This window comes from Sulfurovum sp. TSL1, assembly GCF_019972135.1.
Classification (GTDB): Bacteria; Campylobacterota; Campylobacteria; order Campylobacterales; family Sulfurovaceae; genus Sulfurovum.
Window position 1 is genome coordinate 518474 of record NZ_BPFI01000001.1, and the last position, 461373, is coordinate 979846.

The 461373-nt window shown below is 40.4% G+C and carries 431 protein-coding genes, 2 tRNA genes and 6 riboswitches (2 of these 439 only partly in view); of the genes, 181 read left to right on the plus strand and 252 right to left on the minus strand.

Annotation, left to right across the window (positions count from 1 at the left end):
• Both katG and LDM98_RS02635 read right to left on the minus strand, forming a co-directional pair.
• On the minus strand, nucleotides 1-1839 hold the 5' portion of the coding sequence (gene katG / locus LDM98_RS02630) for a catalase/peroxidase HPI (RefSeq protein ID WP_223897787.1). The gene continues 339 nt to the left of window position 1, outside the view; only the first 1839 of its 2178 coding nucleotides appear in the window; the start codon lies at nucleotides 1837-1839; its stop codon lies off the left edge, out of view.
• Between the two features lie 313 nt (nucleotides 1840-2152).
• Nucleotides 2153-2926 carry a hypothetical protein gene (locus LDM98_RS02635; protein ID WP_223897788.1) on the minus strand — a complete coding sequence of 258 codons (774 nt, stop codon included), beginning with the start codon at nucleotides 2924-2926 and terminating at the stop codon, nucleotides 2153-2155.
• Nucleotides 2927-3155: 229 nt separating this feature from the next.
• Between LDM98_RS02635 and LDM98_RS02640 the strand changes: the two genes are divergently transcribed.
• A complete protein-coding gene (locus LDM98_RS02640) occupies nucleotides 3156-4556 on the plus strand; it encodes a hypothetical protein (protein WP_223897789.1) in 1401 nt (466 codons plus the stop codon).
• Nucleotides 4557-4784: 228 nt separating this feature from the next.
• On the plus strand, nucleotides 4785-5609 hold the full coding sequence (locus LDM98_RS02645; protein ID WP_223897790.1) for a thiosulfate oxidation carrier complex protein SoxZ: 825 nt from the start codon (nucleotides 4785-4787) through the stop codon (nucleotides 5607-5609).
• A 188-nt stretch (nucleotides 5610-5797) separates the two neighbouring features.
• On the opposite strand, the gene LDM98_RS02650 is transcribed toward LDM98_RS02645, so the two are convergent.
• The gene (locus LDM98_RS02650; RefSeq protein WP_223897791.1) at nucleotides 5798-6376 is read right to left on the minus strand and encodes a ComF family protein; all 579 of its coding nucleotides are present in this window, start codon (nucleotides 6374-6376) and stop codon (nucleotides 5798-5800) included.
• Nucleotides 6377-6531: 155 nt separating this feature from the next.
• Between LDM98_RS02650 and LDM98_RS02655 the strand changes: the two genes are divergently transcribed.
• Nucleotides 6532-7341, plus strand: coding sequence for a hypothetical protein (locus tag LDM98_RS02655; RefSeq protein ID WP_223897792.1), 810 nt, complete (start codon nucleotides 6532-6534; stop codon nucleotides 7339-7341).
• A 23-nt stretch (nucleotides 7342-7364) separates the two neighbouring features.
• Here the strand turns inward: LDM98_RS02655 and LDM98_RS02660 are convergent, their stop codons facing one another.
• Entirely contained in the window at nucleotides 7365-8183 is an 819-nt protein-coding gene (locus LDM98_RS02660) for a Sir2 family NAD-dependent protein deacetylase (RefSeq protein ID WP_223897793.1), read from the minus strand.
• Between the two features lie 326 nt (nucleotides 8184-8509).
• On the opposite strand from LDM98_RS02660, the gene LDM98_RS02665 reads away from it, so the two are divergent.
• From LDM98_RS02665 to LDM98_RS02690, 6 genes are all read left to right on the plus strand, one after another.
• The gene (locus LDM98_RS02665; RefSeq protein WP_223897794.1) at nucleotides 8510-8797 is read left to right on the plus strand and encodes a hypothetical protein; all 288 of its coding nucleotides are present in this window, start codon (nucleotides 8510-8512) and stop codon (nucleotides 8795-8797) included.
• A 37-nt stretch (nucleotides 8798-8834) separates the two neighbouring features.
• A complete protein-coding gene (locus LDM98_RS02670) occupies nucleotides 8835-9290 on the plus strand; it encodes a hypothetical protein (RefSeq protein WP_223897795.1) in 456 nt (151 codons plus the stop codon).
• 175 nt (nucleotides 9291-9465) lie between these two features.
• Complete coding sequence (locus LDM98_RS02675; RefSeq protein WP_223897796.1) at nucleotides 9466-9642, plus strand: hypothetical protein; 177 nt, start codon at nucleotides 9466-9468, stop codon at nucleotides 9640-9642.
• A 26-nt stretch (nucleotides 9643-9668) separates the two neighbouring features.
• Nucleotides 9669-10046, plus strand: coding sequence for a hypothetical protein (locus LDM98_RS02680; RefSeq protein WP_223897797.1), 378 nt, complete (start codon nucleotides 9669-9671; stop codon nucleotides 10044-10046).
• Between the two features lie 27 nt (nucleotides 10047-10073).
• Nucleotides 10074-11399, plus strand: a complete 1326-nt coding sequence (locus tag LDM98_RS02685) for an APC family permease (RefSeq protein ID WP_223897798.1) — start codon at nucleotides 10074-10076, stop codon at nucleotides 11397-11399.
• 271 nt (nucleotides 11400-11670) lie between these two features.
• Entirely contained in the window at nucleotides 11671-12132 is a 462-nt protein-coding gene (locus LDM98_RS02690; protein WP_223897799.1) for a bacterioferritin, read from the plus strand.
• Nucleotides 12133-12304: 172 nt separating this feature from the next.
• Here the strand turns inward: LDM98_RS02690 and LDM98_RS02695 are convergent, their stop codons facing one another.
• From LDM98_RS02695 to amrS, 3 genes are read right to left on the minus strand one after another with little or no spacing between them, the layout of a single operon-like run.
• Nucleotides 12305-12919, minus strand: a complete 615-nt coding sequence (locus tag LDM98_RS02695; protein ID WP_223897800.1) for a protein-L-isoaspartate O-methyltransferase — start codon at nucleotides 12917-12919, stop codon at nucleotides 12305-12307.
• A complete protein-coding gene (gene amrB, locus LDM98_RS02700; RefSeq protein WP_223897801.1) occupies nucleotides 12920-13726 on the minus strand; it encodes an AmmeMemoRadiSam system protein B in 807 nt (268 codons plus the stop codon).
• Nucleotides 13723-14733: an AmmeMemoRadiSam system radical SAM enzyme gene (amrS, locus tag LDM98_RS02705; RefSeq protein ID WP_223897802.1), complete on the minus strand. Its 1011-nt coding sequence runs from the start codon at nucleotides 14731-14733 to the stop codon at nucleotides 13723-13725. The genes amrB and amrS overlap by 4 nt, the downstream gene beginning before the upstream one ends.
• A gap of 236 nt (nucleotides 14734-14969) precedes the next feature.
• Between amrS and LDM98_RS02710 the strand changes: the two genes are divergently transcribed.
• The gene (locus tag LDM98_RS02710) at nucleotides 14970-16154 is read left to right on the plus strand and encodes a YbfB/YjiJ family MFS transporter (protein WP_223897803.1); all 1185 of its coding nucleotides are present in this window, start codon (nucleotides 14970-14972) and stop codon (nucleotides 16152-16154) included.
• Here the strand turns inward: LDM98_RS02710 and LDM98_RS02715 are convergent.
• Complete coding sequence (locus LDM98_RS02715) at nucleotides 16151-17239, minus strand: sorbosone dehydrogenase family protein (protein ID WP_223897804.1); 1089 nt, start codon at nucleotides 17237-17239, stop codon at nucleotides 16151-16153. The genes LDM98_RS02710 and LDM98_RS02715 overlap by 4 nt on opposite strands.
• 125 nt (nucleotides 17240-17364) lie before the next feature.
• On the opposite strand from LDM98_RS02715, the gene LDM98_RS02720 reads away from it, so the two are divergent.
• Genes LDM98_RS02720 through LDM98_RS02740 form a run of 5 tightly spaced genes read left to right on the plus strand, consistent with a single transcriptional unit; the run spans nucleotide 17365 to nucleotide 22327 of the window.
• Entirely contained in the window at nucleotides 17365-18096 is a 732-nt protein-coding gene (locus LDM98_RS02720) for an outer membrane lipoprotein-sorting protein (RefSeq protein ID WP_223897805.1), read from the plus strand.
• A 6-nt stretch (nucleotides 18097-18102) separates the two neighbouring features.
• Nucleotides 18103-19323 carry an ABC transporter permease gene (locus LDM98_RS02725; RefSeq protein ID WP_223897806.1) on the plus strand — a complete coding sequence of 407 codons (1221 nt, stop codon included), beginning with the start codon at nucleotides 18103-18105 and terminating at the stop codon, nucleotides 19321-19323.
• A complete protein-coding gene (locus tag LDM98_RS02730; RefSeq protein WP_223897807.1) occupies nucleotides 19316-20545 on the plus strand; it encodes an ABC transporter permease in 1230 nt (409 codons plus the stop codon). The genes LDM98_RS02725 and LDM98_RS02730 overlap by 8 nt, the downstream gene beginning before the upstream one ends.
• Nucleotides 20542-21213 carry an ABC transporter ATP-binding protein gene (locus tag LDM98_RS02735; RefSeq protein ID WP_223897808.1) on the plus strand — a complete coding sequence of 224 codons (672 nt, stop codon included), beginning with the start codon at nucleotides 20542-20544 and terminating at the stop codon, nucleotides 21211-21213. The genes LDM98_RS02730 and LDM98_RS02735 overlap by 4 nt, the downstream gene beginning before the upstream one ends.
• A complete protein-coding gene (locus LDM98_RS02740) occupies nucleotides 21185-22327 on the plus strand; it encodes a hypothetical protein (protein ID WP_223897809.1) in 1143 nt (380 codons plus the stop codon). Before LDM98_RS02735 ends, LDM98_RS02740 begins: the two co-directional genes overlap by 29 nt.
• A gap of 141 nt (nucleotides 22328-22468) precedes the next feature.
• Here LDM98_RS02740 and trxA read toward each other — a convergent pair whose 3' ends face one another.
• From trxA to LDM98_RS02770, 6 genes are all read right to left on the minus strand, one after another.
• Entirely contained in the window at nucleotides 22469-22840 is a 372-nt protein-coding gene (trxA, locus tag LDM98_RS02745) for a thioredoxin (protein WP_008242488.1), read from the minus strand.
• A gap of 212 nt (nucleotides 22841-23052) precedes the next feature.
• Complete coding sequence (locus LDM98_RS02750) at nucleotides 23053-25779, minus strand: cation-transporting P-type ATPase (protein ID WP_223897810.1); 2727 nt, start codon at nucleotides 25777-25779, stop codon at nucleotides 23053-23055.
• 23 nt (nucleotides 25780-25802) lie between these two features.
• Nucleotides 25803-26273 carry a phosphate-starvation-inducible PsiE family protein gene (locus LDM98_RS02755; protein ID WP_223897811.1) on the minus strand — a complete coding sequence of 157 codons (471 nt, stop codon included), beginning with the start codon at nucleotides 26271-26273 and terminating at the stop codon, nucleotides 25803-25805.
• Nucleotides 26274-26450: 177 nt separating this feature from the next.
• Nucleotides 26451-27701: an MgtC/SapB family protein gene (locus tag LDM98_RS02760; RefSeq protein ID WP_223897812.1), complete on the minus strand. Its 1251-nt coding sequence runs from the start codon at nucleotides 27699-27701 to the stop codon at nucleotides 26451-26453.
• On the minus strand, nucleotides 27692-30370 hold the full coding sequence (locus tag LDM98_RS02765) for a cation-transporting P-type ATPase (RefSeq protein ID WP_223897813.1): 2679 nt from the start codon (nucleotides 30368-30370) through the stop codon (nucleotides 27692-27694). The genes LDM98_RS02760 and LDM98_RS02765 overlap by 10 nt, the downstream gene beginning before the upstream one ends.
• Complete coding sequence (locus LDM98_RS02770; RefSeq protein ID WP_223897814.1) at nucleotides 30360-31571, minus strand: cation:proton antiporter; 1212 nt, start codon at nucleotides 31569-31571, stop codon at nucleotides 30360-30362. The genes LDM98_RS02765 and LDM98_RS02770 overlap by 11 nt, the downstream gene beginning before the upstream one ends.
• 174 nt (nucleotides 31572-31745) lie before the next feature.
• Between LDM98_RS02770 and LDM98_RS02775 the strand changes: the two genes are divergently transcribed.
• From LDM98_RS02775 to LDM98_RS02795, 5 genes are all read left to right on the plus strand, one after another.
• On the plus strand, nucleotides 31746-32726 hold the full coding sequence (locus LDM98_RS02775; RefSeq protein ID WP_223897815.1) for an HlyD family efflux transporter periplasmic adaptor subunit: 981 nt from the start codon (nucleotides 31746-31748) through the stop codon (nucleotides 32724-32726).
• Between the two features lie 5 nt (nucleotides 32727-32731).
• Entirely contained in the window at nucleotides 32732-34432 is a 1701-nt protein-coding gene (locus LDM98_RS02780) for an ATP-binding cassette domain-containing protein (protein WP_223897816.1), read from the plus strand.
• Nucleotides 34419-35531 carry an ABC transporter permease gene (locus LDM98_RS02785; RefSeq protein WP_223897817.1) on the plus strand — a complete coding sequence of 371 codons (1113 nt, stop codon included), beginning with the start codon at nucleotides 34419-34421 and terminating at the stop codon, nucleotides 35529-35531. Before LDM98_RS02780 ends, LDM98_RS02785 begins: the two co-directional genes overlap by 14 nt.
• A complete protein-coding gene (locus LDM98_RS02790) occupies nucleotides 35531-36607 on the plus strand; it encodes an ABC transporter permease (protein WP_223897818.1) in 1077 nt (358 codons plus the stop codon). The genes LDM98_RS02785 and LDM98_RS02790 overlap by 1 nt, the downstream gene beginning before the upstream one ends.
• A 329-nt stretch (nucleotides 36608-36936) precedes the next feature.
• On the plus strand, nucleotides 36937-37488 hold the full coding sequence (locus LDM98_RS02795) for a manganese efflux pump (protein ID WP_223897819.1): 552 nt from the start codon (nucleotides 36937-36939) through the stop codon (nucleotides 37486-37488).
• Between the two features lie 58 nt (nucleotides 37489-37546).
• On the opposite strand, the gene LDM98_RS02800 is transcribed toward LDM98_RS02795, so the two are convergent.
• On the minus strand, nucleotides 37547-37942 hold the full coding sequence (locus tag LDM98_RS02800) for a hypothetical protein (RefSeq protein WP_223897820.1): 396 nt from the start codon (nucleotides 37940-37942) through the stop codon (nucleotides 37547-37549).
• Between the two features lie 185 nt (nucleotides 37943-38127).
• Between LDM98_RS02800 and LDM98_RS02805 the strand changes: the two genes are divergently transcribed.
• Nucleotides 38128-38475, plus strand: coding sequence for a DUF488 domain-containing protein (locus tag LDM98_RS02805; protein ID WP_223897821.1), 348 nt, complete (start codon nucleotides 38128-38130; stop codon nucleotides 38473-38475).
• Between the two features lie 36 nt (nucleotides 38476-38511).
• On the opposite strand, the gene LDM98_RS02810 is transcribed toward LDM98_RS02805, so the two are convergent.
• Nucleotides 38512-39477, minus strand: a complete 966-nt coding sequence (locus LDM98_RS02810; protein WP_223897822.1) for a hypothetical protein — start codon at nucleotides 39475-39477, stop codon at nucleotides 38512-38514.
• Nucleotides 39478-39614: 137 nt separating this feature from the next.
• On the opposite strand from LDM98_RS02810, the gene LDM98_RS02815 reads away from it, so the two are divergent.
• Nucleotides 39615-40634: a cytochrome-c peroxidase gene (locus LDM98_RS02815; protein WP_223897823.1), complete on the plus strand. Its 1020-nt coding sequence runs from the start codon at nucleotides 39615-39617 to the stop codon at nucleotides 40632-40634.
• 45 nt (nucleotides 40635-40679) lie between these two features.
• Here LDM98_RS02815 and ftsH read toward each other — a convergent pair whose 3' ends face one another.
• The gene (gene ftsH, locus LDM98_RS02820; protein WP_223897824.1) at nucleotides 40680-42521 is read right to left on the minus strand and encodes an ATP-dependent zinc metalloprotease FtsH; all 1842 of its coding nucleotides are present in this window, start codon (nucleotides 42519-42521) and stop codon (nucleotides 40680-40682) included.
• A 178-nt stretch (nucleotides 42522-42699) separates the two neighbouring features.
• Here ftsH and LDM98_RS02825 point away from each other — a divergent pair, with 178 nt between their 5' ends.
• Both LDM98_RS02825 and LDM98_RS02830 read left to right on the plus strand, forming a co-directional pair.
• Nucleotides 42700-44445, plus strand: a complete 1746-nt coding sequence (locus LDM98_RS02825; RefSeq protein ID WP_223899059.1) for a YgiQ family radical SAM protein — start codon at nucleotides 42700-42702, stop codon at nucleotides 44443-44445.
• Nucleotides 44445-45269: an HAD hydrolase family protein gene (locus tag LDM98_RS02830; RefSeq protein ID WP_223897825.1), complete on the plus strand. Its 825-nt coding sequence runs from the start codon at nucleotides 44445-44447 to the stop codon at nucleotides 45267-45269. Before LDM98_RS02825 ends, LDM98_RS02830 begins: the two co-directional genes overlap by 1 nt.
• 132 nt (nucleotides 45270-45401) lie before the next feature.
• Here LDM98_RS02830 and LDM98_RS02835 read toward each other — a convergent pair whose 3' ends face one another.
• From LDM98_RS02835 to hemL, 13 genes are all read right to left on the minus strand, one after another.
• Nucleotides 45402-45608 (minus strand): hypothetical protein, encoded by a 207-nt coding sequence (locus LDM98_RS02835; RefSeq protein WP_223897826.1) that lies wholly within the window; start codon nucleotides 45606-45608, stop codon nucleotides 45402-45404.
• Between the two features lie 54 nt (nucleotides 45609-45662).
• Nucleotides 45663-45824: a DUF1328 domain-containing protein gene (locus LDM98_RS02840; protein WP_223897827.1), complete on the minus strand. Its 162-nt coding sequence runs from the start codon at nucleotides 45822-45824 to the stop codon at nucleotides 45663-45665.
• 503 nt (nucleotides 45825-46327) lie between these two features.
• Complete coding sequence (locus tag LDM98_RS02845) at nucleotides 46328-47983, minus strand: mechanosensitive ion channel family protein (protein ID WP_223897828.1); 1656 nt, start codon at nucleotides 47981-47983, stop codon at nucleotides 46328-46330.
• Between the two features lie 20 nt (nucleotides 47984-48003).
• On the minus strand, nucleotides 48004-49539 hold the full coding sequence (locus LDM98_RS02850; RefSeq protein WP_223897829.1) for a DUF2254 family protein: 1536 nt from the start codon (nucleotides 49537-49539) through the stop codon (nucleotides 48004-48006).
• A 682-nt stretch (nucleotides 49540-50221) separates the two neighbouring features.
• Nucleotides 50222-50890, minus strand: a complete 669-nt coding sequence (murU, locus tag LDM98_RS02855) for an N-acetylmuramate alpha-1-phosphate uridylyltransferase MurU (RefSeq protein WP_223897830.1) — start codon at nucleotides 50888-50890, stop codon at nucleotides 50222-50224.
• A 49-nt stretch (nucleotides 50891-50939) separates the two neighbouring features.
• Nucleotides 50940-51920 carry an aminoglycoside phosphotransferase family protein gene (locus tag LDM98_RS02860; protein WP_223897831.1) on the minus strand — a complete coding sequence of 327 codons (981 nt, stop codon included), beginning with the start codon at nucleotides 51918-51920 and terminating at the stop codon, nucleotides 50940-50942.
• Entirely contained in the window at nucleotides 51913-52986 is a 1074-nt protein-coding gene (locus tag LDM98_RS02865) for an anhydro-N-acetylmuramic acid kinase (protein WP_223897832.1), read from the minus strand. Before LDM98_RS02865 ends, LDM98_RS02860 begins: the two co-directional genes overlap by 8 nt.
• Nucleotides 52979-54505: a sodium:solute symporter gene (locus LDM98_RS02870; RefSeq protein WP_223897833.1), complete on the minus strand. Its 1527-nt coding sequence runs from the start codon at nucleotides 54503-54505 to the stop codon at nucleotides 52979-52981. Before LDM98_RS02870 ends, LDM98_RS02865 begins: the two co-directional genes overlap by 8 nt.
• Nucleotides 54505-55218, minus strand: a complete 714-nt coding sequence (locus LDM98_RS02875; RefSeq protein ID WP_223897834.1) for an N-acetylmuramoyl-L-alanine amidase — start codon at nucleotides 55216-55218, stop codon at nucleotides 54505-54507. Before LDM98_RS02875 ends, LDM98_RS02870 begins: the two co-directional genes overlap by 1 nt.
• A gap of 27 nt (nucleotides 55219-55245) precedes the next feature.
• The gene (locus tag LDM98_RS02880; RefSeq protein WP_223897835.1) at nucleotides 55246-55794 is read right to left on the minus strand and encodes a hypothetical protein; all 549 of its coding nucleotides are present in this window, start codon (nucleotides 55792-55794) and stop codon (nucleotides 55246-55248) included.
• Nucleotides 55787-56095, minus strand: coding sequence for an AtpZ/AtpI family protein (locus LDM98_RS02885; protein WP_223897836.1), 309 nt, complete (start codon nucleotides 56093-56095; stop codon nucleotides 55787-55789). Before LDM98_RS02885 ends, LDM98_RS02880 begins: the two co-directional genes overlap by 8 nt.
• 104 nt (nucleotides 56096-56199) lie before the next feature.
• A complete protein-coding gene (locus tag LDM98_RS02890) occupies nucleotides 56200-56937 on the minus strand; it encodes a S9 family peptidase (RefSeq protein WP_223897837.1) in 738 nt (245 codons plus the stop codon).
• A 64-nt stretch (nucleotides 56938-57001) separates the two neighbouring features.
• Nucleotides 57002-58291: a glutamate-1-semialdehyde 2,1-aminomutase gene (hemL, locus tag LDM98_RS02895; protein WP_223897838.1), complete on the minus strand. Its 1290-nt coding sequence runs from the start codon at nucleotides 58289-58291 to the stop codon at nucleotides 57002-57004.
• Between the two features lie 109 nt (nucleotides 58292-58400).
• Between hemL and LDM98_RS02900 the strand changes: the two genes are divergently transcribed.
• From LDM98_RS02900 to LDM98_RS02920, 5 genes are all read left to right on the plus strand, one after another.
• Nucleotides 58401-59246, plus strand: a complete 846-nt coding sequence (locus LDM98_RS02900) for an energy transducer TonB (RefSeq protein WP_223897839.1) — start codon at nucleotides 58401-58403, stop codon at nucleotides 59244-59246.
• Between the two features lie 164 nt (nucleotides 59247-59410).
• Nucleotides 59411-59698, plus strand: a complete 288-nt coding sequence (locus LDM98_RS02905; protein WP_223897840.1) for an encapsulin-associated ferritin-like protein — start codon at nucleotides 59411-59413, stop codon at nucleotides 59696-59698.
• 28 nt (nucleotides 59699-59726) lie between these two features.
• Nucleotides 59727-60062, plus strand: coding sequence for a hypothetical protein (locus tag LDM98_RS02910; RefSeq protein ID WP_223897841.1), 336 nt, complete (start codon nucleotides 59727-59729; stop codon nucleotides 60060-60062).
• Between the two features lie 98 nt (nucleotides 60063-60160).
• Complete coding sequence (locus tag LDM98_RS02915) at nucleotides 60161-60448, plus strand: hypothetical protein (protein WP_223897842.1); 288 nt, start codon at nucleotides 60161-60163, stop codon at nucleotides 60446-60448.
• Nucleotides 60449-60489: 41 nt separating this feature from the next.
• On the plus strand, nucleotides 60490-60960 hold the full coding sequence (locus tag LDM98_RS02920) for a hypothetical protein (RefSeq protein ID WP_223897843.1): 471 nt from the start codon (nucleotides 60490-60492) through the stop codon (nucleotides 60958-60960).
• Nucleotides 60961-61030: 70 nt separating this feature from the next.
• Here LDM98_RS02920 and LDM98_RS02925 read toward each other — a convergent pair whose 3' ends face one another.
• A complete protein-coding gene (locus LDM98_RS02925) occupies nucleotides 61031-61711 on the minus strand; it encodes a L,D-transpeptidase (protein WP_223897844.1) in 681 nt (226 codons plus the stop codon).
• Between the two features lie 16 nt (nucleotides 61712-61727).
• Between LDM98_RS02925 and LDM98_RS02930 the strand changes: the two genes are divergently transcribed.
• The 11 genes from LDM98_RS02930 (at nucleotide 61728) to LDM98_RS02980 (ending at nucleotide 74054) form a co-directional block, all read left to right on the plus strand.
• Nucleotides 61728-63107, plus strand: a complete 1380-nt coding sequence (locus LDM98_RS02930; RefSeq protein WP_223897845.1) for a Na+/H+ antiporter NhaC family protein — start codon at nucleotides 61728-61730, stop codon at nucleotides 63105-63107.
• A 48-nt stretch (nucleotides 63108-63155) separates the two neighbouring features.
• Entirely contained in the window at nucleotides 63156-64208 is a 1053-nt protein-coding gene (gene lpxB, locus LDM98_RS02935; RefSeq protein WP_223897846.1) for a lipid-A-disaccharide synthase, read from the plus strand.
• Nucleotides 64209-64218: 10 nt separating this feature from the next.
• On the plus strand, nucleotides 64219-65298 hold the full coding sequence (locus tag LDM98_RS02940) for an epoxyqueuosine reductase QueH (protein WP_223897847.1): 1080 nt from the start codon (nucleotides 64219-64221) through the stop codon (nucleotides 65296-65298).
• 57 nt (nucleotides 65299-65355) lie between these two features.
• Complete coding sequence (gene fabZ, locus LDM98_RS02945) at nucleotides 65356-65805, plus strand: 3-hydroxyacyl-ACP dehydratase FabZ (RefSeq protein ID WP_223897848.1); 450 nt, start codon at nucleotides 65356-65358, stop codon at nucleotides 65803-65805.
• A gap of 8 nt (nucleotides 65806-65813) precedes the next feature.
• On the plus strand, nucleotides 65814-66611 hold the full coding sequence (gene lpxA / locus LDM98_RS02950) for an acyl-ACP--UDP-N-acetylglucosamine O-acyltransferase (protein ID WP_223897849.1): 798 nt from the start codon (nucleotides 65814-65816) through the stop codon (nucleotides 66609-66611).
• On the plus strand, nucleotides 66611-67831 hold the full coding sequence (gene clpX, locus LDM98_RS02955; protein ID WP_223897850.1) for an ATP-dependent Clp protease ATP-binding subunit ClpX: 1221 nt from the start codon (nucleotides 66611-66613) through the stop codon (nucleotides 67829-67831). Before lpxA ends, clpX begins: the two co-directional genes overlap by 1 nt.
• Before the next feature lie 24 nt (nucleotides 67832-67855).
• The gene (locus LDM98_RS02960; protein ID WP_223897851.1) at nucleotides 67856-68890 is read left to right on the plus strand and encodes a rod shape-determining protein; all 1035 of its coding nucleotides are present in this window, start codon (nucleotides 67856-67858) and stop codon (nucleotides 68888-68890) included.
• Nucleotides 68880-69914, plus strand: coding sequence for a rod shape-determining protein MreC (mreC, locus tag LDM98_RS02965; protein WP_223897852.1), 1035 nt, complete (start codon nucleotides 68880-68882; stop codon nucleotides 69912-69914). The genes LDM98_RS02960 and mreC overlap by 11 nt, the downstream gene beginning before the upstream one ends.
• Nucleotides 69915-69995: 81 nt before the next feature.
• Nucleotides 69996-73256 (plus strand): carbamoyl-phosphate synthase large subunit, encoded by a 3261-nt coding sequence (gene carB, locus LDM98_RS02970; RefSeq protein WP_223897853.1) that lies wholly within the window; start codon nucleotides 69996-69998, stop codon nucleotides 73254-73256.
• 1 nt (nucleotide 73257) lies between these two features.
• A complete protein-coding gene (locus LDM98_RS02975) occupies nucleotides 73258-73689 on the plus strand; it encodes a Sua5/YciO/YrdC/YwlC family protein (protein WP_223897854.1) in 432 nt (143 codons plus the stop codon).
• Nucleotides 73689-74054, plus strand: a complete 366-nt coding sequence (locus LDM98_RS02980; RefSeq protein WP_223897855.1) for an HIT family protein — start codon at nucleotides 73689-73691, stop codon at nucleotides 74052-74054. Before LDM98_RS02975 ends, LDM98_RS02980 begins: the two co-directional genes overlap by 1 nt.
• A 52-nt stretch (nucleotides 74055-74106) precedes the next feature.
• On the opposite strand, the gene LDM98_RS02985 is transcribed toward LDM98_RS02980, so the two are convergent.
• On the minus strand, nucleotides 74107-74247 hold the full coding sequence (locus tag LDM98_RS02985; protein ID WP_223897856.1) for a hypothetical protein: 141 nt from the start codon (nucleotides 74245-74247) through the stop codon (nucleotides 74107-74109).
• Nucleotides 74248-74416: 169 nt separating this feature from the next.
• Here LDM98_RS02985 and LDM98_RS02990 point away from each other — a divergent pair, with 169 nt between their 5' ends.
• On the plus strand, nucleotides 74417-76057 hold the full coding sequence (locus LDM98_RS02990) for an inorganic phosphate transporter (RefSeq protein WP_223897857.1): 1641 nt from the start codon (nucleotides 74417-74419) through the stop codon (nucleotides 76055-76057).
• 51 nt (nucleotides 76058-76108) lie between these two features.
• Here LDM98_RS02990 and LDM98_RS02995 read toward each other — a convergent pair whose 3' ends face one another.
• Nucleotides 76109-77308, minus strand: coding sequence for a cation:proton antiporter (locus LDM98_RS02995; protein WP_223897858.1), 1200 nt, complete (start codon nucleotides 77306-77308; stop codon nucleotides 76109-76111).
• Between the two features lie 118 nt (nucleotides 77309-77426).
• On the opposite strand from LDM98_RS02995, the gene LDM98_RS03000 reads away from it, so the two are divergent.
• Nucleotides 77427-78086 carry a DUF2459 domain-containing protein gene (locus tag LDM98_RS03000; RefSeq protein WP_223897859.1) on the plus strand — a complete coding sequence of 220 codons (660 nt, stop codon included), beginning with the start codon at nucleotides 77427-77429 and terminating at the stop codon, nucleotides 78084-78086.
• 31 nt (nucleotides 78087-78117) lie between these two features.
• Here the strand turns inward: LDM98_RS03000 and LDM98_RS03005 are convergent, their stop codons facing one another.
• Together LDM98_RS03005 and LDM98_RS03010 are read right to left on the minus strand one after the other, a co-directional pair.
• A complete protein-coding gene (locus LDM98_RS03005) occupies nucleotides 78118-79086 on the minus strand; it encodes a TIGR00341 family protein (RefSeq protein ID WP_223897860.1) in 969 nt (322 codons plus the stop codon).
• A gap of 148 nt (nucleotides 79087-79234) precedes the next feature.
• The gene (locus LDM98_RS03010; protein WP_223897861.1) at nucleotides 79235-80581 is read right to left on the minus strand and encodes an AAA family ATPase; all 1347 of its coding nucleotides are present in this window, start codon (nucleotides 80579-80581) and stop codon (nucleotides 79235-79237) included.
• Between the two features lie 137 nt (nucleotides 80582-80718).
• Here LDM98_RS03010 and upp point away from each other — a divergent pair, with 137 nt between their 5' ends.
• The 3 genes from upp (at nucleotide 80719) to LDM98_RS03025 (ending at nucleotide 83073) form a co-directional block, all read left to right on the plus strand.
• A complete protein-coding gene (gene upp, locus LDM98_RS03015) occupies nucleotides 80719-81342 on the plus strand; it encodes a uracil phosphoribosyltransferase (RefSeq protein ID WP_223897862.1) in 624 nt (207 codons plus the stop codon).
• 206 nt (nucleotides 81343-81548) lie between these two features.
• A complete protein-coding gene (locus LDM98_RS03020) occupies nucleotides 81549-82754 on the plus strand; it encodes a molybdopterin-dependent oxidoreductase (RefSeq protein ID WP_223897863.1) in 1206 nt (401 codons plus the stop codon).
• A gap of 10 nt (nucleotides 82755-82764) precedes the next feature.
• Entirely contained in the window at nucleotides 82765-83073 is a 309-nt protein-coding gene (locus LDM98_RS03025) for a sulfite:cytochrome C oxidoreductase subunit B (protein WP_223897864.1), read from the plus strand.
• A gap of 63 nt (nucleotides 83074-83136) precedes the next feature.
• On the opposite strand, the gene LDM98_RS03030 is transcribed toward LDM98_RS03025, so the two are convergent.
• Nucleotides 83137-83877 (minus strand): hypothetical protein, encoded by a 741-nt coding sequence (locus tag LDM98_RS03030; protein ID WP_223897865.1) that lies wholly within the window; start codon nucleotides 83875-83877, stop codon nucleotides 83137-83139.
• Between the two features lie 340 nt (nucleotides 83878-84217).
• Here LDM98_RS03030 and LDM98_RS03035 point away from each other — a divergent pair, with 340 nt between their 5' ends.
• Genes LDM98_RS03035 through LDM98_RS03045 form a run of 3 tightly spaced genes read left to right on the plus strand, consistent with a single transcriptional unit; the run spans nucleotide 84218 to nucleotide 85356 of the window.
• Nucleotides 84218-84715 (plus strand): hypothetical protein, encoded by a 498-nt coding sequence (locus tag LDM98_RS03035; protein ID WP_223897866.1) that lies wholly within the window; start codon nucleotides 84218-84220, stop codon nucleotides 84713-84715.
• Between the two features lie 3 nt (nucleotides 84716-84718).
• Nucleotides 84719-84913 carry a YwbE family protein gene (locus LDM98_RS03040; RefSeq protein ID WP_223897867.1) on the plus strand — a complete coding sequence of 65 codons (195 nt, stop codon included), beginning with the start codon at nucleotides 84719-84721 and terminating at the stop codon, nucleotides 84911-84913.
• Nucleotides 84910-85356 (plus strand): YaiI/YqxD family protein, encoded by a 447-nt coding sequence (locus tag LDM98_RS03045; protein WP_223897868.1) that lies wholly within the window; start codon nucleotides 84910-84912, stop codon nucleotides 85354-85356. Before LDM98_RS03040 ends, LDM98_RS03045 begins: the two co-directional genes overlap by 4 nt.
• Before the next feature lie 11 nt (nucleotides 85357-85367).
• Here the strand turns inward: LDM98_RS03045 and LDM98_RS03050 are convergent, their stop codons facing one another.
• Complete coding sequence (locus tag LDM98_RS03050; RefSeq protein ID WP_223897869.1) at nucleotides 85368-85946, minus strand: class I SAM-dependent methyltransferase; 579 nt, start codon at nucleotides 85944-85946, stop codon at nucleotides 85368-85370.
• Nucleotides 85947-86084: 138 nt separating this feature from the next.
• Between LDM98_RS03050 and mltG the strand changes: the two genes are divergently transcribed.
• Complete coding sequence (mltG, locus tag LDM98_RS03055; RefSeq protein WP_223897870.1) at nucleotides 86085-87098, plus strand: endolytic transglycosylase MltG; 1014 nt, start codon at nucleotides 86085-86087, stop codon at nucleotides 87096-87098.
• An 80-nt stretch (nucleotides 87099-87178) separates the two neighbouring features.
• Here the strand turns inward: mltG and LDM98_RS03060 are convergent, their stop codons facing one another.
• Entirely contained in the window at nucleotides 87179-89752 is a 2574-nt protein-coding gene (locus LDM98_RS03060; RefSeq protein WP_223897871.1) for an ATP-dependent Clp protease ATP-binding subunit, read from the minus strand.
• 234 nt (nucleotides 89753-89986) lie between these two features.
• Here LDM98_RS03060 and LDM98_RS03065 point away from each other — a divergent pair, with 234 nt between their 5' ends.
• From LDM98_RS03065 to LDM98_RS03115, 11 genes are all read left to right on the plus strand, one after another.
• Nucleotides 89987-90910, plus strand: coding sequence for a MoxR family ATPase (locus LDM98_RS03065; RefSeq protein WP_223897872.1), 924 nt, complete (start codon nucleotides 89987-89989; stop codon nucleotides 90908-90910).
• Complete coding sequence (locus tag LDM98_RS03070) at nucleotides 90876-91745, plus strand: DUF58 domain-containing protein (RefSeq protein ID WP_223897873.1); 870 nt, start codon at nucleotides 90876-90878, stop codon at nucleotides 91743-91745. The genes LDM98_RS03065 and LDM98_RS03070 overlap by 35 nt, the downstream gene beginning before the upstream one ends.
• Nucleotides 91714-93654 (plus strand): DUF3488 and transglutaminase-like domain-containing protein, encoded by a 1941-nt coding sequence (locus tag LDM98_RS03075; RefSeq protein WP_223897874.1) that lies wholly within the window; start codon nucleotides 91714-91716, stop codon nucleotides 93652-93654. Before LDM98_RS03070 ends, LDM98_RS03075 begins: the two co-directional genes overlap by 32 nt.
• Before the next feature lie 126 nt (nucleotides 93655-93780).
• Complete coding sequence (locus LDM98_RS03080) at nucleotides 93781-95139, plus strand: S41 family peptidase (protein ID WP_223897875.1); 1359 nt, start codon at nucleotides 93781-93783, stop codon at nucleotides 95137-95139.
• Entirely contained in the window at nucleotides 95139-95852 is a 714-nt protein-coding gene (purC, locus tag LDM98_RS03085; protein ID WP_223897876.1) for a phosphoribosylaminoimidazolesuccinocarboxamide synthase, read from the plus strand. The genes LDM98_RS03080 and purC overlap by 1 nt, the downstream gene beginning before the upstream one ends.
• Nucleotides 95853-95861: 9 nt before the next feature.
• Nucleotides 95862-96101 (plus strand): phosphoribosylformylglycinamidine synthase subunit PurS, encoded by a 240-nt coding sequence (gene purS / locus LDM98_RS03090; protein ID WP_223897877.1) that lies wholly within the window; start codon nucleotides 95862-95864, stop codon nucleotides 96099-96101.
• Nucleotide 96102: 1 nt separating this feature from the next.
• On the plus strand, nucleotides 96103-96774 hold the full coding sequence (purQ, locus tag LDM98_RS03095; protein WP_223897878.1) for a phosphoribosylformylglycinamidine synthase subunit PurQ: 672 nt from the start codon (nucleotides 96103-96105) through the stop codon (nucleotides 96772-96774).
• On the plus strand, nucleotides 96774-97817 hold the full coding sequence (locus LDM98_RS03100) for a hypothetical protein (RefSeq protein WP_223897879.1): 1044 nt from the start codon (nucleotides 96774-96776) through the stop codon (nucleotides 97815-97817). Before purQ ends, LDM98_RS03100 begins: the two co-directional genes overlap by 1 nt.
• Nucleotides 97795-98505, plus strand: a complete 711-nt coding sequence (locus LDM98_RS03105; protein ID WP_223897880.1) for a 1-acyl-sn-glycerol-3-phosphate acyltransferase — start codon at nucleotides 97795-97797, stop codon at nucleotides 98503-98505. Before LDM98_RS03100 ends, LDM98_RS03105 begins: the two co-directional genes overlap by 23 nt.
• Nucleotides 98471-98860 carry a fluoride efflux transporter CrcB gene (gene crcB, locus LDM98_RS03110; protein ID WP_223897881.1) on the plus strand — a complete coding sequence of 130 codons (390 nt, stop codon included), beginning with the start codon at nucleotides 98471-98473 and terminating at the stop codon, nucleotides 98858-98860. The genes LDM98_RS03105 and crcB overlap by 35 nt, the downstream gene beginning before the upstream one ends.
• 8 nt (nucleotides 98861-98868) lie before the next feature.
• On the plus strand, nucleotides 98869-99129 hold the full coding sequence (locus LDM98_RS03115; protein WP_223897882.1) for a hypothetical protein: 261 nt from the start codon (nucleotides 98869-98871) through the stop codon (nucleotides 99127-99129).
• Between the two features lies 1 nt (nucleotide 99130).
• On the opposite strand, the gene mrtJ is transcribed toward LDM98_RS03115, so the two are convergent.
• From mrtJ to LDM98_RS03130, 3 genes are all read right to left on the minus strand, one after another.
• Entirely contained in the window at nucleotides 99131-99559 is a 429-nt protein-coding gene (mrtJ, locus tag LDM98_RS03120; protein ID WP_223897883.1) for a JDVT-CTERM system glutamic-type intramembrane protease, read from the minus strand.
• A gap of 8 nt (nucleotides 99560-99567) precedes the next feature.
• Complete coding sequence (locus LDM98_RS03125; RefSeq protein ID WP_223897884.1) at nucleotides 99568-101082, minus strand: choice-of-anchor F family protein; 1515 nt, start codon at nucleotides 101080-101082, stop codon at nucleotides 99568-99570.
• 94 nt (nucleotides 101083-101176) lie between these two features.
• Nucleotides 101177-102475 (minus strand): hypothetical protein, encoded by a 1299-nt coding sequence (locus LDM98_RS03130; protein WP_223897885.1) that lies wholly within the window; start codon nucleotides 102473-102475, stop codon nucleotides 101177-101179.
• Nucleotides 102476-102621: 146 nt separating this feature from the next.
• Here LDM98_RS03130 and LDM98_RS03135 point away from each other — a divergent pair, with 146 nt between their 5' ends.
• Nucleotides 102622-102924 (plus strand): c-type cytochrome, encoded by a 303-nt coding sequence (locus LDM98_RS03135; protein ID WP_223897886.1) that lies wholly within the window; start codon nucleotides 102622-102624, stop codon nucleotides 102922-102924.
• An 82-nt stretch (nucleotides 102925-103006) separates the two neighbouring features.
• Nucleotides 103007-103807: a helix-turn-helix transcriptional regulator gene (locus tag LDM98_RS03140; RefSeq protein WP_223897887.1), complete on the plus strand. Its 801-nt coding sequence runs from the start codon at nucleotides 103007-103009 to the stop codon at nucleotides 103805-103807.
• Between the two features lie 62 nt (nucleotides 103808-103869).
• Here LDM98_RS03140 and LDM98_RS03145 read toward each other — a convergent pair whose 3' ends face one another.
• Entirely contained in the window at nucleotides 103870-104136 is a 267-nt protein-coding gene (locus LDM98_RS03145) for a hypothetical protein (protein WP_223897888.1), read from the minus strand.
• A gap of 82 nt (nucleotides 104137-104218) precedes the next feature.
• Nucleotides 104219-104617, minus strand: a complete 399-nt coding sequence (locus LDM98_RS03150) for a hypothetical protein (RefSeq protein WP_223897889.1) — start codon at nucleotides 104615-104617, stop codon at nucleotides 104219-104221.
• Nucleotides 104618-104727: 110 nt separating this feature from the next.
• Here LDM98_RS03150 and LDM98_RS03155 point away from each other — a divergent pair, with 110 nt between their 5' ends.
• On the plus strand, nucleotides 104728-105402 hold the full coding sequence (locus tag LDM98_RS03155) for a response regulator transcription factor (RefSeq protein WP_223897890.1): 675 nt from the start codon (nucleotides 104728-104730) through the stop codon (nucleotides 105400-105402).
• Nucleotides 105402-106568, plus strand: coding sequence for a HAMP domain-containing sensor histidine kinase (locus tag LDM98_RS03160; protein WP_223897891.1), 1167 nt, complete (start codon nucleotides 105402-105404; stop codon nucleotides 106566-106568). The genes LDM98_RS03155 and LDM98_RS03160 overlap by 1 nt, the downstream gene beginning before the upstream one ends.
• Before the next feature lie 216 nt (nucleotides 106569-106784).
• Here LDM98_RS03160 and LDM98_RS03165 read toward each other — a convergent pair.
• The 8 genes from LDM98_RS03165 to LDM98_RS03200 all read right to left on the minus strand — a co-directional run bounded on the left by LDM98_RS03165 (nucleotide 106785) and on the right by LDM98_RS03200 (nucleotide 111136).
• Nucleotides 106785-106861: transfer RNA gene (locus tag LDM98_RS03165), tRNA-Met, on the minus strand.
• A gap of 97 nt (nucleotides 106862-106958) precedes the next feature.
• Nucleotides 106959-107177, minus strand: coding sequence for a cold-shock protein (locus LDM98_RS03170; RefSeq protein ID WP_223897892.1), 219 nt, complete (start codon nucleotides 107175-107177; stop codon nucleotides 106959-106961).
• A gap of 229 nt (nucleotides 107178-107406) precedes the next feature.
• Nucleotides 107407-107799 carry a hypothetical protein gene (locus tag LDM98_RS03175; protein ID WP_223897893.1) on the minus strand — a complete coding sequence of 131 codons (393 nt, stop codon included), beginning with the start codon at nucleotides 107797-107799 and terminating at the stop codon, nucleotides 107407-107409.
• A gap of 36 nt (nucleotides 107800-107835) precedes the next feature.
• The gene (locus LDM98_RS03180) at nucleotides 107836-108405 is read right to left on the minus strand and encodes a DUF2202 domain-containing protein (protein WP_223897894.1); all 570 of its coding nucleotides are present in this window, start codon (nucleotides 108403-108405) and stop codon (nucleotides 107836-107838) included.
• Between the two features lie 103 nt (nucleotides 108406-108508).
• Nucleotides 108509-110239 (minus strand): FMN-binding glutamate synthase family protein, encoded by a 1731-nt coding sequence (locus LDM98_RS03185; protein WP_223897895.1) that lies wholly within the window; start codon nucleotides 110237-110239, stop codon nucleotides 108509-108511.
• A complete protein-coding gene (locus LDM98_RS03190; protein WP_223897896.1) occupies nucleotides 110232-110672 on the minus strand; it encodes a DoxX family protein in 441 nt (146 codons plus the stop codon). Before LDM98_RS03190 ends, LDM98_RS03185 begins: the two co-directional genes overlap by 8 nt.
• A 73-nt stretch (nucleotides 110673-110745) precedes the next feature.
• Nucleotides 110746-110940, minus strand: a complete 195-nt coding sequence (locus LDM98_RS03195; protein ID WP_223897897.1) for a hypothetical protein — start codon at nucleotides 110938-110940, stop codon at nucleotides 110746-110748.
• 1 nt (nucleotide 110941) lies between these two features.
• Nucleotides 110942-111136: a hypothetical protein gene (locus LDM98_RS03200; protein ID WP_223897898.1), complete on the minus strand. Its 195-nt coding sequence runs from the start codon at nucleotides 111134-111136 to the stop codon at nucleotides 110942-110944.
• Nucleotides 111137-111258: 122 nt separating this feature from the next.
• On the opposite strand from LDM98_RS03200, the gene nhaA reads away from it, so the two are divergent.
• Nucleotides 111259-112467 carry a Na+/H+ antiporter NhaA gene (nhaA, locus tag LDM98_RS03205; protein WP_223897899.1) on the plus strand — a complete coding sequence of 403 codons (1209 nt, stop codon included), beginning with the start codon at nucleotides 111259-111261 and terminating at the stop codon, nucleotides 112465-112467.
• Nucleotides 112468-112539: 72 nt separating this feature from the next.
• Nucleotides 112540-112692, plus strand: a complete 153-nt coding sequence (locus LDM98_RS03210; RefSeq protein ID WP_223897900.1) for a hypothetical protein — start codon at nucleotides 112540-112542, stop codon at nucleotides 112690-112692.
• A gap of 123 nt (nucleotides 112693-112815) precedes the next feature.
• Here the strand turns inward: LDM98_RS03210 and polX are convergent, their stop codons facing one another.
• The 4 genes from polX to LDM98_RS03230 form a co-directional block, all read right to left on the minus strand.
• Nucleotides 112816-114537 carry a DNA polymerase/3'-5' exonuclease PolX gene (polX, locus tag LDM98_RS03215; RefSeq protein WP_223897901.1) on the minus strand — a complete coding sequence of 574 codons (1722 nt, stop codon included), beginning with the start codon at nucleotides 114535-114537 and terminating at the stop codon, nucleotides 112816-112818.
• Nucleotides 114538-114721: 184 nt separating this feature from the next.
• Nucleotides 114722-114946, minus strand: a complete 225-nt coding sequence (locus LDM98_RS03220; RefSeq protein WP_223897902.1) for a ChaB family protein — start codon at nucleotides 114944-114946, stop codon at nucleotides 114722-114724.
• Between the two features lie 28 nt (nucleotides 114947-114974).
• On the minus strand, nucleotides 114975-115265 hold the full coding sequence (locus LDM98_RS03225) for a hypothetical protein (protein WP_223897903.1): 291 nt from the start codon (nucleotides 115263-115265) through the stop codon (nucleotides 114975-114977).
• 461 nt (nucleotides 115266-115726) lie between these two features.
• Nucleotides 115727-117130: an MBL fold metallo-hydrolase RNA specificity domain-containing protein gene (locus tag LDM98_RS03230; protein WP_223897904.1), complete on the minus strand. Its 1404-nt coding sequence runs from the start codon at nucleotides 117128-117130 to the stop codon at nucleotides 115727-115729.
• A gap of 321 nt (nucleotides 117131-117451) precedes the next feature.
• Here LDM98_RS03230 and mgtE point away from each other — a divergent pair, with 321 nt between their 5' ends.
• On the plus strand, nucleotides 117452-118813 hold the full coding sequence (gene mgtE, locus LDM98_RS03235; protein WP_223897905.1) for a magnesium transporter: 1362 nt from the start codon (nucleotides 117452-117454) through the stop codon (nucleotides 118811-118813).
• A gap of 12 nt (nucleotides 118814-118825) precedes the next feature.
• A complete protein-coding gene (locus LDM98_RS03240) occupies nucleotides 118826-119977 on the plus strand; it encodes a calcium:proton antiporter (protein WP_223897906.1) in 1152 nt (383 codons plus the stop codon).
• A gap of 12 nt (nucleotides 119978-119989) precedes the next feature.
• On the opposite strand, the gene ppsA is transcribed toward LDM98_RS03240, so the two are convergent.
• Nucleotides 119990-122401 (minus strand): phosphoenolpyruvate synthase, encoded by a 2412-nt coding sequence (gene ppsA / locus LDM98_RS03245; protein WP_223897907.1) that lies wholly within the window; start codon nucleotides 122399-122401, stop codon nucleotides 119990-119992.
• 203 nt (nucleotides 122402-122604) lie between these two features.
• Here ppsA and LDM98_RS03250 point away from each other — a divergent pair, with 203 nt between their 5' ends.
• Both LDM98_RS03250 and LDM98_RS03255 read left to right on the plus strand, forming a co-directional pair.
• Nucleotides 122605-123462: a TIGR01777 family oxidoreductase gene (locus LDM98_RS03250; protein ID WP_223897908.1), complete on the plus strand. Its 858-nt coding sequence runs from the start codon at nucleotides 122605-122607 to the stop codon at nucleotides 123460-123462.
• Between the two features lie 104 nt (nucleotides 123463-123566).
• Nucleotides 123567-124334, plus strand: a complete 768-nt coding sequence (locus tag LDM98_RS03255) for an endonuclease/exonuclease/phosphatase family protein (protein ID WP_223897909.1) — start codon at nucleotides 123567-123569, stop codon at nucleotides 124332-124334.
• 38 nt (nucleotides 124335-124372) lie between these two features.
• On the opposite strand, the gene LDM98_RS03260 is transcribed toward LDM98_RS03255, so the two are convergent.
• Together LDM98_RS03260 and LDM98_RS03265 are read right to left on the minus strand one after the other, a co-directional pair.
• The gene (locus tag LDM98_RS03260) at nucleotides 124373-125290 is read right to left on the minus strand and encodes a carbon-nitrogen hydrolase family protein (RefSeq protein WP_223897910.1); all 918 of its coding nucleotides are present in this window, start codon (nucleotides 125288-125290) and stop codon (nucleotides 124373-124375) included.
• Between the two features lie 153 nt (nucleotides 125291-125443).
• Nucleotides 125444-126121 (minus strand): MerR family transcriptional regulator, encoded by a 678-nt coding sequence (locus tag LDM98_RS03265; RefSeq protein WP_223897911.1) that lies wholly within the window; start codon nucleotides 126119-126121, stop codon nucleotides 125444-125446.
• Between the two features lie 107 nt (nucleotides 126122-126228).
• Between LDM98_RS03265 and LDM98_RS03270 the strand changes: the two genes are divergently transcribed.
• The 4 genes from LDM98_RS03270 to LDM98_RS03285 all read left to right on the plus strand — a co-directional run bounded on the left by LDM98_RS03270 (nucleotide 126229) and on the right by LDM98_RS03285 (nucleotide 128623).
• Nucleotides 126229-126762: a carboxymuconolactone decarboxylase family protein gene (locus LDM98_RS03270; protein WP_223897912.1), complete on the plus strand. Its 534-nt coding sequence runs from the start codon at nucleotides 126229-126231 to the stop codon at nucleotides 126760-126762.
• On the plus strand, nucleotides 126759-126956 hold the full coding sequence (locus LDM98_RS03275) for a hypothetical protein (protein ID WP_223897913.1): 198 nt from the start codon (nucleotides 126759-126761) through the stop codon (nucleotides 126954-126956). Before LDM98_RS03270 ends, LDM98_RS03275 begins: the two co-directional genes overlap by 4 nt.
• Nucleotides 126953-127786, plus strand: coding sequence for a thioredoxin fold domain-containing protein (locus LDM98_RS03280; RefSeq protein WP_223897914.1), 834 nt, complete (start codon nucleotides 126953-126955; stop codon nucleotides 127784-127786). The genes LDM98_RS03275 and LDM98_RS03280 overlap by 4 nt, the downstream gene beginning before the upstream one ends.
• Before the next feature lie 72 nt (nucleotides 127787-127858).
• Nucleotides 127859-128623, plus strand: a complete 765-nt coding sequence (locus LDM98_RS03285; protein ID WP_223897915.1) for an RMD1 family protein — start codon at nucleotides 127859-127861, stop codon at nucleotides 128621-128623.
• A gap of 12 nt (nucleotides 128624-128635) precedes the next feature.
• On the opposite strand, the gene LDM98_RS03290 is transcribed toward LDM98_RS03285, so the two are convergent.
• From LDM98_RS03290 to LDM98_RS03300, 3 genes are all read right to left on the minus strand, one after another.
• Nucleotides 128636-129586, minus strand: a complete 951-nt coding sequence (locus LDM98_RS03290) for an MBL fold metallo-hydrolase (RefSeq protein WP_223897916.1) — start codon at nucleotides 129584-129586, stop codon at nucleotides 128636-128638.
• A 15-nt stretch (nucleotides 129587-129601) separates the two neighbouring features.
• Nucleotides 129602-130162 (minus strand): CDP-alcohol phosphatidyltransferase family protein, encoded by a 561-nt coding sequence (locus tag LDM98_RS03295; protein WP_223897917.1) that lies wholly within the window; start codon nucleotides 130160-130162, stop codon nucleotides 129602-129604.
• A 125-nt stretch (nucleotides 130163-130287) separates the two neighbouring features.
• Nucleotides 130288-130725, minus strand: a complete 438-nt coding sequence (locus LDM98_RS03300; RefSeq protein ID WP_223897918.1) for an Hsp20/alpha crystallin family protein — start codon at nucleotides 130723-130725, stop codon at nucleotides 130288-130290.
• A gap of 139 nt (nucleotides 130726-130864) precedes the next feature.
• Here LDM98_RS03300 and LDM98_RS03305 point away from each other — a divergent pair, with 139 nt between their 5' ends.
• Genes LDM98_RS03305 through LDM98_RS03315 form a run of 3 tightly spaced genes read left to right on the plus strand, consistent with a single transcriptional unit; the run spans nucleotide 130865 to nucleotide 134014 of the window.
• Nucleotides 130865-131380 (plus strand): type 1 glutamine amidotransferase domain-containing protein, encoded by a 516-nt coding sequence (locus tag LDM98_RS03305; protein ID WP_223897919.1) that lies wholly within the window; start codon nucleotides 130865-130867, stop codon nucleotides 131378-131380.
• A complete protein-coding gene (locus tag LDM98_RS03310) occupies nucleotides 131364-133349 on the plus strand; it encodes a fused protease/ribonucleoside-triphosphate reductase (RefSeq protein ID WP_223897920.1) in 1986 nt (661 codons plus the stop codon). The genes LDM98_RS03305 and LDM98_RS03310 overlap by 17 nt, the downstream gene beginning before the upstream one ends.
• A gap of 35 nt (nucleotides 133350-133384) precedes the next feature.
• Nucleotides 133385-134014: a phosphoribosyltransferase gene (locus LDM98_RS03315; protein WP_223897921.1), complete on the plus strand. Its 630-nt coding sequence runs from the start codon at nucleotides 133385-133387 to the stop codon at nucleotides 134012-134014.
• Between the two features lie 41 nt (nucleotides 134015-134055).
• Here LDM98_RS03315 and LDM98_RS03320 read toward each other — a convergent pair whose 3' ends face one another.
• The 3 genes from LDM98_RS03320 to LDM98_RS03330 are packed head-to-tail and all read right to left on the minus strand — an operon-like array spanning nucleotide 134056 to nucleotide 136980.
• Nucleotides 134056-134865: an alpha/beta hydrolase gene (locus LDM98_RS03320; RefSeq protein ID WP_223897922.1), complete on the minus strand. Its 810-nt coding sequence runs from the start codon at nucleotides 134863-134865 to the stop codon at nucleotides 134056-134058.
• 54 nt (nucleotides 134866-134919) lie between these two features.
• Nucleotides 134920-135681, minus strand: a complete 762-nt coding sequence (locus tag LDM98_RS03325; protein ID WP_223897923.1) for a slipin family protein — start codon at nucleotides 135679-135681, stop codon at nucleotides 134920-134922.
• A 3-nt stretch (nucleotides 135682-135684) separates the two neighbouring features.
• Nucleotides 135685-136980 (minus strand): nodulation protein NfeD, encoded by a 1296-nt coding sequence (locus LDM98_RS03330; protein WP_223897924.1) that lies wholly within the window; start codon nucleotides 136978-136980, stop codon nucleotides 135685-135687.
• Nucleotides 136981-137144: 164 nt separating this feature from the next.
• Here LDM98_RS03330 and LDM98_RS03335 point away from each other — a divergent pair, with 164 nt between their 5' ends.
• The 3 genes from LDM98_RS03335 to LDM98_RS03345 are packed head-to-tail and all read left to right on the plus strand — an operon-like array spanning nucleotide 137145 to nucleotide 138546.
• Complete coding sequence (locus LDM98_RS03335) at nucleotides 137145-137393, plus strand: hypothetical protein (RefSeq protein WP_223897925.1); 249 nt, start codon at nucleotides 137145-137147, stop codon at nucleotides 137391-137393.
• Nucleotides 137393-137881, plus strand: coding sequence for a Mut7-C RNAse domain-containing protein (locus LDM98_RS03340; RefSeq protein ID WP_223897926.1), 489 nt, complete (start codon nucleotides 137393-137395; stop codon nucleotides 137879-137881). The genes LDM98_RS03335 and LDM98_RS03340 overlap by 1 nt, the downstream gene beginning before the upstream one ends.
• A gap of 17 nt (nucleotides 137882-137898) precedes the next feature.
• Complete coding sequence (locus LDM98_RS03345; RefSeq protein WP_223897927.1) at nucleotides 137899-138546, plus strand: hypothetical protein; 648 nt, start codon at nucleotides 137899-137901, stop codon at nucleotides 138544-138546.
• A gap of 12 nt (nucleotides 138547-138558) precedes the next feature.
• Here the strand turns inward: LDM98_RS03345 and LDM98_RS03350 are convergent, their stop codons facing one another.
• The 9 genes from LDM98_RS03350 to atpD form a co-directional block, all read right to left on the minus strand.
• Nucleotides 138559-138873 carry a DUF503 family protein gene (locus LDM98_RS03350; protein WP_223897928.1) on the minus strand — a complete coding sequence of 105 codons (315 nt, stop codon included), beginning with the start codon at nucleotides 138871-138873 and terminating at the stop codon, nucleotides 138559-138561.
• Complete coding sequence (locus LDM98_RS03355; RefSeq protein WP_223897929.1) at nucleotides 138842-141229, minus strand: Lon protease family protein; 2388 nt, start codon at nucleotides 141227-141229, stop codon at nucleotides 138842-138844. The genes LDM98_RS03350 and LDM98_RS03355 overlap by 32 nt, the downstream gene beginning before the upstream one ends.
• Complete coding sequence (gene ald / locus LDM98_RS03360; protein WP_223897930.1) at nucleotides 141226-142365, minus strand: alanine dehydrogenase; 1140 nt, start codon at nucleotides 142363-142365, stop codon at nucleotides 141226-141228. The genes LDM98_RS03355 and ald overlap by 4 nt, the downstream gene beginning before the upstream one ends.
• Nucleotides 142366-142465: 100 nt before the next feature.
• A complete protein-coding gene (locus tag LDM98_RS03365; RefSeq protein WP_223897931.1) occupies nucleotides 142466-142798 on the minus strand; it encodes a TraR/DksA C4-type zinc finger protein in 333 nt (110 codons plus the stop codon).
• Nucleotides 142799-142844: 46 nt separating this feature from the next.
• Nucleotides 142845-143705 carry a universal stress protein gene (locus LDM98_RS03370; protein ID WP_223897932.1) on the minus strand — a complete coding sequence of 287 codons (861 nt, stop codon included), beginning with the start codon at nucleotides 143703-143705 and terminating at the stop codon, nucleotides 142845-142847.
• Nucleotides 143706-143931: 226 nt separating this feature from the next.
• Nucleotides 143932-144177 carry an ATP synthase subunit I gene (locus LDM98_RS11810; RefSeq protein WP_223897933.1) on the minus strand — a complete coding sequence of 82 codons (246 nt, stop codon included), beginning with the start codon at nucleotides 144175-144177 and terminating at the stop codon, nucleotides 143932-143934.
• On the minus strand, nucleotides 144174-144461 hold the full coding sequence (locus LDM98_RS03380) for an AtpZ/AtpI family protein (protein WP_223897934.1): 288 nt from the start codon (nucleotides 144459-144461) through the stop codon (nucleotides 144174-144176). The genes LDM98_RS11810 and LDM98_RS03380 overlap by 4 nt, the downstream gene beginning before the upstream one ends.
• Entirely contained in the window at nucleotides 144454-144855 is a 402-nt protein-coding gene (locus tag LDM98_RS03385; protein ID WP_223897935.1) for a hypothetical protein, read from the minus strand. Before LDM98_RS03385 ends, LDM98_RS03380 begins: the two co-directional genes overlap by 8 nt.
• Nucleotides 144839-146200 (minus strand): F0F1 ATP synthase subunit beta, encoded by a 1362-nt coding sequence (gene atpD / locus LDM98_RS03390; RefSeq protein WP_223897936.1) that lies wholly within the window; start codon nucleotides 146198-146200, stop codon nucleotides 144839-144841. The genes LDM98_RS03385 and atpD overlap by 17 nt, the downstream gene beginning before the upstream one ends.
• Nucleotides 146201-146320: 120 nt before the next feature.
• Between atpD and LDM98_RS03395 the strand changes: the two genes are divergently transcribed.
• Genes LDM98_RS03395 through LDM98_RS03415 form a run of 5 tightly spaced genes read left to right on the plus strand, consistent with a single transcriptional unit; the run spans nucleotide 146321 to nucleotide 150397 of the window.
• Complete coding sequence (locus LDM98_RS03395; protein WP_223897937.1) at nucleotides 146321-147028, plus strand: F0F1 ATP synthase subunit A; 708 nt, start codon at nucleotides 146321-146323, stop codon at nucleotides 147026-147028.
• Nucleotides 147021-147287, plus strand: coding sequence for an ATP synthase F0 subunit C (gene atpE / locus LDM98_RS03400; RefSeq protein ID WP_223897938.1), 267 nt, complete (start codon nucleotides 147021-147023; stop codon nucleotides 147285-147287). Before LDM98_RS03395 ends, atpE begins: the two co-directional genes overlap by 8 nt.
• A 5-nt stretch (nucleotides 147288-147292) precedes the next feature.
• Nucleotides 147293-148042, plus strand: a complete 750-nt coding sequence (locus tag LDM98_RS03405; RefSeq protein WP_223897939.1) for a F0F1 ATP synthase subunit delta — start codon at nucleotides 147293-147295, stop codon at nucleotides 148040-148042.
• A gap of 1 nt (nucleotide 148043) precedes the next feature.
• A complete protein-coding gene (locus LDM98_RS03410) occupies nucleotides 148044-149558 on the plus strand; it encodes a F0F1 ATP synthase subunit alpha (RefSeq protein ID WP_223897940.1) in 1515 nt (504 codons plus the stop codon).
• The gene (locus tag LDM98_RS03415) at nucleotides 149555-150397 is read left to right on the plus strand and encodes a F0F1 ATP synthase subunit gamma (protein ID WP_223897941.1); all 843 of its coding nucleotides are present in this window, start codon (nucleotides 149555-149557) and stop codon (nucleotides 150395-150397) included. The genes LDM98_RS03410 and LDM98_RS03415 overlap by 4 nt, the downstream gene beginning before the upstream one ends.
• A gap of 32 nt (nucleotides 150398-150429) precedes the next feature.
• Here LDM98_RS03415 and LDM98_RS03420 read toward each other — a convergent pair whose 3' ends face one another.
• Entirely contained in the window at nucleotides 150430-152937 is a 2508-nt protein-coding gene (locus LDM98_RS03420; RefSeq protein WP_223897942.1) for a cation-transporting P-type ATPase, read from the minus strand.
• Nucleotides 152938-153041: 104 nt separating this feature from the next.
• Here LDM98_RS03420 and LDM98_RS03425 point away from each other — a divergent pair, with 104 nt between their 5' ends.
• A complete protein-coding gene (locus LDM98_RS03425) occupies nucleotides 153042-155510 on the plus strand; it encodes a hydrogenase small subunit (protein WP_223897943.1) in 2469 nt (822 codons plus the stop codon).
• A complete protein-coding gene (locus tag LDM98_RS03430; RefSeq protein ID WP_223897944.1) occupies nucleotides 155497-157191 on the plus strand; it encodes a nickel-dependent hydrogenase large subunit in 1695 nt (564 codons plus the stop codon). Before LDM98_RS03425 ends, LDM98_RS03430 begins: the two co-directional genes overlap by 14 nt.
• A gap of 10 nt (nucleotides 157192-157201) precedes the next feature.
• Here the strand turns inward: LDM98_RS03430 and metK are convergent, their stop codons facing one another.
• A complete protein-coding gene (metK, locus tag LDM98_RS03435) occupies nucleotides 157202-158404 on the minus strand; it encodes a methionine adenosyltransferase (RefSeq protein ID WP_223897945.1) in 1203 nt (400 codons plus the stop codon).
• A 65-nt stretch (nucleotides 158405-158469) separates the two neighbouring features.
• The gene (locus LDM98_RS03440; RefSeq protein WP_223897946.1) at nucleotides 158470-158997 is read right to left on the minus strand and encodes an O-acetyl-ADP-ribose deacetylase; all 528 of its coding nucleotides are present in this window, start codon (nucleotides 158995-158997) and stop codon (nucleotides 158470-158472) included.
• A gap of 59 nt (nucleotides 158998-159056) precedes the next feature.
• Between LDM98_RS03440 and LDM98_RS03445 the strand changes: the two genes are divergently transcribed.
• A complete protein-coding gene (locus LDM98_RS03445) occupies nucleotides 159057-159281 on the plus strand; it encodes a DUF2905 domain-containing protein (protein WP_223897947.1) in 225 nt (74 codons plus the stop codon).
• 47 nt (nucleotides 159282-159328) lie between these two features.
• Nucleotides 159329-159937 (plus strand): DUF2238 domain-containing protein, encoded by a 609-nt coding sequence (locus LDM98_RS03450; RefSeq protein WP_223897948.1) that lies wholly within the window; start codon nucleotides 159329-159331, stop codon nucleotides 159935-159937.
• Nucleotides 159938-159953: 16 nt separating this feature from the next.
• Here the strand turns inward: LDM98_RS03450 and LDM98_RS03455 are convergent, their stop codons facing one another.
• The gene (locus LDM98_RS03455; protein WP_223897949.1) at nucleotides 159954-160679 is read right to left on the minus strand and encodes an SdiA-regulated domain-containing protein; all 726 of its coding nucleotides are present in this window, start codon (nucleotides 160677-160679) and stop codon (nucleotides 159954-159956) included.
• A 5-nt stretch (nucleotides 160680-160684) separates the two neighbouring features.
• Nucleotides 160685-161647, minus strand: coding sequence for a 6-phosphofructokinase (locus LDM98_RS03460; protein ID WP_223897950.1), 963 nt, complete (start codon nucleotides 161645-161647; stop codon nucleotides 160685-160687).
• Nucleotides 161648-161745: 98 nt separating this feature from the next.
• On the opposite strand from LDM98_RS03460, the gene LDM98_RS03465 reads away from it, so the two are divergent.
• The 3 genes from LDM98_RS03465 to LDM98_RS03475 all read left to right on the plus strand — a co-directional run bounded on the left by LDM98_RS03465 (nucleotide 161746) and on the right by LDM98_RS03475 (nucleotide 165902).
• Complete coding sequence (locus tag LDM98_RS03465) at nucleotides 161746-162618, plus strand: LOG family protein (protein ID WP_223897951.1); 873 nt, start codon at nucleotides 161746-161748, stop codon at nucleotides 162616-162618.
• A gap of 69 nt (nucleotides 162619-162687) precedes the next feature.
• Nucleotides 162688-165318: a valine--tRNA ligase gene (locus tag LDM98_RS03470; RefSeq protein WP_223897952.1), complete on the plus strand. Its 2631-nt coding sequence runs from the start codon at nucleotides 162688-162690 to the stop codon at nucleotides 165316-165318.
• The gene (locus LDM98_RS03475; protein ID WP_223897953.1) at nucleotides 165318-165902 is read left to right on the plus strand and encodes a tetratricopeptide repeat protein; all 585 of its coding nucleotides are present in this window, start codon (nucleotides 165318-165320) and stop codon (nucleotides 165900-165902) included. The genes LDM98_RS03470 and LDM98_RS03475 overlap by 1 nt, the downstream gene beginning before the upstream one ends.
• 112 nt (nucleotides 165903-166014) lie before the next feature.
• Here the strand turns inward: LDM98_RS03475 and LDM98_RS03480 are convergent, their stop codons facing one another.
• From LDM98_RS03480 to LDM98_RS03490, 3 genes are all read right to left on the minus strand, one after another.
• Nucleotides 166015-166926: a DUF4382 domain-containing protein gene (locus LDM98_RS03480; protein WP_223897954.1), complete on the minus strand. Its 912-nt coding sequence runs from the start codon at nucleotides 166924-166926 to the stop codon at nucleotides 166015-166017.
• A 52-nt stretch (nucleotides 166927-166978) separates the two neighbouring features.
• Nucleotides 166979-167057: riboswitch (cyclic di-GMP riboswitch) on the minus strand.
• Nucleotides 167058-167251: 194 nt separating this feature from the next.
• Nucleotides 167252-169513 (minus strand): EAL domain-containing protein, encoded by a 2262-nt coding sequence (locus tag LDM98_RS03485; protein ID WP_223897955.1) that lies wholly within the window; start codon nucleotides 169511-169513, stop codon nucleotides 167252-167254.
• 50 nt (nucleotides 169514-169563) lie between these two features.
• A complete protein-coding gene (locus LDM98_RS03490; protein WP_223897956.1) occupies nucleotides 169564-170832 on the minus strand; it encodes a DNA polymerase IV in 1269 nt (422 codons plus the stop codon).
• A gap of 293 nt (nucleotides 170833-171125) precedes the next feature.
• Between LDM98_RS03490 and LDM98_RS03495 the strand changes: the two genes are divergently transcribed.
• Nucleotides 171126-173453, plus strand: coding sequence for a cytochrome c family protein (locus LDM98_RS03495; protein WP_223897957.1), 2328 nt, complete (start codon nucleotides 171126-171128; stop codon nucleotides 173451-173453).
• A gap of 258 nt (nucleotides 173454-173711) precedes the next feature.
• On the opposite strand, the gene LDM98_RS03500 is transcribed toward LDM98_RS03495, so the two are convergent.
• The gene (locus LDM98_RS03500) at nucleotides 173712-174146 is read right to left on the minus strand and encodes a hypothetical protein (RefSeq protein ID WP_223897958.1); all 435 of its coding nucleotides are present in this window, start codon (nucleotides 174144-174146) and stop codon (nucleotides 173712-173714) included.
• A 128-nt stretch (nucleotides 174147-174274) separates the two neighbouring features.
• A riboswitch (cyclic di-GMP riboswitch) is annotated at nucleotides 174275-174353 on the minus strand.
• 264 nt (nucleotides 174354-174617) lie between these two features.
• On the opposite strand from LDM98_RS03500, the gene LDM98_RS03505 reads away from it, so the two are divergent.
• Nucleotides 174618-175085 carry a hypothetical protein gene (locus tag LDM98_RS03505; protein WP_223897959.1) on the plus strand — a complete coding sequence of 156 codons (468 nt, stop codon included), beginning with the start codon at nucleotides 174618-174620 and terminating at the stop codon, nucleotides 175083-175085.
• A 186-nt stretch (nucleotides 175086-175271) separates the two neighbouring features.
• A complete protein-coding gene (locus tag LDM98_RS03510) occupies nucleotides 175272-177920 on the plus strand; it encodes an EAL domain-containing protein (RefSeq protein WP_223897960.1) in 2649 nt (882 codons plus the stop codon).
• Nucleotides 177921-177948: 28 nt separating this feature from the next.
• Here the strand turns inward: LDM98_RS03510 and galU are convergent, their stop codons facing one another.
• The 13 genes from galU to glgP all read right to left on the minus strand — a co-directional run bounded on the left by galU (nucleotide 177949) and on the right by glgP (nucleotide 195870).
• Nucleotides 177949-178782: a UTP--glucose-1-phosphate uridylyltransferase GalU gene (gene galU / locus LDM98_RS03515; RefSeq protein ID WP_223897961.1), complete on the minus strand. Its 834-nt coding sequence runs from the start codon at nucleotides 178780-178782 to the stop codon at nucleotides 177949-177951.
• Nucleotides 178775-180517: a sugar phosphorylase gene (locus tag LDM98_RS03520; RefSeq protein WP_223897962.1), complete on the minus strand. Its 1743-nt coding sequence runs from the start codon at nucleotides 180515-180517 to the stop codon at nucleotides 178775-178777. The genes galU and LDM98_RS03520 overlap by 8 nt, the downstream gene beginning before the upstream one ends.
• Nucleotides 180511-181740, minus strand: coding sequence for a glycosyl transferase (locus LDM98_RS03525; protein ID WP_223897963.1), 1230 nt, complete (start codon nucleotides 181738-181740; stop codon nucleotides 180511-180513). Before LDM98_RS03525 ends, LDM98_RS03520 begins: the two co-directional genes overlap by 7 nt.
• A 10-nt stretch (nucleotides 181741-181750) precedes the next feature.
• Nucleotides 181751-182908: a glycerate kinase gene (locus tag LDM98_RS03530; RefSeq protein WP_223897964.1), complete on the minus strand. Its 1158-nt coding sequence runs from the start codon at nucleotides 182906-182908 to the stop codon at nucleotides 181751-181753.
• A complete protein-coding gene (locus LDM98_RS03535; RefSeq protein WP_223897965.1) occupies nucleotides 182901-183695 on the minus strand; it encodes a mannosyl-3-phosphoglycerate phosphatase in 795 nt (264 codons plus the stop codon). The genes LDM98_RS03530 and LDM98_RS03535 overlap by 8 nt, the downstream gene beginning before the upstream one ends.
• A 163-nt stretch (nucleotides 183696-183858) precedes the next feature.
• A complete protein-coding gene (locus LDM98_RS03540) occupies nucleotides 183859-185079 on the minus strand; it encodes a glucose-6-phosphate isomerase (RefSeq protein ID WP_374706913.1) in 1221 nt (406 codons plus the stop codon).
• Entirely contained in the window at nucleotides 185066-185713 is a 648-nt protein-coding gene (eda, locus tag LDM98_RS03545) for a bifunctional 4-hydroxy-2-oxoglutarate aldolase/2-dehydro-3-deoxy-phosphogluconate aldolase (RefSeq protein WP_223897966.1), read from the minus strand. Before eda ends, LDM98_RS03540 begins: the two co-directional genes overlap by 14 nt.
• Entirely contained in the window at nucleotides 185710-187539 is a 1830-nt protein-coding gene (gene edd, locus LDM98_RS03550) for a phosphogluconate dehydratase (protein WP_223897967.1), read from the minus strand. The genes eda and edd overlap by 4 nt, the downstream gene beginning before the upstream one ends.
• On the minus strand, nucleotides 187536-188234 hold the full coding sequence (pgl, locus tag LDM98_RS03555; protein ID WP_223897968.1) for a 6-phosphogluconolactonase: 699 nt from the start codon (nucleotides 188232-188234) through the stop codon (nucleotides 187536-187538). Before pgl ends, edd begins: the two co-directional genes overlap by 4 nt.
• Complete coding sequence (gene zwf, locus LDM98_RS03560; protein WP_223897969.1) at nucleotides 188224-189687, minus strand: glucose-6-phosphate dehydrogenase; 1464 nt, start codon at nucleotides 189685-189687, stop codon at nucleotides 188224-188226. The genes pgl and zwf overlap by 11 nt, the downstream gene beginning before the upstream one ends.
• A gap of 178 nt (nucleotides 189688-189865) precedes the next feature.
• Nucleotides 189866-190849 (minus strand): glucokinase, encoded by a 984-nt coding sequence (glk, locus tag LDM98_RS03565; protein WP_223897970.1) that lies wholly within the window; start codon nucleotides 190847-190849, stop codon nucleotides 189866-189868.
• Nucleotides 190850-190866: 17 nt separating this feature from the next.
• Nucleotides 190867-194061 (minus strand): glycoside hydrolase family 15 protein, encoded by a 3195-nt coding sequence (locus LDM98_RS03570; RefSeq protein WP_223897971.1) that lies wholly within the window; start codon nucleotides 194059-194061, stop codon nucleotides 190867-190869.
• Nucleotides 194062-194187: 126 nt separating this feature from the next.
• Nucleotides 194188-195870, minus strand: a complete 1683-nt coding sequence (gene glgP / locus LDM98_RS03575) for an alpha-glucan family phosphorylase (RefSeq protein ID WP_223897972.1) — start codon at nucleotides 195868-195870, stop codon at nucleotides 194188-194190.
• Nucleotides 195871-196034: 164 nt separating this feature from the next.
• Between glgP and pgm the strand changes: the two genes are divergently transcribed.
• Nucleotides 196035-197669 (plus strand): phosphoglucomutase (alpha-D-glucose-1,6-bisphosphate-dependent), encoded by a 1635-nt coding sequence (gene pgm / locus LDM98_RS03580; protein ID WP_223897973.1) that lies wholly within the window; start codon nucleotides 196035-196037, stop codon nucleotides 197667-197669.
• A 28-nt stretch (nucleotides 197670-197697) separates the two neighbouring features.
• Here the strand turns inward: pgm and glgB are convergent, their stop codons facing one another.
• From glgB to LDM98_RS03620, 8 genes are read right to left on the minus strand one after another with little or no spacing between them, the layout of a single operon-like run.
• Nucleotides 197698-199617, minus strand: coding sequence for a 1,4-alpha-glucan branching protein GlgB (gene glgB, locus LDM98_RS03585; protein WP_223897974.1), 1920 nt, complete (start codon nucleotides 199615-199617; stop codon nucleotides 197698-197700).
• Nucleotides 199614-201104: a glycogen synthase GlgA gene (gene glgA / locus LDM98_RS03590; protein ID WP_223897975.1), complete on the minus strand. Its 1491-nt coding sequence runs from the start codon at nucleotides 201102-201104 to the stop codon at nucleotides 199614-199616. Before glgA ends, glgB begins: the two co-directional genes overlap by 4 nt.
• On the minus strand, nucleotides 201097-202539 hold the full coding sequence (locus tag LDM98_RS03595; protein ID WP_223897976.1) for a glycogen synthase: 1443 nt from the start codon (nucleotides 202537-202539) through the stop codon (nucleotides 201097-201099). Before LDM98_RS03595 ends, glgA begins: the two co-directional genes overlap by 8 nt.
• Complete coding sequence (locus LDM98_RS03600; RefSeq protein ID WP_223897977.1) at nucleotides 202529-203557, minus strand: DUF4931 domain-containing protein; 1029 nt, start codon at nucleotides 203555-203557, stop codon at nucleotides 202529-202531. The genes LDM98_RS03595 and LDM98_RS03600 overlap by 11 nt, the downstream gene beginning before the upstream one ends.
• Complete coding sequence (locus tag LDM98_RS03605) at nucleotides 203550-205592, minus strand: alpha-amylase/4-alpha-glucanotransferase domain-containing protein (RefSeq protein WP_223897978.1); 2043 nt, start codon at nucleotides 205590-205592, stop codon at nucleotides 203550-203552. The genes LDM98_RS03600 and LDM98_RS03605 overlap by 8 nt, the downstream gene beginning before the upstream one ends.
• Nucleotides 205593-205638: 46 nt before the next feature.
• Nucleotides 205639-207675 carry a glycoside hydrolase family 57 protein gene (locus tag LDM98_RS03610; RefSeq protein WP_223897979.1) on the minus strand — a complete coding sequence of 679 codons (2037 nt, stop codon included), beginning with the start codon at nucleotides 207673-207675 and terminating at the stop codon, nucleotides 205639-205641.
• Nucleotides 207676-207677: 2 nt separating this feature from the next.
• Nucleotides 207678-210185 carry a sugar phosphate nucleotidyltransferase gene (locus LDM98_RS03615; RefSeq protein ID WP_223897980.1) on the minus strand — a complete coding sequence of 836 codons (2508 nt, stop codon included), beginning with the start codon at nucleotides 210183-210185 and terminating at the stop codon, nucleotides 207678-207680.
• A 52-nt stretch (nucleotides 210186-210237) separates the two neighbouring features.
• Nucleotides 210238-210519, minus strand: a complete 282-nt coding sequence (locus LDM98_RS03620) for a hypothetical protein (RefSeq protein WP_223897981.1) — start codon at nucleotides 210517-210519, stop codon at nucleotides 210238-210240.
• Nucleotides 210520-211038: 519 nt separating this feature from the next.
• Here LDM98_RS03620 and LDM98_RS03625 point away from each other — a divergent pair.
• The 6 genes from LDM98_RS03625 (at nucleotide 211039) to LDM98_RS03650 (ending at nucleotide 217976) form a co-directional block, all read left to right on the plus strand.
• On the plus strand, nucleotides 211039-213222 hold the full coding sequence (locus LDM98_RS03625) for an HAD-IIB family hydrolase (protein ID WP_223897982.1): 2184 nt from the start codon (nucleotides 211039-211041) through the stop codon (nucleotides 213220-213222).
• Nucleotides 213215-214069, plus strand: a complete 855-nt coding sequence (locus tag LDM98_RS03630) for an HAD-IIB family hydrolase (protein WP_223897983.1) — start codon at nucleotides 213215-213217, stop codon at nucleotides 214067-214069. Before LDM98_RS03625 ends, LDM98_RS03630 begins: the two co-directional genes overlap by 8 nt.
• Nucleotides 214066-214962, plus strand: coding sequence for a carbohydrate kinase (locus LDM98_RS03635; RefSeq protein ID WP_223897984.1), 897 nt, complete (start codon nucleotides 214066-214068; stop codon nucleotides 214960-214962). The genes LDM98_RS03630 and LDM98_RS03635 overlap by 4 nt, the downstream gene beginning before the upstream one ends.
• A gap of 34 nt (nucleotides 214963-214996) precedes the next feature.
• Nucleotides 214997-216952, plus strand: a complete 1956-nt coding sequence (locus tag LDM98_RS03640) for an amylosucrase (RefSeq protein WP_223897985.1) — start codon at nucleotides 214997-214999, stop codon at nucleotides 216950-216952.
• Between the two features lie 502 nt (nucleotides 216953-217454).
• Nucleotides 217455-217673, plus strand: coding sequence for a cold-shock protein (locus LDM98_RS03645; RefSeq protein WP_008244343.1), 219 nt, complete (start codon nucleotides 217455-217457; stop codon nucleotides 217671-217673).
• A 93-nt stretch (nucleotides 217674-217766) separates the two neighbouring features.
• Nucleotides 217767-217976, plus strand: coding sequence for a hypothetical protein (locus LDM98_RS03650; protein ID WP_223897986.1), 210 nt, complete (start codon nucleotides 217767-217769; stop codon nucleotides 217974-217976).
• 147 nt (nucleotides 217977-218123) lie between these two features.
• On the opposite strand, the gene LDM98_RS03655 is transcribed toward LDM98_RS03650, so the two are convergent.
• A complete protein-coding gene (locus LDM98_RS03655; protein ID WP_223897987.1) occupies nucleotides 218124-219341 on the minus strand; it encodes an aminotransferase class I/II-fold pyridoxal phosphate-dependent enzyme in 1218 nt (405 codons plus the stop codon).
• Nucleotides 219331-220290: an L-threonine 3-dehydrogenase gene (locus tag LDM98_RS03660; RefSeq protein ID WP_223897988.1), complete on the minus strand. Its 960-nt coding sequence runs from the start codon at nucleotides 220288-220290 to the stop codon at nucleotides 219331-219333. The genes LDM98_RS03655 and LDM98_RS03660 overlap by 11 nt, the downstream gene beginning before the upstream one ends.
• 138 nt (nucleotides 220291-220428) lie before the next feature.
• Between LDM98_RS03660 and LDM98_RS03665 the strand changes: the two genes are divergently transcribed.
• Entirely contained in the window at nucleotides 220429-221577 is a 1149-nt protein-coding gene (locus tag LDM98_RS03665) for an iron-containing alcohol dehydrogenase (RefSeq protein ID WP_223897989.1), read from the plus strand.
• A gap of 68 nt (nucleotides 221578-221645) precedes the next feature.
• Here LDM98_RS03665 and LDM98_RS03670 read toward each other — a convergent pair whose 3' ends face one another.
• The gene (locus LDM98_RS03670) at nucleotides 221646-221927 is read right to left on the minus strand and encodes a hypothetical protein (protein WP_223897990.1); all 282 of its coding nucleotides are present in this window, start codon (nucleotides 221925-221927) and stop codon (nucleotides 221646-221648) included.
• 511 nt (nucleotides 221928-222438) lie between these two features.
• Here LDM98_RS03670 and LDM98_RS03675 point away from each other — a divergent pair.
• From LDM98_RS03675 to LDM98_RS03685, 3 genes are read left to right on the plus strand one after another with little or no spacing between them, the layout of a single operon-like run.
• Complete coding sequence (locus LDM98_RS03675; RefSeq protein WP_223897991.1) at nucleotides 222439-222789, plus strand: GerW family sporulation protein; 351 nt, start codon at nucleotides 222439-222441, stop codon at nucleotides 222787-222789.
• 26 nt (nucleotides 222790-222815) lie between these two features.
• Nucleotides 222816-223370, plus strand: coding sequence for a DUF2953 domain-containing protein (locus LDM98_RS03680; protein WP_223897992.1), 555 nt, complete (start codon nucleotides 222816-222818; stop codon nucleotides 223368-223370).
• A gap of 37 nt (nucleotides 223371-223407) precedes the next feature.
• Nucleotides 223408-223689 (plus strand): helix-hairpin-helix domain-containing protein, encoded by a 282-nt coding sequence (locus LDM98_RS03685; RefSeq protein WP_223897993.1) that lies wholly within the window; start codon nucleotides 223408-223410, stop codon nucleotides 223687-223689.
• A 354-nt stretch (nucleotides 223690-224043) separates the two neighbouring features.
• Here the strand turns inward: LDM98_RS03685 and LDM98_RS03690 are convergent, their stop codons facing one another.
• The 8 genes from LDM98_RS03690 to LDM98_RS03725 form a co-directional block, all read right to left on the minus strand.
• Nucleotides 224044-228312, minus strand: coding sequence for an SAV_2336 N-terminal domain-related protein (locus LDM98_RS03690; protein ID WP_223897994.1), 4269 nt, complete (start codon nucleotides 228310-228312; stop codon nucleotides 224044-224046).
• Nucleotides 228313-228321: 9 nt separating this feature from the next.
• A complete protein-coding gene (locus LDM98_RS03695) occupies nucleotides 228322-229305 on the minus strand; it encodes a MoxR family ATPase (protein WP_223897995.1) in 984 nt (327 codons plus the stop codon).
• Nucleotides 229306-229315: 10 nt separating this feature from the next.
• Nucleotides 229316-230905 carry a serine protease gene (locus LDM98_RS03700; RefSeq protein ID WP_223899061.1) on the minus strand — a complete coding sequence of 530 codons (1590 nt, stop codon included), beginning with the start codon at nucleotides 230903-230905 and terminating at the stop codon, nucleotides 229316-229318.
• On the minus strand, nucleotides 230905-232083 hold the full coding sequence (locus tag LDM98_RS03705) for a ComEC/Rec2 family competence protein (protein WP_223897996.1): 1179 nt from the start codon (nucleotides 232081-232083) through the stop codon (nucleotides 230905-230907). The genes LDM98_RS03700 and LDM98_RS03705 overlap by 1 nt, the downstream gene beginning before the upstream one ends.
• Before the next feature lie 964 nt (nucleotides 232084-233047).
• Entirely contained in the window at nucleotides 233048-233926 is an 879-nt protein-coding gene (locus LDM98_RS03710; RefSeq protein ID WP_223897997.1) for a hypothetical protein, read from the minus strand.
• Nucleotides 233927-234083: 157 nt separating this feature from the next.
• Nucleotides 234084-234569: a hypothetical protein gene (locus tag LDM98_RS03715; RefSeq protein WP_223897998.1), complete on the minus strand. Its 486-nt coding sequence runs from the start codon at nucleotides 234567-234569 to the stop codon at nucleotides 234084-234086.
• Between the two features lie 10 nt (nucleotides 234570-234579).
• Nucleotides 234580-235440 (minus strand): RHS repeat-associated core domain-containing protein, encoded by an 861-nt coding sequence (locus tag LDM98_RS03720; RefSeq protein WP_223897999.1) that lies wholly within the window; start codon nucleotides 235438-235440, stop codon nucleotides 234580-234582.
• Between the two features lie 72 nt (nucleotides 235441-235512).
• On the minus strand, nucleotides 235513-236673 hold the full coding sequence (locus LDM98_RS03725) for a tyrosine-type recombinase/integrase (RefSeq protein WP_223898000.1): 1161 nt from the start codon (nucleotides 236671-236673) through the stop codon (nucleotides 235513-235515).
• Between the two features lie 136 nt (nucleotides 236674-236809).
• Here LDM98_RS03725 and LDM98_RS03730 point away from each other — a divergent pair, with 136 nt between their 5' ends.
• Both LDM98_RS03730 and LDM98_RS03735 read left to right on the plus strand, forming a co-directional pair.
• Nucleotides 236810-237145, plus strand: coding sequence for a type II toxin-antitoxin system RelE/ParE family toxin (locus LDM98_RS03730; protein WP_223898001.1), 336 nt, complete (start codon nucleotides 236810-236812; stop codon nucleotides 237143-237145).
• Nucleotides 237142-237426, plus strand: coding sequence for an XRE family transcriptional regulator (locus LDM98_RS03735; RefSeq protein WP_223898002.1), 285 nt, complete (start codon nucleotides 237142-237144; stop codon nucleotides 237424-237426). Before LDM98_RS03730 ends, LDM98_RS03735 begins: the two co-directional genes overlap by 4 nt.
• Before the next feature lie 2 nt (nucleotides 237427-237428).
• Here the strand turns inward: LDM98_RS03735 and LDM98_RS03740 are convergent, their stop codons facing one another.
• The 6 genes from LDM98_RS03740 to LDM98_RS03765 all read right to left on the minus strand — a co-directional run bounded on the left by LDM98_RS03740 (nucleotide 237429) and on the right by LDM98_RS03765 (nucleotide 252688).
• Nucleotides 237429-238304: a hypothetical protein gene (locus tag LDM98_RS03740; RefSeq protein WP_223898003.1), complete on the minus strand. Its 876-nt coding sequence runs from the start codon at nucleotides 238302-238304 to the stop codon at nucleotides 237429-237431.
• A 98-nt stretch (nucleotides 238305-238402) separates the two neighbouring features.
• Complete coding sequence (locus LDM98_RS03745) at nucleotides 238403-239380, minus strand: SMI1/KNR4 family protein (protein WP_223898004.1); 978 nt, start codon at nucleotides 239378-239380, stop codon at nucleotides 238403-238405.
• 4 nt (nucleotides 239381-239384) lie between these two features.
• Complete coding sequence (locus LDM98_RS03750; RefSeq protein WP_223898005.1) at nucleotides 239385-240236, minus strand: HNH endonuclease; 852 nt, start codon at nucleotides 240234-240236, stop codon at nucleotides 239385-239387.
• A 27-nt stretch (nucleotides 240237-240263) separates the two neighbouring features.
• Entirely contained in the window at nucleotides 240264-240563 is a 300-nt protein-coding gene (locus LDM98_RS03755; protein ID WP_223898006.1) for a hypothetical protein, read from the minus strand.
• A gap of 4 nt (nucleotides 240564-240567) precedes the next feature.
• Nucleotides 240568-252111 carry a SpvB/TcaC N-terminal domain-containing protein gene (locus LDM98_RS03760; RefSeq protein WP_223898007.1) on the minus strand — a complete coding sequence of 3848 codons (11544 nt, stop codon included), beginning with the start codon at nucleotides 252109-252111 and terminating at the stop codon, nucleotides 240568-240570.
• Between the two features lie 188 nt (nucleotides 252112-252299).
• A riboswitch (cyclic di-GMP riboswitch) is annotated at nucleotides 252300-252375 on the minus strand.
• A gap of 222 nt (nucleotides 252376-252597) precedes the next feature.
• Nucleotides 252598-252688 (minus strand) — tRNA-Ser (locus tag LDM98_RS03765).
• A gap of 168 nt (nucleotides 252689-252856) precedes the next feature.
• Between LDM98_RS03765 and LDM98_RS11755 the strand changes: the two genes are divergently transcribed.
• The gene (locus LDM98_RS11755; RefSeq protein ID WP_255593222.1) at nucleotides 252857-252979 is read left to right on the plus strand and encodes a hypothetical protein; all 123 of its coding nucleotides are present in this window, start codon (nucleotides 252857-252859) and stop codon (nucleotides 252977-252979) included.
• Here the strand turns inward: LDM98_RS11755 and pyrF are convergent.
• The gene (gene pyrF / locus LDM98_RS03770) at nucleotides 252969-253661 is read right to left on the minus strand and encodes an orotidine-5'-phosphate decarboxylase (RefSeq protein ID WP_223898008.1); all 693 of its coding nucleotides are present in this window, start codon (nucleotides 253659-253661) and stop codon (nucleotides 252969-252971) included. The two genes, LDM98_RS11755 and pyrF, sit on opposite strands and share 11 nt — an antisense overlap.
• Before the next feature lie 68 nt (nucleotides 253662-253729).
• Between pyrF and LDM98_RS03775 the strand changes: the two genes are divergently transcribed.
• The 5 genes from LDM98_RS03775 to LDM98_RS03795 all read left to right on the plus strand — a co-directional run bounded on the left by LDM98_RS03775 (nucleotide 253730) and on the right by LDM98_RS03795 (nucleotide 257943).
• Nucleotides 253730-254251 (plus strand): peptidylprolyl isomerase, encoded by a 522-nt coding sequence (locus LDM98_RS03775; protein WP_223898009.1) that lies wholly within the window; start codon nucleotides 253730-253732, stop codon nucleotides 254249-254251.
• A 54-nt stretch (nucleotides 254252-254305) separates the two neighbouring features.
• Nucleotides 254306-256204: an NAD(+) synthase gene (locus LDM98_RS03780; protein WP_223898010.1), complete on the plus strand. Its 1899-nt coding sequence runs from the start codon at nucleotides 254306-254308 to the stop codon at nucleotides 256202-256204.
• A complete protein-coding gene (locus LDM98_RS03785) occupies nucleotides 256201-256860 on the plus strand; it encodes a DUF502 domain-containing protein (protein WP_223898011.1) in 660 nt (219 codons plus the stop codon). Before LDM98_RS03780 ends, LDM98_RS03785 begins: the two co-directional genes overlap by 4 nt.
• 107 nt (nucleotides 256861-256967) lie before the next feature.
• A complete protein-coding gene (locus LDM98_RS03790) occupies nucleotides 256968-257444 on the plus strand; it encodes a hypothetical protein (RefSeq protein ID WP_223898012.1) in 477 nt (158 codons plus the stop codon).
• A 280-nt stretch (nucleotides 257445-257724) separates the two neighbouring features.
• The gene (locus tag LDM98_RS03795; RefSeq protein ID WP_223898013.1) at nucleotides 257725-257943 is read left to right on the plus strand and encodes a cold-shock protein; all 219 of its coding nucleotides are present in this window, start codon (nucleotides 257725-257727) and stop codon (nucleotides 257941-257943) included.
• 40 nt (nucleotides 257944-257983) lie between these two features.
• On the opposite strand, the gene LDM98_RS03800 is transcribed toward LDM98_RS03795, so the two are convergent.
• Both LDM98_RS03800 and LDM98_RS03805 read right to left on the minus strand, forming a co-directional pair.
• Entirely contained in the window at nucleotides 257984-259399 is a 1416-nt protein-coding gene (locus tag LDM98_RS03800) for a DUF4139 domain-containing protein (protein WP_223898014.1), read from the minus strand.
• 37 nt (nucleotides 259400-259436) lie between these two features.
• Nucleotides 259437-259802, minus strand: a complete 366-nt coding sequence (locus LDM98_RS03805) for a cytochrome c (protein ID WP_223898015.1) — start codon at nucleotides 259800-259802, stop codon at nucleotides 259437-259439.
• 89 nt (nucleotides 259803-259891) lie between these two features.
• Here LDM98_RS03805 and folD point away from each other — a divergent pair, with 89 nt between their 5' ends.
• From folD to rpiB, 3 genes are read left to right on the plus strand one after another with little or no spacing between them, the layout of a single operon-like run.
• Nucleotides 259892-260737 carry a bifunctional methylenetetrahydrofolate dehydrogenase/methenyltetrahydrofolate cyclohydrolase FolD gene (folD, locus tag LDM98_RS03810; RefSeq protein ID WP_223898016.1) on the plus strand — a complete coding sequence of 282 codons (846 nt, stop codon included), beginning with the start codon at nucleotides 259892-259894 and terminating at the stop codon, nucleotides 260735-260737.
• A complete protein-coding gene (lepB, locus tag LDM98_RS03815) occupies nucleotides 260737-261708 on the plus strand; it encodes a signal peptidase I (RefSeq protein ID WP_223898017.1) in 972 nt (323 codons plus the stop codon). The genes folD and lepB overlap by 1 nt, the downstream gene beginning before the upstream one ends.
• A 10-nt stretch (nucleotides 261709-261718) precedes the next feature.
• On the plus strand, nucleotides 261719-262174 hold the full coding sequence (gene rpiB / locus LDM98_RS03820; protein WP_223898018.1) for a ribose 5-phosphate isomerase B: 456 nt from the start codon (nucleotides 261719-261721) through the stop codon (nucleotides 262172-262174).
• A 191-nt stretch (nucleotides 262175-262365) separates the two neighbouring features.
• Here rpiB and LDM98_RS03825 read toward each other — a convergent pair whose 3' ends face one another.
• Nucleotides 262366-263829: an ABC transporter substrate-binding protein gene (locus LDM98_RS03825; RefSeq protein ID WP_223898019.1), complete on the minus strand. Its 1464-nt coding sequence runs from the start codon at nucleotides 263827-263829 to the stop codon at nucleotides 262366-262368.
• Nucleotides 263830-264188: 359 nt separating this feature from the next.
• Complete coding sequence (locus tag LDM98_RS03830; protein WP_223898020.1) at nucleotides 264189-264488, minus strand: heavy metal-binding domain-containing protein; 300 nt, start codon at nucleotides 264486-264488, stop codon at nucleotides 264189-264191.
• A gap of 250 nt (nucleotides 264489-264738) precedes the next feature.
• Between LDM98_RS03830 and LDM98_RS03835 the strand changes: the two genes are divergently transcribed.
• From LDM98_RS03835 to trpB, 4 genes are all read left to right on the plus strand, one after another.
• Nucleotides 264739-264990 (plus strand): GlsB/YeaQ/YmgE family stress response membrane protein, encoded by a 252-nt coding sequence (locus tag LDM98_RS03835; RefSeq protein WP_223898021.1) that lies wholly within the window; start codon nucleotides 264739-264741, stop codon nucleotides 264988-264990.
• A gap of 204 nt (nucleotides 264991-265194) precedes the next feature.
• Nucleotides 265195-265737 (plus strand): adenine phosphoribosyltransferase, encoded by a 543-nt coding sequence (locus LDM98_RS03840; protein WP_223898022.1) that lies wholly within the window; start codon nucleotides 265195-265197, stop codon nucleotides 265735-265737.
• A 124-nt stretch (nucleotides 265738-265861) separates the two neighbouring features.
• Nucleotides 265862-266962: a metallophosphoesterase gene (locus LDM98_RS03845; protein WP_223898023.1), complete on the plus strand. Its 1101-nt coding sequence runs from the start codon at nucleotides 265862-265864 to the stop codon at nucleotides 266960-266962.
• Nucleotides 266963-267048: 86 nt separating this feature from the next.
• Complete coding sequence (gene trpB / locus LDM98_RS03850) at nucleotides 267049-268296, plus strand: tryptophan synthase subunit beta (RefSeq protein ID WP_223898024.1); 1248 nt, start codon at nucleotides 267049-267051, stop codon at nucleotides 268294-268296.
• Between the two features lie 10 nt (nucleotides 268297-268306).
• Here trpB and LDM98_RS03855 read toward each other — a convergent pair whose 3' ends face one another.
• Nucleotides 268307-269248 (minus strand): hypothetical protein, encoded by a 942-nt coding sequence (locus LDM98_RS03855; protein WP_223898025.1) that lies wholly within the window; start codon nucleotides 269246-269248, stop codon nucleotides 268307-268309.
• Nucleotides 269249-269393: 145 nt separating this feature from the next.
• On the opposite strand from LDM98_RS03855, the gene LDM98_RS03860 reads away from it, so the two are divergent.
• Complete coding sequence (locus tag LDM98_RS03860; RefSeq protein WP_223898026.1) at nucleotides 269394-270857, plus strand: leucyl aminopeptidase; 1464 nt, start codon at nucleotides 269394-269396, stop codon at nucleotides 270855-270857.
• Nucleotides 270858-270894: 37 nt separating this feature from the next.
• On the opposite strand, the gene LDM98_RS03865 is transcribed toward LDM98_RS03860, so the two are convergent.
• The gene (locus LDM98_RS03865; RefSeq protein ID WP_223898027.1) at nucleotides 270895-272523 is read right to left on the minus strand and encodes a cation:proton antiporter; all 1629 of its coding nucleotides are present in this window, start codon (nucleotides 272521-272523) and stop codon (nucleotides 270895-270897) included.
• Nucleotides 272524-272723: 200 nt separating this feature from the next.
• On the opposite strand from LDM98_RS03865, the gene ychF reads away from it, so the two are divergent.
• From ychF to LDM98_RS03885, 4 genes are read left to right on the plus strand one after another with little or no spacing between them, the layout of a single operon-like run.
• A complete protein-coding gene (ychF, locus tag LDM98_RS03870; RefSeq protein WP_223898028.1) occupies nucleotides 272724-273827 on the plus strand; it encodes a redox-regulated ATPase YchF in 1104 nt (367 codons plus the stop codon).
• Nucleotides 273828-273839: 12 nt separating this feature from the next.
• Entirely contained in the window at nucleotides 273840-274301 is a 462-nt protein-coding gene (locus LDM98_RS03875) for a DUF302 domain-containing protein (RefSeq protein ID WP_223898029.1), read from the plus strand.
• On the plus strand, nucleotides 274301-274780 hold the full coding sequence (locus tag LDM98_RS03880; protein WP_223898030.1) for a DUF1456 family protein: 480 nt from the start codon (nucleotides 274301-274303) through the stop codon (nucleotides 274778-274780). Before LDM98_RS03875 ends, LDM98_RS03880 begins: the two co-directional genes overlap by 1 nt.
• 60 nt (nucleotides 274781-274840) lie before the next feature.
• The gene (locus LDM98_RS03885; RefSeq protein WP_223898031.1) at nucleotides 274841-275179 is read left to right on the plus strand and encodes a hypothetical protein; all 339 of its coding nucleotides are present in this window, start codon (nucleotides 274841-274843) and stop codon (nucleotides 275177-275179) included.
• Nucleotides 275180-275181: 2 nt separating this feature from the next.
• On the opposite strand, the gene LDM98_RS03890 is transcribed toward LDM98_RS03885, so the two are convergent.
• The gene (locus tag LDM98_RS03890) at nucleotides 275182-275961 is read right to left on the minus strand and encodes an exodeoxyribonuclease III (RefSeq protein WP_223898032.1); all 780 of its coding nucleotides are present in this window, start codon (nucleotides 275959-275961) and stop codon (nucleotides 275182-275184) included.
• A gap of 97 nt (nucleotides 275962-276058) precedes the next feature.
• Here LDM98_RS03890 and LDM98_RS03895 point away from each other — a divergent pair, with 97 nt between their 5' ends.
• The gene (locus LDM98_RS03895) at nucleotides 276059-276631 is read left to right on the plus strand and encodes a bifunctional 2-polyprenyl-6-hydroxyphenol methylase/3-demethylubiquinol 3-O-methyltransferase UbiG (protein ID WP_223898033.1); all 573 of its coding nucleotides are present in this window, start codon (nucleotides 276059-276061) and stop codon (nucleotides 276629-276631) included.
• Nucleotides 276632-276701: 70 nt separating this feature from the next.
• On the opposite strand, the gene LDM98_RS03900 is transcribed toward LDM98_RS03895, so the two are convergent.
• Nucleotides 276702-277406: a DUF445 domain-containing protein gene (locus tag LDM98_RS03900; protein WP_223898034.1), complete on the minus strand. Its 705-nt coding sequence runs from the start codon at nucleotides 277404-277406 to the stop codon at nucleotides 276702-276704.
• Nucleotides 277407-277536: 130 nt separating this feature from the next.
• Between LDM98_RS03900 and LDM98_RS03905 the strand changes: the two genes are divergently transcribed.
• Nucleotides 277537-278679: an MFS transporter gene (locus LDM98_RS03905; RefSeq protein ID WP_223898035.1), complete on the plus strand. Its 1143-nt coding sequence runs from the start codon at nucleotides 277537-277539 to the stop codon at nucleotides 278677-278679.
• Between the two features lie 28 nt (nucleotides 278680-278707).
• Here LDM98_RS03905 and LDM98_RS03910 read toward each other — a convergent pair whose 3' ends face one another.
• Genes LDM98_RS03910 through LDM98_RS03920 form a run of 3 tightly spaced genes read right to left on the minus strand, consistent with a single transcriptional unit; the run spans nucleotide 278708 to nucleotide 281094 of the window.
• Nucleotides 278708-279328: an HAD family hydrolase gene (locus LDM98_RS03910; protein ID WP_223898036.1), complete on the minus strand. Its 621-nt coding sequence runs from the start codon at nucleotides 279326-279328 to the stop codon at nucleotides 278708-278710.
• Nucleotides 279328-280251, minus strand: coding sequence for a PDC sensor domain-containing protein (locus tag LDM98_RS03915; protein ID WP_223898037.1), 924 nt, complete (start codon nucleotides 280249-280251; stop codon nucleotides 279328-279330). Before LDM98_RS03915 ends, LDM98_RS03910 begins: the two co-directional genes overlap by 1 nt.
• A 27-nt stretch (nucleotides 280252-280278) precedes the next feature.
• Complete coding sequence (locus LDM98_RS03920) at nucleotides 280279-281094, minus strand: phosphatidylserine decarboxylase (protein ID WP_223898038.1); 816 nt, start codon at nucleotides 281092-281094, stop codon at nucleotides 280279-280281.
• A gap of 130 nt (nucleotides 281095-281224) precedes the next feature.
• Between LDM98_RS03920 and LDM98_RS03925 the strand changes: the two genes are divergently transcribed.
• Nucleotides 281225-281965: a 3'-5' exonuclease gene (locus LDM98_RS03925; RefSeq protein ID WP_223898039.1), complete on the plus strand. Its 741-nt coding sequence runs from the start codon at nucleotides 281225-281227 to the stop codon at nucleotides 281963-281965.
• A gap of 34 nt (nucleotides 281966-281999) precedes the next feature.
• Here the strand turns inward: LDM98_RS03925 and LDM98_RS03930 are convergent, their stop codons facing one another.
• The 3 genes from LDM98_RS03930 to LDM98_RS03940 form a co-directional block, all read right to left on the minus strand.
• On the minus strand, nucleotides 282000-283703 hold the full coding sequence (locus LDM98_RS03930) for a diguanylate cyclase (RefSeq protein WP_223898040.1): 1704 nt from the start codon (nucleotides 283701-283703) through the stop codon (nucleotides 282000-282002).
• A gap of 125 nt (nucleotides 283704-283828) precedes the next feature.
• Nucleotides 283829-285028, minus strand: coding sequence for a class I SAM-dependent rRNA methyltransferase (locus LDM98_RS03935; protein ID WP_223898041.1), 1200 nt, complete (start codon nucleotides 285026-285028; stop codon nucleotides 283829-283831).
• A gap of 88 nt (nucleotides 285029-285116) precedes the next feature.
• Entirely contained in the window at nucleotides 285117-287378 is a 2262-nt protein-coding gene (locus LDM98_RS03940; protein WP_223898042.1) for a glutamine--tRNA ligase/YqeY domain fusion protein, read from the minus strand.
• A gap of 218 nt (nucleotides 287379-287596) precedes the next feature.
• Between LDM98_RS03940 and gltX the strand changes: the two genes are divergently transcribed.
• From gltX to LDM98_RS03955, 3 genes are read left to right on the plus strand one after another with little or no spacing between them, the layout of a single operon-like run.
• Nucleotides 287597-288904: a glutamate--tRNA ligase gene (gene gltX, locus LDM98_RS03945; protein WP_223898043.1), complete on the plus strand. Its 1308-nt coding sequence runs from the start codon at nucleotides 287597-287599 to the stop codon at nucleotides 288902-288904.
• The gene (locus tag LDM98_RS03950; RefSeq protein WP_223898044.1) at nucleotides 288901-289176 is read left to right on the plus strand and encodes a YggT family protein; all 276 of its coding nucleotides are present in this window, start codon (nucleotides 288901-288903) and stop codon (nucleotides 289174-289176) included. The genes gltX and LDM98_RS03950 overlap by 4 nt, the downstream gene beginning before the upstream one ends.
• Nucleotides 289177-289179: 3 nt before the next feature.
• Nucleotides 289180-290457 (plus strand): transglycosylase SLT domain-containing protein, encoded by a 1278-nt coding sequence (locus tag LDM98_RS03955; protein WP_223898045.1) that lies wholly within the window; start codon nucleotides 289180-289182, stop codon nucleotides 290455-290457.
• Between the two features lie 18 nt (nucleotides 290458-290475).
• Here LDM98_RS03955 and LDM98_RS03960 read toward each other — a convergent pair whose 3' ends face one another.
• On the minus strand, nucleotides 290476-290994 hold the full coding sequence (locus LDM98_RS03960; protein WP_223898046.1) for a hypothetical protein: 519 nt from the start codon (nucleotides 290992-290994) through the stop codon (nucleotides 290476-290478).
• 91 nt (nucleotides 290995-291085) lie between these two features.
• On the opposite strand from LDM98_RS03960, the gene mobB reads away from it, so the two are divergent.
• The 3 genes from mobB to LDM98_RS03975 are packed head-to-tail and all read left to right on the plus strand — an operon-like array spanning nucleotide 291086 to nucleotide 292650.
• Nucleotides 291086-291583 carry a molybdopterin-guanine dinucleotide biosynthesis protein B gene (mobB, locus tag LDM98_RS03965; protein WP_223898047.1) on the plus strand — a complete coding sequence of 166 codons (498 nt, stop codon included), beginning with the start codon at nucleotides 291086-291088 and terminating at the stop codon, nucleotides 291581-291583.
• Nucleotides 291584-291601: 18 nt separating this feature from the next.
• A complete protein-coding gene (locus LDM98_RS03970; RefSeq protein WP_223898048.1) occupies nucleotides 291602-292453 on the plus strand; it encodes a class 1 fructose-bisphosphatase in 852 nt (283 codons plus the stop codon).
• Nucleotides 292453-292650 (plus strand): hypothetical protein, encoded by a 198-nt coding sequence (locus LDM98_RS03975; RefSeq protein ID WP_223898049.1) that lies wholly within the window; start codon nucleotides 292453-292455, stop codon nucleotides 292648-292650. Before LDM98_RS03970 ends, LDM98_RS03975 begins: the two co-directional genes overlap by 1 nt.
• Here the strand turns inward: LDM98_RS03975 and LDM98_RS03980 are convergent.
• Both LDM98_RS03980 and LDM98_RS03985 read right to left on the minus strand, forming a co-directional pair.
• The gene (locus LDM98_RS03980) at nucleotides 292647-292895 is read right to left on the minus strand and encodes a GIY-YIG nuclease family protein (RefSeq protein WP_223898050.1); all 249 of its coding nucleotides are present in this window, start codon (nucleotides 292893-292895) and stop codon (nucleotides 292647-292649) included. The genes LDM98_RS03975 and LDM98_RS03980 overlap by 4 nt on opposite strands.
• 9 nt (nucleotides 292896-292904) lie before the next feature.
• Complete coding sequence (locus LDM98_RS03985; RefSeq protein WP_223898051.1) at nucleotides 292905-293420, minus strand: hypothetical protein; 516 nt, start codon at nucleotides 293418-293420, stop codon at nucleotides 292905-292907.
• A gap of 140 nt (nucleotides 293421-293560) precedes the next feature.
• Here LDM98_RS03985 and metG point away from each other — a divergent pair, with 140 nt between their 5' ends.
• Together metG and LDM98_RS03995 are read left to right on the plus strand one after the other, a co-directional pair.
• Entirely contained in the window at nucleotides 293561-295540 is a 1980-nt protein-coding gene (metG, locus tag LDM98_RS03990) for a methionine--tRNA ligase (protein ID WP_223898052.1), read from the plus strand.
• A 2-nt stretch (nucleotides 295541-295542) separates the two neighbouring features.
• Entirely contained in the window at nucleotides 295543-296523 is a 981-nt protein-coding gene (locus tag LDM98_RS03995; protein ID WP_223898053.1) for a hypothetical protein, read from the plus strand.
• A 13-nt stretch (nucleotides 296524-296536) separates the two neighbouring features.
• Here the strand turns inward: LDM98_RS03995 and LDM98_RS04000 are convergent, their stop codons facing one another.
• Nucleotides 296537-297193 (minus strand): class I SAM-dependent methyltransferase, encoded by a 657-nt coding sequence (locus LDM98_RS04000; RefSeq protein WP_223898054.1) that lies wholly within the window; start codon nucleotides 297191-297193, stop codon nucleotides 296537-296539.
• Nucleotides 297194-297419: 226 nt separating this feature from the next.
• On the opposite strand from LDM98_RS04000, the gene LDM98_RS04005 reads away from it, so the two are divergent.
• Nucleotides 297420-298517: a TRAP transporter substrate-binding protein gene (locus LDM98_RS04005; RefSeq protein WP_223898055.1), complete on the plus strand. Its 1098-nt coding sequence runs from the start codon at nucleotides 297420-297422 to the stop codon at nucleotides 298515-298517.
• Nucleotides 298518-298530: 13 nt separating this feature from the next.
• Here LDM98_RS04005 and LDM98_RS04010 read toward each other — a convergent pair whose 3' ends face one another.
• Nucleotides 298531-299457: a DUF234 domain-containing protein gene (locus LDM98_RS04010; RefSeq protein ID WP_223898056.1), complete on the minus strand. Its 927-nt coding sequence runs from the start codon at nucleotides 299455-299457 to the stop codon at nucleotides 298531-298533.
• Between the two features lie 153 nt (nucleotides 299458-299610).
• On the opposite strand from LDM98_RS04010, the gene LDM98_RS04015 reads away from it, so the two are divergent.
• Together LDM98_RS04015 and LDM98_RS04020 are read left to right on the plus strand one after the other, a co-directional pair.
• Nucleotides 299611-301041, plus strand: coding sequence for a YdiU family protein (locus LDM98_RS04015; RefSeq protein WP_223898057.1), 1431 nt, complete (start codon nucleotides 299611-299613; stop codon nucleotides 301039-301041).
• A 75-nt stretch (nucleotides 301042-301116) separates the two neighbouring features.
• Entirely contained in the window at nucleotides 301117-301260 is a 144-nt protein-coding gene (locus tag LDM98_RS04020) for a hypothetical protein (RefSeq protein ID WP_223898058.1), read from the plus strand.
• Between the two features lie 65 nt (nucleotides 301261-301325).
• On the opposite strand, the gene LDM98_RS04025 is transcribed toward LDM98_RS04020, so the two are convergent.
• On the minus strand, nucleotides 301326-301994 hold the full coding sequence (locus tag LDM98_RS04025) for a glycerophosphodiester phosphodiesterase (protein WP_223898059.1): 669 nt from the start codon (nucleotides 301992-301994) through the stop codon (nucleotides 301326-301328).
• A 29-nt stretch (nucleotides 301995-302023) separates the two neighbouring features.
• On the opposite strand from LDM98_RS04025, the gene LDM98_RS04030 reads away from it, so the two are divergent.
• Together LDM98_RS04030 and LDM98_RS04035 are read left to right on the plus strand one after the other, a co-directional pair.
• On the plus strand, nucleotides 302024-303124 hold the full coding sequence (locus tag LDM98_RS04030; RefSeq protein ID WP_223898060.1) for a glycerol-3-phosphate dehydrogenase/oxidase: 1101 nt from the start codon (nucleotides 302024-302026) through the stop codon (nucleotides 303122-303124).
• A gap of 102 nt (nucleotides 303125-303226) precedes the next feature.
• The gene (locus LDM98_RS04035) at nucleotides 303227-303700 is read left to right on the plus strand and encodes a YhcH/YjgK/YiaL family protein (RefSeq protein ID WP_223898061.1); all 474 of its coding nucleotides are present in this window, start codon (nucleotides 303227-303229) and stop codon (nucleotides 303698-303700) included.
• On the opposite strand, the gene LDM98_RS04040 is transcribed toward LDM98_RS04035, so the two are convergent.
• Together LDM98_RS04040 and LDM98_RS04045 are read right to left on the minus strand one after the other, a co-directional pair.
• Nucleotides 303697-303999, minus strand: a complete 303-nt coding sequence (locus LDM98_RS04040) for a hypothetical protein (RefSeq protein WP_223898062.1) — start codon at nucleotides 303997-303999, stop codon at nucleotides 303697-303699. The genes LDM98_RS04035 and LDM98_RS04040 overlap by 4 nt on opposite strands.
• 10 nt (nucleotides 304000-304009) lie before the next feature.
• Nucleotides 304010-304936, minus strand: a complete 927-nt coding sequence (locus tag LDM98_RS04045) for a DUF234 domain-containing protein (RefSeq protein WP_223898063.1) — start codon at nucleotides 304934-304936, stop codon at nucleotides 304010-304012.
• A 408-nt stretch (nucleotides 304937-305344) separates the two neighbouring features.
• On the opposite strand from LDM98_RS04045, the gene LDM98_RS04050 reads away from it, so the two are divergent.
• Nucleotides 305345-306331: a hypothetical protein gene (locus LDM98_RS04050; protein WP_223898064.1), complete on the plus strand. Its 987-nt coding sequence runs from the start codon at nucleotides 305345-305347 to the stop codon at nucleotides 306329-306331.
• Between the two features lie 55 nt (nucleotides 306332-306386).
• Here LDM98_RS04050 and LDM98_RS11760 read toward each other — a convergent pair whose 3' ends face one another.
• Both LDM98_RS11760 and arfB read right to left on the minus strand, forming a co-directional pair.
• Entirely contained in the window at nucleotides 306387-306722 is a 336-nt protein-coding gene (locus tag LDM98_RS11760; protein ID WP_223898065.1) for a co-chaperone YbbN, read from the minus strand.
• A gap of 14 nt (nucleotides 306723-306736) precedes the next feature.
• Nucleotides 306737-307153, minus strand: a complete 417-nt coding sequence (arfB, locus tag LDM98_RS04060; protein WP_238480214.1) for an alternative ribosome rescue aminoacyl-tRNA hydrolase ArfB — start codon at nucleotides 307151-307153, stop codon at nucleotides 306737-306739.
• 450 nt (nucleotides 307154-307603) lie between these two features.
• On the opposite strand from arfB, the gene LDM98_RS04065 reads away from it, so the two are divergent.
• On the plus strand, nucleotides 307604-308461 hold the full coding sequence (locus tag LDM98_RS04065) for a zinc-dependent peptidase (protein WP_223898067.1): 858 nt from the start codon (nucleotides 307604-307606) through the stop codon (nucleotides 308459-308461).
• A 132-nt stretch (nucleotides 308462-308593) separates the two neighbouring features.
• Here LDM98_RS04065 and LDM98_RS04070 read toward each other — a convergent pair whose 3' ends face one another.
• The gene (locus tag LDM98_RS04070; protein ID WP_223898068.1) at nucleotides 308594-309022 is read right to left on the minus strand and encodes a thioredoxin domain-containing protein; all 429 of its coding nucleotides are present in this window, start codon (nucleotides 309020-309022) and stop codon (nucleotides 308594-308596) included.
• 22 nt (nucleotides 309023-309044) lie between these two features.
• Nucleotides 309045-309431, minus strand: coding sequence for a group III truncated hemoglobin (locus LDM98_RS04075; protein WP_223898069.1), 387 nt, complete (start codon nucleotides 309429-309431; stop codon nucleotides 309045-309047).
• A 336-nt stretch (nucleotides 309432-309767) separates the two neighbouring features.
• Between LDM98_RS04075 and LDM98_RS04080 the strand changes: the two genes are divergently transcribed.
• Nucleotides 309768-310199: a bacteriohemerythrin gene (locus LDM98_RS04080; RefSeq protein WP_223898070.1), complete on the plus strand. Its 432-nt coding sequence runs from the start codon at nucleotides 309768-309770 to the stop codon at nucleotides 310197-310199.
• 11 nt (nucleotides 310200-310210) lie between these two features.
• Here LDM98_RS04080 and LDM98_RS04085 read toward each other — a convergent pair whose 3' ends face one another.
• From LDM98_RS04085 to fabI, 10 genes are all read right to left on the minus strand, one after another.
• On the minus strand, nucleotides 310211-311686 hold the full coding sequence (locus tag LDM98_RS04085) for a DUF2779 domain-containing protein (protein ID WP_223898071.1): 1476 nt from the start codon (nucleotides 311684-311686) through the stop codon (nucleotides 310211-310213).
• Nucleotides 311683-314706, minus strand: a complete 3024-nt coding sequence (locus LDM98_RS04090) for a hypothetical protein (protein WP_223898072.1) — start codon at nucleotides 314704-314706, stop codon at nucleotides 311683-311685. The genes LDM98_RS04085 and LDM98_RS04090 overlap by 4 nt, the downstream gene beginning before the upstream one ends.
• Complete coding sequence (locus LDM98_RS04095; RefSeq protein ID WP_223898073.1) at nucleotides 314696-315217, minus strand: ABC-three component system middle component 1; 522 nt, start codon at nucleotides 315215-315217, stop codon at nucleotides 314696-314698. The genes LDM98_RS04090 and LDM98_RS04095 overlap by 11 nt, the downstream gene beginning before the upstream one ends.
• Nucleotides 315204-316490 carry an ABC-three component system protein gene (locus LDM98_RS04100; protein WP_223898074.1) on the minus strand — a complete coding sequence of 429 codons (1287 nt, stop codon included), beginning with the start codon at nucleotides 316488-316490 and terminating at the stop codon, nucleotides 315204-315206. The genes LDM98_RS04095 and LDM98_RS04100 overlap by 14 nt, the downstream gene beginning before the upstream one ends.
• Complete coding sequence (locus LDM98_RS04105) at nucleotides 316487-317542, minus strand: ComEC/Rec2 family competence protein (RefSeq protein ID WP_223898075.1); 1056 nt, start codon at nucleotides 317540-317542, stop codon at nucleotides 316487-316489. Before LDM98_RS04105 ends, LDM98_RS04100 begins: the two co-directional genes overlap by 4 nt.
• Before the next feature lie 16 nt (nucleotides 317543-317558).
• Nucleotides 317559-319925, minus strand: a complete 2367-nt coding sequence (locus tag LDM98_RS04110; RefSeq protein WP_223898076.1) for an AAA family ATPase — start codon at nucleotides 319923-319925, stop codon at nucleotides 317559-317561.
• On the minus strand, nucleotides 319912-321033 hold the full coding sequence (locus LDM98_RS04115) for a DNA repair exonuclease (RefSeq protein ID WP_223898077.1): 1122 nt from the start codon (nucleotides 321031-321033) through the stop codon (nucleotides 319912-319914). Before LDM98_RS04115 ends, LDM98_RS04110 begins: the two co-directional genes overlap by 14 nt.
• 59 nt (nucleotides 321034-321092) lie before the next feature.
• Nucleotides 321093-323189 (minus strand): helix-hairpin-helix domain-containing protein, encoded by a 2097-nt coding sequence (locus tag LDM98_RS04120; protein ID WP_223898078.1) that lies wholly within the window; start codon nucleotides 323187-323189, stop codon nucleotides 321093-321095.
• 115 nt (nucleotides 323190-323304) lie between these two features.
• Complete coding sequence (rlmB, locus tag LDM98_RS04125; RefSeq protein WP_223898079.1) at nucleotides 323305-324066, minus strand: 23S rRNA (guanosine(2251)-2'-O)-methyltransferase RlmB; 762 nt, start codon at nucleotides 324064-324066, stop codon at nucleotides 323305-323307.
• Nucleotides 324067-324891: an enoyl-ACP reductase FabI gene (fabI, locus tag LDM98_RS04130; RefSeq protein ID WP_223898080.1), complete on the minus strand. Its 825-nt coding sequence runs from the start codon at nucleotides 324889-324891 to the stop codon at nucleotides 324067-324069.
• Nucleotides 324892-324977: 86 nt separating this feature from the next.
• Here fabI and LDM98_RS04135 point away from each other — a divergent pair, with 86 nt between their 5' ends.
• Nucleotides 324978-325469 (plus strand): asparaginase domain-containing protein, encoded by a 492-nt coding sequence (locus LDM98_RS04135; RefSeq protein WP_223898081.1) that lies wholly within the window; start codon nucleotides 324978-324980, stop codon nucleotides 325467-325469.
• 72 nt (nucleotides 325470-325541) lie between these two features.
• Nucleotides 325542-326666 (plus strand): S1C family serine protease, encoded by a 1125-nt coding sequence (locus LDM98_RS04140; protein WP_223898082.1) that lies wholly within the window; start codon nucleotides 325542-325544, stop codon nucleotides 326664-326666.
• Between the two features lie 8 nt (nucleotides 326667-326674).
• On the opposite strand, the gene LDM98_RS04145 is transcribed toward LDM98_RS04140, so the two are convergent.
• Nucleotides 326675-327715 carry a coproporphyrinogen III oxidase gene (locus tag LDM98_RS04145; RefSeq protein ID WP_223898083.1) on the minus strand — a complete coding sequence of 347 codons (1041 nt, stop codon included), beginning with the start codon at nucleotides 327713-327715 and terminating at the stop codon, nucleotides 326675-326677.
• Nucleotides 327716-327810: 95 nt separating this feature from the next.
• On the opposite strand from LDM98_RS04145, the gene LDM98_RS04150 reads away from it, so the two are divergent.
• On the plus strand, nucleotides 327811-328215 hold the full coding sequence (locus LDM98_RS04150) for a hypothetical protein (protein WP_223898084.1): 405 nt from the start codon (nucleotides 327811-327813) through the stop codon (nucleotides 328213-328215).
• 7 nt (nucleotides 328216-328222) lie between these two features.
• Here the strand turns inward: LDM98_RS04150 and queC are convergent, their stop codons facing one another.
• Nucleotides 328223-328885 (minus strand): 7-cyano-7-deazaguanine synthase QueC, encoded by a 663-nt coding sequence (queC, locus tag LDM98_RS04155; RefSeq protein WP_223898085.1) that lies wholly within the window; start codon nucleotides 328883-328885, stop codon nucleotides 328223-328225.
• A 155-nt stretch (nucleotides 328886-329040) separates the two neighbouring features.
• On the opposite strand from queC, the gene ybeY reads away from it, so the two are divergent.
• Together ybeY and LDM98_RS04165 are read left to right on the plus strand one after the other, a co-directional pair.
• Nucleotides 329041-329481: an rRNA maturation RNase YbeY gene (ybeY, locus tag LDM98_RS04160; RefSeq protein WP_223898086.1), complete on the plus strand. Its 441-nt coding sequence runs from the start codon at nucleotides 329041-329043 to the stop codon at nucleotides 329479-329481.
• Between the two features lies 1 nt (nucleotide 329482).
• Nucleotides 329483-330415, plus strand: coding sequence for a calcium/sodium antiporter (locus LDM98_RS04165; protein ID WP_223898087.1), 933 nt, complete (start codon nucleotides 329483-329485; stop codon nucleotides 330413-330415).
• Between the two features lie 4 nt (nucleotides 330416-330419).
• Here the strand turns inward: LDM98_RS04165 and mrdA are convergent, their stop codons facing one another.
• From mrdA to LDM98_RS04225, 12 genes are all read right to left on the minus strand, one after another.
• Nucleotides 330420-332246 carry a penicillin-binding protein 2 gene (gene mrdA / locus LDM98_RS04170; protein WP_223898088.1) on the minus strand — a complete coding sequence of 609 codons (1827 nt, stop codon included), beginning with the start codon at nucleotides 332244-332246 and terminating at the stop codon, nucleotides 330420-330422.
• Nucleotides 332243-332698, minus strand: coding sequence for a hypothetical protein (locus LDM98_RS04175; RefSeq protein ID WP_223898089.1), 456 nt, complete (start codon nucleotides 332696-332698; stop codon nucleotides 332243-332245). Before LDM98_RS04175 ends, mrdA begins: the two co-directional genes overlap by 4 nt.
• 12 nt (nucleotides 332699-332710) lie before the next feature.
• On the minus strand, nucleotides 332711-333175 hold the full coding sequence (locus LDM98_RS04180; protein ID WP_008243422.1) for an N-acetyltransferase: 465 nt from the start codon (nucleotides 333173-333175) through the stop codon (nucleotides 332711-332713).
• On the minus strand, nucleotides 333172-333828 hold the full coding sequence (gene yihA, locus LDM98_RS04185; RefSeq protein WP_223898090.1) for a ribosome biogenesis GTP-binding protein YihA/YsxC: 657 nt from the start codon (nucleotides 333826-333828) through the stop codon (nucleotides 333172-333174). The genes LDM98_RS04180 and yihA overlap by 4 nt, the downstream gene beginning before the upstream one ends.
• The gene (lptA, locus tag LDM98_RS04190; RefSeq protein WP_223898091.1) at nucleotides 333828-334289 is read right to left on the minus strand and encodes a lipopolysaccharide transport periplasmic protein LptA; all 462 of its coding nucleotides are present in this window, start codon (nucleotides 334287-334289) and stop codon (nucleotides 333828-333830) included. The genes yihA and lptA overlap by 1 nt, the downstream gene beginning before the upstream one ends.
• A 40-nt stretch (nucleotides 334290-334329) precedes the next feature.
• A complete protein-coding gene (lptC, locus tag LDM98_RS04195) occupies nucleotides 334330-334842 on the minus strand; it encodes an LPS export ABC transporter periplasmic protein LptC (protein WP_223898092.1) in 513 nt (170 codons plus the stop codon).
• A complete protein-coding gene (locus LDM98_RS04200; protein WP_223898093.1) occupies nucleotides 334833-335330 on the minus strand; it encodes an HAD family hydrolase in 498 nt (165 codons plus the stop codon). Before LDM98_RS04200 ends, lptC begins: the two co-directional genes overlap by 10 nt.
• Nucleotides 335327-335899, minus strand: a complete 573-nt coding sequence (hisB, locus tag LDM98_RS04205) for an imidazoleglycerol-phosphate dehydratase HisB (RefSeq protein WP_223898094.1) — start codon at nucleotides 335897-335899, stop codon at nucleotides 335327-335329. Before hisB ends, LDM98_RS04200 begins: the two co-directional genes overlap by 4 nt.
• Before the next feature lie 17 nt (nucleotides 335900-335916).
• Complete coding sequence (locus tag LDM98_RS04210) at nucleotides 335917-336699, minus strand: septal ring lytic transglycosylase RlpA family protein (RefSeq protein ID WP_223898095.1); 783 nt, start codon at nucleotides 336697-336699, stop codon at nucleotides 335917-335919.
• 71 nt (nucleotides 336700-336770) lie between these two features.
• Nucleotides 336771-338642 carry an ATP-binding protein gene (locus tag LDM98_RS04215; RefSeq protein ID WP_223898096.1) on the minus strand — a complete coding sequence of 624 codons (1872 nt, stop codon included), beginning with the start codon at nucleotides 338640-338642 and terminating at the stop codon, nucleotides 336771-336773.
• 41 nt (nucleotides 338643-338683) lie between these two features.
• Nucleotides 338684-339709 carry a lytic transglycosylase domain-containing protein gene (locus LDM98_RS04220; RefSeq protein ID WP_223898097.1) on the minus strand — a complete coding sequence of 342 codons (1026 nt, stop codon included), beginning with the start codon at nucleotides 339707-339709 and terminating at the stop codon, nucleotides 338684-338686.
• 83 nt (nucleotides 339710-339792) lie between these two features.
• Complete coding sequence (locus LDM98_RS04225; protein ID WP_223898098.1) at nucleotides 339793-340563, minus strand: TatD family hydrolase; 771 nt, start codon at nucleotides 340561-340563, stop codon at nucleotides 339793-339795.
• A gap of 121 nt (nucleotides 340564-340684) precedes the next feature.
• Between LDM98_RS04225 and LDM98_RS04230 the strand changes: the two genes are divergently transcribed.
• Nucleotides 340685-341329: an Hpt domain-containing protein gene (locus LDM98_RS04230; RefSeq protein WP_223898099.1), complete on the plus strand. Its 645-nt coding sequence runs from the start codon at nucleotides 340685-340687 to the stop codon at nucleotides 341327-341329.
• Here the strand turns inward: LDM98_RS04230 and LDM98_RS04235 are convergent.
• Complete coding sequence (locus LDM98_RS04235; RefSeq protein ID WP_223898100.1) at nucleotides 341326-342855, minus strand: DNA recombination protein RecN; 1530 nt, start codon at nucleotides 342853-342855, stop codon at nucleotides 341326-341328. The two genes, LDM98_RS04230 and LDM98_RS04235, sit on opposite strands and share 4 nt — an antisense overlap.
• Entirely contained in the window at nucleotides 342852-343724 is an 873-nt protein-coding gene (locus LDM98_RS04240; protein ID WP_223898101.1) for an NAD(+)/NADH kinase, read from the minus strand. The genes LDM98_RS04235 and LDM98_RS04240 overlap by 4 nt, the downstream gene beginning before the upstream one ends.
• A gap of 152 nt (nucleotides 343725-343876) precedes the next feature.
• On the opposite strand from LDM98_RS04240, the gene aspS reads away from it, so the two are divergent.
• The 3 genes from aspS to LDM98_RS04255 all read left to right on the plus strand — a co-directional run bounded on the left by aspS (nucleotide 343877) and on the right by LDM98_RS04255 (nucleotide 347811).
• Nucleotides 343877-345625, plus strand: a complete 1749-nt coding sequence (aspS, locus tag LDM98_RS04245; protein WP_223898102.1) for an aspartate--tRNA ligase — start codon at nucleotides 343877-343879, stop codon at nucleotides 345623-345625.
• Nucleotides 345626-345725: 100 nt separating this feature from the next.
• A complete protein-coding gene (locus LDM98_RS04250) occupies nucleotides 345726-346319 on the plus strand; it encodes an adenylate kinase (protein ID WP_223898103.1) in 594 nt (197 codons plus the stop codon).
• Between the two features lie 229 nt (nucleotides 346320-346548).
• Entirely contained in the window at nucleotides 346549-347811 is a 1263-nt protein-coding gene (locus LDM98_RS04255; RefSeq protein WP_223898104.1) for an OmpP1/FadL family transporter, read from the plus strand.
• A gap of 15 nt (nucleotides 347812-347826) precedes the next feature.
• On the opposite strand, the gene LDM98_RS04260 is transcribed toward LDM98_RS04255, so the two are convergent.
• Together LDM98_RS04260 and LDM98_RS04265 are read right to left on the minus strand one after the other, a co-directional pair.
• On the minus strand, nucleotides 347827-348750 hold the full coding sequence (locus LDM98_RS04260; protein ID WP_223898105.1) for a histone deacetylase: 924 nt from the start codon (nucleotides 348748-348750) through the stop codon (nucleotides 347827-347829).
• 7 nt (nucleotides 348751-348757) lie between these two features.
• Entirely contained in the window at nucleotides 348758-349042 is a 285-nt protein-coding gene (locus LDM98_RS04265; protein ID WP_223898106.1) for a hypothetical protein, read from the minus strand.
• Nucleotides 349043-349108: 66 nt separating this feature from the next.
• Between LDM98_RS04265 and LDM98_RS04270 the strand changes: the two genes are divergently transcribed.
• On the plus strand, nucleotides 349109-349660 hold the full coding sequence (locus tag LDM98_RS04270; protein WP_223898107.1) for a YSC84-related protein: 552 nt from the start codon (nucleotides 349109-349111) through the stop codon (nucleotides 349658-349660).
• Here LDM98_RS04270 and LDM98_RS04275 read toward each other — a convergent pair.
• The 13 genes from LDM98_RS04275 to LDM98_RS04335 all read right to left on the minus strand — a co-directional run bounded on the left by LDM98_RS04275 (nucleotide 349657) and on the right by LDM98_RS04335 (nucleotide 364048).
• Nucleotides 349657-350526, minus strand: coding sequence for a radical SAM/SPASM domain-containing protein (locus LDM98_RS04275; RefSeq protein WP_223898108.1), 870 nt, complete (start codon nucleotides 350524-350526; stop codon nucleotides 349657-349659). The genes LDM98_RS04270 and LDM98_RS04275 overlap by 4 nt on opposite strands.
• A gap of 6 nt (nucleotides 350527-350532) precedes the next feature.
• On the minus strand, nucleotides 350533-351597 hold the full coding sequence (locus LDM98_RS04280) for a hypothetical protein (protein WP_223898109.1): 1065 nt from the start codon (nucleotides 351595-351597) through the stop codon (nucleotides 350533-350535).
• Between the two features lie 135 nt (nucleotides 351598-351732).
• Nucleotides 351733-352998, minus strand: coding sequence for a phospholipase A (locus LDM98_RS04285; protein ID WP_223898110.1), 1266 nt, complete (start codon nucleotides 352996-352998; stop codon nucleotides 351733-351735).
• Nucleotides 352998-356024 (minus strand): efflux RND transporter permease subunit, encoded by a 3027-nt coding sequence (locus LDM98_RS04290; RefSeq protein ID WP_223898111.1) that lies wholly within the window; start codon nucleotides 356022-356024, stop codon nucleotides 352998-353000. Before LDM98_RS04290 ends, LDM98_RS04285 begins: the two co-directional genes overlap by 1 nt.
• A gap of 6 nt (nucleotides 356025-356030) precedes the next feature.
• The gene (locus LDM98_RS04295) at nucleotides 356031-356738 is read right to left on the minus strand and encodes an efflux RND transporter periplasmic adaptor subunit (protein WP_223898112.1); all 708 of its coding nucleotides are present in this window, start codon (nucleotides 356736-356738) and stop codon (nucleotides 356031-356033) included.
• A 33-nt stretch (nucleotides 356739-356771) separates the two neighbouring features.
• The gene (locus LDM98_RS04300) at nucleotides 356772-358019 is read right to left on the minus strand and encodes a TolC family protein (RefSeq protein ID WP_223898113.1); all 1248 of its coding nucleotides are present in this window, start codon (nucleotides 358017-358019) and stop codon (nucleotides 356772-356774) included.
• Nucleotides 358016-358615: a TetR/AcrR family transcriptional regulator gene (locus LDM98_RS04305; RefSeq protein WP_223898114.1), complete on the minus strand. Its 600-nt coding sequence runs from the start codon at nucleotides 358613-358615 to the stop codon at nucleotides 358016-358018. Before LDM98_RS04305 ends, LDM98_RS04300 begins: the two co-directional genes overlap by 4 nt.
• Before the next feature lie 148 nt (nucleotides 358616-358763).
• Nucleotides 358764-359405, minus strand: a complete 642-nt coding sequence (locus tag LDM98_RS04310; protein WP_223898115.1) for a phosphatase PAP2 family protein — start codon at nucleotides 359403-359405, stop codon at nucleotides 358764-358766.
• Nucleotides 359395-360552, minus strand: coding sequence for an MFS transporter (locus LDM98_RS04315; RefSeq protein ID WP_223898116.1), 1158 nt, complete (start codon nucleotides 360550-360552; stop codon nucleotides 359395-359397). Before LDM98_RS04315 ends, LDM98_RS04310 begins: the two co-directional genes overlap by 11 nt.
• Before the next feature lie 99 nt (nucleotides 360553-360651).
• Entirely contained in the window at nucleotides 360652-361215 is a 564-nt protein-coding gene (locus tag LDM98_RS04320; protein ID WP_223898117.1) for a membrane integrity-associated transporter subunit PqiC, read from the minus strand.
• Nucleotides 361215-362807 carry an intermembrane transport protein PqiB gene (locus LDM98_RS04325; protein ID WP_223898118.1) on the minus strand — a complete coding sequence of 531 codons (1593 nt, stop codon included), beginning with the start codon at nucleotides 362805-362807 and terminating at the stop codon, nucleotides 361215-361217. Before LDM98_RS04325 ends, LDM98_RS04320 begins: the two co-directional genes overlap by 1 nt.
• Nucleotides 362808-363407: a paraquat-inducible protein A gene (locus LDM98_RS04330; RefSeq protein WP_223898119.1), complete on the minus strand. Its 600-nt coding sequence runs from the start codon at nucleotides 363405-363407 to the stop codon at nucleotides 362808-362810.
• Nucleotides 363404-364048, minus strand: coding sequence for a paraquat-inducible protein A (locus LDM98_RS04335; protein WP_223898120.1), 645 nt, complete (start codon nucleotides 364046-364048; stop codon nucleotides 363404-363406). Before LDM98_RS04335 ends, LDM98_RS04330 begins: the two co-directional genes overlap by 4 nt.
• Nucleotides 364049-364083: 35 nt before the next feature.
• On the opposite strand from LDM98_RS04335, the gene LDM98_RS04340 reads away from it, so the two are divergent.
• The 9 genes from LDM98_RS04340 (at nucleotide 364084) to tsaA (ending at nucleotide 369366) form a co-directional block, all read left to right on the plus strand.
• Nucleotides 364084-364764, plus strand: a complete 681-nt coding sequence (locus LDM98_RS04340) for a diacylglycerol kinase family protein (protein WP_223898121.1) — start codon at nucleotides 364084-364086, stop codon at nucleotides 364762-364764.
• Between the two features lie 143 nt (nucleotides 364765-364907).
• Nucleotides 364908-365189 carry a DUF134 domain-containing protein gene (locus LDM98_RS04345; RefSeq protein WP_223898122.1) on the plus strand — a complete coding sequence of 94 codons (282 nt, stop codon included), beginning with the start codon at nucleotides 364908-364910 and terminating at the stop codon, nucleotides 365187-365189.
• 24 nt (nucleotides 365190-365213) lie between these two features.
• On the plus strand, nucleotides 365214-365378 hold the full coding sequence (locus tag LDM98_RS04350; RefSeq protein WP_223898123.1) for a hypothetical protein: 165 nt from the start codon (nucleotides 365214-365216) through the stop codon (nucleotides 365376-365378).
• On the plus strand, nucleotides 365379-365711 hold the full coding sequence (locus tag LDM98_RS04355; RefSeq protein WP_223898124.1) for a NifB/NifX family molybdenum-iron cluster-binding protein: 333 nt from the start codon (nucleotides 365379-365381) through the stop codon (nucleotides 365709-365711).
• A gap of 16 nt (nucleotides 365712-365727) precedes the next feature.
• The gene (locus LDM98_RS04360; protein WP_223898125.1) at nucleotides 365728-365988 is read left to right on the plus strand and encodes a DUF4492 domain-containing protein; all 261 of its coding nucleotides are present in this window, start codon (nucleotides 365728-365730) and stop codon (nucleotides 365986-365988) included.
• On the plus strand, nucleotides 365985-367514 hold the full coding sequence (locus LDM98_RS04365) for a cytochrome ubiquinol oxidase subunit I (RefSeq protein ID WP_374706919.1): 1530 nt from the start codon (nucleotides 365985-365987) through the stop codon (nucleotides 367512-367514). The genes LDM98_RS04360 and LDM98_RS04365 overlap by 4 nt, the downstream gene beginning before the upstream one ends.
• A gap of 1 nt (nucleotide 367515) precedes the next feature.
• The gene (cydB, locus tag LDM98_RS04370; RefSeq protein ID WP_223898127.1) at nucleotides 367516-368640 is read left to right on the plus strand and encodes a cytochrome d ubiquinol oxidase subunit II; all 1125 of its coding nucleotides are present in this window, start codon (nucleotides 367516-367518) and stop codon (nucleotides 368638-368640) included.
• Between the two features lie 9 nt (nucleotides 368641-368649).
• Complete coding sequence (locus LDM98_RS04375; RefSeq protein ID WP_223898128.1) at nucleotides 368650-368802, plus strand: hypothetical protein; 153 nt, start codon at nucleotides 368650-368652, stop codon at nucleotides 368800-368802.
• Between the two features lie 45 nt (nucleotides 368803-368847).
• Nucleotides 368848-369366, plus strand: coding sequence for a tRNA (N6-threonylcarbamoyladenosine(37)-N6)-methyltransferase TrmO (gene tsaA / locus LDM98_RS04380; RefSeq protein WP_223898129.1), 519 nt, complete (start codon nucleotides 368848-368850; stop codon nucleotides 369364-369366).
• A gap of 131 nt (nucleotides 369367-369497) precedes the next feature.
• On the opposite strand, the gene LDM98_RS04385 is transcribed toward tsaA, so the two are convergent.
• From LDM98_RS04385 to LDM98_RS04400, 4 genes are all read right to left on the minus strand, one after another.
• Nucleotides 369498-370778 carry an ATP-dependent RecD-like DNA helicase gene (locus tag LDM98_RS04385; RefSeq protein ID WP_223898130.1) on the minus strand — a complete coding sequence of 427 codons (1281 nt, stop codon included), beginning with the start codon at nucleotides 370776-370778 and terminating at the stop codon, nucleotides 369498-369500.
• A gap of 350 nt (nucleotides 370779-371128) precedes the next feature.
• Nucleotides 371129-371614 (minus strand): host attachment protein, encoded by a 486-nt coding sequence (locus LDM98_RS04390; protein WP_223898131.1) that lies wholly within the window; start codon nucleotides 371612-371614, stop codon nucleotides 371129-371131.
• Between the two features lie 134 nt (nucleotides 371615-371748).
• On the minus strand, nucleotides 371749-372768 hold the full coding sequence (locus tag LDM98_RS04395; protein ID WP_223898132.1) for a hypothetical protein: 1020 nt from the start codon (nucleotides 372766-372768) through the stop codon (nucleotides 371749-371751).
• 88 nt (nucleotides 372769-372856) lie between these two features.
• Nucleotides 372857-373357, minus strand: a complete 501-nt coding sequence (locus tag LDM98_RS04400) for a M48 family metallopeptidase (RefSeq protein WP_223898133.1) — start codon at nucleotides 373355-373357, stop codon at nucleotides 372857-372859.
• A gap of 45 nt (nucleotides 373358-373402) precedes the next feature.
• On the opposite strand from LDM98_RS04400, the gene LDM98_RS04405 reads away from it, so the two are divergent.
• Together LDM98_RS04405 and LDM98_RS04410 are read left to right on the plus strand one after the other, a co-directional pair.
• Complete coding sequence (locus LDM98_RS04405) at nucleotides 373403-374299, plus strand: CoA ester lyase (protein ID WP_223898134.1); 897 nt, start codon at nucleotides 373403-373405, stop codon at nucleotides 374297-374299.
• Nucleotides 374300-374309: 10 nt separating this feature from the next.
• A complete protein-coding gene (locus tag LDM98_RS04410) occupies nucleotides 374310-375296 on the plus strand; it encodes a lytic transglycosylase domain-containing protein (protein WP_223898135.1) in 987 nt (328 codons plus the stop codon).
• Here the strand turns inward: LDM98_RS04410 and LDM98_RS04415 are convergent.
• The 4 genes from LDM98_RS04415 to LDM98_RS04430 all read right to left on the minus strand — a co-directional run bounded on the left by LDM98_RS04415 (nucleotide 375289) and on the right by LDM98_RS04430 (nucleotide 378909).
• Nucleotides 375289-377142, minus strand: coding sequence for a bifunctional diguanylate cyclase/phosphodiesterase (locus LDM98_RS04415; protein ID WP_223898136.1), 1854 nt, complete (start codon nucleotides 377140-377142; stop codon nucleotides 375289-375291). The two genes, LDM98_RS04410 and LDM98_RS04415, sit on opposite strands and share 8 nt — an antisense overlap.
• Before the next feature lie 53 nt (nucleotides 377143-377195).
• Nucleotides 377196-377567: a heat shock protein transcriptional repressor HspR gene (locus tag LDM98_RS04420; RefSeq protein WP_223898137.1), complete on the minus strand. Its 372-nt coding sequence runs from the start codon at nucleotides 377565-377567 to the stop codon at nucleotides 377196-377198.
• Nucleotides 377568-377577: 10 nt separating this feature from the next.
• Entirely contained in the window at nucleotides 377578-378432 is an 855-nt protein-coding gene (locus tag LDM98_RS04425) for a DnaJ C-terminal domain-containing protein (protein ID WP_223898138.1), read from the minus strand.
• Between the two features lie 81 nt (nucleotides 378433-378513).
• Nucleotides 378514-378909, minus strand: a complete 396-nt coding sequence (locus tag LDM98_RS04430; RefSeq protein ID WP_223898139.1) for a rhodanese-like domain-containing protein — start codon at nucleotides 378907-378909, stop codon at nucleotides 378514-378516.
• Between the two features lie 102 nt (nucleotides 378910-379011).
• Here LDM98_RS04430 and LDM98_RS04435 point away from each other — a divergent pair, with 102 nt between their 5' ends.
• The 3 genes from LDM98_RS04435 (at nucleotide 379012) to LDM98_RS04445 (ending at nucleotide 383211) form a co-directional block, all read left to right on the plus strand.
• Nucleotides 379012-379791 carry an RNA methyltransferase gene (locus LDM98_RS04435; RefSeq protein WP_223898140.1) on the plus strand — a complete coding sequence of 260 codons (780 nt, stop codon included), beginning with the start codon at nucleotides 379012-379014 and terminating at the stop codon, nucleotides 379789-379791.
• Nucleotides 379792-380035: 244 nt separating this feature from the next.
• Entirely contained in the window at nucleotides 380036-380653 is a 618-nt protein-coding gene (locus tag LDM98_RS04440) for a polysaccharide biosynthesis/export family protein (protein WP_223898141.1), read from the plus strand.
• A gap of 176 nt (nucleotides 380654-380829) precedes the next feature.
• Entirely contained in the window at nucleotides 380830-383211 is a 2382-nt protein-coding gene (locus LDM98_RS04445) for a polysaccharide biosynthesis tyrosine autokinase (RefSeq protein ID WP_223898142.1), read from the plus strand.
• Between the two features lie 161 nt (nucleotides 383212-383372).
• On the opposite strand, the gene LDM98_RS04450 is transcribed toward LDM98_RS04445, so the two are convergent.
• Entirely contained in the window at nucleotides 383373-384368 is a 996-nt protein-coding gene (locus LDM98_RS04450; RefSeq protein WP_223898143.1) for an MraY family glycosyltransferase, read from the minus strand.
• Between the two features lie 260 nt (nucleotides 384369-384628).
• On the opposite strand from LDM98_RS04450, the gene LDM98_RS04455 reads away from it, so the two are divergent.
• The 4 genes from LDM98_RS04455 to LDM98_RS04470 all read left to right on the plus strand — a co-directional run bounded on the left by LDM98_RS04455 (nucleotide 384629) and on the right by LDM98_RS04470 (nucleotide 390743).
• Nucleotides 384629-386341, plus strand: a complete 1713-nt coding sequence (locus LDM98_RS04455; protein ID WP_223898144.1) for a LamG-like jellyroll fold domain-containing protein — start codon at nucleotides 384629-384631, stop codon at nucleotides 386339-386341.
• 243 nt (nucleotides 386342-386584) lie between these two features.
• A riboswitch (cyclic di-GMP riboswitch) is annotated at nucleotides 386585-386664 on the plus strand.
• 141 nt (nucleotides 386665-386805) lie between these two features.
• Nucleotides 386806-386888, plus strand: a riboswitch (cyclic di-GMP riboswitch).
• A gap of 131 nt (nucleotides 386889-387019) precedes the next feature.
• Nucleotides 387020-388591, plus strand: a complete 1572-nt coding sequence (locus LDM98_RS04460) for a carboxypeptidase regulatory-like domain-containing protein (protein ID WP_223898145.1) — start codon at nucleotides 387020-387022, stop codon at nucleotides 388589-388591.
• A gap of 53 nt (nucleotides 388592-388644) precedes the next feature.
• Nucleotides 388645-388723: riboswitch (cyclic di-GMP riboswitch) on the plus strand.
• Nucleotides 388724-388818: 95 nt separating this feature from the next.
• Nucleotides 388819-389181, plus strand: a complete 363-nt coding sequence (locus LDM98_RS04465; protein ID WP_223898146.1) for a hypothetical protein — start codon at nucleotides 388819-388821, stop codon at nucleotides 389179-389181.
• A gap of 26 nt (nucleotides 389182-389207) precedes the next feature.
• Nucleotides 389208-390743, plus strand: coding sequence for a right-handed parallel beta-helix repeat-containing protein (locus LDM98_RS04470; protein ID WP_223898147.1), 1536 nt, complete (start codon nucleotides 389208-389210; stop codon nucleotides 390741-390743).
• A gap of 99 nt (nucleotides 390744-390842) precedes the next feature.
• Here the strand turns inward: LDM98_RS04470 and LDM98_RS04475 are convergent, their stop codons facing one another.
• The 11 genes from LDM98_RS04475 to LDM98_RS04525 all read right to left on the minus strand — a co-directional run bounded on the left by LDM98_RS04475 (nucleotide 390843) and on the right by LDM98_RS04525 (nucleotide 403674).
• Nucleotides 390843-392051 (minus strand): glycosyltransferase family 4 protein, encoded by a 1209-nt coding sequence (locus tag LDM98_RS04475; protein WP_223898148.1) that lies wholly within the window; start codon nucleotides 392049-392051, stop codon nucleotides 390843-390845.
• A complete protein-coding gene (locus LDM98_RS04480) occupies nucleotides 392048-393397 on the minus strand; it encodes an alginate lyase family protein (protein ID WP_223898149.1) in 1350 nt (449 codons plus the stop codon). Before LDM98_RS04480 ends, LDM98_RS04475 begins: the two co-directional genes overlap by 4 nt.
• A 193-nt stretch (nucleotides 393398-393590) precedes the next feature.
• Complete coding sequence (locus LDM98_RS04485) at nucleotides 393591-394613, minus strand: glycosyltransferase (RefSeq protein WP_223898150.1); 1023 nt, start codon at nucleotides 394611-394613, stop codon at nucleotides 393591-393593.
• A complete protein-coding gene (locus LDM98_RS04490) occupies nucleotides 394610-395722 on the minus strand; it encodes a glycosyltransferase (RefSeq protein WP_223898151.1) in 1113 nt (370 codons plus the stop codon). The genes LDM98_RS04485 and LDM98_RS04490 overlap by 4 nt, the downstream gene beginning before the upstream one ends.
• The gene (locus tag LDM98_RS04495) at nucleotides 395719-396921 is read right to left on the minus strand and encodes an O-antigen ligase (protein ID WP_223898152.1); all 1203 of its coding nucleotides are present in this window, start codon (nucleotides 396919-396921) and stop codon (nucleotides 395719-395721) included. The genes LDM98_RS04490 and LDM98_RS04495 overlap by 4 nt, the downstream gene beginning before the upstream one ends.
• A gap of 42 nt (nucleotides 396922-396963) precedes the next feature.
• Nucleotides 396964-397983 carry a glycosyltransferase gene (locus tag LDM98_RS04500; RefSeq protein WP_223898153.1) on the minus strand — a complete coding sequence of 340 codons (1020 nt, stop codon included), beginning with the start codon at nucleotides 397981-397983 and terminating at the stop codon, nucleotides 396964-396966.
• A gap of 7 nt (nucleotides 397984-397990) precedes the next feature.
• Nucleotides 397991-399475, minus strand: a complete 1485-nt coding sequence (locus LDM98_RS04505) for a lipopolysaccharide biosynthesis protein (RefSeq protein ID WP_223898154.1) — start codon at nucleotides 399473-399475, stop codon at nucleotides 397991-397993.
• A gap of 103 nt (nucleotides 399476-399578) precedes the next feature.
• A complete protein-coding gene (locus LDM98_RS04510; RefSeq protein WP_223898155.1) occupies nucleotides 399579-400268 on the minus strand; it encodes a WbqC family protein in 690 nt (229 codons plus the stop codon).
• Nucleotides 400269-400313: 45 nt separating this feature from the next.
• Nucleotides 400314-401402, minus strand: a complete 1089-nt coding sequence (locus LDM98_RS04515; protein ID WP_223898156.1) for a DegT/DnrJ/EryC1/StrS aminotransferase family protein — start codon at nucleotides 401400-401402, stop codon at nucleotides 400314-400316.
• Between the two features lie 142 nt (nucleotides 401403-401544).
• Nucleotides 401545-402519: an ATP-grasp domain-containing protein gene (locus LDM98_RS04520; RefSeq protein WP_223898157.1), complete on the minus strand. Its 975-nt coding sequence runs from the start codon at nucleotides 402517-402519 to the stop codon at nucleotides 401545-401547.
• Nucleotides 402520-402594: 75 nt separating this feature from the next.
• On the minus strand, nucleotides 402595-403674 hold the full coding sequence (locus LDM98_RS04525; RefSeq protein WP_223898158.1) for a DegT/DnrJ/EryC1/StrS aminotransferase family protein: 1080 nt from the start codon (nucleotides 403672-403674) through the stop codon (nucleotides 402595-402597).
• A gap of 369 nt (nucleotides 403675-404043) precedes the next feature.
• On the opposite strand from LDM98_RS04525, the gene LDM98_RS04530 reads away from it, so the two are divergent.
• Nucleotides 404044-404403 (plus strand): hypothetical protein, encoded by a 360-nt coding sequence (locus LDM98_RS04530; protein WP_223898159.1) that lies wholly within the window; start codon nucleotides 404044-404046, stop codon nucleotides 404401-404403.
• Between the two features lie 39 nt (nucleotides 404404-404442).
• On the opposite strand, the gene LDM98_RS04535 is transcribed toward LDM98_RS04530, so the two are convergent.
• From LDM98_RS04535 to purL, 10 genes are all read right to left on the minus strand, one after another.
• A complete protein-coding gene (locus LDM98_RS04535) occupies nucleotides 404443-406212 on the minus strand; it encodes a thiamine pyrophosphate-binding protein (RefSeq protein ID WP_223898160.1) in 1770 nt (589 codons plus the stop codon).
• Nucleotides 406213-406247: 35 nt separating this feature from the next.
• Complete coding sequence (locus tag LDM98_RS04540) at nucleotides 406248-407366, minus strand: hypothetical protein (RefSeq protein WP_223898161.1); 1119 nt, start codon at nucleotides 407364-407366, stop codon at nucleotides 406248-406250.
• Nucleotides 407367-407379: 13 nt separating this feature from the next.
• Nucleotides 407380-408828 carry an MBOAT family protein gene (locus LDM98_RS04545; RefSeq protein ID WP_223898162.1) on the minus strand — a complete coding sequence of 483 codons (1449 nt, stop codon included), beginning with the start codon at nucleotides 408826-408828 and terminating at the stop codon, nucleotides 407380-407382.
• A 21-nt stretch (nucleotides 408829-408849) separates the two neighbouring features.
• A complete protein-coding gene (gene rfbB, locus LDM98_RS04550) occupies nucleotides 408850-409857 on the minus strand; it encodes a dTDP-glucose 4,6-dehydratase (protein WP_223898163.1) in 1008 nt (335 codons plus the stop codon).
• Nucleotides 409854-410723 (minus strand): glucose-1-phosphate thymidylyltransferase RfbA, encoded by an 870-nt coding sequence (gene rfbA, locus LDM98_RS04555; protein WP_223898164.1) that lies wholly within the window; start codon nucleotides 410721-410723, stop codon nucleotides 409854-409856. Before rfbA ends, rfbB begins: the two co-directional genes overlap by 4 nt.
• Before the next feature lie 18 nt (nucleotides 410724-410741).
• On the minus strand, nucleotides 410742-411944 hold the full coding sequence (gene wecC / locus LDM98_RS04560) for a UDP-N-acetyl-D-mannosamine dehydrogenase (RefSeq protein ID WP_223898165.1): 1203 nt from the start codon (nucleotides 411942-411944) through the stop codon (nucleotides 410742-410744).
• Entirely contained in the window at nucleotides 411934-413079 is a 1146-nt protein-coding gene (gene wecB / locus LDM98_RS04565; RefSeq protein WP_223898166.1) for a non-hydrolyzing UDP-N-acetylglucosamine 2-epimerase, read from the minus strand. Before wecB ends, wecC begins: the two co-directional genes overlap by 11 nt.
• A 182-nt stretch (nucleotides 413080-413261) precedes the next feature.
• Nucleotides 413262-413597: a DsrE family protein gene (locus LDM98_RS04570; RefSeq protein ID WP_223898167.1), complete on the minus strand. Its 336-nt coding sequence runs from the start codon at nucleotides 413595-413597 to the stop codon at nucleotides 413262-413264.
• Between the two features lie 109 nt (nucleotides 413598-413706).
• Nucleotides 413707-415239: a bifunctional phosphoribosylaminoimidazolecarboxamide formyltransferase/IMP cyclohydrolase gene (gene purH, locus LDM98_RS04575; protein ID WP_223899062.1), complete on the minus strand. Its 1533-nt coding sequence runs from the start codon at nucleotides 415237-415239 to the stop codon at nucleotides 413707-413709.
• Nucleotides 415240-415503: 264 nt separating this feature from the next.
• Nucleotides 415504-417726 carry a phosphoribosylformylglycinamidine synthase subunit PurL gene (purL, locus tag LDM98_RS04580; protein ID WP_223898168.1) on the minus strand — a complete coding sequence of 741 codons (2223 nt, stop codon included), beginning with the start codon at nucleotides 417724-417726 and terminating at the stop codon, nucleotides 415504-415506.
• A gap of 241 nt (nucleotides 417727-417967) precedes the next feature.
• Here purL and LDM98_RS04585 point away from each other — a divergent pair, with 241 nt between their 5' ends.
• Complete coding sequence (locus tag LDM98_RS04585; RefSeq protein WP_223898169.1) at nucleotides 417968-418648, plus strand: dUTP diphosphatase; 681 nt, start codon at nucleotides 417968-417970, stop codon at nucleotides 418646-418648.
• Between the two features lie 12 nt (nucleotides 418649-418660).
• Here LDM98_RS04585 and LDM98_RS04590 read toward each other — a convergent pair whose 3' ends face one another.
• From LDM98_RS04590 to LDM98_RS04625, 8 genes are all read right to left on the minus strand, one after another.
• Nucleotides 418661-419248, minus strand: a complete 588-nt coding sequence (locus LDM98_RS04590; protein ID WP_223898170.1) for a carboxypeptidase regulatory-like domain-containing protein — start codon at nucleotides 419246-419248, stop codon at nucleotides 418661-418663.
• Between the two features lie 92 nt (nucleotides 419249-419340).
• A complete protein-coding gene (locus LDM98_RS04595; RefSeq protein ID WP_223898171.1) occupies nucleotides 419341-419661 on the minus strand; it encodes an SEL1-like repeat protein in 321 nt (106 codons plus the stop codon).
• Between the two features lies 1 nt (nucleotide 419662).
• Entirely contained in the window at nucleotides 419663-421003 is a 1341-nt protein-coding gene (gene mnmE, locus LDM98_RS04600; protein WP_223898172.1) for a tRNA uridine-5-carboxymethylaminomethyl(34) synthesis GTPase MnmE, read from the minus strand.
• Complete coding sequence (locus LDM98_RS04605; RefSeq protein ID WP_223898173.1) at nucleotides 420996-421850, minus strand: Jag N-terminal domain-containing protein; 855 nt, start codon at nucleotides 421848-421850, stop codon at nucleotides 420996-420998. The genes mnmE and LDM98_RS04605 overlap by 8 nt, the downstream gene beginning before the upstream one ends.
• A 3-nt stretch (nucleotides 421851-421853) precedes the next feature.
• Nucleotides 421854-423461, minus strand: coding sequence for a membrane protein insertase YidC (gene yidC / locus LDM98_RS04610; RefSeq protein WP_223898174.1), 1608 nt, complete (start codon nucleotides 423459-423461; stop codon nucleotides 421854-421856).
• 73 nt (nucleotides 423462-423534) lie between these two features.
• Nucleotides 423535-423870: a ribonuclease P protein component gene (rnpA, locus tag LDM98_RS04615; protein WP_308443046.1), complete on the minus strand. Its 336-nt coding sequence runs from the start codon at nucleotides 423868-423870 to the stop codon at nucleotides 423535-423537.
• Between the two features lie 18 nt (nucleotides 423871-423888).
• Entirely contained in the window at nucleotides 423889-424023 is a 135-nt protein-coding gene (gene rpmH, locus LDM98_RS04620; RefSeq protein ID WP_008243576.1) for a 50S ribosomal protein L34, read from the minus strand.
• A gap of 91 nt (nucleotides 424024-424114) precedes the next feature.
• Nucleotides 424115-424594, minus strand: a complete 480-nt coding sequence (locus tag LDM98_RS04625) for a hypothetical protein (RefSeq protein WP_223898175.1) — start codon at nucleotides 424592-424594, stop codon at nucleotides 424115-424117.
• Between the two features lie 80 nt (nucleotides 424595-424674).
• Between LDM98_RS04625 and nspC the strand changes: the two genes are divergently transcribed.
• The gene (gene nspC / locus LDM98_RS04630) at nucleotides 424675-425811 is read left to right on the plus strand and encodes a carboxynorspermidine decarboxylase (RefSeq protein ID WP_223898176.1); all 1137 of its coding nucleotides are present in this window, start codon (nucleotides 424675-424677) and stop codon (nucleotides 425809-425811) included.
• Nucleotides 425812-425821: 10 nt separating this feature from the next.
• On the opposite strand, the gene LDM98_RS04635 is transcribed toward nspC, so the two are convergent.
• From LDM98_RS04635 to LDM98_RS04675, 9 genes are all read right to left on the minus strand, one after another.
• Nucleotides 425822-429016 (minus strand): translocation/assembly module TamB domain-containing protein, encoded by a 3195-nt coding sequence (locus tag LDM98_RS04635; RefSeq protein ID WP_223898177.1) that lies wholly within the window; start codon nucleotides 429014-429016, stop codon nucleotides 425822-425824.
• Nucleotides 429013-430770, minus strand: a complete 1758-nt coding sequence (locus LDM98_RS04640) for an autotransporter assembly complex family protein (RefSeq protein ID WP_223898178.1) — start codon at nucleotides 430768-430770, stop codon at nucleotides 429013-429015. The genes LDM98_RS04635 and LDM98_RS04640 overlap by 4 nt, the downstream gene beginning before the upstream one ends.
• 36 nt (nucleotides 430771-430806) lie before the next feature.
• Nucleotides 430807-431694, minus strand: coding sequence for an NAD(P)H-dependent glycerol-3-phosphate dehydrogenase (locus LDM98_RS04645; protein ID WP_223898179.1), 888 nt, complete (start codon nucleotides 431692-431694; stop codon nucleotides 430807-430809).
• A complete protein-coding gene (locus LDM98_RS04650; protein WP_223898180.1) occupies nucleotides 431691-433331 on the minus strand; it encodes an NAD-binding protein in 1641 nt (546 codons plus the stop codon). Before LDM98_RS04650 ends, LDM98_RS04645 begins: the two co-directional genes overlap by 4 nt.
• Before the next feature lie 59 nt (nucleotides 433332-433390).
• Entirely contained in the window at nucleotides 433391-434821 is a 1431-nt protein-coding gene (gene gatB, locus LDM98_RS04655; RefSeq protein ID WP_223898181.1) for an Asp-tRNA(Asn)/Glu-tRNA(Gln) amidotransferase subunit GatB, read from the minus strand.
• Nucleotides 434822-434902: 81 nt separating this feature from the next.
• A complete protein-coding gene (locus tag LDM98_RS04660; RefSeq protein WP_223898182.1) occupies nucleotides 434903-435655 on the minus strand; it encodes a hypothetical protein in 753 nt (250 codons plus the stop codon).
• Between the two features lie 2 nt (nucleotides 435656-435657).
• Nucleotides 435658-436194 carry a thiamine phosphate synthase gene (locus LDM98_RS04665; protein WP_223898183.1) on the minus strand — a complete coding sequence of 179 codons (537 nt, stop codon included), beginning with the start codon at nucleotides 436192-436194 and terminating at the stop codon, nucleotides 435658-435660.
• Nucleotides 436191-436472 carry a hypothetical protein gene (locus tag LDM98_RS04670; protein ID WP_223898184.1) on the minus strand — a complete coding sequence of 94 codons (282 nt, stop codon included), beginning with the start codon at nucleotides 436470-436472 and terminating at the stop codon, nucleotides 436191-436193. Before LDM98_RS04670 ends, LDM98_RS04665 begins: the two co-directional genes overlap by 4 nt.
• 6 nt (nucleotides 436473-436478) lie before the next feature.
• The gene (locus LDM98_RS04675; protein WP_223898185.1) at nucleotides 436479-437198 is read right to left on the minus strand and encodes a F0F1 ATP synthase subunit A; all 720 of its coding nucleotides are present in this window, start codon (nucleotides 437196-437198) and stop codon (nucleotides 436479-436481) included.
• A gap of 201 nt (nucleotides 437199-437399) precedes the next feature.
• On the opposite strand from LDM98_RS04675, the gene LDM98_RS04680 reads away from it, so the two are divergent.
• Together LDM98_RS04680 and LDM98_RS04685 are read left to right on the plus strand one after the other, a co-directional pair.
• Complete coding sequence (locus tag LDM98_RS04680; RefSeq protein ID WP_223898186.1) at nucleotides 437400-438218, plus strand: universal stress protein; 819 nt, start codon at nucleotides 437400-437402, stop codon at nucleotides 438216-438218.
• 2 nt (nucleotides 438219-438220) lie between these two features.
• On the plus strand, nucleotides 438221-440905 hold the full coding sequence (locus tag LDM98_RS04685; protein WP_223898187.1) for a cation-transporting P-type ATPase: 2685 nt from the start codon (nucleotides 438221-438223) through the stop codon (nucleotides 440903-440905).
• 37 nt (nucleotides 440906-440942) lie between these two features.
• Here the strand turns inward: LDM98_RS04685 and LDM98_RS04690 are convergent, their stop codons facing one another.
• The 7 genes from LDM98_RS04690 to LDM98_RS04720 all read right to left on the minus strand — a co-directional run bounded on the left by LDM98_RS04690 (nucleotide 440943) and on the right by LDM98_RS04720 (nucleotide 445966).
• Nucleotides 440943-441695 carry a TIGR02757 family protein gene (locus LDM98_RS04690; protein ID WP_223898188.1) on the minus strand — a complete coding sequence of 251 codons (753 nt, stop codon included), beginning with the start codon at nucleotides 441693-441695 and terminating at the stop codon, nucleotides 440943-440945.
• 52 nt (nucleotides 441696-441747) lie between these two features.
• On the minus strand, nucleotides 441748-442470 hold the full coding sequence (gene lptB / locus LDM98_RS04695; protein ID WP_223898189.1) for an LPS export ABC transporter ATP-binding protein: 723 nt from the start codon (nucleotides 442468-442470) through the stop codon (nucleotides 441748-441750).
• Nucleotides 442471-442472: 2 nt separating this feature from the next.
• Nucleotides 442473-442895, minus strand: coding sequence for a tRNA (adenosine(37)-N6)-threonylcarbamoyltransferase complex ATPase subunit type 1 TsaE (gene tsaE / locus LDM98_RS04700; RefSeq protein WP_223898190.1), 423 nt, complete (start codon nucleotides 442893-442895; stop codon nucleotides 442473-442475).
• Complete coding sequence (trpD, locus tag LDM98_RS04705; protein ID WP_223898191.1) at nucleotides 442895-443884, minus strand: anthranilate phosphoribosyltransferase; 990 nt, start codon at nucleotides 443882-443884, stop codon at nucleotides 442895-442897. Before trpD ends, tsaE begins: the two co-directional genes overlap by 1 nt.
• Nucleotides 443885-443897: 13 nt before the next feature.
• Nucleotides 443898-444149 carry an RNA-binding S4 domain-containing protein gene (locus tag LDM98_RS04710; protein ID WP_223898192.1) on the minus strand — a complete coding sequence of 84 codons (252 nt, stop codon included), beginning with the start codon at nucleotides 444147-444149 and terminating at the stop codon, nucleotides 443898-443900.
• A gap of 156 nt (nucleotides 444150-444305) precedes the next feature.
• Complete coding sequence (locus LDM98_RS04715; RefSeq protein ID WP_223898193.1) at nucleotides 444306-445499, minus strand: tetrahydrodipicolinate N-succinyltransferase N-terminal domain-containing protein; 1194 nt, start codon at nucleotides 445497-445499, stop codon at nucleotides 444306-444308.
• A 38-nt stretch (nucleotides 445500-445537) separates the two neighbouring features.
• Nucleotides 445538-445966 (minus strand): hypothetical protein, encoded by a 429-nt coding sequence (locus tag LDM98_RS04720; protein ID WP_223898194.1) that lies wholly within the window; start codon nucleotides 445964-445966, stop codon nucleotides 445538-445540.
• Between the two features lie 521 nt (nucleotides 445967-446487).
• On the opposite strand from LDM98_RS04720, the gene LDM98_RS04725 reads away from it, so the two are divergent.
• The gene (locus tag LDM98_RS04725) at nucleotides 446488-448350 is read left to right on the plus strand and encodes a TonB-dependent siderophore receptor (RefSeq protein WP_223898195.1); all 1863 of its coding nucleotides are present in this window, start codon (nucleotides 446488-446490) and stop codon (nucleotides 448348-448350) included.
• Nucleotides 448351-448514: 164 nt separating this feature from the next.
• Nucleotides 448515-449081 carry a hypothetical protein gene (locus tag LDM98_RS04730; protein WP_223898196.1) on the plus strand — a complete coding sequence of 189 codons (567 nt, stop codon included), beginning with the start codon at nucleotides 448515-448517 and terminating at the stop codon, nucleotides 449079-449081.
• Between the two features lie 59 nt (nucleotides 449082-449140).
• Here LDM98_RS04730 and LDM98_RS04735 read toward each other — a convergent pair whose 3' ends face one another.
• From LDM98_RS04735 to LDM98_RS04750, 4 genes are all read right to left on the minus strand, one after another.
• A complete protein-coding gene (locus tag LDM98_RS04735; RefSeq protein ID WP_223898197.1) occupies nucleotides 449141-450145 on the minus strand; it encodes a glycosyltransferase family 4 protein in 1005 nt (334 codons plus the stop codon).
• A gap of 8 nt (nucleotides 450146-450153) precedes the next feature.
• A complete protein-coding gene (locus LDM98_RS04740) occupies nucleotides 450154-450894 on the minus strand; it encodes a tyrosine-protein phosphatase (RefSeq protein WP_223898198.1) in 741 nt (246 codons plus the stop codon).
• On the minus strand, nucleotides 450891-453194 hold the full coding sequence (locus LDM98_RS04745; protein ID WP_223898199.1) for a polysaccharide biosynthesis tyrosine autokinase: 2304 nt from the start codon (nucleotides 453192-453194) through the stop codon (nucleotides 450891-450893). Before LDM98_RS04745 ends, LDM98_RS04740 begins: the two co-directional genes overlap by 4 nt.
• Before the next feature lie 103 nt (nucleotides 453195-453297).
• Nucleotides 453298-453909: an outer membrane protein gene (locus tag LDM98_RS04750; protein ID WP_223898200.1), complete on the minus strand. Its 612-nt coding sequence runs from the start codon at nucleotides 453907-453909 to the stop codon at nucleotides 453298-453300.
• 131 nt (nucleotides 453910-454040) lie between these two features.
• Here LDM98_RS04750 and LDM98_RS04755 point away from each other — a divergent pair, with 131 nt between their 5' ends.
• Nucleotides 454041-455372 carry a nucleotidyltransferase family protein gene (locus LDM98_RS04755; protein WP_223898201.1) on the plus strand — a complete coding sequence of 444 codons (1332 nt, stop codon included), beginning with the start codon at nucleotides 454041-454043 and terminating at the stop codon, nucleotides 455370-455372.
• On the opposite strand, the gene LDM98_RS04760 is transcribed toward LDM98_RS04755, so the two are convergent.
• The 6 genes from LDM98_RS04760 to LDM98_RS04785 form a co-directional block, all read right to left on the minus strand.
• A complete protein-coding gene (locus LDM98_RS04760; protein ID WP_223898202.1) occupies nucleotides 455373-456509 on the minus strand; it encodes a glycosyltransferase family 4 protein in 1137 nt (378 codons plus the stop codon).
• A gap of 113 nt (nucleotides 456510-456622) precedes the next feature.
• Nucleotides 456623-457684, minus strand: a complete 1062-nt coding sequence (locus LDM98_RS04765) for a glycosyltransferase (protein WP_223898203.1) — start codon at nucleotides 457682-457684, stop codon at nucleotides 456623-456625.
• Between the two features lie 195 nt (nucleotides 457685-457879).
• Nucleotides 457880-458683 (minus strand): glycosyltransferase family 2 protein, encoded by an 804-nt coding sequence (locus LDM98_RS04770; RefSeq protein ID WP_223898204.1) that lies wholly within the window; start codon nucleotides 458681-458683, stop codon nucleotides 457880-457882.
• On the minus strand, nucleotides 458683-459780 hold the full coding sequence (locus LDM98_RS04775) for an EpsG family protein (RefSeq protein WP_223898205.1): 1098 nt from the start codon (nucleotides 459778-459780) through the stop codon (nucleotides 458683-458685). The genes LDM98_RS04770 and LDM98_RS04775 overlap by 1 nt, the downstream gene beginning before the upstream one ends.
• A 3-nt stretch (nucleotides 459781-459783) precedes the next feature.
• Nucleotides 459784-460692, minus strand: a complete 909-nt coding sequence (locus LDM98_RS04780; RefSeq protein WP_223898206.1) for a glycosyltransferase family 2 protein — start codon at nucleotides 460690-460692, stop codon at nucleotides 459784-459786.
• Nucleotides 460689-461373: the 3' portion of a glycosyltransferase family 4 protein gene (locus LDM98_RS04785; protein WP_223898207.1), read on the minus strand. It continues 449 nt past the right edge of the window; the window shows 685 of its 1134 coding nt (coding positions 450-1134); its start codon lies beyond the right edge, outside the window; its stop codon occupies nucleotides 460689-460691. The genes LDM98_RS04780 and LDM98_RS04785 overlap by 4 nt, the downstream gene beginning before the upstream one ends.

The window sequence follows — 461373 nt, forward strand, 5'->3', positions numbered from 1 at the left end:
ACCACCTATAAGTACTGTCATCTCTGGCGCGCTGAGCGTTAGCAGTTGCGCCCGATCTACGAGCAGCTCTTCAGCGGAGACGGAGAATTTTGTCTTCAGATAGTTACGAAAACCATCAGCGAGCGGTTCAAGTACATCAAATGCGTTCACATCGGTTTGTTCCTGTGATGCATCCATACGGCCCGGTATAAAGGGTACCGTGACATCATGACCGGCACGCTTCGCCGCCTCTTCAACACCTGCACAACCTGCCAGTATGATAAGATCTGCAAGTGAAACCTTCTTGTTTCCAGACTGTGTGTTGTTGAACTCGTTCTGAATGCTTTCGAGTATGGCAAGCACTTTTGAAAGTTGATCCGGCCGGTTCACTTCCCAATCTTTCTGCGGTGCCAGACGGATACGCGCCCCGTTCCCACCGCCGCGTTTGTCAGAACCACGGAAGGTCGAAGCAGATGCCCAGGCTGTTGAGACCAGTTCTGAGACAGAAAGACCGGAATCAAGCATTTTGGCTTTAAGCGTAGCAATGTCTGTATCATCGATCAGTGCATGATCCACAGCAGGAATCGGATCTTGCCAGATGAGATCCTCATCTGGCACTTCAGGACCAAGATAGCGTGACTTCGGCCCCATATCACGATGGGTCAGCTTGAACCATGCCCGGGCATAGGCATCTTGAAACTCCGCAGGATTTTCCAGGAAATGTCTTGAGATCTTTTCGTACACAGGATCAAAGCGGAGAGAGAGGTCTGTGGTCAGCATGGTTGGTGTATGACGTTTTGTTTTATCCTGCGCATCAGGTATCGTATCGGCTGCGTTTATGGCTCTCCACTGATAGGCCCCAGCAGGGCTTTTCGTCAATTCCCATTCATAATGGAAAAGGTTTTTCAGGAAATTACTGCCCCATTTCGTCGGTGTGGAACTCCAGGTCACTTCCAGACCACTGCCGATCGTATCTGCACCTTTTCCTGTGCCGTAACTGCTTCTCCAGCCCAGTCCCTGCTCTTCGATCCCGGCTGCTTCAGGTTCAGGACCGACATGCGCCGCATCTCCTGCACCATGGCATTTCCCGAACGTATGACCTCCTGCGATCAGGGCTACTGTCTCCTCATCGTTCATGGCCATTCGCCCAAAGGTGTCTCTGATATCTTTGGCTGCCGCAATAGGATCCGGGTTGCCGTTGGGACCTTCAGGGTTGACATAGATCAACCCCATTTGAACTGCGGCAAGAGGGTTTTCGAGTTCCTCATGATCACCGGAATAACGCTTGTCATCCAACCAGGTATCTTCCATACCCCAGTAAATGTCCTTTTCAGGTTCCCAGATATCTTCACGCCCACCTCCGAAACCGAAGGTCTTGAAGCCCATCGATTCCATCGCAACGTTTCCTGCGAGTATTATCAGGTCAGCCCAGGAGATCTTTTCTCCATACTTTTGCTTCACAGGCCAGATCAGTCTACGGGCTTTATCTAAATGGATGTTATCAGGCCAGCTGTTAAGGGGTGCAAAACGCTGGTTTCCACTTCCTCCGCCGCCTCTACCGTCACCACTACGGTAAGTACCGGCACTGTGCCATGCCATACGGATGAACAGTGGACCATAATGACCGAAATCAGCCGGCCACCACTCCTGTGAGTCGGTCATAACCGCCAACAGATCTTTTTTTACGGCTTGAAGATCAAGGCTGTTGAATGCTTCAGCATAGTTAAAATCATCGCCAAGAGGATTGGAGAGTAAAGAGTGTTGGTGCAAGATATCGAGCTTCAACTGGTTAGGCCACCACTCCTGGTTGGACTTACCGCCACCCGAAGTGTGTTGTATAAATTTTTTGTTATCAAACATGGCATGATCCTTTAAAAGATTAAAGTGTATTGAAAGATGCCATGAGAGACATCTAAACCGTTGTAGAATGGGTAAAAATATTCACGTTTAAAGTGCTTCTGTATGTATATTTAACAATTATATTAAAATTATTTAAAAGTATAATAAAAACTTAAGCCATCTGATGTATTATCTCACGGTTCAATTGTATCTGGATTATATGCTTTTCAAGTACTTGATTTATAATACTAAGTAGTCGATTTAAAACCTTATAAAATTATGTATTTTATAAGGTTTTGGAAACAAGACACTTTCGATATAAATCGTGCACAATTTAATAGTGGCAATTTATATTTCCATTGTCTACTTCTTTGACAAATCGTATATGATGAGAAACTTGATACAATTCCCCATCTATGCCTTTTCCAACTATGATAATTTTTCCATCTTTTTTCATACTAATACTAATATAATCAGGGATAGTCTTATTAAAAAAATTCATGGTAGCAATAGTTGCATAAGTATTATTATTTATAAAAATTGCCAGTGATTCAAATTGAACATCCGATTTAATTTTCAAAGTAACACCATTAGTACTTTCTTCCATTGGATCTGGAATACAAAGCAAGATTTTCCCCAATATTGGTTCTCTTGAACCATATAAGAATGTTTTAGCAGTTTCGCTATCTTTTATTTTCCATACCTTTTGATCTGTGTATTCATTTTTAATTAAATCTTGTGAACTAACTTGCCGAACTTTCACATTTTCATTATGCATACTTTTAATTCTTTGATCAGTATGCCCAAGACTATCAATATAAGATAACTTAATATTTTTAGCATTTGGCCTTTTATTTACAAAAAAGCTGACTCCTAGTATTCCTCCACTTAATGGATTTGACGAAGCATCGTATACTTTATGGCCATCTAGTTCAAGCGAAAAATATGTTACCTTAACAAAATCTTTTACTTTCTTCGGGTATTTAAACTTTACATTTGTAAGTATGTCATGTGTAAAATCATGAATAATAAACCCAACTTTATACTTATTGTCTTGTCCAAATAACTGTAAAGACATAATTAATAAAATTAAAATAATTTTTCTCATTTAATTCTTCCACTTCTTGAATAAAGGATTATAACAAAAGTCAAAACATTATAATCTAATATAGAATATGGAAAGAATGAAGACCTCATAGAGTTATATATTTTATAAGGTTTGAAAACAAGACGTTTTAGATATACTCTGAAGATTGAAATATCGTCATAGAAGGACAAAGTGTTTGGCTAATAAATAGTTATGCGTCACTTACAGATAAATTCAACAAAGGCACTAGATGAATCGTTTCATATATTTATTACTTTTAATATCTATAAACCTTTTTGCTTTAGAAGAAATAGATCAACTATTACAAAAGGGTATGATCCGTACAGCAACAGCACAAGATTTTGATAGGTGGGAAAGGCAAAAGCAAAAAGAACTAAAGGTTTTTATGAAAGAGCTTCCTTCTATTATCAAATGGGAAAAACAAGCAGATATACTAAAGGCTGTAAATATAGAACCACCTTCTCTTAAGGATGTAAAAGAATATGTTTCATCTAGATTACCTATAGAGAGTAGCGGATATATCATTCTAAAAAAAATTACAATTCCAACAAGTTTTTATCAAAAAGATTCAGCAACGTTCTTTTTAGAAAAAGGTGTTCCTTATCCTGATGGTAAACTTGGGCATTCAAAACTTTACGATTTCAATACAATGTCATGTCAGGGCTTTGGATGTAGAAATACTAAAAGTGACAAAATCAAAAAACTGTATTCGCAATGTGAATTCAATAAATTTGAATTACCAGATGACATTCAGATCTATGCAAGTGATGCTCCCAATGGGCAAGTTACAGGACACACTATTGATGATAGCAACAAAGGTGCATTTTTAGTGAAAGTTGTGGTCAACTCACCGAATAAACCCGTTGCCCTGCTTCTTTCATCATATAGTCCGTGTATTTGGGATATCAAGTGGACAGAAGGGACTAAAATTGAAGCTGTTTTTACAACTGGATATTATGGGCAAGAGGTAAGCGGTTTACCGAAAGACATACCTATAGGAAGTAGTAAGCGTTCTAACGGTGAGCATCCATGTTATTTAGCCAGTGTTTCTCATAAAATAAGAGACCTGGTAAGAATAAATACTTTTTCTAATAAAGTATACGGGAAAAATACTACTGTACTTTATACGGACAATTATAAAAATGACACTTTAATAATTGGAAATGAAATCTCAAAATCGACTAAGCGATATTCTTCAAATGACAATTCTATTGAATCGTTTTTTACTACAACAGAACCAAATGCTGGAAATGCTGGAATGGAATATTTGCTCAAGAACAATATGATTCGAAGAGCAACAGAAGATGACTTGAATACGTGGGCACAAGAAAGATATAAACTGTACTTAAAGCAGTTAAAAACATCTAGTATCAAAGCTACAGCAATGAATGTAAATATGAATTCATTCAAACCTATTTGTAGTTATGATAATGGCTATATTATCTTAAAAAAGATCAGAATACCCGCTGGATTATATGGAGGCAATTCGGCTGTCTTCTTCTTGAAGAAAGGTGTTCCTTATCCAGATGGTGACCTTGCACATTCCACTCTTTTTGATTTCAATTCACTACAATGTAAAGGTATTAGTTGCGGTGTATGCAGTGATCAAAGTCAAGTGTCAAACAATTAATGACTTATGGCTATTTTAAGTATAACACCATAACAAGCACGGGGAAACTATTACTCTCCTTAAACATTATGAATGTTTTATCCCATAAGAATCAAAACCTTATAATCTAACATAGATTATGAGGGGCAAGAAAACCTCATAAAGTTATATATTTTATAAGGTTTTGCAAACAATACATTTTAGATATACTTCTAATACATAATTTTATAATGAAAGAGAAAATGATAAATGAAAAGAATAAAATTGAATTATTTTTTTATCATATTACTTTTATTGACACTAAACATAAATGCATATTCAAATGACTTTCGAATAATACGTGCTCAAGCAGTCCTGGATGGGAATATAGTCAAAATAAAAGTACAAATAAAAAGTAATATGATTGATAAAGATACTGCATTAAGGAAAAGAATTAGACCGGAGTACATTTCACATGTTACTGCAAAAGTTAACAATAAAACTATTTATGATATCGCAACTAGTGCATATTTAAATAAGACTCCATTATTAAGTTTTCAATATAAATCTCATGCAAAAAATGACATTATTGAGTTTTTTATTACAGACAATAATGGAAAACAGATAAAACAATCTATTCAAGTGGATCATAGCAAAAGAAAGCAAACTATTACAAAACCAGAAAACATATATTTTTTAACTGATAGTAATCTCACTAAACCAAAATTATGGGAAGCAACAACAACAAAAGAGGCTATCAATGAACTATATGGTTCAATCACTCCTATAAATGGGCATATTAAACTCACTGTGCCATCTCTTGTTGCTAACCATCGTGATGTTCCCATACATATTCAATCGAATGAAAACCTAGAATCATTTGCAATTTTTATAGATAAAAATCCACGTCCTACTATTGCAGTAGTTACCAATCCACTAGATGGTATTATTGATTATAAATTTCTACTAAGAATGGTGACCACTCTAGATGACGTCTATTATCCTATAACAATAATAGGTAAAGGTAGAGATGGAAAGTTTTATCAAGTTAAAGATGTGTTGAATCTACCGTGTTCCATGGATGAAAAAATTTGATGAGGAAAGACTAAAAAAAGAAGCATTTGAGAAACCTTATAATCTAACATATTTTATAAGGTTATTCGCTGTAGCGACGTTTGCAGGCTATAAATTCTCCTCTATCAACAGAAAACCTTATAAAATGTTCTATATAGGAGGTTTTATAATGAAATTGGATTTAATGAAAATCTTTTTATCTAATTAAATCAAGATTCTTCAACATCTGCCAATGTCAAAGCAAAAAGTACGTTGACCCCGTGAGAGATCAGTACTTTTTGTGCCTCTTGCAGTGTGATACCCGTTGTAATGATGTCATCTACGAGTATCACATCCATATCTGATTTGCCTTTATAGAGAAAATCCCTGGGGTTTTCCAGACGAAACTGTAGATTTTTACCCGAATAGTTCACTCTGTTTCGTGCCATGAGTACACTGTGTTGTATGATGGAGTTCTTTGTCTTCATCGCTCTTGTCAGAAGTGACACATGAGAGTAGCCGCTTTTAACATATTCATCTATGCCTACGATGTAGACATCTCTGTCATCAGACTCAACAAATTCTTCCATGAAGGGTTTCATGGTCATGTTGGCCAACGCTTTGTAGATACGGTATCCTTCGGGTTTGTGTTTAGTGTGCAGCAGTGTTTCAAGGGTAGAGTACTTAAAAAAGCTAATGACATCCAGTGTTCCTACTTTTCGTGTACTGATCGTAGGTATAAACAGTTGTTCCACACATTGCTTACAAATGATCTTAATACTTAATTTTGAACATGAAAAACAACGCATAGTAACCCTTTTTTATTGGCTATATCAAGCCAAAATATTCGGCCATTGTTATTGAAGATGATCCTAATCATAAATAGAAAATAATAGATAGTATATCTAAGTATTTATTGTAGCGAAATGGTATAATATCACATTAATTACAAGAGAGTGTATGTATGATAAAAAATAAGATCCATTATATGATAGTAACAGGCATTCTATTACTTATAAGTGGATGTGGTTCCGATACGGTAGAACCGGATAAAAAAAAGCATAAAGCAGCCGGTTTTCATACCAATACATCGATGTTTATCGCTACCATTGATAAAGAATCACCTACGAAAGAAGATCGTAATGCTATGATAGATGAATTTATCATGAAATCGAACCTTCAGTGTCAACACTACTTGGACAATCCGCTCAATAAATCATCATCCAACCCTAAAAAACAAGGGCTCTATATGGATATTTTTGATGGGGTAAGCCAGGCATTTGGCGTGAAAAATATCACGGATGGTGCCAAGAAACTTTATAAAAAAAGTAATGACAGTGGCAGCAATAAAGCAAAAATAGCCTATGAAAATGCACTTTCTCCCGAAATTAAACGGGGTGTAGAAATTGCAAGAGAAACATATGCCCAAAAGATGATGCTTCGAAAAACCAGAATGATAGAAAGTTACACGATAGCCATGCTGGAACGGGATATGGAAAATTATGATAAATTATGCAGTTATGAAACGGGTTTGATTGAGATACATAAAGCATTAAAAAAGGCTCAAAGACAACCCAAGATAAAACCTTTTTCTCCCAAAATAGATCCTACCACCATCAAAAATAAAGTAGAAGCTGTTACAAGAGAGGCTGAAGCGAATGAAGCATCCAACGTAAAAATAGATGTAAAGGTTATAAAGGCTAAAGAATCAGAAGAAGAGAGTCAAAGCCAAACGATCAATGACTCAGAAGAGCTCAATGGTACTGCATTTTAAAGATCAACAAAATAATCTATCCGCTAGATAAGCTTATTCAATGCCTCAACTGCACCCAAAGGAAGCCCGATCTCTGCGCCAAAGCTCTCTCTTGGATTGATACGGATCAAAGGAACATCAAACCTTCTGGCTATCTGTTCAGATGTATTTCTGACCGTTGGTACAGCGGTGCCTGCTCCCAGTTCAACGATGGCAAGATTGGCACCCTCTTCTTCTAAAGTATCCATCCAGCGGCTCAGTCTCTCTCTTTGTCCATCGGTACGGGCATACTCCCACCCGAAGTCTCCGAACATTAAAATATTGGGGCGTGCCATAGCCCCGCAGAAAGGACAGGAAGGCAAAGGCTCTTTGGCTTTAAACCCCTCTTCTATCTCTATAAAAGTATCATCCGCACTCCAGAGCATTCCCTGACAATTGTCGATACACTGCATGTGGTGAATGGAGCCGTGACACTCCATGATCTGCTCTTCTTTGAAGCCGGCTTTCTGAAACTGACCATCGACATTTGATGTAAAGATACGGGAACCATATTTTTTAGTATTAGATAGTTCCAGAAGTAATTTAAAACCTTTATGAGGCACGGTGTCACGGTAAAGGTGCAGCCTGTGCCCATAAAATGCCCAGGCCAACCGGGCGTCGGACTCAAACCACTCCGGATTTGCCATCTCTTCAAAATGAAGCCCCAACTCCTTGGCCTTTGGATAGGCATTCCAAAACCCCTCTACCCCTCTAAAGTCAGGCAATCCGCTGTCCACTCCCATCCCTGCTCCTGCAGTGATGAATATAGCATCCGCTTCTTCCAAAAGTTGTTTGGCTTTATCTACGTTTTCTTGTATATTCATAGAAAAGATTATAGCATATCCAAAAAGGATTGCTACACTATTCTACTACATTTGAGCATCATGATCTGTTTGCTCAAATCAACATATATTGGCAGACTTTCTCAAAATAATAATGCATATAGAGTTATAAAAAATAACAAATACTTATGCATATATTATCTTTATACAAAATCTTATACATTATATTTAATTTTATAATTTTGAAAAAACAGGTATTTTATGTATACTAAATAGTTGGCATAAAAATGAAATGAGGTGCGAGAGAAATATCCGAAGCATTGGCAGAGAAAATTGTTATTAACCATTTAATCGAACAGGAGAAAATCATGAGCATGAAAGAGTCATACGAGCAAAAACTACAGGCACAGCTAGACGAATGGGGTGCCCAGATCGATAAGCTTAAAGCGAAAGCAGACGGTGCGGAAGCTGACATACAGCTTGAATATTACAAACAAATTGAAGAATTACGGTCTATGCAGAAATCGGCTACCGATAAACTTTCTGAGTTAAAGGATGCTGGTGACAACGCATGGGAAGATCTCAAAGCAGGCATTGACAATGCGTGGGACTCTCTAGGCAATGCAGTGAAATCAGCTGCTTCAAAATTCAAGTAAATATCATACTTGATCTCAATCATTAAGGAGGTTACAAATGAAATTACATATCCGGACATTGATGTTGATCGGCATACTTGGTGCTACGCCAGTTTGCTATGCGCAAACTTCAGACGCTAACACTTCTATAGAAGAAGTTAAGAAAGAAACGCAAGACCTGCTCCAAACTATCGGTGCATATACTGCCGATAAAAGGGATGAAGCAGTTCAAAAAGCAAAAGATGGCCTGAATAAAGTAGATAAACGTATTGACGCGTTAGAGGCGAGAATCGATAAAAACTGGGACAATATGAACGAAGCTGCGCGAGAAGAAGCTCGTGAAAACCTTAAGGCCCTTCGCAAACAGCGTAATAAAGTGGCAGAGTGGTATGGCAGCATGAAGACCAGTTCAGCCAATGCGTGGGAGCACATGAAAAAAGGATTCTCTGACGCGTATAAGGCCCTTGAAGATGCCTGGGAAAAGTCTGAAAAGGAATTTAACTCAAGTAAATAGATTTGCCTAACAATCTCGCCAACTCGTACTACCCAAAGCTACACACTTTATTGTGCCGCTTTGGGTAGAAAATTACACGAACATTATATTTACAAATGATTTAAAGTAGACAGCATACAAATGCAATACAGCCTTGCATTCAAATTCTACACCCATCAAAAGTTAAGGGAAAAACATGCATAGAAGAAAAGCACCAAAAACCGTCAGTATCACTGCTGCAGCTGCAACCTTGACTCTTGAGCAGTCAAGGGCCAATGAATCCATCTACTGTATGGAGATGAAATCTAAAGATCCCAATAATTTGGGAAATTCAGAACTAAAGCATACCACAAATGACGATCAAAGATCATGACATTCCCTCTTTTTCTTAAGACAAGTATGATTTGGTTTGTTATAGTCATCTTAGCTATAGCAAATGCTATCTTCAGAGAAACTGTTTTAGTATCACTGCTTGGTCAAAACATTGCAATGCCGCTCAGTGGAATACTTCTCTCACTTATTGTGTTTATCGTTACGTATCTCTTTTTTCCCCTCTTTGGTAAAAACAATATACTGATTTACTTTCTTATAGGACTTCAATGGGTTGTAATGACACTGTTGTTTGAATTTTTATTTGGACACTATGTGATTGGTAAATCATGGTCCAGTTTATTACAAGTGTTCAATATCATGAAAGGCGATCTCATGATTTTGGTCTTGCTTGTAAGTTTAGTTTCACCTATTTTAGTCGCAAAGATAAAGAATAATATTTTATAATATGTAATAAAAGATGAGGAATAGACAATGCGTATGAATCACAGAGACAACCATATTCACAGGAGAAGGAATAAGGCACTTGGAGTTCCCGAACTCATTGCAATCGCACTTGGCGGTATGGTCGGTGGTGGTATATTTACCATTTTAGGTATCTCTGTATCAATGGTCGGAGTCTTTACGCCGCTGGTGATCATTCTTGGCGGGTTGATAGCCTCTCTTGCGGCTTATTCCTATATCAAACTGGGTGTTTATTATAAAGATGAAGGTGCCACTTACTCATTTTGTAAAAAGACTTTTCCCAAGTCTCCCTTTGTTGCATCTTTTATCGGCTGGTGGGTTATATTTGGATATATAAGCACACTGGCGCTCTATGCCTATACCTTTGCTTCATATGCCATCAGCGGTTTCACATTTTCCGATAGTGATCTGGCACGAAAGGTAGTTGCCGGAATCGTCATTCTCTTTTTTACACTGGTGAATATGTGGAGTGTAAAGGGCATGGGGAAGATCGAAGATATTATGGTCTATACCAAACTGGTGATCCTTGTTGTCATCTCATTCGTACTGATGAACAACTCTCAAACCACCCTGCCCGCGTTATATCAGAATCATCAAGAGGTAACTCTCTTATCGGTTTTGATCGTCGCTTCGATTACTTTCGTGGCATACGAAGGCTTTCAGCTTGTCATCAATGCTGTCAATGAAATGGAAAACCCTGAAAAGAATATTCCAAAAGCCATCTATTCTGCCATTTTTCTTGCGGTTGTGATCTATGTTGTTATTTCATTGGGGGCCATATTGGCAATTCCCTTTGATGATATTATAAAAAACAAAGAATACGCCCTTGCATCGGGTACGGGAAATGTACTGGGGCATTGGGGCACAGAACTTGTGATCCTTGGTGCGCTTTTGGCTACGAGCAGTGCGATCAGCGGGACGGTATTTGGTGCATCAAGACAAATGGCCGTCATAGCGAAAGACGGTTATTTTCCTTCTGTGCTTAGCAGGAGAACGAACCATATTCCTGTGTTTGCCATTATCTGTATGGCACTTTTCGCATTCTTGCTTGTACTTACAGGCAGTCTGGAAGTCATTCTTGAATTCGGAAGCATTACATTTCTATTGGTCTCATTTCTCATGGCCTATGCCAATTTTAAAATTCGCAACTTAACCAACTCATCGTTATGGATCACTACACTTTCTATTGTCGGTCTACTCTTTGGTATTGTATTTATTTTATATTATGAGTTTAACAACAAGCCTCAACAACTGTTATTTATTGTGGGTCTCTATGTTCTATTGACCTTATGTTCATGGCTCTATTCAAGAAATAAACTACCCCCTCACCTATAGGGAATTCACCGATCAATAGATCAACGGTACGAACATAAATCCGTAAAAATCTTCTTTTTCGATCTCTCTCTTTGAGACCTTTAAAAATTTAAAAATAGACTCTCTTACCAGTATTTTACTTGCCATTACACAATCATTGCATGATAGTATTGTATTGTATATTTATTCTATATGTGGAACTAGAGAATAAACTAAAGAAGTGTGTGCTCTGGTCAATGGTGACGTTGTCCTAATACAAGAAAAAACAACATCTGAAGGAAAGGATAGAGAAATGAATGATACAGTTACAAAAAGTGCTATTGATATCTTAAACAGAATCATGGAGGTCGAATTGGCAGGTGTTGTACGTTACACCCATTATTCCTTAATGATCTATGGCTACAATAGGTTACCCATAGTTGATTGGATGAAAAGTAACGCTCAAGAAGGGTTAGATCATGCACATAAGGCTGGTGAGCTTGTAACGCTTTTGGGTGGTCACCCTTCACTTAACATCGGGAAGCTGCTTGAAACAGCGAAGCATGACATTGGTGATATCCTTCGAGAAAGTCTAGATCATGAAAAAACAGCACTTGAATCCTATTACGAGTTATTGAAACTAACAGAAGGTGGTACATCAGTGCTTTTGGAAGAATATGCTAGAGAAATGATAGTGGCAGAGGAAATGCATCTTGATGATGTGAACAAAATGTTAAGACACCCTGGTGATGTTGAAGTATTTAAATCCAAATGAAGCACTGCCTTATCCATTTTTATGGGATGTTTTTGTATTACCATGTACTAGGCAGATAATGAAAAAGAACTTATTTTAAAATCTGAAATCAGATGTCCAAAATCTGGTCACAAAAAAATGGAAACCATGCCAACAGATGCTTGTCGTCAATCATAGATAGAGCCTATAGCAGTCAATAGATCAACGGCACGAACACAAATCCGTAGAATTCTTCTTTTTTAATCTCTGTTTCAGAGATCTTTGTAAATTTAAAAATAGACTCTCCTATGGGTATCACCAGAATACCGCCTGTTTTCAATTGTACAAAAAGTTCTTCGGGAATTTCATCCGCTGAGGCAGAAACAAGTATCCTGTCAAACTGTTCACCAGGCAGGCCAAGCTTATCTCCTGCCCTTTCAATGTGGCAATGACTGTTAAAACGAAATTTAGACAGATTTTCGCTTCCCTGTTCTACCAGTGTCTCTACCCTTTCAAGCCCGATCACACTGCCTTTATCTCCCACCATATAACAAAGAAGTGCTGTAGTCCACCCTGACCCCGAACCAATGTCCAATACCGTGTTTCCATCTTTAGGGTCCAGACGTTCCAGCATAAAAGCAACCGTTGAAGGCTGGGAGATGGTTTGGTAATTGCCTATGGGCAAGGGCATATCTGCATAGGCCTCATCTGCATACTCATCAGGTACAAAATATTTTCTGTCGATCGTTCTAAAAGCATCAATGATCAGTGGACTTTTCAACATACCGGATGAGATCATAGCATCCACAAGTCTATCCATGGTTTTCATCTACTGCTCCACGAATGCTGCGCTCATATACCCTACGACTTGTGATTCGTCACCACTGGCATCCGCGCTCGTACGATAATCCAACAGAACAGATCTTAAGCCGTTCTTTTTTGCTGCAAGCAGCATCGCTTCCACACCGATCTTACCACAGGCTTCACACCCTTGATGCAGTTGGGCGGTGCTCAGTTTTTTTACCGCATCCAAACAGATACTGTCAAGTGCATTGGCCTTTTTGATATCATAATAGTGGCTCAGGTCCGTACTGATAACGACGGCCGTCTCACGGTCAGCAAGAAGATACTCGATCACTTCTGCCAGTTTTTCGGGTGACTCATCACCATAGACCAACTCGACTACGGATACATCCGGTGTGTAGGTTTTGACAAAAGGGATCTGCACCTCTGTACTGTGCTCATGGTGGGCTTCAGGAACAAACGCTAACTCAAAACGCTCTTTCAGATCTATGACCAACGGTTTGTCGATGAGCAATGCACCAAGAGGAGTATGATAGGTATCAAATTCAGAGATACTGGTCCCGGTGAGATAGACCCTGTGGCTAGGGCCTATGATCACCACACGTGTGATAGCTGAATTAGATAACAGTCTTAATGCGATGTTCGCAGTAAAACCACTGTAGACATATCCTGCATGCGGTACAATGACCGACCTGGGTTTAAGGTGCAATACACTACCTTTTTCTTTGAGATGTGCATCAAGGATCTGATTGTAATGTTCCAGCATGGCGTGTATCTCATCCGGACTGGATGGATAGAACTGTCCGGCAACGGCTGCTTCTCTTGTACTCATGACCATACTCCTTCTATCTCTCTGTGACACTTCGGACAGTGACCATCTTCTAACTTGTTCACCGTCACATCATATCCGCTGCGGTCGATCACCAGCGTTCCGCACTGAGGGCAATGTGTATCAGCATGCACCGGCACATTCCCCAGATAGATATAGTACAGCCCGGCTTTTTCCCCTATCTTTTTGGCACGCATGAGCGTATCGAGTTTTGTTCTCTCATGGTCCATCATCTTATAATCAGGATGGAACGCACTTAGGTGCCATGGGACATGTTTACCAAGGTCATTGGCAATAAACGCTGCCATCTCTTCAAGGTCTTTATCGCTGTCGTTCTCACCCTCGATAAGCAGTGTGGTGATCTCGACCCATATCCCTGCTTTTACCATTCTCCTCAGCGTGTCTTTGACCTCTTCCAGTCCGCCTTTGAGCACTTTCTTATAATAGCTGTCATTCCAGCTTTTAAGATCGATATTTGCAGCATCTACCCAGCTTGCCATATCAGCGATAACCTCTGGTGTTTCAAAACCGTTAGAGACAAAAAGGTTTTTAAGCCCTTTTGCTTTGGCGATCACTCCTATATCTTTGGCATAAGGATAGAAAATGGTCGGTTCATTGTAGGTGTATGCAATGGATTCTGCGCCATGTGAAATGGCCAGTTCCACCATCTCTTCAGGGCTTACCTTGATGGATTCATTGACTTTTTTCTCTTGGGAGATATCCCAGTTTTGACAGAACGGACATTTAAAGTTACATCCGACTGTACCAAAGGAGAGTGCTGTACTTCCGGGAAGTACATGGTTCAACGGTTTTTTTTCTACAGGATCTACATGGACTGCAACAGGATGGCCGTATACCAGTGTTTCAAGCTCTCCGCCCACATTTTTATTGATACCGCAGAAACCTACCTGCCCCTCTTTGAGTTTGCAAGAGTGGCGGCAGAGCAGACAGATGATCCTGTCTTTACCTTCTTCTTTGGTATAATATTTCATATCTTTATTAGTTGTCATCTTGACTCCTTTCATGAGCCAGCCTAGCAACAACAGTTGACTCAACTATTCTTAATCATATCACACACCATTATAAATGTCAATAAATTTTTTAGGGGCTAGACTAGTTTATAAGGTATAAATGCAAAACCTGTCATCTTTGGTTTAAACAGATGAAACAACTTCCTGTCATACAGTACATTTTTTGCTGCTCAGTATTAAGTCTACTATGACTATAATGCGAAAAAAAGACCACTATGATAAAGACACTTTTCGATAAGAACAATAACACTGCTATACTCCTGGCCGGTATACTTGCTATTGTCGTAGGTATAGGTGTAGCAAGATTTGCCTTTACTTCACTTCTTCCATCTATGCTTGAAGAGTTCTTGTCACTCACCTATGCCGGTGTACTGGCATCGTGTAACTTTGCAGGCTATCTGGCCGGTGCCGTTTTTTCTATATTTATCAAAGATATCAACACAAAAGTAAAGTATTTTCGTATCGGTATGATACTGAGTATCGTGACAACACTGGTGCTGGCGACTACCAGCAATGAGGCATTGTGGCTGATCTCAAGGATCATCGCCGGTTTTGGTTCCGCTATGGTCCTTATCGTGGGTGGTGCCATCGTAATGGTCAAACTGAACTTTGAGAGTAAGACAAAGGCGATGGGCATACACTTCAGCGGTATTGGTTTTGCTATCGTGATATCGGAGCTTATCAGCCAGTATGTTCTACAAAGCGGTACATGGACCGATGCTTGGCTCACTTTATCCCTGTTTGGTTTGATCGTCACTTTTTATACACTTTATATTTTATCTTTTGATAAAATCATCAAAAAAGATGCGGTCAAACACCCTCTCTCAAAGTCTATATTTTCTCCCTATGTAATACTGCTGATCCTGGCTTATTTCACCGAAGGTGTCGGCTTTGTTGTGCAGGGTACTTTTTTACCCGACATCATTAATTCACTTCAAGGTTTGGATGGGTATGGAAATCTCGGTTGGCTGATCGTGGGTATTGCAGGCATCCCCTCTTCCATACTCTGGATGAGACTCGCGCATACCTATGGAAGTGTTAATGTCATTATCATCGCGATGGCTCTACAGATCATAGGTATCCTGATACCGACATTGAGTACCAGTATATACTTAAACCTGCTGAGCGGTGCACTCTATGGCAGTACCTTCATAGGCCTTGTGGCACTCTTTCTCAATCTTGGCGGTCAATTGGCGGGGAAAAACCCGGTAGTGCTTATGGGAGCTATGACTGCTTCCTACGGTATAGGCCAGGTCGGTGCACCGCTTTACAGTATTGCCCTGATCGATCATTTTGGGAACTATAACGCTACACTGTATGTGACAGCATTGATCGTCTTTTTGGGCATACTTTTTTTACTCTATGCAAAGAGAATTGAAAACAGATATAGCATCTGTTAATCTTTTCCACTATACCATATCCGGTATACTGCATCTGCCTTGTCGTCTGAAACCAGCATCGAACCGTCAGATATGATCTCAATATCCACAGGTCGTCCCCATGCTTTTATACCTCTCAGCCACCCCTCGGCAAACACATCATAGGAAACAGGCTTCCCGGATGAAAAACGGACCATGGTGATTCGGTACCCACTAGGCGGGAACCTGTTCCAAGATCCATGCTCAGCTATAAATACCTGATCATAGTACTCCTGGGGAAACTGCTTACCGGTATAAAAGCGCATTCCCAGTGCAGCCACATGCGCTCCCAGTTCCATCACAGGAGGCGTGGATTCGGTACATCCCTCTTTTTTTCCGAACTCGGGATCACGTATCTTTTTTCCATGACAGTATGGATATCCAAAATGCATCCCTTTTTTAAAAGCCATGTTCAACTCATCAGGCGGTTGGTTGTTCCCCATCCAGTCACGTCCATTGTCAGTAAAAAATAAACTCTTGCGCTTTGGATGCCAATCAAAACCTACTGTATTTCTCACACCCTTTGCAAAGATCTCAAGTCCACCCCCATCTGCTTGCATACGCATAATAGAGGCATATCTCGGATCAGTGGACTCACATATATTACATGGTGCGCCCACCGGTACATAGAGATATCCGTCCGGACCGAACCGTATGAACTTCCAGCCATGATGGGTATCACGGGGGAACGAATCATTGATGACCACCGGAATAGGCGGAGACTTGAGATTATTTTCAATGTGATCATAGCGCAAGATACGATTGATCTCAGCGACATAGAGGGCACCCTTTCGGAATGCTACACCGTTGGGATTATTGAGCCCGCGCGCAATGATAAACCGCTGATCAGCACGAAAATCACCATCTGTATCAACCACTGCATATACAGTGCCCTCTGAGCGTGAACCTATAAAAAGTGTGCCGCGTTCTCCACGTGCAAGAGAACGTGCACCCTCTATCTCTTTCGCATAGACAGAGATATGGAATCCAGGCGGAAGTTTGATATCACTCAGACTCTCTTCCAGTTCATCGGCGTGGAGAGGAACAGAAAAGACAGTATGTAGCATAAAAATGCATAGCCACAGAAACAATATAGGTATATAGCGTAATGTTCCCATTATCAATTCCTTTTTTTCATTATAACATAAAAGAGAAATCCATATTTTTGCTATAATCAACAAAAGGAAATCTCATGAAATGGTTACTCTCTTTACTTTTTCTTTCTAATATTCTCTTGGCCAACGAGGCACAAGAGATCATCAAAAAACTTGAAAATAACCTCCGTGGTGACTACATGTACTCCACGATGAGCATGATAGTCACTTCCAAACGAGGTAAACGTACCGTAAAAATAGAAAGCTGGTCTGAGGGGAATGACAAAAGCTTTATTAAGATCCTCTACCCTAAAAAAGACAAAGGGATCACCTTCTTAAAGATCGACAATCAAATGTGGCAGTATATTCCCAAGATAGAACGTACCATCAAAATACCACCCTCCATGATGCTTCAAAGCTGGATGGGGAGTGACTTTACCAATGATGATATGGTCAAAGAGAGCTCTTTGGAAGAGGACTACAGTGCCTCTCTCCTCTCAAAAAAAGGTGACTCTGCGACGCTGGAGCTGATACCAAAACCCAACGCTGCCGTGGTTTGGGGGAAGATCGTCATTGATGTCGATCTCAAAGATGCTGTACCGATCAGAGAGGTCTTTTATGATGACATGATGCAAAAAGTCAGAGTCATGACATTCTCCAAAATAGAAGAGCATGGTTCACACACGATCCCTATGGTCATGGAACTTCAGCCTCTGGATCCGGACAAAAAGAAAAACCGTACGAAGGTGATCTTTGAGAAGGTCAATTTTGATACCAAAATAGATCCTTCTTATTTTACAAAACAGGCTTTAAAACGCTATTCAAGGTAAGGATGAATGCTTTTTTCACTCGCTTTTAGAAACATTGTAAGATCCAAAGGCAGAAGTATCACCACACTGCTTTTAAGCACTTTTAGTACGATTCTCTTCATCAGCTATGTTGCACTGATGGATGGTTCCCATCATCAGATCATCAAAAGTTCGGTGGAGATCTATACGGGGTATGCCCATGTGAACCTTGAGGGGTATAGAGATGAAGGTGGCTATGATCATCTCATTGAAGATGCAGATCACATTGATACTCTTCTCAAAAATGATCCTTCCATTAAACGCTACAGCCCAAGGTTTGAAACCTATGCACTGCTCTCCGGAGAAGTAAAGACCATAGGAAGTTTGATCGGAGGGATCATTCCTTCCCGTGAAAAAATGCTGAGTAAACTGCATGATTCTCTCATCAAAGGTGCCTATCTTGATGATAATGACACCAATGCCATCTACATCGGCTCTTCACTTGCCAAACGATTAAATGCAGAGGTAGGCAGCCAGATCGCCATGGTAGGCTCTTCCGTCGACTACTCCATCGCTGCGGATCTTTTTACCGTCAAAGGGATCTTCAAAACCGGTCTTTTCGAATTTGATTCCCAGTCGGCCTTTGTCAATAAATCGTATCTGGACACGGTAATGATGAGTGACAATATAGCCAGTTATTTTACCCTCTACTTCCATGACAATGATAAGATAGATAAAATGACCACAAAGCTGCAAAATGTACTCCCCTCAGGGGTTGAAGCGGTCAACTGGAAAACACTTCTTACAGCGCTCGTGCAGGCGATGCTGGTGGATTCCATTTTTGGGTATATCTCCATCTCCATCTTTTTTATCGTGATCTTTTTTGTGATCATGATCTTTTCTTATGTCAATATCTATACACGTGCCCGGGAAATAGGACTGTTGCGTGCTTTAGGTCTGACCTCTAAAAATATCTTTGGCATGCTTTTTATTGAGATCCTGATACTCGCTACCATCAGTATACTCCTGGGTACCCTCATCGGTGCATCGATTGCCTACTATTTTGAAATCCATCCTATCGTCATATCGGGGATCGCAGAAACCTATAAAGAGTATGGTGTGGTCAGCGATGAAATACCTATGAAGTTCGATCCTTTCACCATCACATGGAATGCACTGACGATCTTCATACTCAATCTTACAGCCATACTCTACCCGATCTTCAAGGTCAATAAACTGACCGCAATGGAGGCAATGAGGTATGTATAAAATAGCCCAACATCTTGCATGGTTAAGTATCTGGAGGCGTAAAACCCGCTCTTTGATGGTCATCATGATGATCGCACTGAGTCTCAGCGGTCTGCTTGGACTTCAGGGACTCTATGATGGAATGATCCTCCATTTGATCAACACGACCATCCGCAGTGACTCTGGAGAGATATCTCTCTACAATAAAGCCTATAGACTGAACAAAACACTGGAGTACAGACTTACTCATGTTTCAAACTATATAGAGGCTTTTTCCGAGATAGAAGCTATTGAGGCTTACTCCGTCCGTTTGGAAAAAGAGGGTCTCATTGCTACGGCACACAAATCTCTCGGGGCGGTCCTCAAAGGTATCTCTTTGGAAAATGAACAGCATTTTGGAGGACTTGATGCCTTCATCACTCAAGGAGAGTACAGCTTTGGGGAAAAGGATCAAAAGGCATTGATCGGTGCAGCACTGGCTAAAAAACTCAACCTGAACATAGGCAGCCGTGTGATCTTCACAGCACAAGATGCGACAGGTGAGATCAATGCTATCTCTTTTCGCATCAGCGGTATTCTCAAAACCGGTAACCCTACGATCGACGACCATGCTGTATTTGTCTCTATGGAAAAGATGTCAAAGTTTCTCAATGTGTATCAGAGTGCAACCCAGATAGCGTTGCGTGTGAAAGATACCCAGAGTCTCCCTACTGTACAAAAAGAGCTGCAAAAACGTTTTCCTGATATCGATGTGCTTCGCTGGGATGAGCTCTATCCACTTCTCATACAGATGCAGGAGTGGATGACTATCTTCAATCTGGCCTCTTATGCCATTGTCTTTGTCGTCGCTGCGCTGGGCATTTTTGGTGTGATGCTTGTCTCTGTTCTGGAAAGGATGCGCGAGTTCAGCATCATGCTTGCCATAGGAACTCCCTACAAAACCGTCAGAAACCAGATCATCATGGAAGCCTCTTTTCTAGGGTTTATCGGTTATATGGCAGGTGCTTTGGGAGGATGGATATTTCTGCTGTATATGTCGACGGCAGGTGTGGATATGCGTGCTTTTGAAGCAGGTCTTGAACTCTATGGCTACAGTGCTGTCATGTATGCCAATATGCATATCTACTATTTCTTTCAAGCTTTTTTTGCTGTATTTTTTGCTACCCTGCTCTCAGTGATATGGCCCCTGCGTAAACTGAAGAAAATCAAACCTATACAAGTCATACAAGGAAAAATGTTATGAAACTAAACCATGTCTACAAAACATTCTACCCTGATACTCCCAAAGAGGTCAAAGCCCTTACCGATATCAATCTTATTTTTGAAAAAGGGGAATTCACGACCCTCAGCGGTGAGTCAGGTTCAGGAAAGACCACCCTTCTGAACATTATAGGCGGACTCGACTCTGTGACCAGCGGAGAGATATTTTTTGAGGGAGAAGAGATATCGGCTTACAGTGAGGAGAAGATGGCTAAGCTCAGACTGCATGATATAGGGTTCATCTTCCAGGCCTACAATCTCATCCATGTACTCAATGTCAGAGAAAATATAGGATTCATCATGAAACTGCTCAAATTCGATCAAAAAGAGATCGATGCACGTATCATGGAACTGGCATCGATATTGCAGATAGAGGATCTTCTCGATAAACTGCCCGGTGAGATCAGCGGTGGCCAGCAGCAGCGTGTGGCTGTAGCGCGTGCGGTCGCCTCACGCCCAAAACTGATACTCGCGGATGAACCTACGGCAAACCTGGATTCAAAGAACAGTGCGCGTCTGATGAATATGCTGCGAACACTCAATGAAAAAGAGCATGTGACGGTCATCTTTGCTTCCCATGACAAATATGTACTGGAACAGTCCAAACGTATCATAGTGCTGGATGACGGAGTTGTCGTTGAAGACCGTTAATTCTATAGCCCTGCTCTGTTTGGCCGTGCCGATCATGGCCATAGAGCATGACATCACCGTAGAGAACACCAACTACACGATCTCAAAGATACCCTATACCCAACAGGAGAGAACACTCTATAACTATAACAGACTGAGACTGACCGATAAGATCAAAGAAGGGAACTGGTTTGCCAATATCATTGCAGATATAGACAACTATTATGGGGAAACCTATATCAATAGCTTCGAGTATCAGTTTTTTCGCTCTATCAATGCAGATACTCCCTTTGATATAGAAACGAATGCCAAAAACTATGGAAAAGGCGAAGTGTTTGGACGGCTGCACCGTTTTTCTGTGGGGTATGCAGATGAAAAACATAATGTGATCTTCGGTTTGCAAAAGATCACGATGGGTGTGGGACGGATATGGACACCCACCGATCTCTTTAACCCCAGAAACCCCCTTGCCCTGGAACCTGACCAGATCTATGGTAACTTTTCTCTCTCCTATACCTATGCACTTGGTACACTTAGCCAAGCAATGGGGGTGGTGGCCAAGCGTCATGACGGCAGTTACAAATATGCAGGAAGGGTCAAAGGGAATACAAAGATCGGGGATATCGCACTGGACCTCTTTTCAAGCAATGATGCCCAAATGATCGCCTATGAGATAGAAGGCAATCTTTTTGATACCGGCATAGAGTGGCGAAGCGAAGGTGGGTACTATAAAGACAAACTTTTAGATAAAAGCTTTTATCAAACCATACTGGGTGTAGACTATGGTTTTGTCAATGGACTGACCGCCATGGCCGAATGGCTGCACTCTTCCAAAATCTATACGGTTGATGAGATACTCAACTTCCAGGAAAGCAGCCTGGGTTATAACCGTCACCTCTCTTCAGACTATGTAGGAGCCTCTGCCTATTATGACTTCAACCTGCTCTACAGCGGTACACTGAGTGTGATCCACAGCCCGGAAGACCAAAGCAGTTTTATCTCACCACTCCTCAACTACAGCATCAGTGACGATGCCTCCGTAGCCATAGGTGCGATGCTTTATACCGGAGATGAAGAGAGTGAATTTGGAAGTGTGGAAAACAGCTATTATCTGCGTTTCAGAGTGACCTATTGATCTTTTGCCACGTTCTTCTAAAACACTTTTCACTCTTTTTGTCTAACCTTCAGACTTTTTGTGTCTCTCAGTAAATATAGAGTTTTCTAAACGCTCTAAAACCAAAAGCTAAAGTATACCTACACTATATCCGCTATGATGTTACTCGTCATCCTCTTCATCTTTGGCTATCTCTGCGCGTATTTGATCCATATCAAGCCCCTTCACATGGGTGATGAGCTTATCAAAAGCTTCTTCAGGCAGCATACCTGCTTGATTAAGCAGGATGATACCATCCCTGCTGACCATCAGTGTCGGGATCGAACGGATACCGTACTGGGCTGATATAGCGGGTTGTTCTTCCGTATTGACCTTGGCAAAGGTGATATCAGGATACTTTTCTGCTACCCTTTCAAAAATAGGGGCAAACTGTTTACAGGGGCCACACCATTCTGCCCAAAAATCGATAATGACTATTTCGTTATTATCCAGTGTTTCGTTAAAGTTTTGTGTTGTTAAATCTATATATGCCATAGTCTTTCCTTTATATGAGGATGGAGTATAGCATAGCGATCATATCTGTTCTCTTAATATTATAACTTGGATAATGAATGTTTATTTCATCTATCCCTCTTCCCAATGTCCTCATCATTTGCCTATTAAAATCTGCTTTTAATGAACATTGCTTGATATTTTTAGAAGAGGATGAAGATAAATAGATACAGTTGAAATATCTATCCCTCCATCTACACATTCTTTTTATTTGTATCCCTATAGCGTACAATATACTTTTCAAGCTCTACAAGAAAGAGTACAGAAGAGGCAACCAACACTATACGCAACCAGATGGTAAAGTCGATCGCTGTGCTGCCGAACAGCGACTGCATGGGGTTAAGATAGGTAAAGCCAAGCTGGAGTATGATCAGTATAGCAATAGCGATCAATACATAACGGTTTCCAAACAGTCCTTCCCAACTAAAGATCGATCCTGTGATATAGCGGGAGTTGAACAGATAAAAGATCTCGAACATGATCAGCGTGTTCACCGCTACAGTTTGTGCATGCGCAATACCGGCACCCTGTGCCATTTCCCAAAGAAAAAGCCCGAATGTCCCACCCATCAAGATCATTGAAACATAGGCAATACGCCAAATGAGATACCCTGTCAGTATAGCCTCATCAGCATTACGTGGGGGTCTTTGCATGACATTGTGTTCAGGTGGCTCAAATGCCAATGATAGAGCCAATGTCACAGCTGTCACCATATTGACCCAAAGGATCTGCACCGGTATGAGTGGCATTTGATGAAAGCCGAATGCAATAGCAGCAAGAATGATCAACGCCTCACCACCATTGGTCGGAAGAATAAAGAGTATGGCCTTTTTGAGGTTATCATAAACGGTACGCCCCTCTTCTACCGCATGCATTATGGAAGCAAAATTATCATCTGCAAGTACCATTTCAGATGCTTCTTTTGCAGCTTCTGTACCATTGTGCCCCATCGCAGTACCGACATCAGCACGTTTAAGTGCCGGTGCATCGTTCACACCATCACCTGTCATCGCAACGATCAGACCATGCTCTTGTAATGATCTTACTAAACGAAGTTTATGTTCAGGATTCACACGTGCATAGATATCAACCTCCAGCACACGTTGACGCAACTCCTCTTCACTCATAGATTCAAGTTCTGTTCCTGTCAGAACATCATTGGTATTCACGAGTTGCAGTTGTTGGGCGATAGCACGTGCAGTGGCACCATGATCACCTGTGATCATTTTCACTCTGATACCTGCTCTGTGACAGACCTGCACCGCTTCAATCGCTTCTTCACGAGGTGGATCGATCAAGCCAAGCATACCCAGCATGATCAGGCCATCCTCCAGATCACTGAATGCAAGTTCCTCCTGTTTATGCTTTGCCGGCTTGGAAGCAAGGGCCAATACGCGCTGTCCATGCCCCGCCAGCTCTTCAATACGCTCCAGCCAGTAATGCTTATCCAAAGGTTGGTCACCATTGAGACTTCTCTGATAGGTGCACATCTCCAAAATACGCTCCGGAGCACCCTTGAGAAAGATAAAAGTATCACATGAATGGTCATGGTGGAGTGTCGCCATAAAACGGTGTTCTGATTCAAAAGGGATAAGATCGGTACGGGGATACTGTTTGGCCTCCATCTCCATATCCAGTCCTGCTTTTAAGCCGGCTACCAGAAGGGCTCCTTCCATCGGATCACCATGTACAAACCATTCACCGTTCTTTTGTTCCAATGATGCATCATTGCAAAGCATTGCAACCCGGGCCACTTCCTGTAAAAGCGGTCTCTCTTCAGTAAAAACAGCTCTGTCTGACAAAGATATCTCTCCATGGGGATCATAGCCTGTTCCACTGAGTTCGAACACATCTTTTGATGTTGCAATAGTAGATACAGTCATTTCATTGCGTGTCAGGGTACCTGTTTTATCCGAACAGATCACTGTAACTGCTCCCAATGTTTCGACAGCCGGCAATTTACGGATGATCGCATGACGATTTGCCATTCTCTGTACACCAATGGCAAGCGTGATCGTCATGATAGCAGGCAGTCCTTCCGGAATAGCAGCTACTGCGAGACTTACCGAAGCAAGAAACATTTCAACAGCAGCGTAATCCCTTACCAATAAACCAAAAGCGAAAGAGATCATAGAAACAGACAAAATAGCTATCGTAAGCCATCTAGCAAACTGGTCCATTTGCCGGATCAAAGGGGTTGTCGCTGATTCCACTTCCGATACCAGGCTGCTGATACGGCCTATTTGGGTATCTGCACCCGTGCCTATAACGATACCGCTGCCTTGACCGTGTGTCACAATTGTACCTGAGTAAGCCATGCAGCGCCGATCGCCTATCACACTCTCCTTGTCCACTGTATCTGTCGTTTTTTCTACTGCTATCGATTCACCTGTCAATGCCGACTCCTGGATCTGAAGCCCCTTTACCCGAAAAAGTCTCAGGTCAGCCGGTACCTTATCACCAGACTGCAAAGTTACGATATCACCAGGTACCAGATCTTCTGCCTGGATCGTTATCTGACGGCCGTTACGTATCACTATGGCATGGGGAGACAGCATCTGTTGTATCGATCTCAAAGCATTTTCAGCTTTCCCCTCTTGCAAGAATCCGATCACTGCGTTAAGAAGCACTACAGCAAAGATCACCCCTGCATCGACCCAATGCTCCAATATAGCGGTCACACCACCGGCAATAAGCAATACATAGATCAATATATTATGAAATTGATAGATAAAGCGTAGAAATGCACTGCGTGTCCGTACTTCAGGAAGCTGATTTGGCCCATACTTTTCAAATCGATTCCTGACTTCATCCTGATCAAGACCATTTTTGGATGTTTCAAGTAGTGTGAAGACCGATCCTGTGCTTTTACTATGCCAATCTTCTGATATCAAAACTGACGCATCTACCTGATTCTTCATCGTTGCACCTTTCCAGAAAGTTATTAGGTTTCCTTAGTGATAAGCCAGTAGGTGACCCCCAGAGCCAAGACAACGGCTGCTGTGCTAAATACGAAAAGAGGGGTGATCGTACCGAAATCAAAAATAATCACTTTACGTGAGATCGCCATTAATGCAGTGGCAACAACCAGTCTGACAGGTATCACATTGCTTTTGAGATAGAGTGTAATGTTTATGAATATCTCTATAGCGATCAGTACGGCAAGGAAGGCACCAAAGGTGGCCAGTATGTCATTGATATTCAAGAGCATAAATGGCGGAGATACCAGACGCTTATACAATACATAGATGACATCACCAATACCCCAAACAATAACCAAAACCATTAAAACTGCCAACACTTTTACTGCCATACGTATGATCTTGTGAAGAAAATCTATAAAGGGATCTTCAACCTTGTCTGTCAATTCATGACCGATCTCTATAAAAGGATTCTTTTTGTTTTCATTATCCATCTGCTTACCCTATATTTCATCATGATAATGCTATCTGCCTTGTACTTTATTGAAAGAACAATGCTCCTCTTAAATATTATAACACAAATATATATGATAGAATAATCTCATGTTAAATATAGGCTCTATATTGTTTTTTGAAGTAGGAAACTATCAAAAATACCTTCTATGAAAACCTTATATATGCATCATACCAAAAGTGATCACCATCACCCCTATACTCAAAAGATAAAAAAGGGCCAGAACCATGCCTATTTTTCTTCCTCCCAAAGCAAAAACAATACCAAGTTTTACGATGGAATTTACAACCGTTGCGATCATGATCCCATACATCGCTGTACGTTCGGATATCTTCACTGTTGCAAGCTGTGATAGTGAAAGTGTGATGGCATCAACATCCGTTATTCCAGATAGAAAGGAGATGATATAGACACCTGAATCTCCAAATTCTGACTGAAAGATATAGATAGAACCGAAGATCATTCCAAACAGCAAACCTAACTTCAGTGCCTGTGAGAGTTCAAGCGGATTGTTGGTCATAGCTGTCTGTTCTACCTTATAGACCTCTTCATTTTTATACATAAATCCAACAAAAACCAATCCCACTATGGTGCCTGAAATATAGGGGAGTGCCAGCGAGCCGGCGAGATCAGAATTGAAAACAGCCGTTTCAGCAAGCACCCTCATATACATGATCGTAGAAGCAATGGCCATACCCCCGGCAAAGTTCTTCAGATAGGTTCTCTCCAATGCATAGAGTTTGGAAAGACTGATGGAAACAGCGGTTGAAGATACAAGACCTCCAAATATTCCGGTCATATATACCCCTCTTTTATTCCCAAGTATCTTTATGGCTATGTAACCGATAAAAGAGATACCCGCTATCAGAACGACCATGAGCCATGTTTTGTAGGGGTTGAACACACCAAAAGGATCGACCATTTCATTGGGGAGCAGAGGCAGTACAACAAAGGTCATCACCAAAAAGAGCGTAGCGGATCTGATATCGGTCTGCGTGATCTCCTGTTCTACCTTAGCAAGCGTACTTTTGATCTCCAGTATAAGCAGCATGATCACTGCGATGAACACAGCATAATCTTCCAAAGAGAGATACATCATCATCCCCAGAATATACGTGACAAATGCTGCGATCTCGGTCGTTGTACCATGTGAATCGCTTTTGACCGTTTTATAGATATAGGTCGCTAAGATCAATGATCCAAATAAAAAAAGTGACACATGCAGAAAGTATGGTATAGATGTCTGCATCCATGCGCTCAGATACCCTAAAAGAGAGATAAGTGTAAATGTTCTTGTACCCGCAGACCTAATGTGTTCTTTACTATGTTCACGCATTTCACGCTGTAAACCTATCATAAAACCTATGATGAGGGTAATGATGATTTTTTTTATGATATCTATTTCCATTTGGTCCACCTGATCCATTTATAAAGCTCTGTCAACATAAATATGGGTAATGCTACCAATACGATGAGACCCCAATCTTTCCATCCCAATGCAGTAGTATGAAGTGCCACCTGCAAGAACGGTACATAGACTGCACATGCCTGCAGTCCAATGGTGAATGCAATGGCCAGTAAAAGCCACTTGTTCGTGAAAAAACCTATGTTGCTTACAGGCTCATCAAGCGAGCGGAAATTGAGTACATTCATCTTCTCAAGGATGATAATGCCTGTAAATGCAACGGTCTGTGCAAGCACCATACCGTTTTGGGGATCTCTTGAAAGATAGTAATGAAAGATCCAAAGTGTTGCCAGTCCTATATAGCTCCCCAACACAGCGATCATAATGATGCCGCGACGATCAAGGATCGGTTCATGGACTGCCCTAGGCGGATGATTCATGATCTCTTTGTCAGCAGGTTCAACCCCCAGAGCAATGGCTGTCATACTGTCTGTGACCAGATTCATCCAAAGGATCTGTACCGGAATGAAGATCAACGGCCCACCCAACAGAACATTGAGAAAGATAACGATGACCTCACCGCTATTGGATGCTAGCAAATACTGTACAAACTTTTGGATATTGTTATATTCCCGCCGCCCCTCTTTTACGGCATTGATAATGGAGGCAAAATTATCATCCGTTAAAATGATGTCAGAAGCACTTTTAGCCACATCCGTGCCTTTTTTCCCCATGGCTATACCGATATCTGCCTCTTTGAGTGCCGGTGCATCATTCACCCCATCACCCGTCATCCCTACCACTTCATCTTTATCTTTAAGGATCTTTACAATTCTCAGTTTATCTTCCGGCCTTGCTCTGGCAAACAGGATTTTTTCATGGAGTACCCTACCCAGAGTTTCATCATCCATTTGTGAAAGCTCACCGGACGTTATCGCTCTGTCTGCATCCAACCCGATATTGTGAGCAATGGAGAGAGCCGTATCCGGGTTATCCCCAGTGATCATAATAATATCAATACCGGCACTCTTAGCCATATGAATAGCTTCAGGGACCTCTTCATGTGGCGGATCGATAATACCCACAATGCCAAGTAGAACCAGTGAGCTTTCGACATTCTCTTCTGAAAGTGTTGTATCAACAGGAAGTGTTCTAAAAGCAATGGCTAGTGTCCTCAGTCCACTTTGGGCCATTGCTTTATAGGCTGATTCGATCTCTTTTTTATACACTTCATCCAATGAAAGTATCGTGCCCTCTTTGAAGATCTGTGTACTTCTTTCAAGGATCACTTCAGGAGCCCCTTTGACATAGGCTGTCAACCCATCTTTTTCATGCACGATAATGCTCATCCGTTTACGGCTGGAATTAAAAGAAAATTCACTGACTGTCACATCACTATCATCGGCATGTAGCCATCCTTTATAGGCCGCAACGACCAAGGCTGCTTCTGTAGGTTCACCGATCACTTCCCAGTCTGCATTCGTTTTTTGCACCTTGGCATGATTGCATATGAGAGCACTCTTTAAAAGCATCATCAGATCTTTGTCATGTTTATAATCGACCCTTTCCCCATTTGCTTCAAAATGACCTGCCGGATCATAACCGCTCCCCGTGACTTCGATCTCTCTGGAGGGAAGCCATATCTTTTTTACCGTCATCTGATTTTGGGTCAACGTTCCGGTTTTATCTGTACATATCGTTGTTGCTGCACCAAGTGTTTCTGCCGCCTGGAGACGTCTTAGAAGTGCCTTTTGCTTTGCCATAGCCTTGATACCCAGTGCCAGGGTAATGGTCACAACCGCAGGAAGCCCTTCAGGTACCACAGCAACAGCCAAAGCAACACCCGTCAGGAACATTTCAAACATATCTTTTCCGAACATCCATCCGATCAGGGCAACAAGTACAGAAATAGCGATCGAATAGATACCCAGTTTTTTACTTAAAACAGCAAGTTTTTTTTGCAAAGGTGTCGCTTCTCTCTTGACACTCTGTGTCATGAAAGCGATCTTTCCAAATTGGGTGTTCATCCCTGTCTGAACGACTATACCGCTACCTCTTCCGTTCACAACAGCCGTACCCATCCAAGCCATGTCCGACTGCTCTTGAAGAGGGGCTTCATTTTCTACACGGTCACTGTTTTTATACACGGATGCTGATTCCCCGGTCAGAGAAGATTCATCGGTCTTCAGATTAAAGCCATGAAGCAGCCTCAGATCAGCGGGAACCCTATCACCGATCTCAAGTAACACGATATCTCCTGGAACCAGCAGTTTCGTATCGATACTCTGCTCTTTGGAGTCACGAAGTACTTTGCATGTGGGATGGAGCATCTCACGCAGAGCCTCAATGGCATTTTCTGCCTTGAACTCCTGTATGAATCCAAGAATGCCATTAAGCACAATGATCACCAAAATGGTCACTGCATCACCTATCTCACCCACAGCTAAAGAGATAGCCGCTGCAGCAAAAAGGATAAGGATCAGTACATTGGTGAACTGCCTTAGAAATACTTTATACCAGTGAGCTTTTGCAATACGGACAAGTTCATTCAGTCCGTATTCCTCAATTCTCTTTTTCGCTTCTTCTTCATCCAATCCGTTTTTTGCATCAGTGCCGAATGCCCGTATCACTTCCTTAGCATCTTTCGTCTGCCATGAAGTACTATTTTGCATGATAGACCTCTTCTCCCCAAAAACGAATCAACAGTGAGAAAAGCAGCGGAACGGTAATAGCGGTAAATGAGGATGCAGCAACCAGTGCCGTAAAAAGTTTCAGGTCGATGATACCGGCACTGTAAAGGAGTTGGGAAACGATAATCTCTGTTGTGAGTCTGGCATTCAGACCTACACCGACGATCAGTGCCTCTCGGAGATGCATTTTTTTCATAGGTACCATCAACAGAACGCCAAAGAGCTTTCCGAATGTGCCTGCCACAAAGAGTACAATAGCCAACAACGGCTCTTCAAGAAAACCTGCTATATCGGTATTAAAACCGACCCAGAAGAAAAAGAGTACGCCAAAAAAACCGTAGCTGAGGGTCTGTGTTGTTTGAGAAAGTATCTCTCCCTTTTGCTCCTCCTGTACAAACATGGGACGCATAATGACCCCTGCCATGATGGCACCGACCACCATACCGAGTTCTACATACTCGCCAAAACCGCCAAACCCAAAAAGAACCACCAGTGAGAATATCATCAAGGTATTGAGGTTTTCAGGTTCCCATTTCTTCATCACACGCGGCATCCAGCGGTAAAAGAGCCAGACGATCAGCATAAAGGCAATGATACCGGCAAAAAGGCCGGCAACACCCCCGTGGCTTTCACCGGTCTTAGCCCCGATCCAGACGGAAACAATACCGACCATAACCACTTCGATAATATCATCGAGTACACCCGCACCGATGATAAAGGTCCCGATGCGTGTCTTGATCATTTTGAACTCATCGAGTATCGGTACGATCACCGCTTCAGCTGTTGGCATTTGTGTCATTCCTATCACTAACGCCACTGCCCAGCCATAGCCGTACACCAGCATGGCAACCGTACCGAATAAGAACGGAAAAAGTGTGTTTAGGACCGTCAACCAGATAATGTCCGGACCTGATCTTTTCATCTCTCTGAGTTCGATCTGCAGCCCAATATAAAAAAGCAGAAACAAAACACCCAGATCAGCAAGAAATTCATAAGTACTTTCAAAGGCAGGAACAAGGTGTATAGATCTAAAAAGTGGTAGGTAACTCAATCCTATCCCAACGAATAACGCTGCTAAAATACTAGGTATACGGAACTTTGAAAGCAGATAGCCAAGCGCATAGGTTAAAGCAAAAACAACAGATAATGATAAAAGCAATTGGCCCAGTTCAATTTCATTCATTGCTGCCCTCAACTTTGATATGTTTAATGTTTCAAATATCGGATAGTTACATCATAACATAAAAAAGGTATCATGACTATAGCCTTTAAGAATAAGTTTAGAATAGCGTACAGATGGTACAATAAAAACAGTAGAGTCAAAGAAGACTTTTAGGGTTTAAAAGAGGAAAAGCCTATGTATACAAAATTATTGATCGTGAGCAGCATTTTTGTTACACTGATGACCGGATGTTTGGAACAAAAAAGTGATGAGAGTAAATTTTATGGCAATGTCGATGTACGTACCGTCTCTTTAGGTTTTAGGGTTTCAGGGAAGATCAAAGATATCTATTTCGAAGAGGGAGAGAGGATCAAGCAAGGGGATGTGATAGCCTCTCTTGATGACAGTCTCTATGAGGAGTATGTCAAACAGGTCAATGCGCAAATAGAAGTTCAAAAGGCAGAACTACAAAAACTTGAAAAAGGCTACAGAAAAGAGGAGATAGAAAAAGCAAAAGCACTGCTGCTTGAAAAAGAGGTCGCTCTCAAAAAAGCCCAAAGTGACTTAAAGCGGCAGGAAGATCTCTTGGCCACGCACTCTATCTCGCAACAAACCTACGATGACCTGAAGGCTGCCTATGAAAACGCCAATGCACTTTACCTGTATGCAAAGAACAGTCTGGAGCTTTTACAGAACGGGTATGAAAAAGAAGATATTCTTGCTGCAAAAGCGCAGCTTGATTATTTGATCGCACAAAAGAACGAGCAGGAGATCAATCTACAGGACACAAAGATCTATGCACCATCAAACGGTACACTTCTTACAAGGGTCTATGAACCAGGATCGATCGTCAACAGTTCCCAAGTGGTCATAGAGATGGCAAAAGATGATCAATACTGGGTGAGAAGCTATATGTCTGAAAGATATCTAGGCATCATCAAACAGGGAATGAAAGCCCTCGTCTATACAGACAGCAGGAAAGGAAAAGCCTATGAGGGCGTGGTGAGTTTCATTTCACCCTTGGCTGAATTTACCCCTAAAAATGTGCAGACCGAAGAGTTAAGAACAGATTTGGTCTATAGGTTCAGGATCATTTTAAAAGAGCATGATGACATGATAAGACAAGGCATGCCCGTAACCATTACATTTCCTAATCTGAGTAGTGAGACAGAGTAGTCCTTATGTCACTGGTTTATGCTCAGAACCTGATAAAATCGTTTCATAGCAAAAAAGCTATAGAGCGTATCGACCTGAATATTTCTGAAAACAAGATCACCGGTCTGGTCGGCTGCGATGGATCAGGTAAAACTACTTTAATGCGTCTTTTAAGTGGATTAATGGTTCCCGATGATGGAACACTTGAAGTGTTAGGTTTATCTATGCCCCAAGATGCACTGAAGGTTCAAACACTCATAGGCTACATGCCACAGAAATTCGGTCTGTATGAAGATCTCACTGTAGAAGAGAATCTTCATCTCTATGCACAATTGCAATCTCTCGATAGACAGCGGCAACAGCAAAGGATCAATGAACTTCTACATTTTACTTCTCTCACTGATTTTAGATCCTTTATGGCTGGTCAACTCTCCGGTGGTATGAAACAAAAGCTGGGACTTGCCTGTGCTTTGATCAAAAAACCCAAACTTCTGCTTCTTGATGAACCGGGTGTCGGCGTTGACCCTATTTCAAGAAGAGAACTCTGGTCTATGATCAAAGCATTGGTGAAAGATGGGGTAGGTATTGTCTATAGTACTTCTTATTTGGATGAAGCAGAAAAATGTGATGAAGTGATACTGCTCAATGAAGGCCAAGTGCTCTATAGCGGTAAGCCTCAGAGCTTATCTGATTCGATGCAAGGCAAAGTCTTTAAACTTGTAGGCGATATAAAAGATAAACGGAAAACACTACAGCTGGCTTTGGGGTTTGAGAGTATAAAAGACGGGGTCATTTTAGGCAATGCGATCAAATTGATCTGTGAGCATAAAAATGATCTGCCTGAACTAAAGGTTATAGAGGCAGAGGGGTGTCAATACCAGGAAGCATCACCGAATTTTGAAGATGGTTTTATCCATATATTGAACGGGAGTTTCAACGGCAGGTCCTTGTTGGCCGAACAGATGCACATGAGTGCGACCAAAGAGGGTGCTCTCATCGAAGCGACCGATCTTACCAAAAAGTTTGGCTCTTTTACAGCGGCATCCCATGTGAACTTCAAGATAGAAAAAGGAGAGATTTTTGGTTTTTTGGGACCAAATGGAGCCGGAAAATCTACGATCTTCAAAATGCTCTGCGGCCTTTTACCTCCGACAAGCGGCGAAGCCAAAGTTTTGGATATAAGCCTTGAAAAGTCCTCTGCAAAAGCTCGAAGCAAGATCGGCTATATGTCACAGAAATTTTCTTTATACGGAGATATCTCAGTACTCGAAAATTTAAGATTCTTTGCCGGAGCCTATGGTCTGAAAGGGGCCCAAAAAGAGAAAAAAATACAAGATATGATCGACATTTTTGGATTAGAAACCTATCAGAAGGTACAATCCAAAACATTGCCACTTGGAATAAAACAAAGGCTCTCCTTGGCATGTGCTGTGATGCATGATCCGGTTGTCCTGTTCCTGGATGAACCGACTTCAGGCGTTGACCCGCTTACCAGACGAGAATTCTGGAATCATATCTATGCCATGGTCCAAAAAGGGATGACCATTATGGTGACCACTCATTTTATGGACGAAGCAGAATTTTGCGATCGCATTGCCTTGATCTACAAGGGACAGACGATTGCTTTGGGGACACCGCATCAACTGATTTCAAAAGTCTCCGAAGATGCGACCATGGAAGATACTTTTATAGCATTGATCAAAAGAAGTGCCGATGCAGAAGTTTAGACGTCTCAAGGCACTGTTTATCAAAGAGAGTATTCAGATCATACGGGATCCCAGTGCTATTCTCATCGCTGTTATACTGCCACTGATACTTCTTTTTCTGATGGGCTATGCCATCTCTTTGGATTCTAAAAATATCCCCGTAGGCATCGTGGTAGAGAAATCATCCAAACACACACAAAGTTTGGTCCATGCCTTTGAGATCTCAAACAGCTTTGATGTCAAACTTGATACGAATACGATAAAGTTCAAGGAACTGATCCAAGAGGGAAAGATCAGGGCTATCATCGTTATACCCGAAACGTTTGAGAAAGATCTGTTGAGAAACAGTGTCAAGATACAGATCATTTCAGACGGTACTGAACCGAATATTGCCGGATATGTACAAAAGTACAGTATGGGTGTCTGGCAAAATTGGGTCTTGCAGGAAGGGCTCGATAAGAAACAAAAGCAAGCAGCTATCACCATTGATACAAGATACTGGTTTAACTCTCCCCTTCTTAGCAGTTATTTTTTACTTCCGGGTTCCATCGCGATCATTTTAACCCTGATAGGCATACTGCTTACCGCATTGGTGGTTGCAAGAGAATGGGAAAGGGGAACCATGGAAGCGATCATGTCCACACCGATCAGCATCTTTGAGTTGCTTCTGGGTAAACTGCTGCCTTATTTTGTCATGGGTATGCTCTCCATGGTGATCTGTGTGACCATCACCTTAACGTGGTTTGAGATACCCTTTAGAGGTTCCTTTTGGCTTCTGGCCATCACTTCTGCAGTCTATCTTTTCCCCGCACTGAGTATCGGTCTGCTCATTTCAACTTTGGCAAAAAGTCAGTTTGTCGCAGCACAGGCAGCGCTGATCATAGGCTTTTTACCGGCATTTTTGTTATCGGGTTTTATTTTTCAGATCAGCAGTATGCCTTGGTGGTTACAATACATTACCAACATTATCCCTGCGAAATATTTTATTGCCATACTGCAAACACTTTTTTTGAGCGGCAACATCTATGAAGTGATCTTGCCAAACCTCATGGCAATGCTTCTTTTGGGAAGTATCGTATTTGCCGTCATAATGAAGATCACACGAAAAAGGCTTGACTGATGTACCAGCTCTTAGCCCTGATCAAAAAAGAATTCTTAGCCATATGGAGTGATAAAAAGTCCAGGGCGATCATTATCATACCTCCTTTAGTTCAGTTATTATTGTTTTCATTCGCTGTGACGTTAGAGGTGAAGAATATAAGTTTGGGTATCCTGGATAGAGACAACAGCGTACAAAGTCAGGAACTTGTCAGAAAATTATCCTACAGCAACACCTTTACACAGATATACAGGCTTCAAAGTGAAAAAGAGTTGACACACTACATAGATACACAAAAGGTCCTGGCCACACTCTATATACCGCAAAACTTTTCAAAAAAGTTAGATTCGGGAGAGCCGACTTCCCTCCAGATCATAGCAGACGGGAGAAAATCAAATACTGCACAGATTGCACAAGCCTATATCCAACGTACCTTCCTTTCCCTCTATCCATCGAACGACATCATGGTGAACAGAAACTGGTACAACCCCAATTTGGATAATTTCTGGTGGATCGTCCCAAATCTCATGGGAACCTTATCGATGATCATAGCTTTGATGCTTACTTCACTTTCCGTTGCCAGGGAAAGAGAGCTAGGAACGTTTGAACAGATCTTGGTCTCACCTATCTCCCCTACTGTATTGATCTTGGGTAAAACCATTCCTCCATTGATCATCAGTATGATCGAAGCAAGTGTGATATTTTTCGCAGCAACCACCTTTTTTGGTGTACCGTTTATGGGGTCTTTCGCTCTCTTGTATCTGGGATTGTTCGCTTTTTTATTATCGATCATAGGACTTGGCTTGTTTATATCGTCCATATCCTCTACTCAACAGCAAGGAATCCTTGGGGCCTTTGTCCTGGTCGTACCTTATATTTTGATGTCAGGTTTTGCGACCCCTGTGGAAAATATGCCATCCTGGCTCATACCTGTAACAGATTTCATCTCTTTAAAATATTTCTTACTGCTTTTAAAAGGCGTGTTTTTAAAAGATATCTCTTTTGAGATAGCCATAACGCTGATACTCCCCATGTTCGCTTTGGGTATCGTATCGCTCCTGTTCGCTTCATGGATGTTCAGAAAAAAGGTTACCTAAGATCTATCTCTGAAAAGAGCCTAAAAAATTTAAAGATCTTTACTTCTGCCTCGTTTCCATCATCCTTTGTTTATATTGTGCTTCAATAGTTTATCTCATTTCTCAAACTATCAAATCTCGCGTATTTGGATTATACGATACATATACCACTCCAAACATATATAAAAGTCTAAAATAGCTACAATATCTGATGGCAGAAACATATATAAGACATATAACCAACAGCTACTTAACATATATGGCAAGTGGATATGCAGCCCAAACTTATACGAATGGGGAAAACATATGATGTCACAGATCAGACGGTATTTCGTGCTACAGGATAAGCAGTGACATTTATCGACTTACTTATCCTGGGTTCCGTCATCGGCTCCAACAATCTTGCCGTGGCGCTGTCGCTCGGCGCTATGGGGCAAGCTGCACGCCGCTTTCGTGTGATGTTGGTGTTCGGTATATTCGAATTCGTGATGCCGTTACTGGGCATCGGACTGGGTGCCGCGACTGCGCGTGTGGTTGGACTGCACACGAATGTTATCGGTGCCGTGCTGCTGATCGCCTTGGGTCTCCTGACAGTGCTCAGCGGCATCCGAAACCGCCGTCAGGACGAGAAACTGGCAAAGCAAATCACGCAGTGGAGCGGGTTGGTTTTTCTCGCCCTGGGTTTAAGTATTGATAACGTCGTCGTCGGTTTCAGTCTCGGCCTCGACCGTGCAGAGCCGCTGGCAGTGGCGACAACCATCGCTTGTTTCTCAGTGCTGTTCACCTGGATCGGCATGAGACTAGGTCACGAGTCCCGCCGAGGCTGGGAACAGATATCGAAGATCGGTGCCGGCATACTCCTTGTAGGCTTTGGTGCAGCAAATGGTATGGGGTGGATATAATACCCCGGACAATACGGATCTTTATTCTTGACCATACACCGTGGGAATAAAAAAAATATCATAACTCAAAAGAGAGGTTTGCAAATACCCCTTCGACACTTTGTGCCGTTTTATAGCGAGTCTGTAGTACTCTTACCTTTTTGGTCTTCATATCGCATATGGCTATACGGAAGCTCATACCCATTTGCGGCTCAACGATGCAGATGATCTTCCCTTCATACTCACGTGTAGCGTGGATGATACCCTGCAGTTTTGGGAAAAAGTATTTTGGATAGCTCAGCGGTGTGATCTCTACGATCTTTAGATTATCGCGTTGCTTAAGGGTATCTACTATAAGCTGAGCATCTTCCAGGCTCTCGAACTGTACACACCAGTCATCAAAAACCTTATTGAAATGCTTTAGATCTTCATCTAAAAAACCTCCGGCAAGTGATTGTATAGCAAAAATTCCCATTCGTTCTATCCTAATTATTAAGGCCGGAATTTTAACATAAATAGTTGGAGATCTTGTTACAAAGGATCAATAAAAAAGAGATCAAGCAATGGGTATAAATACAGTTCTTTATCCCTCATGCATAAAATTTTCTGTCTTTATACTATAATGTTTTACATTATTAAAGATCAAAAGGAGACACAAAAATGAATATTAAGATACATCGTATTTATGATGATGACGTGCCGCAGGGATATCACGTTCTTGTGGATCGATTGTGGCCACGAGGCGTGTCAAAGGATGAAGCTGATCTTGACGGTCACTGGAAAGATTTGGCTCCAAGTAACGATCTGCGGAAATGGTTTGATCATGATCCCGATAAATGGGATGATTTCAGAAAAAAATATCTGAAAGAACTGAGCAAGCATAAAAAACAGGCAAAAGGACATCTGGAAGAGGTAAGTCAGGAAACTCTCATTCTTTTATATGGTGCAAAAGACAAAAAACACACCCACGCTCATGTCTTGAAAGAGTATTTAGAAAAGCTGAAATAAGAAATTGTGACTAAAAAGACACAATATTATCTTATTTTACTTTTTTTGCTTTTCCCGTGTCATATCTTTGACACCATCGACATTGATCGGTGTAGACCATTTTGCATCAAATACCGTTTCCATAGACTCTACCTCCCCTCTGATATCAGCTACCCTCTGTCTAAGCTGCGCATGCAGCTGTTTATAGCGTTTGTCACTGGCTAACAGCTCTTCTTCCTTTTGCATTTTCCATCGGTGTCGGCTTAACGCTTCCACAACTTCAGGTGCAACAGATTTCAATATGGCTGATTCTAGGAGTTCAGCTTTGTTTTCTACAACGTTGAGCTCTACTCCCAGGGTCTGTCCTTGATTGATCCAGGCCTGGTTTAGTTTGTTTTGTTTATTGGTACTGAGGGTATAGGTGGGATAATGGGAGACGATATCCTCATAACCGCTTCCAAAAAGCACCGGGATGGCAGTAAACTCGATATCAGGATTGATGAGGCCCAGATCATTCTTGACCTTTACGGCAAGGGAGTGAAAGATGGATTCTCCGGATGGATCATAATCAGTAATGGCTATAAGATAGGCCCTGTTATGTTTTGCCGTTCGGTTAAGATATTCGGCTATATTCACCGACTCGAAAGAAGGGATCTGTCCTGTACTGCTGTATACACCACACAGTAAAGCTTCAGACAATACCTCGGTACTTCGCGTCGGCTTTTCGGTAAAGAGCACGATGGGAGTATTGTAAGTATGGGTGTCGTTTCCAAGTCCCTTGGTGATCACATTGAGCCGACTGTAGATCGTTACATCACCATCCAAAAAAAGTTCATAGAGATACTCACCGATCAGGTGGTTGACATAGATATCCCACTTATCATCGGGCATGTTTTTGAGATGTTCGATATCACCCTTGAACTTATACCAGATGTCTCTGATATTCTCTACGGTTTCGCCTGTCTCAAGAAACCTATCAACATAGGTGGTAAGTTTTTTTCGGATACCTCTGTAGTGTTTCATAGCTTGACCTTTACCCATACGAAGTTAGCATTATTATACCAGTTATTAGGTATTCAACAATACAAATGATAATTTTTATTATTTAGATGTAAGTTTAACAAATATATAATGACTTATATAATTTATAAGGAGAATATATGAATATGTCTAAAATCATTGCTGCTTCCATCGTAGCATCATCTGTGTTATTTGCCGGATCATTAGCTGAAAAAGCAAAATCAATGGGGCTTGAGGCGATCCCTACAGACAAAACTGAACTGTCTAAACTGACCGATCCAAACGGTACGATCACAGCTGAGAGAGTTGAACTTGGGAAAAAACTATACTTTGAGCCAAGACTTTCAAAAAGTGGACTGATCTCCTGTAATACCTGCCACAACCTTGGACTTGGCGGAGCTGACGGAGCACCTGCGGCCATAGGTCACATGTGGGTAGCAAATCCGCACCACCTTAACTCTCCGACAGTTTACAATGCAGTGTTCTATGAATCTCAGTTCTGGGATGGTAGAAGTCCTCATCTTGAAGATCAGGCACAAGGACCTATGCAGGCAGCACCGGAGATGGCTTCACCGGCTTCATTGGTCGTAGAGAGAATCAACTCTATTCCTGAGTATGTCGAAGAGTTTAAAAAAGCATACGGTGCGGATGTAAAAGTTGATTTCCCAACGATCACATCAACGATCGGTATCTTTGAGAGAACCCTGGTCACACCATCAAGATACGATGACTTCCTCAATGGCAAGGAAGATGCATTGAACGATGCTGAAAAAGAAGGTCTGCAAGTATTTATGGACCAAGGGTGTACATCATGCCATAGCGGTGTAGCACTAGGTGGGAAAATGATGCCATTCCCAATGATCAAACCATATAAATTTGCCAATGTAGGTGACTTCAAAGGTGACAAGAACGGTATGGTAAAAGTACCGACGCTTAGAAATGTGACTGAGACAGCGCCATACTTCCATAACGGACAGATCTGGAGCCTTGCTGAAGCGGTTCAAGAGATGGGACGTACACAGCTTGGTAAAAATATCTCTGATGAAGATGCTGCGAAGATCGTAACATTCCTGAAAGCATTGAAAGGGGAAAAACCTGAGATCGTTTATCCACAGCTTCCGGAGAGCACGGCAACTACGCCTAAACCTGAGTTTAACTAATTAAACATGTTGTTACAGAGCAAGAAGTTCTTTCTTGTTCTGCAGCTATACATTGATAATACTCTTGATCTCATCAAGATATAACAGTTCTTTTTCTGCCAGTTTATCAGACAGCGCAGAGATCTCTTTCTTATGGGTTTGAAAAAGTTTCAACACCTCTTCCTCTTTTTCTGTAATGATCTTCCTTACTTCATCATCTATGAGTTTGGCAGTCGCCTCACTGAAGTCTTTTGGCATTGCCATTTCACGTCCGAGGAAAACATGATCTTCACCTTTCTGATAGTAGACAGGTCCAAGCAATTCACTCATACCCCATTGACTGACCATATGGGTTGCCAAACTTGTAGCCTCTTTGAGGTCATTGGCTGCACCTGAAGAGAGGTCACCAAGCAGGGTTTGCTCCGCTGCCCTTCCACCGAGCATCACTCCGATCTTATCGAGCAGATAGGCTTGAGGAAAGTTTTTTATATCTTTAAGAGGCAGCTGTTCTGTCATCCCCAGTGCCTGCCCTCGAGGTACGATAGTGACCTTTTCTATAGGGTCTGCGTGTTCAAGCAGCAGTGCAGCCAACACATGACCGCTCTCATGTATGGCGACTCTCTGTTTATCCTTTTCATCCAGAACAAACTCCTGTTCTACCCCCATTATGATACGGTCTCGCGCATACATGAAGTCATCCTGTGTGACATACTTTTGTCCTTCTCTGGCTGCATGCATAGCTGCTTCATTGACAAGATTGGCGAGGTCGGCACCGGAGAAACCGATGGATAGTTTTGCTATCTTTTCCAGGTCTATAGAGTGGTCTATCTGAACATTTCGTATATGAATGTTCAGTATCTTTTCACGTGCTTTGACATCCGGCAGGCTCAGTGTGATCTTACGGTCAAATCTGCCCGGTCTCAACAATGCATAATCCAGGACATCAGGACGGTTGGTCGCTGCAATGACCACGACCTGCTCCTCTGACTCAAAACCGTCCATCTCTGCTAAGATTTGATTGAGTGTCTGTTCTTTTTCATCATGTCCCCCGCCTACACCTGCACCTCTGGCACGCCCGACAGAATCGATCTCGTCGATGAAAATGATCGCAGGAGCTTCTTGTTTGGCTTTTTTAAATAAGTCACGTACCCTCGATGCCCCTACCCCTACGAACATTTCGACAAACTCGGAACCGCTGATTGAAAAGAAGGGTACCTCCGCCTCCCCTGCTACGGCTTTGGCCAATAGGGTCTTTCCTGTACCCGGTGATCCCATCAGCAAAATCCCTCTGGGAATTTTGGCACCTATTCTTTCATACTTCTCAGGGTTTTTAAGAAAGTCCACCACTTCATAGAGTTCGATCTTTGCGTTTTCAACACCTGCAACGTCATCAAAGGTCACAGATACCTTTTGTTTCTCATATTTTTTGGCCGTGGACTTCATAAAGTCAAATACACCTCCACCCATACCGCTACCGCCTAACTGTTCTTTTATACGTCGTGAACTGTAAAATATAAACCCTAAAAAGATGAAAAGTGGCAGCAACATGAAAAAAGAGAGCCAAAAACTTGACTCTTTTTGTGACTTCACATACATCTCAACCTGGTTTTTTTCCAACAGATCTAAAAAAGTTTTATCTTCAAACGGGGGAAGTGTTGTTCTCAGATAACCTGGTTTCCTCCCTATATCGCCTTTTAGGGTAGCCAGAACCTGATCTCCATCGATCCGTATCTCTTTGATAACATTTTCTGCAATTTTCTTTTTAAAAGCATCGTAGGAAACCGTTTGACTCTGTTTCTGTGCGGACATATAATTGTACAATTGAAATCCCAGCATGAGCATGATAAGTATGACCCATATATTGGTAAATGGATTGAATCCAGGAACGTCTGTCGGCTCTTTTTTCATCTCAACTCCCATCAGAAAATTATCTACTATACACTTATTGTACCAAAATTCATAGAGAGTCATATTGTACCGATCATAGGTCTCATACGGAGAATTCACACTTATTGGCTATAATACGAAAATAATCACTATGAAAGAAGGCATTCATGCACGTTTGATGCATGAAAAAGGTACCCTTATGAGCAAACTTGACCTTAGAGAAGCAAAACGTTTTTTACCCACGACCAGAGAAGAGATGGATGCTCTTGGATGGAAACAGTGTGATGTGATACTGATCTCTGGAGATGCCTATATAGACTCCCCTTTTATTGGTGTGGCTACGGTTGGACGTATGCTTGAAAAACTGGGGTATAAAGTCGGCATCATCGGTCAGCCAGATGTCAACAGTGACACAGATATCAAACGTTTGGGTGAACCGAGACTCTTCTGGGGTGTAAGCGGAGGGAGCATTGACTCTATGGTGGCGAACTATACCGCCACCAAGAAGTTCAGAAACTCTGATGACTACACACCGGGAGGCAAGAATACCCAACGTCCGGACCGTGCAGTACTTGTCTATACAAATCTCATACGAAAGCATTTTAAAAATACGGTTCCTATCGTACTGGGCGGTATAGAAGCTTCTCTTAGACGTGTTACCCATTATGACTACTGGAGCAACAAGCTGAGAAAACCTATACTCTTTGACTCTAAGGCAGACATACTCATCTATGGAATGGGAGAGCAGGCTATCCGTGAGCTTACATATGCTTTGGATAAAGGCGTGGACTGGAAAGATATACGCGGTGTCTGTTACATCAACAAAGAACCTGTGGAGAGTTACCACCAGCTTCCCTCGCATCAGGAGTGTCTGGATGATAAAGAGAAGTATATAGACCTTTTTGATCTTTTTTATGACAACAATGATCCCATCGCAGCCAAAGGTCTTTGCCAAAAGGTAGATACCCGCTACTCCATACAAAATCCGCCATGTGATTATCTGAATGAACCGGAGATGGATGAAGTCTCTGCCCTGCCGTTTACCAGGGAACTGCATCCGTACCACAGACCCGAAGGAAAAGTAAAGTGTCTGGAGACCATCAAGTTCTCCATTATGACGCATCAGGGGTGCTGGGGAGAGTGTAACTTCTGTGCCATCGGTGTACACCAGGGACGTACGATCCGTACACGTTCAGAACAGTCCATCGTTAAAGAAGCCAACCAGTTCAAAGAGTATAAAGACTTTAAAGGGATCATCTCTGATCTTGGCGGCCCTACGGCAAATATGTACGGGTATGAGTGTAACAAAAAGCTCAAACTGGGTACCTGTGACCATCAGAGATGCGTCGATTCACGCCATTTGTGTTCATCCATGAAACCGGACCACACCCGTGTGATAGGCATGATGAAACAGGTACGTAACATCGAGGGGATCAAAAAAGCATTTGTAGCTTCAGGGATACGTTATGACCTTATCAATGAAGACAAACGTAAGGGGTATTCTTATCTCAAAGAGCTGGTTGAGCACCATATCTCTGGACAGATGAAAGTCGCGCCTGAACATACCCAACAGCATGTGCTTGATCTTATGGGAAAACCAGGCAAACAGACACTCATAGACTTTAAAAGACTCTACGACAAACTCAACAAAGATATGGGGAAAAAGCAGTACCTGACCTACTATCTTATCGCCGCACACCCGGGTTGTGAAGAGAAAGATATGCATGAACTGAAACGTTTTACCACCGATGAACTTAAAATGAACCCTGAACAGGCACAGGTCTTTACCCCGACTCCCGGAACCTACTCCGCTGTGATGTACTACACAGAGATGGACCCGGTCACGCGCAAAAAGATCTTTGTAGAGAAAGATATGCACAGAAAAGAGAAACAAAAAGCCATCGTTCAGGCAAAAACAGACTTTAAATCGGGGTTTGCAAGTTAATGCCTAAAAGACCCATCTTCATCACTGACCTCGACCATACATTTTTACGTACAGATCTGAGTATCAGTGATTTCAGTACAGAGATTTGGAATACCAAAAGTAAAGATGCCATTCTCTCGGTAGCCACAGCAAGAAGCTTTCAAAAAACCCGTGACTTTTTGGAGAAACTCCATCTACATGCGCCTATGATACTTTTGGATGGTACGATGATAGTCTCCCCGGACAAGAAACTGATAGATCTGAAAACCATCAACAAAGCACTGGGTGATGCCATCGTTGAAGTAGGTTTGCAGTTTGGTATAGACCCTTTCATTATAGGGCTGAAAGATATGCAGCTCAATGAAGCATTTTTATACCCGAGAAAACTCAACGAATATCAGAAATTTGTCCTTAAGGGTTACAAAAATGATCCCCGTCTGCAGTTCAACCCCGAAAACAAGACCATGGAATTGAACCTGAAGATCGTTTACTTTGGCGACAAAGAAACCTTGGAACCGCTTACTGTAAGGCTGAAAGAGGTCTTCAAAGATGCCATAGAGTGCAAACTCTCTCCTGAAAAATATTCAGACGGCTACTTCCTTACGATACTCCACCCTGAAGGTGACAAAGCGCATGCCTTGAAAAAAGTCATGGATTATATGGAACGTGACCCTTTGGATGTGACCGTATTTGGTGACTCGCTCAATGACATAGGAATGTTTAAACTTGCCGGCACCTCTGTAGCCGTCTCCAATGCCCTGGACGAAGTAAAAGCCCTAGCGGATGTGATACTGCCACATACGAATGATGAGGATGCAGTGGCTCAATATTTGAAGGGTAACTGATAGACAGTTAATTCTCTATCCCAATTCAAAAGTAGATCAAAACCTTATAAAGTTATATATTGAGCCACTTGCAGATTCAACATCACAAAGTGGCTCTATTTTATAAGGTTTTCAGAAGTATCCTTGCACTCATCAATCTGTTTTGTTCTCTATTTTGTCACCGGCATCTTCTATCGCGTCATCTGCTTCGTCTAAAGCATCTTCAGTATTATCTTTTATGTCGCTTGCTACATTGTCAATTTTTTCTCCAGCCTTTTCTGCTGGTCCTTTTTCTTCACATCCTGTTATCATAAGTACTAATGCAACGAGTAATGACCCTATTAATATTTTACTTTTCATAATTTTCTCCTTTTAAATTGTTTTTAATATCCGATGCAGAACAATCCACTTCGTTTATAATCTTCGACGTCCTGTAATCCAAAAAATTACCGCCATTATCAATCCTACTACAAATAGTATCCACGCAATATTTGTTGCAGTACCTGCGATTCCTGAAAAACCTAACACTCCTGCAATGATTGCAATAATCAAAAACGTCACTGCCCAACTAAGCATCAATAACTCCTTTAATTTTATTGTATTTATCTAAACTAAATTTATTTTAATTTAGAAACAGCTGAATCTATTGCGTCACCCATAGTGTCTCAATACCTGCCTTCAGCTTATCAATCTCTGTACTCCACTGATCCAGTTGTGACTGAACTTATCTTCATAACTATCTTTCATACTCATAATTAATTTTCTTTTCAAGATTTACTTTATACTCAGATTCTAATAATTCTATAAAAAATAAAATTATCTTATTTCTAATTATAAGTCTGACAGTATTTAATATATAACTATTAGGCTAAAATTTTCCTGAAAGCTAAAAACATGGGATATTATTTCTTAATGATTAGTGGAGTCTTGGTACAATATGGTTGTTTAAAACGATATCAGCGCATACTATAAAACCATGTATTTACTAACTTTGGTTTTCAGTATTTCGGCTCTATAAAAACACCTATAATGATGTTGTATTCATCAGGGACACTAGGTAATCCTTCTCATGTCTTTTTTTATGAATTTAGTTCTTTCATCTGTTTCACGGCAACGGTTTCGGAAGCATCTGGCAAGAGATTCTCACCTTCCTTCATCGGTTGTGCCTGCCGTGCCTGTTCCTCGATGACAGTAGCCTCGCTGGATAATCCGGCTTCCGCTTTCGTGGACACCACATCGAGTTCTTCATGCCGCGCTTCAGCTGAGAACCGTTTCCCCTGTGCAGCAGTATGCGCCTCTTCCGGTTTACCCTCAAGCATGGTGACGGGGATACCTTGAGGGAAGACAACCTCTCTAGCCTCGTCTGGCATTGAGATGCCATGTTTCTGAAAGGCACGTTTCACCAACCGGATCACCGAAGAACGTACTTTCAACCAACTGTGTTCACGTCCGTTGATCCAAAAGTAGACCCGCAGGTTGGCTGTAGATGTCCCCAGACTGTCTGCCAACACTGCGGGTTCAGGATCGTTCAGAACAGACGGGTGGTCCAAGAGGACCCCTAGTGCAATCTCCTGAGCCTCGTTGATCGCATCGTCATAGCCGATGCCGACAACAAAGTCCTCGCGCCGGTTGGCATTGGTAGTGAAGTTGTAGATGGTGCTCTTGTAAACGCTGGTGTTCGGTATCTGCACGAGATTTCCATCGAGGGTCATCAAGATCGTGGTGCGCATATTCAACTGCTGTACGTAGCCGGTCACGCCGGAAATCTCGACCAAGTCGCCGGTCTCAAACGGTGACTGCATACTGAGGAAGATGCTCGCCAGGAAATTCTCAGTGATATCCCGGAATGCGATACCAACGATCAAACCGATCAAACCGGTCCCGCCGACCAGCGTCAAAGCCAATTGTGTCAGGCCGGAGACTCTCAGAATGAGATAGAGGCCGCAGAGAACAACGAATCCACCTGCCGCACGTGCGATCACTTTTTGCAGGAGTTGGGTCCGAATCCGTGGGCGCAGCAGCGTTTGGACACCATGCGTTGTTAGCAGGGAAATGCCCAGTGTCAGAGCCAGAATGAGCAGTGCAAGCACAAGGAAAGGCAGTGCGTGAAAGAAGTCGCGCCATAATAGCATTACATCGCTCCACGGTTGGCTGAAATCCCATATCGACTGCGGGGTCACCTGTAACCGGTTGACCACAGCGACAACATCCTGCGTATTATGGGCCAAATCGCCAGCCCATTTCTTCAGCTCATCGGACTCCACTTTGCCATTAAGAAAGACGATGCCTTCCTCTACCCGGACTTGTGGCTCGGTAAACCAGTCGGTGGCAGCCAGAACGCGTTGAAGTCTCTTGCGGATCTCTTCATCGTGCGCGACGGGTTTTACGTCCACCTTTGCTGGTGCCAAGGAGAGCTCTTCTTTGGCAGGTGGTGTCAGCTGCTGCGTTTCGACGGCCTTACTGACTGGTTCCTGCGCCATGACAGTCAATGACTGCACGCATAATACAGAACCAAGCAAGACTGCCCTCAGAAATAGGTTATAAAAACCACGAGACAATCGTTTCTTGGAAACACTCTTGATATAAGCGCCGAACTTGGAGTACATCGTAGGCAACCACTGACTCGTACATTTCGCACCTCCACAAAAAAACGGTACCTTCCTGCCATGAACTGTAACTACCATACCGAAATTCTCTAAACGGGTTTTACCTGGTATTTTCCTTTTCACTTTCACAACACTATTCCTTTTCTTTCTCAACGTGCCAAAAAGGCGGCTTTGAGTGCTTCTCTCACCTCAGACAGCCGCTTTTCTAACTGATCTTGATCATGTTCGGATTCGATGCTTCGATCGACCAGGTCAGAAATATACTGCACTTGTTCATCAAGTGCGTGTAAATGGCTCGGGCTGACCGTGATATTGGCGATCGTACCGATGGCGCCGAGCATACGCGCCATGATGGCAAAGTTGCCTGCGGAGCTACCCCTAATCTGATCGAATGACTCGGCCAACATGCCCTCAAAGGTCGGAACGATGGCAATCACGCGCAGCGTTTCTTCCTCGTAACGGTGCGATGATGGAAGTTGCCGACATGCCAGCCGGGTCAGAATCGCTGTCAAATAATCCACACACATGACCGCTGTCGAGGTATCATTGACACCGGGCGATAGTGCCTTCAAGGCCATATCCACGATCTGCCTGATACCGAAAGCAGGGTCTTGTTCAGCCGTACGATGGCGACCAATACTGTAAGCCTCATTCAAGGCAACAATTGTCTCCTGATCTGGGTGGTACGTCAGGGCGAGTGATACCAGTGCAGTATCTTGCACAACGAACGAGCCGATACCGTACTCCATCCGCACGAGGATTCTCTTGTCCTGCGCGAGACTCAGAATGGCATCATGATCTATACTCACTATGTAGCCGCTCTTCTGCGCAGGCACCGCGTACCATGTCCTCTCATCCAAAGATGCAAGCTGCTCGTTTCCTTTATCCTCAGCTTTATTGGCGTTGGATTCCTCTTTTTCCGGGAACAACCGATCAATGGATGCGTTGGTTTCCTCTACAACTGAGGGGAGGATGCTGGAAACCTGGATCGACAAGGCGATGTGATGAATGAAAAAAATGAGGATGGCAATACCGGCAAACACCAGAATAAATGCGAGAAAGACAGACAGGATGGGCACAAATGGCGCATCCCCAGTACGAATAGCGTGCATCACGATCAAACAATAGACGAAAATTCCGGAAAAGGTCCCCAACGTGACCTGCGTGACATGACTACTCATGAAGTTTCGCAGAATACGAGAGGTATATTGGCTCGAAGCCAACGTCAATGCCAGCAGGGTCATAGAGAACGTGATGCCCATAACGGACATCATTGAACCGGCAAGCGTCGACAACATATCCCGCGCGCCATCCGCCCCGACCCCAAATATCCGTGGCCACTGGGCCAGCCATCTGTCACCCCCAGCGTAGTCTACTTGAATCAACACTACTGCGTAGACAACGCTGCTTAGAACGATCAGAAAAGGTAAAAACCAGAAGCTTGATCGAAGATTAGACCAAAACAGTATTAACGTCCTGCTGATAAGGTATATTCCAAGAAGAAAACTGACAGCACCAGTAATGTAGAATGTCATTGCTTTCTCTGTATCTGAACCTGTCACAGCTTGTGGTATTTGTAAACCGATAGAACCGGATAATTGATACCCCCATAATGCAAGGCCAAGACCTATAACCATTAGGCCAATACCAATCATTTTCATTGTAGTTCCTGAACCCATTGCCATGCTAACCCCTTATAGTTGAAAGAGACTAAATAGTTTGTATCGCAGCTAACAGTTTAATTCATGAGACCCGTTGTTTTATAATACATTTTTATACCTATAATGTACCTAAAAAATGACTTGTTTTAAGATTACATCTCTTGTCTTTTGTTTTGAAAATGAAAACCCAATATTCACCTTTGTTACACGGTAATCATAATCGATCAAACCTTCTCACCATAACCATTAAAAAATTTAACATACCAAAATGTATGATCTGAATAAAAAAAAGAGCCGCATAGTCAAGCTGAACAGCCCCCTGCGTTCTCATTGAAATCTAAATTATTTCGTACCACTTTTCCTTTTTAATATCATTTTCTAAGCCATATAAATATTAGATACATGAGTAGGGGCATCAAAAAGGTTTAGTTGATCATTCTCATATGAGACCTCTAATGTGAGAATTTTAACAGAAATTATCAAGTTATTATTGGTCTAGTTTATCGGGAGGGGTACACAACCACTCAACGGTGGTCTATCTGGCCAAGACAGGCATTGCATAAATCAGTGGTTTACATCAATCATTATTCTATGAAAATCAAAACCTTATAATCTAACATTTTTTACAAGGTTTTCTGTCATATCTTTTATCTATAAAATTTGTAGTATATTTTATTGGGTATTAATATTTTTAATGGAATTAATATCAATACCGATTCATCAACTGCGCATTTAGAAGCTCCAGTCTCTCCGGTGTCCCTATATCAAGCCATTCGCCTTCATAGAGTTCTCCTGTCACTTTTCCCTCTTTCATTGCCGCTCTCAGTAAAGGAGCTAATGCAGATTTGCCATAGGGCACGCCCTCAAAGAGTTTTGGTGAGTAGTAGCCTATACCTGAAAAGGTATAGGCTTTTGCATCCACCACTTTGTTGTTGACCAAAGCAAAATCTCCTTCAGGGTTATGTTCCGGGTTGGGCACAAGGACTAAATGTGCCAGAATACCTTCTGCGAGCTTTCTATGGTCTTGAAAATCATAATCGGTCCATATGTCTCCATTGACAACTAAAAATGGTTCATCCCCCAGTAATGGCAGCGCTTTGACTATACCCCCTGCACTCTCAAGTCCACCCTCTTCCTGTTCGTCCGAGTATGTGATATTCACTCCCCACTCTGACCCGTCACCAAGTGCTTCAGGGATTTGATATCCCAAGTGTGCAATGTTAATGACTATATCGGTATATCCATCATGTGCAAGACGTTCTATGTGCCATACTATAAGAGGTATACCACCTACTTTAAGTAAGGGTTTGGGTGTGGTGTCAGTCAGTGGTCTCATTCTTGTTCCTGACCCTGCGGCAAGTATCATACATTTCATGGTAGAGTATCCTTTTTTGTGGTATATCAGCTATTAACTAGTACGTTTATTAAAATATCCTCATCGTAACAGGTGCATCTTTAAACTCACCATATTGTGATTTCAACAGTGCGATCAATCCGTCCAATTCCGGGTACTTTTGACCCACTTCCAAGATATACTTCAAGGTCAAAGGAATATCCTGCAAGTAATTCTTTTTCCCGTCTCTTATGGCCAGTCTGGCAAAGATACCGAGTATCTTGATGTGACGCTGCAGGCCCGTAAAATCAAACCAGCGTATAAATGTCTCATCCTCTACATCTAACCCCTTTAACTCTTTAAAGAGCAAGATGAGTCTACGTAGCTCTCTTCTATCCAGTTTCACATAGGCATCACGGAGCAATGAGACCAGGTCATAGGTTAAAGCCCCTTCTCTTGCATCTTGAAAGTCTATGACCACGATCTCGTCATGACTGTCCAACATCAGGTTGCGTGCGTGGTAGTCCCGATGCACAAAAATACCTTGCGGTTGGCTCAATACCTCTTTGGCTATCAGAGAGAAACTCCCCAGAAGCATACGCCCCTCCAGACATTCAAGTGTCGTATCCAAATATGCTTTGAGGTACCACTCTGTCATAAGATTCATCTCTTGGAGCAAAAAACTTTCATCATACGGTTCTAAACCTTCTGATGAAGTGGTTTGCAGCTGAACCAACGTTTCTATGGCTTTGTCATAATAAGGTCTTGCATCCACACCTTCCACACATTTGTCCAGCAGATGGGTAGAGCCTATATCCTCTAAAAAAACAAAACCTTTTTCAAGATCATATGACCTTATGGTCGGTATACGTACGTTAGCATCCGTGAGTCTTTTGCCCACATCCATAAAGCTGGGTAGACTCTCTTTTGCCGCAGAAGCATCCATCACGATGCCTCCGTCACTGTTTGTTAGACGATAGTAGCTTCTAGCACTTGCATCGCCATGTAGGCTTTGAAGCTCCGGCTCCTCTATACCCAGTGACGCTAGCCACTCTTTTAAAACATTATGCATATATACCTCCCAGAACTGCATTGTCACTTGCACCCGTGACGTCCTTTAAATTGACCTTTTCATGATGCACACGTTTGTATGCAAGCCATGCAAAGGTCATCGCCTCCATCTCATCTGCATTCGTTGCCAGTGTGACTTCAATGTTTGGTATAAGCGCTTTGATACGCTCTACCAGGAAGTTGTTTTTAGCCCCGCCGCCACAGAGTATGACCATATCTCTGTTAAAACGCAGAACTTCGTTACTTATACTCAATGCCGTAAATTCAAGCAGTGTACGCTGGACATCTTCCGGATTATGTGTCGCGCCTGCAAGGTGACCTTGCAACCATGCTTTGTTAAACTTCTCTCTGCCGGTACTTTTGGGGTATGACGCTTCGAAGTAGTTGTCTGACATCATACGGTCTAAAAGTCCATAATCGACTCTGCCTGTCTTTGCCCAGGCACCGTCTTTGTCGTATGCGGCAGCCTGATGCTCAGCGATCCACAGGTCAAGTAATGCATTGCCACAGCCTGTATCATACCCTATAAGCTTGTCACCCAGAACGGTGATATTTGCCATGCCCCCGATATTCACAATGGCGATACTGTTTTTAATATTATTGAATATAAATTCATGGAATGCCGGTGCAAAAGGGGCACCCTGACCCCCCAATGCGACATCTTTACGTCTGAAGTCTGCTACCACAGGTATACCTGTTCTTGCCGTCAGAATATTGGGGTCACCCAGCTGCATAGAGAAAGGATACTCACCTGTTGGGGCATGCCACAAAGTCTGTCCGTGTGAACCGATGGCTTTGATACTGCTTGCATCGATGTTCTCTCGTATCAACAATGCACCTACCGCCTGCGTAAAGAGTAAACCCAAACGATGGTCTAATTCACCTAAAGTTTCCAAGGTACTTTTACTCTCTATCATCGTTAAGATATCTGATTTGAGTTCTAATGGGATCGGATACTCCAAAGCGCTCACAAGGGTACATTCAGAAGCATCTATCTCACACAGTACCACATCCACACCATCCAAGGATGTCCCGGACATAATGCCGATATAACGTTCTTTAGCCATGTTCTTTTTCCTTTGTTATCATCATCATACCAAAAGAAACCACAGTTCCTATAAGGATCTGCCATGAAAATCCAAGTTTGAGATCAAGCATTGTTGCTAGCGTATCTCCCAAGACATAGGGCTGAAGTAAAAGCACGGTCATAAATCCGCCCAGCAGTGCCAGTGGAACAGTCGTCGCACTCCCTCGTTTTGTGAAGATCGCTGCACCATAGACACCTAAAAGGCCTGTATAGGCAAATGCCATCACACCCAGTGCGAAACTAAGCAACGGCAGTTCTGTATACCGCTGCCAATAGTAAGAGACCATAGCCATGGCTGAGAGGGCTGCAGCAAAGAAAAGTACAGCATTACGCCCTGCTTTGACAAAGTGCATCTCATCTACGTTGCTCCTTTTTTGTTTCCAAGGTTTATAGAGATCTTCTATGGCTACAGAGGACATGGCACCCAGGACAGAGTTGGAACTGGACAAGGCAGCTGCTACAGCTCCTACGGTCACCAGTCCTCTCATGCCCTCTGGCATCTCATGTAAAATGTAGTACATAAAGATCGTGATCTTTTCTCCATCAAACTTTTGTACTACTTCTGTACTCAGACCTGAAAGTTCAGGATGCTGGTAAAAAAGGTAAAGAAGCAGACCGATCATTAAAAAAAGCAATGCAACAGGGATCGTCAGGTAGATACTCATCATGAGTGAATTTTGGGCTTCTTTCGTACTTTTACAGGTGAGCGCTCTTTGCGTCATGTCCTGATCCAGGCCATAGGCAGCGATATTCAGTAGCAGCCAGCCGCCAAGCAGGGCCCAGACAGAAAAACCGCCGGAGATCGACCAGTCAAGCAATCTGAGTTTGTTATCACTCTGCAGGGTCGATACCATGATGGAAAAATCTGTATGCATACTCATATAAAGGTAGATGAGTATCGCGATCCCTGCTCCAATATAGGTCACAGCTTGAATAATGTCAGAGAAGATGATCGATTTCACTCCGCCAAAGTATGCATAGGCCAATGCACCCAGCATCAATAGTGAGATAGATATAGCCACATGTGTCGGCGTAATGTCCAGGAAGAGTATCATAGAGATAGCCAATGCACCTATGTAGAGCCTTGCACCAGAAGCAAACAGACGTCCAATAAGGAACATCATACCCGCTTGCTTTTTTGCATTTTCACCGTAACGCTTTTCAAGCAGTTCATAGACCGTCACTGCTCTGATCGCATAAAAACGGGGGATCAGTACTTTAGCGACAAAAAGGACAGCAAAAAAAGCAGAAATGTAGAATCCTATGAAAGTAAGATCTTTCCCGTATGAGTACTCAGGGCCGCCAAGAAAGGTAGCAGCTGACTGTGAGGTAGCCAGTACAGACATCGCTGCAGCAAACATAGGAACAGAGTTTCCACCTACAAAATAGTCACGAGTGGACTTGACCTTTACTCGACTTAAAAGTACGGACGTCACGGTTAATACTAAAAAATATGCAAAAAAGATCCCCCAGTCAAGGGTGCTGAATGCTGAATTCATCATTCCCCTTTAGGCGGCGCTTTGAGATCGAGGCATTTGACAGCCTTTCTGATATCGGACATAAACTTTTCTCCCGGGTCAGACTTCACTGTTCTGTACCCTTTGTCTTTTTCCAGCCATAAGGATGTACGCTCCATCTGCTTATACTCATGATGTCCTATAAGATACTCGATCGTAGGATATTTGGCTTTGAGGTATAAGACGAGGTCAATGTTCGCCTGTCGCTGTGCCGGGGTCAGGTCATCTATCTTGTTCCCCTTTCCTCCGATATTCTCTATGCCGATACTTGAGTAGTTCAGTCCTATTACGTGACGGGCCATCCAATTTTCCGGCATTAAACGGTAAATGGTCCCGTCTCGTGCCACCATGAATTGTGAAGATACATTCAAAGCTGATGCTTTCATGATGTCTTTTCGGTCAGAAAGGAGTTTCTCAGGCTGCAAGCGTTTAAACGATTTGTCAAAATTCATCTCCGCTGTCCAGTGCAATACGATGATCTTTGGTGTGATCTCGATGTCTTCAACATTCATGCCGTAATGAGACTTGATATACGCTTTCGTCATAGCGATACGGTCAGGTCCGAAATCTATGGTTTTATCGATGATCCGGAGTGGTTGTATAGGTTTTGTGGTGCAGACTGCAGGTTTTGCTTCTTCTTTTCCGCATGCAGTCAAAGAGAGAAGTGCAAGAGAGAGTAATAGTGTTCTTATCATGAAATAAATCCTCACTTCCAAGTAGCGTTATTCTATCGGATCTTGGCTAATGTTTTCTTTTTCTTTTAGAAGGACCCAAACAAGGATCACAAAAGGAAGTCCCAAAGAGAGTATATAACTGGGAATATGCAACAATCCGTGTCTATTGAGATATAAAAAACCCAAGATAAGCAGTGCATAGGCACCTAATCTATAGAAAGAGAGTGCCGCTTTGGTGTCTTTCATGGTTTGGAAGACAGTTCGTCTGTTCTCTTTGCCTTTCTTCTTCTCTTCTTTGATCGTTTGGGCCAAACTCTTCTCATCGACCTCTTCATCTTCACTGTAAAGGTCATAGGGATCTTCAAGCTTATCGATCACATCTTGAGTGTCATCCATGGTGACAATATTGTGTTTCACACGGGCACTGACCATACGTCTATAGCTCACAATCGAAGCTATCATGACAAGTGAGGCAGTGATATACCCTATTTGTGTATTGTAAAGGACTTTCATATCAAAAAATATAACAGAAATAAATAGCAGTAAAATATCGACAGTAACGAGTACCGTAAAGATCTTACGGTTCATACTATGCATCATCATCCTCAGCATCATATTTGTCTTGCTGTTCTTTTTTATAGGTATATCTTGGATCATTGGCCAGTTCATCCAACGACTTTTTCTGCTTCGCATACGCTTTGTAGACATTGGAGATAGCTGCACCGATACCGATGAATACACCGATCCAGAGTGTCCATCCTACACCCGTAAGATTACGTAACCCCAGTCCTATTCCTACACCGATAATGACAGCAACAACCATGGAAATGCCCAGACTGAGTCCGTCTGCAGCATCCACCACTTTTTTGAATTTTGGTTCTTCCTTATTGTTTTGCATTTTTAGTCCTCATGATTTAAAAGTGTAGTATAGCCAATTGGTACATAGAGCATGGTTTATAGTAAAGTTTTTCTTGCTCTATGCTGCACCTGCAACTCTTTGCCTTAGTATGACAAATCAATAAACAGAAAGATGTACTCTTCTACTTTAGGTAGAAGCACGGTTCCGTGACCATCACCAGAGAGTATGAGTGTAGTACCTGCTATCGCTTTTTTACCGTATTCAAGCGCATTCACGTTCGCACCCAATGGATCATTTTTAGTAGCCACGAAGTAGGTTTTTGTCAGAGAACTCGAAAGGGCCATATCACTTTCAGTGTTTGTTGATCTCCCTGCAGAAAGCGTGATAAGTGCTTTTGCATCATAGTCATTCAGCACAGGGATCAACGATGCACCACCCAGTGATGCACCAATAAGGTAGAGTTGTTGCATATCCAGGCTTTTATCCTCTTCTATCATCTCCAGCCAGGCTATGAGGTCCTGTGGTATCTTGGAGAATCCCACTTTGGGTGCACTTGCATCAAAGGCTGCTCTCACTTCACTTGTGTTTTTAGGCAGTTGTACGCTGTTCTCTACACCCTTTTGCATGGTTGACTTTCCATGACCACGGAGATCCACACTGAGTGTCGCCATACCTTTCGCATGTAATCTCATCGTGAGCATATCCCATGATGTATGGTCCGAACCGAACTGGTGTGCCAAAAGTATAATGGGCGTAGGTTTCGTAGTATTTTGAGGTTTTTCCAGCCATCCGTGGAGTTCAAATCCATCTTCGGTAGTCAGTGTGAGTTCAGTAGCAAAAAGAGGTAGTATAAGAACCAAAGAGAGTAGAAACTTTTTCATGATATTTCCTTTACAAAGATCATAATTTTGTTGGCTGTTTGATCAAAGTGATATGAAGTGTGATCTAGGCTATTTCAGCCATCACTTCATAAGCCGCCTTGATCGTCTCATCTATCATTTCATCTGTTGTAGCTGCACAGATAAATCCTGCTTCAAATGATGAACATGCAAGATAGATACCTCTGTCCAACATACCTTTATGGAATTTTGCGAACCTTGCCGTGTCATTTTCCAATGCATCATCGAAGTTTCTCACTGGCTTATCGGAGAAGAAGAAACCGAACATACTGCCTCTTACATCGGTCACTAAAGGTATATTTGCTGCATCTGCAGCTTTTTTGAAACCATCCATAAGTTTTTTAGCCCTATTTCCAAGAGATACATATAATGAAGGATTGGATTTGAGTTTTCTGAGACTGGTAAGACCTGCTGCCATCGCCACAGGATTACCTGAAAGTGTTCCTGCCTGGTAGACCGGACCTTCAGGAGACAGGTGTGCCATGATCTGCGCCGATGCTCCAAATGCACCCACAGGCATACCTGCACCGATGACCTTACCCAGGGTCACCATGTCCGGTTTCACACTTGAAATACCTTGAGCCCCTCTCAGTGAAGCTCTGAATCCACTCATCACTTCATCAAAGATAAGCAGAGCACCATGGTTCGTACAGAGACATCTGAGTTCTTCCAAAAATGCTTCATCCGCAGGTACAAGTCCCATATTCCCCGCTATTGGCTCGATGATCACACAGGCAATTCCGTCCGGAGACTCTTCAAAACATGCCAGTACGGATTCAATATCATTATAGGTTGCCAACAGTGTATGTTTGGTGAGGTCAGCAGGCACACCCGGGCTTGATGGAGAACCGAATGTAGCCAGACCAGAACCTGCCTGTACAAGCAAAGAGTCCGAGTGACCATGATAACATCCAGTAAATTTGACAATATTTTCTCTGCCTGTAACACCACGGGCCAGACGGATAGCAGACATCACGGCTTCCGTTCCCGAACTGACGAAACGTACCTTGTCAATGCTGTCAAAAAGCGTCACGATCTCGCTGGCAAGTTCTGTCTCTATGGTCGTAGGTGCACCAAAACTCAATCCTCTTTTGACTGCTTCTATGACTGATGTTTCGATCTCGGCATCTGCATGACCAAAGATCAGCGGCCCCCAACTTTGTACATAGTCGATATATCTGTTCCCGTCAATATCAAAAAGATATGCACCCTCACCTCTTTCTATGAACGGTGGTGTACCTTCAACTCCTGAAAATGCACGTACCGGAGAGTCAACACCTCCGGGTATCACTTTATATGCTTCTTCAAATGCCGCTATACTTTTGTCATATGCCATGTTATTAATCCTCATAATGTATAATTGCAAAGATTATACACTAAGGGCACTTAGGGCTTTATACAAGGAGAGTATCATCAGAACGCTGAAAGGATTATTGCTCTCTTTATTGTTACATTTACTCATCTTGCTGCTTTTTATTACAAACTGGAAAGAGATCATCTCCTTGCCATCTAAGGGAGAAGAGAAGAAAATAAGCCTGAATCTACAACAAATGGTCATACCTCCTGCACCTAAACCAAAACCCGTACCTAAACCCGTAGTCACTCGGCCTATCCCTGAACCTATCATTCAAAAACCAAAAGAGGCAGCAGCGGAACCTGTAAAGAGAAAAAATTTAGATGAGAGTAAAAAGATCTTTACACAGCAGAGTACAGAAGAGAACAATGTCACTAAAAATGTGCCAAAACCTGTTCAAAAGATCGTGAAGAAAGAAGAGAAGAAGAAAGTCGTTAAAAAGGTACCTAAAAAACGTGTAGTGAAAAAGACACAACAATACAGAAAACCTAAACGTTCGAGTGATCCTCTTGCCAATGCACTCATGGGTTCTGGTACATCGATGTATCCTTCACAGCCAAGCCGACCATCCTCCTCAGGCAGTTATAGTGCAAGAATGATCAATCAACTTTATGGTGAAGAGTTCAATACCTACAGTGAAACGCAAAAAAAGTTCATCAAAAACAACCTGGGAACCATTCACTCTATCACGCAGCGTACACTCACCCGAAACGGCTATCCGGAGGTTGCAGTGCGTACAAGGCAGCAGGGGACCAACGTCGTCTCTTTTTATCTTCATCCAAACGGTGATATCTCAGATCTTAAATTAAAGACACATATAGGCCATCAAGCCTTGGATCAAAATACTTTAGACGTGATACGTATCGCCTATAAAGACTACCCTTTACCCAACAAAAAAACGAAGATCGTTTTTTATGTAAGGTATAGCATCTATTAAAATTGCTTAAAATGAAATTCTTCATTTGAAAATAGTGATAAAAAAGTGATACGCATACGCACAACATCACAAATTCATCTCCATCTTCTTCATTTATTATAATATTTGAAAATTCAAATAAATAATGATATACTGAAAAATAAACTAATTGGAGAGAAGATATTATGTCAAATGAAGGCTATCATGAACCAATAGATGAACTTACAAATGAAACAAGAGATATGCATAGAGCAATCATATCACTAATGGAAGAGCTTGAAGCAGTGGATTGGTACAACCAAAGAGTTGATGCATGTCAAGATGAAGAGTTAAAAGCAATACTTGCACACAACAGAGATGAAGAAAAAGAACATGCTGCTATGGTGCTTGAATGGATTAGAAGAAAAGATCCAGGATTTGACAAAGAGCTTAAAGATTACCTTTTCACGGACAACCCAATTTCTCATACATAAAATACATCATAAGTAAGAGGTGAAAAACATGAAAAATATATTTAATATTATATTCTCTGGAGTTCATCTCTTTGCATCTATAATTCTTATAGTCCTCTCTCTAGTCATTATGGAATGGTCTGTTTATGAGGTTATTTCCAGCACAGAAGATCAAGCTGGATTTATTCCTTTGATGCTTCGTTCCGTAAGTGCAATAATAATATCTGCAGCTATCCTTGATGTTGCACAGTATATGATGGAAGAAGAGGTAATTAAGGATAAAGAGCTTCGCTACCCTACAGACTTTACTGATCATGGTATCATCAATTTTGATTGTGGCTCTTGGTATCTATCAAAAACTAAACGCGTCAAAGATACGACGTAACTTTAATCCAAATAAATGGAAAGGAGGTGAAAGCGATAAGTCCGAAACATTAGGAGTGTAAGATTTACATTAATCACTTTATTAATAGGAGAAAAGTCATGAGCATGAAAAAAGAATATGAACAGAAGCTACAGGCACAATTGGACGAGTGGAGTGCAGAGATCGACAAACTCAAGGCAAAAGCAGACAGTGCAAAAGCCGATGCACAACTTGAATACTATAAACAAATTGATGAGCTGCGGTCTATGCAGGATACTGCCGCCAGTAAACTTACTGAGCTTAAAGACTCTAGTGACGATGCTTGGAAAGACCTTAAAGCAGGCATTGAAAGTGCGTGGGACTCTCTCGGTAATGCAGTGAAGTCAGCTACTTCGAAATTCAAGTAAAAATCATACTTGATCATAACTAACAATTAAGGAGATTACAAATGAAATCATATATCCATACATTGATGTTAGTCGGCATACTTGGTGTTACTTCATCCTGCTATGCCCAAACGGAAAACGCTAACACTTCAGACACTAACACTTCAATAGAAGAAGTTAAGAAAGAAAGTCAGGATTTGCTTCACGCAATCAGCTCATATACTGCTGATAAAAAAGATGAGGCAGTTCAAAAAGCAAAAGATGGTCTGGATAACCTGGATGAACGTATCGATACACTGGAGTCTAAGATTGATAAAAACTGGGATGAAATGAGCGAGACAGCGCGCCAAGAAACTCGTGAGAGCATGAGAAACCTGCGTAAACAGAGAAATAAAGTTGCCGAATGGTATGGTAGTATGAAAACCAGTTCAGCCGATGCTTGGGAGCATATGAAAAAAGGCTTCTCTGATGCCTATAAGGTCCTTGAAGATGCCTGGGAAAAGTCTGAAAAAGAATTTGAGTCCAAAGAATAAACTGGCCTAATAACAGTTTCAGATCGGAGGGATTCAACCCGCCGACCTGTTAATAAGTTTATTCAATGCGTTAAATTCTTTTCCAAAAACTTGTTACTAGTTCTTCCGTCCCTTGAAGTAAAAGAGGATTCTTATCTGCATCTAACCATTTTATGATCTCTTGAATCTCACTTTCTTTCATCACCGTACAGCCGGCTGTAGGTACATCCTTAATATGAATAAAAATGCATGATCCAGCACCCTTTACAGCCCCCTTTTCATCTATATGGTTATGATCTACGACAATACCATACTTGTAGTAGTCTTTGGGGAACTTCATATGTTCTTTGCTTTTGTAGTCAACATTTACTTTGGTACTGTCTACTATTTTGTTGTAATACTTAGAATTGACATCATCCACACAATGGTCTGTCTTTTTGTAGACTTCATAAGGGTATTCTGTATCAAAAGGTGCATACCCGAAGGCTTGTTTGAGTTTGAAGATACCTGCCGGTGCTTTTCCATCACCCTCTTTTTTAATGATCTGTGCATCTTTAGGTACTTCATGCAGTCCTATGCCCCATCCTAAACCGTTCCTGCCCAGTTTGATATCTATCTTATTGCCTACTTTTTGCCAACTTGTATCATGCAGTTCATAACGTTGTAAAGTCCCTGTAGATGCAGACCAGTTTTTTGTTGTAACGACCAAAAGTTGTTTTGTCTGAGCCTGTAGCGTGATCAGTGTGACACATAGTGCAAGTACAATCTTCATGTGGTATAATCCTTCTATGGAATATGGAATAGTATCAATAGCAATCCCGTTGCTGACAATCATTTTAGCTATTATAACCAAAGATGTGATCGTTTCACTCATGGGCGGTATCTTTGCAGGTTTCCTGGTTCTGCATGCCTATAACCCTATCGATGCGTTCATTGCTCTTTTTGATGGTATTATCCAACTTTTCGGAGAAGCGTGGATCACAAAAACCCTTCTCTTTATCGTGATGGTCGGTTCCATTATCAGACTACTCACCCTGAGCGGAGCGGTAGATAGTTTCGTAGTGTATCTGAGCCAAAGATCCAAGAAAATAGACTCACCCACAGGAGCGATGCTGCTTGCCTATATTATCGGTGTCATTATCTTTATAGAGTCCTCTATCACTGCACTGGTTGCAGGTACTGTGGCTAAGCCTCTGTGTGACAAGAATGGCGTCAGCAGAGAAAAACTTGCCTACATTTGTGATTCCACCTCTGCACCGATCTGTTCTCTCATCCCACTCAATGCATGGGGTGCCCTGCTGTTAGGGCTTATCGTAACGGCCATCGACTCTCAGGTGATATCAGGAGATGGTGTCTCTTTACTGATCGCCTCGATACCTTATAACTTTTATTCGCTCTTTACTCTGGCCATTGTTCTTGCAGTTATATTTTTAAATATTAATATCGGTCCGATCAAGAATTCAACGCCTGTTCCCTACGTGGTTCAGCATGATGAGACAAAGATCGAAGCTACACCCTATAAGATGCTTTTGCCTATTTTGGTGATGGTATTGATGGTTCCGGCTGGCCTTTTTCTCACAGGAGAAGGTGACATTTTTAAGGGTTCTGGTTCCACTTCTGTCTACTACGCTGTGATCATCACTTTGCTGTTTATCTATCTCTATTTTGTACCGACTAAAACACTGACGCACAAGAACTATTTCATAGGGTTGTATGAAGGTATAGGGGACATGATACCCGTAGGATTGATCATGGTCTTTGCCCTGCTTATAGGAAACGTGATCGGTGATCTTGGCACGGCCAAATATTTGGCTCATTTGCTTACAGGGAACATCTCACCTGTACTCATACCGCTGCTTATCTTTTTAGTGGCAAGTATCACGGCATTTTCGACCGGAACCAGCTGGGGTACGTTTTCCATTATGATGCCTATTGCTTTGGCATTGGGGGCGACGATGGACCTGCACATTCCTTTGGTCATAGCCGCTGTCATCTCGGGAGGTATCTTCGGTGACCACTCCTCGCCTATCTCTGATACGACCATTATTTCATCCATGGCGGCGGGGTGTGACCATGTAGAACATGTAAGAACACAACTGCCTTATGCGCTTCTGGGTGGTCTGTTGGCATCAGGGGCATTTTTAATAGCAGGATGGCTTACCGTATGAATCTATTAAAAAAAGGCAAATCATGAGCACTATACAAGGAAACATTCAATGAAACTTCTCGTCTCAGCCCTCGAACCCTCATCAAACCTGCATTTAAAAGAGGTACTGAAGCATACACACGATGTTGAACTGCTGGGTATCTTCGATAAAAACATCAAAGAGGGTACACCGCTTTATGACATCAGTGAAATGGCCATCATGGGTGTGGTGGATGCCATCAAAAAGCTCCGCTGGTTTTTTAAAGTGGCTGATGAGATGGTCGAACTCGCCAAAGAAGCAGATAAAGTACTTTTAATGGACTCTTCAGGTTTTAACCTTCCTTTGGCTAAAAAACTAAAAGAGAAGAACCCGGATAAAGAGATCATTTACTACATCCTTCCCCAAGTGTGGGCCAGCCGTCCCAAACGTGTAAAGAAGTTGGAGCAGTATTGTGACAGACTGCTTGGCATACTCCCTTTTGAGATAGCCTATTACAGTCCGGGTAAAGCAGAGTATGTAGGACATCCGCTACTGGACGAGATTGATGTACACAGGATTGAAGCTGAGACAAAAGGGTGCATCGCATTCATGCCCGGAAGCCGTAAAAGTGAGATAAGCCGTCTTATGCCTATCTTTCTTGAACTGCGTAGAAAATTCCCGGAGATCCGTCCTCTGCTTGTCATCCCCCCTTCATTTTCGAGGAACAAGATAGCCAAACTCTACAAAGGCAATCGTGAGTTTGAGATCGTGCGTGATACACATGAAGCCCTTAGACGTGCAGAGTTCGCCTTCATATGTTCTGGGACCGCCACACTCGAAGCAGCACTCATCGGTACACCTTTTACACTGGCCTACATCGCAAAGAAGGTAGACTTTTTCATAGGGACAAAACTTCTGGGCATCACACAGGTAGGCTTGGCCAACATCATACTCACCCATTACAATCATACGACCTTGCATAACGAGATACTCCAGGAAGAAGTCACAGTTGACAACTTGCTAAAAGAGTACTACAATACCGACCGTAAGATCTTCGCGCAAAAAGCTGAAGAATTAAAAACATATCTTTCTCACGGCAGTTCCAGGAACGTCGCGGAAATAATCATGTCGCAAAAATCATAATGGAGTCATCATGCTAGTACACATCTGCTGTTCCGTCGACAGTCACTACTTTTTGCAAAAACTCCAAACAGAGTACCCGGAAGAAAAATTGACAGGGTTCTTTTATGATCCCAATATTCATCCCTACTCTGAGTACTACTTACGACTCCTCGATGTCAAACGCAGCTGTAACATGCTTGGTATTGATCTCATAGAGGGGGAGTATGATGTGGAGAACTGGCTTGAGGCGGTACGCGGCTTGGAACATGAACCCGAAAAAGGCTCTCGCTGCTCTGTCTGTTTTGACAGACGTTTTGAGGTTTCCGCACAAAAGGCCAGTGAAATAGGTGAAACAAGCTTCACCTCTACCCTGCTGACTAGCCCTAAAAAATCACTCAAACAACTACAGGCTGCAGGTGATGCATTGGCCCAGAGGGAAGGTATAGCTTTCGTCGCGCCTGACTACAGAAAAGCTTCGGGGACCCAGGAGCAGAACATTTTGGCCAAAGAGGATGCACTCTACCGTCAAGACTACTGCGGATGTATGTTCGGTCTGACTATCCAGCGTGACCAGCAGGATAAACTGGCAGATGAACTCTTTGTACCGCTCTCGAAACAGATACAGCCTGAATCCATTGAAGAACGCATTGAAATGTATGAAAAACGTTGGGAAATGGAAGAAGCCAAACTTCCCCACAAGATCGTCAAACAACGCTTTTTGAACTGGCGTTTGATGATGGGCCTTATGCGTGTACGCAAAGAGGTCGTTCCTGCACACTTTCTGCCCTACTCTACACTCAAAGGTGAATACACAAGAGGAAAGATAGAGTACCAGATCGGTGAAGTACACCATATGAACCGTGATGAGGTACGTTTCATCACACTCAGTCACTACAATGAACTCGCAGGTACCGACTACCAGACCGTCACCGAACTCATCTATGCTCCTCCGGTTTTCAGTAAAGAACTGGAAGTGCGTGCAAAACTTGCTGTCACACCTTATGATCTCTCTATTGTCATGGTCGTTGAAGAGATACCCAGCAACAAGATAGAGATCATTTGTCAAAGTAAGACCTACAATGACGTTAAAGAAGTATTGATAGAACTATAAACCGATTTTTACCAACTTTTCGATAAAATAATCCAATTTTAAAATAAAGGTTTATACATGCTTTATAACGTCGTGGACATTCAAAATATATTACCACATAGATACCCGTTCTTACTAGTAGACAGAATTACTGAACTTACTGCGGGTGAATATATCGAAGGTCTTAAAAATATCTCTATCTCTGAACCTGTATTTCAAGGACACTTTCCTGGTCATCCTATCTATCCTGGTGTGATGATCATTGAAGGTATGGCACAGGCTGGTGGTGTATTGGCGTTTAAAAGTATGGATCTGGCAAGCCAGGAAGAGATAGAGAATAAAGTGGTATACTTTATGAGTATCGACAATGCAAAGTTCCGTGCGCCTGTTACACCGGGGGATCAACTGGTCTACAAGATCAGTGTGATCAAGAATAAAGGTGCCGTATGGCAGCTTGATGCAAAAGCATATGTGGATGACAAAGTGGTTGCGCAAGCTGAACTTAAAGCTATGATCGTAGATAAATAGGTCGTTTGATGTCTTTAATACACGCTTCTGCAGTCATAGAAGATGGGGCCATCCTCGGGGAGAATGTCTCTGTAGGTCCTTTTGCATACATCGGCCCGAATGTCAAAATAGGTGATAATACCACAGTGGCTACACATGCTGTGATAGAAGGCCATACGACCATAGGTAAAAACAACCGTATTTTTCCACATGCTGCCGTGGGTACGATACCGCAGGATCTGAAATTTGCCGGTGAACACGTAGAACTCATCATAGGTGACAACAATACCATCAGAGAGTTCACACTGCTCAACCCGGGGACCCAAGGCGGAGGTTCTGTCACCAGGATAGGTAACGGGAACCTGCTTATGGGATACGTACATTTAGGGCATGATGTGATCCTTGGAGACAACTGTATCCTTGCAAATGGTGCAACACTTGCAGGTCACGTTGAGTTAGGCAATCATGTGGTGATCGGTGGACTGACCCCTGTGCATCAGTTCGTACATATCGGTGACTATGCGATGATAGGAGGAGCCAGTGCTTTATCGCAGGATATTCCTCCTTTCTGTCTGGCTGAAGGTAACCGTGCGAGCCTGAGAGGACTCAACCTTACCGGCTTACGAAGAGCGATGGACAGGGAAGAGATCAATGCCCTCAAATCAGCCTATAGGGAACTTTTTGAAGTGGGTAAACCACTGCAGGAAGTCGCACAAAGACTTTTTGAAAGTACAAGCTCTGAAAATGTAAAACAACTTTGTGAATTTATTATGACCTCTAAAAGAGGTATTCCGTTTACACGGACAAAAACGAATGAGGATAAATAATGACAAGAAAAACTTGCAGCTTTTGTGAAGCCCAGGAGAGTGAAGAGAATCCACTCATCGCCGGTGAAAGCGCCTATATCTGTTCAAACTGTGTCGTCTCTGCCTATAAAATTCTCTTTGGAGAAGAAGAACAGGAAGACGCGCAAGCAGATTTCGGAGCACATACGCTCTATACGCCAAAAGAGTTGAACGCACTACTTGATGATTATGTCATTGGTCAAGAAAAAGCGAAAAAAACACTTTCAGTTGCTGTCTATAACCACTATAAACGTATTTTCAAAGATGATGTGCAGGATGATACACAGATCGCAAAATCAAATGTACTTCTCATTGGACCGACCGGTTCAGGGAAAACACTTTTGGCACAAACGATCGCCAGATTTTTGAATGTGCCTATTGCGATAGCAGATGCAACCAACCTCACAGAAGCTGGGTATGTAGGTGAAGATGTGGAAAACATTCTTACCAAACTTCTTATGGCTGCTGATGGTGACCCGCAACGTGCCGAGCAAGGGATCGTCTTCATCGATGAGATCGATAAGATCGCCAGAATGGGCGAGAACCGTTCTATCACACGTGATGTTTCCGGAGAAGGTGTACAACAGGCCCTCCTTAAACTCATCGAAGGTTCAGTCGTGAATATTCCGCCAAAAGGCGGACGTAAACACCCTAACCAGGACTTTATTCAGATCGACACGTCAAATATACTCTTTATCTGCGGAGGTGCATTTGATGGGCTTAATGACATTCTTAAAAGAAGACTTGGAGCAAATATACTTGGTTTTGGTCAGGAAAAACGTTCCAAGAGGGAGGAAGAGAATCTTCTTCCTATGGTAGAGGCAGATGATCTTGTCTCATACGGGATCATTCCTGAACTTATAGGCCGTTTACATGTATTGGCTACACTGGGCGAGATCAGTAAAGAAGATATGGTCCGTATCTTGGTAGAACCTAAGAACTCTCTTGTCAAACAGTATCAGAAACTCTTTGAGATAGATGATGTAAAGCTTACCTTTGAAGAGGATGCGCTTTCACGTATTGCCCAAAAAGCACTGGAAAGAAAAACAGGTGCAAGAGGGTTGCGTTCTATACTTGAAGAGATACTTCTTGATATCATGTATGAGTTGCCTGAACTTAAAGGGTATGAAGTAGTGATCACCGATGAAGTCGTTGAATCAGGTGCAAAACCTTTGTACATAAAAGATAAAAAAACAGCATAATAGCAGCATTAAAAGGATAGATGGATGTTTAAAAGATTATTAGGAATGTTCTCAAACGATCTAGCGATCGACCTCGGAACAGCAAACACACTTGTACTGGTAAAGGGACAAGGTATCAGCATTAATGAACCTTCCGTCGTTGCTATCCAATATGATAAGCATGGTAGAGAGAAAATTCTTGCTGTGGGTCAGGAAGCAAAAGACATGGTAGGTAAAACACCGGGAAATATTAAAGCTATTCGTCCTATGAAAGACGGTGTGATCGCTGATTTTGAAGTGACTGAAATGATGATACGTTATTTTATTGAAAAAGCACATAAGAGAAAAGGGTTCTTCTCTCCACGTATTATTATCTGTGTACCTTATGGCCTTACCCAGGTTGAAAGACGTGCCGTAAAGGACTCTGCTGAAAATGCCGGTGCAAGATACGTTTACCTGATAGAAGAGCCTATGGCAGCTGCTATCGGTGCAGGGATACCTGTAAAAGACCCGAATGGGAACCTTGTCGTAGATATCGGTGGGGGTACCACAGAAATCGGTGTGACTTCACTGGGTGGTCTTGTGATCTCCAAGTCTATTCGTGTGGCCGGGGATAATCTTGATCAAGCGATCATTGACTACATTAAAAAGAACTTTAACCTTCTCATCGGTGAGCGTGTGGCTGAAGAACTCAAGATCAAGATCGGAACAGCGATTCCATTGAAAGAAGAAATGACCACGACCGTACGTGGTAGAGATCAGGTTGAAGGAAGCCTAGCTTCCATGGAGATCACTTCTGAACATATCAGAGCCGCGATGAAAGATTCCCTGGAAGAGATCGCAGAAGCACTGAAAGATGTACTGGAGCAAACACCGCCGGAACTTGCCGGTGATATCGTTGAAAACGGTATTGTACTGACAGGAGGTGGTGCACTGATCAGAGGTTTGGACAAATATCTTTCAGATATCGTAAAACTTCCTGTCTATATCGCTGAAGACCCTCTGCTTGCTGTTGCAAAAGGTACAGGTATTGCATTGGATGAAATAGATATCCTACAACAAATGGCATATGAAGACTAGACTTGTCATCATAGCCATACTGTTACTCATACTAACAGTACTGCTGTCACGAAATGATGAACGTATCTCGGATACGTTTCTCAATATCATCAACCCTATCAAACAAAAATATAAAAATCTTACTCAGAATTTAGAAGATAAAAGCCAAAGCTATATTTTTCAAAAAGAGTCTATCGAAAAACTGAGTAAAGAGAACCGTATTTTACGCCAACGTCTTCTTGAACAGATCCACTATATCGAGCAGGTAAAAGATATTTATGAGGTACTTCCGACCTTAAGCCACATACCTGTAAAAAATATCTCTATTACCGATACCATATCTTATGTAAAACTGAACAGTTTTTCCCAGATCATACTGACCAAACCCAAGGGACTGTTAGAAGATAAACTCTATGGTCTGATACAGGGTAGTGTCGTTGCAGGTACGGCAATGGTGCATAACAATCAACTCTATGGCTATCTTACATCAGATAAAAAATGCCGCTTTTCTGTGTTCATCGGCGAAACCAAGGCACCTGGTATCGCTTTGGGTCTAAAAGAGAATGAAATGATCGTCAAGTTCATACCAAAATGGCATAAGATCAAAGAGGGTGATGCTGTCCTTACGTCAGGTCTGGATGGTATATTTTTTGCTGATATTCCCGTAGGCTTTGTCACAAAAGTAGAAGTACAGAGTTCATATACGGTTGCACATATCAAAACCTACAGTGATATTTTTCATCCCAAAACATTTTTTCTGATCAATGATGCCAAAGCCACCCTTGCAGAAAATTATGACTCCAACCGTACCAACTTGGCAACAAGATACAGTACCCCGGATATCCATATTGAGCAGAACCGTTCGATGGAACTACTCAAAGATGCCAACATAAGCACACCTGTAGTATCCAGTATTCCAAGACGTATCGATCAGACACAAGAAGATGTGATTGAGCCGGCTGAAGTTCCAGAAATCGTTGAAGCCCCTAGAAAAGTCAATAAGAAGAAGCCTGAAATCGGATCTAGCAGTTTAGACCTTTTTTAAAAGCGTATTTTGCCCTTTTTTAAGGGCTTTTTCTATCTAAATCATGTATAATAACCAACTAAAAATTAAGGGTATTTCTCCATGCCAAAACGCAATGACATCAACACTATCTTACTTATTGGTTCTGGGCCTATCGTTATCGGTCAAGCTTGTGAATTTGACTATTCTGGAACTCAAGCAGCTAAAACACTCAAAGAACTAGGCTATAAAGTCGTCCTTATCAACTCTAACCCCGCTACGATCATGACAGACCCCGAGTTTGCAGACCGTACCTATGTTGAACCTATTACCCCGGAAGTCATTGATAGAATTATCCAAAAAGAGAATGTTGATGCGATCTTACCCACAATGGGTGGACAAACAGCACTGAATGTTGCTATGGAAATGTACGAAGCCGGCATGCTTAAAGATGTAAAGTTCCTTGGAGCGCATCCGGACGCTATCAAAAAAGGGGAAGATAGACAACTCTTTAACGAAGCGATGATCAAGATCGGTATGGATCTGCCTAAAAGTGCCAATGCCTACAGTGTGGACGAAGCAATAAAGGTGGCAAAAGAGATCGGTTTCCCTGTCATCAGTAGAGCTTCATTTACACTTGCAGGCGGCGGTTCAGGTGTAGCCTACAACATGGAAGAGTTCAAAAAACTTGCGGCAGAAGGTATTGATGCCAGTCCGATCAATGAGATCGAGATCATGGAATCGATGCTTGGCTGGAAAGAATACGAAATGGAAGTGATCAGGGACAGTGAGGATAACTGTATTATCGTATGTTCTATTGAGAACTTTGATCCTATGGGCGTACATACGGGAGATTCGATCACCATTGCCCCTGCTCTGACGCTTACAGACAAAGAGTTCCAGAACATGAGAGATGCCTCTTTCAAGATCTTGCGTGAAGTAGGCGTCGATACAGGCGGATCCAATGTACAGTTCTCTATCAATCCAGATACAGGACGTATGATCGTCATCGAAATGAACCCAAGGGTGAGCCGTTCTTCTGCACTTGCATCCAAAGCTACAGGGTATCCTATCGCTAAAGTAGCAACACTTTTGGCTGTTGGATTTACACTGGATGAAATTACCAATGACATCACAGGAACACCGGCAAGCTTCGAGCCGGTCATCGACTATGTGGTGACAAAAATTCCTAGATTTACGTTTGAAAAATTTCCGCTTGCTGACTCTACCCTCACGACTTCAATGAAGTCAGTAGGTGAAGTCATGAGTATAGGTAGAACATTCAAAGAGTCTTTCCAAAAAGCACTCTGTTCACTTGAAACCGGACTGATCGGTTTTAACCCTATCAAATGTGATGAAGAAGAGCTTGTCAGAGAGATCAGACGCCCAAATGAAAACCGTATGCTTTATGTATTTGAGGGACTCAGACGCGGGATGAGCGTCGATGCTATCTTTGATCTTTGTAAGATCGACAGATGGTACCTTTACCAGCTTGAAGAACTTGCACAGCGTGAAAAAGAGATGGAGATCACCCTGCTCTCTGATGCGACACGTCTCAGACAAGTGAAAAGTGAAGGTTTCTCTGACCCAATGATCGCAGAGGTCATTAACAAAAAAGAAGGTCTGAACCTTACAGAGAATGATATCTACAATGCGAGAGAAAAGGCCGGTGTCGTACTGGAGTATAATGAAGTAGATACCTGTGCTGCGGAATTTAAAGCACTGACCCCTTACCTCTACTCTACAACGAATATCACCAAGCTTCCTCAGCAAGAAATGCCTCAATCTGCAGAAAAAAAGGTACTTGTGATCGGTGGTGGTCCTAACCGTATCGGCCAGGGTATAGAGTTTGACTACTGTTGTGTACATGCATCTTTTGCTATCGAAGACATGGGAATGAAGTCCATCATGTACAACTGTAACCCAGAGACTGTCTCAACGGACTATGACACTTCCGATGTCCTTTACTTTGAGCCTATCGATTTTGAACATGTCAGAAGTGTCATAGAGCTTGAAAAGCCCGATGGTGTGATCGTGCACTTTGGTGGACAGACACCGCTTAAACTGGCTAAGAACCTTACAGCGATCGGCGCGAACATTTCCGGGACGACTGCAAAAGTGATCGATCTTGCCGAAGATAGAGAACAGTTCTCTACTTTCATCAATGATCTCGGGCTAATGCAGCCTGACAACGGTACGGCATTTGCCAAAGATGAAGCGATGACGATCGCAAACCGTATCGGTTATCCTGTGCTTGTACGCCCTAGTTTCGTACTTGGGGGACGTGGTATGCGTACGGTCTACTCTGATGCAGAACTGAGAGAATATATGGATGAAGCTGTGAGTGTATCGAACGATGCACCCGTACTTATCGATAAGTTCCTAGACAGTGCTATCGAACTTGATGTCGATGCGATCTGTGATGGGAAAGAGGTCTACATCGGATCGATCATGCAGCACATTGAAGAGGCTGGTATCCACTCGGGCGACTCGGCATGTTCTCTTCCTCCGGTATCTATCTCTGATGCGCTTCAAGAGAAAGTGAAGGAACAGACTGCACAGATCGCACTTGGCCTTGGCGTAGTCGGGCTTATGAATATCCAGTATGCCATCCATAAAGGTGAGATCTACCTGATCGAAGTAAACCCAAGAGCCTCAAGAACCGTGCCATTTGTATCAAAGGCTACAGGTGTGCCATTGGCAAAAGTAGCAACGAGGGTTATGCTTCAGGGAGACCTTAGAGAGGCACTCAAGTTCTATGATACTTTTGACGTAGTGAATTTTGACAAGAAGATCATGGAACCAAACCTTAAAGGCCACGTTGCGGTTAAAGAAGCAGTATTCCCGTTCAATAAACTCCCAGGTTCGGACCTTATCCTCGGACCTGAAATGAAATCAACCGGCGAGGTCATCGGGATCAGTGACAATTTCGGCATGTCATTTGCCAAAAGTCAGTTTGCGAGTAAGAACAATATCCCTCTGGAAGGTACACTTTTCATCTCTCTTACCAAAACAGATAAACCTCAGGCAGGGGAGATCGGTAAAATGTTCATTGATCTTGGATTTGAGATCGTTGCCACATCGGGAACACATGCAGCACTGGAAGCGGCAGGAGTGCCTTCTACTAAAGTTCTCAAAATCTCTGAAGGTCGTCCGAATATTGATGATATGATCAAAAATGAAGAGATCGCATTGGCTATCAATACTTCAGACAACAAAGCAAGTAAAAATGATGCCAAAACCATTAGGCAATCCGTGCTTGCCAACCATGTAGCCTATTTCACTACCTTAGCTGCAGCAAGAGCAACAGCAGCAGCTATTAAAGAACTTAGGGCGACAAGCGGAGAACTTGAACCAAAAGCTTTGCAAGATTATCTCAGCTAAAATGGAAAATAAAGTTTTTTTGACACAAACCGATACCACGATCGGTTTTGTCTCGCAAAACGCAGACAAACTCACAGAGATCAAACAACGCCCTCCTCACAAGCATTATATTAAAGCAGTCAACTCCCTCCATACACTCAAAACGTTCACCCGTGTACCTCAAAAGCATAAAAACAGAGTGCGAAGAGCAAAAAAAACAACGTTTATCATGCCAAATGGACACTCGTACCGTGTGATAAAAGACAGACATCACCTATTGCTCTTGGACCGTCTCAAATGGGCGTATACGACTTCTGCCAATCTAAGTAATGAAGCATATGATGAATCTTTTGCCAGAGAGATGGCCGAGGTCATCATAGAACCCATTAAAGAAACCAAACAAGCCTCAACTATTTACAGACTTGGGAAAACCACACTAAGAAAGGTACGTTAATGTCAGTGATCTATGAAAATGAAAATATCAGAATTGTAATAGAAGAGAGTGAGATCCCTTGGCTAAAAATATTTACCCAGCACACCTACAAGGAGATGAGTGAAGTACCCGCTCTGATAAAACATGAAATCTATGATCTTTTAGATCGCATAGAAAAAGAGATGCTCTCCTACTACAAACCTAAAAAAATAAACATTGCCAGCTTTGGTAACTATGTGCCTCATGTTCATTGGCATATCATGGCACGTTTTGAAGAAGACAGTTTTTTCCCTGAGCCTATGTGGGGAACAAAACAGCGTGAAAGTAATTTGAAGTTACCGGACTTTGAAAGTTTTTGTAAAAGAGTGATCAAGGCTATAGCATAACCTGTGGTCTACTCGTCCTAAAACACGTTTGGGACGAGAATTTTCAGGTTTTTTACTTTCCTTCGTTCTCCGGGCTGTGATCATCAAATTTAACTTCTTCATCCGCAGCTTTCTTTGAAAACATATCCACATCAAGAAAAACTCCAACTGCTACACCAATAATAATTCCGATCACTATACTAAAAATATCCATAACAATACCTCTCTTTTTATTGTGTTAAACCTTTACGGTTATAGTAAAGTATAACATAAAATTTATTTTAACTATTTATAGATCAAAAGAATTGAAGAGAATATAATGATGTATAATCACTGCTAAGATTAGTAAGAGTATACTATATGAATGCACTTATGATAAAAGGATGAATACATATATGATACGTATGGCCAAGAAAATAGAAAAAGCGGCAATGAAGAGTAGCGGCATAGATTTTATAAGACTTGGATTTGCACTCTTTTTCCTCGTTGCGGTTTTGACCTATAGTTTTTTAAGCTCTGGACATATACCCAATAATATGTTTTTAGCTATCGCAGCGCTATTTGGTGCCTATATGGCTATGAACATTGGTGCAAATGATGTTGCGAACAATGTAGGGCCTTCAGTCGGTTCGAAAGCACTTACCATGGGAGGTGCGATCGTTATTGCAGCCATTTTTGAGGCCGGCGGTGCATTTATAGCCGGTGGTGATGTTGTTACAACCATTAAAAAAGGTATTATTGATATCAATGCATTCGGTACGAATGTCGATCCATTTATTTGGGCGATGATAGCATCACTTTTGGCAGCTGCACTATGGCTGAATTTTGCAACAATGATGAAAGCTCCGGTATCAACCACCCATTCGATCGTTGGAGGTGTTATGGGTTCAGGTATTGCAGCAGCAGGGTTTACAATTGTATCATGGAGTACTATGGGTCAAATTGCTGCTTCTTGGGTTATATCACCGATTCTTGGAGGCGTGATTGCCGCACTCTTTTTATATACTATTAAAAGAACGATCATATTTCAGAATGACAAGGTGGCTGCAGCAAGGAAATGGGTACCTATTTATGTGGCCATTATGACTTGGGCATTTGTGACCTATTTAACACTTAAAGGCCTCAAAAATATCTGGCCTTCGATCGTAGACATTTTACTGTTTCTTCCTGATGAGAAAAAACCTTCTTTCCTTACAGCATCTATTTTTGGATTCATTGTGGCCGGAATCGTCTATATTGTATTGAGAAAAACGGTTGCGACCAGAGCAACCAATCTTCACAACACTAGAGATTCTATTAATCTACTCTTTACCGTACCGCTCATTTTTGCTGCAGCGCTTTTAAGTTTTGCCCATGGTGCAAACGATGTGGCAAATGCTATCGGTCCATTGGCAGCGATCAATGATGCCGTGATAACCGGCGGCATTTCGGCTAAGGCAGGTATACCTTTATGGGTGATGGCTGTTGGAGCACTGGGTATTGCTCTAGGGCTTGCACTCTATGGACCAAAACTGATCAGAACAGTGGGCAGTGAAATAACAGAACTGGATCAAATGAGGGCATTCTCAGTAGCCATAGCCGCAGCGATCACAGTGATCATTGCATCTCAATTAGGTCTGCCTGTCTCTTCAACACATATTGCGGTCGGAGGTATATTCGGGGTAGGTTTTTTAAGGGAATATCTCGAATCTACCGGACAAGTAGAACGTGTTGAAAAACAGCAGATCAATATTGTAGATGAAAAAAAAGTTTTAAAGGCATACAGCAGTGAACTCAAGACATTAGAAGATAAAGTAGATAAGACAAAAGTAGATTATGAAAGGATCGTTGATCTCTATAAGGCAATTGACAAAGAAGAAGATCGCATCAAAGCAGCCAAAAAGCATATCAAAAGCATTGAAAAAGTCAAATATGTCAAAAGAGATGCCGTCAAAAAGATTATTACTGCCTGGCTGATAACTGTACCCGCTTCTGCTGTACTGTCAGCAGCCATATTTTTTATGATCAAAGGCATTGTACTTTAAGTGCACTTTTTAATTTAGTCCACATCAATCACCCATATCATGCTGGTTGAATTACCCCTCTTCGTACTTAAAAAGCCATTTGAGTAAAAATGGCGGTGCAATGGTTGTCACGATAATGACAAAGATCAGAACCGCATAGATCTGATCATCCAGTATGCCATTCACACGCCCTACTTCTGCAAATATGAGCCCTACTTCGCCACGCGGGATCATAGAGATACCGATCAATGCTTTCTTCAATGCACTCGTTTTTCTTAGTAAAAAAGCGCCAAAATATTTTCCAATCACTGCAATAGATAAAAAAGTAAGTGCCAAACTCCAAAAAAACATAGAAGTAAAATCTATCACTTTTAAGTTCATCGATAACCCTACCATCACAAAAAAGATAGGCGTAAACATCTGTGCAATCGGAGTAATTGCGTTCTTCACTTTCTCTAAAAATACTTCATCATGTTGTAAACCCATTCCAAAAGGAAGTATGAAACGTCGTGAAAGCGCTATACCCGCAGCAAATGAACCCAAAATTTCAGGTGCACCAAAAAGATGTGACATATACGCAAAAAGTGCTATAAGCGCTATAATCAACGTCGGTATAAACCCAGGCACTTTTTTATGTTCATCAAATTTTTTCATAAAATGGGAAGTAAAATGTGCAACAGCAGGAGCCAGCAGAAAAAATAATAAGATAAATACCGTTGTATTCAAGGTATTTGTTAGACTTAATGTTTGTGTGATTGCATAGTCATAGATAAAAACAAGCACTATCACACCTAATATATCATCCAGTACTGCCGCACCAATGACGATCTGGGCAACTTCCGAATGTTCTTTTTGAAGATCTTTTAAGACTCTCATCGTTATACCGATGCTCGTTGCAGTCAGAGTACCTCCGATAAAAAGAGAGACAAGAAGTGTCAGACCAAATAGATAGTAGGCAAGAAAGGCGGAAATGACAAAGGGAAACACTGCACCAAACAGTGCAACAATAATCGCTTTGCCTCCTGCTTGTCTCAGACGCTCGATATCAGTATCCAACCCGATTTCAAAAAGCAAAAGAAGGATACCGATCTCCGCAAGTATTTTGAGTACATCGTTCACTTCTACAAGACCAAAGCCCGAGACACCCAGCAGTATACCTGCACACAACTCACCCAGTACAGAGGGGATGCCCAAACGGGCGAACAATTCACCCAAGATCCTTGCAGAGATCAAAATTAAAAAAAGTATCAGAAAAAAATTATGTACATCCATGCTTTATTGTACAGAAAATAATATAAAATCGATACCATTAATAGTGTATGTTCCACTGAAATGCAAATATCAATAGGCTATAATAGAGTTATGAATTAAAGGTTAAAAAAGGTCTCTTATGGAGTATAACTGCTACCTACAAAACATACTGCTAGGCTTAATGGTTTTTTCTGTTACTCTATTGACCGGTTGTACAAAACCTATCAGTGAATTTTATCCACCGGGCCCAGGACGAACTGATAACAAAACAGTCTATGTTGTCAATCACGGATTGCACACTGGCATTGTATTACCCAAAAAAGATGCAGCCTCATATATGCATGCTTTTAATGATTTTAAAAGTGCTCGATATTTAGAGATAGGCTGGGGAGATGAGATCTATTATCAAACAGATCCAAATACACTTTGGATGGGGATAAGAGCACTGTTTTGGCCTACGGATTCAGTACTTCATGTGGCTGCGCTCCAGACAGATCCAATAGCCTATTTTAACAACAATAAAGTCCTTAGGTTAAAACTCTCCAAAACGGGTTTTATTAGATTGGTAGAGTATATCGATAGCAGTTTTACTTTGAATAAGAATAGACAGGTCATCAGACTGGGAAACGGTCTCTATGGAACAAGTAGATTCTATCGTGCAGAGGGGAAGTTTCACCTCTTTAATAACTGTAATACCTGGAGTGCAAGGGCGATAAGCCACTCAGGCTTCCCTATAAATACATGTTGTATATTTACTGCAGACGATCTGATCACCCAGTTAGAGCGTAGGAAGAAATGAGAATGACTAAATTAAAGCCTTATGGCATCTCTCAAAGATAAATTAAAAGCATCAGGACTATCAGTGTAATGATCCATGTCGAAATATACCACTTCATGGCATGTTTTGCTTTCTCTTTTTCAAACCATGTTCTTGGAGAGATACCTTTAAACATAAAAATGATTTTACTGGAGAGATTGATACTGACGATGTTGATGGCAAGAAGTATTCCAGCATTGAAAGCCAACTCAAAACGTCCGTCTCCAAGCATGAGTCCAAATACGGTAGCAGGTGGAAGAAGAGCAACGGCTACCATCACACCTACCAAGACGCTTGACAAACCGGTTGTAATTGACAACGCTGCTGCTGCACCAGAAGCCAAAGCCAAAATGACAGAATCAAAACCTACATGCGTTCGCATCAGTACTTCATGACCAGTCAAAGGCATAGGGAGAAACTCTGCTATGAGATATGGTAGTAATACAGCAATACCGACACCAAGTAAAATAGCCTTGACTGAAGCGAACATTAGTTTTGTATCTCCAAGGGCTGTAGCTAAACTGAATGCGATATTCGGACCGAGCAGCGGAGCGATCACCATCGCCCCTATGACAACAGCAACATTATTTTCAATCAATCCGATAGTAGCAACAATCGTTGATAAGGTTACCAATATGATAAAATCCATGTTGATATGTGCATTTTTATCAACTTTTTCATAAATGGACTCCCTTGCAGCAGTTACTTTCTTATCTTCCTCTTTTTCTTCCTCTTTTTCTTCTTTAGGCAAGTGTGCTTCAACCGACATGACTATCAGCTTTGCAGCCGGCTGTTTATCTATGATCTCGGAAAAACTGTCAAGTGCTTTTTGAATATCCTCATCACCAACAAGCATACGAAATAGCTGCATATTATCTTCGTCTTTGGGATGCGAACGCAAATCTTTTGCATCAACTTTTTCTGCTATCTTGTGCACTGTTTCTAAACTTTCGGAACTGACGATCACCTCAAGATATTTCATCTGTTTTACCTTTTAAATTCTATTAGGTACTTGTTTGAAATAATAGAACATGATAGTAACTTCGAGCTCTCTGTAGCATATTTGTAGCACACCAATAACCTTCACTTGCTAAAGTATATCACAAAATAAGACCATTTTATTATAACGCCTACAGACTATCAGGAATTTTATGTATGAGCTCCTCATCACCTATGATGGAAGAGAGTTCATCGCTCTCAACTATCTCCTGTTCTATCAGTTTCAGTGCCAACGTTTCTATCTTCTCCCAGTGTGTATGGACTAACTTTTCAGCATTTTGTTTTGCTACATGCATCCAGTGCAAAAATCGTTTTTCAATGTGCTGTTCCAGAAAATAATTATCCAAACTATTGATCGCATTGAGATTGATATAGCCCAGTTCCTTATCCATTCCCAAGGTTGTAATGGCAGCATAGGCCTGCAAAGAGGCTTGAGCAAGATCATTTTGTGCTCCGCTGTCCATCTGATCATCTCCCATTTTTTTCACTTTTGCCACACGTCCGGAGAGAAGGACACAAATATCATGAAAGAGGTCGATCTTTGAGATATTGGACAGTGGGTCTTCCTCATTGTAAGAGACAAAACCAAGCACTTTACTTCTTGGTGAAATGGTCACCTGCTCAATTTTAACATGAGGTAGTAAAAGCACTGAAAGCACTGCATGTGCCGCTTCATGATAGGCTGTCATTTTAAGTTCTTTTTCAAGCGTTTCCACCATTTGCTTTTCAACTTTATGCCCGTACTTGATAATATTGATCTGTTCAATGAGTATCTCTTCAGTGATAAGTTCTTTATCCTGTTCCACTACACTCAGTGCTGCCATACGCCCTATTCTTTCCAGTTCCAAGGCACTCATTCCGGTGATATAACGAACGATACGTTCGACATTTATATTGGGATCATGAGGTTTTTCCATGATCTTTTCTATAAAAAATCTTCTCGCATCCTTGTCCAGTTCCAGAACCTCCAACAAAAAATCAAGCTTTTGCGATGAAGTGAGTATAGGATCGATCTCATCAAGGCTCTCAGCGGTAGCAAATGTAAAGACCCGCTCATCTGAGCTCTCCATTACTTTGGCAATATCAGAGAAGGGAACATTGGTAATGGCTCCTTGCATAATGCCTTTGATATCAATATCTTCCAATATCACGCTACAGGGGGCCTTTTTAGAGGCAATGTCGTATACTTCCTTGATATACTCCAGCTCAAAAAGTTTCGAACCTGATATCTCCAGGTAAGAGAGTCCTGCCTCTTTTGCAAATGCTTTTGCAAGCATACTCTTACCAACGCTTACTGGACCATAGAGTAGCAGACCTTTAGGAATGGGGGTATCAAATCGTTCAAGCATTTTTGGATTTTTAATGATCTTGATAATACCCTTCAGACGTTCTTTAATATGCTTATGCCCTACAATATCATCAAATCCGATTTTGGACTGCTGTATTTTCGGTGTATCTTTTGTTTTTTTTGTTGCCATCTCAAACCTTTGTACACTCTATATCATCTAATTCTATCATAACTCTTTCTTAAACCCTATTGAATAGGTCGTACTAATACTATTATCAACCGTATAGAGTTTGGCTATAATAAAGTATTTAAAATGAAAGGTACATTATGATCTATGAACTCTCCAATCCTGTTGCCAAAACCTTATTGAACCATTTACGAGAAAAAAAAGCAGATGCATTGCGTTTTCGACATATCGTTCAAGAGTTGTCCAGACTTCTTGTCTACGAAGCACTGAAAAATGAAACACTCTATGATCAGACCATTACGACATGGCAAGGTGAGGAAGCGTTTGGATTTATTAAAGAAGAAGATATCATATTTGTCACTATTTTGCGTGCAGGTCTTCCTATGATAGAATCTGTCACAGCACTTTTCCCAAAAGCATCTTCGGGATTTCTAGCCATGAAACGCGATGAAAATACCCACCAGAGCATTCTCTACTATGACCGTATACCTGAGTGTGCAGGTAAAACTGTTATTATCGTTGATCCCATGGTAGCCACTGCAGGGTCACTCTGTGATGCGATCTCTGTGATTGAAGGAAAATCACCTAAAAAGATCCTATCACTCAATATCATCGGTTCACCGGAAGGCATGGCTGTTTTAAAACAAAAACATCCAAACATAGATGTATTTATTGCACAAATTGATAAGGGTCTGAATCAATATAAGTTTATTATTCCCGGTCTGGGAGATGCCGGTGACCGATCCTATAATACTATGGAGTAAGATATTTGTCTAAATCACATTTATCAATATATTCTTATTCATAAGTAAATATGATTGATAATAAAATGTGAGATAATAGGTATAACTACGTAAAAAGATACATTTAGCCCGCTTAAAGCCCTGTTTTCAGTATCTATTAAGAGAGAATCTCCCATAATCAGGATAATAATAAATCTGATTTATTATCTTAAACTGAAAGGTATGTTATGGAAAGAAGAGACTTCTTTAAAAAAGCTATAGTCACTGCTGGTGCAGCAGCTGTAGGAACGAGTACGCTAGAAGCCGGGGAAACAACTCAACCTATTGATAATAGACAAGTATCAAAGGTTGTTTTTCCTGAAAAAAGACCACTGATCATGTATTCTGACAGACCTCCTTTGTTAGAAACACCTAGAGAGGTATTTACCTCTGTACTGACACCAAACGATCAGTTCTTTGTGCGTTGGCATATGCCGGATATCCCGACACATATAGATCCTGATACCTACACCATCCATATCAACGGACTTGTAGAGAAAGAACTTCATATCTCACTCAATGACCTTAAAACAAAATTTGAACAGGTAGAAGTAACAGCTGTGCTTCAATGTGGTGGTAACAGCCGCTCCGCATTTAAACCTATTGCCGGTGGTATCCAGTGGGGTTCAGGTGCTATGGGATGTGCAACATGGAAAGGTGTTCGTTTACGTGACATTCTTGATCAGGCAGGACTCAAAAAAGAAGCAAAGTGGATAGGATTTAATGGCTCAGAAAGAGCTGCTTACTATGAAACACCTGAGTTTGTACGTGAACTTGAGTTAAGTGAACTTGATGACCATGTTATCTTGGCATATGAAATGAACGGTGAAGATCTACCATACCTCAATGGTTACCCTCTTAGACTTGTATTACCAGGATACTACTCTGATTCATGGGTAAAAATGCTTTCTAACATCACAGTGACCAATGAATACAAGAAACTCTTCTTCATGGATGTTGCTTATCGTGTTCCAGACAATGAGACTGAGTCAGAAACACCAGAGAAAAGATTCCCTAAAACAAAACCTATTAAAAAGATGAATGTTAAATCTCTCATTGGTTATCCAACTACAGACTCTATTTTATCTCACAACTCTCATGTTGTAGTGCGTGGTGTAGCATGGGACGATGGACATGGTATACAAGATGTACTTATTTCAACTGATGGTGGAAAAACATGGGATAAAGCTATTCTTGATGATGGTAAACTTGGACGTTATGCATATAGAGCATTTAGATTCGCATATAAACCAACCACATTTGGAAAAGTGACGTTCATGGCCAAAGCGATCAACAAGATAGGTGAGGAACAGCCATTTGCAAAGGATATCAAATGGAATCATGGCGGATATAAATATAATGGTATCGATGAAGTTACCGTAGAAGTAGTATAAGGAATTGGACATGAAAAAATTATTATTAATAGCAATGCTTATTGCTACACCACTTTTTGCTCAAGTGAAAGAAAAAGTAGAGGTTCCTTATGTACCTTTTCCTATAAAAATGGGTAAAGGTTTTGACGCGGTACAAGCTAATTGTCTTACTTGTCACTCTTTTGGATACATGATCAATAGCGGAATACAGTCTAAAGCATTCTGGCGTGGGAAAGTGGATAAAATGATCGTGCACTTTAAAGCACCGATCACCGATAAAGATGCAGAAATCATTACGAACTACTTTTTCGAACACTACGGGAACGGAAAACTAAAATAAGTTTATTTCTCCACCTCGCTAAGAGGTGGAACACCTTAACATACTGAATTATCTCTAAGTACGCTACTCTCTTCTAGACCTATTTTCCGACTCATTAGTTTTTGTTCTGTTTTTTGTTCTGACACGTTCTCCATCCTGGTTCACTCTTGTCTTAACCCTGACGCGTTCACCATCCTGTTTGACTCTGGTTTTTACCTTCACACGTTCACCATTTTGGTTTACCCTGGTTTTCACTCTAACGCGTTCGCCATCCTGATTGACTCTGGTTTTTACCCTCATACGTTCGCCATTCTGGTTTACCCTGGTTTTCACTCTAACGCGCTCCCCATTTTGATTGACTCTGGTCGTTGTTCTTATAGTATCTCTGTCATTGATTCTTCTATTTGTATACTCTCTATTAGTGTTGCGGTTACGGTCACGGTTTCTATAGTGACTTGACCTTTGGTAGGCAGCTTTACTTCTATAATATCCATACTTACCCTCTACTGCACGATAACGGCGTCCATTGTAGAAACGATACTTATTGCGATAATAGTGTCCATGACGGAATTTTCTATTTCCATAATAGTAATACCCATCTTTGTAATATCCACCGTAATAGTAGATACCATTGAAATAGTAGTATGGTACACCATAATAATATGGATAACTATAGCTAGAAAGAGACACTCTAACACTAGAGTAGGGAACCGGGTCGTAATAGCCGGTATCATAGTAACCTGAGTTATAGGTTGTACATCCGGAGAAGAACAATGTTGAAGACGCTACCGTAACTAGCCCTAAATATTGTGTTTTACTTAACATGGTAATCCTTTCATTTTATTGTATCATAGAATATAAAAGTGTAACTATTGTGTAGATGAAAAATCTAAAATCTCTTCATTAAATTCTGAAGGAATCCGGCCTTTGCTCTTTCGTCCGATGAAAGCCCTGCATCTTTTTTTCTTTTCTAACTGCTGACCATGCATGTAGCAACGGTGTGTCCATCTATGTACATCCTGTGTGATAGTTTTATGGAATACGAAGACTCGCATCTTCCATTGTAGTGCAGTAAATGTCAAGGGCACCCACCGCATCTGCGGAACGTATAATATAGTGAAACGCTAAATTCGGGTATAATTGCATAAAAATAGAAGGTAATGCTATGTGTGACTTCAACGCTTTAACAGATGATGAAAAAAAACTTTATCATGAACAGCTTTTACAGTGTGCGAAAAACTTTGGAGGAAAGAACTTTTTTCTTCATCTCCTGGAAGCCATACGTGAGACAAAACCCCATCCCCTTACGGCAGGCAACAGCCAATTTGATATGGAGCTGGGGACGATAAAATGGAACAAGGTCATCTTTAATGACAAGCTTCAACTCTTGCTTAAAGCACGTGTAAATGAGAGTGCCCAAGACAATTTTCTGCCAGCTCCTGATGAGAAGAACTATAAAAAAATACTGAATGTCGTACGTACTTTAAAACCTATTGTTTTTCATGTAACACCTGCCCATAAAGAAGATGGACCGGGTTTTTTCTTTCAGCCTTTTGATACGATAGATGAGAATAAAACAAAATTAAACCCACTGTTTGATGCACTCTTCTTTTGTTCAGTAGAGACAGTCAAAAAAATACTAAACTACGAACCAAAGGGTTAACAAATGACAGGCGGTCAAAAAAGGGCAAATATCAAATATGGTTTGGATGTCGCTGTGGTACTAAAAGAGGATCAGGGAACAGGAAAACTCACCTATGGAAAAGTACAGAAGATCCTCACCAATTCCCCTACCCATCCCCATGGTATCAAAGTACGTTTAAATACCGGTGAAGTCGGTAGAGTCAAAGAGATCCTATGACCCTCTTCATCGATGGTGATGCTTTTCCAAATCTTCTTAAACCCATCGTCCTACGGAGTATAGAACGTCTGGCCCTAACCACCAAGGTCATAGCCAATAAAAAGATCCATATCGGTCAATCAAAACACATCGAAACCATCATCGTAGATCAGGGTGCCGATGAGGCGGATCATCATATCGTAGCGTTATGCGAGGCGGGTGATCTTGTCATCACTGCAGACATACCGCTCGCAGACAGGATCATAAGTAAAGATGCCCATGCTATAGACCATAGAGGTGAACTCTACAGTGTAGATAACATTAAACAATACCTGGCCATGAGAAACCTCATGGAAAGCATTAGAGAGAGCGGCGAGATGACAGGGGGACCCAAGGCATTTGGACCAAAAGACGCCCATGCCTTTGCAAATCAGCTCAATGCCTTTTTAGCCAAATATGTATAGGCTCTATACTTTTATGATGGTTTCAATTGTGCATCAATAGTATAACGCCAGCCGTACTGAGATATAGCTACTGAGAAACCATGACTTTTAAGTATCTCTTCTAATACACCGGGTGTGAAAAAGTTTCCGGGTTCACCCAGTATTTTTTCTACCCTGCAGATCAGTTTGCCCATAAAGGTACTGGAATCAAAATCATAGATAAAGAGTTTTCCCTCTTTCTTAAGTACACGTACGATCTCTTCTATCGATGTTTCAATATCACTGAAATGATGCAGTGCTTCACCGATGAGTATCGCTTCAAAACTATTTTCTTCAAAAGGCAGTGTTTCTGCATGGCCTTGATGTGTTTGTATATATTCAGCAGTATATTTCAACATACCCTCGGCAGGATCAACCGCTGTAAATTGAAGATCCTTTCTACATGCATAGGCAAACTCACTCATGATGCCGGTGCCTGCACCAAGGTCCAACACCGATGCAGATTCTGAAAGCGGTATTAAAAAACTGCAAAGAGACTCTCGTACTTTAGGTGGATAAATAGCTGGTCCGATGAATTTAAATATCCAACCCAAATGATTAAACGGAATCATGGATATCTCTCCTTTTTAGGTACTTTTCATCTCTATAAAACTCATATCTATGACAATTTGACATATATCCATACCAAATTATACAACTTTGTTATAATGGTCAAATAAAAACAACTATAAAGTCATAGGTATTCATTTATGAAAAAGATACTTTCAGATCTATACAGAAATTTTGTTCTTTATTTTAAACTTTACATGCTGCTATTACTGGTTCCTCTTACCTATAATTTCATTCCGGTCAATGAAGGGACCAAAACGTTCTATATCTCCTCGTCAAACATAGATGACGTAGTCAACACACTTAAAACCAACGGGTATGAAGTCACCTGGATAGATAAACTGATGTTAAAGCTCAGAAAAACACCCGAGGTTGGATGGTACAGTGTTGCACCTGCTGAACAGGGGCGACTTTTATTTTTTCAACATCTTTATCAACAAAAAACAGATGAACTGATGGATGTGGTGGTCTATGCAGGTGATACGAAGGAGGAACTTATTGCACGTCTTGCCAATGATATGAAACTGGATCAGGAAAAACTTTTAAACACCTACCATAGACTTGCCCGTTTTAAAGAAGCAGATATACTGGCTCAACGTTACACCCTTGCACGTCAAGCAGATGAAAATACAACGATGCAATATATTTTCTATAAATCCAGACAAAAATTAAACACCTTTGTAGAAGAATATTTTACAACAACACCAGAACTGATGGAACTGAGAATTGTCCATATCATCGCGTCTATCATACAAAAAGAGAGCAATTCCATAGAAGAGATGCCACTGATCTCTTCAGTGATCTATAACCGTCTTGCAAGAGGTATGAGGTTACAAATGGATGGTACGCTTAACTATGGCCCTTATGCACATACTATCGTTACCCCAGAACGCATCAAAAGTGATGAGAGTGCCTATAATACATACAAACATAAAGGCTTACCGCCATACCCCCTCAGCACGGTCACTTTAGACGCACTGAAAGCTTCGATGAAACCAAAAGAAAGTGACTATATTTTCTTTATGTTAAATGAAGATGGCTCACATAACTTTACGGTGACCTACGACGAGCATTTAGAAAATATCAGGGCCTTTAGAAAGTATCAAAAAGAGAGGGAAAAGGAGAAAGAAACAGAGTTTAAAGCCAGGCTCTGAATATAGTATGATGGCTGCCGATCATCAGAAGGGCCATACCTATGCAAAGGTATAACCCAAAAAATCTTTCTTGAAGTGGATTAAGAGATATGAACGACTATCTCACCATCGGCAACATCAAAGCTTACAGATGAACCTTCAACCACTTTATCTTCAAGTATCAGTTCTGCAAGTCTGTCCTCTACCACTTCATAGAGCGCTCTTTTTAACGGACGGGCACCATAGACAGGGTCAAAACCGGCTTCGGCAATATATGCTTTGGCATTATCTGTCAGTGTGATGGTTATATCACGTTCTGCAAGTTTACTTTGGATACCTTTAAATAAAATATCCACAATGCTCGTGATCGCATCAAGATCCAATGGATTAAAGATCACCTGATCATCCAGACGGTTAAGGAACTCCGGCTTGAAGTTTCTTTTCAGTTCATCATTTACCGCTGCCCTTCTCTCTTCCTTATCTGTGATCGTCATGATCTTGTCAGATGCAATGTTAGATGTCATAATGATGATCGTATTCTTGAAGTCGACTGTAACACCTTTGTTGTCTGTCAAACGTCCGTCATCGAGTACCTGCAAGAGTGTATTGAAGACATCCGGATGCGCCTTTTCTATCTCATCAAAGAGGACTACCGAGTAAGGTTTTCTTCTGACTGCTTCGGTCAGCTGTCCACCCTCTTCATAACCCACATATCCTGGAGGTGCACCCACAAGTCTGCTGGCAGCATGCTTCTCCATATATTCACTCATATCGATACGGATCAATGACTTCTCTGAGTCAAACAGGAATTTTGCAAGCGTTTTAGCGACCTGCGTTTTACCTACACCTGTTGGTCCAAGGAACATGAAACTACCGATAGGTCGGTTAATATCACTCAGCCCTGCTTTATTACGTTTAATGGCACGTGCGACAGCTTTGAGTGCCTCTTCCTGCCCTACCACCTCTTCTTTGAGAATACTTTCTATCGCAAGGATCTTCTCTTTTTCACCCTGCAGCATCTTGCTGACCGAGATACCTGTCCAACGGCTTACAATGCTGGCGATCATCTCTTCATCCACAGAGTTTTTAAGCAGTGTACCTTCAGACATCATCTGCGTCCACTTCTCTTCAAGACCTTTTAACTTCTCTTTTTGTGCAGGGATCTGACCATATTCGATTTCTGCAGCTTTGTTGAAGTCACCTTCTCTTTTTACATGTTCTGCCTGCGTTTTAAGCGAATCGATATTTGATTTTATCTCAGCGATCTCATTGAAGACATTTTTTTCATTGTCAAATTGATTCTGGAGCGATACACGTTTCTCTTCCAGATCTGCCAACTCTTTTTCTATCTCTTGCAGACGGGCAGTGTTTTTATCGCTCTCCTCCATTTTAAGCGCTTCTTTTTCAACCTGAAGCGTCGATATCTCACGTTTGGACTTTGAAAGGTCTGTAGGTTCCGATTCGATCTGCATCTTGAGTTCAGCTGCTGCTTCATCTATCAGGTCTATCGCTTTATCCGGCAAGAACCTATCTGTAATGTAACGGTCACTCAGTTTTGCTGAGGCAACCAAAGCAGCGTCTGTGATATTGACATTATGGTGTGCTTCCAGCTTGTCTTTGATACCTCTAAGGATCTGTAATGCTTCATTGATGCTAGGTTCATCGACTTTTACCGGCTGGAAACGTCTTTGCAGTGCCGTATCTTTTTCAAAATACTTTCTATACTCTTTAAGTGTGGTTGCACCGATCGTATGAAGCTCACCACGTGCAAGGGCCGGTTTGAGGATGTTTGCAGCATCCATACTTCCTTCACTTGCTCCCGCACCAACGATCGTATGGATCTCATCGATGAACAAGATGACATTGGCTGCCTCTTTGACTTCATCCACAATGGCTTTGAGCCTGTCCTCGAACTCACCTCTATACTTTGCTCCCGCTATGAGTCTACTCATGTCTAATGAAATGACACGCATATTTTGAAGACTAAGCGGTACTTCTTTATTGACGATCCTTTGTGCCAATCCTTCTACGATAGCCGTTTTACCTGTACCCGGTTCCCCTATAAGAATAGGGTTATTTTTCGTTTTACGTATGAGTATCTGCATCATGCGCTGTACTTCTTCATCTCTACCAATCACAGGATCAAGTTGACCATCCAGTGCCTTTTGGTTCAGATCTATACCATACTGAGCAAGTGCTTCAAGGGTTTCATCGCCACTTTGAGAGTCTATCTGTTTACCCCCTCTTATACTTTCTAAAGTCTTTTCAAATTCAGAGATATCAAGATATTTTGACATGGTATCACGGATAAAACTCTCTCCTACATTTGCCATAAGCCATGCATCTACAGCAAGATACTGGTCACCGTTCGCAGTCATTACACCTTCTGCATTTTGTAAAGTACGTACCAGGTTTTGTGAAAGTTTAATGTTCTCTTTGGTCACTGAAGAGACTGTTGGCAATTTGTTGGCTATGCTTTTTGTCTCTAATTCAATGGCTGCCTTATCAACATTCATTTTATTAAGCGCCTGGTGTAAAATAGACCCTGAATTCGTAAGCAGTGCCCATAACAAATGTATAGGTTGAACTTCCTGGTTTTTATTATGTAGTGCTAATGATACTCCCGATTCTATTGTACCTTGCATTTGGTTGGTTAATTTTTCCAGTATACTCATAGAATAACTCCTTAAAATGATTTAAATTTGAATTATTATACAACCTTTAGTCACTTCTTGTCAAGTTTATTTAATAAAATGATTTATATAGTGTTATCTATAGGATTTATCATTATAAGATACATGTTTCCCGTGTAGTGTATGTGCAAACATGTTGCAACAATTTGAGATCGATCTATAGGAATTCTGATATTTCAGAAATTTTTTCAAAGTAAATTACGTTATGATATCCCTATGAATTACACAATTGCTTCAGAATTTACCGTTCTCATTGATGCTATAGAATCCCACTTAGTGGGTAAAAAAGAGACGATCGCTTTATCCTTGGCGACTTTTTTTGCAGGCGGGCATCTCCTTTTGGAAGATATCCCCGGTGTGGGTAAAACCACGTTGGCAAAACATCTATCCCAGGTCCTGGGACTTGACTTTGGACGTATACAGTTCACCTCTGATATGCTCCCTTCGGACATACTCGGGGTCAACTACTACAACCAGAAAGAAGGTGCTTTTATCTTTAAAAAAGGGCCTATCTTTACCTCTTTTCTTTTGGCTGATGAGATCAACCGTTCCATGCCTAAAACACAGTCTGCCCTGCTTCAGGCTATGGAAGAAGGGTCCATCAGTATAGACGGAACACTTCATGCACTGCCCATGCCTTTCTTTGTTATTGGCACTCAAAATCCTCATGAGGAGGCAGGTACTTTTCCTTTACCGACCTCCCAACTGGATCGTTTTATGTGCTCATTCGGCATTGGCTATCCTGACAGAGACTCAGAAAGAGAGATCCTTAAAGGTGAAAGAGGACACAGTTCCACTCTATCAGATTCCCTATTGACACCCCAGAAGATAGAAGGTTACATGAAACAGGCTTCGGAGGTCACACTGAGTGAAACCCTGCTTGATTTTCTTCAGGAGATCATCGCTTATACGAGAGAGAGTGGACTGTTCGAGTATGGACTTTCTACACGTGGGGCATTGTCTTTGACCGCCATGGCCAAATCCTGGGCCATGCTGCAGGGCCGTACTTACGCAACAGCTGATGACCTTCAGGCGGTCACTTCTGTCGTCTGCTCACACCGCCTGCAGTTTAAAGAAGGTCCCACCACAGCCAAACGTATCCATCATGAAATCTTTACGCACGTTCGCTCAGATATATAAACGCATAGACCAGCATGCTACACGATACAGTATCGTTGTAGTGGTTTTGCTTTTCGGGCTTTTTTTAGAAGCCTATATGCATGATTTCAATCTCGTATATATTACGCTTTTCTTTGTATTTTCTCTTGCATTTTCCGCAGGACCCATAGGCATTTTAAATCTTGGGCACCTTGAAGCCTCTTATATACGTTCAGGACGTCTGTTTGCACATCAGGAAGGTCATCTTTCTATGCAGATACAGAATAATTCAGCGAACACATCATGGTCTGTCATCCTCCGCCATGAAAATACTTCTATACCATTGGGGCCGCTTAAGGGTGACACATCAACGATCGTGCAGCTGCCCGTACTACCCGATAAACGCGGCACTTTCACCCATAAAGGCTGTTACCTGGAAAGTAAGTATCCTCTCTCTACAGTACGTTTGGTCATGAAAATAAAGGATGCGTATAACGCCATAGTCTATCCTGAGCCCAAAGGCATCTCCCTGCATTCCTTTTTACAACAGGAAGAGAACTTTTACGGGGAAGAGAAGGAGTTTGACGGATTGCGTGTCTATGATGGGTCACAGAAACTTTCCCATATCCACTGGGCATCGGTGGCAAAAGGCGAGATATCGGTCAAGGTCTTCAGTAAAGAGACACAGACACCCAAACTGGTTTTCAATTTTTACACAGCTGCAGTCAATGATGAATCGCGTTTATCACAGCTCTGTTTATGGGTACTCGAGTGTGAAAAACAGAACCTGCCTTTCATGATACAGATGCCAAACAGAGTCTTACATTCAACAAAGGAGCGTACAGATGTTATCCTTGAAACACTTGCAAGATACTAAACTCTCCTCTTTAGCGCTTTTAGACACTGCCTACATCATCGTGCTGTTGCCGTTGATGCTTATACTCAAAATACCGATGTTGCTCTTCTCTTTCATGGTGCTGTTGTTGCTCTTCTTCAAGAAAACACCTGCAGATAAATATCTAATACTTTTTGTCTTTTTGATGGGAGTTTTAGCACTCTACCTGTCATTGTATGGTCTCTTCTCATTCAGGGGCCTTTCACGGTTAAAACTTTTTCTCGAGTTACTCGTTTATGTCTTGATCATCGTGGTTTCCATGCAAAGACTGACAAGAGAGATCAACTTTTACCTGCTCCTCTCCCCTATGTTGTTCCTGGCTTTGTCCTTGTTTTTCTTTCATAGCATTCTCATGCTCTCCTATGTCATCGTTGAAATCTTCTTTCTACTTTGGCTGCTGCTGGCACAACGAATGGATGGCGATATGATAGAGAGCTTCCGTGCAGGCATGGTCATGTTCATGTATTCTCTACCCTGGGTGGTTGTACTTTTTATCTTCTTTCCTCGTATCTCATTTGATCATGCAGACTATGGATTTAAAGGTGAAAATATACAGCGTATGGGACATGACGGCACCATGTTCCTGGATTCCAAGGCTCTGCTGGTCCCTTCAGACCGTATCGTCATGGAAGTGGGTTTTGATAAAGAGATCCCCTCGTCTGACAAACTCTATTTCAGAGGAAGTATGCTTTATGTGGATAAAAAAGACCATTGGGAACCACTTCCCTCCTATATCAAAAGGGAAAACAGAACCGATGATCCTATAGAGGGAGAAACAGTAGACTATAAAGTGACTTTATATCCTACACAAAAACACTGGATCTATCTGTTAGATATGCCAGTACGTGCAGTCAACGATTCGGAGATGGACAGAGATCTCATAAGTACCGTTGAAAAGCCTATCAAATCCCCACTGCATTATGCTGCACGTTCTGCATTAAGTCCTACATTGCATGATAATTTAGATCAAGTTACGCTTGATGCCTCAACACATTTTGATCCAACACGCAATCCCAGAACGTACCAGGAAGCACAAAAAATAAAAAAACGATTTGAAGATCCTGAAAAACGAGCTTCTGCTCTTGTAAAGTTTTTTCAAAAACAGTCATTGACCTACAGTTTAAAACCCAAGGCACTTGATATCAATAACACAGCAGACAGTTTTTTATTTGACCAGCGTTTGGGCTACTGTGTACATTTTGCATCTTCTTTCGTAACCATGGCCCGTATGTCAGGCATACCTTCCCGGATCGTTACAGGATATAGAGCAGACAAAGCCAACAGCCTGAAGAACTATCTTCCTGTCAAAGAACGTGATGCTCATGCCTGGGCTGAACTTTATCTCGATGGGCACTGGGTGAGATTTGAAACGACCAGTACCGCATCATCGATAGATGTGGAATCAGCCCAACTATTAGGTACGAATACCCGTGAAAAAAATAAGACATTCATGGAAAGTGCGAATCTCTATCTCATGTATGTCAAATATCAGGTAGAGACATGGATACTCTACTACAGTCATATCCGTCAACTTCAACTGATCCAATACGCCAAAGATAATCCAAGATTTGTCTTACTTTTTGTACTCTCTTTGCTGGCCCTGGTTTTGATCACTTTCAGCATCACTGTGTATTTCCGCCGTCCCCGCTGTACACATAAAATACTTTGTATCATTGAACCACTTGTAAAGAAGCTCAAAAAAGAAGGGTATATCAGAGAAAAAAATGAAACCATGCACCAATACTTCTTGAGATATATGAAAGATCATCCGGACAATAGTGCACTAAAAGAGGTGGATAGATATTATGAAGCCATCTCTTATGGAGGTGACACTTCAGCCGCTGCACTGAAACAATTGAAACGTGTGGTCAAGAAGAGTGTATCTCCTTAGTTGGTCATACCACTTTTAAAAATGGTTAACCTTCCTTATGTATAGTAATACAGAGCGTTCAAAGCAACCTCTTAGATGTTTTTAAATAAAATTATAAACCAATTCTCATAGGGAGACACGACCTTAATGATTAAGAAAAGCAAAAAAGTTATTGTTGCGGGACTTGTAACCACTTTAAGTGTGGCATACATGTTCGGATCATTTGCTCAAGCCAAAGATACTGCTGCAAAAACACATGCACCCTCTACAGCAAAAGAAAAGCTCGAGGCCTACATCAAGTTTACACAAATTCTTAATGTCATTGAGAGTCAATATGTAGATGATGTCAATACAACAGACCTTGTAGATAAAGCACTCAAAGGACTGATGGTCAATCTCGATTCCCACTCTTCTTTCATGGATACCAAAGAGTTCAAAGACCTCTCCGTACAGACAAAAGGTGAATTTGGTGGTCTAGGGATCTCCATAGGTATGAAAGACGGTGCACTGACCGTGATCGCCCCTATCAGTGACACACCTGCAGATAAAGCGGGGATCAAAGCCGGTGATATTATTTTGAAGATCAATGACACAGCAACTATCGGCATGAGTATCGATGAGTCTGTAAAACTGATGAGAGGGAAGCCTAAAACCTCTTTGGTCTTAACGATCATCCGTAAAGGGGAAACCAAACCTCTCGAAGTGAAGATCACCAGAGATATCATTAAAATTCAGTCTGTTTATGCAAAGACCATAGAAGATAATATACTCTATCTTCATGTCACTTCTTTTGATCAGAAAGTGGTTGAGGGTGTGAAAGACGCTATCAATACACACAAAAATACCAAGGGTATCATCCTGGATCTAAGAAATAATCCCGGTGGTCTTCTTGACCAGGCTGTCGGACTTGCAGACCTTTTTGTTGATGAGGGCGTTATCGTCAGTCAAAAAGGAAAAGTGACCAGCGAAAATATAGAGTATAAAGCAACCAAACAAGGTACAGATAAAGAGACACCACTGGTCATTCTTATCAATGGAGGATCTGCATCTGCTTCCGAGATCGTATCTGGGGCACTTCAGGATCTTAACCGTTCTGTGCTTGTGGGAGAAAAGACATTTGGAAAAGGCTCTGTACAAGTAGTTATGCCTGTAGGTGAGGATGAGGCTTTAAAGCTTACTGTTGCACGTTACTATCTTCCAAGCGGACGTACCATACAAGCAGTGGGTGTTACCCCTGACATTACTGTACCGCTTGGGAAAATTGATTTCATAGAAGATGCTGTCATGCTGAAAGAAAAAGATCTCAAAAAGCACTTACAGAACGAGCTCGCCAAGATAGACCATGACACGACCAAGTCATCGACAGACAAGGAAAATACAGAAAACAATGCAACCGAGATAGATGATACGATCATCACTGAAGATCAGGTCTATAATGATCTGCAACTTAAAAGTGCTGTAGACATCTTGAAAGCTTTGATTATCACAAATAAAGGAAAAATATAATGCCAAAGACTGAACTTTTGTATGAAGGTAAGGCAAAGAAAATCTGGAAAACAGAAGATGACAATCTTCTTATCTCTGAGTTTAAAGATAGCCTGACTGCATTTAATGGTGAAAAAAAATCATCAGAAGAAGGCAAAGGTGCCCTTAACAACCAAATATCAACAGAACTCTTCAAATATCTGGATGAAAAAGGTATCCCTACCCACTATGTAGATACGATCGATGAGAATAACATGCTGCATAAGGCTGCCGAAGTGATCAAGATCGAAGTGATCGTAAGAAATATTGCTACAGGAAGTCTCAGTAAGAACCTTGGCATTAAAGACAAAACAGTACTTCCTTTCACGCTGGTTGAATTTGACTATAAGAATGATGCTCTTGGAGATCCTAAATTAAACGACCAACACTGTCTTATTTTGAATTTGGTCAATGATGCGTCCGAACTTGATTATATCCGTTTCATGGCAAGAAGGATCAATACACTGCTTGTTGAATTCTATGCGGGTCTTGACATTAAAGTGGTAGACTTCAAGATCGAATTCGGTAGAGATAAAAATGGCAATATCATCCTTATCGATGAGCTCAGCCCGGACAACTTTAGACTATGGGATACCCATACTGACGAAAAACTCGACAAAGACAGATTTAGACAAGGTTTAGGCGGACTCACTGAAGCCTACAGACAAGTATTAGACAGAATTAAAAACAGATAAGGAATAGTAATGACAGCAGTAGTAAATGTATTTTTAAAAGAGGGTGTTTTAGATCCACAAGGTAAAGCAGCGCACCATGCGCTTGACTCTTTAGGTTTTGCCGGAGTATCTGATGTGCGTATCGGTAAACAGATCATCATCCAACTTGACACTGAAGATAGAGCGGCAGCTGAAACTGAAGTAAAAGAGATGTGTGAGACACTTCTTGCCAATACTGTCATTGAAGACTATACAATAGAGATAAACTAATATGAAAGTAGCAGTATTAAGATTTCCGGGAACAAACTGCGAGTTTGATACGCAGTATGCTTTTGAAAAGCTAGGACATGCCACAGAGCTGGTATGGCATGAAAGTGAACAACTTCCAGAAGAGATCGATCTTGTAGTTGTACCTGGTGGATTCTCTTACGGTGATTATCTGCGTTCAGGGTCTATCGCCAGATTTTCACCTGTGATGAAAGCCGTGTCAGCGTATGCAGAGGCCGGTGGTAAAGTACTTGGTATCTGTAATGGTTTCCAGATCCTTACAGAAGCGGGACTGCTTCCTGGTGCATTGAAACGCAACAACAATCTTCACTTCATCTCCAAACACCAATCGCTTTGTGTCATCAACAATGACAATGCATTTTTAAATAAATGTGAGAAAGGTGAAGTGTTGAACATCCCTATCGCTCATGCCGACGGAAACTATTATATTGATGAGGAAGGATTTAAAAAGCTTGAAAGCAACGGACAGATACTTCTTCGTTATTCAGATGAAAAAGGTAATCCTGTAGTGGTCAACGGTTCTGTGACCTCTATTGCCGGTGTATGTAACGAAGCCAAAAATGTATTTGGTCTTATGCCTCACCCTGAGCGTGCTTTAGAAGCGATACTTGGAAGTGAAGACGGTATACGTATGCTTCAAGGTTTTGAAGCATAATGCAACACTTTCGTTCTGTATGGCTCGTTGTAGCACTGCTATTCACCTATACTGCCCAACTCAGCGCACAGAACGAATTTAAATATAGTTATATGCCCAAAAAGGTATATGAAAACCAACTCTTCCCGGTAACCATTATCGCACCCGGTGAAGAAACTGAAAGTAAACGTCAATTCATTTTTGACAGATCAAGTAAAATACAGCCTCTTTTCAACGAACCGCTTACCATTCACAATGGTCCCGATAGTTTCTATACTTTCTATTTTAAAGCTTCAAATGCAGATATACGTATTCCCAGACTCTTCATCTCTTCTGAAAGCGGTGAGCACTCACTTGGACCCAATACGGTCCGTATAGAGTCTCTTGAACCACATGAAGGGTTCTGTCACGTACTTGCAGCCGATATGAAGGTAAAAAATTCGCAAGTCTCAAACTATGATGAGAAAAGCCATATAGTCACTCTCTCCATAGAAGCCTTTGAAGCCAACCTTGAAGATATGAAACTGGACAATGTGAAGGAGTCCGGCATAGAGAATGTCAAACGTGATTTTGCAAAAGTAGAGGCTGAATTTTACGTGGTGCTTCCTGTAGAAGAAAAACTGCTTAAATTTACCTATTTTAACACGATCAAAAGACAGTATGAATTTTTGGAAGTTCCTGTGGAAGTGGTGGATGCTTCGGTGACGACTCAGTCTGACCTGAATCCTAAGGAAGACAGCTTTGAAAAACTGAAAAAGTATACATTCATGTCTTTGGTCGGTTTCTTTTTTATCATGTTTTTATTTAGAAGAGATTTCTTCTATCTTGTTTTTGGTGTTGTTTCTCTTATCACCCTTCTGACGTTTTATATTCCCCATAAAAAAATATGTGTAAAACAGGGTGCCTCTCTTTATATTTTACCGACACAGACCAGTACTGTCAGTACGAAGATAGACCAGGAGCTTGACACTATGCTGTTGAGTGAACGCGAAGGCTTTAAAAAAGTGGAATACAAAGAAGGTATCATAGGATGGGTCAAAAATGAAGATCTTTGCGACCATTAGGTTTTACTGGGGTGCGTTTGTCATCTCTTTTAATACCGCTGTTTTTATGATACCTGCATTAATGTTGTTCGGTAAGTACAAAAGTACCATTGTACATCACATCAACCGTTTGACGCTTTTTATGATGGGTGGCAGACTGGCCCAGGAAGGCACGATGGACGCCAGTGCAGATATGTATGTCATGAACCACCAGGGGATCGTCGATATCATCGGTCTTGAAGCTTTACAGAACAACCATCTGCGCTGGGTTGCGAAGAAAGAGCTTTTTGAGACACCCTGGTTCGGCAATCTTTTACGTCACGGAGAGATGATCTCTCTTGACCGTCAAAATAAAGCCGGTTTGATAAAACTCATCAAAGATGTACAAGAGTCCAAAGAGGTCTATCATCGTCCTGTAGCGATATTCCCTGAAGGTACAAGAACCGACAAACAGCCTTTACTTCCTTTTAAACAAGGCACAAAGCTCATAGCCGAGAAGCTGGGGTTACGTATACAGCCCATCGTTATTACAGGCAGCAAATGGGTCTTGAATGAACATATCCGAACAGCCCACAGCGGCACCGTAAAATATACTTTTTTACCTAGTTTTACTGTAGAGAGTAATGACAAAGAGTGGTTTGATACACTCAGAGAGAACATGCAAAAGGTTATTGATGATGAGTATAGCAACAATCATTGCAGTCGCTAGCGGCGGTGCCATAGGGGCAACACTGAGACTCCTTATCAACGGAGCGGTCAATAAACATTTTATACATGCCCTTCCCTTAGGGACATTGGCAGTGAATTTCATAGGAAGTATGATCATAGGTATGCTTTTTGCTTATTTCCATATGAACACTTCACTGTCACCTCATGTAAAAACGTTTTTAGTGACAGGTATACTCGGTGCATTGACCACCTACTCTACCTTCGCTATAGAGAGCTTCTTTTTACTTGAAGCAGGACATTACCTACATGCCTTTGCCAACATGGCGCTTAACCTTTTTGGTACCATACTGCTTGCAGGTATCGGGTACCTTCTCATACTACAAATTTCAAAATAGGAAAAACATTGTCTACACTAAACGAAGAGATAGAAAAACACATTAAAAAGCTTGTACACCCGCTTAAAGATCCAGAAGAGCTGCTAGAAGTACTCAAGGTCAAACTGACCAAAAAAGAGTTCAAACTCCTAAGATCATGGGCAGAAGAAGTACCACAAAAAGAGATAATGACTGAGCTCAATCTTGATGAAGAGCGTTACGGTGAACTTTCCACAAAGCTCATCAAAAAGCTCAATCAGGAAAAGATCAAACAGGCAATGTGCCTCTAATCTACAAGATCAAAAACAAAGAGCACGCATTATAGAACATGTGAAGAAAGATACTGGCACCTATGTGTCCGTACTGCTCTTTGAAATACCCAAAGACCAAAGACGGTATAAATACCAGCATTGCCCATAACGGTGCATGGTGTACAAAGTGCATCGCAACAAAGAGCAGTGATGTCACAATGTTCGCTACCGATAGATACAAGAAAGATGGATACTGTTTTGTCTTCGCAGCGATAAACTCCTGGATCACCCCACGAAAAGCCAACTCCTCCACTACCGGATAAAATACGATCAAAAAGAACAGAGATGTAACATCGAAGTGCAAGAGATCAACATTAAAGATTTGGTGTTGAAATAGACTATTATGAAGAAGGACAAATAGCGGAGCAGCCAGGACAGCCGCTCCCAATTGTATATGTGTTTTATTCACAGGGAAGATTATTTGATAAATCTTCTTCTGAACGGATAGAGAAGTCCAAGTGCCATCATCACAAGGAACATCATATCGAAGTTTTTGCTGTCAGGGTTGTAAGTACAACCACCACCGCCACCGCTGCTAACAACCGTTGTAGTTGGTGCTGGAACTAGCTCCGGAGGCAATATAGGATCACCATTTGCATCAATATAGCTTGGAGCTGTCTGATCAGCTGCTACACGAGGTGTAATACGGATAGTAAACTTTCCATCGATATCTTGATTATTTCCAACATTCACTATATAATTCAATCCCAAGTTAAGGGTATCTTCGATCACACCGATTGAATATTGGGAACCTTCTTCATTTATATTCATAGCATCTAACTCTTCTGCTGTAGGTTCAGCCCAGTTATCAGCCTGTCCTTTATGCCATGCAGGAGCTGTACCTTCAGCTGCATCTGGTGCAGTACCCCAAAATGCTACAAGGTCAGCATCTGTTAACGGATCAGAGTCATGATCATAGAAGATACCGTACGGTGCCCATTTTGATGGCAACCACATGCCAAAGAGAGCTTCATAATTACTTCCCAGAGTTGTAGGGCCTCCTACAAGCGTTGGTGTATTATGTCCTGCTCTATCTACGACAAAACCTGCTCTTTTACTGTCAAAAAATCCATCAGTTGGGAAATGTTTATCTTTTGGACCCCATAAACCATGAGAAAAGTTTGCCATGTCTGGTTCATCCCAAATATCTTCCGGAGTTCCTGTAGTATTATTTTCAAGAAGGCCTATAGAAAGTGTAAGATTATCATCTGCAGTTCCATCAGCTTTTATGACTTCTATCTTGTATCCATCCAGCCTCATACCCGTATAGTTGTTTATCTTGGAGAATACCTGGTATCTAGTATTTACATTGCTAAGATCTTCAGTATCAAGATTAAAAACCAGGTCGATAGGCTGACCATAACGAGTGGTCGTATTGTAATTTGCGACCGAAGTTGACTGCATATTGACCTTGAAACGTTTGTGCGTCTGGAATGGACTTGAACAAATTACAGGTAACGGATCAGTATCATTAAGAAAATGACTCGCGCTATCATTTAAATCTTCTCCAATATATGATGTATTTATTATACAGTTTTCAGGTTTTCCATTACTAACGTTCACATCACCATTGATGACCTTTATACCTGCCGGTTCACCCACTGGCCAATCTTTACCGTGCAGTAGACCTCTTATTTCCCCACCTGTACTGATTTCAGATTCAAAAGACATACCAATTGACATCTCTGAATATTCACCCGTTGTTTTATTAAAATCGGTACCATCAAGAGCAGTACTAAAGTCATCTATACTTACAATTTTGACATTAACGTTATCCAAATTCCATCCGCCAAAACCAAATTGTGTACTTGGTACGATCACAGTATTCTTATAATCACTTATGTCTGCATCAGTTTTTATCAAACCGGCATACGCACTCGAGCCCAACAGCATTGCTGCGATCAAACTTGTTTTTACCATATTTGTTTTCATTTCCACTTCCTTTTGATTTTATGATCTAATAAATCATACCTATAATATAACATAAATCATATTAGTTGTGCATCACCCCAAAGGGTGATATTTCCTAAAACAGCATATTGAAACTGATGAGTAAGTCCCTGTAGTCCTCGATGCCCGCTTTGGACGGCTTCGCCCAGCTGTGTTCTACGGAAAGCTTCATAGGCAGGTAGTACTTGAACGAGTAGTCCATACCCACCGTGATGGCGTTGTCTATATCTTTTACATCGACCTTCTTCAGCTCTCCCTTCCCGCCATCCGCATAATCATAATGATCATCCAAAGTAAGATAAGCGAGTTTCACCCCGAAATCCGGAGTAAGATTCACTTGACCGCCTACGGAAAAGGCTTCATTGTCCAGATTGTCAAGCTCTCTGGATGTCCCCGCGCCTATACCTGTGTAGGACACTTCGTTCTTAAAGACCTTGCTCATTGTCAACGTCACTTCTTTGTCTCCAATGTACCCTTCGACCATAAGATCCATCCCGTACGTTTCACGTTCGACGCGAAGCGCACTCAGATCAGATGTTGTCTCTCCCCCCGCGATCGCAAATCCGCCCAGGATAAGATTGTACGCGCCTACAGGATACTCGTATGCCAGTCTGAATATAGGAAGCAGGTTGCTCGTGAGTTCGAGTTGGTTGTTGTCCTGCCCCTGCGCATACATACCCACTGTCGCGAATACATGGTCACCGTCCGCCAATGCACCGTCTTTGTCAAAGTAGGCTTGAAGCCCTGTTGCAGCTCCGCTGCCTATCTCCGTCGCCTGAATGGCATTTGAAAGTCTTCTGATGTCGAACGTTCTGAACGGTTTGTAGAGACCGGAGTTGTAGATCTCCATACCCGAGAAGGGACCGAAGTCTGCCGTAGAGTAGGCAGACAGACCTATGTAGCCGTCTTCGATCTCATCTGCATACACCGCTTTTCCCGAAATGGCATTGTCCCTCTGGGATTTATAGGAGAGGTTAAGAAGCGCACCGAAATCTTCTGTTACCCTTCCCCCCACAAACAATGAAGCCGTTCTGGGAACAGACAAAATACCGTCATTGGTTTCAGTGTTGTCACTCACATTCCCTGATGCACCCGGCTTTTTATCTGTTTTTTCATAGATGGACTTGAACATCACTGACGGATTGATGTCCGAACCGCTGCTGTTCTCATCTGTGAACTTTTGGCTGATGGTCATCCCTGACGCCATGAACTTTCTACCGAACTTGTTAAGTCTTTCTATATGTTGCATGTGACAGGCCTTACAGTCCATGCCCGTCTGCGTAGCAAATGCAGGCAAAGCCTTCACTTCACTGGTCAGACCTACAAGTGCCAGCAGCCCGACTGCTACAGTACTCTTTGCATTCATTTTCATCATCTTTTATCCTCCCTTTCAAATAAAACGGTTATAAAGCCATAATGTTTTATTGTAGCGTGCAATCAATATTTTTTGAATGAATAACCATCTGATTTAGCATAATAACACTATAATTAAGTAAGAAGTTAGAAAATAAGGAACCTACAATGTTAAGAAAAACAGGATTATTACTTTTTACAGCAAGCTTTCTTTCTGCCTCACCCATACAAACGATCTATGTGCAGAAATGTGCAAGCTGCCACGGTACCAGCGGGGATATAAAGACGATGGGCAGATCCAAAGCGATCAATGGCATGTCGGTTGAAAGCATAGAAAAAGCGATGATTGAGATCGCATCTGGAGAAAGGAAGTCCATTGGTTTTGTTAAAAGTACAAAAGAAGCGTTTATCAAAAAACACAGCAAAGAGGAACTTGATGAACTAGCCGCCTATATCCATAGCCTACAATAGGGAAATGAACTGTATGGTTTCCAACAAGCTGTAATATTTGTATGGTAGAATAACCTATAAAAAATTTTGAAAGTGCTAGCAAATGTACACCATAGACGACCATGAGATCCTGCACAGGATCATAGAACTCCAGTCATGTATCATCCACGGCAGGAACATCAAACCGCTGCTGCATCAGCATACTGATTTTTATCTTGAAAAATCGGGTGCGGATATCATCACCGTATATATGCATCATAATGAACAGGTTCAGGTAGATTACGTACTTGAAAGACACAGACACTTTGCGCATCTCCTGAAGAAATACGCTTTCGATAAAAAGCACTTTAAGTGGAAAAAATTTGCAGCCACTTTCAGGAAACATTTTTCTTCCAAAATACATTACTATAAAATCACCGAACTTTGTAAGGTCTTCAATGCTTTTTTATCTGAAAAGAAAGCGGCTGACTTTAGGGATGAGCTCAAGATGAAACAGGCCATTATGATGCCGGTATTTGCCTATGACAACAAAGAGACCATCGGATATATCTGTTTTTTCTTCCAGTCTGATGTTGAAGCAAACATCAAAAAGCTCCAAGCGGTCAAAACTGCATTTCAGATCATACTGCAACCGCTTTATAACAGTGAAAACCATACATTTTTTACCAAATGTGTGCGTATAGATGAAAAGCTGGAACAGCTTACACCGAAGGAAAAGAAGATCATATATTATGTACGGGAAGGTGCATCGTATCCTGAAGCCGCTGCAGCAGTGCAGATATCTGTCAATACCCTTAAGACACATATGAAGAACATCTTCAGTAAGTATAATGTCAATTCAAAGATCGAGCTCTATCACAAGTTGAACGGGAATAATAGCAGATACGGTAAAACAAGAGAGTGATCTGGAGGACGGGTATTTATACAAATACCCGCGGGTAGAATATTGTTTAAATGGCCGTTGTTTTAGCGACGACCGCTACCACCACCTCTTTGTCCACCCAAGGATCCTGTATTTGATCTATTTGGATTTGCACCTTTGTACTCATACTGTTTTTGATAGTTATATTTGTATTGGTTTTTTTCACCACTGCCGTCTTTTACTCTTTTTTGATACTCTTTCTGAAGTTTCTGTTCCATTCTAAGATGTTGCTGTAAACTCTCTTCTGCAGCAAATAAAGAAGGTGTGGCCAAAAGTGCTACAGCACCCAGTGTCAATAAAGTTTTTTTCATGGAAGATCCTTTGAATGTAATATTATGTGTTACATGCAAAGTATAAAATAAGAGTGTGAAGCATCTATGAAGGAAAAGAGGTCTATCTTCGACCTCCTCCGCCACCGTTACCTGAACCGCCGCCCATGGATCCAGCACCCAAAGAGCCACCCATGCCTGCATTTCCATATCCGCTCATGAGGTTACCCTGTGCCGAACCGTCATTGAATTTGAATTTGAATCTTGATCTGTTGTCATAGTCATAACTTTCTGATCTGTTCTTGTCCTCAGCTTTATTTCCTGATCCTATACCATTCGATTTATATTCATCTTTAAAAACAAAGCGTGTCTTCTTTTTAGACGCTTCTTTCTGAGGCTCAGGTTTGCTCAGTGCTTTCTTCTGCCCTGCTTCTTGAAGGATATTACCTAATCCTTTCTGCTCTGCATGAAGTGACATGGTGCCAAATATACAAAGTGTAGGAAGTATATATTTACATCTCATCATTAGCACCTTTCTTGATTTTTATTTAATTATAGTAGAAAAGTATGAAAAGAGTATGAACTACACGTTTCCTGAGTATGCTATAATCATAGTAAATATCAGGAGTATCGATGAAAATTTTATTATTGGAAGATGATATAGGTTTGGCAGATATCATGTCAGAGTACCTTGAAGACAATGATTTTGAACTGGATCTTGTCTATGATGGAGAAGAAGCACTCGATAAAGCCTATGAGACACAGTATGACCTCTATATCTTCGATGTCAATGTACCTGCGATCAAAGGTTTTGATCTATTGAAAATACTGCGGGACAATGGTGATGCGACCCCTACCATATTTGTGACATCTCTCAATGACATAGAGGATGTGTCCAAAGGCTTTGAAAGCGGTGCAGATGATTATCTCAAGAAGCCTTTTGAACTTGCCGAACTTCTTTTGCGTATTAAAAATATCCAGAAGCGTTCTTTTGCTCAAAAACGTTCTAACATGATCCAGATAGATAAGGATATCACTTTTGATATAGATACAGAATTACTTCATACAGAGGGAGAGAGTGTTTCCCTGCCGCAAAAAGAACTGAAACTGCTCAAACACTTTTTGAAGCATCCCAATGAGGTCGTCACCTTTGAAAGTCTGTATGATGTACTATGGGACTACGATGAAACCGCCTCAGCTGAATCTTTAAGAGCGCATATAAAAAACCTCAGAAAACACCTGACCAAAGATATGATACAGAACCTTAGAGGTCTGGGTTACAGGTTTGAAATGGAAACTTCAGACTGATGAAGGCCAGTACCAAAAGTGTCATTATTTTCATGGTGGTCTACCTGGGATCTCTCAGTATTTTAGCCACATGGGTGGGATACCTTTATTATATGGATCAAAAGAATGCTTTGATCGATAAGATGCATTTGGAAATGCGATACAAAGCAAGAAGTATCAATGCACAATTGGAATACTACCACATGAACAAAAGTGAGCAGTTCACGTTTTATGAAGAGGGGTATGGTATCGCACTCTATGATAACAAAAGCGAACTCATCGCTTCCACATTCATGGATGACATTGATTTTTCCAAACTATTTTATGCGGACAACGATGAATACTATCTTATAGAGACACTCAATAAGGAATACCTTGACGTAAAATACATAGTGATCAAAAAGCCTCTTGATACAGATCAATTAAATGAGATCATTGAACAGATCGGTCTCATAGCTTTTTATGGGTTTGTTTTTATACTTTTTGTTGCACTGCTATTGGCAAAGATCATGTTGTCCCCTATCAAAAGATCCATAGCCTCTCTCACAAAATTCATGAAAGATGCCACCCATGAGATGAATACGCCCATCAGTACGATACTCATGAGCTACGAACATATGGACAAACACAATCTCGACAAGAAACAGCTTCGTTCACTGGATCGTATAGATATAGCAACCAAAACCCTCTCCGGTCTTTACCGGGACCTCTCTTTTGCTTCTTTCCATGACTATATAGAGTATGAAGACACACCCATAGATGTCAAAGAGGTGATCCTTGAAAGAATCAAATATATGGATACACTGATACAGTTCAAAGGCTTAAAGGTCAATACTGCATTAAAATCCAAGACGATCCATATGGATAAACGCAAGCTCATATTGCTTATAGACAACCTTCTGTCAAATGCGATAAAGTTCTCCAGAAAAAACGGTGAGATCCAAGTGAATTTGACCGAGCAGTACTTTTCTGTAAAAGACAATGGTATCGGTATTTCAAAAGAAGATCAGAAAAGTATCTTTGATCGTTTTAAATCCACGAACAGTTTACATGGCGGATTTGGTGTGGGGCTTGATATAGTGAATCAGATCTGTAAAGAGTACCATATAAAGATCGAACTGGAATCAGAGCCTTCTAAAGGAAGTACATTTAGATTAGTGTGGTCAGAACAGAAATCTAAATCATAAGATGTAAGTAGTTGTTGTTATAAGTGTAAATGTTGTTTAATCAGGTTGCTTTTATCCAAAAGGTATGTGGCATTACTTGTTGATAACCCTGATTTTGAACAGGCAACATCAAATAGTTCATTATTATTTAAAAGTCTGATCAATACGTTTAGTTTAATCATTTTAGATATATTTATTGTGTCTATTGACATATTTTCTCCTTGTATTTTATTTCATTGGTTGCGGAAGATGGATTTGAACCAACGACCTTTGGGTTATGAGCCCAACGAGCTACCAGACTGCTCTATTCCGCGCTAAAATAGGTATGTGTAAATGGGATAAATCTAAAAAAAGAAGGTGATTTCGAAGATTCTCTAAACTATGGACAGATCAATCTGTCCATCGATGGTCTTAAAGACCAGTCACGTTTTCTGCCTGCGGGCCTTTTTGACCTTCACCGATCTCAAAAGTCACTTTTTGACCTTCATTAAGAGAAACACGGTCGTAACCATTGCTATTGATTTGACGATAGTGTACAAATACATCTTTACCACCATTTTCCTGTTCGATAAAACCGAAACCTTTTTCACTGTTGAACCATTTTACGGTTCCGTTTACTTGAGTTGCCATTGCAATTCCTTTAGTTGTTAATACATATCATTACTGAAATGTTCAAAATATAATGTGGAGTGTTCTATTGGGAGGATAATACTGTAAACTGTAAGTAAGCAATAAAAATCATGCCTAAGATGAAACTCTAAATCATCTTTGATATATTCATTATAGCTGAATCATTTAATAATAGCAAGGCTTTTTCTTTACATCAGCTACCCTGTCTCACCGAGGCCTACTGGCATACTTACTCTACTTTACGTCCTGCATAGTAGTTGATCTTCCATCCGTCCTTTTCTTTTGAAAAGTACAGTTTCTTCATTTTTCCATCTTCTGTATAGTCGATGGTCTGTCTATTTTCACCATTCCAAGATACAGACTTTATATCTATTTTAGGGGAGTTTCTTCTGTCGATCAGATCATAAGAGAGCTTGTTTTCAACCTCTGCCAATGCATCTTCATCGTGTTCTATCTTTTTAAGTTGTGACTTGAACTCCTGGTCACGCAGTGCCAACCTTAAACCGAATGTTTCCAGAGTCATAATATATGACCCCTCTGTCATCAACTCTTTGACCGTACCAAGATCCCCACTATACAATGATGTATAGTAGAGAGCCAGTACATCACTGGGCTCTAACAATGAAAAAGTCCTGCTACTGTTTATGGGCATAATGGATTATGCTCTTTCGATCGCTGTTTGAAATGCATCAAGGTGACTTAAACTACCCTCTTTAAGGCTTTCAAATACAGCTACAACATCTTCCGGCATACCTTCAGCCGCATGTTCCAGATCTTCTATGTCCGTGTATTCGATCATTTCACCGATCTTAAGTGCATCAAGAAGTGATTTTTCACCTTCACCCACACAGGTATCATAGAGCTCTTGCAGTACAGGCAATACAAAGCTTCCCACAGCATCTTCATCTACCCCAGAAGTATCTACAGCATATTTTTCACACAGCTCTTTTGCAGAGTCCATATGTCTCTGTTCTGATAACTGAATAGAAGCAAAGGTATTTTCATCTGTATAAATATTACCTAGTGTCATATATACATCTCTGGCTACTTTTTCTTCCTGGTATATATAGAAAAGCATATCTTTTTGATCTTCAGTAAGCACCACAGTAGTATCTATAGTCTCTTTCTTTGCATAGGCTGAAGATGAAAGCAATGTGACTCCACTTGCACCTGCAACCAGCATTTTAGTTAAAAAACTTCTTCTGTCTTTAATATTATTTGTATTCATGTTAATCCTTTTAGAATATGTATTAATTACGAATGAAGTATAAAATAGAAGTATGAAGGAAGTGTGAAGCATAACATCACACTTATAGAGTGGTATAGTTTTATTATGATTTACTTGAACAGAGAGGTTGTTTCTCTTCTCTTTTTTTAGAACGCAGTATGACATCATCCATACTGAGCTCATTGATGTGTCTCTTACCCATCACGGCAAGCAGTGTACGGACACCATGAAGAAGTTGATGATGATAGAATGCGATGTGTTTTGATTTTTCTATGACAAGATATTTGCTTCTTTTTGCTTCATTCATGGTATTAAGACCTACCGGACAGTCCCTTCCGTTCGCACCGCTGCACTCCCTCGCACGTATACAGCCTGCCGCGATCATGAAGCCTCTGGCTATATTGATAAAATCAGCACCATGACAAAGCAGTTCGACCACATCATCAGGCGTGAGTACTTTCTCGCTTGCAATGATCTTTATATGCTCTCTTAGTTCATACTCGTTGAGCACTTCATTGACTATAAGGAGTGCTTCACGTATCGGTAAACCGATTTTACTCATCATCTCCAAGGGTGCAGTTGCAGAACCGCCGTCACCTCCGTCTATCGTGATAAAATCTGCAATATCCTTCCCCTCTGACACTCTTTGTTTCAACGCTTGGGCATATGTCTCAAAGTACTCTCGTGATGAAATAACGATCTTAAACCCGACCGGTTTATCTGATAGCTTCTGTAAGCGTTCAATAAAGTCAAAGAAAGTCTCCATATCGGTAGCATAAGGAAAACGGTTAGGGCTTACAAGGTCCTTATGTGCAGGAACCCCTCGATAATATGCAATATCATCACTCACTTTCGTGGCAAGAAGTTTACCTCCGGTCTGTTTTGCACCCTGTGCAAGTTTCACTTCGGTCATGCGACAGAAACGCATCACTTTTTGGTAAAGATCGTCACTAAAATTTCCTTCTTCATCTCTTACACCAAACAGTCCGCTTCCCATCTGGAACGTTATGTCCGGTATACCTTCAGCCACAGTTTCAGGAAATGTCTCTAGCGGACTCTGCCAATTTATACGGAAATAGACCAAACTGCTTCTATCAAAAATGAAAGAACCCCTATCTATTTGTCGTACGACCATACGTCGGTAAAGGCGTTGGGAAACTTCTCTATTGGTAAAGAACCTCATGAACCTATAGACAGACTTGGCAAACCATGTTCCCTCTTTCATCTCAAGATAAGAACTTTCACAATCTTTGAAGTTGAGTGTGGCAAGGAAGTTAGAGGTCAGACCGCCCTCACCTGTATTGATAGGAAATTGTCCATTAAAAGCACCACGCGCATAAGCTCTTGTTCCCTCCGGTGAGACCGCCCCGTCACTCATAGCTGACCTGCCTATGATACTTTTACTTTCATAGGGTATTTTTCTGTTTTCACCAAATCGTACAGAAAAATCTGCTTGTACTTCATGCAGTTCATTGACAAAGTTGGCGTGTCTAAAAAGTGTTTTTTGATTACCGTAAGGATTTGAAGGTGAAAAAGACAAATAAGGACTTTCACCATGTGACACTTTATTGATCCAATCGATTTTTTCAAAAGAATCATAAAATGTCTCATCACCGAAATATTGACGCATTGGATTTCGTAACATATAAAAAATATATCTCATACGCCCTATAAGCGGGAAATTAATAAGAAGCTGGTTTTTTCTTTGTATAAATCTGTCATAAATAGCGATATTGATAAGTATCACTATCAATATGATCAGGAAAAGTTTAACGAACACACCCCAGTCTGCAGAAAAAAGAGGAAAATAGGAGAACAGATCTTCTTTAGTCATTGAGACCATCCTTGAACAATACTTTATCTAAACTGTATTTTCCTGCACCAACACTGGCAAGGAACAGTAGAAACAGTAGATAGTAAAGTGGAATCTCGAATCCATTGTCTGCAACAGAAAATCCATTTTCTATATGAACGAAAAATATGGCACCGATCATTACACATGAAAGCAATATAGATATATAACGGGTAAAGAGTCCCAAGAACAGAAGGATGATTCCCATGGTTTCAATGCTTGAAACGAGATAGGTTGATAGCATAGGTAAAGGTATAGCCATGCTGTCAAACCACGTTACCGTATCTTCCAGATTATTGATCTTTAGTAAAGCCGGTGTAGCAAATCCATAGGCCAAGATCAATCTAATGGCTAATATTATGAGATTTTTAGGATAAGAAAAAAGAACAGCAACCTCACTCATAAAATCTTTCATAATCCCTCCTTTAAGGTATAGCGTATCTTCTATATACAAAATACATAGAGATATTCACTCTAAGAATCAAGTATTACATCTCTTTGGAACTGAACCGGCACTCACCCAGTGTAATGATCTTTCCTTTTTCTATCTGAGAGAGGATATACTTCAGCGTCGACTGGGCATCTGTTTCAGGCATCTCTTCTGCAATCATACGCAGTGCATCTTTTTCACTGGTTTTCTGCCATCTTTTTTCATAGATATACTGTGTATATAGTTCTGCCAACTTATATCCAACCCAGTTCAGCAAAGATAGGTTCCATCTCCATCCACCACTTTTCAAACCGCACAGAGACCTCTGCAATGGCATCGTCTTCTTCTTTCCACTCTTTGAGTTTCTCCAGGATCAACGGTTTATTCTCTTCAGATACCTTACTTGAACTCTGCACATGTTCTATGACTTCTTCTATCTTTTTTTTCATACGATAACTCCTTTGTTCTTATTCTAGTTCATTCTTATATAATTGTCAATATTGATCTGTTATTTATATTGATTAGTAAATTTTCGTTAAAATAATGAAATTTATCACAGAGGGTTAAAATCATGTTCACACAATTTCTTCAGGATTTCATTAAAAAAGAATCAGCAGCAGGTATTTTACTGATCATTGCCACGGTATTGGCACTGCTCCTGGAAAATTCTTTTATGTCCACATTCTATACAAGTTTTCTACATACGCCTGTTGAGATACGTTTTGGAGATCTCCAGATAGCCAAACCTCTTCTTTTATGGGTCAATGACGGACTTATGGCAGTATTCTTTCTTGTGATAGGACTTGAGATCAAGCGTGAAGTGATAGAAGGACATCTCTCTTCTCTTTCACAAATCGCTTTACCTGGTATCGCTGCATTAGGGGGTATGATCGTACCTGCTTTGATCTTTATGGCATTCAATAGAGGTGAAGATTTTTCTATGAACGGATGGGCGATCCCTACGGCTACAGATATAGCATTTGCTTTAGGTATTTTATCTCTTTTGGGGAAGCGAGTACCTGTCTCTTTAAAAGTATTTTTGATGGCACTGGCTATTATTGATGACCTGGGAGCTATTTTGATCATTGCATTTTTTTATACCAGTGAACTTTCAACCCTTTCCATTACTATTGCCGCGATCTCACTTTTGATACTTTTCATTATGAACCGTATGCATGTCGCCATTAAATCAGCCTATATCGTCGTAGGGATCATTCTATGGGTTTCCGTACTCAAATCAGGTGTACATGCCACACTTGCAGGTGTTGCACTTGCGTTTATGATCCCTCTTTCTTCCAAAAACAAGGAAGGCAATCACTTCTCCATGGCAAAAGAGATGGAGTATGACCTCCATAACTGGGTTGCCTATATGATCCTGCCGCTCTTTGCATTTGTGAATGCCGGTGTTGATCTCAAAGGTATCTCCATAGAAGAGATGGCCGGTCCTGTACCGCTAGGGATCATGCTTGGTCTTTTTATCGGTAAACAAGCAGGCGTGTTCGGTTTCTCCTGGTTGGCCATAAAAATGGGACTTGCCTCTTTACCCAAAGGGAGTGACTGGGTCTTAATGTACGGGGTCAGTGTCTTGACAGGTATAGGGTTTACCATGAGTCTCTTTGTAGATACCCTGGCCTATAATGATACACAGATCTATCACTATGCAGACAAATTGGCCATCCTGCTCGGGTCGTTTTTCTCTGCTATAGTCGGGTATCTCATTTTATATCTAAGAACAGGCCGATCATCATTATCTGATACAGAAGAGGTTTTAGAGAAATAAAAGTCTTTTTGTCCTATCATAGTAATAAGGCTATAAAGTATTAAATCGCCTAAAATAGAAAAAGGATGAAGTATGATTGAAAAGAAACAAGTTAAAAAGTACATTAAGAAACAGATGGACAGCATGCTCAAAAAAGAGCTGAAACAAGAAATTAAAAAGCATATTAAAGACTATAAGAAAAAAGAAAACGCCGAAAAAAAAGCTAAAAAAGAAAAGAAAAAATAGGATCTTCTATTTTTTAGATGTTGATGAAGATTTCGTGTCACAGATAGCTAGTGTATCACTATCATATCTTAGCATTGTTGTTGTCTGTCTTCATTTTTCATTACAAAGTCAGGGAAAAACTATTTAGCTTTTTTTCAAAAGTTTTCTGAAGTTTTCAAGACTTTTTGTATTGATCACATCTTCAGCCTCCAGCCAGCCCCGTCTTGCCTGCTGTATACCAAATGTCATGTTATATAAACCATCTATAGAGTGTGCATCGCTGTTTATCACCACTTTCAAATTCATCTCTTTAGCCATCTTGCAGTAGTGATCGTTTATGTCTAGTCGGAGAGGATAACTGTTAAGTTCTAAAAAACAGTTGTTTTCTTTAGCTGCTTTCATGATCGTTTTCATATTGATATCATAAGGCTCACGTTCGCCAATCAATCTTCCTGTAGGATGTGCCAAGATATTGGTATACGGGTTTTCCATCGCCTTGATAATACGTCGAGTCTGCTTTTCTTTGGAAAGATCAAATCGATAATGTACAGCACAAATGACGACATCAAGCTTTTTCAATATCTCATTTGGAAGATCTAGTGATCCATCTTCCAAAATATCCACCTCTATCCCTTTCAGAATCTCTATCCCGTCTATCCTGGCATTGACCAGATCAATTTTATTCATTTGTTTTTCCAGCTCTTTTACGTCTATTCCTCTGGCTATCCTGACATGCTGGGAATGTTCAGTAATGGCGATATACTCATAACCTTTTTTCATGGCCGCTTGTGCCATCTCTACTATAGAGTGGTGACCATCACTCTTTTTAGTATGCATATGCAGGTCTCCACGTATATCATCAAGGGTGATAAGTTCGGGAAGTGTACCTTCAGCAGAAGCTTTGATCTCGCCTCTGTTCTCCCTCAATTCAGGAACGATATAGGGCAGACCTACCTGAGCATACATCTCATCTTCACTTTTTCCTGCAATACGCACATCATTCTTAAATACACCATACTCATTGATTTTCAAATCTCTTTTCATCGCCAGCTTCCTGACAGCGATATTATGGGCTTTTGAACCGGTAAAATAAAACAGACCTGCTCCCCAGCTGACTTCAGGTATTACCCTCAGATCAACCTGAATTCCTGACTTAAGTATCACTGTCGATTTGGTTTTTCCCTGTGATATAACATCTTCCACATCCTCATAGTTTACAAAATGAGTAATAAAATCCGTTCCACTTTCGCAGCTTAGCAAGATATCCAGATCTCCCACTGTCTCTTTGCCACGTCTATAGCTTCCTGCAATTTTAATATCTTTGAGACCCTTTTTCACCTTTAGGTATGATATCAACGGTTCGGCAATCTGTCGGGCAATGTGGTAAGGGGTTCTTAGACTTCGCTCTTTAAAGCGTTTGATCTCTTTTAGGATATTTGCTTCACTTTTTGCTCCAAACCCTTTGAGTTTTTGTACTGTACCTTTTTTTGCAGCTTCTTTCAGATCCATGATAGATTCAATATCAAGTGCTTTGTGGAGTATTTTAACCTTTTGGGGACCAAGCCCAGGTATTTTCAACAGTTCATGTAAATAGCCTTCTTCCCCGTTTTCAAGTTTTTTAAGTAATTTCAAACTACCTGTTTTGCAGATCTCTTTGATCTTGTCGGAAAGATCATCTCCAATGCCGGGGAGTTCGGTTAGGTTTTTATCGTTATCTACCAACTCTGTAATGCTATATGGAAGTGAGCCTATGGTTCTTGCAGCATTTCTGTACGCACGTACTCTGAAAGGATTGGCGTCCTGCAGTTCAAGCAGGTCTGCCACTTCCTTGAAGATAGCTTCGATATCAGAGTTGTGCAAAGGCATAACATGCTCCTTATAAAATACCGTGAATATAATAGCCAGTACAAGTACTATGAGAAATCCGGGTCATTTCCATAGAACTCATCAGAATGGTGAAGAGATACAGCAAAATGAATCCGTGCTGAAGTATGCCGAAAATTCCTCTTTTCATTTTTTACCCTTTAAATAAAAATAAAAATCGAAGAATCTATTTCTTAATCCATTCGCCTTCTTTTTTTTCATAACTTTGCTTTACTGCCGCCCAGGCCACTTTGTGGGCTGTCTCTTCACGGCTATCATTATTATACCTATCCTCAGCGTCAGCATACTCATCCCATGCACTGTTATAAGCTTTTTTGTAGATTTCTTGTGCATGTTTTGGGAGGTTTTCTTTTACCGAATCAGGTAGATCATTTAGTGTATCGTACGGCATAGCTTCTCCTTATAAAAATATGATGCATTTATGATTGGAATTTAGAGATCACTGATCTGAGAGTACTTTCTACCGTACTGCTCAGTTTTTCCATCTCTGACTTCATCTCATACCAACTGCTGCTTCCAGCTTCTTTGAGTGCTTCAAGCTTTTTACTAAAGTCATCTTTTAGTATACTCAGTTTTTCTATCTCTTTTTTATATTTGATCTTCGCATCCGCCTCTGCACCTTGTGCTTTGGCCTGTAATTTTTCTATCTCTGCTTTTAGCTCGTTCAGTTTTGCTTGCGCCTTTTGTTCATACTCTTCTTGTAAATTCATATGTCATCCTTTTTCTTCGTCTCTCTTCCAGAAAAGCAAATCACTATTATTTAATCATAATAATGATTCAGCTACAGCAGTTTTAAGGCTATTGGATGAATTCAATTTAGACACATCCGTATCAAACCCTCTTAATATGATCTGTGCAATACTAAACTATAATAAGAAATAATAGATGGAAGCTTAATCTATAAAGACAAAAAAACTAAATTACCAATCCCTGTAATATCTGACATACCAAAACAATAGAGCATTTCATTGATATGATCATTTCTTCCTTCATTACAAGTCAATACTCAATGTATTCATGATAGCATTGTCCTATTTTAGATCAATTCTTATTAAACAATAACACCTATTAATTCAGATATCATGAACAATATCAATCGTTATAACGTTATCAACGCCATACTTTTAGACACTTTATATCTGTCTTAAAATATCATGAATCAGATTTTGGTTCATCCAAGATAGATCACTTCCTCATTCTCTACGATATGTGCTTTTTTATCCAGTGCATTTTCGATCACACTTCGCAAAATAGTCTGTTTGTCCTCTTCTCCATGTATAAGATAAATACGATAGAGATCTTCCATCTGTGATATCCATTTGATGATCCCCTCCTGGTCTGCGTGGGCTGAAAAACCGTTGATCGTATGCACACTTGCTTTGATCAGTATATCCTCATTAAATATCTTGACCCAGCGTGCACCGTCAACGATATGGCGTCCCAAAGTTCCAATCGCCTGATACCCGACAAATATGACGGCATTTTTAGGATTCCAGAGTCTGTTTTTAAAATGATGAATGATCCTTCCTCCCGTACACATACCACTACCTGCAATGATAATGGCACGGGTATCTACTTCATTGATGGCTCTTGATCCTTTTACATCGGGTGTATAGACAAGACTTTCAAAATCAAAGACGGTTCCATCTCTTTCTTTATACTCCTGACACTGCTTGCTGAGAAGATGGCTGTAGTTATTGTAGACTTCAGTCGCACGTGTGGCCATAGGACTGTCTAAAAAGATCTTACAATGGGGCAGTTCTTTTCTCTCATACATCTCTTTTAAAATGATCAAAATCTCTTGTGTACGTTCCACAGCAAACGAAGGGATCAGTACATTACCCCAATCACGCAGGGTATCGATGATCACACGTTTAAACTCTACGATACTCGCATCAAGGTCTTTGTGATTACGGTCCCCATAGGTAGATTCTACATAGAGATAATTGGCATAAGGACACTTTGCCAGATTCTTCATGACCAAATTCTTATCATTGCCTATATCACCGGAAAATACAATGGTCTGCTCTACACTGTCTTCTTTATAGGTGATCTCAATGAAGGCGGCACCAAGTATATGTCCGGCATCGCGATAGGTCACTTTAAGAATATCTTCAATAATGATCATAGTGTTGCCATACTCCGGATATTTCCAGGTAAGATCAAAGGCTGCTTCGACATCATCCTCGTCATATAAAGGTGCCTTGACATCGTCTTCTTTACCTTTTCGCTGTGCTTTGCGGTAATTGGTCTCAAAATCCTCTTTCATGATCTTGGCACTGTCAAGGAGTATAATTTCAGCTATGTCACGTGTGGCTTCCGTTGCATAGATCACCCCGCTAAACCCTTCTTTGACCAGTTTGGGTATACGTCCGACATGGTCAAGGTGTGCATGGGTAATAAGAAGATAATCGATCTCGGAAGGTTCAAACCCGAAATTACAATAATTTCGCTCTTCTTCAGGACCTTGAAACATCCCGCAATCAATAAGTATACGCGGTCCGTGCTCGATCGCAAGCAAATGACAGGAGCCGGTTACCACTTTAGCCGCTCCGTGTGAAGTTACTGTTGCCATACTAATTCCTTTATGTTATCTATCTTTATTTTACTTTTTAATGTATTGATTTGAGCTTAGATTCTTACAGGTGATTTTTTTTAGTATAAAGCACAATTTTATAGGCTTTTATCTATTTGAGAGAGTTAAAAAAAATGCTTAAATAGTTGATATATCTCTTTTTTATACAGTGATAATAAGCAAAAATATAACCGATACTAAGATATAATCTTATATCTTACAGGACAGTAAAATGTTAAAAAAGTAAATAGATCAAGACCTACAGTGAGAGTAGATCAAGGTTTAAAAATGCACGCCACTTACAGCAGAGAGAAAATATCAATGAATGAAGATTTTTTACAAAAATTATATACGTTAGAACAACATATACAGCACTATAATGAGGGAATAGACATTGGGGTACACCCTTTTGATATCGCTGATCTGCTCATAGAGATCAGAGAAATCAATGAAGATACCTATATGGCATCTTTAAATAAACTTCCAAGTACACTTTTAGCCGAAGTACTTGTCGAATTGCCAAAATCCTTCCAGGAAGAGCTCTATACACATTACGGTCCTAAAAAACTTGCAAAACTGACTGAATCGCTCGATACGGATGATGCAGCGGTTTTGATACAACACATTGAAGAAGTGGATGAAGAAAAAGCAGATGCTATCATGTCCAATCTTTCAGATGAGGACAGGGATACGATAGAAGAACTGATCTCATACCAAGACCATGAAGCCGGCTCTTACATGCAGACAGAAGTTTTTGAAGCACATGTGGATGAAACCATTGGTGCTTCCATACATCGTCTCAAAAAGATGAAAGCGAACAGAGAGATAGACAATGTCCATCATGTATTTGTTGTTTCAGATAAGAGAAAGTTTGTCGGTATGATACCTCTGGAAGATCTTATTCTTCATGGACCGAAAGAACTCTACAGGGATGTCATCGAAGAAGGAATGATCACCATTTCTGTAGATCCGCATGATGAGATAAAAAATGTGATCGAAACGGTAGTCAACTATGACCTCAGTGTGATCGCCGTAGTGAATCAAAGGGGAATCCTCATGGGTCGTATCACTGCGGATGACATCTATGATATCATCGAGGAAGGTGCAACAGAACAGATCTATAACCTTGCAGGTGTTAATGATACAGCGGAACAAGAAGAGAGCATATGGAAGATCGGACGGGCAAGAGGAGTCTGGCTGGGGGTAAACCTTTTAACGGCGATTGCCGCATCCCTGGTCATCGGACTTTTTGATGCGACACTTCAATCCCTGGTCGCACTTGCCATTTTAATGCCGATCGTTGCTTCCATGGGAGGCAATGCCGGAACACAGACACTGACGGTAACAGTAAGACAGATGGCACTGGGAGATATAGAAGCAGATGAGGCAAAAAAGACCATTTTTAAAGAGGTCTTCATCTCCCTGATGAATGGCGTTGTGTATGCTGTGACCATGGGCCTGATCGCTTATATCTGGTTCCAAATTCCTATGCTTGGTATCGTCATAGGTATGGCTATGATAGTGAATCTTTTGTCTGCCGGATTTTTCGGTGCAGTCATTCCCCTGACCCTCAAAAAATTCGGTGTAGACCCGGCCATAGGCTCTACTGTGCTTTTAACAACAGTAACCGATGTAGTAGGGTTTTTCAGCTTTCTTGGGCTTGCAACGATCATATTATTATAAAAGAGAGAATGTATGGACACAACTGACACACGCTTAGAAGAATTTATAGAAGACTATTGGGATATTATCGTAGGAATGATCGCTATAGTGGCAGCGATCATTTTTCATCAACTTGGGAACGGTTATCTGGCTACTGCGTTTGCAGCATTGGGTATTGCCACACTTTCACTCACCGTTTCAGAAGTTGCAGAAATACTTTCACAAAGACTTGAAGAACCCTATGCAAGTTTTGTCCTGACCTTCAGCGCAGTCATCGTTGAGATCATTCTTCTGTATATCATTCTCCTCCAAGCCTTACATGATCCAAAAGTCATAGAGACTGTCAAAGGCGGTATTATTTCCGCTGTGATCGTCGACATGAATGTACTTTTGGGGCTTGCCGTATTTATCGGTGGATTGAAATTCATAGAGCAGGAACACAACAAAGAGACTTCCAGTACCTACACCACTATATTGTTGGTGACAGCCCTTGCACTGCTTGTGCCGAGCCTGCTTAATCAGACTGAGCATAAGGAATCCGTGCTGAAAGAGGTGAGTATCATCATTGCTGTTGCTTTGATGTTTTTTTATATCATTATTTTTATTTTTCAGACAAGAACCCATACACACTTCTTCAAGGCGACTGCAAGAAGCAGAATGTTCAGACTCAGAAAACGGCAGGAAGAAGGGAAAGAGGAAGAGGAAGTGACCAGCGTTTATATTTTTGAAAGATTTAATAATATAGGAAATTTCATTACTATCTTTCTCCTTATCGCTATCATCTCTGTCGGCGCAGAAGTGTTTGCAACGGATGGTATCAAGATGGCAAAAGATTTTGGTATATCAGCCGGACTGGCCGGATTGATCATTGCGATCATTGCCGTTGCCCCCGAAATAGCTACAGCTGTTAAAGCAGCCAAAAATGACCAGATACAAAGGGTGGTCAATATTGCCATGGGTGCCTCTGTCGTCTCGATCTTACTCACGGTACCCATTTTGCTCGGACTGGCACACATCAGTGGGATCGATCTTTTCCTTGATTTTAACCCTCTGCAGATCGGTGCATTGATCATGACCATTATTCTGGCATGGAAAAGTACAGAAGAGGGACAGACCAACTACTTCGAAGGATTGTCCCACCTGATGTTCTTTGTCTGTTATGCGATCATCGCAGCCTATTACTGATCTGCAAAGTGGCTAGTGATGCTTTGATTCGAGTTCGCTGATATGAGAGATCGTCTGTAACACTGTATCGGGATTCAAACTTATAGAGTCTATGCCCAGTTTTACCAAAGCTTCTGCCATCTCAGGGTAGTCCGAAGGTCCTTGTCCGCAGATGCTGCTGTGTCGTTGATTACGTTTTGCACCCTCCACTGCCATTTCTATCATCTTCATGACGCCAGGATCACGTTCATCATAGTCAAATGCAACGATCTCGGAATCCCGATCAACCCCAAGTGTCAATTGGGTCAAATCATTAGAACCTATGCTGATACCATCAAACAATTTACAAAATGCATCGATCTGTATCACATTGTTCGGTATCTCACACATAACATAGATCTTCAATCCGCTCTCTCCCCTCTTAAGACCGTATTTCTCCATGGCTTCCAATACCCTCTGTCCCTCTTCTACTCTACGGCAAAAAGGGATCATTAAAATGACATTGTCAAAACCCATCTCCTCTCTCACATGTTTCATCGCTACACACTCCAGTGCAAACCCCTCTTCGTAATTCGGATGTGTATATCGTGAGGCACCACGAAAACCGATCATAGGATTAGCTTCATCCATTTCAAAGAATTCCCCTCCTAGCAATGAAGCATACTCATTGGATTTAAAGTCGCTCATTCTCACCACACAGGGATCAGGATAGACCGAAGATGCAATACTCGCTACTCCTTCAGAAAGTATTTTTACAAAGAAAGATGTAGGACTTTCATACGCAGCAGTGAGTTGCATGATCTTTTCTCGTGTCTGTTCATCCACTTTTTCAGGATGTATCAGTGCCATCGGATGCACTTGAATAGAAGTATTGATGATAAATTCCGTTCTTGCCAGACCGATACCATCTACAGGGAGAGAGGCGAGTGAAAATGCCAACTCTGGATTACCTAGATTCATCATGATCTGTGTCTTGATCTTTGGTAACGTACTAAGATCCGTTTTAATGATCTCAAAATCCAAAATACCTTCATACACAAACCCAGTTTCACCCTCCGCACAACTTACGGTGATCTCTTGACCATCCTCTAACATTGCTATCGCATTTTCAGCCCCTACTATCGCTGGAATACCCAACTCTCTTGAGACAATAGCCGCATGGCATGTTCTTCCTCCGCTGTTGGTTACTATAGCAGAAGCAATTTTCATCACAGGCTCCCAGTCAGGGCTGGTCGTTTCTGCAACCAGTACATCACCCGCTTTAAAATTATTCAGTTTACTTGCATCAACGATCTTACATACTTTTCCAGAACCGATCTTTGTACCTACGGCTTGACCTTTAAGCAATACTTCACTACGTTCTTTAAGATGATACATTTCAAGATGTCTACCTTCTTTTCTTGACTCAACAGTTTCAGGACGTGCCTGCACGATATAAATATGTCCATCCACACCGTCTTTTGCCCACTCCATATCCATCGGTTTTTGATATCCTGCCTGTTTTGAATAGTGATCTTCTATTTTAATCGCATACTCTGCAAGAAGCAGTACATCCTCATCATTAATGCAGAACTTCTCTCTTTCTTCTTCAGTGGTATCAATATTCTTCGTGTACGCAACGGAAAGATTATCCTGACTGATACCCTCTGAGAAGATCATTTTGAGTACTTTATCACCAAGTCTTCTTTTGAGTACTGTACGATACCCTTTTTTAAATGTAGGTTTATGCACATAAAAACTGTCCGGAGCGATACTCCCCTGGACAATATTTTCACCCAAGCCGTACGCTGCGTTGATGAAAACAACATCTTTAAATCCTGTCTCCGAATCAATGGAGAACATGACACCGCTCTCACCAATGTCACTTCTTACCATTTTCATCACAACCACACTCAAATAGACTTTCATGTTGTCAAACCCATGGTCAAACTTGTAATGTATGGAACGGTCTGTAAAATTAGATGCCAAACAACGCCTATAAGCATCCAAAAGTGCATCTAAGCCATGAATGTTCAGATAACTCTCATTCTGTCCTGCAAAAGACGCCTTAGGGGAGTCTTCGGCAGTTGCCGAACTTCTTACGGCCAGTGTTACCTCTTCACCATATTCCACTTTGAGTGCTTCGTAAGCATCACTTATCTGTGCTACTATATCATCAGGCAGTTTACACGCATGGATTATCTCTCGACAACGCTTTCCACATTCTTGCAGTTGGACGACATCATCAGGATTTAAATCCTCAAACTGGGCATGCAATTTCTCCCAGGCATTATTGGTATCGAGTATAGTTCGATACGCCTCTGCAGTAACCGCAAAACCATTAGGGATACGTATCCCTTCTTGAGTCAGATTTCGATACATTTCACCCAGAGAAGCATTTTTACCGCCGACCTGGTCAACATCCTCCATACCAAGTTCCTTAAACCATTTAATATACTGAGACATAAGCTATCCTTTTTATCATTCTACACCTAAATAGTTAATAGAATAATATATTTGATCATAATATCTATTTATTTAAAATACACAAGTATTACATAAAACATCTTTAAAATAATAAAGTCATGGGTCTGATAAAAAGTGTATACATGTTGTCAAACATGCTTTCTTTACACTCAAAACACTCAAAAATAAAAGAGGTTATTGTAATGAAAAAAATAGTGATTACTGGGGGCAGCGGTTTCATAGGGACGTATATGCAATCATATTTCAAAGCAGAAGGCTTTGATGTGCTCCCTTTAGGCAGAAAAGATACCCAAAAAGATATCACAGAGATCACCAAAGTCCTCGAAGGCGTAGACATCATCATCAATCTCGCCGGTGCACCGATCATCCATAGGTGGAATGATGCCTATAAGAAAGTCCTCTATGACAGTAGGATCATCACGACAAAGAAGATCGTAACGGCTATGTCAAACATGAAAAAGAAACCGGAACTTTTTGTCTCTACCTCTGCTATCGGTATTTATGCCACCGATGGTCCGATGAGTGAATCAGACTATACCTACTCAGATAATTTTTTAGCGAAGATCTGTAAAGACTGGGAAGCTGAAGCACGACGTGCGGATGATTTTACCAGGGTCGTCATTTATCGTTTCGGCGTAGTACTGGGCAAAGGTGGAGGCGCACTCTCTAAAATGCTGCCCTCTTTCAAATTGGGTATCGCAGGGACCATAGGAGATGGGAGTGAACCATTCAGCTGGGTACATATATCTGACCTTCTGAATGCCTATTTGTTCGTATTCGATCACAATGACCTGAAAGGTACTTTCAATCTCTGCTCGCCAAATCCTGTGACAAACAAAGTGCTCACCAAAACACTGGGTAAAATACTGCATAGACCCACAGTGATACCTTTACCGAAATTTGTCCTGAGATTGCTCTTTTCAGAAGGTGCAACAGTACTGACCGAAGGGCAACGTGTGATCCCTGAACGATTATTGAAACATCACTTCATCTTCAAATACCCGACCATAGAAGAGGCACTTAGAGAAGTATTGGATTAAATATTTCATCCTGTACTAATGAATTTTTTACCTACCCGCCCGTAATGATGCATTCTTGAATCTTAAAATTCAATGGTAAACGAAAAAAATGCTATAATTATTTTATGTTAAACGAATTAAAATCCCTGATCATTAAGCCATCGCTGCATCATCACAGTTATTCTCATACCGTATGCGATGATACTGTGCCAGATGAATTCAGTGTGCTTTGCTGGAATGTGCATAAGAACAATGATACTTTTTCCTTCAGTAACTATATTGAAGAATTTTCCAAAAAGAAACCTGTTGACTTCTACTTATTTCAGGAAGCTGATTTTAAACACAATACCGAACTCAATCTTCCAAGTCTCACATTCAATGCTGCGGCAAATTTGGAAAAAGGTTCAACTTTTTATGGTGTCTTAACAGCAAGTAAGTGTAGAACAGAGTACAGTAAGCCTTTCCTGTCACATGGTAAAGAGCTCATATTCGGTCCACGTAAAAGTCTACTTTTGACCAAGCACGCTTTTGCAGATGGTTCTCCTTTATGGATCTTAAATCTTCATGCGATCAATTTTAGAGAAAGCAGACACTACTACAAAGAGATAGACAACATGATTCAGATCATCGATGATTATGATGGAGCCATGATCATTGCCGGTGATTTTAATTCATGGAATAAAAACAGAATGAAATTCCTTCACAATAAAATGAAAGAACTACATTTTGCCCCTGTGCCATTTTCAAAAAGTGATAGGGTCAAGTCTTTTATGCGAAATCATTTGGATTTTATTTTTTACAGAGGCATTGAACTGGTTGAACAGAGTATAGAAAGAAACCATAAGCTTTCTGATCACCATCCCCTATTCGCCAAATTCAACAAAATTTACTAGTTGATCTTTGCATGAATCTTTTCTTTCACAGAAGCTTTTCATTTTTTTACAGTTAATTCAAAGGCATCCGGTCGGGCATAATGACCGGCAACATCAAGATTCCATTTTGATCCAAGTAATATATGTAGATCTACTTCAGAAAGGAGTATCCCTTCTTTGGCATGTAGTGGACCTGCAATGACTTCACCATTTGGATCTGCTATGACACTATTGCCCTTGTTTATAAACTCTCCCACGGACTTATAATATGGCTTCAGTTGAGGAAGTTTTTTAAGAACCTCCTCTTTTTTAAGCACCATACAACAACCGGAAACGAAACATCGGCCTTCTTTTGCGATATGTCTCATAGATGCATTCCAGGTCTGGCCTTCATCATAGGTAGGAGCAAGATACAATTCTATACCCTCTGCATAGAGTGCATAACGTACCAAAGGCATATAATTTTCCCAACAGATCAAGCCACCCACTTTACAGATGTCTGTTTCATACACCTTCACAGTACTTGCATTCCCATAGGCCCAAATAGTACGTTCCGGCGCTGTGGGAACAAGTTTTTGATGATGCCCGAATATATTTCCTTTTGGATCGATAAAGAGCAGTGAATTATAGATACTTCCACTGCTGGCTTGCGAATTTTTTTCATTGATACCTATCACGACATAAACACCGGCTTGTTTTGCAGCCTCACATAAACGGTCAGTCTCAATGCTGCCGATGGTCACAGACTGCTCCAGTAACTTGGCATAAAGATCTTGGTTCAGTTTTATTTCGCCTGGCGGGACCTGCCATATCCAATCAGGATAACCTGGTACAAATGCTTCAGGAAAAACAACTATATCGGCTCCTTTTTTAGCCGATCTACGAATAAGGTTACAAGCTTTTTCTATCGTTGCATCTAAATCCATAAATACTGGAGATGCTTGTACAGCTGCTACGGTGAATGTACCTTTTTTCATTTTAGACCTCCACACATTACTCATCTATCCAAGGTATCCAAATTGTGTGTAATATATATGTAGAGTCGTTGATACTAAAAAAGATGTATACTTATTTAAATTGTAGAAGCATCACTCCACTCTGCATCCACCACAGAAAAGTGTGTCTAAGGATCATGGTTTCACCTCACTCTTCACTGCATTGAGTAAAACATGATAGGTATTACGGTTAAAAAGATAGGGTTTTGCATTAAATAATGTTTCAAACATGATCTTCCATAGTATTGAAAAGTTGTCTTCATCACGTACACTGCAAAGCTTGGCTTGCATTTGATACTCCAGTTCACTGAGTGCCTTGGCATGATCTACATATGCCTTTAGAACACTGTAGTCCACACCCACTTCTTTAAAATACGTTACCAGCTTGATCATACTTGCCTCTCTGTCTGTATAATCATCTTCATGTATAGGTAACACTATACCATCGTCTAAAAGCGTTTCTAAAAGCGTAGCATCGACATTGTAATGCGCAATAAACTCTTTTTTGGTAAAATGTTTCGCATCTGAAGGGATATCACTGAGTGTATTCATCAATGGCTGCAACATGGTTGCTGAAGTGGAGAGAGACTGATTTTGATTCTGCAGTGCAAACCTGATCTGTTCATTACTGCTGCCTATCTCTTCTTGCATGTATTTAATGTACCGAATAAGTTCTATGTGTTGATCACTATATCGATGTACATTGGATTTGATCTTATTTGCTTCTGGAAGTAAGCCCTCTCTAATGTAATACAAAATGGTTGATTTAGGGACCCCTGTCTTTGCAACAAGTTCAGATATTTTATATTCCATCTTTTCACCTTTTACGATTAACTTTCATTTAAAGAATGATAGCATATAATTCAAAACGTTAAGTTAAACTTTACGTTTATAGACCACTCATTACATCAAGGAAAAAAATGGCACACATACAATTACCCGAATTTGAGGATATGTCTCCGGAGATTCAAAAAAGAGCACAACCCATACTGGAAAAGACCGGACAACTAGGTGATATATTTAAGCTTTTGGCTTTGGATGAAAAGATCTATTTTGCAACTGATGGAATGATACAGAAATACCTTCTGGATGAGACAACTCTCTCTTATGATACGAAAGAATCCATTGCCCTGCTTATCTCTTTAGAGAATGGCTGTAAAATGTGTGTAGATGTCCATAAAGGCATTGCAAAAATGCTTGGTATGTCTGAAGAGCGTATAGAAGAGGTGCTTCATGGAGTAGATGCCATGAATGTTCCAGAGAGTGAGAAAGCTTTATTGAACTTTTGTATCAAAGCCTCAGGCAAAGAAAACTATAAAATTCTTAAATCAGAAATAGATGCACTGAAAGCGTATGGATACAGTGACATCCAGATCCTTGAAGCTGTTTCTATTACAGGCTATTTTAACTATATTAATACCCTTTCAAATGTATTTGGGCTAGGAGAGTCATGAAAAATGTATTCGGGCTTATAAAGAAATTTTTCATTGGAATATGGGATTTCATTTTTTATCTCATTGGGGCCCCGTATGAAGAACAGGCAAAAAAATTGAACTGGGATGAGAAGGATACAACATTTAGAGGTCCGGAAAATCCAAAAACAAAAACAATACATTACAGAGCCAATAAAGTGAGTAAACCCCAATGAAATTAAATAAAATCCTTCTTTTGGTATTTTTTACCAATATCCTATTGAACGCATCCACAATATTTACCTTGTCGGGTGTCAACAAAGTCTATTTGGTGGTTGAAATATCCGGTAAGACCATTCCAAAATCATATAAAAGTATGATCATGGAAAACCTACAGACAATGACCGATGATCTTAAGATCGACTCCAAAGGTTATGACCCAAGATCCTTAGCTGTACTGGTCAATGAAACACCGATCAATGGAAGTACCATGATCAATATTCAACTGCTCATAGGAGAAGAGGTAAAACGTTTGGACAACCATGAGAAAACATTTGCACTGACCTATCAGGATATGGGACACTTTGTATTGAAAGAGGGTGATGACCCGGAAGATGCATTTGAAGATACTTTTGATACGATGCTTTTAAAGTTCTCGGAACAATATCTGGAAGAGAATAAAAAGATCTCAAAAGTAGTGATCAATGAAGAGAATTTTGCTTCTGAAATGCATTATGAAACAAATTATGATGAAGCGGTCAAAAAATCAAAAAAACTACAAAAAAACATCATGCTTGTTCTGGTATCGAATTTCTGTCCCTGGTGTCGCAAATTTGAGCAAAGAGTCCTGCTTAAAAATGAGATCAATGAGATCGTACAAAAAAATTATATCCCTCTCATTCTCAATAAAGAGAAAGATCCGTTTCCAAAAGAATTTGATACAGGATTTACACCTATCATACATTTCATAGACCATCAAACGCTAAAAAGCTATAAGCATGTGATCGGTTACAACAATAAGGATGAATTCACCTACATACTAAGATCGGACAATGTAGCAAAATAAAATATGTGTACTTTAGTGATATCAGGCATTTTTATTCTATAATATACTTTATAAACTGTAAAGGACCGATATATGGGGACCATAAAAGCATATAAATTTACCGATGGTTTTGATTTTGACCTGATCAGAAAAGAAGTGCTTGGTACATTTCGTGCAAAACTTTTAAAAGATGTGCTCATTATTGAAAAAGACAACGATCTCTGTTTTTTGTTTAACTATGGTGTGATCATATTCTGGGATTTTGACGATGAAGAGTACTTTCTGAAAACGATCAGTTCTTCAATCGGTGCGATCAAGATCTTAGAAGACTACCAGTATCACATTTCTCCGATCCAGCCTGTTAAAATTGAATTAGACACTATCTATATCGATTCTGATGATGAATTGAAAAAGCTTTCCATCTCCTATGCCATTGAGCAATCTATCATGCTGGGGAACTTTGAAGATTCGATTAAAAAAGCCCTGGAACTCACTGAGCATATTCCTTTGGAACTTGCTGAAAATGGTCGTGTCAATATGAGCAGACGTGAAATAGCCAAAGAGAGAGGCCGTCTTTTCATTACAAAATCGAACATCTATTTACATTTTGAATTTTTAGATACACCGGAATTTTTCTGGGAGTATCCTGAACTGGATATTTACTATCAGAGTATGAGAAAGTATCTTGAGCTGCAGCCACGTATCGAAATTCTTAATAGAAAATTGAATGTCATGCAGGAGGTATTGGCCATTCTTGCGGACGAGCAGAACCATAAACACAGCAGTATTTTAGAATGGATCATCATTATTCTGATCGCATTTGAAATTCTACTATTTATCTTAAATGATTTTACATGATCATTCATATAGCTACAGTTTTTCAACCATGCCATCTTTACTGAGACGATAGACATCCAGATCGTTGGCTATAAATACTCTGCCTTTATAATACTGTTTTATTTCACCATAGATCGAATCTACGCCGTCCGCACCATGGTTACTATACCTCGGATTAATGTGTGTAGCGATCACATTTTTGACATGCCTTTCCTGAACTGCTTTTCCGAGGTCTTTTGCGGTCGTGTGTAACACTTTGACCTGAAGATGATCATAGTCTTTTTGCGTGTACGTACACTCATGTATCAAGAGATCGATCTCTTCAAGGTATCTGCCCAGTATTTCCGGCCTGCTGTTATCTCCTGCTATGATCAATGTTCTTCCCCTTACAGGTGGAAGCATATACTCCTTGGGTTCAATCTTTTTACCCTGAAATGTAATGCAATTTCCCCTTTGTAATTCACCATACAGTGGCGATGGCTCCAGACCGATGGATCTCAATTTTTCTTCATTGAGTTTGTTGGTGATATCGTTCTCTTTAATATAAAACGCAAAACTTTCTATAGAGTGTTCAAGTGCCAGGATCTTTAATGAAAATTTCTCAAACGTAAACGTCTCCTCTGCTTTGAACTCTATGATCTCCAGCGTATATCCAAGATTTTCAAAAGAAACATCTATCACACACTCAAGAAATTTTTTGATGCCTGTCGGACCGTATATCGTAAGAGGTCTAAAAGCGGTATCCAGTTTTTTTGAGCTCAACAGACCGGGAAGACCATAATAATGATCACCGTGCATATGGGTAATGAAGATCGTATCCAATTTTCCGATCGAAAGCCTGCTTTTCAATATCTGATGCTGTGTGGCTTCACCGCAGTCAAATAGATACCACTTATTGTCTTGTTCAAATTCCAATGCAAGTGCAGAGATATTTCTTTCTTTGGTCGGTTTTCCAGCACTTGTCCCCAAGAATGTCAGTTGCACCATTTTCTCCTTTCCCTATGATCTCTCTTTCCATGCATGCCAAACAGAATAGATATCACTTTTCTGTTTCGGGAGTATGAAGGTGATCGCGATATTTTCAACCATGACAAGCACCAAAAAATAAACTGCTGAGTGAAATAAAAGATGATTATCAAATCCAAGCAGCATCACCACACCTACACTCATAAGTACTGCAGCGATCTTAGTGATCCATGTATGATAACTGGCAAGTTGTCCAAATTTCAAAAAAGAAAAAATGGCAGGCACTATATAGATAACGATCGCTGCAATGATATAATAAAGTTCTTCTTTCACGATATCCGGCCAAAGCCACCAGACTGCCAAAGGAGTACTCAGATAGGTCAGTATATCTCCATAACTATCCAGTCTTGATCCCCGTTCAGTGGTATGGTCTATCCTACGTGCAATGATACCGTCAAGCAGATCTGAAAGCAGCATCATTCCCAAAAGTATAAAAAAGAGTATGGGTAGATCATACCAGCCTGAAAGCAGTAAAAATGGTGCTGCGAAGATACGAAACAGACTTAATATGTTAGGGATATAATGCAGTACCATAAAAGCTCCTATCGATCATATGATACCGATAATCTTGGAGAAAGTGCATAGTCGCATACGATATATACAAATAGTATCATACATCTCTCATGAAGAGGAGTATACTCCTCTTCATTGGGAAAAGGCTATTTTATCTTGATCTTTTTCGTCTCTTTTTTACTTCTCTCTATCTTCGGTATCACGACTTCCAGTACACCGTCTTTACAATTTGCCTCGATATTTTCAGCATCTGTATTATCCGGCAATGTAAAACTTCTTTGAAATCTACCATAAGAGCTCTCTTTCTTATAGTAATCTTTCTCTTTGACCTCTTTCTTGTTTTTTCTCTCGCCCGAGATAGTCAGAACATTGTCTTTGAGATCCACATGGATATCATCTTTCTTTACACCAGGAAGATCTACTTCTACATGATAGGCATAGTCTCCTTCTCTTGTATTAACAGATGGCGAAAAACCGGAAACATTGGAAAGTTCGCTACCGATCTCCGGCAAATTTAATGCACTTGCCATTCTCTCTTCTAAATCTCTAAAATCTCTCATCGGGTCAAATTTCGTTAATAACATTTTTGCTCCTTTGTGTATTAGATGTTATTTAATTAGTATATAACTTTTTAATATGCTTGTCAATGAATAATAATCATTTAGACACAGTAATATGTTATACTTCCTTTAACCTGTCACTTTATTTTGTGAGGAGGAATATATGAAAGCTTTGATCATCAGTGCAGATCTTTTTGAAGATTCTGAGTTAAAAATCCCCTATCAATCTCTTAGGGAATTAGGGATACATGTAGATATCGCCTCTATCAAAAAGGGTGCTATCATAGGAAAAAACGGGTTTAATGTCTATGCAACCATAACCCTTAATGAAGTGGACCCAAAGCAGTATGACATACTGATACTTCCTGGAGGTAAAAGTCCCTCTTTAATACGTCAAGAAGAAAAAGCATTAGCGATCGTCCGATATTTTTTTGATCATAATAAGCTGGTTGCAGCTATCTGCCATGGTCCCCAGATTCTCATTTCAGCCGGTTTAATGGAAGGAAGAGTCGCAACAGGATACAAGGGCATTGCACAAGAACTTAAAGATGCTGGTGCAACCTATAAAGATGAGGAAGTGGTCATCGATAAAAACTTGATCACTTCCAGGCAGCCGTCAGACTTGAACGCATTTATGGATGCGATCAAAGAGTATTTGTATTATGAGTCGAAAAAATAAAGAGAATATCCACTCAAAAAAAGTTGTCAAAGAACGTTTTTTGCTAGAAAAAGAGTTTTGTAATGAACTCTTTGCTAAAAAAGAAAAGTTCGGTTTCGGTGGCTTTGGCGAGGCAGTCTACTACCGTACCTACAGCCGTATCAAAGCGGATGGATCACAGGAACATTGGGCAGATACGGTCATTCGTGTGATCAATGGTGTGCTGTCAATCCGTAAAGATCATTACCTTTCGAACGCGCTTGTCTGGGATGAAGTAAAATGGCAGGATTATGCTCAAAAACTTGCTTTATCCATGTTCGATATGCAGTGGCTTCCTCCAGGAAGAGGTCTTTGGATCATGGGCACAGAGTATATTTATGAACGAGGAAGTGCGGCATTGAACAATTGCGGTGCTGTGGATACAACGGATCTTTCGCTTGCAGCAGAATGGACCATGGATATGCTGATGTGCGGGGTTGGCGTTGGTTTTAATACTGCATGGCAGGGTGACAGTGTTGCTATACCGAATAAAACAGATCCAGTGAGCTATATCATTCCGGACACTAGAGAGGGTTGGGCAGAATCCGTCAAACTCTTGATCGAGAGCTATACAAAAAAAGCACCATGGTTTTCATTTGATTACAGCCTGATCCGACCTGAGGGTTCACCGATCCATGGTTTTGGAGGCACTGCATCCGGCCCTGCTCCGTTACAAGCGTTACATCATCGTATTGAAAACTATTTGGATGACTATTGTCATGGAAATATCGATAGTACCCGCTGTGTGGCTGATATAATGAATGCGATCGGTGTCTGTGTTGTGGCTGGGAATGTACGAAGAAGTGCGGAAATAGCACTGGGATCGGTCGATGATACAAGTTTTCTGGAATTGAAGGATTATAGAAAAAACCCGGAACGTGCTGAGATCGGATGGGTCTCGAACAATACGGTCATACTCACTAAAACAGAGGATCTTGAAAAACTCCCGGTGATCGCTGCACATATTCGAGAGAATGGGGAACCGGGCATCATGAACCTGATCAATGTTCAAAAATATGCACGTTACAGTGAGGAGTCCAAAGACTATGCATCGCTGGCAAACCCCTGCTCTGAAATTGCTTTAGAGAGTTTTGAACTCTGTAACCTGGCCGAAGTCTTTCCATCGCGCTGCGTGAACGAAGATGATTTTTATCAAGCATTGGAGTATGCAACGTTTTACGCTTCAACAGTCTCGTTGCTTATGACACATCGCCCTGAAACCAATGCGGTCATTTCACGAAACCGTCGGATCGGTGTCAGTATATCCGGTATTGCAGAGATGATTGATAGAGATGGCACAGCCGATCTAACCTCTAGACTGAAAAGGGGCTACAGCCTTGTACGTTCTGTCAATCAGGCATTGGCAGAAGAAGCAGATATTCCTGTGTCCATCAGAGTGACAACAGTGAAACCCTCAGGAACAATCAGTCAATTGGTCGGCTGTAGTTCAGGGATGCACTTCCCGACATTTCAGTATGCCATACGCCGTATACGTGTAGGTAACACTTCACCTATCTGTCACATACTCAAAGCGGCAGGGGTACCGTATGAAGAGGATCACTACAGTACCCATACAACGGTATTTGAGTTTCCGATCTATCAGGGGCAAACAAGAGAAGCCAGAGATGTTCCAGCAGAGGAGCAGTTCTCTCTTTTAGCCCTGTTACAGCGTGAATGGAGCGATAATATGGTCAGTTGTACGATCTATTTTGATCCTCCCAAAGAGGGTATGCAGATCGAACATATGCTCTCAAAGTTCGTACCTGTCATCAAATCGGTCTCCATGTTGCCGCATTCTGATACGGGTGCTTATATACAAATGCCCTATGAAGGTATCAGCAAAGAACAATATGAAGTACGAATATCCAGCATTTCCAATATCGACTGGAGCCATTTTAGCGGCAGTGACGGTATAGAAAGTCGTTTTTGTACCAATGAATCATGTGACTAGTTACTCTTGTTCACTATCACAGTAAAGGAGCATACATGTTTAAAGATCGTAAAGAGGCCGGTCAAAAACTGGCTGAAGCTCTACAGACATATAAAAAAGAATCCCCCTTGGTATTTGCAATTCCAAGGGGTGGTGTGGAGCTGGGCTATGAGATTTCCCAGGCACTTTATACAGACTTTTCGCTACTGATCTCCAGGAAACTCCCTTTCCCTCACAATACAGAGAGCGGCTTTGGCGCAATGGCAGAAGATGGTTCACTCTATATCAATGAACGGGCTGCTTCTTCCGTATCTGATAAAGAGATCGAAAAGATCATCGCAGAACAAGACCTTGAAATAAAAAGACGTATCCAAACACTAAGAGCAGGGAAAGCGCTTCCTGTGATAAAAGGACGAACAGTGATATTGGTCGATGACGGTATTGCAATGGGGTCGACCATGCATGTTGCAGTAGAACTGTGTAAAAAAGCAAACGCTAAAAAGATCATCATCGCTGTGCCTGTTGCAGGACGTCAAACGATAGAAAAATTTTCTAAAATGGTTGACGCAGTGATCGTATTGGAATCTCCTGTACCTTTTTATGCGGTTGCCCAAGTCTATGAGAACTGGTATGATGTAAGTGATGAAGAGGTATTACGTTTCTTTAAAACCCAGGACAATACTTAATACAATAAAATATCAAAATACTGGATGTTAAATTTTAAAACCTATCTCATAAACGAAGTAATGATCTTTTTGTAATCGGGATGACGATGTACAGTGTTGTGCCCGGTATTTTCAAGTGTTACAGCCTCTACCCGTGTTTTGCGAAAAGCCTTAATAAAATCGTGGGTAGACCTATGAGGAATAATCCTGTCATTGGCCGCTGTTATGATAAGTGTATCAGCAGTGATATTAGCAGCCCTTCCAGCAGTATCCAACCGTTCCTTCAAAATAAGATCGATCGGGAAAAACCAGTAGTGTTTTTTAGCAACATTCACGGGACTATCAAAAGGTGTCACAAGTATAAGCTTTTCTACATCACGTTTGGAAGCTAAATATGTTGCAACAGCCGCCCCGATACTGCGTCCCATGGTCGAGATCGTACTATGGAGTTTAATAAAATGATCGTAAGCGGCTAAGGCATCACTGTACAGCCCCTCTTCATGAGGTGATCCGCTGCTTCCACCGTAACCTCGGTAGTTGACAAGGTAGACTGTACGGTCTGAAAAAAGTGTTTGAAAATCATTGATGTTGTATGCAACGTTCTCAGCATTGCCTCCAAAGTAGATAAGTGCTTTCTTTTTTCCTGGGTTAAGTGTCCACACCTTGATACGTACTTCACCTGTATCCAGTATGGTATATTTTACACCCGGAACACTTACTTCAGAGGTGGGTAAGTAAATCATCTGGCGCTGAAAAATAAAAAGTAAAAGACACAGTACTATGTAAGAGATACTAAATACAGCTATCAATGAAACCATGCTTCTACCCTTTAATGAACGCTCCATAATGCTACCATTTCCAATTCTGTTCAAGAATAATAACCTTTAATAAAAAACAAAAGTATCTATTAATAAACTATGCTTTAGTTACTCTTTTACCATCCCTTTCATGAACTGATGTAAATCTGCGGGAAAAGGGAATACCACCGTATTGGTCTTGTCATTGGATATATCACTTAAAGTCTGAAGATAACGCAATTGGATGCCATGAGGATTTTCACTGAGAATTTTAGCCGCTTCGACCAGATTCTTACTTGCTTCGAGTTCCCCTTTTGCATTGATCACTTTCGCACGTCGTTCACGTTCTGCTTCCGCCTGTTTGGCAATGGCCCGTACCATGCTTTCATTAAGGTCTACATGCTTGATCTCTACATTGGAGATCTTGATTCCCCAGGTATCGGTCTGTTTATCAAGTATCTCCTGTATATCGTAATTCAACTGTTCCCGTTCTGCCAGCATTTCATCCAGTTCATGCCGGCCAAGTACGGAACGCAGGGTCGTCTGGGCAAGCTGGCTGGTCGCAGCATAGAAATTCTCTACCTGTATGATCGCTTTTTCAGGATCAACCACGCGAAAATAGACGACCGCATTGACATTCACAGAAACATTATCATGAGAAATAACATCCTGCTCTGGTACATCCAGAACAATGATACGCAGATCCACCCGTTCCATTCTCTGTATAAAAGGTATCAATATGATAAGTCCTGGGCCTTTGACCCCGGTAAAGCGTCCAAGTGTAAACACCACTGCACGTTCGTACTCACGTAAGATTCGAATGGCTGAAGCCAAAAAAATGATCAGTATCACGACGATATAGACAGTCGTCATTGGTAATATAGGTAACATTATTTACTCCTTTATTGGATTGACGTGCAGCACAAGTCCTGATAGACTCTCTACACGCACTTTTTGACCGATCTCGAGCACACTGTCAGATTCAGCAAACCATACTTCACCATGGCAACGGACACGGTATCCTTTTTCAGAGGTTTCAAGGACTTCAGCAGTGGAACCTATCATCTCATCCACGCCGGTGACTATTTTGACAGACCTTGATTTAATAAGAAAACGTATCACAAAGATAAAAAAAGCCAGACTCACCAAGGTGAAGGCAATAATAAGTGGAATGGAGACCCCGCTTCCCAGTGTATCGGTATCAAAAAGAAGCAGTGAACCAAAGGCAAAAGCGACCACTCCGCCGATCCCCAGTATACCAAACCCTACGATCAACACTTCGGCAACCATAAAAGCAATACCCAAGAGTATCAGCAGCAATCCCGCATAATTAAAAGGAAGCATATTTAAGGCATACAAGGAGATCACACCCGATATTCCCCCTATCACTCCGGGGAATATGGCGCCAGGATTGACCAATTCGAAAAATATCCCGTATATGGCTATGAGTAAGAGCATATAGGCGATATTGGGGTCGGTGATGGTCATTAAGAGTTGTGTTTTCCAGTCAGGTTCAAAGGGATGTATGACAGCATTCTTTGTACTGAGTATGAGCTCTTTTCCGGAGACTCTAAGGCGTGTTCCATCCAGTTTGTTCAAGAGTTCAAAGCTATTCTCAGCCATCATATCGATCACATGATAACGCAGTGCATCTTTGGCCGAGATACTTTTAGCCTCTTTTACCGCCTCCATTGCCCATGTGATATTGCGATCATTGAGTTCAGCCAGACTTTTAATGTATGCTATAGCATCATTGATGACCTTTTTCTCAAGTGATGAAGGTGTGCTTGCATTTACATCTGTCATTTTTGGTACGGGCATCAAACTGACCGGTGTGGCTGCACCAAGGTTGGTTCCGGGTGCCATGGCAGCCACATGAGATGCATAGAGAAGATAGGTTCCCGCACTTGCAGCCCGTGCACCTTTGGGAGAGACATAAGTGATCACCGGCAATGTACTGTTCGTGATCTCCTGTATCATTTCCCTCATAGAAGTAGAAAGGCCTCCAGGCGTATCAAGTTCAATCAATATCATTTGGGCATTGCCTTGTACTGCAGCTTCCATGCCTTCTTTAAGATAGTTACTGCTAGCAGGCCCCACTGCACCCTTTATCTCTAATTTTATGACCGTAGAAGTGCTGGCGATAATCGGAAAGAATATAATAAGTAGTAAAAAAAGTAAGCGCTTCATCGTATTCACCTCTCAATCAATATCAAGGACAACTAATACTTATACTAACAAATAAATAAAAGAAATGTCAATCTCTTTGTGCTAAAATATATGTGATATGCCAAAGATCTTAATTATCTTAGTGGCTGTAAAAATCTCATTTAACTACATTATGGAGGTCTGAGATGAAAAACTATATATACAATACGAACATTGGAACCTTTGAAATACGGCAGATAAGCCATATGCTTTATCAACTCTGGATGAAAGAGGAACTGCTTGGTGAGTATGCCAGTGCAGAACTGGCTGCAGAAGATGTAGCGGCTTTTGATACTGACTATGCAGCATGGGATCAACTGAAAAATGAACTTGATGATATTCCAAGAAACCTTTCAGAATGGACAGCAAGAAAAGAAGAAACACCTCGTAAGTAATGCGAAATTTTCATCATTCTGCTGAACATAACAGCCTAAAGTTCATTGCAGATTGCCATCTTGGAAAGCTGGCAAAATATCTTCGACTGCTGGGTATTGACACGCTTTACTTTCAACATATAGAAGATGATGAGCTGCTGCAAATAGCAAATGATGAGGATCGTACGATTCTTACCAGAGACCGTTCTCTTTCACAACGTAAAAAAGCTCCTGTATTTTTTTTAGAGGCAAAAGAGACGCAAGCACAATTAAAAACAGTGATAGACCACTATAAACTAAAAGTGCACCCCTTTCCCTTCAGCCGATGTATCGTCTGCAATACTCCACTGCAAGTGATTGAAAAAGAGAAGGTGCTGGATCGGCTGCCTGAAAAGGTCAAAAAGTATTTTGATTATTTTGAATACTGTCCTACCTGTGACCGTATCTATTGGAGGGGTGACCATTACCGACATATGAAGGCCTATTTGGACCAGGTATTGGAATCTTAACCAAAGAAAGGATGATGATGTTAAAACAGCTATTATGGTTGATCATATGGGGTGTTGTCTTTGGATATATGGAGGCGGCCGTGGTTGTTTATCTGCGTGAGATCTACTATCCTGAAGGTTTTGCATTTCCTTTGGTCATCATAGAGGATCGTATTCTGTTGACCGAACTGCTCCGTGAAGCTGCAACACTGCTCCTGATCTGGACGACCGTATCGCTAGCATACAAAAGAGTGCAAAGCCGGTTTGCAGCTTTTTTCGTACTCTTTGGCTTCTGGGATATCTTCTACTATATTTCTTTGAAACTGCTTCTTGCCTGGCCTGAAAATCTGAACACGTGGGATATACTCTTTCTTATCCCTGCACCTTGGGTTGGACCCGTCTGGGCACCGGTTCTAGTATCCTTAGGATTCATATATGCCGGGACAACCGTTCTTTTTCATAATCATCAAAACAGCTTTTTAACTTTTGACAGAGGGTTTATCATGATGGAGATCTTTTCAGCACTGCTCATTATTGTTTCTTTTATGATACCCGGTTCATCTGTACTTGATCAGAATACGCCTACAGACTTTCCATGGATACTTTTTCTCGCAGGGTTTTTGATAGGGATAGGCATTTTTCTTTATACTGTCTACCGGCATGGTCACACAGATAGGCAATGGTAGTATTGTGCAGATTCAGATCTCTTCATACTCCAGTTCAAAATGGTATTCTGAAAAATTCCTCTCAAGCATTTGTTCGATCTTTTCACGGTACTGTGTGGCTTTAAGCGCATTTGGAGAGAGAAAAACAAAAGCAATATCAGCCTCTTTGGCATATTCACCACTGATGTCCATCACAGAGACATTAAATGCTTTCAGTTTCTCTTTCATACTGTTTGTGACGCTTCTGCGACCTTTGAGTGATTGGACATAAGGCAGTTCAAGATGCAGGATACAGCTACAGATGATCATCAGTTTCTCATATCTTTTTTTGTTTGCTCTTATTGGCAAAAAGTTTCAACTTCTCTTCTACAAGGTAATTGATACTCTCTTTTGGGAAATAACCGTTCGCATCTTTTATACCGCTTTTCTTACCTGTCAGTATCTCCAGGCCTTCATTCACACTCTCAATCGCATAGATCTTGAATCTCTTCTCTTTTACAGCTTCCAGCACTTCTTCCTTCAACATCAGATGTTTGACATTGGATGCCGGTATGATGATCCCATGGTGTTTTTTGCGCTTGACCAAGTTGCAGACATCAAAAAAGCCTTCGATTTTTTCATTGATCCCACCGACTGCCTGAACCTGACCGTTTTGATTGACTGAGCCGGTCACTGCAATGGACTGATCAAGCCCTACTTCACTCAATGATGAGAGTAGCGTAAGAAGCTCTGCACATGATGCACTGTCACCATCGATCTTTCCATAGGATTGTTCAAAGACCAGTGTTGCAGTCATACTCAAAGGGAAATCTTTTGCATAGGTAGCAGCCAGATAGGCTGATAGTATCATGATACCCTTGTCATGGGTCGGTCCACTGAGCTTCGCTTCTCTTTCTATATTGATCACACCGCCTTTACCCAGCCGCGTCAATGCTGTGATCTTTGACGGATGGCCAAAGGAAAAATTTCCAAAATCAAGTACCGCAACCCCATTGATCTGACCTATAGCAGATCCTTCGGTCTCTATGAGGATCGTTCCTCTCTGGATCGCTTCATACATCCTGTCTTTGATCCTGTCTGATCTTTCAATCTTCTCCAAAATGGCCTGATCTATCTGTACTTTTGAAATATGGTCCATCTGTTCTTGTGAAGCGATAAAATCAGCCTCATGCAACAGATCGCTCAAACCTGCCAGATGTGTGGTAAGTTTTTCGCTGTCCTCTGCCATACGGGAACTGTATTCTATGACCTTACCGACCGCCTGTGTATCCAGTGGCAAAAGGCCGTTATCTCTTGCGATCATACCTATCATTCTGGCATAAAGCTGAGTATTTTCATCATTTCTCTCTGTCTCATTTTCAAAATCGGCATTGATCTTAAAGAGTTCCCTGAACTCGGGATCATAATTATATAAAATATAATAGAGTAATCTATCACCTATCAGTACGATCTTGATATCCAGTTCAATGGTCTCAGGTTCCAAAGAAAGTGTACTGATCAAACTCAATGAACGTGCAAGCGGTTCTATTCGGATCTCAGAAGATCTCAACATCCTTTTCAGTCCTTCCCAGACAAAAGGCTGCAGTAAAACCTTTGAAGCATCCAATATCAGATATCCCCCATTGGCCTTATGTAGTGCTCCGGCTTTGATCAGGTTGAAATCGGTCAAAAGGGTTCCCATTTGAGCAATGTGTTCTATCTCACCAAATAGATTTGTATAGGTTGGATTATCTTCATAAACAATAGGTGCACCCTCTTCATCTTTATGCGCTACGATGACATTGACATGGTATCGGTTAAAGATGCCGCTCTGTTTGGAATAGTTCATTCCCATCGTTGCAAGATTGTTTTGCGCAGAGATTAAAAAATCCTGTGAATTATCTATAATATCTTCTTCTACACTTTCTAGATACGCTACGACCTTTTCATAAGATCGATACTTCTTTTTTAATTCGTTGATACTTGTATCCACGGCCTTTTTGGTCATTTTTCTTTCAAGTTCCCGGATCTCTTTTTGCTGTATTTTACTCTCTATCACAATATCTTGAACGATATTTTCAAGTTCATTCCTGAATGTAAGTATTTTCTCCTGTATATGCTCTTTCTCTTGCGTACTGAGTGCCTGATATTCTTCTTTTCCAAGTACTTCTCCATCATCGCTCATAGGTGAAAGTGTATAGCCTGCTGGAGTGTAGTTGATATAAATATCATTCTTTTTGGCTCTTTCTTTCAATTCCAGGAGAGATTTCTCTTTAGCCTCGGTCAGTTTATCTATAATGGCCTGTTTTTGTATACGGTACTCTTCACTTTCAAAGATAGAGGGGATGACCGTTTCTAACTCTTCTATCAGCTCTTCCATATCCTTTTTAAGCTCTACTCCCATAGAAGATTCAAGCTTGAGATAGATCGGTTTTCTGGGGTCCTCAAAGTTATTGACATAACACCAGTCACCCGGTCTCTTTTCATCTTTTGCCTGGCTCTGGATAAACTTTTTTACCACTTTATGTTTTCCGCTGCCAACCCTTCCCATAGCATAAAGGTTGTACCCTTCTTTCTTGATACCTATCCCAAAACTGATCGCTTTGAGTGCCCTGTCCTGTCCTATGATCTCATTGGGATTTTTCAGTTCTGCAGTCGTGTCAAAATCAAATAACGCCAGGTCACAATGGTTATACAGTTTGTCAGTAGTAAGTGGTTTTATCATAATGTATCTCCAAATTCTGCACAATCGTACATGATCTCTTTTAGTTTGTGATGCTCCATATGGTGTGCATCGGCTACGGCTTCATCCGTTACAAATCCGCCTGCTACATTGACACCGCTGTAGATGGCTGCATCGTCCAAACATGCTTTTTTCCACCCCTTATCTGCGATCTTCTTTACATAGGGAATCGTTGCATTTGCCAATGCCTGTGTCGCAGTGAGAGGATAATCTCCTGGTATATTTGCAACACAGTAGTGCAGTACACCATCCACCTCAAACACAGGGTCGTCATGGGTTGTAGGTCTTGAAGTCTCTATGCATCCTCCCTGATCTATGGCAACATCAACCAACACTGCTCCTTTTTTACAGTAAGAAAGCATCTTCCTGGTAATGAGTTGCGGTGTCTTTTCACCGGTAACATAGACTGCACCGATCACGATATCCACTATAGGCAGGATCTTTTCCATATTATAGGCATTGGAGTAGAGTGTAGAGACATTCGCACCCATAGACGTTTCTATGGATCTCAAACTCTGTGGATTTCTTCCCATCACTATCACATCAGCACCCATTCCTGAAGCGACTTGAGCCGCATTTTTAGCTACATTTCCACTGCCGATGATCAGGACTTTAGAGGGGAGTATACCGGTTGAACCGCTTATCAATACACCCATCCCACTGTTATGCATTCCAAGAAAATAACTAGCGACCATGGGGGCCACTCTGCCCGCTATTTGACTCATGGGTGAAAGCAGAGGTAATCTTCCGTTATCCTGAACTGTTTCATAGCCTATGGCCGTCACTTTTTTTTCAAGAAGTATCTCTGTCAGTTTTTGATTGGGGGCAAGATGTAGATAAGTAAAGAGTATCTGTCCGGATTTTAGACTATCATACTCTTCTGGCTGAGGCTCTTTCACTTTAACGATCATTTCGCAGATTGCGAATATCTCTTTGGGATCATCAAAAATGACCCCGCCTGCCTGCTGATAGTCACTGTCGGGAAACCCGCTTTTCTCTCCGGCATCCTTTTGTATATAGACCTGATGTCCTGCATCAACAAGCGATCTCACTCCAGAAGGGATCATTCCTACCCTGTACTCCTTACTCTTTATCTCTTTAGGAATACCAATTTTCATCTGAAGATCTCCCTTCTCTCTAAAGTACATTTACGTAAGCATGACAGGCGAGCAAACAAACAATCATCATTGTTTATCGTATGCTCTTTTTTATGGTCTGCTACACCTTGGTTCTGGCAATGGGGTTCACCCTTAATCGTTCCTCAGGTATCGGTTTTGCACTCTCTTCACATATACCGTAGGTTCCGTTTTTTATTTTTGCAAGGGCATGCAGCGTCTCGTTTCGCTCATTTTCCTGCTGCTCTAAGATCATGTTGTCTTTACTGCTGAGACTTTGAAGTGATGCAAGATCTTCCATATCATTGATCCCATCGTCACTTCCGACACTGTCAAGTTCTGATCGAAGCTGTTCAATATTACTTTCGATATGTGCCAATTTTTCTTTTAGTATTTTCTCAAATTCATTGAAGTCCAGATCATCTCTCTTTTTCATACTTTACCCCTTTGTTTCAATATGTGTGTCTATGTATAGTATGTATCTACGGTACATAGACCAGGACATCTTTAGATGTTTCTCTTAAAATATAATTTGCCACACTTCCCAACAGCGCATTCAAGCCTACTGTACCGCGAGATCCTATAACCACAAGGTCATATTGTCCCTCCTTTATATACGTGACCAGTGTCTCTTTCGTATAAAGTTCACCATCGATCACTTTACCCTTCTTGACAGAGACTTCCTGCATAAAATGTTTTAGATCACTTTTGGCACAGGATTTGGCTACATCATTGTATTGTGACAGATCACGACCTACTACAGCGTAAGGTCCTTCCATATAGATAGTATCAAAGGCATTGACCACATTGATCTTTGCATTGCGAAAGATCTCTTTTGCAAATAAGATACTTTGCTTTGATTGCATTCCAAAATCTGTTGGTGCAATGATGTTCTTATAGGGATTTTTTGCACTGTTTTTAACGATCAGAACAGGTAAATGACTTAAATGAGCTACTTTTTGTGCAGTCGTACCCAAGAAACCTTTTCGCCCTTTTGCCTTACTGTGCGCACCTATGATGATCATATCTGTTTGATTTAATTTTGATTCATAGAGTATGATATCCTGGGGATTACCCTCTCTAACGAAGACAAAACAGTTGACCTTAAACTCTCGGTTCAATAGTTTGATCTTTTTTTCTATACTTTTGGTGATGTTCTCTTTATCGATTTCAATATCTTTACCACCAAAATAGCTTGGTACACCAAGCCAAGGTGTCTGTACTGCATGAACAATAAACAGATCAGCTTTGTGTTCATTGGCTACACTTAATGCTCTTTTGAGAACATGATTTGATTTCTCAATGACATCCAAACCTACTAATATCCTTTTTAATTCTTTCATGATTACACCTCTTTCAAAAATTTTAACACAAAGGTACTATGCAACTATTTATATTCTACTATTATAAAACTTAATAGCACAACTTAAGAACATCAATAAAAATGTCAAACCAAAGAGAGGAAAATAAATGAGTTGTGAAATAAATCATATTGCAGGATATTGAAGACTTCTACAGACCAAATACCCTTATGGATATTCATTTTTTATTGCAATATGACTGCATGCTTTATTGACGTATCCATACATAGTAATATCTGCTGATAATGAACCCAAAAAATGCATAAATAGCTAAATAGCTAAAGTGATAAAAAAGCATACCTAATATGATACTCAACAATAAAAAACGAACAAGAAACGTAAAAAAAAACGGGATCTTATGCTTTTTTTTCAAATGTTGCAGTTGAAGATACAGATGTCCAAAATAGAAAGTCCCTATAAGCATCCCTGTAAAAAGTAGAAGTAGTGCTTTCATTTTTTATAGAAAAAAACTTTCCAGACAGAGTATATCGCAACAAAAAGTCCTAAAATAATAAAAGTGAGCGTCCAGGAGAAAGTGCTGTTTGCTACTTCATAATGCTTATCCAGATAGGTACCCAGATAACCGCCAAGAACCATAGGCAGGGCGATCATCCAGCCTATTGCACCGACGATCATGACCTTTTCCCAGAAAATACCTTTTTTTCGCCATTTCTTCAGCCAGGAAGCTTGTTTGTCAATATTGTCCTGAAACATCTCTTTTTGGGTTTTTTTATCCAATATCTCTCTCCATTTCAATCAATTTTTTGATAAATGCCTTTTGCAGATTTTCTATGTTGTCACTAAATAGACGCTCCTTCTCTTCCTGCACCTTGAAAGAGTATGTGATACTATCCAAAAGCCTGTTTAGATCATCACTTTCTACAAACTCTTGTGTCATGATCTTCAAATGGTTATTTTTAAAAGAGAGAATTCCGCCGTTATAGGCATAATAATGCTCTTTATTGTCTATCACTGCTATTGCGATGGCGGACTCCAGGACGGTTAGAAATGCTGTATGTCTAGGCAGGATACCAAATGAACCGCTTTTATCTTCTGCTCTGAAAAAGGAGATATTTTCTACGGTTTTTATAGCTTGCGGGGTGATGATCGTGGCATCAAAGGTTGATTTCATCAATGGCTCCGATCATATAAAAAAGAGACTCATCTATCTCATCCATCTCACCTGAGATGATCTTTTTGCATCCCTTGATCGTATCTTTAAGGGAAACATTTTTGCCCTCTCTCCCACTTAAAGCTTCCGTGACAAAAAACGGCTGGGTTAAAAATTTTTCCAGTTTCCTGGCCCTCATCACAGTCAAACGATCTTCATGTCCCAGCTGAGCCATACCCAGCATCGCGATGACATCCTGTAGTTCATTATATTTTGTCAGGATGCTTTTTACCTCTTTTGCAACCGCATAATGCTCTTCTCCTATAATGGAGGGATCAAAAAGTTTTGAATGCGATGCAAGAGGATCTATCGTGGGATAGAGACCCTTTGAAGCACGAGAACGAGAGAGTATGATAGAGGTGTCCAAATGGGCAAAAACAGAAGCAACACCGGGATCAGTAATATCATCAGCAGGTACATAGATCGCCTGTATCGATGTGATAGAGCCCTCCTTGCTGGAAGCAATACGCTCTTCAAGTTCGGCGATCTCACTGGAAAGGGTTGGCTGGTATCCGACGCGAGAAGGAATTCTTCCAAGCAGTGTAGAGATCTCCTGTCCTGCCTGAATAAAACGGTAAATATTATCGATAAGCAGCAGTACATCCTTATGCTCTTCATCTCTGAAATACTCTCCCATGGTGAGTGCTGTCAGAGGTGTTATATAGCGAATTCCCGGGGATTCGTTCATCTGTCCGAAAACCATAATGGTATTATCCATCACACCGGACTCTTTCATCTCTTCATAGAGTTCATGCCCCTCTCTGATCCTCTCCCCTACTCCAGCAAACAAAGAGATTCCCTGATGCAAAGAGATAGATTTATAGATAAACTCCATCAGTAAAACGGTTTTTCCTACACCTGCTCCGCCAAAAAGTCCAACTTTACCCCCTTTGATGAACGGAGAGAGCAGATCGATGATCTTAATACCCGTTTCATAGACCTCAATTCCGCCACTCTGCTTAGCTATCTGCAAAGAAGGTCTGTGGATAGTATGACGTTTTGAAAATTTGCTCTTTCCTCCATCGATCTCTAAACCAAGTGCATCAAAGACCTTGCCCAATGTCTCTTTTCCTACCGGAACTTTTATTTGTTCATAGGTACGTTTTACTTCTGCTCCCTTTTTTACACCCTGCATATACCCCAAAGCTATGGCGCGAACGGTATGTTCATCTATCTGTTTTTGGGTCTCAAAATAAAGCGTTTTGTCTTTGTCTTTCAACACAAGTGCTTCATAAATAAAAGGCAGTTCCTTTTCAAAGTAGATATCGCATATGGTTGAACTTAAAGCTATTATTTTACCGGTCATGATGCGTCTTTATATCTTTTTTATCCCATTATAACCAAATGAGTCGCCTTCTTTTCTTTTAAGCAATTCTAAAACGCATTTATCTTATCATCAATTTAAATAAAGTGATAAGAGATTATTATGATTGAAAATATATTTCCTGAGATCGTATCTGAATTTAAAATCGCTTCTCTTGTAATTCCCATAACTGATACCTTAGTTACCACTTGGATAATTATACTTATACTGACGGCTATCTCTTATTTCACGACTAGAAAATTGTCCATTTCACATCCACCAAAAATACAGATCTTTGCAGAAAGAATTGTTATCGCCATAGAGCAGACTCTGGAGAATTCTGTCAATATCTCTGCATGGGTACTGGTGCCATTTATCGGTACAATATGGATCTATGTGGGCTTTATGAATTTGATATCGCTCATTCCCTATTTTCATAATCCTACAAGAGATTTGAGTACAACAGCCGCACTTTCGGTCATAGTCTTTTTTTCAATACATTATTATGGGATCAAATTTAGCGGTTTTAGCGGCTATCTCAAAAAATACATCGAACCTTCGATCTTTCTGCTTCCGTTTAACTTGTTTGCAGATATTTCAAGAATTTTTGCGATGGCCATACGGCTTTTTGGAAACATGTTAAGCTGGGAAATGATCGTTGCGATCCTTATCGCATTGGTAGGTTTTTTAGTGCCGGTACCTATGATACTGCTTAGTATTGTGGGAGATGTATTGCATGCTTTTCTGTTCGGGCTGTTGACCTATATCTTCATTATTGCCGGCATCCAGGTGGAAGAACTCAAATCAACTAAGGAGAAAAAAAATGGATAGTATGACTATAATCGTTGCAGTATCGATCATCACTGCAGGTTTAACGATCGCAATAGGAGGATACGGACCTTCACGAGGTGAAGCAGAAGCCCTCACTAAAGCCATAGAGACCATAGGAAGACAGCCTGAATCGGCTAACGAGATCACCCGTCTGCTGTTTGTTGGTATGGCGATGGTTGAATCAGTGGCGATCTATTCACTGGTTATAGCCTTGATCATCTTATTTGCCAACCCTCTGCTAGATTTAGTCGGGAAATAAGTCTTATGTTCAACTGGTGGACTTTTGCTTTTCAGATCATCAACTTTTTTGTCGTTTTGTATATTTTATACAAACTCTTTTTCAATCCTTTGAAAAAAGTAATTCAAAAGAGAGATGAGCTTCTCAGTAAACGTTTAGAGGAGATAGAAGCCGGTGAGAACAACCTAGAAGAGAAGGAACAGGCGTATCAGGAAAAATTAAAAGAGATAGATATCTTAAAAGACAGAGAGCTCAGTGTTGCAAGAAAAGAGGCGCAAGAGGAGAAAAAGCGTCTCTTGGAACAAGCAGACAAAGAGATCGAGAAAGAGAGGCTCAAACAAGAAAGTATTCTGGAGCTTGAGAGGGAAGAAGTAGAAAGTACTATCAAAGAGCGAAGTGTCTATTTTGGCATGGACTATATTAAAAGATTTGCAGAGGAATTGATAGATGAGGAGATGCATCAAAAACTGATCGAAAAATTTCTTGATGAACTCAAGCGTGCAGATACAGACGAGATAGAGATAGTTAAAAAAGAGATAAAAACCAGAGAGTGCAAGATCAAACTGACTACGGCACTAAACATAGAAGAAAAAACGATACATCAAATTAAAGAGACGCTTGAGCATACCCTGGATATAAAAATAGCCTCTCTAGAGACTTTTGTAGATAGTGCACTTATAGGCGGCATAAAACTTGAGATAGAAAACAAAATACTTGATGGTTCGATCCGGCAAACTTTGGAACAGTTAAAAGACGAAGCTGTGAAGGAGTTATAATATGGAAACACAAGAGCATATCGATAAAACATTTAAAAAACTCTACCGTGTCTCTCAACGGTTTACTTCAACATTTACCACCAAAGAAGAAGGGTATATCTCCAGTATTAGCGATGGTATTATAGAGGTCAGAGATCTCTCCACTGTCTCTTACTTTGAACTTCTGAAGCTTCCACACAATCTTTTTGCTTTGACACTCAATATCAAAAAAGACTCTGTACAGGCTGTTGTTTTGGGTGATTACACCTCTCTTGATGTCGAAGATCGGGTAAGCTGCACCGACCAAAGCATCTCCATCCCTGTAGGCTTCGAACTTCTTGGAAAGGTGATCGATCCTCTCTCCAAACTGGTCGATGCTGATCAAGAGGTAAAAACAAAAGAACGCTACCCCATAGAAAAAGAGGCCGTTCAAATGATAAAGCGTGATTTTGTCAAAGAACCCCTATATACCGGGATCAAGATCATTGATGCAATGATACCCATTGGAAAAGGGCAAAGGGAACTTATCATATCGGATGCATCTCTGGGAAAGAGTTCGATTGCCGTAGATACTATCATCAACCAAAAAGATAAAAATGTCTATTGTATCTATGTCGCTATTGGGCAGAAGAAAGCGCAGATCGCCAGAGTGATCAATGACTTGAAAAAAAACGATGCACTTTCACATACGGTCATCGTTGCCGCACCCGCAGATACGTCGCCGGGTATGAAGTTCATAGCACCCTACTCCGGCGCTGCGATTGCCGAATATTTTGCCGATCAGGGGAAAGATGTATTGATCGTGTATGATGACCTGACCAAACATGCAGATGCCTACAGAAGCATCTCTTTGCTTCTTGAAATTCCGCCCGGGCGTGAAGCATATCCCGGAGATATATTTTTCATACACTCAAAACTTCTAGAGAGAGCAGGTAAAAGAGCAGAGAAATACACGGGCGGCTCCATTACGGCTTTGCCTATTATAGAGACCCAATCAGGCAGGATCTCTGACTACATCCCTACAAATCTTATCTCCATAACAGACGGACAGATCTATCTTGACAGGGAACTGTTCAACAAAGGCCTTTTACCTGCTATCGATATAGCTAAATCTGTATCAAGGATCGGGGGTAAAGCACAGGCAGAGGTGCTTAAAAAAATAGCGGTTAAACTCAAGCTTGATTACTCCCAGTTTCTGGAGGTTGAAGTATTTACAAAATTTGGTGCAAAAGTCGAAAAAGAGACACAAAAACTGATAGACAGAGGAAAAGCACTGAGGGTAGCCCTGAAACAGGATCGGTCCAAACATATCAGTATGCCCATGCAGGTAGCGATATTTTTTCTGCATAATGAAGGCTATCTTGAAAAGTTGCCATTGGGAGAGGTAGAGCTGTTTATAGATAAATTCCGTCTACATTTGGAAACGGAGCATCAAGATATTTTACAAGCCATAAGTACAGCAGATCATATGGACAAGTACTTAATAAGCCTATTGAAAACGGTTGCAGATGCCTATGCAAAAGAGTGGCAGTCATGATCCCCTCTTTTGCGCTAAAAAGAAAACTCCAAAGTGCAAAAGAGATAGAAGAGATCGTCTCATCCATGAAGGCATTTGCCAATTTTAATGTACAAACAGCTAAAAAAGGCCTCTCAAATTTACGTATTTACCAAAACAGTATCGAAGATTCCTTTGGAGAGATCATCACTCTTTTTCCATATCTGATCAAAGAAAAGTTAAGTGAAACAAAAAAAACTATTTTTGTAGTCTTCATGTCTCAGGAGGGACTTTGCGGTTTTTTTAATGAAGATATTTTAAATTTTTTTGAAAAAATCCCCCAAGGCAACTCTATTACGATCATCATAGGCACCAAAGGTGCCGAGGTGGCAAGATCAAGAAAGATATCATGCAGTCGCTATCTAAACGGCGCTTCAAATGTTGAAGCTATCGAAATCAATGCCATAGAACTCTCTTCCTACCTGATTGAAATATTTGAAAAAGAACACTTTAGTAACCTCAATCTCATATATGCAGAGCTGGAAGCCGGAAGCTACAATATCGTTGAAAAAAAAGTGTTGCCTCCCGATTTCTCAAAGTTTCATAAACAACCTATACAAGAAAAGCCGCTCCTGTATCTACAAGCAGAGGATATCCTACACGCTCTCATCAAAGAGTATCTGCATACCTCGATCTACAGAGCATTTATTGAGTCAGTTGCCAGCGAAAACCAGGCAAGGCTTAACGCCATGGTACAAGCAAGCAATGCGATCAAGGAAAGAGAAAAACTTTTGATGCAAGAGTTAAATGTACATCGTCAGCAAGAGATCACAGATGAGCTTTTAGATATTGTAAATGCTTATCGCTCGATAATAAAGTAAGATGTAAAGGAACAAACCTCCTCAAATTCTAGTTACTTTTTCCACAGATACTCAACCCATTTACGAATTTCAATCATACCAAATACCCATAGTGCCAAGAAACCGATCATCAAAAGTGACTCATCATTTAAGGGAAGTGTATGAAAGAGGTCGGAGAGTACATAAATAGCAAATGTCTGCAGTACAAGTCCTATGCCTATTCCATAAAATATATAGGGGTTTATTTGTAATGATTTTTTAATATTTTTTAAAAAAGGTTCATGCTCTTTAAGAGATTGTAATCCGTTGATCCATGTAGAAATGACAAATGCCGTGAAAAGTGTGGAGATTGCACTCTCTTTACCGTAGTGATCCAACATCCATATATACATCAAGAGTGCACCTGAACTGATGATCAATGCTGCATAAAGTACACGTATGAGTTGTATTTTATCTAAAAATTGCTCGCGTAGCTTGGTGGGTGGCCCATTCATTACATCGACTTCATCCTTCATAAAGGGGAAGGTTTTGTCTAATGCACTGTCTGCAACAAGATTGATCCACAATATTTGTACGGGATAAAGCGGTAACGGTAGTGCCATTAAGATCGCACCGGTGATAAGGATCACTTCATCCAAACTCGTAGAGACAAGAAAATAGATCGCTTTACGAATATTACTGGCAATGGTGCGACCTTGTTTGATCGCATCAACAATAACAGAGAGATTATTGTCAGCAAGTACCATTTTTGCGGTAGATTTTGCTGCATCTGTTCCGCCGCCCATAGCAATGCCCAGATCAGCTGTTTTAAGGGCAGGAACATCATTCGCACCATCTCCTGTAACAGCAACAACCTCTCCTTGTTTTTGCAGTATCTTCACGATACGATACTTATGTTCAGGAAGGACTCTTGCCCAAACAGTGACCTTTGGCAACATGTTTTCTAATGTCTCATCATTCATACTGTTAAGTTCTTTGCCGCTAACAACCAGATCACCTTCTTTATATATATTGACTGATCTTGCAACAGCTGCAGCTGTAAGCGGGTTATCCCCAGTGATCATCATCACTTTAACCCCAGCCTTTTGTGCCGTTTGTACAGCTTCTAAAACACCCTCTTTTGGAGGATCCAAAAAGCCTACCAACCCTACAATTTCAATTTGCCATTTTTCAATATCATCCGTTGTATGCTCTCCTGTTCCCAATGCAATGACTCTTAATCCATTGGAAGCCAAGCTGTCATGTTCTTTCTCCAGAGTATCAAAATCATCCCGATTGGTAGCAAACTGCTTAAGTGATTCAAACGCCCCTTTAACAAATATTTTGTGCTCTTTTTGGATCATATTAGAACTGGCCATCAATCTGTATTTCGTATCAAAAGGATAAAGATTGACTCGGGGATATTTTGCTCTGATGCTTTGGTACTCTTGACCCAGCCAAAGTGCAAGGGCAGTATCTAAAGGATCTCCTTTACCTTCTATGGATTCATTTGCAAGTGCTGAAACGGTTTGAGAGAATGTTTCATTGAGTGAAAAAACCTCTTCTACTTTGAGTTTTCCCTGTGTGATAGTACCGGTTTTATCAGATGCAATAACCGTAGTGCTACCTAAAGTCTCGACAGAAGGCAAGTGGCGAATATAGACTTTTCTTAGACTAAGTGTCATTGCTCCAATCGTAAGCACCAGTGTGACTACGATAGGCAAGCCTTCAGGTACAGCAGAGACCAATTCGGCAATGATGAGATAAATGATCTCAATATTTTCTCTTCCTTGTCTATATGCGAGGAAAGCAGTTAACACGATCAATACAAGCAGGATAAGCATATGTTTTTTTATAAAAACTTCCAGTGCTTTTGTTAAAGGGGTGTCTGGAGACTCTTCTTCTGCTTTCCCTGCAATAGATGCGAGATAAGTCTTTTGTGCTGTAAATACGACAAAACCTTCTGCATTTCCTTTTGTTACTGTAGTGCCTGATAGTGCCATATTGTCTAATTCATAGGGTAGAGTCTCTTTTGGTAGAGTAAGATTTGAATCTTTTTCTACCGGTACAGATTCTCCCGTAAGAATCGATTCATCGATGACCAGTCCATTGGTATCAAAAAGACGTATATCGGCAGGAACAATATCACCTTCAGACAATAGAATGACATCACCAGGCACAAGCTGTGAAGATGGGATAGAAAATATCTGATTGTCACGTTTAACCTGTGTTTTGCTTTCAGTGAGTTTTTTGAGTGATTTAATAGAACTAAGCGCTTTAAGTTCCTGCCAAAATCCTATGAATGCATTGAACAGGAGTATGATCAGTATCAGTACCCCTTCATGTATATTTCCTAAAAAAAAAGAAAGTATCACTGCAACTACCAACACATAGACCAAAGGACTTTTAAATTGTGAAAGAAAGAGTATAAAAATATTATGCTTTTTTTCTGTTATCTCATTCAAACCATACATTGAAAGATTCTTTTCTGCCCTCTCTTTGGTTAACCCTTCTTTCGAAATTTCCATATTTTGGGCTAAGGAGTCTATCGTTTCAGCATGGGGATACTCTGGAATAGTCATGGGTTTTTCCTCTATTTCATCTATATTAGTGTAACATATTTTATTTGTTATAATTATCTAAGAAAGTTACTGTAAACTATATCATATGCTTAACGGAGAATATTATGCGAATCGTGATCATAGGCGGTGGGATCGCTGCCGCTTACATGGCCAACTCTATTTTAGAGAAGGCGCCCAAGCATGAAATATTGATCGTATCCAAAGAATCAAATCCTCCCTATGATCGGATCCATCTGTGCTCCTTGATCAATGGTACTTCAGATATTAAAGACATTGCCTTGCCCCTTCCTCCTGGCGTCAGACTTGAGCTTGATTCAGAAGTCATCCAAATAGACAAGGAAGCTAAACGGATCTACACAAAGAATTCGAGTTTTAGCTATGATACCCTCATCATTGCGACCGGTTCTCATCCCAGAACTCTCTTTGACATTGAGGGAATCAAAAATGCCAGAACCTTTAGAAGTGCTGCCGACAGTGAATGTATAGCTAAATGCAGCAAGGGCAAAAATGTTGTCATGATGGGTGTGGGCCCTATTGGGCTGGAGCTTCTGGACACGCTTTGCGGATTGGACGGGCCTGAGAAGATCTATCTTGTCTCACGCGGTATGCATCTTTATGATAAAGCACTCACACCTGTAGCAGTAGAGATGATGAAGCGGATCTATGAAGAGAGTGATTCCCGCGTTCAGATATTACTGGAAGAAGAGATCATCGATAAGAAGATCGAAGGCGATGAGATCACACAGGTCATTATGAAGTCACACACGATAGATCATCCTTTTGTTATTTTTGGAGTGGGGATTTCGCCGAGTACTGAGTGTGCGAAAGGGACCCTTGATATCGACAAAGGCATCCTTGTGGATGAACATATGCGTACCTCAGATCCGGACATATATGCCGTTGGCGAAGTCGCACAGATGCCGGATGGTTATATCGCCGGTAGGGTCAGGGAGTGTACCCTTCAGGCAGATGCCGCTATAGCTTCTATCTTAGGGATCGAAGATGAAGGATTTAAAGAGTTTGTGACAGTTGACGGACTCAAAGTCGGTTCTTTTTTGCTTGCTGATGTCACCTCCACACTGTATGATCCCAAAGATAAAGATAATGAAGATATTGTGATCTCATCCAAGCAGGAAGAACGTATCGATCAGTATATTATGAATAAGGACAGGCTGGTCCGTTTTATCGGTATCAATACGAACGTTGATGTGATAGAGTTGAGAAGAATGATGGAAGAGGATAAAAAGATCGATACCTCTTCTTTTTATTCCAATCGTCTTGTCAGTAAGCGTGGCAGACTTATCTGCAGCTGTGTAGGCAGCTATAAGAACGACCTTGTCGATATCATTAAGACACACTGTGTTGAGAGTTTTTCAGAACTTAAGCCCTTTAGTGAAGCCGGAAGGGTCTGCGGACGCTGCAAGAAAGACGTGGAGCAGTTGATCATAGATACTCCGGTCGATCCCGAAGAGGCACGACGTATCAAAGCGGAACGGGAAGAAAAGAAAAAGACAGAAGAACTGGAAAAAGTCCAGCGTCGTATTGACAAATATAATGCCTTGCATCCAAAGAACCAGATAGAAGATGAGAACCTTCAAGAAGCGATCAAAGCCTTTGATCTGAAGAAGGAATACAACAGCTGGGTCTCCATGATCACTGCAAATATGCGTCTGGGCCCGGAATATGAAGAGCTTGTCGGTCAAGGTCTTGAACAGTTGAACAAAATACCGATCATCTGGCTGGAACTGGCTGATTGTACGGGAAATTCGGAAGGCTTTATCAAGTCCGCTCACCCCAATGTAGAAGACCTTATTTTGAAATATATCTCTTTGGATTATCATGAACTTCTTATGGCGGCATCGGGAGATAAGTCAGAATCGGTACTTCAGAGTATTATTGAAAATGATGCCGGAAGATATATCCTGATGGTAGAAGGTGCCGTTCCTTTAGGAATGGAAGGAAAATTTCTGAGGATCGGACCAAAGGGTGAAACAGGACATACCTTGCTCAAGCGTGTGGCACAAAATGCAGCAGCCGTGCTTGCTGTAGGCTCTTGTGCTTTTGACGGAGGAGTTGTAGCGGCAAAGCCCAACCCGACCGGTGCGGTAGGCGTTGCAGAAGCCCTGGGTAGAGATGATATCATCAATCTTCCGGGCTGTCCGGTCAATCCAATCAATATCGTAGGAACTTTACTGCACTACATCATGTTCGGTGAACTTCCGAAGCTTGATGAAAAAAACCGTCCTGAATGGGCCTATGGTTTCAGGATCCATGACAATTGTGAAAGACGCGGCCATTATGAGCTTGGTGAATTTGTTGAGGAATGGGGTGATGAAGGAGCAAAAAAAGGCTGGTGTCTGTTCAAGATGGGGTGCAAGGGTCCTTATGCCCATCTGAACTGCTCTTTGGTGAAGTTCAATGAGGGAACAAGCTGGCCGGTTCAGGCAGGACACGGATGTTTCGGCTGTGCACTCGGAAAGATCGCATTTGACCACTTGGCAAACCACAGAGAAGTGGACGATGAAACGAAAAAAATCTTAGAAGATGCAGGAACAAATCATGGCAAGTCGTAAAATTGTGATAGATCCGATCACAAGGATCGAAGGGCATTTGCGTATCGAGGTCGAAGTCGATGAGAACAATGTGGTTACTGAAGCCTGGGCTTCCGGACAGTTGTTTCGCGGTATTGAGATCATTTTGAAAGGGCGAGATCCACGTGATGTCGGACTGATCGCCCAGCGTATTTGCGGGGTCTGTACGAATGTGCATTACCGTGCTTCCATCAGTGCGGTAGAAAATGCGTACAATATCGCCTTACCGAAAAATGCAGAGATCATTAGAGATCTGGTAACACTGGCACTTTTTGTTCAGGATCATATTATCCATTATTACCATCTGCATTCTCTTGATTATGTGGATGTGGTCTCTGCCCTTGAAGCCGACCCGGAAAAAGCATCACAGGTTGCAAAAGCATACCATGAACACCCCTATCTAAGTTCAGCTGCACATTTGAAAAGTGTGCAACAAAAATTGGATTCATTTGTCAAAGCAGGACGGCTTGGTCTTTTTGCCAACGGTTACTGGGGGCATTCGGCCTATAGGTTCACACCGGAAGAGAACCTGGTACATATGAGCCATTACCTCGATGCTTTGAATATCCAGCGTGAGATGAGCAAGGCTATCGCGATATTTACAGGCAAGACACCACACCCTCAAAACCTTGTGGTCGGTGGAGTGACAAGCGTGGCAGACATGCTTAACCCTCAACGTCTGAATGACTTTATGTTCATCCTCAAAGAAACACGTGACTTTATTGAGCGCGCTTATATCCCTGATATGAAAATGGCAGTCAAGGCTTATAAGCATGAGATAAAATCCGGTTTTGGACGGGGAAGCGGTAATTTTATGGCGGTCGGTGGTTACCGTTTCGGAAAGTCAGAACAGCTGTTTGAAGGAGGCGTGATCTATGCTCATGATTTTAAAACTATAGATGTGTTTGATGAAGCGTACATCACAGAAGAAGCATCACGTTCTTGGTACGAACAGGATGCACCCCTATCGCCGTATGATGGAGAGACCACGCCTTTTTATACGGACTTGAATGATGATGGAAGCTTAAAAACAGAGGGTAAATACAGCTGGGTCAAGGCGCCTCGCTATAAAGGCAGACCGATGGAAGTCGGACCTGTTGCACGTATGATCATGGGCTACAGCAAAGGATCTAAGACCATAAAACCCTACATGCAGAACTTTATGGATGCAACGGGTCTCGAGCTTATAGATTTTTCTACCACATTGGGACGCAATGCGGCACGTGCAGTAGAGTCTCAGGTCTGTTGTGACCATATCTTTGATTTTTGCAGCGAGCTTATCGAAAATATCAAATACTATGATGAAGAGACGTGGACAAAGTATGTATTCGAAGCACTTGCTCCACAGGCAAAAGGACATGGTATCTTTGAAGTTCCTCGAGGAGTACTGTCACATTTTGTCAGTATAGAAGATGCCAAGATATCCAATTATCAGGCCGTTGTTCCGACCACATGGAACGCTTCCCCCAAGGATGCCTCAGGTATCCGAGGTCCTTATGAAGAGTCGCTTATCGGTATCACACTTGCCGATCCCTCCAATCCTTTGGAAGTGTTGCGGGTCGTACATTCCTTTGATCCCTGTCTGGCATGTGCAGTGCATGTCATGGATATAAAAGGCAATGACATCGGCCAGTATAAGATCAATGCCTCTTGTGCCATTTAAAAGCGTGTAGCTACGCTTTTAAAGAGCTAAACCAATCCAGTTCATCCAACACTTCCCATGGATACGCTGCATAGCCTATCTGGCCTTTTGCCGCGATATCGGCGTATAAAAATCGTTCTTTGCCTGGACGATCCAGACCAAATTTCTGAGTGATCCATCTAGGCGTAAGCGGGAATTTGTCTGCGATGATCTGAGAGAGTGTTTCGTCTTTGAGCTCTGTTAACCCCGTATGCAGGGTATCGACAGTGACTGAAGAAGGCCTGGTCTCCGCGATCACATAGGAGAGCTGTACCAATGCCTTCTTGGCAAGCCCCGAAGCAACGATATGTTTAGCCAGCCATCTTGCCGCATAAAGCGCTGTACGATCCACTTTCGTATAGTCTTTGGAACTTTGTGAGCCCCCACCGATAGGCGCATATCCCCCATACGTATCACACACTACTTTCCTGCCTGTCAAACCGGAATCTGCGATAGGTGAATGCTGCACAAATCTGCCCGTATTGTTGATATAAAACTCTATATCTTCTTCATTAAAATGCCCTGCTGTAAACTTTACGTTCTCTGTGATGATCTTTTTGACCAAACGCTTTACTTCTTCCTGTGTTACTGCTTTGTTATGTGCAATAGCCACGATGATCTTTGCAATACGCTGAGGCCTGCAATGATCAAAGTTCTCTTTGGTTTCATAGTCCATGACCACTTGTGTTTTCATATCCACACCGAACGTCTCGGGATGTTTGAGCGCATAGGCATAGAGTACATCTCTGATCTCTCTGGCATAGGAAAAGGCACTGGGCATATAATCCTCTCTTTCAATACTGGCATAGCCGAACATCATTCCCTGATCCCCAGCGCCTATCTCATGATCTGCTTTCTCTACCCCCATCGTGATATCCGGTGACTGAGTACTGACATGGACATGCACCTCTGCCTCATCAGGGAAAAAGGTTTCCCCTCTCTCAAAGCCTGCTTCAGGATACCCGATCTTTTTGAGTGCTTTGATGGCAATCTCTTCATAAAATGCAGGATCAACAGGAACTTTGGTCCTCACTTCACCGCCTATGATGATATGATTTCCAGTGATAAATACTTCTGTGGCTACTTTAGCATCTGGATCACGTTGCAGCAACGTATCCACGATACTGTCAGCAATGATATCTGCGCACTTGTCAGGATGTCCTGCCGAAACAGACTCTGAAGCAAAAAGATACATCATAGTTCCTTTTTTTTATTCTTTATATTTTCTTATCATAACAAACAATACATTAGCAGGTACTTTCAGTGCTCACCTTCTATCGTTTTAATAAATAATGCTCTGTCCTTCTCATTGTGAAATACAAAATGCACATGTATATCCTTGTTTGCCTCCAAAAAGTGACTTACCGATTCATAAGCAATCATTGCTGCTTTATCTTTAGGATAACCGTATACTCCTGTAGAAATGGCCGGAAAAGAAACATCCTTACACCCTAGTCTATGAGCCACTTCAAGTGATTTTCTATAGCAGGAAGCCAACAGCTCTGCACAAAGCTCACCGCACTGATGATAGATCGGCCCTACTGTATGGATGACATAGGTTGAAGGTAAATTGCCCGCACTGGTGACTACGGCTTCTCCCGTAGGCAGTCCTTCAGGGTATCTCTCCTGGCGTATCTTTTGGCATGCTTCCAGGATTTCAGCTCCCCCTGCTCTGTGGATGGCACCATCTACACCGCCACCGCCCATAAGAGAAATGTTCGCTGCATTAACGATCGCACAGACATTCTCTTTTGTTATATCACCTGTTTTTATAATGATCCTATCCATCCTTTTGCCTTTAAAAAAGATTTATCCTATAATATCATAAAATAAGGAGCAGAGTTATCATGAGTGATATTGGAAAAAGTCTTATCTTTATGGGTATGGTGATCATCATAGTAGGTATGGTTTTACTCTTTAGTGACAGACTTCCCTTCAATCTTGGCAAACTTCCCGGTGATATCTCCATCAAAAAAGAGAATTTTTCTTTTTATTTTCCGATCACAACATCTATCTTGATCAGTATCATTGTATCGCTGTTGTTCTATCTCTTCAACAGATTCTTTAAATAAGAATTTCTAATCTGATGATATAATACTAAAGAGAGAAGGAGAGTACTATGCCAAAATCACATAAACTCGCATTTGCAATCTATATTATTGTTTGGACCATCATGGCGATCGATCCAAAGTATCCACAGGATTGGCTGATTGAAAATGTGCTGGTATTCATTTTCTTTCCTTTTATCTTATGGATGGATAAAAAACATCAATACACACTGACAAGTCTTGTCTTTCTTCTGATATTTGCGAGTTTACACTCTCTGGGATCACACTATACCTATGCGGAAATGGAACACTTCAATGCGATTACACATTTTTTTGGATTTGAGAGGAACCATTTTGACCGTTTGGTACATTTTCTCTTCGGACTTCTGGTTTTCAGGATCCTGTTCGAAATGATCCTTGAGGTGACAACCACCGCTAAAACTGCGCTGCTCTTTACTTTTACGGTGATCCTTTCGATCTCATCACTTTACGAAATGCTTGAATGGTTGGCAGCAGTTATCCTTCATCCCGAACTCGGTATGGCTTTTCTCGGCACCCAGGGAGATGTATGGGATGCACACAAAGACACGGCTTTGGCCATGGTAGGTGCTTTGATCAATATACTTTTTTATCCAAGATACAAACATCTGTGGCACGTAAGAAAAGAAAAAAGCAGATAAAAGAGGTTTGACCGGGTTACAGTCCCAACTTCTTTTTCTTGTATTTCACTACCCTGCCGTTATCATCGGCAAGATACACATTTCCTTTGCTATCAAAAGCGATGCCTTCCCAGGCACCCTTTTCCAATTTCACTTTTTGTACTATTTTCTTTTTTTGAAGATCATATTTGATCAAAAGATCCTCTTTGTCACTCACCATGTAAAGATACCCATCATGATAGGTAAGTCCTGCTGTATCAGCGATATGATGTTCAAGTACATCAACGATCCTTGCAGGATAAGGCATCAATCTCACTACAGCGATAAAAGATCTCTTTTTCTTTTTGGATTGTTTGGCAAGATAGACACTGTTGCCTACTTTCGTAATGCCCTCTACCCCTGATCTTTTATTAAACAGAGAGATATTCCTTCCATGATAGATGGTATCCAAAGGAATCTCCTTCTTTTCACCTGACTGTGTCTCAACAGCCATCATTCCTTTATTTTCAAGCGCAAAGATCATCTGTGCCTCTTCACATACGACACCTTCAAGATCATACTTTCCCAACTTTCTTTTTTGAAGTATCTTTCCTTTTCGATCGATCTTATAGTACGTTCCTTCATCATTCGCGACAATAAGTGTATCATCACTGCTACAGTAACTTATCCCAGAAGCTTCCGGGATCTTTACGATCACCTTCCCCTTTGAGCCAGCACAGGCACTGACACATAGTACGAGAGGAAGCCATACATAATATTTCATATATCTCACCCGAATTCCGATCCAAGTTTCAACAACTCTGGACTGATCTCGTATTTTTTATAAGCAACATCTTCTATCTTTTTATGGTTGAATCCTCCATTATCATAGCAGATAACAGAGCTTTTATTTCCGTCAAGCAAACCATCTATGGCCTGTGTGACAAAATGAAAGGCCATAAGACGGTCATACACGGTAGGATTCCCGCCGCGTTGTATGTGACCCAGTACTGTAATACGGGATTCTATACCTATCTCTTTTTCAAACCACTGCGCGATCTGTTCTGAATTATTCAACGCTTCAGAGACCACAGCGATAAAATACTTTCTGCCCCCTATCCTCTGTCTTTGAAAACATAATTTATAATCGTCCAGATCATAGGGAATTTCAGGTATCAAGCACATCTCTGCCCCTGAGGTCAGAGCTGAGACAAGTGCCAGGTATCCACACTCCCTTCCCATCGCTTCTATGACAAATGCACGGCTGAATGAAGAGGCCGTATCTCTGATAGAGTCTATGGCAGATTTAATGACATTGAGCGCGGTATCGACCCCAAGACAGTACTCTGTTCCGGCAATATCATTGTCGATCGTAGCTGGAATACCGGCAAAGCTCACTCCTTCACTCTCATCACTCAATGCCTGCATCCCTTTGAAAGAACCATCACCACCCAAAACGATCAAATATCCTATATTATGTGATTTGAGGTTATCCATTGCCTGTTTACGATACGCTTTTTCCATAAAACGTTTTGAACGTGAAGTGCGTATCTTGGTACCTCCTCTGGAAATGATACCTGCAACATCATCGTAACATGCCTCATAGATGCTGTTATCTATCAACCCTTCAAAACCATTATCAACGAAATAGGGTCTAAGTCCTTTTCGGATGCTGTATTCAACAAAACGCTTTAATGCAGCATTCATCCCTGAAACATCACCACCTGAACAGAGTATGGCTATATTTTTCATACTAAACCTTTTATTCATAAGTATAAAAATTATACCATGAAAAAGTATTCAAAGGAATTCATTCAAAAAGTATGTATAATATTCCTAGAGGTATCAGTATGAAAAAAAAGTCCAATAAGTATTCTGAAACATTACAACAGATCAGAGCCATCGTGAATGATCCCTCCTATGAAATTGCAGAAGAAGATAAAAATTTTATCTATACCAATGAAGCCAGAGGCGTGAGACTTCAGCTTGACTATCTCAAAGCAGAGGTCAAGATGCAAAAACAGGGTGTGGACCATGCGATCGTTGTCTTTGGCAGTGCCCGTATCGTAGAATTTGATGTGGCTATAAAGGCATTGAAAAAGATCGAAAAAGAGTTGGAGAATTCACCTCATTCCGAAGCACTTCTCATTGCACTTAAAAAAGCGGAAAGTAGAGTAAGGAAGAGTCATTACTATGATGAAGCGCGTAAATTCGGCCAACTGGTGGGACAAAGCGGTAAAACCCCAGAGGATACCCATGTCACCGTAATGACAGGAGGGGGTCCGGGTATCATGGAAGCTGCAAACCGGGGAGCATCCGATGTAGGTGCCAAATCTATAGGCCTCAATATCGAACTGTCACATGAACAGTTTCCCAACCCCTATATTACACCCGAACTCTGTTTCCAGTTTCGATATTTTGCCATGCGTAAACTTCACTTCATGCAGCGTGCTAAAGCACTGGTTGTCTTTCCCGGAGGATTTGGCACCTTGGATGAACTCTTTGAAGTCTTGACCCTGATACAGACGAAAAAAACGCCCCCTATTCCCGTTATTCTACTTGGTAAAGAGTACTGGAACCGCATGATTGATTTTGAATTTTTACAGGAAGAGGATGCCATTGCGCCTCATGATCTGGATATCGTAATGTATGTTGATAATGCAGAAGAAGCATGGCATGCCATTATCCAATGGCACAAAAAAAATAAAACCCCCCTCTTTTAAACACGCCCATAAAACAAAAAGCACCATTACGCTATAATCGCGGCTATACTATTTTATGATGGACAAAAAATGAGCGAAACGACGAAAAAAGGCTACGATCCTAAAGCCACTGAAGACACATACTACAAGATCTGGGAAGAGCGCGGATACTTTGAAATAGACGGTAACAAAGAGATCCAGGAAGAAGGTAAGAACTTTGCGATCATGATGCCTCCTCCAAATGTCACAGGAAGTCTGCACATCGGTCATGCACTTACATTTACACTACAAGACATCATCACACGTTACAAGCGCATGGATGGATATAAAACTCTCTGGCAACCGGGAACCGACCACGCGGGTATCGCTACACAAAACGTGGTAGAAAAACAACTTTTGGCTGAGGGTACGACCAAAGAAGCACTAGGCAGAGAAGCTTTCCTTGAGAGAGTATGGAAATGGAAAGAGTACTCTGGCGGTACGATCGTACACCAGATGAGAAAGCTTGGTGTCTCCCCGGCATGGTCAAGAGAACGTTTTACGATGGATGAAGGACTGAAAGAAGCAGTGAAAGAGGCATTTGTCCATCTTTATAATGAGGGGATGATCGTTCAGAACAACTATATGGTCAACTGGTGTACGCATGACGGTGCACTCTCTGACATCGAAGTGGAACATGACGAAGTCAACGGTAAGTTCTACCATATGAACTACCATTTTGCTGATGGAAGCGGTCATGTGACAGTAGCGACAACAAGACCTGAAACCTATTTTGGGGATACTGCAATCATGGTTCACCCTGATGATGAGAGATACAAAGATATCATCGGCAAAGAGGTAATACTTCCCCTGACCGACAGAAAGATCACGATCATTGCTGACGATCATGTCGATATGACATTTGGTACAGGTATCGTAAAGGTAACCCCTGCACATGACCAGAACGACTACGAAGTCGGTAAACGTCACGATCTTGAATTTATTACTGTATTTGATGAAAAAGGTATCCTCAACGAATACTGCGGTGAGTTTGCCGGGATGGAGAGACTTGAAGCAAGAAAACCGATCGTGGAAAAACTGCAAGCAGAAGGTTACATCGTCAAGATCGAAGATCACGTTCACCAGGTTGGCCACTGTTACAGATGTAAGAATATCGTAGAACCGTATATTTCAAAACAGTGGTTCGTACGCAGTGAGGTAGCGAAAAAGTCTATTGAAAAGACCTATGCAGGTGAAGCACAGTTCCACCCTCCTCATTGGCTTAACTCCTACAGAGCATGGATGGACGAACTGAGAGACTGGTGTATCTCAAGACAGCTCTGGTGGGGGCATCGTATCCCTGTCTTCTACTGTGATACATGTGATCATCAATGGGCTGACAAACATGAGAACCCTGAAGCGTGTCCTCACTGTGCGAGTAAGGAGATACACCAGGATCCTGATGTACTCGATACCTGGTTCTCTTCTGCACTTTGGGCATTCTCACCACTAGGCTGGGGGAACAACGGTAAAATGGAAGGAACATACAACGACAGTGACCTGGCTGACTTCTACCCGAATTCACTGCTGATCACAGGATTTGACATCATGTTCTTCTGGGTTGCACGTATGATGATGATGGGTGAACATTTCAGAGGCGAGTTACCGTTCAAAGATATCTATATGCATGCGCTTGTTCGTGATGAACATGGTGCTAAGATGAGTAAGTCCAAGGGTAATGTTATTGACCCGCTTGATATGGTCGAAGAACACTCTGCCGATATCATCAGATTTACACTGGCATTCCTTGCTGTTCAGGGACGTGACATCAAACTTGGTGCAAAGAACCTCGAACAGTTTAGAAACTTTACCAATAAGCTCTACAATGCATCTAACTTCCTTCAGATGAATGTAGATACATTTGCTGACCTCAAAGATATAGAGATCAAGACACCGCTTGGTAAATACATGCAAACCCGTCTGGCAAAAGCTGTTGAGGAAGTACGTGAAACGCTTGAAGCCTATAAGTTCAATGAAGCTGCAACTGCACTCTACCGCTTTGTATGGAACGAGTTTTGTGACTGGGGTATCGAATACTCCAAAGCAAGCAAAGAGTCTATCGCAGAACTTGGTGCGGTCTTCAAAGAGACACTGAAAATGGTTTCTCCATTTATGCCATTTATCTCTGAACATCTCTACCATAAACTCTCAGGTACCCAACTGGAAAGCGGGAACTCGGTCATGGTAATGAACTTCCCTAAAGAAGTTAAACAGGATGCTGATTCTGAAGCAACCTTTGCCATTATCGAAGAAGCCATCACCGCGATAAGAAGAGCCAAGGTCATCATAGATATGGGTAACTCTAAGATCGCAAAGGCATACGTCAAACTTGGTACAAATATCGATACGGATGTAGCAAAACCGTTTATACAGAAACTGGCAAAAGTAGAAGAGATCGAATTTGTAGATGCAAAAGTAGAAAACGCCGTTACAGATGTATCTGACAACCTTGAAGTCTATATCCCGACTGAAGAGATTGACCTAAGTGCGATCATCGGTAAACTTAGCAAACAAAAAGAGAAGCTGGAAAAAGAGATACAAAAACTCAGTGGTATGCTGAACAACGAAAAGTTCGTTGCCAATGCACCTGAACATGTCATTACAGAAAACAAAAAAGCTTTGGAAGATGCAGAAGTCAAAATGGAAAAAGTTCAAACTGAACTTGAAGGGTTCGGTGTATAATGACCCCTCTAGCACAAGAAGCATACAACGCATTACTCGCAAAAGAATACGACAAAGCTCTTGAACTCTACACTGCTCTGGAAAAACAAAAGGACCCCGTTTCCTACTATTATCTGGGTTATCTCTGCTTCAGGGGACTTGGAGTGAATCAGGATACGAAAAAAGCTTTTGACTACTATCTGGAATCTGCAACCAGAGAAGTGCCATTGGCACAGTTTGAAGTGGCATTGATGCTGGAAAATGGTGAAGGTTGTGAGAAAAATGAATCAGAAGCAGCCTTCTGGTACGAAGAAGCAGCAAAAAGAGGCAACATAGACGCCTTTAACAATTTGGGTGCCATGTTCAAAGAAGGCCGTGGTGTACACCAGGACTACAAAAAAGCATTTATACTCTTCTCTAAAGCAGCGCAGGCAGGTAATGCAAAAGCCCAGTTTAACCTAGGCGCACTTTATGATATGGGATTGGGCTGTGAAGAAGACAAAGAAAAAGCCATAGAATGGTGTAGAAAAGCAGCGTATCAAGGCCATCAGATGGCACAAGGTATTATCAAACGTATGCAGCAAGACGGACAGATCGTTTTTTAAAATACATTTTGAGAATTCTTTTAAGTAGCACCAACGATAGAGATCCATAATGGAACCTCTATCTGCAAAGCCACATACACTGTATGTATCTTTGCATATTTAACTAATGATTTTAGTTTGACGTATTGATATCAACAAGTGTTGATTGTCCATTAAGTACTTCAACATTGTCTTCTTGATCAACAACAGAAGCAAATACATCACCTACAAAAAGTGCCGTAATAAGGCTATAGTTACCTTCACCAAGGTATGACAACGTAAAGTTACCATCACTCATATTGACATCGCTGCTGCTTACAGAATTCTGGAAATTGATTCCATCTGCATTTCCATCTTCTTCACTGACATCATACTCGCCAGATCTGTAACTGTAAACCACTAAAGAATCTGAAGTCGTATTATAGTCAGCTATATCTACTACAGTCCCATTGATCATACCTGAAAGTTCAGTTACCACTAATCTGATAACAGGTTTTAAAATATAATCTCCGTTTCCTTGCACAACGATTGATTTATGAATATTGAAATCTGCAGTTACTGCAATTTTTGCATCAGCAGTGATATCAAATGCACCTTTTCCTTTATATCCACTTTGTGCTCCGCTTGGAACAAATAATGGTACTGAGGTACCATCTGCATAGGTTACATTACAATCCGGATTAGCTTTAACTTCTGATATTTTTGAAGGTGCAGCCAGTTTGAAACGAATTTCAGAATAATGTCCTGCTGGTAGTATCATATCCCCTAGGTGAAGTGATTTACCATTTTGAAGATCAAGTAGGTTGAATGTTTGAGGTACAAAATCATCAGCAGTAATCCAGTTTCCATCATGATTATATTCAATACCGATAACGGCAATATTGACTTCCGTCACATCAGGACCTAATTGAGGTGGTGCATCTGTCATACTGAGTGATAGAGTACCAGTTGGAGTAGAAGATGTAGTATCTCCACCACATCCAGAGATGAGTGTCATAAGTGTGAACGATACGATAATACCGATCAGCGTGTGAAATCTTTTCATAAATATCCTTGTGTAATTGGATGTTGCAGTTGCACAAAAGAAGTAAATTCATTTTGGCAGCCTGGCGATCTTCCCATTGAAGACCCATGGCTTTCCGTCCTTGCTTCACAACAAGTTTGGCACAACAAAATAAGTTTGAATTAAATAATATTTGGAGCTAAGACCCATGGCTTTCCGTCCTTGCTTCACAACAAGTTTGGCACAACAAACAATATTTAAAAAATCTCTTTACTATAAACAGAAGTATTATATAGAATCAAAAATTAGATACATCTTTAATGATCCAATATATGAAAGGGAGATAAAAATCTAAGAACTTACATCACTATTTTAAAAAACGTTCAGTAAACTCTTCTATATCAATGGCTTTGCAAAAATGATATCCCTGATACCTGAGTTTTGGATCTAACTCTCTAAGAAGCTCTTGCTGCTGTACATTTTCAATACCTTCGATAACGATGTTGTAGTCAAATTGTCTTCCTATGTCCAAAATACTTGAAATAAGATGTACCTCTTTAGGAATGGATTCTATATTTTTTATAAATTCCTTATCTATTTTCAATGTATGGAAAGAAAGCTTCTTCAGATAAGATAGAGAAGAGTAGCCTATACCAAAATCATCAATGGCACATCTCACTCCCTGTCTGCGTAATTCATTAATTACATCTTCTGTATTATCAAAATTATCGATGAGTGACCGTTCTGTGATCTCTATCATGATATCTTGAGTCTCTAGACCATACTCTCTTAACTTTTTAAGGAATTCACTAGCAAAATCAGTTTCTACAAATTGCTGTGCATTCACATTGATCGAAATATACTCAAGCTTCCACCTATTCTCTTTTTTCCACTGAGAGATATGTTGACATACATTGTCAAGAACCCACCATGTAATGTGTGAAAGCAAACCTGCTTTAATGGCCAATGGTATAAAATCCTGTGGTGACAGGAACCCTCTATCCGGATGTTCCCAACGTATAAGTGCCTCAGCAGAACTCACTACATCTCCATCTATGGAAACTACAGGTTGATACATAAGACCCAACTGATCTTTTTTGACTGCATAGGCCAGATCATGCTGAAGTATAAATAGCTCTTTTTGTTGTTTATCTAACGATGGATCATAATATGCAACATGTCCATTATCATTCTTTGCCTGATACATAGAGAGATCAGCATGTCTAATGATCTCGTTGATATTTGTATAAGCCGGTTCCATAAGAACGATACCTATACTTGATTTAATATGTAAATGCATTTCTTGTATGATAAATGGTTCCAAGAACAGATCCTGTATCTCTCTGGAAAACGCTTCAGCTTCTTTATATGCCATATGTTTGTCTTCTGATACATGTGGAATGATAATGATAAATTCATCTCCCCCCAGTCTGCTTACCATACGATCTTCTCCTAAAAGATCTGTCAAACGTTTTGAAACAACAAGCAGCACATCATCTCCAACTTGATGTCCCAAAGAATCATTAATACTTTTAAACTGATTCAGGTCAAGATAAAAAAGTATGGAAAAATATGTTTGATGTTTTGCACTCGTTACAAGCTTCTCCATATAGTTTCGAAAACCTCTACGATTAAACAAACCGGTCAGCACATCATGCTGTACCATATATTCAAGCTCTGTTAAGGCGGCATGTTCGTTCGTTTTATCCTCTATGATGCCTACACCGCCCAAAATATTATTATCCAGGTCAGTAAAAGAGAACACTTTAGCATCGATCCAAAACGACTTATTCTTGAGAGATACATAAGGACCTTCATAAGACTCTGTACCCTCTATAATGGCATTTTCTAATACTTTTACTATATCCTTGTCCGGAAGTATATGAAGATCCATTCCTATCATCTCATCTTTTTCATACTCTAATAGTTTATTTAACTGTTCATTGCACTCCAGGACCTTTAGATCTTTATTATAGGTAAAGATACCTAGCGGTGCATTTTTAAATAGACTGTTTAAAAGCATATGTTCTGACTGCAACATATTAAAAGCATTCTTCTGTCGATACATATTATAGATATTGGTCACTTGTGCAATAAAATACAAGATCAATGAAATGGTAAGTATGATATGCAAAGGTGTATCATAAAGAAATGCCATGGTATAAATAAGAGGTAATAAAAGAATAGCTGAATATATGATGTTGAGCCGTGCATCTACCGCTAAAGAGAGTGTAGAACACAAAGAGAGGCCTACAAGTACCGCAACGATATAAAGTTGATAGTAGTGATCCACTTGATGGATAAAAACAAAACCTAATGTTGAGAAAATAAGTGCGGTCAATATAGTAGTAAAGGCAAACTTTTTATACCAGAATGCCATGGAGTATTTTTTAGGGTTTTTTCTAAACATATAGGCAGAATAAAGCCTATATCCTGTTAGGAGCATCAAACCCAGTGCCCACACTAAAATACTGCCACTAAGTTCCGGATATAAGGCCACAGTGACTAAAATAGCTAACAGAACAACAACCAGGAGTGCCCTGGTTGAAAGTGTATAAAGTGCAATGACCAAAGAGTCATCCACCGTTTGAAGCTCTTTTATTTTCGAGAATAATCTTTGTAAATTCATATAGAATTGTAGCATGAAACACTAACAACTTGAATAGTTTTTATACTATTTTAAAATTCATTCCCTGTTTTAATAATATCCAGCCCAAAACGTGCCCTTAACGCATGTATATTTTGATGTAATGTTTTTTCTTTGCTGTCCTCATGAAAATCTATCAGTGAAAGTGTTTTTAGGTTAAGTGATGCAAAGTTTGAAACGTTCAGTGTCAGTTTGACAGCCCCTTTATTGGCCAGGGCTATCTCTTTATACATCTCTGAAAGCATGGACTTAAAAAGTGTTTCAGAAAATACTCTGTCCACGGTCATAGTCTTTTTTACTCTGGTACCATACTCATATCCTATTCTCAGATAATAGCTTGTAGGATTCACCTCCATGGCCATAACCATATAGATGATATGCCTTGCCATGATCATAATACGTCTCTTTATCTCATCACTCTCATGTATCGCATCAAACGTACGGCTGATGCCTATGGATTTCCTCTCCCCTCTGCTGCTGATACCTTCCTGATCTGTTCCTGTGACACGTCTATAAAGTTGAACACCGGGTTTTTTCCATGATTCAAAAAGTCTTTTATGCCGTTTTATATCACCCAGTGTAGAAATGTAATGTGCCTCCAGCCTCTTTTGAAACCCCTTACCTATACCCGGAAACTCTTTGATAGGGATATTTTCTATATAGCTATCTATGTCTTTCACTTCATAGACGCCGTAAGGCTTGGCAGACTCTGTTGCCAGTTTAGCGATCCATTTGGATTTTGAAATGCCTATAGAAACAGGAATGTCAAAATGTTCCAGTATCTTTGCCTGCAGCTCTTTTGCAAAAGCATACACCTCTTCATCTTTTTTCCATCCGCTGACATCTCCGAAAAACTCATCTATGCTGTACTGTTCCACCTGTGGTATATGTGCAGATATAAATGCATGTATTTGATGAGAAAGCTTATGATAAAGTGGATAGTTCGAAGGTACAACCGTTAACTTGGGGCAAAGCTGTAAGGCCTGGGCGATAGGCATGGCTGTCTTCACTCCGTATACCCTGGCTTCATAACTTGCAGTGGTCACGATACCCCTTATCTTTTTTCTTCCTTCTATCTCATCCACAAAGTAAGACTCGAATGTCTTCTTTTTATCACTATAGAACACAGGAGCCACAAAAGCACCGGAATTGTCATTCATAAGCCTGATATGGGTACGTTTTTTGTTAAAGATCTCAAGGTTACTGCGGGATCCGACACACATAGGTATACCTTTGAGCCTATGGCACACACTCCGTTCGGCAGAAGCAAAAAAACTGTCTATATCGATATGCAAAAACAAAGGTTTCCCCTCCATAAAATATATATCTCAATTATATCGATCATTAAGATCTATTCTCAAATATATGACATATTGTCATACTTGATCTTGTACGGATCAAAAGCAGTTTAACAATATTAGTTCTTCAAAATAATTTATCATAAGATAAAGTTTTACTTAACACTTAATTAACACTTATAGTTTAAAATTAAAATGGATTGTTTTTTAACGATCCATAGGGGGAGATATTAGTATTCTAATATCTAATGGTGGACACTCAGTGTCTTAACAACATTAGACTAAAAGGAAGAAGAATGAAGTTAAATGTTAAATCATTAACGCTCTTACTGAGTATGGGCGTTATTTTATCATTAAGCGGATGTGGTGGTGGTAGTGACCCCGCAACTGAAATAACGTACACCGACTACAAAGGTGATACACGTACAGCAGCACTAACACCGGGTGATGCAGAGTACCATACAGGAACAGGTTTTGACCATACCTTGCTTGATAGTGCCGATAAAAAGTGTCAACACTGTCACAATGAACTCTATGATACGTGGAAAGGTTCAATGCATGGTAAATCATGGGCTGACCCGATCTTCCAAAGTAAATTTCAAGATTTCTTACGTACGCATTTGGCAAAAATTGGTTCAATCGGTTCAGGAGATACTGGTATAGAATATGAACAGGTAGAAGTTGGAGTTGGAACAAAAAATATGTTTAGTGGTGCAGCACAAACCTGTATTAAGTGTCATGCTCCAGGTGCTTACTATGCAGGTGATGTACAAGTGCATGTAACAGAAGTACAAGATGCAACAGCTATTAACACTACAGAATTAGATGCATTGAAATTGGCACATGAAGTGAATGATCCAAATGGAGAAATAGCAGTTATTGCTGCAAATAGTTTTCAAAATAAGGTCTATAAAGCAACATTCCAAATCGGACATGAAGCAAACCGTGAAGGTATCAACTGTGCATTCTGCCATAGTATAGAGACACCACGTTTGATGCAGTCAGGAGATACATATACCTTGGCAAATACTATGAGAGTAGGACCACATGGATCGATTAAAGCTGACATTGGTGATATACTCACTTATAGTCCTGATGCAACCGATCAAGACATGAACAAGTTCTTTAGACTCTGGGGGCCTGAGAAACCAAAAAATTACGCTGCTCTTGGAAGTGCTACAGATATAACGAACAGAGCGAAAGACGGACGTTATTCTATGGCCAGAAAAGATCTTAATGGTACTGATGGGAAAGTTCATTATACTGGTGGACCGTTCTATGGACCGTTCGGTGTAACAGGTATCACAAATGAAAATGAAACCGATGAGTCGAACAGATCGGCATATATCAATCCACACTTTGCTGATGCACACCTAAATCCTGCATTCAATGGTGATGGGTCAGAGTTTAACCACTTTGCAGATCATGGAAAAGCATTATGTCTCTCTTGCCACCAAAGAAGTGCAGGTGCAGCAGATCCAGTAACTGGTGACTTTATGGAACTATGTTCTACCTGGAATGCCGTCACAACAGGCGATGATAACAATATGGACGACACAATGACTTCTCCAAAATGTCAAAAGTGTCATATGGAGAAGATCGAAGGTACGGTACTTCACCAGTGGGCACGTCCGGACAAATTGTTTACTCTTGCAGATAATCCTGCACTCACACCACACTTTGACCCGGCAGATCCCGAAAACCTTGGTGATGAAAGTCCAGTGGTTGGTAAATGGTTGAACTCACACGGATTCCTGGGTGCCTCAAAAACAGGAGGAGACAAAGTTGCAGCAGTTGCAAAAATCAAAAGTGGTTTTGAAGGTAGCGTCAGTACAAGTATCGATGGTGATATCTTAACCGTTACCACAACACTTTCAAATAAAACCGGTCACATGTTCCCAGGTGCGCACCCTATGAGAAGAGTGCTTACACGTCTCATTGTTACAGATGGAGAAGGAAATAAATTCACCCCAACACCTACAAGTAGTATATCGACATTCACTGATGCGACCAATACCTTGGCGACACTGACTGGTAAAACACTGGATGATACACAAGCTACAACAGTAACAGTAATGGAGAATGGAAGTAAAAATCTTGACTTCCCAGGAAAAGTAGCTGATCTTAACGGTAGTGCTGTTCTTTCACAAAACTTCGCGAGTGCTGAGACAGGTCCAGTGACTATTTCAGCTACAGATGCGACTGTAAAGAACCAAACAGTCACTGATGGTAAAACTACAGGAACAATATTTAATGCGGCGATCGTAGATGCTTCAGACACAACAAACTTTACACGAATCTACGGACATGAAACGGGTAAAAAGTATGATCTTGATAACAATGAATCAACACCTAAAGTCTTTGTAGTGCGTCCTGGATTTGACTCAAATGTAGTGGATAAAGACACACGTCTAAGTCCTAATGAGACGGAGACTTATACCTTTACCTATAATATCTCTGGTAAAACAGGGGTAAGTGCGACGTATAAGGTCTACTATATGCAAAAAGGTGCCAATGGTCAATTCATCGTTGATCCGGCGACTGGCTTCTTGGACCAGGCAGCAAGCGATGCTGCAAAACACTTGGTGACAGAAGTAGGAAGCTATACTGCACCTGTCAATTAAACCTCTTTGTTCCACCCTCATTTGGGTGGAATACACTCATATAAAGCCAACATTCTTAAATACCATTTATCTTACCTGTACACAAAACAAATAGCGATCATACTTATTTTAAACCTACATCTGGAACTGGCACAAAAATAGAAAAAATGATTGTATAAAAAATAAGGTTAATAAATAAATTTTGAAAGGTATATAGTAGATAATTGTAGTTCATAGCATCATACGAGCAGCATAATGCTATGATTGATCGATCTCAAACTACGGAATAAAAAAAGCCAGAACAGTGCCAACAGTTACAACCAAGTATGCGCCGATGGACCATAGTTCAATGGTCGTAGGTACCTGCTCTAGAGTGAGAAAGTTATTGATCGACATACCACCATAGAAGTAAAATAAGAAATAACTAATAACAAACCCCAACATATAAGGAATAACAACAATACCCAAAAGTAACGAGATCTCTGCATTTTGTTTGAGAAGATCAGACAATTCATTTTTAAAGGTGAACTTAGGACCCGTATTGATGCTGTTGTCAGGGTCTTTCAAAAATATTTTCTTTTTCTCAGGGAGAGGATCCTGAGCAATTTCCTCTTTCGTATCCTCTATAAGTTTATCTTGATTCTCTTTTGATACTTTTGTAAGCTGATCCCAGTCTAAATTTTCTTCTTCTATCGTCTCTTCTCTTATGTACATGATGATCCTCTACTGTGGCATTGTATCTTTAAAAACTCTGCTAAAGTGTAATACGTTATTTGATATGGTACGTTTTGTCAGAATAAAAAAGGAAAGAAAATTTTATACATAACAGATAAGTACCTGTATGTAGCAACCTGGCAATCTTGATCTGCAAGACCCATAGCTTTCCGTCCCTGTTTCACAACAAGTTTGGCTCAATCAATGATATTTAAAAATAACTTTTCGTCATTAATTATATTGGATATTTAATTAAATAAATCTTACATACGATTCAATCACCAAGCGCATTCGTAAAGCAGATTTTAATAGGTATCATCTATTGTTTTAGAACTATTGATCGCACTGTGACCTGGATACAAAACCAATATATTCCATATCTACACTTGCTAGTATTATTTTTCAAAAAAATAGACATCTATTCTTATTCTTTATAATATATTGTATAATATTAATAATGGAGGGAGTTGTATGATAGAGCTGTTTAAAAAACTATTTGGCAAAAAAAAGGAACAACCTGATGTTTCAAATTCCCCTGGAAGAACGTTCAATAGGGTTCTAACAGGGAGATATTTTGGCTTGGAAGATGTAAACGCAGATGAAGATGCCATTGCCAGAGCAAAACAGGAAATGATAGACCAGATCAAAGAACTGGAACTCGTACCAATGTTTATGAGGTACGATTACGACCGTAAAAAGAAAAAAGCGTTTAATGCTGAAGAAGATCATCCAACGTCTGTTCACGTTGCATTCCAAAAAGAGGTGTTTGCCGAAAAGTGGAACATGGTGCATGTTACAGAAATTTCATTCACCGTCTTATCTGCTGATTTTGAGGAGTTTGAAAAAATGGCAGGGGTGAGTCTGAATGACGACTTTAGAGATCTAACCTCTACTACTTTCAATGAAGAAGAGAGAAGAAGAGAGTCAAGAGAAGCATAACAAATTCTTGAAAATATATACCTTTCTTTCAGAACATCTCTTATACTATAACGCTTCTATAGGCAATGGCTAAAGATCTCTTCACACTTCAGTTCCTACACATTAAAGTTAAAAATAAACTATTATAACCTATAATAATTATTTTAGAGGCTTTTATTAACCAATTCATATACATAGCTGGACAACATGTTTAGAGAAATCTTCATCGTATTACTTTTATCTGCAGTGACATCCTATGCCACGGTCACACTTTCCAATAAAACAGATACATATGACCACTTTACACTCCGCTATTTTTATGATGAAAGCAGTACACTGGGTATTCATGACATTGAAAAAATACATTTTACAAAGGTCATACCTAATCAATTTTCTCAAGGATATTATTCGGGAACAGCATGGTTCAAACTCAATATGACCAATCATAGCGACAGTGAAGAGTATGTCCTTTATTTTACAGAACCTTTTTGGTCAACGTTGGATCTGTATACCAAAATGAATGATACATGGAATATACAGAAAAACGGTCTCAAGGCAAGCCTTCAAGAGAGAAGTATTCAAAACTATAATCCCGCCTATAAACTCCATATCTTACCGGGTGAAAGTGCGACATATTATATAAGAGGTCAGACACTTTCCGGACATATCGGTGAATTTAAGATCTTCACAGAAGACGAGTTCTTTAGACCCAACCGTATTGACATTACTGACATCTACATCATCTATACTTCCATCTTATTCATTATAGTCCTGTTCAGTGTGTATAATCTGATCATCATTAAAAATCGTATCTTCGCTTATTACATCGCATATATACTCTCTTTCATTGTCTTTATCGCTATGAAAAGTGGGTTTTACTTAGAGTTCGGTTTTCCCGGTTGGAGTCAAGGTCTGCATGTCGTAGGTACGATCGTGGTATTCTTTCTGGTACTGTTCTCAGGCCGTTTTTTGGAGTTAAGCACACGTATGCCAATGATCGATAAGCTCTTTAAAGTATCAGCAGCCATTTTTTTACTGTTTGCACTGCTGATATCACAGGATACACCTTTTGCCTGTTTAGCATTTAACATCTACGCATCAATGTTCTTTACCCTACTCCTTGTGGTTGCCATCAAAGCCTTGTACCAAGGTCTTATCGGTGCCAAATACTATCTCATTGCACTGATCATCTATATGCCTGCTATGGGTATGATGACTTTGACCTTTAATGGTGTCATGGACAATACAGACATACACAGATACGCTTTTCTTGCAGGTTCCTTTATTGAGATCCTCTTCTTTACACTCATATTGACCAGCAAGTACAATGAACTGAATCTCAAGAAAATACACAGACAAAAGCAACTTTTAAAAGCAAGAAAGAGCAATGAAAAATTTTTAGAATCCAAGATACAGGAAAAAACAAGTGATCTTATGAAGATCAATCAACAATTGTTAAAGAAAACAGAAGAACTTGAGATCACTAAAGAGCAGTTAACCAGAGATATTCTTGAACGCGCAGAAGCAGAAAAAGAAGTAGAAAAACAAAAAAATGTTCTACATCACCAGGCCAATCACGATTCATTGACAGGATTGCCAAACCGTGCACTATTCAGTTCTCGATTGAAGCAAGGGATCAAAAAAGCAAAAAGTAAAGAGAAAGGGTTGGCACTGTTTTTTATCGACTTGGACAAATTCAAAGAGATCAATGATTCATTGGGGCATGACGTTGGAGACAGGGTTTTAAAGATCATTACAAATATATTGAAACATTCGATCCGTAAAGAAGATACACTTTCCCGTTTGGCCGGAGATGAATTCACTATTATTATGGAAGATGTGACCTATGCGGAAGATGTCTCTAACTTAGGACATGCTATTCTCAATATGTTTGCAGAACCTATACGTATTGACGAGCATGTATTATATATTACCTGCAGTATCGGTATCAGTCTTTATCCCCAAGATGCAGACAATGAAAAAGACCTTCTGAAGTATGCTGATACAGCGATGTACAGGGCAAAAGAAAGCGGACGTAACAATTTTCAGTTCTATCGTCCGGAAATGACAAAACATGCACTGGAGCAAATGCAATTAAAAACCAGTCTACGTCAAGCGATTGACAATGAAGAGTTTATGATCCACTATCAACCGCAGATCGACATCTCCACCAATACGTTGGTAGGCATCGAGGCTCTGTTGCGATGGCGACATCCAACCAAAGGTCTGCTTATACCTAAAAAATTTATTGCTTTGGCAGAAGAGACCGGGATGATACTTGAAATTGACGACTGGGTGATGTATACTACGATGAAACAGGTTTCCAAATGGCATAATGATGGACTGGATCCTGGCATACTCGCATTGAATATTTCGATGACACAGTTGGAGTCTCCCAACTTCATCTATAGAATTCAAAATACGATGGATATTTATGGTTTTAAACCAGAATGGCTTGAATTGGAGATCACAGAAGGCCATATGATGAAAAATGCTATGGAGATCATTAATAAACTCAAACAGGTCAGTCAGCTGGGCATCAATATTTCTATCGATGACTTCGGGACAGGATACTCTTCATTGTCTCTTTTAAAACGTCTCCCTATCAACAGACTTAAAATCGATAAATCATTCATCGAAGATATCCCTGAAGATGAAGAGGATCTTACTATTATTAAATCGATCATAGCGCTTGCAAAGAGTCTCAATCTTAAGGTCATTGCAGAAGGTGTGGAAACCATAGAACAGATCAATTTTTTAAAAAGTAAAAATTGTAAGTACGTCCAGGGACACTACTATTTTTATCCTATGGATGCAGATGAACTGAAGGAAATACTTTTAAAGAAAAATGCATAAATTCTGTGAAAACCTATACCGAAAATGATCATTTAGATTCTTTTTTCAGCTTATCATAAAAATAGTTGGTTGCTTGAACAAAACCGTCAACGCTTCCGCAGTCAAAACGTTTTCCTTTGAACTTGTAGGCTAAGACCATCCCTTTTTTCGTATGATTCATCAAAGCATCGGTAATTTGAAGTTCTCCATTTTTTCCAGGTTTGGTCTCTTCTATGGTTCTGAAAATATCAGGGGTAAGTATATATCGTCCAATGATCGCCAGATTCGAAGGGGCATCTTCCGGGTCCGGTTTTTCTACCATATCAGAGATGATAAAAACATCATCTTCGATCTCTTTACCCTCGATCACTCCGTATTTGTATGTCTCTTCTTTAGGCACTTCCTGGATGGCAACCACACAACATTTATATTTCTCATAGATCTTTACCAACTGCGCCAGCACATTTTCCCCATCCTCATTCACACACAGATCATCTGCCAAGATCACGCCAAAAGGCTCATTACCGATCAAAGGTTCACCTTTTAAAATAGCATGGCCAAGTCCTAACATCTCTTTTTGTCTGGTAAAAGTAAAGGTACATTTATCCATCATCTCCCGAGTACTCTTCAGTAGATCTTCTTTGGAACTTCCTTTGATCTGATGCTCCAGCTCATAAGAGATATCAAAGTGCTCTACCAAGGCCCTTTTACCGCGGCCTGTAATGATCGCCATGACATCCATACCCGCATCGCTTGCCTCTTCTACTCCATACTGTATCAGTGGTTTGGTCAAGATGGGAAGCATCTCTTTTGGTGTTGCCTTGGTTGCCGGCAAAAATCGTGTACCGTATCCGGCAGCCGGGAATAAACATTTTTTAATCATTTTTCTTTTCTCCTTCTTTTAATGGTTTCAACCACAATATCTCATACGGCTGCATAATAAATATTCCTTCTTGTAGCTGTCTATGAGAAATAATATCCATAAAAACACCTTCTTTATAGGGTGACAGATCGACTTCAACTTCTGTTTTTTGGAAATTGTGCAGAGCAATAATAAATTCATTACTCTCTTTACCGTAATGTTTTATCGCAAAAACCTCTTTATCCAGTGATAAAAATTCAAACCTGGTAAAAGGGTCAAAACAGGGTTCATGAATACGAATCGAAATAAGTTGTTTATAACGTTTAAACAGATTATTACGTAGACTTCCCTCTTCACTCAGCTCCTCTTTGATGTTGTCAAAATTTAATTTCTCACGATTGATAGCCCGGTTTCGTCTTGTTTTTCTCACTGCTTCATGGTAATTTCTCGACCCGACCAGTGAATGAAAATAGATACCCGGGACCCCGGGCATTGCCAGGACAACAGCTTGGGAAAGTATCATACGTTTAAGCCGTAACGTATCATCCTCATCAGGATGGGTTAAGATATCTATATAGCTGCAGTTCAACTCATAGGGAGATTGTTCCTCTCCTTCTACACTCCGATATGAGACCAAACCGCCATGTGCTTTGCAAGAGTTGACCATGAAGTTTAGCTCATCCTTATCAAGAATGTTACTTACTGCCCGTACACCGATACCATCATGACTGGCTGTAAAGTTAAAGAAACACACCTTGTCACTCGGAAGCTTTAAGGTCTTGGCCCAGGCTGTCAACTTGGTGGTGTCTCCCGATAAAATAGAAAATGCCAAGAGCGGAGGCAGAGCAAAGTTGTACACCATATGTGCTTCATCTGATCCATTGCCAAAATAGGAGATGTTCTCATCGTGTGGTACATTGGTCTCTGTAATGATAATGATCTCAGGAGCCACGGCATGGATCACCTCACGCATCAGTTGTATCAGTTCATGGGTCTGTGGAAGATGTACACAGTTTGTGCCTATCTCTTTCCAGATAAAGGCAATGGCATCAAGCCTTATAAGCGATGCACCCTTTTCTATATACAGAAGTAATACATCCAGCACTTTGAGCAATACCTTATAGTTCGCATAATTCAAGTCCACTTGATCTGCACTGAACGTGGTCCAAACATGGCGAATACCTCCATCATCATCAATGAATTCAGTGAGCAGAGGAGTGGTTCGAGGTCGTATTACCGCCGTTAAATCGATGGATGGATCAAGTTCGGTGAAAAAGTTATAATATTCAGGATCATTGGCCAAGAACTTCTCAAACCAATGACTCAGTTGGCTCATGTGGTTGATCACACCATCAAACATAAGGCGGTGATCCTGGTTCAAGGCTTTAATGTTCTTCCATGAACCTTTTAAAGGGCAGACGCCTTTATAATCAACAATGGAAAAACCATCATCACTTGAATATGGATAAAATGGCAAAATATGTACACTGTTGATGCACTCCTGCACATACTCGTTTAAAAACCGGTGAAGTGTGGCTAACGCCGTTTCTCCTTCATGAAAGATCTGATCCCCATAGGTAATGAGTATCACATCTTTTTCAGTCATCACATAGGGTTTGCTTTCGACTTTCTCTTGGTACTCCTTGATCAGTACAGCTATAGCATCATATGCCATAGCTGCATCTTCTTTGTTGTAGATACTTTCAAGAGAATATTTAATGAAATCCAATCTTTCTTTACTGTCTCTTTCTAACATGATGCATTATCCTTATTGACAGCTTCTTTAAATTGATCTGATATCTCTGGCAGTACGGAACGCAGGCTTATCCAAGCTGAAAGGGACGGAACCCCGAGTGGATCGGCAAGAAAACTTTCACACGCTTCTTTGAGTGCGTTATCAAAAGTTTCAACCGCATCTATCTCTTTTTTTCTATCGAAATTCAAAGCATTGAATTTCGCTACTGCATCATAGCGGGCAATGGCTTTTCGACTCTCATTAAAAAATGAGCTTCGCAGTGTGCTAAGAGACTCTTCAGAAAATGTCACCCCACGCTGCGACATGACCCTGAAAATGGTTTGGGCAATATCGATAACCATCTTTGCCACACCGCCTTCAAGCCCTTGGGCAGTATTTTCTCCTGTGAGTTCCTGGTGTTTATGTTCATAACTCTCCATGATCTCTGTTTGACAAATGCGCCCTACCGAGCTCTTATCATAGACTTCACTCAATGTTGAGACCTCCAATCCCCAAGTAGGTGAAATACGGATCCCCCTCGCAAGTGTACGGATAAAAGCAAATTCTCCTGAGAGTGCATACCTGAAGCTGTCCATATAGTTTAAATAGTCACTCTCCCCATAGGTATTTTTCAGTGCTTTGATGAGCGGCGTGTAAAAGAGCCTTGTTGCACGTCCATGCAGTTTGTCTGTGACCCGTGAGTAGTAACCTTTGTTAAATTCAAAATCCAATGCCGGGTGAATAATCGGATAAAAAAGCCGTGCAGGAACATCACGGGTGTAGTTCACGATATCACAATCATGCAAGGCAAAGGCATAAGCGTTTTTATCAGCGAGGGCGTAGCCCAGCATCGTCCAGACATTTCGACCTTTTCCTTTGATGTCGATACTGTTAAACCCCAGATCTTTAAACTCCTGGTAAAGGTTTTGAACGCATGGCCCGTCATTCCAAAGTACATCTACCCTCACATCAAGAGTGGACATGATCGCTTTCACATTTTCAAACTGCTCTTTCGTTGCACTGTCCAAGCCCAGAATAATCTTGTAAAGATATTTCACCCCTTTAAGTTCTTTGAGGATCTGCTTCATGGCAGGCGTTTCAAACTCAGAGTATAGTGCAGGCAGAAGCAGTACCATATTGTGTCTATCTGAGAATTGTTCTAACTCAGCCTCCATATCTGCCAGTGTTCTCTTTGAGAGGTTTTGGAGAGTAGTAATCAGTCCGTTTTGAAAAAAATCTGCCATTGTTTCTCCTTTAATTTTTTAAGATGATCATAAGATCCATTACATTGGTCCCTGTTGGGCCCACAGTAAAGTCAGAATCCAGTGCTTTAAAAAAAGTGTAACTGTCACTGTTTTTTAAATATTTTTTGGGATCTAAGCCTTTTGTTTTCATTTTTTTATAGATTTCTTGTTCCACAAAGGCTCCCGTAGCAGGTGAATTTCCATCGATTCCGTCACTCCCTGCGATCAGGATAGAGATCTTGTCAGACACCAATGCATTATCTAATAACAGCCTTAACGCCAACTCCTGGTTCCTGCCTCCTTTACCCGTATCCTTCACTTCTGTGGTCGTCTCTCCACCAAAAAGCAGACAGAAAGAGTCATATTTTTTCTCGTACGCTTTGATCTTTTCAGCAAGATATCTGGCAGCCTCTTTCGAAGGTTCGCTGAGTCTATTCGTCACTATTTTTACCTTATCCACTTCGGATCTGATGTATTTTTTTGCCTCTTTTAAAGCAATGCTATTGTTCCCGACAATATGATGGGGTATTTTTCCATTCATCATCGGAGCCGAACCGATCGTGTTAAGATCATCACCGATCACATCACTCAGTACCAGAACCACTCCTTTGGCCTTCGTGTAGTCAGCCAGTTTGCCGCCTTTGATCCGGGAGATGGCTTTTCGTACACTGTTGAGTGTTTGGATATCGATACCAGAGCCCAGCAGTGCGGAGGATATTTTTTGAAAATCCTCTAAACTTATGCCATCAATGGGCTTCTCTATCATGGCTGACGCCCCACCTGAAAGGCAGAAGATGAAAAAGTCATCTTTCCGCATGGTTTGCATCGCTTCGATCAGCTTATCTGCACCTTCGATACTCTTTTGTGAAACCAAAGGATGGGTTGAAGTATGGTGTTCAATGAAGCTGCATTGACCTTTTTGATGTGAAATGGCAAGCCCTCCCTTGATAAGAGAGCCCAAGATCTCTTCTACCGCCTTTGCCATACCTAAGCCGGCTTTCCCCACTGAAAAGAGGTACAGTTTATTGATCTTTTTCAAAGTGTAGGCTGTGTTGCAAATGGTGAGATCTTTCTCATCCAGAGTGATATTGTTTCTAATGATCGTATTGGCTTTTACCGCCTCAATAGCATGGTTATAGATCTGTGCCAGTATTTTTTTATTAGACATTTTTCAATACCATTTCATTCCACCCTTTACTGCCTTGATAGCTTGACTTTTGTATATGGGGTACATTGGTCTCAAGGTAGCTTCCGTCATATTTTTGAATCACAATAGGTATATCCACATGTTCAAACATAGCAGTATCATTTTGGCTGTCACCTAAGGCAATGGAACTGACTCTCTCTTGATATAGCATTTCAAACAGTTCTATGGTCTTGATCACAGCAATGCCCTTATCTTGTGATTCGCTCATGATGTGATAAAATCGTCCACCCTGTATGATCTTTAACCCATAACGGTGAGCCGATTTTTTTAATGCTTCTAATTTTGTCTCATCTTTAAGGATGAAGGGTTCCGTGAAATCACGCTGTTTGGCAAGAATCACATCTCTCTGGGACAATCCGGTTAAATGTCCAATTTCAGTATCCGTCATATCACTCATACCAACGATATTAAATGTATCTTTGTGGCTTCTATAGAATTCCAATATTTTTGCATAGGCTTCACCAAAGACCATGACCTTTAGATGATCATCATCTTTTAAAGATGAGAGATCAAATCCTTTATACCCATCAGGTATAAAAAGTGCTGCTCCATTCTCGACAATGAAAGGCTCTGATATTCCGACTTTTGCTTGTAGATATTCAACTTCAGCTTTCGTTTTACTGGTAGTGAATATAAGAGGAACGCCTGCTTCTTTGATCTTTTGCAGTGCCTCGAGAGACTCTTCAAAGGAGTAATTATGATGATTTAAAAAAGTACCGTCCAGATCAGTGAATATTAAACGTTTCATGTACATACTATAGCACATTAGTGACATATCATTCAAGAATATCTGTATAATAACTATACAATTGAAAATTATTTTCATTATCTATCATTATTTATTAAATAATACGCCAGCCTGGGGACATACATCCGTACGTACCGGCTATTTACTACGTATCGCTGTCAGATCACAGTGCTTGCAGTTTACTCTTCAAAATAATTTTCCCTGCCTCAACGCCCGGTTGGTCATAGGTATTTACATCTATCAGTTCTCCCACCAAAGATGTAAGCAGTTCATAATAGAACATCAGAGAACCGATATTGGATTCTGTTACACTTTGGATGGTGATCGTATCCAAAGGGATATTATTTTGATCCAATAACGCTTCTATCACAGAATCACATTGCATATTGATCAGTTTTGAAAAAGGAAGATTATTTAAACTGTCAAGCATTTCCAAATGCGGAAGGGTAATATCAGGGATCATGGTATTGTCATGAAAATCTTCGATCTTTATAAAGGTGACCGATTTGTCTCTGGTACCTTCCATGATCAGTTGTAAGAAAGAGTGCTGGTCCTTTGGCCCGATCAGACCGATAGGTGTCAGCCCTACATGAAAGGCACTGTGACGCTGGTGTTTTCCCAAACTCTCCCCCCAGAGTTGCACATACCATTGACAAAAATATGTCAGTGTTTCTGAATAGGCAAAGATACAGTTAATACTGTACTGTGCATGATTTTCCGCATAATAGACAGCTTTTTCCAGAAGCATGTCATAAACATACCCTCTGTCAAAGAACCTCTCTTTGATCATTTGTGCACCCGTCAAAAGATCTTTGATATCGATACCACACAGGGCCAAAGGCAACAATCCTACCGTTGAAAGAACAGAGAACCTTCCTCCAACATTATCTGGGAGATAGAGCACAGAAGCTTCTATCTCTTTGGCATATTTTTCAAGTGGAGAACCGGGATCTGTAATAAAGGTATAAAATGAGGGATCCATTTGTAAAGAGTAGATATATTTATAGATAGAAAAGGTCTCTACCGTACTTCCTGACTTGGAAATGACCAAAAAATGTGTTTTATTGATATCGCATTTGGAGAGCAGTTCATTGATATTGATAGGGTCGGTACTTTCAAAAAAATAGAGTTTTCTGGAGAGCTCTTTGACCGGTTTCATAAATTCATAGACTGCTTTGGCACCTAAAGAACTTCCTCCGATCCCGATCACCGCGATCGTTTCTATGGTTTCAGGAATACTGCTGCAATACTCATGTATAGGACCAATGTCCTGATCGGGTAACGCATAATATCCAATCGTTTTTTGTTCTTCAACGATCGCATCGAACGCCTTTTCTTCTGCTCTTTTACTGATCGAACTAAAATAGAGTTTATTTTTTATCATGTTGTATTTCTCCTTTGATAACCTGCATCGCTTCTGAGCAAAGCTTTGTGATCTCTTTAAAGTTTTTTTCTTTTAGTGCCTGCTTGGGAACGATCCAGCTTCCCCCTGTACAGAGTACATTTTCAAGTGAGAGAAATTCATTGATATTCTCAAGATTAACGCCTCCTGTAGGGCAGAATCTCATACTTGAAAACGGTCCGCTAAAGGCCTTAAGTATCTCAATACCTCCTGCAAGTGTTGCAGGGAAGAGTTTACAATGTTCAAAACCGTTATTTTTCGCAAACATCACTTCAGAAGCCGTTGCTACACCTGGGATCAATACAACATTCAGTGCTTTTGAGGTCTCCATCAAATCATGACTGATACCCGGACTAAAGACAAACTGTGCACCATGAGCCACTGCTTGTTGAAAATCACTGCCATTGAGTACGGTTCCCGCACCGACATGCATCTGCGGCAGTGCTTTTGAGATAGCTTCTATAGACCCAAGCCCTGCATCCGTACGCAGTGTGATCTCCATGATATTGATACCACCCTCAAGCAAAGCTTCTGCCAATGGCACAGCATCATCCATATTTTCCAATGCGATCACCGGAACGATCGGTGAGATCTGCATCACTTCTCTGGCTGTCATGCGCGCTCCTTACCGGAAATATCAAACAGACTTGCGCCCTCCTCTGCCATACCTACACTCTGACGGACAGCGACAAAAAGCTCTCTACCGAACCCATGGGTATTGGCACTAAGATCAGGCACATCAAGAGTACGTTCTTGTAACTCCGTATCCTCGACCAAAAGCATGATCTCCCCTTTTTTTGCATCAAAACGGATCCTGTCGCCTGTTCTGACCTTTGCCAGCAACCCTCCATCCAGTGCTTCGGGAGAAAAGTGAATGGCTGAAGGCACTTTACCCGATGCACCGGACATCCGTCCATCTGTGATGATGGCAACTTTATACCCCTTGTCCTGAAGTGCACCAAGCGGCGGCATGAGTCCGTGTAACTCAGGCATTCCGTTGGCCTTTGGACCCTGATAACGCACTACAGCGATAAAGTCTCTTTCCAGTTCCCCCTTATGAAATGCCTCCTTTAAAGCCTCCTGAGATTCAAAAACGACCGCCGGTGCCTCTATAAAGAACTGTTCAGGTTTCAGTGCCGAGGTCTTGATGACACTTCGCCCAAGGTTTCCATTGAGCAGTTTCAGCCCTCCCTCTTCACTAAATGGTCTCTGCGTACTTGAGATCACCTCAATGTTGCGTGAGACCCGAGGACCTGGTTCAAAGCTCAAAGTGTTTTCGCGCATAGCAGGTTCAACGATATAAGCATCCAGACCTCTGCCTACGATCGTCTCCACATCGTTATGTACAAGTCCGGCATCCAGAAGTTGTGAGATCACGACGCTCATACCGCCTGCATCTCTAAAATGGTTCACATCTGCCTGCCCGTTTGGATACATTTTACAGAGCAGAGGCGTGACTTTGGATATCGCATCAAAATCATCCCAGTTCAGTATGATCCCTGCAGCTCTTGCCATCGCAATAAGATGGATCGTGTGATTCGTAGATCCCCCTGTGGCCATCAGCCCTACGATGGCATTGACAAAACTTTTTTCATCAACGATCTCTGCGACAGGTTTGTAGGTTCCCCTTAACTCTGTCATCGTTACAACCGTTTTTGCCGCATGTGCGGTCAATGCTTCCCGCAAAGGCGTGTTTGTATTGACAAAAGAGCTGTTTGGAAGCTGTAGCCCCATCATCTCAAGTAACATCTGGTTGGAGTTTGCCGTACCGTAAAAAGTACAGGTTCCGCTACTGTGATACGAAGCAGACTCGACTTTCAGCAGTGCATCTTCACTCACCTTTCCTTGAGCAAATTCTTGACGTACTTTTGCTTTTTGCGCATTGGAAATACCCGAAGGCATAGGACCTGCAGGAACAAATACCCCCGGAAGATGACCAAAGGCCAATGCACCGATCACAAGTCCCGGAACGATCTTATCGCACACACCAAGATAGAGTGCACCATCATAGACATTATGTGAAAGCGCTATCGCAGTGCCCATGGCAATATTGTCACGGCTGAAAAGACTCAACTCCATACCAGGCTGTGACTGGGTGACACCATCACACATTGCAGGTACCCCGCCTGCGACCTGTGCAGTGGCACCCAGATCCATCAAGGTACGTTTGATCAATGGCGGATAGAGTTTATACGGCTCATGTGCAGAGAGCATATCGTTATAGGCTGTGACGATAGCGATATTGGGACTTTCCAAACCTGCAAGCGATGCTTTTTCACGCTCTTCCATCGGTGCCATAGCATGTGCTAAATTACTGCAACCCAATGCATTACGGTTGACACCGTGTCCTTTGGCTGATGCAATGCGATCCAGGTAAATCGCTCTACTCTCCAGAGAACGTTCACGAATTCTGTCTGTCACTTTTTGTATAACTTCATTCATCGGTAAAATACCTCTATCTCTTTAATCTCTTGGTTCAATACGCTGCGTATAGGCATCGCATAAATATCTTCTCCTGTGATCGCTTCTTCAAACACAGCAATTTTCTCTTTGCCTTCAAAATGGATATAGATATGTTTGGCACTCAAGATCGCATGCAGGGTTAAACTCATCCGTATATAAGGTGCGCTTTTCGGTTCGATCGAGATGCAAAAATTTGGATTTTTAAGATCAAAAGCCTCTTCAAGTTTGATATTCTCAGGGAAAAGAGATGCCGTGTGTGCATCGGTCCCCATACCCAAAATGAGTACATCAAAAGGATAAAGCATCTCTTTCATCTTTTTTGAACATCTCTTTTGAGCCGTATAGATATCTGTATCTGCACAATACATCCCTACAAAGTGAGCCTTCGCTGCTTCTTCTTGGAGCAGATATTTTTTGACAAAATGTTCATTGCTCTCTTCTTTGGAAACATCGATCCATCGTTCGTCACAAAGACCTACCCATACTTTATCCCACTCCAATGCTGCTTTTCTGAGTGTTTCAAAAAGAGGTTTGGGTGTACTTCCTCCTGAAACGATCAAAGAGGCCTTTCCTTTTTCCTCAATCGCTTTTTGAAGATTGTCCACTATGTTTTGACTTAGTGCTTCTATAAGTGCTTCTTGTTCGCTAAAAGCATGTACAGTTCTACTCATCATGCCAGCTCCTGCCGCTTCTTGCGATCAGCTGTACCGCGGCACTGGGTCCATCCGTTCCCGCATTGTAGCTTTTCATAGGTACCATATCTTCAGCCCAGCCGTCCAGTATCACATCGGCCCATTTCCACGCTGCTTCCACTTCATCCAAACGCATAAAGAGTGTCGGATTCGCACGGATCACATCCAGAAGCAACCGTTCATAGGCGTCCGGTTTATGCGCTACCTTTAAAGGCGTATTGAGCTCGAGCTCCACAGGTTTTAACATCATCTGTTCACTGAGACCGGGGACTTTATTCATCAGTTGCAGATGGATACTCTCTTTGGGCTGCAGTGCAATGACCAGTTTGTTCTCTGAAATAGATTTACCCTGGTTGGCAAAAATAGAATGCGGTACCCCTTTAAAATGGATCACGATCTCAGAATTCCGGCGTCTCATGCGTTTACCGCTTCTCAGATAAAAAGGTACACCGTTCCATCGCCAGTTATCTATATCTACACGAAGTGCGGCAAAGGTTTCAGTGGTACTGTTTTCCACGCCCTCACCCTCAAGGTAACCCGGTACAGGCATGCCTTCACTTGAACCTTTTGCATACTGTGCACGTACTGTTTTCTGTTCGATATCCGCAGGGGTCATCTTACGAAGTGAACGGAGTACCTTCACCTTCTCATCACGTACACTGTCCGCATCAAGGGAACAGGGAGGCTCCATCGCTACAAGACAAAGCAGCTGCATCAGGTGATTTTGTACCATATCACGCATCGCACCATAATCATCATAATATCCCCACCGTCCTTCAACACCGACACTCTCGGCCACAGTGATCTGTACATGATCAATATGATTTGAATTCCACAACGGCATAAAAAATCTGTTTGAAAAACGCAGTGCCATAATATTTTGCACGGTATCTTTACCCAGATAATGATCGATACGGTAGATCTGTGACTCCTCAAAATATTTAAGTACTTCCACATTGATCACACGTGACGATTCAAGATCTCTCCCTATAGGTTTTTCAAGTACGACCCTGCTTTGCGGAGTGACCAGATCCAGTTTGCTCATAGACCTGCAGATCGTACCAAAAAAATCCGGTGCGGTGGAGAGATAGTTCACTCTTTCTCTTTCCGGATACGCATCCAATAACGCTTTGAGCCCTGTATAGCTCTCTAAGATATCAAACTCAATGGTGACCACATGAAGTTGTGCTCTAAAGTATTCAAATTTTTCCTCTTCAAACGCATTATCGGATAAAAATTCTTTCAGTTTGGACTTTACCAGATCACAATGTTCATCATTGCTCATGGGTACTCTGGTCGCGGTGATAATACGACACTTCTCATCCAGATAGCCACTGTTGCTCAGATGATACAGTGCAGGCATCAATTTCCTGAATGCCAGGTCTCCATGCCCGCCAAAAATAGTAATATCACATAAACTTACCATTGCATCCATTTGATCCACCTTCCTTTCACGCGCTTCGTAAAATCATTGTTCTATCAAATTCCAGTTGTTCACCCATACTTTTATTATAACACTTTACTCTCTATTAATGATTATAACCCAATATAATTATATATTATCATTTTTTTGCCTATATTTTATGCAATAGCCATTTCAAAACACACTGCCCCTAAAGTCTGTCGAGTGCATAATGGGCGGCTCCCAGTAACGCAGTTTCAGGATTTAAAGAGACCTTTACCTGCATTCCCTGTAGCATCTCATTAAAGCGGCCTTTACTCAAAAATCCGTTCATAAAATGGTTATTGGCAAGTACAGGGAGGATCTTTGGGGCGATACCACCACCGATATACACACCGCCCAGTGACATACTTTTTAAGGCAAGATTCCCGGCTTCAGCACCATAGATCTCTGAAAAAAGTCTCAGTGCCTCCATACAAAGCGGGTTGCGTTCTTTTAACGCGCATTCGCTTACCATGACACTAGGGTCTTTTCCTTCGGGTATGTTTAACATAGATGTCGGTTGTGCAGCAAAATCGCTTTCCGCTAAAAACTCATACAGTATATAGACCCCCGGACCTGACAGTATCCTTTCAAAACTGACATGCCCCGGATAACGATTACGCATCCATTTCAACAGTGCATCCTGCTGCGGTGTCAAAGGTGCAAAATCACAATGTCCTCCTTCCGAACCGATAGGATGATATGCGCTGCCGTCATAATAGAGCATCGCTTCTCCAAGTCCTGTACCTGCAGCGATGACAGCGCGATTTCCATGCATACTGCGACCTTTGGGATTGAGATCCGCAAATTCATCTTCAGGAAGATACAGCATACCATAGGCTGTGGCTTCAAGATCGTTCAGGAGACGTACCTTTGAAATGCCCAAATGTCCCTGCAGATCCGATGTCACAATATCCCAGGGCAAATTCGTCGTACGGCAGCGTCCTTCAATGACCGGTCCAGCGATACCAAAACATGCTGCATCTATAGATAGCAGTGAAGTCTTTTCCTTAAATAACGTGATCACCTCATTGAGACTGCCAAATTCTCTACTGGGAAACTGATGCTGTGCAACGACATGCAACGTGTTATCTCTGAGTTCAAAAAGTGCGAGATCCGTTTTTGTACCGCCAATATCTCCTGCCAATATCATGCTAACCCCCTGTACTTCTATACTGTAAGATCATGCAAAGCATCCTGCGGTGACAACAGAAACATAAACGCTTCCAGGAATGCTTTATCTGTTTCTACAGGTGAACGTTTATAAAATGCTTTCCAAGCTTCTGAACGATGTTCATTATAATGCAGTGAAGCACTCTCCTTTTCCCAGGATATGCGCACCGCATGACCTATGAGTACATCCATAATGAGGTCATTTTCAAGATGCAGGTCAGGGTTTTCCCTAAAAAGTCTTGCCAGGCTCTCGATCAGTTCAATATTCAACTGACGGTAATCAGGGGCATCGATACTTTGCAAAAGTGCATCGATCTTCAAGGCAAAACTTTGTTCACCTGCGGTTGATTCCAATGTCAATTCTGAACCGATCCTGTTTTGCACATTGTATTTATCTCCGATGACCAAGCCGCTGCATTGATGTAACAAATACCATATATCCTTATAGAAAACAGGGGAAAGCGGACCTACCATACCCCTTTCATATCTCCATTGCGACCAGTCAGTGACTTTGCCAAACTCCCTAACGGTCGGACCTTCTTTCATCGATTCAAAGGAAGGTGTACCCGATGCATGTAAATTTTCATGAACAAGAAACAGTGAGACCTCTCTTTTAAATGATTTTAATACCCTATGCAAACGGTCATAAATTGCGTGAGGCGCTAAACTGAGCAACGTTTCATAAGCATCAGCCATATGCAGGTTCTCCTCCCTGCTTATCTGTCCTACAAGCAACTGAATAAAGTACCAGGTGCGAATCGTTAGCATATTTTCAAAAAGTTCAGGTTCATTTCTGATCATATATCCAAGATGTAAAATGATCTCCTGAGTCAAAACACTTTCTGCTGTATTATTACCACAATATAGTATGATTGTTTTAACGATATCACTACTTTCATACGGTTTTGAAAATGTCGCTTTTCCACTGTATGACCGTCCTACTGCAAGACGCTTTTGCCGTATCACTATATCAAGCAATACATCTTCAATACGATCATCATATTTTTCGGTAAGATCAGCGATACGCCGTACCAGATTCCACTCATGACACACGGTAGCTAATTCATAAAGATTTTGGGCGAACTGTGACAATGTGACATGTTCCTGTTCCACGTAAAATACAAAATCTGCACCCTTACGTTGCCACATTTCTTCAAGTACATAGGTTTTATATAAACGATTTTTTTCACCCAAAAGTATCTCTATCAATACAGAGTCATCCTGATCTCTGAGATACTGTATTTCCTCCTGGTTCAAGCATTTATGGATCTCCGTTTCCTTCAAACAGATGCCCAATCTATTATTTGTCACAATTTCTGCAGCTTGCAAGGTAAAACCGTGAATCTCTTGTATATGTTCTATACACGCCAGACCCAATAATGTTTTCAATGGACCTGTCTGAAGAGTGATCATACCGCTCTGCTCTTTTTGTATATCATCCAATAGTCCAACCAGTGCACCGCGTTCACCATCAGAAAACATCGATTCACGAACAAAAAACGGTATGATAGGATTGCCTCTTGCATCCCACTGCATGGCAAGGAACTTTAATGATGCACGAAAATGTTCAACTAACAATTGATTGTCAGCTGAGAAATAAAATCCATGCGGATTAAAATAATAAGGAAGAAAAACGATCTCTTCACCTCCATAGAAGTGCACCCTTGCAGTCGTCACGGTTCTTGCAACCATCAATCTCCTACCGCTTAAAGAAAGTTTTTCATTTTGACCCAAAAACGTATGAAGCATGGAGAGCTGATCAGCATGTAAGATCCGTACAGGCTTGATCTCTTCGATCGTTTCACTTTCAAAACCAAGCGCTGTCAATTTTTCTTTCACCGAAGCATTTTCAGCGATCACCGGGACCAGAGGTTTTGTACTGAAACTGTGTCCGATACGTTTGTGACGTTTGAGCGGATCTATATCTTCCGGAGTCAAAAGACCGTCAAGCATCATATCACAGAGCATATAAAGACTTTGTGCCCATACCAGAGGTATATTTTCATTGGCAACACGTATTTGACTTCCCGGATCTTCTTTTTCTGCAGAGATGCTCTCTTTGGGAACGATATAGAGTTCAGGTAAAAGTTTTGTCCCTTCCTGTTCAACAAAAAGCGGCTGCAGTTTTTTCTTCCAATGCTCGATCTCTTCTTTCTCATCACGCATCAATGCATCAAGCAGTAAATAGGTGAAAAACAGAGGCCATTCTGATTCTATGTGTTCAAATTCGCGCAACTCTGAAGGTTCATAGTGCAAGCGGTTCGGATCTTCAATACTGCTTTGATGACCATCAAGTAAAAAACGTTTACACCCGTAATTGCCAGCAAGTTTTTTGATGATCTTGTCACGCGTACGTTTGACCAACTTTGTATCTTCAACCGCATAGGCTGGATAACCTATGATACTCAGCAGTGCTGCATCCGTCTCTTTGGAATTGGATTCTCTAGGCAGTAATCCCTGCAGTGTAAAACGGGAACGGGCGATATCACTGGGGACCACATGGATCACAGCTTCATGGTTTGGCAGATCGGCAAAAAGATTAAAACCGTCCAGGGCCTCAAGTGCTGCTTTTGCCATACCCACTGAACTGCCGTTGACTTCTGTATTTCCATGATTGATCTTATTTCCGCGCTCCCAGATACCAAAATCAGGTGTACAGTAGGTGTGGCTGATATAGTGCACCATATTTTGTACAAAATCAACCTCGTCCATCGTATAGATGATATGCAGTCCAGAAGCGGTCATTTGTGCGATCATCAATAAAAAAAGAGAGCTTGCATCAAGTTGCAAATGCCCCCATTCCTCATCTCCGACCACTGCCAAACCTGTGTGTGTACCGTACTTCGCATGCAGTGCATCTATGGGATCGTGTGTTTTTTTAAATGCTTCGATCCTGTCTGACTGTCTCATCATGGCAGTGAGCAGTCCCCGCATCAGTTTCACCACACTTTGGCTCAAGAGATAGGTACGATGATGGTCAGGATCACATTTTCTATAGGCAAGTGCGAGTCCCCAGACACTCAAAATGCTGTACACATTATCTCTTACCCAGGCATCGGTATAATCCCCATGGGCATTTACCGCCGTACTTGCAGGTAACAGCCCGGTGATAGGGTCTTGCCGTGAGAGGATGATCTTGTCAACAACCAGAAAATGTCGATCAAGTGTAGCCTGAAGTGTATCTTGATTCATATATCTCACCTTTTACAGCATACTATGCATGAGTTCAGCTTATGTAACTATAGTACATTTTTATTACTTAAGCTAATTATAATCCAATTTTGGAAGAAAAGCATAATAGTATTGTTTCAATTTTAATCAGGAGATAGTACACTCTTCCTCATCATCATACATCCTCTTATAGTATTGGTGTGCCATACGGGTTGAATTAAATTCTCGCACTACATCATTCATAGCATATTTCATAATTTTTACCCATGCCTTCATGTTATTATAATGCAAGGGTAAAATAACGTTTTCAAGTTTATCCATCATCGCTTTATGATCATGATAATCTTGCTCATGGGTAGGTAAAGAAGCATCTGCTGTTTCTATAGAAAATGCATTTACTCCGTCTTTGGCAAATTCTGGATGCCATCCGTCATTGATAGAAAAATGGATCGAAGCATTCATACTTGCGGACATACCACTTGTACCACTGGCTTCACGTGTTCGACGTGGTGTATTAAGCCATATATCACTTCCTTGTTTAAGCATTTTAGAAAGGTTTAACTCATAACCGGTCAGCACAGCCATATTTTTATAGCCATGGCTCAACTCAATAAGTTCATTAAACATATTGATGGCACCCGCATCATTAGGATAAGGTTTTCCTGCCCATATAACCTGTACAGGATATGTTGTGTTATGCATTAGATTATGAAAGCGTTCAAAATCATAAATGAGTAATTCTGGACGTTTGTAGTCAACAAAACGACGTGCCCAGACTATGGTTATGATATCAGCAGAAAACACTTTTCCTGTTTGATTGGATACCTCCTCAAAAAGAATTTTTTTAAGGTGTTTTTTACGTGCAATAATTCCGTAGTCTTCATGCTCTTCCAGTGCTCTTAGTAATGGTTTATCCACCCAGAATCTACGATTTTGTGCATTGGTAATCCCAATTATCTTACATCGTCCATCAACATTTTTCCACATTTCGTTTGCGACTTTTTCATGTATTTTAGATACAGCATTGGCACGTTTAGATGTTTTCAATGCACCGATTGTTAAACTGAAATTTTCATCATAATAATGAAGTTCAGCTTGGATCTTTTTTAGAGAATGTCCGTTAAAAAATCCCATTTGGGCTAAAAAATAGACATTGTGTTCTTCATTTCCTGCCTTTTCGGGAGTATGTGTCGTAAATACCACATGTTCACGCACTGCATCAAACGTTTTATATGTATTTAACAACTCAAATACCAATGGTAATGCATGTCCCTCATTCATATGATAAACATCGACTTCCTGATTGAGTGATTCGAGTGCTTTCACACCACCGATCCCCAAAACAATTTCTTGTGCTACACGTGTTTCTTCATTTGGATCATAAAGTCTATGTGTGATAGTACGGGAAAGAAAATCATTTTCAGGAATATCTGTTGTGAGTAAAATAAGCGGTGCAGAACCGAACACACTGCTAGGCATGACTAGTACCTTCACTTGGACAGGTTGACCATGGACGTTTACGGTTACTCTCACTTCAGGATCTTCAAGAAAAGAATAGAATTTACGGGTATATTTTATATCTAAAGTGCGATCTTTATGCCGATCCTGGTCATAATAACCATAACTCCAAAGTATACCCACACCAACCATATGCTGTTCAAGGTCATATGCACTACGCATATGAGATCCTGCCAAAAATCCCAATCCGCCAGAATAAATTTTCAGCGATTGATCTATCGCAAATTCCATTGAGAAATAAGCTACTTTTGTTGCATATTGGCTGTTAATTTCATAATGCACCAAATCTTTCATTCTATTTTTTCCTAACATTAATTATTCTCGACAAACAGACACCTATCAACAAGGCGAGAACTGTATCCCCATTCATTATCATACCATGCAACTACTTTAACCGTAGTGCCGTTAACTACACTCTATTGAATCTATCTAAAAAACGCTAAAATAACATAATTAATTCTTCTTAAAGGTAAACAATGCGTCTTCATCCCTATGCTGGAAAACTGGCACCGAAATCAATGCTTGTAAATGTGCCTGAACTCATCAGTGATTACTATACTAAGATTCCCGATACACAAGACAGAGCCCAGTGTATCAGCTTCGGAACCTCTGGGCACCGTGGTTCTTCACTGCATAAAAGCTTTAACGAGATGCATATTTTTGCTGTGACACAGGCTGTCTGTGACTACCGTAAACAAGCAGGCATTGGGGGGAAACTCTTTATGGGTATGGATACCCATGCACTCTCCTATCCGGCACAACTCACTGCCATTGAAGTCCTGGCAGCCAATGGTGTCGATCTCTATATCGCCGAAGAGTTTGGCTATACACCCACACCTGTCATATCGCATGCTATTTTGACACACAATGCAAAAGGCGGACCGCTCTGTGACGGTATCGTGATCACACCCTCACATAACCCACCGGCATACGGAGGATTTAAATACAATCCTCCGCATGGCGGACCCGCAGATACAGATGTAACGGATTGGATCGAAGCCCGTGCCAATGAAATTTTAGAAAATGACCTGCATGATGTCAAAAGAACACCCCTTGAAGAGGCCTTAAATGCAAAGAATGTCACCCAGTATGACTATGTGACGCCTTATGTAGATGATCTTGAGAATGTGATAGATATGGATGCCATTGCTGCATCAGGAATTCTCATCGGTGCAGATGCCATGGGTGGATCGGGTATGGCATATTATGCTGCGATCAAAGCACGTTATGGACTCAATATGGAAATATTTCACGACACATTGGACGCTACCTTCTCTTTTATGCACTGTGACAAGGATGGTAAGATCCGTATGGATTGTTCTTCCCCTTATGCGATGGCAGGGCTGATAGCTCTCAAAGAAAAGTATGACATTGCGTTTGGAAACGATACGGATTTTGACCGTCACGGCATTGTCACCCAAAGTGTCGGTCTTATGAACCCCAACCATTACCTCAGTGTCGCCATCAGCTATCTGGCACAGAACCGTCCTGAATGGAAAAGTGACCTGGGTATAGGCAAAACACTCGTAAGCAGCTCTATGATAGACCGTGTCGCCAATGACTTAGACAAAAAAGTGATCGAAGTACCCGTCGGTTTTAAATGGTTCGTTGATGGTCTTACCACCGGCACTCTCTTCTTCGGAGGAGAAGAGAGTGCCGGTGCAAGCTTTTTACGTAAAAACGGTTCGGTGTGGAGCACCGACAAGGACGGTATCATCATGACACTTCTGGCTGCTGAGATACTGGCCGTGACAGGAAAAGATCCCGGTGTGCATTATCAGGAACTGACCCAAAAGTTCGGAGCGCCTATCTACGCACGTATCGATGCACCTGCGGATGCCCGGCAGAGAAGCATCCTTAAAAAACTCTCCCCGGATGATGTAAAGGAAAAAGTACTTGCAGGTGAGCCTATTGAAGCGATACTGACCAATGCCCCGGGTAACGGCGCTGCCATAGGCGGACTGAAAGTGGTAGCAAAGAACGGATGGTTTGCACTCCGCCCCTCAGGAACGGAACCGATCTACAAGATCTATGCCGAGAGTTTCATCGATGAAGCGCATCTCAAACAGATACAGCAAGAAGCACAGGCCATGGTCAGTAAGCTTTTTTAGGTTCTTATATCAGGTACAAACCTCTTCTTTATACTTTTTTCAAGTAGATCACACCCAAAGGCGGCAGTGTCAGAGTGATCGCATATTCACGTCCGTGCATCGGTTCTTTGACCGCTGTAAGCGGTCCAACATTGCCGATATTCCACCCCTCATAAACACTGGACTGAGAGTTAAATATCTCCACATACTCACCTTCATAAGGCACACCGATCCTATAGTTCTCCCACGTCTCATCTGCAAAGTTGCACACGACATAGACTGTCTCATCAGGGAGATCACTTTTACGCATAAAGCTGATACAGTTATGCTGATAATCCCCGTCATCTATCCACTCAAAACCGGCATGCTTTTCATCGTGCTGGTAGAAAGCACGTTCATTGCGATAGAGCAGGTTAAGGTCACTGAGCATCTTTTGCAGTTTGGCATGGTAGGGATCTTCAAGAAGATGCCAATCAATACTTTCCTCAAAATTCCACTCACTGTACTGGGCGATATCTCCTCCCATAAAAAGAAGTTTTTTGCCCGGATGAGCCATCATATACGCATACATGGTTCTCAGATTGGCAAACTTCTGATTGGTGTCTCCGGGCATCTTGTTGATCAGAGAACCTTTCATATGTACCACTTCATCGTGACTGAGAGGCAGCATAAAATGCTCATCAAACGCATACCATAGGCTGAACGTGAGCTGATGGTGATGATGCTGACGATGAATCGGATCATAACTCATGTACTTAAGCGTATCATGCATCCACCCCATATTCCATTTAAACCCAAACCCCAGACCACCGATACTTGTAGGTCGTGTGACCATCGGCCATGCTGTGGATTCTTCAGCGATCATCATAATATCAGAGAATTGGGCATAAACGCTTTCATTGAGTTTACGTAAAAATGCCACCGCTTCAAGGTTTTCATTTCCCCCGTTGACATTGGGTGTCCACTCCCCCTCTTTTCTGGCATAGTTCAGATACAACATGGAAGCCACAGCATCCACACGAATCCCGTCAATGTGGTATTTGTCAAGCCAGAACATGGCTGAGGAGATAAGAAATGATTTGACTTCGTTACGCCCATAGTTAAAGATATAACTTCCCCATTCAGGATGAAAACCCTTTTGCAGGTCTTCGTGTTCATAGAGTGCCGTACCGTCAAAGTTGACAAGTCCATGCATATCTACGGCAAAATGGGAAGGCACCCAGTCCATAATGACACCAAATCCGTTCTCATGCAAGACATCAATGAGATACATGAGATCTTGAGGCTCACCAAAACGCGCCGTAGCGGAAAAATACCCTGTGACCTGATACCCCCATGAACCAAAATACGGATACTCCGTTAAAGGCATGAACTCCACATGGGTATAATGCATTTGTTTGAGGTACGCCAGAAGTTCTACGGCCAATTCTCTGTAGCTGAGATAACGATTCTCTTCTTCTACCTTTCGCTTCCATGAACCAAGGTGCATTTCATACACGCTGACCGGAGCATCATGAGCATTGACCTTATGGCGTGTTTTCATCCACGTGTCATCCTGCCAGTCATACCCGTCGATGTTCCAGATACGGGAGGCTGACTTGGAAGGTTTTTCTGAGAAAAAAGCAAAAGGGTCGCTCTTGTCATGGACAATATGATGGAACTTTGAGACGATATGGTACTTATAGGTCAGCCCCTGCTCCACACCTTCAATAAAACCTTCCCAGATACCAGAGTCATCTTCCCGTAATTTAAGAGGGTGACTATCGGTTGCATAGGCATTAAAATCACCGCGTACGCTCACACTCTGTGCATTGGGTGCCCACACAGCAAAGTGCACTCCGTCCAGGCCTTCATGCTGCATGGTATGCGCACCGAATTTTTCATAGAGTTTCGTATGATTTCCTTCTTTGAACAGATAGATATCAAGATCACTCAATGTTGATACATTGTAATGCATAGCATATGTCATTTGTGCTCCTTGCTTTTAAGACGGCCCTGAATAATATGACGATAGAGGTCTTCATAACCGTGTGCAGCTTCTTCCCAGTTAAAACGCTTTGACATCGCATGATGCTGGAGTTGTTTGAAAGCGGATCTCTCATGATACCAGGTATCGACTGCCCATTGTACCGTTCCTATCAATGCCTCAGGGGTTGCGTTGTAAAACTTGAACCCTGTTCCGCTTTGATCTGCACTGTTATAATTTTCTATGGTATCATCCAATCCGCCCGTCGCATGTACGATTGGCAGGGTGCCGTAACGCAGACTGTAGATCTGATTGAGTCCGCAGGGTTCAAAAAGCGAAGGCATAAGGAACATATCACTGCCTGCTTCGATCTTATGGGCAAGGTCATTGCGGTATCCGATATAACAGGCGAATTTTTCAGGATATTTGGATGCACATTCTGAGAAAAAGTGCTCTGCCCACTTCTCTCCTGTACCCAACAGTACGATCTGAATATCCATTTTCATCAATGCTTCCATCGCAGCTGAGAACAGGGTAATACCTTTTTGTTCCACAAGACGGCCGACCAGGCCTATGAGCGGTATTTCGTTTTGCTGTGGGAGATCGAACTCTTTTTGCAAAGCTGTTTTACAGAGTGCCTTGCCCGAAAGCTCATCCAGATCATAGGTCGCAGGAATGAAAGTGTCTACGGCAGGGCTCCACTCTTCATAATCTATCCCGTTGAGGATACCGTAGAGCTTATATGCCTTTGCATCGATAAGCCTGTCCAGCCCACACCCAAACTCCGGTGTACGTATCTCCTGGGCATATTTCTGACTCACTGCATTGATGGCATCCGCATGTACGATACCGCCTTTAAGCAGATTGATACTGTCAAACTCTTCGAGTTCATCTGCGTTAAAGTGCTCCCATCCTACACCCAGCACATCCATTGCACCTTTGTAAAATTTACCTTGGTACTGCAAATTATGGATGGTCAAAAGTGATCCGGTGTATTTAAAGTCAGGATCAAATGCATAGGTCGTATTGAGCAAGACCGGTATGGCTGCTGTATGCCAGTCATTGGCATGGATCACGTCGGGTCTGAAATGCAGCTTTTTGGCTAACTGCATCACCGCTTTGGAGAAAAAGATAAAGCGATTGTCATTGTCCTCATAGCCCTTTCCCTCTTCATCATATAACCCTTTTCGTCCAAAAAAACCTTCATGCTCTATGAAGTAGACAGGAACATCACTCCCGGGCAGCGTACTTTCATACACACCTGCCCACACTTCCCCCATACTGCCCATGGGAACACCCAGGGAACCTTTAAGTGCTTTCAATCCATACTTTTCTTTATCTACAATATAATAACGGGGCATCACCACACGCACATCATGCCCCAAAGCCCGAAGTGCTTTGGGAAGTGCGCCGGCAACATCTGCCAAACCGCCGCTCTTTGCAAAAGGAACCACTTCTGAGGCTGCCAGTAAGATATGTAACTTATCCACGTAGACCCTTTTCTCTCAATTTTTCATATTCTTTAATATATAGTTTGCCGCTCTCTCTCCATGAAAAATCACACTGCATATTATGGTTCACTATTTTGCTATATGTTGTTTTCGTGCCATACAGCAGTAAAGCTTGTTTCACAGCATCCAACAATGCATCGTGATCTGGTTTGGTAAAGACGATCCCGTACCCTTTTTGACTTTTGCTATCAAAGGCTGCATGATCATATACCGTATCTGCCAACCCTCCCACACTATGTACGATAGGTATCGATCCATAATGCATGGCGATCATTTGTGCCAATCCGCAGGGTTCGAACAGTGACGGCATCAAAAAGAAATCAGAAGCTGCGTACATACGGTGTGAGAGTGCTTCATCATAGCCTGACTCCAGGTAGATATTGTCATGTTTCTGTGCTATCGCTTTGATCGCATCATAGTATTGGGGCTCTCCGTCTCCCAGGACGACAATATTGCATGCCATTTGAGCCATATCAGGCAAAGCATCAATAAAGATCTCCAAGCCTTTTTGCCAGGTAAAACGTCCTATAAAAATGATCAGAGGTCTTTGCTCTTCTTTCATCTTTATCTCTTCAAAAAAAGCGCTTTTATTGACTGCTTTTCCTCTTAGATCTGTATAGGGTTTTAGAAGCATCTTGTCATTGTATGGTGAAAAATGTTCGGTATCAATGCCGTTCACGATGCCTGTGAGTTTGTCACTGTGGTATTGCAGGAATCCTTCAAGACCACATCCGAACTCTGGGGTCAATATCTCTTTGGCATAGGTAGGACTGACCGTTGTGATCTTGTCAGCAAAGGCGATCCCTGCTTTCATAAAATTCATCTTCCCGTAAAATTCCAGACAATCCATATGAAAATATTTTTCATCGATGCCCAGTCTGGCAAGTGCTTTTTTTTCAAAAATACCCTGGTAGGCAAGGTTATGAATAGTAAAAAGACTTTTTGTTTCTATCTCAGGTTTGTTCTTCAGCAACAAAGGCAGCAGAGCAGTTTGCCAGTCATTGAGGTGTACGATCGCATAAGTGTCCCGTTTCACCATTTCCAGAATGGCATAATTAAACAGTGCAAAGCGGATGTCATTATCTTCATAACCGCCTTGAGGCGGTCCATAGAGAAACTCCCTGTCACATAGGAGCGGAGTATAGACAAAAAGACAGCGCATCTCTTCATATTTGCAAATATAAACCCTAACAGGATAGATTTTCTTTCCCATAATGATATCGAAGGTTTCCCCCATTTCCTGTATACCAAATGCTTCACGGTCAATAAACTGATACAGGGGCATGATGACATCAACGTCATACGTTTCATTTAATGTTTTGGGCAAACTGTATGCGACATCAGCAAGTCCGCCGCTTTTAGCAAAAGGATACACCTCACTTGCTGCAAACAGTACCCGTGCATTACCCATCATTACTCTCCCGTAAAAGCTTTGCCGCATATTCAGGTGCAACAGGATTTATATTGATGCCTGTAGTCACTTCGAACCCGGCCAAATGATAGAGACGCGGCATAATGCGGATCGCAAAACGGCATATCTCATCTGTATGTGTGAGTATATCATATTCAAATGCTCTCGACTGTAAAGGCGGAGTGCTGATGGAAAGATTAAAAGTAAAACAACCCAACTGCTTTCCCATATTTTTTAGTATAAGAAGTAGAAGCGGTGCGACCTCTGCTATCGTCTCATCATGAAGGGTATCTATCTGTCCCAAAGCTTTTTTGGAACTGATGATCACTTCAAAAGGATAGGCACTTGCATAAGGACAATAGGCTGTAAATGCACCATGTGTGGCTACAATGCGTTCACTGGATGCTTCCTCCTGCTCGATCTCTGACTCCAACAAAGCACACGCATTCTGTTTATAGTAAGTAAAGCTGCGCTGATACCTCTCTTTGAGTAGCTTTGGGACAATGGGCAGTCCTATGAGCTGTGTATGACAATGCTGCTGTGAAGCACCCGCCTCACTTCCCTCATTTTTAAAGAGTGAAATGTAGGCAATACGTTCATCTTTTCGCAGGTCAGCAACCCTTGCCCGCAATGTTTGCAACCACTGCACCACATCACTCTCACTCCATTGTGTGATGGAAGTATGATGTTCAGGCGTATCGATGATCAGTTCATGTGCACCAAAGCCTTCCCAACGCTCAAAAAATCCATAATGATGTTCATACGGTGCTTCGATCTGAACCGCTTTATAAAGATTTGGCACCACCCGTGTCTTCCAACCTTTTTTATTTGGAAGTGAACCTTGTTCTCTGATAGCAAAGATCTCAGGAGGCGTCATAGACTCATTTCCTTCACAAAATGGACAATGCTCTTTGGCTGTCTCTTCCTTCGCTTCGACACCGTAACAATGGGGCCGGTGTAAACGTTCGGGTGCGATGATCACATGTGTGCCATGTACTCGGTCATGTCTAATATCAGACATCTTCTACCTCCAGGGTGCCCGTGATGGATATATACTTACTGAACGGTATCACCATAGCGAAACTGATACCCTGTACACTAAGATCAAATCCGTCTTCACTTTGAGAAAGGGTTTTGAGTTGGAAATAATGGATATCACAGGTCTGATCGAGAGTGATCACGATATTCTGGTTGAGTTCTGCATCATAGATCTCAAGCCTATCGGTACCCAAAAGCGTTCCCTGATCCAATAAGGGAACTGTGTTTATGGTGATGGATTCATAGTCACAAAAGTGAAAATTATGCTCAAGTATATAGTTGAAATCTCCTTCTGCATGTGTAGACAGGCTGATCTCAAAATCAAATCCGTGTTTATGCGGGATATAACACTTCTCAATCTTAGACGGTACTTTTTGCGGGAAATACAAACCCCCTTCCCTGGAGAAGCGTACGCTCTTGTTATCTACAAACACATCGAAAGGCTGGTTGGAAAAATCCCCAAATTCGTGAAAATCACAATGTTTGAAACTCTCCGTGCAGAAATGCTCATCCGAGATATGATCGATAAAAGAGTTTTTAAGATACCAGTCATAAATGATCTCATTACGCAAGGTATCATCGATCTTGACAGCAGCATGGTGGATCGTATCGATCCCCTCTTCTGCCATAGGCACTTTCTCCTTAGGTGTATTTTCGAACAAACGCTGATGATAGGCTTCTTTACGACGGGTTAAACTGTTCTGCCAGTTAAAGCAGGCTTCCCGATTGTCAAATTCGACCAACTGCCCCCCATGTGCCGCATCAAATCGAAAGATATATTGTGGTGTCACAGCTTTCACTTTGTCATAGCCGTCCAATTCATTTTGATCGGTCACCAACACACTTTTTTTCTTATAACGTATATTCTCTGCCTCGATGATATAGTGATAGGCATTGTCTCTGAGGTTTGGCAGATACAGCCCTCCAAACACCCCATGCCATAAAGCATCATTCGTTTGTGCTTTATAGAGTGCTGTATCAAAAGCAGGTTTTTTTACCTCTTTACGCACTTTTGCAAGCTCCATCATACGTTTATGGATACGGTTGCTCTCTTCATACTTCACAAAGAAATTTTTCCAGATGCCGCCTTGAAGGAACTTCACGCCCTCTTTTTCATAACGGTCATGTCCCATCTCTTCTTTAAAGGCTTCGAGTTTCAGTGTATCATCAGCACGAAGGCTCCACTCACCCATCTCATAGTAGGAGACATTGGGCAGATAGGCAATACCGCGTGTACACGCCTCTTCATAATAGGTACCATAATGCATCGTCTCTATCTCATCATCGGCCAAAACAGTCTGCACAAATTTTTCGAGCCACCCTTTTTCATACACCCATTCATAGGTACCCGGCCACATACCGAACTTCTCTGCATCATCGAAGATGATCGCTGCAGCATTCTCTTCCCGTTTGTATGATTTGATCGCTTTAACGGCGGCATCCACATTCAAAAAAGGGATCGCATAACGCAGCTTCTTACTGATAGGGAAAAGACCGATCTCATCTCCTCCCTCTTCACTCATATAATACCCATCCAAGACCTCTTCATCAAAACCGGCACACTGAAAATGGTAATCATCCATGACCGTATATTGGATACCTGCACGCTTCAGATCAGGGATGAGAGAAGACTCCCAAACACGTTCTGTCAGCCAAAGTCCCTTTGGTGTCTGTTTAAACGCTGAGGCAATGGAGTCACTGAGCATGTTGATCTGTGTCACACGGTCTTCTGAAGGTATCACGCTTAAGATCGGTTCATAATACCCTGCAGAAAAGAACTCTATACTTCCCTTCTCGGCCAATGTTCTGATCTGTTTATAGAGCTTGGGATGAAATGTTTCTATCTGTTCCATGAGCCATCCGCTGCAATGGACCGCAAAACGAAACTCCGGATACTTGCTCATCACTTCAAAAAAAGGACCATAACAGACAGCCACACCATGTTTGATCACCCATTCGAAATTATCGACGGGTTGATGCATATGAATGCCAAAAAGCAGTTTTGTATTATTTACCATCTTTTTTCCCTTCTTCAAGTGATTGCTTTTGCGTATACCTGTTCATTTATACAAACCAGTTATGGACATAGGTTTCATCCATATCAATAAAAAGTGCGCCATAACCCGGCATCGTCTGTATGATCTCACTCCCCTTGAGTATTTCCAAACGAAGATGCACGGTACTGTACTCTTTAAAGTGTGCTTTTGAAATGGAGAGTTCTATACGCTCATCCATAGCAAAACGTATACCTCCCTTTTCATAAGGGGTGTCCAAGGGAAAATTGAAATTAAAATGTTCTCCGGTCTCTTCTATAATGATCTCCAGTTTCATATGCGACATTTTCAAAGATGCGATATCCCCTTCCAGAGCCAGAAAAATATGTTGGTCATCATGACCGTAGTAGATCATATCTATAGGTCCGCGTACCCTATCCATCGTTGAGTAGAGCTTGGTTTCATCAACAATGCCGCAGCCGATCCATTCAAAAAAAGTACTGTGTTTTCCATCGATCACCGGTGAAATGTGTGCGTGCGGTTTGACCAAAAAGGAGCCTGTACTTTTTTGTGAAATGATCGGCATGAAAAGATCTGAAGGCGGCTGCATATGCATCAGGCGGTAAATAGTGATCAGATGTTCTCTAAAGAGTTTATCAAATTCCAACCCGAATTCTGTAACATGGTCATCACCGTACCACCAGAACCAGTCACTGCACTCCGAAGCCAGGAAGTGAAATTTTACTTTTTCTTTCACCTCATCGGAGACCTCTCCCTTATGGTTATTCACATCACGCCGTGTCTGATAGATCATTTCCCATGCACGATTCTTTTCGCTGTGTCCCGACCAGGTATCAAAGTTGCCATGTATCCAGCTGCCTGGTGCAAGCTTCTCCAGTTTTCCCGGATCTAATAAGCGTGACACTTCATCCATCGTGACCGTTCTGCACCATGACGTTTGCAAAATGCGTCCATAGAGTGCCGTAAAAAAATCATAGGCATTATTTTCAAAGAACTCCCAGGCATTTTCACCGTCTAAAATAACGAACACGGTAGCATTCTTTTGTGTATGCCTAATATGTTCCATTGCATGTATAAAATGCTCACTTGCGTCATGTCCGGATTTAAAACGATAGTTAAATCCTATCAGGTCACTGAGCCCATGGTCACGAAATCCTATCGTCACATCATTATACACATAGGGTTTATAGAGGTTCGCACGCGTATCGTCCCCAAGCGATCGAAACAGGATCGCCTCATCCGTGGCTATCCAGGAGATCCCACGTTCCTTATAAATGGCTACACTCTCTTCATCGACTGCACCCTCTGCGGGCCAAAATCCTTTGGGCGTAGTCCCAAAGGTCTTTTTATAGAGTGCAATAGAACGTTCAACCTGTTCAACGGCATCTTCTCTAAGGGACATCGGATTGTCAGGCAGCGTGGTATGTGCATTGGCACGCTTTGCATTTTCCATATCAAGCAGCAGCGGCAATATAGGATGGTTGTAGGGTGTAGTGGAAAGTGAGATCACACCCTCCTCCTGCAACTGTGCATAAAAAGGAAGAATGGTTGCCACAAAGTCGCACAAACCCTGAAGCAGGTGCGCTTTATCTGCCTGGGTAAAGGCTTTGCCTTTTTGGAACAGTGTTTTTACCAGTGCATTTTCCTGACGCAGGTAATTGCCGCACCAGGCGAGCATGAAAAGCATCTCAAAGTCGATCAGCTCTGCATCACTGAGCTCTTCCTTATGATAAAGCTGACTCAAATACGCTATAGGTCTGATCATCGTCTCATACTGTGTCGATTTACACGTTTTAATGAGCCACGCTCTTTCGTCATGCGCTAGTGTTGAGGGTTCTTTTTCCCACAATGAGAGAAAATAATCATTTTTCAGAGGATCTCCGTAAAGATGCAACTGTTCAATCAATGGTGGGGTAATATTGAAAGTCGCCTTTAGGCCTTTATATTGACTTAACAGCCATGGCATCTCATAATAGTCTTTTATCGCATGGAGAAATACCCACGGCATACTCATCACTCCATCACTGTCCCTGTAATCGGGTTGGTGCATATGCCAGAAAAAACAGAGATTCAGTGATGGTTTCATTGTCACTCCTTAGACCATTGTTCAATTTTAGCAGAATATTCAGCCAAGATCGCTTCCCCTTTTTCCTCATTTTCAGACTGGATATACAAGTTAAGGTAATCTCTGTACTGATCGGGGATCATAAGGATCCAATCATTTTTGTCCAACCATATCTTGACACCATCCAGTGTGGATGACTCTTTTCCTTTGGCATCTGCAAGGAACATACGCATCATCTTTCCTTTCAGTGCCTGTCGACATTCAATCTTCGTTGTTTTATAATAAAAACTCGGTAAAGATGCGATCATTTCAGAAAGTTTTACCCCATGATGCAATATCATTTCAAGTATTTTCAAAGTTGCAAACATTGAATCCCGATGCGTCGCAAATTCGGTAAAAGCAAAATTACCTTCACCCGTAGCCACAAGGTCATACGCTCTCATCTTTTCTGCTTTAAAGTTTGCATATTGACCCCGTTCTATTTCAAGATTTTCAAACTGGTCGATATCTGCTGCCCATGTTGGCAGGAAAACGCGTTTTTTAGTTCCTGTTTCTTTCGCTTCCATATTTAAAAGTAAAAGAACCACATTTAAGGCGTCTTGTTTGCCAAGCACAATACCTTTATCACTTACGATATCCAAACGCTGACCATAAGGGTAAAGAATAAATCCTGCATTCAGTTTCAGTGCATTGATCACAGCATGCATATCTTGTTTTGATTGTTTGATCAAAGCATTGATATTGGCAAGACGGTGTTCATCCCTGTGTGCATTAAACATAATATTCTCTACGCCAAGATCATTTAAAATATCCGGGAAAACATCTGAAGCCATTCCATGCATCATATCCACTGCAACACGACAATCTAAACATTTAAATATATGTGGGTTCACTAATTGAATCATTCCCTCTTTATAGACTCTATATTCTTTTTCATGACTGGACTCACGAATCTCGCCGATCAGAGAATACTCTACACGTCGGAATGTTTCTTTGAAAAAGGCTTTTTCTATTTTTTTAGACATTTCATTATTGATACGTAGCGCTTCACAGTCAAAAAAGGTCATTACCGTACTGGTGGGATCATCAGTTTTTTGACGGAAATGGACACCTGCAATGAACTGATCATGCGAAGATAAATTACAACGTAACACAGCAGAAGGAATATCACGGTAGTCGATCGCGTTTATACCTGCAGAAAGAAGTCCTCCCAGAAAAGCACGTTTGAGCATACGTGAACTTTTATGATAATCTCTAGAAACGACTACACATGATCCCACAGGAAGTTGTGCACCGAAAGCTTCAGCAAGTTTCGTCGCCATTTCACAAGAGAGTTCAACATTGGACTGTCCGAACACCGTCCCATTGACAAAAATAGAATTTTTGTATTTATTTCCAAGGATCAAACTGTGGTTAACGATAGAAGCATCTTCAATTTTTTTATCAGGCCAGATGGTAACATCTTGTTCGACCTTGGTTAACTGACCGATCTCGCATCCCTCTGCCAGGATCATCCCTGCATTTGCTGTAACATTATTACCGATCACACTATCATTACAGATCACACAACCATCCAGCTTGACTTTAGCATGAATCTCCACATCATTCCAGATCACAGTGTTTCTGATCTTACTCTCTTTGCCGATGGTAACATTATCGCCGATCACGACATTATTGAGCTTCACGCCCTTCTCCAGCGTAACATTCTTTCCCAGTACCACCGTACCGATAAATTCAATACTTTGATCAAAACTGTACGTTTCATCGCTGTAAAGCACCCCATCAGGAAATTGTGTTATTTCCCCATCAATGTTGAACTTGACCTTACCTGTCAATATATCATCATAAACGTCCCGGTAGCTTTCAGGGTTTCCCACATCACGCCAATACCCCTCAGAATATCCGGCCATCAGATCAATGCCCTTACGCATCAGTTTAGGAAAAAGGTCTTTACTAAAATCATAATTTTCATTTTTAGGAATATACGCCAGGATCTCCGGCTCTATGATATAGATACCCGTATTGATCGTGTCACTGAAGACTTCACCCCAGCTTGGTTTTTCAAGGAACTTTTCTATTTTCCCCTCTTCATTGGCGATCACGACACCAAATTCCAAAGGATTATCGACCGATGTCAAAGTAATGGTCAATTTGGACTTTTTCTCTATATGATAGTCAAAGATCTTCTGGAAATCAAAATCCGTCACAAGGTCGCCACTGATGATAATAAAGTTCTCATCTCCTATGTATTCCTGTGCCAGCTTCACTGCACCTGCCGTACCATAATCTTCATCTGGAACTACATACGTGATCTTGATACCAAACTCACTTCCGTCCCCAAAATAGGCTTGAATGATCTCGGGCTTGAAATAAAGCAGCACGATAAACTCTGTGATCCCCAGCTCTTTCAGGGTCATCATTGTATGTTCCATCATCGGTTTGTTCATGATCGGGAGCATCGGTTTGGGACGTGAGTTTGTAAGTGGCTGGATCCTGGTTCCAAAACCACCTGCCATGACAACAGCTTTCATTTACACTCCTGGTTTATAATATATCTGACACGCTTACCTATGAAATGACTATTTACAATTCAAGTAAAGAATTTTGACTTCCAAAGGGAGAAGGCACAGAAGAACACATATCTTCTGTTAGCCATTGCTCACCATTGACCATATATCCAAACTCGAAACTTTTACCTCTATTTAGCACTTTTGTTAGATAATAATCACCGTTTTTTTTCTTTTTCATCGGTTCACCTTTCCAAGTGTTCCACTCTCCTAAAAGCGTTATGCCTTCTATGAGATCCATTGAAGAAACTGTAAATGTAACCCACACTTTTGCACCGTTCTTTTTAATCACAAGCATATTTCATCCTTTTTCAAAGTATTTTTAATTATATACTAAAAGTTATCCAACTAATTTTTATAAAGTGATTGATAATTAAGCAATAATAAAACTTCATGCTTAATGCAAAAAATATATCTATTATTAAAAGTAAATATGATATTAAAAAATTATACTGATTAATTATTAACTAATAATAAAATTTCATACTTAATATAAAAAAATATATATTATTAAAAGTAAATATTTAAAATAATTTCTAATACCCGTATCTGCTCCATTGATACTCCCATTCGGATATTTATAAAGCGATAGTCAAATACTACAAGAAAAAAGATACATTTTAGTATCAGGGTGTATCAAAGCATATAAGCTTAATGCAACCCGATCTATACTCATTTGAGGAGCTCGCTCCATCGAAACAAAGGATATGAATACTTCTCATTTAATCATAAGTTTAACTTAGTATTATGAATAACGTACCTTATATATAAAGATGCCAAATAAGCGTTAACCATACTGATCTTTTTTGAGGTCAATATGCAAAAAGGATTTGATATCAAAAACACAAAGAGTGAAGGTTTATATATTGTTTTAATCAGTATTCATGGTCTGATCCGAGGGAAGGATCTGGAACTTGGTCGTGATGCCGATACGGGTGGGCAAACCCTTTATGTAGTTCAACTGGCTAAGGCCTTAAATAATCATCCCGATGTAGCACGCGTAGACTTGGTTACCCGGCGGGTCATAGACAGTTCCGTTTCAAATGATTACGCCACTCCCGTAGAGATCCTTTCGGATACTCTGAGAATTGTTCGCATTGAAGCAGGTCCGGAGGAGTATATTCCAAAAGAACAATTGTGGGATCATCTCGATAACTTCTCAGATAATCTTGCCACAGCACTCAAAGCAGAAGATATCTTGCCAGACATACTTCACAGTCATTATGCAGATGCCGGTTATGTCGGTGCCCATATATCCAATCAATTCGGTATACCCCTCATTCATACGGGTCATTCCCTTGGCCGTGTTAAACGGAGTCGTTTATTGGCCAGTGGCTTGACAAGTGCTGATATAGAAGAACGATACAATATCATACGACGTATCGAGGCAGAAGAGTTTACCCTGGCAGTCGCTGAACGTGTGATCACAAGTACACACCAGGAGATCCAGGAGCAGTATGAGCTTTACGATCACTACCAGCCTGAACAGATGCGTGTCATTCCTCCCGGTACAAATTTGAAAAAATTTATGCCGCCGACCGGGCAAGAACTGGATGATCCCCTTTTTGATGAGATCGTTAAACCACTGAAAGAGCCTGACAAACCTATGATTCTAGCGCTCTCCCGACCTGATAAACGAAAAAATATTGTAGCACTCATCGAAGCCTACGGAGAATCTCCAGAACTGCAAACATCAGCGAATTTGGTCATTATCGCAGGTAACCGTGATGATATCGATGACCTTGATGAAGGAGCGCAAGAGGTATTTCATGAGCTCTTGGTAACCATAGACCGGTATGACCTCTATGGCAAAGTATCCATGCCCAAACACCATCAGCGTGATCAAGTGCCGATGTTCTATCGTATTGCTGCAGCTACAAGTGGTGTGTTCGTAAACCCGGCACTGACCGAACCTTTTGGTCTGACTCTGATCGAAGCGGCGGCTTCCGGTTTACCCATTGTTGCGACGGAAGACGGCGGGCCGCAGGATATCATCGGCAATTGCGAAAATGGGTTTTTGATCAACCCTCTAGAGCCATCGACGATCGCTGACGCATTGAGAAGAGTGCTTGATGACAAGACACTATGGCATCGTCTTATGAAGAAGGGGATAGAAGGGGTTCGTGAATACTACTCCTGGGACGCACATGTCAAGCACTATATCAAGGTCGTAAAACCTATAGTCCAACATGCTGAAATACTGATCCGTAAACCTCTTCAGCGCCGTTCAGAACTTTACCGTGACAGAATTATCGTCAGTGATCTTGATCAGAACCTCATAGGTGATAATGGGTCATTGAAGCGTCTCTCATTAGTATTACGACAACACCGTAAGAGTACTGGGTTTGTTATCGCAACAGGACGGCGTCTTGATTCAGCTTTGAAGCTGATCAAAAAACTTGCGATTCAAGAGCCCGATATCCTCATTACCAGTGGGGGTACAGAGATCTATTATGCCCCCAAGCTTACCACAGATGTTCACTGGACCAAGCATATCGATCATCATTGGATGCCACACAGGATCAGAGAATTGTTAAAAGATATTCCGGGTCTGAAAAAACAACCAAAATCAGAACAAAGCCGTTTTAAAATAAGTTACTACATCGACCCGGAGTTGGTAGATATAGAAGAGATCCATCGTCTGCTGCATCAGGAAGAACACTCTGTGCATGTCCAGGTAGCTTTTGGTCAGTACCTCGACATTTTGCCACAACGTGCTTCCAAGGGTATGGCCTTACGTTATATAGCAGAACAGTGGCAGATACCGCTGGAAAACGTTTTTGTGGCAGGAGGCTCAGGTGCTGACGAAGATATGATGCGCGGTAATACACTTGCAGCGGTCATTGCCAACCGACATCATGAAGAGTTGTCCCACCTGGAGGATATTGAACATATCTATTTCGCCACTAAACCCTATGCGAACGGCATACTTGAATCACTTGATCACTATGATTTCTTCAACCTCCACAAAGATGTCAATGGAGAAACCTCCCATGCCTAGATTACTCGTATGCACAGATATGGACAGAACCGTCATTCCCAATGGAGCACAGCCTGAAGATCCTCAAGCACATAGAAGCTTCAAGGCGTTTTGTGCAAATGAGGCTGTCACACTTGTCTATGTCACGGGTCGACATCAAGCATTGGTCAAAGAGGCGATCACAGAGTATGGATTACCGGAACCCGATTTTGTCATTACAGACGTAGGTACCAAGATCTATAACGTGAACGGTCATGACTGGCAAGTCCTTGAGAGCTGGGAAGCAGAGATAGATAAAGACTGGCATGGCAAAGACCATACACAGATCAGACAGCTATTGAGCACTCTATGCGAACTCAAGTTACAGGAGCCTGAAAAACAGAATACCCATAAACTGAGTTATTATCTTCCATTGCACAGGGACCATACACTTGTGATGGACCGTATGAATGATCTTCTGAATGCGGAAGGTATCGATGCGAGTCTGATCTGGAGCGTCGATGAGCCTGAAAACATAGGGCTGCTTGATGTCTTGCCGCGCAATGCTACCAAAGTGCATGCGATTGAGTTTTTACGTGACCTGTTAGGGTACACACTCGAAGAGATGGTATTTGCCGGTGACAGCGGTAACGATCTGCCCGTACTTACCAGCCGTATACATTCAGTGTTGGTCGCCAATGCAAGCAATGATGTCAAAGAAACAGCACAGCAGATCGTTGCGCATAACGGGTATGCCAATGCGCTGTATCTTGCAGATCAGGATGTCTTAGGCATGAATGGCAACTATTCGGCGGGTATCTTGCAGGGTATCTGGCATTTTGCTCCTGCATTTAGAAATTTGCTGGAACAGACGGGAGTGAGCCCATGAGTGATCCTACAAAGCTTCTTATATTTGGCGAAGTACTGTTCGACTGTTTTCCCACTGGCGAGCGGATTCTCGGTGGTGCCCCCTTCAATGTCGCCTGGCATCTACAGGCTTTTGGCGATACACCCCGATTGATATCTCGGGTTGGAGATGATGCACTGGGGAAAAAGATCCTTTCTACCATGGAAACCTGGGGCTTGAGCCTTTCGGGTATACAGATCGATCCTATCCACCAAACGGGACGTGTTGACGTCAAATTTGTACATGATGAACCGCACTACACCATTACGCCCGATAGTGCCTATGATTTTATCGATGCCCATACGATCGACCGGGAATTTGATAGTGGCATACTCTATCACGGAACACTGGGACTACGCAATGAAGTTTCCAGGAATGCTCTATCCGGTTTGACCCAGGACTCAGGACTATCCATATTTCTCGATGTCAACCTGCGTACACCATGGTGGAAAAAAGAAGAAGTGTATCAGTGGATCAAAAAAGCACACTGGGTCAAGCTAAATGAAGAGGAACTGAGATTACTGGACTTTACTTCATCAGACATTGACAAGGCAATGGCTGATCTACAAATGAAGTTTGGTATCGAACAGCTCATTCTTACCCGTGGCAAAGAGGGAGCAACAGTCCGTACCAGAGATGGACAGCTTTACCATAAGACCCCTGAGAGTGTTGAACATATTACGGATACAGTAGGAGCCGGTGACGCTTTTAGTGCCATGTATATCCACGGATTGATGTCCGGATGGTCCATACCCGATACGCTCTCCATCGCACAGCGCTTTGCCGGAAAGGTACTTGGTCTTAGAGGTGCAACAACAACCGACCGTGCATTTTACCAGGATACGTTGGATGACTTAATGCCTCCAAAGAGATAATACACCCAAAGAAAAAGAGAATCAAGGAGAAAGCATGTACGAACAGATATCACATTCCCTTTTAAATGATATTCTTAATCAAATAAGACCGGAGATATCCAAACAGGACTTACGTCATTTCTATACCAGACTTGGGGGTAATTTCTATGTCATACACTCCCTTTTTGAACGACTCTATGGCAATCGACCTGATTTCCACCATCAGTTGCAGCGTCTGGTCGAGATCATGGCACGAAACTACATCAATCGGCCTGAGGAACTTAAACAACTCGATCTTGACAGAGAGAAAGATTATAATTGGTTTCTCAGCCAGCAATGGGTGGGAATGGCCCTCTATTGCGACCGATTTGCCAATGACCTGCAAGGATTGCGTAAGCACTTGAATTATCTACAGGAGTTAGGTATCAACCTGGTACATATCATGCCTATCATGCGCTGTCCTGAGGGAAGCAGTGATGGGGGTTATGCAGTCAGTGACTTTCGGGATATCGACCCCCATGTGGGCACATTGGATGTTCTGCACGAACTGGCCAACGAGATGCGTAAAAATGACTCCCTTTTGGTACTGGACATTGTACTGAACCACACGTCAAACGAACATAAATGGGCACAGTTGGCACGTTCTGGAGATCCGTTCTATCAAGACTATTATTACACATTCGAAACACGCAATATGCCTGATACTTTTGAGCAAAACATGCCAGAGATCTTTCCAGAGACAGCACCGGGAAACTTTACCTGGGATGAAGAGATGGGACGCTGGGTGATGACCGTGTTCCATGACTATCAATGGGATCTTAACTATACGAATCCATCCGTATTCATCGAGATGCTGGACATTATCCTCTATTGGGCGAACCAGGGTGCAGATATCCTGCGCTTGGATGCCGTGGCATTTTTATGGAAAAAAATAGGCAGTTCCTGTCAGAATGAGGAAGAAGCCCATATTATTCTGCAACTTTTAAAAGATTGTGGTCAGGTGACTGCACCTGGTGTATTGTTCATTGCAGAAGCCATTGTAGCACCTATGGAAATGGTCAAATACTTTGGAGAAGACACGATCATCGCCAAAGAGTGCGAGATAGCGTATAATGCCACTTTTATGGCTCTCATGTGGGATGCCGTTGCGACAAAGAGCGCCAAACTTCTCAACCAAGGGATAAAGAGCCTTCCAGCCAAGCTAGATCGTGCCACTTGGCTGAATTATATTCGCTGTCATGATGATATCGGTCTGGGATTTGATGATGCAGATATAGTTATGGCTGGCTACGAGCCTTCCAGTCATCGCAAATTCCTCATTGATTATTTTCTTGGTAAGTATAATGACTCTCATGCACGTGGCATACCATTTGGAATCAACGAAGAAACAGGCGATGCCAGAATATCAGGTACGCTTGCTTCACTCGTCGGCCTCCAATATGCACAAGAGACCGGAGATGAGCAAGCAAGTGATGATGCGATCAAAATCATATTGCTGCTCCATAGCCTGATCCTCTCCTTCGGCGGCATACCCCTTTTGTATTATGGTGACGAGATAGGCACGATCAATGATCTCAGCTACCTGAAAGACCCCCATAAAGCTGATGATTCCCGCTGGGCACACAGACCTAAGATAGACTGGGGAAAAGCCGAACGAAGGCATACTGAGGGAACTGTAGAGTATGCCATATTCAATGCCCTTAAAAGAATGATCGCCGTCTCCAAGGAGATCGATGTCTTTGCTGATTACAATAACCGTAGACTTTTTGAAGTGAACAATTTCCATCTCTTCGTCTATGCTCGTTATGATCTTAAAGATCGTGATAAGATGGTACTCGTCGTAGCAAATCTTGACGGAAAACCACAATCTCTCAACCTGAAAGATGTTGCGCTTTGGCCTGATTCACAATACCATAGGCTTATCGACCTCTATACCGGACAAAAGCCCGATATTTTCAAAGACACTCTTGTAGTGCCAGGTTTTGGTTATTATTGGTTAAGTCTGATATGAGACACATTCACGTCTTAAGTATGCTATCAAGTATCATCGAATGAAGATTATTTTGCATATTTGTATATGGAAATCAAGTAGATACTATGCAGCAAAAGAATGGTCACAAAAAAAGTACTTACAATGTATAAATAGTTAGCTGTCAGCGGACAATGAACGTCCAATTTTAGAAGACTCTGACAAAGCAAGAAAGCTTATACAAACGTATCTTTACAATGATGACAAAATCTATTATCAGTCAACACTCTTTATCTTTCCAACCATTCATTAGATCATATTTTCAATACTTAAAAGGGTCATAAAAAATATTTATTGTATATTATTTGCTATTATTAAAATATTCAGCTATAATTATATATTGAAAGATGATTTAGGGTTTCATCTTTGGCTAGACTTTTATTGCTTACCTTTAGTTTACAGTATTATCCACCCGAAAGAACACTCCACTTTATATTTTCAGCACATCAGAAATGACGTGTATCAACAACTAAAAGGAATTGCAATGGCAACTCAAGTAAACGGAACTGTAAAATGGTTCAACAGTGAAAAAGGTTTCGGTTTTATCGAACAGGAAAATGGCGGAAATGATGTATTTGTACACTATCGTCAAATCAATAGCAATGGTTACGACCGTGTTTCCCTTAATGAAGGTCAAAAAGTGACTTTTGAGATCGGCGAAGGTCAAAAAGGCCCACAGGCTGAAAACGTTACCGGTCTTTAAGACCATCTAATGGGCAGAGAGATCTGTCCATATTTTAAACACTTCTATAAAGAGACTCATAGGTCTTTTTATGAATTGTTTAAAGGAAAACGTATGAAAAGTAAGGAAGCTGTTTTTGAAGCGTTAAAAGAAGGTAAAAACCTTATTAGTTGCATCACAGGGATACAATATAGTCTAATTAAAGGGATCTTACATACTCGTCATAGTGAAAGAAATGACTGGGAGGAAAGTGAACTTAATTTTTACAATCCGCCATCTTGGCTCAACCTCAAAATAATGGAAGAAAAATCTGCCAATATATAAGATTTAACAGAGTCTGATCGACTCTGCTGTTTGCCTTGTTCCCGTATATAACGTGAGCACGAGGCAAAAATGTGATTGAAACCTCTTATACTTCATATGCTATGAATCCTGTCAATACTCTTCTTTTCCTCTGTATCTCTTCGGTTTCTAAAAATGCTTCAAAACTTCCAACAAGTAATCAATATCTTTGTCTGTATGATTGGCTGAAACCTGAAACCTGATCTCCTCATCACCTTTTGGAACCACAGGAAAGTTAAGGCCTGTGGCAAGAATACCATGCTCAAAAAGATGCTTCACCAGTCTGGAAGTTTTTTCGGTGTCCCTTATCATAAGAGGGACAATGGGATGCTCTCCGGGGATGGTTTCATAACCAAGATCCTTTAAGCCCTCTTCAAGCCGCCTGGTGAGTCTACGAAGCTTGTCGAGTAACTTCTGACCCCGGTGGCTGTCGAGGATATCAAGAGACTTGATGGCCGCTGCCGCTTCAGAGGGAGTAATGGGATTGGAAAAGATGTAAAAGGGGGCTGTCTCTCTCAGGTAATCAATGACGGTTTCACTGGAAGCCACATAGCCGCCATTGACGCCGAGGGCCTTTCCGAGAGTTCCGATGTGGATATCGACTTTTGTACCGGTAACCTCCTCTGTTCCACGACCGGTTTTACCGAAGGCTCCGACACCGTGCGAATCATCAACAACCGTAATGATCCCTTCTTCAAACCTTTCTTCATATTTTTCGCAGACCCCAACGATCTCATTGAGGGGTGCATGGTCTCCCCGCATACTGAAGATACCGTCGGTAATAACGATCATCCGGCTGCATTGACCGATGTATCGCTTGATGGCAGCTTCAAGATCTTCCATATCAAGGTGCCTGTATACTGCTTTTTCAGCAGGGTGTGCCAGCCGGATGGCATTGATGATACAGTTATGGTTCAATGCATCACTGATGACCACCGTTTCTTCTGTAATAAGCTGTGGGAGGATGCCCATAACAGCAGCATAGGCAGCGCTGAAGATCATGGCCGATTCTCTGCCGCAGAAAGTGGCCAGTTTCTTTTCCAGTGTCACATGCGGCTCAAAGGTACCGCTGATAAAACGGACGGCACCCGGCCCGGTACCAAATTGGCGTGATGCCTCCTCCTCTGCTTGAATGACATCTTTATCTGTTGACAGGCCCAGGTAACTGTTGGAATTCATTTGCAAGAAGAGCTTATCACACTCCCCCGCAAGGGTAACCCTCGGTCCGAAACCGCCTTTGGCTCCCCTGATCCCGGTAATGATCTTTTCATGCCGTTTGCTGACACCCTTCGAATCTATGGCTTCCAGCTGCTGCTTTAAAGGAATTTCAAGCTTTTCAAGTGACATGGGGTGCCTCCTTTCTCAACTGTTCGATCATATCTTTCGTCATCGATTCCATAGTATATTCCGGCTGCCAGCCCCATTCGGCTCTTGCTGCGCTGTCATCCATTTTATGAGGCCAGCTCTCAGCGATCTCCTGCCTTATGGGGTCGACTTCGTAGGTCATACTGAAATGGGGCAGCTCTTTTTTGATGGAAGCATATAATTGCTCCGGTGCAAAACTCATCGCCGTTATATTGTAAGCATTGCGGTGGCGCAGACTCCTCGCATCCGCCTCCATCAGCTCCACGACGGCCCGAACGGCATCGGGCATGTACATCATGTCCAGACGCGTTCCTTCTTTCAGAAAGCATCGGTAGGGTTCATGTTTGACGGCAGCATAGAAGATCTCGACGGCATAATCGGTTGTTCCTCCGCCTGGCAGCGTTTTATAGGAGATCAAGCCTGGGAAGCGAACCCCGCGGATATCCATATCATACTTTTTAACGTAATAGTCGCAAAGCAGTTCACCCGCCAGTTTTGTAATGCCATAAAGTGTATTGGGACGCTGGATGGTCACCTGTGGGGTGTTGTCTTTCGGTGTGGATGGCCCGAAGACCCCGATGGAGCTGGGAAAAAAGAGTGTGCAGTGGTGGTAACGGGCCACTTCAAGCACCGTCTGGAGCCCATTCATATTGATATTCCATGCAAGCTGGGGATCCTCTTCCGCTTTTGCCGAAAGAAGCGCTGCAAGATGATAGATGGTATCAATGCGATATTTTTTTACAAGCGCTGAGATGGATTTTGCATCTGTCGTCTCAATGCTCTCATAGGGACCGGAATCCACAAATGCATCTTCCGGCTTTCGGCGGTGTCCCGCAGCCACTACATTGTCTCTCCCATATTTATCTCTAAGAACAGGGACGAGCTCAGAGCCGATCTGTCCTGTTGCACCGGTGACCAATATTCTTTTCATCTTTTATCCCATTACATAATCATATTTTGTTACTGCACCTTTACCTCAGTTATTCTAACATTATTTGGGGCATCATGCCATAGAGTTTTGAGGATGATGAGCTATAATAGGTCCATACTAAAAACAAGGAGATGAGAAATGGTCAATTTCACTTATAAAAATCCTACAAAAATAGAGTTTGGAAAAGACAAAGAAAAAGAGATCGGTGGGTATATCGCTGAAGAGAATATCAAAAAAGTGCTTCTTGCGTATGGGAGTGACCGTATCAAAAAAGACGGTCTGTTCGACATTGTTGTAGCCAGCCTTGAAGCAAATGGTATTGCATTTGTTGAGCTGGGAGGCATCGTCAGTAACCCTGTACTCTCAACAGTATATAAGGCTGTAGATCTGGCAAAAGAACACAATGTGGATGCCATACTGAGTGTCGGCGGCGGTTCTGTACTGGACAGTGCAAAGGCCATAGCGGCCGGTAGTCTTTATGATGGCGATGTGTGGGACTTCTTCATCGGGAAAAGTGTGATAGAAAAGGCACTGCCTGTCTTTGACATTATCACCCTTGCAGCGACCGGAAGCGAAATGAACACTTACGCTGTGGTGACGAATGAAGCAACGAAGCAAAAATTCTCTATCGCTTCCCCACACCTCTATCCAAGAGTATCCGTTATCAACCCGGAACTTCAAAAGTCGGTCTCTAAAGAGTACCTGGTCTACTCTGCTTCGGACATTATCGCCCACTCCATCGAAGGGTACTTTACTGCTTCATCACATCCGGATATCATCGCTGCCTATATCGAAGCGAACATTGCCACGGTCATGAAAACCACTGAAACGCTGCTGGCAGACAATGATGACTATGAGGCACGCGGAGAGTTTGCATGGGCAGCAACTCAAGCGCTGAATGGTACGACCTATCTGGGAGTAGAAGGGTACAGTTTCCCCAACCATATGATCGAGCATACGCTTTCTGCACTTTTCAATGTACCACACGGTGCGGGGCTTTCGGTCGTGATGCCGGCATGGATGAAATGGTACGTTTCACATAACGAAGCACAGTTCAAACGTTTTGCGCAAAAACTCTTTGGACTCTCAAGTGCCATGGAAGGGATAGAGGCACTGGAGTCATGGTTCAACAAGGTCGGTACACCGACCAGGCTTTCACAACTCTCGATCAAAGAGAGTGATCTCGATACGATCGTGGAGAATGCTCGCGAGCATGCAGAAGCTTTCGGCTTAGCAGAAACGTATACCAAAGAAGTGCTCAAAGAGATCCTGCAAAAAGCATTGTAGGGTTCCGAATTGCTCGTACCCATCGGTATGATGCGGTATGACGGGAACAAGGAAAACTGCTGATAAGACTATAGGTCGTCCTCATCCTCATCATCGAGATCAAACTCCATTTTTACGGGTTCCTCTACCACTTCCTTTAACTCACTGATATCTTCAGGAAAGATATTCAGGGTTAGTGCAACCATCGGGACTAGAGCATTATCATCTATGATCTCTTGGCACTCTTTAGATGTATTGTAAATGGTAAGTATTTCATCTTTTAAAAGTACATCTCTAGTGCCAATACCTAATTCTGCTGCCAAGATATGCAGATCCGGACGATTAAGATGGACCGCACCTTCAATTTTCATTGAGAAACCTTTTCTTAACTTAGATCCTGGGAACATTTTTCCTCCTATGCTTCATATATTTTTTTGAATTAATGATTTTGATTATAACTAAAAAGTGAAAAAGATAGTCTAGTTATGCTTGATGTTTTGGTTTTAGGGAATTAAAGTGGCTGTAATACGAGGAAAACCTACTGCATCAATGTTTACTTACCGTTAGTGTAACTTGTGTAAACTACTTCTTACATAGCAACCAAACACATGAAATTGATTTTCATGTGAACTCCTCCCTTTTTAAACTTCCTTTTAATTTGGTTGCTATCTTCACATAAAATAATAACTTCACCTCGATCAATCTACATCATCCGACTCTTACAATTTTATTATACAAACTAGGAAAAGTAACTATTTGAGTTATTATTGGTTTATTATTTGTTAAGCCGTGTTCACTATAATTTATAAAGGTCCATGAAAAATCAAAGGGGTCTGGAATAATATCAGGCAAAGTACACGAAACCACACAAAGGATACCATTATGGAGCATGTGAAGGATGTATTAAAAACCTCGTTGGAGGAATTGGAAAGAGTACTGGATACTAAAACAGTCGTAGGGGAGCCTATTGTCATAGAAGGCAATACACTTATTCCACTCATCAGTATCGGATTTGGTTTTGGTGCCGGAGGAGGTACCGGAAAGTGTAAAAAAAGTGACGATGAGGGAATTGGCGCCGGTACCGGTGGTGGTGGCGGCATTAAACCGGTTGCCCTTGTGATCATCAACAAAGACGGTGATGTAAGGGTTGAACCCATCAAAAGCGGTATGGCTTCAGCGTTCGAACATATAGGCGAAACTCTCGGTAAAGCGTTACGGGAGAAAGACAAATAACATAAAAATCATGGATCGGAAACACTATGGAAATCGTAACCATTTTGATCGGGTTCCTGCTCTTTTGCCTGGTTCTGCTTAGTCTTCCCGTTGATCTGAGTTTCTATCTGGAAAAAGATGAAACATTGGAATATCAGGCAAAACTTTGTTTGCTGTTCGGTTTTGTCACCATAGATATGAACAGAGATCATGGGAAAGCAGAAAAAAGCGTTTTCCCAAAGAAGCAGAAAAGCGGGAAAACACATCTTATGCCACTGTTCAGACGCAAAGCATTTATCAAACGACTCATTCGATTGATGTTGGATCTATTGTACAGCTGTCGAATAAAAGAGCTAAATCTGCATTGCCGTATCGGACTGGGCGATCCTTCCGATACAGGAAGGCTTGTAGGTATATTGTGGCCACTTCTGCTACCTTGGAAAAATATAATACTCAAAACAGATTTCCAAGAAGCAGTCTTTGAAGGGTATTGCAAAGCGAATATCCGTATTTTTCCGATCCTAATCATCGGCACTCTTCTTGCCTTTATCTTTTCTCCTGTAACAGTGCGCGCCATGATATCCTCTCGATTGAAACAATGATAACTCGAGCATATGAACCATTTATGGAAGAAATATTATGAAAAATCCGAATCGTGAAACAGTATCAAAATTGGAACAACTTCCCAATATCGGTAAAAAAATGGCTAACTACTTGGAAATTGCCGATATTAAAACCCCTCAATCTTTAATAGGAAAAAATGCTTTTGACCTATACAATAAATTATGCGATAAAACCGGTAAGCAATTTGATCCCTGTGTGATTGATGTATTCATATCAGTGATTGATTTTATGGAAGGAGGAGAAGCTAGTCCATGGTGGAAGTTTACAGACGAACGTAAAAAATATTTAAAAAAATAAGGAGGTAAAGACTGATGTTCATAGGACACGACACAGCATGTCTTGTTTTGAAAAAAGCATCATTGGGAATATGTCCCTAAGTAGGCGAATAGTACTTTAACTTTAGAAAAAATATGTGGATTCTTGGCAGAGTTGAAATCTGGATAGTAATAAATAACGCTATTTAAGAGATAAAAATGGCGGACAGTGAGGGATTCGAACACTAGGTCAAATCCCTTAAATGCCCTATTTTAGGGTAATTATAAATTAAACAGTTGGCTGTTGGCATACAATTAACATACGTTTTTGGCAGAGTCTGTCCAAATATAAAAATTTATATATTATAAGGTCTTTAATCGTTTTAACAAACAGTAGTTACTTCTTTTTATTTTTTTTACCTCGAAGCATATCTATGTTTTTATTTTTCTTTTTAATCCACTCATCATGTTTTTCCTTATTCTTTTCTATTCGTGCAACATCATTAACCATCTTTTTTATATGTGTTTTAAATTTTGTAACATCAAGAGCTTCGATTTTTCCATTTCTTTTAATGACATTTAAAAAATCATTATCTGATTTATTAGAAATATCCTTGTTCTCATCCAATTCTTTATCATCCCTATCATCTAATGATTCATCAAAATCTTCTTGATCATTTGGAATTGGACTCCACTCCATCAAACCATGTTCTTTATCTATGCGATATATAGCTTCATATATAGCATCATCTGAAATAACACCTGAAAATTCATTAATTATTGCATCTTCAGCAGTCATCAGACTGCCATAAATAGGTATATACCCACCTTCTTTAGAGTCATACGGCAATAAATTTGCTGGATCCTCATAATTTTGGAAGAACCATTCTTCAATCTTTTCTAAACCTGTTTCATGAATATCTTCTTCTATTCCATCTTCTAACAATGGATACACATATAAAAGTTGTTCATTGTCATCAGGATATACATTACAATCTTTATCTATGCCATATGATTCTGATATACCATTGTATGGTATTCTAAATTGCTTCTTCAATAATAAAGAACCTATATGTATTGGATTACTATCTTCACTTAATAGAGCATGTTGTGCTTCATCGATCTCATCTTGAATATCATTTATCAATTTATCTAAATATTGACTATCAAATTCTTCGGAGATTAGATAAGTAGGCTCGGGATATTCATCTTCATCTGAATAATCTTCTCTGTCATACTCACTTGTATATTCAAGGTTAGCATATGGAATTAAGTTATTTTTGAATGTTTCTAATTCTTCAATTTTATCTTCGAGGCTTAGATAAGAGTTATTGTCATCTGACATACGGGACTGTTCATCTTCATTCGATTCATTAGAATAATCTTCATTATTCATTAATTCTTTCTCATTATCATGAAAATCTCGACAACAATCTCCTCTTAAATTAATTACTCCTTGACTAGATACATCTCTAAAATTTTCCATTCCAACAGGATATTCCCAGCAAGAAAAAGTAATACTCATATCATTATTACATCTACCGCAAGTGTTATAGTACTCTGCCTCATGTTCTAGTTCAGCACCCATATTACGTTCACTTCCCCCAACTTGTTCCCATTCAAGTTCATTACAATCTAAAAAATATTCTGTTTCACATTCCTCACATTGAAATGATATATCTTTTTTAGTCTCATGATAAGCATCATTCCTTATTTTTAAAAATTCATCAGGAGAAGGAAAACGATCGACCTCTTCAGTAATATTATTAACAAAATTATATTGAAATATCTTTTTACCATCAGAGATATATGTAATTGGAACATTTAGTTCTTTTGCATATAAGACAACCTGATTAAATCCTTGCTTTATGGATCTATAATTGAGTTTTGCCTTTAATTCTATTGCTGCCACTGGTTGACCATTTTCAAGTAAGACAATATCTGCGAAACGCTTATTAGGTAGTGAATATTCAGATAATATATCTTTATCATTCCAGTCCTGATTTTTTAATTTTTGTAAAACTAGTGACCTAATATCATCTTCACTATAAACTATATTATTTTTCCACCATTGCTGTAATAATGGAGATATAAATCTAGAACTTTCATTAATATAATAGTGAGATCGCAATTTATTTAATACTTTTTCTCTTGATAAAGTTCCATCTCGTCGAATAAATTCATTTGAGTTATTAACACTATCCATATCCATCATAGAAATATAATTTAAAATTGACAATGCAGAAGTTAATTCATTATTCCGCATTAGATGATCAAGGTTCTCTTTCCAAAAAGAAAAATGCAATAGGTCTTTTTGGATAACCTCATCTAAATATTGATCAATAATCTTTTTACTGATATTTTGATGATCATATCTATCTATTAAACCCTTAATAACAAACTGTATATAAAATGGGATAAGTAAACCAATCTTCTCTAATATATAGTGCTTCAAAGATCGATCAATATTAATCTTAGAAGCTAGTAATAACCTATTCATTAAGTCTTCTGCATCAACAAAAGTTAAGGGTGGAATGTTAATTTGATACAAATTTCTCATGAATGCACTATTGGTAGCTTGATATGCATAAGGAGTTGCAAAAATAAATTGTATATCATATACACTAAGCTCATCTAACTGCTGCATAAAATTATTTTTATAATCTTGAGATTGGATATCAATCATAAATTCATCAACAATAAAAACTATTTTTTTATTATGTAGTGCTGTGTTCTTCAAAAGTCCTTTAATTTCCAAAGACATGGAACTATTGTTAAGTAGTATGGAAGCATCAATATCTGAACGTCCGATTAGATCTAGTAAAGCTCTATATATTGTAGTAAAAAAAGCATCAGAATTATCTAAACTCTCCATATCTAAATATTTAATTAAATAATTATTTTGGGGCTCATTTACAATATGTTTTATTATTGATGTTTTTCCAAACCTTCTAGGTGCAGACAACAATATATTGTAATTTTTATCAAGAACACTCCATATTTGATCAATAATATCTTTTCTTGGGAAAAAAGCATCTTGATGAAATACAGGCTGATATACTTCATTTTTCAGTGGAGAGACATTCTCAGTCTGAATTTTTTGGTTAATCGCTCCAATATTTTTTGCCATCTCAGCATATTTGCCTCCCATACTTTTTAATATTCTAAAAGGCATAGTGGCAAACTTTTTATCAATTTCAGTAAGTTTATTATCTTTTAGATTGATTCGACCAGTTAAGTATGCTTTAAATCCATACTCTGCTCCTAAATTTTCTTGAATATAGTCCGAATTATTATAAGCTATCTCTAGGGCTTTTTTCCTACCAAGCAGTTGAAACAATACATCACATACATCATTATCGAATTCTAATAAATTATCGTTATTCTTAACTAAACCACTATTTATCACTTCTGCAATATAAGTATTGCTTGACTCATTTAAAGTTTTATCTTGTATCATCCTCATAATAGGTAGATTAAAAAATTGAACTGACGAAAGAGACTTAGCTAGTTCCTGTGCTTCAGGCGATGCATTAGCAAAAAAATACTTAACTTTTTCATCTGGCGTTAATGTTTTATTTTCTAATGTAGATTTATTTTCTTGAATACTGTCTAAATTAAAAATAGCACCATCAATTTTATTCTCACTTTGAGCTTTGAGAGTCTTACCAATAGTCTTTAAATAAGCTAATTCAAAACTTACAATCGGAAGCTTTAGAGTTTTTGAACTATTTTCATCTAAGGATCTTAAAAGATAGTCTATTTCAGTATTATAACTATCTCTGGTAGGGTAATAATGAGATGAATGAAAAGTTGTAATACTTGCTTTTTTAAGTGCTGTTGTTCTCCAAAGTCTATAAGGTAACATTTGCACTACATACAAAGGAATATTATCATAAAGTTTTGCAAAGACTTCTAATGTATCTCCATATTGCCAACCACTAGATAACATATCTGTTAATACAAAAATAAGTTTATTATTCTGAAAATTAGTTATCTCTTTAGGGTTAAAGATCCTATTCAACTTTGTATCTTTATAAAATACAGTTTCATCCTTATCACTATTGAAATATATAAGCTTTGAAGCTTTGAATATACCACTATTAACAAGTAGTTTACTATACTCATCTATCACTCCTTTCCATACCTTCATAGACGAACTAGAATCAATAAAAATATAAAGTGTATATAGTTTTTTCTTTTTAGGCTTAAAGAATGGATTTAGAACACCTGTCTTAGCTTTATAATCAATTGTTTTAATCTCATTAAGAACATTTTTTCTTTTTGATGAAAATTTATCTTTAAAATCTATAAGATATTTCGAAATTTGTTGTGTATCATTAAAATAACCCCTATGCGATATATTAATTTCTAGGCTTGTTTCTATGGTACTTTTGTCCAGAGAAAGTGAGATGTTATCATTCTTATTTTCTGTTATAGTCTCACTCTTTTTTTCTTTAGAAGGCTGATCTTTTATCTCTTCTTTGGGTTTACTTTCTTTATTCTTTATAACACTCTCTTCAGATACTTCTTTTTCTTTTCTAATATAGTAACTTTTATCTGTTTTCATATATTTTGCTAACCACAAAATGTCAGATAGTTCTGTAGTATCTAAATTTGATGACTCTAGCAAGTCAATATAAGATGCTATATCTAAGTTGTTCAAAACAATCCTTTAATCAGTAAGTGGTCTAAATATTTTTTCTAATAAAGTGTTCTGACTTAGTGCTTCAAAATCAGCATCACTTACTACACCTTTTGAACGCAAATAAATAGCATTAAGTAACTGGTCTGTTGCGATATTTTCATCAGATGCAGTTCTTTTATCAATAAATAGCTCCAAAAGTGGATCTTTGTCCTCTATATCTATATCAAGATTTGATTTTATAATTTTAATTAATTCATCTTTTTGAGGAGTATGTAGTTCTATATGTAAACAACGTCTTTTAAATGCTGGTGAAAAATCACGATCTCCATTACTAGTCATAATAACAATAGGAAAATGTGTACAAGACACCTTTCCATTTGTTATCTCCACCGTTTCACCATCACAAGTGTCTATCGATACTTGTGTCTCATTCTTTAATCTTTTAAGTTCAGATATTTCAAAATAACCTTCCTCAAAAATATGTAGTAAACTATTTGGTAAGTCTACATCACTTTTATCTAATTCATCTATAAGTAATACCTTAGGCTTATCTTTAGAAGCAAAAGCCGTACCTAATGGTTGAAGTTTTAAAAACGACTCTATTTCAATAGATGTTTTTGGATCTTTTTCTGCTAACTGGATAGCCTGTAATCTTCCTACTGCATCATAACTATATAATGCATCTTCAAGTGTAGTTTCTGTTGTTATTTGCCAATGCAATAACTCCCCTAAATCTAATGCAACAGCTAAATCTTTCGCTAAAGCAGTTTTACCAAGACCTGGCTTCCCAGTAACAAGTAAAGGACGTCTTAAATATATAGCTGCTTTAATAATCTCTAATTCATCAGATGTTGGAATATATTTAACTTTTTTTATTTTATCAGTTTCACTATCTATATTATCATAAGCTCTCCATGGTGGTGAAGGTATATTAGAAAGTAAATCATTTATATCTTTATATTCTTTATCACCATTTGTTAATAAAACTTTCTTAATATCAATTTGATTCATTTGCTTCTCCTTATATTTCATCTGGGTAATAGTATGTTGTTGGATCGTCCCACATTAAGTTAATTGGGTTCTCGTTCAGTTTATAGTATTCATTTTGCAGATTAAGAATATTTGGACTATATAATTCAAGTAAATCTTTGGTACACTCTTTAGTATACCAAAGCATAATAAATTTCATTTCCGATTTAAGTATAAATTCTAAATGCTCTTTTTGTAAAATATATTTAGAAGCTATACCAACTTCATTCATATTATTACCAATATTTCTCATTGATTGTTCATTCTCTACATATAATAAGCTTTGATTGGTAGCAATTTTACTCAAAATATTATTCCATTCCTTTATAAGAAGATCTTTTAGAGTACCACGTATGTTATAGCGCTCTATATATCTAATATTCAACCTAGTTAATCGACTCAATGTTTCATTAAACTTCACTTCCCATAGATTAATATTTTCTAACATCAATTCTTGAGGTAAAATCAAATCTACTATTGGATTATCACTTTGAATATAACTCATTATTTTCATTATCAACTTATCTTTAGATACATCATCATCTAAATCATATTTCTCATTACAAATACCATCAGAAATACCAGGTAAATTTCTGGAAATGAATGTCACATCATACTTTTTACCATCAGAATTTAAACCAAAAATGATAACTACCAATGGTGTAATACTTATACTCTCAACTTCTCGACAAATCATGAACTTTTGATCATCTAACCAAGATTTTAATTCTTCATCATTATCTTGATACAACTCATTTATAATACAAGGAAATTGACTATGATTGGATATATGATCAATAATGGAATTTATATTTTCAAATTTTATAAGAATATCTATATGTAGTTTTTTTAAATATTTTTTACAAGCTTCTATTAAATCGTCTTTTAAAATAGAATTATTATTCAAATAATCAATAATAAACTGATATTGTTCATCCATATCACTTAAACACTCATTGTAGACACTATCACAACTTTGTACATTTACTTTAATATTCAGCTCATCCAATAATTTTATAAAGTGCTTAATAGATAATCCTTGCAATTCCTTTGAAGTACCTTTTTCTAAAAGCTCATTTTTAATTATCCCCACAATAGCATTATTCACTACAAGTGGTGCTCCAGATAGTCCACTATAGGTTTCTAGCTTCAGATACAAGTCAAGTTGAACATCATTTTGTCCATCAATCTTAGGTAATTGACTATTTATACAATTATCATATCTTTCTAGAAAATTCTCACCAGTTTTAGCTTTACTTACTGGATAACCTCTTGAAACCCATTTTTCACCTGTAGATAAGTCCATATTAATTATTTCAATATTTTCATAAAAATTTATGGGCTCTTTTAGTTTTAATACAGCAATATCCAACTTTTTATATTCTTCGGTTGTTAATTCATGTAATGTAACATCAAGCTCTTTAGTATCATTAAATTCAACTTTTATATTCTCACAATCACTCACAACATGAAATGCAGTCAATATCAACTGATTGCTAATCAAAAACCCTGTACCATGATCATCATCACATATGACTTTACAAACATTTTTTTCTAGCTTGTCATGTATTGACTTAATCATCACAATAAAACCTCATTTAGATGTTTAGCAACATAGTGATAATATGATTCATAATCTTTATTGTTTAATGTTTTAAAAGCATCAACCTCATAATTAAACAACAACTCTTTTTGATATTGGGTTTCTTTTACCAGTATTTTTGAAATTGCTTCCAAGTTTGGATGTCCATGCTTTGTACCATCTGTAGAAAAGAAAAATCTTTGAGAGTCAATAATATCTATAAACCTTTGAGAAATATTTTTATTACTACCATGGTGTGATATCTTCACAAAGTCAAACGTTAAAGACTCACCTTGATCTTTTAGCTTATTTAAATTTTCATAGATTATATCTTCATGCGCATCACCTAAAAATAGTAATCTTTTACCTTGATATTCTATTATAAAGGAGATTGAAGACCCATTTGTTACGGAACTATCTTTCTCTATAACTTCAGCTAAGTCATCAAAATTAATTTTATTACTTGAAGATATCTCTTTAATTGAAGTATCTAGATCCTGTTCATACTTCATAAAAAATTCAAATGCATCATCAAAAATTTCTTCATCACTTATTTCAAAGTTATACTTTTGCTTGTTTAATTCCTTTAACCATCTCTTTGATAACCTATTTAATTTATTTTTATCAGGTGACAATAGTACAAATTTAATATCACCTATTTTTTTAATGGTATTATTACTTGAATTATTAACAACAGCATTATTATTAAAAGAACTATTCCAACTATAATCATATTTCCAAATCAGTGATGCAAGTGATGAACCTTGCTTGTATGATATAAGTTTTTCACCGTTATCAATACTATTTGACTGATTTTGTTGAACTAATGATTCTAAAATATCTTTAGAATCCTCATCTATTTTATCTACTTTATTTTGTTCAAATTGCATATGCCTATAGCTATTGTGCCAAATTTCACAAACTTCTATAATATTATTTTCTTGATTATCTTTGAGAAACTCAATAGCCCCACCAATATGATCTTCATCAACATGGGAAATAACCAATAAATCGATTTTTTGACCACTTAGTGCTAACTTAATTAATTCGGGCTTTATTTCTGAATCATATGTTTTTGGCATGCCCATATCAATTAATACATTTTGATTATTGTCAAAGCTTACTAGAAAAGCATCACCATTATAAGCTTCAAATGACTTGATAGAAATTTTCCCCACAAATTCTTCCCCTATTTTATGAATCTATTTTATCCAAAAATACTTATTTCAGACTATTTGATTCTAATATAATTATATTGATAATACTCATTGAGTCCTAGGATCACAACCACTTCTCACTCTCAAATACTAATTTAGATATAAACAAGAACTACTGTCACTAAATAGTAATAGATCTTAGGGTTTTTAGAGGCTAAGTGGTCAGGTGATAGTAATAGCATTGTTTTTCATCTCCCTCTTTATGATCCCATTGACTGTCGGTTGCGACAATCCCAATACATCAGCAATCCCATGCTGAGAGTATCCTTTCTGATATGCTCCCTGTATAAGCGTATTTCTCTCTTTGTCTCGTCGTATACTAAAAATATTACAATCTAAATATAATCAATCTACTTATAAAAACTACTACTATGAACTAAAAAGAGTAAAAATGGGAAGAAGTATATATAATAAAATATGTATTTACATTCCGTTAGTGTAAATCATATAAACTTCTTCTACGTAGCAACCAAAAACATGAAATTTATTTTTCATGATTAACTCCTCAATTTTAAACTCCTCCCTTTTGGTTGCTATCATTACAACTATAACAATTTAAAATATTTTCACACCTACAGATAAGTAACTTTTATAATATGCAAAAAGGAATTATCTTCTCGTTCTACCTCTCCGTAAGTGGAATGCATAGTCAATCATAACATGATCTTCACCATAAAAAGTCTAATAAAATCTTTGAACGTATCAAGTGCGATAGAAATTATAATACTGTTTATCTGTAGTGACATTTTTAATTAATAAATGACATATATGGTGGGGGGGGGTTATTAAGTAGTGGCGGACAGTGAGGGATTCGAAGACTAAGTTAAATCCCTTTAACGCCCTGTTTTAGGGCATCTATAAATTTAACAGTTGGCTGTTAGCATACCATGAACGTACATATTTGGCAGAGTCTGCCAAAATTATTCTATACCCCACAAACACTTGAAGAGTCCGGCAGCTCATTACAGTTCCCATACTCTTCTAGCAAGGCATCATTCAAATACACATCCACGCTCTTGTCTGCACTAAATTTCACTCTGAGCCTAGAACCCTCACCCTGTACTTCAAAATCACCTGCTGTCGGGCAGTCATTATCGCTAAGTTGCATCACTTCATTGGTCTTTACGGTTACCCAGTTTCCAAGACAAGCTGTTTTAATGGAACCGTCTATAGAGACATTCACTTTGTTATCTACACGACTGAGGGTATAACGGTAGTTGTTAAATGCTATGTTCTCCTCACCTATCGTAGCTTCTCCTGTAGCCGTATAGCTGATCGTATCTGATGAGATCGTGTATGTGGTTGCAGATGTGGTGTAGTTCAACCCTTCACTGCTGATGCTGTACTCACTCATGGCATAGGTGATGACACCTGTTGATTCATTGTAAGACATTTGAATCTGACCGTTGATCGTAGTGTTTGCTTCCTGACAGTTATCATAAGTGATGGTAGAGACTCCCTCTGCATAACTTGAGCTGATGCTTCCACCTTCGCTGCAGCTGTATGAATCACCTGCTGAAATTGACTTGAGTGGCTCTTGACCCGGTACTGCTTTAAAGAGTGGTGCAGAGATCTTTGCTAGTCCGCCAGTGTTAGTGGAAATAGATGGTAGTTGTGGTGTGGTGATATCTATTGAATCGAAGAGTACTGCTGTAGCTTGTTTTTGATTACTGCCATCTATTTTCGTTAGAGATAGACTATCTTCTGTACTTGTATCACCACTGCTGCTACTTTCACCACAAGCTACTAGGATGAAGGATACCCCTAATGCTGTAATGATGGATAAGGTTTTCTTTTGTTTCATTTTTCTTTTTCCTTGTTGTTTTCTTTGACTTATTTATGTCGTATGTATAGGTTGAACATCTTTCGGTATGTAACAAACTAAGTTAAACATAGGCACGAGTTAAACTCAATTTGTTGATTAGATTATTAATTTCATTCATTGTTACTCTATAGTAACACTACTCTGGTATTTTTAAAACCTGTGGTTTATCAAAATCATGATGATAAAAAAGAACTTTGACATCTTTATACTTTTTTTTCAAACTTGCTGCTATCTCTAATAAGTTTCTTTGTATAAGTGCATGTTCAGATGTAATTCTCCCATGATATGGAAACATAAATGTAGGTACTTCACCGTATGAAATGGATACATCATAATATTTCTCATCACTTTTAGGGAAAGCGCCATTTTTTTGACGATTAGTTACATATAGATTTGCATAATTTTTTTTACTACATATTAATTGTCCATCCTCTATTGTCCCATCAATTTTACAATTTAATACTAATTTATTTTCTGCATATTCTCTGACATTATTTTTGATCTGTATAAATTCGCTATCATTTACATCAGAAATTGTGATTTTTGTACTTGATGCAACATTGTAGCATCCGTTCAACAGAAAAGCACTTATTATAGTTAATAGTAATTTTTGTTTCTTCATATAAAACCTCTTATTTTGTATTCATTCTCTCATTAACATATGTTATCGAATGACGTCCGAAATTACTCTTATCTGGCTGATAAAATGTTTCTCCGAATATAGTTCCTCCTACTTCAAGACCATATGGAATTTCATGTTGATTACCTAATGCAGTTGGTGCAAAAGTTGCATTTTGGAAGGAGGTTAATATTTCTCCTTTTACATAGTAATTATCGATCTGACTCGTAGGTAAATTAGCAATAAGGGATCTATTTATTCCCATAGCATTATATGTTTTTGCTTCTATACCTGTACGGGTTGAAGACAATGCAGCCAATCCTCCTCCAAGAGAATGTCCAGTCAATGCAGTATCCTTTCCTTTCATGGCATTATTAAATTTTTTAGCCGCAGTTAATGCTAATACAAATTGTTTAGGAAATTGTCCCAAAGCACTTGCTACATCTGTTCTTCCATCTCGCCAATCTTCTGTTCCAGCAAATGCTAAAGTTACTTCTCCGGTATTTGTGTTTCTATAAACACCTGCTTTAAATCCTGATGCCTCGTCTCTTAAATCTTGCGCTGAAAGCCCATAACTATTTAATTCTTTTTGATTCGAAACTTGTTGTAGATGCCTAGGCAACGCATCTGGATTATCTCCATATACATGTTCTGATATTGAAGCTCCATCATTATCTGTTAGCATTCCAGTTGGATCAATTAAATTTACAGGATTATTATAAGTATACATGTATAAGTTTATGTTTGCAGGGTTATAAACTCCATTATTCCCACCACCATTCATATAAGTTTCAAGTATCGGATCTGGAGATTGCCACACAGAGGTGCGAGGGTCATAATACCTTGCACCATAAAAAGAAAAAGAACACGCCATAACTCATTTTGACAGCTTTTATTATAACTGAATTTCTTTGACCTTTGACAGCACCCTGCCAACACTGTGACGCTACTCTGACAAGAGTGTGCCAATGTGCGACAGGTCTGGTTTGATCTTTCCTGTGTAATGTCTTCTATTCACATCATCCTGCATGTGTCCAAGTTGGTCAAGTATCCAATCATTAGGTAGCCCATATTGCTTATACAGTGTATTGCATGATCTTCTAAGTGTCTGCAGAGTTCCTCCGTTGATATGCGCTTTTTTACATACCCTTCTGATGGCAGCGGATATCTTGTTAGATCTCTTGTAGGGTGTCCCAAAGCGTGTAGTAAAGACGTATTCACTTCTCTTTTTAGTTAATTGAGCCTGATGCATTAGTGCCTCTTTTGCCTGTGGAAGCATATCAAGCACTCTGTTTCTTTTTGACTTTGGAATATCTTCATTTCCCTCTCTTGTTCTCTTGGAGATACTTATGGTATCTTCCTCAAAGTCAATATCACTCCATCTCAATGCGATAAGCTCTCCTGCACGTACCCCTGTGAATGCTACGAACTGGATGATATTGTGCAGCTGTCCGGTGGTATATTTCAGGAGCAACCTGATCTCTCTTTCCTTGAATACCTGTATCTCTTTTCTGATTACCTTTGGTGCCCTTACGACACTTAGAGGATTACTGGACATCAGTTCATCATAGACTGCGTATTTAAAAATGATATTGAGCGTACCTCTATAGTTGATTACGGTCTTGGGTGCCATATTGAAATTGTTCTGCCACCTTAGGATGTGGCTGGCTTTAATATCACCCAATGCCATAGAACCAAACGTTCTGCAAAGCTTTCTGAACCTGGACAGCTCTTCTCTTTGAGAGAACAGGTTACGGTAGTTCTTTGTGTTCTCAAGGATATGTTTCCCGTAGGTTCTAAAATTCTCCTCTGTGGCAGTAGGCATATCAAACCGTTCTTCATACAAATCCATGAAAGCGGTTTTTATCTGGCAAGTGTATTTGAGTATATTCCAGATCGTTGCTCTTTTCTTGGTAGAGAACCTATGCCGTTTGCCTTCGATCATGCCATCGAGTATGAGCATACCGTATGGATTGACAATGAGCTTCACTTTAATGTCTGATCCGTCATCTACTGGTTCTGACTTGATATAGCGTTTGAAAGCACACAGTTGTGTTGCTAAGCCTATCATCCATTTTGACTTTTCTGTGTTTGGGAAGTATTTCATCTTCTATCCTTTTTTAGGATAGTAAAACAGTGATACATTGCACAATGGCTAACAAAGAGTCCTGTGGCAATCTAAAGAAGCACTGATAAAATGCAAAATATATTGACAATATGTATCTTTTTTGATACACTTATGCATGAAAAAAATCAGTGCGCTCTTTTATGAAAACTCAAACGGCAAGAAACCTGTACGTGAATGGCTCTATTCTTTGGATGAAGAGGATAGGAAGGTCATAGGCAAGAATATCAAAACCGTGGAATACGGATGGCCTATAGGGATGCCGGTATGCAGAAAACTGGAAAGCAAACTCTATGAAGTGAGAAGCGATATCTCCAATAAAAGAATTGCAAGGGTTATTTTCACCGTGATAGATGAGTATATGATACTACTTCACGGATTTATCAAAAAGACGCAAAAGACACCTAAGCAGGACATTGATCTTGCATTGAAAAGAAAAAAGGATATTCAATGAAACTAACAAAAAATATGAAAAGTGATTTTGATGAGTTTTTAAAAGAAGAAGGTATCTATGAAGAAGTCAATGACACTGCCATCAAAAGAGTCATTGCCTATCAGATAGAACAGGAGATGAAAGCACAAAAGATCACTAAAACCAAAATGGCAGAGCTTATGCATACAAGCCGTGCAGTTGTGAACAGACTTTTAAATCCAGATAACGAATCATTGACTTTAAGTACTTTGGAATCTGCCACTACGGCATTAGGGAAAAGACTGAGCATTACGATCGTATAGACTTACACACCACAAACACTAGAAGAGTCCGGCAACTCATTACAGTTTCCATACTCTTCAACCAAAGCATCATTCAAATACACATCCACACTCTTATCAGAACTAAATTTCACTCTAAGTTTAGAATTATCACCCTGTACTTCTATATCTCCTGCTGTTGGACAGTCAGTATCGCTTAACTGCATTACTTCATTGGTTTTTACTGTTACCCAGTTACCTAGACAAGCTGTTTTAATGGAACCGTCTATTGAGATATTCACCTTGTTATCTACACGACTAAGTGTATAGCTGTAATTATCAAATGCCACGCTTTGTCCATCGATTGTTGCTTCACCTGTAGCAGTGTAACTGATAGTATCTGATGAGATCGTGTAAGTGGTCGCAGGAGTAGTGTAGTCTATTCCTTCGCTGATGATGCTGTACTCACTCATAGCATAAGTAATAACGCCTGTTGATTCGTTGTAGGACATTTTTACTTGACCGTTGATCGTAGTGTTTGCTTCCTGACAGTTATCATAGGTGATAGTAGAGATACCATCAGCATAGCCTGAACTGATACTTCCGCCTTCACTGCAGCTGTATGACTCACCTGCTGAAATTGACTTGAGTGGTTCTTGTGGTGATACTGCTTTGAATAGTGGTGCAGAGACCTTTGCTAATCCGCCTGCATCTGTTGAGATAGATGGTAGTTGTGGTGTGGTGATGTCTATCGAGTCAAAGAGTATAGCAGTAGCTTGTTTCTGGTTGCTATTGTCAATTGTTGCCAAAGAAAGGTTATTACTTTCACTTACTGTACTAGTACTTCCTCCTCCGCAAGCTGTGAGAATGAGGGATGTGCCTAGCGCTGTGATTAGGGTTAGAGGCTTACTTTGTTTCATTTTTCTTTTTCCTTGTTGTTTTTTGTTGGTTTCAACTTTATATGGGTTATACTTAGGAACAGATGGGACCAATTAAAAATTAATTTTCTCTATTCCTCTTACTTTTTATTTAACTCTATAGATTTATTCATTGCTTTTTTAAAAGCTTCATATAGTTCTGTATCAGAAGCATCTATCGGTACTATATAGCTTGGACCACTATAATACTCACCATCTTTATCAAGTTTCGTTGAACAAATATCATAATTGATACCATCATTAGTAAAAACACTCACAAGACTAGCATCGCTTTTAAAATTTTTATCTTTATTCAGTGGAAAAACTGTATTTTTGCAAATAGTATCACATTCTTTCTGCGTTAAATTCGATCTAGAAAAACTCATTGTTTCTTTAAATACTTCTGAAAATCGTTTGGCACTATCAAGCTGCTGTACTTTATGAGACAATACAGGAGCATGTGGTTGCATGTTGTAACTATTTCGCACTTCAGAATAAGGAACAAAATAAAAAGTCTCATTTTTGTATTGATATATATCAATGAATCTTCTATCTATGATTTCTGTAAGATCTGTATATGTTTCTGGATCAGATACTTTTAATATTTCCATATATTCTTCATCATTTATTAAACTATCTATGAATTTAGTATAGCTATCAGAAATTTTGATAAAGGTATCATCAATGTCATCATGATTCCAAAAATAAATACTCCCCCTAAAAGGCTCAGATAGCTTTATAACTACTTGATTTCCCCCATCATCACTCATAATGGCTAAATAATCCTTTTTAAAGTTAAAGCCATTTTCATAAGCGTCTTCGTTATATATTTCATAAGAATTTTCCAATGAAGCCCACTTTGGCTCATCAATAAGTCCATTAATTTCGTGAATATGTATATAGTCTATTTCATGCAGAGTACTATAAAAATTTTTATTCTCAAACTCACAACCATTATATTTAATAAGATATTCTCTATAGTCTTTAGGTAATTTCGTGCCTATTTTTCTTTCGAAACGTTCAAGCTTATCCATATCTATCTCACCATGTGGATTTGGTTTAATAATTTTATTTTTCATCTGATCATCTTTCTTTTAGATTCATTGTACTTACTTCTGGAGCCTCTAAGTTTGATGTAAATGGGGCACTTATTATACCAGTAACAACATCTCCTACAAAATTTCCCCAATCTTCTGCAGTTGCATTCTTAATTCCATTATATACATCTGCACTAGCAGTACTAACCCCGGCAGCTAGTGCTCCTGCTATCTTTCCAATTGACTTACCACCTGTATGTCCTGTTAAATCATGTGCAGCTGATTCAACTAACTGCATTCTTCCCTCATCTTGATGATGATGCCACTTATACCCTTTGGGTGTTTCTTTGAAGCCAGCTTTTTTGTTTGCATGCTTAGTGTAGTTACTTTTTTGTGAATTTGCCAAACCAATATTTATATCATTTTTTTGTCCCGGTTTTGTTTTGTAAAGATAGTTAGAAAAATCAGCAAAACCGTCTTTATCAAATGGAACCCCCGATTTATCATGAGTTTTCCCTGCCAAGGCCTTGTTTCTAGGTATTGTATGTTTCAATGCATGTTGATAAGCATCCATACCTTTTTCAAAAGATTTTGAAGCTTTTTCTGCTACTTTTTTCCATGATAATCCGTCCGGATCAATGAGGTTGACTGGATTATTTCTTGTATACGTATACAATTCTAAATTCTTCGGATTAAACACCCCATTGTTAGTCTGTCCAGACATATACTCATCTAGTATCGGATCAGGATTCTGCCACACAGAGGTGCGAGGGTCATAATATCTCGCTCCATACTCACTTAATCTTATATCATACGAGGATGCAAGTGGTTGTATATTTGCTTGCGAAACTGTAATAAAGGTAAGGAGAAGTAAAAGAAATTTTGTAAAGAATCTCATGCCTTTTTCCTTCTCTTTTTATAATTTTTATTTAATTTTTGTACAAGCCCAACTTATGTCATTGCTTTCAATTAAGTCTTTAAATGTATCATAGATTATTTTTTCAGTAATTATGTCTACAATAATCATGTCACTTGCACAAAAATATATACCATTAGCAGATTCACCCGATTTTTTATCTTTTTGCATTATATTTTTAATATTTTCTAACGTAAAAAAGGTTGCTGTGTAAACTTCGCCATTCTCTAAAATTAACTCTGCATCGATATTGCCATTAACTTTATCTATATGATCAATGCTACCTATAATATTTATTTCAAAATTCATAGTTCTACTTTCCAAATGTATTTAGTACTTCTTTAATAACTTTTGATTGGTTTGCTTTATTAGATTTGCCCAATATTTCAATACCCTGTTTTGTTTCTTTAAAATATACTCTAGCTCCATCTCTTGCTCTAGCCTCCGATAAACCTCTACCAATAGGCTTTGTACCTATTCCAGGGTTTTTGTTGCCTCTTGATAATTCCTTCACTAACTTATTAATACTACCTTGATGTGATTTCCCAGCAGCTTCTGCCTCCTTAACAAGCTTTGGATTTTCTTTAATCCTTGAAGTTATTTGTATCTTTGATTCTTGCTTATCCCTATCATTATTTTCATCATCACCACCATTACCTGGAGACATAGGTGTACCCAGAGAAATATCATTTGAAGAAGGGGCAGCCGTTGTGTGATTATCATTTGTATCCCCATTTGCATCTAATCCAGTCTCTGAAGTACCAGACATATTGTATTTTATATCATTAATTAAAGACTGTGTAGAATTTCTTACTGGCTCGCTTGTCGCAACTGCTCCTCCAGTAATACCTAATAATGCTAGACCTTCTGGTGAGCCAAAAAGGAATATTAATACGCCCGGGTTATTCCCATCTGGATCTACCAAGTTCACTGGATTGTTATAGGTATAAGTAAACAACCCTAAATTTTTAGGATTAAACACCCCGCCGTTTGTTTGCCCATTCATATACTCACCAATGATCGGATCTGGAGATTGCCACACAGAGGTGCGAGGGTCATAATACCTAGCACCGTAATAATACAATCCTGTAACTTCATCCAGCTCTTTGCCTGTAAACCTGTACGGTGTTACCTGAGTATTTGAGTGTTCATGAGCAAATGTTTCACCAAACGGAAAGTACTCTAAGTGTTCATACACTTCACCCTTCTCATCTGTCACAAAGCTTGAACTTCCTAAATGGTCAGGATGATAGAAGTACTGCTCTTTTTCATAAATGATCTTAGCCGGTTTATCCTTACCGCCTTTTCCATGTACAGTCTGAGACTCCTGCTTTGTAAGCTTCGTAGCAACTCTTTGGCTTCCTGCAAAGAAGTGCTTACTAGCCACTTCACCTTCACGTATCACAAAGTAAGGATTCACATAGAAGGTTTCACCTTGAGCACTTCGCTTGAGTGTTCTCTCTCCACCTGCATCATAGACATAGTAGCTGGTATGACCGTTATCGCTGACAGTAGTGATACGGTTCTCTTCATCCCATTCGATCACCCTATTGTTAGCATTTTGAGTATTTTCCCAACCCGTTTGATTACCATTTAGATCATAGGTGAATGTACGGTTACCGATCTTGGTAGGAGCATGCGGCTGTTTTTCTGTATGCTCATAAGTCCAGTCATAGGTAGTCTTTTGCTGCTCTATCCACTTGTCACCCTCATACGGCAATTTCTCATGAAGCTGTGTCTTGGACTTGATATTTCCGATCGTATCGTAACCCATCTCCAGGTTGTAACGGTACTGATGTCCTTGTCTTGCCGTCCATGATCCTTGTGCAGATGTCAACTGGTAAAGGTTATCATAGTTATAGCTCTGACTAGCCTCCCCACCAAAGAGCGAAGACCCTACAGGAACGGCAGCAGCATTAGCTACACCAAGGATGTTTTGCATATTGTCATAGCTGTAGCTGTTATCCATGAAGATCCGGTTTGCATCAGTTGCAATAATATTGCTCAGTCTTCTTCTCTCTTCTTCATAGCTGTATGTTGCTGTCGTATCGTTGGCATATTTTGTAAATACACGCTGACCGAACTTATCATATGTCATAGTCTTGAGGTAGTCATAAGTAAAGTCACCTTTAACACCCTGAAGACTACTCAATTTTCCACCACTGTCATAGTTGTGTGTAAGTACCTCTGTATCAGGGTATGTCAACTCTCTTAGACGGTTCCATGTATCATATCTGTACTGCGTCACATATGTCTTAGGCTCTGCACTTGTATAGGTAAAGAGCGTTCTTGTCTCTTTAGTCGTTTCACCCAGTTTACCGTATTCAAAGAGTCTCTCACCGCTTGCATCAATGATCTTCGTGATGCGTCCTGCATTAAGCGTACCAGGATTATTGCCGTATGTATAGGTAACATTATGATGCGTGTTATTCGGATAGTTGATATTTGTCAGACGGCTATAGTCATAGACATAACTTATCACTTTGCCTTGGGCTCTTAGGTTATCCGTGATCTTTTGTACGACATTGCCCGCATTATCATAGACGCTTTCTATCCATCCCGTATCAGGGTTGTTGATATGCGTACGGCGTCCTGCGATATCATAGATCGCCTGAGTGAGGTTCTCTTTATCATCTTTGACCTGAAGCAGTTCGTTGACTGCATTATAGATGTAGCTTGTCCAGATATCATCCTGCCCAACAAGTGGATTGTGCTGAAGTACAGAAGTGATACGCTCTCTAACATCTTTGAAGCTCTCAGCCATATAGCCGTTGGCATCTGTACTGAGTGTATGGAAACGTGTAACACCATCTCTGTCGGATCCAAAGCCGTAAGCATTGCTTAGTGTTGCTCCATCAGGCAGTGTGGTGAGCACTTTACGATCCAGAACATCGTAAGTAGTACGTGTTGGAGCGATGCCATCTACAGCTGTATTGAATACGCCTGCATTTCCGATTGATTCACTCACAGGATAATAGGTAGAAATAGTTCTTCCAAAACTATCAAATTTTACATGCCCTGAAACGCTCATACCATCCAGTGCGATACCGTCTTTATCATCATCAATCGCTGCATCTTTCTTGGTCTGAATGACTCTCATGAGACCATCAATAAAGGTTGCTGTATCAATAGTGTCGGTTTTCCCCTCATCATAATGCTGAGTAAGCGCATATGGTGTAGATGCATCAGGGAAGTAGCCGTGTGTGATCGTAGCTATACCCATACCTGCTTCAAGCGGTCCGGTGATCGTTTCGATTCTCCCTTTATCATCCAATGTCGTAATGATAGGCTGATTATTGATATCAGTCTGACTTGTTTGCGTACCAAATCTATAGTCATAGCCTGCCGTAGCCGTATACCCAAAGCTGTCACTCATAGATGTAGTATAAGTATGCACTACATCATCAAGTGTGTAACTTAGTGCATAACGTTGCCCCTTATGGTTTGGAGGATAGGTGATGCCAATAAGGTTACCGTACTGGTCGTAGTCCATATCAGAGATCAATGTCGTAGATCCTGTATTTACACGCACCTGTGTGACTGCACCGTAATCATCAATAGTCGCTTCTCTGTCTCTAAGAAGATTGCCTGCATCATCATAGATCTTGATAGTTGTCGGCACAGAAACAATATATTTTGCAAGATCCTGTGAATAGGTTACCGTTGCTGCCCAGTCATCAGTAGCGTCGCTGAACTCACCATAGTCATACTGGCTAATCACATTACCGTATTGGTCATACACGTATTCAACTGCTGTTTTCTGTCCAGCTTGATCGCTACCTTCATAATAGAGTGTCTGTGCCTGAACAAGCTGTGAGAATGTGATATGGTCGTCCTCTTTTTTCTGCTCATCTGTGAGGACATCGTCTGTGAAGATATTGATCGTATCATAAGCATTATGCTTCTCTACATAAAGCTTGTCTGCACCGTCTACCACTTTGGTGTAATCAAGCAATCCTTTTTCATAGTAGTTGTCATTGATGTAGTGGCTGACGTTCTTTCTATAAATTACATCACCGTTAGCCGTATCTATATCCGAGCTTGTTACCCACGCAAAACCGTAGAACTCACGCTCATGACGGTCGTAGTATCCATCAGCATATTCAAACTTCTGCTTCATCGTATCCGCACCGTCACCTACATGACCGTCAAATACTTCTACTTCACCTAGTACCCATTTGTGGTGAGGGTTTTCATAAGTGTTACCGCTTCTGTCATAATCGATCGTGATCTTCCCACCAAGCGGCCTGTTCACTGCTTTAAGAAGATTTGTTTTTCCGATTGTTGAGCTACTTACCCCAAGTTGGTCCACATTTGAAGACTGGAGGAAATCAAGGTATCCGTCACCATTGATATCCGTAAGTGTAGCTTCATCATGGCTGCTTCCTTGTCCGACAGAACCACCTGGGTTAAAACAGAGTTTGGCAACAACAACCGGTGGTACCAATGGAATACAATAAGTAAATGTCGCACTTGCATCCCCACTTTGACTTTCGCTCTCATAAAGTTCATTTGCACCATTCCAAACAACCTCAGATGTGAATCCATTACCGGTATTTAGTTTTGCTCTAATTTCACCACCAGAAACATACGTTTCATCGATCAATCCATCAGAGTTCAGGTCTGTAAGCGTATGCGTTTGTGAATTCTTCGAAGTAGCTATCGCTACACCTGCACCAATACTATAATTCCCTATATTGATACCGACTCCACCACCTTTAGACTCACTCTTTGTTTTATGAAGTTTTCCAAAGTCCCAGTCCTCAAGCGGAGTAAAGCTATATCCAAGGTTCAATGCAGCACGACCGTCTTTATAGAGACGATCAGGCAGTCCATCACCGTTAATATCCCTAAGATTATAATGCTGTTCATCGTTCGATTCACCTGTATTGCCTGAAATACCTGCATTTGGATCCTGTGTACTTACTGCCCAAATGTTGTTTTTACCACCGGTATCTATTTTACCTGTAGCGAATGTACCACCCAGCGTAAATGCTGTTGACTCCGTCTCATTATAGCTAGGGACACCATTGCTGTTAGCCACAGGCATAGCCTCCAGTCCACCTCTCATCGTTGTATACTGAACTTGATTGCTACCGATGATATCCGGATACCTGTCTCCGTTCATATCACTAAATTGAGTAAGTGTTTGGCTCTCTTGTTCATTTTTAGATGCACTACCACTGATACCGCCAAAACCACCGCCAAGCGACACACTATCACCTTTGGTCTTTACAACTTGGTTGATACCACGAATTGGAACAGTACCTCCTGATGACGGTATAAAATTCTCTTCAACTAAATATTTCAATCCAAATCTTGAAGAACTAGTCACCGTACTGTTTATCATCGTTGAAGGATCCATACCTTGCCAAATACCAACATCGGCTCTTGGAATCATTGGTACCAGGATAGACTTTGCCGGATCATAACCCTGACTATCTAAAGCATTTTTTAGAGAAACTTCATCAGTTGCTGCACCAATTACACTACTATCTGTTGTTTGCATTAAAGCGGTATCAAATTTTAATTCCGACTCAATAATCGGATGATCTGCCCGACTCTCATTACCATTATAAACAAACTGCCCCCAGTTTCTATACATTGGACCAAACTTTATCTCATTGTTTATACTATAAAGACCAGCTTGTCTATGTGTAATCACACCATCTTGCTCTACTTGGACCTCTGTATGTCCTATAAGTAAAGTAGCCAAATTTGGATTGCCTGTATGGTATTCAAGATAAAGCCCTTCATTTTGTGAAGGCGTTAAAGTAAATGAAGTTGCCGGCGTAACAAGTATCCCATTTACATAACGTAAAGTCTGTTTTGCGAGGAGTGTGCCTTCCTTCTTGACAGAGAAAGTAACATTACCATTTGCTGTAGGTATATTCTGCAGTTGTGGTGTAATCAGTACTGAAGATGATGAAGTAGGCACCCATAAAGGTGTCTTATTATATATCTTGCTATATGGATTTAACATTGCAGTTGATTGAATAACAAGCTGATAATTTCCTTCTGCATCAACTACACTGATTGCTGGGTCACTTGCTTGAGTATATGTAACTGTAGGTTTCCAACTAATCTTTGCCCAATCCACATTGGTGTCTGCATAAACTTCAAAGCGGTAACTTTGCCCTTGGCTTACACTTTGGGTAAGATTAATATTTTTACTTACTGCCCCATTTCCTGTATTTTCCTGCCAGATGACTGTTGAATTGCCTGCTGTATCAACTTTAAGTAAACGCAATATTACATCATCACTCGTTGCAGATTTACCAAAAGTACTTGCTATCGATACTGTACCATTAATTGGCATTGCAATATCATAGCCTGAAAGTACAAAGTCTTGGCTAATATCAAAACTATAATGAGGTAGATGGTTGGCATCTGTACTTTGGATCTTATCGGTATAAACAATCTTCGGTGACCATGCTACAGTATCGTACATTCCGTCAAATACCGATTGAACACGGAAGTAAATACGATCGCCTTTAACTACAGATATGGCATTTACACCCTGTGGTGTCTTGATTGTATAATCTTCAGCAGTGATCCTCGTGTTCCATAGCTCTACCCCTTTATGCTGAATAGCTACACGTACACCGTCTGCCGTAGCATAAGAAGCTCTTTCATCACTTGCATCTTCCACTAAATGTACAGGGGCCGTGATAGAGACCGTACCAGACTCCGGAGCTTCCCATACTCTTACTGTATCATGCAATGGATTTTCTATCTCAAGTTGTGCAAGTTGGGCCGGGGTTTGTGGTTCTATCCATCCTCCTGCACTTAATTGTCCGCTCTCATCAATAGGGTTAGGAGTATCACTGCTTGAAGTGGTGAACGTCGGGACTCCAACTACATTGAGTTTATTAAAGTAGACAACCCCTCTAGATACAATATCGATAAGTCCATCACCATTCACATCAGAGAAATAAATGTCTGTGACCGTGGTGCTACTGCTTTTGTTGTATCCTGCAAAGATGCCAAAGTGCGCTTCTGCCCCTCTGTTGGATGCACTGGTTCTACTGTGGTGGAATGCATTGACACCAGAAATCGACTTTACTGGTGCGAAGCTCTCTATTCCTTCTTTCGTAAGATTCTTTCTATACCCAAGTGCTCCACCGCTAATAACAACCTGGTCAGGCAATGCATCACCATCGATATCTACCATTGCAAGTGTTCCATCACTCTCTGATTCACTAGAGCCTACTTTGCCGCCTACAGAAACCTCTTTAGTCGAAAAGCTTACAGGCGCACCATATGTTATAGACATATGTACCGTACTATTTTCTGTTTTTGCTCCACTGAGCGCAGATACATCATCAGGCAGGCTTGAAGAGATAATACTCTTTTGAGAAGATGCTGATGTAGTTTGAGGCAGAACATTTTGAGAAGGAGTTGCTGTAGATGATGTGAGTGCACTTGATGAAGTTGACTGCCCAGTAGCCTTTTGCTCTGTGCTTTCTGTATCGGACGTAGTACCCGATGTATCTTCTTGTAGGGATGCTGCCAATGCCGATGCTAAAGCAGTATTTGCTGCCTGAAGCTGATCTATTTGCACTTCATCCGTACTCTCTTTACCTGATGCATCATAGTAGAACTCTTCCCAGCCACGATAATATGTTTCATCCATGTTTTTAGGAGTATCAAAAAGTCCTAGTGTATCGACCGAAACAACTGCCCCGTTTGACGTAACCTTCGGAGTCCATAGTGCTACTTGTGCATCAGAGAAATTTCCTGAATAGTGATACTCAAAGTAAATTCTCTCTCCCTGCTTGACTTCAAGCGTTAACCGGTCATGTGCATCGACTACACCTTCACTGATCGTAATATTTTGCTGTGCAAGGAGTTTTCCGTCAGATTTGACCGTGAAGTGTACAACTCCTGTATCACTAAAGGCATCCGGTATATTTGCTTCAATACCCAGTGTCGTATCAGAAGGTGCTTCCCATCCAAAACTGTTTTTAACCGCATGCTGTACGGTATAAAGCGCAGCCATTTCACCCTCATAGGATGCTTTATCGATCTGTCCGAGAACAACACGGTCCACGAAGCTTTTCTCTATTTTATTGTACGTAACACTCGGGTCCCATTTGATCGATTTGAAATCAACGTTACTTTTTGTCTGAACCAACGCAAGGAATCTATCGTTTGCATCTACTTCAATAGACGATAGATCCGGTTTAAAAGAGGCTGTCTGATCTGCACCGTATGTTTGCTCCCAAACCACACTGTTTTTACCTTCTCCATCGAATTTGATAAGTGAGAAAATAACGTCATCCGTAGTGGCGGGCTTTGTGATCTCACCTGAAACATTCAGACTGCCTTTGGAAGGTACCTCCAAGGCAATTCCCTCCGGTAAAGAGTCCAGGCTTGCATTGTAGCTGTACAACGGGAGCCTGTTAGCATCTTTAATCCCTTTTGGCTTATCTGTATAGGTAACGGATGGATTCCAAGAGACGATATCATAAGCACTGTCCTGAAGCGTCTGTATTCTAAAGAGAATTTTATCCCCTTCATTGACGGTAATATTTTCTGTACCTGAAGGAGTTTTTACACTGTAGTCATTTTCTTCTATAAGAGCGCTCCACACTTCTCCCTCTTCATGTTGGATCGCAACACGTACACCATCCGAAGTTTCATACGCAGCCCTAGCTTCACTGGCATCTTCTAATAGTGCAACCGGTGCGTTAATGTTAATGACACCGTCAAACGGTGCTCTCCATACACGTACATGATCAAGCGTACCATCTGTACTGGCAGGATAGATAATCTCAGCCACTCCTTCAGTAGCCGTCTGTGCCAATATGGATGAAGTGTCCTCTTGAGAAACCACTACCTGATCACGTTCAAATCCGTTATTCTCTTTACTTTGATGGAAAAGAGAATCGCCGTGGGTAAGGATGCCCTCAATATCAAGCTGCACACGTGAAGTTTCATTTGCATGATTTATCGCATTCATCAAACCATTGATATTGACATTGACTGCATCAATCAGATCATTCTCAGGTGGTGTGATCACAGGAGTCGGTACTGTAGTGCCTCCCGGAGGAATAGTAGGTGTATCCGGTACGGATGTAGAATCTTCATCTTCAGGCGGTGTTGCTTCACCAATCCAGTACTTCGGTGCTTCATAAGCAATATACTTACCGTTAGCATCCCTCACTTCATCAAAGTACTCGAAGTTATGTGTATTAAAGTGTTCTCCTGCTGCATCAAACTGCTTGATCTGTGAAAGCAGTGTCTTTTCAAAGGCACCTTTGGTGTAAACAAACTCATATGAACGGAATGCAGTGCCCTGGAACTTTACCTGTATTTTTCTAAGAAGATCAGCTGTTACACGCTTGAATCCAAGCCTTGCATCGATTGAAACATCGCTTCTTCTATCTTCCTGCAAATCTCTGTCACGGATAAATGTCACATCATATGCACCGCTGTCACCGTTAAATCCAGTGTAGTTGATATTACTCACATAGAGCTGGTATCCAGGTACCGTTCCTTCATCTTTACGTACTCCGGTATCTTGCACTTTAGTATAGCTGTATGTGATCGTATTCCCGTAAACATCAATTGATTGTGTCAGTGCCCAGTGTGAGATATCGCCATCTGCGTTGGTAAGCACAGCATCATTATCCACACCTGTACCGTTACCACCATAATAACTTTTTGTACCGTTCTTAGCTGTCACTTCCCACCAGTAATTACTTGGTTTATCACCGTGTCTGATGATCTTATTAAATGACCCTTCTACCCTTGGATGAAATACTTTTTCAGCTGTTCTTGGTATCGGAGCACTCCTATGTGCCATAGGACTAAGCTGCTGTCCACCTATCGTATAGGTTTCCGTCTCATCTTTACTGTTATATCTTGGCACACCCCAGCGTGTATCAATTCCGATACTTGGCGTAGAGAGGTTCCATCCAAGTCCCATCCATGAATTCGAAGCACCCGAACTGTAACTTACGCCAAGCTGCGGCGCCATCCCCTGTCTTCCTGCAGGGATCTCAATAGGATAAGAGAGTTGTGCATCACCCATACTAGAAGCTTTAGGCGCTTCTATTAGATTGATCTTTGCACCAGGATTGGCTACTTTAAGATCTTTGATCTGTGTCGCGCCGTAGGCTTTTGCCTGTGGTGCATCGGGTGTTTGTATAACGGCATTGATCATATCTGTGAAGTGATCTGTTTTAGAGGTGATCACACCTGCTGCACTTGCTACTTTTGGAAGCGGCATCCAACGTCCTGCCTCTTCATCGAAGAAGTAAGTCTTGACATCTTTGGCGCTTGTTCCTTTAGGAAGTTTACTCTCATCGTATGCGATTTCAAGATTGTTCTCTTTATCAAACTTGATACCGTGAGGCAAGAAACGATATCCCTCTGCATCTCCTTTAGTAACGTTAACCATACCCTGGTCAAGTTCTGGAAGATCACGTGTATTAAGGCTCAAGACCTTGATGTCTTTTTTTGTCTGTAGTGCTTCTCTTTTAATATTGAGCTTTGCTGTTTTGAACGCTACTTCTGCTCCCGTTTCAGCGGCTACTATATATGTTTTACCTCTGCTATCAGCATTTTTATCATTGAGAAGCTTGACTGCGTTTGTACTAAGCTGTACGGTTTTGCTTTTAGGTTCATACAAAGCAAAGTTTGTATTGATAGAAAGGGTTTTGGTAAGGGTTTTTCCATTTGAAAACTTAGCGACTACCTTTACATCTTTTGTGCTGTCTGCTTTCACCAGTGTTTCAAATGAACCTAAAGTACTTTTAACCTCTTTTCCGTCTACCGTGATCTTAGGTGATTCATTTTTATCTGATGTGACAAAACCTCTTACATACGCATAGTCACCATAGTAAAGCCCTGTTTGCGGTTGGAATGCTACAAGTTCAGGAGAAGTATCTTTTGATTGAATGTTGTCATTGAGTGTTAAAGAGAGTTTAATGTTTTTGATCTGATATGGTATAGGCAGGTCACCTTTCTCATGAGGAATGAACCGGATCTTGTTGGTACCGGCTTTAAGCCATTGAGGGTTGATCTCTTCAGTTACCTCTGTGCTCTTAGCCTGTTTTAGTGTAGGTGCGCTTGCCTGTACCAGTAATCCTCCCTGTGCCAATTCGTCATTGATCGCACGGATAACACTTGCTCCTCCGGTGACACCTGAAACTTCATAGCTCAATACGGCTTTTTCTATCTGTTCTGGCTGATATGCGATATCCATGGAGAAGGTACCGTTTTTTCTTAGATTTGCATCTGTACTAAGTACGGCCGTTTGCTCTTTTGCTTGATAGACTCTTTGGCTATCAAGCTGCACTCCGGCATCTGGGGTAAGAACAGTTTTTACAACGGTGTTAAGTTTAGTTCCTTCCTCAGTTTCAAATCTAATTTCTGCCAAACCTTTTGGTAAACTTTTTAAAGGGTTCAATGTCAATCTAATAGCATCAGTATCAACTATCTGTTTGAATGCAAAAGTATTCCAATCATTATCAAGGTTTGCTAATGATTGCGTATTCCATGAAGTTGCTGTTTCCCATAAACCATTGACTTTATATTCAACTGCAACCTGATAGTCACTTGATCCAAAGACGCTCATGCTTTTTAAAGAAACATCTTTAGAGAAAACTCTCTCAATTAAAACACTTTCTTGTAATGTATATAAAGTGTCTGTATCTTGATCGAATAACGAGGCATCTTCTTGCCCGTTCATATGGTACGATTTTATAAAGGCCTGTTCATTTAGATATTGTATATGTGTACTAGTATGTGTCGCTGCTTCTACAAAGCTAACTGTACTGGAAAATAAAAACAATGATGCGATCATAGGTGAAATAACAGGAGAGAGCTTTTTCATAAATTTGAACATTCTAAACCTTTATAATAATTACGTAACTATTTTTCTTTTAAGGTTTCTATACAAACTAAAATATGATTTACAGAGGTATGCTTATCGAAATTTTTTTATCCATAACTTTATCTGTGTTCAAAAAAAGTTTAAATAAAAAATAAGGAGTAAAGGATAAGTGCCTCACATCTTGTATTTTAGTTTTATAGTAAGGCAATCCGGCGGTCTAACGAGAGATCCGTGACTTTCCGTCCTTACTTCGCAGTAAGTTTGGCATATCCTTAAGAAGGCAAATAGTAACAAATTTAATATTAAATTAAGGTTGTATCTTAATAAATTCTTATATTTTTTTTCTTTTTATATGTCATACAATATATAAGTTTAAGTATACTGAAAGGATTTGTTCCCTCACTACTCAAACAATATCTGAGTTCTAGTTAAATTGGGGAATTTTGGCAGAGTTAAATAACTGGATAGTCTGAAAATACGTAATTTAGGGGCCTTTGGTGGCGGACAGTGAGGGATTCGAACCCTCGGTACCCTTACGAATACGCATCCTTAGCAGGGATGTGGTTTCAGCCAACTCACCCAACTGTCCTTGTGTTTTTGTGGATGAGATTATAATTAGATTGGGTTAAATAGAAGCTTAAAATAATCTCAATTGTTTTTAATTTTACTTTTTTTCACTTTGATCAATTATATTTTAGGAAAATCACAAAAAAACTGATTATCATTACATCTAAAGATTTATACAACAAGGTTCGAAATGTTAAAAAAACTTACGCCTCTTATCGTACTGGGAATGTTTGCTTTAGGTGCATATCTTATGATGAAAGGTATGGACAATGCTGTCCATATGACCCAATCAAAAAAAGAGATCAAAAAGTAGAAATGACTTTGAGGATCTCTTCTACTTTACTTTGCGGGTCACTGTCTTTATAGATAGGTCTTCCTACAACAGGGTAGTCTACTCCTTCTTCATTTGCAAGATCCAGCGTCGCCACACGCTGCTGATCTCCGGCATCTTCACCGAAAGGCCTGATGCCAGGACAGAGCGTCAGGAATTTCTCTGACGTAGCATTTTTAATGGCCCTGCTCTCAAAGGTAGAACATACCACACCGTCCAAACCGTTTTCATAACTCATTTTTGCGAACTGCTCCGCTTTTTCGTCTATGCTTTTTTCGTAGATGCTCTGGAAGTTCGCTTCATCAAATGAGGTCAGTGCGGTCACAGCCAGTACCAATGGACGGTTTTCATAAGATGCCAGTCTCTCCATCACTGTTTTCATAGCGACAGCCCCTGCCGAGGCATGGATGTTGAACATGTTGACGCCGAGTTTGGCGATCTCTTCTGCTGCATCTGCCATAGTGTTGGGGATATCGTAAAGTTTGAGGTCTAAAAATATCTTGAAATCAGGATTGATCGCTTTGAGTGCTTCTATAAAAGGTTTCCCGTCACGGATGTAGGCACGAAATCCTACTTTCATCCAAACATTGTACGATTTGAGTGACTCAGCTAGGGCCAAATTCTCTTCAGCTGACGGCAGATCAAGTGCTACGCATAGTTCCATGGTTTAAACCTCTTATCTTTTAGTGGTATAATAATATCAAAATTTTAATATATAAGGACTAAACACACATGTTTGGAAGAGAAACAAAAAGATACGATATCGTTCAATCTGTAATGGATACATACAACTACGCTAAATTCACCACTTCTAAAGGGGTGATCTGGGCTAAGCTTTTTAAAGATGATGCACCTAACACGGTTGCGAACTTCGCTCACCTTGCAGAAACCGGATTCTATAACGGTCTGAAATTTCACAGAGTGATCCCTGGGTTTATGGCACAGGGTGGTTGTCCGTATTCTAAAGACAATCCGGCTATGGCTGGTACAGGTGGACCAGGATGGCAGATCGACTGTGAAACGGATACAAGTACGCATCCACACAGAAGAGGGACACTCTCTATGGCACACGCAGGACCGAACACAGGTGGAAGCCAATTCTTCATCACTTTTGTAGCAACGCCACACCTTGACGGTGTTCACACAGTATTTGGTGCGATCGACGAAGACGATACGGAAAGTTTCATGGTGCTGGACCAGATCCAACAAAATGATGACATCATCAGTATTGAAGTGGTTGAATCAAGAGATTAATGAATTGTTTATCATCCCTGGACCTTCATCCGGGGATAACCTAAAAGGAACTGTATGTACGGATATTATAGAGTTGCATCGGCTGTGAACAAGACCATCGTAGGGAACCCTGCAAAAAATGCCGAAGAGATCATCAAACTTATCCAAGATGCACACGCCAAAGAGGTTAGTGTCGTTGTATTTCCGGAGCTGACGCTTACAGGATACACTGCCAGTGACCTCCTTCTCAATCAAACACTCATCGCTTCACAAAATGAGAAGCTCTCGTATCTACTGCAACATACGGAAGCGTTCAATACCATTGCGATCATCGGTATGGCGCTGCTTGAAGCGGACAGGCTCTACAACTGTGCGGCAGTGCTTCAAAGCGGGAAGATCCTGGGGATCATACCTAAAAGCTATCTGCCGAACAAAAAAGAGTTCTATGAGAAACGTCAATTTGTCTCTGGACGGGATATCACAAGAACCACTACACAACTTTTAGGAGAGGAGATACCTTTCGGGGTGGACCTGCTTTTCAGTGATGCCAAAGAGATGACTTTCGGAGTGGAGATCTGTGAAGACCTTTGGGCTGTGACACCTCCTAGCAACCATATGGCAAGCAATGGTGCCAACCTGCTTTTTAACCTTTCGGCAAGTAACGAACTCATAGGCAAAGCCGAATATCGCGAAGAGCTGGTGCGGACACAGAGCGGTCGCTGTATAGCCGCTTATGTCTACAGTTCTGCCGGTGTGGGTGAATCCACCACCGATACCGTGTTTGGAGGGCATGCGATCATCTCCGAATATGGGTCTACTCTGGTCCAGAATGAGCGTTTCAGTCTGAAGAACACCCTGATCACAGCAGACGTGGACCTGGAGCGTCTAAGATGGCTGAGACTCAATGAATCGAGCTACTCTGACGGCAGACGTAAAAAAACACGAACCATCATCGTGGAAACCCTGCCGGAGATGACTGCGCTTGACCGTGCTATCAACCCTATGCCATTTGTCCCTTCACGTTTTGATGAGAAAAAGCACCGTTGTGACGAGATCGTTCAGATCCAGGCCCATGGACTCATCAAACGTATGAGTCATGCACATATCAAGAAAGCCGTGATAGGTATCTCAGGCGGACTCGACTCTACACTTGCCCTGCTCTCCACACACAGGGCCTATGAGATCATGGGATGGGATGTTGCTGATATCATCGCGGTGACCATGCCTGGATTCGGAACAACGAGCCGTACCAAGTCCAATGCGGTCAAACTTTGTGAAGCCTTAGGTGTGACATTGAAAACCATAGATATCACCGATATTTCTCATAAAGAGTTCGAAGCCATAGAACACGATGTCAATGAACACAGTGTTACCTATGAGAATGTACAGGCACGTGCGAGAACATCGATACTGATGAACATGGCCAACAAAGAAGGCGGGCTTGTCATCGGTACGGGCGACCTGAGTGAGATCGCCCTTGGCTGGTCCACCTACAATGGTGACCACATGAGTATGTATGCCTTAAATTCCGGTATACCCAAAACACTGATCCAGTATGTGATCGAGTATTATAAATCCAATGCATCCATCACGGATATTATCGATGATATCCTGGATACACCCATAAGCCCTGAATTGCTCCCGCACAATGAGGATGAGATCGTACAGGAGACAGAAACGATCGTAGGTCCTTATGAATTGCATGATTTCTTTCTTTACCACTTTATCAAGTACGGTGCCAAACCGACGAAGATACGTTTCCTGGCCGGTTTGGCCTTTGAGGGGAAATATGATGAAGCGACCATTACCAAATGGCTCACACTCTTTTTGAAACGTTTCTTCACCCAGCAGTTCAAACGTTCATGCATACCTGATGGACCCAAAGTAGGTATGATCTCTTTAAGTCCGAGGGCAGATTGGAAGATGGCCAGTGATGCAGATGTTGAGATCTGGCTAGCGGAGTTAGAGAGATGAAATCCAACAACACGATAAAACACTTCATCAACACGATGATCCAGGGGCTCTTCTGGCTTTTACCGATCGTTGCCACCATCATCATCATTTCATGGCTTTATACAAAGATAGAACTTTTACTGGCTGGATTGTTTAGGCTTATTGGTTTCATACCGGAAAAGAATTTATTTTTATGGGAAGTCTTGGCCATATTTGTTTTTTTGATCACACTGTACATACTTGGGCATCTTGCACGGACAAAACTTGCAAACCTCTTTGAATACCTCTTTTCAAAAATACCCGGATACACCACGATCAGAGAGCTTGTAGGTATTTTCAACTCTTCCAAAAAAGGTAAGAACCAGGTCCTGGTCGTAGCCGTCAAAGGGTTTGGAAATGAAGGGTACAACATAGGTCTTATGTATTCACAAAAAGAGAGTATCATCAAGGACCACTACACCATTACCCTCTCTATGTCGCCCATACCCAACGGTGGATTTATGTTTGAAGTCCATAAAGAGAAGATCTATGTCATCGACAATGCCACATTTGACAACAATCTGCAGTACCTCCTCTCTATGGGGGTAAAAAGTTTTGCCGAGATCCTAAGGATTGAACCGAAAAATGTTGACGAGTTCACCCCGCTTTGTGAATGGATCAAAAAGAATGCATCATAGATAGAGAGTTGAGGTATACGCTATAGATCCCAGCCATATTTTTTGTGAAATAGCATCCGTCTAAAAATGCTATAATATCCCTCATTAGCAATTGAGAAGGATCTATCATGGAAAAAGAATTCAAAAAGACCATCACTGAGGTGAAGAGGTCACTCAAAAAACTGGAAAATGATCTGGAAGAAAAAAGTGAGCAGTTGACAGAAGAGGCTCAGGTATTTTGGGGTGATCTGAAAAAATATTTATCCCGTATCGATGAAAAATTGGAAGAGACGTATGATCATTTTGAAGAGCAGGCTGAACTTCAAGGACATTTGGGGTTGATGGAGGCTCGGGACAGAGTTGAAAAGATTCAAGAGACTGCACGTGAGTTTACTGATAAAATTTCAAACAATGCACAAAAAGAACTGGATATCGCAGTGCTAAGAGCACATCTTGCAAAGATGGAAAGTGAAGCGTTTTGGGAGGAGAAACAAAAAGAGCTCCTGCATATCTATGGTGAGGCCAGAGACGAAGCACAAAAAGCTGCTGCCAAAGCAGCAAAAGAGCTTAATATTATGATGCAGAAATTAACAGAATTTATATAATTTTCTGAAAACTGTAAGCTAATGGATGTGTATAAACACCCCTTAAACGCCCTATGTACCGTATATTATGGGCATAAAGCCTGTAAATTATATTTAAAATAAATATATTTATTTTAAATAAGCTTATACGTTAAAAAACAGGCTACAATATAGTTGATGAAAGATGAGGTTCGAGTTCATCTTTCGTGTGTAAAGTGTTATTGCTAGACCCGAAAGACTTCTCTCTGATTTGGATTCCGCTTAATTATAAGTGAAAATTACTACCCAAAGGTACAAAAAAATGGCAACATTAGTAAACGGAACTGTTAAATGGTTCAACGATGAAAAAGGTTACGGTTTTATTCAACAAGAGAATGGTGGAGATGATGTATTCGTACACTTCCGTCAAGTGAATAATGAAGGTGGTGGTCGTGTGACTCTCGCTGAAGGTCAAGCAGTAACATTTGAAGTTGGTGAAGGTCAAAAAGGCCCACAAGCTGAGAACGTAACTCCACTCTAGTAGTGGCTTGCAGGCTTCTTGCCTGCAAATTCCATTCCTCTTAATAATTCACTTTTAGATCTTTATCATACGATAGTTCGAACAACACTTCTATCTCTTTCATTTCATCAGGTGCCAACGTAAGTTTCATTTCTATCTGCCCCTCCTTACGCATTGTGTAATGTACTTTATTCTTTGCATTGATACTTAACAGTTTTGATGTGATCTCTTCCGTTGTGGATGTTGGTATACGTTCGATCACTGTCAGTTCTTTTTCCTTATCTGACTTGTTTGTGATCGTCAGTCTATAGCCGTCTTTTTTACGTGCAGTACCGCCAAATATACCTGTTTCGCGTTCCTTGTTGACTATAGGCTCACGCTCTATTTGAATATCTTCTTCTACTTTTGTGTACAGGTCGTATTTTCCCTCTCTGTACTCACCAAGTGCCTTTTCGTTGATCACTTCATCAGAAGACTTTACTTTCCACTGGTTCTGTTCGATTTGATATTTCGGTTCAAAAGAGCAGACATGAAATGCTTTGGTATCGGTATAAGGGTAGGCACGGACTTCACAGGAGAGCGGTGCTTTCCATTCGAGTACTTTGACATCCAAGGGTACGCCGGTCGACGGCAACAAAAGTTTTTCTACCTTATACTCTCTGGCATCTTCATAGGAAACTGTCGGTGCAGACAGCACCTCTCTTTGTTCAGTGTTCATAAGCATATCCATTTGGGCTCTTTTTTTCATAGCTTTTTGTACTGCGATCGGTGGCCTTGGTTCATACTTGCTGACTATCCATGGATAAAAGTGTGTCGGGTAGACAGTTTGATGGGCGGAGCGATAATAGAACATCGCACGCTCTGCTTCTATATCGATACCGCTTCTATTGGTGATGGAGAGCGTTTGTGTGACCCGTACCTCTTTTTCATCGTTGATATCGGCTTCATAGGCGGTAGAAAAAGAGACATACCCGTGAGGAAGGGTAAGTTCAACCTCCTTATCGCATCTTTTGGCGGTCTCTATTGCCAGTCTGACAGGTGCCTGTTTATCAAATACTCTCTCTTTCATTTCTGCCTCTTGACGCAGATCCTTCTCTTCTCTTAAAAGTTTTGCCTGTGCCTCTCCCAGCTCTTTTGCAGACTCTATCATTAGACCGGCATCAACCGTAGCAGGTCGAGGAAGAGATGCAAGTTGCCCCAGGAACTTACTGTTTTGCCGTACAGCCTCTACCTTCTGCTCTGCATCTTTCAAACCACTCAAAACCTGACATAATCTATCATCCGAAGGACAACTGAGACTCATGTCCAGTGGGAGCGTGCGTCCTTCACACTTTGCTTTTACCCCTTTGGAAAAGCCTATGAAATTGTTTTTAGGTATGAATCTGTAAAAAGTATGGTCCTGGTAGACAGCAAGGGAAGACGCATAGCTCATGCTTCCGGATAAAAGTAGTATGCTAAGAGAAGTAGTGAATTTCATCGATCATCCTTTAGTGTATAGGGATGATTATAACCAATTATTCTGTACTGTTACTCTCTGTGAATTGTGACAGGTATGCTTTGTTTTTCTTTTGCAGATAATCATAGATCGCTTTGACCTCTTCATTGGTCAAATAATAACGGGGCATGACCTTATGATACGTATTGACTGCTTTGATCATGTCATCGAGTGAGTCCCTGCGTATATCTGAGCCTCTTAAAGCCTGTTTTCCGTGTATATCCCGATATTCGACAATGGTCTGGCCTTCACCGCTTTTTCCATGACATTGTGAACAGCTTACACCTCTGGGGTTTGCATAGAGCATTTCACCATACTCATAGTGTGAAATAAAATCTTCTTGTCCCCATGCCATTAAAGGCAGTAATATCCATAATAGTCTCATGATAGTATCAACGTTCACTCCAAACCCGACAAAACTGCGTTGCCTAAAGTATTTTTGATATAATACAATAAAAAATATAAGGGCACTCTATGCAACTCATCGATGGTAAATCCTTAGCCAAGAAAGTGCAAACCACAGTAGCGGCTGAAGTCGCACAACTCAAACAAGAAAAGAATATCGTTCCGGGACTTGCAGTGATCCTCGTTGGTGATGATCCTGCCAGTCATGCGTATGTTAAAATGAAAGCTAAAGCGTGTGAGAATGTAGGATTTTACTCTATCACACACAATATGCCTGACACGATCAGTCAAGATGAGATCATAGCAACCATAGAGATGATGAACAACAACCCTCGTATAGATGGTATCTTGGTGCAGCTTCCATTGCCTAAACATATAGATACGGACAAGATACTAGAAGTCATAGACCCGAAAAAAGATGTGGATGGTTTCCATGCGTATAATGTCGGACGTCTGGTTACAGGACTTGACAGTTTTGTGGCATGTACACCGCTTGGTGTGATGAAAATGTTCGAAGAGTACGAGATCGACCTGAGAGGCAAAGATGTATGTGTCGTAGGTGCAAGCAACATCGTCGGTAAGCCTATGGCTTCCCTCCTTCTCAATGCAGAAGCAACCGTGACCATTACCCACATCCATACCAAGGACCTCAAAGCACATACGAGCCAGGCTGATATCGTGGTCGTGGGTGTAGGTGTTCCCGGGCTTATCAAAGAGGATATGGTAAAAGAAGGTGCCATCGTGATCGACATCGGTATCAACCGCATAGAAGACGGTTCACTGGTAGGTGATGTAGACTTTAAAAACGTAAGCCCGAAATGTTCCTACATCACTCCTGTACCGGGCGGTGTAGGTCCTATGACCATAGCGATGCTTTTAAGCAATACACTTAAATCCGCAAAAGCCAGAGCATAATGAAAAAGTTTATACAAGCTTCAGGCCGTTTTGCCAGTTCATGGACCGGAACGATCATTATCGTACTGTTTCTCATCTTCTTTGTTGCGCAATCTTTTGTCATCCCTTCAGGCTCGATGAAAAGAACACAGCTGATCGGTGACTTTTTATTTGCCAAGAAGTTTTCCTACGGGATCCCTACCCCGCACCTGCCATGGCTGGAGATCCCCCTTTTACCTGATTTTAACGGAAATGGACACCTGATAGAAGGTCCTAGACCTCAAAGAGAAGATATCGTTATTTTCCGTTATCCAAAAAACCACAAGATACACTACGTCAAGCGTTGTGTGGCTGTAGGCGGAGATGAAATACTCTATGCCAATGAAAAACTGCTGATCCACTTCCATGAAGGTGATGCGTATATCAAAGCAAATTATCCTGCCGATAAGATCGTCTCACTCAGAGGCAAGCTTTGGGTAGAAAACCCTTATATATCAAAATATCCGGGTATCCAGTATGCGCCTGAAGGTGTCAATATCTTTGAGTCCCTTCTGCAATACTATGCATACAACAAAGAGATCGATATGGTACCTGTCTATGTGGATGCGCTTGATACACCCACCTATGAGATCGCTGGAAAAGGTGTCAATGCGCTCTATGCAAAAGTAGATGAGGACCACTTCTATATGATCGGTGATAACCGGGACAACTCCAATGACAGTCGTTTTTGGGGTGCTGTTCCGTATAAACTGATCGTAGGAAAGCCTTGGTTGAACTACATGAGTTTGGAGCACCGTTCGTATGAGAGTGTACTCAACGGTGATGAATACGGCAGTGGAAAGGACAATGCAAGACTGAAACGTTTATGCGGTGATATAGCCATAGAGTCTCAGGCATGTGAAGATCTCTGGAACAAACAACGCTTTACAGTTCGATGGGGACGTATAGGAAGACGTATTGAAACCATACAAACAGAACAACCTATAGAATAAAGGAGAATACGTGAAAAAATTTTACATTGCAACTGACCATGCCGGGTATGCGCTTAAAGCCCATATAAAAGAGTTTGTGACTTCTTTAGGTCATGAGATCGTTGATCTTGGTCCAGACTCTGCAGACAGAGTGGACTACCCCGATTTTGCAAAAAAATGTGCCCATGCGGTCCTTGAAGACAAAGGCAGTTTCGGTATCCTGGTCTGCGGTACAGGCATAGGTATCAGCATCGCTGCGAACAAAGTACCCGGTATCCGTGCGGCGCTCTGCCATGACCACTATACCGCTAAACTGACAAGACAGCATAACGATGCGAACATCCTTTGTTTTGGTGAACGTGTGGTAGGTAAAGGCGTCATGGAAGATATGATCGAAGTGTTTGCAAACACTGAATTTGAAGGCGGCAGACATGCAGGTCGTGTAGAGAAGATAGAAGGGTGTTCTTTTGGGAGTGATTTAGGGTAATACCCTTACATATCCATCCTGCCTTGATCTATCCTTATTCCGTGCTACACAACCAACGAGCTAAAAGGTTTTTATTCACCTCTCATTTATATTGTGCTTTCATAGTTTAACTTATTTATCAAACTATCAAATTTCTGCACATTTTTAGTATATGACGAGGAAAAACAGCTCAAACCGTTTCATGCTGTGCCTCACCTCTCGTCAATCAGATCATTTAACTCCGCCTGCGGCAGATAGCTCCGGTAGATCTTCTCGAATGTCCCGTCCCGTTTCAGTTCGTTTAGGGTGTTCCGCCACCGTTCGACGGTTTCCGCCGGGGTCCCCCGGGAGATGGCGATATAGAAATCGGAATGGGTGACAGTGTATACCGGCTCCAGGTCATCCATGCTGTAGCCGGCTTCTTTCACGATTTCAGGAATCGTGAGGTTGGTAAAGATCGAAAGCTGCACTTCGCCGTTCATGAGCTGTTTGACATTGTCAACGGGTGCCTTGGAGCTGACCAGGTTGGTGAACCCCTCTCGCTTCAGGTATTGTTCTGTGAACCAATCTGTAGTGGTGGCAATGGCTCCAACCTCCCGGGCCTCCTGCAGTGTTGTTATCCTGATCCCCGAACCTTTTTTCGCAAACAGTATCGCGCTGTTCCTGCCTACTGGGCCGACCCAGTGGAACAGCTCCTCCCTTTCGGGCGTTCGATCCGCACTGAACAGGACGACGTTCGGATGCAGCAGGGCCATATTGTAGGCGTTCTTCCAGGAGGTGAGGCGGACATTGTCGGGGATCGCATTGCGCTTCGCTATCTCCCGTACCATATCGGTAACGAATCCGGCAGGTCTGCCGTCGCGCATAAAGGTGATGGGCGGGTACTCCTCGGTAACCAGCTGGACGATCCCCGGTGGGATCTCACCGGGTAGCCATCTTGCATATATTTCATTGAAACGCCCATCTCGCTTCATCGCATCCAACGCTTCCTGCCAGCGGGCGACCCGTTCAGGTGCGATCTCGCGGGAAAAGGAAATATAGGTCATATCGGTCGAGACGGTAAAGACGTTCTCAAGCGCATCCATCGTGGCCTGCTGCTTTTCCAGTACCGCCGGGAGGGTGATGTTACTCCCCATCATCAGTTGCGCCTCACCGCGTAACAGGCTTTGTACCGCATCCTTCTCGTTCACATGGCTTTTCAGGTTGGTAAAACCCTCCTGCTTCAGCATCTGCTCGGAATAGTAATCGGCAACCGTTGCTATCCGATCAACCCGCCTGGCATCTTCCAATGTGTTAATACGGATCCCGCTGCCGCGAACGGCATAGAGATTGGTATCCAGTACCGTGATGGGGCCAACCCACTGCAGCTGTTTCTTGCGTTTTTGCGTCATGGTAGTGGAGAAGAGTGCTATATTCGGCTTCTCCTGCACTGCCCGGAGCCCCTCTTCCCAGGGCAATATCCGGATGTCGCCTGCTGTGCCCGTACGCGCCATCAGCTCTCGTACCACCTCGGTGGCCTGACCGCTGATATTCCCGTTCTCCATGAAACTGAGCGGGAAGAATTCTTCCGATAAGATGGTCAGCTCCGCTGTCGCCTCGTCATGATCTTTCGTCGTACTCGTACAGCCGCCCAGTAGCAGCGACAGCAGAATGTAAATGATCCATAAATGTTTCATAACCAGTCATCTCCTTTGCCTGTTGAGTAATTATCAGGTCGATATTTCGCTCATGAAATACGGATGATGCATTCAATATAGCTCGCGATGCCGCTCGATGCATCGTGATATGGAGTGAGCTGGCCCAGGACAATCAAACAATCATGCAGTACAATTAAATATAACTGCATCATTCATACCGCTCTCTCCACCGCATGTTGAATGACACCGTTAACCGGTAACCCACAGTATACCATAACGGGGTTTTAACTCTAAATGTCGATTGATGTCTTTGGATATTGTGCTGTTTGAGTACATTTCCTCTTTCTCAAGAGTAGCGAACAGGTGATGCTAATACTATGCTAGTCTTCTACTAAATGTTATACCTTTTTTTCTTCAAGAACTACAGGTGTTCCTATATAGGTGATAAACAGGAAAGTTCCTTCTGGAAATGTATGGGTTGTTGTACTGTGTTTGACACCGATGATTGCATTGGCTTCAGCAGGAGCATTTTCGATCAACTTATCAAGTGCTTCCTGATGCTCATCACGTTTTCTTTCCAAAAAACCTTTGATCCATCCTTTTTGAGATATCTGGATCTTATGCGTAATTTCGATCATAGAAAACATGGATTTGATTTTGAAATGTTCCGGTAGGGTTTCCGTTGTTGTTACTGTCATTATCAATGCCCTATTCCCCCTTTTTTGAAGTAGTAACAGTATACAAAAAATGCCCGGCTATTTCAAGAAGTTCACTCTATCATCTTTAACTTTTACCTTTATCTGGCTCCCTCATTATACGTGGGTATCTATGACAGCATTATAAAACGGATCAGATAAGTATATAATAAAAATTTATGTTATCATATAATTTTAATATGTGTTTTTCGCATACCGTGGTAACACATAAAAATCAACACAGGAGTCAAACATGGATATCATGAGTCTTATCATATTTTTAGCGATCGGTGCACTGGTAGGCTGGCTTGCCGGCCTACTAGTGAAAGGAAGAGGATTTGGTATCATAGGCAATATGATCGTTGGGATCGTCGGTGCTGTATTGGGTGGCTACATATTCGGCTTGCTTGGCATAACAACTGGCGGTATATTGGGCGCTATCGTTATGGCCGTCATTGGTGCTGTGATCCTGTTGTATATTATCAGCATACTGAAGAAGGCCTAGCCGGGTAGCAGCGAACGAACCAAAGATCTTGACAGGATTGTTTGATAACAGATCAGAGTGACCTGATCAGAAATCCACTCTCGGGTTTTTGATCGCTTATTTTCAACGTTAATACATAGTTTTTCTCCCTTGCATCGATTGCCTCTAAGAACATTCAAACAACCTGTGATAGAATAATCCTCATTACAAGTCCAAGGAACACCCATGACACTCACATCTGAAGAAAAAGAGATCATTCTAAGCAGCATCCGGGATATCCCGGACTTTCCAAAGCCAGGCATTATTTTTAAAGACATCACTACACTGCTCTCCAATCCCCAGGCATTCAATACACTTATGGACCATCTGACAAACCGTTATAAAAGTTATGACCTGGACTTCATTGCAGGTATCGATGCAAGAGGATTCATCTTTGGATCCATTTTGGCCGATAGACTGGGGGTTGGTTTTGTGCCCGTTCGAAAAAAAGGAAAACTGCCTTACACGACCGTGGCGGAGAAATACAGCCTGGAGTATGGATTTGATGAAGTTGAGATACACATAGATGCTTTTGGGGAAAAAGAAAATCCGAAGGTACTTCTCATAGATGATCTTATCGCCACAGGCGGGACAGCAAAAGCTGCTGCGAACCTCATAGATAAAGTGGGTGCAAATTGTGTGGAGGCATGTTTCATTATGGAGCTTGCTTTTCTCAATGGACGTCAAGGATTCGAGGCGCCTGTCTATTCTGTTTTAGAGATAGATTGATATCCATAGTGTGTTTGAAGGCAGACACACTACTTAAGAAAATTTATCCAATGATCACATACTTCCCCTTACCAATACACAAGCAATATAGAGTATAATGTAAAGATATTAGCGAGGTGTTATGATGAGAGTCTATATGTTTTTTACCATTTTTCTTCTGCTTTTCTTCTCTATACATTACCTCTTTTATTCAAGAGTGATCAAAAAGTTCCTGGTATCTGAAGCAGTGAAAAAGAAGTTGACCCTCCTGTTAGGCCTGAACTTTATTTTCAATATACTCTATGTAGTAGGCCGTTATACGGATCTTATCAACACGTCTTTTTATTATCTCTTCTCTCTCTCCATCGGTATCTCTTTTGTGCTTCTTTTATATCTTATTGTGCATGAAGTGCTTAACCTGTTTCATAAAACACTCAGAAGTGTCGACATTTCGAAAAGAAACTTCATTAAGAACAGTGGTGATGCTGCGTTGATCGCACTCTCGACCTCTTATGTCAGTGCCGGCGCCTATGAGGGGATGAAGGAGCCCGTCGTCAATATAGTGGAGTTTGATCATTTTGATTTTTCTATCATCCAGATCAGTGATTTTCATATCGGCGGCCTGATCGACAGAGATTTTGTCAAAGCCTCTGTCTCTAAGATCAATGCACTCAAACCGGACATACTCTTTATAACCGGCGATCTTGTTGATACTGCGCTGGAAGAGATAAAAGAGAGTATTAGAGAACTTGACAATATCCGTGCTAAACACGGGATCTACTATATTTTTGGTAATCATGAGTTTTTTCACAATCCCCTGGAGATCATTGAGTTTATCAAAAGCACAAAGATCACACTGTTGCTCAATGAGAATATAAAGATAGATGCATTAAAGCTCAATGTCGTAGGTGTAACAGACCTTATAGGCTATCGTATGAACCTGCTCGAACCGGATATAGATAAAGCCTTTAAAGGGTGCAATGACACCTATAAAACCATCCTTTTGGCCCACCAACCCAAATATATCGAAGAACTGGGAAACTACAAACCTGATCTCATACTCAGCGGACATACACACGGTGGACAGATCTGGCCTTTTGGGCATTTGGTAAGACTAAAGCAGCCTTATATCAAAGGACTGCACAGACTTCCAAACGGAAGTACTCTTTATGTCAATAGCGGTATCGGATTTTGGGGACCGCCTATGAGACTGGATTCACAGGCTGAGATCGCGTATATTGTCTGAACTGACCAGCTTCATTCACTTGCCATAAGGCAGTTTATAACCTCCCGTACGATATAATCTACTCAATTACTATACAAGAGAAAAAGATGAACTTACATAAAGAAATATATATCCCAAAACCAAGCCCGCATGATCCCGATGAGCAGGGTCATTTTGGCAGTATTGAAAATGGACAGGTAGGTTTTGGTGGACGTTTTGTGCCCGAAACATTGATGCCGGCACTTGAGCAACTTCGACTTGACTATGAAGCAGTACGTTTTGACAAAGACTTTTGGGCAGAAGTGGACTACTACTACAAAAACTACGTAGGCCGTCCCTCTTCACTCTACTTTGCTGAAAACCTCTCTAAAGAACTTGATGCAAAGATCTATCTTAAGCGTGAAGACCTTAACCATACAGGTGCACACAAGATCAACCATACGGTGGCCCAAGCGATACTTGCAAAGAGACTGGGTAAGAAAAAAGTCATCGCCGAGACCGGTGCAGGTCAGCATGGTGTGGCTACGGCTACGGTTGCAGCGCTCTTTGGTCTGGAGTGTGAAATATTCATGGGTGCCAAAGATGCTGCACGCCAGGAACTGAATGTCTTCCGTATGAAACTGCTTGGCGCCAAAGTACATGCCGTAGAGTCCGGAAGTAAAACGCTGAAAGATGCCATGAATGACGCCATCAGACACTGGGTAACCAATGCACGTGACACCTACTACATTATCGGTACGGTTGCAGGACCGCACCCTTACCCTATGATGGTACGTGATATCCAGTCTATCATCGGATGGGAAGCGAAACAACAGCTCAATGCAGTGGAAGGGTGTCTGCCAGACAAAGTGATCGCCTGTATCGGTGGAGGATCGAATGCCCTTGGTATCTTCAATCACTTCTTAGAAGATGAAAGCGTAGAGTGTATCGGTATAGAAGCCGGTGGACTTGGACTTGACTCCAAACATGGCTGTTGTCTTGCAAAGGGAAGTCCCGGTGTACTTCATGGACAACTAAGTTACCTACTTCAAGATGAAGATGGTCAGGTACAAGAAGCGCACTCCATTTCAGCAGGACTTGACTACCCGGGTATAGGCCCGGAACACTCATTTTTAAAAGATGAAGGTATCGCTACCTATGACTACATCACAGATGATGAAGCTCTCGATGCCTTTATCTGGCTTTCACAGGCTGAAGGTATCATCCCGGCATTTGAAAGTTCACATGCCATTGCCTACCTCAAAAAAATGAAACCTGAAGAGATCAAAGGTAAAACGATCCTGATCAATCTCTCAGGACGCGGTGATAAAGATATGATACAGGCAAAAGATATTCTAAAAGACCAATTTTCGTAAATTTCGCAACCTATACATTGGTCATGTATTTATTACTGACCACTATAGATAAAGGTATCTGTACAAGATAGGCGAACATAATAGGCAGAAGCATGGAAACACCAAAGGTACTTGCCGAAAAGGTAGAAAGCACCAAAGCCAAAGTGATATACCTTGCGATACTCTGCCAGAATGCCGCTCTCTCCTGCGGTGAGTCAAGATCGTAGATCATTTTTGCAGCGATGAATATCAGCAGATAGAATACAATGACCGCGATCAGTGCAATGAAGAAAAGTTCAGGTTCAAAATCATAAATGTCTATCAGCTGTTGAGAACTCTGCAAGCCGAACAGATAGAATAAAATGATAAAGATACTGATACGGCTGATATATTTACTGTTGGTTTCGATCCATTTAACCAGAGGTTTTATGAAAAGTACCACCCTGCTTGCCAGGAAAGGTATCACGATCAAAAGGGTGATCACCGGCTCTACAAATCTGCTGATAGTGATCTTTTCATCATACGTTACCCCGAAATATCCTGCACTGTAGGTTGCAAACAGATGCAACATCAGTAATGAGAGTGAAACAAAAATAAGATTGATAAAGAGCAGTAAGAAGCCTAAAGAGGTGTCGGCATTGGACCTTTTGATCCAATGCATGACCATACCTCCGCCACTCAATACTGCAAGCAGGAAAAGGCCCGCAGTAATACCAAAGTCATTGGTCATAAAACCGATGATCAAAGCAAAGATCGGTAAAAGCAGATAGTTCACGATAAATCCTTTAAAGAGTACCGACCTGTACTCCCATACCAGAGTGATATCTCTTAACTTGAATTTAAACAGTGATGGCATGATCAGTGTAAGTCCTGCAAAGAGACAGATATTTTTATCGAAAATAAACCCATCTGTCATATGACCATACATAAAACCCAAGAGTGCTCCTGCTATCACAATCATAATTAACGGCATCATCTCTCCTTAGAATCTTTTTACATAGTATACTACAAAAAGTATCTTTAGCCTTTTGAGAATAGGAAGTGCACTTCATTTACATAGGCGTATTTACCAATATTTTGATATACTCCATAGAATAAAAACAAACCAAAGGTTATCCATGAATTTCGAATTAACACAACTTCCCGTCGCAGAAACGCAAGGTGATATAGAGGTCATCATTGTCATCGACAACAATACAGATCATACGTTCGTCCAAGATAAAAAACTCTTAAAAAAAGCAGGGTTTGAAGGTGGACAGGATGAAACTTGTCTCCTTGTGAGTAAAGACAGACTCTATGTAGGTGCAGACTCGACACAGAGCAAAGATATCAGAACTGCAGCGGCCAATGCCATTAGTGCACTCAATGGCAAAGCGTACAGATCTATCAAAGTGGCGACCTATCTCAACGGAGAGACATGTACCAACTCTCTTCGTGCCATGGTGGAAGGTTTTATCTTGGGAGCATACACTTTTGATACGTATAAAACAAAAAAGAGTAAGAATAAGATCAAACAGATCTCTATCTCACTTGAAGAGTACAACGGATACACAGTGGATATAGAAAAAGCTTCTACTGTCATACATAAAGCACAGATCGTCGCTGATGCTACCAACTTCACACGTAACATCGTCAACACAACACCCGATGACTGTTATCCAGATGTCATGGCAGAGATCGCTGAGACCATGGCAAATGAAACAGGCCTGAAATGTAAAGTACTGAAACCCAAAGAATTGAGAAAAGAGAAGATGGAAACCCTTCTTGCCGTGGCACGTGCAAGCCGCCATAGACCAAGGGTCATACACCTTGCACACAAGCCCAAAGATGCAAAATATGTAGTGACCCTGGTAGGTAAGGGTCTTACGTATGACAGTGGTGGACTCAGCCTTAAACCTGCAGACTTCATGGTCACGATGAAGTCTGACAAGAGCGGCGGTTCTGCGGTCATCGGTATCATGAAAGCCGTCGCAGAGATGAACTTGCCTGTAGAGGTACACGGTTTTGTGGGTGCCGTAGAGAATATGATCGGTGGGGATGCCTATAAACCTGATGATGTACTTGTAGCAAAAAATGGAAAAACCATCGAAGTTCGGAATACGGATGCCGAAGGCCGTTTGGTCCTTGCAGATACACTCTGTTACGCACAGCAGGAGGTCAAAGCGGACTACCTTTTCGATCTTGCAACACTCACAGGTGCCTGTGTAGTGGGTGTAGGAAACTATACATCAGGTATCATGGGGAACTCTGATGCAGTCAAATCACGTGTCGTAGATGCAGCAAAACGTTCAGGGGAACTGGCCACTGCCCTGGACTTTAACCCTTACCTCAAAAAGACCATCAAGTCTGAGATAGCAGATGTATGCAACATTTCCAATACACGTTATGGAGGCGCGATCACAGCGGGACAATTCCTCTCTGAGTTCATCGATGAAGAGCACAAAGAAAAATGGGCGCACATAGATATAGCCGGTCCTGCATTTGTAGAACATGCATGGGGAGAGAATCCTCATGGTGCTTCCGGTGCCGGAGTGAGAATGATGGTCAAGTTCATAGAAAAACTCTCAGAAGAAGAGAAATAAACGGTATCCAAAAAACCAGAGATACCGTGAGCCATTTTTACTCTTTTGTGAGTTTAAGATGGCATGCCAATGCCTCTTGCGCCAGCATATCAGCAATAGTATCTCTGCTGTTGATAATATTTTTTATCCCTAGTGCTGCCATCACCTCCGCTTCCGTACTGTTATTTACATTCACAATACTATTGATATTGGGGTTAAAAGAAACAATATTTTCACAGATCAATTGCCTCTGTATCTTATTCTCTATGGTCACAATGATCGCGGTAGCCTGATTCACATTAAAATGCGACAAGACCATCTTCTGTGCGGCATTGGCAAAATAGATCGCCTCTTCACCTCTGGCTATCACATTGTCTACGACCTTGACATCATGTTCAAGGATGACATAAAGTAAATTTCTTTCCTTAAAGATTTTGACCAGTCGCTGTCCTATCGATCCGTACCCGCACACAATGATATGATCTTTATACGTACCGCCTACAAGTGCCCGATCACGTAAAGCGACCGGCTCTTTATGAAATATATCTGCCACCTTGCTAATGTTTTTCAATACAAAAGGGGTCAGTATCATTGAAAGTACGACCGTAATGATCATGATCTGATTCAACTCATCAGGAATCAGGCCATAAGAGTGTGCAAGAGCAAAAACAGCTAAAGAGAATTCACCTACCTGAAAGAGAGCCAGTGAGGTCTTTAGCGCAGTTCTTTTTTGCACAAAGAATTGTAAAATACTGAAGATCAGCAGACTTTTGATCAGAATGATCCCTATGAGCAACCCAAAGATGATATATCCGTAATGGATAAGAGATTGCCAGTCTATCATCATCCCTATCGTCACAAAGAAGACACCTAAAAGTATGTCCCTGAAGGGTATCAGATCTGCTTCGACTCGATAGCGGTATTTTGTCTCTGCGATCATCATCCCACCGATAAAAGCACCCAGTGAATAGGTAAACCCGAATATATTTGCCAGAAATGAGGCTCCCATCACTACAAGCAGTACAGCTACAAGAAAGATCTCTTCTGAGCCTGTGGACATGACCCATCTAAAAAAGTATTCAAGAAAATATTTTCCGATGACGAACAAGATCAAAAAAACAAATATGGCACTTACTGTTGTTTCCAAAAGAAGAATAGAGACCGACTCTGTATCGGATGTAAAGAATGAGACCATCAAAAGTATAGGGATCACGGCAAGATCCTGAAAAAGTAAAATACCCAGTGTAGTACGCCCATAAGCGGAATGGATCTGGTTGTTGTCATTCAGTATCTTTAAGACGATCGCTGTAGAAGAGAGGGCCAGTGCAGAACCTATGACAATAGCACTCTTTATATCCAGTCCGAACACAGATAAACTAATGATCGTGAAGAGAAGTCCTGCAAGTACCATTTGCAGTGTTCCGTAAACGAACACCTCTTTTTTCATCTTTTTAAGATGATTCACTGAAAACTCCAGTCCTATGGTAAACATTAGAAAAACGATACCGAACTCAGCCAAATGAGATAGCTGCTCCTTGGAGTCTTCAGCAAAATGGAAAATAGATGAGATCGTAAAACCGGTAATGACATAGCCGATCACTGTTGGAATATCAAATTTTTTCAAAAAGACATTGAGTATGGTTGAAATACTAATCGTAATGATTAAAACCAGTAAAGCATTTTCCATCAACCTATCCCATATTCTCTTTTACTCTAAAAAGTTTTATATTTATAACATAACTAAAGTTATATCCCGCACAGAGCATTTTTTTAATCATTTATCTTTATATTATAGTCAATAAAATCACATCTCATATTAACTAACCCCCTCTTCACCAATATTTCGCTAAAATCGCGGTATTAATATTATCATACTTAAGGAATACCATGGGATTAGGCATCGGACTTGTCGGACTACCAAATGTAGGGAAATCTACAACTTTTAACGCACTCACTAAAGCACAAAATGCAGAAAGTGCAAACTATCCGTTCTGTACCATTGAACCGAATAAAGCAGTGGTACCTGTTCCGGACAAAAGACTGGATGAACTTGCGAAGATCGTTAACCCAGAAAGAATACAACACTCCACAATTGATTTCGTTGACATTGCCGGTCTTGTAGCCGGTGCAAGCAAAGGGGAAGGTCTGGGAAATAAATTTCTTGGGAACATCCGTGAAACAGAAGTGATCCTGCACATCGTAAGATGTTTTCATGATGAGAATATCGTTCACACAGAAGGTTCCATCGATCCTATCAGAGATGTTGAGATCATTGAACAGGAACTTCTCTTTGCTGATATAGATGCGGTGCTCAAACGTATAGAGATGCTTAAAAAGAAAGCCAGAGGAAACGACAAGGATGCCAAAGAGCAGCTTGAAGTGGCTGAAGCACTGTTGGCACATATAGAAGAAGGACATCCGGTATCTACCTTTGCAGACAAAGAGAGTGATGGCTTTTTGGCGATGAACAAAGATCTGCGTCTTCTTACATCAAAACCGATCATCTACGGTGCAAATGTAGACGAAGATGGCCTGGGTGAAGACAATGAGTATGTACAAAAACTCAAAGCCTATGCCGCTGAAAGAAACTCAGAAGTGATCAAGCTGTGTGCCAAAGTAGAAGAAGACATGGTAGACTTTGATGATGAAGAGAGAGAGGAAATGCTTGCAGATCTGGGTGTGACAGAATCTGGTCTGGATCAGATCATACACAAAGGTTTTGACACACTTGGACTGATGAGCTACTTTACCGCAGGTGTGAAAGAAGTACGTGCATGGACCATACGCAAGGGGACTACAGCTCCTAAAGCAGCAGCTGTCATCCATAATGACTTTGAAAAAGGTTTCATCCGTGCAGAGGTCATAGGCTATGAAGATTTTATAGCGTGTGGTGGAGAAGCCGGTGCCAAAGAAGCCGGTAAAAGTAGACTGGAAGGTAAAGAGTACATCGTACAGGATGGCGATGTCATGCATTTTAGATTTAACGTGTAATAAAGGACTATGATGAGAAAGTTGCTATTAATAGGGTTGATCGGATTTGCTTTGCTGGGCTGTGATAGCAAAAAAGGTACTTTTCTTGAAACAGTGGCAAGTGAGAATGATCATGCTGCTTCTGTTGCCAAACTGGAAAAACTCATCATAGATCAGGGGCTTACCCATTTCAGTACCATGGATCATAGAGCCAATGCCAGAAATGTCAATATGAACTTGAAACCTGAAACGGTTGTGGTCTTCGGTAATCCGAAGATGGGAACAGTGCTGATGAACTGTAATCCTTCAATGGGGCTGGACCTGCCTCTTCGCATACTTGTTACCACGAACTATGAAGGTGAAACAAGCTTTATCTATACCAATCCTGAATACTGGTCACTCAAACACAATATTAAAGACAAGAACTGTTTAAATATATTGACGAAAGCAAAAATAGCCTTAGACAACCTTGCTAAGGAAGCAGGTAAAAAATAATGCAGATCAATACAAATGAAATACTCTACCGTATACAAAAAGCATTGAATCTCACAACAGAAGAGATGCTGGAAACCTATAAGCTCGAAGACTTTCCTATGGAAGCATCCCATTTAGAGTCCCTTTTAAAACGCCGTCAAGAAAAAGGCTTTCAAATAGCCACCTATGAAGAGTTGGGTGTCTTTCTAGATGGACTTGTCGCGCTTAAACGTGGTCCCTCTCCTAAAAAACCCAACGATGATGAAGGGGTAGAACTGACCAACAACCTGATACTCAAAAAGCTGCGTATAGCACTGGAACTCAAAGAAGCAGAAACAGAGATCATCTTTGGTCTGGCAGATGTTGAACTCAGTAAACAGCAACTCGCTTCCCTTTTTCGTAAAGAGGGGCACAAAAACTTCAGAGAATGTTCGGATGAATTGCTGATGGCATTTTTAGAGGGTTTGGATGAGTTTTACTACACGGGAGAGTTGGACTAAGTCTGGCTTTTCAATGTGATGCACTCAAAAAAATCACTGCAAGCACTAAAAAATGCCCTGTTGAAAAATGAAGAGATTCTCAAACGTCTCCAAAAAAACTACCCTCACCTGGCGCACCTCTCAGAAAATCAAATATTAAAGTACTTTAATGTTCAGAGTTTGCATGAACTCAATAAGCATATGAAACAGATCAAAGCGTCTCAAGAACTCCAAACTATACTGCCCGCACAAAAAAATGAAGTATGCTCCTGCAGAGACAGTCATGGTCAGATCAAAGACCTTTATGACTCCGAAGTCTCCGCCAAAGAGCAGATAGATGCACTCTCTCAGAGAAAACGATTACAGCTTAGAGTGTATAGGTGTCCCAATGGCTGTGGATGGCATTTGACCAAAAGATAAAGCTACACTTTTAGTACCAACTTCACCGGGCAGTGGTCGCTTCCCATGATATGGTCCAGGATCTCTGCATCGACGATCCTCTCTTTGAGATCATCTGAAACAAAGAAATAGTCGATTCTCCATCCTACGTTTTTACCCCTGGCTCCTGCTCGGTAACTCCACCAGCTGTAACGGTCTGTTTCATCCCCTTTGACATGTCTGAAGGTATCTATGTAGCCATGGCTGAGGAGTTTGTCAATCCATGCCCGTTCCATCGGTAAGAAACCGGATGTTTTTTCATTGGCTTTGGGACGTGCGAGGTCGAACTCTTTATGTGCGGTATTGACATCACCGCATACCACAATAGACTTGCCTTCATTTCTCAGGGTATTGATATGCTCCAAGAAACGGTCGTAGAACTCCATTTTGTAGGTTAAACGCCCATCGTCACGTTGTCCGTTGGGGAAATAGACATTAAAATAGGCGATATCTCCAAAGTGGTATTCATTGATGCGTCCCTCATCGAGGATATCCACATGGGAACAGCAGGATGCTTCACCCTTGATATCTGTATAGAGTGCTACTCCTGACTGTCCTTTATTAGATGACGAATTGATACTTTGAAATTTGTATTCTCTCTCAAAGATACCCTCAGGGATCTGATCTGCCTCTGCTTTGATCTCCTGCAGGCCCAAAAAGTCCACATTTTCTTCATCGATCCACTTGAGTGCCTGCTTCTTTTCTACGGCTCTGATACCATTTACGTTCCATGATATAAAGGTGAGTGTATTACGCTCTGACATTGTTTCTCCTGCTGCACATTTTCGTATGTGTCATATCAATTTCTTCATTATTTTGATAGAATAATACCAAAAGAGACTTCAAAGAAAAAGGGCAGCTATGGCACAGGCAGACAAAGAACGCTGGGATGAAAAATGGCGAAGCAAACCCATGCCGGATGGACCCATCCAACTCGTCAGCGACTATGCTTCACTGGCTCCAGGTCAGCAGGCACTCGACATCGCCTGCGGCATGGGGAGACACAGCAGATACCTCGCTTCCAAGGGATTCGAAGTCGATGCACTTGATATCTCTTCGGTTGCGATAGAGCAGCTTCAGAACATTCCGCATATCCATGCAAAAGAAGTGGATTTTGATACCTATACCCTTCCCAAAGAGAGGTATGACCTTATCGTCTGTACCTATTTTTTAGAGCGCAGACTCTTTCCCCAGATGATAGAGGCTCTAAAACCCGGTGGCATCATCCTGATGGAAACTTTCTTACATCATCCCGACAACGAGCGTACCACATCCAACCCGGATTTTCTTCTGAATGCAGGTGAACTTGAAGAGGTATTTAATGAGAGTTGTGAACTTTTACAACTACCTGAATTTTGGGATGAGGATTACCAGGGGTACAAAACGATGAAAACATCTATGGTCGCCAAAAAGGAAAAAGCAGCCATGAGATAAAGCGTTTTAGGTGCAGTGGCAGACTCGGTTCATGAGGGATCCATTAACGATACTGACCGGTGTGCCTTTACTAGATCAAAAATGAAGATACCACTCCTATAAGTCCACCGAAAACACCTCCCCACACCACAAGCCATCCTAAATGTTCCTTGATCAGATCCTGTACCAGTTCTTTCACCATTTTCGGTGTCAGTTCATCCAACCTTTTTGTGATCAATGCTTCCACTGAAGCGATCATGTCTTCATTCAAAGTTGAGCTTTGTATATGATGGTCAAGCTGTGCTTTAAAAGCAGATGAGGAGACGATGGTACCTACAGCACGCTTGAGCTTACGTGAAAAAGGATCACGTAAACCCTCCAATGCCGCTTCACCGCCGAACATCCCAATAGCGCCACCGAATTTAGACTCCATGACCGTTTTAGTGAGTGCATCAAACGCAGGAGAAAAGTCTGCACCTTCGACCAAAGGGGTCAGATCTATCTTCTCTTCTTCTTTTGCAAAAAAATCTCCCAACTGCTCTTTGCTAAAGAACTGTTTCATCATCATCTCACGTATGGATGCTTTAAAAGCAGTAAAGTTTTTTTCGATCACACCAGAGCCGTAAAGCAGTGGTACCTTTTCAAACAACATATGGATAGCCAGTTGGTTCGTAATGGCTCCGGAGAGTGCAAATAGCCCGGCAAACAGCAATATCTCATGATAGGCAGGTGGTACCAGGAAAGCCATTCCTATAAAAAGCAGAGAAATGAGGTCAGTTATCAGCGTTTTTGACATCAAAGTTCCTCGTTACATTTTTTCTGTAATATAGCAAAAACTGCATTATATTACGCCATCAACTCAATACCTCGATATTAAAAAGAAGGTATAATCGATATTAACGATAAAATCATTTATAAAGCTTCACATGTCTAAAACACTAAATAAAAAGATACAGATCTCACTACTACTGATCGCAACGATGGGTGTGATGTCAGGTATTACTGTCGTCTCTTCCCTTCCCCTGATCAGTCAAACCTTCAGCCATCTTCCCCATATCGAATTCCTTTCAAAGCTGATGTTGACCATTCCTTCCATCATCATTGCACTCTTTGCCCCGGTCGCCGGGATCATTGTAGATAAATTCGGCAGGTTAAAACCGCTTTATACCGGGATCATTCTCTTTGTAGTGGGCGGAAGCTCGGGGTTTTATCTTGAACACTTCTATGCCATTCTTGTAGGACGAGCGGTACTGGGCATAGCTGTTGCCCTGCTCATGACCAGCTCTACTGCACTCATAGGTGATTACCTTGATGAAATGGCACGGCATAGATTTATGTCGGTTCAGGGGATGGCCGTGGCTATGGGAGGGATCGTTTTTATTACGGCCGGAGGTCTGCTTGCGCAACTCCACTGGTCCTACCCTTTTGCTATCTATATCTTACCTCTGTTTTTTCTTCCTCTGCTGCTTACCTCTCTCTATGAACCTGAGAAGCATACGCATGTCGAAAGTGACATAGAAATAGAGACCAAACTCTGGCCTGTCTACCTCACTGCGTTTTTTGCCATGGTACTTTTTTATATGCTGCCTACCCAACTGCCTTATCTTATTATTGAGACCCTGCATGGCAAGCCAAGTACGATAGGACTGGTCATTGCCACTGCGATGATCTTCAATGCGCTCACCTCCAGACAATATGCCAAACTCAAGGCGAGGTTCTCCTATGTACATATCTATATCATTACGTTTATTTTTTTTGGTACGGGTCTCTTCATCATTTCTCAAGCCCACTCCATTGCACAGCTCTTTTACAGCACAGCATTCATAGGTATAGGGTTTGGACTGATCCTTGTCAATACCAATTCATGGTTTCTTGCAAAAGTACCTGCACATAAAAGAGGAAAAGCTTCAGGTGTACTCGCATCCAGCTTCTTCCTGGGGCAGTTCTCTTCTCCGCTGATCATGCAGCCTATTGTACATCTGTATGGGATTCAGGGACTTTTTTTGATCGTATCGGGCATTGCATTAACGACAGCATTGATACTGTTTTTAAAAGGAAAGATCTCTTAAAGATAAAAGTATGTGTAAACAGGGATGTTTAACGCAGCAGTAAGGTATGCAGTTCATCGACACTGCGTACCGCATCTATATGGTCCGTAAAGCCCCAGTCTACCATGATATAGTCTATCTCTGCTCTTTTACTTGCCAACTCATCACGCGGACCGTCACCGATAAAAAGTGCGCTATGGCTACTGTGCCCCAGCTCATCCAGTATTTTGTGGAGCATGTCAGGGTGGGGTTTTCCTTGCTGTACATCATCATAACAGGCGATAGCATCAAAATGCTCATAGACCTCCAGATGTGTCAATGATTCTATCGTTGACCCTCTGTAGGCATTGGTCGCTACTGCCAGATCATGTCCTTTTCCCTTAAGGGTATCAAGCAGTTCTTTAATGCCATCATAGAGTATCAATTCCTGTTGATGATTTTTCGTATAGTACTCTGAAAACCATTTTTCATGGTCCCTGTCAAATGCTTTTGCATGGTAAAAAGTTTGTGCAGGATTGATGGTATGGTCATTGACCAATCTTAAAATATACTCTTGTGCCATAGGCTCAAAACCCAGGTTTTTACGTACATAATTGATCGCATTGGCTATGGTCAACGAAGAGTTGACCAAGGTGCCATCCATATCAAAAATGATCAGTTTTTTTTCCACTAGTTCATCTTCTCCGAATCATTAAGTCTTGGCTGTATGAACTTCACGTAAACAGAAAGACTCACTAAAAGTAATGCGACACCGGAAATCAGATAGACAGCATACACAAGCTGGGCCGGATCTGTGAGTGCAAACTTAAAGACAAGCATCAGGGCTTCAATGGATAATGCAATAATAATGGAGCCTAAAAAGCGTATCATGGTCTGGTGTCCCTCGCCTGTAGCCCCTTTTTTCTCTTTACCTAAAACCTCTTCCTCAAATATCGCTTTGACGAGATCAAAAATAGCCAGGGAGAGGGTCAGAAGGATCGTTGCTTTGAACATCTCATTGATGTCAATGGCAGAAAAATCAAATCCAAAATGCATGAATGCCGCCACCCCTTTGATAAAAAGTAACAGTGAAACACCTGATAGTGCGAAAGAGAATGCGGTATAGGCAACTTTACTTAATTTTCCGGAAACTGAGTCGATGGAGCTTGGATGCACCATGCGTAAAATATTTGCCAAAGAGATATCTACACAAATAATGCTGATCAAATTATCTTTTTCATCTACGATCGGAAATGCTGCAGTGACAACCATCGTATTACTCAAATTGGACGGGTATGGTTCTGTCAGGGTACAACGATGTTCTCTTTGTGTTTTATAATAGTAAGCCCTGTCACTTCTATCCTCACCTTTACCAATCCCCTCAAGCTTTTTATCCTTAGAGATATTTTCAATGATCTGTATACCTTTACCATCCAATGCATAGATCGCTTCTGCATTAGGGATACTCTCATGAAGCGGTTCTAGCTTTGCAAGTACCGTAGAGATATCACCATTGGTAATCGTTTGAGAAATATGTCTTCCTATGATATAACAAAGGTAAGCTCTTGCTTTTGCACGGACCTGTGCATACTCTTCTATCTCTTTAATTTTCATCCCATTCTCCCTTTTATTTGTAATCTTCTATAATACTTTACCCAAAATATCAGTAAATTTTACTTTTTGATTGATCGCGACTTCCGGGAATATACTCCCTTTTTCTGAAAAGGTCAAGATCGTTGATCCCATCTCGAACCAGCCATAGAACTCTCCCCTATCTACCCAGAATTCTTCATACTCATAATGTACCGATTCTCTGATCTCTGAGTTCGTTCTCACTTTTTCCTCAAAGGTTACGACCATTTGACCTACATTGAGTGCCGCTACAAGCACCAGTACCTGTGTTCTGCCCTTTTCATCTTCACACTCTATCACGACCCTCTCATTTTCGATGAACAGATCCACTTTATGGCGAAGCAGTGGAAAGTTCACAGGATAGTGTTTGCCGGGGATATGTGTCAGTGATCTCACTTTGAGTCTCATCGGCATATGATAACGGTGATAATCTTTGGGTGAAAGATAGAAGTTGATAAATTCTCCTCCCTCAACCATGCTTGCTGCCTCCTGATGGTATGGACCAAAAAGCTTCTCTATACTGTAGCTCATCCCTTTGATCTGATAAGCTTTACCCTCTTTGATCTTACCTGCATCGGTAATAAGTGCATCCACCCCCGATATCAGAGCATCCTTCTCTTCCGGCAAAGCTCTGGGTGTTTCAAAGGCTCTTGTAAAGAGTTTGTTCAGTGTCGGATATGCACTGGGTTCTTTGAACTCGCTCATATCAAGTCCCATCAGTTTTACATACCCTTTGTTAATAAAGTTTTGTATCGGTGACGGGAATGCTTTAGAAGCAAATTTTCCAAATGCACTGGAGAGGATGGAAGTAAAGTGTTTAGCCATTGTGTATCCTGTAATTGAACCTGTTGACTGAGGGTTCATAATATATACAGTATTATACCATTTGTCATTTAGGGTTGGGGTTGTTAGATAAAATACGATACTATCTACCTTTATGATTCAAGGATAAAGCATGGCAAAATACGTACTTTTCGATACAGAGACCACAGGAAATCAGGAGCTCGACCGCATTATACAGGTGGGTGCGATGATCGTACACAGTAAAGACGAGATCGAAGTCTTTGATGAACTCTGCCTGGCTCCTGTACCCATCACTATAGAAGCGATGGAAGTACACAACATCACACCTGACCGGATAGCAGACAAAGGCCTCTACGATGAAACCGATTTTGCACTGAAGTTACAGCAATTCAACCAAAAAGAGAATTATCTTATCGCGCATAATATTGCTTTTGATCTGGCAATGCTGGAAAAAGAGGGATTTGAAAATCACTATACACTGATAGACACACTGCGATGTGCCAAGCACCTGCTTCCTGAGAGCCCTAATCACCGACTTCAGTACCTGCGCTACGCACTTGAACTCTATCAGATCGAACAAGCAGAAGCGCAAAAAATCGGCATTACTATCAAAGCACATGATGCAATAGGTGATGTGCTTGTGATGAAATTGCTTCTTTCCAAACTGGTACGTCTGACACAAGAGAAGTTTGCAGGTATAAACCCTATGCAGAAACTGGCAGAACTCACCCAAACCCCGGTCATGATGAAAACCTTCAAATTCGGGAAGTACAAAGACAGAGAGATCGCCGAAGTCGTACATGAGGACAGAGGCTACATTACATGGATGAGAGCGAATCTTGATCTGGATGAAGATATGACTTTTACTTTGGATTATTATCTGGCTTCATAGGGTAAGAGATTGTAGGTGTTTTATTTTTCTACCCTTACACTCTGTGAAATCTATAGAGTACTTTCACACTATTCCTACCGCATTCCTTCACCTCATAGAGTGCTTTATCTGCCCTTTTTACAATGGTCTCTATGCTTCTTTCAATATGATTGTATTGACTGATGCCAAAACTTGCAGTGATAAAGAACTTATCATCCTTCTCTATGAACTTTTTATTTGCTACTCTTTTTCTGATACGCTCTGCAAGGAACAAGGCTTGTTGCTCATTGGTTTCAGGCAGTAAAACCAAAAACTCATCACCACCCATTCTAAAAGCATAGTCATACTCTCTAATCACATCTTTAACGATCTTTGCCACACATTTCAATACATTGTCTCCTGCACCATGTCCATAGCTATCATTGATCTCTTTAAAATGATCAATATCAAACATAATGACAGAGAGACATCTATTATGTCTTAAGAGTCTCTGGAACTCTTTGTGAGAGATCTCATAGTAGGCTCTACGGTTATAAAGTCCAGTTAAGATATCCGTTTTTGCCTCTTTTTCTGCTATGACCCTTTTCTCCTGTGTCATTTTCATTCGATCAGCCAGTGCCATGGATAAAAGAACCACATCGACATACATACCTAAGTCAATTGCTTTATAGGTCAGATAGGTATACGGGATATAAGACATGACCGTCAAAGCAGTAATAAAAGCACCTATCAGACCACTGGCAGTCCCAAGAAGAAAAAATCGGGCTGAACGATTACCTTTGAGCAAAATATACAGAGCAATAATAAATAGATAAATACTGATCAACAGTATGGATATAAAGGCAAGTATCACATGATAATAATAGCCACCGAACATGGCTGAAAGTACTGCTACACCGATAACACCAAAGATCAGAAATTTTGTGATGTTATAGAGCGTATGATGGTATTTAAAAAGATTTAGGAATGAACTTGCAAAAATCAGTACAGTCACAACATAAAAATAGATGGATGTAGACTGTGTCCAGTTTTGTACACTGGGTGAATTAGGAAAGAGGTACATAAATGTATAGCCGTTATAGGAAGCATTCATCCCAAAAAATGCACCTAAGAATAAAACATAATAAGCATAATAGCGGGCTTTCGTACCTAAATATAGAAAAAGATTATAGAATAACATGGCAATAATACCACCATACACCAAACCAATATACGTAGCAGCATCAATCTGTTTGGCTAAAAATGCTACTTTATCCATGATAGAGAGTGCCACAATAAAAGGATCTCTTGTTTTCACTTGAAGATAAACAGTAGAGATACCTGGCTCAAAGCTATGTTCGAAATTGATAAGATAGTAATCGATCGCTCTTTTTGAATAAGGATACATATCACCACCCTGGTAGGTTTTTACTTCACCTTGTGAAGATATCACAGTGAAGTTCACTGAGTCAAGCCAGGCTGGTTCAAAGATGATAAGTCTGGATAAAGGTCTATTTTCATTATTGATCACTCTGAACTTATACCAAAATGCTGCATTTGTAAATGGATGGCTTGCCACTGGTTTATTGAGTGGTGTAAATACCTCAGAAGGGAGATGGCGTATCTCGGATAGTGTCATATTCGCAGTCGTATCCTCATACTCAAGCATCAATTCGCCGATCTCATAGTGTGAGTTTGAAAGGTCTAGTACCTTTGATTGTACATCTCCGTAAAGAAGGGAAAGATAAGAAAAAAGTACTAAAAAAATTGTTTTTTGCATCTTTTATCCTTGATATTGATAAGACACATCGTACATTTGATCATTTTACTCAAGGTTTTGGATTTATAATAACATAAGATAGTTAACAGTTATTAACAACCTTTGCTTTGATAAGATCATTGCACTTAAGATACTTTTCTAATAAACACTACTTTAAGGTAATCTCCCTCTTTAAACGTATCCATGACTCTGAAATCCTTTGGTAGAGAAAACGTATGTTCTATTTTGTACTTGCCACCCAGTTCTTTAAAGGCCTTGTCTATAAAATCTTTGAACTTCACCATGTTCAAATTTGCATAATTCGTTGATGCAATGATCACACCACCCTTCTGTGTGATCTGTATCGCTTCTTTGAGGAGTTTAACATAGTCTTTTGCTACAGAGAAGGTATGTTTCTTCGATCTGGCAAAACTTGGCGGATCGAGTACCACCACATCGAACAGTATCTCTTTTCTGACCGCATATTTAAAATAATGGAAGACATCCTCGACAATGATATCATGCGCCTTGGGATCAATGCCGTTAATACGGAACTGTTCTTCTGTTTTACTGCGGCTTCTTTTGGCAAGGTCCACACTGGTGGTCTTTGCTGCACCGCCCAGGGCGGCACACACGGAAAATGCCCCTGTATAGGAGAAGGTGTTCAGTACAGTTTTCCCTTTGGCATAACTGTCACGAAGTGTTTTTCTCACTTCTCTCTGGTCTAAAAAGACACCCACCATAGGCCCATCATCCAGATAGATGGCAAAATGTACACCGTTTTCTTTTACGGTCAAAGGAAATTCACCTCTGCTGCCACAGACAAAATCATCAGTGTCATCAAGATATTGGCCTTTGGCATCAAATCTCTTTTTCTGATAGATACCCTTATATTCTACCTGAGACTTCAGCGCTTCCAGGATCGCTTCTCTGAATGCATAGATACCCAGACTGTACCAGGTCACCAGATAGAAGCCGTCAAAATAATCTATCGTTAAACCGCCTACACCATCGCCTTCACCGTTAAAGACCCTGAACGCTGTTGTGGTTTCATCATGGTAGAGATCGTTTCGGTATTGGACAGCCTCTTTAATCTTAGCACTGAAAAATGCGACATCGATCTTTTCCTCTTTTTTAGTGGAGAGTACCCAGCCATGCCCTTTGTTTTGAATACCGTAATACCCTTTAGCGATAAACTTTTTTCTATCATCAAACAGGTGAACGATCGTTCCCTCAGTTTTTACTTGGTCCCAGTCAACCATAAACTCTTTGGAGATCAAAGGATACCCGTTCGTGTAGTTTTTGATATATTGTGGTCTAATGGTCAGGTCTATTGTCTTCTTCATATCTATCCTTTGCCACCTCATAAGAGGTGCAATGAGGGGAACCAGCTCTTATGATAAGGTTATGTAATTGGTTGTTATCGTTCTCGTATTACTTTAACTTCTCAGCCACTAGTGCATTGACCACTTGCGGATTAGCTTTGCCACCTGTGGCTTTGAGTACTTGTCCTACAAAGAAGCCTAATAATTTTGTATTTCCTGCTTTGAACTTTTCAACATTATCCGGATTTTTAGTGATGACCTCATCAATAATAGGTGATATTTGTGATGGGTCACTGATCTGAACAAGTCCTTTAGCTTCAACGATCTTTGCTGGATCTTCTCCGCTCTTAGTCATTTCTTCAAATACTTGTTTGGCAATTTTATTTGAAATAGTCCCGTCATCGACCATCTTCACAAGCCCGGCTATTTGATTTGCGTCAAATTTCAACGCATCTGCGTGCTTCTCTTTGAACTCTCTTGCTACTTCATTAGCCACGATATTTGCGATCGTTACAGGACTATTGTTTACAGATAGAGCCTCTTCATAAAAAGAAGAGAGTTGCGCGTCACGTGCCAACGTGTTGGCAACTTCACTGTTGAGTTCAAGGTCTCTGGTATACGTATCAAACAGTGCCTGTTCAGCCTCACTCATAGGCTCTACTTCACCATCGATTTGTACTTTTTTAGCTTGAGGTTTGCACTCGTTTTTAGGTGCACTTTCCTGTGCCTTTGTCTTTTTGCTCCAAGAGTCTTTAAGTCCGACGATCTTATTGAACACCGGTGTTTCATCCGTGTAGTCTATAGGATCAGCATAGAAATACCCCTGTCTTTCAAACTGGAATCTCTCATCAGGTCTGTCCGTAATGACAGCAGGTTCGATCAATGCATTTTTGACCACTTTCAAAGAGTCTGGATTGATATCTTCCAGCCCTTCAGGCGCTTCATCTTTAAAGAGTCTGTCATACAGTCTGAGTTCAACGCTTTTAGCCTTGTCTGCATCGACCCACTGGATCGCACTTTTTACCTTGATGCCACTGGTATCGGCACCACTTTTGGAATCCGGATGGTATTCTGCTTTTATCTCTGTGATATTGCCATCGGCATCTTTGATCACTTCCTTACACGTAATGATATACGCATGTCTAAGTCTCACCGGTTGCTCTGGGGTAAGACGGTAGTAACCCTTTGGAGGGTTCTCCGTAAAGTCATCACGCTCAATATAGATCTCTTTTGAAAAAGGTATCTTTCTTGAACCCTCTTTAGGTACATCATGCGGGTAGTATGGTGCATCAAGTTCTTCTGACCCCTCATAGTTTTCAATGGTGACTTTGAGCGGGTCAAGCACACACATCACACGCGGTACTTTGGTATTGAGATCATCCCTGATACAAAACTCAAGTTGGGAAACATCCACCGTTGAGTTTGCCTTGGCGATACCTATCTGATCGCAGAAGTTCAGAATAGACTCAGGTGTATACCCTCTTCTTCTGTATCCCGCGATCGTAGGCATACGAGGGTCATCCCAACCGCTCACCCTTCCTTCATTTACTAATTCTAAAAGCTTTCTCTTACTCATCACCGTATAGTTGATTGCGAGTCTTGCAAACTCATGCTGATAAGGTCTTGGCGGCCTAAGCTCCAGCGTATCAAGTACCCAATCATAAATATCACGATTGTTTTCAAACTCCAGGGTACAGATAGAGTGGGTAATCCCCTCAATATAGTCAGAGAGACAGTGACCAAAGTCATACATCGGGTAAATATGCCACTTATCCCCTGCTCTGTAATGGTGTGCATGTCTGATACGATAGAGAAGCGGATCTCTCATTTTCATATTGGCCGCACTCATATCGATCTTGGCTCTAAGGACATGTTCACCGTCTTTGAACTCGCCGTTTTTCATTCTCTCAAAAAGGTCCAGATTCTCTTCAACACTGCGCTGTGCATATTGACTGCGGCGTCCGGGCTCGGTGACCGTTCCGCGATACTCACGGATCTCCTCTTCGCTGAGACTGTCAACATACGCCTTGCCCATTTTAATCAATGCAACAGCATACGCATAGAGTTCAGGGAAATAATCAGAAGTATAACGTACACTGTTATCCCATTCAAATCCAAGCCAATGTACAGCATCTTTGAGTGCTTCAACATATTTCGTGTCTTCTGTAGTCGGGTTGGTATCATCCATTCTAAGGTTGCAGCGGCCATGATAATCACGGGCAATACCAAAATTGATAGCGATAGATTTGGCATGTCCAATATGCGGGAAACCATTAGGCTCTGGAGGAAATCTTGTATGAACTTCTTTATACTTGCCTGATGCTAAGTCCTCTTCAACTATCGTACGTAAAAAATCTTTGCTCTCACTCATTATTATTAAACCTTTTGATTTTAAAGCTGTATTTTATCCAATTAGAGCTTATCACATCTTAGATAATGCATATTGAGGACATAGAAATGGCAGGTTGACCAACGAGAAAGTGCTCCAAAGTAAAAAGCATCGTTAAACGTATGGCACTTTAAAATATTTATAAATTAATCCCACTATAATAACACTCTTATAAACGCACAACTTTTGGAGTAGGATACATGCTTAGATTTGCCCCGTCACCGACCGGTGATATGCACATAGAACAACTACGTGTTGCCATATTTAACTACATGGCAGCCAAACAGAAAGATGTCAACTTCATTGTACGTATCGAAGACAGTGACAAAGAACGAAACATCACCGGCAAAGATACTGAGATCATGGATATCCTTGAGAAATTTGCGCTTCCTCACGACAGTGTCTTTCACCAAAGTGAAAACCTTCATATACACCAGACATTGGCGATCCGGCTCCTTGAAGAGAAAAAGGCATTTGTCTGTACCTGTACATCTGAGCAGCTTGATGCAGATAGAGAAGTGGCAGAACAGAACAAGGCGTCCTACCACTACAGTGGCCGGTGTGCTTCTATCGGTGCGGAAGAGCTTCATAAACTTAAAGAAGAGAAGAAACCCTTTGTCCTGCGTATCAAAGCCCCGGATGCACCTATAGTCACCCATGACCTTATCCATGGAGAGTTTGAGACTGCACCCGATGAAGTAGACTCTTTTGTCATTCTAAAAACTGACGGAACACCCACCTATGACTTTGCTTGTGCCTGTGATGATATGATCTCAGGGATCAGTCTCATCATCCGTAGTGAGGAGTACCTCTTACACACTCCGAGACAAAAGCACATCAAAACACTCCTTGGATATGAAGAGGAGACCACGTACGCACATCTTCCTGTTATACTGAATACCGAAGGTAAGAAGATGGGCCAGGAGGAGGATGCCGGCTCGGTCAAATGGCTCTTTGAACAGGGATTCATCCCCGATGCGATCGCCAACTACCTGATACTGCTTGGGAACCAAACGCCATCAGAGATCTTCACCATGCCCGAGGCACTGAAATGGTTCGATCTTAGCACACTTTCCAGATCCTCTGTAAAGTTTGACATAGATACACTCCGTTTTATCAACAGAGAACACTTAAAACGTATGGATGACAAACGTCTCTCTACACTTTTTGGTTTTGCAGATGCAGACATCGGAAAACTGGCCAAGCTCTACCTTGAAGAGGTGAGTACGATCAACGAACTTGAATCAAAGATCAAACCTATCTTTGCACCTAAAGATTTTGAAGGTAAATGGGGTGCCCAGATGCAGACCATGGAAGAGATCATCCAGAATGCTCCTATGATCAACGATTTTAACGACTTTAAAGCACATATCCTAAAAGAGAGCGGATTACAGGGAGAGGATTTCTTTACACCGTTAAGACTCATCCTTACAGGTGCGGAACATGGACCTGAACTTTCCCGGATCTATCCGCTTATCAAACCATATTTACTGGAGGTAGCATCATGAATGCTCTTATCTACGCCATTGTACAAACGATCCACACCGTACTGAACCTTTATATCTGGATAGTGATCATCGCTGCACTACTGAGTTTTGTACGACCTGATCCTTACAATCCCATCGTACAGATACTCTACCGTTTAACCGAACCTGTTCTTAGCTTCATCAGACGTAAAATGCCGTTTGTCGTATTTTCAGGCATCGACCTCTCTCCGCTGGTGATTATCTTGGGACTGCAACTGATCGATAATTTTATGATGCGTGCTGTACTCGGATAATAGATGCGCGTGAAGTTTCTTTTTATTTCATTGCTGTTTGTACTCTCTGTAGGTACATCCTCACTGCAGGCAAAAAAGTTCACCTACGAACAGATACACAAGATGCCAAAGAGTGTAGAAAAAGATTACTATATCTGGCGTTTTCTTTCACAGATCACGACCACAGCTGCTGAAGCCAAAAAGATCATCTTTGAAGCAAGCAGCCTCAATACAAAGCTTCGGACAGCCTACAAAAACAGAACCGGGTCAACGATTGAGCTCCCAAAGTTGACAGCAACCGGAGAAGCAAACAAAAACTGGAAAAGAAGAAGCAACGCACACAAAAGTTTCAAGCATGGACTTGCGCTGATGCAGCAGAGAAAACCTAAGCAGGCAGCAAATTATTTTGAAGATGCCCGTAACAACTATCTGCAGCGTTATGATGTAGACAAGTCTCTCTTCTGGCTCTATCTGAGTACAAAAGAAGATAAATATCTAGAGCTGTTACGTGAAAGCTGTGATGTCAATATCTATACATTAATGGCAGCGGACGCCATCAACGGAAGATACCCTAAAACCATTACCGAGTCCCTTTGGAAAAGCAGTACATGGGGGTTTGATATCGAAGATCCTATCGAATGGGCCAAAGTGAAACAGAAAATGAATTCAGGTGTGGATCTGGATGATCTGGCCGATGAACATAAATCGCAAGAAACGATAGGCATCTATACCTACCTCAAAGCCAAAGCGTGCAACTACACGGAGTCTTATTTTCCCATGCCTTACCGTAAGGCTATGAAACATATGACCCCAGAGCGTCAGGCACTGATCTATGCCATCGCACGACAGGAGAGCCGCTTTGTCCCGGCTTCTGTCTCACGTTCCTTTGCATTGGGAATGATGCAGTTCATGCCGTTTCTTATCGAGCATGTGTCCAAAGAGAAAGGGGAGCAGATCGATTATGATGAGATATTCAACCCCTACAAGGCCATAGAGTATGCAAATTTCCACCTTGACTATCTCACCAAGTACCTTTTCCATCCGCTTTTCATCGCTTATGCGTACAACGGGGGTATAGGTTTCACCAGAAGGCATATTACCAACAAACATAACTTCAGAAGAGGTCCCTATGAACCCTATATGAGCATGGAAAAAATGGAAAATGAGGAAGCTAAAGAGTATGGGAAAAAAGTACTGGCAAATTATGTCATCTATCTCAATAAACTGGGGGTGACCACACGCATCTTTCCACTCTTGAAAGTACTGGCATCACCTTCTGAAACCGATACATTCAGAAAGTAGCACCCAAAACACTTCTTATCAGAGCGCCTCTTTGGTCAAGACATATTTGGCCACTTTGGCAAAGTGTAACGCACCTTTTCCATACGATGTACTCTCAAAGAGGAGTGTGATCTTTTTGCTTGATTCATGGGGGAAGGTTACCAGATAATAACGGCTCCACGGGGTCACAAAAGATAACGTTTTTAACCGTTCATCCTCAGGGCTCAGTGCTTTGATCTCTTTAGGTCTTTTCCCGTTGAGTGTTAAGCTGTTCCCCTCGGAATTCAACGCACCTTCTGCCTGACCTTCGCTGTGCAATCCCACGATAAAAACTTCATCTCGGGTATCATGATCTTCAAAGTCCGGAGTATAGAGATAGGTTGCAGTTAACATGACCTTGGTCACATTGTCCTGATAGAGTTGTATCTTTTCTGTTTTTTGTAACTGTTTATGATAGGTCACTTTTTTACTATAGCCTTGGATCAGATCTGACTCTTGTTTTGATGTGCATCCAAGAAGAAGCGCTATGGCTATGAACGATAAACATGACCTAACCATGTGCACTCCTTGTAATTCATACGGATTTTAACATACATTCAATAAAGATTGATGTATAATGCAATTAATCATTATTCAAGGAAATCATACTGTGAGTAAAAGAGTTGCTGTTGCATTCACCGGTCCGTCAAACAGTGGGAAAACCACTCTGGTGGAAAAAGTTGCACGAACATTGATACAAGAATGTAAAGTCGCCATCATCAAAAATGACCCTAAAGACAAAGCACAGTTCGATGTAGAAGGAAAAGACAGCCATAAATTCTCACAAACGGGTGCTGAGGTCGTGGTCACTTCGCCTACAAGAACGACCTACTTCTCACAAAGAGAAAAAACACTGGACGATATCGTAGCCATGATCCATGATTTTGATATTCTGCTTGTTGAAGGACTTAAAACCCTTCCGCTGCCGCGTATTGCTGTTTTCAGGAACAAGATCGACGAAAGTTATTTTTCCTGCAGTGAAGCCATAGCGATTGATGACACGATCGACATTGCAACCTATGCGATACCAGAGAGTATCGATATACTGGATCTGAACAATACTGCCCAGATCATAGAGTGGATCCATGCGCATGCAAAACAACTATAATGTAAAAGAGGACAAGAGATGTTAACCATATTTGAAACCATTGAAAAAATTGCGATCAAAATAGACCACGCCATTAAAACCGAAGACCTGGGGTACAGTAACACTGAAAACACATCAGGTGAAGATCAGCTGAAACTGGATGTAAAAAGTGACTATATCGTAGAAGAGGCTTTTAAAAATGTCTCACTTGTAAAAGCTTTGGTCAGTGAAGAGAAAGAAGGTGTCTTAGCATTGCATGATGAGGGGAAATACACGATCTGTTATGATCCCCTCGATGGTTCAAGTCTCGCAGATGTCAACCTCTCTGTAGGGTCTATCTTCGGTATCTATGAAGGGGAGTTGAAAGCTGAAAACCTTGTCGCCTCTGCCTATGTGGTCTATGGTCCGCGTATTGAACTTATGACGGCAACAAGAAATGCCAAACCTAAACATTACAGAGCACAGGAAGGGCTTTTCAACTTCATTTCCGAAGTCACACTGGATGAAAAAGGAAAACTCAATGCTCCCGGCGGGACACAACAGAACTGGAGCAAAGTGCATAAAACCTTTGTAGACGGCCTTTTTGCTGAAGGGTACCGTCTCAGATACTCTGGCGGTATGGTACCTGACCTTCACCAGATACTTCTCAAGGGTGGCGGGATCTTTTCCTATCCAAGTACATCTGACAAGCCAGACGGAAAACTCAGACAACTTTTTGAAGTCATCCCTTTTGCCTTCATGTACGAACAGGCCGGAGGGCAGGCGATCAATGCTGAAGGCATGAGACTGATGGAACTTGTGCCGGGTCATCCGCATGATACAAGCCCTTGTTTCTTCGGTTCAAATTATGAAATAAACACACTCAAAGAAGCTTACGGGGTAAAGGCATAATGTCAGACCAAGTACTCGATGAGTGGCAGATAGCCCTGAAACAGAAAAAATCAGAATTGGAAGCCTGTCAGTCAGAACGTCAGGTAAAAAGCTGTATGGCTTGCGAAAAACTGCTTGATTGTGAAGTGCGAGAGAGTTACGTACAGGCCGTCTATGACAGTATGAGCAAAGGTGCCGGCGGCGGATTTGAGTTCTAGGAAGAGGCTATCAGCCTCAGCTTCTCTGCCCTGCTCATCTTTTTTTTGATCTCATATTCACGTTTTGATGCGAGACTTCTGTCTGTATACTCTTCACTGTAGACCAAGGTGACCGGTCTTCTTACGCGTGTATATTTTGCACCTTTCTCCGAACCGTTATGCTCATCGATCCTGCGTTCAAGTTCTTTGGCGATACCGGTATAAAGTGTCTCATCTGCACACTTTACTATATAGACATAATACATCTCTTCTTTTTACTTCTCGTCTTCAAGGGAATACCCTTTAAAATATACACGTGTTAAATTATATGAGACAAAAAACTTGTCTGAATATATTTCAGTCTTGATGAGTACGTCTTTTTTCTTCACTTCAAATTCACTGACAGATTTATAATAAAGTGTCACAATACTTGCTCTGTTGGTAATTTTATCACAATCTGCGACCTCGATATAATATTCCCGTTCCATGTTCTTGAATTTATAGAACTCTTTATTTCCGATCTTGTAACGCTTTTTGTTATGAAGGCGTCTCTTCTTGATCTCTTCACGCTTTTGCTTACTGAGTCTTTTTTCATTGAGTTTGGCTAAGATCTTCTTTTTTTCTTCTTCCGTAAATGATCTTTTATGACCTTTGAGCTCCTCTTCAGCTCTTTGATGGATCAGTCTTTCCTCATTCAATCTTGCCATAATGAGTTCTTTCTCTTCGGCACTATAGGTCTTTGACTTTGAGTGACTCTTTATCTCTGATAATTCACTTGGATCGTTATCCATACTTATCCTTTTAGATTTCCCCCATGCAATTCCATTCTTCTGAGTTTTATTATACATCATAAATATATAATTTTCTATTCTCACCCATAACACAGCACTTTTTAGCTAGAATATTCACCGAATTTACTCTACAAACTCATTTGTTTAAGGAACTGCATACTATGTCATGTCACAAAAAATCTTATATCACCACCCCGATCTATTACGTTAACGACATTGCCCACATCGGCCATGCGTATACAACCATTATTGCAGATACACTTGCACGTTACTCCCGTATGTCAGGATTGGATACTTTCTTTCTTACCGGTACCGATGAACACGGCCAGAAAATAGAAGAAGCTGCAAAAGCAAGAGGCAAATCGACCCAGGCTTATGCAGATGAGATCTCAGCCACTTTTAAAAACCTTTGGGATGATTTTGACATCTCTTATGATAAATTTATCAGAACCACAGATGCCGATCACATGAAAGGTGTACAAAAAGCCTTTTCTATCATGCATGAAAATGGGGATATCTATAAAGATACCTATAAGGGCCACTACTGTATCTCTTGTGAGACCTTCTTCCCCAGCATACAATTGGTGGATGATGAGTTTTGTCCGGAATGTGGAAAGAGCACTACGATAGTCGAAGAAGAGAGTTATTTTTTCAAACTCTCAAAATATCAGGACAGACTGCTTCAGTATTATGAAGAGCACCCGAATTTCATTTTACCAAAAAGCAAAAGAAATGAAGTGATCCGCTTTGTTGAAGGCGGACTGCAGGATCTTTCCATTACACGTACAAGTTTTGACTGGGGTGTGAAACTGCCAGCAGAGATGGATGACCCTAAACATGTGATGTATGTATGGCTGGATGCGCTTATGAACTATGTCACGGCGCTTGGGTATGGAACCGATGAGGCCAATATGGACTACTGGCCTGCACGTGTTCAACTCATCGGTAAGGATATTTTACGTTTCCATGCCATCTACTGGCCGGCATTCCTTATGAGTCTCGAACTGCCTCTTCCTACCCATATCGCTGCCCATGGATGGTGGACAAGAGATGGCGAGAAGATGAGTAAATCCAAAGGCAACGTTGTGAACCCCAGAGAAGTGGCAGATGCCTATGGGCTGGATAACTTCCGTTACTTTATGCTAAGAGAAGTACCATTCGGCGGTGACGGTGACTTCAGCCAGAAAGCACTTATTGACCGCATCAACTCTGATCTTGGTAATGACCTTGGTAACCTGCTCAACCGACTCATAGGAATGAGCGGTAAATACTTTGACGGTACCGTTGACTCTGCACATGTCTCTAAATACTATCAGGCAGAACTTGACGAAGTACATGCTGCTCTAGAGAGTTTGGAACCGCTGCTTTTTGATATGCAGATACACAGATACCTCGAAGAGCTTTGGAGACCGCTCACTGTAGCGAACAAAGCCATCGATATGTACCAGCCATGGACACTGATGAAAGAAGGTAAAGAGGAGGAAGCGATGGCCCTGAACGGACTGATCGCTGCGATACTTGCAAAGGTATCTATCATGCTTTCTCCTGTCATGCCTGCTGTATGTACAAAGATCTCAAATGCCCTGCACTTCACCATAGACAATGACTCCTGGAACAGTATGGTGAAAGAGAAACAACTGCTTGAACCGTTCACTCTAGAAAAGATAGACCCTCTTTTCCCTCGTATAGAGGAGCCTTTACTGGAGCAGGCAGAACCTGTTGATGTCAAAGAGAAAGAACAGGCACCTAAAAAAGAAACTGCCAAAGTGGAGACAAAAAAAGAAGAGGGTATTGCACTGATAGGGATAGACCAGTTCTTCCAAACTTCCCTTAAAGTAGGAACAGTTGTAAAAGCAGAGGAAGTGCCAAAGAGTAAGAAACTGCTTTTACTGCAGGTCGATATCGGTGAAGAGGTACCTAGACAGGTCGTTGCGGGTATCAAAGAGTGGTATAGCGCTGAAGAGATGCTCAATACACAGGTCTGTGTGGTAGCAAACCTTAAACCGGCTAAACTGATGGGTCTCAAGAGTGAAGGTATGCTTCTTGCAGCCAAAGATGAGAACGGTCTGTGTATGATACGTCCAGAAAAGCCGAAAACGGCTGGAACACCAATAGGCTAAATATGAAAATCGAAGATATAGTAAACCTCACTGAAGGTACGCTCACGAACATTCCGAAGGTTCAAGCGATAGAAGCTGCAACCGTCTACTACTCAAAAGTAGAGCATGGCGATCTCTTCTTCTCTTCAAATCAGGAAGAGATAGACCAAGCCATCGCCAATGGTGCCTATGCCATCGTTTATACCGATGACAGTATCGTCAAAAAAGATGATGAGATCGCCTGGATCAAAGTTTCGGACCTGCAACTTGCAGCGATGAAACTCCTCCGTTACGTCGTCATTAGAAAGGAAGCAAAATTTTATTTACTTTCAGAACATGAAGAGACATTCCTGAAGATGATACTGCTTCACAAAACGAACATTACTTTTATCTCAAACGACTGGAGAAAGGCATTTGAACAGATCCTGAACTCTGAATGTTCTCTTTTTGTCGGAACGAACAAGGAACTGATGGAACTTATCAAGCCTGACGTACCCAAACTCAAGAAAGAGGTAGATGGATACTCCGTATTCGACACACTTTTTAGGACGACATTCAAGGTAGGCGGATTTGTCTATCAGGAAAAAGAACTGATCCCGTTCCATTTAGAGTACCTGCTTCGTGCAATAGACTTTTGTGAGACATACGAACTGCCTTACTCAGTGGAACGTCTTAAGTATACGAAACACTTTACACCGGTCTTTATAGATGGAAAACTCAAAAGCACACAGGCAAGCAAGAGTGACAAGGTAGCCATCTTTACCGACAACCTCTCCGATATTACCAAAGCAAGAGAGTATGTCATGAGAAGCAACATGTGGGTCAAGAGTGTGGTCATGACACCGCCTAAGACCAAAGTACCGGGCATTGACCACCCGTACTGGTTCGCAACAAAAGAAGAACTGCAGGACCTGCTTAAAAATATCCACTATAACTATGCATTCATCTACAATGCAGATAAAAGCATGTTACATACGATCCAGGAAGAGTACTCACTCTTCTAACACTTTGTTACACTTACAGCGACTGTGGGTGTAAAGGTTTTCTCACAAGCACCATATTTTTCCCATTATCGGCGATCACTTCAACACCATACTTTTTGCATAATTCGCTAAATGTATGCGCCGTAAAGAAGACGATATGTGTCGGGTCCTTATGGTAATACCATGTTTTGAAGGCCTCGACATCATTGGGATGGAACTGTGTCTGCAGTGCCAGGTAACCGCCCTCTTCCAAGCGTTCCAGAAGCCCTTCAAAGACTTCTCTGGGCTGATGCAGGTGTTCAAACACTTCTGTAGAGACAATCAGATCGTACTTTTTCTTCTCCTCAAACCCCTCAGGATGATAGATAGGGTCATAGTAGTCACAGGCTATGCCTTCTTTCATCAGCATGGAAGCAAGCAGAGAGCTTCTGCCGCAACCAAAATCAAGCGCTGTTTTGGGTTGCTTCACTAAGGGAAGTATAAAATCCAGAAATAGTTGGAAATAGGCCTGGTATCCCGCATCATTTTCATCATTTTCATGAAGGTTGTACCGTTCTTTCTGACTGATGAGATCCTGGTAACATTCCGGTGATTTAAAGATGTACTGACACGTCTTACAATAGTAATAGGTGATGTCCGTTTTTTCATGGTGAAATGACGCTGTCGGTTTGTCGCAAATATGGCAGTTCAATCTACATCCTTTAATGAGTGTTATGTTACTATTTATTTATTAATGCAAACCCAAATTATGTAGTAGAATTGTGAAAATAGCGTTTATGCTTGTGTTTAGGGTGTTTACAGAAAATTTGAGCTTAACCCAAAGGTTAGGTGATGATTTTATGTGAATATCATAGACACAATGATAGTTGCTAGTTTTATGATTTTAATCCATAATATGGGTTTAAGGACAAAAAAGAATGAAAAGAAGAGACTTTATTGCCGGTACAGCCATTGGGGCTACCGCTTTGGCACTAAGCGGATGCCACAGGGCTGAAGAGAAGACAGAAGGCAGTTCTGCAAACATAAACCGGGGTAAAAAAGTAACGCTCAAACTTGCTACATCCTGGCCTGCACACTTTCCCATTATGGGAACAGGCGTGGATGCTTTTGCGAAACGTTGTGCTGAACTGAGCGGAGGCACACTGGAGATCAAAGTCTACGCCAAGAACATTCTCGTCCCTGCCCTTCAGGTCTTTGACTCTACATCCGCTGCACAGATAGATGCTTTTCACTCCGGTGTCTACTACTGGAAAGGGAAGAACCCTGCATTCTCGATCTTTGGAGGCATGCCTCTGGGACTCACCAGTGAAGAGATGGTCACATGGATGAAATTTGGCGGCGGGTATGAACTCTGGCGTGAAATGTACGGTAAATTCAACCTCTATCCGCTCATAGGAGGAACAACGGGACCTCAAATGGGCGGCTGGTTCAAAAAAGAGATCAACTCACTTGCCGATCTAAAAGGTCTCAAGATGCGTATCCCCGGTCTGGGCGGAGAAGTGATGAAAAAACTGGGAGTGAACCCTGTACTTCTGCCTGCGGGTGAGATCTATACATCACTGGAACGCGGTACGATAGATGCCACAGAATGGGTGGGACCGGCACTGGACAGTATGATGGGTTTTGCAAAAGCAGCACCCTACTACTATACAGGCTGGCATGAACCCGGTTCCATACTCGAGTTGACTTTTAATAAAGCCCGATGGGAAAAGCTCAGTAGCGAACATCAAGCCATACTTACTGCAGCCAGTGAAGAGATGTCGGCGAACATGCTGCATGAGTTTAGATACAAAAATGCAAAAGCACTGCAGGCACTTCCGGACAATGTAGAGATCCGGACATTCCCTAAAGATATGATGGATGCAGCCAAAATCGCACTGAATGAGGTACTCGATGCCCAAAGTGCCCAAAGTGAAGATTTTAAACGTGTATTAAAAAGTTATCAGGATTTTGTCAAACTCAATAAGCCTTGGGATGATATCAGTACCAAGAACTTCTTAGATATCAGAGGCTGATCATCTCTCTATGCTAATACTTCTTGTTGGTATATGCCAGTAGATCTTTTTCACTGAGATCAGCGATCAGACCGGTGAGATTCTTTAATGAAAAAAGCTGTAACTTCTCACCTTTTTCCTTTTTGAGTTCAGAGGAGAACTTGTTTTTAGAGAAGAGGACAAACCTGTCAACATCCAGCTCGGCTTGTGCGCATTTTTCTTTGAGCTTTGTGAGTTCACTCTTGTTGGCTTTTGACTTGGAATACTTTGTCATACCTGCGATCATTTCACCGGACTTTCTTTTGATCAGGATATCTATCTCAACATTCTTGTCCCAATACCCTCCGATACCAACGATAGGATCGCCCTCAAACGCATCTTTAAAACTCTTTTTGAGCATTTCAAACACCAATTGGTCATAGATAAGATTTGAAAATTCTGATCTTATGCGTGACCAGTGCTCTTTCATCTCTTTATAATCACCCTCTTTGATCCCTTTATAGTAAGGAGAGATACAGGCAAACCAAAAACGCATAAAAGGCTGTACAAACAGAAGTTTATCAGAGTTTCCCTCTTCTTCTTTCAATGGTTTTTCCACAGATCTGTCAAAGATCAAGAGGTCATTTTTAATCAGCCAGTCTATTGCCTCTTCCCCCTCTTCTCTCTTCACATTCGCTTTTTTAAATGTAGAGAATTCTCTTCGGTCACCTGATGCTATGGCAGATAAAAGTTTATGGTAAACAGGTTTGCTCTTCGTTGTATGTGCAATGTCCCCATGAATATATCTGTAGTTACGAAGCACTTTTTCTTCTATCAGTTCATCGATAGATCTGGAAAAGTCAACACTCCATCCCATACCGCCAAATACACTAAAATACTCTACAGCCTGTTCAAAGTCAGTCGCATGGTTTTGGTAACAGAAAGAACGGAAGTGTTGCAGTAGTGTCGGATTTTTTGTCATTAAGAAGCCCTTGAATTGATTCATAGATTATACCTAAGATGCTGTTATAACCCTGCCATCTTCTGTCAGGTTTTACACCCTTTATATTTTCTACCCTTATTTATTTTTTCACTTTATAAGTGACTTCAAAGCTTTACAAGCTAATATGGGCTTATGAAATTAAATGAATTACACGTAACCAACCCCTACTTAGAACTACCGGCTGAGTGTTATGACAGCGTGGCACCCACACCTCTTGCAGAGCCCTATCTTATACATGCCAACACGGATGTGGCCAAAGTGCTCGATATTGACGAGGATGAACTTCAGACCGAGGTATTTGTGAAGTTTCTTAACGGTGAGTATCAGTTAGAAGGGTCAGAACCTTTTGCGATGTGTTATGCCGGGCACCAGTTTGGGTATTTTGTACCTAGGCTAGGAGACGGGAGAGCCATCAACATCGGTACGATCGACAAATATCATCTGCAGCTAAAGGGTGCGGGGGTCACCGAGTATTCGCGTAACGGTGACGGACGTGCCGTACTGCGTTCAAGCATCAGAGAATATCTTATGAGTGAAGCGATGCAGGGGCTGAGTATACCAACCACACTCTGTTTGGGACTGATAGGATCAGCACATCAGGTAAGACGTGAAAAGATAGAACAAGGTGCCATTGTCTGCCGTGTAAGCTCTTCATGGGTGCGTTTTGGTACGTTTGAATATTATGCCCATCAAGGAAATTTCAAAGACCTTGCAGCGTTGGCTGATTATGTCATAGAGGAGAATTTCCCGCATCACAGCGGCAAAGAGAACCGCTATACCCTGCTCTTTAATGATGTGATGATCATCACGGCCAGACTCATGGCACAATGGATGTCTGTCGGCTTCAACCATGGTGTCATGAACACGGACAATATGTCTATAGCCGGACTGACCATAGACTATGGACCCTATGCCTTTTTGGATGATTTCCGACATGAAAATGTATGTAACCATACCGATGTAGAGGGACGCTACAGTTTTGCAAACCAACCCGAAATAGCCAAATGGAATCTTAAATCACTGATGATGGCACTCAGTCCATTGACCGATACGGAAAAGATGGAAAAGAACCTGGGGATGTTTGATAAGATCTATATCCGCTATTTTCACTACTATATGTGTAAAAAACTTGGTTTCGAAGGCACCATAGAGGGCGATCCTGAGCTCATTGACGATATGCTGGACATGCTGGAGCAGTTACATGTGGATTATACGCTCTTTCTAAGAACACTCAGCCGTTATGAGGGAGACAGAGAGGCTCTTCTATCTACCGGGCTATACCATGAACCTATGAATGCATGGCTCGACAGATATGACGCACGTATCAAAACCATAGACACCAAAGAGCGAAAAGAGCAGATGCTCTCTGCCAACCCAAAGTATGTGCTCAAGAACTATATGCTTCAAGAGGGTATAGATGCCGCGGAAAAAGGTGACTTTTCTGTGGTGCATGACCTGTTTAAGATCGCCCAAAACCCGTTTGACGAACACCCAGAGTTTGAACGATGGGCAGGTGCGACACCACAGGAATTTAAAAATAAAAAGCTCAGCTGCTCTTCTTAACAAGGAAAACCTGGAAGTAGTCAAAGCGTAGAGATGCTATACTAAAAAAAGTACGCTATACAAAGGAGAGAGAGCATGAATCAGGACGAATTATTAGACCTATATCTTGAAAAGTTACGTCTATTATGCAAAGAAAAACTTGAAGAGCGTGAGATCAGTGTCATAGAAGCATTGAAAGAGTCTATACTCTATATTGAGGGCGAGATGCAGGAGTACTAAACTACCCTTCTCCTTGCTGAAGATCAGCCGAACATCCCCCTGGTTGGCCATACCTACTTTGTCATTTAAAACCTGATATCATTTTTCATGATCCCGTAGAGCCCTGCTTCCTTTTCTCTACTGAGATCTTCTTTCTCTACCGTCCAAAAAATGACCTTGTGTCTTTGAAGGAGCCCCTGAGCTAAGACGATGTCACGCAGGTTTACATCCACATCAAAATAACTGACATATGCATACAGCGTTTCAAAATCTTTATCTTCCAATGTGGATGCCTTGTCTATCAGTTTATGAAGCTTGAGATGAGGATTGAGCTGATGCATATAGTTTAAAACCTTATCTTCGAAACAGGAGACCTCTATCCAATCGAGTTTATTTTCTATCCGTTTTAGGGTGATTTCACAGAGTCTCTTATAGGTGGATGGGTTATACTTTATCTCCAGGATAAGTGTCGCCCTGCCCTGTGTGAGTTGAAGCAGTTCATCCAAGGTGGGAATAGACTCTCCATCTCCTGCATCGAGTTTTTTTAAGGCGGAAAGAGGAAGGGCTTCGGGTCTACCATCATACCCTGTTATGCGCTTAAGATCGTCGTCATGAAAGAGTATGACTTCTTCGTCATGACTCAATCTTAGATCAGTCTCTATACCATCTGCACCCGCTTCAAGAGCTTTTTTAAAAGCAAGCAGTGTATTTTCAGGATACTCTGCACTGAAACCTCGATGGGCAATTCGCTTCATAAAATCCCTCTTTTCTGTTATTATATCTTATGCATAAAAAATATGATATGGTGATTCTCGGTGCCGGTATTAATGGGGTAGCTATTGCAAAGGCACTGGCTTCTTCAGGGAAAAAAGTTCTCGTAGTGGAAAAAACACATATTGCGGCAGGGGCGTCATCCAAATCCTCACGGCTCATACACGGCGGTCTGAGATATTTGGAAAACTTTGAGCTCTCCTTGGTCAAAGAAGCCTTAGGTGATCAGAAATATCTTTTAGAGACCTACCCTGACCTGGTCAAGCTGCACCCTTTTTATCTGCCGATCTATAAAAATTCCAAACGCCCTGCCTGGATGATTCGTATGGGATTATGGCTCTATAGTTTTTTCGCACAACATGGCCACAAGTCAGAGGAAGTGGGAAAAGAGAACTTTTTGAGAGAGTTCACCGCTATAAAAGAACATCACCTCAAAACCGTATTCAGATACTTTGACGGAAAAACAGATGATGATGCACTGACACACAGAGTAGCTCAAGAAGCAAAAGATCTGGGTGTAGATATCCTTGAACATACAGAAGTGACTTCACTGCAATGTGAAGAGAACGCCATAGTATTACAGATCCAAAACATCCTCATGCATACACCCGTACTTATCAATGCAACAGGAGCATGGGTGGACGAGGTCAATGCAAAGTTCAACCTGCCCTCTTCTTACACCATAGAGAAACTCAGTGGTATACATCTTGTGATCGGGAAGGTACTCGTGCCTCATCCACTTATTTTGGAAACCTCTACCAAACGTATCTTTTTTATGATCCCTGAGAAAGAGTCAACACTCATAGGTACGACAGAACGAAGTGAAAACTGCAAAATCGATGAAGTCACAATCCATGATGATGACATAGAGTATCTGCTTAGAGAAAGCAATGCCTACTTGAAAACCGCTTTAACACGTCATGATATCAAAGAGGTTTTCATAGGGGTCCGGCCCATCATCAAAAGTCAAAAAGAACCTTCTGATATGTCACGAGAATCCAAGATCGACCTGCATCATTTTGGGGAAAGCAAAGTAGTAGTGCATATCTATGGAGGGAAATTAACCACTTTTCATTCTTTGGCAAAGAAAGTATTAAAGGTTCTAGATCTCTAAAATCACATAAGGGCGAAATCTCCATACGGTACACAAACAGAAGCATAAAAGTGTAATAATTTACTGTACAATGCCACATAAGAAAATACAAGGAATTCAAATATGATCATCGATAGATTGGAGAACTGGGAGCATTACCGTTTTGGACCTGCCTGGACAAAAGCATTTGAATTTCTACTTACCCTCTCTCCAAATGCAGAAGAAAAAAAATACACCATAGATGGTGACGATATCTTTGCCATCGTTATGCGCTATGATACCTGTTCTCCAGAAACATCACTCTTTGAATCACACCGAAAATATGTAGACATTCAAACCACTCTCATAGGCACCGAAAGATTTGAATGCTCTTTTACCGACACACTCTCAGTTCAGACACCCTATGATGATGCGACGGATGTACAGTGGTATAAACGAATGGTCCCGGGGCAGACACGCGTGGATGTATCTCCCGATACCTTTGTAATGCTCTACCCACATGATGCACATATGGCAGCCTTGATGACAGGAGAAAGATCTGAACATGTCAAAAAAGTAGTGGTAAAGATAAAAGCTGAACTCCTGCTCGATATTTAGCCGAAGATCCCTCTTGTCAGTAGTAGCGTGGCAAGAGCTACCATCATGAAAATGCTAAAAAACTTCATATAGTATCGGTTGTTGATCATGGTGGAAATGATGGTACCAGCCACTACAGAAACCGCCAAAAGTCCATAAAGCACAAACATCAGCATGATCACATTTTGTGGCAGCTCCATCGGCTTTTCATCCGGGAGTACAAAAGTCTGCAGTCCTACGGAAACAATCCATACATACAGCATCACAGCAAAAAAAGCTGTCCAAAATAAAAACTGTATCTTACCGCTTCGTATCAGCATCTATTTTCCTTTAGTACTTTTTATTCTTATACACCAACAAGTTATCTTCACTCAAGTTATCCAGTAACGAAGCTAGATGAGTATGGGCTAAAAGTGTTAAATCTGCATCTTTGGTCTCTTCGATCTCAGAAGAAAATCCATTTTTAGAAAAGAGTACATAATCAGCTACGTTGAGTTCTGCTTTTTTACACTTCTCTTTAAGGGAATTAAACATGTTTATGTTTGCTGCCTCTTTAGAGTACTTACATTCACCTGCCAGCATCTTTCCCGATTTCCTTTTGGCAAGTATCTCTATCTGCACATGTTTGTCATAGTATGAGCCTATAGAAACGATGGGATCGTCTGCAAATTTTTCGGCAACACTTTGTTGTACCAGTTCTCGTACCAAAAGATTACTCAGTAAGATAGAAAAATTCCCTTTGAGTTGATTCCATTTCTGTGAAAACTCAGCAAAATCACCATCAGATATGCTCTTATAATTAGGAGAAATAGCGGCAAACCAAAAACGCATAAAAGGCAATTCAAACAACACTCTGTCTGATTTTCCATCCCCCTCTTTTAAAGGTTCTTCTACCGAGAGATCAAACTTGAGCAAACTTTTCGTTTCCAGGTAGTCTATGGCTTCTTCACCCCTGTCTCTACCCACTTTAGCTTTTTTAAATGCCTCCTGTTCATGCTCAACACCCAGTGCCACAATGGACAACAAGTTATGATAGACAGGATTATTATGTGTATATCGTGTCATGCTTTTATGAAGGGGTTCGTAGTTACGCAGTACTTTTTCCTCTATGAGTCCATCAAGACTCTTAGAAGCATCTACATCCCATCCCGTCCCGCCAAACACCGTGAAGTACTCTAAAGCCTTATCAAAATCTTTGATGTTATTCTGGTAAGCAAAAGAGCGAAAATGTTGTAAAAGTGTTGGGCGTTTGGACATAGTAAACCTTGTTTTGATACATGAATTATAGCCAATGTTTATAGTGTCTCTTTTTTCGTTTTCAAACTTTGTATAAAATAGTAGAAGTATGTTATATTGACATCTTTTTAATGATGATGAAAAAATTGGGGTAATATTTGTATGCAGTCTGTACCCCAAGGGCATTTCTTCCTGTGAGTCAGGGCACTATGTTGTATCAAACAACAGAGGTAACTGCTGTTTGAACCTCGAAGTAAAATCCTGACTGTGAGAGGTGATGAATGCTATGGATAGACCCTTTTTTTTTCATTTCAGATTTAAATTTTGGAATCACGATAAATACACAAATGTTTTATATAGTATAAGAATGATTTATAGGAAAATAAAATTTAAAACTTAAAATCATCAGCAAAATATACAGGATCTAACATGAAAAATGTATTACTATTTATAGTTCTTGGCTCTACGACCTTACTTTCTGCAGCTCCTATGGCAAATACTGACGAAGACGTGCGCCAAAAAAGAGACAACATACATCAACGTACACAATCACAAGAACAAAAAAGACAACCCAAAAGACAGATCGATCAGAGAGATAGACAGAAGGTTAAAGAAAAAAGAAATATGAAAGAACAAGAGCAGTCTCAGCGTACCAGACAGTCTCAAGAACAACAAAGACAACCCCAGAGACAGATCGATCAGAGAGATAGACAGAGGGTTGAAGAAAAAAGACATATGAAAGCGCAAGAGCAGTCTCAGCGGACCAGACAGTCTCAAGAACAACAAAGACAACCCCAGAGACAGATCGATCAGAGAGATAGACAGAGGGTTGAAGAAAAAAGACATATGAAAGCGCAAGAGCAGCCTCAACGTACCAGACAGTATCAAGAACAACAAAGACAAATAACACAGCCTGTTGATCAAAGAGAGTTGCAAAGACAACATACCAAACGTAGTTTTACACCGCAAGAACGAGAAAGACGGATCATTAAACGTGTCAAACAAAGAGACAGTATCCAAAGAACGTTTAGAACGCACGAAGAGTTTAAACATGTAAGACCGCATTTAAGAACCAACTATTATCCTAGATATTACAAGAGGGACTATATACGTCATCACAATATAAGACAACCGGGATTAGTATATTTCCTCAATAGCTGGTATTTTATTTATCTGAACAGACATGCACCTTTTTATGATAGATATGGCTATTTTTATGGTTTTTTCAACCAATTTGGCTACTTCTTTGAAGGTATTTTTTATGCCTATGACAGATACTATACCTATGAAGACAGGTTAAGAGGAAGAGGACTGTTTGACAATAGATATTATGAACCTTATCTTGAGAATGGTTATGATGACTGGTACGACATCTATGAGGATCCATATTATGATGATCCCTATTATTATGATTAACCAAGCAGGATGCCAGTATGATTGGCAGCCTCCTTTAGTGCATAAATATTTCTAATCAAAGATATTGCTTGACCCACTCTTGTATCTGCAAACTACTACGTGCTCCAGTAAATCTGTCTATCTCTTTTCCCTCTTTAAAAACAAGCACCGCCGGGATACTTGCAATATGGAGCTTAGAGCCTAGTGTTTGCTCATCATCATTATTGATTTTCAAAAATTGTGCTTGCAATGGCATGGCGATCGCAGCACTTTCAAAATGTGGTGCCATTTGCACACATGGGCCACACCAAGGTGCCCAGAAATCAACTATACTCCAAGATTTAATACATAACTTTATTGCATCGTAGGCATTATAGCAAATAACATAAATAAATTTAACGATTACATTCACCAGATCCGTTCCCTTTATTCCGTCTCCACTTTCCCCCGCATTTTTTTCTTCTGTGCATGTTTCTTTTTCGATTGTATCCGCCGTTTAACGGCTCCTTTGGTTGGCTTGGTCGCAACACGCTTTTTGGGAACAACGTTAACACTTTTGATAAGCTCTACGAGACGCGCAAGTGCTTCATCTCTATTCTTATCCTGGCTGCGGTGCTGCTGAGACTTAATGACAATGATGCCCTCTTTGGTAATACGTTTGTCTTTCAGAGCAAACAGTTGCTCTTTGTAAAATTCAGGGAGTGACGAAGCGGCAATGTCAAAGCGAAGATGGATCGCTGCGGAAACCTTATTGACCTTCTGTCCACCCGAACCCTGCGCACGAATGGCGCTAAACTCTATTTCACTTTCGTCAAGAGTAACGGTATTTGATATCTTCAGCATTGCCATACTTTTTCCTTTATCGTTCTTTATTTGAGTTATCATACTACAATGAAAAAACCTGTCAATTTGTCATATTTATTATGATTATTAAAAAGTTGGGATAAAATTGATATGCAGTCTGTACCCCAAGGGCATTTCTTCCTGTGAGTCAGGGCACTATGTTGTGTCAAACAACAGAGGCAACTGCTGTTTGAACCTCGTAGTCAAATCCTGACTGTGAGAGGTGGTGGATGATATGGAATTAACCATTCTCATCATTTCGATTATATTAGCTATTCTCAAGTATCTAAATAATCGTTAAAACCATTTAGAGGGAGCTTACGCTCTCTCTTCAAACATCATTCTAGCAGAAAATGCTTTGTATGTAAATAGTCACTATCATCATACATTCCTGAAGTAAAAAGTGTTACACTAATAGTGATAGACTTTTATCACAAGGTTTCTAAGCGCATGACAAGCTATTATCTTCTACTTATACAATTTCTTTTTGCACTTGTGGCACTCTTTCTGTTTTGGCAAAGTGTGGGCTACTTTCGTCGCATGTGGAGATATAAAAGAGTCAAATCCATGCCTTTTCCAAGATCCTACGAGACCATTCTTCAAAACATATATCAGTACCAAACACTCACACCCAAACACAAAGAAAAGCTACACTTTTTGATACTTCTTTTCATAGACCAAAAAGAGTTCGTGGGTGTGAAAATGACCATAAGTGATGAGATAAAAGTCATTATCGCATTTTATGCCTGTTTGATGCGACTTGGGTTTACACCGGGTGAAAAAGATAATGTCAGCACTATCATAGTCTACCCCGAACACTTCATCGTAGATGACTCCCATACGAGTGATGGCATACACCACACCCGAACATCAGTCCTCGAAGGACAATCAGCCAATGGTACGGTAGTGATCTCCTGGCAGGATATAGAACAAAATATAGTCCAAGAAGGCAAAGAAAATGTCATCATCCATGAGTTTGCCCATGAGTTGGATTTTGAAGATGGTCTTGCAGACGGTACGCCACTTTTGGAAAATTCAAATTACCAGAAATGGTCAGAAGTCTTTTCCAAAGCTTTTAATTCATTACATGAAGATGCACAGATGCAAAAAGATTCAGAAGGATCGAGACTTTTAGGCGACTATGCGCTCACGAATGAAGCTGAGTTTTTTGCAGTGTGCAGTGAGCGCTTTTTACAGACACCTAAAGCGTTCAAAAAACATTTTCCTGATGTCTATGAAGAACTTAAACGCTTTTATAGACTTGATGCAGAGGCGTTATACTCATCACATCCCGATCCTCATGCATGATGTTTTTCACGTAATTTTCTTCATGCCTTCACCATCGCCAAAGTATCAAGCTTGCAGTACGCTAACCGTGCGTTTCACATCTTCTTTTCTAGGTTGTCATTATCACCTGATATCTATTTTTTATTTAAGCCATTAAAGATACTTTTCAACCCATTTTATGATCTGCTTACTGCTGCGTGCACCGGTAAATCTATCTATCTCTTTCCCCTCTTTAAACACAAGTACTGCCGGGATATTTACGATGATGATAGTTGGGTTTTGTGTTTGGGCGTTGTCGTTGTTTACTTTTAAAAACTGTGCTTGTAAGGGCATAGCCATAGCTGCAGCTTCAAAATGAGGTGCCATCGTCAAGCATGGACCACACCAAGGTGCCCAGAAGTCAACTATAACAGGTAGATCAGAAGTATGAATGAAGTAGTCCAATATAGCTAAATTTGCATTCAGCGGCTTACTTTCTAAAAGTGATTCTCCACACGCTTTACAATGTTCAGCAGTGTATGTCTCCTTCTTTTTTACACTGCTTACTTTAAGACAATGGGGACAAACTACTTTTATGTTCATAAACTCATACTCCATACTCTCTTTATATTCCCAAATTACGCATAAAGTTTGAAGCGATGTCTGTACTTTTTAGTTTGAAAAATTCACCTGACCGTGGAATATACACTTTATCTATGGCCTCATAAAACAACTTAAGCCACTGTTCAAAAGCCTTTCTACTTATGCCTTCTATCTCGAAGTGTGGTGCCATAGGGCGTCCGTTATACCGTTCATCCCCCAAAGCCACAAAAGCCCAAAACTGACTGATGAGTACAAGATGTTCTTCCCATACCTCAGAGTTGATATCATCACCTAACTTTTCCACAAAAAATGGTCCTACCAAAGTATCTTTGAGTACCATAGGGTAAAATGTTCTTACTAGTTTCTCTATATTCTCTTCATTTATTGTATTTGCTAATTCTGTTTGCATCCTATGCCTTTCTTTATACACTTATGCTTTGTATTGATCTACATGAACAAATCTTTATTATTCAAAAACATCTAGTGTACTATAGCAGATAATGTTTAGGATATAAATAGTCATACTTCCCTCAACTTCTCCCTATGAATCTTTCATTTTATGCTTATCCAAACGCTTGCTTAGAACAAAAGATATAAGTATGCTTCAAAAAGGCAAGAGTAATCGCAGATTTTATGACATAGAGTTATCATTGTCACCTGACACCTATTTTATTTTGAGCACTTGATGTTCATCAAGAGTCATTTCTATATTTTTGTCTATAATATCGTAAAAAAGGATTATCTGATGGCATTACTTTACGCAGAACAAGTTGAATATCTAGATGTTGAGGAGATGCAAGCGACACATGAAGAAGAAATAAAAATTTTAAATGAAGTGGAAAAACTTGCTACAGGGTATATAATCAATAAATCAAACCTCAGTCAGTTAGAAGAAAAACTGGATGAATACATAGCACATGTCAAAGAGCACTTTGCGAATGAAGAGCGTCTGATGCGAAAGTATGATTTCCCCTCTTATGAAATGCATAAAACGGCACACGATATGTTTTTAACCGATATCAATTATGCGATCAAACAATGGAAAAACTCTGATGATGTAAAAAAAGTTATCAATTTTATCTTTAAGTCACCAGAGTGGATAGTTTTGCATATCAATACTGTGGATGCCCCAACAGCAGCATATATTGCAAAGAAAATGGCGCTTGAAGAAGAGTAGTCTATAGAAAGCTAAACTGCTCTCAACGTTTCCAACACTTTGACCATCGCCAAAGTATCAAGTTTGCAGTACTCTAAAAGCGCATTTCGCATCTTCTCTTTCTCTGTCTCATCCAGTTTTGAAAGGTTGGCAAATGCTTGCATCGCTTCACCACCATTCTGTACACCATCCAGTTCTTTATAGGCTTGTTGCATTTCAGGAACGAGTGCGGGCAGTACATACTTGATGGAGTAACTCCCGTTCATACTTGGCGTGACATAGTGTTTTTGCTGGAAAGGGGTCATGAGGTCTTTGATGTTGGCGTGTATCTCTAAAAGATGCTCGCTCAATGCTTCATACTCTGAAGCAAGTTTTTGTATGACTCCTTTTTCAAAGCCCATGTTGTAAGCCAGGACTGTTACATCTCTTGGTATGTCTTCACAAAGCTTTTGTGCCAGCAACGCTCTTGGATCACTGCCATCCTCTGCCAAAAATTCACGATGCTCCAGTGTCCCGTCTTCATGTTCTATATGCAGCGAATACTGAAAGGGTATCTGCATAAATGGACTGATGCCTTTCCACTCTGGTATAGCCTGTTGAAAAGTCTCAAAGTCTAAATGGTAGATCGGGTAGCTCAATGTACTCACAAAAACATCTATGGCTTCCTTGTCTATGTATGTTACACTTGATCTGTAGTTGCCCACTGCTTGAGCTTGTTTGGCTGTCATATCAAAGTCATGGGGTATGTCATTTATATCTACTATGCCCTGATCGTAGAGTTCTACCTGCTTTTTGCTTCCAAGATTGAAGATGTTGAAGATGGAGTACTCAGGAATCCCCCTCTGCACTCTCCAGCAGTACTCCTTTGCATCACACTCATAAGGTTTGTTACAGTGAGCGCCTATCTCGATGTCTGGTTCATGTACCCTATCTGCTAAATACGTTTCAAACGTTTCGAGTATTTCAGGAATGTTCTCTTGCAGTGCCACTGCTTCTACCGTGACATCCACTACAGAAAATAGTTCATCTATGTCCAGCTCATCCCCTCTTACATAAGTGTTGTCTATATGAACCACATTTGCACTCTTGATGGCAAAACCAAGGTTTTTTAGAACATAGTACTGTATAGACACATCATGCAGGTAGATATCTTTTACAGAGGTAGAGCTTTTAACTTCGTAGATCTCTATACCATCAGGCTCCACATGCAAGATGTCGACCATCACCAAAATGCCGTTGTAGTTAAAGGTAGCCTCATAAATGTTCTGCACACCCTCATCTATGTACGCCTTGGTCGTAGCTATCATCTCACCATAATCTCTTGAAAATAGTACTTCTTTCCCATCAGGGAAAAGCTGACAAGCCAACTCCCCTACGATATTCCCAGTTTCAAATACAGCTTGTGTAGATGCATCTGGAGGTGTCAGTACCTCTGGCTTGTACTTTTTAAGCCAAAGGGATTTTGGGCATTGAATGCCACGAGTGTAGAGGGATTTGGATAAAATCATGTTAGTTTAATTTTTCCAAAAGATTCAAGTTCAATAAACTTAGAATTAAAATATTCTGTTGGAATCTTTTTTTCTAATAGTCGATGAAAGTTTTCATCGTGTGTTGAAAGAATAATCTGTTTATCGTAATTAACAACAAGACTTCGTAATAAATCTATGGTAGCCAAAATATTTATACTATCCATAGCTTGAATAGGGTCATCAATAAAGATACAATCTATTGACTCCCCTCTTTGACTAAAAGTACCATCATGGGCATTTAGTGCTTTTGCCAAAAATATACTCAAACTCAATACATTTAATTGAGCTGTACTGTAATAAAGTGATGGAGAAATATGCTTTTCACCTTTCTCATCACTTACAAATACATTGAGTTTTCCTACTCCATTTTCAAATTCGCATTTAAACTGTACATTTTTATAATCAGGATGAGGGTCAATTTTTTCATAAATTTGGTTGATTAAATCTTCATAAAAAAAAGCTTGAACATCTTTTTCTATTTTTTTCTCTAGTTTACTTTTTTCTATTGATAAAGTTTCAGAAACTCTATTTTTAGCTTTTAACTCTTCCTTTAATTTTTCTAATTTATCACGCTTATTTTGTTGCTGTATAAACTCGAAAACTTTTGTTGTATTCTCTTCTAAGGTATTTATAGTAGTAATTTTATTTTGAAATTCATCAAGAGACTTTTGTAATTCTTTAATTTTTCTTTGTATATCTACTTTTGCTGTTTCAATATCCTTAATTTCTTTTTTGAACTCACTTAGATATTGAGATTCTATTGATGATATATTTGCTTGTAGTTTTAATAAAATTTCTTGTTGTTTTTTAATATTTTCATCTAAAACATTTAAATCTAAAATCTTATATTTTTTTATAGTTTCATCTCGTGTTTTAGTATCAGTAATAAGTTTCTGTTTTTTTTCTTCAACAAATTCTTTTACTAATTCAATATTATTTTTTAGTTCTTGTTGAATATCATCTATAGACTTATCAAAAGACAATAACCAAGTATTAAGTAATTGATATTCCTCTTTTTGTTTTAAACTATTTATCTCATTATTAATGGTTTCAATATTAACATTGATCAAAGAGTTTTCAATTTTATTGTTTGATATTTTTATTTCTAAATCATTTTTAGTTTTTCGATACTCATTTAACCTATCAGTTAACACTTCTAGTTCACTGTTTTTCAATGTAAGTAACGCTTCTTTTGGTTTATCTTCAATTTTAACTAATAAAGTTCTGCGTTCTTCTTCATATTTATTTATCTTATTTTGTAAAACTTCATCAGATAATTGTTGATCTTCATAGTTTATGAACTTTAAATCCTGTACTACATTTTGTAGAATTTTGTCTAAATCATTTAAAAATAACTTTTTTATTTCTTGAATTTGCTTATTATTCTGTGTCTGTTCTAAATTGATTTGTTGTTTTTTCACTAATAATTTTTGTTCTGTATCACTTAGAAAAGAGTTCTTTAAAACTTTACTTTTTAATATCTCATATGAATCTTGTTTAGTACTGCATAAAGGACAAGTATCACTCTGTTTTTCATCAATTAGATTGACTCCTAATGATATTAATTCTTTTAAATCTTTATGATACTTATCAAATACTTTTTGTTCCTCATGAATAGAATGTAAGCTTTGTTGTAACTCTGCATTTTTATCTATTAGTTCATCAATCTTTATAACATCATTTATATACTTTTCATTATTTCGAATCTCAATGAATATATTATTTTCAATACTATTTTTTTGAGAGTTTAATCGTGATTTAACATCTTTTAACTTTTTCAAATCTTGAATAACATTTTGTAAATAGTCTATTCTATAATATACATTAGGTACAGATTCTTTGAAATCTTCTATAGTTTTTTTGTTTTCTTCAGTTAGTTTAATTTGTTCATTGATATGTTTGAGTTGCCCCTCACCAACAATAAGTAGTTCCTCCATCACTTTCTTGGACTTATTCTTTTTTTCTAACTCTTTATGTTTTAGATCAATTGAATCTAATAATCCATGATATTGTGGATATATTTTTTGTAAATTCTCTAATTTTTCTTTTTCATGTCTAAATTTTTCCAGTTCTTGATTCAAAAACTGAATTGACTTGTCTGCTTGTTGTAACTTTTGATAATCACTCAATTTATCTTGTAGTGATTTATAGTTCTGTTTATTATGAAAAAACTGAGCAACTCTATCTTCCCACTCTTGAGATAGTTTCTCTTTGTTGTCTTGAATTTTTTCTATTTTTTGTGACACAATGGTTTTTTGTTCAGAAAGTTGACTATCTAATGCCAATTTTTTAACTTCATCAAACTCTTTATTAATAAAATCAAAGATGTTTTCTTGTTTATTCAATTCCTTAATTTTTTCATTTGTAAAATCAAAAACTTTTGGATTAACAGGCTCTTTAAGTATTATTTTAATTTCTTCTATTTCTTTGTTTATATCATTAATTTTTTTATTATTTATATATTCTACTTCACTTATGTTAGTATGATATTTTTCTAACCCTTTATCTCCAAAGTAATCAATGAATTTTTTATACCTTTCCTTATCATCAGCAGCCTTTAGAAAGTTGTCAATACCATCCTGTGATAATATAACATCTTGGAAATATTTATGCTCAATTTTTTGTTTATTAAAAATATAGTCCGATGTAATACTGTTGTGTACTTTCTTTATTTCTTTGCTATAAACACCTATTGTTGTTTCAATGTTTACAGATCCATTATCCGTGTTAATATCTATTTCATTATTTTGCAAAATAAAAGGTTTGATGTTACTATCGTTTATTGATTTAGCATCAGCGTAAAGTTTTCTAAGTCTACTAATATTTCCTGTAATACCCCACTCAATACCATCATAAAAAGAAGTTTTACCAAATCCATTTGGAGCATAAATAGAAACGAGGTTAGCTATTTTGTCATTCTCCAAAGTAAAGTCAAATGTACCAAACTCTTTATCTTTATAGGCTCGAAAAGCATGAAGTTCTACTTTTTTAAATTTCATTATCATCCTTTTCAAATGAATTTAGCAGTTCATCTATTTTTATGTCATCAAGATTATCAAGATCAAACAGTTTAGAATAAACCATCGAATTAGATGTATAGTCATCATGATTAGGTGAACTATCATCAATTTGTAAATCTGTAAATTCTATATGTTTAGCAATAAGATTTTTTATATTTTCTGTCGATAGTTGCAAACTATAATTATCTTCGATAATTTTACGAGCAAAAAATGTGTTATTTTCAATTCTATATTGAAGTTCTTTAGATACATTGTCTGTAATCGCGAAAAGAATATATACATTCCATCTTGTAAAACTATTATCTAAATACTCTTCTAAATATTCGGAAAGAAGACTATTAATATCATTCCAACAATTTTGTAAATTATGACTATTCGTTTTTATCAAAACAGAAATAATATTATCAATGTTAACTACTTGAATATCATCTAATTTATATATGGTTTTTAGTTCATTGATTTGAGCATTATCAATTTTAGTTACAGACATTTTGAAGTACCTCTTTTAAAACTTGATCTATATTTTCGCTTGTTATACTTGTCAATTCATCTGCTTTTTGCAACAAAAGCTTTTCAATTGCATATATGTGTTTGTACTTTAAATCTTTAGTATAATCAATTCCTTGATCAATCCTCATCTCTTCAGGTTGTGGTGGACGAGTAATATCCAGTATTGACTTTAAACTCCATTCAACTATTTCTGGTCGTCTATGACCATCACATGCGATAAATACTGTACCACCTTTTTGTAAACCTCTCAAATTGGATTTAAGTATATTCTCTTTAAGAGTTACCCATCTATCTGCCTTAGCAAATATAAGTTTTCTTTTCTTATATATCTCTTTGATTTTTTCAACAGTAATTTGTTCTTTGTTCTCAATTAAAATATACAGTAATATGAACTCTAAATACATACTCCATAAGTCATGACTAATAGCATCATTCAAATTTAATCCATGGATTAAAAGTTCATCTTCAAATTCTTTTTTTATCATAATCGGTTTTATTTCTCTAGTATATTGTCGAGCAAGAAATTTCAACCTATCCCTAATAAAATCCCTCTTTTCTTCAAGATCATTTAATAGAAAAATTTCATCTACTATCAAATTAAAGTTATTCATATAGGAAGGATATAATGGTTCTAACTCTTGTGGATATTCTTCTATAATCTCATCAAAAGTATTGATAAAAACAAACCTTAATCTTTGATTGTTTTCTTCACCTTCCGACTGAGCATCCATTCTATTTTCAATACCAACTAAATAAAAACTATCACCACCATCTTTAAAAACTCCTCCACCTGAACAACCTTTTATATCATCTTGACTATAATAACTTTCATTCTCTGCAATAATTTCACCATTGGAGATATTACCAACTCTTAAATCAAAATGTTTAATTTTATTTGTTTGTTCCCTTCTGTTTTCAGGATAACCATAAAATTTATATTCATCTCTATCTTTTACTGCTTCAAATCGTTTTAATGGACTTTCAAAAGCCACTTTTTTTATTTTTAATATAGCTAAATCTAATCTTTGATGTTCATATTTATCAAGGACGCTTTGCTCTTCTTCTTCGTAAAGAGTAATTTTTATATCTGTAATCTGTTTAGGGTGATTGTAACTACCAAACTCTTGATCATTATACAGATTGTGTTTAGCTGTTAAAACATAAGTATATTCTTGGGTCATAGGTTGAAATAATACTCCACTACCACTATCAACCCTTACAGAAGACTTTTGACATTTTTCATAAAAATTCATATATTGATCTCACCTATACCCATAACTTTAAATTTTCCACTATTTAACTCCTCCTGAGTAAATATCTTATCTATCAAATGAGGATAATTAAAATAGATTGTACATCCTTCATTCTTATTAACAATACGTGCTATTGTCTCTTTATTCGGATTTCCATGACTTGAACCATCACTACTAATAACAAATTTTTTAGATTCAATCATATCTAATAACTCATTCGAGGTGTTTGCTTTACTACCGTGATGTGAAATTTTTACGAAATCAAGTTGTAATTTATTATCTTTTGAATATTCCAATTTTCTTAAATTATCAATGATAACACTGGGATGTGCATCACCCAAAAACAACATCTTTGAATTTTCTATTTCCAGGATAAATGCAATAGAGCTTCCATTATGTATTGCATTATCCTCTTGAAAATCGTTAGATAACAATTCTGCAAAAGTTTTATCGTAATCCTTTTTTGAGGCAGAGGTATTTGGATTGTATGGGCTCTCTTCCCACTTTGTAAGTAGTTTACGTAGCTCAGTATCTGTAGGCGATAATATTGTAAATTTTGCACCATTGATATGATCATCAAGTTTGGTATCTATTTTTATTAAAGAGTGTGAAAGATCATTATCTAAAATATATTTTTCAAAAGTAATACCTTGTCTTACACTCGTATTGGGATTGTATTCCATATACAATATATTTTTATCTTCACTAGCTTTATTACTAACAAAATACTGATTAATCAATGTTCCAGAGTTAAACCATATCTGCTTAATTAAATTTTTTGCACCTTCAATATCTTCTTTAAACCATTTTAAAACTCCACCTATATGATCATCATCCCAATGTGTAATTATTAGAAGATCTATTTTTTGATTATTTTCTTTTAAGCTTTGAACTAATTTTTTTAGATCCCCTTCTTTTCTTCTTCCATTACCTCTCGAACTATAGATTGCACCTGTTCCAGTATCAATTAAAATATTTTTAATTTCACCATCATTGATATATGATATAAAAATTGCATCTCCATGCTCTGCTTTTAAAAATTTAATCGTCATAGTAAATATCTTTCTTTCATAACTCTACCATTCTCTCAAACATCTCCTTAATCTCACTCTCGTGAGAAATCAAAAATATCTGTCTATACTGCTCTTTGATGGTATGGAATGCTTCCATGATCTCAAAACGCCGTTCTTCATCTTGACTTCCGAACACCTCATCAAAAGCCAGGAAACCAACCCCACCACTGCCACTAAGCTCACTCAGTGTCTTGGAGATGGCTATACGCAGCACCAGGTTGGCAAGGTCTACCTCTCCTCCACTGAAACGCTCTATGGGGTACCTGACACCATCGTCGTAGATGAAGAAGTCAAACTCGTTACTCACTTCTATGTGCTGGTACTTCCCTCTGGTGATGCTTCCGTACATCTCACTGGCAAGTTGGCTGATGCGTGGGGCTATCTGGGAGTTGATCTTGTTTTTGAACTCACCCATGAAAGCTTTGAGCTTTTCGTAGTCGTTCTTGTCATTAAGTTTGGTTTGAAGCTGTTTTTTCTGTTCTTCGTTTCTGTCAAGCTTGCTTTTGAGTGTGGTGATTTCACCCATGATCTGTGTATGTTCTACTCTCTTCTTGCTAAGCGCTTCAGAGAGTGCATCTTTTACTTTTCGTACTTCAACATAAAGCGTCTCTTGCTTCTCATGCTCTTTGGCATCATAGCTGTGCTCTGCTATGGCTTTTTCTTGCTTTTTGATGCTCTCTTGACTCTGGGCAATAGTCTGGTCTATGCTTTTTAACTCATTTTCCAGTGCAGGTATCTGTGCGATGAGTGTTGCAAGCCCTAGCAGTTCATTGTACTGAGGTTCCAACTTCTCTTTTTTCGCAAGCGCTTCACTATGGGCTTTCTCATCATACTTCACATCTTTGAGCGCTTCAAGCTCTTCTTTGTTTTTCAAGCCCGTAGCAGTAATACTCTTGAACTCTTCGACTTTTTGAGCAAGTGTCTTTTCATCTGATTCCATTACCCGCAAGTCGCCACTAAGCTTTTGTAAAAGCTGTTCTATTTTGCTTTTGGCCTCATGCTCTTTGGTCTTAGTCTCCAGTACAGTTTTAAGTTCAGCCGTTCTCTTGGCTATCTCATCATGATGTAACTGGGTGATGGTACTTTTAAGCGAAGCGATGACATTGTCATACTCATCGAGCAATGGACGTGTACAGGTCGGACAGTCCGAGTCTTTTCCCAGGGTTTCTATCTTGGCTATCTGTTTGTTGGTGTTTTCTATGAGACCATTGTATTTGGCTATCTCTTGCCCCAGTCTACTCTCTTTAGCCTCTATCTCTTTTAGCTTGTTTGCAGAGGTTTGAAACAGTGTTTTTTGAGCTTCCTGCTCTTTCAAAAGCTGTGGCTTGGCTTCAAGTTTTTTCTTTAGGTCTTGTATCTCTTGTTTGTCATCTTCATACTGTTTGCGAAGGGCTACCTGTTCTCTCTCCAAACCTTCTTTTTTTAGAAAAAGTTCCTTTTGCTTTTGGAAGTTAGTGATTTGCACTTCAAGCGTTTTATACTCCTCAACCAGAGGTTTCTCTTTTTCATACTGCGCTGCTTTGACTTGCAGGACTCCCAGTTTTTCTTCTTTTTCTAACTTGTTCTTTTTGAGGTTATTGAGATTGGTCTGGAGCAGTTCAAGATCAGAACCGAGTTTGACAAATGCCTCTTTGAGTGTTTGCAGGGCTTTAAGTGCCTTGTCCAGCCCGTCAACCTCTTTACTTTTTGTCTCAAACTCTTTCTTGACCTTCTCTACCTCTTTCTGTAAAGTTTCAGCCTCTTTAGCCTTGGCTTCTTTCTGTTCTTGAAGCGCTTTGACTTCTGCTTCTGAAAGCAGTATCTCAGAAAAACTTTTAATGTCACGGTTAAGATCTGTGAGTTTGGACTTGATCTCCTGTTCTATCTTGTCTATCTTCTCAAGACCCAAAAGTTTACGGATGATCTTCTTTCGCTCTTCACTCTTCAGACCGCTCAAAGCAGTAAGCTCTTTTTGTGAGGCGAAGACGGTGTGCATAAACGCTTCTCTGTTCATGCCGATGAGCCTGATGATCTCACCCGTGACCCCTTTGGCACTCTCGGCTATGAGCGCATCGTCACCATCATAAAGATAGGCTTTGGCTGTAAGAGATTTACCGCGCATCTCTCGAAGCACTTTATAGTTCAACCCCTCTATCTCAAAGAGCAACTCTACTGAAACAGTATCTTTTTCACCTGCCTTGGCATTACGGATCGTCTCTTTCTCACCTCTTACATCTCCGTACAGCGCAAAAGTGATGGCATCAAAAATGGTAGATTTTCCAGAACCGTTTCGGCCGATGATACCCGTCAACCCTTCTACAAATTCGAGCGTGAAATCCTGGTACTTTTTGTAGTTTTGCATATGGAGGCTAGTGAGTATCATCGTCTACCTCCTCATACTGTGCAAAAAGTGCTTTGGCTTTGGTAATTAGCCTCTCCTGTTCTGCTTCACCTGTAATACTCTCTTTGATATGAGAGACAAAGTAAGACTCTAAAGAGATCGACTCAATGTCCCCCTCCAGCTTCTCACCTTCTACCATCTTGAACTCACGCTTCACTTTGACATGCAGGGCCTCTTTAAAACGTTCACTCAACTCTTTGTTGGTAATGTCTATGGAACTGGAAGCCGTCAAATTGAAAAGCCTGACCTCAACCAAAGCATCGTTGATCTCTGAGAGGTCAAGTGAGGCTGTCTCCTCTTCGTAGTTATCCGCATCGATACTGAAACTGAGTGATCTTCGCAAGGGAAGGGTATGGTGCCCAATGTCCAAGGTATCGTCCAGATCCACCAAAACATAGCCTTTGTCTTCTCTCTTGTCACTGCTGCTTGTACGCTCTGTAGAACCTGCATAGTAGACATTGGGGTGTTTACCCACGGCACCGAACCCATGCCAATGCCCCAAAGCCACATAATCCATCTTCTCAAAGATATTTTCACGTTCTTTAGGGTAGACCCACTCTCCGAACTCATGCATGAGGTAGTGTGCTCCTACAGAACAGTGCATCATCAAAACATTTTTCTTTTCAGGGTCTATATGGGCTTCTATGGCATCCAGTTCATCCGGAATGATGCGTTCATCATTGATGTGAGGCAAAGCATGAAAAAGTACATCATCAAAAGCAACAGGCGCATAACGCTGTGCAAAAATGGCTTTCACATTATCTAAGGTACTGAGTGCCTGCAAGATAGGTGAAGAGGTAGAGGTTCGCGGTGTGGAGTGGTTGCCTGCAATGATGATGAGAGGGATACCCAGTTTCTCAAGTCTTTTGAGTTGAGTAAGGGCAAAAGTAATGGCGCGGTTGGAAGGGGAAGCACGGTGAAAAAGATCGCCCGTATGTATGACATAGTCAGGCTTGGTCTGGATGATGGAGTCGATCACCTCTTCAAATGCCTGATAAAAGTCTGCTTCGCGTTGATTGACACCTTGATCATTCGTGATATCCAGATCACTAAAACCTAGATGAGTATCAGAAAAATGTATGATTTTCAAATTAGTTCCCTAAAATAATTTATCTATTCTAGCTGTTTTAACTAAAACTTAACATGTACTTACACCTCTTTCAAACTCAACCCCACCTTGTTTTTCTCCCTGTCAATGCTTATCACTTCTATACGCGGCAGATACTGGTTCACACTCAATACTTCCAGAGGATGGGCTATGCGTTTCTGACTCATTTGTGAGATGTGTATCATCCCGTCATTTTTAAGTCCTATGTCTACAAACGCACCGAAGTCTGCGATGTTTCGTACCACACCGGAGACGATGCTGCCCTCACGTAATGCAGAGATGTCTGTCAACCCTTGCTTAAACGGAATAGCAGGCAGATCTTCACGAGGGTCAAACCCCGGTTTATCCAACTCTTTGATGATATCTTTGAGTGTTAACTCTCCTACTCCCAGCTCGGCAGCTATGGTCTTTGTGTCACTCAGGTCGTCATACTTCTCCAAGGCTTTTGCTGTCGCGTAGCTCTCCGGGTGTATGCCTGTGTTGTCAAAAATGCTTTTGCCCTCACGTATACGCATAAACCCTGCTGCTTGTTCATAGGCTTTAGCACCCAGACCCTTTACTTTAAGCAGTGCCTGTTTAGAGTCAAATGCACCTTCACTCTGGCGGTGTTTTACAATGTTGTCTGCCACTTTTGGCCCAACTCCTGCCACATAAGACAAGAGTGAAGCCGAAGCAGAGTTCACATCTACCCCTACAGCATTCACCAGACTCTCCACACCTTCATGGAGTTTACGCTCTAACAACTTTTGGTCTACATCATGCTGATACTGCCCTATGCCTAAACTCTTAGGGTCTATCTTGACCAACGTAGCCATAGGGTCACGCAAACGCCCTGCGATGGAGATGGCACCGCGTATCGTGACATCCAGATTTGGGTACTCCTTCGATGCGATCTCTGAAGCTGAGTAGACCGAAGCCCCTGCTTCTGACACTACGGTGTAGGGCAAGGACAATCCATCGTTGTTGAGTTTGGCAAAAAAGGCTTGTGTTTCATTGGAGGCTGTACCATTACCTATGGCTACACCTTGAATGTTGTATTTCTTGACCAGCTTTGCTACTACATCACGTGACTTTTCATACTCATCGCGCGGTGGTACGGGATAAATGACCGCGTGATCCAGGTAGGTACCGTTTTCATCTATGACTGCCAGTTTACACCCTGTACGGTATGCGGGGTCTGCACCAAGGAGTACTTTACCCGTAACAGGCGGGCTCATGAAAAGTTGCGTCATGTTTTTACCAAATACCCCTATGGCTGCCATATCTGCACGCTCTTTGAGTAAGGAAGCAACCTCACGTTCTATGGAAGGGTAGAGCAAACGCTTGAAGCCGTCTTTGTAGGCATCCAAAAGGTAGATTTTAGAACTTCCCATCCACTCTTTGAGTTTGTAACGTTTAAGTGTCTCTAAGTACCTGTCGCTGTCTATGGTGAGTTTGACAGAGAGTTCTTTCTCTTTTTCCCCGCGTCTGATGGCAAGGTAACGGTGTGAAGGTACAAAAGCTACCTTTTCACTATGGGATTTATAGTTTTTGAAACTGCCGTTCTCTTGAAATGTTTTTGTCCCCTTCACCTCTATAAGCCCATGACGCTGCAGCATATCACGCAGTACTTCACGCTCTTTGGGCTGTTCGGCATACCGTTCGGCTATGATGTCCTGAGCTCCTTTAAGTGCCTGTGCTGCATCTTTGACTTCACCTTTTACATAACGTTTTGCCTCGGCTATAAACGCCTCTTTAGTGAGTTTGGCTGACTGTAAGGTATCGGCTAAAGGTTCCAACCCTTGTTTTATGGCAGTAGCGGCTCGTGTATTTTTCTTCTCTTTGTAGGGTCTGTAGATGTCTTCTAGCGCTGTCATGGTCTCGGCAGACTCTATAGCACTTTGCAGAGCAGTGTTAAGCAGTTCACGTTCTGTAAGTGTATGAAGGATCTCCTCTTTACGTTCCAGTAGACGTTTGGCCGACAGATAGACATCATGAAAAAGACGCAGTTGTTCATCATCTGCCCCACCGGTGAGCTCTTTACGGTAACGCGCGATGAAAGGTATGGTATCACCTTTATCCAGCAGGGTTAAAATGTTTTTGATCTGTTCTTTGTCTAGTGTGGTCTTACTGGTTAGCAGTGTTGTGAGGTTTTGCATCTGATCGTTCCTTTAAAGGTGCGATTATAGCAAAATTAGTGATTTCTTTTTATCTATATTTTCCACTACTTTATCTTTCTCACCCAAAAGGTCTTCTGTCTTCTTTCCTAGACCTTCAAAGTGATAAAAAGGCCAGCAAAGAGGCAGTGACTGCGACATTGAGAGATTCAACTCCGCGCTGCATAGGGATAGCGATGCTTTTATCACAAAGCGCTTCCACGCCCTTGCTGACACCTTCGCTCTCGTTGCCAAGCACAAAGATGGTCTTGCTGCTGTAGTTTTGCTCTTGATAGGAGTTTGGGGCGTGTGACGAAAGGGTATAAAGAGATGCGCCTTCACTTTTGAAAGACTTGAGTGTCTTTTCAAGATTAGACGTTTTAATGATAGGCATTTTAAAGAGTGTACCTGCACTGGCTTTGATCACCAGTGGAGAGATCTGTGCTGCACCTTTGGTAGGAAGCAGGATGGCATCCACATGACCCGCTGCACAGGAACGGATGATCATCCCGAGGTTCTGGGGGTTCGTTACCCCATCCAGTGCGATGATACGATAGGCTTTATGAGCATCGAGAAAACTCTCTTCATCACCGAAATGTTCCAGCACGATGTCAAGCGCTACACCCTGGTCCTGTTTGGCATTTTTAGAGATACGTGAGAGTGCCTGCTTATCATGATAAACGACTTCGATACCTCTTTTTTGAGCGATACTTTTCATCTGTTCAAGAACATCAGCATCTTTGTTGGATTTGGAGAAATGGAGCTTGTGAATAGTGACAGCTTCATCTTCCAGTGCTTCCATCACGGCATTACGCCCGTAGATGGTCAGCACTTTATCGAAGAAAGATCTCTTTGCCAAATATTCTGGAGAATCTTTCAATTAAGCGTTTCCGTCCCAGGCGATCTTAGGTTTACCGCCCGAGTCAAAGTCAACAGCAGGCATACCCATAATGTTATACCCGGCATCCACATAGTGGATCTCACCCGTGACACCGGAACTTAAGTCTGAAAGCAGGTACATACCAGAGTTTCCTACCTGGTTGATCGTCACATTTTGTTTGAGCGGTGAATGGTGCTGATTCCACTTGAGCATGAAAGAAAAATCACCGATCCCTGCTGCTGCCAGTGTTTTGATAGGTCCCGCAGAGATGGCATTGACACGGATTCCGTCTTTACCAAGATCTTCTGCAAGATACTTTGTAGTCATCTCCAGTGCTGCTTTAGCCACACCCATAAGGTTGTAGTTAGGAATGTATTTGACACCGCCGTAGTAGCTGAGTGTCAATACAGAAGAGTTGTCCGAGAGGACCGGCTTTAACTCGCGTACAACTTCGATCAATGAGTACACAGAGATGTCCATCGCCACATCAAAAGCTTCTTTAGAGATATCATAAAAACGGCCGCTCAAACCCTCTTTGGGTGCGAAAGCGATAGAGTGTACGATGAAATCGATCTTTCCCATATCTTTTTCAAGAGATTCTTTGAGTGCTTTGATCTCTTCGGGCTTGCTTACATCACATGGGTAAAGTCTTGCTCCACACCCGAGATCTTCTGCAATAGGGGCCAGTTTTTGCTCAAATCTTTCATTCAAGAAAGTAATAGCCATCTCAGCACCCTGCTCCTGACACGCTTTTGCGATACCATATGCAATAGACTTTTTGTTTGCGATGCCTAAAATAACACCTTTTTTACCCTTCATTATCATATAATGCTCCATAGAAATTAATTCGGTAATTTTAACGCAATAATGGTAAAATTTAAAACTATATTTATCATAAATCAAGGCAATAGATGAAAAAAATACTTATTATGAGTACAGGTGGCACATTTAACAAGATCTATGACCCGGTCAAGGGTGAATTTATCATAGATACAGAGTCACAGGCATTGCATAAGATCGCAAAAAAATGGCTGTGTGACTTTGAGATCCTGAACCTCATAGGTAAAGACAGCCTGGATATGAACAATCATGACAGACTGGAACTTCTGGCAACGATCAATCAGTCTGAGTACCACCATATACTGATCGTACATGGCACAGATACCATGGATGTGACAGCGGAATATCTTGCGGATGCGGATATTGAGAAATGTATTGTCCTCACAGGAGCTATGGTTCCCTACAGTATGGACCCTGTAGAAGCAACGGCCAACCTCTGTTCCGCCTATGGATATATCAATGCTTTGGGACAAGATGGTGTTTTTATCGCTATGAACGGCCTTATGGGAACTTATGACCGTATAAAGAAAGACAGGTTCAAAGGAAAGTTTACAGCACATTAACGATAGCATACTGTTTAATCTTTGTTAAATTTAAACTGCTATGCTTAAATAAAATCATAAGGTGAACATGTGATGGAAAAAGATTTTGATGGAGTTTCACTACTACGCAGCATACGCATTCTGCTCTTGATCCTTATCATTCTGTTGGCGCTTTTTGTATTTTTACCGATCATTGAAAATATCTGGGCTTCCATGCACTCGGAACCAAGATCTGTCACAGCAAGAGGTGAACTTTCACTGACAGAGAAATCCAATATCGAGATCTTTCAGGAGAGCAGTCCATCAGTGGTTTACATCACAACACTTGAAGATACTCTCAACCTTTGGACACGTGACATTACACGTATACCTCGGGGTACAGGGTCAGGTTTTATATGGGACAGGCAGGGACATGTCGTTACCAATTATCATGTATTGCAAGGTGCTTCTGCTGTAAGAATACGGCTCAGTGACCATCGTACTTTTAATGCCACACTCGTTGGAGCAAGTCCAGAGCATGATCTGGCTGTTTTACGTATACCTATGACGGCCCATATGCCAAAACCTCTTTCTATCGGTACAAGTCATGATTTACAGGTCGGACAGATGACCTATGCTATAGGAAATCCATTTGGGCTTGATCAGACACTCACCACAGGTGTCGTCTCAGCCCTAAATCGTAGTCTGCGCAATAACAATGGTTCGTCCATTGAGGATCTTATTCAAACGGATGCAGCCATTAATCCGGGAAATTCAGGCGGCCCGCTGCTTGATAGTGCCGGCAGACTGATCGGTATCAATACTGCTATGTTCAGTCTTTCAGGCACCTATGCGGGTATCGGTTTTGCTGTACCGGTTGATACTGTGAATCGTATCGTCCCACAGATCATTAAAGTAGGTCACTACCAAAGACCAAAACTTGGCATCACAATCAATGAAAGTCTCAATAAAGAGATCACCAAAGAGCTGGGCATTTCGGGTGTTGCCGTCATAGAGGTTCAGCCAAACTCAGCTGCCCAGAGATCTGGTCTTAACGGGGTCACCATAAAAAACAATACTATCATATCAGGGGATGTGATCGTCGCGATAGACCAACATAAGGTCGAAAATACCAAAATGCTTCTCTCTACGCTAGAGAAATATCATATCGGTGACACTGTAGAGGTAAAATTTATTAGGAACGATCAGGCAAGAGAGGTATCTCTTACCCTCGAATAAAGTTTTTTTTAACTGTGGTTATCAACGGTCGGAGGGATGATCTCCCCACTGGCTTGCATACTGAGTGCTTCAGGATATTTTTTATAGTGTTGACGTACTGCATACGCTAAAGCTTTTTTAGTCTTCTCTTCTACCGGTGTGGGCATTGCATCCGGTAACGCTTTGAGTAGTGCCTGTACTAAGAGATCTTGAGGCTGAGGCATTTTTTCTACCCAGGAAGCCAGGAGATCTCTGTTCACATGAGAAGGGATGGAACCCATGATACCTACATCATTCTGATCATGGACAAGCAGACCGGATGTGGTACCCCTGTCCAGGGTAAGGACCTGGAAAAGATAGAGTGTATGATACGCCAGCTGCTCTTCTTTCTCTTCCTCTGTAAAGGTAGGATACTCCATTAATTTTTTCGTAACAATGTCAATATAGGTCTCTATCACACTTTCGCCTACTTTCAGGACAAATGCTTTATCTTCTTCAAAGTTGCCGCTATTGTACCCTTCAAGATAAAAATGGCTTACCCCGCGATGTCGTCCCAGTACAGGAATATAAAAATATCTGTCACCCTGTGCAGCGCCCTCTTCATAGAGTTCTCCTGTGACTTTTTTGAGCAAGTCAGAAAAACGTTTTTTATCAGCCTCTGATTCGCCTAACAGGGAAGGATTTAGGTCAGCCATGACACGCCAATACCCGCTCCCGTCTTTCATCTGTGTCCAGGAGATATGCATATGCATAGAGGGTGCATGAGGATTACGCGGGTGTATGATCGTGGAGATCGCAGTGGCCGAACCTAACTTTTTACTCTCATCGTCATCATAGTGAACTTGGGAAATATTGACCGAACCTCTGTCATATACCACAGAGTCTCTGGCTTCATACCGTACACCGCCACCGTGTTCACCCCCGTCACGTTCCCATGAAACAGCTTCACAGGCCCTGCCCTTTCCAAACTGTAACGCCAGGGCATTGAGTTTTGAAACAAAATAAGCCTGCAATCCGTCTACAAGAGTATATGCTTCTTTTGCCTGAGGTGATTTTGCAGGAATGATCATGATAGTGAGCCTTTATTTTTTATGCCATTATATCATAGTAATTTTTAGTTCATTTCGTTACAATACCCACATAACAAATTACAAGAAAGGGCAGTATGAAACGACATTTACTATTACCGGTATTGGTTGCATTTGGATTCTCCGGGTGTACAAGTTCTATAGGCCACCTCATAGAACCAAAGAAACCAACTGAAACAACCCAGCCGTCTCAACAGATTCAAACATCACAGACACAGTATGGTTATGAAGAGCCCACGCCTGAAAAAAAAGAGGCGTATGAAAACATCATGAGAAAAGTAGCTTCAGGTATTCAGGATGATCCTAATTATCAGAGACTTACGCTGAATACACCTGAAAAAAAAGAGTGGTTTAAAAAGTTGACCTACAGACTATGGGACAGACAGATCACACGACATCAATTTATCAATGAGGGGCTCAAAAGATATCCGGACCACGGATATGAACTGAATTTCATTGTCAGAGGATTTACCTTTAATTAAACCTCTGCTACGCATAAAGAATCGGGTCTACACTTCCCGCTTCTTCAAACCCTTTTAATCTCAATCGGCAGCTGTCACATACGCCGCAAGCCATCTCTTCTGATTTATAGCAACTCCATGTATCTTTCAGTGGGACTTTGAGCGCTAGGGCCTTTTGCACGATCTGACTTTTTTTCAAAGCCACCAATGGCATTCTTATCTCCAGATCTGTTTCATCTTTTGTGCCAAGATTGATCGCTTTTTGCATTTGCTCGATGTAGCTCTTACGACAGTCAGGATAGCCTGAACTGTCTTCTTCCACCACGCCTATAAAGAGTGCCTGTGCACCATGTTTTTCTGCTACTGCCGCAGCAATGGAGAGAAAGATACCGTTTCGGAAAGGTACATAGGTCACAGGCACCCCCTCTTCCAACCCTCCCGTAGGTACATCAATGCTTTGATCTGTCAAAGCAGAAGCACCGATCTGTTCAAAAAAAGGCAGATCGATCTCATACGTTTCAGACGCATTCACATCCGTAGCGATCTTTCTGAAACATTCAAGTTCTTTATCCGCTGTACGTTGACCATAGTTAAAGTGCAAAGCGATAATTTCATACCCTTCATTTTGCGCTATTTTAGCGCTCAGGGCACTGTCCATACCTCCAGAAATAATACATACGGCTTTTTTCATAAACATCTCTCCTTTTCACAGAGCAAAGCTCCATGAAAATTGACCGAAGGGCATGCCTCCGGTGCTTTTCACTAAAGAATTGCTTTAACTCAGGAATCTTTATCAGTATTCTGAATTTTACTGCCATTTTACCAAGATTTGGGTAAACTTCCTGCATGATAGACTTAGATAATCAAACACCACTGGCAGTTGACCTGGAAGCATTGGAGAAGATAGCAGATACGCTTTCTACCAAAGAAGTAGAGCTGATCATCACCGATGATGAAACGATGCAGAAACTCAATGCAGAGCATAGAGGTAAGAACAAGGTCACAGATGTACTCTCGTTCCCCATGGAAACACCTTTCACGGAGCAATCTATCTTTGGTATGCCGTTAGGCTCCATCATTATTGCAGCGTCATTTGTCAAAGAAAAGGCAGCGGAATTTGGGCACAGTACTCAAGATGAACTCTCACTTTTGTTCATTCATGGTATGTTGCATCTGCTGGGCTTTGACCATGAAAATGACCAGGGTGAAATGAGAATGAGAGAAAAAGAGCTCATCATGCAGTTTAACCTGCCTGAGAGTCTAATTGTCAGAACGGAGGAACATTGATTTGAGTTTTGTTATTTTTGTGATTGCCCTGGGTGTGTTGATATGGGGTGCTGACCTGATCATAAACCAAAGTGAACGCATCGCGTTAAAGTTCAATATACCAGAGTTCATTATCGGTGCAACGCTCATAGCACTCGGTACCTCCCTCCCTGAAATGGCAGCCAGTATCGCTGCAAGTCTCAGCAATAAGCCTGATATAGCCATAGCCAACGTGATAGGAAGCAATATACTCAATATCACCCTTGTATTGGCAGCCGTTTTTCTTATAGCCACAAAGATCAATCCAAGCAGAGATTTCTTTGCCAAAGACAGTACCTGGGCACTGGTACCCGTACTGGTCTTTATACTGATGATACTTGATGGCGTGATCACCAGATTCGATGCTTCACTGCTGTTACTCCTAATGGGTGCATATCTTGTCTTTCTTCTTCAAGATGCCAAAAATATTCCTGAAGAGGATCTGGATGATCTTGATATAGGTACATTCTCCTGGACGAAGAGCATACTCATACTTGCGGGCGGATTTGTGCTTGTGATCATTGGTGCACATTTTACCGTTGAAAGCGCTTCGGACATCGCTAAAAGCTTTGGGATCTCAGAGTGGATCATCGGTATTATCATGGTTTCACTGGGTACCTCACTGCCGGAACTGGTTGTAAGTATCTCAGCAGCAGTCAAAGGGAAAGTCGATATGGCCATAGGGAATATCATCGGTTCAAATATGGCAAACACGTCTGTGGTCCTTGGTGCAGCAGCCTTCGCAAAACCTATGAGCATTGATGCACCTGCCTATATCTTTGATATCGCAACCATGATTGTTGCAACGCTTATTCTTGTATTTATTACAGCGAACAAACTCTACAACAAATCAGCAGGACTCAGCCTCATCATTATTTTAGGACTCTTTTTAAACAATACTTTACAAAACATGTAAAGTATTATTTTGCGCTCTTCGTATCTGTGTCTCTTGCAGCTTCTCCTGCTGCAGAAAAGTAGCCTTCCCGATAGAGCCATTTATAGATATCTGCAGTGATAGGACCTGCCGTACTGCCCCCATGACCTCCATGTTCCACCAGGACTGTCACAATGTATTTAGGATCTTCATACGGCGCATAGGTCGTGATCCAGGCATGGGAACGATGGAAATAGGCCAGCTCTTCCTCTTTTAAACGTTTTTGCGTCGATTGGGGGATGGATGTGACTTGCGAGGTACCCGTTTTACCGGCAACCACGATAGGGAGTTTGCTCATGGTCCTGTAGCCCGTTCCGCCTCTCACATTACATACTTCATACATCCCTTTTCTGATCTCGTTCAAATAATAGGTGTTAAACTTCAAAGGCTTCAATTCAGGCTCTATGCTCTTACCATCCACTTCTTTGGCAATGAACGGCCTGGCAAGTGATCCCGTAGCGATCAAACCTGTATAACGTGCTACCTGTAAAGGTGTCACCAGGTCATACCCCTGGCCTATGGAAGAGATGACTGTCTCACCCATATACCAAGGCTGTTTATAACGTTTCATCTTCCAGGCTTTATCCGGCATGACTCCAGAGTATTCACGCGGTAGGTCCACACCTGTTTTTACACCCAGTCCAAATGTACGAAGGTGTTTGGCCATTGCATCGATCCCCACTTTTAAACTTTTATTGTAGAAATAGACATCACAGCTCTCTCGTATCGCTTTTCTGAGATCGACTTTGCCATGTCCCCAACGTGACCAGCATCTGAACTTGTGCTTGCTGCTACCCAGTGTAATATGTCCGTTACAATACTCCGGTGCTCCAAGAGAATTAGGCAATGCTTCAGAAAAAGCCAGGGCCATACCCATTTTGATCGTTGAGCCCGGAGGATAGGTTCCATGTATAAATTTGTTGGTAAAGGGATAGTTCACATCATCCTGAAGGGCTTTCCACTCTTTAGAGCTGATGCCGCCGACAAAAAGATTAGGGTCATAAGAAGGGTAACTGACCGCTGCCAAGACCTCACCGTTGGTACGCATGACCACTGCCACACCGGTATCCTCTCCAAAACGCTCATAGATCATCTTTTGAAGCTCTATGTCTATATTGAGCTGTATATTCTTGTTGTCTTTTGGAAGTTCTTTTTCGAGTATCTCTATGGCTTTGTTCGTTGCCGTTACTTTACTGATCTCATATCCCAGTTCACCTTCCAGTACCTTATTATAATAGCGCTCCAGACCACTTTTCCCTATCTTGCCGACTTCATTGACCACCGGGTCTTTTTCATTCTCTTTTTGATTGGATCTTCCGGTGTATCCGACGATGTGTGCGGCATACCTTCCATAAGGATAATAACGTTTCGTTTCTGCTTCTATTTTAATATTCTCTAGGAGACTCAGCTTTGGATAGGCACCCATCATATCTGCATAGTGTATAAAATCAACGACCTTGATATAGTCGTGATTGTAAGGTGAGTTGTGTTTATCATAGACTTTTAACATCACTGTTTTATTGAGGTCCGGAAACGTTTCAAGCAGTTCGTCGATGACATGCTCCAGTTGATGGTTCTTCACTTTCAAATGTGGTGCAATAGAGAGTGAAAAACCGATCTGGTTCATCGCCAGGAGGTTTCCGTGTACATCCGTGATCTCACCTCTGACAGGTTTGATAAACTGTTTTCTTTCTATATTCTCTTTTGCCAATCCCTCATAGTAGAAATTGGATTTGATACTGACATGATAGAGCCGTGTGATCATCACACCCCAAAAAACAAGGAAGACCAATACAATAAACTTATATCTCATAGTATCACCACCACTAACATATCTACGATGAGGGTATAGAGCAGGATCTCATCCAGGATAATACTCTGGGTCTGAAAGATAAAATCATAAGAGAACAAGCATCCCAGATACATGAGATCCAAAAAAAGTACACTTGAAAGTGCTCTACATATGATACATCTTCGGAAATGTTTTAAAGTGGGATAGACAAGCAGATAAAACAACAAGGAAGAGATCACGGCAAGAAAAATCGGCAAAGAGAGATTAACCTCCAGGTTCACCATATAGACGACAGCAAGTAAAATAAAAGATGCTCTTTCTCTTTCTAATCCCTGTACCAGCATATACCCCATGGCCCCTATCAGGAGGGGTAAAAATACATAGATAGAGATAAGCATAGGATAAAAAAAGATGAATATACCGGCAAATAGCCAAAAAAAGAGGCCATGCTGTGATTTTGTTACATGATCCATCAAACACTCAGATTATGCTAATTTGTAGACCAAGGCTACTTCATTACAGATAGGAAAATGGATACACTTGATACAATCCGCCCAGATCTTATGTTCGGGTATCACCTCTTTGTCGATCTCTTTAAAATTCAATTTTAGAAAGAACTGAGGAAGGTAGGTTAAGACAAGTACATCCTCTTCCACACCTATATTTTTCGCTTCTTCCAGTGTGAACTGTACCATTCTCTGACCTACATTTTGTCCACGGTATGCTTCATCTACGATAAGGCTTCTGATCTCAGCCAATCTTCTGGAGTGTATATGCAAGGCTGTATACCCCACAAGTTTTTCACCGTCTTTTGCCAAGACATAGGAGCGTATATTGGTCGCGACTTCATCTTCCGTACGATTCAGGATGATCCCGTCTTTTACTTCAGGAGCGACCAGTGCCTGCATAGCAGGAATATCGCTCAGTTTTGCTTTTACAAGTTCGATCACTCTTTTTCCTCATTCTCTTCTGCTGTGTCATTCTTACTTTTACTTTCATCACCCACACCGAAAATCGTTTTCAGTATCATTTGATGTACTCTGTCATGGCCATTCTTCTTCAGGTTTGAGAGTGTTATAGAACCGGGGAAGTCTCTTTTGAGCTTTGCTCTCTCTTTTTGATTGAGTTTATCGATCTTGGTAAATACTGTCAGGTATTTCTGATCAGGACGAATAAATTCAGAGATATACGTTTCCACATCATCATCTATCTTGGCATGCGGATGGCGGGCATCACGAAGATGAATAAAAAGACGTATAGAGACACGATGCTGAATAAATTCAACAAGGTTCTTCTGCCATACTTCTTTCAATGACTTTGAAACCTTTGCATACCCGAATCCAGGTAGGTCCACAAAACGTACGGGGTAACTCTGCTCATTGTAGAGATATCTTGTTTCAAAAAAGTTGATCAGTTGTGTTTTCCCCGGTGTAGCTGAACTTTTGGCCAGGTTCTTTCTTTGCGTTAATGCATTCAGTGTGGAACTTTTCCCTACATTGGAACGTCCCAAAAAGACCACTTCACTCATATCTTCAGGTAATGAATCTGCAATACTCTGTGCAGACTTGATAAATGCCGCTTCTACGACTCGGGGTGTACTCACTATTTGTCCTTCATTTCAAAAATAAACTTCGCAGGCTCTTTACGGTTGCCTTTTACATCTACACTTCCTGTAGACATATCAAGAATGATCTTATCACCCTTGAGATGACTATTCTTTACCAGGTCATCCAGTATGGCTTTACCGATCAACACATAAAGTGATTTTGCAATATTGTACTCCACTTTATCTGCACTTCCTTTAAAATGTTTTTCATCCTTTTTAAACTCAAACTTTACTGATCCCATAGCTTCATATTTTTTTGTTTCATTATTGTCATCAAAGTAGACGATCGCTCTATCAGCATGTAACCAGTCTTTCCCTTTTTTTATCTTGGCATTACCGATGAAGTGTATCTCTTTCTTGAGCTCTTCTGCCTCCATAGAGGTAGATGTGATCTCTACCTTTTCAGCAAAAAGTGCCTGTGTGAGCATCACTAAAAGTATTATTTTAAAAAAATGCATAGCGTCCCTTTGTGAGCTGGTTGAATATTGTACCACGATATTACTTTTCAGGTGTATAAAATACTGTATCCACAGTCTGGCCGGTAGCCTTTTTTTGGCGTGCATCATACTCCAAACTTTTTCCTTTGATAATATTTTGACCTCTTATACCGGTAAAAGGTGCTGTAATATGTAAAATTTCACTCTTTTTATTATAGATGGCATGTTCTGTTTCATACCTATAGCCAGTATGTTCCTGCATGACAACATGACCATCTAACCGCAGCATGTCACCTTCAAGTTTACCTTTATCCGCAGAGAGTGACTTTATGTTATTATCAAAATAGCGTATGTTCTCTACCTTCAATACACCCTTGTCTCTCGCCCCGTATGTACCAAATATCCGACTTTTCATAGTGTCAGTATCGACTTCCGTCAAAGTGGTATCAGTGAATTCAAGTTCCTTGGTAAATACTTTACCGGGTACAGATGCATTTTGTAACCTTAACATGAGGGCCGTGGATATGATCCCGATGATCGCAATGGTCAGTATATATTCTAATTTTATTCCCATAGCTCCAGATACTTCTTTTCAAGCCCTTCTTTGACAATGAGATATTCTATCATTTCACGTACTGCACCATCTCCACCTCTTTTGGAGAGCACTACATTGGCGATCTTATCTACATAAGCACTTGCATCTCTTGGCACGAATGAAATTTTAGCCGCTTTCAACATCGGCAGGTCATTCAGATCATCTCCTATGGCTGCTACATTGTCCATGGTGAGGTCAAGCTTTTCCAAAAGTGATTCGAGGACCTCTTTTTTATTGCCGATCCCCTGATAAAAATGTTCTATATGCAACTCTTTTGCACGACGTGCAACGATCGTTGAAGTTCTTCCCGTAATGATGGCTACCTGTTTTCCAAGTCTTCTCCATGAGGATATAGCCAAACCATCTTTGACGTTAAAAGACTTGATCTCATCACCATGTTCACTGTAAGTAATATGACTGTTCGTCATAGTACCGTCTACATCAAGTACGATCAATTCAATGCTCACAGTACACCCTTTGTACTTGGGATACCCGCATTTTCATTCACTGTGACCGCCCTGCGAAGCGCCACGGCCAGTGCCTTAAATGCAGCCTCTATAATGTGGTGTTTGTTCTTACCACGGTTATAGATAAGGTGAAGTGTCAAAGGAAGATTGAATGCAAATGCTTTAAAGAACTCTTCTACAAGCTCTACATCAAAGTTCCCTACTTTACCGCCAATGGGGAGTTCAAACACAAGGTACCCGCGGTTTGAGAGATCGATATCACAGGTCACACTTGCTTCATCCATCACGACAGTTGCATTACCGAAACGCTCTATGCTCTTTACAGGGTAGATAGCTTTTTTAAGTGCCTGCCCAATAACGATACCCACATCCTCAACCGTATGGTGGTCATCGATATGTGTATCACCCGTACAATGTACTTCCATATCGATATGTGCATGCTTGGTAAATGCTTCGAGCATATGGTCGTAAAAGCCCACACCGGTGTTTATCTTGGCTTGTCCTGAACCATAAAGGTTGAGTTTGACTGAAATCTGTGTCTCTTTGGTTTCTCTTGTTACTTCTATCATCTTTCTTCCTACATAGATTAATTTCTTACGATAAATGCACCCTCTAGGTCATTATGGGCCTTAAAGTCCCTCGCTTCATCCTCAGACCTGTATCCCATAAGCCATACGCGATACAGCGGTGCGCCATCTATATCATTAAAACGTCTTATGATGGTATTATAGCGTCTATATAGAGCGCTGTATTTTCTTTGATAGACCTTGGCACCCTCATGGAGTCTGAATGCACCCACTTGAACACCGAAATCAGAGAGTACGATACGTTGTTGCGTGTGCTCTCTTTTCTGCCTTGCGATCGCTGCGTCTGACTCGACCCTTCCTGCAAATCCGACCACTTTCAAAGAAACCTTAGCGATCCCCATTTTGTCAAGTCCTATCTCTTTACCTGCAGTATAACTACAATCAATGACCCGGCCCCTTACAAAAGGCCCCCTGTCATTGATACGTACGATCGTGCTTTTACCGTTTTGCAGGTTCTTGATTTTTACCATCGTATCCATTGGCCATGTTTTGTGTGCTGCGGTTCTGGCATGCATATTATAGACTTCGCCGTTACTTGTCTGTTTACCATGGAAGTTAGGTCCATACCAGCTTGAGATCCCCTGCATCACCTGTCCCACTTCAACATATGTCGGATTGTAACGTTTGCCCAATACCTTATAGGAGCGCATAGTGGATCTATGTCTGGCTGCACTCGTATATTTTGTGGCTTTGGCCCCTTTAGGCTCCGGTCCACACCCTGTGATAAGGGTACTTACTCCCAAAATAACGATCAATAATATTGGGGATGTAAGTCTCTTCATACTACCTCGGGAATGCATTTATATTTAGGCAGGTATTATCACTTTATTTGACTTTGTTTTTGCTTGATGGTCTAAGAGTTGCAATGCTCTTTAATGATCATTTTTAACGCTTCTATATCCAGCGGCTTCACGGCATAATCATCCATACCTTTGGCCATATACTTCTCTTTGTCCCCTGAGGAAGTATTGGCAGTGAGCGCAATGATAGGGACATGTTGCAACCGCTGTTCTGTTTCATGTTGCAAAATATGCTTACAGGCTTCGACTCCATCCATAACAGGCATTTCAATATCCATAAATATAATGTCATAGGTATGATGTATAGACATCTCAACAGCATCTTTTCCATCATTCACCACAGTCACTTCCAGGCCAAGATTCTCCAAAATGATCTTTATGAGTTTGCAGTTGATCTTATTGTCATCCGCGACGAGCGCATGAAGTCCTTGAAACTGTTCGGTATTTTCTGCGGTATCAGAGGTAAGTATCTTCTCTTTCTTATGCTCACTAGCATTGGTTAAGATCCTGATCGTTTTTGCCAGGCTGATAGGCGTTAGGACCACATCGGTAAAATGATGTTGCTGGGGATTGACACGCGCCCTTAAACTGCCGTTGGTCAAAAGTACAGATTTGCACTCCAGGGCAGCACACTGTTCCAACTCTCCGGGCAGCCTCGCATAGCGATGATCAAATATCATAATATCAGGTAGGTTGACAGGCGTGTCTGACTCAAAAAGATCTTCATAATAGTAGAAAGAAAATGCTGCACCCAGGTGTTCTATGTAGATTTGAAGATTGACATCCAACTGACGGTCAATACTCTTTACAGGCAGTGCAAGACCTACGGACAGCTCAGAAAAATCAGTATAGACGCTAGGTTCATGGTCTTTGTTCTTTGCTAATGACAGGGTAAAAAAGAAAGTGGTTCCTTCATTTTCTTTACTTTCAACTTCAAGTTCTCCACCCATAAGCTGAACCATTTTACGCGATATGGTCAGTCCGAGTCCTGTACCTCCATATTTTCGGCTTGTACCAGCCGTTGCCTGTCCGTAAGCTTCAAAAATGGTCTTTTGCTGCACTTCACTCAGACCGATACCGTTGTCACTCACAGAAAACTTCAACCCTGTGTGATCTTTGTCACTACTTACCCTTTCAACAAAAAGGTTGATCTTTCCATAGGTATCCGTGAACTTAATGGCATTTCCTATAAGGTTTGTCAATATTTGAGAAAGTTTTGTAGGATCGCCAATGACATAGGGCGACAGCGTCGGATCGACCAAAACACCGAACTCAATATCCTTCTGGTCTGCCATCTGTGCAAAAGATGCTACCGTCAGATCGATAGTCTCGAATAAATGAAAAGGTATAGATTCGATCTCCATTTTTTCTGCATTCATTTTAGAAAGGTCCAGAACATCATTCACTATAGAGATAAGATTGTTTGAGGAATTTTCGATCAGGGAGATGAACTCCTTCTGGTCTTCTGTTGCATCCATCTCTTTGAGAAGTTTGGTAAAACCTAAAATACCATTAAGCGGTGTACGAATTTCATGAGACATGGTAGATAAAAATTGGCCTTTTGCTTCTGCCTCCTCTTTGATCTCTTTGCCCTTCTTCTCTAAAAGTGAAAAAAGATGCGCAATATACTTATAGACCTCTTCTCTTTGTTGTGGAATGATCCCTTTCTCAATGTCTGCTAAATGGTCAAAACTGTCTAAAACAGAAACCAGGGCTCTGTTCTCTCTTTCTTCTTTATACTGATCAAACCATACATATCCCAGGGACAAGAGACTCAATACCACGATCAGCAACAAAGAGACGAACAGCCCTATATCAGTAGGATCAAACCTTTCCCATTCTCTATAACTCCAATAACTGCCAAGCATCAACAATACAATAAGCGGAACCATACGGACAGCGTTATCCAGCACATTTTTTTTCAACATTCTTCCCTTTTGAAACTACGATAAAGTATAATAAATTCTTATTCTAGTATTTTATCAAATGTTTTCTTGTTTACGGGAATCACCAGTAAACTATCCAGAACAAGAAAATCATTTTTTAAGTGATTGGAAAAGATGATCTCCTCTGCATCCACATCATACAGTTTGGCAATGCTCTCTACGGTTTCTCCGAGTGCGACAGTGTGAGAGACCATATGTGACTTGAAGACTTTCTTTTTATCGGGTAACTGATAACGCAAATAAAAGGCATACACTTTTTCAAGAGGAATAGTGATCTTGTATGTGGGTCTCTCTTTAGGCACTCTACCGTCTTTTAAACTTTTGTTCAGACTTAAAAGTCTTGCTTCATTCATTTTCAATAATGCTGCGATCTCTTTGAGTGATGTCCCGGCCGGTACAGTCACCTGTATCAGTGCATTTTCCAGATTCTGATTCGTTGTATTGCCAAAGTCCAAAGTCTCATTTTCACCTATCATAGCAAGAAGAAGGATCTTTTTCATATACTGACGTGTTTCACGGGGGAGATATTTCAAATTGTCGTCCATCAACACACTTAACTCATCTGTTCCAGCACGTTTAATGGCCCTGCTGACACAACCTTCTCCGCAATTGTAGGCCATGGCTGATAAATACCATTTTCCAAACTGTTTATGCAACCTATTGAGATAGTTGATCGCTGCAGATGTGGCACTGACCGTATCACACCGTTCATCATAGCTGTGGCATACCGTCAGATTATAATCTTTGGCCGTTGCAGGCATGAACTGCCATAGACCTACCGCTTTTTTGGGCGAAACGGCATCTGTCGAAAACCCCGATTCCACCATAGAAAGATAGATGAACAGATCACTCACCCCATCCTCAGCAAGCAGCCCATGCATCGTAGGCAAGATCTCTTTGCCTCGAAGTAAGGCGTGCCTGTAAAATGACCGTAACTTTTTTTCATGCTTTGACACAAAAGAGATAAACGCTTCATTATAGAGATAAGATTCATCCACATCAAATTCATGAAACACATAGGAATAACTGGGGTACTTCTCTGCCAATGAGACGCCATAAACGAACCCTATGGAGAATAGGTAAAAAAATAAAATACGTTTAACATATCTTATTGCTCTATACATCCGGATCAGAACCTAAAAAGTCTTTGGGCATTCTGTGTACTTGAATCTTCGATCTCTTTCCTGCTGAGTGAAGAGAGTTCAGCCATTTTATCTGCTACAAATGTCGTATAACTTGGTTCATTTCTCTCACCACGGTGGGGATGAGGCGTAAGATACGGCGCATCCGTCTCTATGACCAGTTTATCTAGAGGAATTTTAGGGTAGACATTAATGAGTTTTCTTGCATTTTTAAATGTCAATACCCCGCCTATACCGTAATAGAAATTCTTTTTTGCGAGTTTGAGCAGGGACTCATCTGCATTGTAACAGTGCAATACACCGCCCTCTTCTCCCGCATAGTGATCAAGCATTTCCAAACAATCCGGTGTCGATTCTCTCACATGGACAATAAGCGGTTTTTTCAACTCTTTTGCCCATAGAATTTGATCCAAAAAGACTTCTTTTTGCAGTGTTTTCTCTGTTTCGATCTCATCTTCTGACTCTGGCAGTCTGAAATAATCCAAACCGCATTCACCGATCGCAACACACTTGGGATGTGTCACATAGGGTTCCAAAAAGCTTCTGTCATACTCACGGGCATCATAAGGGTGTACACCTACTGCAAAATAGACCCCTTCATACCGCTCTGCCAGATCAACCGCCCTCTGCAGTGTTTTTGGATCTGCCCCCGGTATAATGAATTTTTCAACACCTTTTTGTCTGGCATTTTCCAAAACCTGCTCTATATCACCATCATACCGATCATCATCCAAATGACAATGTGTATCTATTATCATCTATACTTTGTCCTTTTTTATACATTATAACAAATTTCTTCTATATTCATCTCTTGAAACATGCTAATCTAACCTTCAATAAGTTATAGTTAAGTACAAATTATAATATTGAAGGGGCGCTATGTCTGCATTAACCATCATATCTATCTTTGTTTTGCTTGTACTTTTACTTATCTTTCATGAATACCGAAATGAAAAAAAGTATCAGGAAGAAAGACGCAAAAAACAAACAAAAACTGCTCCAGATACAAAAACCGCACCTTCAAAAGAAGAAAAGACAACTACTCCAAAGCCTGAACCAAAAGCAGAGGCAAAACCCGAACCAAAACCCGAACGACAACCCGAACCAAAGCCTGAACCTGAACCGAAACCAGAACCTGAACCAAAACTCGAGCTAGAACCTGAAGCCATAAAAGAAACAAAAGAACTGCCTGAGGCAAATTATCCTCAGTTCACCCATATTCGTCTGATAGAAATGGGGCTTTCGGATGAAGAAGCAAAAGAGTTTGTAGCGGAACTTATCCCTCAGATCGAAACAGAGATCCCACTTATAGAAACAGCCATACAAGAAGGAGATTTTCATCAAATAGAACGCTTGACACATGGGATCAAAGGTTCAGCGACCAACTTGGGTACAGGTGGCGTCTCAGACCTTTTAACAGATTATAATACCTATTTGAAAACCGGGACGGATGTTGACATTGCCAAAATGTATCTTGAACATCTTATACGCTATACCAATGAGCTCAAAACACAATATGCCTAAGCCCTTAACTTTTTAGCAAACTCCAATGCTTCATCCGTAGGGTTTTCTCCTGCGATGATCCTTGCTATCTCAGAAACACGGCTCATATCATTCAATACTTCCACCTGACTCTTTTGCCCTCTCTTTGTTACGACAATATGCTGTCCCGCTTTTGCCGTAAGATGCGGCTGATGGGAGATCGCAAATACTTGATAGACAGCTGCAAGCTTGTGTATCATCTCTGCTATGGCGATGGATTCATCCCCACTCACATTGGCGTCTATTTCATCCAGTATGAGCACACCTTGTTTACTTTTATCTGTAGGGATCGTCGTTGCCATAAGAGCCAAACGTACACGGTTGTATTCTCCTCCGCTCAGTGTAGCTGTTTTTGATGATCCAAGCATCACCTCTACCCTGTCCATTCCCCCTTCTCCTAAAGCATCAGAAGAGAATGCAAAGGTCAGTGGAGGAAGTTTGAGTGTTGTCAGATATTCTGCTAAGGACTTTTCCAGTACCTTGGCTTCTTTTTGGCGTGACTGAGAAAGTTTTGAAGCAATGATCTGTAATTCTGAAAACTCTAACGCTAAAAACGACTCCAACATACTTTTGTCTTGTTCTATATTCTGATAATCGGAGAGTTCTTTCTCTTTGGATTCTTTGTAGGCCAAAGCTTCCTCTATGCTTCCGTAACGGTTCTTCAGTGTGGTAAGGTCAGCCAGACGGTCCAGTACTTCTTCCACATTGACCTCTTCGAGTTCATCTGCAAGATTTTCCGTCTCTTCAAAGTCAGCACGAAGCTGGTTCATTGCATCACTAAAGATTGATCCATCCTTGTCTAAAAGTCTATAGACCTCTTCAACACTCGCTTCTAAAGAAAATATATCTGTTGCGCTTGAAAGTGCATCTTTTATCTTGTCGATACGCGAAAGCTGCTGTTTGATCTTGAGCAACTCCTCTTCTTCCCCTGCTTGCGGGTTGATAGAAGCTATTTTTTCTACTTCATAGGTCGCATACTCTATGAGTTCAGCAAGCTTTGCTTCATCTTCTTTTATCTTTGCCAGCTGTGAAGCTTTTTCTTTATAGTTTCTGTAACGTTTTTTGTACTCTTTGAGTGACTGTTTAAAGGTTTTATCTTTACTGACAAGCTGACTATCGATCATCTCTAACAGTGTTTCAGACTCAAAACCTCCTTTGTCACGTACAGAGAGATACTTGACATACGGCAGAAACATGTCACTCAAAGCCTTTTTAGAGATATTTTGGCCATCGATAAAGTAACGAAGCTTCTCTTTTTTAAGTGTTTTGACCGTCAGATCATTATCCAGTTCATAGGCATCACTTTTCAACTGATCAGGCTTGACCAAATTCACTTCGCACAGTGCTGCCGCACCTTGTGTCGTGTATCCAAAACTGGACAATATCGCGGACATCAGAACAGACTTACCTGCTCCACTGGGCCCGGTCAAAACCACCAGTCCATTTTCAAACTCCAGTTCCACTTCATCAAAAGTAACAAGATCGCGTAAATATAAACGTTCTATCAATTCGCGGCACCCCATGAAAGTTTTTCTCTCAATACAGAGAAATAATTGCGTTCTTTTCTATGCAAAAGTTTTGCTCCTCGTTTTGCACCCCTGATCACCAGTACATCTTCCGGGACCATCTCATAATCATCTTGTCCGTCTATCACTGCAATGACACGCTCTTCAGGAGAGGAGAGCTCGATCGTAAAATCAGCAGGCACCACGAGAGGACGCTGGGTCAGAGAGTGTGCCAGTATAGGTGTCATAATCAGTGCCTGGGTCAGAGGATACATGACAGGACCGCCTGCTGCAAGATTATAAGCAGTGGATCCTGTAGGTGTCGCAATGATCAGTCCGTCTCCTTTATAGGTATTAAACCTTTCTCCATCAATGGATGCATATATGGTTGCGATCTTGGAGACTACAGGACGTGTGATCACCACATCGTTAAACGCAAAAAACGGCTCTTTTTGACCATTTTTTCTTTGGATATACCCTTCGATCATCATACGTTCATCAATACGATATTCATTCTTTATCAGTTGCCCCAGAAACAACTCTACATCATCGATGGTCACATCTGCCAAAAAACCTAAATTGCCGGCATTGATACCCACAACAGGCTTATCATGCCCATGAGAACGGCGTACCAGTGATAGCAACGTGCCATCTCCACCCAGAGAGACCAGAAAGTCTGATTTTTCACACATTTTTTCAAAAGGCATACCTTCCAGACCTATTCTCTGTGCTGAACGTTCTGCAAGGATCACAGAAATGCCTTTGGACTCGAACTGTGCCTTGATCCTTTCATACAGTGTTTTTATCTCCGGGTCATTGGGTTTTAAAATAAACCCTGCGGTTTTTATCTGTGCTAATTTTTCACTACTCATCTTTTTCCTGATTTAAGAAATATAATTGTTAGAGTAGCATAAATGTACTGTTACTCTTTGAAAATATTTCATATTGCCATATTTTCAAGTGTGAATTTAACCCTAAACTACTTTTTGTTATAATCGCGCCATTATAAACAGATAGGATAGTCATGAGAACACATTATTGTGCAGAAGTAAATGAAGAACATATTGGACAAGAAGTTACCGTTGCGGGTTGGGTCTCTTCACGCAGAGATCATGGTGGACTTATATTCATCGACCTTAGAGACAAAGATGAAGTAGTGCAGCTGGTATGTGATCCTGCAGACAATGCGGATGCCCATAAAATGGCTGAAGAAGTAAGAGATCAATTTGTATTGATCGCTAAAGGTAGAGTACGTGCCAGAGGTGAAGGACTCGAAAACCCTAAACTTAAAACAGGAAAGATCGAGATCGTCGTGGATGACCTGAACATAGAAAACCGTTCTAAACCTATGCCTTTTGACCTCAATGATGACAAAGTAAATGAAGAGATCAAACTGAAGTACCGTTACTTGGAACTGCGTACACAAAGATCTTACGATATCTTCAAGCTTCGTTCAAAGGCGACTATCGCTGCACGTAACGCATTGGATGCACTCAACTTCCTTGAAGTTGAAACACCTATCATTACCAAATCTACACCCGAAGGTGCCAGAGATTACCTTGTACCTTCGCGTGTACATCCCGGTGAATTTTATGCACTTCCACAGTCTCCACAGCTTTTCAAGCAACTTTTGATGGTGGGTGGTTTTGACCGTTACTTCCAGATAGCAAAATGTTTCAGAGATGAAGACTTGAGAGCAGACAGACAACCTGAGTTTACCCAAATAGATGTTGAAATGTCTTTCTGTGATCAGGAAGACGTGATAACAGTCGCTGAAAAACTGATACATGATGTATTTTCTGCTTGTGGTTTTGACATTCCTACAACATTTAAACGTATGCCTCACTTTGAAGCCATGGAAAAATACGGTTCAGACAAACCAGATATGCGTTATGACCTTGCAATGGTAGATGTGATCGACATCTTTGAAAGATGTGACAATGAAATCTTCTCAAATATCGCAAAAGCACCTAAGAAAAATCGTATCAAAGCACTGAAAGTACCTAAAGGTGATGAGATCTTCTCAAAACGTCAAATGAAAGGTTTTGAAGATTACGTACGTAAATTCGGAGCATCCGGTCTGGGTTACTTCCAAATGAAAGAAGATGGTCTTAAAGGGCCGCTTGCCAAATTCTTTACGGAAGAAGATATCCAGGCTATCATTGAAAGATGTGAACTTGAAGTAGGTGATGCTGTCTTCTTTGGTGCAGGTGAGAAAAAACTGGTATGGGATTATATGGGTCGTTTCCGTATCTATCTTGCAGAAACCATGGATATCATCCCTAAAGATACGTTTGAGTTCTTATGGGTCATGGACTTCCCTATGTTCGAAGTGGAAGAAGGTAAGGTCAAGGCACTTCACCATCCGTTTACACAGCCAAAATCATTGGATTATGAAGATATCGAAGATATAGAGTCTATCGCCTATGATATCGTACTTAACGGTACAGAGCTCGGTGGCGGATCGATCCGTATCCATAAAGAAGATGTGCAATCAGAGATATTCAAGCTCCTTGGTATCGATGAAGAGGAAGCGCAAGAGAAGTTCGGTTTCTTACTTGATGCACTCAAATTCGGTGCACCGCCGCATGGTGGTTTTGCCTTAGGTCTTGACAGACTTATCATGCTGATGACCGGTGCTTCAAGTATCCGTGAGGTTATCGCATTCCCTAAAACACAAAAAGCACAGTGTCTTCTTACACAAGCACCAAGCGTTGTAGATGCTGAACAGCTTAAAGACCTGAGCCTTAGAATCAGACAGACTCAGGCATAGAACGCTTTTTGAGCTAAGCCCAAAAAACTACGTTGTCACTGAGACTACTTCAGCAGTAGGCTCATGTGACTAGTCACATTATAAAATTTAAGGATATACAATGAAAAAATTATTTCTTATCATCGGAGCACCGGGTTCGGGAAAAACAACAGACGCAAGTATCATCGCTGAAAGAAACAGTGACACAATCGTACACTACTCTACTGGAGATATGCTAAGAGAAGAAGTAGCTAGCGGTAGCGAACTGGGGCAAACGATAGAAAGCTACATCTCTAAAGGTGCGCTGGTACCACTGAACATCATCGTAGATACGATCGTATCTGCTATCAAAAATGCACCGGTAGACAATGTACTTATCGATGGTTATCCAAGAAGTACAGAACAAATGACAGCCTTTGATGAACTGGTATCAAAAGAAGATGACATTGAACTTGCTTCAGTGATCGAAGTAAGAGTGAGTGAGCAGGTAGCCAGAGACAGAATTTTAGGTCGTCGTGCAGAAGCAGCACCTGGTGAAGAGAGAAGTGATGACAGTGAAGAAGTATTTAACGATAGAATGAAGATCTATACGGATCCATTGGCTGAAATTCAGGCATTTTACACTGAGAAGAACCTATTGGAAGTGATCTCCGGTGAAAGAACACTTGAAGAAGTGGTTGCCGACATGGAAGCGTTCGTAAAGAGCAAGATCTAAAACCCACGACCCACTTTCCTGGTGGGTAACGCTGCACTCTCCTTATTCCATCATTTTTATTTTCTTATTCAAGCCATAACATCATTTAATCTATTATGACTCTAACTATTTTATTAGTAAAACAAATCCTACTCAATTAAGAAAAAACATAGAATATAATGCGCAATATCCTTTAATATTTAATATATTTTAGCTACTATAGGTTTACATTTACTATAAGGACAAGGGAATGAACGTAAAGACAACAAGAACCTTAGGGAAACTGATCGCACTTTCACTTATTACTTCAACAATGATACATGCGACAAACGGAGATAACCTTATCGCTGTGGGTGCAAAAGCCAGAGGTATGGGTGGTGTTGGTATCGCTATGAGTCATGGTGCTGAATCTGGGTTGAGCAACGGTGCACTGATCACAAGTGTAGAAAGCAGTGAAATCGGGTTTGGTGGTACACTCTTTATGCCTGACATCAAAACACAAATTAATGTGTTTGCGGATGGTGAGATCACAAGTGATGCAGATATGAACGTGATACCAGAAGTGTCCCTTGCGCATAAAATCGATGACAATTGGTATATCGGTGTAGGTATGTGGGGAACCGGAGGAATGGGTACAGACTACCAAGACAATACTCCGCAAAATGCTCAGACCGGTACTTTTGGAAACTTCAGAATGGTTACAAACCTTCAACTGATGCAGTTTGCTGTACCAATTGCCTATAAAACAGGTGGATTAAGTCTTTCAGTCACACCTGTACTTCAATATGGAAACTTAGATATTAATTATGTCATACCGGCAAATGCATTTGGAATGGGAGCACCATCTGCTGACCAGAATATAGGTGCAGGTTTAGCACAAGACTTTGGTTTTGGGTATAACTTAGGTCTTGCATATGATTTCACTGCAAATGGAATAGCTGGGCTTACTTTCGGTGCTATGTATAAATCGACTATTGAGATGGAATACGATTATCAACTTACTACTGCTATTGCACCATTTCAAGCTTTTGGTCCAACCCTTCCTATCACAGATACACTTGAACAGCCTGAAGAGTATGGTGTGGGACTTGCCTATGCAATGGGTCAACACACCATAGCGTTTGACTATAAAAAAATAAAATGGTCTAGTGCTAAAGGCTATAGTGAGTATGGTTGGGATGACTCTGATGTCTATGCCGTTGGTTATCAATACACGGAAAATGAATGGACCGTAAGACTTGGTTACAATCATGCTAGTTCAGCTGTAGTAGAAGGATCTGATGCAAGACTTAACTTCTTTAACCTATTAGGTTTCCCTGCAACAGCAGAAGATCATTATACAGTAGGTGCCAGTTACGAATTCAGTAAACAGTATTCTCTTGATCTAGCCTATGTGCATCAAGACAATAATAACGAAACATTTGATGTAAGCGGTTTATTTGGTCCAGGTGCCACTGTAAGTACGGATCATGCGGAAGAGAGTGTCTCTTTTCAGTTAGCCTATAAATTTTAATTACTGATACAATTTTTACAGAGAGGTGCTTTTCAGCATCTCTTCCAGTGTTACTTTGACATTCTCTCCCAAAGCATTGACATTATAACCCCCTTCTAAAAAAAACACAAAGGGAACATCCGCACTATCCAGTATACACCTTACTATACTTCTTATGCCTTCAGTAGTGATATTCAGTTGTGCCAAAGGGTCACTTTCGTGTAGATCATACCCTGCAGAGACCAGGATGATGTCAGGATTAAAGTTTTTGACAAATGAGGGCAGATCATTTCCATAGATATCAAGCAATTCACTGTCTGAAGTTCCAGCCATCACTGGAAAGTTTGCAGTATATCCCATGCCTTTACCTTCACCCTTCTCTGATTGGGCACCTGTTCCCGGAAATATATATGCCTGATGTGAAGAAAAATAAAATACGGAATCATCATCATAAAAAGTATCTTGTGTACCATTACCGTGATGCACGTCAAAATCGACTATCATCACTTTTTTGTACCCTATGCTCTGTGCATACCGTGCAGCGATGGCAATGTTATTGAAAAGACAAAATCCCATGGCCTGTGCAGGTCTGGCATGATGTCCTGGTGGTCTTACGGCACAAAAAGCCCGTTCAAATTCCCCAGACCTAATACCGTCCAACGCCACTACTCCAGCCCCCACAGCCATTCTCGCTGCATCAAAGGAATCAGCACTGCAAACAGTATCCGAATCGATCCTTCCCTCATAGGCACAAACGTTTTTAATGGTCTCTATATGTTCAGCAGAATGAACGAGTTCAAGTATATGCTCAGAAGCACTGATAGGGGATTTTAAAACCAATGATGTAGACAATGGTGCAATGGCCCTGTTGATTGCCTTCAGGCGCGCTGGAGACTCCGGATGCATTGCACCGGTATCATGCTGTAGATAGATATCATCAGTTATATATGCTACTTTCATCCCACTATTATACTCTATTTTTCAGTTGAGTTATCTCCTTTTTTAATTTTTCTATCTCTTTTTTCAGTCTTGCATTCTCTTTTCGTAAGCTATAGGTTTCTGTGATTTCTTCTTTCACGGTAGACTTTTGAACCTTTTCCTCGACAGGATCATCCAGTAAGATATAGACCACATCTTTACCGTTCTCTACGACTGTTTCTGTTGCAACTTGACCTGATTTGGTCATTTTCACCACATTGAATATACTCAATTTATGTTTTGCCGCATATGATTTAATACTTAATTTTTCCATAATGTTCCTACACAATTTTTTTACTTTTCTAAGATATAATATGACAAACTTCATAAGGATTATAACATGTACAGTAAAAAATTGAACCCAATGATGCTATTGCTTCTTATCTCTCTTGCCTTTACTCAATTTTCATTTGCAAAACCGGCTGCCCAACTTAATGCAGAGGTTGATGCAGCCATCAAAAAATTTGAAAAAGAAGTGGTAGGGGGACCAGAATTTCTTTCAAAAGTAAAAGGTTATCTTGTCTTTCCTTCTGTCATTAAAGGTGGATTTATCGTTGGAGGTGAATATGGTGAAGGTGCCCTTCGTATCAATGGTACGACAAAACACTTTTACAGTATGACATCCGCTTCCATAGGATACCAGGCCGGTGTTCAAGAGCACTCGGTCCTTATCGCCTTTCTTTCTGAAGCCTCTTTAAACAATTTTATTCAAAGTAACGGATGGGAAGCCGGTGTAGATGGTTCTATCACGGTATCTGACTGGGGGAAAAATAAAGATATCACCTCTATCAGTTATGAAAAACCTATTGTGGCATTTATCTATGGTGCAGAAGGTTTGATGTTAGGTGTCAGTATAGAAGGTACTAAATTCCAAAGGATCATCCCGAATTAATCGTTAAATCGATCCTTATATGAACACTTCTGGCAAAGCTCTTCCACCGCTTTGCCCTCTTTAAACCCCTCTAACATATTGACAGCACGTTTTGCAGTTAAAATCTCATCCAGCGTATTTTCATGCAGGTCTCCGAGTTCTACGATACCATCACAATCCAAACAGCAAGGTACGACTTTCCCACTGGCCAGGATAGCCACATGTGACTGTAAGCCCTGACAGGTACCATGACCGTATATTTTATTATTTAAAGAAGGCCATTCAAAGTAGTTGTCAAAATGAACAAGCACTTTAGAGGCTAAACGTATGGACTTTGGTTTCTCTTGATAAATGGTGTCAAGATCAAGTTCGGTATCAAACGCAGACGAAAGTTTTTCAAAGAGTGTCTCATTAAACGTGCGTTCACTCATCATTTCATCTAGATTCCATACACGTAAATTGATAAAGATCTCTTCTTCCCTCTTCAATTTTGCTTCACATAACGCAAGTACGGGGTTCATATACTGTTCAAAGGTGAGAGCAGTATCATTTTTATTGAAACTATTGAGTGAAATATTGATCTGTTTTACACAGGGATGGAACAGTGTATCATGAGCATGCTTCTTTAAAAAATATCCGCTGGTCGTGAGCATCGCCTTAAGTCCATGCTTGTGGATAATATCCAAATAGGCATTCAGATTGGACAGTGTCAGTGGATCCCCGACAACATGGCAAGCGATCTCCTTCGTATACCCTTTGGCCTGGTTCACAATGGATTCAAAAAAATCCAGATCCATCTCTTTGGTGGGTAAGGCTTTTGTAGGACAAAAACTGCAGGAGAGCCCACATACATTGGTAAGCTCTATATAAATACGGTAAAACTTCATGGATGCTTATTTCATACAGCTAGATAGGTCTGTAATATTTTTTGCACGATTCACACAGGGTATACGGGATTGCAGATCTATGAGTTCGTCTTCTATGTTATCGAGTAATATATCTTTTTGTTTCTCATCCCAAAGCTGTATCTCATCATCCTTCTCTCTTCCCATCTGTATCTTCATTTGACTCAAAGGCTCCATACATTGGTTTGCTGAAAAAGAGTTTTCCACTGTCTGTAGACATTCACGTGTTTTCTTCATAGATTTTAAGAGTTTAGGTAAGAGTTTCTTTTGTCTTTTATACATATCTTTAGCAATATGGTTCATGAACTTTGTCCGCTCTTCATTGCTTATATCACCACTACTGCAACTTGTATTCATATCACAGACACCCAAAGCCGCTTCTTTTAATATTTTATAAAAATTTTCTGCTTTACGTGCATTCTTTGTTTTAATTTTATCTTTAAAAAGCGCAAACTCATGTACAGGGAAATCAGGCACAGCATACGTTTCACTGGACGTATTACTGTCAAAAATAGCTTTGGTTGCCTCTTTTACATACAGAACATCGAATATACGGGACTCTAACTTAAGCACGATATTTTTATAGATGCATTTTTTTATACCTGCACCTTCCCACACCTCACAAACAACACCAGCAACCGTTTCTTCTCCTGTTTTAGCCAAAGAAGCTGTTTCATCATGAACGTTGATATCATGAGAACTTTTTTTACGTTCCAGGAGTTGTTCATTGGTATAATCAGCAGTAATGACCGTATCTTTTGTATGTTTTTCAAGTCTTTTTACATATTGTTTATGCGCGATGGCACCTGTAGTAAGTAAATGTCCTTCTTCTTCTTCAATCTTAACTTCACCCCACTCTTTAAAGTGCAATTTTGCATACCCTTCTATCGTCAAATTGGTTTCGGGTGTAAGTGCTCCTCCACCGCTGATCTGATAGATGATCATGCCAGACTCTACAGCAAAAGGATGTGTCTTTACTTCTGCATGAAGCAGTGTGACACTTCCCAGACATGCAAAAAGTACAATCGTTTTAATGTAATGGCATAGTGTCATACGTTTCCTTGTCATACATAAGTAATTGATAGCGTATTGTAGCATAATTAAAAGCTATCAAAGATAGCTGCCGATACTAGCTATATCCATCTTACTTGAAAGAATTGTTCCTTTTTCTTTTCTATACATTCTTTTTTAAAACAATCCTTTTGAAAATGCAAATCCAACACTCATTTTTGTCACACTTCTATCATAATCGATCAAACTTTCGCCATATCCACTAAACAGTTTAACATACCAAAATGTATTCTCTGAATTAAAAAATGGTGTGGTATAGTCAAGTTGAATAGCTCCTTTATTCTCCTGAAAATCAAAATTATTCCGTACATACAAATTAAACTGATGTTCTCCATACAGGTATTGAAGCTCTATCTCGCCATAGCCTAAATAATCCGTGATATCGGGGTTATCATCACCGGAATCATTGGGATCAGTACCTTCATAAAAAGCATCACTTTTTCTGCTTTCAGGTATCCTGTACCATCCTTCAACCCTCATAAAAAGTGAATCCCACTGCCATAAGGTCGATAAAAAGAGTCTGTTCCATGATCTGGAGGCATACCCTTCTTCTCCGTTCGATTGGTGTCTATACCCGAATTTGAATGCTTTTAAATTGTATTTTTCGTCCCAATCATCCGATGTGGGTAGGATCATATAGAGTTCCGGCGTATAGTTCGTTTCCCGAAACGGTGCTGATGCATCATAGAGTTTCCACCATACCTGTTGGGTGTAGGCTACAGAAATATATTCATTCCAGCCAAAAAGATCATAGGTCAAAGGTTTTTGAAAACTGAGCTGGTACTCTGCTTCTATATTATTCTCATACTCTATATCTTGTAGCACATCATCAGATAAAACACTCCCGTTATATATGGAGGAAGGACGCCTGTACCTGCTTGACGAATAGGTGAACGGTGCAAAATAATTGGTCTTATAGGGATGCAGACCAAAACGATTTTCCAAAAACTTCATAACCATTGATTTGACTTCCGGTGTTTCAACATCTATTTTAGAAAAGGCGAAGTTCGCACCTTTCTGTTCTGATGTATAGGTAAACTGCTTTTGTACCCTTTCAAAAAAGCTCTCCTCTTTTTTACGTACAGGTTTTTTATACTCCCGCTGTACATAGGCATATTTGGAAGCAGCCTGTTTGTACCAGTGGACTGCTTTGAGAAGATCTTTCTTTACACCTTCACCATTCTCGTACATCTGCGCCAAAATATACTGGGCTTCCTTATTACCTTCCTGTGCTTCTTTTTTTATCACACCATAGGCTTTACCATAATCTTTTTCTTGATAAGATGCCAAAGCTTTCGTATATTCATCTGCACCTTGAGCCAGTAGATATACCGAGCTTAACACTGTAAACAACAACACACTGAATATACTGATCCTGAACATTATACTTTTCCTTTCTCATACCATTTTCTCAGCCATGCATCCATCGGGTACATGATACGGTAAATTGCAGGGACCACCAAAAGGGTCAAAATAGTGGAACTCATAAGCCCTCCGATGATCGCCAGTGCCATGGGTGCATTGCTCTCATGCCCTGCACCGCCTCCAAAAGCCAGAGGGAGCATCGCCCCGATCATGGCAAACGTGGTCATGAGGATAGGACGAAGTCTTTTTTCCCCAGCTTCCAAGATGGCTTCATTGACCTCTTTGCCTTCCTTGATCGCCTGGTTTGCAAAGTCAACGACCAGAATTGCATTCTTCCCTACCATACCAAGCAAAAGAATGATACCGATCATCACAAAGAGACTGAAGTTATTCCCCGTTAGGTAGAGTGCCACGATCACCCCGGTAAAGGAAAGCGGCATCGCCACCATAATGATGAACGGCTGGACGATCGACTCATAGAGTGCCGCAAGGATCAGATAGATCAAAATAATTGCCAAAAGTACTGCAGCACCAAATGCGGCATTGGTATCGGCCATATTCTCGATATCTCCCGTATAACGGTAGTTATACCCTGCAGGAAGTATCTCTCCTATTTTGTCATCGACCACTTTCATGATCACATCCAGACTGGTCTCATACATCCCCGATGTCACCATGACCTTACGCTCACGGTCATAGCGGTTAATGGATGCTGTTCCGGTATGTTCTTCAAACGTGATCAATCCTTCAAGCGAAACAAATTCACCCTCACGGTTTTTGACCTGAAGTTTTTTAATATCATCGATCGTACTTCGATACTGATCATCGAAACGCAGGGTGATATCAAATTCACGGCCGTTCTCTTCATAATAGGATATCGCTCTGTCACTGGAATACGCGCTCGAAAGGATACCGGCTATTTCATTCGCACTCACACCGGAACGCTGTGCATTTTCTCTTAATATATCTATTTTTATTTCCGGCTTTCCACTCTCATAGTCTCTGTCTATACCTACGGCCCCTTTGGTCTGTTTGAGCAGATCCATCAACTTCTGTGTCGTTTCATTCAACACATCAAGATCACTTCCTGTCACGACGATCTGTACGGGAGCGTTGCTGCTGCCCGTATCAAACGGTGCAACCTCTTCCACCGTCACGACCATATCTTTGATCGTTTTGAATGCATTGGCATACTGCTGCACTACATCTTCCTGAGAAACGGACCTCTGATCTACGGGCTTGAGCTTTGCATAGATCTTGGCCTTATGGATCTCCTTGGCACTGTTATACCCAATGGAGAGTACCGTATACTCTATATTCTCATCACTCTGCATTTTCTCAAGCATAGGCTTCATTTTTTTCTTCATCTCTTCCAGGCTTGTTCCTACCGGTGCTTTGGTAAATACCTGGAACTCACTGTTGTCCTGCATCGGTACGAAGTCCATTCCTGTAGAGAGTTTGGTCGAGGCAACCAATACTCCTATCGTGACCAGGATCGTGATCCACTTAAAACGGATCAAAGGTTTGAGCAGCGCTACATAGGCCCTGTCAAGTTTGACAAAAAGAGGCTCTGTCAAATGGAAAAATCTACTCTCCTTGGCACTTAATACACGTGCACCGACCGTCGGGATGAACATCACCGCTACCAAATAAGAGATCACAACCCCTGAAGCTACGGTCATGGCAAACGAGTTGAAGAACATACCCACGATCCCGTCCATAAAGGCAACCGGTACGAACACGGCAAGCAGTACCGAAGAGATCGCCAAAATGGAAAATGATACCTCTTTGATCCCTTCAAAGGATGCCTTGAACGGTTCCATGCCTGCTTCCATCTTTTTAGTGATGTTCTCGATCACAACGATCGCGTCATCGATAAAGATACCTATGGCAAGTGTGAGTCCTATGAGTGTCAATTTGTTCAGGTCGTACCCCAACCAGTCAATAATAGCAAACGTACCAATGATCGATGTAGGAATGGCCAATGCAGAAACGATCGTCGCAGTGATATTTCGAAGAAAGAAAAAGACAATGATGATCGCCAATATGGAACCATAGATAAGGTCAAAGGTCACATTGTCTATATTCACCATGATCTTATCGCTCTGGTCCTGGAGCAGCTGTAGCACATAATCATCCCCGGCAATGGTTTCAAGACGCGGCATCACTGCTTTCACCCCGTTGATGATATCCAGTACATTTTCCCCGGAGATCTTTTTAACCTCGAGCATGACACCTTGATTTCCATTGTACGAAGAGAAACTGCTGCTGTCACTCAAACCATCTACAACCCGCGCAACATCTTTCAGTTTAATTCCCGGTTTGATGATCAATTCCCTAAGATCATCCACACTGATGGCATCCGCTTTCACTTTGATCACAGTCTCTTTTTGATCACTGATAAGCTTACCCGCCCCCTGGTTAATGTTCTGAGCCGCAACGATATTTTGCACATCAAGTGGTGTAAGATCGTATTTATTGAGCTTGAACGGGTCAACAAAAATACGTATTTCTCTGTCCTGATACCCAATGATATTGACTTCGCCCACACCTTTGATACGTTGAAGTATAGGCTTGATCTTTTCATCTGACATTCGCATCAGTGCAGTGACATCACCTGTTTTACTGGCAACAAAAAGATCGATCACCACGCCGCTTGCACCCAGTTTTTTTACGATCGGTTTTTCCACTTCATTGGGAAGTACAACAGAACCGATCTTGTCACGTACATCGTTCGTCGCTTCATCGATATCCTTAAAAAGCTCAAACTGGATGGTCACCGTACTAAATCCTTCATAGGAGGTCGACATCAGTTTATCGATCCCATCGATCCCGCTGACAGCTTCTTCGAGTTTATCTGTCACTTTGGTTTCCACTGTACTGGCATCAGCACCGTCGTAGGTCGTTTGAATGGTAACTACAGGGAAATCGACATTGGGGAAAAGATTGACAGGCATTGTATTGTAGGACATCAATCCAAATACAATGAACGACAAGACTCCCATCAGGGTGGTGATAGGTCTGTTTATGGCAAATTTATACATCACTTCCTACTTTACTGTAATGTATCCATCACCAAAAAGTCCCACAGGGAAACTCTCTGCTTTGACCTCAGCCGACATCTTTCGTGATTTTGTATCGATGGTCGGATAGATCTTATAGATAGTTCCCTCGTACACTGTATCATCTCCATCTACTTTGTATTTAAAGCTATCACCAACTTTCACTTTACCATGATATTTTTGATCAAAATTGAGTATGAGCTTTCGTGCTTTTAGACTTTGTATATCATAGACCTCCGTGATCATTTGACCGCTGACCACATCTCCAACTTCACTATGTTTTGCAGTGATCATGCCGTCAAAAGGAGCATGAAGATAGGTTTTGGCTAAAAGTGTTTCCTGGTACTTGAGTTGCACTTTCGCATTGTCGTATTTATAGGCATAACTCTCAAACAGGGAGACATTAATATGCTGCTGGACCTTTTTTTGACGTTCATAGTCACTTTCTGCATATTTCAGGGCCACTTTTGAGACCTCGACCATCGCTTCAATATCATCATTAAGCAGTTCTGCCAGCAATGCATCTTTTTTCACAACTGACCCGATATCCACCTGCATCTCTCCGATTATACCGCTGCTGCTAAAAGCCAAGGAAGCGCTCTTTTCGGCTTTTACTTCAAAGGTTGCATAGATCTCCTCTGCATGTAACTGCAACACTGCCAATAATAAAACTACCATCTTCTTAAGACTCGGCATTTAGTGCCTCCCTGTACTGAATTTTAATTCTTGTCATCTAATAAACTCCTTTGGGTCTTTCCCCGCATAATAGTAATAGATCGACTTACCGATCTCATAATCATAAAGTGTCTCTTTGTACCGTGACTGGGCAACTGTTTTTTGCGTCAGTGCATCAAGAAAAGCAATATTGTCGATCAAACCCACTTCAAATTTGTTTTTGAGCACCGCATAGGTACTTTTTGCAGCACGCAGAGCACTTTTGGCACTTTTAAGTCTTGTACGTATCGTCTCCAGACTTTTTTGTGAGAGATCGAAATTCATCTGTTGTTCTTGTTTTGCATGATCGATCTCTGAGAGCAATGCCAACTTCTGATACTTTACCGCTTCACTCTCTTTTGCCATTTTTCCATTGTCAAAAAGCCTCATGTTCACAGAGATCATCAATGTGTTCTGATGATCAAGCAGTAATCCATCTCCACTCAGTTCACCCAAAGAAACCGTATCATCAAAATGTGATTTATTGTACGTATCAGATATGCTTACCTGTGGTCTGTAGCCTGCATCAATGATATTGGACTGCTCACCGATGGCATTGGCATTGGCTTCAAGCATTTTGATAGTTTCAAAAGTTTCAAATCGCTCATTTTCGGGTTCTTTAAAAGAGTCTCTTTTTAACTGTGCAGCAGACAGACCGCTTAGGAGCTGCAGATTTTTTTCACTGCTTACCAACTCCAAGTGCGTATTAGCCATCGTATAATTATTACTGTCAAACTCTGCCTGAAGTTTATCCACCTCTTCTTGTGTAGAAAGGCCTGCACTCTTAAATTTTTTGATACGCTTTATCTGTGCTTTCAACTCAACAGAACGTTCTTCCAGAGCCTGCAGTGTTGCCTTGAGCTTCTGCAATCCGTAATAATGACGCACGATTTCAAGCGTAATACTTTTTTCAAACGCACGTTTTTCAAAAAGCGCTGCTTCATGTTCATAACGTTTGGCATCAAGCAATGCACTTTTTCTGCCGCCGTCATATATCTCCAGATTCACCGTAGCAAATGCACTTGAGGTTTGCCCCGGGTTGACTATGTTATTCGGTGAGATGTAACTGTGATTTGCACCGATATCCACTGTCGGCCAATAAGCACTTTTGGCTGCTTCTACTTCCTCTTGTTTGGCAGTCACTCTTATGTCTTTTGCTTGAATTAATCCGTTCTCTTTATTTGCATGTTCTATCAATGTCTTTAACCCGTAATTTTGGGCAAAAACAAACAAAGGCAAAAACAATCCTACTACTATTCTCATCTGATATCCTTCTTTTCAATAATCGTAAACAAGGTTTCAACAAATTGATCGATATGCACTTTTGCATCGATCTCATTGACTTTTGATTCTACCACCAAGCCTAAAGAATAGGTGTGCAGCATCCCAAACATCTCTTTGGACTCCGCTTTTATCTCTCCCATTAGTATAGCTTCATCTACGATCTGATCCAATATTATTTGGAATCTTTCACGACATGCCCTACTGAAGTCTCTCATCTCATCCACATTGGATGTCAGTGAAATGGCTAAAAATTCTCTATAGATAGACAACTGTTTTTCATAATCGGCATCACTGTAGAGTTGAGACAAAAATCTTTTGATCTTCTCTTTGGTACTGATATCTTCCCTGATCAGTGCATGAAGCCATTTTTCATGTTCCGCAATAAAAACGGAAATGATCTCAAAAACGATATCTTCTTTGTTTCTGAAATACTCATAGATCGTACCTTTACCGACACCGGCACACTCTGCTATTTTGGAAATGGTAATATTTTTGATACCGTGTTCAAGTAACAGACTTTTGGAAGCAAGTGCGATAGCACGGCGTTTCTCTTCTTTATTGACAATAATTGCCATACCGCTCCTTTTATGACTGACCGTCGGTCAATTAAAAATCAATGAAGTATAACACATTTTATTTAGAATGGGATGTTTGAATCTATGGTGAATTTTTTTACAGGTTTTTGATGAGCTGAAGTATGGAAATTTGATTATGCAGTGTCACTTATATGTGCTTAAGCCTCTGTATCAAGACGATCATTGTGACCCAAAACAGACCCAGTCCTATGCCTGCGACCACATCACTCAGCCAATGTACATCCAGATACACTCTCGAAAAAGCAATGATAAGCGGCCAAACGATACAACTTGCCCATAACACTGACCGTAAGGCTAGGGAATGCACTCTTTTAGAAAGTATCAAATAAACAGCCAGTGCCATTGCTGTTGCCATTGTGGTATGTCCTGAGGGGAATGAGTAAGTTGCGATCGAAAGTATATCGGAACTCGGCCTGTCACGTTGTACGATCATTTTGATAGAAATATACGCTATATTTGCACCTAATACAGAAAAGAAATAGAACAAAAGATCATTATACCATCTCTTATAGATCAAAAAGAGCATCATGAAGAGTGAAAAAATAAAAATACCCATTGCACCGTTGAAGTTGGTCAGTGTCACCATAAACTTGGTCAATATCGGGGTCTGTATCGTATGGATATACGTCTCTATCCATCGATCTATCATGAGAATATACTCTTTTTCTCTCACCCCATCTGCCATTGCTGCAAACAGATAAAAGCCTAGAATATTCATTGTGATCACTGCTTTGTTTTTTAAAAGAAATGCAACTACTTTAGTTTTCATGACGACCTTTCATTAAAAGAAAAAAGAGTGTCAGTGCCAGTGTTCCCGAAAAAGCATAGACCAATGCGATCTTCATATTCATATGTTCCCAGATGAGCCCGGAAATATATGCTCCCAATGCGCCAAAGAGTGCTACTCCAGCGTAAAAAATGCCATAGACCGAACCTTTATTGGTTGCACTTTGTGCTATAAAGGCACGGTTGGCATTCAGAGACGCCACAGTGAAAAGGCCCAGGAAAACATAGGAGATCCATGTAAAAAAAGGACTCTGCAGCATTAAAGATCCTTGAGCAGCAGCGCCGCAGGCATAAGAGAATGCCAGGACACGTTTCACGCCGAATCGATCAATAAGTATGCCAAAAATATAACTGCTCAGTGTCTGTACTCCAGAAGATACCACAAAAAGCAGCGGTATGACAGCTGTGGCAATGCCAACCGCTTTGGCCTGCATCGTAAAAAAAGAAGGGTTGAAGGCAAAAAGTAAAAATAGAAAATAAAAGAACAGTGCACCGATCGTTTTTTTGTCATCCTGAGTCAATGTAAATGATTGTTGGGATTGGGTCATTGGCTTAGGTACATCACGCACAAAAAATGTGACGATCACAAGTCCTATGATACCAGGAACAAAAGTAGCATAAAAGATGTTACGCATGACCGTTTCACTCTGACCAAAGTACCAAAGCAATGCAAAGAGTATCAACGCACCGCTCAGTTCTCCTGCGATGTCCATCATCTTATGAAAACCAAAGGTTTTACCCGATGCATGTGCTCTGATATACTGGACGATCATCACATCTTTGGGAGCAGAACGCAGTCCTTTCCCCAATCTCTCCGCCACCTGTAAGCCTGCTACAGTTTTATACCCCTGTGTAAATCCTATCAGAGGCTTGCTCAAGGCAGAAAAAGCATATCCTCCCACAACCAAAGGTTTGACAATACCATATCTGTCAGAGATATAACCCGATACCAAACGAAGTGCATATGAGGCAAAAGTAGATATCGCTACGATAATACCCAGTTTGTCCATACCCTCATCCAAGACTATAACAACAAAAATAGGTAAAATGGGCATGATCATTGCAGAAGCCATATCAGTAAAATAACTTACCCAACCCAGCATAATGACATTTTTATTGATATGTTTCATGATCTTGCATATTTCTCATATTTACTCAAATCTGTCATGACCTTTTCCTCACTCTAGAACTATCGGTCCATCTATTCAGTCAAGAAGGCAGAAACCATGCTAAAGCTCCCTGACTCCTCTGGCTATCTCTTCTTCCAATTGTGCAAATGCACTGTCCATAGCATTCACGATACTGCCGGCATCTTCATTCGTTGGCACGGTTGTACTAAATAATTTAAGTACTCTTCTGTCGGTTCGCATCTCTCTTGCTTCCCAGCTTGCATCAAGATAGACCGTACCTTCCTGAGCAATGAAACGTGATACTTGCACATTGATCTTGATGTCCGGTTGACCATCTGTACCCCAGGGATATGCATACACACCAGGCTGTTTAAACTTTTTTTGTAAAAAGGAGATCAGCCTGCGTGTCAATCCGGTATCCATATCTTCGGCCCATGCTGAGCCCCCTAAAAATATGACATGGTTCGATGATTTTGCGACTGCGATCTCTCTTTTAAAAAGATACTTGGGTACCGCAACCTTCTCAACCCCTATCACTTGAGACTTATAAGGATACATCTCTTTGGGTTGAGAAGCAGTAGAAAGAACATAATAGTTCTTCAAGGTACAGCCACTGACTATCAATAGAACGCTCAAGGTGAATAGTAGTTTGATCCTGGTCATTATTTATCTCCAAAAATAAGTGAATTTGGTTTACGGTTCATCAGTTTGAGGAACTCCTGCATCTCTTGAGATGTTTCTGTCACCTCTTTGAGCGTTTGAGAAATTTGATGCGTTAAGAGTGAATTACTGTCATACCCTTTGAGTACCTTTTTCGCTGTACGTAGTGTTGTTGTCAACTCTTTCATGGCTTTATCCATCTCCTCAGGCATCGTTTTAAAGCTTTTAGCCTCAGTCATTGCATTGAGATTATTCACGGTCTGCTGCAGGTCTGCCACTATTTTCCGTAAAGGCTCTGCATTCTCACCCACCACTTTATTGAGAGAAGCCACCAGTTTTTCAATCCCATCGACTATGCCTCTTGTATCATTAGGAACAGAAGGAAGACGCACAAAATGCTCTCCTTGTACTATACTTCTGCGTGTAGTATTCGTTTCAAAAACCAAATCAACAAAAAGTGTACCCGTAAATGGGTCTGCAGAAGATATTTTCGCACTTAACCCCTCCTCCAAAGCCTGATAGAATTTCTGTTGGCAACTTGTTATATCATCATGCTTTGAAGCAAAAGAAGAGAGGTCTATATCAACAAGAATTTTCCCGAGTATCTTATGTGTCTGTTTATTATAGGAAAGTGCAATATCTTTTACACGCCCTACTTCATACCCTTCATACTGTACCAGTGCACCTTTTTTGAGTTTAGCGATAGGGTCCTCGGTCAGGATTTCAAAGGTATTGATAAAATCTCCGCCTTTCCCGATCACCTGTCCTTCTGCCAGATTGGCATTTTTGTAAAGACGGAAAACAAATTTATCAGGTACCGTATCAGAAGTATTTTCTCCCGTAGAAGAGAATTCTATACCTCCTTGTAACAAATGCGTCACGGGCGCGACATTGACATCAAGCCTGCCATGAGCCAGACTCATCTCGACTGCGCTCGTAACCCAGAACTTGGAACTTCTGTGCACATAGGGTACATAGAGTTTGTTGATGAACACCACAAACTCAACACCCTGCCCATCCAAAGAGATGTTCACGTGTTCTACCTGACCCGCCTCGATATTTTTAAAATAGACCGGTGTACCTTTTTTGACATTGTAGCTTGTGGGGGCACTAAGCTGAAAGTACATACCGTCTTCTGTGTACCTGTACGCCTGTGTCAGACCATGAAAAGATCTCTTAGGCTCTCCGTCTTTGGCAGAGAACATATCGATATAGGTTCCGGATATCAAAGTCTCCAGACCTGAGACACCGGAGATCCCTACCACAGGCTTGACGATCCAGAATTTTGCATGGGTATTGAGATAAGGGGTGGCAGATTTTTCCATTCTTGCGATCACCTTCACACCTTCACCCTCTTCTTGCAATACGATCTTTTTTACTGTACCAATGGGGACATTTCTGTATTTGATCTGACTCTGCCCCGCATGCAATCCTGCGTTTTCCGGAAAAATAATTTCGATTTCAGGTCCGAGTTCGGAAAAATACTGATAGGCTAACCATCCGGCTATAATGAGTGCGATAAACGGTACGATCCATATGGAGGTGATCAGATTGAATTGACTGGATTCTTCTATGGTAGGTCGCTGTGTTGACATTTATTGATATCCCTTAATTAGACGTTCATTGAAAGCATGTGCTGCTAACAGTGTAAAAAATACGGAGAGTGCAAAAGCAGTCGCTGCCATTCCCGCAATGATCTCGATATTGGCAAGATGAATGAGTGCGGCAAGTATGGCTACCACAAAAACATCGATCATAGACCATGGGCCGATGACCTCTGTCATATAATACAATTTATGCTTATTGACCTTCTTATCTTTCCCTATAGGGTATTTTACACTAATCAACAAATAAATCAAAACAAGAAACTTGAGTACAGGTATCAGAATGGATGCAACAAAGATGATCATAGCGATAGGATAGGAACCGTGTTCCCATAACATCACAACACCGCCCAAGAGTGTATTGCCCTCCTCGCTTCCGAACTGTTTAGTGATCAGCATAGGATAGATATTGGCAGGTATATAGGCGATCATAGCAGTGATCAGGTATGCCCATGATCTTTCTGTACTGAAAACTTTATGGTGATACATAGCAGCATCGCAACGACGGCACCTGTTCTCTCTGCCCTTGTCTATATTCACAGCCCCGCATACCGGGCATCTTATAAGTTTGTCTTCGTCTATCTCTATCACTTTTCATCCTCATCAAATACGATTCTTTTTCGCAACATCCATAGATCAAAGAGATGCATACGTTTGACTATATAGAGGTCGATCAGTACAAAAACCATGAGTGCCCAAAATGCAATGCCAATATGAATTTGGGCATACCCAATCAATTTTACCAATGCGACGAGTATACTGATCAAAAATATATCTGTCATACTCCAGGGCTTGATATGTGCAAGCAAAACAAGAAGTTCTTTGGTTAGCTTCTTGCCCCGTTTCATCTTTAAAAGCGTAAAAAGCAGCATATTAATCGTAAAGACCATAAAAGGGAAAATAAAAATAAGAAAGGTACAAAGTATGCCTACAAGATAAAACCCATTTTCAAACAGCGAAAAAATCGTTTTAGGGACCGTGATGAACTGTCCGTGTCCGAGTATCTCTATCTGTACCAAAGGAAAGAGATTAGCAAGTATAAAAAACACAAGGCCCGTAACACTCAATGCCAAACCATGATCTATAAGTCTGCTGTCATATCTGTAGAGTACCGCCCCGCATGTTGAACAGCATGCCTTCATACCATCTTCCAGAGGTAACGCTTCATGCAGTGTAAAACATTGCTCACAGAGTATAAGGTTATCAAGTGCATCTTCATTTTCAAGTTTCATAGATATAATTATATCTGATATAACTAAGGACAATGATGCGTATTCTCTCTATAGGTAAAACACTGCAACATGACAAACTCGATATTTTCTCTATAGAAGGGGCTTCCCTACATACGCTGTCTGATATAGAAGCATTTGACTATATCATCATCTCAGGAGGCGATGGTACGATCAGACGTGTCATCACACAACTCCACAAGATGACACACTCGACACACTTCATTCTCAACCCTATAGGTTCTTTTAATGTCGTTGCAAAACTGCATAAAGTACCAAAGCTACAAACCGTGCTCGATGCTTTGGCGAACAATGAAATCCTTCCGACACAAAAACACTCCTATTTTACACTCAATGAGGAAGTCTTTCTCTTTTCTGCAGGAAATATGGGTGATCTGCAGCATATCTTTCTTGCGGAAACGCTGCGTTTTGGTCTGCTGAAAAACAACATGGGTAAATACGTGCTTTCGTTTCTTTTTCTACTGCCGCTGCACCTCATCATGACACCCTTCATGCTGATGAGTTCGAACCGTTTTTTCATCTTCACCCCTGCATCGTTCATCAAAAGATTCGGTAGTTTTTACGGAAAGGTCCAAGAGATGACGATCGAACTGGAAGATACCTATAATCACATAGAACTCGATGGTGATATTGTCACGATAACAGATAATCTCCTTCATATCAAGCCAGCCGGGCATATTCTTATTGTGACAGCGTAAACCGCTCATACTACACTTTTCAGTGCATCCTACAGAGAATATTAATAATATAAAGTAATAATTATTATAAGTATTGACAATACTAAAATTCTTTGCTACAATAACTCATATTTTGGACATATGTTCAAAATGAAAGGTAATGTATGCAGCAGTACGGAAGAAAAAAAATTAGACGTCATATAGCACAAGACCACTCTCAAGTCTGTTTTAAACCATGTGGTATACAAGGAAAATATCTAGAAAAGATAATGCTTGATGCAGATGAGATGGAAGCGATACGACTAAGTGACTATGAAGGTTTATACCAGCAGGAGTGTGCTGATAAGATGGGTATATCAAGAACCACTTTTTCTCGGATATTACAGCAGGCACACAAAAAAGTCTCCGATGCCTTGCTTCATGGCAAAGCCATCGTTATGATATAAACTTAAATAAAAAAAGGAAATAAAATGGCAATAAATAAAGATATAGGATGCAATAATATAAAATGCGTTGAAGCATCGATGTGTGAAAGAGCAGTGATGTATGAAAACGGGACTGCACAAGCAGTCAAAAGTTTTGGTGGCAGCCCTGAAAAAGGCTGTGGTAAATTCATTCCTAAAAAGGAGCAATAGATGAAAATAGCCATACCCGTAAAAATGAACAATGAAAATACAGCCATTGCTCCACTATTTGGCAAAGCCAAATGGTTTGCGATCATTGAAGATGAAAAGATCACGATAGCAAAAAATCCTGCAGAAGGTGGACGTGGCGTGATAGAATGGCTACATCAAATACAAGTTGATACGATCATCATGCAAGAGATGGGACAAAGCCCGTATAAGATGATCCAAAAACTTGGGGGTATAAAAATCTATCATGCCGGATTTGAACGTATGACATTAAAAGAAGCGCTTGAGAAGTTTGATCAGGATGCTCTGCCTTTGCTCGATGACACAGGTATGTAAAAGATCATTGCACACCATGAAGAAAAACATTCTCATGGGAACCACGGTCATGAAGATCATCACCATACTTAAACAAATCCCTCTGTTTTATATAGAGGGATTTAAAAATATGCGCGTTGGCAAAAAACTCTGGCTGATCATCGGCATTAAGTTCATACTCTTTTTTGTTATTATGAAACTGTTATTTTTTCCCAATATACTTAAAGAGAACTTTTCAGATGATACACAAAGAGCAGAGTATATATTGAATAACCTCACTCAGCAAGGAGAAGAATAATGGAAGAACATTTAGTAGATTGGTCACGTGCGCAGTTTGCACTGACCGCAATGTACCATTGGTTATTTGTACCGCTTACCTTGGGACTCTCCTTTATCATCGCCATCATGGAGACGATCTATGTTAAAACAGGCAGCACAGTTTGGAAAGAGATCACCAGGTTTTGGATGACGCTTTTTGCGATCAACTTTGCTATAGGACTCGCAACAGGGATCATTATGGAGTTCGAATTTGGTACGAACTGGTCGAACTATTCATGGATCGTAGGTGACATTTTTGGTGCACCGCTTGCTGTAGAGGGTATCATGGCATTTTTTATGGAATCTACCTTCTTTGCGATCATGTTCTTTGGATGGAACAAAGTCAGTCAAAAAATGCACCTGCTGTCAACCTGGCTTGTTGCGATCGGCTCTAATCTGTCAGCGCTCTGGATCCTGGTTGCCAATGGATGGATGCAGCATCCTGTAGGTATGAAGTTCAACCCGGATACCGCACGATTTGAAATGGAAAGTTTTTTTGATGTCCTTTTCAACCCAAATGCCTACTCCAAATTTCTGCATACCATAGGCAGTGGCTATGTACTGAGTGCTCTGTTTGTGGTGGGGATCAGTGCCTGGTACCTTCTCAAGAACAAAGAGGTCATCAAAGCAAAAAAAAGTATGGTCGTGGGGGCGACATTTGGTCTTATCACCTCCATTTTTCTTATCTTCACAGGTGATGAGGCCGCACACCAGGTCGCACTCACACAACCTTCTAAACTTGCCGCTATGGAAGGCCTTTACGATGGACATAGACGTGCGAGTATCATTGCTATGGGACAACTGAACCACCACAAAAAAATTGGTGATGATCAGGAGGAGTTTTTTTGGAGTATTGAGATACCCAGAGCACTCTCATTGCTTGGATTTCATGATGTGGATGCTTTTGTTCCTGGTATCAATGAGCTGGTATATGGGGATATGGACTATCATAACATTGAACCTGCAAGCCAAAAGATAGAAAAAGGAAAAATCGCCATAGCAGCATTGAAAGCCTATAAAAAGGCCAAAAAAGAAAAAGATGAAGCAGCAGCCAAAAAAGCTTTATTGGACTTTAGAGCCAATGAAAAGTATTTTGGATACGGCTATTTAAAAGACCCCAAAGATATTATTCCACCTGTAGCATTGACCTTTTACAGTTTTCATATCATGGTCGGTCTAGGTACATGGTTTTTGGCACTCTTTTTCTTTATTCTTTACTTTAGTATGGTCGGGAAACTAGACAAACAAAAACTCTTGCTCAGATCAGCAGTATTTTCTATTCCGTTAGGATATATTGCCGGAGAGATGGGATGGATCGTTGCAGAGGTTGGAAGGCAGCCATGGGCGATCTTTGAAATGCTGCCTGTAGGCATGGCAACTTCACAGATAAGTACTACAGCCGTCCAAACAACCTTCTGGCTATTCGCTCTTATCTTTACAGGGTTACTCATCGCTGAGATACGCATCATCACAAAACAGATCAAAATCGGAATGAAAGGAGACTAAAATGTTTGAAACTTTATCACATCTAAGTTTGCAGCAATACTGGTGGTTCATCGTGGCTTTACTCGGCGGGCTATTTGTCTTTATGATGTTCGTACAGGGCGGACAGACTCTTTTGAATACACTGGCAAAAAATGAGTCAGAAAAAAATGTCATCATCGCTTCCCTTGGACGTAAATGGGAACTTACCTTTACCACACTGGTCATGTTCGGAGGTGCACTCTTTGCCGCTTTTCCCCTGCTCTATGCCGTCAGTTTCGGTGGAGCCTACTATGTGTGGATGGCCATTCTTTTTTGCTTTATTATCCAGGCTGTCTCCTATGAATACCGTAAAAAACCTGATAATTTTTTAGGTCAAAAAACCTATGAAATCTTCTTATATATCAACGGTTCGATAGGTATCATCCTGATCGGTATTGCTTTGGCAACCTTTTATACCGGTGCCAATTTCATCAGAAATGACATGAACCTCTCGTCATGGACGAACCATACCTATGGCCTCGAAGCCGTACTAAATCCTTTTAATGTTGCTTTTGGTCTCACAGTATTCTTTCTTGCACGTTCACAAGCAAGTCTCTACTTCATCAACAACATCAATGAGCACAACATCGTACAAAGAGCCAGAAAACAGCTTAAAACAGATGCCCTGCTTTTTTTAGTATTCTTTTTGGCTGTAGCAGTCACATTGATGATGATCAGCGGTATTGCCTATGATCAAAGCGGCTTCAAAATCGTAGAACATCAATTTTTTCTAAATTTGATCACTTCTCCTATATTGTTGGGTACTCTACTTCTAGGAGTGATTTTGGTTCTTTATGCTTTTTACATCACGCTGTTTAAAGATTCTACCAAAGGTATATGGTTCAGCGGTGCGGGTACAGTACTGACAGTTGTCACTCTTTTGAGTCTTTTAGGTTTTAATCATACGGCGATCTATCCTTCTCTCAGTGACCTGGAGAGTTCATTGAGCATCGAGAACAGTTCAGGAAGCCATTATACACTGACTGCGATGAGTTATGTCTCATTGATGGTACCGTTTGTACTGGGCTATATCTATCTGGTCTGGAAGTCTATAGACAAAGAACAAATCACAAAAGAAGAGATCGAGTCCGATCATCATCATTATTAGGAGTAAATAATGGAAGTAATAGATTATACAAGTGCCATTTTATGGTATGCATCTTGGCCCATTGCCATATATATCAGTTACAAGTTTATCAGACTCAATATTGAGCATTTGGAAGAAAATTTGGAAAATCAAGATAAGCATACAGACAAGGGACAAAGTTAAAAACATGTGTTACCTATATGATAAAATTAATAGGAAAATCTACTTATGAATTTTGAACTACAACAAATTGCCACTATACATTCACCATTTTGTCATTTAGTCAATATGCCTGTACAACCTAAAGGTGCGAGGGACATCTATGCAACTATAGTATTCAAAGAAGCGTATATTGAAGGGCTGAAAGATCTGGATGGCTTTTCACATGTCTATCTTATATACTACTTTCATAAGGTTAAAGAGCCAAAACTCTCCGTGATACCTTTTAATGACAACACACATACGCCAAGAGGTGTATTTTCTACCAGAACACCCATGCATCCTAACAGTATAGGTCTCTCTATAGTAGAACTGGTTAGTGTGAAAGACAACATTGTCACCATTAAAGGTGTCGATATTTTAGATGATACACCACTTTTAGATATTAAACCTTACATTGAAAACTTTGACAAGATAGAAGGAGAAGTAAAGTCAGGATGGATGAAGTCTTCAGAAAATGAAGTCAGTCAAAAGAGATCTGATGACAGATTTGTCAGTCAATCCAATAATCTGGAGAGTTTATCCTAATGCAATCTACTTGTCATCTATACAAATGAGTCTAACGACCATAACCTATCCGTAAATAGTAAAACAATATTTTGTCTACCATATATGGGAATCGTATAAAATACAGATCAGATAGTCTTTTAATGATCGACTTAAAGTAGATTCTTATAATATTCCACCACTCTGTCATCCACATTGATGACCTTTTTCAAATACTGTGTCAGATCTCCCCTGTTAAAATCTATTTTCAGATTTTTAGGGTTGATCGCACGCGATATAGCCACATAGAACTGGCTTGGTGCGAAGATATTATCCACGTTACACACAAGATTGTCTATACTCATGCCTTGAGACTTGTGTATGGTCACGGCATAGGCCAGCTTCAGAGGAAACTGTGAAAGTGTGGCTAGAGACATGGTCTCAACACTACCGTCATCTTTTACCAGCATATCGACCAGATCAAAGTCATGTCTTTCGACACGAACGAATTCATCCTCTTTTTCTACAATGAGATGGTCCTCTTCTATCTTTCTGAGTATCCCTCTCTCTCCATTGACAAACTTCCCCCATTTGTTCACGGTAAAAAGGATGGGAACCCCCTCTTTGAGCGTCAAATGTTCGGAGATAGGCAGCATGTTTTTCCAGCCTGCCAGTTTCTTTTCATGGACCGAACCGAACATTTCTATGTTTGCAAAGAGTATGGTCTCTTCTGTATCGAGTTCATTGATCTTTGCCCTGTTGGTCCGCTCCACTTCCAGGTTACGTCCAAAAAGATAGGTTGGGTCTTTCTCCATCCCTTCCGTGTTCCAAAGTTTTGTCATGTAATGAATGACTTCCTCGTCACATTGCCCTTTGCGGACCCTGGAGAGGATATGGGTGAACTCTGCATCCGTTGTTCTCTTCATCTCGGTGAGTTCAATGACCGTCAGATCAAAACGTTCCCAGGCCAAACTCTCGAAGGCATAGAGTTTTTCTCCAAAAACATCAGGTCTGTTTTGCTGTTTTTGCACCGGCGGCAACTGAAAAAAGTCCCCTACAAACAGTACTTTCCCCAGATAACCGTAGTGGTTCAGTCTGTAGGCTATCATATCCATCAGCTCGGTGCTCACCATCGAAATTTCATCGATGATGATAAGGTCTGTGGCTTTCAGCACCTTCTTCAGGTCTGAAAGTCGACTCTTGGCACGTTTGTCTCCCGCAGCCAACTCCTCGAAATTGTTTGCGATACCGAACACAAAAAAACTGTGTACCGTAAAACCTCCGATGTTCACTGCACTCACTCCGGTAGACCCCAGAGAGACCACCTGCTTTCCTCTTTGACGGTAGTCAGTTATCACCTCATTGGTAATATAGCTTTTTCCTACCCCGGCACCACCAGTCAAGAAAACATTAGAGTGTTTCAGTGCTTCCAACACTTCTGTTTTATCGCTCAAGATCCAGCCTTACTGATAAATTTATTGCTAAAGGTAGAGCAACCCTGATTGGGAGATGCTTCTTGCTTTGCAAAAAGAGAAAATAAAAAGCATAAGTGTTGTGGAAGTGTTACACTGGATGTATTCATTCAATGGCACCTTGATATTTTTTATGTATTATACTGTAACAATCTTTGGGAGGTTAAAATAGCTTTTCTTTTGCCATGCTGCACACTTCAAAAGCCGGGGACAAGTATGTTTTCATTCCTGCACTTTTGGCAGGAATGAAATAGAAATATTTTTTTGTTTAGTTGACATTCTTATGCCTACAAAACTTTCACAAGTATAATACCCAACGATAAAATTGGGTCCTAAAATTGTTCTATCAGTTCGCTTTTATCGATTTTTACTAAATCTTTTTTTACGCTTTTCTCTAACTTTTCTTTCGCACGGGTCGAAATCTTATCAAATACCCGGCCATAAATGTTTTGAGGAAGTGCCATGTACCATTTAGGTGGATTATTCTCTTCTATCACTTCAGAAATATTTCTAGCTAGCATTTCTATAGCCTCTTCTTCTCTGTGCATTTCAAGATGGTTCGCTTCACCTAAACTTGTACTTCCGCCCGCAGAAACACCGCCCCTGTTTTGACTACCAACGCCTTTAAATTGACCTGCACTATCTGTAACAACTTCACCAATATTTAAATGGGGGTCAATATAATCAAAATTATTGACAAGGTCAAGCTTTACACTATCAGGCTTTAATCCTGCCTCTGCTTCTAGATCACGAGAGTTCGCTTTGTAGATTTTAATCCCGCCTAGATTTGCTACGATCACTATATCATTTATTAACATTTTTCACTCCAATCTTTATTGTATTGATATTGCATGATATTATGCATGATTATAGTTTAGCATAAATAGAGGAACAAAGAAACTATTTTAGAAAAAAGGCCCATATTCACAAGCGATGGTTTTTATTTTTTCACTCAAAATCCAGCCTGGTCCACAAGTCCGCCTTGACAATGGCTTCTTATTTCTTTTCCCTGTTTTAAGCGTGCAGCCAGAGTATCACTGTCTGACCCTATATGCAACCAAAGCTCAGTGATAAGCCCTTTATCACATTTCAACTCTATGCGTTTTCCTGTGCCTGGTCCGAAACTTCTGTCAAAAACTGCACGTACCTGCTGAAGTGTCACATGTTTTCGTATGTGTTTTTGAAAGAAATCCCCAACCCTGGAGTCATTCATTTGCTCTACCATGCTTATGGCATCTTCATAATACTCATTTGCATCTGTACCATAACAGGTACCATGTTTGATCCATTCGTGTTTGTGCAGATTTGAAGAAAATCCGGGCATCACTTTTTGTAAACGTGTTTCCACTTCATTGCTTAGCTCCAGGTCAGGAAGTCTGTTCCATTGCTGATGCTTGTCCAAATTCACATACACTCTGCTTACGTTACAATAGACCTTACTTTTAGGCTGCGGCCATAATCCGTGAAGCACAAAATGCTTCTCCCTGTAGTTGGACCTTCCAAAGGAGAAGAGACTTCTTTTGCACTCTTTTTTAACCCTGTGTGTTTCACAAAAAGCATTGTGCCAGGAGAGCACCAAAAGGTTTTGTTGTGAGATATCCCTATTTTCATATTTTTTAGTATATTTCGATGAATCCGCATTCATAAATATTTTACAAAGATCATCATCTATACTGGCAACCTTACTCTCAACTCTTTCAACATTGAGAGGGTTGGAAGAGTCTGAATGCTTAGAAAAACACCTCTCATCCACCCATCTTTGTGCCGGATGTGCACCCCTTATGAGAATAAGGTTTTGTCCTTTGTAATGTTTCAATATCGTATACTTTTGCTTTGTATCCAAATAGATACCATCGGCATTTTTTGTATGTTTCATATTATTAAATGCAGGGCATTCTAAACGGGGAAATGCTTCTTCTCTTGCCCATAAAGACACACCAAAAAGGATAAATATAAAAATGAGTTTTCGCATACAGTGATACCCTGAATTTTTTTGAGTATTATACTGTGACAAACTTTTGAAGGTTATGATAGCTGTTATTTCTATAGCGTAATATCCGTCAAACATACAACTCTCCAGATCTATCACAATAGATCAGATAAAGCCGCAGATCCAACTCAAATTGATGGTATGCCGGTTCTATATAGGTGCAGAGTTTATAGAAAGCTTTATTGTGTTCTTTTTCTTTGAGATGAGCCAACTCATGAGCCACTATCATCCGTAAAAAGGCTTCAGGTACTTTTTTGAACAGATGAGAGATACGTATCTCGTTTTTGGCTTTAAGCTTTCCTCCTTGTACGCGAGAGACAAAGGTATGTGTTCCAAGGGCAGCGTGGATATCGCGTATTTTCGTATCATAAAGTACTTTGGAGAGGGGTGAAGCATTGCGCATGTGTGTATTTTTGAGTTCCTGTACATAGCTATAAAGACTTTTATCGGTAGTATAGTCATGTATTTTGGGATATTTTGAGAGAAGATACTCTCCAAGTTTATCCTGATCTATGAGGGTTTGCACCTGTACTTTTAACTGGGTATCGTAACCATTAAGGTATTTTAGCATGGAGAATTATATCTCTTTTGAGTTAATTTTAGATACTATAACAGTATGATATTTGAGAATTTAGAGACACTGCCTACAACGTTTGGCAATAAAAGAAAAACCCCTGCAGTAAAACGTACCTACCGTTCAAATATGATGCTCAATCCATTGAATCTCAAGCATTTAAACCGTATAGATGAGCATGATGCAGATATGATCACCCTGAACCTTGAAGATGCCATTGCACCCTCACGTAAAAAGGAGGCCCTGCATAACATCGCTCTTTTTCTTTCACACATGGAACACTCTGATTCTTTCATCATCGTACGTACCAACCCTTTAGAGGAAGGCGGTGCAGAAGAGATAACCTTTTTAAATAATTTCGGCTTTGATGCGGTGCGTGTGGCAAAAGTAAAAAACCAGACGGAGATCGCCCAGACACTTTCACTTCTCGATGCAGATAAAGAGCTGCATATCTCACTGGAGACAAAAGAGGCCTTTGAGAGCTTAAGCAAACTCCGGGTAGATGCACGCCTTACTACAGCGAATCTGGGTATCCTGGATCTGCTCACCTCTCTTGGTTTGCCCCAGTCTTTGGTTACATTGGAAAACCCTACCATAGACTACATTCTCTCCAAGTTTTTAGTAGATGCAAAAACAGCCGGCATACACCCTATCTCATTTATGTTCCAGGAGTACAATGACACGGAAACCTTCAGAGCATGGTGTGTGAGGGAAAAGATGATGGGGTTTGAAACCAAAGCATGTATGGGGCCCAAACAGGTGCAGATAGCCAATGAAATATTCGGTACGAATAGAGATGAAGTAGAAAGGGCTTTACATATCAAAGAGGCTTTTGAAACGCATGCTGCACAGGGTATCAATGGATTTATGGATGAGAAGTACGGATTCATAGATGAGCCCATCTATCGTGACAGCCTATTGGTTCTCAATAATAGTTAAGGGAAAAGAATTGAGATTCATTACACTCTTATTACTCACTATACTTTTACCATATTTTCTTACTGCAAATGATGATCGTCCCCCTGTACCTTATGATTTTCTAGCGAAAAAAGAGGTCAGATCATTCGTCGATATGATGGTCAAAAAACATCATTTCACACGCAGCTATATGACTGCTGTGCTCGAAAGTGCGAAACTTGACCGTGACACTTTAGCCCGGTATACAGGAAAATATAAAGTGGGCACCACCAACGGTCCCTGGGAACGATACAAGGCACATGTGCTTGATCCCATCACGCTGGACAAAGCCAAACAGTTTAAAAAGAGATACTATAAAACACTGCTCAAGGCAAGTAGAGAATATCAGGTTGATATGGATTACATTGTGGGGTTTATCGGAGTGGAGAGCAAGTATGGAGAATACAGCGGAGACTACAATGTCCTGGATGCTTTGAGTACCCTTGCCTTTCATAAAAACCGTATGAAGAAATTTTTCAAGTCTGAGTTGGAACATCTCTTTTTAATGGCCAGGGAACAGAGCTATGATATCACTGCACTGAAGGGTTCTTTTGCCGGAGCCATGGGTATGGTACAACAAATGCCTTCTGTGTTCAGAAAGTATGGCATGGATTATAACCGTGACGGGAAAAAAGACCCATGGGATCTGGAAGATGCCATTGGGATCATTGCAAAATTCATGCAGAAGAACGGCTGGAAAAAAAATGCTCTGGTTGCTGTACCGACCAAATTTAAGGGGAAACGCTATACAAAGCTCAAAACAAGCCACAGACGAACCCTGCCATTAGAGACGATCTTGAAGTATGGTATCACCCCTCTAAAACGCTTTAATGAGTCAAAAGCCTATCTGCTTAAAAACCGTAACCTGACCCATGATGATATCTGGCTGGGCGCCAAAAACTTCCGTGTACTTACACGCTACAATAATTCAACCAGCTATGGTATGGCCATACACCTCATAGCCCAGGCGGTCAAGTAAAAATATATTTTTCCTCAAATGCCATTTTAGAGAGTGCCTCTTCGAAATAAAACCCCTGAAAAACATCACATTCTATTTTACTCAAGAAGATAAGCTGTTCAAATGTTTCCACGCCTTCAGCCACAATATTCAGATCAAAATTCTTTGCTATAGAGATGATCGTACTGATCATTTTCTTATCATTTTTACTGTCACTCAAGCGTGCTACGAACGATCTATCTATTTTTACTTCATCTATAGGCAATACTTTTAAATAACTGAGTGAAGAGTATCCTGTACCAAAATCATCAATGGAAAATGAAATACCTATTTTTTTTAGTTTATCCATCATACTGATCACTTTTTTCATATCTTCGGCAAATACATGCTCTGTGATCTCAAAAGATATTTTTTGTTCATCCTCTTGTTCCCGAAAATAGATTTTTTTTAAATTATTCACTTCGTTTACAAATGTATCATCTAACAATTGTCTCATACTCACATTCACCGAAATAGAGTTTAATTTCTTTCCCTCTCGATTCCATCTATTGACACTTTCAAATGTTTCTTTTAGCACATAGCTGCCGACTTCTAAAATCAATCCCGTATTTTCTGCTATGCGTATAAACTCTTCTGGTTCAACGACACCCAGGTCATCATCAATCCACCTTATGAGAGCTTCACAACCTACAAGTTTTTCATCTTTATCAAACTGCGGCTGATAAAATACATCTATTTTATTTTCTTTTAACGCATAATGAAGTTTCTGCTCTATCAGAAGATGTCTTTCAACCCTCTGGGCAAGATCTTTATTAAATACTATTACACTATCTCGTCCCTGGGCCTTTGCTTCATACATCGCTATATCTACTTCTCTAATAAAATTTCTACTATAGATAAATGAAGGGTCAATTTTATGTACACCAATGCTTGCACTGATATGAAGATGATGGCCATCAATACTATAAGGTTTTCGAATAACATTGAGCAATCCTTCGGCAAAACTATATGCAGGATCCCTTTGAAACTCGTCTCCATTTATCTCTTTGCTTATAAGGATAAACTCGTCACCACCTAAACGTGCCACCATATGTCTATCTTTTGCATGCAGTTTAAGACGTTCGGATACTTCTATCAATAACTTATCCCCAATATCATGTCCTAAAGAGTCATTAATGGTTTTAAAATGATCCAGATCTATCAGAAACATACATGCAGTTTTATGATTCACTGCCAATCTTTCATTCAAAGACTCCATATACTCCATAAAATAGCGTCGGTTATAGAGCCCTGTCAAGACGTCAAGTTGGGCTTGGGAATAATTCTTCTGAAGTAATTTATTTGTATTATAAGAAGCATACAATAACACAGATAAAAATATCAGAGAAAAAACGGACAGTATATACCCATACCATGTATCAACAAGTGCAAAATAGACGGTCAACGGCAACATCAAAGTGAATAAAATAGGAACAAATAATTTTTTATCAGAGATGAGCAGTGTTGATGCTACAACAGCAGCACCCAACTGTGTAAAAATGGCTATATAATGCAAATGGTATTCATCATATCCGACATACATTACAAATATCAATGACCAGGCAGAAAAAATGACATACATGAACCATGTAAGTTTTCTATACCATTTTTTTAAATGATCTTCATCCATTTTATGTGTAGCAAATTCTTTATAGAGTGTCCACCCGTATAATGAACTACATAACAATATACCATACCATACTAATGCAGGAGTCACAATATGAAAGATCCAGCCAACAATGACATAAACAAGCCCGGGAATAAGAGAAAGTCCGACCATGACAAGAATTTGTTTTTGAAGAAAAGTATAATATTTTTGATGCTTCATACATTTATTATATAATAATTTTGATATTTATTATATAAACATGAACTCTGATTTTAATCCTCAAAAATGATAATATCATAAGAACTTTTTGTCACCAGCGCCTTACTTGAATGTACAGAACCATGACGGTTTGCTTTACTCAGTTCTTCACGTAATTGGTCTATCTCTTTTTGCATTTCATCTATCTGTTCTTTAAGCTGAAGTACAATGTCAACCCCTGCAAGGTTCACTCCCATTTGACGTGTTAAACGTAAAATGAGTTTCATTCGTTCAATGTCTCGTTGCGAATAAAGACGCATGCGTCCCTGAGTACGTGAAGGTTCGACCAAACCTTCACGTTCATACTGCCTGAGTGTCTGGGGATGGATGTCTAACATCGTAGCTACCACAGAGATCAGATACACGGGTTCATCATAACTATGCATAGAATATCCTTTAAAGTTTTGCTTCGATCATCGCTTTAAGTTCATCATCCAATGTATCTACATCAGGTAAAACCACATTTGCTACAAGATACAAGTCACCTTTCAATGCGGTTTTTCTGTCGGCGACACCTTTACCTTTCAGTCTGAATTTTTGACCATTCTTCGTATTTTTAGGTACTTTGAGTGACACCTCTTTTTCTGGAGTATTTACGGCGATCTTCCCTCCAAAAAGTGCTTCTTTTAAAGGCACATCAAATGTCTTATAGAGGTTATCACCTTTTCTTTCATATTCATTTGAAGCTGCAACCTCTACCTGTATCAGGAGGTCTCCTACATGTCCTTGGTATTGTTTACCTTTACCACGCACACGCATGGTCTCACCGCTTTTGATCCCTGCAGGGATCTTTATGTCAAAATTTTGCCCATTGACAGAGACATTGTGTTTGCCACCATTGATCGCCACCATGAATGGTACGGTAATACGTGCCTGCAGATCCAAATTCGGAGCACCAAAACCGCCAAAACCGCCTTGCGCTCCACCAAAACCACCGCTGAAACCACCGCCGCCACCGAACATTTGTCTAAGTATCTCATCGAGGTCAACACCTCCGCCTTGTCCCTGTGCAAAGTCATGGAAATTCTGCCCGCCGAACATTTGATCACCAAATTGATCATATTGTGCTTTCTTCTCGGGATCAGAGAGTACTTCATAGGCTGCGTTGATCTCTTTGAACTTATCTACAGCACTCTCATCTTTGTTAATGTCAGGGTGGTATTTTCGTGCCAATTTTCTGTAGGATTTTTTAATTTCATCAGCAGAAGCATTTTCACTTACACCGAGTGTTTCATATAAACTTTTTGACATGGTATTCCTAAAATAATGGTTTTTTTATTTTAAAAAATTATATCAAAAAAGTTTAGTCAATGTCAATCAAGTTAGATGAAATTATGGTTGATACGGTACTGTTTTATAGCCTTCATGTATCATCTTCATAATCCCCCCTTTCAAATTAATGACCTTATAGCCTAACCTTTCTGATAAAAATTCAGAAACGATACTCGTACGGCTGCCCACTCTGCAAATGAGTGCAAAGGGCTCATCTTTTTTAACAACCCTGTCTAACTGTTTCAAAAAATCAGGAACATTGAAATTCCCTTTTTCATCAAAAAACATGATGGTGTAGGAACCTTGTATGATCCCTGTTTCTTTCCATTCTGCAGGTGTACGGATGTCGATGATCTTCATATTTTTTTCAACAAACTCAGGTGTCGCCCAAACTTGATGCAACTCCGCCATCAATGATACTGTCATAAGACATAAACCTATCACTAATCTTTTCATCTTTGTTCCTTCTATACATTATACTATGGTTTCAATTGTTAATAGTATAACAAAACTACGTAAAGTAATCGTGGATTTTACACCCTTAGAGTACAATACAGCATGAATCTTATAACCGTTAACGACATCAATGTACCGGAACTCAGCATTTATCATCAACTCAGAGACAATGCTTTTACCTCAGACAACAGCTTTGTAGCTGACAGCCCCAAAGTAGTGAACCTGCTTCTCAATGCAGATATCACCGTAAAAAGTATACTGGCTACACAAGAGTATTATGATACCTATGCATCTCTCCTCAAAGAGAAAAACATTCCCCAACTCTATGTCACAAGTAAAGCCCTTATGCAGGAGATCGTAGGACACAAGATACACCATAATGTCATGATGCATGGTACACGTCCGGAACCAACACCACTTGGTGACCTTGATGATCAGATCATCATGTTGGATGAGATAAGTTCTACACAGAATATAGGTTCCATCGCACGCTCTGCTGCAGCGATTGGTATACACTCATACCTCCTGCCCAGGCATGGACCACACCCCTACTCCAGACGGGCGCTCAGGGTCTCCATGGGGCATATCAGTATGCTCAAAACACATCTATATGATGACATACAAAAAACACTCATGACACTCAAAGAAAATGGCTACCGTATCTATGCGGCCGAAGTCACTGATGACTCCACTCCACTCGCCTCTGTCAAAGTGTCAGACAAATGGGTACTGCTTATGGGACATGAGGGGTTAGGCTTATCAGATGAGATACTCGATCTCTGTGATGAAGTGGTCACGATAGAGATGACAGAAGGTGTAAAGAGTTTTAATGTAGGGGTTGCAGCTTCCATAATGATGTATCAATTTAAACACAATATTTAAAATAATTCAAAATAATAGTTATAGATTAATTTAAAAAATACTATTGCAAGTTAATTATATTTTTGATATACTCGAAATATATTAAATTTTTAGGGAGTATATCATGAAACGTGTAGTATTGTTTATAATAGCTACTCTTGCAATGGCAGGGTGTTCGACTAAATCCGATTTAGTCTTATTTCATGACACAAATGTAAGTAGTGAGCAGGCCCAGCAAAGTGTAACTGTAATAGGTAGTGAGGGGATGTACGAATATAGAATCCGGCCGCATGACAGGATCTCTATTACGATGTATAACCATCCAGAGCTTGGAACAACAAGTGTTAATAGCCAAAGAGAAGATACTACAGGTGTCCTGGTTGACTCCAAAGGATATGTCAGACTGCCGCTTATCAAGTCTATACACATTGCAGGGCTCACACAGCCAGCCGCGCAAGCGAAGATCGAGAGTGCTTACAAAGCCTATCTTGAAGATGCCGAGCTCAACTTGCAAGTCTTAAATAAAAGAGCCTATGTTCTGGGAGAAGTAAATAGACCAGGAGAAGTGAACCTCTTTAACGAAAGAGCCACTCTCCTGCAAGTCCTGGCCAGTGCAGGAGACTTAACAAATTATGCCAATAGACATGCTATCGTCATCATGAAACAGAGAAAGAACACAGTTCATACCCAAACTGTTGACCTTACAAGTGCAAATTCGATTAAAATGGCCAACTTAATGATCTATCCTGGTGATACTATCTATGTCGCACCGAATGGAGTAAGAGCATTTAACATAGGTGTAAGTGAAGTGACTCCAGTCTTTGACCTGGCAGGAAGAATCACACAACCGATAGTGAATGTTGAATATTTAAGAGATCGTTAATACGTTATGAAGGGGGCTCTAGAAAGAAGTAGTCATAATCGTAATGGGATGGATTACTACTATTTCACAAGACAGTAAAGAACACTGTCTTGTGAGTAGATTCACCTATAATGGTAACACTCAAGACAATTTTTTTCTTACTTTAATTAATACCTTGTACAAGGAACACTGTCCAAATGCAAAAAGAAAAATATATTCAGAAAATTTCTATGAGTGATGATAGTATAGATTTGAAAGAGATATTTTCTGTCCTTAAACGTTACTATAAGTCGCTGATCTTTATAACTATCTTAGTAATGTTATTGGCCTCTATATATGCCTATTTTGCTACAAATATCTATCAATCTCAAACACTTGTACAACTCGGAGAAATTGAAAATAAGACGATGAATACTGATTTTATTGCAATGGCTGAAGGAAACGTAAACAGCCGTTTCGATGATGAAATGGCTTCCTTCAGTACACGGCGTCTGATCGGAAGAGCACTTGAAAACCTAAATCTTGGTATACGATATTTTACGAAAAAAAACCTAAAGAGCTATGAACTTTACAAAGACTCTCCCTTTATCGTTACGTTCGATTATCTTAACAAAAATGCTATGGGAGTGCCGTTCCGGATTATTCCTTCCAAGGAAGGTCAGTATTTTAGGCTCGTTATAGAACCGACACTGAAAGAGAAGATCGTAAATACTATACGCTCGTTCATTATACCGCTTCCAGATGACGAACAACCCATAGTCTACAATAAAGTTCATAAATTTGGCGAAAAAATTGAGACACCATGGTTTACTATTACTATTCAAAAGGTATTTGAATTCGAAAATGATGACTATTTCTTCACTATGCTACCAAATAAGTTGATGACTAATTTCATACAAGAAAATATATCGGTATCACCATATTCAGAAGATAGTCGTATCATTGTCATAACTTTTCAGGACAATGTACCACTTCGTGCAAAAGAAGTTCTTGATACGCTCTCAAGCGTCTATATACAAGAAAGTATGGAAACCAGGTCCAAAAGCGCGAATAGAAAGCTGCATTTCATCGATATGCAGCTCGAAGCCATTGATAAGACACTCAAAAGCTCTGCCCAAAACCTTGAGCGATATAAAGCGACCAACATTGTCGTAGATTTAGGTTCAAAAGCACAAATAACATCTGCAAAGATGAATCAACTTGAGACTCAGCTTGATGAGATCAACATGCGTATTGATGTAATGGAAAATATCCTCAACTATATTGAAACCCACAAGGATATTAAAGGCATCAACATCGACTCTGCTTTTTCAGGCTCTAACTTACAGGGTTCTGCAATACAAAATCTCATTCTAGAAATTCAAAATGTAACGGCCCAACGTATTGATCTACTAACTGAGTTTACAACACGTCATCCAAATATCATCAAAGTTGATCGCCAGCTTATATCACTTCGAAACTCACTAAAGGAAGCCATACAGAATTCGTTAAATAGATTTAAAAAACAAAAACTGTCATTAAGTGATATTATCCAAGAGAATAAAGCCAAAATGCAGGTACTCCCAGAGCAAGAACGAAAACTGGCACGGCTTACGCGTAACTTTAAAGTCAATGAAAATATCTACTCTTTTCTACTGGAAAAAAGAGCGCAAACAGCCGTTATCGAATCTTCGTCTGTCTCCGAAACAAGTATCTTTGAATCCGCAGCTATCCCAGATATACCGATTAAACCAAAACCTTTATTCATTTTAATTATTTCTATTTTCTTAGGTATAATCTTAGGCCTTGTACAAGCATTTTTACGAAACTCCTTAAATGATAAAATCCAAAGTAGGGAAGATATTGAAAACAGAACTACATTACCTATTTACGGTATTCTTCCTACCATAAACCAAAAAATTCTTAAGCTAGAAGTCTTTAAAGATTCTAGATCACATTTTGCTGAAAGTTATCGAAGTTTACGGACCAATTTACAATTTTCCAGAAAAGAAAACCAAGCCAATGTTATTCTCGTGACTTCAACTGTTTCAGGAGAAGGGAAAAGTACGATAGTAGCGAATTTAGGTGCCATTTTTCAAATGGCAAACATGAAAACAATTCTTGTCAATTTAGACTTGAGAAAACCTACGCTTCATCATTATTTTAATGTGCCTAACAGTGCCGGGATAAGTACCTATTTGAGTGGTAGAAGTAGGATTGGAGAGATCATTCAACCCACTGAATATAAAAATTTAGACATCATTTCCTCAGGTCCTACTCCACCTAATCCCTCAGAACTTATTCTCACCGATAAATTAGATGAGTTAATAGAGGTGTTAAAAGAAGAATATGATTATATTTTTATCGATAGTGCTCCTATGGGACTAGTATCAGATACTATGCATCTTATGCAATATGCAGATATGAGTCTGATCGTTTTCAGAGAAAATTATGCGAAGAAATCATTTGTTACAGACTTAAATAATCTAGTAAAAAAACATGATCTTAAACATATCGGTTTAGTGATCAATTCCGTCGATGCATCTTCAAGCTCATATGGATATGGATATGGATCCGGCTATAGCTATGGGAATAAATAATATAATACATTTTTTATCTCATACATTTAAAATCTATTATTACTGAGCTCCACTCCCTTTTTTCGATCAGATATAAAGATGAAAGTATGAATATAAGAAGAGACATTTTCTCTTCTTATGAAAATGAGATTTTAACTATGCCTCGACGTTTAAAGTCTGCATCAATGGCGTCTTTTCAACCGTTGATCAAATAAATTTAAATAGATAGAGAACAACAACATAAACAGGATCAGAGAAAGAAAATCACTTGCCTGGCTTACCTGATACCCTATAATGGAAAATATCATTTGCATCATTGTCAAGATGATGACCGTATAGCCGATATCTCCTTTTACATTGAACAAAAAATGGTGCATATGGTTTTTATCTGCATGGAATGGTGATATGTGACGTTGCATACGCCGTATTATTACGATAAATGTATCTAAGACAGGCAGTGCAACAATAAACAAAATAGATATAGGCGTAATGTACTGTGTTGATTGTATACCTAAAATAGCTATCACCATACCTAATGAGAGTGAACCGCTATCACCCATAAATACCTTTGCAGGGTTCCAGTTAAACAACAAAAATGCAAGAAGTGTTACGATAAAGCATGACGATAATAAAATGATAAATTCATCACCATGAACTAAACCTATGGCCAAAAAAGTAACAAGGATCACGATAGAGATCGATGCAGCCAATCCGTCTAAACCATCCATTAAATTCAAGGCATTGGTGTACCCCGCTATGGCAAAAAAAGTAAAAGGGAACACCAGCCATGCCGGTAAGATCATTTTATAACCGAAATACGTTCCTAAATTATATATTGCAACATCATTGAGATATAATATGAGTGAAGATAAAAAGATAAAGATGAATTTTACTTTTGGTGAAATATTTTTTAGATCATCCCATATCCCTGCTATAAACACTAATCCGATAGCTGCATAAATATAATAGTATGTTTTAAAATGCTCAAGATCAAAGAGTAGTAAGGGAATCAGTACAGCCAGAACAAAAGCAACCCCTGCACCTCTTGGTATAGGTTTCTTGTGTACACTTCTTTCATTGGGGATATCTATTAGCCCAACATACTTAGCAAACATCTTGAGTAGGACCATACCTGCCAGAGAAGTTAAAAAAATACTGCTTAATAATGAAATATCCATAAATGTATCCTTTAGGTTATTTTCATATTCTGTTCATTCCTAATCATACTATAAAAATATATTTTTTTATAATATTTGTAAAATAAATATAGTTTGATTTATATTTTATTTTGTAGTATACTTTAAATGTTAGCGAAATATTAAGCTAAAACTTAATAACAAGGAGTGCTGATTACCTCAAGTCTCTTTTTATATTAAACTTTAATAATGGAAGGGGCTATATTGGTTTCTAAACATATGTTTAATAACAGGAGAACATTATGCGTAGTAATAAAGTCAATTTGTTAAAAAAGATGTTAGGAATGCTTCTAGTGGCACCTGTAATGCTGTCACTATCACTATTTGCCGCAGATCCGGTTAACCATTGGAAACTGGATGAGAATGACACTAGTAGTGAAATTTATGTTGATTCTATTGGTGCTGCTGATGGAACATGTGCAACTTCACATTGTCCTACTCCTAGTGTAGGTCAAATTAATGGTGCACAATATTTTGATGCTGCTGAGCTTGATAGAATCGATGTCAATAATACAACAAGCTTTGAGTGGGATCAAGATGCTAATATCACCATAGAATTCTGGATGAAGTCACAGATGGTCCCAATGAGTAATAGAGTTATGATAGGACGCGCTAATACTTTGGGTATCTTATGGTATATTGGAATAAATGGAACGGATGCTCCAGGACATGTTAGAGTTGCCGTAGCTAATGATAAAAGTGCCCCTGCAGACAATGTTGTGGGGAATAGTCAAACAAACGTCACTGATGATGTATGGCATCACATAGCATTTGTTCTTACCGAGCCTGAGGTAAAGGTATATATCGATGGTCAATTTGATTTTAATTTAACCAGATCAGCAGTAAGTGACCTACATGCTAGTTCAGATGTGCACTTTGGTTCACTAAATGATTCCGCTAGTTTATCGTATACAGGTAATCTGGATGAGATAACTGTTTATACTGCTGCAATTGATGCAGGACTGATTCAACAGCATTATGAAATGGGATTACAGCCAAATTTAGCAGAAGTAACACCAGTACCAACACCTACAGATGATAATACCCCAGACTATACTTTCTCTTCAGATGAAGCTGGAACTATCACTTATGGTGGATCTTGTAGCTCTGCTGCAACAGAAGCAACAGCTGGTAATAATACAATTACATTTGATACACTTGCAGACGGGGTATACGGCGATTGTACGATCACTGTAACAGATGAAGCAAACAACTCTTCAGCTCCATTATCAGTAACTGAATTTGTGGTGGATACGACTGTACCAGATGTCACTGCCCCTACCCTTGCAGAAGTAACCGCGGTGACATCACCTACAGATGATAATACCCCAGACTATACTTTCTCTTCAGATGAAGCTGGAACTATCACTTATGGTGGATCTTGTAGCTCTGCTGCAACAGAAGCAACAGCTGGTAATAATACAATTACATTTGATACACTTGCAGACGGGGTATACGGCGATTGTACGATCACTGTAACAGATGAAGCAAACAACTCTTCAGCTCCATTATCAGTAACTGAATTTGTGGTGGATACGACTGTACCAGATGTCACTGCCCCTACCCTTGCAGAAGTAACCGCGGTGACATCACCTACAGATGATAATACCCCAGACTATACTTTCTCTTCAGATGAAGCTGGAACTATCACTTATGGTGGATCTTGTAGCTCTGCTGCAACAGAAGCAACAGCTGGTAATAATACAATTACATTTGATACACTTGCAGACGGGATATACGGCGATTGTACGATCACTGTAACAGATGAAGCAAACAACTCTTCAGCTCCATTATCAGTAACTGAATTTGTGGTGGATACAACAGTTCCAATTATTAGCGACGGTGGTGGCGGTGGTTGTACATACAACCCTGACAGTAAGCACTTCGATATGGTGTTCTTACTGATGATCGCATTGGGACTTTTCTATCCGTTTAGAAGAAGATTCATCAAGTAATCTTCTTTGCATAGAATAAACGTTCTATACGGAGAAGCCATCTGTGCTGCTCCGTATTTTACTTCTTTTAGATATCACTCACTCTCAATTTGAATCTCATAAAACAAAAACTCTAATATATACTTCATCAAAAAAATTGATCATAAACATATATTTTAATTTTATATTCTTTTCAGTTTAAGTGTGTATTATTCCGGTATGACTATGACTTAAGGTACTACTAAACCATAAGTCATAGTAATAAAAGTATTAGGCCAAACCTGTTGTGAAGCAGGGACGGAAAGCTTCAGGTCTTTTGAAAAAAAGATAGCTGGGTTGCATTTATTTAGAACTATCGTATCTCAAACGATGACTCTTCATAAATTATAACTTTTATATAAAGTTTATCATCCTAATCTTAATAAAAATTCAGACATGTGGGTAATATTGAGGTAATCCTCTTTCAATATAATTCCCATCAAGTTAGTGAGAAAAGCCAAACCTATTGTGAAGTAGGGACGGAAAGCCAAGGATCTCATAATAATCATGAGATAGCCTAGTTGCCTTTGTTGAGCACAACAGAGTAATGCTACATGCATATTGGTATATTCCATTCTTCATAGAAGATTTCCCTCCCCTACTTTTCAATATATTTTCTTCACAACAATACACGTTCATACAAAGAAGGAATATAAACGAATGTTCAGACTTAACAATATCAAACAAAATGTACTTATACTGTCTTTTGCAACATTGCTTGCAGGTTGTGGCGGTGAAGGAACAGCGACTACAACAGATTCAACTTCAACTGATCTCACTACAACCTCTACAGCAAAAGTAGTGAAGATTGATGTCAGTGCCATTACTACAGAAGATTCTGCCACCATCGAGTGGAATCCTTATGGGTATACTACAAAATCAGTAGAGTATGGTACAAGTAATAAGTATGGTTCAGTAGTTTCAGTACAAGAAGAAGGTACTGTTACCTTATACAATTTACAGGCAAATACAGAATATCACTATAGAATAGTCTCCGAAGATGAGAAAGGCAGACCCGTTGTAAGTAATGATATGACTTTTACAACACTTGCCGCAAGTAACCAACCGATCGTAACGGACCCAGTGCCAACTGATCCGATCATAACTGAACCTGCACCAACTGACACAAACGCAACAGAACCAACAGTAACCGATCCTGTGTCAACAGAACCAATCGTAACCGAAGCGGCGCCAACTGTCACAGAACCGGTTATAACTGATCCGATCGTAACAGAACCAATCGTTGAAGAGACTCAAGCTGTCTGTATAGAGGGTGATGCAAAAATTGAAGGTCATGTTACGGATAAAGATACTGGAACAGGATTAGTAGGTGTTCAAGTCAATATAGGTGGCTGTGTCACTACCACTGATTCTCAAGGTGATTATATACTGATGAATATCGCTGTAAGCGATAAAGCTTCTGTCATGTTCAGTGCAGAAGGTTATTATACAAATAGTACGAATATTCAAATAACCGATCTATCCCCAAATTACACCACTGTTGAAATAGATAAATATATTAGCCAGTGGACTTATGATAGCCAGACTCTAGTTTCAGGAGCCCATATCGTGATACCTTCCGGAGTTTATATCAATCATGATGGAAGTCCTTATATAGGGCAAGTGACTGCCGGATTATCATATCGTAACAGTACAGAAAAAGGCAGTGAAATAGTATTTCCTGGAGAGTATAAAGGAGAAGATAACTATGGGAATATCGTTCCATTCATCTCTTATGGGTTTACTGTGATAGACCTTACAGATGAATCAGGCAATGCATTAAGTGTAGCTGATGATATAACTTTAATATTTGAGGCAACTGGTGCACCAGCTGAGAGTATTCCTTTATGGTTCTATGATTATGAGCAAGGTACCTGGATCGAAGAAGGATATGCCACTCGTCTAGCAGATGGAACATATGAAGGTACAGTTTCCCATCCGGGAACATGGAGTCTGAGCCAACCTATTGAAGATGCTTCGGGTATCTATACTGATCGTATCCTATATACAGATGGTACACCTGTAAAAAATCTAAGGGTACATGCTATTGGTGACAACTGGATCAGTACCGATCTTAGCACAGATGAGAATGGAGTATTTGAAATTGAAGTGATACCAGGTCAAGCATTCACATTGAGAGCATATCACTATGATGATAAATATGGTGCTACATACAACGGTATGATATCCGCTGTGGCTCCGGGTGAAACTATTGATAATTCCAGCTTATAATTAAAAAATGAATAAGTAATATATGGGTAACACTCTTATACTACAATTTGAACACTTGAAAAAGCCAAACTTGTTGTGAAGCAAGGACGGAAAGCCCAGGACCTCAATGTATGAGATGGCCGGGCTGCCTAAATACTCCGTTTTGAAAGAATGTACTTTCAAAGTACATTCTCAAATGTTTCATAAGACGCTTTTATCATATTTATAACAAAAAAGGTAATACAAAAATGTACGTATACAAAAAAACACTGACCGTCTTTATGGCTATGCTTGTCACTTTATTCACCGGTTGTGGTGGAGGAAGTGGAACTTCATCTATAGAAACAGAAGATGCTTACACCGATTACACTATATATACCGATCGTATCATCGACATTAATCAAAATGCGATTCCAAACCTAAAAGTAGATGCTATTAGTGACAACTGGATCAGAACCGATCTTGCTACCAATGAGAATGGTGAATTTGACATTGAAGTGATACCTGGAGAAGCGTTCACATTACAAGTATATGACTCTGATACAAAAACTTATGCCATATATTCTGGTAAAATAATAGTAGATGCTGCAGGCGACATTATTAGCCTATAAAAATTAATTAAAACAAGGATTGAATTATGAAAAAAATATTTTTACTCTCAACTGCCTCGCTTGCAATGCTGATGGCAGATTTTACATTGGAAGGAGATAAGTTAACTCCTGTGTCAGGAACCATATCGACAGTGACTGATCCTACTACAGTATCTGATCCTACTACAGTATCTGATCCTACACCTACTATGGACACAAGTAATCCTTACCTTGAACCAATTAACCTCCCTGCATGTAATGCAAATGATCCGGAAGTACAATTTATTAGCAGTAATGCTGACTGGGGTACAATAAACGATAGCAGTAAAAGAATTTTTTGTGTCAAACCAGGAAACTATGGTAGTGTTACCCTGACAGCTGATGGTACACCTAATGCAAGAAGATACATACTTTTAGATAATGGTAATACTGCACACCCTGCTTCACTATCTGACTCGCAACAGGCAAACGTACAGATCAATCTATCGGGAGCCAACTACTGGACAATTGACAGGATGTCAACACTTAACACCACAGCAAGTACAGCAATGGATATAAAGGGGCAATCCCAATACAATATAATTAACCGTATGCATATTAAAAATTTTAATACATATGCTATTACCATTTATCATAGATCAGACAACAATACTATACAAAAGAGTAGGATAGCAGAACAATCTCTTGCCGGTAGAAAAGCTGATGGAGTAGGAATATTCTTTCAAAATGATATAAGTTGGGAGAATGATACTTATATATACAACACCAAAATAATACAAAATGAGTTTAAAAATATTAGTGACAGTATTCAGCTTATTAGAAGATGGAAAGATTGGGCCGCAAGCATTCCTGTGCCAACAGGTTATGATGGAACTATTATTGATAGTAACCATATCTATATTACACCTGATATTTATACTAACGGTAGCGGTAGTCTTACACCAAATGGAAACTACGCTTATGCTGAGAATGGTATTGACCTAAAAGCAGGTTCAGACGATGCGAACAATAAAATCATTATCACTAATAACTATATTTGGGGTTATAGAGTATCTGATAAAACAGGTTCTTCGCTTAGCAGTTGGGGTGATGCAATAACTATCCATTATGGTGTAGAAAACCTTACAATAGAGAACAACTATATCTTTGATTCTGCAAGAGCTATAGGTGCAGGTGATTCAAAAGGATTTGCTTACGGTCTGAGCGATTCAAGCATATCAAACAACATACTATGGGATATTATTGATTTTGACTTGGTACTTTGGGATTCTAACAACTTAACAGTTGAAGGAAATATCATCCACGGTGCTAAAAACTGGGCATCATTTAATGCATTCACTAATTCAACACTAAATAATAACGTTGTGATTAATGCAGGGGGCATGTCTGGTTCACTTGGCAGTGGTACCACTATGTCAAATACATTTAACTATGCTAATGCTACTGATGCCAACCAGGAAGATCTCACATTTACAACAGATCATTATACAACTCCAAGAAATATAACACTTAAGGGGGCTGCTCCAACTACTGCTAGTCCTTATTATGATGTTATTAATATTTCAGTACCGACAGCTAATTAGAGCATTTATATCTGAATTCAAGTATGTACCAGTCTATGATGGCAGGTACATACCTACACTGATGAAACAAAATCCTTGGTCAGTACATCTTCTAAACCACTATACATGAGTCTTTAAAATTTCTAGCATTCTCTTAGCCAGTTTTTTTCTATCATAGTCTTGAGCTAAAGCCCCACACCCATTTACCAAATCACTGTACAGTTTTGAGTCATTCTTCAAAAGTAAAACTTTTTTCAGAAAATCTTCTTCATCTTCAGGCAGGAAACAAAGGCCAGCGTGATATTTTTCCAGAATCTCCTGGGCTTGTCCTTCTACGCCTAAAAGAGTAGGTTTACACATAGCTGATGCTTCAAATATTTTAGAAGGAATGACTGTTTTAAATGTATCCGATTTTATCAAAGGAGCCAGTGAAACATCTATGATCGATAAATATCCAGGCACTTCATCTTTAGCGATAGGATTTAAAAAGGTAATATTGGTTAATGACAATTCTAACGCCATATCCATGATCTTATTTTTCATAGATCCATCTCCGATAAATAAAAAATGAATATCTTCATCATCAATCTTAGAAAGTGACTGCACAATAAAGTCTAAACTATGCGCCATTCCATGGGTTCCAATATAACCGAAAATAAACTTATTTTCCAAATCCAATGATTTCAATAGAATATCATCTTTTTTACGAGGAGAAAAAAGATCGATATTTGAACCATTCGTAATGACTCCAATTTTATCTGGGTCTATTCCACGCTGTATTAGATTACTTTTAAAAGCTTCAGTTACTGCTATGATTTTGTCAGCATCTTTATAAAGTCCCAGTTCTATTTTCTCCAGCCAATCAAGTGCAGCCTTGTTTTTCATGGCACCTACAGTCCTGATAGACTCTGGCCAAAGATCTCTTAACTCAAAAACCCATGGTTTTCTCCGTATCTTAGATATCCCCCATGCTGACCATGTAGTAAAAAACTGTGGTGATGTAGCAATGACAATATCATACTTCTGAAACAAACCTACAAAAAATGCCATCAAAGCAAAACTAAAATAATCAGATACTCTTTTAATAAAACCACTATTAGCAGCCATATAACTCCATACCCTGATTACCTCTATACCATCTATTGTCTCTTTTTGATAAAGTTTGTTCTTATACCCTTCATAAATCTTGCCATGTGGAAAGTTAGGTGCACAGGTAATAATCGTGATCTCTACACCTTCCTTTATCCACTCTTTACAATGTTCTACTGTGCGTGTAGCGGGAGCATTAACTTCTGGGATAAAATTATCTGTTATAAATAAAATCTTCATAGTACAACCCTCATTTCAAGTTTTGTTGTAAACGGAATTTCCAATACTTTGGCATCAATTAGCACGTTAAACTCGGGAGCATATTGATATATATTAATGCTGTATTCAGAGTTCTTAAACTGTATATACTGCTTTATCATACTTTCATCTACATCAGGATGAAAATGTATCCTTGCAACAGCCTTTTGTTCATGTTCCGAAATAATTTTGTCAATGATATTTATACTATTATTTTCAAAAATGAATTCTCTCTCATGTAAAGCATTCAATCTTTTTTCATAACCATTATGCATTGCTCTAACTCTGTTGTCTCTTTCATCAAGTTGAGTAATGAAAGCCCGTTCGGCTACTCTAAATCCACCCCACACTTCACTTTGACTACAGCCAGCTATTTCAACCGTATTGTGGGAAACTGTTGAACGCTCAAATAAACGTCTATTGTTAGTCTCATAGGTTGAAACACCTATATCAACTATAAAGGGGGTTTTATCTATATATAATTCAAAATTAAACGTATCTGCATGGGCATGGCCAGGAATATAATCTGGACCGATATTGCCAACATCGATAATACACTCATATCTATTATTAGATACCATTCTATATCCACTCTCTTGAAGCTTTATATTTTTAATTTTGACTTTTAATTGAGATGCATAGTGATTCAGTTCATTGGTAGTAGGAGCAATTTTATTACTACTGTCATTCAATAATGGTATGCACCCATTCTTATAGGTAATTGCATTTAACCATCCCAGCATGATTTCAGCTTTATTCATAAATAGCTGAAGTAACTCATGATTCTTCCAGTTATTATTTTTAATAAGATTAATACAGTCAAGTACTCTAAAAAGCATTATCTGATGATACATGGGGCTCAGTTCAAAGTGTGCCCCGTCATCTAGTATCTGTTCTTCAAGTTCGTATATCAAAATCTTTTTAGCTTTGTCATAAAATCTTTCATCCTGAAAATAATAAGCAGAAAAAAGTAAAGAAAAACCGTTTTCTAACAGGTGATTTCCAAGAAGATGGTACTCAATATTATCCATCAAAATTTGATATTGGGCATAAAGAGAATCATTGATTTTTGTATCATCAATCTTGTATTTGACTAAAAATTTAATCCAGTTAATACCCCTAAGTGAAATTGGAAATGCTTCAAGTCCATCTATGACTTTATCTGACTGCTCTATAAAATCATAAATGAGTCTTAACCCATCATCTTTAGAGGTTTCTTCTTGATGCAAATAGTCAAAATAATTTAAATTATAAGTCCATAGTTTTCCATATAATGTAAAGTTCCAATCTATATTTTTTTTAAACGTGAATGACTGATTTAGAAACATAAATCTATTTTTACTAAATAAGTTTTTGCAAGGGATCGATTTAACTAATGTCAAATGCGTAGAGACTGAAGATATTGACAATACATAATCAAAATTTCGAAATTTTCTAAGATAGCTTCTTGTAACATAAAAGAGCCGAAAATAAATTTGAATAAATTTCAGGTATTTGATTGTATGTAAAAGTCTATATAATTTACACATTTTTCAGATGCTCTAAGAATAGTTTTGTTTGTATATCAGATTTAAAATCATCAAATTTGTTATATGCATTTTGTGATAAAGAAACATAGTTTTCTTTATTGAAATATTTGATAGCGTTAACAAGTTCTTCAACATTTTTTGGTTCAATTAAAATACCTGTTTTATAGACATCGACAATCTCTTTTATACCATGTAATGTAGTAGTTAAAATTGGTATACCTAAAGAGTATGCTTCAATAATAATACCTGGATATCCCTCACCTTTATAATAAGTTGGTAACAATAGAACATCATATTTATTTAATGTTTTTAATACTTCATTTGATTGCAAGGCCCCTTTATATGAAATGTTGTGTTTAGCAAAATATTCTTTTGTATATTTTTTATCTAATATAGGGCCGTAAATATCTATAGTATAGCTTTCATCAAGCCTTTTAGTTGCATCTATAATTTCATCAATACCTTTTTCCTTTCTAACATGACTGATAAAAACAAACTTTTTTTGAAAACTCCTTGGGATATCCGGTTCTATTGTTCTATTTCTCACGTTTGGAAACCAAAAACAATGTGTATTCATTTTAGAAAAAAACCGAACCATATGTTTGATCTCAAAAAACAACACATCTATATTGGAAAAAATAAATTTGAGGGCACTTTTTTTTATTCCCTTACTTTGCTCATATACATTTAACGCTTCACCACCAAATTTTCGAAGACTAGTTTTTTTATCAAAAACTTTTCCAATAAAAATAATAATAAAACCAAGAAGTAAATAATCTCTTGAACTATGTAGTGAAATATGTGTACATCCTCTCTGATGAATAAAAGTTTGTATAATAATTGATAGATAGGCACTAAAAATATTTGAATAATTTTTTTTGTTCGTATCTATCACACAATATTGGATATTAACGTTATCAAACTGGGTTATCAACTCTTCAAATACTGCTATGGCACCACCAATATATCGAGGGTCCTTGCGATTCATTCGTGGGCCCATTAATAAAATATTCACAGGTCACCTCTATCTTTTAATTGTAATCTCTCATACAACTCGTAATAATGATTCATACATATGTGCATAGAGTAATTCTCTTCATAAGTTTTTCTATTTTCTTCATGATTACTCAAAGTCTTGGAATAAAATGTAACTAACATTTGTTTATATGCATTTTCTGTAAAGTCATCGGATAGGTATCCATTCACACCATTTTGTATAATATCAGGTACACCACCCGCTGGCGTAGAAAGAATTGGTACGCCTACAGACATTGCCTCAAGCACTACTAATGGAAGGCCTTCATAAAGGGAGCATAAACAAAAAGCGTCAGCACAGTGCATATAATCGCCGATATTACTTTTCTCTCCTAAAAAAAAGATATTGGGAATGTTTTCTGAGTTTGTAATGCATTGATCAGCATACTCCTTGTCATCCGTTAACGGTCCGATAAACAAAAGTACAAAATCCAGATCAACTTTATTTAATGCTTTTATGACATGAATCATCATCAATTGATTTTTTTGTTTACTTATTCTTCCTACATTCAGAAGAACCTTTGTATTCTTAGTTTTCTTGTAAGTATCTACTTCAGCTCTGACATGATCATATAGATCTGTTTTTTTGAGTGCTTTCACCCCATTATAAATCAATTCTGTGTGTTTGCTTCCATAGACTTTCTCTGTACTTTCTAAAACTTTTTGGCTAATAGAGACAGGGGTAACATTAAAGTAATTAAACAATAGTTTATAGAGTTTTTGTATTTTATTGCCTGCCTCTTTATATGCCAAATTATGAATTGTATGTACTACAGGAACTTTCAATAGCAAGATATACAAACTAGAATAAGCCAGTGCTCTTAAATGTGTGTGAATAATGTCCGGTTGCAATTTCTTGACCAATCTATAAAGATTGAAAACTGTACCGATACTATAGCTTTTTGTTTTATTTAACGAGATTACAGTCACATTCTCATTGATTTGCTGTTTTAGCATCATTGTATTGTCTATTTTGTCCAAAATACATAAATAAACATCATTTTCCATTGCCAGTTCATTGCATAGATCAACTGCAAATTTTTCTGCACCTCCAACATTTAATGATGCTAAAATTTGTAAAATCTTCATGCCGTCATTTCCTTGTTGTATACCTGATTTTCAGATGAAATTAATTCTAAATAGTTTCTATATAAATGATGTACATTCATTATAATGGCAATATAAAGAAGAAAATATTTATCAAATCCAATACCAAGAGTCATTCCCATCAAGATAAGTGAAATAAATGCTATAAACAGCCAGATCTCATTGTTGTTGATTATAATGTTAAAATTTTGGATTAATAATGAAGTCAAAAAAATTAAAAATAAAATAAAAACAAGTACCCCGGCTTCAGCAAAGAGCTGTATATAAACATTATGAGGTGCCGCTGAGTGTATATAGGTTTCAGCATACTTTTCTGTATTATTCGCAAATTCATTAATACCAACACCGATCAGAGTGTGATTTTCTATCATATGTAGTCCAGCTATCCAAGAGTCCATACGATATCCGGCAGTATGTGTAGATTCAGTTCTATCCAGCATATTTGATATAGCATCAATCTTAGTAAAATTTATTTGAAGGGAACTAAATAGCATAATCGTTACAAACAATAGTAGTTTATAGTTCAAAATACTTTTAAAATTATAAAATACATACTTAATAATCAATAACATCAGTATAACACCAAGCATTAAAAAGGCAGACATTGAACCCGCCTTAAAAAGACCATAAATAAAAAACATACTTGTAATACTTAAAAAGAATTTACTTTTATTCACAGTATAAAGATAAATTGATGTAAATATAAAAGCCAATAATTGGGCAGCAAATTCATTGGGATCAACTGTTCCTCCAGAAGTTCTAAAAGTCCATGGGTTTATAGGTTCATTGAAAAAGCAAATGATCACTGAAACCATCATTGAAAACCAAATAAAGTATAGTAACTTCTGTAATTCATAACGACTAAAAAATATAGTGACCACTAGGATACTTATTAATGTAAATAAAGACCGAATAAAATCATTTGAAATATTTACAATATTTTGAAGTAAAAAAATGATTGTCAATACAATAAAATAAACAAAAAATAATCTATCTAATGTTGAATTCATCGTTCTTATATTTTTGATCATTGTCCTTCCATTGGCCAGAATAAAAAGCAAAAATAATATTTTAAGTGTTTTGTCCCCTAAGAACTCCACAATAAAATTATCATTAAAAAAACTAAAAATGAATACAAAGATCAATATATCATTTAAACCGGAGGATAATCTATTTAACATGATTCAACCAATCAATAAATAATTTTTTTAAACATATCTGTCTCATACTTTTATCTTAAGTTTTAATTTTTTTAATTTTTTTATCAAGCCTGGAAAAGATTTTAAATGATAATCCATGAAATAGTAAAAAGATTTTAAAGGATAAGTCTGATGACTTAATTCCATATGTTTGTTGAACTCGTTAACCATATTATTATACAAATAGAAAACTGCCATATCATACATTTGTTTCGATTTTTCATGTGCTATTTCATCATGATATCTATGATTACAATATACATCTAGCTCATCTAATGATTTAATCATTTTTTGATAAAACTTTATTCTTCTATCAATATTCTGCATAGATGACTGCCATGATACTGCTACGCCCTGTCTATAAACAGCCATAACCTTATTGATATATAGTGCACCTCCATTTAAAGAACCCAATATTTGTAAAAAATAATCTCCTACCGGTGCCTTTGAAAAAAATTTTGGCAGATCAGATACAACTTCTTTACGATAGATAAGTGAAGCTGATGGACAAAAACCTCCACCACCGAGTATTACATCCGATACTGAAAAAATTTTATTTTCATATGCCTGATTAGCATAAATTTTCCCATCTGCATCATTTTCAAAACGTTTCTCAGCTGGATGAAAACTCATATGACACTGCGGATACTGTTCCATTAAATCAATTTGTAATTGAAGTTTTTTTGAGTCTATCCAGTAGTCATCACCTTCACATAATGCGTGATATTTTCCTTTTGCCTTTTCACTCAAAAAAAAGAATATCCGTTGTCCTCCTTGAGAATATTGGTTTTCTTCCTGTAAAATCGTTTTTATGATGTGGGGGTACTTTTCAGTATAAGCATTTATTTTATTTACTGTATTGTCAGTTGAAGCATCATCATGAATGATTATTTCAAAAGGGAAATTCGTTTCTTGCATCAAAAAGCTGTCAAGGGCCTGTTCAATATAATTTTCATGATTATAAGTAGGACAAATAATACTTACGACAGGGTCAATATTGGAATTCCAATTATTGATAATATCATTTTCACTCTTATGTATCATAACTTGACTACCCCTTCTTTTTTGTATTGAAAATAATATTGTTTCGAAGTAGACGATTAACTAGTGGAACAAGCTGTTCCATAGTATATATATATGAATTTGTTTTAAATAATCTACTTATCAGGAGATAAGAAACTGTAAAAAGTACCCCTTTAATCATCATATTAATCATTATACTGCTTTCAATATTGTAAGTCAATAATATCATCAAAACTGAAAAAATAGAGATAATCATTTGAATTAACACAGGTTTTAAAAATGTTAGAAAACTTAAACTTATTTCACGTGATACAAATAAAATGTTTAAGGATATTCCCAATATCGCTACTATAACAAAACCATAAAGATACCCCTTGATTCCAAATAAAAATCCTATATATAAGTTGATAGCCAGTAAGATTTTTTTATAAATTTCTAATTTTAAAAAAACTTTTGAGTTTCCACGACTGCTAAGTATGTTGACCAGTAAAGCACTTATAGGATAAGCAAATCCACTTAACAACATTATTTTAAAGTATTCAACAGAAGGTAGCCATTTTTCTGTCAATAGCAATATAATTAATTCTTCGGATATCAGATACATAATACCCAATAGAAAAAAGACAATAAAACTGATAATCCCTAAAACCTTAATGACTATTTTCTGAAATCTCGGTAAATCCTTTTGCACTTTACTCAATACAGGAAATAACACGGTCATGATACTGCCTGAAGAAAAGTAAATTATCATTTCATTTAATCTTTTTGCCTGATCATAAAAACCTAGGATTGTTGGAGTAAATAACTTTCCTATTATCATAATATCAAGACGAAGAAACACTGCTTCCATCAATCCAGACAAAAACATACGAAACCCAAATCCCCATAGTTGCCTTAATGCCTTAAAAGAAAATAATAAGGAAGGTACCCATTTTGATGTAGTCCAAATAAATATATTATAAAATACTCCCCTTGACAATGCTTGAGCAACAAGACTCCAAACCCCTGCACCGAGTAAAGCCAATGCTATTCCGGTTATACCACTTAATACTGCAGCACTTACTTCTCCTTTTGCTAATGCGCTATAGTTTAGTTCTTTACGTAATTTAGTAGTCTGAACACTACTAAAGGCATTGATCACAAACATCAGTGCTATTACCTCTGTTATAGGAATAAGTGCTTTGTTATCATAAAATTCGCTTAACCAGGTAGCAGAAAAAAAAGTCAGTAATGTTAAAACTCCACCAATAATAAGATTAAAATAAAAAACTGAAGAATAATGAACTGGTAATACTTTTCGACGTTGGATCAAAGCTCCACTTAATCCGACATCTGTAAAAACCATTGCTACCATGACTATAACCATAATCATTGCGATCAAACCAAAGTCAGATGGCTCAAGTATTCTGGCAAGAAAAACTGTTACAATAAAAGTGGTTCCATATCTGGCTATCTTTCCAAAAAAGTCCCAAAGTATTGCATTAATTCCTTTTGATCTTAAGTTGTCAGCCATATAAAGTTCTTTTTGTTTCTCATCTTTTCTTCAAACTCACCTTGAGTACCTCTATACTTACTCTCCAAAAACAAGATAGATCCTTTATTATTAAATTTAATCCCTATATTAACTCATACCTGTTCAACATCTCTTGAATCTTTTCTTTAGAGTTAAACATCATTATATCAATAATAGAAAGGTTAGGTACAAATTCATTATTAAACTGTCTGTACTCTATATCTTCAGTCTTTATAAAATTCAATTCTATTCCCTCCTTAAGAAAGTTCTCTTTAGTATAGAGTCCCTGTCCACCAATTGAATTAATATAACAATCTGCATTTAATCTTTTACAGATTTCTATGACTCTATCCTCTCCCTTTAATGCAGTTTCTCTTTGTAGATCACTCAAGTAAATCATTTTTGTATCTATATCTAAATATTGTGCAACTCTCTCGATGGAATAACCTACGTATTTAGCTAAATTCTTTTCATCATGTAACAATATCTCTTCCAATAATGGATAAACTTCTTTAAAGTATGGTGCTTTTCTATATGCACGAAATATTGATTTTAGTATTTTACGAGCATTTCTTCCGACTTTAACTTCATTAATAAGTGATCTTCTATGGACTCCTAACACTTCAAGTGTGAACAGGTGCCGATTCTGATTAATCAGAATATTGTTTCTGTTAATATATCCTTGTTTTATGTATTGCATACTGTCTGAAATCACATAAATATCAACAATATTTATCAATTGCCAGGATCCAATATAAGGGAAAAAGTATGGTTGATTACATCCTAATGTCATGTTTCTCCTTTATGCATAAAATTCAAGAAAAATTCTGTCCCTGATTTAACTATACTCTGGTGAACGCATTTCTTTCAAGGTTGCTATGATGATTTCACTCACAAGAGGTTCTACTCCTGAATGCATCGGAACTACCAAAATTCTACTTGAGATATCTCTCGATTTTACCATGACATTTTGATCTTCGACAAAAGGAAGTGTGTCTAATGAAGGTTTAAAATATTGACGTGCTGCAATATCTTTACCAAGTAATGCTTCTCGAACCCTGTTCATCTCATCTTCAGATTTGAATACAACTGGAAAATAGGTATAACTTTGAGTAGCATCTTCATTCTTTTTTTGTAACTGAACATAGCCTCTTAATTTACGGGTATAGAATTCATGACTTGCTTTACGTTCTTTTTGGATTATATCCTCTTCATCAATCATACATAAGCCCATTGCCGCTTCAACTTCATTCATTCTTGCATTGACACCCAGCATAGCCACAGAATCAGGACCATCGATACCACAATTCCTGACAATTTTTGCTTTTTCATACAACACGTCATCTTTAATAACAATGGCAGCTCCTTCAATCGTATGAAAGAGCTTAGTCGCGTGAAAACTGATAATAGACATATCACCATAATTTAATATATGTTGGCCTTTATACTTTACATCAAAGGCATGAGATGCATCATAAATCACTTTCAGGTTGTATCTTTTAGCAATCTCATCAATTGCATCTATCTTACAAGCATTTCCAAAGACATGACACGGTGCTATAGCACATGTTTTATCAGTAATCACACTTACAATATTCTCTGGGTCAATATTATAAGAATCCATATCAATATCTGCAAAAACGGGCATTAATCCTTCTACAACTATCGCACTGGTTGTTGAAACAAAACTGAAAGGAGTCGTTACGACTTCCCCTTCCACTTCCAAAAGTCTGTAGGCTAATTGTAATGCATCTGTACCGTTAGAGATGCAAAGCAGATTTTTGACTCCAAAATATGCTTCAAGTTTTTTCTCAAGTCTTTGAACCAAAGGTCCATTATTAGTTAAGCATCTACTTTCATAAATTTCATCTATATATGCTTTGAATTTTTCTTTGTCAGGCAGATATATTTTCGTTGTGTAGGTCATATTGGCTTCCTGCTTAGCTTCAACAATATATAAAGTCACTCAATCCTGCTCATTCTCTTGAAAAAACAGACATAAAAATCTAGTATAGTACTTTTTTTCTTCTATAACTATAAAAAAGGACAAGTTATTTTATTTACTTATTTTATATCGTTAATATATTGATATCCTTGATCATCATCACACCTTCTTTATAGTCATGGTATTTTTCATAATCAGAAGGCTCTACCTCATCCTTAGCAAGATCTATTAATATTTTTGGGAAATCGGCACCTGCAAGATAAGTGATAGGATAAGCACCGCCAAAGCGTGGGTTTAACTCTAAGATGTATGGCTCACCCTCTTTAATAAAAAAATCAACATCAAGCGGACCTACATGCCCAAGTACATTTCCCAACTTCATTCCCAATGCAGCCATGCCTGCATCTTTGATTGCATATCCTTGGTCTGTTTCACCTGATCGCATTTTTATCTTCTGTTTTACAATGGCAGTCACCGTTTGTCCGTTAAAATCATTTAATATGTCAAAACTATATTCTTTACCTTCTATGAACTCTTGAATCATCATATCTTCATTATCATAATATTTCAGAAAGAAATCAACTTCATCTCTATTTCGGGCCAGGCTGATCGCATTGCTTCCAAAACCGAATCTTGGTTTCACAATAACAGGGTAAGAGGGTATCTCATGTTGAGTCACTTCTTCGGATGTCATGGTCCATGGTGTTTTAAACCCTTCGCGTTGTAAAAACTTGAAAGTTTCCACTTTGTCAAAACATATGAGATTAACCTGATGTGAAGAAATCACAGGCTTTACCCCAATGGCTTCAAATTCTTTTAAATATTTTGATAATATATAAGTGTCATAATCATAGAAAGAGAGAAGCATATCGATCTTTTCGGTTTGACATATATGCAAAAGTTCATCAATATACTGACGTTCCTCTTTGATGCTTGGAACGATGTAGCTTTTGTCACAATGTAGAAATCCGGAAGTAAATTCCGTATCGCGGTCATTTCTATCAGATGTACCTATGAGTTTACTACCGACAGGAAGATGTTTTCTAAAATAATCAACTATATACCCTCTTCGTCCGATAGTGCAAAACAATATGTTCATTATATATCCTTTCTCATTTGCAAAAAATACAAACACTATGTGAATAACAATACAGTGCACTTTACACTTAAAAATTCATGTACGAATTTTATGAAGCGTCTCTAGTATAACTTCACTAGCCTTTACTTCAGCGCCTGAATGTAATGGTAAGGATAATATTCTGCTAGTATAGTCACGTGAAATAGTCATTGGTTTACGCTGTTCTACATAAGGAAGAACATCCAATGAGGGTGCAAAATACTGACGGGGCTTGATACCATTTTCCATCAAAGCATCCATCACCTTATGCATTTCATCTGGTGATCTCAGAAGAATAGGACAATAACTGTAGTTAAATGTGGCATCTTCATTAAGTCTCTGCATTTGAACATGATCCTTCAACTGTTCTGCATAGTAAAGATAGCTGTCTTTTCTCTCTTTTTGAACTGCTTCCATTTCATCAAGTACACAGAGTCCGGCAGCTGCTTCCAATTCATTCATTTTCCCATTAATACCTGGTGTACTTCCCTCACCTGTTAAAGTAGTAATACCGTATTGCCTCATCGACTTGGCTTCTTCATACAACTTATCATCTTTAATGATAAGAGCACCACCTTCAATAGAGTGGAAGAGTTTCACAGCATTAAAACTGAGAGTTGAGATATCCCCATAGTTTAAGACACTTTGTCCTTTATAATTGACGCCAAATGCATGTGAACCATCAAACACGACTTTTAAATTGTTTTTCTTTGCAACTTCCATAATTTCATCAACCTGGCAAGCATTACCATAGACATGTACAGGAACGATACCTGTGGTTTTATCAGTCATAGAACCTTCGATCTTATCGGGGTCTAAAGTCATATATTCAGGATGTATATCTGCATATACAGGTGTCAGACATTTTGAAATAAGTGTATCTGTTGTTGAAACAAAAGTAAAAGGTGAAGTGATCACTTCACCTTTTAGATTCAGAAGTGTATAGGCCATTTCCAAGGCTATTGAGCCATTTGCTACGCATACCAGGTTTTTAACACCCAGATAGGCTTCAAGCCTTTTTTCAAACTCTTGTACCAAAGGGCCATTATTTGTAACCCACCCTGTTTCATATATCTTGTCAATGTATGCATGAAGTTTTTCTTTATTTGGGTACCAAACTTTTGAAATAGGTATCATTTTTACCCCTTTTAGATAGTATATAAGAACAATGATCATTAAGATATTTTTACTATTCTACTACAAACAAAACAAATTAAAACTTATATTTAATGTTATTTAATTTAAAAATAATACTTCATATATAAATATTAGTTTATACTAAGTTATTTAATAATATTTTTTAACACTATATCATATGTATCTCCAGTCTGACTTCCAAAAATGATGTTTATCTTCGATGAACTCTTTGTATTCTACAGTCATTGTTCCTTTAATAATCATGTATTGAAGGCTCCCCCTTGTCCATATAGATTTTAACAGCTATTATCATATTAAATCAAAAAAGTGTATACTTAAAAATCAGTATGTATATAAGGATGGTAGAAAATGAACATTAAAATGATATTAAAGGCATCTTTCCTCATTCTTGGAATGGCACTATTGGCAAGTGGTTGTAGTACGAAAGAGTCAAAAACCGATATACTTGTAGAATTGGGAAATGATCCTGAAAAAGTCAAAGTTTATAGAGAAGATATGCAAAACCTAGTGAAGGAGATCGACAAGAATCAACCAAACTACAAACATCTTCCTTTAACAGAAGAAGCTGATTTTGATTGGTTCTATATTGAGACGTATGCCTTATGGGACAAAAATGTCACTAAAGACCAATTTATCCAAAATGGTCTTCAGCGTTATCCTGCCTACAGGGAATCATTGGAGTATCTGGCAGAGCAGCTTAGCAAGTAATGGTTGAAACAGTTGAAATCATATACCATGGGATCTTGACTAATAGTCTAATGGTTTGATGACCATCTGTTTTTCCAATTCTTCTCTATCCAAGAAAGGTGCCATATCTTCCATAGGTCTGTTCCCGGCCAGTCTGGGTTCAACCAAGTGTTTGGAGTCACTTAATTGTATATCTATGAGTTCACTGGCATCATTTTCTAAACTGAGCCTGATAAGCTTCTCTATTTCATCCATACTTGAGACTTCATGACTCTTGATGCCATACGCTTCCCCTATACTTTTGAAACGGGGCACACTGTAATCCTTTTGTGTTCCAATATAATTTTCATTTAAAAATTCTGTCTGCATCTGTCTCACCATACCCAAAAAAGCATTGTTCATGATAAAGATTTTGATAGGCAGTTCTCTTCTTCTAAGTACTTCCAGCTCTTGAATATTCATCTGAAAACCGCCATCACCTACAATAGCGATCGCTCGTTTCCCACTTCCCAGTGTAGCTCCGATCGCAGTAGGTAATGCACACCCCATAGCTCCCAGTCCTCCTGAAAAAAGTAATCTTTGGTCTTTTTTGACACTAAAAGACTGGGCAGCCCACATTTGATGTAATCCAACATCTACACAAACAATATCCCCCTCTTTAGAGTATTGGGAAATGAGAGAGATGATCTTATTTGGCATTTTTTCTTTTTCATCGATCGTATACAATGAAGAGTATTGATCCTTATAGCTTAACACTTTATCCTGCCAGGTCTCTATATTGGTTTGAAGTGCCTTTGTATTTAACTTATCAAGAAAACTTTTTACATCAGAAATTAAAGCGTAATCCACTTTGATCTTTCTGTCCAGTTCATGTTTATCGATATCGACCTGAATGATTTTAGCTTCTCTGGCAAACGTAGATGTTTGTCTTCCTGTCTGCCGTGCATCCAATCTGGAACCGAGTATGATCAACAAGTCACTGTTGGCCAGGGTAAGACTTGCACATCTATTACCATAGGCACCGATGAATCCAAGGTTATATCTATAACTCTCTTTTACAAGGTCTTTTCCCATTAGAGAGCATACAACAGGGATATTTGTTGTGTTTAACAATGTATTTAACTCTGATTCGACATTTGCTATTCGGGCACCGCCACCTACTAATATCACCGGTCTTGTGGAAGTATTGATAAGTGCAGCGATGTTTTCGATCACCTCATCATCTATATCTGTACGTATCGAAGATGCATGATACTCCTCCCCCTCATAAAATGATCTTTCCTTATCCGGATCAAACTCTTTGTATTGCAGGTCGATGGGTATATCTATGAGTATCGGTCCTTTCCTACCTTCTTCCGATAGATATAAAGCCTTTTCCAGTTCATATCTTAAATCATGAATATTATGTATCAGTACGGCATATTTTGTGATCGGTTTCACAACACTGACAATATCTGTCTCTTGAAATCCGATCTGTCGTACCGGAGCATTGTTTTCGCATTCTGATGTATTCTTACACTCATACGTATTGACCTGTCCGGTGATGAACACTGCTGGCACAGAATCATAAAAACAGCTGGCTATAGGGGTGATCAAATTGGTTGCACCCGGCCCGCTGGTTGCTGTTGCCACGCCAATTTTTCCCGTGGCTCTGGCGTACCCTTCTGCAGCAAATCCGGCGCCCTGTTCGTGTATGGTATTGACCATCTCTATCTCTCTATGATTGTCTATAGAGTCCATGATATGGGCATTATTTCCACCGATATATCCAAAAACCTTATCAATATTATGCTTTACTAACAACTCAATGATATAATCTGATACTTTCATCATTTTCTCCTTTTTCACTAAAATCATATTATCTCTCACTGCTTATAAATTGTATCAAGTATTTCTTTCAAATCAATATTTCTATATAGTTTATCCTGTTGTTTCAAAAACTCTTCTATATTTTTCTTTGTTACCCAGACTCCAAAATCTTGATCTTCAACTGAAGCTTCAGGACTTAATACTTTACTTATCACAAGTTCAGTATGTTCTGTTCTAAGGTGTGAAGAGTCCCAATAATTATCTTTATTGGTCGTGATCGAGTTCACACCTGTAAAATCGGTAAAATCAGTAATTTCCGCTAATTCTCTTTTAAATGTTTCAAATGCAGGTTTTAATCCTGCTTCCTTGAGTGCATAAAAATGCTCAACGTACATTGGAGGAATGTAAACATAAATATTAATATCATTTTCATGACAATAATTTACAATTTTTTTAAACATACGCATATACTCATGTGAATATTTATACTTAGCATATATTCCATGATTTTTTTTAAAATAATATTGTAAATGATAATTGATACTGTCTTGTAATTTAAAAGTACCGTTCTTGAGCTTCTGTTCATAATTAGGAAAATGTCTCATACCACTTTCAGAATAATATACATGACATTTTGGATGGGAAGAAATATTATTCGCTATTGTATTAATGGATTTCATGAGTGTTTGTATATTGAAATATATATCATATGTATAAAATGGACCGAAAGATTGAATTTCTTCTTTAAACTGTACATAGTCATCATTAAATTTTAAATTTTTATTGAACGTCATAAAATCTATACCATAGATTACATTCTTGATATCATTAAATTCGATCGCATATAAAAAGGAGTCCCACTGAAGAGGCATTGCTGACCCGGGAAGACTCATTGTAAAGGTTTTACCTCCAAGGTATTTATTGACAACATTTGTATCCATTAATCCAATGCGTGATGTACCTAACATGAGATTATCCCATCCACCTTTTTTTAAAAGTGGCATTTTATATTTAACGGTGTAATGGGTATTATCTTCTTTCAAATAATTAACATTTTTTATTAATATGTTTTTATTAAATCCAAATGGGTCAATGATATAATTAAATAATCCTATGAAAAGCATAAGTAAAGTAATAATCAAAAACCAAGTTTTAACCCATTTGAATGTTTTCATCCATTACTCCTTCCTAAAAATTAAAATATAAAAACTCAGAGACTTTATTCATTGATAACACGCCAACTGAAAAAAGTATCCCCGAAAACCACATTGTTTTATTAGATATCTTGAAACTTTCCATTAATTCCATTGAATTTTTAAATGCCAACACTAGTACTCCTGCTGATATCAACCAAATAAAGGTATATTTATCTCCTCCAGTTTCAGTAATGAAGTTTCCAAACTTAATATCGTATTGTTTTAATATTGGTAATTTAGTAGATACACCGTAAGGTAAAGTAATACCTGTCATACCTATCATTCCTTTCAATACTTTGATCGCATCCTCAAATTCTTTCGCACGAAAAAACACCCAGCTTATATTGATAAAGTTAAAGGTAATGAACCAGGCTAAAAACATATGCATTCTAAAACCAAGTTTATGCCATGCTCTGTGGATGACGAGTGCCATACCGTGCAGTGCACCCCAAAAGACAAAGGTCCACCCTGCACCATGCCAGATGCCTCCGAGTAAAAAAGTTGCGAACAGGTTGGCATAGGTTCTTATCTCACCATGTCGATTGCCTCCCAAAGGAATATACACATATCCCTTTAAAAAACGTGAGAGTGTAATATGCCAGCGTCTCCAAAAATCTTGAATAGATGTGGCTTTATAGGGCGAACTGAAGTTGATCGGCAGTTTGATATTAAATAGTAATGCTGCACCAATAGCCATATCCGTATACCCACTAAAATCAAAATACAATTGAAATGTGTAAGAAAGTGATGTGACCCAAGCTTCGATCAAATTAAGTTTTTCAGCCACATCAAACCCATTGGTTGCCCAAATAGCAAATGTATCAGCTATGACTACTTTTTTAAAAAGACCTATAGAAAAGACAAAGAGCCCCAGGGCAATATGACGATAATTTTTAACTTTGTTCCTTATATTGGCAAACTGCGGCATCATCTCTTTATGGTGAACGATCGGTCCGGCTATTAGCTGAGGAAAAAAAGCAACAAATACTGCATAATTTAAAAAGTCATATTCATGTGTTTCTGCACGGTAACTGTCTACCAGATATGCTATTTGTTGAAAAGTAAAAAAACTGATAGCTAAGGGTAAAGCCAAGTGCAATAGAGGGATATTTGAGTCTATTACTCTATTTACATTCGTAATGAAAAAGTCTGCATATTTGAAATATCCAAGTAAAGCTAAATTTGATATGACACCTATAAACAAAAGTGTTCTTCTAAAGTGATGATTTTTAGTAAGCTGTCTGCCTACTACATAGTTAAATAGCATAGAAGTTAAAATGAGTGGTAAGTATACAATATTCCACCAACTATAAAAGAAAAGAGACGAAAAGACAAGAAAGCCTTTAGCAGCCTCAGTTAATCGTTTATTATTTAAATAAAAATAGACAAAAAAGGTAATAGGTAAAAATGTAAAAATAAATATATATGAATTAAATAGCATACCCTATCCTTTACTCAATATTTAGGTATATTTTTTTAAATACCACTGTACCGTTTTAAGAATCCCTGTTTCAAAGTTCTCATCTGCTTTCCAGCCCAACTCTTTCTCAATTTTAGTTGCATCTATAGCATATCTTCGATCATGGCCTGCTCTATCCTCAACATATGTGACCTGGTCTTTATAACTTCCATTTTTCGGGTGCAATTCATCAAGGATCTTACATATCTTATCAGCAATATAATTATTATTACGCTCATTATGTCCACCGATATTGTAAACTTCACCACTTTTCCCTTCATGATAAGCAAGATCAATCCCTTTAACGTGATCAAGCACATATAGCCAATCACGAATATTTTTGCCATCACCATAAATAGGAATATTTTCTCCCTTTAATGCTTTTCGTATAATAGTGGGAATAAGTTTTTCATCATGTTGTTTAGGTCCATAGTTATTGGAACAATTGGTGATAACCGTGTTCATGCCGTATGTGTGATGATAACTACGTACGATCATATCACTTCCTGCTTTACTTGCAGAGTAAGGTGAATTAGGTGCGTAAGGTGTTTCTTCTGTGAATAATCCCTCTTCACCAAGTGAACCATAGACTTCATCTGTAGAGATGTGATGAAATCGGCACTCCTCATATCCTTTCTTATGAACAAAAGGCTTTTCCATCCATTGTTTATATGCTACGTCTATGAGGGTAAAAGTACCGTTAACATTGGTCTCTATAAAAACACCAGGGTTTTTAATAGAATTATCCACATGACTTTCTGCTGCAAAATGTATCACGCCTTTGATATCATACATACTAAAGAGGTTTTCAACAAGTTCACGATCACAAATATTTCCCTTCACAAATATATAATGCTCATTGTCTTTGATCTCCTCTAAATTCTTGAGATCACCCGCATAAGTCAATAGATCAAGATTTATGATCTGATATTTTGGATATTTTTCTAAAAAATACGGTACAAAATTTGAACCGATGAATCCAGCGCAACCGGTCACTAAGATAGTATTCATTTTTCACTTGCCATTTCGATCATATATTGACCGTACGCTGTCTTTTTCAGTGGCTGTGCCAACTCAATAAGTTGTGCACTAGTAATCCACCCTTTATAATAAGCAATTTCTTCGATACAAGCTACTTTATACCCTTGTCTTTGTTCAATTGTACGTATATATTGTCCTGCATCTGCGAGACTCTCATGTGTTCCTGTATCTAGCCAGGCAAATCCGCGTCCTAATAATTCGACTCTTAAATCACCCCGTTCCAAATAAGCTTGATTGATCGATGTTATCTCAAGTTCTCCACGTTCAGACGGCTTTATAGTTTTTGCCATTTCTATTACATCATTGTCGTAAAAATAGATACCAGTAACAGCGAATTTACTTTTTGGTTTTTCCGGTTTTTCTTCAATAGAAATAACTTCAAAATTTTTATCAAACTCTACAACACCAAATCGTTCCGGATCTTTGACCTTATAACCAAAAATAGTCGCTCCTTTTTCTTTCTGGGCTGCACGCTCCAACCTTGGAGTTAAACCTGGTCCAAAAAAGACATTGTCTCCTAAAATAAGACAAACGCTGTCATTACCAATAAAATCTTCACCAATAATAAAAGCTTCTGCTAAACCATTAGGAGAAGCTTGTATGGCATATGAAAATGCCATACCAAGTGAGGAACCATCACCTAACAATTCTTTAAATCTTTCTGTATCTTCTGGCGTAGAAATGATCAAAACTTCTTTGATCCCTGCCAACATAAGAACGGACAATGGATAATAAACCATTGGTTTGTCATAAATAGGTAGCAATTGTTTTGAAGTTACTTTTGTTATAGGATGCAGTCTGGTTCCACTGCCCCCCGCTAGAATAATACCCTTCATACAATGTCCTTTTTTTAATTAGTGATTTGTAACACCACAAAAATCAAATACTTTTTTTCCAAAAATACGGATACCTTTAAATTCATCATGTGCGACTAAAAAAACAATAATATCTGCATGATTAATGGCATCTTCATCTATTACTATATCAAACTCATCCATACTTTTTACATTAGGCTCGACAGGGAATACTTCCAATCCATCAGAGATCAAACGTCTTGTAATGTAAAGCGCAGGTGACTCCCTCATATCATCAATATTAGGTTTAAAGGCTAATCCCATACATGCAACTTTTGCTTTTATTCCATGCTCTTTCTCAAACAACAGTGCTTCATTTTTTATCTTTTCAATAACCCACTCAGTTTTATAGTTATTTACTTCTCTGGCTGTTCTGATGATCTTAGCATCATCACCTCCTGCATGAACAATGAACCAAGGATCCACAGCAATACAATGTCCTCCGACGCCTGCACCTGGCTGTAAAATATTTACACGTGGATGACGATTTGCCAATGAGATCAGTTCCCATACATTGATGTCAAACTTATCTGATAACATAGATAGTTCATTGGCAAATGCAATGTTCACATCACGATAACTGTTTTCTGTCAATTTTGCCATTTCAGCTGTTTTCGCATCAGTTTTCAGTATGTTCCCGCTGACAAATGTTTTATAGAAATCTGCTGTTGCTTGCGTCGCGTCACTATTCAGACCACCTACTATCCGGTCATTCTCTACCAGTTCACGCATGATCTGTCCAGGTAAAACACGTTCAGGACAATGGGCTATATGTACCTTATTGATATCTACTCCTTTAGCTTGTAGTACTTCTGCCACTTTATCTGTTGTGCCTACAGGGGAAGTGGACTCTAAAATGACAATATTCCCCTCTTTTATATAAGGGGCAATGCACTCTGTTGCAGAAATCACGTAATCTATATTCGGCACATACCCATCATGAAATGGTGTAGGCACTGCAATAATAAAAATATCAGATTCTTTTGGTTTTGTATCGGCTATAAGATTACCTGAATTCACTGCTGAGCGCACAAAGGTATCTAGATCAGGTTCTACGATATGGATCTTGCCTTGATTAATGGTGTCCACCGTACTTTGAACGACATCAACACCATGTACCTGATATCTACGGTTTGCTAAGAGAGCTGCTGTAGGAAGTCCTATATATCCTAGTCCCATGACACATACTCTATTACTTTGCATAACTTTCCTTTATAAGATTTACGATTCTATAACATGCTTTTCCGTCTCCATATGGGTTATGAGCTTGACTCATATTTTCATATAGCACTTTATCATTCAGTAGTTTATTGACTTTATCAACGATAGTGAGTGGATCCGTTCCTACCAGCTTCACAGTACCAGCTTCAAGTGCTTCAGGTCTTTCTGTTGTATTACGCATTACTAATACCGGTTTACCCAAGCTAGGCGCTTCTTCCTGTATACCACCACTATCAGTCAATATCAAATAAGATTTACTCATCAAATAAACAAAGGGCTCATAGTCTAAAGGTGCTATAAGATAGATATTATGTATACCGGAAAGTAGTTCAAGTACGGGTTTTTGTACATTAGGATTAAGATGCACTGGATAGACAAAATTGACGTCAGGATGTTCTTCTGCTAACATTTTTATCGCACTACAAATATCAAGGAATCCTTGCCCGAAATTTTCTCTTCTGTGTCCCGTGATCAATACTAAACGTTCTTCATTTTCAAAGGCTGAAAAGTCTGATTTTATAGTCTTTGTAAGTGCTAATTTTAAATTTTCATCTTTCTCTATCTTCTCTAATACCCAAAACAATGCATCAATGACCGTATTTCCTGTTACATGAATATTGTTTTTATCTATATTCTCTTTTAAAAGATTATCTTTACTGGTCTCTGTAGGTGCAAAATGATATTTGGTGATCTGAGATGTGAGTTTTCGGTTTGCTTCTTCTGGCCATGGACTGTAAATATCACCTGTACGAAGTCCTGCTTCTACATGTGCTACGGGAATCTTCTGATAAAATGCACTTAAAGCTGCAGTAAGTGTAGTTGTCGTATCACCATGTACAAAAAGTATATCAGGTTGATATTCTTTAAGTACTTCTTTCATCCCAAGTAGAATATTACTGGTAATATCATAGAGATCTTGTCCTGCTTTCATGATATTAAGATCAAAATTGGGAGTAATGTCAAAAATATCAAATACTTGATCGAGCATTTCTCTATGTTGTGCAGTCACACAAACTTTTGCTTCTAAATCTTGTGAATGTTTTTGAAATGCTAGTATCAGGGGTGCCATCTTAATGGCTTCCGGTCTTGTACCAAATACGAGTAATACTTTTTTCATGATATTCCCTCATAGTAAAAATAATTTAAAAGAGTAACTTTATAATGAAAAGATAATGTATTGTCCAGTAGAGATAATATGTTTAAAAAAAACATTTATCACATATTCATTATTACATGACTCCTATTATTTTTGAAACTATTCAAGTATATCAGAATTTAATACTAAAAGTAAACTTTTTCTTAAAAAGTGATCACTTTCCATTCTTCTTTTAGTGCATCGGTAAGGAGTTCTCCCGTGTGGATCATCTCTATCTCTAATGAAGCCAGCTTCTCAGTCACGCCATATTCATCGCTGCACACGATACAGCATGAAAGTGCAACACCTGTTGCTTTCACTTTTGATACCATCTCTTGCAGTTCCTTATTTTCTGCCAAAAGTTTTGCAGAAGGTCCCCATATCATTAAATGGGCTTTGTCCCAGTATCCTCGTGGAAGAATGACACTTGAGTAGAGCAGTACCATCTTTTTAGCCACTTCTATCTCGGCAGTACTCCATACGATAAGTAGTTTGTTCATACTAATTCCTAACAATGTGATGGTTGTATTATAGTATTTTTGGGAAGATTAAAAAAGGAAGAAAATAAGTAAAAAAGGCAGTATGTAAAACACCTACTGCCCAAAGATCTTAATGTAAGAAGTGTCTTACAGTCGTAAAGTAGAGTGAGATACCATGTTCATTGGCAGCCTCGATCACTTCATCATCTCTGATGCTTCCGCCTGGTTCAATGATCGCTTTTACACCTGCCGCTGCTGCTGCGTCAATGCTGTCACGGAACGGGAAGAAGGCTTCAGATGCCATCGCTGCACCACTCACATCCAGACCCATCTCTTTGGCTTTTTTAAGCGCACACTGGGCAGCATCCACACGGCTCGTCATACCCATACCTACAGCGACCATCGCAGAGTCTTTGACATAGACCACACAGTTGGACTTCGTAAGACCCGCTACTTTCCATGCGATCTCCAAGTCTTTCATCTCTTGTACTGTAGCAGTCAGTTTTGATTTCTGTTCTGCATTATGGACTTCATTGTCACAGATACAGTCTGCATTTTGATAGACAAACCCGCCATCTACATGTTTGAAATCATGTGTGTCATTCGACATGACCAATTTTGTACCGCCTTGGGCAAAGAGTTTAAGACGTTTTTTCTTCTCAAACACTTCCAAAGCCTCTGCATCAAAATCAGCTGCCATGACCACTTCAAGGAAGATCTCGTTCATCTTCTCTGCAAGTTCTTTGGTCACCACACCATTGACTGCAACCACGCCACCGAATGCAGATACCGGATCACATTTCAGTGCTTCGGTATAGGATTCCAAGAGTGTGTCTTTAATGGCAAAACCGCAAGGGTTTCCGTGTTTTACGATACATACTGCATTTTCATCACCAAAACTCGTAGCGATCTTCAGTGCACCGTTCACATCATTGATATTGTTGAAACTCGCTTCACATTTAACCTGTTTGAAGTGCTTGGTGAAGTGGTTATCAAACTCATAGAGTGCACCTTTTTGGTGCGGGTTCTCGCCATAACGTGTCTGGAACGATTTTTTACCTGTTATGAACTGATATTCACCAAAACCGTCATTGAAACGGCCGTTCATGTAGTTAGCGATCATTGAGTCATACGCTGCAGTATGTTCAAATGCTTTGATCATCATATCTCTTCTGAACTCAACTGTGTTTGTACCGTTTTTCAGGTTATGAAGTACCGTGTCATAGTCCGAAACATCGGTTACAATGATCACACTGTCAAAGTTCTTCGCAGCACTTCTTACCATCGCCGGCCCACCGATGTCAATATTCTCAATGATCTCTTCAAAATCATCAGTCTTTTCAATCGTTGCTTTAAACGGATAGAGATTCACACATACAAGATCAATCCCTTCAACGCCAAGCTCTTTTGCCTGGTCTAAGTGAGACTGTTTATCCCTCCTATGTAAAATACCACCGTGAATATACGGGTTAAGTGTCTTCACCCTTCCCTCGAAACACTCAGGAAACTTTGTTACTTCATTTGCTTCGATCACTGCAATACCTGCATCTTGAAGTTTTTTATAGGTACCACCTGTTGAAATGATCTCATAACCTAATCCTACCAACTCTTTTGCAAAGTTCTCTACACCGCTTTTGTCACTTACCGATATTAGTGCTCTCATTCTTCTCTCTTTTTTACTTTTCTTTACATTTTTGATGTCATTTTTCACTGAGTGTGCCGATGTGAAGGCGCGCATATTGCGAAGCACGCGCCGTAACATCGAAGCACACTTGAAAAGTGACGCTTTTTTGCTCTACTTTTTTTAAAAAAAGTAGAAATAAAACTCTCATTCCCAAAATAAAATTAGAAATGCATACATCAATCCAAAAAATAAACTCAAGTATGCATTCCCTCTCTTAAAAGAGTGGGAACAAAAGGAAGTATTTTACAGATCCTGCTCAATCGTACGGGCAAACGTATTAAAGTAAAGATCTTTTACTTTCTCCAAAGAAAGCTCCACACCATTCACTTTCACGCTCTCTCCGCCAACCGTACCGATGTTCGTCACTTTGATACCCAGCTCCATAGCCATACGCACTATCGCCTCTACATTCTCTTCCGAGACTTCCAATAGTGCTCTGCTTTGTGACTCATCAAAGATATTTCTACTCTCATCCAAGGAGATCTCAGCGCTTACACCCTTATTGGAAACTGCTGCCATTTTGGAAAGTGCGATGGCCAAACCACCTACGTTCACATCTTTCGCAGACTTTAAAAGTCCTTGTTTATTCGCTTCGATGACAAGCTCCCAAAGTGCGAGTTCGTCTTGATAATCAAATGTCGGTAAAGAACCGACTGTCTCACCATGCAAAGCTTTGATGTACAATGAACCGCCAAACTCACCTTTTGTTTCCCCCACAAGAAGGATTTGACTTCCTTCTTCCTGGAATGCTGAAGGCAGTACTTTATTTTGATCATCATTGAGTCCTACCATAGCGATAGCAGGTGTAGGGAATACAGAGACACCATTGGTTTCATTATAAAGCGATACGTTTCCACTGACCACCGGTGTGTTCAATTCCAAACATGCCTCTTTGATACCTTCACATCCCTGTGCGAACTGCCACATGACTTCAGGATTTTCCGGGTTACCATAGTTTAGACAGTCTGTGATAGAGAGCGGTCTGGCACCAGTCATAGCAACATTACGTCCAGACTCAACCACTGCAAGTGCCGCACCTTTTTTAGGGTCGATGTAACAGTAACGAGGGTTACAGTCAGAACTCATCGCCAGGGCTTTTCCATTCTCTTTGATACGGATACAAGAAGCATCTAAACTTCCCGGTCCTTTTGTGGTGTTGGTCTGCACCATGGAATCATACTGGTTGTATACCCAGGCTTTATCAGATACTTCGATGTTTGAAAGCAGTGTTTCATAAGCTTCCTGATCCTCTACTGCCGGATAGCTGTCAACCGTTTTGGCATTCACTTCATCCAGGTACGCAGGTCTTGCCACAGGTCTGTCCAGTACCGGAGCATCTTCACTTACCGGAGCAATAGGCATATCTGCACACTTTTCTCCATGCCACATAAGTTCCATACGTCCAGTGTCAGTTACTTCACCGATCACCGCTACATCCAGTTCCCATTTTTCAAAGATATCGATGATCGCCTGTTCACTTCCTTTTTTCGCACAGATCAGCATACGTTCCTGAGACTCGGAAAGCATAAAGTCATACGGTGTCATTCCCTCTTCTCTTGCCGGTACTTTGTCCAAGTGCATGATAAGACCTGCACCTGTTTTACCCGCCATTTCAAATGCTGAAGAAGTAAGTCCTGCGGCACCCATATCCTGGATACCTACGACATGGTCTGTCTTAAAGAGTTCTAAACATGCTTCAAGAAGCAGTTTTTCTGTAAATGGGTCACCCACTTGCACGGTTGGACGGAGTGATTTAGACTCTTCTGTAAAACTGTCAGAACTCATGACCGCACCACCAAGACCGTCACGGCCTGTTTTAGAACCGACATACATGACAGAGTTTCCTATACCTGATGCAACACCCAAGAAAATCTCATCTGCTTTGACCAGTCCAAGGGAAAAGGCATTCACAAGAATGTTCCCATTATAACTCTCATCAAAACTCACTTCACCACCGATCGTAGGCACACCCATACAGTTTCCGTAAGATCCGATTCCGTCTACAACTCCGCGTACAAGGTGTCTTTGGTATTTTGCTATGTCACTGTCACCGTTCACTGTACCAAAACGCAGAGCATTCAGGTTTGCCACCGGTCTTGCTCCCATGGTAAAGATATCTCTGAGGATCCCACCGACACCTGTCGCTGCACCCTGAAAAGGTTCGATGAATGAAGGGTGGTTATGACTCTCCATTTTAAAGACAGCTGCCATACCTTCACCTATATCGATGACACCTGCATTTTCACCCGGTCCCTGGATGACCCACGGTGCTTTTGTCGGAAAACCCCTGAGGTATTTTGTACTTGATTTGTACGAACAGTGTTCTGACCACATGGCGGAAAAAATACCTATTTCTACAATATTCGGGTGACGACCGTCTAAAATACGCAAAATATCCTGGTACTCTTCTTTACTGAGTTTATGGTTTTTTAAAACTTCATCTAGATTTTCAATAGGCTGTGACATAAATAGTGTCCTTTTAGGGGGTGAAATAAGGGTCATATTTTACTCAAAAAGTACTAAATAAGTGATAAAAAGGTAGAATGTTTTACTATAAAACGTGACCGGTCACTTGAGTGTTCTGCTAAAGACAAGCATTAAAATGCAGTGCAAGTGAAGCACTCAATGCTGAATTACAAAACTTAGCGTCAGCTTATAAAATGGACTTGGTTCATTTGATATTTCAAATTAATGATAAAGGGTATACATGGACAAGATTTTACAGATGCTTCTGCTTCAACAACAACTCAATGATGCAACCAATGGTGAAGGTTGGGAAAAAGGTATCACTAAGAACGGGAAACGCATTGACTGGAAACGCTGTACCTATCTCGAGTGCGCAGAACTGATAGAATCTTACCCCTGGAAACACTGGAAAAATATAGATGCCCAACCTGATTATGCAAACATTCAGATAGAAGCTGTTGATATTTGGCATTTCATTATGTCACAGGGACTCGAAGACTACAAGATGCAAGATCTTGGGAGTATTGAGACTTTGGCTGCAAATATCAATGCATTGCCGAATTTCGACACTTTTACAGCTGAGATCGCACCCACAACAAAAGATCACTATGCACAGATAGAAGTGGTAGAGCACTTGATGAGAACCATTTTTTGTGATGAACCTACAGAAAAATTTATGGAAGCATTTATTGACGTGGCCGTACAGTCCGGACTCAACCTGGATGCACTCTATACACTTTATGTAGGAAAGAATATCTTGAACCAGTTCAGACAGGACCACGGATATAAAGAAGGTACCTATGTCAAAATATGGAATGGTGAGGAAGATAACGTTATGATGCAGCGCGTGCTTGAATCCAATGAAGATGTGACGCCAAATGGCCTCTACCAAGCATTGAAGGAAGCTTATCCGAAGGGATAAGCAAAGTAGAGTTTATTCGACTGCCCTTGTCAAGTCTTGTTCTACGACTTGATTTCCATATACACTCACTTTTGTGGCTATACGTATATTTTTCGTACTTTCATACCCGCACTCTTCTCCGCATTTCACCGTACCTATCAGATAATAACTTCCCGAAGGCACCCCATAAAATGCAAAGTTTCCATTTTGGTCTGACGCTGTAAATTTTAAATAGTTAAAGAGTCTAGGGTCTGCTTCCTGCATCTTGTACCCGCCTAAATAACTCTCTTCATACCACTGCTCAGAATAACTTGTGACCGGGTTCAGGTAGAGTCGTGTACTTGCTCCCAATATAGGTCTATCATAGTAATCCTTCACATAAATGGTACCCTTGATGGTGCCTTTACCCGTTCTAGCCAAACGATAATACTCTGATTCAGGGAATTCAATACGTGCCATTTTATTCTCTTCACCATCTTCGGTGATCATCATCTCAGATTCTGTAAGATTATCATCAGAGATATTGACATCATCTACGCTGCTTGAGTGAGCCCAAAAATTTCTATTTTTATTAAAAGGAATATCTCTCTGTACACATCCTGTAAATAAAGACATTGCCATCAGTGACATTATGATCATAGTGCCTAGTTTAAACATTTTATACCTTTATTTATAATTTCGACATTATACACAATTAACTTTACTCTCGTCTATCAGCAACGTTTCTTCTTTCGTATCTTGTCTAAAAGAGTTCTTGCATCATCATCGCCGGAAAAGGCGGCCTTCTGGTACCAGAAGGCTGCTTTTTTACAACTTTTTTTGACAGCATGCCCTTTACGATATCTGTGCGCTAAAGAGTGCTGTGCTTCGACTTCACCCTCTTTGGCAAATCGATGCAGCTGTTTTACCTTTCTCTTCTCACCTTTATAATATTTGACCGTATTCAAGATGAACCAGATCGTAAAGATACACAAACCCATGATCAGATAAAGCTCTATATTCTGTAGATCACTCAAATATTCAACACTCAGCATCTTATTTTCCCAAACAGAATTCACCGAACATTTTATCCAGTATCTCTTCGCTGTCATAAGGTTTAGAGATCGATGAGATAGACTTGACCGCTTCTTGCAAATGGTAAGAAAAAAACTCCAACTCTCCATGCATTAAAGGTGCTTTCGCCTCTTCTATAGAGGTTTTTGCTTTATTGACCGCTTCGATCTGTCTGGATGAGATCAGCATAAGTTCTTCTCCCTCTCCAATACTGTCAAAAAGGCGTTCAAGTCTTTCTGTGAGTTTCACAAAAGCTTTTTGGGCACTCACTTCCAAGACATCATAGGCATGCAGCTTCGTACTGTCAAATACCCTATCAAGATCTGATTTGTTGAGGGCCACCACGATATGTTTATCTTCTACGGCTTCAAGAATAGAAAGTATCTTTGCATCTTCCTCGTCAAAGGGTCTGGAACTGTCAAAAAGCGCTACAATGACATCCGCATCCTGTACTGATGACAGCGAGCGTTCTATCCCTATCTTCTCTATCGTATCATCCGATTCACGAATTCCTGCTGTATCTACCAACCGTATGATATGGGAGCCGATGCGTACCTGCTCCTCGATCGTATCTCTGGTTGTTCCTGCGATATCACTGACAATGGCCCTGTCGTACGAAAGCAAGGCATTGAGCAGAGAACTTTTCCCTACATTGGGTTTTCCTACGATCGCTACTTTGAAACCTTCTATCAGCCCTCTTCGTCTGTGACTTGCTTCAACGATCTGTTCTATCTGAACTGTCAGTGCATCCAGCTGTGTAGATATGCTGTTCATAATATCATCGGGGATATCCTCTTCCGCATAATCGATCATCACTTCAGAATACGCCAAAGATCTTAATAGTGCATCCCTGCTCTCATCCACAAAGGTTTTGAGTTCGCCTTTCATCTGCTTGGCCAAGATCTTCGCTGCATCTACACTTTTGGCTTCTATCAGTTTTGAAATGGCTTCAGCCTCTGTCAGATCGATCTTGCCATTGAGAAATGCGCGCTTGGAGAATTCACCCGGTTCGGCAAGTCTTACACCATAAGAGGTGATGGTATCCAGTATCTCCTGCGCAACGATCATTCCTCCGTGGCACTGAAACTCTACGATCTCTTCACCGGTAAAACTGTGAGGTGCAGCAAAGTAGATCATGATCGCATGGTCTATCAGTTCATTGTTGAAATTATAAAGAGAAGTAAGGTGTGCGTGTCTTGGGATGATGTTTTCTAAATGAGATATTTTGTGTGCGATCTCCAATGCGGCATCTCCACTCACCCTGATAATAGAGATAGAAGAGACACCGTGTGCAGTGGCAATAGCGGTTATCGTATTATACATGGGACTTTGTGTTGTTAAATTCGTTTATGACAACAAATTTTTTACCCTCTCTGGCTGTCTTGACCGCCACATATTTATCGGGGAATCTTTCACGCAGCTGTTCCAGTGCTATCTGTACCAAAATGCCATCAAGGAAACGTGTTTTGCCTTTCCCATGCTTTTCCACATGTTCGATAACCGGTTTAATATAGTTACGTATCATCTCCTGCTGTGTCGTTAAGAACTCTGCGATCTCCAGTTTAATGAACAATTCATATTTTGCATGTAGCCAATTAAACAGCATATAGGAAAGTGCATTATAACGGTACCCTTCTTTACCGATGAGAAGTGCCGCATCCTCACCATCGATAAATATCAATGCTGTATTGTCCATGACATCCACTTCAACCACGTCGATATCAAAACAGGAGTGGGAAAGCAGCTCTTTGAGTTGATCTTCTATTATCAGTGCCAACGCATCATAGACAACCATTTCTTCTTCAAATACATCATTCTCATGCTGATCGACTTCAAAAAAGCTATCTACAATGGCATCTTTTTCAATTTTAGGTTCAGCACTGGTACGTACCGGTGTGAGTTCTTCTTTGACGGTTGAGATAATTTCAGGGGCGACACTCTCTTCGGCAGTTGGGGCAGCAGCTGTTTCTTTTTTCACTTCATGTTTGACCTGCTTGGAAGCAGTTTTTTGACATGTTGCTACAATGATCGCGTTTTTTTTCAAAAGGCCGAAGAGTCCTTTGGAAGGATGCTGTATCACTTCAGACTGAAGTTCAGAAACAGAGCAGCCCAACATTTGAGAAGCTTTTTGATAGGCTTCTTCCAATGTTGGTGCTTCAACCTTTTTCATGACCTAGTCCTTTGTTTTTTTGTGCGCTGCCACTGCCAACGCTTTTTGTTTTGCATACATATGGTTGATGAAGTATTGTTGCCCGATAGTAAAGAGGTTGTTCACTAACCAGTACAATACAAGACCAGATGGGAAATAGATAAAGAACACGGTCATGATCACAGGGAACCACTTAAAGATCTTTTCTTGTAATGGATCCGTGAAGTTGCTTGGTGTGATCTTTTGCTGGAACCACATAGAAGCACCCATTAAAACAGGAAGTACAAAATAAGGGTCCATCACAGCAAGGTTATCGATCCAGAGTATCCATCCTGCACCTTGCAACTCATCAGCATTTAAAAGTACACGGTAAAGTGCAAAGAAAACAGGAATTTGTAGAATAAGCGGTAAACATCCACCCATAGGGTTTGCACCGTGTTTCTTATACATTTCCATCATCTGTACATTCATTTTTGCAGGATCACCTTTATACTTCTCTTTGATCTCTTTCATTTTAGGTGCCAGGTCTTTCAGTTTGTTCATAGACATCATACCTTTGTATGAAAGAGGGAATAACACAAGCTTTACAAGCAGAGTAAAGAGGATGATCGCCCAGCCCCAGTTACCCACATAATCATTGATCCAGAGCAATACTTTAAAGAACGGTTTTGCAAGGAATGAAAACCATCCAAATTCAATCGCGTCTGTAAGTTCAGGATGGATCGCTCTTAGTATTTTGTCCTCTTTGGGTCCGATGTAGGCATTTAATGCCAATGTATCAGCCCCCTGTACAAAGATAAGCGGATCACCATTTGCCTCTTTGAGGATAGAAACATTCATTCCTTTTTCAAAATCGAAGAACATGGAAGCGACATATCTGTCAAACGCAGAAGCGATTTTTGCATTTTGGAACTTTTCATACCCTTCCGCATCGCCGTCTTCGATCGTATTGATAATATTATCTGCCCCTTTTACCAATGCACCTCTTACAAGCATATACATAGACTGGTCAGCCACCGGTCTGTGTCCCGGTGTGATGAAGTATGGTGTTGATGTGGAAGTTGTGACTGTGACCTGATACTCTCCGGTAGGCTTAAAAGTGATCTTTTTTGTCACTGTCACAGAAGAGAGTGTTTGTGTTAAAGTCACTGTTTGCGGACCTTTGCTTACATCTATTGTTTTACTTCCGTTGACCACATATGGAGTTTTAAATGCTTCTTCATTCAATGCAGCATCTGAAAATCTAACTTCCAATGGTTTGACTTCATTCGTACCTAAGATCTTCAGATTGTTACCATCTTCATCATGATACTTCGCTTCTAAAAGTTCCACTTGAGAGATACGTCCGTATGCATCCACGGTCATAATAAAGTGATCGGATTTTACAGTGATCAAGGCCGTTGATGCCATCTGTTCCGGTGCACTGGCTGCGGTTGCTGTTGAAGTACCTGGTGTAGGTACATTTGCACCGGAGGTTTTATCTACTGTAGGAGTTTGATGCGTTGTATTGGTTGTTTGTTCAGTGGTTTGTGTAGGTTTTTCAGAGGGGAAAAAATAGCTATACCCGATAAATACAAAGAAAGAAAGTGCCAGTGCCAGGAGAAGTCGTTTATTTAAATCTTGTTGTTCCAAAATTATGCCTTTTAAAATATATCAACGGATAGTATAGTGTTAAATGTGTTAAAAAAGGGCACATCCGATAACCCTATGTTGCAGTACACTTCTTTAGTGCATGTAGATACGCCTTACGAGTCACAGAATAGTTTTCTTCGATAAGCGCAGGTTTTGCAACTAATACGTAACTACCTTGAGATAAGAGGTCAATATTTTCGATGAAATGTGCTCTTAACAAACGTTTTGCTCTGTTTCGATGAACTGCATTTCCAATTTTCTTAGAGGCAACAAAACCTACTTTATACTCATCACTCTTTTTGAAGAAAAGGACAAAGTAAGGTGTATGCCATGTTTTTGTGGCGTGTTTGTACACGCTGTTAAACTCTTTACTGGTTTTGATCCTAGTAAAATGTTTTATAGAACTGATGGTTGTATACCAGAAGTATTATACAGCTAGTCTTTTTCTACCTTTGGCTCTTCTTGCAGAAATCACTTTTCTACCATTCTTCGTTTTCATTCTAGTTCTAAATCCGTGTGTTCTTTTTCTTGGTGTGCTATGAGGTTGGTATGTTCTTTTCATTCCGAATCATCCTTAATAAGTTTTTACCTGCATTCCTGCAGTTGTTATAGTTGGACGGGATTTTACTGTAAAATCCCTTAAAACCTACTAATTATTGCAGACTTCTGAAAACAATTTCATTGGATTTATTCGACAGTTTACTTTTTGCAAACGTTTCGAGTAGTTTAAGTATCACTTGTTTCGGTGTGTAATGTGTCGCTCTTATTTCTAATTGTATACAATAGATATCCGACCCCTTATCTAACTGGATATTTCTGATCAGTCTCTCCGCAAAGCGATATCCTCCATCCACCTTGGTATCTTGACAAAGCATGGCATAGAGCGGTTCTTCTTTATCGATTTCCAGTAAAATATCGGTGTCACGCTTCTCTCTGTCCAATAATGTACTCAACTCTGTATCTTTCGCTGTCAAAAGCATGAGCACAAAAGCCTGTTGATTCTCATTCTCCATCATATAATAAATAATATCGATCATAGCTTCTAATTTATCTAGCATCTTCACAGCAAGCTGGATCTCGTTACCGTTCAATCTCAAGCCTTCATTACGATTGTCATTTTCTCTTGCACCCATTAATAGATCTCCTTCTTCTATAAACAAAATATTTGTTTCATTATAACAAAATATTTTGGATTCTATTGTTATAATTTCTCATGAAAAATATATACGATACTTTACCATCTCCATGTTGGCTGTTAGAAGAAGAAAAACTGCTCAAAAATCTTAACGTGATCTCCGAGATCAAAAAACAGAGCGGTGCGAAAGTACTGCTTGCCCTCAAAGGGTATGCCTTGTGGAAAAGTTTCCCACTGATCAAACCCTATCTTGACGGATGCTGTGCCAGTGGTCTGCATGAAGCAAAGCTTGCGGATGAAACATTTTCCAAAGAAGTCCATACCTACTCTCCTGCATTTAAAGAAGAGGAGATCGATGAAATTGCCAGTATATCACACCATCTGGTATTTAACTCTCCTGCCCAGTTCCGTCGGTTTGCTTCGCAGGCGAAGAAGATCAATCCCAAACTCTCATTGGGACTGCGTGTGAATCCGGAGTATTCAGAGTCACCCAAAGAGATATACAATCCTTGCGGACTCTACTCCAGACTCGGGACAACCGTACAAAATATGGATGACACTATTTTGGATGACTGTGATGGTTTGCATTTTCATGCACTGTGTGAGCAAGGAAGTGATGCATTGGAAAACGTACTCAAAAACTTTGAAGAAAAGTTTGCCGCCTATATACCCAAAATGAAATGGATAAACTTTGGCGGAGGGCATCATATCACACGTGAAGGATATGATACACAGAAGCTTATCGGGCTTATCAAGGACTTTAAAAAGAGATATGATGTAGAAGTCTATCTTGAACCTGGAGAAGCCATAGGATGGCAGACCGGGCCACTGATCACCACTATACTTGACATCGTACACAATGGTATGGATATAGCCATCCTGGACTCTTCTGCCGAAGCCCACATGCCTGACACGATCATCATGCCCTACCGTGCTGATGTACGCCATTCAGGAGAGGCCGGAGAAAAGGCACACACTTATCGTCTGGCAGGAAATACCTGTCTGGCCGGAGATATTATGGGAGACTATAGTTTTGATGCACCCCTTAAGCTAGGGGATAAAATCATCTTTGAAGACCAAATGCACTATACCATGGTCAAAGCCACGACCTTTAATGGGGTAAAGCTTCCCTCCATTGCCATTCAAAGGCTGGATGGTTCTGTAGACGTGGTACGTAACTTCGGATATGAAGATTTTAAACAGAGACTTTCATAGCGCAAGAGGCTTAAAAATCCTTTTTATAGAGTATGTCATAGGATTGTGACTCTTCACTCACACCTATCACACTCTGGGTACGTTTCCCGTGTTCATATTTGAGTTTTACGCTGGAGACCTCATCATTCACATAGATGATCGTGATCTTATCTGTCAACTTTTTACCTACCTCTACACTTTTACCTTCTCCGAATACAAGATGGTCTAACTGTACACCCAGATCTGAAAGGGCTGACTTTGCCATAGCCCCTCCCATCATTTTCATCATCTCTTCACCACTGTTCGTACCCGCACCCGCTTCTGAATCAAATAAAATGATCGACAGTATCTGTTCTTTGGTCAGTGAAGGCTTGGAAGAGAACTGGATATTGGGTGTATCGGCTGAACCTGTGATCCTGATAGTGATAAGATGCTGCAGAGACTGATAGGTTAAACTGGCTTCAAGCAGAGGTTTGTTCGGATTGCCGGTAAAATAGATATAACTCTTATTCAAAATAAACTTCTTTCCCTCGAAAGTATAGCTTCCCCCTTTAAGTATTTCCACCGAACCCAAGACCATGAGTTCTGACTCTTCTGTCTTATAGATACTCAGGTCCACTGCAGCTTCAATATCTACATTTCCTTGTTTATAGATCAGCGGCTCTTTTGTCTTTATCTGTACCGAGGCACTGAGTCCATCCATAAATGGACTGGGCTCTTTCTCTTTGATATCCTGAACGATGATGATATCGCTGTCAGAAGCATAGCTCTTTTGGCCCAGATCATAGTGTATATGGCCGCCCAAAAGAGTGATCTCTCCATTGACCGATGTTTTGTTCCCGTCCAGCACCGTTTTGATATCTATAGTACTCTCCAGATCAATGATCTCATGTGCTATATGGAAGGTATCAGCTTCTGCCTCGATCGTTCCTTTTTCAGCTGTGAGGTCATAGGTGCCCAGTATCTTTAATTCGTCATTCAGCCAAATAGGTTCGATCGTGACATTTTGATCGTTCCATACTATCGTTGAAGGTTTTGTTGAAAAAAGTTTTTGCCCTCCATAGGTCAATGTGTAATGGTTCAATACAGCTTTTTTATCCTGCAGATGCACTGCCAGATCTATATCACTGACTCTATGCTCTGTTTTGCGATCTGTTTGATAGCTGATCTGTGTTGAGCTCAGTGCAATGTCGACATTTTTCAACTCACTCACTACTACAGATACTCCTGCACTCCCTTTGAGTACAGGTACCTCTCCAAGGGTATAGATACTATTAACACTCGCCATCAAAGCATGCATAGAAGTGATCTTGGTATCCACCGTCATCTTTTCTTGAGGTATGCCCGATATATTGGTATGTAAACCATCCAAGATGACCTTCCCTTCCACTTGACTGCTGTTCATATCATACGCTGCATTCGCATTCAGTCTGCCTGATGTAAGTACAAAATCTACATTGTTTCCTAACACTCTTATGTCACTTTTGACAGGATCCAGATGATCCCACTTTATGGATGTATTGTACGTGCGTAAGAGTGATCCTTCTGGTATGTGTGCCACTGTTTGTACCTGTAATCCCTCTTTAAAACTCATATTCGCATCGATATTCACCAGATTAGAATCTATTTTCGCATAGGCCATCAGTGAAGCATTATTCTCAAAACTGATCGGTGCATCTAAGACCATATTGGCTTTTGTTTGGTTCAGTTCAGAAGGAAGTGCTATAAATGCATGCAGCATCAATGGATGCTTGTTCTCTAAATGTAATGCAGCCTTTTTGAAATCAGAGGATATCAGTGTGCCTTGCAGGTTGTCTGATTCTATCTCCGTTTTAACGCTGTGTTCATCACCTCTATACTTGATCTGCAAATTATCCAGAGGTTTTACAAATTTTGGGTCAACGCCAATGATCTGTGCAGCATGTATCTCTCCGCAGTAACTGATATGCTTATCCATAGTAAAAAGATTGGTCACCAAAACATCTTTTGCATACGGTGTTGTCAGCACTAGATCACTCTTAGCCTGCAGAGTATTTTTTTCGATATCATAGATCGCATGGATATGTAGATCATCGATATCGAGATTAAAATCATTGACATCGGCCTTGAGTATCTGTTCCATCGTTATTTTCAGATCTGTGACCACTTCTTTTTCAGAAACATTTAGGTCCACAACGATATCCCCCACAGCTTCTCTTCTTACAGGCAGATCATAGAGTTTAAAGAGTGCCTTTTTGGGTGTAAACTCCACCTTTCCAATGAGCTGATTGTGCTTCACCTTCGTTTTGTAATGTATATCACTGAGGTTTGTGCTGGTATGTAAATCCAGGTCAGCCTTTTGAAGTAGAAGTTTTTCTACATCAAACACAGCGTCCCTTCCGCTTACATTCAGTGCTTTCAAATCTACAGGAGCATAGACAAAAGGAAGTATATTGATCTCTAATTTGTCCAGGTGTACCCATTTAGGTATCAATGGATTAACCGTTTTTTCTTTACTGGTATTGTCTTCCATCGTAACGACAGCATCATTTTCATGACTCTCATTGGTGTCGGGAACAAAAAGTGCCTGCAGTGCGGGCATATCAACCTCTTTGATGGTCAACTCTCTTATATGCAGATCTCCATCTTCCAAACCTGCCTTCAAAGTGATCTCTGTCACATTGGAATCCACTTGCAGATCCAGTGCACGCACATTGATGCCATCACTTGTATAGTGCAGATCCCTTACATCCAACATCATATTTGAGATACCTATGCCTTGTGTATCAAAAGGTTCAAGGGTCAGTGAGACATGCTGCAGACTTACACCTATGCCGAAAGAAGGCTCCGTTGTACTGCTCTCATTGCTTTCATTGTTTTCATCAGAAGAAAAAGAAGCGATCAGTGTTTTGATCGTATCCACATTGGCCTTTTCTATCTGCAGTGTATCGATGATCAGTGTTTTTTTAAAAAGTCCCGCGGGGTTCCATTTGAGCGTAATATGTTTAGCAAGTGGATCTTTACGATAGGCCAGACCGTCTATCATCACCCCGGTCAATACATTTCCATGGATACGACTGTAAGAGATATTGTAATCAGGAGCAAAGGTATCGGCCATTTTCCTGACAACGAACGCTGAATTGACGATAAAATAAAGCGCAAGTCCAGTGACTATAACGGCTATCAATAGATAGACAATGGTCTTTTTCATCCAGAGCAACGGTCTGTAACGTAATATGTTCTTCAAAACGATTGTCCTATCTGAAAGGAGATGCCGTACTGTGAGAAATCATTGACATTGAAACCAACATCCAGTTTAAAAGGGCCTATCGGTGTCATATACCTGGCTCCTACACCCACGGCAGAGATGATTTCTCCTTTAAAATCATAGCTTTCATCCGTCAGCATGGTATTGTCCGTAAACACCGCTCCATAGACGTCTCCCCATACAGGGTAATCCGCTTCCAAAGAGAGATTGGCCATGGTTGAAGCCCCATAGATGGTATCTTCTGTAGGAGAGAGGATCACCCCCAGTTCTCTAAATCCGTATGCACGGTTTGAGTATGCGCCCCCTCCAAAAAAATACTTCGATTCAGGCAGGCCGTTCTGCGTTGAAACATCCACGATACCTACTTTTCCCACAGCAGCAAGCGTAAGATCGGAAAATGTATGGATGATCCTGCCTTCAAACAAGGTTTTCATATAGACACTGGCTTCCTCATCATAGGAGAGACCGAATTCACCGTAAGCAGCAAGGTAATACCCGTATTTTGGATTGAGTTTTGAATCTCTGGCATCGTAGATAAAATCCACATAAGGGTATAAAAGAGGGAAATTACCCTCAGTGACCGCCTGTGACAACTCCGTTCCTGGATCAAGATTTAATTCAGTGATAATAATATCTTCCAAAGCAACACCCGTTCTCAATGTCAGGCTTCCCTCTTCGTACTCCAGGTATGCCCTGACAAATGTTTTTTCCTCTTTAAAACCATCGAACTCCAGGTTTGAGTATCCCAACCTTCCACCCAGATCCGTGTTGTAACCGAAGATATCCATAAGTGCCGGTTTAAAATAACTGAGCATAAGCATTTGCTCTCTCTGCGACAAGGAAGTTTTGAAACTTAAACGCTGCGCATTGCCCATAAAATTACGTTTGGTGATCTCTCCAAGCACACGCACTCCTACATAGGTATCATACCCTGCACCCGCTTCCAAATGGTAGGGTTTTTCCATCTCCGTAAAGGTGATATCTACCGGCACCACATTGTAAAACTTTCTATCTACATCGATCAGCACACTGTCAAAGGCATCCAGTCCATAAAGCTTGTTGGATGTATCCTGTATGAGATCTATACTGTACTGCTCACCCTCTTTGGCTTTGACACGGGACCTGATCACATCCTCATCTATCGTTTTCAGTCCTGAGGTGGTCAACTTTCCAAACGTACAGATATCCCCTTTGTGTAGAATGTAACGCAGGTCAACAGTATGCAGATCCAGATCCACATAGGCTTTCGTATCCAGATCATAACTGCAATACCCCTCTTTGAGTAACTGCGCGATGATCTTACTTTTGATCGCTATAAAGGTTTCCGCTCTAAAGATCTCATCCTTTTTCATTGTGACCAAAGAAGAGATATTGTAATCACTGGTGATATTGATATCCCTGACCTTTACAGGTTCATTCTCACTGATGGTCACAAAAATGGATGTGTTGGTCTCTTGAATGGTGAAATTGGCATCATAAAAACCTTCAGACTCATAAAAGCTTTTTAATGAAGGTCTTAGCGTAGGTATCAGTTTATCTTTGATACGGGGGGTGTCGTCTTTCCAAAATTGGAAAAAACCCGGTGTGGTCACATCCAGGGCATCTTGCAGCTCAGATTCCTCAAAATGTTTTTGTCCGCTGAAGTATATCTCATGGGTGGGTAAGTTGAGTTCTTCGGCAAAAAGAAGCGTACACATACATATGATCATACAAAATGTAATTTTATGCAGCATATTCTCTCCTACTGATATACTATATCCAACTTCTCTTTAATCCAATAAATCTTTCACACTTTCCAAAGGATCTTTCCCCTCTTCGATCATGGCATAAACTTCTGCTGCGATAGGAAGATAGATCCCTTTCTCTTCGGCTATTTTATGCAATGCTTTGGCTGTAGGTACCCCCTCTGCCACTTCTCCAAGTTCACTGAGTATCTCATCCATATCCTTACCCTTTGCCAGTCCTAATCCCACTCTGTAATTCCTTGAGAGTGTCGAACTTGCTGTAAGGAAAAGGTCGCCTGCCCCGCCCAGGGAAAGAAAGGTTTCGGTCTTTGCACCAAACGCTTCTCCAAAACGTGTCATTTCCACTAAACCTCTTGATATCAGTGCAGCACGGGCATTATTTCCAAGACCCAAACCGTCACATACCCCGCCTGCTATGGCAATGACATTTTTATAGGCTCCGGACACTTCTGCACCCACTACATCGCTGCTTACATACCCTTTGATAAATTTTGGCAGCGCATCCGCATAGGTTTGTGCCAATGCTTGATTTGTAGAACTGATGATCAATGCGGTCGGAAGTGATTTTTGCACTTCTGCAGCGAAGGACGGACCGGAGATGAAAGCCAGTCTATCTGCAGAGACAAACTCGCCATAGACTTCGTTTAAAAATGCACCAGTACTTGTCTCTATCCCTTTGGCAGCAACAAGGATATTTTGTCCATGGTCCACAAAATTCTCTTCCATCCATCCGCGAACGAACTGTGCAGGAATCGCTATGACCAAATACTCACACTTTAACGCTTCACTCATAGGCACAAAGTTTTCTATCGTTTTCGTGTGGCGTGAAGAGATCACCACATCATTCTTTTGACTGTACGCATGATACAGGGCTTGTCCCCATTTCCCCGCACCTATAATTGCTAATTTCATTCCTGCGCCCTTTTTACCTTATTTTCGATCATTTCTACAAACTGCGAAGCACTCTCATCGTACATATCGAATATTTTGCTCACCCCTGCCAAAAGCAATTTTCTGTTGTCCTCTTTCGTATCAGAGAGTGCCACTATTTCATCTTTAAATCCGTTTGCGCGCAGTGTAATCGTGTAGTAGACATTTAACGCTTCATCCTTCATGGCACATACTGCGATCCCATCTTTGATGTCCGGGGTTTCACTGCTTTTTTGATCGATGAGGATCACATTGGTAAAACCGTCATTTTTGGCTGCTTCATAACTCTCATTTCCGATCTCATAGATCGTGACTTCTATCCCTTCCTCTTTGAGCATTTTACAGATATGGTCGCTCTTATGGGTATAACCGAAAAAGGAGATATGTTTCTTCTCCTCTTCACTGTGCTTCTTCAAATAATGGAAAGCCCTTGTATCGATCACATCATAGGGTTCGACCAGACCATCTACTTTTGTCGCTTCATACTGTGGACGTAACTCCACTTGATTCATACGGGCATACACCACAGAATCCGATTGGATACTTTTTGCATTGAGTATAAAGTAGATATTATTGATATCCGAACTGCTCAAGGTCAGCATCGCTGTGATATTCCCTCTTTCATACAATGTTTTTACCATCTTTGCACTGGAACCGTCTGCATGTATCACCTGATAGCCATCCTGTTGTGCTTTGTTCGCTTTCGTTTCATCATCTTCTATGATCACAGGTTCATAGTTTTTCTGTATCTTTAGTTTCTTTGCGATCGTCGCTCCCAAATGTCCATATCCATTGATAATGACGACATTATGCATTTTATGTACATGGTTGATACTGTCCTGGTTACGCAGTTCACTAAATCTTTCAGAAAAAGCAGAGACCATCACAGAAGTCACAAAAGAGATCATGGCGATACCAAATATGATACCGAACATCGAAACGATCTTACCCAGTTCGGTCACAGGAGAAATATCGCCATACCCTACCGTGGAGATGGTCACCAATGCCCAGTATATGGCATCCAGGTAAGAACCCAATGCCTCATTGATACCAAATTCAAGCAGATAAAAGATGGATCCAAAAGTAAAAGTGACACCCAAAAGCATATAGCCCAAAAAGACAAATTCAAAACGCTTTTTAAGCAATGCATTAAAAAGGCTTGATGCCCCATGCATATAATGATAGAGCTTTAACAGTCGCAAAATTCTAAATTTCGGGAAAATGGCTATAAGGTCGATAATTGCAGGCAGGGAGAGCACATAGCGTAATTTAGATCTTAAAATCGCCCAGTATCGCTCTGAACTGCTGGAGTCAGACGATGAGGAGACGAGATATTTATGGATATCATGGCTGATCCACAATCTCAGCAGATATTCCAGAGCAAAGATAGCTGTCACAAAATAGAGATCGAACTCTACGAGCCACTGAGGGATCTTATCTGTTTTACTCAAAATAAGTATAGCAATAGAGAGCACAATAAGCATGATCATAAATGCATCAAAGTACTTTTTATAGGGGTAGTTTATATCTTCAAGAAGTGAACGAAAAAAAGATTTCATCTTTTGGTAACGTACAGAACCGTCTATCTTGTGTGAGAGTTTAACGATAAAATCATGCATATGTAGCTACCTCCCAAAATGCACATCCCATGATGAAGTACCATGGATGCATCCTATTTTTATCCCAGTCTTTGTTTCAGTAACGCGTTGACCTTACCGGGATTTGCAGTCCCTTTACTTGCTTTCATGGTTTGTCCGACAAAGAAACCAAAGAGTTTGTCTTTACCACTTTTATACTCGTCAACCTTTTCCGGATTCGCAGCCAGTATCTCATCGATAATGTCCAAGATAGCGCTGTCATCACTGACCTGTGCAAGTCCAAGTTCATCGATCAATCCATCGATATCACGGCTCTCACTCTCCATCATATGGTCAAGGATCTCTTTGGCGCCTTTACCGGAGATAGTATTATCCGTTATTTTAGAGACCAGGGTACCCAGTGTTTTGGCATCTACAGGAGAATCTTCTATAGAGATGCCTGCTTTGTTCAGACGTCCAAGCAGTTCAGAGGTCAACCAGGTCACCGCTGTTTTAGCCACAGCACCATTTTCCAGCATCTCTTCAAAATAGTATGCCATCTCTTTATCTAAAGTGATCACATGGGCATCATATGACTTGATCCCAAGTTCCTCTACATAACGCTTCACTTTTGCATCCGGGAGTTCGGGCATGATCTTCGCTTCAGCGATCATCTCATCCGTCACGATAAGCGGACGCAGGTCCGGATCCGGGAAGTAACGGTAATCCGCAGCCTCTTCTTTCCCTCTCATCGATTTTGTTACACCCTCTTCCACATTCCAAAGACGTGTCTCCTGATAGACTTCCTGTGCATACACACCGTCTTCATACGCTTCGGTCTGTCTTTGTACCTCATAGGCTATCGCAGCAGCCACAAATTTGAATGAGTTGATGTTCTTGATCTCTACTCTTGTACCAAACGCTTCCTGTCCTTTGGGACGGATGGAAACGTTCACATCACATCTGAACGATCCCTCTTGCATGTTTGCATCAGAAATGTCAAGGTATCGTACCGTTGAGTGGAGTTTCTTCAAGTAGGCAACCGCTTCATCGGCACTTCGCATGTCCGGTTGAGATACGATCTCAAGCAGAGGTGTTCCCGCACGGTTCAGATCCACTTTCGAGTGGTTGCCTTCATGCATGTTCTTCCCTGCATCTGCTTCAAGATGCGCCTGGGTCATACCGATACGTTTCTGCGTACCGTCTTCCAGGTCGATGAAGAGCTCACCATTCTGTACGATCGCTTTTGTCAACTGTGTGATCTGATAGGCCGACGGACTGTCCGGATAAAAATAGGATTTTCTATCGAATACAGAATCATGGTTCACATCGGCATTGATCGCATATCCGAGTCTCATCGCTTTGATCGCGGCTTCTTTATTGACCACCGGCAAAGCACCCGGAAGTGCCAGACAGGTAGGGCAGGTATTGCTGTTTTGATGCTCTGCAAAAGAGGTGGGACAAGAGCAGAAAAGTTTTGTTTTAGTGTTAAGTTGTACATGTACTTCAAGACCGATGACGGTTTCAAACATAGTAATGATCCTTATAAATATAACGCGTGTTTAATGAGATAGATTATAGCGTTTTGCTTATTTAAGAGAGTTTATGCTCCACTACTGCCTGATGATACGTACATCTCCGAAGAAGATCAGATCCTTCAGGACCGCTTTTTCTACGAGCCCTTCTTTACCGATCCTTACATCAAGTTCACCTTGTTTGCTATCATAGAGTTTACGATGCATTACCACCCTGCTGTACCAATCACCCTCTTGCCCCTCACCCACAAAATCTATGATCTCTTTTAAAGTTTGTTTAGAGGGTATCGTGATATCTACCCGGCCATTTTTACGGTCTTCGCCTACCGCTTTAAATTGATACTTTTTAGGCGTATATTTCTCTTTGATATGTTTAGGTAGATTCAGAAACAGGGTCAGCAGGTCATCTTCAGCATAATAATCGAGTCTCTCTGTCTCATTGACGGTCTGTTGATCGTATCTCCATCTTTTATACTGGCGTGTCACGCTCTTTTTTTTATGGTCCACACTGTAGATCGTCGTAGTCGTATAGGGACCGAAAGATTTGATCATCTGATACATATCTGTCACCAGGAAACCTTTTGAAATGTGTCCCTTCGAGATATGTCTCTCTTTAAGATCATCTGTCACTGCTTTTGCTATGCCCAGTGCAGATACATTGGCTTCAATCATATAATATCTGTCATCAGATCTAAGCAGGGCATGTGCCTTCCCTACTTGACCAAATATCCCATACTCGACCCTGAAGTCTGCGGCTATCTCTTCGGCAGGCAGAAGCGTTGAGAAAAAGAGACTTATGAGAGACATAAGCATCAAAGGGACCCGTGACATTTCTACGCTCCAAAATACCGTATAGAAGCAAAACCGCTTGCACCGGATCTTTCGCACGCGTCTATCTGCTCCTCTGTCAAAATACCCCCCAGGGCCAACACAGGTAAATTGACCTGAGACGTGGCAGATCTCAACATTTCCAGTCCGACCGGCGCGCCTTTATCCGGGGTTTCAAAGATAGGGCTGAAGGTTGCCATATCTGCACCTAAGGCTTCTGCTTTTTTGAGCTCTTCGATCGTATGCGTACTGACCACAACAAAGAGGTGCATTGCTTTTGCATCCGCTATTTCATCCAGTTTCAGACTGCTTAAATGTACGCCGTCAGCCCCTGAAGCCTTTGCCAGGGAAGGATCGCCATGAATGAGGACTTTTTCAAAATCAAACCCTTTCGCTGCTTGAACGAACTCAGCTTCGTGCTTAGAGACATTGGATTTGTCCCGGTAGACGATCATGGAAGCTTTTTGGGAAAATCTTTTAAGGTCATGTTCTAAATGGTTGAAATCTAAGGTAGAGGGGTCAGTGATAGCATACCTGATCATTGGTCGTTGTGGTTCTCTTTTTGTTCGAGAATTTTTTCAAGCAGTGCCGTCTGTTTTTTCAGTTCCAGGTATCTCTCTTTTCCTGTGATGATATGTTCAAGTAAAAGTACAGCTATCATACCCGGTAGTGCACCTATAAAGGCTGATACGAATGCTAAAAGGAAACTCTCCGGATAAAAAGCGAGAAATGAAGTGATGGCACCCAGCAGGACGGATGCCCATGCCACGCCTAAGAGAAAGTTCACTACAAAACTCAAAGGTCCATTTTGCAGTCTCATAAAAAGTTACACAGCACCCATTGTATCTACGATAGGGTTTGGTGCTTTTTCATGTGCCTCATCAACCGCTACGGCACCTGCAAGGTACACATAGATAAGGATCATGAATACAAACGTCTGAAGCAAAGCAGAGAACGTAAGCAGTAGGTATGCAGGAAGTGGTGCAATGAAAGGTACCAACATAAGAAGTACCCACAAGAAGAGGTCATCCCCTTTGATGTTACCGAAAAGTCTGAATGAAAGTGAAATGATTCTTGAAATATGAGAAACGATCTCGATCGGGAACATCAACGGTGCCAATAGTTTCACTGGGCCTGCAAAGTGTGCAAAGTATTTGATCACACCATTTTCTCTGATCCCTTCATAGTTGTAGTAGAAAAAGACTAAAAGTGCCAAAGGCAATGTAATGTTGATGTTTGAAGTCGGCGCTTCAAATCCCGGGATAATACCGATCACGTTTGAAACAAAGATAAAGAGTCCAACGGCTGCAACAAGTGGAAGATACTTTCTCGCAAGCTCTTCACCGATCACATCTTTACCCATAGCGATCACACCGCCAAGGTATGCTTCCATAACATTTTGTGTACCTGTCGGTACCGCTCTAAGACTCTTTGTTGCCATTTTAGCTATAACGATCATAATGATTGCCACTACAACCAAGTGTGCAACAAACAGCATTTGCCCGTGACCGAAAATAGCGCCCAGGTAAGTAAATACACCTTCCATTAAAACATCCTCTTGTAAGTTTATATTGCGGGATTGTACCCTTTTATTGCTTAGTTTTGACTAAGTATCGATACAATAAAAAGAAGATCTCCGCCTGTTTCATTTTGGTACATCATCATGATATAATATACTAGATGTGATATCGTGTTATGATTATTGCCAACTGATGATAGATCTATTCTTACCGGAAGGAGATTCTCTATGAAAGTCATCGCTGCACTTAACGGTACCATTACAGCTGAGAGTATGGCTTTATATGCCCTCAGGTATGCTAAGGGTCAAGACCTTCCCCTTCTCCTGTTTCACAGTCAAAACGAAAAAGATGATCTTGATGATGTCAGGGCAAGTATGGATCGCATCAGCACACTGGCACTTTCTCAAGAGGTTCAAACTGAAACCGTCATCCTTGAAGACGCATCTCACAATACGGTCAAAACGTTTCTCGCCGGTATCGATACCGATGTGATATTCTGCTGTACACGCAAACATAAAAGTCCTATCATCGGCTCCTTCAGCGAAGCATTAACGAAAATGGATCTCAATGCGGATATCGCCATTGTACGTATCGTCAATATAAGTGCAATTGTAGATATTGACAAGATGATCCTTTCTATCAAAGAGGATAGACTTTCGGTCAAAAAATTCGCCTTTTTTGCCTCTATGGCTTCTACCTATCAAGCTGAAGGAGAGATCTATGCTGTATCGGTGATGTCAAGAATGGCACTCTCTGCCGTTGATATACACAAAGCCAGAATACGGATCGGAGAGATCAACTACAATCTCCGGCATTATATGAAACTCTCACACTTTATGCCCTTCACGCTCCATATCGAACACGGTTTTACTGAAAATGAAACCCAGAGCGTTCTTACCCATATTGCCAAATCCACGGCACAATTGGTGATTATCGGTGCCCGGCGGCTCTCATTCACCTCTGTGTTCAACAGGGAGATGCCTATAGAGAAACTCATGTGTGAGGCCTCTGTCAATACCATTGCCTACTATCCCAAAGAGAGGTAAAGATGCAACCTTACAGACTGGACGAAAAGGCGCTCTATGAGAAGTTCCAGACCAGGGCAGAAGGACTGACCGATAAAGAAGCTGAGCGCCGATTAGAGAGTTTTGGACCCAATGAGATAGAAAGTGGCAGAAAAAAGAGTTATCTCAAAGCCTATTTCAAACAGTATGTACAATTCTTCGCTATTCTCTTGGAAGTCGCTTCGCTTTTAGCCTTTATCGCTGACTTCTATGTTCCGGATCAAGGCAATGATATTCTGGGTTATGCCATTATCGTTGCTGTGATCATCAATGCCACATTTACCTTTTGGCAGGAGTATAAAGCAGATAGATCCATGGAAGCACTGCTTAGCCTCATGCCTACCATGATTACGGTACTACGGGAAGGAAGCAGACTGACCGTCGATGCCAAAATGCTGGTCCCAGGAGACATCATTCTACTTGAAGAGGGAGATAAGATCGCTGCTGACGCTGTCCTCACAGAGCAAACTAAACTCTACATCAATACTTCTGCCCTGAACGGTGAGTCAAAACCCACCAAACGGGAGCTTGGAGACCAGAGCAGTGCGACAAGGCCCCTGGATGCCACAAATATGGTTTTTGCAGGAACCACTGTCGTATCAGGCAGTGGAAGCGCTATTGTCACGGCCACAGGACAGGCAACGGAATTCGGTAAGATCGCAACACTGACCAAGAATGTCGAGAAAACCCTGACACCAATGCAAAAAGAGGTGATCCATATCACCCGTATCCTCACCGTGATTGCTTTGGCGATGGGTATGGTCTTTTTTCTTTTAGGCATATTCTCTCATCAAAGTCTTCTCATGGCGGGTATCTTCGCACTCTCACTTATCGTAGCCAATGTCCCGGAGGGTCTGCTTCCTACGATCACCCTTTCCCTCTCCCTTGCTTCCCAGCGTATGGCACGGCGCAATGCACTGATCAAAAATCTGGACTCGGTCCAGACCTTGGGAAGTGTTACAGTGATCTGTACCGATAAGACAGGCACCCTGACCTATAACGAAATGACACTCAAAGAGCTCACTTTGGCAGGAGGAGAAGAAGTGACGCTCAGCGGTGAAGGCTATGCCACCGAGGGAGATTTCAGTTTTGAGCATAAAAACGAAAGTACCCGATCCCGTATGGAGGAACTGTTGCTCGCCGGAGCAGTGAACTCCCGCGCCCGCATCGAAGAGGGAAAGCTGTTCGGAGACCCGACAGAGCTTGCCATTGTTGCAGCCGCCCAAAAGGCGGATATTGACATCAATGCCTGTGAAAAAAACAGTGAGATCCCCTTTACAAGTGAACGAAAGATGATGTCTACCACCTGTGTCATATCGGGCGAAGAGAGACTCTATGCCAAAGGGGCCACAGAAGTCATCTTTAAGAAGAGTACGCATTTTGTGGACAAAGACGGTAGTGTCAAACCCTTTGATGATGAAAGTAAAAAACATCTGCAGCAAAGAGCCGAAGCGTATGAAAATGAAGCCTACCGTGTTTTGGCTATCGCAAAAAATCACACTACACAGGAGGAAGGCTTGACACTCTTGGGGATCATTGCCATGATGGACCTGCCAAGAGCGGAGGTCAAAGAAGCCATAGCACAGTGTAAAGCAGCAGGTATCCGTACCATGATGATCACCGGGGACAACCCTACCACAGCACAGGCCATTGCCAAAAAGATCGATCTCGATTTTGATGCCGTGCTGACAGGACCTGAAGTGGAACAACTCAGTGAAAGGGCATTGGAAACACGGCTCAAAAATGAGACCCTTCTCTTTGCCCGTATGGCAAGCAGCCAAAAACTGAAGATCGCCACAGCCCTGCAGTACAGCGGAGAGGTGGTGGCAATGACCGGTGATGGGGTCAACGATGCCCCGGCACTGAAACGGGCCGATATCGGGATCGCTATGGGTAGTGCGGGAACCGATGTTGCCAAAGAGTCTGCCGATATGATCCTGCTTGACAACAACTTTACCTCTATTGTCGCTGCTATCGAAGAAGGACGCACCGTTTACTTTAATATCAAGAAATTTGTCACCTATATCCTGTCATCCAATGTTCCCGAGATCGTTCCCTACATTCTTCAGTTTTTCTTCAAGATCCCGATGCCGCTCTCCGTGATCCAGATCCTCTCTATAGACCTGGGGTCCGATATGCTCCCGGGCCTGGCACTGGGAAGCGAAAAGCCTGAAAAGAACATCATGAAGCGTCCACCCGTGGGAAGCAGTGAGAAGATCCTGGACTGGGAAGTCTTCAAACGGGGCTACTTCTTTATCGGTATCATCGAAGCGACCGCCGCCATGGTCGCTTTCATCAGTTTTTTAGTGCTTCATGGCTGGCAATACGGTACAGTCGAACTCAATGATCCTCTGCTGCATTCGCAGGCAATGACGATGACCCTTCTGGGCGCTGTCAGCTGCCAACTGGTCAATGTTTGGACGATGCGAAGCTGGGAGTTCTCCGCCTGGAGTGTCGGCTGGACGAATAACAGGCTGCTTCTGGGCGCAATGGTCATGGAGTTTCTCTGGATATGGATGCTTCTGGGTTTTGAACCGGTACAAAAAGTGTTTCATACGGCCTACATACCGCCAAGAGAACTTTGGATCCTGCTCCCCTTCCCGATCATCCTTTTCATCAGCCATGAGTTCTACAAATGGCGAAAACGGGTGCAAAAAGGGATCTCCTGATCGTATGTAAAATAAAGAATGTTGATTGTCACAGAGACTAAACCAATTTCTCCTGTCCCAGACGATACAGTGCAAAATCATATTTGATCGGGTCTTTTGGATCAAAGGTACGCAAGGTATCTGTCAATGCGATACTGGCCTTCATATCATACGTTTTGCGTTTGAGCAAGCCCAAACGTCTTGAGACCTGAAAGGTATGTGTGTCCAGAGGCATGAGCAGATCTTTTTTGTCTATCTTGGACCATAGACCCATATCTAACGCATCTTTTCGTACCATCCAGCGCAAGTACATCATATAACGCTTGTAGGTCCCTGCGGAGAGTACTTTTTTGGGGATGGAGCCCACCAAAAAATTGTACCCGCGTGTCTGCCTGGGATAGACCGTTTGTAATCTCTCTATAAAATGCCACAGTCCGTCCAGAATATTCTCTTCTTTTTTATACCCGCTATAAAAGATATCTTCAATGCTCTCTAACGCTCTCAGACGTTTCAAAGCGATGAAAAGGGCAGCAACATCTTCACTGTTTTGAAAACGGTAATAGTGGGAAGAGAGTGCTTTGCGTATCTGCTCGTCACTGGCATCCAATAAAGAAAAATCCAAACTTTGCAAAAATTGGACGATCAACCCTGCATTGCCATAGCCGAACAGTGCACAGATCAGCGCGATGGATTCATCCTGGTATTGGGATGCGATAAAAAGAGGATCGGGCTTCTCCAAAGAGAGTTCAGCACTGTGGTTCCTGGCTTTCACTTCATTGTCTAAAAGGGTTTTCACTTCAGAGAGTTTCAATAAGAATTCCAATCATTCGTAACACTAAGCACGCAGCACTTAACACTTCATCCTAAAAGGTAAAATGTTCACCAAGATAATGCTTACGCACATTCTCGTCATTGGCCACTTCATCACTGGTACCTGTCGCTAACATTTCACCGCTTCGCATCACATAGGCCCTATCGCAGATGCCCAGTGTTTCACGTACATTGTGGTCTGTAATGAGAATGCCCATATCAAGATCCACCAGCTGTTTGATAATGTTTTGTATATCCAGTACTGCTATGGGATCCACACCGGCAAAAGGTTCGTCCAGCAGTAAGAACTTCGGTTCCCCTACCAGTGCTCTGGCGATCTCAACCCTTCTTCTCTCTCCCCCGCTGAGGCGTATCCCAAGACGGGCACGGATCGGTTCAATGTTGAAGATCTCAAGCAATTTTTCAATACGCGGCTGGATCGTTTTTTTATCCAGGTTCAGTGCTTCAGCGGCAATAAGCAGATTTTCTTCTACCGTCAGGTCTTTAAAAATGCTTGACTCCTGGGGCAGATACCCTATACCCATCTGTGCACGGGCACTTAGAGGCAGTTTGGTCACCTCTTCTCCATCCAAAAAAACCTGGCCTTCAGTCGCATCCGTTAATCCGCATACCATGTAAAATGAAGTGGTCTTTCCCGCACCGTTTGGGCCAAGAAGCCCTACGATCTCTTTACTCTTCACCACTAAAGAGATATCATGCACCAACTTTGTCTTTTTAATGGTTTTGGCAAGGTTTTTAGCTTCAAGTGTATGCATTGTTAATTCTCTATCTTGTATATTCGTTCATTGTCCAAGGGTTCGATCTCTATGGTGACAACATTATAGCCTACACCTTCTAAAAAGGCTTTAAGCGCATCAGAACCCCACTCTACCATATGCCAACCCGGCTTTTCAAATTCTTCAAAAAGACCCATCTGCATAAACGCTTCATGGTCTAAACGGTACAGGTCATAGTGGTACAGACTGCTGCCGTCTTTGGCACCATAACACTGCTGCAGAGAAAAGGTCGGGGAAGTCACTTCTCCTTCGATCCCTTTGGCTTTGGCTATGGCCTGTGTGAGTGTCGTTTTTCCTGCAGCCAGATCACCTCTTAAAAAAACGATCGCATTGGAGGGAAGTGTTTCATCCAGGTAATTGACCACTTTATCCAGTTCATCCAGCGATGCTTGTATCTCTTTCACTACGCATTACTTCCTGCTAGTTGTTGGCTGATCGTAACCATATGCCTTAGATGTGCACTGGCGTTACCGCTCTCAAGTCCGTTTTTAGCCATTTCTACTGCCTCTTCTATGTCACGTACATGGCCGTCTACAAACAATGCAAAGGCTGTATTGAGCAGTACGATGTCTCTTTTTGCACCTTGCTCTTTACCTGAAAATATATCGCGTGTGATCTGTGCATTAAAATGTGCATCTCCACCCATAATAGCCTCTTTAGGAGCCAGTTTAAATCCGAATCTCTCCGGATTGATCTCACCTTCCAATATACGGTTGGACTCTACATAGGCAAAAGAGGAGTTACAGGCAATCGAGATCTCATCCATACCGTCATGGCTGCTGACAACACAGGCACGTTTGGCACCAAGTTCAACCAGTGCATCCGCTATGCGTTTAACGTAGGAAGGATCAAATACTCCTAAAAGGTATTTCTCTGCACCGGCAGGATTGCTCAAGGGTCCAAGAATGTTAAATATCGTACGATGGTCGATGGACTTACGTACGGGCATAATATGCTTCATCGCAGGATGATGGTCTGTGGCAGGGAAAAAACAAAAGCCTGTCTCTTCAAGCATATTTATTTTATTCTCTATGCTAAGATCCAGCTTAATGCCCAGTGCTTCAAGGACATCGGTTGACCCTGAGTTGGAAGTGACGCTTCTGTTCCCGTGTTTAGCCACAACACATCCCAAAGACGCCAGAAGAAGCGATACGGTGGTAGAGATGTTAAAACTTCCGCTTTTATCTCCGCCTGTTCCCACCACGTCGATGGCTTTTTCTTTCAGTGCATCAGACAAAGAGAGTTTAATGGAGTGTTCGCGCATGACAGAAGCAGCCGCAGCAATGTCACTACCGCTCTCACCTTTTTCATACAGGTCTACAAGAAAAGCCCTTGCTTCCTCTATACCCATTTCATTGTTAAACAGTCTTTCAAACTCTTCTCTGATACCCATTTTACTCTCCAATTTAATTTGACAGCTCTTTGACAAAGTCTTCTTTCTGGCTCTTAGGTATGGTCTTGGTCGTAGGGATCTGCAGCACTTCATAAGACTTCGGACCCTTAAGGTACTCTATGGTCACTGTATCCCCCACAGCGACATTCTTCGATGCTTTAGCCTTCAGTCCATTGACATAAACCACACCACTTTTTAGCATATCCGTAGCAATAGTACGACGTTTCACCACATTCACAGCCGACAACCATTTATCCACACGCATACTATGCTCCCAAGATTAATATAAATTATGTCGTTGCGAACGCCCTTGAAAACGAAGTGTTTCGAGAGCCGTGACGACTTTTGCCTACTTTTCTAGAAAAGTAGAAAGAAAACTCCAATTATCAAACAGTCATTATTTGACAAGAGATACTATTGCTTAGTGCAAATCAGCGTTCAACTTCACTTCTCTCGTACTTCTTCGCGCGATGATCTCACCTGTAGTCGAACTTTGTCTAAAGTGAATCCCGTTAAGCCCTTGAAGCTCTGCACCTTTGAATGTGGTTTTATGCTCAAGGTTAGCATCCGGATTTGCTGCAGAAATTTTAGCCAACTCTTCCGGAGCGATCTTGATCTTAGTACCGGCCAGGATAGTGATACCCGCATCCACGATACATGCATCACCCAACGGAAGACCCGTAACTGAGTTTGCACCAAGCAGTGTGTTCTCCCCAATGCTGATAGGATTTCCATCCGTACCCGAAAGGACACCAAGTATACTCGCACCACCACCGACATCTGAACCTGCACCTACGATAGCAGAGGAGGAGATACGTCCTTCAACCATCACAGGACCGAGTGTTCCTGCATTAAAGTTGATGTACGATGCACCCGGCATCACTGTAGTACCTGCAGCAAGCTGCGCACCCATACGTACTTTTGACGCTTCCAATATACGTGTATTATCTGCCGGGATCACATGCTGCAAGTATCTTGGGAATTTATCGACAGCATCCACAGCAGGATAGGTACCGTTGAGTTTCATTTCGATCTCATTTTCTCTGAGGTAATCCAGTTCATACGGTGTATTCCCTACCCATGCCACATTTGACAAGATACCAAATGCACCATTGAGGTTGACCTTTCTCAGTTCTGCTTTGCTTTGAGAAAGCGCATAAAGTTTAAGATAGACTGCTTCTACAGATCCGGGATTTGCATCTTCGAACAAAAATACGATTCTGAAGTTTTTACCGATGTCTTCCATATGTGCAAGTGTTTTGATCACCTGTACGTTTTTGTGTGCATCACCGGTTGCTTCTGCAACATATGGAGCAAAGGCTGCCATAGCATTTTCTACAAAGTTATCGTTGATCGTTGCTACAAATTCACTCCCTGAAAAGTCTACTTCACACTTTGCTTCCTGCAGTGCTTTGATAAATACCGCAGCACTTCCAAAGTTCTCTTTCCAGTTGATAAGTCCAAAGTTCGCCTGAAGTATTTTCTCAGCATTTTTCTGACCTCTATCCACTCTTGCGATACCAAATGCGATAGGCTCTTTGTATCCTGCCTGTGAAGTAACATCTGTTACCAATTGTTTAAATGCCTCTGTACTTGTCACTGTTTCAATAGCCATTGAACTTCCTTTAACTCGAATAAAATAATGTAAAGCGATTATACTTGATTTTGTTTAACCTTTCTCATAATGGAGAACCAGTCTCTTGAAAAGTGTTTCTTGATATAGGCCTCATGGTGGGGCACGGTACAGCCGCTGCAATCTTGATGCGTGGCATCATCAGAGACGAACTGTGCACCCTCTTTAGATTCGATGCTGCATCTGCTGTAGAGCACTTGATTGCCTTCTTTGGAAAGTCCCTCATCATTAAAACGAAAATGGGGGCAGGCACAGAGGTAGCAGTTCAGCACTTCCATCTCGTGACACTTTTTCTTCTCTTTGTAGAGGAAACAGAAATCGGGTTCTTTTTCTACCATATTTTCAAACCTGAAGTATGCAATGACTTCATCATCACTCAACGCTTCGAGTTTCTTCATGATATTCTTGTGTTTCTGTCCATGTGCTTCAAACCAGGTACTGTAATTCATTTCATATCCATTTTTTTAGTTTGGCAAGACTTCCACACACCCCAAACTGTGGAGTTGTTTCCTCTTTCTACCCCAAGGGCACTTCCTCACTTCGTTCAGGGCGTTTTTATATAAAAAACGAAACAAAAAATCGTCATGGCTCTCGAATCGCTAGATTATCTGGCACTAAATGACGATACCCCTGTCGCTAAAGCGTAAGTGGGGTGCAAGGGTGTTCGTGATGTCAAAGGCGTACTTTGTACGATTGTTAGATGACAAAATATAAAAGTTTAATAGTATAACATAAAGCAAATTGCTGTACAATCCGCACATGAAACATCTTAGAGGCCACAATAAAAACTACTTTTCATTAGCCGTCATCGCCATGTACTCCACACTTTCAAAGTTGTGTTGGATCGACAGCAATTTCCAGTACCATAAAAAAGCCTTTATCTACCACGAGTACAAAACCTCCCCTCCTTGTTTATCCATTTTTTACTGATTCAAAAACTATTACATACAAAATAAACAAGGAACACCCTATGACATTCAAGTCACTCAGCCTCATCACGGCTACACTACTACTTACAACACACACGCACGCAGACGAAACACTGGAACCTATCAGCATTATCTCTGCCAACAAAACAATACAATACATTCAAAACACGACTTCAAATGTCACTGTCATTACTGCTGAAGATATCGAAGAGAATGGATACCAGACGGTTACACAGGCTATCAACACTGTAGCAGGTATATTCGTCACAAATTCCGGTGGCCTGGGTCAGCAGACTTCATTTTTTGTAAGAGGTGCAGATTCCGGTAAAGTACTCGTACTTTTAGACGGTATGCGTCTCAACGACCCAAGTACGACCAATGGTACTGCGCTGCTTGATAGCCTTACAACCAACACCATAGAACAGATAGAGATCATCAAAGGTGGAGCAAGCAGCATCTGGGGTTCCAATGCAAGTGCCGGTGTGATCAATATCATCACTAAAAAAGCTAAAGATGGTATCCATGGATCACTAACTTTAAACTACGGTTCATACAACACCAGGGGTACCGATACCGACCTTGCATATAAAGATGAAAAGGTCACAGCACAAGTTCTTGCTTCCTATCTCAAAACGGATGGTTTTTCTGCATTGGCTCCAAGGTCAGCAGAAGAAGATGGCTATGAAAATAAAAACTATAATATAAAATTCGGATATGCTTTTGATGCAAATAACAAACTAAACCTTAGCTATAACCGTATTAAAACAGACACAGAGTATGATGACGATAACTCTGAAGCCTTAGCAAATGATGATTACAGCAACAGTACATCAGATCAGGCTAACTATGCCTTGAACTATAACTTCAAACTTAACAACTACAATGTAACTTTCAATGCAAGTAAAGGTGAGTACAATAGAGTCTATTACACCTATGATTATTTCTTCAATATAGACAACCAATATGTCAATAAATCAACTCTCAAAGAGTACTCTCTCATCAATGCCTACCAATACGAAAAAGGGAAAATGATTTTAGGATTGGAATATAAAGATATAGATGGGTTCAGCCAATTCAATACTTATACAGAAAATAAAGCAAATTATACTAACAAAGCAATATTTATTTCTAACTCATATGACGTCAATGAGAACACTCTCTTGGAAACGAACCTAAGATACGATAACTATGATGAATTTGAAAACAAAACCACCTATAAAGTAGGTTTAAAACATGATCATAGCTTTCTTGAAGGCCTGACAAGCTCTGCGAACTACTACACTTCGTATGATGCACCAAGTGCTTACCAACTTGCCAATCAATCACCAACCGTAGCTATCTTAAAACCTGCCTACACCAAAGGATATGATATCTCTGTTGGCTATAAAGAGTTGTTTTCTATCAGCTATTTTAATACAAAAGTGGAAGATGCCATAGATTATGTAGGTATATGGCCTGATTCTGGATATGCCAATATCAACGGAAAACAGAAGCTTTCAGGCGTAGAATTACAAAGTAGTTATGCAATCTCTTCACTCAATGTCAATGTCTCTGCCAATTATACCCATCTTTTCAAGTATGAAAAAGAGGATGGATCAGACCTCATAAGACGTGCAAAAGATACTTTTAATGGTTTCATAGATTACTACACAGATGCAAACACCCATTTTGGGATCAATGCACAATATGTAGGTGATAGGATCGATACAGATGGTGGCTGGCCTGCTTCTAATGTTACAATAGAGAACTACACCCTATGGAACCTGAACTTCGGTACAAAGATCATCAACGATGTTGACCTCTCACTCAATGCAAGAAACATCTTTGACAAAGAGTATGAGTCAGTGTACGGTTACGCCACAGAAGGCCGATCATTCTATGCCAAGCTCAAGTACAGCTTTTAGATGAATCCCCTCTCGGGATTCATCTGTGCTAAGTGCTACGTATTACGTGTTACGAAAGAGCAAAAACTTACAAGTCAAAAGAGTGTATAAAAATCAATGCCCTACTTACATCTCGTAACACGTATCACTTAGCACGTAACCCTAAAAATAGGATATAATCACCCATGTTAAAAATTATCCCATCCTGGTTCATCCGGTACAAATTCTTCAATTCCCTCTTTTTGGGATTGAGTGTGGGTGCCATATTTACCCTGTATGCACCGCTTGAACCCTCTATCTATTCCATAGGTGGCGTGCTGCTGGCCATAGGTATGCTGATCGTTGCACGGTTTTACCATACCATACTCAACGCAGAGTGGTTTTTCAGGATCTCACTCTTTGTGGAAGCTGTTTTACTCTTGGCCATGTTCTACTTTCTCTATGCTTCTTACAACTATCAGACTGCCCTGCTACTCTATATCGGCTACCAGGTTACCTTTGTCTTTGGCAACTATCTCATAAGGGCGGAAACACTCTTACTCAAAACGGATGTTCTCTTGACCAAACTCGATACCGTCAAGCAGATAGGCTACCTTTTAGGCATGGGACTCGCATATCTTTTTTACAAGACACTTACGCATTACGGCATAGAAGATAACCAAACACAGGTCTATAACCTGCACTATTTATTGATAGTGGTTGAGTTAGTGGTAATTGTTCTGATATGGAAGAGTTTCCGTAGGGTGGTATGATGACATTGAATTCCAAATGACTGTAGGGGAGGACCCCTGTGTCCTTCCCTACAGAAAATTTAACAATCTCTCTTTTGTCTTTTGATCATCGCGGCAAGGAACATGTACAGCAGTACCACGTTCAATACAAAAAGTATCAGTAAAACTCCTTCATCCATATCTCTCTCCAGTTGTAATCCTGTCAAAGAGTAGATCGTTTGAAATACCCCTAAAAAAAGTACTGTTTTACGTGTATCTTCTGCAAAAAAGTGTCGTAAGATATGGTGAATGTGACATCTGTCCGCACAGAACATAGATTTTCCTTTGATCTTGCGACGTACCATGACCACCACCGTATCCAAGATGGGAATGGCCGCTATAAACAGTATACTTACCGTAGGCAGATACGCCAGGGACTTGATCGCCAAGATAGAGATCGTAAATCCCAACGTCAAAGAACCGCTGTCTCCCATAAATATAGAGGACGGGTGCCAATTAAATACAAGAAACCCTAAAAGTGCTGAGATAAATGCTCCAGACATTATCATCATAAAAAGATCATCATGCATAGTCCCTACAGCAAAAAAACTGCCAAGTATCACGATACTCACCGTAGCTGCAAGCCCGTCAAGTCCATCGATCAAATTCAGTGCATTGGTGAACCCGACCACTGCAAACAGAGTAAAAGGAAGTGCAAACCATCCTAGTGAAAATTCAAAGCCAAAAAATGTACCCAGATGATCGACCACAATATTATCAAAGTAGAACAATACCGTACTGAGCATAATAACAAAGAATTTAGTATTGGGAGAGGTATCACGATGATCATCCAGAAGCCCCACGATAAACACAAGCAAAATGGCAGTGCATGTCCATGTATAAGAGAGTATCACATCAAAATAAAAAACAGGAAGCACAAAAGCGATCGCAAGATAAAAGCCTATCCCGGCACCTCTTGGTGTATTATTCCTATGTATACTGCGTTCATTGGGGACATCTATCAAACCTAGATCTGCTGCATAATGTTTCACTAAGCCTACAAATACCAAAGAGAGGATAAAAATGCCTACAAATACCAAATACATATGCAACCCTATGATCTAAGCGTATGGTTCAAGATCCTATTGTTTTCCCATACTTTTGCATACGATTCACTCATGAACACATCATCCAAAAACCTCGTCTGTTTGAGATGGTGCACATCAGATCCTAAAAAATCGATCATGCCATGCTTAGAAAGTATCTCTGCTTTTTTCATGGCATCTTTACCGTAGTGTCCCCCCAGAGAATTCAGATCAACCTGGAACAGTACGCCAAGCTCTTTAAATCTGCCATATTCTTTGAGCGGATCACTCACATAACGGTAACGTTCAGGATGTGCCATAAGCGGGACATAGCCTGAAGCCGAAATTTCAAAGATCATATCTTCGATCTGCAGCGGCTTCGTAGCATAAGAGGTTTCAAAAAGAAGGTATTTCCCATGGATGCTCATCACTTCACCGCTATGTAGATGATTATAGAATCCTTCATCCAGGTAGTACTCTGCAGCCGCTTCTATCTCCAGCTTTATCCCTTCAGCCTTTGCCGCTTCTCTTAAAGCAACCAATCCCTCTTTGATGACCTGGGGTGTATTGCGGTAGAGATCAAACATGATATGCGGTGTAGTGATCACTTTTTCATAACCCAGTGCTTCCATTCCCTTCAAAAGAGAAAGACTCTCCTCCATACTTTGGGAACCGTCATCGATCCCCGGGATGAAGTGTGAATGCAGGTCCACTTTTAGAATAGGTCCTCTCTTTTTCTCTTTGTGTTTTTTAAAAAAAGGAAAGATCATTTGCTGTCTTCCTCATAATATCCGTAACCATAGCCGTAACCGTAGCCATAACCGTTTCTTGCCATTTTCACATCATTGAGCAAGATACCTAAACCGCTGATCTCCTCTTTCGAGAGTTTCTCTATGCTGCGTAAAAAACCTTTTTTTGAGTAATCGGCTCTAAACACATACATACTTGTATCTGCAAAATGCATCAACGTTCTTGCATCAGTTACCAGGCCTACCGGAGGGGTATCAAGGATGATCACATCATACACTTCTCTTAGCTTTTCCAGTACCTTTTCCATCAAAGGACTCTGGATCAATTCACTCGGGTTTGGCGGTACAGGCCCAGAGGTGATGATATCCAGATTGTCATACTCAGTCTTCTGGATCACCTCTCCTAAAGCAGTATGACCAGAGAGTAAAGTACTCAAACCTTTACTGTTTTGAAGTCCAAATCTCTGATGCAGGGTCGGTTTCCGCATATCAAGATTGAGTATAACTGTTTTCTTTTCAGCCATACTCATGATCCCGCCCAAATTCATACAGATCATCGTTTTCCCTTCCCCACCGACCGTTGAAGTGATCGCGATGACACGGGCATTTTTATCCCTTGCCATAAACTGCAGGTTGGTACGTATGTTCCTGAACGATTCTGCCAAAGCAGATTTCGGAGATAAAAATACCTGGACCTTTTCATTACCCTCTTTAATATGCGGGATCAGTCCAAGTATAGGTACATCTGTCATCTTAGTGACATCCTCCTCCTCTTTGATACGGTCATCCAAAAATTCTCTTAAAAAGGCAACAGCGATCCCCAGTATAAGCCCCAGGATCACCCCTATCAGTACGATCAACTTTCGCTTAGGTTTGATAGGAGACTCAGGGTAAAGTGCTTCATCGATGATCCTGTTCTTACTGACGGTCGATTCTTTAATGATCGCTGTTTCTGAGCGTTTTTCCAGTAAATAAGAGTATATCTTCTCATTCACCGCAAACTTACGCTGCAGTTGTCCAAACATACGTTCATCTGCAGGAAGTGTATTGAGAAGCTTCTGCTGCTCAGCGATAGACTTCTCGATCAAGTCTTTTCGCTCTTTAATGCTTTTATTAAGACTTTTGATCGTAGAGGTGATCAACGTCTTAAGTTGCGCTATCGTTTTACTTAATTTACGGACCTCAGGGTACATCTCAGTATACTCTTCACGCAAGATCTTCTTTTTCACGGTTGCATCTTGAAGTTCTTTGATCATAGAAGAGAGTGAAGCCCCCTCTTTATCCAATCCGGCTATTGTGATACTCTCAAGGTCTTTTCCTGACTTGACCTGTTCATACAAGGTACTCAGCATCTCCATCTCTATCGATATCTCTGCCAGTTTCGTTTCTGATTCACTCATCTGACGGATGATATTTTCCGCTTTGGCACTTAAACTGACCGTATTGGATGTTTTTTTAAACTCTTCAAGTTTGATCGCTGAACCCTTAAGATTTTCCGTGATCAATTTCAACTGATTATCAATAAAAGTAAGTTTACGGGTTGCTTCTTGTGTCTTTTTCTCTATGTTTTGTTCTATATAGGCTCTAGCCAAAGCATTGGCAAATTCCTGGGCACGTAAGGCTACATTATCACTATAAGAGATCTCCAAGATAGTAGAATACTTTGAACTCTGACTTACGCTTACACCCTTCTGAACATAGCTAGCTACTCTTTGGGGGTCCATCACCATAAAACGGTACGCTGCAGCACGTGGCTCTTTGGTTTTAGTGACATTGAGATGAAAGTGTTCCGTCACGATCTCTTTGTCGTAGCTATGTACCGTATCATAAGACCATGTATTACCCTGGGTGTCTTCAGCCTCTTCCACCACCAAACGATAGCTGTGCTCATCCACAGGGATCAAGTTAAAAAAGAGGTTATACCCTTTGAGCATCCCTACCTGAAATGGACTCTCTTTATAAAGTTCTATCTCTTTTAATTTTCTGGTTGTATAGTAGTGATGAGAAAAATCTACCTCTGCAAGTGCCTTTTTTGTAAGAAATCTGGATCGGATGATCTCCATCTCTGTATCAGCATTCATCGTACCTGAATCCATAGCCATGGCAAGCATATCCTGACTTCCATAGCCACTTTTATCCAAACCTACCTCAACAGTCGCCGAAGCTTTATAGACATTGGGTTGAAAATAAGCATAATAACTACTGACGGTAGCAAATAAAGTAACAAATAGAAGTATCATATATCGGTATCGATATACCGTTCTAAAGACTTCTTTAATATCTATTTCATCTTCATCTATATGCATGCTGTCTCTGTTCATTCTTTTCCTTGAGGGTTTTAAAGTATTCTAATTATGGTGTTCTATATCTGAAGGACATATGAAGTTCTCTTCTAGTCCTGTTTTATGCCCCAAAGAGAGAAGATTAAAAGTTATATATCACACCTATAGTAAATACATCTACATCTGATTTCACTGTGTCATCCCCCTGATAACTACCATCCATATCATTTGCAGGGAAAGTGTAGTCAGCAAAGAGAGAGATATTTTCCATCATTTCATAACTCGCACCAAGTCCCCATTGGAAACCAGTGTCATCATAATCCACAAGATAACCTTTTACACCATCTAAATTAACCCCACCATATCCAAGTAGTGCATAGAGAGAAAAGTCTTCACTTACAGGGTATTGTGGTTTTGCGAATAAACTCCATCCATCCATCTCAGTCTGGTGATCATGCCAGAAAGATTTAGTATATCTACCTTCTACAGCAAAATACTCATTGAAGTCATATCCTGCAAGAAAAGATAGATTTCCCAGTCTATCTTGTCTATTAGTACCACCCCAATCCACAGAAATTTCCGCATCACGTGTACTGACTGCAGCAAGACCAAGACCCACGTAAAAGTTCTTCTCTGCTTCTACTACTTCAACGACTGGTTCTATTGCAGGTTCAACCTCTTGCATATCTCCCCCAGCAAACGCAAAACTACTTAACGCCGCTACTGCCCATACCGAAAGCACTGTCCTTTTCATTCTTTTCCCTTGTTTTTCAATACATAAATTATACTATTTTATGCTTTACTTTTATACATGCACGGGCGGACACGGGGGTACCGCCCCTACAGAATACTCCTCATTTTTCACTATATTTGCTATAATCACCTATGACAATCAATAAAGACCTAAATCTCAGTGACGAGCTATCGTTCCTCATCGCCTGCTGCCAGACAGAACCCTCTAATGAGGATATCGAATTCATCCTCTCTTACCTATCACTTGTTCCGGACGGACACGGAGGTACCGCCCCTACAGAAAAAATCCTCAAACCCAACAACTCTTATCTTAACGCTGAACGCTTAACACTACACGCTTTGATTAGTCTGGCTAATCAACATGGAGTTCTGCCTCTCGTCTACAAAACCATCAAAAATATCGTTGAAAAAGATAGCTCACTTGTTCCCGGCGATCACGAGGGTACCGCCCATATAGAATGTTCCAAGCGGACACAAGGATATCGCCCCTACGAAGAAATTCTCCCCGAGCTGAAAGCCTACTATATGCGTATTGCTCAAAGAAATATGTTGATGACAAGTGAACTCATAAAAATTATGGACTTGCTCAGAGAGAACCATATAGAAGCACTGGCGTTCAAAGGCCCTGCACTTGCGCAGATGGCCTATGGAAATATCACGCTACGGCAGTTTGGGGATATTGATGTATTAGTGAATGAAACAGATATTCTCAAAGCAGGCCAAATTATTACCTCAAACGGTTATAATCCAGATGTACATTTGGATTTTTTGAATAATCAAGCTTTACTGGATGTCAGTAGCGACCTAGGTTTTCGTAATAAGCGTAATAATACTTATATTGAATTACACTGGAAGCTCTTCCGAAAGAAGCTCTCAGTAACATTAGATGGATTAAATATTCGTTCCAATCCATCAGTCGTTAATATACAAGATAAAGAGATCCAAACATTACAATCTGATCTTTTATTAGTCTACCTTTGTGCACATGGTTCTAAGCATATGTGGGAACGAATAGAATGGATCGTAGATGTTGATAGACTTATTCGAAATTTAGACTCTATTGATTGGAAAGCCGTCTTGTATTATGCTAAAGAAATGCATAGCATTAATACACTGTTTCTTGGATTATCACTATGTAATGAGTTGTTTGACACAGACTTTCCAGATACGATACAAAAAGAAATCGATAAGCATGAAAATATCAAATGTCTCAAAAATGATACACTACAACTATTGAACAATACTTTTTTAAAACAAGACTCCGGCACTTCTGCTATGTTCAAAAAATTTGACTATCATGCAAAACTGTATGACTCATTTTTAGACAGGTTAAAATACTATCTCTCTACTGTTTTCAAGATCACACCTGACGATGTCCTCAACATTAATCTGCCAAAGTATCTTTCCTTCTTATACTTCATAATAAGACCTTTGCGCTTGGCACGAAAGTATATGACAAAATAACTATTTAAATATTTTTCTAATTGCTTTTTTATACTTTTCGATGATGATCTTCTCATCAAACTCAGCGATCACTTTTTCTCTTCCTCTTTGACCCATCTCACTGCGCTCATCCTCCGAGAGTAACAACACTTTTTCCATCTGCTGTGCTAAAGAGTCAGCATCTTTTACTTTACACAGGTAACCACTGATACCATCAGCTACCACATCTTTACATCCAGGGACATTCGTCGTAACGATAGGTTTAGCCATGCTAGCTCCTTCAAGCAGTACACGTGCAAGTCCTTCCCTGTATGAAGGCAGTACTACGCAGTCATGTTCAGCAATAACCGCACTTACCTCATCTGTTGCTCCCAAATGATGTATGATCCCTTCTTCTTCCCACATCTCTATCTCATCATGCGTAACAGCCGTAGGATTACCTGGATAATACGTCCCGAGTATGTTAAATACCGCTTCAGGGTATTTGCTCTTAAGCATCCTTGCAGCATCAACATACTCCCCTAAACCTTTGTCTCGTATAAGCCGCGCTATAAACAGAAAATGCAAACGCTTCGCTTTTCTTGGTTCTCTTGCCACAGGTTTAAACTTTTCAGTATCGATCCCCGAGCCGGGAAGAATATCTGTTTTCTTTTTTTTCACCAATTTAGATTTTACAAAAAGTGCTCTATCATTTTGATTTTGGAAAAATACTTTTTTAGGTGCTTTTCTGTGTAAAGCCATTTTGTAAAGAAAACGTGCAAGAAGCGAAGAGGGTTTTTTATTTAAAAAGACCGTACCCAGCCCGGATATATTACTGATAATAGGAATATCTAACATGCAAGCTGCCATAGTGCCATACAAATTCGGTTTGATCGTATACTGTAAAAGCAGATCAGGATTGACTTCTTTATAGACCTTATAAAACTCCTTAACAAGCTTTATCTCTTCTATAGGGTTCGTACCTTTATTATTGATCTTTATATCATGATACTCAAATCCATACTCTATTAATTTTTCAGTATGAAAATCATAGGGAGCGATAGCAACGATATGATAACCCTCTTCCTTCAGGGCTTTAAGTAAACCCATCCTAAAATTAAAGATATTCCAGGAAGTATTTATAACAACGGCAATGGTTTTCTTATTTGGATCGTGCATAGTATTTCCTTATACTGTTTGAATTTTTTCTATCATAATTTTATAATTGGTACTATAAGCTTCTTTAGGTAATCAATAACCTTATCATCCTTTTATTACAGTGCATCAAGAAGTCACAATCTAAAATTCATTAGACTAGCATACACTTCCCCATGCTTCTTCGCAATACTTTTTATAGAATAATTCTCAATAATTTTCTTCTGAAGTTTTTCTGCTTTGATTGCTGCTTCTTCATAATGGTTAAATACATACTTCATAGTTTCACAAAACATATCTTCTTTTGCCAAATATCCGTTAGATTCATCTATTATTGACGGAATAGCTCCTACGGGAGTCGAGACCACTGGTAGCCTACTTGCTCCTGCTTCGAGGATCGAAAGGGGCATACCTTCCCAGAGTGAAGGTACTACCAGACAATGTGATTTACTTAACAGTTCAGAAACATTATTCTGTGAGCCTTTTAAGTATACATATTTTTCAAGTCCTAAGTCACTCACTTGTTTTTCCAATAGTACTTTATCTTTTCCTCCACCAATGATGAGTAATTGAAAGTCAAAGCTTTTTCTCAATTCATTAGCACAGTCTATAAGAAACGGGTAATTTTTTGCTTCTTTTATATTGCCCACTGCTATGAAAGTGAACTTCTCAAACTTTTCAATATCTACATTAAAATCTACAACTCTTATGCCATTAGGTATGACCTTATAATTCTCCTTATTGAACCATTGTTTCATATTTTCAGAAAATAATATATCTATTTCTCTAAATGGTTTCAAAAGAAAAATGATACCTTCTCTTAGTTTATTTCCAAAATGAACACTATGAGGTGTAAATACAACTTTTAACTTTGGAAATCTCATTCTTAAAATAACAGCAACTATCATAGCATGAGACATATGTGCATGGATAATATCAATCTCTTGGTTTTTTATGTATGTACTTATTTCAAGTATCATTTTATAAAAGTTTTGAAATGATTTCTTTCTATGTAAAACAGTGACATTAATACCATTTTTTTCAAATTCAGATAAAAGTGCTGTTTCGTTTGAAAATGACACAATATAATTTTCAATATTTTTGTTTTTCTTAAATTCTATAGACATATCAAGTAGTACTTTTTCAGCACCACCTTGACCAAGACCGGAAATAAGGTGCAGGGAATTAATATCTTTCATTTTTTAAACTCTAAAAACTTTTTCAAGTCTTTCTCCTGGAATCATTTCAGAAAAAGTTTCAATAATGCATGATCTTGCACGTTTTTCAATTTCATATCTTAGTTTTTCATCTTTTAAGCGCATTTCAAATTCCCTACATGCACTTAGTTGATATTTGGCACAAAATTTGTTTTTGGATCATTCATTTTATTCTCATTATGTTCTAATTTTTGAAACAATAAGCATTCGCAAGAATTTTAAACTTCTATATATTACAAGAATCACATATAGAAAAAAACCAATGAGTTTTTCATTTAATAAAATTTTATAATTTACTAGCCCACCTTTGTACATATTAAACATATTACCCGACAAACCAGATACTCCATATTCAGCTTTAAAAAGGTAGGTAAGTTTAGACTTCAAAAGTATTGCATCATTACCATTTAATACAATTTCAAGCCATAATAAATAATCCTCAGAATATTTCTTGAATTCTCTAAATCTAGAAAGAAAACCTCTTTTAAGCATTACTGTTGGTGTACTGAATCTATTACTGAATAACAACTTACTTTTTGTAATTTTTTCTATTTCATCAATTTTCTTCGACTCAATTAAAACATTATTTGCATCTACCACTTCATACAAGTGCCCACTCAATACAACGTCAGGATGTTCAGACATATAATTGTACTGAAGTTCTAACTTTTGTGGATGCCATGAGTCATCCGCATCCAAGAAGGCAATATATTCTCCCTTCGCATTGTCCCATCCCACATTCCTGGCTTTTGCCGGTCCTGCATTTTTGTCAAGTTCTATGAGCTTGATTGGTACGTTTTTTTCTTGTTCTTTAGCATAGCTTTTTATAATATCACATGAATTATCCATGCTTTTATCATCCACTATAACAACCTCCAAAGGTAGTAAAGTTTGGTTCACTATGGAATCCAATGCCCTTACTATTGTCTTTTCAGCATTGTAACAAGGTATCACTACACTCACATTTGCTCTGTCAATCATTAAGATATCTCCAGATCTTGAAAGATTCTTCCTGTATAGGTTTGCAGGAAGAGTACATTTAAACCTAGCAACAAAAGGATAAATAATGTTGCATACTTTTTACTAACAGTACGAACAATCATATAACTTACAATCGGTAAGATAAGCCAGGAAAAAATAGCAAATCTATCATTGAAAATAACAAAAGAAAATAGATGGTAAATACTATTGAGTAACATATAGATTGAAAGCCAGTTATGAACTGTCACTTTTTGATCGCTACTAATTTTTTTTCTTAAAAAAACATATAAAAATATGGGGAAAAAAGAAAAGAGCGCAAAATCCAACCGAAACCCTGTTCTATAATTGATTTCTTCAAATCTATCATCCAGGTAAGCACTATACCTTGCCTCCGAGGCCAACATTTCCCCCAGAGGACCCGAAATCACCTCGTTGATGCCTAAGACAGATAGCACCACACTCCCAGCCAGAATGGCTGATGATATTTTCAGGAGTCCTCTCTCTTTGAATAATATAAACAAAGTCGCAAAAGGTAAAACTAGAAACATGCCGCTGTGCATCAAACCAGAAATAAGTAAGAAAAAAAATGCCTTTCTGTTTTTATCCTCCATCAGATAGCTTATGGCCAGTATCATGAACATCAATCCCAAACCTTGCCGTTTTCCATTGACGATGTAAAAAAGAAAATAGGGATAAAGCACATAAAAAGAAAATACGATATATCTTTCAAACGTGGGGAAAATATTTTTCAGTGCTTTATGAAAAGTCAGGATGGCGATCAGATATATAACTAGAAATAAAATATGCGGATTATCGGTAAACTGTCCTACTGTCCAGTTCAATAATCTAAAAAGATATTCTCCTGTTTGATAGGTAAACACCTCATCAAATGAAAACTCCCGAAACTTCAAAAACCCCATAGCATAACGGTACGAGTCACCTGCAAAAGGCTGAACTGTTATTACTATACCAAGTAGTATAAGCGAGAGAAGAAGTACAAAGACTGTCCCTGCACGACCCAAATTGTTCCTTCTATCCGATAGAAAGGTCAGAGTAAGAAGCATAAATAATGCATAGGGAACCAAAAGATAATGCACCTATTACTCCTTCACTCTGTAATTACCGCATACTGCAGGTTCCAATCCTGATTTTCGTCCAGCTTTTATCCCTTGAATAGTTGCTAGTAAAGGATTCAACGATCTATCAGCTCTTGAGTAAGAAACTCCAAGTAACACCAACCTCATAAATGCTGTCATTCTGTGATACCATTTTAGGTGTCTTGTGATTACCAAACTTCTGTTGTGTGCAAGTCCTCTCATGTATCCGGGGATATCACTTAACACTCTACAACCACCTGTATCTGCAGCTAAATGTAACAGTCTCGCATCTGCTTTAAAAAGTATTTTATAGCTTAACTTTTTTATCCTTAACGACAGGTCTGTCTCTTCATACAAAGCTGCACCTACATTGAGTACCTCATCAACACCATTCACTTTTTCCATAACTTCTTTTCTGACACTAAAGTTCCCACCCGGAACGTGTGAAACGATTTGATCATGTTTGCTGGCAAACCCTCTATGAGGAGTGCATGTCCATGGATGAAAACTCCCTGATGGTTCCCTCGCATCAAGGCCTCTGTGTTGTTCATCTATTCCCCCGCCTACAAGACCAACCTCAGGATCTTCATAACAGCTTGCATGATTTTTAATAAGAAACTCGTTACTTCTTATATCATCATCTATGTATAAAATAATTTCATATTTGGCATTTTGCCAGCCAAAATTTCTTGCCTGAGGCAGACCTTTAAATCCAAGGTTTCTAAAGTATCTTATTTTGCCAGGTGTGTTTTTTACCAGCTCTTCCACCTTTTCGTTGATATTATCTGATTGGTCAACCACAAGGATCTCATATTTTTCAAAATCCTGATGTAGCATGTCATTAATAGAATCATATAAAAACTCATCCCTATTTAAAGTAGGGATTACCACACTTACTCCGAGTTCATTCATACATTTTCCTCTATCGCCTTAAATACTTTTTCACTAAAGTGTTTCCAGGTTGCTTCATTAAGTACTCGCTGTCTGGCTTTCATTCCCTCTTGTTTGAAAACCTGTGGTTCAACTACAAGTTGTTTGAAATAGTGAGCCAATTGATGATAATCATTCCTTTCTATCAGCCAACCACCATTTTGATGCTTGACAGCATCAGGTATACCCCCCTGATTTGAACCGATAGCAGGAATTCCCGAAGACTGCGCTTCTAAAAATACCAGTCCAAATCCTTCAACTGACTTTTGATCTTTTTCCTCTCTGGTACACAAAACAAAAAGATCACTTGCCTGATATACTTTAGGTAGATCATCCTCTTCGATAAATCCATACCAATGGATGTACTGATCAACGTTTAGTTCAATAGCCAGTTTTTTTAACTCTTTCAGATAACTACCTCGACCTATGATACAATAACAGAGCTCATCCAGGGTTTTATGATCTAAAAGTGCCAATGCCCTTAGTACAGCATCATGAGCTTTATGCTTAACGATTCGTGAAGTTGTGAGAATGATCTTTTTATCTATCGGTAAATTTAACTCTTCTCTAACACTTTTTTTATCCTCAACTGGGTAAAACCTCTGTTCATCTACACCTAGTGTACATACTGTAGTATTGACAGTTGGAAACTGCTCTAAAATG

Excerpts from the sequence above, each read along its gene's own strand:
- LDM98_RS02635 (WP_223897788.1), bottom strand. The coding sequence starts at position 2,926 with ATGAGAAAAATTATTTTAATTTTATTAATTATGTCTTTACAGTTATTT.
- LDM98_RS02640 (WP_223897789.1), top strand. The coding sequence starts at position 3,156 with ATGAATCGTTTCATATATTTATTACTTTTAATATCTATAAACCTTTTT.
- LDM98_RS02645 (WP_223897790.1), top strand. The coding sequence starts at position 4,785 with ATGAAAAGAATAAAATTGAATTATTTTTTTATCATATTACTTTTATTG.
- LDM98_RS02650 (WP_223897791.1), bottom strand. The coding sequence starts at position 6,376 with ATGCGTTGTTTTTCATGTTCAAAATTAAGTATTAAGATCATTTGTAAG.
- LDM98_RS02655 (WP_223897792.1), top strand. The coding sequence starts at position 6,532 with ATGATAAAAAATAAGATCCATTATATGATAGTAACAGGCATTCTATTA.
- LDM98_RS02660 (WP_223897793.1), bottom strand. The coding sequence starts at position 8,183 with ATGAATATACAAGAAAACGTAGATAAAGCCAAACAACTTTTGGAAGAA.
- LDM98_RS02665 (WP_223897794.1), top strand. The coding sequence starts at position 8,510 with ATGAGCATGAAAGAGTCATACGAGCAAAAACTACAGGCACAGCTAGAC.
- LDM98_RS02670 (WP_223897795.1), top strand. The coding sequence starts at position 8,835 with ATGAAATTACATATCCGGACATTGATGTTGATCGGCATACTTGGTGCT.
- LDM98_RS02675 (WP_223897796.1), top strand. The coding sequence starts at position 9,466 with ATGCATAGAAGAAAAGCACCAAAAACCGTCAGTATCACTGCTGCAGCT.
- LDM98_RS02680 (WP_223897797.1), top strand. The coding sequence starts at position 9,669 with ATGATTTGGTTTGTTATAGTCATCTTAGCTATAGCAAATGCTATCTTC.
- LDM98_RS02685 (WP_223897798.1), top strand. The coding sequence starts at position 10,074 with ATGCGTATGAATCACAGAGACAACCATATTCACAGGAGAAGGAATAAG.
- LDM98_RS02690 (WP_223897799.1), top strand. The coding sequence starts at position 11,671 with ATGAATGATACAGTTACAAAAAGTGCTATTGATATCTTAAACAGAATC.
- LDM98_RS02695 (WP_223897800.1), bottom strand. The coding sequence starts at position 12,919 with ATGAAAACCATGGATAGACTTGTGGATGCTATGATCTCATCCGGTATG.
- amrB (WP_223897801.1), bottom strand. The coding sequence starts at position 13,726 with ATGAGTACAAGAGAAGCAGCCGTTGCCGGACAGTTCTATCCATCCAGT.
- amrS (WP_223897802.1), bottom strand. The coding sequence starts at position 14,733 with ATGACAACTAATAAAGATATGAAATATTATACCAAAGAAGAAGGTAAA.
- LDM98_RS02710 (WP_223897803.1), top strand. The coding sequence starts at position 14,970 with ATGATAAAGACACTTTTCGATAAGAACAATAACACTGCTATACTCCTG.
- LDM98_RS02715 (WP_223897804.1), bottom strand. The coding sequence starts at position 17,239 with ATGCTACATACTGTCTTTTCTGTTCCTCTCCACGCCGATGAACTGGAA.
- LDM98_RS02720 (WP_223897805.1), top strand. The coding sequence starts at position 17,365 with ATGAAATGGTTACTCTCTTTACTTTTTCTTTCTAATATTCTCTTGGCC.
- LDM98_RS02725 (WP_223897806.1), top strand. The coding sequence starts at position 18,103 with ATGCTTTTTTCACTCGCTTTTAGAAACATTGTAAGATCCAAAGGCAGA.
- LDM98_RS02730 (WP_223897807.1), top strand. The coding sequence starts at position 19,316 with ATGTATAAAATAGCCCAACATCTTGCATGGTTAAGTATCTGGAGGCGT.
- LDM98_RS02735 (WP_223897808.1), top strand. The coding sequence starts at position 20,542 with ATGAAACTAAACCATGTCTACAAAACATTCTACCCTGATACTCCCAAA.
- LDM98_RS02740 (WP_223897809.1), top strand. The coding sequence starts at position 21,185 with ATGACGGAGTTGTCGTTGAAGACCGTTAATTCTATAGCCCTGCTCTGT.
- trxA (WP_008242488.1), bottom strand. The coding sequence starts at position 22,840 with ATGGCATATATAGATTTAACAACACAAAACTTTAACGAAACACTGGAT.
- LDM98_RS02750 (WP_223897810.1), bottom strand. The coding sequence starts at position 25,779 with ATGAAGAATCAGGTAGATGCGTCAGTTTTGATATCAGAAGATTGGCAT.
- LDM98_RS02755 (WP_223897811.1), bottom strand. The coding sequence starts at position 26,273 with ATGGATAATGAAAACAAAAAGAATCCTTTTATAGAGATCGGTCATGAA.
- LDM98_RS02760 (WP_223897812.1), bottom strand. The coding sequence starts at position 27,701 with ATGGAAATAGATATCATAAAAAAAATCATCATTACCCTCATCATAGGT.
- LDM98_RS02765 (WP_223897813.1), bottom strand. The coding sequence starts at position 30,370 with ATGCAAAATAGTACTTCATGGCAGACGAAAGATGCTAAGGAAGTGATA.
- LDM98_RS02770 (WP_223897814.1), bottom strand. The coding sequence starts at position 31,571 with ATGAATGAAATTGAACTGGGCCAATTGCTTTTATCATTATCTGTTGTT.
- LDM98_RS02775 (WP_223897815.1), top strand. The coding sequence starts at position 31,746 with ATGTATACAAAATTATTGATCGTGAGCAGCATTTTTGTTACACTGATG.
- LDM98_RS02780 (WP_223897816.1), top strand. The coding sequence starts at position 32,732 with ATGTCACTGGTTTATGCTCAGAACCTGATAAAATCGTTTCATAGCAAA.
- LDM98_RS02785 (WP_223897817.1), top strand. The coding sequence starts at position 34,419 with ATGCAGAAGTTTAGACGTCTCAAGGCACTGTTTATCAAAGAGAGTATT.
- LDM98_RS02790 (WP_223897818.1), top strand. The coding sequence starts at position 35,531 with ATGTACCAGCTCTTAGCCCTGATCAAAAAAGAATTCTTAGCCATATGG.
- LDM98_RS02800 (WP_223897820.1), bottom strand. The coding sequence starts at position 37,942 with ATGGGAATTTTTGCTATACAATCACTTGCCGGAGGTTTTTTAGATGAA.
- LDM98_RS02805 (WP_223897821.1), top strand. The coding sequence starts at position 38,128 with ATGAATATTAAGATACATCGTATTTATGATGATGACGTGCCGCAGGGA.
- LDM98_RS02810 (WP_223897822.1), bottom strand. The coding sequence starts at position 39,477 with ATGAAACACTACAGAGGTATCCGAAAAAAACTTACCACCTATGTTGAT.
- LDM98_RS02815 (WP_223897823.1), top strand. The coding sequence starts at position 39,615 with ATGAATATGTCTAAAATCATTGCTGCTTCCATCGTAGCATCATCTGTG.
- ftsH (WP_223897824.1), bottom strand. The coding sequence starts at position 42,521 with ATGAAAAAAGAGCCGACAGACGTTCCTGGATTCAATCCATTTACCAAT.
- LDM98_RS02825 (WP_223899059.1), top strand. The coding sequence starts at position 42,700 with ATGAGCAAACTTGACCTTAGAGAAGCAAAACGTTTTTTACCCACGACC.
- LDM98_RS02830 (WP_223897825.1), top strand. The coding sequence starts at position 44,445 with ATGCCTAAAAGACCCATCTTCATCACTGACCTCGACCATACATTTTTA.
- LDM98_RS02835 (WP_223897826.1), bottom strand. The coding sequence starts at position 45,608 with ATGAAAAGTAAAATATTAATAGGGTCATTACTCGTTGCATTAGTACTT.
- LDM98_RS02840 (WP_223897827.1), bottom strand. The coding sequence starts at position 45,824 with ATGCTTAGTTGGGCAGTGACGTTTTTGATTATTGCAATCATTGCAGGA.
- LDM98_RS02850 (WP_223897829.1), bottom strand. The coding sequence starts at position 49,539 with ATGGCAATGGGTTCAGGAACTACAATGAAAATGATTGGTATTGGCCTA.
- murU (WP_223897830.1), bottom strand. The coding sequence starts at position 50,890 with ATGAAATGTATGATACTTGCCGCAGGGTCAGGAACAAGAATGAGACCA.
- LDM98_RS02860 (WP_223897831.1), bottom strand. The coding sequence starts at position 51,920 with ATGCATAATGTTTTAAAAGAGTGGCTAGCGTCACTGGGTATAGAGGAG.
- LDM98_RS02865 (WP_223897832.1), bottom strand. The coding sequence starts at position 52,986 with ATGGCTAAAGAACGTTATATCGGCATTATGTCCGGGACATCCTTGGAT.
- LDM98_RS02870 (WP_223897833.1), bottom strand. The coding sequence starts at position 54,505 with ATGAATTCAGCATTCAGCACCCTTGACTGGGGGATCTTTTTTGCATAT.
- LDM98_RS02875 (WP_223897834.1), bottom strand. The coding sequence starts at position 55,218 with ATGATAAGAACACTATTACTCTCTCTTGCACTTCTCTCTTTGACTGCA.
- LDM98_RS02880 (WP_223897835.1), bottom strand. The coding sequence starts at position 55,794 with ATGCATAGTATGAACCGTAAGATCTTTACGGTACTCGTTACTGTCGAT.
- LDM98_RS02885 (WP_223897836.1), bottom strand. The coding sequence starts at position 56,095 with ATGCAAAACAATAAGGAAGAACCAAAATTCAAAAAAGTGGTGGATGCT.
- LDM98_RS02890 (WP_223897837.1), bottom strand. The coding sequence starts at position 56,937 with ATGAAAAAGTTTCTACTCTCTTTGGTTCTTATACTACCTCTTTTTGCT.
- hemL (WP_223897838.1), bottom strand. The coding sequence starts at position 58,291 with ATGGCATATGACAAAAGTATAGCGGCATTTGAAGAAGCATATAAAGTG.
- LDM98_RS02905 (WP_223897840.1), top strand. The coding sequence starts at position 59,411 with ATGTCAAATGAAGGCTATCATGAACCAATAGATGAACTTACAAATGAA.
- LDM98_RS02910 (WP_223897841.1), top strand. The coding sequence starts at position 59,727 with ATGAAAAATATATTTAATATTATATTCTCTGGAGTTCATCTCTTTGCA.
- LDM98_RS02915 (WP_223897842.1), top strand. The coding sequence starts at position 60,161 with ATGAGCATGAAAAAAGAATATGAACAGAAGCTACAGGCACAATTGGAC.
- LDM98_RS02920 (WP_223897843.1), top strand. The coding sequence starts at position 60,490 with ATGAAATCATATATCCATACATTGATGTTAGTCGGCATACTTGGTGTT.
- LDM98_RS02925 (WP_223897844.1), bottom strand. The coding sequence starts at position 61,711 with ATGAAGATTGTACTTGCACTATGTGTCACACTGATCACGCTACAGGCT.
- LDM98_RS02930 (WP_223897845.1), top strand. The coding sequence starts at position 61,728 with ATGGAATATGGAATAGTATCAATAGCAATCCCGTTGCTGACAATCATT.
- lpxB (WP_223897846.1), top strand. The coding sequence starts at position 63,156 with ATGAAACTTCTCGTCTCAGCCCTCGAACCCTCATCAAACCTGCATTTA.
- LDM98_RS02940 (WP_223897847.1), top strand. The coding sequence starts at position 64,219 with ATGCTAGTACACATCTGCTGTTCCGTCGACAGTCACTACTTTTTGCAA.
- fabZ (WP_223897848.1), top strand. The coding sequence starts at position 65,356 with ATGCTTTATAACGTCGTGGACATTCAAAATATATTACCACATAGATAC.
- lpxA (WP_223897849.1), top strand. The coding sequence starts at position 65,814 with ATGTCTTTAATACACGCTTCTGCAGTCATAGAAGATGGGGCCATCCTC.
- clpX (WP_223897850.1), top strand. The coding sequence starts at position 66,611 with ATGACAAGAAAAACTTGCAGCTTTTGTGAAGCCCAGGAGAGTGAAGAG.
- LDM98_RS02960 (WP_223897851.1), top strand. The coding sequence starts at position 67,856 with ATGTTTAAAAGATTATTAGGAATGTTCTCAAACGATCTAGCGATCGAC.
- mreC (WP_223897852.1), top strand. The coding sequence starts at position 68,880 with ATGAAGACTAGACTTGTCATCATAGCCATACTGTTACTCATACTAACA.
- carB (WP_223897853.1), top strand. The coding sequence starts at position 69,996 with ATGCCAAAACGCAATGACATCAACACTATCTTACTTATTGGTTCTGGG.
- LDM98_RS02975 (WP_223897854.1), top strand. The coding sequence starts at position 73,258 with ATGGAAAATAAAGTTTTTTTGACACAAACCGATACCACGATCGGTTTT.
- LDM98_RS02980 (WP_223897855.1), top strand. The coding sequence starts at position 73,689 with ATGTCAGTGATCTATGAAAATGAAAATATCAGAATTGTAATAGAAGAG.
- LDM98_RS02985 (WP_223897856.1), bottom strand. The coding sequence starts at position 74,247 with ATGGATATTTTTAGTATAGTGATCGGAATTATTATTGGTGTAGCAGTT.
- LDM98_RS02990 (WP_223897857.1), top strand. The coding sequence starts at position 74,417 with ATGAATACATATATGATACGTATGGCCAAGAAAATAGAAAAAGCGGCA.
- LDM98_RS02995 (WP_223897858.1), bottom strand. The coding sequence starts at position 77,308 with ATGGATGTACATAATTTTTTTCTGATACTTTTTTTAATTTTGATCTCT.
- LDM98_RS03000 (WP_223897859.1), top strand. The coding sequence starts at position 77,427 with ATGGAGTATAACTGCTACCTACAAAACATACTGCTAGGCTTAATGGTT.
- LDM98_RS03005 (WP_223897860.1), bottom strand. The coding sequence starts at position 79,086 with ATGAAATATCTTGAGGTGATCGTCAGTTCCGAAAGTTTAGAAACAGTG.
- LDM98_RS03010 (WP_223897861.1), bottom strand. The coding sequence starts at position 80,581 with ATGGCAACAAAAAAAACAAAAGATACACCGAAAATACAGCAGTCCAAA.
- upp (WP_223897862.1), top strand. The coding sequence starts at position 80,719 with ATGATCTATGAACTCTCCAATCCTGTTGCCAAAACCTTATTGAACCAT.
- LDM98_RS03020 (WP_223897863.1), top strand. The coding sequence starts at position 81,549 with ATGGAAAGAAGAGACTTCTTTAAAAAAGCTATAGTCACTGCTGGTGCA.
- LDM98_RS03025 (WP_223897864.1), top strand. The coding sequence starts at position 82,765 with ATGAAAAAATTATTATTAATAGCAATGCTTATTGCTACACCACTTTTT.
- LDM98_RS03030 (WP_223897865.1), bottom strand. The coding sequence starts at position 83,877 with ATGTTAAGTAAAACACAATATTTAGGGCTAGTTACGGTAGCGTCTTCA.
- LDM98_RS03035 (WP_223897866.1), top strand. The coding sequence starts at position 84,218 with ATGTGTGACTTCAACGCTTTAACAGATGATGAAAAAAAACTTTATCAT.
- LDM98_RS03040 (WP_223897867.1), top strand. The coding sequence starts at position 84,719 with ATGACAGGCGGTCAAAAAAGGGCAAATATCAAATATGGTTTGGATGTC.
- LDM98_RS03045 (WP_223897868.1), top strand. The coding sequence starts at position 84,910 with ATGACCCTCTTCATCGATGGTGATGCTTTTCCAAATCTTCTTAAACCC.
- LDM98_RS03050 (WP_223897869.1), bottom strand. The coding sequence starts at position 85,946 with ATGATTCCGTTTAATCATTTGGGTTGGATATTTAAATTCATCGGACCA.
- mltG (WP_223897870.1), top strand. The coding sequence starts at position 86,085 with ATGAAAAAGATACTTTCAGATCTATACAGAAATTTTGTTCTTTATTTT.
- LDM98_RS03060 (WP_223897871.1), bottom strand. The coding sequence starts at position 89,752 with ATGAGTATACTGGAAAAATTAACCAACCAAATGCAAGGTACAATAGAA.
- LDM98_RS03065 (WP_223897872.1), top strand. The coding sequence starts at position 89,987 with ATGAATTACACAATTGCTTCAGAATTTACCGTTCTCATTGATGCTATA.
- LDM98_RS03070 (WP_223897873.1), top strand. The coding sequence starts at position 90,876 with ATGAAATCTTTACGCACGTTCGCTCAGATATATAAACGCATAGACCAG.
- LDM98_RS03075 (WP_223897874.1), top strand. The coding sequence starts at position 91,714 with ATGTTATCCTTGAAACACTTGCAAGATACTAAACTCTCCTCTTTAGCG.
- LDM98_RS03080 (WP_223897875.1), top strand. The coding sequence starts at position 93,781 with ATGATTAAGAAAAGCAAAAAAGTTATTGTTGCGGGACTTGTAACCACT.
- purC (WP_223897876.1), top strand. The coding sequence starts at position 95,139 with ATGCCAAAGACTGAACTTTTGTATGAAGGTAAGGCAAAGAAAATCTGG.
- purS (WP_223897877.1), top strand. The coding sequence starts at position 95,862 with ATGACAGCAGTAGTAAATGTATTTTTAAAAGAGGGTGTTTTAGATCCA.
- purQ (WP_223897878.1), top strand. The coding sequence starts at position 96,103 with ATGAAAGTAGCAGTATTAAGATTTCCGGGAACAAACTGCGAGTTTGAT.
- LDM98_RS03100 (WP_223897879.1), top strand. The coding sequence starts at position 96,774 with ATGCAACACTTTCGTTCTGTATGGCTCGTTGTAGCACTGCTATTCACC.
- LDM98_RS03105 (WP_223897880.1), top strand. The coding sequence starts at position 97,795 with ATGAAGATCTTTGCGACCATTAGGTTTTACTGGGGTGCGTTTGTCATC.
- crcB (WP_223897881.1), top strand. The coding sequence starts at position 98,471 with ATGATGAGTATAGCAACAATCATTGCAGTCGCTAGCGGCGGTGCCATA.
- LDM98_RS03125 (WP_223897884.1), bottom strand. The coding sequence starts at position 101,082 with ATGAAAACAAATATGGTAAAAACAAGTTTGATCGCAGCAATGCTGTTG.
- LDM98_RS03130 (WP_223897885.1), bottom strand. The coding sequence starts at position 102,475 with ATGATGAAAATGAATGCAAAGAGTACTGTAGCAGTCGGGCTGCTGGCA.
- LDM98_RS03135 (WP_223897886.1), top strand. The coding sequence starts at position 102,622 with ATGTTAAGAAAAACAGGATTATTACTTTTTACAGCAAGCTTTCTTTCT.
- LDM98_RS03140 (WP_223897887.1), top strand. The coding sequence starts at position 103,007 with ATGTACACCATAGACGACCATGAGATCCTGCACAGGATCATAGAACTC.
- LDM98_RS03145 (WP_223897888.1), bottom strand. The coding sequence starts at position 104,136 with ATGAAAAAAACTTTATTGACACTGGGTGCTGTAGCACTTTTGGCCACA.
- LDM98_RS03150 (WP_223897889.1), bottom strand. The coding sequence starts at position 104,617 with ATGAGATGTAAATATATACTTCCTACACTTTGTATATTTGGCACCATG.
- LDM98_RS03155 (WP_223897890.1), top strand. The coding sequence starts at position 104,728 with ATGAAAATTTTATTATTGGAAGATGATATAGGTTTGGCAGATATCATG.
- LDM98_RS03160 (WP_223897891.1), top strand. The coding sequence starts at position 105,402 with ATGAAGGCCAGTACCAAAAGTGTCATTATTTTCATGGTGGTCTACCTG.
- LDM98_RS03170 (WP_223897892.1), bottom strand. The coding sequence starts at position 107,177 with ATGGCAACTCAAGTAAACGGAACCGTAAAATGGTTCAACAGTGAAAAA.
- LDM98_RS03180 (WP_223897894.1), bottom strand. The coding sequence starts at position 108,405 with ATGAATACAAATAATATTAAAGACAGAAGAAGTTTTTTAACTAAAATG.
- LDM98_RS03185 (WP_223897895.1), bottom strand. The coding sequence starts at position 110,239 with ATGACTAAAGAAGATCTGTTCTCCTATTTTCCTCTTTTTTCTGCAGAC.
- LDM98_RS03190 (WP_223897896.1), bottom strand. The coding sequence starts at position 110,672 with ATGAAAGATTTTATGAGTGAGGTTGCTGTTCTTTTTTCTTATCCTAAA.
- LDM98_RS03200 (WP_223897898.1), bottom strand. The coding sequence starts at position 111,136 with ATGAAAAAAAAGATAGAAGAAGTCATAGAACATGTGCAGAGTTCAAGT.
- nhaA (WP_223897899.1), top strand. The coding sequence starts at position 111,259 with ATGTTCACACAATTTCTTCAGGATTTCATTAAAAAAGAATCAGCAGCA.
- LDM98_RS03210 (WP_223897900.1), top strand. The coding sequence starts at position 112,540 with ATGATTGAAAAGAAACAAGTTAAAAAGTACATTAAGAAACAGATGGAC.
- polX (WP_223897901.1), bottom strand. The coding sequence starts at position 114,537 with ATGCCTTTGCACAACTCTGATATCGAAGCTATCTTCAAGGAAGTGGCA.
- LDM98_RS03220 (WP_223897902.1), bottom strand. The coding sequence starts at position 114,946 with ATGCCGTACGATACACTAAATGATCTACCTGATTCGGTAAAAGAAAAC.
- LDM98_RS03225 (WP_223897903.1), bottom strand. The coding sequence starts at position 115,265 with ATGAATTTACAAGAAGAGTATGAACAAAAGGCGCAAGCAAAACTGAAC.
- LDM98_RS03230 (WP_223897904.1), bottom strand. The coding sequence starts at position 117,130 with ATGGCAACAGTAACTTCACACGGAGCGGCTAAAGTGGTAACCGGCTCC.
- mgtE (WP_223897905.1), top strand. The coding sequence starts at position 117,452 with ATGAATGAAGATTTTTTACAAAAATTATATACGTTAGAACAACATATA.
- LDM98_RS03240 (WP_223897906.1), top strand. The coding sequence starts at position 118,826 with ATGGACACAACTGACACACGCTTAGAAGAATTTATAGAAGACTATTGG.
- ppsA (WP_223897907.1), bottom strand. The coding sequence starts at position 122,401 with ATGTCTCAGTATATTAAATGGTTTAAGGAACTTGGTATGGAGGATGTT.
- LDM98_RS03250 (WP_223897908.1), top strand. The coding sequence starts at position 122,605 with ATGAAAAAAATAGTGATTACTGGGGGCAGCGGTTTCATAGGGACGTAT.
- LDM98_RS03255 (WP_223897909.1), top strand. The coding sequence starts at position 123,567 with ATGTTAAACGAATTAAAATCCCTGATCATTAAGCCATCGCTGCATCAT.
- LDM98_RS03260 (WP_223897910.1), bottom strand. The coding sequence starts at position 125,290 with ATGAAAAAAGGTACATTCACCGTAGCAGCTGTACAAGCATCTCCAGTA.
- LDM98_RS03265 (WP_223897911.1), bottom strand. The coding sequence starts at position 126,121 with ATGGAATATAAAATATCTGAACTTGTTGCAAAGACAGGGGTCCCTAAA.
- LDM98_RS03270 (WP_223897912.1), top strand. The coding sequence starts at position 126,229 with ATGGCACACATACAATTACCCGAATTTGAGGATATGTCTCCGGAGATT.
- LDM98_RS03275 (WP_223897913.1), top strand. The coding sequence starts at position 126,759 with ATGAAAAATGTATTCGGGCTTATAAAGAAATTTTTCATTGGAATATGG.
- LDM98_RS03280 (WP_223897914.1), top strand. The coding sequence starts at position 126,953 with ATGAAATTAAATAAAATCCTTCTTTTGGTATTTTTTACCAATATCCTA.
- LDM98_RS03285 (WP_223897915.1), top strand. The coding sequence starts at position 127,859 with ATGGGGACCATAAAAGCATATAAATTTACCGATGGTTTTGATTTTGAC.
- LDM98_RS03295 (WP_223897917.1), bottom strand. The coding sequence starts at position 130,162 with ATGGTACTGCATTATATCCCTAACATATTAAGTCTGTTTCGTATCTTC.
- LDM98_RS03300 (WP_223897918.1), bottom strand. The coding sequence starts at position 130,725 with ATGTTATTAACGAAATTTGACCCGATGAGAGATTTTAGAGATTTAGAA.
- LDM98_RS03305 (WP_223897919.1), top strand. The coding sequence starts at position 130,865 with ATGAAAGCTTTGATCATCAGTGCAGATCTTTTTGAAGATTCTGAGTTA.
- LDM98_RS03310 (WP_223897920.1), top strand. The coding sequence starts at position 131,364 with ATGAGTCGAAAAAATAAAGAGAATATCCACTCAAAAAAAGTTGTCAAA.
- LDM98_RS03315 (WP_223897921.1), top strand. The coding sequence starts at position 133,385 with ATGTTTAAAGATCGTAAAGAGGCCGGTCAAAAACTGGCTGAAGCTCTA.
- LDM98_RS03325 (WP_223897923.1), bottom strand. The coding sequence starts at position 135,681 with ATGTTACCTATATTACCAATGACGACTGTCTATATCGTCGTGATACTG.
- LDM98_RS03330 (WP_223897924.1), bottom strand. The coding sequence starts at position 136,980 with ATGAAGCGCTTACTTTTTTTACTACTTATTATATTCTTTCCGATTATC.
- LDM98_RS03335 (WP_223897925.1), top strand. The coding sequence starts at position 137,145 with ATGAAAAACTATATATACAATACGAACATTGGAACCTTTGAAATACGG.
- LDM98_RS03340 (WP_223897926.1), top strand. The coding sequence starts at position 137,393 with ATGCGAAATTTTCATCATTCTGCTGAACATAACAGCCTAAAGTTCATT.
- LDM98_RS03345 (WP_223897927.1), top strand. The coding sequence starts at position 137,899 with ATGTTAAAACAGCTATTATGGTTGATCATATGGGGTGTTGTCTTTGGA.
- LDM98_RS03355 (WP_223897929.1), bottom strand. The coding sequence starts at position 141,229 with ATGATAAAACCACTTACTACTGACAAACTGTATAACCATTGTGACCTG.
- ald (WP_223897930.1), bottom strand. The coding sequence starts at position 142,365 with ATGAAAATTGGTATTCCTAAAGAGATAAAGAGTAAGGAGTACAGGGTA.
- LDM98_RS03365 (WP_223897931.1), bottom strand. The coding sequence starts at position 142,798 with ATGAAAAAGAGAGATGATCTGGACTTCAATGAATTTGAGAAAATACTA.
- LDM98_RS03370 (WP_223897932.1), bottom strand. The coding sequence starts at position 143,705 with ATGAAAGAATTAAAAAGGATATTAGTAGGTTTGGATGTCATTGAGAAA.
- LDM98_RS11810 (WP_223897933.1), bottom strand. The coding sequence starts at position 144,177 with ATGAAAGCACTACTTCTACTTTTTACAGGGATGCTTATAGGGACTTTC.
- LDM98_RS03385 (WP_223897935.1), bottom strand. The coding sequence starts at position 144,855 with ATGAAATCAACCTTTGATGCCACGATCATCACCCCGCAAGCTATAAAA.
- atpD (WP_223897936.1), bottom strand. The coding sequence starts at position 146,200 with ATGACCGGTAAAATAATAGCTTTAAGTTCAACCATATGCGATATCTAC.
- LDM98_RS03395 (WP_223897937.1), top strand. The coding sequence starts at position 146,321 with ATGATTGAAAATATATTTCCTGAGATCGTATCTGAATTTAAAATCGCT.
- atpE (WP_223897938.1), top strand. The coding sequence starts at position 147,021 with ATGGATAGTATGACTATAATCGTTGCAGTATCGATCATCACTGCAGGT.
- LDM98_RS03405 (WP_223897939.1), top strand. The coding sequence starts at position 147,293 with ATGTTCAACTGGTGGACTTTTGCTTTTCAGATCATCAACTTTTTTGTC.
- LDM98_RS03410 (WP_223897940.1), top strand. The coding sequence starts at position 148,044 with ATGGAAACACAAGAGCATATCGATAAAACATTTAAAAAACTCTACCGT.
- LDM98_RS03415 (WP_223897941.1), top strand. The coding sequence starts at position 149,555 with ATGATCCCCTCTTTTGCGCTAAAAAGAAAACTCCAAAGTGCAAAAGAG.
- LDM98_RS03420 (WP_223897942.1), bottom strand. The coding sequence starts at position 152,937 with ATGACTATTCCAGAGTATCCCCATGCTGAAACGATAGACTCCTTAGCC.
- LDM98_RS03425 (WP_223897943.1), top strand. The coding sequence starts at position 153,042 with ATGCGAATCGTGATCATAGGCGGTGGGATCGCTGCCGCTTACATGGCC.
- LDM98_RS03430 (WP_223897944.1), top strand. The coding sequence starts at position 155,497 with ATGGCAAGTCGTAAAATTGTGATAGATCCGATCACAAGGATCGAAGGG.
- metK (WP_223897945.1), bottom strand. The coding sequence starts at position 158,404 with ATGTATCTTTTTGCTTCAGAGTCTGTTTCGGCAGGACATCCTGACAAG.
- LDM98_RS03440 (WP_223897946.1), bottom strand. The coding sequence starts at position 158,997 with ATGGATAGGATCATTATAAAAACAGGTGATATAACAAAAGAGAATGTC.
- LDM98_RS03445 (WP_223897947.1), top strand. The coding sequence starts at position 159,057 with ATGAGTGATATTGGAAAAAGTCTTATCTTTATGGGTATGGTGATCATC.
- LDM98_RS03450 (WP_223897948.1), top strand. The coding sequence starts at position 159,329 with ATGCCAAAATCACATAAACTCGCATTTGCAATCTATATTATTGTTTGG.
- LDM98_RS03455 (WP_223897949.1), bottom strand. The coding sequence starts at position 160,679 with ATGAAATATTATGTATGGCTTCCTCTCGTACTATGTGTCAGTGCCTGT.
- LDM98_RS03460 (WP_223897950.1), bottom strand. The coding sequence starts at position 161,647 with ATGAAAAATATAGCCATACTCTGTTCAGGTGGTGATGTTTCAGGGATG.
- LDM98_RS03465 (WP_223897951.1), top strand. The coding sequence starts at position 161,746 with ATGAAAAAAAAGTCCAATAAGTATTCTGAAACATTACAACAGATCAGA.
- LDM98_RS03470 (WP_223897952.1), top strand. The coding sequence starts at position 162,688 with ATGAGCGAAACGACGAAAAAAGGCTACGATCCTAAAGCCACTGAAGAC.
- LDM98_RS03475 (WP_223897953.1), top strand. The coding sequence starts at position 165,318 with ATGACCCCTCTAGCACAAGAAGCATACAACGCATTACTCGCAAAAGAA.
- LDM98_RS03480 (WP_223897954.1), bottom strand. The coding sequence starts at position 166,926 with ATGAAAAGATTTCACACGCTGATCGGTATTATCGTATCGTTCACACTT.
- LDM98_RS03485 (WP_223897955.1), bottom strand. The coding sequence starts at position 169,513 with ATGAATTTACAAAGATTATTCTCGAAAATAAAAGAGCTTCAAACGGTG.
- LDM98_RS03495 (WP_223897957.1), top strand. The coding sequence starts at position 171,126 with ATGAAGTTAAATGTTAAATCATTAACGCTCTTACTGAGTATGGGCGTT.
- LDM98_RS03500 (WP_223897958.1), bottom strand. The coding sequence starts at position 174,146 with ATGTACATAAGAGAAGAGACGATAGAAGAAGAAAATTTAGACTGGGAT.
- LDM98_RS03505 (WP_223897959.1), top strand. The coding sequence starts at position 174,618 with ATGATAGAGCTGTTTAAAAAACTATTTGGCAAAAAAAAGGAACAACCT.
- LDM98_RS03510 (WP_223897960.1), top strand. The coding sequence starts at position 175,272 with ATGTTTAGAGAAATCTTCATCGTATTACTTTTATCTGCAGTGACATCC.
- galU (WP_223897961.1), bottom strand. The coding sequence starts at position 178,782 with ATGATTAAAAAATGTTTATTCCCGGCTGCCGGATACGGTACACGATTT.
- LDM98_RS03520 (WP_223897962.1), bottom strand. The coding sequence starts at position 180,517 with ATGTTAGAAAGAGACAGTAAAGAAAGATTGGATTTCATTAAATATTCT.
- LDM98_RS03525 (WP_223897963.1), bottom strand. The coding sequence starts at position 181,740 with ATGGCAGATTTTTTTCAAAACGGACTGATTACTACTCTCCAAAACCTC.
- LDM98_RS03530 (WP_223897964.1), bottom strand. The coding sequence starts at position 182,908 with ATGTCTAATAAAAAAATACTGGCACAGATCTATAACCATGCTATTGAG.
- LDM98_RS03535 (WP_223897965.1), bottom strand. The coding sequence starts at position 183,695 with ATGAAACGTTTAATATTCACTGATCTGGACGGTACTTTTTTAAATCAT.
- LDM98_RS03540 (WP_374706913.1), bottom strand. The coding sequence starts at position 185,079 with ATGATAAAAAATAAACTCTATTTTAGTTCGATCAGTAAAAGAGCAGAA.
- eda (WP_223897966.1), bottom strand. The coding sequence starts at position 185,713 with ATGACAGCCAGAGAAGTGATGCAGATCTCACCGATCGTTCCGGTGATC.
- edd (WP_223897967.1), bottom strand. The coding sequence starts at position 187,539 with ATGAATGAAGTTATACAAAAAGTGACAGACAGAATTCGTGAACGTTCT.
- pgl (WP_223897968.1), bottom strand. The coding sequence starts at position 188,234 with ATGATGAGTAGAACTGTACATGCTTTTAGCGAACAAGAAGCACTTATA.
- zwf (WP_223897969.1), bottom strand. The coding sequence starts at position 189,687 with ATGGATGCAATGGTAAGTTTATGTGATATTACTATTTTTGGCGGGCAT.
- glk (WP_223897970.1), bottom strand. The coding sequence starts at position 190,849 with ATGATATTGGCAGGAGATATTGGCGGTACAAAAACGGATCTCGCACTT.
- LDM98_RS03570 (WP_223897971.1), bottom strand. The coding sequence starts at position 194,061 with ATGAATCAAGATACACTTCAGGCTACACTTGATCGACATTTTCTGGTT.
- glgP (WP_223897972.1), bottom strand. The coding sequence starts at position 195,870 with ATGTTAGGAAAAAATAGAATGAAAGATTTGGTGCATTATGAAATTAAC.
- pgm (WP_223897973.1), top strand. The coding sequence starts at position 196,035 with ATGCGTCTTCATCCCTATGCTGGAAAACTGGCACCGAAATCAATGCTT.
- glgB (WP_223897974.1), bottom strand. The coding sequence starts at position 199,617 with ATGACATATGCTATGCATTACAATGTATCAACATTGAGTGATCTTGAT.
- LDM98_RS03595 (WP_223897976.1), bottom strand. The coding sequence starts at position 202,539 with ATGATGGGTAATGCACGGGTACTGTTTGCAGCAAGTGAGGTGTATCCT.
- LDM98_RS03600 (WP_223897977.1), bottom strand. The coding sequence starts at position 203,557 with ATGTCTGATATTAGACATGACCGAGTACATGGCACACATGTGATCATC.
- LDM98_RS03605 (WP_223897978.1), bottom strand. The coding sequence starts at position 205,592 with ATGGTAAATAATACAAAACTGCTTTTTGGCATTCATATGCATCAACCC.
- LDM98_RS03610 (WP_223897979.1), bottom strand. The coding sequence starts at position 207,675 with ATGAAACCATCACTGAATCTCTGTTTTTTCTGGCATATGCACCAACCC.
- LDM98_RS03615 (WP_223897980.1), bottom strand. The coding sequence starts at position 210,185 with ATGAAAGCTGTTGTCATGGCAGGTGGTTTTGGAACCAGGATCCAGCCA.
- LDM98_RS03620 (WP_223897981.1), bottom strand. The coding sequence starts at position 210,519 with ATGCTTGTGATTAAAAAGAACGGTGCAAAAGTGTGGGTTACATTTACA.
- LDM98_RS03625 (WP_223897982.1), top strand. The coding sequence starts at position 211,039 with ATGCAAAAAGGATTTGATATCAAAAACACAAAGAGTGAAGGTTTATAT.
- LDM98_RS03630 (WP_223897983.1), top strand. The coding sequence starts at position 213,215 with ATGCCTAGATTACTCGTATGCACAGATATGGACAGAACCGTCATTCCC.
- LDM98_RS03635 (WP_223897984.1), top strand. The coding sequence starts at position 214,066 with ATGAGTGATCCTACAAAGCTTCTTATATTTGGCGAAGTACTGTTCGAC.
- LDM98_RS03640 (WP_223897985.1), top strand. The coding sequence starts at position 214,997 with ATGTACGAACAGATATCACATTCCCTTTTAAATGATATTCTTAATCAA.
- LDM98_RS03645 (WP_008244343.1), top strand. The coding sequence starts at position 217,455 with ATGGCAACTCAAGTAAACGGAACTGTAAAATGGTTCAACAGTGAAAAA.
- LDM98_RS03650 (WP_223897986.1), top strand. The coding sequence starts at position 217,767 with ATGAAAAGTAAGGAAGCTGTTTTTGAAGCGTTAAAAGAAGGTAAAAAC.
- LDM98_RS03655 (WP_223897987.1), bottom strand. The coding sequence starts at position 219,341 with ATGTCACTTGAAAAGCTTGAAATTCCTTTAAAGCAGCAGCTGGAAGCC.
- LDM98_RS03660 (WP_223897988.1), bottom strand. The coding sequence starts at position 220,290 with ATGAAAAGAATATTGGTCACCGGTGCAACAGGACAGATCGGCTCTGAG.
- LDM98_RS03665 (WP_223897989.1), top strand. The coding sequence starts at position 220,429 with ATGGTCAATTTCACTTATAAAAATCCTACAAAAATAGAGTTTGGAAAA.
- LDM98_RS03670 (WP_223897990.1), bottom strand. The coding sequence starts at position 221,927 with ATGAAAATTGAAGGTGCGGTCCATCTTAATCGTCCGGATCTGCATATC.
- LDM98_RS03675 (WP_223897991.1), top strand. The coding sequence starts at position 222,439 with ATGGAGCATGTGAAGGATGTATTAAAAACCTCGTTGGAGGAATTGGAA.
- LDM98_RS03680 (WP_223897992.1), top strand. The coding sequence starts at position 222,816 with ATGGAAATCGTAACCATTTTGATCGGGTTCCTGCTCTTTTGCCTGGTT.
- LDM98_RS03685 (WP_223897993.1), top strand. The coding sequence starts at position 223,408 with ATGAAAAATCCGAATCGTGAAACAGTATCAAAATTGGAACAACTTCCC.
- LDM98_RS03695 (WP_223897995.1), bottom strand. The coding sequence starts at position 229,305 with ATGAATCAAATTGATATTAAGAAAGTTTTATTAACAAATGGTGATAAA.
- LDM98_RS03700 (WP_223899061.1), bottom strand. The coding sequence starts at position 230,905 with ATGATTAAGTCAATACATGACAAGCTAGAAAAAAATGTTTGTAAAGTC.
- LDM98_RS03710 (WP_223897997.1), bottom strand. The coding sequence starts at position 233,926 with ATGAAACAAAAGAAAACCTTATCCATCATTACAGCATTAGGGGTATCC.
- LDM98_RS03715 (WP_223897998.1), bottom strand. The coding sequence starts at position 234,569 with ATGAAGAAACAAAAATTACTATTAACTATAATAAGTGCTTTTCTGTTG.
- LDM98_RS03720 (WP_223897999.1), bottom strand. The coding sequence starts at position 235,440 with ATGGCGTGTTCTTTTTCTTTTTATGGTGCAAGGTATTATGACCCTCGC.
- LDM98_RS03725 (WP_223898000.1), bottom strand. The coding sequence starts at position 236,673 with ATGAAATACTTCCCAAACACAGAAAAGTCAAAATGGATGATAGGCTTA.
- LDM98_RS03730 (WP_223898001.1), top strand. The coding sequence starts at position 236,810 with ATGAAAAAAATCAGTGCGCTCTTTTATGAAAACTCAAACGGCAAGAAA.
- LDM98_RS03735 (WP_223898002.1), top strand. The coding sequence starts at position 237,142 with ATGAAACTAACAAAAAATATGAAAAGTGATTTTGATGAGTTTTTAAAA.
- LDM98_RS03740 (WP_223898003.1), bottom strand. The coding sequence starts at position 238,304 with ATGAAACAAAGTAAGCCTCTAACCCTAATCACAGCGCTAGGCACATCC.
- LDM98_RS03745 (WP_223898004.1), bottom strand. The coding sequence starts at position 239,380 with ATGAAAAATAAAATTATTAAACCAAATCCACATGGTGAGATAGATATG.
- LDM98_RS03750 (WP_223898005.1), bottom strand. The coding sequence starts at position 240,236 with ATGAGATTCTTTACAAAATTTCTTTTACTTCTCCTTACCTTTATTACA.
- LDM98_RS03755 (WP_223898006.1), bottom strand. The coding sequence starts at position 240,563 with ATGAATTTTGAAATAAATATTATAGGTAGCATTGATCATATAGATAAA.
- LDM98_RS03760 (WP_223898007.1), bottom strand. The coding sequence starts at position 252,111 with ATGTTCAAATTTATGAAAAAGCTCTCTCCTGTTATTTCACCTATGATC.
- LDM98_RS11755 (WP_255593222.1), top strand. The coding sequence starts at position 252,857 with ATGTTAAAAAAACTTACGCCTCTTATCGTACTGGGAATGTTTGCTTTA.
- pyrF (WP_223898008.1), bottom strand. The coding sequence starts at position 253,661 with ATGGAACTATGCGTAGCACTTGATCTGCCGTCAGCTGAAGAGAATTTG.
- LDM98_RS03775 (WP_223898009.1), top strand. The coding sequence starts at position 253,730 with ATGTTTGGAAGAGAAACAAAAAGATACGATATCGTTCAATCTGTAATG.
- LDM98_RS03780 (WP_223898010.1), top strand. The coding sequence starts at position 254,306 with ATGTACGGATATTATAGAGTTGCATCGGCTGTGAACAAGACCATCGTA.
- LDM98_RS03785 (WP_223898011.1), top strand. The coding sequence starts at position 256,201 with ATGAAATCCAACAACACGATAAAACACTTCATCAACACGATGATCCAG.
- LDM98_RS03790 (WP_223898012.1), top strand. The coding sequence starts at position 256,968 with ATGGAAAAAGAATTCAAAAAGACCATCACTGAGGTGAAGAGGTCACTC.
- LDM98_RS03795 (WP_223898013.1), top strand. The coding sequence starts at position 257,725 with ATGGCAACATTAGTAAACGGAACTGTTAAATGGTTCAACGATGAAAAA.
- LDM98_RS03800 (WP_223898014.1), bottom strand. The coding sequence starts at position 259,399 with ATGAAATTCACTACTTCTCTTAGCATACTACTTTTATCCGGAAGCATG.
- LDM98_RS03805 (WP_223898015.1), bottom strand. The coding sequence starts at position 259,802 with ATGAGACTATTATGGATATTACTGCCTTTAATGGCATGGGGACAAGAA.
- folD (WP_223898016.1), top strand. The coding sequence starts at position 259,892 with ATGCAACTCATCGATGGTAAATCCTTAGCCAAGAAAGTGCAAACCACA.
- lepB (WP_223898017.1), top strand. The coding sequence starts at position 260,737 with ATGAAAAAGTTTATACAAGCTTCAGGCCGTTTTGCCAGTTCATGGACC.
- LDM98_RS03825 (WP_223898019.1), bottom strand. The coding sequence starts at position 263,829 with ATGAAACATTTATGGATCATTTACATTCTGCTGTCGCTGCTACTGGGC.
- LDM98_RS03830 (WP_223898020.1), bottom strand. The coding sequence starts at position 264,488 with ATGACAGTAACAACAACGGAAACCCTACCGGAACATTTCAAAATCAAA.
- LDM98_RS03835 (WP_223898021.1), top strand. The coding sequence starts at position 264,739 with ATGGATATCATGAGTCTTATCATATTTTTAGCGATCGGTGCACTGGTA.
- LDM98_RS03840 (WP_223898022.1), top strand. The coding sequence starts at position 265,195 with ATGACACTCACATCTGAAGAAAAAGAGATCATTCTAAGCAGCATCCGG.
- LDM98_RS03845 (WP_223898023.1), top strand. The coding sequence starts at position 265,862 with ATGAGAGTCTATATGTTTTTTACCATTTTTCTTCTGCTTTTCTTCTCT.
- trpB (WP_223898024.1), top strand. The coding sequence starts at position 267,049 with ATGAACTTACATAAAGAAATATATATCCCAAAACCAAGCCCGCATGAT.
- LDM98_RS03855 (WP_223898025.1), bottom strand. The coding sequence starts at position 269,248 with ATGCCGTTAATTATGATTGTGATAGCAGGAGCACTCTTGGGTTTTATG.
- LDM98_RS03860 (WP_223898026.1), top strand. The coding sequence starts at position 269,394 with ATGAATTTCGAATTAACACAACTTCCCGTCGCAGAAACGCAAGGTGAT.
- LDM98_RS03865 (WP_223898027.1), bottom strand. The coding sequence starts at position 272,523 with ATGGAAAATGCTTTACTGGTTTTAATCATTACGATTAGTATTTCAACC.
- ychF (WP_223898028.1), top strand. The coding sequence starts at position 272,724 with ATGGGATTAGGCATCGGACTTGTCGGACTACCAAATGTAGGGAAATCT.
- LDM98_RS03875 (WP_223898029.1), top strand. The coding sequence starts at position 273,840 with ATGAGAAAGTTGCTATTAATAGGGTTGATCGGATTTGCTTTGCTGGGC.
- LDM98_RS03880 (WP_223898030.1), top strand. The coding sequence starts at position 274,301 with ATGCAGATCAATACAAATGAAATACTCTACCGTATACAAAAAGCATTG.
- LDM98_RS03890 (WP_223898032.1), bottom strand. The coding sequence starts at position 275,961 with ATGTCAGAGCGTAATACACTCACCTTTATATCATGGAACGTAAATGGT.
- LDM98_RS03895 (WP_223898033.1), top strand. The coding sequence starts at position 276,059 with ATGGCACAGGCAGACAAAGAACGCTGGGATGAAAAATGGCGAAGCAAA.
- LDM98_RS03900 (WP_223898034.1), bottom strand. The coding sequence starts at position 277,406 with ATGTCAAAAACGCTGATAACTGACCTCATTTCTCTGCTTTTTATAGGA.
- LDM98_RS03905 (WP_223898035.1), top strand. The coding sequence starts at position 277,537 with ATGTCTAAAACACTAAATAAAAAGATACAGATCTCACTACTACTGATC.
- LDM98_RS03915 (WP_223898037.1), bottom strand. The coding sequence starts at position 280,251 with ATGAAAATTAAAGAGATAGAAGAGTATGCACAGGTCCGTGCAAAAGCA.
- LDM98_RS03920 (WP_223898038.1), bottom strand. The coding sequence starts at position 281,094 with ATGGCTAAACACTTTACTTCCATCCTCTCCAGTGCATTTGGAAAATTT.
- LDM98_RS03925 (WP_223898039.1), top strand. The coding sequence starts at position 281,225 with ATGGCAAAATACGTACTTTTCGATACAGAGACCACAGGAAATCAGGAG.
- LDM98_RS03930 (WP_223898040.1), bottom strand. The coding sequence starts at position 283,703 with ATGCAAAAAACAATTTTTTTAGTACTTTTTTCTTATCTTTCCCTTCTT.
- LDM98_RS03935 (WP_223898041.1), bottom strand. The coding sequence starts at position 285,028 with ATGAAGAAGACAATAGACCTGACCATTAGACCACAATATATCAAAAAC.
- LDM98_RS03940 (WP_223898042.1), bottom strand. The coding sequence starts at position 287,378 with ATGAGTGAGAGCAAAGATTTTTTACGTACGATAGTTGAAGAGGACTTA.
- gltX (WP_223898043.1), top strand. The coding sequence starts at position 287,597 with ATGCTTAGATTTGCCCCGTCACCGACCGGTGATATGCACATAGAACAA.
- LDM98_RS03950 (WP_223898044.1), top strand. The coding sequence starts at position 288,901 with ATGAATGCTCTTATCTACGCCATTGTACAAACGATCCACACCGTACTG.
- LDM98_RS03955 (WP_223898045.1), top strand. The coding sequence starts at position 289,180 with ATGCGCGTGAAGTTTCTTTTTATTTCATTGCTGTTTGTACTCTCTGTA.
- LDM98_RS03960 (WP_223898046.1), bottom strand. The coding sequence starts at position 290,994 with ATGGTTAGGTCATGTTTATCGTTCATAGCCATAGCGCTTCTTCTTGGA.
- LDM98_RS03970 (WP_223898048.1), top strand. The coding sequence starts at position 291,602 with ATGTTAACCATATTTGAAACCATTGAAAAAATTGCGATCAAAATAGAC.
- LDM98_RS03975 (WP_223898049.1), top strand. The coding sequence starts at position 292,453 with ATGTCAGACCAAGTACTCGATGAGTGGCAGATAGCCCTGAAACAGAAA.
- LDM98_RS03980 (WP_223898050.1), bottom strand. The coding sequence starts at position 292,895 with ATGTATTATGTCTATATAGTAAAGTGTGCAGATGAGACACTTTATACC.
- LDM98_RS03985 (WP_223898051.1), bottom strand. The coding sequence starts at position 293,420 with ATGGATAACGATCCAAGTGAATTATCAGAGATAAAGAGTCACTCAAAG.
- LDM98_RS03995 (WP_223898053.1), top strand. The coding sequence starts at position 295,543 with ATGAAAATCGAAGATATAGTAAACCTCACTGAAGGTACGCTCACGAAC.
- LDM98_RS04005 (WP_223898055.1), top strand. The coding sequence starts at position 297,420 with ATGAAAAGAAGAGACTTTATTGCCGGTACAGCCATTGGGGCTACCGCT.
- LDM98_RS04010 (WP_223898056.1), bottom strand. The coding sequence starts at position 299,457 with ATGACAAAAAATCCGACACTACTGCAACACTTCCGTTCTTTCTGTTAC.
- LDM98_RS04015 (WP_223898057.1), top strand. The coding sequence starts at position 299,611 with ATGAAATTAAATGAATTACACGTAACCAACCCCTACTTAGAACTACCG.
- LDM98_RS04020 (WP_223898058.1), top strand. The coding sequence starts at position 301,117 with ATGAATCAGGACGAATTATTAGACCTATATCTTGAAAAGTTACGTCTA.
- LDM98_RS04025 (WP_223898059.1), bottom strand. The coding sequence starts at position 301,994 with ATGAAGCGAATTGCCCATCGAGGTTTCAGTGCAGAGTATCCTGAAAAT.
- LDM98_RS04030 (WP_223898060.1), top strand. The coding sequence starts at position 302,024 with ATGCATAAAAAATATGATATGGTGATTCTCGGTGCCGGTATTAATGGG.
- LDM98_RS04035 (WP_223898061.1), top strand. The coding sequence starts at position 303,227 with ATGATCATCGATAGATTGGAGAACTGGGAGCATTACCGTTTTGGACCT.
- LDM98_RS04040 (WP_223898062.1), bottom strand. The coding sequence starts at position 303,999 with ATGCTGATACGAAGCGGTAAGATACAGTTTTTATTTTGGACAGCTTTT.
- LDM98_RS04045 (WP_223898063.1), bottom strand. The coding sequence starts at position 304,936 with ATGTCCAAACGCCCAACACTTTTACAACATTTTCGCTCTTTTGCTTAC.
- LDM98_RS04050 (WP_223898064.1), top strand. The coding sequence starts at position 305,345 with ATGAAAAATGTATTACTATTTATAGTTCTTGGCTCTACGACCTTACTT.
- arfB (WP_238480214.1), bottom strand. The coding sequence starts at position 307,153 with ATGCTGAAGATATCAAATACCGTTACTCTTGACGAAAGTGAAATAGAG.
- LDM98_RS04065 (WP_223898067.1), top strand. The coding sequence starts at position 307,604 with ATGACAAGCTATTATCTTCTACTTATACAATTTCTTTTTGCACTTGTG.
- LDM98_RS04070 (WP_223898068.1), bottom strand. The coding sequence starts at position 309,022 with ATGAACATAAAAGTAGTTTGTCCCCATTGTCTTAAAGTAAGCAGTGTA.
- LDM98_RS04075 (WP_223898069.1), bottom strand. The coding sequence starts at position 309,431 with ATGCAAACAGAATTAGCAAATACAATAAATGAAGAGAATATAGAGAAA.
- LDM98_RS04080 (WP_223898070.1), top strand. The coding sequence starts at position 309,768 with ATGGCATTACTTTACGCAGAACAAGTTGAATATCTAGATGTTGAGGAG.
- LDM98_RS04085 (WP_223898071.1), bottom strand. The coding sequence starts at position 311,686 with ATGATTTTATCCAAATCCCTCTACACTCGTGGCATTCAATGCCCAAAA.
- LDM98_RS04090 (WP_223898072.1), bottom strand. The coding sequence starts at position 314,706 with ATGAAATTTAAAAAAGTAGAACTTCATGCTTTTCGAGCCTATAAAGAT.
- LDM98_RS04095 (WP_223898073.1), bottom strand. The coding sequence starts at position 315,217 with ATGTCTGTAACTAAAATTGATAATGCTCAAATCAATGAACTAAAAACC.
- LDM98_RS04100 (WP_223898074.1), bottom strand. The coding sequence starts at position 316,490 with ATGAATTTTTATGAAAAATGTCAAAAGTCTTCTGTAAGGGTTGATAGT.
- LDM98_RS04105 (WP_223898075.1), bottom strand. The coding sequence starts at position 317,542 with ATGACGATTAAATTTTTAAAAGCAGAGCATGGAGATGCAATTTTTATA.
- LDM98_RS04110 (WP_223898076.1), bottom strand. The coding sequence starts at position 319,925 with ATGATACTCACTAGCCTCCATATGCAAAACTACAAAAAGTACCAGGAT.
- LDM98_RS04120 (WP_223898078.1), bottom strand. The coding sequence starts at position 323,189 with ATGCAAAACCTCACAACACTGCTAACCAGTAAGACCACACTAGACAAA.
- fabI (WP_223898080.1), bottom strand. The coding sequence starts at position 324,891 with ATGATAATGAAGGGTAAAAAAGGTGTTATTTTAGGCATCGCAAACAAA.
- LDM98_RS04135 (WP_223898081.1), top strand. The coding sequence starts at position 324,978 with ATGAAAAAAATACTTATTATGAGTACAGGTGGCACATTTAACAAGATC.
- LDM98_RS04140 (WP_223898082.1), top strand. The coding sequence starts at position 325,542 with ATGGAAAAAGATTTTGATGGAGTTTCACTACTACGCAGCATACGCATT.
- LDM98_RS04145 (WP_223898083.1), bottom strand. The coding sequence starts at position 327,715 with ATGATCATTCCTGCAAAATCACCTCAGGCAAAAGAAGCATATACTCTT.
- LDM98_RS04150 (WP_223898084.1), top strand. The coding sequence starts at position 327,811 with ATGAAACGACATTTACTATTACCGGTATTGGTTGCATTTGGATTCTCC.
- queC (WP_223898085.1), bottom strand. The coding sequence starts at position 328,885 with ATGAAAAAAGCCGTATGTATTATTTCTGGAGGTATGGACAGTGCCCTG.
- ybeY (WP_223898086.1), top strand. The coding sequence starts at position 329,041 with ATGATAGACTTAGATAATCAAACACCACTGGCAGTTGACCTGGAAGCA.
- mrdA (WP_223898088.1), bottom strand. The coding sequence starts at position 332,246 with ATGAGATATAAGTTTATTGTATTGGTCTTCCTTGTTTTTTGGGGTGTG.
- LDM98_RS04175 (WP_223898089.1), bottom strand. The coding sequence starts at position 332,698 with ATGGATCATGTAACAAAATCACAGCATGGCCTCTTTTTTTGGCTATTT.
- lptA (WP_223898091.1), bottom strand. The coding sequence starts at position 334,289 with ATGCATTTTTTTAAAATAATACTTTTAGTGATGCTCACACAGGCACTT.
- lptC (WP_223898092.1), bottom strand. The coding sequence starts at position 334,842 with ATGGGAATAAAATTAGAATATATACTGACCATTGCGATCATCGGGATC.
- hisB (WP_223898094.1), bottom strand. The coding sequence starts at position 335,899 with ATGATAGAAGTAACAAGAGAAACCAAAGAGACACAGATTTCAGTCAAA.
- LDM98_RS04210 (WP_223898095.1), bottom strand. The coding sequence starts at position 336,699 with ATGAAGAGACTTACATCCCCAATATTATTGATCGTTATTTTGGGAGTA.
- LDM98_RS04225 (WP_223898098.1), bottom strand. The coding sequence starts at position 340,563 with ATGATAATAGATACACATTGTCATTTGGATGATGATCGGTATGATGGT.
- LDM98_RS04230 (WP_223898099.1), top strand. The coding sequence starts at position 340,685 with ATGTCTGCATTAACCATCATATCTATCTTTGTTTTGCTTGTACTTTTA.
- LDM98_RS04240 (WP_223898101.1), bottom strand. The coding sequence starts at position 343,724 with ATGAGTAGTGAAAAATTAGCACAGATAAAAACCGCAGGGTTTATTTTA.
- aspS (WP_223898102.1), top strand. The coding sequence starts at position 343,877 with ATGAGAACACATTATTGTGCAGAAGTAAATGAAGAACATATTGGACAA.
- LDM98_RS04250 (WP_223898103.1), top strand. The coding sequence starts at position 345,726 with ATGAAAAAATTATTTCTTATCATCGGAGCACCGGGTTCGGGAAAAACA.
- LDM98_RS04255 (WP_223898104.1), top strand. The coding sequence starts at position 346,549 with ATGAACGTAAAGACAACAAGAACCTTAGGGAAACTGATCGCACTTTCA.
- LDM98_RS04260 (WP_223898105.1), bottom strand. The coding sequence starts at position 348,750 with ATGAAAGTAGCATATATAACTGATGATATCTATCTACAGCATGATACC.
- LDM98_RS04265 (WP_223898106.1), bottom strand. The coding sequence starts at position 349,042 with ATGGAAAAATTAAGTATTAAATCATATGCGGCAAAACATAAATTGAGT.
- LDM98_RS04270 (WP_223898107.1), top strand. The coding sequence starts at position 349,109 with ATGTACAGTAAAAAATTGAACCCAATGATGCTATTGCTTCTTATCTCT.
- LDM98_RS04275 (WP_223898108.1), bottom strand. The coding sequence starts at position 350,526 with ATGAAGTTTTACCGTATTTATATAGAGCTTACCAATGTATGTGGGCTC.
- LDM98_RS04280 (WP_223898109.1), bottom strand. The coding sequence starts at position 351,597 with ATGACACTATGCCATTACATTAAAACGATTGTACTTTTTGCATGTCTG.
- LDM98_RS04285 (WP_223898110.1), bottom strand. The coding sequence starts at position 352,998 with ATGTTCAGGATCAGTATATTCAGTGTGTTGTTGTTTACAGTGTTAAGC.
- LDM98_RS04290 (WP_223898111.1), bottom strand. The coding sequence starts at position 356,024 with ATGTATAAATTTGCCATAAACAGACCTATCACCACCCTGATGGGAGTC.
- LDM98_RS04295 (WP_223898112.1), bottom strand. The coding sequence starts at position 356,738 with ATGCCGAGTCTTAAGAAGATGGTAGTTTTATTATTGGCAGTGTTGCAG.
- LDM98_RS04300 (WP_223898113.1), bottom strand. The coding sequence starts at position 358,019 with ATGAGAATAGTAGTAGGATTGTTTTTGCCTTTGTTTGTTTTTGCCCAA.
- LDM98_RS04305 (WP_223898114.1), bottom strand. The coding sequence starts at position 358,615 with ATGGCAATTATTGTCAATAAAGAAGAGAAACGCCGTGCTATCGCACTT.
- LDM98_RS04310 (WP_223898115.1), bottom strand. The coding sequence starts at position 359,405 with ATGAAAACTAAAGTAGTTGCATTTCTTTTAAAAAACAAAGCAGTGATC.
- LDM98_RS04315 (WP_223898116.1), bottom strand. The coding sequence starts at position 360,552 with ATGAAACATATCAATAAAAATGTCATTATGCTGGGTTGGGTAAGTTAT.
- LDM98_RS04320 (WP_223898117.1), bottom strand. The coding sequence starts at position 361,215 with ATGACCAGGATCAAACTACTATTCACCTTGAGCGTTCTATTGATAGTC.
- LDM98_RS04325 (WP_223898118.1), bottom strand. The coding sequence starts at position 362,807 with ATGTCAACACAGCGACCTACCATAGAAGAATCCAGTCAATTCAATCTG.
- LDM98_RS04335 (WP_223898120.1), bottom strand. The coding sequence starts at position 364,048 with ATGAAACTTGAAAATGAAGATGCACTTGATAACCTTATACTCTGTGAG.
- LDM98_RS04340 (WP_223898121.1), top strand. The coding sequence starts at position 364,084 with ATGCGTATTCTCTCTATAGGTAAAACACTGCAACATGACAAACTCGAT.
- LDM98_RS04345 (WP_223898122.1), top strand. The coding sequence starts at position 364,908 with ATGCAGCAGTACGGAAGAAAAAAAATTAGACGTCATATAGCACAAGAC.
- LDM98_RS04350 (WP_223898123.1), top strand. The coding sequence starts at position 365,214 with ATGGCAATAAATAAAGATATAGGATGCAATAATATAAAATGCGTTGAA.
- LDM98_RS04355 (WP_223898124.1), top strand. The coding sequence starts at position 365,379 with ATGAAAATAGCCATACCCGTAAAAATGAACAATGAAAATACAGCCATT.
- LDM98_RS04360 (WP_223898125.1), top strand. The coding sequence starts at position 365,728 with ATGAAGAAAAACATTCTCATGGGAACCACGGTCATGAAGATCATCACC.
- cydB (WP_223898127.1), top strand. The coding sequence starts at position 367,516 with ATGTTTGAAACTTTATCACATCTAAGTTTGCAGCAATACTGGTGGTTC.
- LDM98_RS04375 (WP_223898128.1), top strand. The coding sequence starts at position 368,650 with ATGGAAGTAATAGATTATACAAGTGCCATTTTATGGTATGCATCTTGG.
- tsaA (WP_223898129.1), top strand. The coding sequence starts at position 368,848 with ATGAATTTTGAACTACAACAAATTGCCACTATACATTCACCATTTTGT.
- LDM98_RS04390 (WP_223898131.1), bottom strand. The coding sequence starts at position 371,614 with ATGTTAATAAATGATATAGTGATCGTAGCAAATCTAGGCGGGATTAAA.
- LDM98_RS04395 (WP_223898132.1), bottom strand. The coding sequence starts at position 372,768 with ATGCGAAAACTCATTTTTATATTTATCCTTTTTGGTGTGTCTTTATGG.
- LDM98_RS04400 (WP_223898133.1), bottom strand. The coding sequence starts at position 373,357 with ATGCTAAAATACCTTAATGGTTACGATACCCAGTTAAAAGTACAGGTG.
- LDM98_RS04405 (WP_223898134.1), top strand. The coding sequence starts at position 373,403 with ATGATATTTGAGAATTTAGAGACACTGCCTACAACGTTTGGCAATAAA.
- LDM98_RS04415 (WP_223898136.1), bottom strand. The coding sequence starts at position 377,142 with ATGAAGCATCAAAAATATTATACTTTTCTTCAAAAACAAATTCTTGTC.
- LDM98_RS04420 (WP_223898137.1), bottom strand. The coding sequence starts at position 377,567 with ATGCATAGTTATGATGAACCCGTGTATCTGATCTCTGTGGTAGCTACG.
- LDM98_RS04425 (WP_223898138.1), bottom strand. The coding sequence starts at position 378,432 with ATGTCAAAAAGTTTATATGAAACACTCGGTGTAAGTGAAAATGCTTCT.
- LDM98_RS04430 (WP_223898139.1), bottom strand. The coding sequence starts at position 378,909 with ATGAAAAGATTAGTGATAGGTTTATGTCTTATGACAGTATCATTGATG.
- LDM98_RS04435 (WP_223898140.1), top strand. The coding sequence starts at position 379,012 with ATGAATCTTATAACCGTTAACGACATCAATGTACCGGAACTCAGCATT.
- LDM98_RS04440 (WP_223898141.1), top strand. The coding sequence starts at position 380,036 with ATGTACGAATATAGAATCCGGCCGCATGACAGGATCTCTATTACGATG.
- LDM98_RS04445 (WP_223898142.1), top strand. The coding sequence starts at position 380,830 with ATGCAAAAAGAAAAATATATTCAGAAAATTTCTATGAGTGATGATAGT.
- LDM98_RS04450 (WP_223898143.1), bottom strand. The coding sequence starts at position 384,368 with ATGGATATTTCATTATTAAGCAGTATTTTTTTAACTTCTCTGGCAGGT.
- LDM98_RS04455 (WP_223898144.1), top strand. The coding sequence starts at position 384,629 with ATGCGTAGTAATAAAGTCAATTTGTTAAAAAAGATGTTAGGAATGCTT.
- LDM98_RS04460 (WP_223898145.1), top strand. The coding sequence starts at position 387,020 with ATGTTCAGACTTAACAATATCAAACAAAATGTACTTATACTGTCTTTT.
- LDM98_RS04465 (WP_223898146.1), top strand. The coding sequence starts at position 388,819 with ATGTACGTATACAAAAAAACACTGACCGTCTTTATGGCTATGCTTGTC.
- LDM98_RS04470 (WP_223898147.1), top strand. The coding sequence starts at position 389,208 with ATGAAAAAAATATTTTTACTCTCAACTGCCTCGCTTGCAATGCTGATG.
- LDM98_RS04475 (WP_223898148.1), bottom strand. The coding sequence starts at position 392,051 with ATGAAGATTTTATTTATAACAGATAATTTTATCCCAGAAGTTAATGCT.
- LDM98_RS04480 (WP_223898149.1), bottom strand. The coding sequence starts at position 393,397 with ATGTTTCTAAATCAGTCATTCACGTTTAAAAAAAATATAGATTGGAAC.
- LDM98_RS04490 (WP_223898151.1), bottom strand. The coding sequence starts at position 395,722 with ATGAAGATTTTACAAATTTTAGCATCATTAAATGTTGGAGGTGCAGAA.
- LDM98_RS04495 (WP_223898152.1), bottom strand. The coding sequence starts at position 396,921 with ATGTTAAATAGATTATCCTCCGGTTTAAATGATATATTGATCTTTGTA.
- LDM98_RS04500 (WP_223898153.1), bottom strand. The coding sequence starts at position 397,983 with ATGATACATAAGAGTGAAAATGATATTATCAATAATTGGAATTCCAAT.
- LDM98_RS04505 (WP_223898154.1), bottom strand. The coding sequence starts at position 399,475 with ATGGCTGACAACTTAAGATCAAAAGGAATTAATGCAATACTTTGGGAC.
- LDM98_RS04510 (WP_223898155.1), bottom strand. The coding sequence starts at position 400,268 with ATGACATTAGGATGTAATCAACCATACTTTTTCCCTTATATTGGATCC.
- LDM98_RS04515 (WP_223898156.1), bottom strand. The coding sequence starts at position 401,402 with ATGACCTACACAACGAAAATATATCTGCCTGACAAAGAAAAATTCAAA.
- LDM98_RS04520 (WP_223898157.1), bottom strand. The coding sequence starts at position 402,519 with ATGAACATATTGTTTTGCACTATCGGACGAAGAGGGTATATAGTTGAT.
- LDM98_RS04525 (WP_223898158.1), bottom strand. The coding sequence starts at position 403,674 with ATGATACCTATTTCAAAAGTTTGGTACCCAAATAAAGAAAAACTTCAT.
- LDM98_RS04530 (WP_223898159.1), top strand. The coding sequence starts at position 404,044 with ATGAACATTAAAATGATATTAAAGGCATCTTTCCTCATTCTTGGAATG.
- LDM98_RS04535 (WP_223898160.1), bottom strand. The coding sequence starts at position 406,212 with ATGAAAGTATCAGATTATATCATTGAGTTGTTAGTAAAGCATAATATT.
- LDM98_RS04540 (WP_223898161.1), bottom strand. The coding sequence starts at position 407,366 with ATGAAAACATTCAAATGGGTTAAAACTTGGTTTTTGATTATTACTTTA.
- LDM98_RS04545 (WP_223898162.1), bottom strand. The coding sequence starts at position 408,828 with ATGCTATTTAATTCATATATATTTATTTTTACATTTTTACCTATTACC.
- rfbB (WP_223898163.1), bottom strand. The coding sequence starts at position 409,857 with ATGAATACTATCTTAGTGACCGGTTGCGCTGGATTCATCGGTTCAAAT.
- rfbA (WP_223898164.1), bottom strand. The coding sequence starts at position 410,723 with ATGAAGGGTATTATTCTAGCGGGGGGCAGTGGAACCAGACTGCATCCT.
- wecC (WP_223898165.1), bottom strand. The coding sequence starts at position 411,944 with ATGCAAAGTAATAGAGTATGTGTCATGGGACTAGGATATATAGGACTT.
- wecB (WP_223898166.1), bottom strand. The coding sequence starts at position 413,079 with ATGAAAAAAGTATTACTCGTATTTGGTACAAGACCGGAAGCCATTAAG.
- LDM98_RS04570 (WP_223898167.1), bottom strand. The coding sequence starts at position 413,597 with ATGAACAAACTACTTATCGTATGGAGTACTGCCGAGATAGAAGTGGCT.
- purH (WP_223899062.1), bottom strand. The coding sequence starts at position 415,239 with ATGAGAGCACTAATATCGGTAAGTGACAAAAGCGGTGTAGAGAACTTT.
- purL (WP_223898168.1), bottom strand. The coding sequence starts at position 417,726 with ATGTCACAGCCTATTGAAAATCTAGATGAAGTTTTAAAAAACCATAAA.
- LDM98_RS04585 (WP_223898169.1), top strand. The coding sequence starts at position 417,968 with ATGGACAAGATTTTACAGATGCTTCTGCTTCAACAACAACTCAATGAT.
- LDM98_RS04590 (WP_223898170.1), bottom strand. The coding sequence starts at position 419,248 with ATGGCAATGTCTTTATTTACAGGATGTGTACAGAGAGATATTCCTTTT.
- LDM98_RS04595 (WP_223898171.1), bottom strand. The coding sequence starts at position 419,661 with ATGCTGAGTGTTGAATATTTGAGTGATCTACAGAATATAGAGCTTTAT.
- mnmE (WP_223898172.1), bottom strand. The coding sequence starts at position 421,003 with ATGTATAATACGATAACCGCTATTGCCACTGCACACGGTGTCTCTTCT.
- LDM98_RS04605 (WP_223898173.1), bottom strand. The coding sequence starts at position 421,850 with ATGAAAAAGGTTGAAGCACCAACATTGGAAGAAGCCTATCAAAAAGCT.
- rpmH (WP_008243576.1), bottom strand. The coding sequence starts at position 424,023 with ATGAAAAGAACATACCAACCTCATAGCACACCAAGAAAAAGAACACAC.
- LDM98_RS04625 (WP_223898175.1), bottom strand. The coding sequence starts at position 424,594 with ATGGGTGCAAGAGAAAATGACAATCGTAATGAAGGCTTGAGATTGAAC.
- nspC (WP_223898176.1), top strand. The coding sequence starts at position 424,675 with ATGAAAAATATATACGATACTTTACCATCTCCATGTTGGCTGTTAGAA.
- LDM98_RS04640 (WP_223898178.1), bottom strand. The coding sequence starts at position 430,770 with ATGCTGCATAAAATTACATTTTGTATGATCATATGTATGTGTACGCTT.
- LDM98_RS04645 (WP_223898179.1), bottom strand. The coding sequence starts at position 431,694 with ATGAAATTAGCAATTATAGGTGCGGGGAAATGGGGACAAGCCCTGTAT.
- LDM98_RS04650 (WP_223898180.1), bottom strand. The coding sequence starts at position 433,331 with ATGCATGATTTTATCGTTAAACTCTCACACAAGATAGACGGTTCTGTA.
- gatB (WP_223898181.1), bottom strand. The coding sequence starts at position 434,821 with ATGTTTGAAACCGTCATCGGTCTTGAAGTACATGTACAACTTAACACT.
- LDM98_RS04660 (WP_223898182.1), bottom strand. The coding sequence starts at position 435,655 with ATGTCACGGGTCCCTTTGATGCTTATGTCTCTCATAAGTCTCTTTTTC.
- LDM98_RS04665 (WP_223898183.1), bottom strand. The coding sequence starts at position 436,194 with ATGATCAGGTATGCTATCACTGACCCCTCTACCTTAGATTTCAACCAT.
- LDM98_RS04670 (WP_223898184.1), bottom strand. The coding sequence starts at position 436,472 with ATGAGACTGCAAAATGGACCTTTGAGTTTTGTAGTGAACTTTCTCTTA.
- LDM98_RS04675 (WP_223898185.1), bottom strand. The coding sequence starts at position 437,198 with ATGGAAGGTGTATTTACTTACCTGGGCGCTATTTTCGGTCACGGGCAA.
- LDM98_RS04680 (WP_223898186.1), top strand. The coding sequence starts at position 437,400 with ATGAAAGTCATCGCTGCACTTAACGGTACCATTACAGCTGAGAGTATG.
- LDM98_RS04685 (WP_223898187.1), top strand. The coding sequence starts at position 438,221 with ATGCAACCTTACAGACTGGACGAAAAGGCGCTCTATGAGAAGTTCCAG.
- lptB (WP_223898189.1), bottom strand. The coding sequence starts at position 442,470 with ATGCATACACTTGAAGCTAAAAACCTTGCCAAAACCATTAAAAAGACA.
- trpD (WP_223898191.1), bottom strand. The coding sequence starts at position 443,884 with ATGGGTATCAGAGAAGAGTTTGAAAGACTGTTTAACAATGAAATGGGT.
- LDM98_RS04710 (WP_223898192.1), bottom strand. The coding sequence starts at position 444,149 with ATGCGTGTGGATAAATGGTTGTCGGCTGTGAATGTGGTGAAACGTCGT.
- LDM98_RS04715 (WP_223898193.1), bottom strand. The coding sequence starts at position 445,499 with ATGGCTATTGAAACAGTGACAAGTACAGAGGCATTTAAACAATTGGTA.
- LDM98_RS04720 (WP_223898194.1), bottom strand. The coding sequence starts at position 445,966 with ATGAATTACAGTACCTGGTTTGAAGCACATGGACAGAAACACAAGAAT.
- LDM98_RS04725 (WP_223898195.1), top strand. The coding sequence starts at position 446,488 with ATGACATTCAAGTCACTCAGCCTCATCACGGCTACACTACTACTTACA.
- LDM98_RS04730 (WP_223898196.1), top strand. The coding sequence starts at position 448,515 with ATGTTAAAAATTATCCCATCCTGGTTCATCCGGTACAAATTCTTCAAT.
- LDM98_RS04735 (WP_223898197.1), bottom strand. The coding sequence starts at position 450,145 with ATGTATTTGGTATTTGTAGGCATTTTTATCCTCTCTTTGGTATTTGTA.
- LDM98_RS04740 (WP_223898198.1), bottom strand. The coding sequence starts at position 450,894 with ATGATCTTTCCTTTTTTTAAAAAACACAAAGAGAAAAAGAGAGGACCT.
- LDM98_RS04745 (WP_223898199.1), bottom strand. The coding sequence starts at position 453,194 with ATGAACAGAGACAGCATGCATATAGATGAAGATGAAATAGATATTAAA.
- LDM98_RS04750 (WP_223898200.1), bottom strand. The coding sequence starts at position 453,909 with ATGAAAAGGACAGTGCTTTCGGTATGGGCAGTAGCGGCGTTAAGTAGT.
- LDM98_RS04755 (WP_223898201.1), top strand. The coding sequence starts at position 454,041 with ATGACAATCAATAAAGACCTAAATCTCAGTGACGAGCTATCGTTCCTC.
- LDM98_RS04760 (WP_223898202.1), bottom strand. The coding sequence starts at position 456,509 with ATGCACGATCCAAATAAGAAAACCATTGCCGTTGTTATAAATACTTCC.
- LDM98_RS04765 (WP_223898203.1), bottom strand. The coding sequence starts at position 457,684 with ATGAAAGATATTAATTCCCTGCACCTTATTTCCGGTCTTGGTCAAGGT.
- LDM98_RS04770 (WP_223898204.1), bottom strand. The coding sequence starts at position 458,683 with ATGATTGACAGAGCAAATGTGAGTGTAGTGATACCTTGTTACAATGCT.
- LDM98_RS04780 (WP_223898206.1), bottom strand. The coding sequence starts at position 460,692 with ATGAATGAACTCGGAGTAAGTGTGGTAATCCCTACTTTAAATAGGGAT.